Origin of the sequence: Ornithinibacter aureus, from assembly GCF_009858245.1 — a bacterium.
Taxonomy (GTDB): domain Bacteria; phylum Actinomycetota; class Actinomycetes; order Actinomycetales; family Dermatophilaceae; genus Fodinibacter; species Fodinibacter aureus.
In genome coordinates this window covers 281478-742850 of record NZ_VMSB01000001.1, presented here as the reverse complement: position 1 = coordinate 742850, position 461373 = coordinate 281478, and the positions used below count along the sequence as shown (strand labels likewise).

426 protein-coding genes, 7 tRNA genes, 3 rRNA genes, 7 pseudogenes and 2 riboswitches (2 of these 445 running past the window's edge) are annotated in these 461373 nt (G+C 70.9%); of the genes and pseudogenes, 186 read left to right on the top strand and 257 right to left on the bottom strand.

Annotated features, from left to right (window positions below):
- Window positions 1-2001, top strand: partial view of an aconitate hydratase AcnA gene (gene acnA, locus C8E84_RS03610; protein WP_159899541.1) — the 3' portion only. Its footprint begins 681 nt before the window's first position; 2001 of the gene's 2682 nt are visible here — the last part of the coding sequence; the start codon falls outside the window, past its left edge; its stop codon occupies window positions 1999-2001.
- Window positions 2002-2111: 110 nt separating this feature from the next.
- Here acnA and C8E84_RS03605 read toward each other — a convergent pair whose 3' ends face one another.
- On the bottom strand, window positions 2112-2675 hold the full coding sequence (locus tag C8E84_RS03605; RefSeq protein WP_159899539.1) for a dihydrofolate reductase family protein: 564 nt from the start codon (window positions 2673-2675) through the stop codon (window positions 2112-2114).
- Between the two features lie 93 nt (window positions 2676-2768).
- Between C8E84_RS03605 and C8E84_RS03600 the strand changes: the two genes are divergently transcribed.
- The gene (locus tag C8E84_RS03600) at window positions 2769-4040 is read left to right on the top strand and encodes a NupC/NupG family nucleoside CNT transporter (RefSeq protein ID WP_159899537.1); all 1272 of its coding nucleotides are present in this window, start codon (window positions 2769-2771) and stop codon (window positions 4038-4040) included.
- 7 nt (window positions 4041-4047) lie between these two features.
- Here the strand turns inward: C8E84_RS03600 and cobA are convergent, their stop codons facing one another.
- The 5 genes from cobA to C8E84_RS03575 are packed head-to-tail and all read right to left on the bottom strand — an operon-like array spanning window position 4048 to window position 9911.
- Window positions 4048-5232 carry a uroporphyrinogen-III C-methyltransferase gene (gene cobA / locus C8E84_RS03595; RefSeq protein ID WP_159899535.1) on the bottom strand — a complete coding sequence of 395 codons (1185 nt, stop codon included), beginning with the start codon at window positions 5230-5232 and terminating at the stop codon, window positions 4048-4050.
- A complete protein-coding gene (locus tag C8E84_RS03590; protein ID WP_159899533.1) occupies window positions 5229-6527 on the bottom strand; it encodes a sulfate adenylyltransferase subunit 1 in 1299 nt (432 codons plus the stop codon). The genes cobA and C8E84_RS03590 overlap by 4 nt, the downstream gene beginning before the upstream one ends.
- The gene (cysD, locus tag C8E84_RS03585; RefSeq protein WP_159904438.1) at window positions 6527-7465 is read right to left on the bottom strand and encodes a sulfate adenylyltransferase subunit CysD; all 939 of its coding nucleotides are present in this window, start codon (window positions 7463-7465) and stop codon (window positions 6527-6529) included. Before cysD ends, C8E84_RS03590 begins: the two co-directional genes overlap by 1 nt.
- A gap of 8 nt (window positions 7466-7473) precedes the next feature.
- Window positions 7474-8199: a phosphoadenylyl-sulfate reductase gene (locus C8E84_RS03580; protein ID WP_159899531.1), complete on the bottom strand. Its 726-nt coding sequence runs from the start codon at window positions 8197-8199 to the stop codon at window positions 7474-7476.
- A complete protein-coding gene (locus C8E84_RS03575; RefSeq protein WP_159899529.1) occupies window positions 8196-9911 on the bottom strand; it encodes a nitrite/sulfite reductase in 1716 nt (571 codons plus the stop codon). Before C8E84_RS03575 ends, C8E84_RS03580 begins: the two co-directional genes overlap by 4 nt.
- 158 nt (window positions 9912-10069) lie before the next feature.
- Here C8E84_RS03575 and C8E84_RS18000 point away from each other — a divergent pair, with 158 nt between their 5' ends.
- The 6 genes from C8E84_RS18000 (at window position 10070) to C8E84_RS03545 (ending at window position 14908) form a co-directional block, all read left to right on the top strand.
- Window positions 10070-10522, top strand: a complete 453-nt coding sequence (locus C8E84_RS18000; RefSeq protein ID WP_246196757.1) for a hypothetical protein — start codon at window positions 10070-10072, stop codon at window positions 10520-10522.
- Window positions 10523-10705: 183 nt separating this feature from the next.
- Window positions 10706-12574, top strand: coding sequence for a 1-deoxy-D-xylulose-5-phosphate synthase (gene dxs / locus C8E84_RS03565; RefSeq protein WP_159899527.1), 1869 nt, complete (start codon window positions 10706-10708; stop codon window positions 12572-12574).
- Window positions 12575-12667: 93 nt separating this feature from the next.
- Complete coding sequence (locus tag C8E84_RS03560) at window positions 12668-13456, top strand: maleylpyruvate isomerase family mycothiol-dependent enzyme (RefSeq protein WP_159899525.1); 789 nt, start codon at window positions 12668-12670, stop codon at window positions 13454-13456.
- Between the two features lie 74 nt (window positions 13457-13530).
- Window positions 13531-13884: a hypothetical protein gene (locus C8E84_RS03555; protein WP_246196756.1), complete on the top strand. Its 354-nt coding sequence runs from the start codon at window positions 13531-13533 to the stop codon at window positions 13882-13884.
- Window positions 13885-13913: 29 nt separating this feature from the next.
- Window positions 13914-14267: a TraR/DksA family transcriptional regulator gene (locus C8E84_RS03550; RefSeq protein ID WP_246196755.1), complete on the top strand. Its 354-nt coding sequence runs from the start codon at window positions 13914-13916 to the stop codon at window positions 14265-14267.
- 278 nt (window positions 14268-14545) lie between these two features.
- The gene (locus C8E84_RS03545) at window positions 14546-14908 is read left to right on the top strand and encodes a hypothetical protein (RefSeq protein ID WP_159899523.1); all 363 of its coding nucleotides are present in this window, start codon (window positions 14546-14548) and stop codon (window positions 14906-14908) included.
- Here C8E84_RS03545 and C8E84_RS03540 read toward each other — a convergent pair.
- The 10 genes from C8E84_RS03540 to C8E84_RS03495 form a co-directional block, all read right to left on the bottom strand.
- Window positions 14905-15219: an integrase core domain-containing protein gene (locus C8E84_RS03540; RefSeq protein WP_211675376.1), complete on the bottom strand. Its 315-nt coding sequence runs from the start codon at window positions 15217-15219 to the stop codon at window positions 14905-14907. The two genes, C8E84_RS03545 and C8E84_RS03540, sit on opposite strands and share 4 nt — an antisense overlap.
- Window positions 15200-16639, bottom strand: a complete 1440-nt coding sequence (locus tag C8E84_RS03535) for an IS30 family transposase (protein WP_425495938.1) — start codon at window positions 16637-16639, stop codon at window positions 15200-15202. Before C8E84_RS03535 ends, C8E84_RS03540 begins: the two co-directional genes overlap by 20 nt.
- Complete coding sequence (locus tag C8E84_RS03530) at window positions 16639-17286, bottom strand: IS3 family transposase (protein WP_211675374.1); 648 nt, start codon at window positions 17284-17286, stop codon at window positions 16639-16641. The genes C8E84_RS03535 and C8E84_RS03530 overlap by 1 nt, the downstream gene beginning before the upstream one ends.
- 41 nt (window positions 17287-17327) lie before the next feature.
- Window positions 17328-17618: a transposase gene (locus tag C8E84_RS03525; RefSeq protein ID WP_159899521.1), complete on the bottom strand. Its 291-nt coding sequence runs from the start codon at window positions 17616-17618 to the stop codon at window positions 17328-17330.
- Between the two features lie 154 nt (window positions 17619-17772).
- Window positions 17773-18336 (bottom strand): hypothetical protein, encoded by a 564-nt coding sequence (locus C8E84_RS03520; RefSeq protein ID WP_159899519.1) that lies wholly within the window; start codon window positions 18334-18336, stop codon window positions 17773-17775.
- A 1227-nt stretch (window positions 18337-19563) separates the two neighbouring features.
- The gene (locus C8E84_RS03515) at window positions 19564-21129 is read right to left on the bottom strand and encodes a helix-turn-helix domain-containing protein (protein WP_159899517.1); all 1566 of its coding nucleotides are present in this window, start codon (window positions 21127-21129) and stop codon (window positions 19564-19566) included.
- Window positions 21130-21228: 99 nt separating this feature from the next.
- Complete coding sequence (locus tag C8E84_RS03510) at window positions 21229-23364, bottom strand: 3-hydroxyacyl-CoA dehydrogenase NAD-binding domain-containing protein (protein ID WP_170296262.1); 2136 nt, start codon at window positions 23362-23364, stop codon at window positions 21229-21231.
- A 1-nt stretch (window position 23365) separates the two neighbouring features.
- Entirely contained in the window at window positions 23366-24577 is a 1212-nt protein-coding gene (locus C8E84_RS03505; RefSeq protein ID WP_159904428.1) for a thiolase family protein, read from the bottom strand.
- A gap of 186 nt (window positions 24578-24763) precedes the next feature.
- Window positions 24764-26038 (bottom strand): HRDC domain-containing protein, encoded by a 1275-nt coding sequence (locus C8E84_RS03500; protein WP_159899515.1) that lies wholly within the window; start codon window positions 26036-26038, stop codon window positions 24764-24766.
- 56 nt (window positions 26039-26094) lie between these two features.
- A complete protein-coding gene (locus C8E84_RS03495; RefSeq protein ID WP_159899513.1) occupies window positions 26095-26679 on the bottom strand; it encodes a DUF3000 domain-containing protein in 585 nt (194 codons plus the stop codon).
- Window positions 26680-26782: 103 nt separating this feature from the next.
- Here C8E84_RS03495 and C8E84_RS03490 point away from each other — a divergent pair, with 103 nt between their 5' ends.
- The 3 genes from C8E84_RS03490 to C8E84_RS03480 are packed head-to-tail and all read left to right on the top strand — an operon-like array spanning window position 26783 to window position 29249.
- A complete protein-coding gene (locus tag C8E84_RS03490; protein ID WP_159899511.1) occupies window positions 26783-27604 on the top strand; it encodes a DMT family transporter in 822 nt (273 codons plus the stop codon).
- Window positions 27605-27627: 23 nt separating this feature from the next.
- A complete protein-coding gene (hemE, locus tag C8E84_RS03485; protein ID WP_159899509.1) occupies window positions 27628-28737 on the top strand; it encodes a uroporphyrinogen decarboxylase in 1110 nt (369 codons plus the stop codon).
- Complete coding sequence (locus tag C8E84_RS03480; protein WP_246196754.1) at window positions 28734-29249, top strand: GNAT family N-acetyltransferase; 516 nt, start codon at window positions 28734-28736, stop codon at window positions 29247-29249. Before hemE ends, C8E84_RS03480 begins: the two co-directional genes overlap by 4 nt.
- A 49-nt stretch (window positions 29250-29298) precedes the next feature.
- Here the strand turns inward: C8E84_RS03480 and C8E84_RS03475 are convergent, their stop codons facing one another.
- From C8E84_RS03475 to C8E84_RS17990, 3 genes and pseudogenes are all read right to left on the bottom strand, one after another.
- Entirely contained in the window at window positions 29299-29604 is a 306-nt protein-coding gene (locus C8E84_RS03475) for a glutaredoxin domain-containing protein (RefSeq protein ID WP_159904424.1), read from the bottom strand.
- An 18-nt stretch (window positions 29605-29622) separates the two neighbouring features.
- Window positions 29623-29838, bottom strand: a pseudogene (locus tag C8E84_RS17995) (NAD(+)--rifampin ADP-ribosyltransferase); the annotation flags it as partial.
- A gap of 38 nt (window positions 29839-29876) precedes the next feature.
- Entirely contained in the window at window positions 29877-30938 is a 1062-nt protein-coding gene (locus tag C8E84_RS17990) for a DUF4349 domain-containing protein (protein ID WP_159899507.1), read from the bottom strand.
- A gap of 213 nt (window positions 30939-31151) precedes the next feature.
- Between C8E84_RS17990 and hemG the strand changes: the two genes are divergently transcribed.
- The 3 genes from hemG to C8E84_RS03450 all read left to right on the top strand — a co-directional run bounded on the left by hemG (window position 31152) and on the right by C8E84_RS03450 (window position 34635).
- Window positions 31152-32618, top strand: a complete 1467-nt coding sequence (gene hemG, locus C8E84_RS03460) for a protoporphyrinogen oxidase (RefSeq protein ID WP_159899505.1) — start codon at window positions 31152-31154, stop codon at window positions 32616-32618.
- Between the two features lie 84 nt (window positions 32619-32702).
- Window positions 32703-33428 (top strand): hydrogen peroxide-dependent heme synthase, encoded by a 726-nt coding sequence (gene hemQ, locus C8E84_RS03455; protein ID WP_159899503.1) that lies wholly within the window; start codon window positions 32703-32705, stop codon window positions 33426-33428.
- Between the two features lie 202 nt (window positions 33429-33630).
- Entirely contained in the window at window positions 33631-34635 is a 1005-nt protein-coding gene (locus C8E84_RS03450) for a type IV toxin-antitoxin system AbiEi family antitoxin domain-containing protein (protein WP_159899501.1), read from the top strand.
- Window positions 34636-34742: 107 nt separating this feature from the next.
- Here the strand turns inward: C8E84_RS03450 and msrB are convergent, their stop codons facing one another.
- Window positions 34743-35186: a peptide-methionine (R)-S-oxide reductase MsrB gene (gene msrB / locus C8E84_RS03445; protein ID WP_159899499.1), complete on the bottom strand. Its 444-nt coding sequence runs from the start codon at window positions 35184-35186 to the stop codon at window positions 34743-34745.
- A gap of 113 nt (window positions 35187-35299) precedes the next feature.
- Between msrB and C8E84_RS03440 the strand changes: the two genes are divergently transcribed.
- From C8E84_RS03440 to C8E84_RS03430, 3 genes are all read left to right on the top strand, one after another.
- A complete protein-coding gene (locus tag C8E84_RS03440; RefSeq protein ID WP_159899497.1) occupies window positions 35300-37462 on the top strand; it encodes an ATP-dependent DNA ligase in 2163 nt (720 codons plus the stop codon).
- Between the two features lie 75 nt (window positions 37463-37537).
- Entirely contained in the window at window positions 37538-38710 is a 1173-nt protein-coding gene (locus tag C8E84_RS03435) for an alpha/beta hydrolase family protein (RefSeq protein ID WP_159899495.1), read from the top strand.
- Window positions 38711-38898: 188 nt separating this feature from the next.
- Window positions 38899-42252 (top strand): S8 family serine peptidase, encoded by a 3354-nt coding sequence (locus C8E84_RS03430; protein WP_159899493.1) that lies wholly within the window; start codon window positions 38899-38901, stop codon window positions 42250-42252.
- Window positions 42253-42292: 40 nt separating this feature from the next.
- Here C8E84_RS03430 and C8E84_RS03425 read toward each other — a convergent pair whose 3' ends face one another.
- Window positions 42293-43033, bottom strand: coding sequence for a dihydrofolate reductase family protein (locus tag C8E84_RS03425; RefSeq protein WP_159899491.1), 741 nt, complete (start codon window positions 43031-43033; stop codon window positions 42293-42295).
- Window positions 43034-43115: 82 nt separating this feature from the next.
- On the opposite strand from C8E84_RS03425, the gene C8E84_RS03420 reads away from it, so the two are divergent.
- From C8E84_RS03420 to C8E84_RS03370, 11 genes are all read left to right on the top strand, one after another.
- Window positions 43116-44078 carry a polyphosphate kinase 2 family protein gene (locus C8E84_RS03420; protein ID WP_159899489.1) on the top strand — a complete coding sequence of 321 codons (963 nt, stop codon included), beginning with the start codon at window positions 43116-43118 and terminating at the stop codon, window positions 44076-44078.
- A gap of 88 nt (window positions 44079-44166) precedes the next feature.
- Window positions 44167-45318 (top strand): YihY/virulence factor BrkB family protein, encoded by a 1152-nt coding sequence (locus C8E84_RS03415; RefSeq protein ID WP_159899487.1) that lies wholly within the window; start codon window positions 44167-44169, stop codon window positions 45316-45318.
- Between the two features lie 164 nt (window positions 45319-45482).
- A tRNA-Gly gene (locus C8E84_RS03410) sits at window positions 45483-45555 on the top strand.
- A 23-nt stretch (window positions 45556-45578) separates the two neighbouring features.
- Window positions 45579-45649: transfer RNA gene (locus C8E84_RS03405), tRNA-Cys, on the top strand.
- Window positions 45650-45715: 66 nt separating this feature from the next.
- Window positions 45716-45789, top strand: a tRNA-Val gene (locus tag C8E84_RS03400).
- Window positions 45790-46002: 213 nt separating this feature from the next.
- A complete protein-coding gene (locus tag C8E84_RS03395; protein ID WP_159899485.1) occupies window positions 46003-46515 on the top strand; it encodes a flavodoxin family protein in 513 nt (170 codons plus the stop codon).
- A 52-nt stretch (window positions 46516-46567) separates the two neighbouring features.
- Window positions 46568-47218 (top strand): nucleoside/nucleotide kinase family protein, encoded by a 651-nt coding sequence (locus tag C8E84_RS03390; protein WP_159899483.1) that lies wholly within the window; start codon window positions 46568-46570, stop codon window positions 47216-47218.
- Window positions 47219-47247: 29 nt separating this feature from the next.
- Window positions 47248-48291: a chorismate-binding protein gene (locus C8E84_RS03385; RefSeq protein ID WP_246196753.1), complete on the top strand. Its 1044-nt coding sequence runs from the start codon at window positions 47248-47250 to the stop codon at window positions 48289-48291.
- Window positions 48292-48294: 3 nt separating this feature from the next.
- A complete protein-coding gene (locus tag C8E84_RS03380; RefSeq protein ID WP_211675372.1) occupies window positions 48295-49137 on the top strand; it encodes an aminotransferase class IV in 843 nt (280 codons plus the stop codon).
- Window positions 49134-49577, top strand: coding sequence for a TIGR02611 family protein (locus C8E84_RS03375; protein WP_246196752.1), 444 nt, complete (start codon window positions 49134-49136; stop codon window positions 49575-49577). Before C8E84_RS03380 ends, C8E84_RS03375 begins: the two co-directional genes overlap by 4 nt.
- A 63-nt stretch (window positions 49578-49640) precedes the next feature.
- A tRNA-Val gene (locus tag C8E84_RS03370) sits at window positions 49641-49717 on the top strand.
- A 722-nt stretch (window positions 49718-50439) separates the two neighbouring features.
- Here C8E84_RS03370 and C8E84_RS03365 read toward each other — a convergent pair.
- Window positions 50440-51216: a TetR/AcrR family transcriptional regulator gene (locus C8E84_RS03365; protein WP_159899481.1), complete on the bottom strand. Its 777-nt coding sequence runs from the start codon at window positions 51214-51216 to the stop codon at window positions 50440-50442.
- A gap of 109 nt (window positions 51217-51325) precedes the next feature.
- Between C8E84_RS03365 and C8E84_RS03360 the strand changes: the two genes are divergently transcribed.
- From C8E84_RS03360 to C8E84_RS03345, 4 genes are all read left to right on the top strand, one after another.
- Window positions 51326-52609, top strand: coding sequence for an acetyl-CoA C-acetyltransferase (locus tag C8E84_RS03360; RefSeq protein ID WP_159899479.1), 1284 nt, complete (start codon window positions 51326-51328; stop codon window positions 52607-52609).
- A gap of 1 nt (window position 52610) precedes the next feature.
- On the top strand, window positions 52611-53960 hold the full coding sequence (locus C8E84_RS03355; protein WP_159899477.1) for a 3-oxoacyl-ACP reductase: 1350 nt from the start codon (window positions 52611-52613) through the stop codon (window positions 53958-53960).
- 25 nt (window positions 53961-53985) lie between these two features.
- The gene (locus C8E84_RS03350; RefSeq protein WP_246196751.1) at window positions 53986-54828 is read left to right on the top strand and encodes a MaoC family dehydratase; all 843 of its coding nucleotides are present in this window, start codon (window positions 53986-53988) and stop codon (window positions 54826-54828) included.
- Window positions 54829-55001: 173 nt separating this feature from the next.
- Window positions 55002-56288: an FUSC family protein gene (locus C8E84_RS03345; protein WP_159899474.1), complete on the top strand. Its 1287-nt coding sequence runs from the start codon at window positions 55002-55004 to the stop codon at window positions 56286-56288.
- On the opposite strand, the gene C8E84_RS03340 is transcribed toward C8E84_RS03345, so the two are convergent.
- Window positions 56173-57156 (bottom strand): EamA family transporter, encoded by a 984-nt coding sequence (locus C8E84_RS03340; protein ID WP_159899472.1) that lies wholly within the window; start codon window positions 57154-57156, stop codon window positions 56173-56175. The genes C8E84_RS03345 and C8E84_RS03340 overlap by 116 nt on opposite strands.
- Window positions 57157-57228: 72 nt before the next feature.
- Here C8E84_RS03340 and C8E84_RS03335 point away from each other — a divergent pair, with 72 nt between their 5' ends.
- Entirely contained in the window at window positions 57229-58131 is a 903-nt protein-coding gene (locus tag C8E84_RS03335) for a LysR family transcriptional regulator (protein ID WP_159899470.1), read from the top strand.
- Between the two features lie 5 nt (window positions 58132-58136).
- Here C8E84_RS03335 and C8E84_RS03330 read toward each other — a convergent pair whose 3' ends face one another.
- The gene (locus C8E84_RS03330) at window positions 58137-58787 is read right to left on the bottom strand and encodes a prolyl oligopeptidase family serine peptidase (protein ID WP_159899468.1); all 651 of its coding nucleotides are present in this window, start codon (window positions 58785-58787) and stop codon (window positions 58137-58139) included.
- The gene (locus C8E84_RS03325) at window positions 58762-59424 is read right to left on the bottom strand and encodes a hypothetical protein (RefSeq protein ID WP_159899466.1); all 663 of its coding nucleotides are present in this window, start codon (window positions 59422-59424) and stop codon (window positions 58762-58764) included. The genes C8E84_RS03330 and C8E84_RS03325 overlap by 26 nt, the downstream gene beginning before the upstream one ends.
- A gap of 216 nt (window positions 59425-59640) precedes the next feature.
- Between C8E84_RS03325 and thrS the strand changes: the two genes are divergently transcribed.
- The 4 genes from thrS (at window position 59641) to C8E84_RS03305 (ending at window position 64012) form a co-directional block, all read left to right on the top strand.
- On the top strand, window positions 59641-61626 hold the full coding sequence (thrS, locus tag C8E84_RS03320; RefSeq protein ID WP_159899464.1) for a threonine--tRNA ligase: 1986 nt from the start codon (window positions 59641-59643) through the stop codon (window positions 61624-61626).
- A gap of 343 nt (window positions 61627-61969) precedes the next feature.
- A complete protein-coding gene (locus C8E84_RS03315) occupies window positions 61970-62458 on the top strand; it encodes a GNAT family N-acetyltransferase (protein WP_159899462.1) in 489 nt (162 codons plus the stop codon).
- On the top strand, window positions 62455-63168 hold the full coding sequence (locus tag C8E84_RS03310) for a lysophospholipid acyltransferase family protein (protein ID WP_159899460.1): 714 nt from the start codon (window positions 62455-62457) through the stop codon (window positions 63166-63168). Before C8E84_RS03315 ends, C8E84_RS03310 begins: the two co-directional genes overlap by 4 nt.
- A gap of 10 nt (window positions 63169-63178) precedes the next feature.
- Complete coding sequence (locus tag C8E84_RS03305; protein WP_159899458.1) at window positions 63179-64012, top strand: SDR family NAD(P)-dependent oxidoreductase; 834 nt, start codon at window positions 63179-63181, stop codon at window positions 64010-64012.
- Between the two features lie 29 nt (window positions 64013-64041).
- Here C8E84_RS03305 and C8E84_RS03300 read toward each other — a convergent pair whose 3' ends face one another.
- A complete protein-coding gene (locus C8E84_RS03300) occupies window positions 64042-64305 on the bottom strand; it encodes a type II toxin-antitoxin system RelE family toxin (protein ID WP_159899456.1) in 264 nt (87 codons plus the stop codon).
- On the bottom strand, window positions 64302-64502 hold the full coding sequence (locus C8E84_RS03295; RefSeq protein ID WP_159899454.1) for a type II toxin-antitoxin system Phd/YefM family antitoxin: 201 nt from the start codon (window positions 64500-64502) through the stop codon (window positions 64302-64304). Before C8E84_RS03295 ends, C8E84_RS03300 begins: the two co-directional genes overlap by 4 nt.
- A 97-nt stretch (window positions 64503-64599) precedes the next feature.
- Here C8E84_RS03295 and C8E84_RS03290 point away from each other — a divergent pair, with 97 nt between their 5' ends.
- Both C8E84_RS03290 and C8E84_RS03285 read left to right on the top strand, forming a co-directional pair.
- Window positions 64600-65142 (top strand): HIT family protein, encoded by a 543-nt coding sequence (locus tag C8E84_RS03290; protein WP_159899452.1) that lies wholly within the window; start codon window positions 64600-64602, stop codon window positions 65140-65142.
- A complete protein-coding gene (locus C8E84_RS03285; RefSeq protein WP_425495944.1) occupies window positions 65139-65471 on the top strand; it encodes an HNH endonuclease in 333 nt (110 codons plus the stop codon). The genes C8E84_RS03290 and C8E84_RS03285 overlap by 4 nt, the downstream gene beginning before the upstream one ends.
- A gap of 7 nt (window positions 65472-65478) precedes the next feature.
- Here C8E84_RS03285 and C8E84_RS03280 read toward each other — a convergent pair whose 3' ends face one another.
- Window positions 65479-67602, bottom strand: a complete 2124-nt coding sequence (locus C8E84_RS03280; protein WP_159899450.1) for an elongation factor G-like protein EF-G2 — start codon at window positions 67600-67602, stop codon at window positions 65479-65481.
- A 94-nt stretch (window positions 67603-67696) separates the two neighbouring features.
- On the opposite strand from C8E84_RS03280, the gene pgsA reads away from it, so the two are divergent.
- The 5 genes from pgsA (at window position 67697) to pdxS (ending at window position 72017) form a co-directional block, all read left to right on the top strand.
- On the top strand, window positions 67697-68323 hold the full coding sequence (pgsA, locus tag C8E84_RS03275; protein ID WP_159899448.1) for a phosphatidylinositol phosphate synthase: 627 nt from the start codon (window positions 67697-67699) through the stop codon (window positions 68321-68323).
- Entirely contained in the window at window positions 68320-69261 is a 942-nt protein-coding gene (locus tag C8E84_RS03270; protein ID WP_246196750.1) for a phosphatidylinositol mannoside acyltransferase, read from the top strand. Before pgsA ends, C8E84_RS03270 begins: the two co-directional genes overlap by 4 nt.
- The gene (locus C8E84_RS03265; RefSeq protein WP_159899446.1) at window positions 69258-70463 is read left to right on the top strand and encodes a glycosyltransferase family 4 protein; all 1206 of its coding nucleotides are present in this window, start codon (window positions 69258-69260) and stop codon (window positions 70461-70463) included. The genes C8E84_RS03270 and C8E84_RS03265 overlap by 4 nt, the downstream gene beginning before the upstream one ends.
- On the top strand, window positions 70463-71050 hold the full coding sequence (locus C8E84_RS03260; protein ID WP_159899444.1) for a hypothetical protein: 588 nt from the start codon (window positions 70463-70465) through the stop codon (window positions 71048-71050). The genes C8E84_RS03265 and C8E84_RS03260 overlap by 1 nt, the downstream gene beginning before the upstream one ends.
- 64 nt (window positions 71051-71114) lie before the next feature.
- Window positions 71115-72017 (top strand): pyridoxal 5'-phosphate synthase lyase subunit PdxS, encoded by a 903-nt coding sequence (gene pdxS / locus C8E84_RS03255; RefSeq protein WP_159899442.1) that lies wholly within the window; start codon window positions 71115-71117, stop codon window positions 72015-72017.
- Window positions 72018-72135: 118 nt separating this feature from the next.
- On the opposite strand, the gene kynU is transcribed toward pdxS, so the two are convergent.
- Window positions 72136-73374 (bottom strand): kynureninase, encoded by a 1239-nt coding sequence (gene kynU, locus C8E84_RS03250; RefSeq protein ID WP_159899440.1) that lies wholly within the window; start codon window positions 73372-73374, stop codon window positions 72136-72138.
- A 103-nt stretch (window positions 73375-73477) separates the two neighbouring features.
- Here kynU and pdxT point away from each other — a divergent pair, with 103 nt between their 5' ends.
- The 9 genes from pdxT (at window position 73478) to C8E84_RS03210 (ending at window position 83142) form a co-directional block, all read left to right on the top strand.
- A complete protein-coding gene (gene pdxT, locus C8E84_RS03245) occupies window positions 73478-74143 on the top strand; it encodes a pyridoxal 5'-phosphate synthase glutaminase subunit PdxT (RefSeq protein WP_281348899.1) in 666 nt (221 codons plus the stop codon).
- Entirely contained in the window at window positions 74140-74895 is a 756-nt protein-coding gene (locus C8E84_RS03240) for a YebC/PmpR family DNA-binding transcriptional regulator (protein ID WP_159899438.1), read from the top strand. Before pdxT ends, C8E84_RS03240 begins: the two co-directional genes overlap by 4 nt.
- A gap of 155 nt (window positions 74896-75050) precedes the next feature.
- Window positions 75051-75566 carry a crossover junction endodeoxyribonuclease RuvC gene (gene ruvC, locus C8E84_RS03235; RefSeq protein WP_159899436.1) on the top strand — a complete coding sequence of 172 codons (516 nt, stop codon included), beginning with the start codon at window positions 75051-75053 and terminating at the stop codon, window positions 75564-75566.
- Window positions 75563-76174: a Holliday junction branch migration protein RuvA gene (gene ruvA, locus C8E84_RS03230; protein WP_159899434.1), complete on the top strand. Its 612-nt coding sequence runs from the start codon at window positions 75563-75565 to the stop codon at window positions 76172-76174. Before ruvC ends, ruvA begins: the two co-directional genes overlap by 4 nt.
- Complete coding sequence (gene ruvB, locus C8E84_RS03225) at window positions 76171-77307, top strand: Holliday junction branch migration DNA helicase RuvB (RefSeq protein WP_159899432.1); 1137 nt, start codon at window positions 76171-76173, stop codon at window positions 77305-77307. Before ruvA ends, ruvB begins: the two co-directional genes overlap by 4 nt.
- Window positions 77308-77471: 164 nt before the next feature.
- Entirely contained in the window at window positions 77472-77738 is a 267-nt protein-coding gene (gene yajC, locus C8E84_RS03220) for a preprotein translocase subunit YajC (protein ID WP_159899430.1), read from the top strand.
- 2 nt (window positions 77739-77740) lie between these two features.
- Entirely contained in the window at window positions 77741-79555 is a 1815-nt protein-coding gene (secD, locus tag C8E84_RS03215) for a protein translocase subunit SecD (protein ID WP_159899428.1), read from the top strand.
- Complete coding sequence (secF, locus tag C8E84_RS17750) at window positions 79552-80745, top strand: protein translocase subunit SecF (protein WP_211675370.1); 1194 nt, start codon at window positions 79552-79554, stop codon at window positions 80743-80745. The genes secD and secF overlap by 4 nt, the downstream gene beginning before the upstream one ends.
- Window positions 80746-80796: 51 nt before the next feature.
- Window positions 80797-83142: a RelA/SpoT family protein gene (locus tag C8E84_RS03210; protein WP_211675367.1), complete on the top strand. Its 2346-nt coding sequence runs from the start codon at window positions 80797-80799 to the stop codon at window positions 83140-83142.
- A gap of 128 nt (window positions 83143-83270) precedes the next feature.
- Here the strand turns inward: C8E84_RS03210 and C8E84_RS03205 are convergent, their stop codons facing one another.
- Both C8E84_RS03205 and C8E84_RS03200 read right to left on the bottom strand, forming a co-directional pair.
- The gene (locus tag C8E84_RS03205; protein WP_246196749.1) at window positions 83271-84629 is read right to left on the bottom strand and encodes a DUF349 domain-containing protein; all 1359 of its coding nucleotides are present in this window, start codon (window positions 84627-84629) and stop codon (window positions 83271-83273) included.
- Window positions 84630-84631: 2 nt separating this feature from the next.
- Window positions 84632-85432, bottom strand: a complete 801-nt coding sequence (locus C8E84_RS03200; RefSeq protein WP_159899426.1) for a peptidylprolyl isomerase — start codon at window positions 85430-85432, stop codon at window positions 84632-84634.
- Window positions 85433-85542: 110 nt separating this feature from the next.
- On the opposite strand from C8E84_RS03200, the gene C8E84_RS03195 reads away from it, so the two are divergent.
- Together C8E84_RS03195 and hisS are read left to right on the top strand one after the other, a co-directional pair.
- The gene (locus C8E84_RS03195) at window positions 85543-86244 is read left to right on the top strand and encodes an MBL fold metallo-hydrolase (RefSeq protein ID WP_159899424.1); all 702 of its coding nucleotides are present in this window, start codon (window positions 85543-85545) and stop codon (window positions 86242-86244) included.
- Window positions 86241-87578: a histidine--tRNA ligase gene (hisS, locus tag C8E84_RS03190; RefSeq protein ID WP_159899422.1), complete on the top strand. Its 1338-nt coding sequence runs from the start codon at window positions 86241-86243 to the stop codon at window positions 87576-87578. The genes C8E84_RS03195 and hisS overlap by 4 nt, the downstream gene beginning before the upstream one ends.
- Window positions 87579-87618: 40 nt before the next feature.
- On the opposite strand, the gene C8E84_RS03185 is transcribed toward hisS, so the two are convergent.
- Window positions 87619-88254 (bottom strand): hypothetical protein, encoded by a 636-nt coding sequence (locus C8E84_RS03185; RefSeq protein ID WP_159899420.1) that lies wholly within the window; start codon window positions 88252-88254, stop codon window positions 87619-87621.
- A gap of 127 nt (window positions 88255-88381) precedes the next feature.
- On the opposite strand from C8E84_RS03185, the gene ald reads away from it, so the two are divergent.
- The 11 genes from ald (at window position 88382) to C8E84_RS03130 (ending at window position 98191) form a co-directional block, all read left to right on the top strand.
- Entirely contained in the window at window positions 88382-89497 is a 1116-nt protein-coding gene (ald, locus tag C8E84_RS03180; RefSeq protein ID WP_246196748.1) for an alanine dehydrogenase, read from the top strand.
- 38 nt (window positions 89498-89535) lie between these two features.
- On the top strand, window positions 89536-90447 hold the full coding sequence (gene xerD / locus C8E84_RS03175; RefSeq protein WP_246196747.1) for a site-specific tyrosine recombinase XerD: 912 nt from the start codon (window positions 89536-89538) through the stop codon (window positions 90445-90447).
- Window positions 90448-90556: 109 nt separating this feature from the next.
- A complete protein-coding gene (locus C8E84_RS03170) occupies window positions 90557-91393 on the top strand; it encodes a ParA family protein (protein WP_159904406.1) in 837 nt (278 codons plus the stop codon).
- A gap of 4 nt (window positions 91394-91397) precedes the next feature.
- The gene (locus tag C8E84_RS03165) at window positions 91398-92324 is read left to right on the top strand and encodes a segregation and condensation protein A (RefSeq protein ID WP_159899418.1); all 927 of its coding nucleotides are present in this window, start codon (window positions 91398-91400) and stop codon (window positions 92322-92324) included.
- Complete coding sequence (gene scpB / locus C8E84_RS17745; protein ID WP_159899416.1) at window positions 92317-92946, top strand: SMC-Scp complex subunit ScpB; 630 nt, start codon at window positions 92317-92319, stop codon at window positions 92944-92946. Before C8E84_RS03165 ends, scpB begins: the two co-directional genes overlap by 8 nt.
- Entirely contained in the window at window positions 92943-93857 is a 915-nt protein-coding gene (locus C8E84_RS03155) for a pseudouridine synthase (protein WP_159899414.1), read from the top strand. The genes scpB and C8E84_RS03155 overlap by 4 nt, the downstream gene beginning before the upstream one ends.
- On the top strand, window positions 93854-94957 hold the full coding sequence (locus C8E84_RS03150) for a prephenate dehydrogenase (RefSeq protein ID WP_159899412.1): 1104 nt from the start codon (window positions 93854-93856) through the stop codon (window positions 94955-94957). The genes C8E84_RS03155 and C8E84_RS03150 overlap by 4 nt, the downstream gene beginning before the upstream one ends.
- A gap of 22 nt (window positions 94958-94979) precedes the next feature.
- Entirely contained in the window at window positions 94980-95669 is a 690-nt protein-coding gene (gene cmk / locus C8E84_RS03145; RefSeq protein ID WP_159899410.1) for a (d)CMP kinase, read from the top strand.
- A gap of 3 nt (window positions 95670-95672) precedes the next feature.
- A complete protein-coding gene (locus C8E84_RS03140) occupies window positions 95673-96365 on the top strand; it encodes a lysophospholipid acyltransferase family protein (protein WP_159899408.1) in 693 nt (230 codons plus the stop codon).
- 30 nt (window positions 96366-96395) lie between these two features.
- Window positions 96396-97868 carry a ribosome biogenesis GTPase Der gene (der, locus tag C8E84_RS03135; protein WP_159899406.1) on the top strand — a complete coding sequence of 491 codons (1473 nt, stop codon included), beginning with the start codon at window positions 96396-96398 and terminating at the stop codon, window positions 97866-97868.
- 249 nt (window positions 97869-98117) lie between these two features.
- Window positions 98118-98191, top strand: a tRNA-Pro gene (locus C8E84_RS03130).
- 105 nt (window positions 98192-98296) lie between these two features.
- Here the strand turns inward: C8E84_RS03130 and C8E84_RS18490 are convergent.
- On the bottom strand, window positions 98297-99661 hold the full coding sequence (locus C8E84_RS18490; RefSeq protein ID WP_159899404.1) for an IS3 family transposase: 1365 nt from the start codon (window positions 99659-99661) through the stop codon (window positions 98297-98299).
- A 191-nt stretch (window positions 99662-99852) separates the two neighbouring features.
- Here C8E84_RS18490 and C8E84_RS03120 point away from each other — a divergent pair, with 191 nt between their 5' ends.
- On the top strand, window positions 99853-100836 hold the full coding sequence (locus C8E84_RS03120; protein WP_246196743.1) for a tyrosine-type recombinase/integrase: 984 nt from the start codon (window positions 99853-99855) through the stop codon (window positions 100834-100836).
- Window positions 100837-101180: 344 nt separating this feature from the next.
- On the opposite strand, the gene C8E84_RS03115 is transcribed toward C8E84_RS03120, so the two are convergent.
- Window positions 101181-102458 (bottom strand): IS256 family transposase, encoded by a 1278-nt coding sequence (locus C8E84_RS03115; RefSeq protein WP_246197037.1) that lies wholly within the window; start codon window positions 102456-102458, stop codon window positions 101181-101183.
- 148 nt (window positions 102459-102606) lie between these two features.
- Here C8E84_RS03115 and C8E84_RS03110 point away from each other — a divergent pair, with 148 nt between their 5' ends.
- Entirely contained in the window at window positions 102607-104208 is a 1602-nt protein-coding gene (locus C8E84_RS03110; protein ID WP_211675365.1) for a tyrosine-type recombinase/integrase, read from the top strand.
- Here the strand turns inward: C8E84_RS03110 and C8E84_RS18485 are convergent.
- The 3 genes from C8E84_RS18485 to C8E84_RS03095 all read right to left on the bottom strand — a co-directional run bounded on the left by C8E84_RS18485 (window position 104166) and on the right by C8E84_RS03095 (window position 105939).
- Window positions 104166-104456, bottom strand: coding sequence for a transposase (locus tag C8E84_RS18485; RefSeq protein ID WP_425495964.1), 291 nt, complete (start codon window positions 104454-104456; stop codon window positions 104166-104168). The two genes, C8E84_RS03110 and C8E84_RS18485, sit on opposite strands and share 43 nt — an antisense overlap.
- A gap of 305 nt (window positions 104457-104761) precedes the next feature.
- On the bottom strand, window positions 104762-105052 hold the full coding sequence (locus C8E84_RS03100) for a hypothetical protein (protein ID WP_159899396.1): 291 nt from the start codon (window positions 105050-105052) through the stop codon (window positions 104762-104764).
- Entirely contained in the window at window positions 105049-105939 is an 891-nt protein-coding gene (locus tag C8E84_RS03095; RefSeq protein ID WP_159899394.1) for an NHL repeat-containing protein, read from the bottom strand. Before C8E84_RS03095 ends, C8E84_RS03100 begins: the two co-directional genes overlap by 4 nt.
- 271 nt (window positions 105940-106210) lie before the next feature.
- Between C8E84_RS03095 and C8E84_RS03090 the strand changes: the two genes are divergently transcribed.
- Entirely contained in the window at window positions 106211-107056 is an 846-nt protein-coding gene (locus C8E84_RS03090; RefSeq protein ID WP_159899392.1) for a MerR family transcriptional regulator, read from the top strand.
- 272 nt (window positions 107057-107328) lie between these two features.
- On the opposite strand, the gene C8E84_RS03085 is transcribed toward C8E84_RS03090, so the two are convergent.
- From C8E84_RS03085 to C8E84_RS03060, 7 genes are all read right to left on the bottom strand, one after another.
- Window positions 107329-107943: a recombinase family protein gene (locus tag C8E84_RS03085; RefSeq protein ID WP_159899390.1), complete on the bottom strand. Its 615-nt coding sequence runs from the start codon at window positions 107941-107943 to the stop codon at window positions 107329-107331.
- Between the two features lie 149 nt (window positions 107944-108092).
- On the bottom strand, window positions 108093-108440 hold the full coding sequence (locus tag C8E84_RS17740) for a hypothetical protein (RefSeq protein ID WP_211675362.1): 348 nt from the start codon (window positions 108438-108440) through the stop codon (window positions 108093-108095).
- A gap of 16 nt (window positions 108441-108456) precedes the next feature.
- Complete coding sequence (locus C8E84_RS17735; protein WP_211675360.1) at window positions 108457-108672, bottom strand: hypothetical protein; 216 nt, start codon at window positions 108670-108672, stop codon at window positions 108457-108459.
- 425 nt (window positions 108673-109097) lie between these two features.
- On the bottom strand, window positions 109098-109379 hold the full coding sequence (locus C8E84_RS03075) for a hypothetical protein (RefSeq protein WP_159899388.1): 282 nt from the start codon (window positions 109377-109379) through the stop codon (window positions 109098-109100).
- Window positions 109380-109435: 56 nt separating this feature from the next.
- A complete protein-coding gene (locus C8E84_RS03070) occupies window positions 109436-109936 on the bottom strand; it encodes a hypothetical protein (RefSeq protein WP_159899386.1) in 501 nt (166 codons plus the stop codon).
- Between the two features lie 146 nt (window positions 109937-110082).
- Entirely contained in the window at window positions 110083-110520 is a 438-nt protein-coding gene (locus tag C8E84_RS03065; RefSeq protein ID WP_159899384.1) for a DUF6326 family protein, read from the bottom strand.
- 138 nt (window positions 110521-110658) lie between these two features.
- The gene (locus tag C8E84_RS03060; RefSeq protein ID WP_246196745.1) at window positions 110659-111315 is read right to left on the bottom strand and encodes a CPBP family intramembrane glutamic endopeptidase; all 657 of its coding nucleotides are present in this window, start codon (window positions 111313-111315) and stop codon (window positions 110659-110661) included.
- A gap of 339 nt (window positions 111316-111654) precedes the next feature.
- On the opposite strand from C8E84_RS03060, the gene C8E84_RS03055 reads away from it, so the two are divergent.
- The 4 genes and pseudogenes from C8E84_RS03055 to C8E84_RS03040 all read left to right on the top strand — a co-directional run.
- Window positions 111655-112815, top strand: a complete 1161-nt coding sequence (locus C8E84_RS03055) for a sensor histidine kinase (RefSeq protein ID WP_159899381.1) — start codon at window positions 111655-111657, stop codon at window positions 112813-112815.
- 4 nt (window positions 112816-112819) lie between these two features.
- Window positions 112820-113470 (top strand): response regulator, encoded by a 651-nt coding sequence (locus C8E84_RS03050; protein ID WP_159899379.1) that lies wholly within the window; start codon window positions 112820-112822, stop codon window positions 113468-113470.
- Between the two features lie 14 nt (window positions 113471-113484).
- Window positions 113485-113877 (top strand): nuclear transport factor 2 family protein, encoded by a 393-nt coding sequence (locus C8E84_RS03045; protein WP_246196744.1) that lies wholly within the window; start codon window positions 113485-113487, stop codon window positions 113875-113877.
- Window positions 113878-114125: 248 nt separating this feature from the next.
- Window positions 114126-114404 (top strand): annotated as a pseudogene (locus C8E84_RS03040) (transposase); the annotation flags it as partial.
- Between the two features lie 14 nt (window positions 114405-114418).
- Here C8E84_RS03040 and C8E84_RS03035 read toward each other — a convergent pair.
- Window positions 114419-116326: a tyrosine-type recombinase/integrase gene (locus C8E84_RS03035; RefSeq protein ID WP_211675358.1), complete on the bottom strand. Its 1908-nt coding sequence runs from the start codon at window positions 116324-116326 to the stop codon at window positions 114419-114421.
- On the bottom strand, window positions 116323-117306 hold the full coding sequence (locus tag C8E84_RS03030; RefSeq protein ID WP_246196743.1) for a tyrosine-type recombinase/integrase: 984 nt from the start codon (window positions 117304-117306) through the stop codon (window positions 116323-116325). The genes C8E84_RS03035 and C8E84_RS03030 overlap by 4 nt, the downstream gene beginning before the upstream one ends.
- Before the next feature lie 149 nt (window positions 117307-117455).
- Between C8E84_RS03030 and C8E84_RS03025 the strand changes: the two are divergent.
- Window positions 117456-118476: pseudogene (locus C8E84_RS03025) on the top strand (IS3 family transposase); the annotation flags it as partial.
- A gap of 519 nt (window positions 118477-118995) precedes the next feature.
- Here C8E84_RS03025 and C8E84_RS03020 read toward each other — a convergent pair.
- The 3 genes and pseudogenes from C8E84_RS03020 to C8E84_RS03010 form a co-directional block, all read right to left on the bottom strand.
- A complete protein-coding gene (locus C8E84_RS03020) occupies window positions 118996-119328 on the bottom strand; it encodes a hypothetical protein (protein ID WP_159899373.1) in 333 nt (110 codons plus the stop codon).
- A pseudogene (locus C8E84_RS03015) lies at window positions 119322-119540 on the bottom strand (transposase); the annotation flags it as partial. The pseudogene C8E84_RS03015 and the gene C8E84_RS03020, both read right to left, overlap by 7 nt.
- Before the next feature lie 269 nt (window positions 119541-119809).
- Complete coding sequence (locus tag C8E84_RS03010; RefSeq protein WP_146357789.1) at window positions 119810-120121, bottom strand: putative quinol monooxygenase; 312 nt, start codon at window positions 120119-120121, stop codon at window positions 119810-119812.
- 108 nt (window positions 120122-120229) lie between these two features.
- Between C8E84_RS03010 and C8E84_RS03005 the strand changes: the two genes are divergently transcribed.
- Complete coding sequence (locus C8E84_RS03005) at window positions 120230-121171, top strand: GlxA family transcriptional regulator (protein ID WP_159899371.1); 942 nt, start codon at window positions 120230-120232, stop codon at window positions 121169-121171.
- A gap of 29 nt (window positions 121172-121200) precedes the next feature.
- Here the strand turns inward: C8E84_RS03005 and C8E84_RS18480 are convergent.
- Window positions 121201-121482: pseudogene (locus C8E84_RS18480) on the bottom strand (transposase); the annotation flags it as partial.
- A gap of 64 nt (window positions 121483-121546) precedes the next feature.
- Window positions 121547-121864: pseudogene (locus C8E84_RS18475) on the bottom strand (transposase); the annotation flags it as partial.
- A 126-nt stretch (window positions 121865-121990) separates the two neighbouring features.
- On the opposite strand from C8E84_RS18475, the gene C8E84_RS02995 reads away from it, so the two are divergent.
- From C8E84_RS02995 to C8E84_RS02945, 11 genes are all read left to right on the top strand, one after another.
- Window positions 121991-122398 (top strand): DUF6855 family protein, encoded by a 408-nt coding sequence (locus C8E84_RS02995; protein WP_159899369.1) that lies wholly within the window; start codon window positions 121991-121993, stop codon window positions 122396-122398.
- A 79-nt stretch (window positions 122399-122477) separates the two neighbouring features.
- Entirely contained in the window at window positions 122478-123707 is a 1230-nt protein-coding gene (locus C8E84_RS02990) for a toxic anion resistance protein (protein WP_159899367.1), read from the top strand.
- A gap of 25 nt (window positions 123708-123732) precedes the next feature.
- A complete protein-coding gene (locus tag C8E84_RS02985; protein WP_246196742.1) occupies window positions 123733-124365 on the top strand; it encodes a hypothetical protein in 633 nt (210 codons plus the stop codon).
- Window positions 124362-125933, top strand: a complete 1572-nt coding sequence (locus tag C8E84_RS02980) for an AAA family ATPase (protein ID WP_159899365.1) — start codon at window positions 124362-124364, stop codon at window positions 125931-125933. Before C8E84_RS02985 ends, C8E84_RS02980 begins: the two co-directional genes overlap by 4 nt.
- Window positions 125930-127321 (top strand): hypothetical protein, encoded by a 1392-nt coding sequence (locus C8E84_RS02975; protein WP_159899363.1) that lies wholly within the window; start codon window positions 125930-125932, stop codon window positions 127319-127321. Before C8E84_RS02980 ends, C8E84_RS02975 begins: the two co-directional genes overlap by 4 nt.
- A complete protein-coding gene (locus tag C8E84_RS02970) occupies window positions 127318-128442 on the top strand; it encodes a glutamate ABC transporter substrate-binding protein (protein WP_246196741.1) in 1125 nt (374 codons plus the stop codon). The genes C8E84_RS02975 and C8E84_RS02970 overlap by 4 nt, the downstream gene beginning before the upstream one ends.
- Window positions 128439-129632, top strand: a complete 1194-nt coding sequence (locus tag C8E84_RS02965) for a hypothetical protein (protein WP_159899361.1) — start codon at window positions 128439-128441, stop codon at window positions 129630-129632. Before C8E84_RS02970 ends, C8E84_RS02965 begins: the two co-directional genes overlap by 4 nt.
- Window positions 129629-131887 carry a serine/threonine-protein kinase gene (locus C8E84_RS02960; protein ID WP_159899359.1) on the top strand — a complete coding sequence of 753 codons (2259 nt, stop codon included), beginning with the start codon at window positions 129629-129631 and terminating at the stop codon, window positions 131885-131887. Before C8E84_RS02965 ends, C8E84_RS02960 begins: the two co-directional genes overlap by 4 nt.
- A complete protein-coding gene (locus C8E84_RS02955) occupies window positions 131884-133044 on the top strand; it encodes a PP2C family protein-serine/threonine phosphatase (protein WP_211675356.1) in 1161 nt (386 codons plus the stop codon). The genes C8E84_RS02960 and C8E84_RS02955 overlap by 4 nt, the downstream gene beginning before the upstream one ends.
- Window positions 133025-134302, top strand: coding sequence for a vWA domain-containing protein (locus C8E84_RS02950; protein WP_159899355.1), 1278 nt, complete (start codon window positions 133025-133027; stop codon window positions 134300-134302). The genes C8E84_RS02955 and C8E84_RS02950 overlap by 20 nt, the downstream gene beginning before the upstream one ends.
- Complete coding sequence (locus C8E84_RS02945; RefSeq protein WP_159899353.1) at window positions 134299-135054, top strand: double zinc ribbon and FHA domain-containing protein; 756 nt, start codon at window positions 134299-134301, stop codon at window positions 135052-135054. Before C8E84_RS02950 ends, C8E84_RS02945 begins: the two co-directional genes overlap by 4 nt.
- A 45-nt stretch (window positions 135055-135099) precedes the next feature.
- On the opposite strand, the gene C8E84_RS02940 is transcribed toward C8E84_RS02945, so the two are convergent.
- Window positions 135100-136251, bottom strand: coding sequence for a MalY/PatB family protein (locus C8E84_RS02940; RefSeq protein ID WP_159899351.1), 1152 nt, complete (start codon window positions 136249-136251; stop codon window positions 135100-135102).
- 57 nt (window positions 136252-136308) lie between these two features.
- On the opposite strand from C8E84_RS02940, the gene clsA reads away from it, so the two are divergent.
- From clsA to gcvP, 10 genes are all read left to right on the top strand, one after another.
- On the top strand, window positions 136309-136905 hold the full coding sequence (clsA, locus tag C8E84_RS02935) for a cardiolipin synthase ClsA (RefSeq protein WP_159899349.1): 597 nt from the start codon (window positions 136309-136311) through the stop codon (window positions 136903-136905).
- Window positions 136902-137843 carry a DUF881 domain-containing protein gene (locus tag C8E84_RS02930; RefSeq protein ID WP_246196740.1) on the top strand — a complete coding sequence of 314 codons (942 nt, stop codon included), beginning with the start codon at window positions 136902-136904 and terminating at the stop codon, window positions 137841-137843. The genes clsA and C8E84_RS02930 overlap by 4 nt, the downstream gene beginning before the upstream one ends.
- Window positions 137840-138172, top strand: coding sequence for a small basic family protein (locus C8E84_RS02925; RefSeq protein WP_159899347.1), 333 nt, complete (start codon window positions 137840-137842; stop codon window positions 138170-138172). Before C8E84_RS02930 ends, C8E84_RS02925 begins: the two co-directional genes overlap by 4 nt.
- On the top strand, window positions 138169-138984 hold the full coding sequence (locus C8E84_RS02920; RefSeq protein ID WP_159899345.1) for a DUF881 domain-containing protein: 816 nt from the start codon (window positions 138169-138171) through the stop codon (window positions 138982-138984). Before C8E84_RS02925 ends, C8E84_RS02920 begins: the two co-directional genes overlap by 4 nt.
- Window positions 138985-139018: 34 nt before the next feature.
- Entirely contained in the window at window positions 139019-139405 is a 387-nt protein-coding gene (gcvH, locus tag C8E84_RS02915) for a glycine cleavage system protein GcvH (protein WP_159899343.1), read from the top strand.
- A 95-nt stretch (window positions 139406-139500) separates the two neighbouring features.
- Window positions 139501-139962, top strand: coding sequence for an FHA domain-containing protein (locus C8E84_RS02910; RefSeq protein WP_159899341.1), 462 nt, complete (start codon window positions 139501-139503; stop codon window positions 139960-139962).
- Window positions 139963-139969: 7 nt separating this feature from the next.
- On the top strand, window positions 139970-140671 hold the full coding sequence (ftsR, locus tag C8E84_RS02905; protein ID WP_159899339.1) for a transcriptional regulator FtsR: 702 nt from the start codon (window positions 139970-139972) through the stop codon (window positions 140669-140671).
- 25 nt (window positions 140672-140696) lie between these two features.
- Window positions 140697-141188, top strand: coding sequence for a bifunctional nuclease family protein (locus C8E84_RS02900; protein ID WP_159899337.1), 492 nt, complete (start codon window positions 140697-140699; stop codon window positions 141186-141188).
- A gap of 177 nt (window positions 141189-141365) precedes the next feature.
- A complete protein-coding gene (locus tag C8E84_RS02895) occupies window positions 141366-141947 on the top strand; it encodes a MerR family transcriptional regulator (RefSeq protein WP_159899335.1) in 582 nt (193 codons plus the stop codon).
- A gap of 119 nt (window positions 141948-142066) precedes the next feature.
- Window positions 142067-142162, top strand: a riboswitch (glycine riboswitch).
- Window positions 142163-142237: 75 nt separating this feature from the next.
- A complete protein-coding gene (gene gcvP / locus C8E84_RS02890; RefSeq protein WP_159899333.1) occupies window positions 142238-145120 on the top strand; it encodes an aminomethyl-transferring glycine dehydrogenase in 2883 nt (960 codons plus the stop codon).
- A 28-nt stretch (window positions 145121-145148) separates the two neighbouring features.
- Here gcvP and C8E84_RS02885 read toward each other — a convergent pair whose 3' ends face one another.
- Together C8E84_RS02885 and C8E84_RS02880 are read right to left on the bottom strand one after the other, a co-directional pair.
- Complete coding sequence (locus C8E84_RS02885) at window positions 145149-148163, bottom strand: AAA family ATPase (RefSeq protein ID WP_159899331.1); 3015 nt, start codon at window positions 148161-148163, stop codon at window positions 145149-145151.
- Window positions 148160-149350 (bottom strand): exonuclease SbcCD subunit D, encoded by a 1191-nt coding sequence (locus tag C8E84_RS02880; protein ID WP_159899329.1) that lies wholly within the window; start codon window positions 149348-149350, stop codon window positions 148160-148162. Before C8E84_RS02880 ends, C8E84_RS02885 begins: the two co-directional genes overlap by 4 nt.
- Window positions 149351-149443: 93 nt before the next feature.
- On the opposite strand from C8E84_RS02880, the gene C8E84_RS02875 reads away from it, so the two are divergent.
- Window positions 149444-150925 (top strand): glutamate-cysteine ligase family protein, encoded by a 1482-nt coding sequence (locus C8E84_RS02875; RefSeq protein ID WP_159899327.1) that lies wholly within the window; start codon window positions 149444-149446, stop codon window positions 150923-150925.
- 57 nt (window positions 150926-150982) lie between these two features.
- On the opposite strand, the pseudogene C8E84_RS02870 reads toward C8E84_RS02875, so the two are convergent.
- Window positions 150983-151439: pseudogene (locus C8E84_RS02870) on the bottom strand (histidine phosphatase family protein).
- A gap of 71 nt (window positions 151440-151510) precedes the next feature.
- Here C8E84_RS02870 and C8E84_RS02865 point away from each other — a divergent pair.
- From C8E84_RS02865 to C8E84_RS02850, 4 genes are read left to right on the top strand one after another with little or no spacing between them, the layout of a single operon-like run.
- The gene (locus C8E84_RS02865) at window positions 151511-152050 is read left to right on the top strand and encodes a DUF1697 domain-containing protein (protein ID WP_159899325.1); all 540 of its coding nucleotides are present in this window, start codon (window positions 151511-151513) and stop codon (window positions 152048-152050) included.
- Window positions 152050-152505: an OsmC family protein gene (locus C8E84_RS02860; RefSeq protein ID WP_159899323.1), complete on the top strand. Its 456-nt coding sequence runs from the start codon at window positions 152050-152052 to the stop codon at window positions 152503-152505. The genes C8E84_RS02865 and C8E84_RS02860 overlap by 1 nt, the downstream gene beginning before the upstream one ends.
- A gap of 54 nt (window positions 152506-152559) precedes the next feature.
- Window positions 152560-153432, top strand: a complete 873-nt coding sequence (locus tag C8E84_RS02855; RefSeq protein WP_159899321.1) for a hypothetical protein — start codon at window positions 152560-152562, stop codon at window positions 153430-153432.
- Between the two features lie 60 nt (window positions 153433-153492).
- Window positions 153493-154113, top strand: coding sequence for an L-threonylcarbamoyladenylate synthase (locus C8E84_RS02850; RefSeq protein ID WP_159899319.1), 621 nt, complete (start codon window positions 153493-153495; stop codon window positions 154111-154113).
- A 74-nt stretch (window positions 154114-154187) separates the two neighbouring features.
- Here C8E84_RS02850 and C8E84_RS02845 read toward each other — a convergent pair whose 3' ends face one another.
- Window positions 154188-154820, bottom strand: coding sequence for a peptidase M16 (locus C8E84_RS02845; protein WP_159899317.1), 633 nt, complete (start codon window positions 154818-154820; stop codon window positions 154188-154190).
- A gap of 59 nt (window positions 154821-154879) precedes the next feature.
- Window positions 154880-156016 (bottom strand): 23S rRNA (uracil(747)-C(5))-methyltransferase RlmC, encoded by a 1137-nt coding sequence (rlmC, locus tag C8E84_RS02840; protein ID WP_159899315.1) that lies wholly within the window; start codon window positions 156014-156016, stop codon window positions 154880-154882.
- A gap of 245 nt (window positions 156017-156261) precedes the next feature.
- On the opposite strand from rlmC, the gene C8E84_RS02835 reads away from it, so the two are divergent.
- The 6 genes from C8E84_RS02835 to C8E84_RS02810 all read left to right on the top strand — a co-directional run bounded on the left by C8E84_RS02835 (window position 156262) and on the right by C8E84_RS02810 (window position 164399).
- Window positions 156262-157689: an aspartate aminotransferase family protein gene (locus C8E84_RS02835; protein WP_159899313.1), complete on the top strand. Its 1428-nt coding sequence runs from the start codon at window positions 156262-156264 to the stop codon at window positions 157687-157689.
- Between the two features lie 410 nt (window positions 157690-158099).
- Window positions 158100-158411, top strand: a complete 312-nt coding sequence (locus tag C8E84_RS18310) for an aminotransferase class III-fold pyridoxal phosphate-dependent enzyme (RefSeq protein ID WP_159904396.1) — start codon at window positions 158100-158102, stop codon at window positions 158409-158411.
- A gap of 1287 nt (window positions 158412-159698) precedes the next feature.
- Window positions 159699-160859, top strand: a complete 1161-nt coding sequence (locus C8E84_RS02825; protein ID WP_246196739.1) for a magnesium transporter — start codon at window positions 159699-159701, stop codon at window positions 160857-160859.
- 100 nt (window positions 160860-160959) lie between these two features.
- On the top strand, window positions 160960-161595 hold the full coding sequence (locus tag C8E84_RS02820; RefSeq protein WP_246196738.1) for a thioredoxin-like domain-containing protein: 636 nt from the start codon (window positions 160960-160962) through the stop codon (window positions 161593-161595).
- 7 nt (window positions 161596-161602) lie between these two features.
- A complete protein-coding gene (locus tag C8E84_RS02815) occupies window positions 161603-162238 on the top strand; it encodes a DUF305 domain-containing protein (RefSeq protein WP_159899309.1) in 636 nt (211 codons plus the stop codon).
- Between the two features lie 658 nt (window positions 162239-162896).
- On the top strand, window positions 162897-164399 hold the full coding sequence (locus tag C8E84_RS02810; RefSeq protein ID WP_159899307.1) for a M15 family metallopeptidase: 1503 nt from the start codon (window positions 162897-162899) through the stop codon (window positions 164397-164399).
- 12 nt (window positions 164400-164411) lie between these two features.
- Here C8E84_RS02810 and C8E84_RS02805 read toward each other — a convergent pair whose 3' ends face one another.
- Window positions 164412-165773, bottom strand: coding sequence for an MFS transporter (locus C8E84_RS02805; RefSeq protein ID WP_246196737.1), 1362 nt, complete (start codon window positions 165771-165773; stop codon window positions 164412-164414).
- A gap of 248 nt (window positions 165774-166021) precedes the next feature.
- Here C8E84_RS02805 and C8E84_RS02800 point away from each other — a divergent pair, with 248 nt between their 5' ends.
- Window positions 166022-166384 (top strand): RNA polymerase-binding protein RbpA, encoded by a 363-nt coding sequence (locus C8E84_RS02800; RefSeq protein WP_159899305.1) that lies wholly within the window; start codon window positions 166022-166024, stop codon window positions 166382-166384.
- A 159-nt stretch (window positions 166385-166543) separates the two neighbouring features.
- Here C8E84_RS02800 and C8E84_RS02795 read toward each other — a convergent pair whose 3' ends face one another.
- The 12 genes from C8E84_RS02795 to kdd all read right to left on the bottom strand — a co-directional run bounded on the left by C8E84_RS02795 (window position 166544) and on the right by kdd (window position 179407).
- Window positions 166544-167080 carry an FxsA family protein gene (locus C8E84_RS02795; RefSeq protein WP_246196736.1) on the bottom strand — a complete coding sequence of 179 codons (537 nt, stop codon included), beginning with the start codon at window positions 167078-167080 and terminating at the stop codon, window positions 166544-166546.
- A complete protein-coding gene (locus C8E84_RS02790; protein WP_159899303.1) occupies window positions 167077-167862 on the bottom strand; it encodes a polyprenol monophosphomannose synthase in 786 nt (261 codons plus the stop codon). The genes C8E84_RS02795 and C8E84_RS02790 overlap by 4 nt, the downstream gene beginning before the upstream one ends.
- The gene (gene lnt, locus C8E84_RS02785; protein WP_246196735.1) at window positions 167855-169423 is read right to left on the bottom strand and encodes an apolipoprotein N-acyltransferase; all 1569 of its coding nucleotides are present in this window, start codon (window positions 169421-169423) and stop codon (window positions 167855-167857) included. Before lnt ends, C8E84_RS02790 begins: the two co-directional genes overlap by 8 nt.
- A 52-nt stretch (window positions 169424-169475) precedes the next feature.
- Complete coding sequence (locus C8E84_RS02780; RefSeq protein WP_159899299.1) at window positions 169476-169748, bottom strand: type II toxin-antitoxin system RelE family toxin; 273 nt, start codon at window positions 169746-169748, stop codon at window positions 169476-169478.
- A complete protein-coding gene (locus C8E84_RS02775; RefSeq protein WP_159899297.1) occupies window positions 169745-170029 on the bottom strand; it encodes a type II toxin-antitoxin system Phd/YefM family antitoxin in 285 nt (94 codons plus the stop codon). The genes C8E84_RS02780 and C8E84_RS02775 overlap by 4 nt, the downstream gene beginning before the upstream one ends.
- A 30-nt stretch (window positions 170030-170059) precedes the next feature.
- Window positions 170060-170515 carry a 3-aminobutyryl-CoA ammonia lyase gene (gene kal / locus C8E84_RS02770; protein WP_159899295.1) on the bottom strand — a complete coding sequence of 152 codons (456 nt, stop codon included), beginning with the start codon at window positions 170513-170515 and terminating at the stop codon, window positions 170060-170062.
- A complete protein-coding gene (kamE, locus tag C8E84_RS02765; protein WP_159899293.1) occupies window positions 170512-171378 on the bottom strand; it encodes a lysine 5,6-aminomutase subunit beta in 867 nt (288 codons plus the stop codon). The genes kal and kamE overlap by 4 nt, the downstream gene beginning before the upstream one ends.
- Complete coding sequence (gene kamD, locus C8E84_RS02760) at window positions 171375-172973, bottom strand: lysine 5,6-aminomutase subunit alpha (protein WP_159899291.1); 1599 nt, start codon at window positions 172971-172973, stop codon at window positions 171375-171377. Before kamD ends, kamE begins: the two co-directional genes overlap by 4 nt.
- Before the next feature lie 101 nt (window positions 172974-173074).
- Entirely contained in the window at window positions 173075-174622 is a 1548-nt protein-coding gene (locus tag C8E84_RS02755) for an amidohydrolase (RefSeq protein WP_159899289.1), read from the bottom strand.
- Window positions 174619-175836, bottom strand: a complete 1218-nt coding sequence (locus C8E84_RS02750; protein WP_159899287.1) for an acetate/propionate family kinase — start codon at window positions 175834-175836, stop codon at window positions 174619-174621. The genes C8E84_RS02755 and C8E84_RS02750 overlap by 4 nt, the downstream gene beginning before the upstream one ends.
- Window positions 175833-177902 (bottom strand): phosphate acetyltransferase, encoded by a 2070-nt coding sequence (pta, locus tag C8E84_RS02745; protein WP_211675354.1) that lies wholly within the window; start codon window positions 177900-177902, stop codon window positions 175833-175835. The genes C8E84_RS02750 and pta overlap by 4 nt, the downstream gene beginning before the upstream one ends.
- 452 nt (window positions 177903-178354) lie before the next feature.
- Window positions 178355-179407 carry an L-erythro-3,5-diaminohexanoate dehydrogenase gene (gene kdd, locus C8E84_RS02740; protein ID WP_246196734.1) on the bottom strand — a complete coding sequence of 351 codons (1053 nt, stop codon included), beginning with the start codon at window positions 179405-179407 and terminating at the stop codon, window positions 178355-178357.
- A gap of 86 nt (window positions 179408-179493) precedes the next feature.
- Between kdd and C8E84_RS02735 the strand changes: the two genes are divergently transcribed.
- Together C8E84_RS02735 and ybaK are read left to right on the top strand one after the other, a co-directional pair.
- Window positions 179494-180939, top strand: a complete 1446-nt coding sequence (locus C8E84_RS02735) for a KamA family radical SAM protein (protein WP_159899285.1) — start codon at window positions 179494-179496, stop codon at window positions 180937-180939.
- Window positions 180940-180983: 44 nt separating this feature from the next.
- Window positions 180984-181469: a Cys-tRNA(Pro) deacylase gene (gene ybaK, locus C8E84_RS02730; RefSeq protein WP_159899283.1), complete on the top strand. Its 486-nt coding sequence runs from the start codon at window positions 180984-180986 to the stop codon at window positions 181467-181469.
- 111 nt (window positions 181470-181580) lie between these two features.
- Here ybaK and C8E84_RS02725 read toward each other — a convergent pair whose 3' ends face one another.
- Window positions 181581-182165 carry a helix-turn-helix domain-containing protein gene (locus C8E84_RS02725; protein WP_159899281.1) on the bottom strand — a complete coding sequence of 195 codons (585 nt, stop codon included), beginning with the start codon at window positions 182163-182165 and terminating at the stop codon, window positions 181581-181583.
- A gap of 50 nt (window positions 182166-182215) precedes the next feature.
- On the opposite strand from C8E84_RS02725, the gene C8E84_RS02720 reads away from it, so the two are divergent.
- Complete coding sequence (locus tag C8E84_RS02720; RefSeq protein ID WP_159899279.1) at window positions 182216-183262, top strand: NAD(P)/FAD-dependent oxidoreductase; 1047 nt, start codon at window positions 182216-182218, stop codon at window positions 183260-183262.
- A 26-nt stretch (window positions 183263-183288) separates the two neighbouring features.
- Here C8E84_RS02720 and C8E84_RS02715 read toward each other — a convergent pair whose 3' ends face one another.
- Complete coding sequence (locus C8E84_RS02715; RefSeq protein WP_159899277.1) at window positions 183289-183711, bottom strand: Lrp/AsnC family transcriptional regulator; 423 nt, start codon at window positions 183709-183711, stop codon at window positions 183289-183291.
- 33 nt (window positions 183712-183744) lie between these two features.
- On the opposite strand from C8E84_RS02715, the gene C8E84_RS02710 reads away from it, so the two are divergent.
- A complete protein-coding gene (locus tag C8E84_RS02710) occupies window positions 183745-184692 on the top strand; it encodes a 5'-3' exonuclease (protein WP_159899275.1) in 948 nt (315 codons plus the stop codon).
- A 48-nt stretch (window positions 184693-184740) separates the two neighbouring features.
- On the opposite strand, the gene C8E84_RS02705 is transcribed toward C8E84_RS02710, so the two are convergent.
- From C8E84_RS02705 to C8E84_RS02695, 3 genes are all read right to left on the bottom strand, one after another.
- Window positions 184741-186309 (bottom strand): HNH endonuclease signature motif containing protein, encoded by a 1569-nt coding sequence (locus C8E84_RS02705; RefSeq protein WP_159899273.1) that lies wholly within the window; start codon window positions 186307-186309, stop codon window positions 184741-184743.
- Window positions 186310-186612: 303 nt separating this feature from the next.
- The gene (locus tag C8E84_RS02700) at window positions 186613-189426 is read right to left on the bottom strand and encodes a DEAD/DEAH box helicase (RefSeq protein ID WP_159899271.1); all 2814 of its coding nucleotides are present in this window, start codon (window positions 189424-189426) and stop codon (window positions 186613-186615) included.
- A gap of 21 nt (window positions 189427-189447) precedes the next feature.
- Window positions 189448-190335 (bottom strand): YegS/Rv2252/BmrU family lipid kinase, encoded by an 888-nt coding sequence (locus C8E84_RS02695; protein ID WP_159899269.1) that lies wholly within the window; start codon window positions 190333-190335, stop codon window positions 189448-189450.
- 47 nt (window positions 190336-190382) lie between these two features.
- On the opposite strand from C8E84_RS02695, the gene C8E84_RS02690 reads away from it, so the two are divergent.
- The gene (locus C8E84_RS02690; protein ID WP_159899267.1) at window positions 190383-191975 is read left to right on the top strand and encodes an aspartate:alanine exchanger family transporter; all 1593 of its coding nucleotides are present in this window, start codon (window positions 190383-190385) and stop codon (window positions 191973-191975) included.
- Window positions 191976-191986: 11 nt separating this feature from the next.
- Here the strand turns inward: C8E84_RS02690 and tatC are convergent, their stop codons facing one another.
- The 5 genes from tatC to C8E84_RS02665 are packed head-to-tail and all read right to left on the bottom strand — an operon-like array spanning window position 191987 to window position 195495.
- The gene (gene tatC, locus C8E84_RS02685) at window positions 191987-192799 is read right to left on the bottom strand and encodes a twin-arginine translocase subunit TatC (RefSeq protein WP_246196733.1); all 813 of its coding nucleotides are present in this window, start codon (window positions 192797-192799) and stop codon (window positions 191987-191989) included.
- A gap of 26 nt (window positions 192800-192825) precedes the next feature.
- Window positions 192826-193128, bottom strand: a complete 303-nt coding sequence (gene tatA, locus C8E84_RS02680) for a Sec-independent protein translocase subunit TatA (RefSeq protein ID WP_159899265.1) — start codon at window positions 193126-193128, stop codon at window positions 192826-192828.
- A gap of 58 nt (window positions 193129-193186) precedes the next feature.
- The gene (locus C8E84_RS02675) at window positions 193187-193501 is read right to left on the bottom strand and encodes a hypothetical protein (protein ID WP_159899263.1); all 315 of its coding nucleotides are present in this window, start codon (window positions 193499-193501) and stop codon (window positions 193187-193189) included.
- Window positions 193502-193504: 3 nt separating this feature from the next.
- Window positions 193505-194485 (bottom strand): helix-turn-helix transcriptional regulator, encoded by a 981-nt coding sequence (locus C8E84_RS02670; RefSeq protein WP_159899261.1) that lies wholly within the window; start codon window positions 194483-194485, stop codon window positions 193505-193507.
- The gene (locus C8E84_RS02665; RefSeq protein WP_159899259.1) at window positions 194485-195495 is read right to left on the bottom strand and encodes a helix-turn-helix transcriptional regulator; all 1011 of its coding nucleotides are present in this window, start codon (window positions 195493-195495) and stop codon (window positions 194485-194487) included. The genes C8E84_RS02670 and C8E84_RS02665 overlap by 1 nt, the downstream gene beginning before the upstream one ends.
- Window positions 195496-195530: 35 nt before the next feature.
- Here C8E84_RS02665 and C8E84_RS02660 point away from each other — a divergent pair, with 35 nt between their 5' ends.
- Window positions 195531-196646 carry a DUF3866 family protein gene (locus tag C8E84_RS02660; RefSeq protein ID WP_159899257.1) on the top strand — a complete coding sequence of 372 codons (1116 nt, stop codon included), beginning with the start codon at window positions 195531-195533 and terminating at the stop codon, window positions 196644-196646.
- Here C8E84_RS02660 and C8E84_RS02655 read toward each other — a convergent pair.
- The 7 genes from C8E84_RS02655 to dop form a co-directional block, all read right to left on the bottom strand.
- Window positions 196630-197007 (bottom strand): FKBP-type peptidyl-prolyl cis-trans isomerase, encoded by a 378-nt coding sequence (locus C8E84_RS02655; protein ID WP_159899255.1) that lies wholly within the window; start codon window positions 197005-197007, stop codon window positions 196630-196632. The genes C8E84_RS02660 and C8E84_RS02655 overlap by 17 nt on opposite strands.
- Window positions 197008-197065: 58 nt before the next feature.
- Entirely contained in the window at window positions 197066-198022 is a 957-nt protein-coding gene (locus C8E84_RS02650) for an FKBP-type peptidyl-prolyl cis-trans isomerase (protein ID WP_159899253.1), read from the bottom strand.
- 130 nt (window positions 198023-198152) lie between these two features.
- Window positions 198153-199532, bottom strand: coding sequence for a Pup--protein ligase (gene pafA / locus C8E84_RS02645; protein ID WP_159899251.1), 1380 nt, complete (start codon window positions 199530-199532; stop codon window positions 198153-198155).
- Window positions 199529-200335: a proteasome subunit alpha gene (prcA, locus tag C8E84_RS02640; RefSeq protein WP_159899249.1), complete on the bottom strand. Its 807-nt coding sequence runs from the start codon at window positions 200333-200335 to the stop codon at window positions 199529-199531. Before prcA ends, pafA begins: the two co-directional genes overlap by 4 nt.
- A complete protein-coding gene (prcB, locus tag C8E84_RS02635) occupies window positions 200332-201159 on the bottom strand; it encodes a proteasome subunit beta (RefSeq protein WP_159899247.1) in 828 nt (275 codons plus the stop codon). Before prcB ends, prcA begins: the two co-directional genes overlap by 4 nt.
- A complete protein-coding gene (locus C8E84_RS02630; RefSeq protein WP_159899245.1) occupies window positions 201156-201347 on the bottom strand; it encodes a ubiquitin-like protein Pup in 192 nt (63 codons plus the stop codon). The genes prcB and C8E84_RS02630 overlap by 4 nt, the downstream gene beginning before the upstream one ends.
- Before the next feature lie 36 nt (window positions 201348-201383).
- Window positions 201384-202913, bottom strand: a complete 1530-nt coding sequence (gene dop / locus C8E84_RS02625; RefSeq protein WP_281348898.1) for a depupylase/deamidase Dop — start codon at window positions 202911-202913, stop codon at window positions 201384-201386.
- A gap of 20 nt (window positions 202914-202933) precedes the next feature.
- Between dop and C8E84_RS02620 the strand changes: the two genes are divergently transcribed.
- From C8E84_RS02620 to C8E84_RS02610, 3 genes are read left to right on the top strand one after another with little or no spacing between them, the layout of a single operon-like run.
- Window positions 202934-203917: an alpha/beta hydrolase gene (locus tag C8E84_RS02620; protein WP_159899243.1), complete on the top strand. Its 984-nt coding sequence runs from the start codon at window positions 202934-202936 to the stop codon at window positions 203915-203917.
- A 16-nt stretch (window positions 203918-203933) separates the two neighbouring features.
- Complete coding sequence (locus C8E84_RS02615; RefSeq protein ID WP_159899241.1) at window positions 203934-204926, top strand: ribose-phosphate diphosphokinase; 993 nt, start codon at window positions 203934-203936, stop codon at window positions 204924-204926.
- On the top strand, window positions 204923-205270 hold the full coding sequence (locus tag C8E84_RS02610) for a DUF3054 domain-containing protein (protein ID WP_159899239.1): 348 nt from the start codon (window positions 204923-204925) through the stop codon (window positions 205268-205270). Before C8E84_RS02615 ends, C8E84_RS02610 begins: the two co-directional genes overlap by 4 nt.
- A 78-nt stretch (window positions 205271-205348) precedes the next feature.
- Here the strand turns inward: C8E84_RS02610 and arc are convergent, their stop codons facing one another.
- From arc to C8E84_RS02595, 3 genes are read right to left on the bottom strand one after another with little or no spacing between them, the layout of a single operon-like run.
- The gene (arc, locus tag C8E84_RS02605; protein ID WP_159899237.1) at window positions 205349-207100 is read right to left on the bottom strand and encodes a proteasome ATPase; all 1752 of its coding nucleotides are present in this window, start codon (window positions 207098-207100) and stop codon (window positions 205349-205351) included.
- 22 nt (window positions 207101-207122) lie between these two features.
- Window positions 207123-208109, bottom strand: coding sequence for a tRNA (adenine-N1)-methyltransferase (locus C8E84_RS02600; RefSeq protein WP_159899235.1), 987 nt, complete (start codon window positions 208107-208109; stop codon window positions 207123-207125).
- An 11-nt stretch (window positions 208110-208120) separates the two neighbouring features.
- Complete coding sequence (locus C8E84_RS02595; protein ID WP_159899233.1) at window positions 208121-209236, bottom strand: site-2 protease family protein; 1116 nt, start codon at window positions 209234-209236, stop codon at window positions 208121-208123.
- A gap of 71 nt (window positions 209237-209307) precedes the next feature.
- Between C8E84_RS02595 and metH the strand changes: the two genes are divergently transcribed.
- Entirely contained in the window at window positions 209308-213096 is a 3789-nt protein-coding gene (metH, locus tag C8E84_RS02590; protein ID WP_159899231.1) for a methionine synthase, read from the top strand.
- Window positions 213097-213169: 73 nt separating this feature from the next.
- On the top strand, window positions 213170-214015 hold the full coding sequence (locus C8E84_RS02585; RefSeq protein WP_159899229.1) for a RecB family exonuclease: 846 nt from the start codon (window positions 213170-213172) through the stop codon (window positions 214013-214015).
- Between the two features lie 323 nt (window positions 214016-214338).
- Here the strand turns inward: C8E84_RS02585 and C8E84_RS02580 are convergent, their stop codons facing one another.
- Entirely contained in the window at window positions 214339-215019 is a 681-nt protein-coding gene (locus tag C8E84_RS02580; protein WP_159899227.1) for an HAD family hydrolase, read from the bottom strand.
- Window positions 215020-215073: 54 nt separating this feature from the next.
- On the opposite strand from C8E84_RS02580, the gene C8E84_RS02575 reads away from it, so the two are divergent.
- A complete protein-coding gene (locus tag C8E84_RS02575; protein ID WP_159899225.1) occupies window positions 215074-215922 on the top strand; it encodes a PAC2 family protein in 849 nt (282 codons plus the stop codon).
- A 102-nt stretch (window positions 215923-216024) separates the two neighbouring features.
- Here C8E84_RS02575 and mshC read toward each other — a convergent pair whose 3' ends face one another.
- The 8 genes from mshC to C8E84_RS02540 form a co-directional block, all read right to left on the bottom strand.
- Window positions 216025-217278, bottom strand: coding sequence for a cysteine--1-D-myo-inosityl 2-amino-2-deoxy-alpha-D-glucopyranoside ligase (mshC, locus tag C8E84_RS02570; RefSeq protein ID WP_159899223.1), 1254 nt, complete (start codon window positions 217276-217278; stop codon window positions 216025-216027).
- 23 nt (window positions 217279-217301) lie between these two features.
- Window positions 217302-218111, bottom strand: a complete 810-nt coding sequence (locus C8E84_RS02565) for an SCO1664 family protein (RefSeq protein WP_211675352.1) — start codon at window positions 218109-218111, stop codon at window positions 217302-217304.
- Window positions 218089-218649: a DUF3090 domain-containing protein gene (locus C8E84_RS02560; protein WP_159899221.1), complete on the bottom strand. Its 561-nt coding sequence runs from the start codon at window positions 218647-218649 to the stop codon at window positions 218089-218091. The genes C8E84_RS02565 and C8E84_RS02560 overlap by 23 nt, the downstream gene beginning before the upstream one ends.
- A 10-nt stretch (window positions 218650-218659) precedes the next feature.
- Complete coding sequence (locus tag C8E84_RS02555; protein ID WP_159899219.1) at window positions 218660-219391, bottom strand: energy-coupling factor ABC transporter ATP-binding protein; 732 nt, start codon at window positions 219389-219391, stop codon at window positions 218660-218662.
- Window positions 219388-220149 (bottom strand): cobalt ECF transporter T component CbiQ, encoded by a 762-nt coding sequence (gene cbiQ / locus C8E84_RS02550; protein ID WP_159899217.1) that lies wholly within the window; start codon window positions 220147-220149, stop codon window positions 219388-219390. The genes C8E84_RS02555 and cbiQ overlap by 4 nt, the downstream gene beginning before the upstream one ends.
- Window position 220150: 1 nt before the next feature.
- The gene (locus C8E84_RS17625) at window positions 220151-220501 is read right to left on the bottom strand and encodes a PDGLE domain-containing protein (RefSeq protein WP_170296259.1); all 351 of its coding nucleotides are present in this window, start codon (window positions 220499-220501) and stop codon (window positions 220151-220153) included.
- Window positions 220498-221184 (bottom strand): energy-coupling factor ABC transporter permease, encoded by a 687-nt coding sequence (locus tag C8E84_RS02545; protein WP_170296258.1) that lies wholly within the window; start codon window positions 221182-221184, stop codon window positions 220498-220500. The genes C8E84_RS17625 and C8E84_RS02545 overlap by 4 nt, the downstream gene beginning before the upstream one ends.
- 75 nt (window positions 221185-221259) lie before the next feature.
- A complete protein-coding gene (locus tag C8E84_RS02540; RefSeq protein ID WP_159899215.1) occupies window positions 221260-222003 on the bottom strand; it encodes an MSMEG_4193 family putative phosphomutase in 744 nt (247 codons plus the stop codon).
- A 46-nt stretch (window positions 222004-222049) separates the two neighbouring features.
- Here C8E84_RS02540 and C8E84_RS02535 point away from each other — a divergent pair, with 46 nt between their 5' ends.
- Window positions 222050-223054: a magnesium and cobalt transport protein CorA gene (locus C8E84_RS02535; RefSeq protein WP_159899213.1), complete on the top strand. Its 1005-nt coding sequence runs from the start codon at window positions 222050-222052 to the stop codon at window positions 223052-223054.
- A gap of 7 nt (window positions 223055-223061) precedes the next feature.
- Here C8E84_RS02535 and C8E84_RS02530 read toward each other — a convergent pair whose 3' ends face one another.
- On the bottom strand, window positions 223062-224327 hold the full coding sequence (locus C8E84_RS02530; RefSeq protein WP_159899211.1) for a carboxylate--amine ligase: 1266 nt from the start codon (window positions 224325-224327) through the stop codon (window positions 223062-223064).
- Window positions 224328-224367: 40 nt separating this feature from the next.
- The gene (locus tag C8E84_RS02525; protein ID WP_159899209.1) at window positions 224368-225462 is read right to left on the bottom strand and encodes an LLM class F420-dependent oxidoreductase; all 1095 of its coding nucleotides are present in this window, start codon (window positions 225460-225462) and stop codon (window positions 224368-224370) included.
- A gap of 43 nt (window positions 225463-225505) precedes the next feature.
- Between C8E84_RS02525 and C8E84_RS02520 the strand changes: the two genes are divergently transcribed.
- Window positions 225506-226450: an aldo/keto reductase gene (locus C8E84_RS02520; protein WP_159899207.1), complete on the top strand. Its 945-nt coding sequence runs from the start codon at window positions 225506-225508 to the stop codon at window positions 226448-226450.
- A 52-nt stretch (window positions 226451-226502) separates the two neighbouring features.
- Here the strand turns inward: C8E84_RS02520 and C8E84_RS02515 are convergent, their stop codons facing one another.
- Window positions 226503-226796: a primosomal protein gene (locus C8E84_RS02515; RefSeq protein WP_159899205.1), complete on the bottom strand. Its 294-nt coding sequence runs from the start codon at window positions 226794-226796 to the stop codon at window positions 226503-226505.
- 37 nt (window positions 226797-226833) lie between these two features.
- Here C8E84_RS02515 and C8E84_RS02510 point away from each other — a divergent pair, with 37 nt between their 5' ends.
- Window positions 226834-227031: a DUF5703 family protein gene (locus C8E84_RS02510; RefSeq protein WP_159899203.1), complete on the top strand. Its 198-nt coding sequence runs from the start codon at window positions 226834-226836 to the stop codon at window positions 227029-227031.
- On the opposite strand, the gene C8E84_RS02505 is transcribed toward C8E84_RS02510, so the two are convergent.
- Entirely contained in the window at window positions 227015-228340 is a 1326-nt protein-coding gene (locus C8E84_RS02505; protein ID WP_159899201.1) for a M20/M25/M40 family metallo-hydrolase, read from the bottom strand. The genes C8E84_RS02510 and C8E84_RS02505 overlap by 17 nt on opposite strands.
- 134 nt (window positions 228341-228474) lie before the next feature.
- Here C8E84_RS02505 and C8E84_RS02500 point away from each other — a divergent pair.
- Window positions 228475-228562, top strand: a tRNA-Leu gene (locus C8E84_RS02500).
- 92 nt (window positions 228563-228654) lie between these two features.
- Here C8E84_RS02500 and C8E84_RS02495 read toward each other — a convergent pair.
- Complete coding sequence (locus tag C8E84_RS02495) at window positions 228655-230142, bottom strand: serine/threonine-protein kinase (RefSeq protein ID WP_159899199.1); 1488 nt, start codon at window positions 230140-230142, stop codon at window positions 228655-228657.
- Window positions 230143-230178: 36 nt separating this feature from the next.
- Between C8E84_RS02495 and C8E84_RS02490 the strand changes: the two genes are divergently transcribed.
- Together C8E84_RS02490 and C8E84_RS02485 are read left to right on the top strand one after the other, a co-directional pair.
- Window positions 230179-230940, top strand: a complete 762-nt coding sequence (locus tag C8E84_RS02490) for a HipA family kinase (RefSeq protein ID WP_159899197.1) — start codon at window positions 230179-230181, stop codon at window positions 230938-230940.
- Window positions 230937-231314: a DUF3037 domain-containing protein gene (locus C8E84_RS02485; RefSeq protein ID WP_159899195.1), complete on the top strand. Its 378-nt coding sequence runs from the start codon at window positions 230937-230939 to the stop codon at window positions 231312-231314. The genes C8E84_RS02490 and C8E84_RS02485 overlap by 4 nt, the downstream gene beginning before the upstream one ends.
- Window positions 231315-231503: 189 nt before the next feature.
- Here the strand turns inward: C8E84_RS02485 and C8E84_RS02480 are convergent, their stop codons facing one another.
- The 7 genes from C8E84_RS02480 to glgA all read right to left on the bottom strand — a co-directional run bounded on the left by C8E84_RS02480 (window position 231504) and on the right by glgA (window position 237469).
- On the bottom strand, window positions 231504-232052 hold the full coding sequence (locus C8E84_RS02480) for a DEAD/DEAH box helicase family protein (RefSeq protein ID WP_159899193.1): 549 nt from the start codon (window positions 232050-232052) through the stop codon (window positions 231504-231506).
- A 9-nt stretch (window positions 232053-232061) separates the two neighbouring features.
- On the bottom strand, window positions 232062-232877 hold the full coding sequence (locus tag C8E84_RS02475) for a TrmH family RNA methyltransferase (protein WP_159899191.1): 816 nt from the start codon (window positions 232875-232877) through the stop codon (window positions 232062-232064).
- 15 nt (window positions 232878-232892) lie between these two features.
- On the bottom strand, window positions 232893-233666 hold the full coding sequence (locus C8E84_RS02470; protein WP_159899189.1) for a sulfite exporter TauE/SafE family protein: 774 nt from the start codon (window positions 233664-233666) through the stop codon (window positions 232893-232895).
- 16 nt (window positions 233667-233682) lie between these two features.
- A complete protein-coding gene (locus tag C8E84_RS02465; protein ID WP_159899187.1) occupies window positions 233683-234906 on the bottom strand; it encodes an SPFH domain-containing protein in 1224 nt (407 codons plus the stop codon).
- A gap of 11 nt (window positions 234907-234917) precedes the next feature.
- The gene (locus C8E84_RS02460; RefSeq protein ID WP_159899185.1) at window positions 234918-235385 is read right to left on the bottom strand and encodes an NfeD family protein; all 468 of its coding nucleotides are present in this window, start codon (window positions 235383-235385) and stop codon (window positions 234918-234920) included.
- A gap of 72 nt (window positions 235386-235457) precedes the next feature.
- Window positions 235458-236240 carry an ABC transporter ATP-binding protein gene (locus C8E84_RS02455; RefSeq protein ID WP_159899183.1) on the bottom strand — a complete coding sequence of 261 codons (783 nt, stop codon included), beginning with the start codon at window positions 236238-236240 and terminating at the stop codon, window positions 235458-235460.
- A 20-nt stretch (window positions 236241-236260) separates the two neighbouring features.
- Window positions 236261-237469: a glycogen synthase gene (glgA, locus tag C8E84_RS02450; protein ID WP_159899181.1), complete on the bottom strand. Its 1209-nt coding sequence runs from the start codon at window positions 237467-237469 to the stop codon at window positions 236261-236263.
- Between the two features lie 63 nt (window positions 237470-237532).
- Here glgA and glgC point away from each other — a divergent pair, with 63 nt between their 5' ends.
- From glgC to cphA, 5 genes are read left to right on the top strand one after another with little or no spacing between them, the layout of a single operon-like run.
- Window positions 237533-238786, top strand: a complete 1254-nt coding sequence (glgC, locus tag C8E84_RS02445; protein WP_159899179.1) for a glucose-1-phosphate adenylyltransferase — start codon at window positions 237533-237535, stop codon at window positions 238784-238786.
- Window positions 238783-239598, top strand: a complete 816-nt coding sequence (locus C8E84_RS02440) for an LLM class F420-dependent oxidoreductase (protein ID WP_211675349.1) — start codon at window positions 238783-238785, stop codon at window positions 239596-239598. The genes glgC and C8E84_RS02440 overlap by 4 nt, the downstream gene beginning before the upstream one ends.
- A 10-nt stretch (window positions 239599-239608) precedes the next feature.
- On the top strand, window positions 239609-240847 hold the full coding sequence (gene serB, locus C8E84_RS02435; protein ID WP_246196732.1) for a phosphoserine phosphatase SerB: 1239 nt from the start codon (window positions 239609-239611) through the stop codon (window positions 240845-240847).
- A gap of 4 nt (window positions 240848-240851) precedes the next feature.
- The gene (locus C8E84_RS02430) at window positions 240852-241709 is read left to right on the top strand and encodes a cyanophycinase (protein ID WP_159899177.1); all 858 of its coding nucleotides are present in this window, start codon (window positions 240852-240854) and stop codon (window positions 241707-241709) included.
- 54 nt (window positions 241710-241763) lie between these two features.
- The gene (cphA, locus tag C8E84_RS02425; protein ID WP_159899175.1) at window positions 241764-244601 is read left to right on the top strand and encodes a cyanophycin synthetase; all 2838 of its coding nucleotides are present in this window, start codon (window positions 241764-241766) and stop codon (window positions 244599-244601) included.
- A gap of 18 nt (window positions 244602-244619) precedes the next feature.
- Here cphA and C8E84_RS02420 read toward each other — a convergent pair whose 3' ends face one another.
- The 3 genes from C8E84_RS02420 to fabG are packed head-to-tail and all read right to left on the bottom strand — an operon-like array spanning window position 244620 to window position 248394.
- Window positions 244620-246839, bottom strand: a complete 2220-nt coding sequence (locus tag C8E84_RS02420; RefSeq protein WP_211675347.1) for a tetratricopeptide repeat protein — start codon at window positions 246837-246839, stop codon at window positions 244620-244622.
- 38 nt (window positions 246840-246877) lie between these two features.
- Window positions 246878-247636, bottom strand: a complete 759-nt coding sequence (fabI, locus tag C8E84_RS02415) for an enoyl-ACP reductase FabI (RefSeq protein WP_159899173.1) — start codon at window positions 247634-247636, stop codon at window positions 246878-246880.
- Between the two features lie 44 nt (window positions 247637-247680).
- On the bottom strand, window positions 247681-248394 hold the full coding sequence (gene fabG / locus C8E84_RS02410; protein ID WP_159899171.1) for a beta-ketoacyl-ACP reductase: 714 nt from the start codon (window positions 248392-248394) through the stop codon (window positions 247681-247683).
- A 60-nt stretch (window positions 248395-248454) separates the two neighbouring features.
- Between fabG and C8E84_RS02405 the strand changes: the two genes are divergently transcribed.
- Window positions 248455-248778, top strand: coding sequence for a DUF3099 domain-containing protein (locus C8E84_RS02405; RefSeq protein WP_159899169.1), 324 nt, complete (start codon window positions 248455-248457; stop codon window positions 248776-248778).
- Here C8E84_RS02405 and moaA read toward each other — a convergent pair.
- The gene (gene moaA, locus C8E84_RS02400) at window positions 248761-249762 is read right to left on the bottom strand and encodes a GTP 3',8-cyclase MoaA (RefSeq protein ID WP_159899167.1); all 1002 of its coding nucleotides are present in this window, start codon (window positions 249760-249762) and stop codon (window positions 248761-248763) included. The two genes, C8E84_RS02405 and moaA, sit on opposite strands and share 18 nt — an antisense overlap.
- Window positions 249763-249795: 33 nt before the next feature.
- On the opposite strand from moaA, the gene C8E84_RS02395 reads away from it, so the two are divergent.
- A complete protein-coding gene (locus C8E84_RS02395; RefSeq protein ID WP_246196731.1) occupies window positions 249796-250587 on the top strand; it encodes an SURF1 family cytochrome oxidase biogenesis protein in 792 nt (263 codons plus the stop codon).
- 6 nt (window positions 250588-250593) lie between these two features.
- On the opposite strand, the gene C8E84_RS02390 is transcribed toward C8E84_RS02395, so the two are convergent.
- Window positions 250594-252486 carry an ABC transporter ATP-binding protein gene (locus C8E84_RS02390; protein WP_159904362.1) on the bottom strand — a complete coding sequence of 631 codons (1893 nt, stop codon included), beginning with the start codon at window positions 252484-252486 and terminating at the stop codon, window positions 250594-250596.
- Window positions 252487-252682: 196 nt separating this feature from the next.
- On the opposite strand from C8E84_RS02390, the gene C8E84_RS02385 reads away from it, so the two are divergent.
- Window positions 252683-254068: a TrpB-like pyridoxal phosphate-dependent enzyme gene (locus C8E84_RS02385; RefSeq protein ID WP_281348897.1), complete on the top strand. Its 1386-nt coding sequence runs from the start codon at window positions 252683-252685 to the stop codon at window positions 254066-254068.
- Between the two features lie 27 nt (window positions 254069-254095).
- On the opposite strand, the gene C8E84_RS02380 is transcribed toward C8E84_RS02385, so the two are convergent.
- From C8E84_RS02380 to C8E84_RS02370, 3 genes are read right to left on the bottom strand one after another with little or no spacing between them, the layout of a single operon-like run.
- A complete protein-coding gene (locus C8E84_RS02380) occupies window positions 254096-254620 on the bottom strand; it encodes an SRPBCC family protein (protein ID WP_159899161.1) in 525 nt (174 codons plus the stop codon).
- Window positions 254617-254994 carry an ArsR/SmtB family transcription factor gene (locus tag C8E84_RS02375; protein ID WP_159899159.1) on the bottom strand — a complete coding sequence of 126 codons (378 nt, stop codon included), beginning with the start codon at window positions 254992-254994 and terminating at the stop codon, window positions 254617-254619. Before C8E84_RS02375 ends, C8E84_RS02380 begins: the two co-directional genes overlap by 4 nt.
- Window positions 254995-255034: 40 nt before the next feature.
- Window positions 255035-256633, bottom strand: coding sequence for an ABC-F family ATP-binding cassette domain-containing protein (locus tag C8E84_RS02370; RefSeq protein ID WP_159899157.1), 1599 nt, complete (start codon window positions 256631-256633; stop codon window positions 255035-255037).
- A gap of 133 nt (window positions 256634-256766) precedes the next feature.
- Here C8E84_RS02370 and ypfJ point away from each other — a divergent pair, with 133 nt between their 5' ends.
- Window positions 256767-257681 carry a KPN_02809 family neutral zinc metallopeptidase gene (gene ypfJ / locus C8E84_RS02365; RefSeq protein ID WP_159899155.1) on the top strand — a complete coding sequence of 305 codons (915 nt, stop codon included), beginning with the start codon at window positions 256767-256769 and terminating at the stop codon, window positions 257679-257681.
- A gap of 27 nt (window positions 257682-257708) precedes the next feature.
- Here the strand turns inward: ypfJ and C8E84_RS02360 are convergent, their stop codons facing one another.
- The 14 genes from C8E84_RS02360 to C8E84_RS02295 form a co-directional block, all read right to left on the bottom strand.
- Window positions 257709-258005: a hypothetical protein gene (locus tag C8E84_RS02360; RefSeq protein ID WP_159899153.1), complete on the bottom strand. Its 297-nt coding sequence runs from the start codon at window positions 258003-258005 to the stop codon at window positions 257709-257711.
- Between the two features lie 2 nt (window positions 258006-258007).
- Complete coding sequence (locus tag C8E84_RS02355) at window positions 258008-258310, bottom strand: transcriptional regulator (RefSeq protein ID WP_159899151.1); 303 nt, start codon at window positions 258308-258310, stop codon at window positions 258008-258010.
- Window positions 258307-258921: a hypothetical protein gene (locus tag C8E84_RS02350; RefSeq protein ID WP_159899149.1), complete on the bottom strand. Its 615-nt coding sequence runs from the start codon at window positions 258919-258921 to the stop codon at window positions 258307-258309. Before C8E84_RS02350 ends, C8E84_RS02355 begins: the two co-directional genes overlap by 4 nt.
- A 73-nt stretch (window positions 258922-258994) precedes the next feature.
- Complete coding sequence (locus C8E84_RS02345) at window positions 258995-259516, bottom strand: acVLRF1 family peptidyl-tRNA hydrolase (protein ID WP_159899147.1); 522 nt, start codon at window positions 259514-259516, stop codon at window positions 258995-258997.
- 8 nt (window positions 259517-259524) lie between these two features.
- Window positions 259525-259899 (bottom strand): metal-sulfur cluster assembly factor, encoded by a 375-nt coding sequence (locus C8E84_RS02340; RefSeq protein ID WP_425495943.1) that lies wholly within the window; start codon window positions 259897-259899, stop codon window positions 259525-259527.
- Window positions 259848-260294, bottom strand: a complete 447-nt coding sequence (gene sufU / locus C8E84_RS02335; protein ID WP_159899143.1) for a Fe-S cluster assembly sulfur transfer protein SufU — start codon at window positions 260292-260294, stop codon at window positions 259848-259850. The genes C8E84_RS02340 and sufU overlap by 52 nt, the downstream gene beginning before the upstream one ends.
- Window positions 260294-261589, bottom strand: coding sequence for an aminotransferase class V-fold PLP-dependent enzyme (locus C8E84_RS02330; protein WP_159899141.1), 1296 nt, complete (start codon window positions 261587-261589; stop codon window positions 260294-260296). The genes sufU and C8E84_RS02330 overlap by 1 nt, the downstream gene beginning before the upstream one ends.
- A gap of 1 nt (window position 261590) precedes the next feature.
- Complete coding sequence (sufC, locus tag C8E84_RS02325; protein WP_159899139.1) at window positions 261591-262352, bottom strand: Fe-S cluster assembly ATPase SufC; 762 nt, start codon at window positions 262350-262352, stop codon at window positions 261591-261593.
- Window positions 262353-262359: 7 nt separating this feature from the next.
- The gene (locus C8E84_RS02320; RefSeq protein WP_159899137.1) at window positions 262360-262701 is read right to left on the bottom strand and encodes a non-heme iron oxygenase ferredoxin subunit; all 342 of its coding nucleotides are present in this window, start codon (window positions 262699-262701) and stop codon (window positions 262360-262362) included.
- The gene (sufD, locus tag C8E84_RS02315; protein WP_159899135.1) at window positions 262698-263876 is read right to left on the bottom strand and encodes a Fe-S cluster assembly protein SufD; all 1179 of its coding nucleotides are present in this window, start codon (window positions 263874-263876) and stop codon (window positions 262698-262700) included. The genes C8E84_RS02320 and sufD overlap by 4 nt, the downstream gene beginning before the upstream one ends.
- Window positions 263876-265297: a Fe-S cluster assembly protein SufB gene (gene sufB, locus C8E84_RS02310; RefSeq protein WP_159899133.1), complete on the bottom strand. Its 1422-nt coding sequence runs from the start codon at window positions 265295-265297 to the stop codon at window positions 263876-263878. Before sufB ends, sufD begins: the two co-directional genes overlap by 1 nt.
- Window positions 265294-265998, bottom strand: a complete 705-nt coding sequence (locus tag C8E84_RS02305) for a helix-turn-helix transcriptional regulator (RefSeq protein ID WP_159899131.1) — start codon at window positions 265996-265998, stop codon at window positions 265294-265296. Before C8E84_RS02305 ends, sufB begins: the two co-directional genes overlap by 4 nt.
- A gap of 47 nt (window positions 265999-266045) precedes the next feature.
- Window positions 266046-267017, bottom strand: coding sequence for a CDP-diacylglycerol--serine O-phosphatidyltransferase (gene pssA / locus C8E84_RS02300; protein WP_246196729.1), 972 nt, complete (start codon window positions 267015-267017; stop codon window positions 266046-266048).
- On the bottom strand, window positions 266984-267658 hold the full coding sequence (locus C8E84_RS02295) for a phosphatidylserine decarboxylase (RefSeq protein ID WP_159899129.1): 675 nt from the start codon (window positions 267656-267658) through the stop codon (window positions 266984-266986). The genes pssA and C8E84_RS02295 overlap by 34 nt, the downstream gene beginning before the upstream one ends.
- A gap of 25 nt (window positions 267659-267683) precedes the next feature.
- Between C8E84_RS02295 and C8E84_RS02290 the strand changes: the two genes are divergently transcribed.
- From C8E84_RS02290 to C8E84_RS02270, 5 genes are all read left to right on the top strand, one after another.
- Complete coding sequence (locus tag C8E84_RS02290; protein WP_159899127.1) at window positions 267684-268394, top strand: ABC transporter ATP-binding protein; 711 nt, start codon at window positions 267684-267686, stop codon at window positions 268392-268394.
- 11 nt (window positions 268395-268405) lie between these two features.
- Window positions 268406-269164, top strand: coding sequence for an ABC transporter permease (locus C8E84_RS02285; protein ID WP_159899125.1), 759 nt, complete (start codon window positions 268406-268408; stop codon window positions 269162-269164).
- 48 nt (window positions 269165-269212) lie between these two features.
- On the top strand, window positions 269213-270148 hold the full coding sequence (locus tag C8E84_RS02280; RefSeq protein WP_246196728.1) for a COX15/CtaA family protein: 936 nt from the start codon (window positions 269213-269215) through the stop codon (window positions 270146-270148).
- 312 nt (window positions 270149-270460) lie between these two features.
- Window positions 270461-270706: a ribbon-helix-helix protein, CopG family gene (locus C8E84_RS02275; protein ID WP_159899123.1), complete on the top strand. Its 246-nt coding sequence runs from the start codon at window positions 270461-270463 to the stop codon at window positions 270704-270706.
- Entirely contained in the window at window positions 270703-270942 is a 240-nt protein-coding gene (locus C8E84_RS02270; protein WP_159899121.1) for a toxin, read from the top strand. Before C8E84_RS02275 ends, C8E84_RS02270 begins: the two co-directional genes overlap by 4 nt.
- A 415-nt stretch (window positions 270943-271357) precedes the next feature.
- Here the strand turns inward: C8E84_RS02270 and C8E84_RS02265 are convergent, their stop codons facing one another.
- On the bottom strand, window positions 271358-272293 hold the full coding sequence (locus C8E84_RS02265; protein WP_246197032.1) for a heme o synthase: 936 nt from the start codon (window positions 272291-272293) through the stop codon (window positions 271358-271360).
- Between the two features lie 152 nt (window positions 272294-272445).
- On the opposite strand from C8E84_RS02265, the gene tkt reads away from it, so the two are divergent.
- The 7 genes from tkt (at window position 272446) to C8E84_RS02230 (ending at window position 281505) form a co-directional block, all read left to right on the top strand.
- Window positions 272446-274722, top strand: coding sequence for a transketolase (gene tkt / locus C8E84_RS02260; protein ID WP_159899119.1), 2277 nt, complete (start codon window positions 272446-272448; stop codon window positions 274720-274722).
- Window positions 274723-274729: 7 nt separating this feature from the next.
- Window positions 274730-275842 (top strand): transaldolase, encoded by a 1113-nt coding sequence (gene tal / locus C8E84_RS02255; protein ID WP_159899117.1) that lies wholly within the window; start codon window positions 274730-274732, stop codon window positions 275840-275842.
- On the top strand, window positions 275839-277494 hold the full coding sequence (locus C8E84_RS02250; protein ID WP_159899115.1) for a glucose-6-phosphate isomerase: 1656 nt from the start codon (window positions 275839-275841) through the stop codon (window positions 277492-277494). The genes tal and C8E84_RS02250 overlap by 4 nt, the downstream gene beginning before the upstream one ends.
- The gene (gene zwf / locus C8E84_RS02245) at window positions 277491-279035 is read left to right on the top strand and encodes a glucose-6-phosphate dehydrogenase (RefSeq protein ID WP_159899113.1); all 1545 of its coding nucleotides are present in this window, start codon (window positions 277491-277493) and stop codon (window positions 279033-279035) included. Before C8E84_RS02250 ends, zwf begins: the two co-directional genes overlap by 4 nt.
- 100 nt (window positions 279036-279135) lie before the next feature.
- Window positions 279136-280272, top strand: coding sequence for a glucose-6-phosphate dehydrogenase assembly protein OpcA (locus C8E84_RS02240; protein ID WP_159899111.1), 1137 nt, complete (start codon window positions 279136-279138; stop codon window positions 280270-280272).
- Window positions 280269-281003, top strand: coding sequence for a 6-phosphogluconolactonase (pgl, locus tag C8E84_RS02235; protein WP_159899109.1), 735 nt, complete (start codon window positions 280269-280271; stop codon window positions 281001-281003). Before C8E84_RS02240 ends, pgl begins: the two co-directional genes overlap by 4 nt.
- 4 nt (window positions 281004-281007) lie before the next feature.
- Window positions 281008-281505 (top strand): DUF3806 domain-containing protein, encoded by a 498-nt coding sequence (locus tag C8E84_RS02230; RefSeq protein ID WP_159899107.1) that lies wholly within the window; start codon window positions 281008-281010, stop codon window positions 281503-281505.
- A 9-nt stretch (window positions 281506-281514) separates the two neighbouring features.
- On the opposite strand, the gene C8E84_RS02225 is transcribed toward C8E84_RS02230, so the two are convergent.
- The 10 genes from C8E84_RS02225 to C8E84_RS02180 all read right to left on the bottom strand — a co-directional run bounded on the left by C8E84_RS02225 (window position 281515) and on the right by C8E84_RS02180 (window position 290908).
- Entirely contained in the window at window positions 281515-281865 is a 351-nt protein-coding gene (locus C8E84_RS02225; RefSeq protein ID WP_159899105.1) for an RNA polymerase-binding protein RbpA, read from the bottom strand.
- Window positions 281866-281879: 14 nt separating this feature from the next.
- Entirely contained in the window at window positions 281880-282125 is a 246-nt protein-coding gene (gene secG, locus C8E84_RS02220) for a preprotein translocase subunit SecG (protein ID WP_159899103.1), read from the bottom strand.
- Between the two features lie 80 nt (window positions 282126-282205).
- On the bottom strand, window positions 282206-283003 hold the full coding sequence (gene tpiA / locus C8E84_RS02215) for a triose-phosphate isomerase (RefSeq protein ID WP_159899101.1): 798 nt from the start codon (window positions 283001-283003) through the stop codon (window positions 282206-282208).
- A 3-nt stretch (window positions 283004-283006) separates the two neighbouring features.
- Window positions 283007-284212, bottom strand: coding sequence for a phosphoglycerate kinase (locus tag C8E84_RS02210; RefSeq protein ID WP_159899099.1), 1206 nt, complete (start codon window positions 284210-284212; stop codon window positions 283007-283009).
- Window positions 284213-284233: 21 nt separating this feature from the next.
- Entirely contained in the window at window positions 284234-285238 is a 1005-nt protein-coding gene (gene gap / locus C8E84_RS02205; RefSeq protein ID WP_159899097.1) for a type I glyceraldehyde-3-phosphate dehydrogenase, read from the bottom strand.
- A gap of 238 nt (window positions 285239-285476) precedes the next feature.
- The gene (gene whiA / locus C8E84_RS02200; RefSeq protein WP_159899095.1) at window positions 285477-286457 is read right to left on the bottom strand and encodes a DNA-binding protein WhiA; all 981 of its coding nucleotides are present in this window, start codon (window positions 286455-286457) and stop codon (window positions 285477-285479) included.
- A 20-nt stretch (window positions 286458-286477) separates the two neighbouring features.
- Window positions 286478-287434: a gluconeogenesis factor YvcK family protein gene (locus tag C8E84_RS02195; protein WP_159899093.1), complete on the bottom strand. Its 957-nt coding sequence runs from the start codon at window positions 287432-287434 to the stop codon at window positions 286478-286480.
- Window positions 287431-288360 (bottom strand): RNase adapter RapZ, encoded by a 930-nt coding sequence (rapZ, locus tag C8E84_RS02190; protein WP_425495942.1) that lies wholly within the window; start codon window positions 288358-288360, stop codon window positions 287431-287433. The genes C8E84_RS02195 and rapZ overlap by 4 nt, the downstream gene beginning before the upstream one ends.
- Complete coding sequence (gene uvrC / locus C8E84_RS02185; protein ID WP_159899091.1) at window positions 288357-290360, bottom strand: excinuclease ABC subunit UvrC; 2004 nt, start codon at window positions 290358-290360, stop codon at window positions 288357-288359. The genes rapZ and uvrC overlap by 4 nt, the downstream gene beginning before the upstream one ends.
- A 32-nt stretch (window positions 290361-290392) precedes the next feature.
- Window positions 290393-290908: a Rieske (2Fe-2S) protein gene (locus C8E84_RS02180; RefSeq protein WP_159899089.1), complete on the bottom strand. Its 516-nt coding sequence runs from the start codon at window positions 290906-290908 to the stop codon at window positions 290393-290395.
- Between the two features lie 268 nt (window positions 290909-291176).
- Between C8E84_RS02180 and C8E84_RS02175 the strand changes: the two genes are divergently transcribed.
- The 5 genes from C8E84_RS02175 (at window position 291177) to C8E84_RS02155 (ending at window position 296787) form a co-directional block, all read left to right on the top strand.
- Complete coding sequence (locus C8E84_RS02175; RefSeq protein WP_159899087.1) at window positions 291177-292403, top strand: branched-chain amino acid ABC transporter substrate-binding protein; 1227 nt, start codon at window positions 291177-291179, stop codon at window positions 292401-292403.
- A 214-nt stretch (window positions 292404-292617) separates the two neighbouring features.
- On the top strand, window positions 292618-293586 hold the full coding sequence (locus tag C8E84_RS02170) for a branched-chain amino acid ABC transporter permease (protein WP_159899085.1): 969 nt from the start codon (window positions 292618-292620) through the stop codon (window positions 293584-293586).
- Window positions 293583-295259, top strand: a complete 1677-nt coding sequence (locus C8E84_RS02165; RefSeq protein ID WP_159899083.1) for a branched-chain amino acid ABC transporter permease — start codon at window positions 293583-293585, stop codon at window positions 295257-295259. Before C8E84_RS02170 ends, C8E84_RS02165 begins: the two co-directional genes overlap by 4 nt.
- Window positions 295256-296077, top strand: a complete 822-nt coding sequence (locus C8E84_RS02160; protein ID WP_246196727.1) for an ABC transporter ATP-binding protein — start codon at window positions 295256-295258, stop codon at window positions 296075-296077. The genes C8E84_RS02165 and C8E84_RS02160 overlap by 4 nt, the downstream gene beginning before the upstream one ends.
- A gap of 5 nt (window positions 296078-296082) precedes the next feature.
- The gene (locus C8E84_RS02155; RefSeq protein ID WP_246197031.1) at window positions 296083-296787 is read left to right on the top strand and encodes an ABC transporter ATP-binding protein; all 705 of its coding nucleotides are present in this window, start codon (window positions 296083-296085) and stop codon (window positions 296785-296787) included.
- Window positions 296788-296867: 80 nt separating this feature from the next.
- Here C8E84_RS02155 and uvrA read toward each other — a convergent pair whose 3' ends face one another.
- Complete coding sequence (gene uvrA / locus C8E84_RS02150) at window positions 296868-299897, bottom strand: excinuclease ABC subunit UvrA (RefSeq protein ID WP_159904350.1); 3030 nt, start codon at window positions 299895-299897, stop codon at window positions 296868-296870.
- Window positions 299898-299969: 72 nt separating this feature from the next.
- Here uvrA and C8E84_RS02145 point away from each other — a divergent pair, with 72 nt between their 5' ends.
- From C8E84_RS02145 to C8E84_RS02135, 3 genes are read left to right on the top strand one after another with little or no spacing between them, the layout of a single operon-like run.
- Window positions 299970-300575, top strand: coding sequence for a maleylpyruvate isomerase N-terminal domain-containing protein (locus C8E84_RS02145; RefSeq protein ID WP_159899079.1), 606 nt, complete (start codon window positions 299970-299972; stop codon window positions 300573-300575).
- Window positions 300572-301234, top strand: a complete 663-nt coding sequence (locus tag C8E84_RS02140; RefSeq protein WP_159899077.1) for an MBL fold metallo-hydrolase — start codon at window positions 300572-300574, stop codon at window positions 301232-301234. Before C8E84_RS02145 ends, C8E84_RS02140 begins: the two co-directional genes overlap by 4 nt.
- A gap of 16 nt (window positions 301235-301250) precedes the next feature.
- A complete protein-coding gene (locus C8E84_RS02135; protein ID WP_246196726.1) occupies window positions 301251-302132 on the top strand; it encodes an EamA family transporter in 882 nt (293 codons plus the stop codon).
- On the opposite strand, the gene C8E84_RS02130 is transcribed toward C8E84_RS02135, so the two are convergent.
- On the bottom strand, window positions 302129-303154 hold the full coding sequence (locus C8E84_RS02130) for a TerC family protein (RefSeq protein WP_159904346.1): 1026 nt from the start codon (window positions 303152-303154) through the stop codon (window positions 302129-302131). The genes C8E84_RS02135 and C8E84_RS02130 overlap by 4 nt on opposite strands.
- A 78-nt stretch (window positions 303155-303232) precedes the next feature.
- On the opposite strand from C8E84_RS02130, the gene C8E84_RS02125 reads away from it, so the two are divergent.
- Window positions 303233-305890 (top strand): phosphoenolpyruvate carboxylase, encoded by a 2658-nt coding sequence (locus C8E84_RS02125; RefSeq protein ID WP_159899075.1) that lies wholly within the window; start codon window positions 303233-303235, stop codon window positions 305888-305890.
- Between the two features lie 100 nt (window positions 305891-305990).
- Here C8E84_RS02125 and uvrB read toward each other — a convergent pair whose 3' ends face one another.
- Together uvrB and coaE are read right to left on the bottom strand one after the other, a co-directional pair.
- Window positions 305991-308102: an excinuclease ABC subunit UvrB gene (gene uvrB / locus C8E84_RS02120; RefSeq protein ID WP_159899073.1), complete on the bottom strand. Its 2112-nt coding sequence runs from the start codon at window positions 308100-308102 to the stop codon at window positions 305991-305993.
- Window positions 308103-308157: 55 nt separating this feature from the next.
- Window positions 308158-309351 carry a dephospho-CoA kinase gene (coaE, locus tag C8E84_RS02115; protein WP_159899071.1) on the bottom strand — a complete coding sequence of 398 codons (1194 nt, stop codon included), beginning with the start codon at window positions 309349-309351 and terminating at the stop codon, window positions 308158-308160.
- A 199-nt stretch (window positions 309352-309550) separates the two neighbouring features.
- On the opposite strand from coaE, the gene C8E84_RS02105 reads away from it, so the two are divergent.
- Window positions 309551-309922 carry a LysM peptidoglycan-binding domain-containing protein gene (locus C8E84_RS02105; protein ID WP_159899067.1) on the top strand — a complete coding sequence of 124 codons (372 nt, stop codon included), beginning with the start codon at window positions 309551-309553 and terminating at the stop codon, window positions 309920-309922.
- A gap of 90 nt (window positions 309923-310012) precedes the next feature.
- Here C8E84_RS02105 and rpsA read toward each other — a convergent pair whose 3' ends face one another.
- Complete coding sequence (gene rpsA, locus C8E84_RS02100; protein WP_159899065.1) at window positions 310013-311506, bottom strand: 30S ribosomal protein S1; 1494 nt, start codon at window positions 311504-311506, stop codon at window positions 310013-310015.
- Between the two features lie 142 nt (window positions 311507-311648).
- Between rpsA and C8E84_RS02095 the strand changes: the two genes are divergently transcribed.
- On the top strand, window positions 311649-312512 hold the full coding sequence (locus C8E84_RS02095; RefSeq protein WP_159899063.1) for a class I SAM-dependent methyltransferase: 864 nt from the start codon (window positions 311649-311651) through the stop codon (window positions 312510-312512).
- Window positions 312513-312564: 52 nt separating this feature from the next.
- Here C8E84_RS02095 and C8E84_RS02090 read toward each other — a convergent pair whose 3' ends face one another.
- A complete protein-coding gene (locus tag C8E84_RS02090; protein ID WP_159899061.1) occupies window positions 312565-313482 on the bottom strand; it encodes a PorA family protein in 918 nt (305 codons plus the stop codon).
- A 120-nt stretch (window positions 313483-313602) separates the two neighbouring features.
- Window positions 313603-314562, bottom strand: coding sequence for a UDP-glucuronic acid decarboxylase family protein (locus C8E84_RS02085; protein ID WP_159899059.1), 960 nt, complete (start codon window positions 314560-314562; stop codon window positions 313603-313605).
- A gap of 105 nt (window positions 314563-314667) precedes the next feature.
- Between C8E84_RS02085 and C8E84_RS02080 the strand changes: the two genes are divergently transcribed.
- Window positions 314668-315819, top strand: coding sequence for an acyltransferase family protein (locus tag C8E84_RS02080; RefSeq protein ID WP_159899057.1), 1152 nt, complete (start codon window positions 314668-314670; stop codon window positions 315817-315819).
- Here the strand turns inward: C8E84_RS02080 and C8E84_RS02075 are convergent.
- On the bottom strand, window positions 315724-319722 hold the full coding sequence (locus tag C8E84_RS02075; RefSeq protein WP_159899055.1) for an alpha-(1->3)-arabinofuranosyltransferase domain-containing protein: 3999 nt from the start codon (window positions 319720-319722) through the stop codon (window positions 315724-315726). The genes C8E84_RS02080 and C8E84_RS02075 overlap by 96 nt on opposite strands.
- A gap of 141 nt (window positions 319723-319863) precedes the next feature.
- On the opposite strand from C8E84_RS02075, the gene C8E84_RS02070 reads away from it, so the two are divergent.
- Window positions 319864-320973 carry a glycosyltransferase family 4 protein gene (locus C8E84_RS02070; RefSeq protein WP_246196725.1) on the top strand — a complete coding sequence of 370 codons (1110 nt, stop codon included), beginning with the start codon at window positions 319864-319866 and terminating at the stop codon, window positions 320971-320973.
- A gap of 7 nt (window positions 320974-320980) precedes the next feature.
- Here C8E84_RS02070 and C8E84_RS02065 read toward each other — a convergent pair whose 3' ends face one another.
- Genes C8E84_RS02065 through C8E84_RS02035 form a run of 7 tightly spaced genes read right to left on the bottom strand, consistent with a single transcriptional unit; the run spans window position 320981 to window position 326614 of the window.
- On the bottom strand, window positions 320981-321127 hold the full coding sequence (locus tag C8E84_RS02065) for a hypothetical protein (protein WP_159899053.1): 147 nt from the start codon (window positions 321125-321127) through the stop codon (window positions 320981-320983).
- Entirely contained in the window at window positions 321124-322839 is a 1716-nt protein-coding gene (locus C8E84_RS02060; RefSeq protein ID WP_159899051.1) for an MmpA family trehalose lipid delivery protein, read from the bottom strand. Before C8E84_RS02060 ends, C8E84_RS02065 begins: the two co-directional genes overlap by 4 nt.
- Window positions 322836-323375: a D-glycero-alpha-D-manno-heptose-1,7-bisphosphate 7-phosphatase gene (locus tag C8E84_RS02055; protein WP_159899049.1), complete on the bottom strand. Its 540-nt coding sequence runs from the start codon at window positions 323373-323375 to the stop codon at window positions 322836-322838. The genes C8E84_RS02060 and C8E84_RS02055 overlap by 4 nt, the downstream gene beginning before the upstream one ends.
- Entirely contained in the window at window positions 323357-323959 is a 603-nt protein-coding gene (locus C8E84_RS02050) for a D-sedoheptulose-7-phosphate isomerase (RefSeq protein ID WP_159899047.1), read from the bottom strand. Before C8E84_RS02050 ends, C8E84_RS02055 begins: the two co-directional genes overlap by 19 nt.
- Window positions 323956-324996 (bottom strand): GHMP family kinase ATP-binding protein, encoded by a 1041-nt coding sequence (locus C8E84_RS02045; protein WP_246196724.1) that lies wholly within the window; start codon window positions 324994-324996, stop codon window positions 323956-323958. Before C8E84_RS02045 ends, C8E84_RS02050 begins: the two co-directional genes overlap by 4 nt.
- The gene (locus C8E84_RS02040; RefSeq protein WP_159899045.1) at window positions 324993-325745 is read right to left on the bottom strand and encodes a class I SAM-dependent methyltransferase; all 753 of its coding nucleotides are present in this window, start codon (window positions 325743-325745) and stop codon (window positions 324993-324995) included. The genes C8E84_RS02045 and C8E84_RS02040 overlap by 4 nt, the downstream gene beginning before the upstream one ends.
- Window positions 325742-326614 (bottom strand): class I SAM-dependent methyltransferase, encoded by an 873-nt coding sequence (locus C8E84_RS02035; protein WP_246196723.1) that lies wholly within the window; start codon window positions 326612-326614, stop codon window positions 325742-325744. The genes C8E84_RS02040 and C8E84_RS02035 overlap by 4 nt, the downstream gene beginning before the upstream one ends.
- 58 nt (window positions 326615-326672) lie before the next feature.
- Between C8E84_RS02035 and C8E84_RS02030 the strand changes: the two genes are divergently transcribed.
- Window positions 326673-327815 (top strand): glycosyltransferase family 4 protein, encoded by a 1143-nt coding sequence (locus tag C8E84_RS02030; RefSeq protein ID WP_211675343.1) that lies wholly within the window; start codon window positions 326673-326675, stop codon window positions 327813-327815.
- A 60-nt stretch (window positions 327816-327875) separates the two neighbouring features.
- On the opposite strand, the gene C8E84_RS02025 is transcribed toward C8E84_RS02030, so the two are convergent.
- A complete protein-coding gene (locus C8E84_RS02025) occupies window positions 327876-328706 on the bottom strand; it encodes a glycosyltransferase family 2 protein (RefSeq protein WP_159899043.1) in 831 nt (276 codons plus the stop codon).
- 186 nt (window positions 328707-328892) lie between these two features.
- Between C8E84_RS02025 and C8E84_RS02020 the strand changes: the two genes are divergently transcribed.
- Window positions 328893-330173 carry a lipopolysaccharide biosynthesis protein gene (locus C8E84_RS02020; protein WP_159899041.1) on the top strand — a complete coding sequence of 427 codons (1281 nt, stop codon included), beginning with the start codon at window positions 328893-328895 and terminating at the stop codon, window positions 330171-330173.
- Window positions 330174-330181: 8 nt separating this feature from the next.
- A complete protein-coding gene (locus tag C8E84_RS02015; protein WP_159899039.1) occupies window positions 330182-331138 on the top strand; it encodes a nucleotidyltransferase family protein in 957 nt (318 codons plus the stop codon).
- Here the strand turns inward: C8E84_RS02015 and C8E84_RS02010 are convergent.
- Window positions 331131-335126: an alpha-(1->3)-arabinofuranosyltransferase domain-containing protein gene (locus C8E84_RS02010; protein WP_159899037.1), complete on the bottom strand. Its 3996-nt coding sequence runs from the start codon at window positions 335124-335126 to the stop codon at window positions 331131-331133. The genes C8E84_RS02015 and C8E84_RS02010 overlap by 8 nt on opposite strands.
- Window positions 335127-335225: 99 nt before the next feature.
- Here C8E84_RS02010 and C8E84_RS02005 point away from each other — a divergent pair, with 99 nt between their 5' ends.
- Window positions 335226-337190, top strand: coding sequence for an SGNH/GDSL hydrolase family protein (locus C8E84_RS02005; RefSeq protein WP_159899035.1), 1965 nt, complete (start codon window positions 335226-335228; stop codon window positions 337188-337190).
- Window positions 337191-337209: 19 nt separating this feature from the next.
- Here the strand turns inward: C8E84_RS02005 and C8E84_RS02000 are convergent, their stop codons facing one another.
- From C8E84_RS02000 to polA, 3 genes are all read right to left on the bottom strand, one after another.
- Window positions 337210-337569, bottom strand: coding sequence for a hypothetical protein (locus C8E84_RS02000; RefSeq protein ID WP_159899033.1), 360 nt, complete (start codon window positions 337567-337569; stop codon window positions 337210-337212).
- Window positions 337562-338353 (bottom strand): class I SAM-dependent methyltransferase, encoded by a 792-nt coding sequence (locus C8E84_RS01995; protein WP_159899031.1) that lies wholly within the window; start codon window positions 338351-338353, stop codon window positions 337562-337564. The genes C8E84_RS02000 and C8E84_RS01995 overlap by 8 nt, the downstream gene beginning before the upstream one ends.
- An 88-nt stretch (window positions 338354-338441) precedes the next feature.
- Entirely contained in the window at window positions 338442-341135 is a 2694-nt protein-coding gene (polA, locus tag C8E84_RS01990) for a DNA polymerase I (RefSeq protein WP_159899029.1), read from the bottom strand.
- On the opposite strand from polA, the gene C8E84_RS01985 reads away from it, so the two are divergent.
- A complete protein-coding gene (locus C8E84_RS01985; protein ID WP_425495941.1) occupies window positions 341134-341610 on the top strand; it encodes a hotdog fold thioesterase in 477 nt (158 codons plus the stop codon). The two genes, polA and C8E84_RS01985, sit on opposite strands and share 2 nt — an antisense overlap.
- Before the next feature lie 8 nt (window positions 341611-341618).
- Here the strand turns inward: C8E84_RS01985 and C8E84_RS01980 are convergent, their stop codons facing one another.
- The gene (locus tag C8E84_RS01980; RefSeq protein WP_159899027.1) at window positions 341619-342161 is read right to left on the bottom strand and encodes a GNAT family N-acetyltransferase; all 543 of its coding nucleotides are present in this window, start codon (window positions 342159-342161) and stop codon (window positions 341619-341621) included.
- A gap of 171 nt (window positions 342162-342332) precedes the next feature.
- Here C8E84_RS01980 and C8E84_RS01975 point away from each other — a divergent pair, with 171 nt between their 5' ends.
- Window positions 342333-343115: a DUF554 domain-containing protein gene (locus C8E84_RS01975; protein ID WP_159899025.1), complete on the top strand. Its 783-nt coding sequence runs from the start codon at window positions 342333-342335 to the stop codon at window positions 343113-343115.
- Between the two features lie 13 nt (window positions 343116-343128).
- Here the strand turns inward: C8E84_RS01975 and C8E84_RS01970 are convergent, their stop codons facing one another.
- From C8E84_RS01970 to hisI, 15 genes are all read right to left on the bottom strand, one after another.
- Window positions 343129-343755: an ANTAR domain-containing response regulator gene (locus C8E84_RS01970; RefSeq protein WP_159899023.1), complete on the bottom strand. Its 627-nt coding sequence runs from the start codon at window positions 343753-343755 to the stop codon at window positions 343129-343131.
- A 1-nt stretch (window position 343756) separates the two neighbouring features.
- A tRNA-Leu gene (locus tag C8E84_RS01965) sits at window positions 343757-343839 on the bottom strand.
- 54 nt (window positions 343840-343893) lie between these two features.
- Window positions 343894-345339, bottom strand: coding sequence for a pyruvate kinase (gene pyk / locus C8E84_RS01960; protein WP_159899021.1), 1446 nt, complete (start codon window positions 345337-345339; stop codon window positions 343894-343896).
- Between the two features lie 204 nt (window positions 345340-345543).
- Entirely contained in the window at window positions 345544-347001 is a 1458-nt protein-coding gene (locus C8E84_RS01955; RefSeq protein WP_159899019.1) for a glutamate synthase subunit beta, read from the bottom strand.
- Window positions 346994-351535 carry a glutamate synthase large subunit gene (gene gltB, locus C8E84_RS01950; RefSeq protein ID WP_159899017.1) on the bottom strand — a complete coding sequence of 1514 codons (4542 nt, stop codon included), beginning with the start codon at window positions 351533-351535 and terminating at the stop codon, window positions 346994-346996. The genes C8E84_RS01955 and gltB overlap by 8 nt, the downstream gene beginning before the upstream one ends.
- A 128-nt stretch (window positions 351536-351663) precedes the next feature.
- The gene (gene lgt, locus C8E84_RS01945; RefSeq protein ID WP_159899015.1) at window positions 351664-352530 is read right to left on the bottom strand and encodes a prolipoprotein diacylglyceryl transferase; all 867 of its coding nucleotides are present in this window, start codon (window positions 352528-352530) and stop codon (window positions 351664-351666) included.
- The gene (locus tag C8E84_RS01940) at window positions 352527-353336 is read right to left on the bottom strand and encodes a DsbA family protein (protein WP_159899013.1); all 810 of its coding nucleotides are present in this window, start codon (window positions 353334-353336) and stop codon (window positions 352527-352529) included. The genes lgt and C8E84_RS01940 overlap by 4 nt, the downstream gene beginning before the upstream one ends.
- A 21-nt stretch (window positions 353337-353357) precedes the next feature.
- Entirely contained in the window at window positions 353358-353870 is a 513-nt protein-coding gene (locus tag C8E84_RS01935) for a MauE/DoxX family redox-associated membrane protein (RefSeq protein ID WP_159899011.1), read from the bottom strand.
- Window positions 353867-354685: a tryptophan synthase subunit alpha gene (gene trpA, locus C8E84_RS01930; protein ID WP_159899009.1), complete on the bottom strand. Its 819-nt coding sequence runs from the start codon at window positions 354683-354685 to the stop codon at window positions 353867-353869. The genes C8E84_RS01935 and trpA overlap by 4 nt, the downstream gene beginning before the upstream one ends.
- Window positions 354682-355899, bottom strand: coding sequence for a tryptophan synthase subunit beta (gene trpB / locus C8E84_RS01925; RefSeq protein ID WP_211675685.1), 1218 nt, complete (start codon window positions 355897-355899; stop codon window positions 354682-354684). The genes trpA and trpB overlap by 4 nt, the downstream gene beginning before the upstream one ends.
- A 23-nt stretch (window positions 355900-355922) precedes the next feature.
- A complete protein-coding gene (gene trpC, locus C8E84_RS01920) occupies window positions 355923-356747 on the bottom strand; it encodes an indole-3-glycerol phosphate synthase TrpC (RefSeq protein ID WP_159899007.1) in 825 nt (274 codons plus the stop codon).
- On the bottom strand, window positions 356747-356974 hold the full coding sequence (locus C8E84_RS01915; RefSeq protein WP_159899005.1) for an HGxxPAAW family protein: 228 nt from the start codon (window positions 356972-356974) through the stop codon (window positions 356747-356749). The genes trpC and C8E84_RS01915 overlap by 1 nt, the downstream gene beginning before the upstream one ends.
- A gap of 69 nt (window positions 356975-357043) precedes the next feature.
- Entirely contained in the window at window positions 357044-357646 is a 603-nt protein-coding gene (locus C8E84_RS01910) for a Trp biosynthesis-associated membrane protein (protein WP_159899003.1), read from the bottom strand.
- Complete coding sequence (locus C8E84_RS01905) at window positions 357643-359226, bottom strand: anthranilate synthase component I (protein ID WP_159899001.1); 1584 nt, start codon at window positions 359224-359226, stop codon at window positions 357643-357645. The genes C8E84_RS01910 and C8E84_RS01905 overlap by 4 nt, the downstream gene beginning before the upstream one ends.
- The gene (gene hisI, locus C8E84_RS01900) at window positions 359223-359591 is read right to left on the bottom strand and encodes a phosphoribosyl-AMP cyclohydrolase (protein ID WP_246196722.1); all 369 of its coding nucleotides are present in this window, start codon (window positions 359589-359591) and stop codon (window positions 359223-359225) included. Before hisI ends, C8E84_RS01905 begins: the two co-directional genes overlap by 4 nt.
- A 232-nt stretch (window positions 359592-359823) precedes the next feature.
- On the opposite strand from hisI, the gene C8E84_RS01895 reads away from it, so the two are divergent.
- A complete protein-coding gene (locus C8E84_RS01895) occupies window positions 359824-360477 on the top strand; it encodes a TIGR03085 family metal-binding protein (RefSeq protein WP_159898997.1) in 654 nt (217 codons plus the stop codon).
- Between the two features lie 23 nt (window positions 360478-360500).
- Here the strand turns inward: C8E84_RS01895 and hisF are convergent, their stop codons facing one another.
- Window positions 360501-361274 (bottom strand): imidazole glycerol phosphate synthase subunit HisF, encoded by a 774-nt coding sequence (gene hisF / locus C8E84_RS01890; RefSeq protein WP_159898995.1) that lies wholly within the window; start codon window positions 361272-361274, stop codon window positions 360501-360503.
- A gap of 32 nt (window positions 361275-361306) precedes the next feature.
- Here hisF and C8E84_RS01885 point away from each other — a divergent pair, with 32 nt between their 5' ends.
- Window positions 361307-361891, top strand: coding sequence for a nucleoside/nucleotide kinase family protein (locus C8E84_RS01885; protein ID WP_159898993.1), 585 nt, complete (start codon window positions 361307-361309; stop codon window positions 361889-361891).
- Window positions 361888-362970 (top strand): FUSC family protein, encoded by a 1083-nt coding sequence (locus C8E84_RS01880; RefSeq protein ID WP_159898991.1) that lies wholly within the window; start codon window positions 361888-361890, stop codon window positions 362968-362970. Before C8E84_RS01885 ends, C8E84_RS01880 begins: the two co-directional genes overlap by 4 nt.
- Here C8E84_RS01880 and C8E84_RS01875 read toward each other — a convergent pair.
- Complete coding sequence (locus C8E84_RS01875; RefSeq protein ID WP_211675342.1) at window positions 362962-363228, bottom strand: type 2 periplasmic-binding domain-containing protein; 267 nt, start codon at window positions 363226-363228, stop codon at window positions 362962-362964. The genes C8E84_RS01880 and C8E84_RS01875 overlap by 9 nt on opposite strands.
- A gap of 57 nt (window positions 363229-363285) precedes the next feature.
- Here C8E84_RS01875 and C8E84_RS01870 point away from each other — a divergent pair, with 57 nt between their 5' ends.
- The 3 genes from C8E84_RS01870 to C8E84_RS01860 are packed head-to-tail and all read left to right on the top strand — an operon-like array spanning window position 363286 to window position 364700.
- Window positions 363286-363504 (top strand): EamA family transporter, encoded by a 219-nt coding sequence (locus tag C8E84_RS01870; RefSeq protein ID WP_159898989.1) that lies wholly within the window; start codon window positions 363286-363288, stop codon window positions 363502-363504.
- A gap of 46 nt (window positions 363505-363550) precedes the next feature.
- A complete protein-coding gene (locus C8E84_RS01865) occupies window positions 363551-364087 on the top strand; it encodes an MFS transporter (protein WP_159898987.1) in 537 nt (178 codons plus the stop codon).
- Window positions 363975-364700, top strand: a complete 726-nt coding sequence (locus C8E84_RS01860; RefSeq protein ID WP_159898985.1) for an MFS transporter — start codon at window positions 363975-363977, stop codon at window positions 364698-364700. Before C8E84_RS01865 ends, C8E84_RS01860 begins: the two co-directional genes overlap by 113 nt.
- A 39-nt stretch (window positions 364701-364739) precedes the next feature.
- Here C8E84_RS01860 and C8E84_RS01855 read toward each other — a convergent pair whose 3' ends face one another.
- The 8 genes from C8E84_RS01855 to ribD form a co-directional block, all read right to left on the bottom strand.
- A complete protein-coding gene (locus C8E84_RS01855; protein ID WP_246196721.1) occupies window positions 364740-365180 on the bottom strand; it encodes a PH domain-containing protein in 441 nt (146 codons plus the stop codon).
- Complete coding sequence (gene hisG / locus C8E84_RS01850) at window positions 365177-366022, bottom strand: ATP phosphoribosyltransferase (RefSeq protein WP_159898983.1); 846 nt, start codon at window positions 366020-366022, stop codon at window positions 365177-365179. The genes C8E84_RS01855 and hisG overlap by 4 nt, the downstream gene beginning before the upstream one ends.
- A 67-nt stretch (window positions 366023-366089) precedes the next feature.
- Window positions 366090-366353: a phosphoribosyl-ATP diphosphatase gene (locus tag C8E84_RS01845; RefSeq protein WP_159898981.1), complete on the bottom strand. Its 264-nt coding sequence runs from the start codon at window positions 366351-366353 to the stop codon at window positions 366090-366092.
- Between the two features lie 52 nt (window positions 366354-366405).
- The gene (gene pnuC, locus C8E84_RS01840) at window positions 366406-367140 is read right to left on the bottom strand and encodes a nicotinamide riboside transporter PnuC (protein WP_425495940.1); all 735 of its coding nucleotides are present in this window, start codon (window positions 367138-367140) and stop codon (window positions 366406-366408) included.
- On the bottom strand, window positions 367137-367622 hold the full coding sequence (gene ribH / locus C8E84_RS01835) for a 6,7-dimethyl-8-ribityllumazine synthase (RefSeq protein WP_159898979.1): 486 nt from the start codon (window positions 367620-367622) through the stop codon (window positions 367137-367139). Before ribH ends, pnuC begins: the two co-directional genes overlap by 4 nt.
- Window positions 367619-368842: a bifunctional 3,4-dihydroxy-2-butanone-4-phosphate synthase/GTP cyclohydrolase II gene (locus C8E84_RS01830; RefSeq protein ID WP_211675341.1), complete on the bottom strand. Its 1224-nt coding sequence runs from the start codon at window positions 368840-368842 to the stop codon at window positions 367619-367621. Before C8E84_RS01830 ends, ribH begins: the two co-directional genes overlap by 4 nt.
- Window positions 368839-369492, bottom strand: a complete 654-nt coding sequence (locus tag C8E84_RS01825) for a riboflavin synthase (RefSeq protein WP_159898977.1) — start codon at window positions 369490-369492, stop codon at window positions 368839-368841. The genes C8E84_RS01830 and C8E84_RS01825 overlap by 4 nt, the downstream gene beginning before the upstream one ends.
- Window positions 369493-369497: 5 nt before the next feature.
- A complete protein-coding gene (gene ribD / locus C8E84_RS01820) occupies window positions 369498-370535 on the bottom strand; it encodes a bifunctional diaminohydroxyphosphoribosylaminopyrimidine deaminase/5-amino-6-(5-phosphoribosylamino)uracil reductase RibD (RefSeq protein ID WP_246196720.1) in 1038 nt (345 codons plus the stop codon).
- A 121-nt stretch (window positions 370536-370656) separates the two neighbouring features.
- Window positions 370657-370787, bottom strand: a riboswitch (FMN riboswitch).
- Between the two features lie 121 nt (window positions 370788-370908).
- Between ribD and C8E84_RS01815 the strand changes: the two genes are divergently transcribed.
- Genes C8E84_RS01815 through xdhC form a run of 3 tightly spaced genes read left to right on the top strand, consistent with a single transcriptional unit; the run spans window position 370909 to window position 375483 of the window.
- Window positions 370909-372360, top strand: a complete 1452-nt coding sequence (locus C8E84_RS01815) for a xanthine dehydrogenase small subunit (protein WP_159898975.1) — start codon at window positions 370909-370911, stop codon at window positions 372358-372360.
- The gene (gene xdhB / locus C8E84_RS01810; RefSeq protein WP_159898973.1) at window positions 372357-374660 is read left to right on the top strand and encodes a xanthine dehydrogenase molybdopterin binding subunit; all 2304 of its coding nucleotides are present in this window, start codon (window positions 372357-372359) and stop codon (window positions 374658-374660) included. The genes C8E84_RS01815 and xdhB overlap by 4 nt, the downstream gene beginning before the upstream one ends.
- 1 nt (window position 374661) lies before the next feature.
- On the top strand, window positions 374662-375483 hold the full coding sequence (gene xdhC / locus C8E84_RS01805) for a xanthine dehydrogenase accessory protein XdhC (RefSeq protein WP_159898971.1): 822 nt from the start codon (window positions 374662-374664) through the stop codon (window positions 375481-375483).
- Here xdhC and C8E84_RS01800 read toward each other — a convergent pair.
- The 8 genes from C8E84_RS01800 to metK all read right to left on the bottom strand — a co-directional run bounded on the left by C8E84_RS01800 (window position 375473) and on the right by metK (window position 386075).
- Window positions 375473-376780 carry a nucleotide disphospho-sugar-binding domain-containing protein gene (locus C8E84_RS01800; protein ID WP_159898969.1) on the bottom strand — a complete coding sequence of 436 codons (1308 nt, stop codon included), beginning with the start codon at window positions 376778-376780 and terminating at the stop codon, window positions 375473-375475. The genes xdhC and C8E84_RS01800 overlap by 11 nt on opposite strands.
- Window positions 376777-378780 carry a glycosyltransferase gene (locus tag C8E84_RS01795; RefSeq protein WP_159898967.1) on the bottom strand — a complete coding sequence of 668 codons (2004 nt, stop codon included), beginning with the start codon at window positions 378778-378780 and terminating at the stop codon, window positions 376777-376779. The genes C8E84_RS01800 and C8E84_RS01795 overlap by 4 nt, the downstream gene beginning before the upstream one ends.
- 199 nt (window positions 378781-378979) lie before the next feature.
- On the bottom strand, window positions 378980-379639 hold the full coding sequence (gene rpe, locus C8E84_RS01790) for a ribulose-phosphate 3-epimerase (protein ID WP_159898965.1): 660 nt from the start codon (window positions 379637-379639) through the stop codon (window positions 378980-378982).
- 27 nt (window positions 379640-379666) lie between these two features.
- Window positions 379667-381205 (bottom strand): RsmB/NOP family class I SAM-dependent RNA methyltransferase, encoded by a 1539-nt coding sequence (locus tag C8E84_RS01785; protein WP_159898963.1) that lies wholly within the window; start codon window positions 381203-381205, stop codon window positions 379667-379669.
- The gene (fmt, locus tag C8E84_RS01780) at window positions 381198-382166 is read right to left on the bottom strand and encodes a methionyl-tRNA formyltransferase (RefSeq protein ID WP_159898961.1); all 969 of its coding nucleotides are present in this window, start codon (window positions 382164-382166) and stop codon (window positions 381198-381200) included. Before fmt ends, C8E84_RS01785 begins: the two co-directional genes overlap by 8 nt.
- 1 nt (window position 382167) lies before the next feature.
- A complete protein-coding gene (gene def, locus C8E84_RS01775; RefSeq protein WP_159898959.1) occupies window positions 382168-382710 on the bottom strand; it encodes a peptide deformylase in 543 nt (180 codons plus the stop codon).
- Window positions 382711-382746: 36 nt separating this feature from the next.
- A complete protein-coding gene (locus C8E84_RS01770) occupies window positions 382747-384780 on the bottom strand; it encodes a primosomal protein N' family DNA-binding protein (RefSeq protein WP_159898957.1) in 2034 nt (677 codons plus the stop codon).
- A 74-nt stretch (window positions 384781-384854) separates the two neighbouring features.
- On the bottom strand, window positions 384855-386075 hold the full coding sequence (gene metK / locus C8E84_RS01765; protein WP_159898955.1) for a methionine adenosyltransferase: 1221 nt from the start codon (window positions 386073-386075) through the stop codon (window positions 384855-384857).
- 132 nt (window positions 386076-386207) lie between these two features.
- On the opposite strand from metK, the gene C8E84_RS01760 reads away from it, so the two are divergent.
- Both C8E84_RS01760 and C8E84_RS01755 read left to right on the top strand, forming a co-directional pair.
- Window positions 386208-387653, top strand: a complete 1446-nt coding sequence (locus C8E84_RS01760; protein ID WP_159898953.1) for a hypothetical protein — start codon at window positions 386208-386210, stop codon at window positions 387651-387653.
- On the top strand, window positions 387653-388849 hold the full coding sequence (locus C8E84_RS01755; protein WP_159898951.1) for a prolipoprotein diacylglyceryl transferase: 1197 nt from the start codon (window positions 387653-387655) through the stop codon (window positions 388847-388849). The genes C8E84_RS01760 and C8E84_RS01755 overlap by 1 nt, the downstream gene beginning before the upstream one ends.
- Window positions 388850-388911: 62 nt before the next feature.
- Here the strand turns inward: C8E84_RS01755 and C8E84_RS01750 are convergent, their stop codons facing one another.
- From C8E84_RS01750 to pyrR, 12 genes are all read right to left on the bottom strand, one after another.
- Entirely contained in the window at window positions 388912-390195 is a 1284-nt protein-coding gene (locus tag C8E84_RS01750) for a bifunctional phosphopantothenoylcysteine decarboxylase/phosphopantothenate synthase (RefSeq protein ID WP_159898949.1), read from the bottom strand.
- A 26-nt stretch (window positions 390196-390221) separates the two neighbouring features.
- Window positions 390222-390491, bottom strand: coding sequence for a DNA-directed RNA polymerase subunit omega (rpoZ, locus tag C8E84_RS01745; protein WP_159898947.1), 270 nt, complete (start codon window positions 390489-390491; stop codon window positions 390222-390224).
- Between the two features lie 17 nt (window positions 390492-390508).
- A complete protein-coding gene (gmk, locus tag C8E84_RS01740; protein ID WP_159898945.1) occupies window positions 390509-391075 on the bottom strand; it encodes a guanylate kinase in 567 nt (188 codons plus the stop codon).
- On the bottom strand, window positions 391072-391386 hold the full coding sequence (gene mihF, locus C8E84_RS01735; protein WP_159898943.1) for an integration host factor, actinobacterial type: 315 nt from the start codon (window positions 391384-391386) through the stop codon (window positions 391072-391074). Before mihF ends, gmk begins: the two co-directional genes overlap by 4 nt.
- Window positions 391387-391461: 75 nt before the next feature.
- The gene (pyrF, locus tag C8E84_RS01730) at window positions 391462-392313 is read right to left on the bottom strand and encodes an orotidine-5'-phosphate decarboxylase (protein ID WP_159898941.1); all 852 of its coding nucleotides are present in this window, start codon (window positions 392311-392313) and stop codon (window positions 391462-391464) included.
- Entirely contained in the window at window positions 392310-393260 is a 951-nt protein-coding gene (locus C8E84_RS01725; RefSeq protein WP_246196719.1) for a dihydroorotate dehydrogenase, read from the bottom strand. Before C8E84_RS01725 ends, pyrF begins: the two co-directional genes overlap by 4 nt.
- A gap of 8 nt (window positions 393261-393268) precedes the next feature.
- A complete protein-coding gene (locus C8E84_RS01720; RefSeq protein ID WP_159898937.1) occupies window positions 393269-394159 on the bottom strand; it encodes a dihydroorotate dehydrogenase electron transfer subunit in 891 nt (296 codons plus the stop codon).
- The gene (gene carB / locus C8E84_RS01715; protein WP_159898935.1) at window positions 394156-397509 is read right to left on the bottom strand and encodes a carbamoyl-phosphate synthase large subunit; all 3354 of its coding nucleotides are present in this window, start codon (window positions 397507-397509) and stop codon (window positions 394156-394158) included. Before carB ends, C8E84_RS01720 begins: the two co-directional genes overlap by 4 nt.
- 1 nt (window position 397510) lies before the next feature.
- Window positions 397511-398677, bottom strand: coding sequence for a glutamine-hydrolyzing carbamoyl-phosphate synthase small subunit (gene carA, locus C8E84_RS01710; RefSeq protein ID WP_159898933.1), 1167 nt, complete (start codon window positions 398675-398677; stop codon window positions 397511-397513).
- Complete coding sequence (locus tag C8E84_RS01705) at window positions 398671-400026, bottom strand: dihydroorotase (protein ID WP_159898931.1); 1356 nt, start codon at window positions 400024-400026, stop codon at window positions 398671-398673. The genes carA and C8E84_RS01705 overlap by 7 nt, the downstream gene beginning before the upstream one ends.
- On the bottom strand, window positions 400023-400970 hold the full coding sequence (locus C8E84_RS01700) for an aspartate carbamoyltransferase catalytic subunit (protein WP_159898929.1): 948 nt from the start codon (window positions 400968-400970) through the stop codon (window positions 400023-400025). Before C8E84_RS01700 ends, C8E84_RS01705 begins: the two co-directional genes overlap by 4 nt.
- Window positions 400967-401557, bottom strand: a complete 591-nt coding sequence (gene pyrR, locus C8E84_RS01695; protein WP_159898927.1) for a bifunctional pyr operon transcriptional regulator/uracil phosphoribosyltransferase PyrR — start codon at window positions 401555-401557, stop codon at window positions 400967-400969. The genes C8E84_RS01700 and pyrR overlap by 4 nt, the downstream gene beginning before the upstream one ends.
- Before the next feature lie 233 nt (window positions 401558-401790).
- On the opposite strand from pyrR, the gene C8E84_RS01690 reads away from it, so the two are divergent.
- Both C8E84_RS01690 and C8E84_RS01685 read left to right on the top strand, forming a co-directional pair.
- On the top strand, window positions 401791-401991 hold the full coding sequence (locus tag C8E84_RS01690) for a hypothetical protein (RefSeq protein WP_159898925.1): 201 nt from the start codon (window positions 401791-401793) through the stop codon (window positions 401989-401991).
- Window positions 401992-402108: 117 nt separating this feature from the next.
- A complete protein-coding gene (locus tag C8E84_RS01685; RefSeq protein ID WP_159898923.1) occupies window positions 402109-402315 on the top strand; it encodes a dodecin in 207 nt (68 codons plus the stop codon).
- 55 nt (window positions 402316-402370) lie between these two features.
- Here the strand turns inward: C8E84_RS01685 and nusB are convergent, their stop codons facing one another.
- The 13 genes from nusB to C8E84_RS01620 all read right to left on the bottom strand — a co-directional run bounded on the left by nusB (window position 402371) and on the right by C8E84_RS01620 (window position 414037).
- Window positions 402371-402784 carry a transcription antitermination factor NusB gene (gene nusB, locus C8E84_RS01680; protein WP_159898921.1) on the bottom strand — a complete coding sequence of 138 codons (414 nt, stop codon included), beginning with the start codon at window positions 402782-402784 and terminating at the stop codon, window positions 402371-402373.
- Between the two features lie 3 nt (window positions 402785-402787).
- On the bottom strand, window positions 402788-403348 hold the full coding sequence (gene efp / locus C8E84_RS01675; RefSeq protein ID WP_159898919.1) for an elongation factor P: 561 nt from the start codon (window positions 403346-403348) through the stop codon (window positions 402788-402790).
- Window positions 403349-403482: 134 nt separating this feature from the next.
- Window positions 403483-404382 carry an intradiol ring-cleavage dioxygenase gene (locus C8E84_RS01670; RefSeq protein ID WP_159898917.1) on the bottom strand — a complete coding sequence of 300 codons (900 nt, stop codon included), beginning with the start codon at window positions 404380-404382 and terminating at the stop codon, window positions 403483-403485.
- A gap of 87 nt (window positions 404383-404469) precedes the next feature.
- A complete protein-coding gene (gene aroB / locus C8E84_RS01665) occupies window positions 404470-405546 on the bottom strand; it encodes a 3-dehydroquinate synthase (RefSeq protein WP_159898915.1) in 1077 nt (358 codons plus the stop codon).
- On the bottom strand, window positions 405543-406049 hold the full coding sequence (locus tag C8E84_RS01660; protein ID WP_159898913.1) for a shikimate kinase: 507 nt from the start codon (window positions 406047-406049) through the stop codon (window positions 405543-405545). Before C8E84_RS01660 ends, aroB begins: the two co-directional genes overlap by 4 nt.
- On the bottom strand, window positions 406046-407278 hold the full coding sequence (gene aroC / locus C8E84_RS01655) for a chorismate synthase (protein WP_159898911.1): 1233 nt from the start codon (window positions 407276-407278) through the stop codon (window positions 406046-406048). The genes C8E84_RS01660 and aroC overlap by 4 nt, the downstream gene beginning before the upstream one ends.
- Window positions 407279-407302: 24 nt before the next feature.
- Window positions 407303-407986, bottom strand: coding sequence for a prepilin peptidase (locus C8E84_RS01650; RefSeq protein WP_159898909.1), 684 nt, complete (start codon window positions 407984-407986; stop codon window positions 407303-407305).
- Window positions 407983-408804 (bottom strand): shikimate dehydrogenase, encoded by an 822-nt coding sequence (locus tag C8E84_RS01645; protein WP_159898907.1) that lies wholly within the window; start codon window positions 408802-408804, stop codon window positions 407983-407985. The genes C8E84_RS01650 and C8E84_RS01645 overlap by 4 nt, the downstream gene beginning before the upstream one ends.
- A complete protein-coding gene (mltG, locus tag C8E84_RS01640) occupies window positions 408801-409970 on the bottom strand; it encodes an endolytic transglycosylase MltG (RefSeq protein WP_159898905.1) in 1170 nt (389 codons plus the stop codon). Before mltG ends, C8E84_RS01645 begins: the two co-directional genes overlap by 4 nt.
- Window positions 409967-410485: a Holliday junction resolvase RuvX gene (ruvX, locus tag C8E84_RS01635; protein WP_159898903.1), complete on the bottom strand. Its 519-nt coding sequence runs from the start codon at window positions 410483-410485 to the stop codon at window positions 409967-409969. Before ruvX ends, mltG begins: the two co-directional genes overlap by 4 nt.
- Entirely contained in the window at window positions 410485-413175 is a 2691-nt protein-coding gene (gene alaS, locus C8E84_RS01630) for an alanine--tRNA ligase (RefSeq protein ID WP_159898901.1), read from the bottom strand. Before alaS ends, ruvX begins: the two co-directional genes overlap by 1 nt.
- Before the next feature lie 143 nt (window positions 413176-413318).
- Window positions 413319-413675 carry a hypothetical protein gene (locus tag C8E84_RS01625; protein ID WP_159898899.1) on the bottom strand — a complete coding sequence of 119 codons (357 nt, stop codon included), beginning with the start codon at window positions 413673-413675 and terminating at the stop codon, window positions 413319-413321.
- Complete coding sequence (locus tag C8E84_RS01620; protein WP_159898897.1) at window positions 413675-414037, bottom strand: DUF948 domain-containing protein; 363 nt, start codon at window positions 414035-414037, stop codon at window positions 413675-413677. The genes C8E84_RS01625 and C8E84_RS01620 overlap by 1 nt, the downstream gene beginning before the upstream one ends.
- A gap of 88 nt (window positions 414038-414125) precedes the next feature.
- On the opposite strand from C8E84_RS01620, the gene C8E84_RS01615 reads away from it, so the two are divergent.
- Window positions 414126-414338, top strand: a complete 213-nt coding sequence (locus tag C8E84_RS01615) for a type II toxin-antitoxin system VapB family antitoxin (RefSeq protein WP_159898895.1) — start codon at window positions 414126-414128, stop codon at window positions 414336-414338.
- Window positions 414335-414754, top strand: coding sequence for a type II toxin-antitoxin system VapC family toxin (gene vapC, locus C8E84_RS01610; RefSeq protein WP_159898893.1), 420 nt, complete (start codon window positions 414335-414337; stop codon window positions 414752-414754). Before C8E84_RS01615 ends, vapC begins: the two co-directional genes overlap by 4 nt.
- A 24-nt stretch (window positions 414755-414778) precedes the next feature.
- Here the strand turns inward: vapC and C8E84_RS01605 are convergent, their stop codons facing one another.
- Window positions 414779-416164, bottom strand: a complete 1386-nt coding sequence (locus C8E84_RS01605; RefSeq protein WP_425495939.1) for a replication-associated recombination protein A — start codon at window positions 416162-416164, stop codon at window positions 414779-414781.
- A 113-nt stretch (window positions 416165-416277) separates the two neighbouring features.
- Here C8E84_RS01605 and C8E84_RS17725 point away from each other — a divergent pair, with 113 nt between their 5' ends.
- The 3 genes from C8E84_RS17725 to C8E84_RS01590 are packed head-to-tail and all read left to right on the top strand — an operon-like array spanning window position 416278 to window position 420386.
- A complete protein-coding gene (locus tag C8E84_RS17725; RefSeq protein WP_211675340.1) occupies window positions 416278-417378 on the top strand; it encodes an aggregation-promoting factor C-terminal-like domain-containing protein in 1101 nt (366 codons plus the stop codon).
- A gap of 33 nt (window positions 417379-417411) precedes the next feature.
- On the top strand, window positions 417412-419619 hold the full coding sequence (locus C8E84_RS01595) for an MMPL family transporter (protein ID WP_159898889.1): 2208 nt from the start codon (window positions 417412-417414) through the stop codon (window positions 419617-419619).
- Window positions 419616-420386 (top strand): GNAT family N-acetyltransferase, encoded by a 771-nt coding sequence (locus C8E84_RS01590; RefSeq protein WP_159898887.1) that lies wholly within the window; start codon window positions 419616-419618, stop codon window positions 420384-420386. Before C8E84_RS01595 ends, C8E84_RS01590 begins: the two co-directional genes overlap by 4 nt.
- Window positions 420387-420395: 9 nt before the next feature.
- On the opposite strand, the gene aspS is transcribed toward C8E84_RS01590, so the two are convergent.
- Window positions 420396-422189, bottom strand: a complete 1794-nt coding sequence (gene aspS, locus C8E84_RS01585; protein ID WP_159898885.1) for an aspartate--tRNA ligase — start codon at window positions 422187-422189, stop codon at window positions 420396-420398.
- A gap of 232 nt (window positions 422190-422421) precedes the next feature.
- Here aspS and C8E84_RS01580 point away from each other — a divergent pair, with 232 nt between their 5' ends.
- On the top strand, window positions 422422-423963 hold the full coding sequence (locus C8E84_RS01580; protein ID WP_211675339.1) for a hypothetical protein: 1542 nt from the start codon (window positions 422422-422424) through the stop codon (window positions 423961-423963).
- Window positions 423964-423982: 19 nt separating this feature from the next.
- Here the strand turns inward: C8E84_RS01580 and C8E84_RS01575 are convergent, their stop codons facing one another.
- From C8E84_RS01575 to tyrS, 20 genes are all read right to left on the bottom strand, one after another.
- Window positions 423983-425500, bottom strand: a complete 1518-nt coding sequence (locus tag C8E84_RS01575; RefSeq protein ID WP_159898883.1) for a M1 family metallopeptidase — start codon at window positions 425498-425500, stop codon at window positions 423983-423985.
- Window positions 425501-425562: 62 nt separating this feature from the next.
- A complete protein-coding gene (locus C8E84_RS01570) occupies window positions 425563-426018 on the bottom strand; it encodes a YchJ family protein (RefSeq protein WP_159898881.1) in 456 nt (151 codons plus the stop codon).
- Entirely contained in the window at window positions 426015-426650 is a 636-nt protein-coding gene (locus C8E84_RS01565; protein ID WP_159898879.1) for an NUDIX domain-containing protein, read from the bottom strand. Before C8E84_RS01565 ends, C8E84_RS01570 begins: the two co-directional genes overlap by 4 nt.
- Window positions 426643-428355 (bottom strand): CTP synthase, encoded by a 1713-nt coding sequence (gene pyrG, locus C8E84_RS01560; RefSeq protein WP_246197027.1) that lies wholly within the window; start codon window positions 428353-428355, stop codon window positions 426643-426645. Before pyrG ends, C8E84_RS01565 begins: the two co-directional genes overlap by 8 nt.
- Window positions 428356-428443: 88 nt before the next feature.
- Window positions 428444-429556: a glycosyltransferase family 4 protein gene (locus C8E84_RS01555; protein ID WP_159898875.1), complete on the bottom strand. Its 1113-nt coding sequence runs from the start codon at window positions 429554-429556 to the stop codon at window positions 428444-428446.
- The gene (murJ, locus tag C8E84_RS01550) at window positions 429553-431184 is read right to left on the bottom strand and encodes a murein biosynthesis integral membrane protein MurJ (RefSeq protein ID WP_159898873.1); all 1632 of its coding nucleotides are present in this window, start codon (window positions 431182-431184) and stop codon (window positions 429553-429555) included. Before murJ ends, C8E84_RS01555 begins: the two co-directional genes overlap by 4 nt.
- The gene (locus tag C8E84_RS01545) at window positions 431181-431996 is read right to left on the bottom strand and encodes a hypothetical protein (protein WP_246196718.1); all 816 of its coding nucleotides are present in this window, start codon (window positions 431994-431996) and stop codon (window positions 431181-431183) included. Before C8E84_RS01545 ends, murJ begins: the two co-directional genes overlap by 4 nt.
- Window positions 431993-432958, bottom strand: coding sequence for a copper transporter (locus tag C8E84_RS01540; protein WP_159898871.1), 966 nt, complete (start codon window positions 432956-432958; stop codon window positions 431993-431995). The genes C8E84_RS01545 and C8E84_RS01540 overlap by 4 nt, the downstream gene beginning before the upstream one ends.
- Window positions 432959-434134 (bottom strand): putative cytokinetic ring protein SteA, encoded by a 1176-nt coding sequence (steA, locus tag C8E84_RS01535; RefSeq protein ID WP_246196717.1) that lies wholly within the window; start codon window positions 434132-434134, stop codon window positions 432959-432961.
- 23 nt (window positions 434135-434157) lie between these two features.
- Window positions 434158-435849 (bottom strand): DNA repair protein RecN, encoded by a 1692-nt coding sequence (gene recN / locus C8E84_RS01530; protein ID WP_159898867.1) that lies wholly within the window; start codon window positions 435847-435849, stop codon window positions 434158-434160.
- Window positions 435846-436793, bottom strand: coding sequence for an NAD kinase (locus C8E84_RS01525; RefSeq protein WP_159898865.1), 948 nt, complete (start codon window positions 436791-436793; stop codon window positions 435846-435848). The genes recN and C8E84_RS01525 overlap by 4 nt, the downstream gene beginning before the upstream one ends.
- Window positions 436790-437656, bottom strand: coding sequence for a TlyA family RNA methyltransferase (locus tag C8E84_RS01520; protein WP_159898863.1), 867 nt, complete (start codon window positions 437654-437656; stop codon window positions 436790-436792). Before C8E84_RS01520 ends, C8E84_RS01525 begins: the two co-directional genes overlap by 4 nt.
- A complete protein-coding gene (locus tag C8E84_RS01515) occupies window positions 437604-437798 on the bottom strand; it encodes a hypothetical protein (protein ID WP_159898861.1) in 195 nt (64 codons plus the stop codon). The genes C8E84_RS01520 and C8E84_RS01515 overlap by 53 nt, the downstream gene beginning before the upstream one ends.
- Window positions 437795-438664: a hypothetical protein gene (locus tag C8E84_RS17720; protein WP_211675336.1), complete on the bottom strand. Its 870-nt coding sequence runs from the start codon at window positions 438662-438664 to the stop codon at window positions 437795-437797. Before C8E84_RS17720 ends, C8E84_RS01515 begins: the two co-directional genes overlap by 4 nt.
- A 49-nt stretch (window positions 438665-438713) precedes the next feature.
- Window positions 438714-439667 (bottom strand): HAD-IIA family hydrolase, encoded by a 954-nt coding sequence (locus C8E84_RS01505; protein WP_246196716.1) that lies wholly within the window; start codon window positions 439665-439667, stop codon window positions 438714-438716.
- Window positions 439664-440398, bottom strand: a complete 735-nt coding sequence (locus tag C8E84_RS01500; RefSeq protein WP_159898859.1) for a tetratricopeptide repeat protein — start codon at window positions 440396-440398, stop codon at window positions 439664-439666. The genes C8E84_RS01505 and C8E84_RS01500 overlap by 4 nt, the downstream gene beginning before the upstream one ends.
- 712 nt (window positions 440399-441110) lie before the next feature.
- A 5S ribosomal RNA gene (gene rrf / locus C8E84_RS01495) occupies window positions 441111-441227 on the bottom strand.
- 86 nt (window positions 441228-441313) lie between these two features.
- Window positions 441314-444445 (bottom strand): 23S ribosomal RNA (locus C8E84_RS01490).
- Between the two features lie 379 nt (window positions 444446-444824).
- A 16S ribosomal RNA gene (locus tag C8E84_RS01485) occupies window positions 444825-446357 on the bottom strand.
- The 16S, 23S and 5S rRNA genes sit together here, the layout of an rRNA operon.
- A 602-nt stretch (window positions 446358-446959) precedes the next feature.
- A complete protein-coding gene (tyrS, locus tag C8E84_RS01480; RefSeq protein WP_159898857.1) occupies window positions 446960-448219 on the bottom strand; it encodes a tyrosine--tRNA ligase in 1260 nt (419 codons plus the stop codon).
- 157 nt (window positions 448220-448376) lie between these two features.
- Here tyrS and C8E84_RS01475 point away from each other — a divergent pair, with 157 nt between their 5' ends.
- Window positions 448377-449417, top strand: a complete 1041-nt coding sequence (locus C8E84_RS01475; protein ID WP_246196715.1) for an adenosine deaminase — start codon at window positions 448377-448379, stop codon at window positions 449415-449417.
- Here C8E84_RS01475 and C8E84_RS01470 read toward each other — a convergent pair.
- The 12 genes from C8E84_RS01470 to pheT form a co-directional block, all read right to left on the bottom strand.
- On the bottom strand, window positions 449398-450024 hold the full coding sequence (locus C8E84_RS01470; RefSeq protein WP_159898855.1) for a hypothetical protein: 627 nt from the start codon (window positions 450022-450024) through the stop codon (window positions 449398-449400). The genes C8E84_RS01475 and C8E84_RS01470 overlap by 20 nt on opposite strands.
- Before the next feature lie 32 nt (window positions 450025-450056).
- Window positions 450057-450680 carry a DNA-3-methyladenine glycosylase gene (locus C8E84_RS01465; RefSeq protein WP_159904312.1) on the bottom strand — a complete coding sequence of 208 codons (624 nt, stop codon included), beginning with the start codon at window positions 450678-450680 and terminating at the stop codon, window positions 450057-450059.
- Window positions 450681-450721: 41 nt separating this feature from the next.
- On the bottom strand, window positions 450722-452164 hold the full coding sequence (argH, locus tag C8E84_RS01460) for an argininosuccinate lyase (protein WP_159898854.1): 1443 nt from the start codon (window positions 452162-452164) through the stop codon (window positions 450722-450724).
- A complete protein-coding gene (locus C8E84_RS01455; protein ID WP_159898852.1) occupies window positions 452161-452664 on the bottom strand; it encodes an arginine repressor in 504 nt (167 codons plus the stop codon). The genes argH and C8E84_RS01455 overlap by 4 nt, the downstream gene beginning before the upstream one ends.
- Window positions 452661-453614, bottom strand: a complete 954-nt coding sequence (gene argF, locus C8E84_RS01450) for an ornithine carbamoyltransferase (protein ID WP_159898850.1) — start codon at window positions 453612-453614, stop codon at window positions 452661-452663. Before argF ends, C8E84_RS01455 begins: the two co-directional genes overlap by 4 nt.
- Window positions 453611-454852, bottom strand: coding sequence for an acetylornithine transaminase (locus C8E84_RS01445; RefSeq protein WP_159898848.1), 1242 nt, complete (start codon window positions 454850-454852; stop codon window positions 453611-453613). Before C8E84_RS01445 ends, argF begins: the two co-directional genes overlap by 4 nt.
- The gene (argB, locus tag C8E84_RS01440; RefSeq protein ID WP_159898846.1) at window positions 454845-455786 is read right to left on the bottom strand and encodes an acetylglutamate kinase; all 942 of its coding nucleotides are present in this window, start codon (window positions 455784-455786) and stop codon (window positions 454845-454847) included. Before argB ends, C8E84_RS01445 begins: the two co-directional genes overlap by 8 nt.
- A gap of 29 nt (window positions 455787-455815) precedes the next feature.
- Complete coding sequence (gene argJ, locus C8E84_RS01435; RefSeq protein ID WP_159898844.1) at window positions 455816-456979, bottom strand: bifunctional glutamate N-acetyltransferase/amino-acid acetyltransferase ArgJ; 1164 nt, start codon at window positions 456977-456979, stop codon at window positions 455816-455818.
- Window positions 456979-457383 carry an ACT domain-containing protein gene (locus tag C8E84_RS01430; protein WP_159898842.1) on the bottom strand — a complete coding sequence of 135 codons (405 nt, stop codon included), beginning with the start codon at window positions 457381-457383 and terminating at the stop codon, window positions 456979-456981. Before C8E84_RS01430 ends, argJ begins: the two co-directional genes overlap by 1 nt.
- A gap of 5 nt (window positions 457384-457388) precedes the next feature.
- Entirely contained in the window at window positions 457389-458429 is a 1041-nt protein-coding gene (argC, locus tag C8E84_RS01425) for an N-acetyl-gamma-glutamyl-phosphate reductase (protein ID WP_159898840.1), read from the bottom strand.
- 113 nt (window positions 458430-458542) lie between these two features.
- Window positions 458543-459352 carry an SDR family NAD(P)-dependent oxidoreductase gene (locus tag C8E84_RS01420; protein WP_246196714.1) on the bottom strand — a complete coding sequence of 270 codons (810 nt, stop codon included), beginning with the start codon at window positions 459350-459352 and terminating at the stop codon, window positions 458543-458545.
- Window positions 459349-461373, bottom strand: the 3' portion of a protein-coding gene (gene pheT / locus C8E84_RS01415) for a phenylalanine--tRNA ligase subunit beta (protein WP_159898838.1). 528 nt of this gene lie beyond the right edge of the window; the window shows 2025 of its 2553 coding nt (coding positions 529-2553); the start codon falls outside the window, past its right edge — the gene reads right to left on this strand; it ends in the stop codon at window positions 459349-459351. Before pheT ends, C8E84_RS01420 begins: the two co-directional genes overlap by 4 nt.

The following is a 461373-nucleotide window of genomic DNA, read 5'->3' as shown; positions in this document are numbered from 1 at the left end:
GCCATGCTCGGCCAGCCCGTGTCGATGCTCATCCCGCGCGTCGTCGGCTTCAAGCTCACCGGCGCCGCGCGCGCCGGCGTCACCGCCACCGACGTTGTCCTCACGATCACCGAGAAGCTGCGCCAGCACGGTGTCGTCGGCAAGTTCGTCGAGTTCTACGGTGAGGGCGTCGCCGCCCTGCCGCTCGCCAACCGCGCGACGATCGGCAACATGAGCCCCGAGTTCGGCTCGACCTGTGCCATCTTCCCCATCGACGACATCACCTTGGACTACCTGCGCCTCACCGGCCGTGACGAGGAGCAGGTCGCTCTCGTCGAGGCCTACGCCAAGGAGCAGGGCATGTGGCTCGACCCGGCCAACGAGCCGCGGTTCTCCGAGAAGCTCGAGCTCGACCTGTCGACGGTGGTTCCCTCCATCGCCGGCCCGAAGCGCCCGCAGGACCGCATCGCGCTCAGCGAGTCCAAGCAGCAGTTCGCGCTCGACGTGAAGAACTACGGCGTCGACGGTGAGCTGCGCTCGGTGCCGGTCCAGGCCGGCGGTGAGGACACCGGGCGCGGTGGCACCTCGTCGTTCGATCTCAAGGACGGTGCCGTCGTCATCGCCTCGATCACCTCGTGCACCAACACCTCGAACCCGTCGGTGATGATGGCCGCGGCGCTGCTCGCGAAGAACGCCGTCGAGCGCGGACTGACCGTCAAGCCCTGGGTCAAGACCTCCATGGCCCCCGGCAGCAAGGTCGTCACCGGCTACTACGAGGCCGCGGGCCTGTGGCCCTACCTCGACAAGCTCGGCTTCAACCTCGTCGGGTACGGCTGCGCCACGTGCATCGGCAACTCCGGCCCGCTGCCGGCCTACGTGTCGTCGGCGATCCAGGCCGAGGACCTGTCGGTGGCTGCGGTGCTCTCGGGCAACCGCAACTTCGAGGGCCGCATCAACCCCGACGTGAAGATGAACTACCTCGCGTCGCCGCCGCTGTGCATCGCCTACGCGCTGGCCGGGACGATGGACTTCGACTTCGACACCGACCCGCTCGGTCAGGACGAGGCCGGCAACGACGTCTTCCTCGCCGACATCTGGCCCGCTCCGCAGGAGGTCGAGTCCGTCATCGCGTCGTCGATCACCCGCGACCTGTTCACGGCCGACTACGCCGACGTCTTCGCCGGTGACGAGCGCTGGCAGTCGCTGCCGACCCCCGAGGGTGACACCTTCGCGTGGGACCCGGCCTCGACCTACGTGCGCAAGCCCACGTACTTCGACGGCATGCAGATGGACCCGGCACCGGTCACCGACATCACCGGTGCCCGCGTGCTCGCCAAGCTCGGCGACTCGGTCACGACCGACCACATCAGCCCGGCCGGTTCCATCAAGGCCGACAGCCCGGCAGGCAAGTACCTGGCTGACAAGGGGGTCGACCGCAAGGACTTCAACTCCTACGGCTCGCGTCGCGGCAACCACGAGGTGATGATCCGCGGGACCTTCGCGAACATCCGCCTGAAGAACCTGCTCCTCGACGGCGTCGAGGGCGGCTTCACCCGCAACTTCCTCGCGGGCGGCGAGCAGACGACGATCTACGACGCGTCCGCCGCCTACCAGGCGGCCGGCATCCCGCTCGTCGTCCTCGCCGGCAAGGAGTACGGCTCGGGGTCCTCGCGCGACTGGGCGGCCAAGGGCACGGCCCTGCTCGGGGTCAAGGCGGTCATCGCCGAGTCCTACGAGCGCATCCACCGCTCCAACCTCATCGGCATGGGCGTGCTGCCCCTTCAGTACGCCAAGGGCAGCAACGCCGAGTCGCTGGGCCTGACGGGCACCGAGACCTTCTCGGTCTCGGGGGTCACCGCCCTCAACGACGGCGGGATCCCGCGCACGCTCACAGTCACCGTGACCCGCGAGGACGGCTCGCAGACCAGCTTCGACGCGGTCCTGCGCATCGACACCCCGGGTGAGGCCGACTACTACCGCAACGGCGGCATCCTCCAGTACGTCCTGCGCTCACTCGTCTGATCGCAGCCTGCTTCAGGCCGGACCACCCGTGGCCGCACCCTTCATCGGGTGCGGCCACGGGTGGTTGTGGGGGACCGCGGATGCCGGGAGGGCCCGGCGCGCCGTGTGGACTACGACTCGGTGCGCACCGGCGCGTACTCCAGGGCCAGCACGCCGGTGGGCAGGGCCGTGGAGCGCAGCAACGTCATCGGCACCATCGGCGCACCCTCGGTGAACAGCCGATCACCCGACCGGGCGGCGATCGGGTGCACCAGCAGGTGCAGCTCGTCGAGCTCACCCGCGTCGAGCAGCGCCCGCACGACCGGCAGCGACCCGGGGATGAGGACCTTGCCCACACCCTCGGCACGAAGCGCCTGCGCAGCAGCCACCGGGTCAGTGGCGCGCTCGACGTTGCGCCAGCCCAGATCCTGCTCGCCGGAGGTGATGACGACCTTGCGGGTGTCGCCGATGAGCGCGCCGAACTCGGCGTCGTCACCGCCGGCGGCCTCACGCTCGGGCCAGGCGCCGGCGAAGGACTCGTAGGTGCCCCGGCCCAGCAGCAGCACGTCGACGCCCTCGTAGTCGGCCGAGACGCATTCGCCCATCGCCTCGTCGAAGTACGGCCCGTGCCAGGCGAAGTCGATCTCGGCGACGCCGTCGAGGGTGATGAACAGGGTGGAGATGATCGTGGTCAAGGAGGAGCCTTTCGCCGCTTCTCGGGTGCAATCTCGGTAGCCTGCCTGAACGGTGCGACTCAACACGAACGATGTTCAGGCCAGGAGGATCGAATGATCGACGTGCTCTGGGGGCTCGGCGGAATGGTCGTGCTGCTCGGGCTCGCCGTCGCGATCTCGGAAAACCGTAAGGCAATTCGGCTGCGCACGGTGGGTGCGGCGCTCGCCCTTCAGGTGGCCTTCGCGGTCATCGTCCTCTACGTTCCCGCCGGACGAGCCGTCCTCGACGCCGTCACCCGCGGGGTGCAGGCCGTCATCGACTCCTCGCGGTCGGGCATCAGCTTCCTCTTCGGTCCGCTCATCCCGGCCGAGGGCGAGGGCCTGGTCTTTGCCCTCCAGGTGCTGCCGGTGATCATCTTCTTCGCCGCGCTGACGTCGGTGCTCTACCACTGGCGCATCCTGCAGAAGGTCGTCGGCTGGCTCGGCACCGGCCTGCGCTGGGTACTCGGCACCTCGCGCGCCGAGTCGGTGAACGCGGCCACCAACATCTTCCTCGGCCAGACCGAGTCGCCCCTGGTCATCCGCCCGTTCATCGCCCGGGTCTCCCGCTCCAGCCTGTTCGCCATCATGGTCGGCGGCCTCGCCACCGTGGCCGGTTCGGTGCTCGTCGGCTACGCCCTGCTCGGCGCCGACCTCGACTCGCTCATCGCGGCCGCCTTCATGGCAGCCCCCGGTGCCCTGCTCATGGCCAAGGTCGTCGTCCCCGAGAGCGAGGCCGTCGACGCCGACGGGGTTCCCGTCGCCAGCACCGACCCCGCCGACACGGAGGCGCTCGAGGAGGCCGAGGCCGAGGCGATGGAGGAGGTGCGGCACGTCAACGTCATCGACGCCGCCGCCGCCGGGGCTGCTGACGGCCTCAAGCTGGCCGCGAACATCGGCGCCATGCTGCTGGCGTTCATCTCGCTCATCGCCCTGATCAACCTCATCCTCGGCACCGTCGCCGGGTGGTTCGGGGTCGAGTCGCTGACCTTCGAGCAGATCCTCGGGTGGATCTTCGCGCCGATCATGTTCGTCATCGGCGTGCCGTGGGACGAGGCCGTGCGCGCGGGCAGCTTCGTCGGTCAGAAGACCGTCGTCAACGAGTTCGTCGCGTTCTCGAACTTCGGCCCGGTGGCAGACGAGTTCACCGAGAAGACCCAGGCGATCATCACCTTCGCCCTCACCGGGTTCGCCAACCTCGGCTCGCTCGCGATCCTCCTCGGCGGGCTCGGCGGTCTCGCGCCGAACCGCCGCCCCGAGATCGCCCAGATGGGCCTGCGGTGCGTGGCTGCGGCGACGCTGGCCAACCTCATGAGTGCCGCCATCGCCGGCATCCTCATCGGCTGAGAGGCTGTTAGCCCCAGTGCGGGCTGAGGCGAACGACGTCTCCGACGACGACGACCGCCGGGTTCTCGACACCGACGGATGCCGCGCGCTCGGCGATGTCGCGCAGGGTCCCGATCGTGACCCGCTGGTCGAGGGAGAAGCCGCGCTCGACGATGGCGACGGGGCAGGATGCCGGGCGGCCGGCATCCATGAGCGCCGTCGCGGAGCGGGCGAGGCGACCGACGCCCATGAGCAGGACGACGGTGTGGTCGGTGCCGCCCGGGACGTCGGGCAGCTCGTCGTGGCCCGTGACGACGGTGAACCCGCGCGCCACGCCCCGGTGCGTCACGGGGATGCCGGCGGCCGCGGGCACCGCCACGGCGCTGCTCACCCCGGGCACGACCTCGACGCGGATGCCGTGGGCCTGGCACGCGAGGCGTTCCTCGCCGCCGCGGCCGAGGACGTAGGGGTCGCCGCCCTTGAGGCGCACCACGGATCGCCCGGCCAGCGCCAGGTCGACGAGCAGGTCGTTGATCCGCTCCTGGGGCAGGGCGTGGCGCCCGGGGGACTTGCCGACGTCGATGACCTGCACGTCGACGGGCAGGGCGTTGACCACGGCACGTGGTGCCAGGCGGTCGAGCACGACGACGTCGGCGCTCGCGAGCAGTTCCCGACCACGGACGGTCAACAGCCCGTCGTCGCCCGGGCCCCCACCGACCAGGGCCACCCAGCCGGGGCCGTCGCGGCGGGTGCGTCGCCGGGTGTCGACGTGACCGCCGGCCAGGAGGGCGCCCACCGAGCCGGCCACACCGCGGGCCAGGGCAGCGTCGTTCCCGGCGTGCACGGCCACGTCGACCGTGCCGTCAGGGGTCGAGACGCGCGTCGTCGCCGGAAGCACCGCGGTCGCGTCGAGGCACCAGAGGCGAGCCGCGACGGCATCCGCCCGCACGGCCTCGTCGATGGCGGCATCACCCGAGGCCGCCAGGGCCAGCCAGGCACCGTCGAGGTCGATCGGGCCGGTGTAGTCGTGCTCGCTCCAGGTGATCTCGCCGGTCGCGGCGAGGGCGGCGGCGTCCTCAGACACCCAGGGGGAGATGATGTGCACCGCGGCCCGCGCGTTCACCAGGGCCAGGATGCCGGGCAGCGCCGCCGGGCCCCCGCCGACGACGACGACGCGGCGGTCGGTGAGGTCGAGCCCGATGGGGAGCGTCACGGTGACGTCGGATCGGACGTGGGGTGCTCTCCGGGAGCGAGGGCGTCAGCCATCGCCGCGGCCAGGGTGCGGCCGTCGTCGGGATCGATGAGCAGGAAGGCGCCACCACGGCGTGAGGTGGAGTACTCCTCGACGGGCAGGGGAGCGGCGAAGCGCACCGTCACCCGGCCGATGTCGTTGAGGGCCAGTTCCCCGGCCGGGGCCAGGCGCAGCGAGTCGAGGTCGAGGCGGCCGTCGATCGAGCGCACCATGGCGAGCACCGTGCGGGACCCGTGCTTGACGAGCAGGCGGGCGCCGGGACGCAGTGGCTCGTCGCCGAGCCAGCAGGCGAGCGCGGTGACCTCCTGGCGCAGCTCGACCGGGTCCGCCGCTGAGGCGATGAGGTCACCGCGGCTGACGTCGACGTCGTCGGTGAGCCGGATCGTCACCGACTGCGGGGCTACCGCGACCTCGAGCGACTGCTCACCGAGGTCGATGCCGGCCACCGTGGACCGCAGCCCTGACGGGTGGACCACGACCTCGTCGCCGACCTGTACCGAACCCGAGGCGAGCTGCCCCGCGTAGCCGCGGTACTCGACGTGCTCGGGGGAGCGGGCGGCACCCTGGGGACGGATGACGACCTGGACCGGCATCCGGAACGACTCGTGCACCGGGTCGGTGTCGGCCGGGAGGGTCTCGAGCAGTTCGAGCAGCGACGGCCCGTCGTACCACGGGGTGTTGGGGGAGCGGTCCACGACGTTGTCCCCGACAAGGGCGGAGACAGGGACAGCGTGCGCGTCGGGGATGCCGAGCTCCGTGGCAATCGCCCGCACGTCGGCGGCCAGGGTGCGGAAGACCTCCTCGCTGTGGGCGACGAGGTCGATCTTGTTGACCGCGATGACGACGTGCGGCACCCGCATCAGGGCCGCGACGGCGAGGTGGCGGCGGGTCTGCTCGAGCACCCCCTTGCGGGCGTCGACGAGCAGCACCAAGGCATCGGCCGTCGAGGAGCCGGTGACCGTGTTGCGGGTGTACTGCACGTGGCCGGGGCAGTCGGCGAGCACGAACGAGCGCTCGGCGGTGGCGAAGTAGCGGTAGGCGACGTCGATGGTGATGCCCTGCTCGCGTTCGGCCCGCAGCCCGTCGGTGAGCAGTGCGAGGTCAGCGGTGTCGAGGCCACGGTCCCGGCTGACCCGCTCCACGGCATCCAGCTGGTCGACGAGGACGGACTTGGAGTCGTGCAGCAGCCGCCCGACGAGGGTGGACTTGCCGTCGTCGACCGATCCGGCGGTGGCGAGGCGCAGCAGGGTGGACATCAGAAGTAGCCTTCCTTCTTGCGGTCCTCCATGGCGGCCTCGGAGATCCGGTCGTCGGCGCGGGTCGCGCCGCGTTCGGTGAGCGTGGACGCCGCGACCTCGGCGACGACGTCGGCGACGGATGCCGCGTCACTGGCCACCGCGCCCGTGCAGGACATGTCACCGACGGTGCGGTAGCGGACCCGGCGGGTCTCGACGCGCTCGCCGGGGCGCGGCTGAGAGTACGGACCGACCGCGAGCAGCATGCCGTCGCGCTCGAAGACCTCGCGGTCGTGGGCGTAGTACAGGCCGGGCAGCTCGATGTCCTCGCGCTCGATGTAGCGCCACACGTCGAGCTCGGTCCAGTTCGAGAGGGGGAACACCCGCACGTGCTCGCCGGGGCGGTGGCGCGGGTTGAAGATGTTCCACAGCTCGGGGCGCTGGTTCTTGGGGTCCCACTGGCCGAAGTCGTCGCGCAGGCTGACGACGCGCTCCTTGGCGCGGGCCTTCTCCTCGTCGCGGCGGCCGCCTCCGAAGACCCCGTCGAAGCGGTGCCGGGCGATGGCGTCGAGCAGCGGCTGGGTCTGCAGCGGGTTGCGGGTGCCGTCGGCGCGCTCGCGCAGGCGGCCGTCGTCGATCCAGTCCTGGACCGAGGCCACCTCGAGGCGCAGGCCGAGCCGCTCGACGGTGGCGTCGCGGTAGGCGAGCACCTCGGGGAAGTTGTGCCCGGTGTCGACGTGCAGCACGGGGAAGGGCACGGGAGCCGGCCAGAACGCCTTGGCGGCGACGTGCAGCATGACCACGGAGTCCTTACCGCCGCTGAAGAGCAGCACGGGGCGCTCGAGCTCGGCGGTGATCTCGCGGATGACGAGCATCGCCTCGCTCTCGAGGACGTCGAGCTGGGTCAGGACCGGGAGGCCGGTGGAGGTCGTGCTCACGGATGTGGATTCCTTCGTCATCGTGGCGCTCACGGGTGCAGCCCGCACTCGGTCTTGGCGAAGCCGGCCCAGCGCCCGGCGCGTGGGTCGTCGCCGGGGGCGACGCGCTTCGTGCACGGCTCGCAGCCGATCGAGGGGTACCCGTCGGAGAGCAGGAGGTTCACGGGCACCCGCCGGTCGGTGGCGTAGCCGAGCACATCGTCGAACGACCAGGCCGCGAGGGGGTTGAGCTTGACGAGGCCGAACTGCTCGTCGAAGGTGACGAGGGGGGTGTCTGCTCGGGTCGGGCCCTCCTCGCGGCGAACGCCGGTGACCCATGCCTCGTAGCCGGCGAGCGCTGCCTTGAGCGGTTCGACCTTGCGCATCCGGCAGCAGGCGGCAGGGTCACGGTCGTGCAGCTTCGGGCCGTACTGCGCGTCCTGCTCGGCGACGGTCAGCGCGGGCAGCACGTCGACGATGGTGACGTCGAGCTCGTGCTCGACCTGGTTGCGCGTGCCGTAGGTCTCGGCGAAGTGGTAGCCGGTGTCGAGGAAGAGCACGTCGACCCCGGGGGCCTGCTCCGCGATGACGTGGGGGAGCACGGCATCCGCCATGCTGCACGCGACGGCGAGGGTGCCGGGGAAGGTGCGCGCGGCCCACGCCGCGACCTCCGCGGCATCCGCCTCGGTGCCACCCGGACGGTTCGCCGCGTTGAGCAGCCGCTCACCCTCGGCGGCGAGCGCGCGCAGCTCGTCGGTGCTTCGTCGCTGCGTCATCGCAGCTCCTCCTCGTCGACGCGGTGGGCCCAGGTCGCGAACGTCTCGCGGGGTGCACGCTGGTCCAGCCAGCGACGGACGAGGCGCTCGACCAGGTCGGGCAGGTCTGCGGCCGTGACCTTCAGGCCACGCACGGTGCGCCCGAGGCCGGCCTCGTCGCGGTCGGCCGAGGCCAGCCCGCCGCCGAGGTGCACCTGGAAGCCGGGCTGCTGGACGTCGTCGAGGGTCACGATCATCCCCTTGAGACCGATGTCGGCGACCTGGATGCGGGCGCACGAGTTGGGGCAGCCGTTGACGTTCAGGGTGACCGGGGTGTCGATCTGCGCGGTGACGTCGGCCAGGCGCTGCTCGAGCTCGGCGATGGCCGTGGCAGCGGCGGCCTTGGTCTCGACGATCGCGAGCTTGCAGAACTCGATGCCGGTGCACGCCATCGTGTGACGCCGGAACGGGCTGGGCGCCACGGACAGGCCGAGGTTCTCGAGCCCGGTGACGAGGTCGTCGAGACGGGCGGGCGGGACGTCGAGGACGACGAGCTTCTGGTGCGGGGTCAGGCGCACCCGGTCGGTACCGGCGGCCTCCATGACGTCGGCCAGGCCGGTGAGCACGTCGCCACTGACACGCCCGACGACCGGCGCGGCGCCGACGTAGTGGTTGCCGTCCTTCTGGAGGTGGATGCCGACGTGGTCACCCGGGGTGGATGCCGGGGCTGGGGGAGGGCCGTCGGGCAGGGCGCGCCCGAGGTACTCGGTCTCGAGCACCTCCCGGAACTTCGCCGGGCCCCACTCGGCGAGCAGGAACTTCAGGCGGGCCTTGGTGCGCATCCGGCGGTAGCCGTAGTCACGGAAGATGCGGATGACGCCCAGCCAGACCTCCGCGGCCTCGTCGGGGGCGACGAAGACGCCGATCCGCTCGGCCAGCCGCGGCGCCGTGGACAGGCCGCCACCGACCCACAGGTCGTAGCCGGCGCCGAGCTCGGGGTGGACGACGCCGACGAGGGAGATGTCGTTGATCTCGTGGACGACGTCCAGGCTCGGGTGTCCGGTGATGGCGGACTTGAACTTGCGGGGCAGGTTCGCGAGCTCGGGGTCACCGACGAACCGGCGGGTGATCTCGTCGATGACCGGCGTGGGGTCGAGGATCTCGTCGGCGGCGATGCCGGCGAGCGGGCTGCCGAGGATGACGCGGGGGGTGTCACCGCAGGCCTCGGTCGTCTGGAGCCCGACGGCCTCGAGGCGTCGCCAGATCTCCGGGACGTCCTCGACGCGGATCCAGTGGTACTGGATGTTCTGCCGGTCGCTGATGTCGGCGGTGCCGCGGGCGAAGTCGTGGCTGATGTCGGCGAGGACCCGCAGCTGGTGCAGCGTCAGGGAGCCGCCGTCGAGGCGCACCCGGAGCATGAAGTACTCGTCGGACAGCTCGGTGTCGTCGAGCTGTGCCGTGCGCCCGCCGTCGATGCCGGGCTTGCGCTGGGTGTACAGCCCCCACCAGCGGAACCGGCCGCTGAGGTCCTGCGGGGGGATCGAGGCGAAGCCGTCGCGGGAGTAGAACTGCTCGATGCGCTCGCGGACGTTGAGGCCGCCGTCCTCCTGCTTCCACACCTCGTTGGCGTTGAGCGGCTCCCGGCCGTCGACCGCCCACTGGCCGTTCGAGCGCCCGGCCCGAGGGGGACGCAGGGTCCGAGAGGTAGAGGTCTCGGTGGGCTGAACGGTCATCGTGGGCCTTGAGGACGTCGGAATGCGGACTTATCAAATGTATAACTCGCCATTATCGGGCGATGCCCAGTCCACGATGCGGGCCGAACTCCCACCCATCTGGTGGGAGGTCCCGCAGGGTCGCTCGGCGCACGCGGAGCAGGCGTATCATCGAACACGTGTTCGACCGACCAGCGTCCGGCGGGCCTCCGCTGCGCGCTGGGAGCCCGGCGTCCCCGGCGCGTCAGCGAGCGGCATCCGGCTCGGGTCTGGGCGGCCCACCCGGGTGGCCGAACGGTGTCCCCCCGCCGGGCGAGCGCGGCTGGGACCACCGGGCCACGGCCTGGTTGCTCGACCACTGCCCGCCGGACTATCGGCTCTATCCGGCGTGGCGACGGCATCCGGTGGCATTGGCGTGGTTCACCGTGCGCCACCTGGATGCCCAGCTCGACGCGATGCGCTCGGCCTACCGCGAGGTGCGGGTCGAGCTCGTCGACGACATCGGCCCCGAGGGGGTGGCCCAGGTGCTCAGCGACCTCGAGTGCGAAGGGGTGCGGTTGCTGTCGGCCAGGCGGGCTGCGGGGCTGCTCCTGGACGCCCTGCGCGGCCTGGAGTTCGTCCCGCGGCTGTGATGCATGCCATAGCCCCGCCCCTGCTCCCCAACTTTCCCGCCCGATGCCAGAACCTTCAGGTCCACACCACTTCATTTCCCCAGCGATCCCGAACCTTCCCTTGTCAAGGGTCGACTGGGTCGAGCGCCTAGACTTCTGGGGTTCGTGTCGTGGATGTTGCATCAGATCAGGAGGTGGGCACCGGTGAGTCTGCTCGACCGCATCGAGGGCCCCAACGACCTCAGGAAGCTGAGTGCCGACCAGCTGCCCGAGCTGGCCGAGGAGATTCGCCGTTTCCTCGTCCACGAGGTCTCGCGCACCGGCGGCCACCTCGGCCCGAACCTGGGCGTCGTCGAGCTGACCATCGCGATCCACCGGGTCTTCGACTCGCCGAACGACACCGTGGTGTTCGACACCGGCCACCAGTCCTACGTGCACAAGGTGCTCACCGGGCGCCACGACTTCTCGGGGCTGCGCACCCAGGGTGGCCTGTCCGGTTACCCGAGCCGCGCCGAGTCCGTGCACGACGTCGTCGAGAACTCCCACGCCTCGGCCTCGCTGTCGTGGGCGCACGGCATCGCCGCTGGCCGGGTCGTGCGTGCAGAGACCAACCGCCACACCGTCGCGGTCATCGGTGACGGCGCCCTGACCGGCGGCATGGCCTGGGAGGCGCTGAACAACATCGCGGCCGAGCCGGACCTCCCCCTGGTCATCGTCGTCAACGACAACGAACGCTCCTACGCGCCGACCAGGGGCGGCCTCGCCGATCACCTGGCGACCCTGCGCACGACCCGCGGCTACGAGCGCTTCCTCGACTGGGGCAAGCACACCCTGGCGCGCACCCCCGTCGTCGGCGGCGCGATGTACGAGACGCTGCACGGGATGAAGAAGGGCATCAAGGACATCGTCGCGCCCCAGGGGCTCTTCGAGGACCTCGGCCTGAAGTACGTCGGCCCGGTCGACGGGCACGACGAGCAGGCCCTCGAGGCCGCGCTGCGCAAGGCCCGGGCCTTCGGTGGCCCGGTGCTCGTGCACGTCATCACCCAGAAGGGGCGCGGCTACGACCCCGCCATCACCGACGAGGCCGATCAGTTCCACGCCGTCGGGGTCATCAACCCCGAGACCGGCCTCCCGCTGGAGATCGCCGGCCGCAGCTGGACCGATGAGTTCAGTGACGAGATGGTGCGCATCGGGGCAGAGCGTGAGGACGTCGTCGCCATCACCGCGGCGATGATGATCCCCGTCGGCCTCAAGGACTTCAGCAACGCCTACCCCGAGCGCACGTTCGACGTCGGCATCGCCGAGCAGCACGCGCTGACGATGGCCGCCGGTCTGGCGTTCTCCGGCCTGCACCCGGTCGTGGCCGTCTACGCGACGTTCCTCAACCGCGCCTTCGACCAGCTGCTCATGGACTGCGCGATGCACCGCGCCGGGGTCACCGTCGTGCTCGATCGTTCGGGCATCACCGGCCCCGACGGCGCCTCGCACCACGGCATGTGGGACATGACGATCAGCGGTGTCGTGCCGCGCCTGCACCTCGCGGCACCACGCGACGGGCAGCAGGTGGCCCGCGCGGTGCGCGCCGCCGTGGACATCTCCGATGCCCCCTCGGTGGTGCGCTTCCCCAAGGGGTCGGTGGGTGCCCCGATCGAGGCCGTTCGCACCGTCGGCACCGTCGACGTCCTGGCCGAGCCCGACGAGGCAGAGGTCGACGTGCTCCTCGTCGGGGTCGGGTCGATGGCGGCCACCGCGATGGCCGCGGCTGAGAAGCTCTCGGCCGAAGGGGTGCGCGTGCGCGTCGTCGACCCGGTGTGGGCGCTGCCGGTCAGCCCGAACCTCGTGACCCTTGCCGGTGGGGCGGGCCGGGTCGCCGTCGTCGAGGACAACGTCGTCGTGGGTGGCATCGGCTCCCAGGTTGAGCTGGTGCTGCGCGAGGCCGGCCTGGCCACACCGCTCGACCAGTTCGGCATCCCGAGCGAGTTCCTCGACCACGGCTCGCGCGACCAGGTGCTCGACCGCATCGGTCTCACGCCGGATGCCGTGGCAAGCCGCCTGCGTGACCGCCTCGCCTGAGCGATCGGCTCGCGGTGAGCGCGCGGCGGCCACACGGCATCCGATGTCTGCGTCGTGGGGAACAACGAGGGTGAGGTGTGCGGTTGCGGGAGCATGACCTCCACCGCAGACGCCGGCATCGATGCCCTTCGCTCCACCCATGACGGCCTGGTCCCCGTCGTTCGCGACCTGTCCGACGAGCAGTTGGTGGCGCCGTCCGGGGCCACGGAATGGACTGTCGCGCAGGTGCTTTCCCACCTCGGCAGTGGCGCTGAGATCTCGGCGGCGACGCTGCGCAACGCGGTCGACGGGGCTGGGCGGCTGCCCGATGGCTTCAACCAGGGGGTGTGGGACCGATGGAACGCGATGTCCCCGCGCCACCAGGCTGACGGCTTCGTCGTCGCCGATGCGGCTCTGCTGGCAGACGTCGAGGCCCTGACGGCTGAGCAGCGCGAGACCCTCCAGGTCGACCTCGGGTTCCTTCCTGCGCCGGTTCCCTTCGCCACGTACGCCGGGATGCGGCTCAGCGAGGCGGCGGCCCACTCGTGGGACGTGCGGGTCGCCTACGACGATGATGCGGTCATCGACGAGCCGACGGCCCGGGTGCTCGTGCGGCTGTTCGGCGGTCCGATGGGGTTCCTCCTCGGCTTCACGGCGAAGGCCGATGCCGTGGCTGAACCCGCCGTCGTCGACCTCGTCGGCCTCGACCACGACCTGTCGATCGGGGATGCCGTGGCGCTCGTTCCCGCGGGCGGGGTCACCACCGCGACCCTCGAGGGTGGGGCGGATGCCGTGGCGCGGCTGCTCACCGGGCGCCTCACGGCTGCGCACACCCCGGCATCCGTCGTCGTGTCCGGCAACGTCTCGTTGGAGGACCTTCGCCGGGTCTTCCCGGGGTACTGAGGAACTCGAGGTGCCGTCTCCCGGTGCCGAAGAGTGTTGAGAGTGGTGTCAGGGTGCTGCGGCACGATGTCGTCATGAGCGACGAAGCAGACTCCGTGGGCGCTGACGGCGCTGATGGCCAGGTCGACGTGGGCGAGGTCGAGGTGGGCGCCGTCGACGTGGGCGCCATGGCGATCACCGTGGCCATCCCCGAGCACCTGCGTTGGACCGACACGCGCCGCGACGTCGAGCACACCCTGCTGACGCTCACGGTTCGCATGCTCCCCGATGGCCACCTTGCCGTGAAGGCATACGGCCGACCCACCGCTGGTGGTCGATCGCCGTACGTGTCGTTCCCGGTGCCTGACGACCCCGCCATCACCGCGCTGGTCGAGGCTGCTGGAGCACGGGCCGGCGAGCTGTGGTCGGCGCACAAGGGCCTGGCCTGATGGATGGTGGCGCGCAGGGTCGCATTGCCGTGGTCGGTCAGATGCAGGCTCGGCTCGCCACCGAACGCGGGCTGTTGGTGAGTCGCATCGAGCAGATGGAGGCCGACAAGGCGCGCCTCGTGGCGGCATCCGTTGATTCCAATGCCGATGACGAGCACGACCCCGAGGGTCAGACCATCGCGTTCGAACGATCGCAGCTGGAGGCGCTGACGGATCGGCTGCGCCAGCACGTGACGGAGGTGGAGGCGGCGCAGGCGCGTCTTGCGGCAGGACGGTATGGCACGTGCGAGGTCTGCGGGGAGCAGATCGACGGTGCCAGGCTCGAGGTTCGTCCGACGGCGCGCACGTGTGTCGACCACGCCAGCGGGAGGCGTCGGCGCTGACCCTGACGGCGACCTCGGGGGGTGACGCCCCTCGCGAGGGCCCTGTCGGTGGCCGCCTGTAGGTTCTATCCATCGCTTCAGGGCGACGGCGGGGCGGGCGGATTGTTGGCGGATCCGGCTGGGGGAGAGCGTGATCGGGAAGGGGGTGGTGAACGTGGAGGACGACAGCGCGGGGTGCATGACGCACGGTTCGGTGATCCGTGCCAGCGACGAGGGCGATCGTGCAGTGATCCGTGAAAGCGACGAGGGCGACCGTGCGTGCGTCGATGAGGCGGGGTGTGGCCGCCACCGAGGCGAGTGTGCGTGCGCAACTCGACGACCTTTCACTGCGTGTGACCCACCTTGCCGACGACATCGGGAGGGTCAGCGGTGCATGGGCCAGGTCTGATCTCGCATCGGCCCTGGCGAACTGCCAAGGGTTGATCAACACCCTGACGGCAGTTCAGGACGTCGCGATCACACGGCTGGCGGCGATCGAGGAGGAGTGGCTCGAGGACGGGTTGGTCGTCGAGTCCCGCCGGGCGCCGGGGCACATCGCCCTCGACGCACCTGACGTCGTGGCCGGAGCCTTGCGGGTGTCCCATCTGCAGGCGCAGCGGCGGGTCTGTGGTTCCCCCCGAATCGTGGAGGTTGTCTCTTAGGCGGCTGCTCTCGGGGTGAGGGCAGCGTTTTCGTAGTTGATGGGTGACATCATCGATGCGGCGCTGTGGCGGCGGTCGGTGTTGTAGAAGTTCCAGCACCAGTCCGAGACCACGGTAGCGGCTTCGGTGGTGTTTCGGAACTCGTTGCGGGAGAGGACTTCCCACTCGAGGCTGGAGAAGAACGCCTCCGCGGCCGCATTATCGAAGCACGATCCGACGCGTCCCATGGATTGGCGGATCCCGAGGTTTCGGCATGCGCGGGTGAACAGATCCGCGGTGTAGGTGGCGAGTTCAAGGGGTCGTTGCAACACCGGGTTGTTGAAGGGATCGTAGTTGCTCGTCGAAGACCTCGGCGGGGGTTCGCCAGCCGAGGATCTTTCGGGGTCTGTTGTTCAGGGCGTGAGCGACGGCTTCGAGGTCGTCGGCGGACCAGCGCGACAGGTCGGTCCCCTTGGGGAAGTACTGCCGTAGCAGACCGTTGGTGTTCTCATTCGTCGGGCGCTGCCAGGGTGAGTGGGGGTCGGCGAAGAACACCTTCGTTCCGGTCTCAAGTGCGAGCAGGGCGTGACCCGACAGCTCCTTGCCGCGGTCCCAGGTCAGTGTCTTGCGTAGCTGCTGTGGCAGTTTCGTCATCGACGCCGTGAGCGCCGCGTTCATGGCCACGGCACCGTATCCGCCGAGGGCTGGCCCGTTCTTGACGTGCGGCTTCTCGCCCCAGCCCTGCATACGCGGCAGGTGCACCAAGAGCGTGGCGCGGCTGGAGCGCTCGACGAGCGTGCCGATCGCGGAGCGGCCGGTGCCGATGATCAGGTCGCCCTCCCAGTGGCCGGGGACGGCGCGGTCTTCGGCCTCTGCGGGCCGCTCGCTCAACACGACGTCGGGGGTGACATGCCCTTGGGGCTTGTTGCGCGACCTGGCCCTGGGCTGCCGCAACGCCCGCCCTGTGCGCAGGCACGTCACCAGCTCGCGCTTGAGCGCGCCACGACCTTGGATGAACAGCGCCTGGTAGATCGCCTCGTGGCTGATCCGCATGGACTCATCATCGGGGAACTCGACCTTCAACCGGTGCGCGATCTGCTCCGGGCTCCACGCCGTGGACCATCGCCGGTCCGCCCGGTGGGGCTTGTTCAGCCCCTTCCACGGCGGCGGTGTCGGACCCGCCACGATCGTGCCGTCGGGACGACGGACGTTCCCTGCGAGCCGGTCCTGCACGTACTCACGCAACCGGTCGTTGGTCACCAGCTTCGCGGTCTTCGGTCGCTTCGCGGCCTGCTGCGCCTTCCACTGCGCTACACCAGCGCGGTAGTCCTGCGTCCCGCTCCTGGTGGCCGCGTTGCGGCGTAGTTCGCGCGACACGGTCCCCGGGTCGCGACCGATCGCCCGGGCGATCTCACGCACGCCCTTGTCCTTTGCACGCAGGATCGCGATCTCCTCGCGTTCCTCGAAGGTCAGATAGCGCCCTGTGGGCTCGGCAAGGCTGATCGGCGGCATGCCGCCAGCGTGACGAAACCAACGCATCCCCACCGGGACCGACACCCCGACAGCGATCGATGCCTCCGCCGTCGTAACGCCCGTGGCGATCAGCCGCCAGAACTGCCGCTGCACCACCCGCGAGGGGTCAGGTCGCCCCGGTGAGCGCATCGCCGGCCGCAACGCCCGATCAGCACGCCACTGCCGCCGCAGCCCCTCAGGCGCATCGCTCGTCTTCCTGCTCCAGTCGCTCGTCGCCATCACACACCTCCGTGATCAAGGTGTTGCGACGACCAGTTGAATCCGCCGGTCGAGCCGCGGTCAGAGTGGAAAATGACCCGCTCTGATTCCTCCTCCTTCCAGATCGCCTCTTTGCCGCCGCGGACCGTTACGGCCATGGTGATCGCGGCCTTGGCCAGTTCCGCGTTCGGGTGCAGCGACGTCGCGGCCCCGATCAGTCGGCGGGAGTACAGGTCGATCACGGTGGCCAGGTACAGCTTCCCGGCCGCGGTCGGGATCTCGGTGATATCACCGACCCAGCGCTGGTTGACCGCGGTCGCGGTGAAGTCCCGGCGAATCAAGTCCGGGAACGGCGCCTTCGACTTATCTTGCTTCGTTAATCCGTTGCGGCGCTTGATCTTCCGAGCGATCAACCCTTGCCGGCGCATCGAGTTCGCGACCGTCTTCTCACTGACCGTCCACCCCTCCTCGCGCAGGTCGAGCACCAGCCGCGGGGACCCGTGCAACCCGCGGTTTTTGTCGAACATGACCTTCACCGCCCGGTCCATGGTGTCGCGGCGCAGGTCCCGCTTGGTGTACAGGCCGGTCGCGATGGCCGTCCGAGGTAGCCACTTGTAGAACCACGAGATCGAGATCCCGAGCAGCGCGCAGGTGAACGCGACGGGCACCTGGTAGTTGGTCCTCTGGTCGACCACGAAGCGTGCCACGCTCACTTCGTCGCCTCCTTCACCCACAGGACCACGGATCGCTTGAGGACATCACGCTCCATCCGCAGCTCGGCGTTCTCCGCGCGTAGCCGCTTCAACTCCTCGATGTCACCGGCCGACATTTCGCCGCGTCCCTCACGCTCGGCGCGAGCCCGGGTAACCCAGTTGCCCAGGGTCCCTTCGTTGACGCCGAGATCGCGCGCGACGGCAGCGATCGGCTTGTTGGTCTCCTCGACGATCCGTACAGCCCCCTCACGGAACTCACGGTCGTACTTCTTACGTGTCTCAGGCACAGCATCTCCTTTAGCTGATACCTACACGCTTCGGGGGGAAGTCCAGGTCCGCACTGCTGTCCGGCTGGTCTCCGAGGTGCTGGATGGCGCGGGTACGACCACGGAATCGACAGGCGAGCCCGAGTCGATGGGGGACTCCACGGAGACGGGGGAGTCAGGCGAGTCGATGGATGCCGGGGCTGCGGTAGTCGATGGTGCTGGTGATGACAGGAGTTCGGGGATGTCCGGGGTCCACCGCGCCATGCGTGACGGACCGCTCGATGGGTATTCGGCGAGTGTTCTCGATGCCGAGCTCGAGGGGGCACCTGGTGAGGTGGCCTCCGCGGTGCTTGCCGCGATCGAGGATCGCTTTGCCACCGACGCTCCGTCGGCCCTGCGACAGCGGTGTCGTCGCGCCCTGGCTCGGATCAGCCCTGACCTGTTGAGGCGGCGGGCTCAGCGAGCGCGTGAGGAATGTGGGCTCAAGCGATGGGCCGAGGCGCCGGGTGTCGATCGCCGGACCGGCTCCTTCCCCTCGGAGAGGGCTGCCATGGGCTGGGCCGCGGTGGATGCTCTCGCTCGCCGTTACGTCAAGGTCGGTCTGTGTGAGCGTCTTGAGCAGGCCGGGGGTCAGGCCCTCATGGATCTCGTCAGCGGCAACGCCACCATCGATGTGACGCTCGTCTTCACCACCGCCGAAGGGCCCGATGCCGGTGGAGCGGGCGTCGATCGTCCACAAGCGCCGACGGCGCCTGAGCGCGCTGGTACCAGCCCAGCCCAAGCGTTTCCGCGTGGTACTGATCGTCTGGACGGGCCTTCCTCGCCCGTTGGTGAGCACGATGCTCGGGAGCCCATGCGCATCGGTGAGCGCGATGCCGCTTCGTCCACGCGTGGTCGCCCTGCACTCGGCGCAGGCGAGCCATCCAGGTCGTCTGCTGCCACGCCTCGGGCGGAGCGAGCCGGGGAGAACCGCGATGTCGCGACGGTGGGCTCGGGGACGGTTGTCGGAGCGACGGACGCTGGCCTCGTGGAGGCCTTTGGCCCGAGTGCAGGGGACCCGCTGCTGGTTTCCCGCTCGTGGTTGGACGCCCTCGCACCAGGGGAGGCCGCGGTGCGCCGAGCCGCATGCCACCCCTCGACCGGGGCGTTGCTCGGCCACGGCGCCATGGCGACGGACGCGTATCGCCCAGGGGAGAAGCTGAAGGCTCTGGTCCGGTTGCGAGACAGCCGCTGCCGGTTTCCCGGGTGCTCGGTGTCGGCTCGCTTCTGCGACCTCGATCATGCCCGGCCATGGCCCAACGGGCCCACCGCTGCAGAAGACCTCATGTGTCTGTGCCGACGGCATCACCGGATCAAACAGCGACCCGGCTGGCAGGTGCGTCTGGCAGTCGATGGAACCGCGACGTGGACCGATCCGGTGGGCAGGGGTCGCACCACCTGGCCGCGGAATCACCTGGATCTCCTCGCACTGCCGATTCCCCTCGCACTGCCGATGCCCCTCGCACTGCCGATGCCCCTCGCGCAGGCGAGGTCAGGGGTGCACGGTGCAGTTCCAGTCCCGGCGGCCGACGTTGGCGTCCTGGGCGAGGAAGCCAGCACCCTCGAAACGGTGATGGAGGTGCTGGATGACGGCTACCAGCGGTGGCCGCGCTTCGGGCAGGTATCGGTCGCTGGCGTGGTGTCCCGCACGATGTCGGTGTCCCAAGGGGTCCCGGTGTCTCGTGGCGTCCCGGTGTCTCGGGTGGTGCCGGGGCCGCGAACGACTCCGGGCGACCTGATCCGTGCAGGCCGAGATCACCCGCGATGGCACTATCGCGATGTGCGTGAACGGCTTCGCCCGTGCCATCGCCGCGAGGGACGGTGGGGCGCCCAGACGGCTCCCGAGCCGGGTGTGGATCCGCCTCCGTTCTGACGTTTCGATGGTCCGGCACAGTTCGCATGAGAGGGTCGGCGCCAGCGACGTTTCCTAGATGTCGCGGAACGTCTCGATCGTCGCGCCCAACGCGTTGAGGCGCTCGGCGAGGTCCTCGTAGCCACGGTTGATGACGTAGACGTTGCGCAACACCGACGTTCCCGGTGCCGCAAGCATCGCCAGCAGGATGACCACCCCGGGACGCAGCGCCGGCGGGCACATGACCTCGGCTGCGCGCCACTTCGGCGTGGGGCCGGTGATCATCACCCGGTGCGGGTCGAGCAGCTGCACCTGGCCGCCGATCTTCGTCAGCTCGGTGAGGTAGATGGCGCGATTCTCGTACACCCAGTCGTGGATCATCGTCGTGCCCTCGGCACATGCTGCGATCAGGGCGAAGAACGGCAGGTTGTCGATGTTCAGCCCCGGGAACGGCATCGGCGCGATCTTGTCGACTGGCGCCTTCAGCTCGCTGGGGTGGATCGTCAGGTCGACCAGCCGCGTGTGCCCGTTCATCGCCCGGTACTCGGGGGTCATGTCGAAGCGCAGGCCCATCTCCTCCAGCGTGGCCAGCTCGATCTCGAGGAACTCGATCGGCACCCGCTCGATGGTGATGGTCGACTCGGTGACGACTCCCGCCGCGATCAGGCTCATCGCCTCGATCGGGTCCTCCGACGGGAAGTACTCGATGTCGACGTCGATGTGCTCCACGCCGGTGACCGTCAGCGTGGTCGAGCCGATGCCCTCGATCGTCACACCGAGGGCCTGCAGGAAGAAGCACAGGTCCTGGACCATGTAGTTCGGCGAGGCGTTGCGGATGATCGTGGTGCCCGGGTTGCGGGCCGCCGCCATGAGGGCGTTCTCCGTCACCGTGTCTCCACGCTCGGTGAGGACGATGGCCCGCTCGGGGGTGCGGGCGGCATCCACGGTCGCCTCGTAGAAGCCGTGGGTCGCCGCCACGTCGAGCCCGAAGGGCTTGAGAGCGGACAGGTGGGGCTCGATGGTGCGGGTCCCGAGGTCGCACCCACCGGCATACGGCAGCTGGAAGCTGCCGAGCTCGTGCAGGAGCGGGCCGAAGAACATGATGACGGTGCGGGTGCGGCGAGCCGCGTCGACGTCGATGCTGTCGAGGTCGATGCGCGCCGGCGGGATGATCTCGAGGTCGTTGCTGTCGGGCAGCCACCGCACCTTGACGCCGATCGAGGTCAGCACCTCGATGATCCGGTTGACCTCTTCGATGCGGGCCAGGCTGCGCAGGGTGGTGCGCCCCTTGTTGAGCAGGCTGGCGCACAGCAGCGCGACGGCGGCGTTCTTGCTCGTCTTGACCGGGATCGAGCCCGAGAGCTTCTGGCCGCCGACAATGCGCAGGTGCTGCGGTCCGCTGTGCCCGAGCGAGACGAACTCGCTGTCGAGCTTCTCACCGATGCGCGCGAGCATCTCCAGCGACAGGTTCTGCTTGCCCTGTTCGATTCGGGCGACCGCGCTCTGGCTCGTGCCGAGCAGGTCGGCGAGCTCGCTCTGGGTCAGCCCCTGGTGGCGGCGTGCGTCCCGGATGAGGGTGCCGATCCGGGTGAGGTACGTGTCTGACGTTGAGGTGACGGTCACTGGCCCATCGTAGATCATATGTGAGATATTGCCTGCACTGTGGACGTGGGATGTTCGGATGCCGGGCGGCCGCAGCGTCGAACCTCTACTGCGGCCACCCGGCATGACGACGTCGGATCAGGCGGGGACGCTCGCCACCCCGGCCGGCAGCAGCCGCCGACCGAGCACCCGCTCGGAGACGCCCTCGCGGTCGAGCAACGGGCAGAGCCCGCCGTTCCAGAACTGGAACCCGGCGCCGGTGATCATCGCCAGGTCGATGTCCATCGGCGCGGCGACGACGCCCTCCGACAGCATGAGGCCGACCTCCGTGGCCAGCACCCCGAGGATGCGCTCACGGGCCTGCTCGGCGCTGAGCTCCACCGGGTTCTCCGGCTGCTCGGCCATCGCGAGCACCTCCGGGTCGGGCACCGGACGGCCACCCTCCATGAGGTAGTAGCCACGCTTGCCGGACTCGACGAGCCGTCGCAGGCTCGGCGAGACGTGGAACCGGTCACCGAACGCGCGGTGCAGGGTCTCGCTGTTGTGCAGAGCGATCGCCGGCCCGACGAGCCCGAGCAGCACGAACGGCGGCATCGGTGCCAGACCCGCGACGGCGCGGTCGGCCGTGGCCACCGGGGTGCCCTCGTCGACGATGCGGGAGAACTCGCCCATGAACGCGCCCAGCAGGCGGTTCACGACGAAGGATGCCGAGTCCTTCACCCGGATCGTCGTCTTGCCGAGCGCTCGCCCGGTGGCGAACGCCGTCGCCAGCGCGGACTCGTCGGTCGCCTCGCCGGGGATGATCTCGAGCAGGGGCATGACGGCCACCGGGTTGAAGAAGTGGAAGCCCACGACCCGACCCGGGTGCTCCAGCCCGCTCGCCATCTCGGTGATCGACAGCGAGGACGTGTTCGTCGCGAGCACGCACTCGGGGGAGACGACCGCCTCGACCTCGGCGAACACCTGCTGCTTGACCGCCATCTCCTCGAAGACCGCCTCGATGACGAAGTCGACGTCGGCGAAGCCGTCCTTGGAGGTCGAGCCGGTGACCAGGCCCGTGAGGAAGGACGCCTTGTCCGGCGACACCCGCCTCTTGTCCTTCAGCGACGCGATCTCGGCGTGCACCCAGCCCACGCCCTTGGCGACGCGGTCCTCGTCGAGATCGGTCATGACGACCGGCACCCCGAGGCGGCGCGCGAAGAGCAGGGCGAGCTGGCTGGCCATGAGCCCGGCGCCGACGATGCCGACCTTGGTCACCGGGCGGGCGAGCGCCTTGTCCGGTGCACCGGCCGGGCGCTTGGCGCGCTTCTGCACGAGGTCGAAGGCGTAGAGCCCGGCGCGCAACTCATCACCCATGATGAGGTCACCGAGAGCGGCGTCCTCCGCGGCGAAGGCCTCCTCGCGAGTCGCCGTCCGCGCGGCGCGCACGAGCTCGACGGCCCGCATCGCACCTGGCGCGCGACCCGCGGTCTTGGCGAGGACTACCGAGCGGGCGCCATCGCACGCGGCATCCCACGCGCTCTCGTCACGGTCGACGTCACGACGCTGCACCGGCACGGCACCACTGACGACCCCGGCGGCCCACCGCAGCGAGTCCTCGATGAAGTCCGCCGGTTCGAGCAGCACGTCGGCGATGCCGAGGGCGGCCACCTCCTTGGCCTTCAGCATCCGGTTCTGCGACAACGGGTTCGCGACGATGACGGTGAGCGCGTCGGCCGGCCCGATGAGGTTGGGCAGCAGGTAACAGCCGCCCCAGCCCGGAACGAGCCCGAGGAAGGTCTCAGGGAGGGCGAACGCGGGCACGCCAGCGGACACCGTGCGGTAGTCGCAGGCCAGGGCGATCTCGACGCCCCCGCCCATGGCCGCGCCGTTGATGAACGCGAACGTGGGCACCGGCAGGTCCATGATCGAGGCGAACGCCGCGTGCCCGGCTCGAGCGATGCTCACGGCCTGCTCGCGGTCGGTCACGTAGGGCACGCCCGACAGGTCGGCCCCGACGGCGAAGATGAACGGCTTGCCGGTGATGCCGACAGCCTGGATCTCGCCGGCTGCCGCACGGGCCTTCAGCCCGTCGACGGTGGCCTGGAGCTCGGCGATCGACGCTGGGCCGAAGGTGTTCGGCCGGGTGTGGTCCAGGCCGTTGTCGAGCGTGATCAGGGCGAGGATGCCGGCGCCGCCGGGGAGGGCGACGTCCTGGACCGGGGTGTGGGTCACGACCTCGGTGGGCAGCTGCGGGGTGGGGGGTGCGGCGGGGGTGTCAACAACAGCGCTCACGTCAGTTCTCCTTGCCGTAGTCGGCGTGGTGCGGGTTCTCCCAGATGACACAGCCACCCATGCCGATCCCGATGCACATGGCCACCAGGCCGTAGCGCACCTGCGGGTTCTCCTCGAAGTGGTGGGCGAGCTGGGTCATCAGGCGAACACCCGACGACGCCAGCGGGTGGCCGATGGCGATGGCTCCACCCCAGGGGTTGACGCGCTCGTCGTCGTCGGCGATGCCGTAGTGGTCCAGGAAGGCGAGGACCTGCACGGCGAACGCCTCGTTGAGCTCGAAGAGCCCGATGTCCTCGATGGTCAGGCCAGCCTGGCGCAACGCCTTCTCGGCAGCGGGGATCGGGCCGATGCCCATGACCTCGGGCTCGACACCGACGAAGGCGTAGGAGACCAGGCGCATGCGCACCGGCAGCCCCAGTTCGGCGGCGGCGGCCTCGGAGGCGAGGATGCAGGCGGTCGCGCCGTCGTTGAGGCCGGCCGCGTTGCCGGCGGTGACGTTGCCGTGGGGGCGGAACGGGGTCTTCAGGCCCGCGAGCTCCTCCATGGTGGTGCCGGGACGGGGCGGCTCGTCGACGGTTGCCAGGCCCCAACCCTTCTCGACGTGGCGGGTGGCCACCGGCACGAGGTCGGGCTGCACCTTCCCGGCGGCGTAGGCCGCGGCGAGCTTGCGCTGGCTGTTGACGGCGTAGGCGTCGCACCGCTCCTTGGTGAGGTGCGGGAAGCGGTCGTGCAGGTTCTCGGCGGTCTTGCCCATGACCAGGGCCGACTCGTCGACGATCCGCTCGCCGATGATCCGCGGGTTCGGGTCGATGCCCTCACCCATGGGGTGGCGGCCCATGTGCTCGACCCCACCGGCGATGGCGACGTCGATGGCGCCGAAGCCGATCGAGGAGGCCACGTTCGTGACGGCGGTCATCGCCCCGGCGCACATCCGGTCCACCGAGTAGCCCGGGGTGGTCTTGGGCAGACCCGAGAGCAGGCCGGCCAAGCGGCCCAGCGTCAAGCCCTGGTCGCCGATCTGGGTGGTTGCGGCGATCGCGACCTCCTCGACCCGCTCCTTGGGCAGTTCCGGGTGGCGGCGCAGCAGTTCACGCATGCACTTGATGACGAGGTCGTCGGCGCGGGTTTGGGCATACATGCCCTTCTCGCCGGCTTTGCCGAACGGGGTGCGGACGCCGTCGACGAAGACGACTTCCTGGAGGGTACGGGGCACGGCGGTGGCCTCCTGGGTCACGGCGGACAGGGTGCACCCGGATGCCGGGCGCGGCCTCGTCAGCGTACTAAGCGGGCGCTTAGTACGGGAGGGCTGGCGGGGTGAGAGACGTCACGCGGAGGTGACTTCTCGGCGATCCCGGGATCGCCGGCGTCCCTGAGGAGCATCGGCATCCGACGTGGTGGGTCAGCCCGGGAACTGGGCGAACGCGGCCACGAGCATCGGGGCGACGATCTCGGCCTGCCAGGCCCGCACCCCCTGGTCGAGCAGGGCCCGGGTGAAGGCGGCTTCGTCGGGTTCGGACGGGGGCTGCCAGACCACCCGCCGCAACGGGTCGGGGGAGCAGACGTTCTCGACGGGGATGACCCGCTCCTGCGCGAACGCGGTGAGCGCCGCCCGGGTGGCACCGAGGCGATCGGCCGCCAACGGGTTCTTCTCCGCCCAGACACGGGGCGGCGGCGGGCCGTCCGAAGGCAGGGTGCGCGGCGGCAGGTCGTCCTCGGGGATCTCGACGGCACGCCGCACCGCGTCGACCCAGTGCCGGCCGTAACGGGCGATGGCACGGTGCCCGCGGGGCAGGTCCGCCGTGGTGGCGGGCACGGCCTTCGCGATCTCGACGAGCGCGGCATCGGGCAGCACCCGCCCGATCGAGGTGTCCCGCTCCCTGGCGATGTCGTCGCGGGTGTACCAGAGCTCGCGCACGATGGCGACGGACCGCCGAGAGCGCAGGGTGTTGATCCCCGACGTGCGGCGCCACGGGTCGACCCGCTCGGTGGGGGTCCACTGCAGCAGCGCGGCGAACTCCTGGCGCGCCCACTCGGCCTTGCCCTGCGCGGCGAGGTCGACCCCCATGAGGTTGCGCAGCTCGTCGAGCACCTCGACGTCGAGGGCGGCATAGCGCAACCACGGCTCCGGCAGCGGCCGGGTCGACCAGTCGACGGCGGAGTGCTCCTTGGCCAGGCTCAGCCCGAGGTAGTGCTCCACGACGGCGGCCAGCCCGACGCGGGGCAGCCCGAGGATCCGCCCGGCCAGCTCGGTGTCGAAGAGCTGCACCGGTCGCAGCCCGACCTCGGCGAGGCAGGCGAGGTCCTGGGTGGCGGCGTGAAGGATCCACTCGGCGGCACCGATCGCTTCACCCAGGGGACTGAGGTCAGGGCAGCCCATGGGGTCGATCAGCCAGGTGCCCGCACCCTCGCGCCGCACCTGGACGAGGTACGCGCGCTGTCCGTAGCGGTAGCCGGACGCGCGTTCGGCGTCGATGCCGACCGGCCCCTCACCGGCAGCGATGGCCTGCGCGGCCCGGGCCAGCTCGCGCTCGGTCTCGACGACGTGCGGCACCCCACCGGACGGCTCGATGAGCGGCACCAGGGTGACGGGGGCGTCCTCGGTGACGCGGTGGTCGCTGGAACTTTGGTCGTGCTGGCCACCTTGTGGGGGTGGGGTCGTGGTCTCGGTGATCATCGGTTCGTGGTGTCCGTCAGTGATGTCTGTCGCTGGATGTCTGTCGCCGGTGTCCGTCAGCGGCGGGGTCCGGGAAGGGCGACGACGCCCTCGGGAAGCGGAGGCAGACCGGCGATGGTGCACAGCAGGTCAGACCACGCCAGCAGGTGGTCACCGACCTCCGGGCCCAGCGGGGTCCAGGACGCGCGCACCTCCATCTCGACACTCGCGGGCCGGTCGGCCAGACCGGCGAAGCTCTGGGAGACGACCCGGGTCACCGTGCCCGCCTCCGCCGTGTACTCGACGCCACGCATCGCGAGCGCGTCGACGAGCCAGCTCCACCCCACCTCGCCGAGCACCGGGTCGGTCGCCAGTTCGGGTTCGAGCTCGGCCCGGGCGAAGGTCACCGCTCGCCACTGCCCGCCCCACGGCTCGGGGGAGCTGGGGTCGTGCAACAGGACGAACCGGCCGGAGGCGAGGTCGTCGTCGGTGTCACGCGGGTCGACGACGTCAGCGGTGAGCGCGACGGCATACGGCGCGATGCGCTGGGGCGCCGGGACCTCGGTGAGTCGGATCTCGGGGCGCAACCGCACCCGGTGGAGGTCCTTGAGGGCGCGGGAGAACTCCGGGGACTCCCGACCGGAGACGCTGCGGCTGGACACGCCTGCAATGTATGCCGATCCGGCGTCGGCGCCCGTCAGGCACGCCGCGAGCCGACGGGCGTCCCCGAGCAGCCGGCAGGGCTCGCGCGGCTAGATTCGAGCGGTGCTTGCCCTCCTTGCCCTCGGGTCCTCCGTCGCGTGGGGGACCGCTGACTTCTTCGGCGGGCTCCTCAGCGGACGCCGTCCGGCCATCGCGGTGGTCGGTTGGTCGCAAGGCCTGGGATTCCTCGTCATCAGCGCCGTCGTGCTCGCGCGCGGCGAGGTGTCGTGGCAGGGCTGGCCACTGTGGGCCCTCGCGGCCGGTGTGGCCGGCACGACCGGACTCGTCAGCTTCTACACGGCCCTGTCCACCGGGACCATGGGCGTCGTCGCGCCGATCGCCGCGCTCGGGGTGATCGTCCCGGTCGCCCTGGGTGTCGCCTCCGGTGAGCAACCGTCCGGGTGGGCCTGGGTCGGGATGGTGGTGGCCATCGTCGGCGTGACCCTGGCCTCGGGGCCGGAGGTCAGTGGAGCGGTGTCCGCCAGGCCCGTGGTGCTGGCGGTGGTGGCGGCGCTGTGCTTCGGCCTGGCCCTGTTCTTCATCGACCGTGGGGCACGCGAGTCGACCCTCATGACGTTGTGGGGGATGCGGGCCACCTCGGTGACCGTGCTGGTCGTCGTGGCGCTCTGCCTGCGCAGCGTCGGCGGGGTGCGGCCCGGCGAGCTGCCGGCGTTGCTGGCCGTCGGCTGCGGCGACCTGCTGGCCAATGCCCTGTTCGCCGTGGCGTCCTCGCGCGGTGAGGTCAGCGTCGCGGCGGTGCTCGGGTCGCTCTACCCCGTGGTCACCGCGGTGCTCGCGTGGGCCGTGGTCAAGGAGCGGCTGCGACCCGTCCAGGTGCTCGGGTCCGCGATGGCCGTGGCGGGTGCCGTCGTCATCGCCCTGTGACCAGGGTGGGAGAATCACTGATCGTGACTGCCGACTCCCGCGCCGCCGACCGACCTGCCGACTCCCGACGCCCCGATCTCAGCAGCGCTGGCCCCACCACTGCCGACCCCAAGGACTCGGCTCTCGTCCGGGCTGCGCGCGGGCAGTCCGTCCCGCACGCGCCGGTGTGGTTCATGCGCCAGGCCGGGCGTTCGCTCCCCGAGTACCGCGAGGTGCGGCAAGGCGTCGGCATGCTCGAGTCGTGCCGGCGACCCGATCTCGTCACCGAGATCACGCTCCAGCCGGTGCGCCGTCACGGGGTGGATGCCGCGATCTTCTTCTCCGACATCGTGGTTCCCCTCTCCGCGATCGGCGTCGACCTCGACATCGTCGCCGGCGTCGGGCCGGTCATCGCCCGGCCGATCCGCACGCGGGCCGACCTCGCCCAGCTGCGAGACCTCACCCCCGAGGACATCCCGGACATCGCCGAGTCCGTGCGACTGCTGACCGCCGAGCTCGGTGGCACCCCCCTCATCGGCTTCGCCGGGGCGCCGTTCACCCTCGCGTCCTACCTCGTCGAGGGCGGCCCGTCCAAGAACCACGAGCACACCAAGGCGCTCATGCACGGCGACCCGCAGCTCTGGCACGACCTGTGTGCCCAGCTCGCGCAGATCTCCGGCACGTTCCTGCGCGTCCAGGCACAGGCCGGGGCCTCGGTCGTGCAGCTGTTCGACTCGTGGGCCGGCGTCCTCAGCAAGGCCGACTACACGGCATCCGTCATGCCGCACTCGGCGAAGGCCCTGGCCGCCGTCCGTGACCTCGACGTGCCGCGCATCCACTTCGGGGTCGGCACCGGTGAGCTGCTACCGCTCATGGGTGAGGCCGGCGCCGACGTCGTCGGAGTCGACTACCGCGTGTCGCTCACGGACGCCATCGAGCGGCTCGGCGGGCGCTACGCCGTGCAGGGCAACCTCGACCCCGCCCTGCTCTTCGCCCCGTGGGAGCCCCTCGAGCGGCGCGTGCGCACCATCGTCGAGGAGGGGTGGGCGGCGCCAGGACACATCGTCAACCTCGGCCACGGCGTGCTGCCCGACACCGACCCCGACGTGCTCACCCGCGTCGTCGAGTTCGTGCACGAGGTCTCCGCGCGGTGAGCAGCACCCCGCACCTGCGGGGTCGCGGTGTGCGTCTGGAGCCGCTCTCGACCACGCACGCCGCACCGATGGAGCACGTGCTCGCGGATGCCGGCCTGTACGAGTTCATCGGCGGCTCACCGCCGTCGCGGGCTGACCTCGAGGCACGGTACGCCCGTCAGGTGGCCGGTCCGCGCGGCTCCGCGTTCGCGTGGCACACGTGGATCATCCGGGTGGCGGACACCGACAAACCGGTCGGCTACGTGCAGGCCACCGTCAACGGCGACGACTCGGTCGCCGAGCTCGCCTGGGTCGTCGGGGTGCCGTGGCAGGGCCGGGGGATCGCCTCGGATGCCGCGTCGGCCGTCGCGGAGTTCGTCGACGCCTGCGGGGTCGAGCGGGTCATCGCGCACGTGCACCCTGACCACGTGGCGTCGCAGCGGGTCGCGGCGCGCCTGGGGCTGGTGCCGACGGCGCGTGTCGTCGACGGTGAGGTCGAGTGGGAGGCGCGCCCCGGCATCCGAGGTCGTTGAGGACGTCGCGTCCGGTGGCCGGCGCGCTGGGGTACGCGGCTCTGGCGCGTCAGCGGGTCAGGGCGGCCTTCACGATCGAGGGGTCGGGGTTGGTGTGGGGGATGCCGTCGATGACCACCGTGGGAACCGTTTCGTTTCCGTCGTTGACGCTCGCGACGAAGGCACGGCCCGCGTCGTCCTCCCAGATGTTGACCCAGCGGGCACGCTTACGCAGGGGGCGGAGCGTCAGGCGCAGGCGGGCCGTGAACGGGCAGCCCGGTCGCCAGTAGATCGCGACACCGTTCGCGGCGTGGGCCAGGGCCTGCTCGTGCGGTGTGGGGGTCGGGCGGCCGGCGGCGAGATCCAGGAGTCCCATGCGGACAGGGTACAAACGGGGGTGACAGTGGGCGTCCGCGACGACCCCGGGTGAGCGCCCTGGCCGCTCGTCGAGTTCCGCGATCACCCGCAGCGCCGACCGCGTCCGGTACGGCTGCGTCGGATTGCCCGGGAAACGCTTGTCGGTGGCGTTCGGATCGTCCTCGAAGGGGCCTGACGGCTCGACGACGTAGATGTGGCCGCGATGGTCCAGACCCGCGAGCGCCGCGGACAGGTGCGGTCGCTCGGTGCGTGGTCCATGCGGTGCTCCGTTCAGCTGGCGGCGGGTGGCTGGGTCGGGGCCTGAGCGGCAACGCCCGAACCCGCGGCGCCCGAACCCGCGGCAGCGGGAACGAGGCCACCGGTCGGCACGGGGTCGGTGCCGGACACGCGGCGACGGCGCAGCCACAGCACGCCCGGCGCGATGACCAGCATGCCCGCCACGGCGAAGGGCAGCAACGCACCGAGCACGGTGAGCAGGACGGTCACCGAACCGGTGAAGGCCCGCCAGCCCGCTGACAAACCGGCCAGGAAGCCGGTGTCGTCCACGGCATCCGCGAGCACCTGCTCGTCGGTGCTGAGGCGCACCTCCACAGGCGCCAGGGCGACCGAGTCCTGAAGCCTGGCCAGTTGCGACTGCAGGGCCTCGAGGTCCGCCTGGCGGCGTGAGAGCTCGGCCTCCAGCGTGACGATCTCACCGAGCTTCGTGGCCTGGAGCATCAGCGCCCGGACCCGATCGACACTGGCCTGCATCGTCTTCAGTCGCGACTGGGTGTCGACGACCTGGGCGGTGACGTCCTCCGTCGAGGTGTTGCGGGAGTGGACCTTGCCGATCGCGGCCACCTTGTCGAGGGTCGCGTCGAGCTGGTCCGTCGGGACGGAGATCGTGATGCTGCTGAAGCCGCCGGTGGCTGCGATGTCCGACTCGCTCGCCACAGACTCGGCCAGGACGAGCCCCTTGGCCGCGCTCGCGATCGCACGCACCTTGGTCGCTGCGGCATCGACGTCCTTGACCGTCACCGAGATGTCGGCACGGCGGGCGAGCTTGCGGTCGGCCACGCTCGCGGCGACGTCGGTCGAATCCACGGCTGCGGGCGCTGGTGCGGCGCCGACGGCCGTGTCCTGCTGCGCCTGTTCCTCGGTCACCGCTGCGCCGCCGCCACCCTCGGAACCCTTCGACGTCAGGTCCGTCCCAGACCCGGTCACCGGGGCCGCTTCCGAGCCCCCCACGGCGGAGTCGGCTGAATCGGCACCGCACCCGCTGACGGCGAGCACGGCGAGGGCGAGGACGGCCGCCGTGGCCCGGAACCGGCCAGCCGGTCGGGACGAGAGCATCGGGTGGACAGTGCGGGCTGGGGATCGCATGGTGACTCCTTCGTCAGGGATCTCGCCGTGGCTGCATGCCGCGGCACCTTGCCGTGAGGCGCAGGCCCCGCTGCTCAGGTTCCTAGTTGCGAGTCTCGATCAGGTCACGACTGCGACGCGCTCGGGTCACATCCTGACGGCCCTCGCGACGGGGCCGTCAGGGCTGCGTGAGAGGCTGAGCACATGTTGTCGGCGGCCCTCTCGACCCGGCCCCGGGTCGTCGTGGTCGGGGGCGGTATCGCGGGCCTGTCCGGTGCGCTCGCCGTGCTGGAGGCCCTGCCGTCAGCCCGGGTCACGATCCTCGAGGGCAGCACCGACCTCGGCGGCAAGCTGCGGCTCGATGCCGTGGGCGGCCACCTCGTCGACGTCGGCGCCGAGTCGATGTTGGCGGTTCGGACGGAGGCCACCGACCTCGTCGCCCGCGTCGGCGCCGAGGGCGAGCTCGTGACCCCGGCGACCACCTCGGCGTCGATCTGGAGCCGGGGGAGCCTGCGCCCCATGCCGGCCGCCACCCTCATGGGTGTGCCCACCGACCCGGCCTCGGCGCTGGGCGTGCTCACCGCCGCCGAAGTGGATCGGCTGCGCGACGAGCAGCCCTGGCCCGGCGGGGCGGTCGAATCCGACGTCTGCGTCGGTGACTACGTCGGCGCGCGCCTGGGGTCGGCCGTCGTCGACCGGCTCGTCGAGCCGTTGCTCGGCGGGGTCTACGCCGGGCACGCCTCCCGGCTGTCCCTGCAGGCGACGATGCCCGTGCTCTGGGAGCGGGCGACCCGCAGCGAGAGCCTGCTCACCCCACGAACCGGTGCCACGGCATCCGACGTCGGTGGTGCGAATGCCAGCGCGCTCGCTCAGCCAGCCCGACCCCCGCGCCCACCGTTCGCCGGCCTTCGTGGGGGAGTGGGGCGCCTTCCGGGCCTCGTCGCCGATGAGCTGCACGCTCGTGGTGCGCTGGTGCGCACCGGGGCGATGGTGCGCGCTCTCGAGCGGACGGCATCCGGCTGGCGACTGACCCTCGGATCCGCCGCCGACCCCCAGGTCATCGACGCGGATGCCGTGCTCCTCTGCGTCCCTCCGGCACCGGCCGCGCGGCTGCTGGCTCCCCACGCGCCCGTGGCGGCACGCGTTCTCGGTGACATCGAGACGGCGTCCAGTGCCGTCGTGACCCTCGCCGTGGAGCGCCGCGACCTGGCCCAGGTCCCGGGCTCGGGGTTCCTGGTCCCGCCCATCGAGGGGCGGGCCATCAAGGCGAGCACCTTCAGCTTCCGCAAGTGGGCGTGGACCGGCGAGGTGTCCGACGTGGTCGTGCACCTGCGGGCCTCGCTCGGGCGGGCCCGCGAGGAGGCCGTGCTGCACCGGGACGACGCGGACCTCGTCGCCGTGTCCGTGGCCGAGGTCGGTGAGGCCCTGGGGCGGCCACTGCCTCGGGTCGTCGACGCACACGTCCAGCGGTGGGGCGGTGGGCTGCCGCAGTACGCCGTAGGCCACGTGGATGCCGTGGCATCCGTTCGCGCGGACGTCGCCCGCCTGCCCGGCCTGGAGGTGGCCGGTGCCGCCTACGACGGGGTCGGCATCCCCGCCGTCATCGCCTCGGCCACCCGCGCGGCGCGCGCCGCCCTGACCCACCTGAGCACCATCCCCAGCACGCGCTGAGCACCATCACCCGTACATGCTGAGCACCAACCCAGCACACCCTGAGCACCAACCCAGCACGCCGCACCAAGGAGAGCACCGCGCATGAGCGAGTCCGTCCGACCCGTCCCGAGCAACCCCAACGCCGCCAGGATCCGCGAGATCAACGACACGATCCGCTACGCCATGTGGTCGGTGTTCGCCGTGGCCGAGCCGATCGGCGACGAGGACCGCGACGCCCTCGCGGCCGAGGTCGAGGAGCTCTTCACCGACCTGGCCGCCAAGGACGTCGTCGTGCGCGGCACCTACGACGTCGCCGGGCTGCGCGCCGATGCCGACGTGATGGTGTGGTGGCACGCGGAGACGATCGAGGCGCTCCAGGAGGCGTACCACGCGCTGCTGCGCACGGCTTACGGCCAGCACCTCGACCCGGTCTGGTCGGTGGCCGCCCTGCACCGTCCGGCGGAGTTCAACAAGAGCCACATCCCGGCGTTCATGGCCGACGAGGAGGCCCGTGACTACGTGTGCGTCTACCCGTTCGTGCGGTCCTACGAGTGGTACCTGCTCGAGGATGCCGAGCGGCGCGACCTGCTGCGCGAGCATGGCCAGATGGCTCGCGACTACCCGGACGTTCGCGCCAACACCATCGCCTCGTTCGCCCTGAACGACTACGAGTGGATCCTCGCGTTCGAGGCCGATGAGCTGCACCGCATCGTCGACCTCATGCGCGAGCTGCGGGCCTCCCGCGCGCGGATGCACGTGCGCGAGGAGGTGCCGTTCTACACGGGGCCGCGCGTGCCGGTGCGCACGTTGGTGCACCGCCAGCGCTGACCCAGCCTCGGCTTTATCGGGGCACTCGATAATCGCTGACTTCACTGGACAAGCCTTGTCCAGTGAAGTCAGGGCTTCCCCGGCGAACTCGCAACGCCCTGTCGGGGACTGCGTTGTCCACAGCCCTCGATGCGGGCGGGGTTGTCCACAGGCGATGTCGCGGTGGCTGACAACGGCGAACACACGCGCTGAGGTTCATCGCATGGATGCCGCACTCTTCGCCGTCGCTCAGAGCCAGGATGGATTGTTCACGACCGCCCAAGCGCATGCCGCCGGCCTGACCGACGCCGGCCTCGCGGGGCTGAAGAAGCAGCGGACCGTCTCCTCCGTTGCGCGGTCCGTGTACGCGCTCTCGGATGCCGTTCCCACCGACCCGACGGACCTGCACCGGATGCGGTTGGCGGCGAGTCTTCTCATCTATCCCGATGCTCGCCCGTGTGGTGTCTCGCTGCTCACCACTGTGGGCGTCGACGTCTGGGGAGCCGCCCTTGACCGGGTCGACCTGGTGCGGCCCGTGACGTCGGAGGTGTTGACTCAGCTCTGCCGGATCCGCTCACCACACCTCGGCGTGCGTCCATGGCTCGACGCGCCGCTGCCCGTCCCCGTCGGGTCGGACGGGTCTGTGGGCCCCAGTGCCCCAGACCCAGATGTCGCCCGGGTCGTGGCGGCAGCGGTCGTGCAGACGGCCCTGGACCACGGGGCGCTGCCGGGCATCGTCAGCGCAGACGATGCGCTGCAGGATCGTCGCACCACGATGGAGGCCATCGTCGAGGCTGCGTCGACGGTGCGCCACTGGCCGGCTGCAGGCAGGGTGCGCACGATGCTGGCTCTGATGGATGGCCGCTCGCAGTCGGTCGGCGAGTCCCGGCTGCGCGTGATGCTGACGATCGCCGGCCTGCACCTCATCCCGCAGTTCCCCATCCGTGACGAGGGCGCCGACGACCCGTTCGCCTTCGCGGACCTGCTCGTTGATGGCACCAACCTGCTGCTTGAGTTCGACGGCAGGATCAAGTACGGCGGCCCGGACGCGCTGTGGCGGGAGAAGAAGCGTGAGGACCGGATCCGGCGGTGTGGGTACCGGGTCGATCGGGTCACCTGGGCCGACCTCGAGCGGCCGAAGGTCCTGCTCCCTCGAATCCGCCATGAGGTCCAGATGTCGCAGACGAGACCGTCCATCGCGCGCAGTGACACGGCATCCGGGGCCTGAAGGCCACATCCCCCGACAAGTCACGACATCCGGGGACAACCCTTGTCCGGTGATGTCGTGGATTATCGGGTCACCCGATAAAGCCGGGCGCTTGCGGGCGGGGCGGGTCAGCCAGCGGCCGGCTCGCCCTTCGGGCGCAGGGTCAGGCTGATCGAGTTGATGCAGTAGCGCTGGTCGGTCGGCGTGTCGTAGCCCTCGCCCTCGAACACGTGCCCGAGGTGGCTGCCGCACGTCGCGCACCGGACCTCGGTGCGCGGGCGCCCCGGCAGCGAGCGGTCCTCGAGCAACTCGACCGACTCACCCGCGAGCGGCGAGAAGAACGACGGCCAGCCGCAGTGGCTGTCGAACTTGGTCTCGGAGGTGAACAGCTCGGCGCCGCACGCCCGGCAAGCGTACGTGCCGACGGTCTTGGCGTCGGTGTACTCGCCGACGAACGGGCGCTCGGTGCCGGCCTGACGCAGCACCTGGTACTCGGCGGGGGACAGGGCGGCCTTCCACTCCTCCTCGGTGCGCTCGACGGCGTAGGAACGGTCACTCGGCTTCATCGTCATGTCTGGACCAACATCGAGCCGCCCCGGATGGTTCCCGCTGTCGAACGCCCTCGTCGGATGCCGTGCCCACGCTTCGCGGCCCGCCTGACGGTGCCGCTCGTTAGGCTCGCGCCATGGGTGATGCACAGGTGCTGGAGATCGAGGGCCCGAACGGGCCCCGTCAGGTGCGCCTGAGCAGCCCGGACCGGCTCATGTGGCCCGACGCCGGCATCACCAAGGGCGATCTCGCCGCCTACGTCGTGGCCGTCGGTGACTCGTTGGTGCACCACATCGGCGACCGCCCGGTCACCCTCCAGCGCTTCCCCGACGGCATCGAGGGCGAGGAGTTCTACCAGAAGAACCCACCCAAGGGTCTTCCCGAGTGGGTCCGCACCGTCTCGTGCCGCTACCCCAGCGGTCGACGCCACGCGCAGATCGTGATCGACGAGGTGGCCAGCGCCGTCTGGGCGGTGCAGATGAACACCGTCACCTACCACCCGTGGCCGGTGCGCACGGCGAACAACGACAACCCCGACGAGCTGCGCATCGACCTCGATCCCCAGCCTGGGCGCACGTTCGCGGATGCCGTCGAGGCTGCGGTCGCGCTGCGTGAACTGCTCACCGAGGTGGGGCTCACCGGCTGGGCCAAGACCAGCGGCAACCGGGGGGTGCACGTCTACGCCCGCATCGGCCCGACGCACGAGTTCCTCGACGTGCGGCACGGCGTCATCGGGATCGCCCGTGAGCTCGAGCGCCGCCTTCCTGACCTCGTGACCTCCTCGTGGTGGAAGGAGGAGCGCGGCGAACGGGTCTTCGTCGACTTCAACCAGGCCTGCCGAGACCGCACCATCGCGTCGGCCTACAGCCCTCGACCGCTGCCCGGGGCCCCGGTGTCGATGCCGGTGACGTGGGCTGAGCTGGAGACGGTCAGCCCGGGCGACTTCACCGTGCTGACCGTGCCCGACGTCCTGGAGGACCGCGGTGATGCCTGGGCCGACATCGACGGCGCCGTCGGGGACGTGTCCGGGGCACTCGCGCTGTGGCAGCGCGACGTCGACGAGCGGGGCCTCGGCGAGCTCAACTTCCCGCCCGACTACCCGAAGATGCCGGGCGAGCCGCCGCGCGTGCAGCCCAGCAAGCGGCGCACCGACAAGGCCGACGACGAGTACATGCCGCCCAAGGCCGAACGCGACGCGGCCGAGCGCGAGCGCTGGGGGATGCCGGTGGTCCCGCCCGTGCCGCCGATGCTCGCCAAGGCGGTCAAGGGCATCGCCGCGCTGGACGGCAAGGACGTCAGCTTCGAGCCCAAGTGGGACGGCTTCCGATCGATCATCTTCCGCTCGGGCGACCTCGTCGAGATCGGCAGCCGCAACGAGAAGCCGATGACCCGGTACTTCCCCGAGGTCGTCGAGGCCGCACTGGCCAACCTGCCCGACCGCTGCGTCGTCGACGGCGAGATCATCGTCGTGCGACCGGGGGAGGACCGTCTCGACTTCGACCTGCTGAGCCAGCGCATCCACCCGGCTGCCAGCAGGGTCGCCAAGCTGTCCGTCGAGACCCCCGCCCGGTTCGTCGCGTTCGACCTGCTGGCGCTCGGGGACGACGACCTCACCGGGCGACCGTTCAGCGAGCGGCGGGCCCTGCTGGAGCAGGCCCTCGCCGGTGCGAGCGCCCCCATCCACCTCACCCCGGCGACGACTGACCGGGCCGTGGCCGCCCAGTGGTTCACCGAGTTCGAGGGGGCTGGTCTCGACGGGCTGGTGGCCAAGACCCTCGACGGTCCGTACGAGCCCGACAAGCGCACGATGGCCAAGATCAAGCACGAACGCACTGCCGACTGCGTCGTCGCCGGGTACCGCACCCACAAGAGCGGTGACGACCTCGTGGGCAGCCTGTTGCTCGGCATCCACGACGACGCCGGTCAGCTGCTCTCGGTGGGGGTCATCGGGGCGTTCCCCATGGCCCGCCGCAAGGAGCTCTTCGACGAGTTGCAGCCGCTCGTCACGACCTTCGATGACCACCCGTGGAACTGGGCAGCGCACGAGGAGGGCACCCGAACCCCGCGGGCCGCGGCCGGCAGCCGGTGGGCCGCCGGCAAGGACCTGTCGTTCACGCCGCTGCGCCCCGAGCTCGTCGTCGAGGTGCGCTACGACCACATGGAGGGGGTGCGGTTTCGCCACACCGCCCAGTTCGCCCGCTGGCGCCCCGACAAGAGCCCGGCCGACTGCACCTACGACCAGCTCGACGAGCCGGTGTCCTACGACCTGTCCGAGGTGCTCGCGGGCGGGAGTGGGTGAGGTGCACGGCATGGCGAGGCGTCGGACGGCATCCGGGAACGCGGTGAGCCGTTCCGGGCCGGGGTGCGTGGCGCCATGACGAGTCGTGCTGGACGGGTCGCCACCGCCGGGGCCGCGGTCGGGGTCACCAGTGCCGTCGCGAGCGGCGCCGGGTCGCTCGCCGCCGCGGCGTACTTCGCCCGTCGCGTGCTGACCCCTGACCGACAGCGCCCGGACGACGTCGTCGTGCGTGCCGCAGGGGCACACACCGTCACGCTCACGGCGACCCCCCAGACGATGGTCCCGGGGCGGTACGGCCTGTGGATCGACAACGGCTTCGGCCACGTGCGCATCGGCGACGTGGTCGACCTCGACCAGGGCTCGGCCACCGTCGAGCGCGAGCTGCTCGCTGTCGACCGCGGGTACCTCGCCCCGGGCACCGCTCGGTGGAACGCCTACTTCCACGGCGCACCCCCCGACGTCACCATCGGTGCCCGCACCGAACACGTCACGTATGCCGGTGAGCTGGGTCCGATGCCCGCGTGGGTGGTGCGGCCCGACGGTGCCCGCCCCGGGGTCGGTGAGCGCTGGGCGGTGCTCGTCCATGGCCGGGGGGCCCGCCGCGAGGAGACGATCCGGGCCATGCCGCCCCTTCTCGAGCAGGGCTGGACCTGCCTGGTGCCGAGCTACCGCAACGACGAGGGAGTGCCGTCGGGGCCCGATGGGCGCTACGCGCTCGGGCTGTCCGAGTGGCGCGACATCGAAGCCGCCATCGATCACGCCGTGGACCACGGTGCGCAGGAGGTGCTGCTTGCGGGGTGGTCGATGGGTGGGGCGATCGTCCTGCAGCTGCTCGACCGTTCACCGCTGTCCGAGCTGGTGTCCCGGGTGGTCCTGGACGCCCCGGTCATCGACTGGGGTGACGTCCTGGCCCACCACGCGCACGCCCACCGGCTGCCACGGCACGTCGGCTCGCTCGCACGCACGATGATGAACCAGCGCTGGGGACACCGGCTGGTCGGTGTCGGAGAGAGCGTCGACCTCGCCAAGACCGACTGGGTGAGCCGGGCCGACGAACTGCACCACGGCATCCTGCTCATCCACTCCGCCGCTGACGACTTCGTGCCGATCGGGCCGTCGCGAGCCCTGGCGCAGGCCCGCCCGGACCTGGTGCAGTTCCACGAGTGGGAGGTGGCCCACCACTGCACCGAGTGGAACACCGAGCCCGACCGCTGGGAGCGTCTGGTGCGAGAGTTCGCCGCGTGGTGACCACGACCGCTGCGGCCGGTACCCGGGCCGGGGAGGCACCCCTCAGCGCTCGTTGAGTGACCAGCGCTCATAGTCATCTCGGGCCATGTCCCGTCTCGAGCCACAGGTATAGCGTGCGCGAGGGTGCCCGCTGGGGCCCCACCTGGTGCCCCGGGTCGCCCTCGGGGCTCGTCGCCCGGAGGAACCACGTGGCACGACACACCTCGTCCATCCGTCCGCTGGCGGTGACCACCGCGGTCATCGCCGTCGTCCTCGCGGGAGGTCTGGCCAGCACCGCGCAGGCGTCGCCGGCAGCGGGTTCCGCGCCCGATCCCTCGAGATTCACGACGAGCGCGATCACGGCGGTCGAGTCGCAGTTCGACGCCGCGAAGTCGGCGAGCGGCAAGGTCGCCCAGAGCGACCCGGCGCTGCTCAAGCGCACGGACGACGCCGTGGTGGCGGTGATGGTCAAGCTCGACCTCGACCCCGTCGCGTCGTACACGGGTGGGGTCAAGGGCCTGAAGGCAACCAGCCCCGCAGCCACCAAGAAGCCCTTGGAGGCGAACAAGGCTGCGGTTGCGGCCTACACCAAGCACGCGAACGCGGTGGTGGCCAGCGCGGCCAAGGACATCAGGAAGGCCGTTCCGGCCGCGAAGGTCGGGCGCTCGTTCACCACCGCCTTTGGCGGGGTCGCGGTGCGGCTGCCCGCCAACAAGGCCAAGGACCTCCTGGCCGTCGACGGCGTGGTCGCCGTGCAGAGCGACACGCTCGAGCAGTTGCAGACCGACTCCTCGCCGCGGTTCGTCGGTGCGACGAAGGTGTGGCCGTCCCTCGGCGGGTCGAGCACCGCAGCGGAGGGCGTGCTCGTCGGCATCCTGGACTCGGGCATCTGGCCCGAGCACCCCTCGTTGGCGGACCCGGGCATCGACCCCCCGGACGGTGGGCCGTTCGCGTGCGAGTTCGGGGACGGCAGCGCCGGCCTCGGCGACGAGTTCACCTGCAACGACAAGCTCGTCGGTGCACACGTGTTCCTCGACACCTACCTCGCCGCGACCGGGGCGGTCCCCGGCGAGTACTGCAACGCCAGCGGCTGCTCGGCCCGGGACGCCGACGGCCACGGCACGCACACGGCAACCACCGCGGCCGGGAGCCCTGTTGCCAGCGCCACCGTCCTCGGCGTCGACCGCGGAGCGGTCTCCGGCATCGCGCCCGGTGCCTCGGTCATCGCCTACCGCGTCTGCCTGGACCAGGGCTGCTACAGCTCGGACTCCGTGGATGCGGTGCAGCAGGCGATCATCGACGGCGTTGACGTCATCAACTTCTCGATCAGTGGCGGCGCCAACCCCTACACCGACCCGGTGGAGCTGTCCTTCCTCGACGCCACCGCGGCAGGCATCAGCGTCAACGCCTCGGCCGGCAACGACGGCCCGGGCGCGGCCACCGCGAACCACGGCGGTCCCTGGGTGACCACCGTCGGTGCGTCGACGTCCGACCGCCACTTCGAGTCCCGGCTGACGCTCACCGGTGCCAGCGGGGCGACCCTGTCGAAGGTGGGCTCGACGATCACGGCGGGAGTCTCCGGCCTCCCGGTCGTCCTGCCGACCGAGGTGCCGTTCTACACCGGTGGCGCGCTCTGCCAGACCGCGTTCCCGGCCGGCTCGCTCACCGGGAAGGTCGTCGTGTGCACTCGTGGCGGCAACGGCCGGATCGCGAAGGGCTACAACGCCTCCCTCGGCGGCGCGAGCGGGATGATCATGCTCAACGCCACGGAGCGCGGCACGATGACCGACAACCACTTCGTGCCGACCGTGCACCTGGACAGCCCGAACGACGACGTGGTGGCCTTCCTGGCAGCCAACCCCGGTGCCACCGCGACCTGGGCGGCCGGAGCGCCGGCCACGGTGCGGGGCGACGTCATGGCGGGCTTCAGCTCGCGTGGCCCGCTCGGTGACTTCCTCAAGCCCGACATCACCGCCCCGGGCGTGCAGATCCTCGCGGGCCACACCCCGACCCCCCTGACGCCTGACGGCGGCCCGCCCGGACAGCTCTTCCAGGCCATCGCCGGCACCTCGATGTCGAGCCCGCACCTCGCCGGGGCCGCGGCACTGGTCAAGGCGGCGCACCCCACGTGGACCCCCGGCCAGATCAAGTCGGCCCTGATGACCTCCTCGACGCAGGACGTCCTCAAGGAGGACGGCGTCACCCCGGCCGACCCGTTCGACCGCGGTGCCGGCTCGATGCGGGTCGATGCGGCCGTCGCGGCTGTCGCGACGATCAGCGAGACCCCCCACAACCTCTACGGGGTCGCTGCCATGGACCGCATCGACCTGAACCTGCCGAGCATCCAGGCCAACCCGCTGCCCGGCGCCATCACCACCCAGCGGACACTCACCAACACGACCACGCGCGACCAACCGTTCAAGGCCAGCGCCACGGGCGCCAACGGCCTCAAGGTCAGCGTGTCGCCGACGTCGTTCTCCGTGCCTGCCGGTGGGACGCGCACGATCACGATCACCGTCGACGGCACGGCCGCCCCCGACGGCTGGGCCTTCGGCCAGGTCACGTTGAGGTCGACGGCAAAGCGCACCCCGGGGATCGTGCTGCCGGTGACCGCACGCGTGGCCGACAGCGTCGTCCCGATGACGCACACGTGTGAGCCGACCGACCTCGCGCGCAACCAGGACGCCGCGTGCACCGTGACCCTCACGAACAACAGCGCCGCCCCGGCTCCGGTCAACCTCTCGCTCGCCGCGCCGAGCCGGGTGGACATCAGCTCGGTCAGCGCCCCGGCCACGGGCACCTCGAGCGGGTTCACGTGGAGCGGCACGCTCACGCCCGCCCTGCCGCCGACCATCACCTCGGTCGCGGCCATTCCCGCTGGGCAGACGCCGGCCGGGGGCTACCTGCCGCTCTCGGCGTTCGGCATCGCCCCGATCTCGGGCATGGGTGATGAGTCGATCGTGAACTTCAACGTCCCCTCGTTCAGCTACGGCAGCGAGGTGTACACCCGCATCGGTGTCGTCTCCAACGGGTACGTCGTCATCGGTGGTGGGACGGCTGCGGACGTCGACTACGTGGCGGCCCCCATCCCCTCGACCAACCGGCCCAACAACATCGTGGCGCCGTTCTGGAGCGACCTGAACCCCGGTGCGAGCGGCGCCGTCCGCATCGGATCGTTGACCGACGGAACGACGACCTGGCTCGTCGTCGACTACGCCGCGGTGCCGACCTACAGCCAGGGCCTGGCGAACACGTTCCAGGTCTGGATCGAGACGGGCGCGGGTGAGGACGTCACGATCGCGCACGAAGCGATGGCCGGCGCCGGCGTCGACGGGCTCAGCCAAGGGGCCGAGAACCGTGACGGGACCAGTGGCGCGGCCTATGTCGGTGGAGAGGGCTCGACGTGGCGGGTCAACGCCACGGCACCCACGCCCGGCGGCTCGGTCCAGATCACCTACCACGCGTCCAGTTCGCGGGCGGGCAGCTACGTCCTCGCACCCACGGCCACGTCACCGCTGGTCAAGGGCACGATCAGCGTGCCGCAGACGCTTCGAGTCGGGTGACGCCGGTGGGGGGTGGGTGCCTGCCCACCCCCACCGCCCCTCAGGTCCGAACTCGCCAGAGTCCGAGCATCGTGCCCGCCTCCTCCAGCAGGAGGCGGGGGGTGAGGTGGATGCCGTCCGCGTCACCGAGCGACGGTCCGCTCGTCACCCGCGTGCCGTCCCCTCCGACGACCGTGGGGGCCAGGGACAGGGCGACCTCGTCGACGACCCCGGCCGACAGGGCCGAGGCGAACAGGCTGGGACCGCCTTCGCAGAGGACCTGACCGAGCCCGCGCTCGGCGAGGGCGTCCAGCGCGCGCGCGAGGTCGACCTGGGCACCCCCGGCGACGAGCACGGCATCCGCACCGAGCACGCTGCGAGCACGCGCCAGGGCGCGCTCACCAGCCGACTCACAGGTGACGAGCACACCCGCGCCACGTCCGGCGGTCGGGGTGCGCAACCCTTCGGGGACCCGACCGGAGGCGCTGACGACGACCAGAGCGGGCGGCACCGGCCGGGCCCGGGTGGGTTCGAGGCGCTCGTACCCCTCGGCCCGCACGGTCCCGGCTCCGACGAGCACCGCCTGGCACAGCGATCGTTGCAGGGCGAACACCCGGTTGTCGGCGGGGGTGTTGATGCTGCCGCTCAGACCGTCGGCCCCGACAGCCGAACCGTCGAGGGTGCTCACGAAGTTCGAGCGCACCCAGCGACGGCGGGGAAAGGCGTAGAGGTCGGCCAGCTCAGCCGCGGTGACGCGTGCGCCCGGGTGCGACGGGCGGCGGGGGTCGAGGAGGACTCGCATGCCGTGAGTGTCGCAGGGAACCAGGCTCGCGGACCTCGAAGATTCCGGGCCATCGAGGCATCGGGTCTGCAAGGATGCGGCGATGGGCAAGGGTGCGAAGAAGAGCAAGAAGTCCGTCGAGAAGGCCGAGCTGACCGGCAAGGCCGCGAAGAAGGCCGAGAAGAAGCGCCAGAAGGCGGCCAAGGCCCGCCAGGACGAGGCGGTGCACGCGGAGGCGTGGTCGCACGTCCTGCGGGTGGGGCCCGGCTTCGACCTCGCCGACCTCGACCCGGCCTCGACGCCGGGGTTCACCGGCGACAAGGCGGCCGGTGAGGCCGTCATGGCCGAGCTCCAGGCGCGCACCAGTGACCTCCAGGAGCGGCTCTACGCCGAATCCAAGGGGGGAGGGCAGCGCTCGGTGCTGCTCGTCATCCAGGGCATGGACACCTCCGGCAAGGGTGGCATCATGCGTCACGTCGTGGGTGCCGTCGACCCGCAAGGGGTGGAGATCACCTCGTTCAAGGCACCGACCGCCGAGGAGAAGCGACACCCGTTCCTCTGGCGGATCCGGCGGGCGCTGCCGTCACCGGGCGACATCGGCGTCTTCGACCGCAGCCACTACGAGGACGTGCTCATCGTGCGGGTCCACGACCTGGTGCCACGGTCCACGTGGTCGCGCCGCTACGCGCAGATCAACGCCTTCGAGGCGGGAGTCGTCGAGGCGGGGACCACGATCATCAAGGTCATGCTGCACATCTCCAGCGACGAGCAGAAGGCCCGCCTCACCGAACGACTCGCCCGCGAGGACAAGCACTGGAAGTACAACCCCGGCGACATCGACGAACGCATGCACTGGGCGGACTACATGCAGGCCTACCAGGCAGCCCTCGAGAAGTGCTCCACGGCCGCCGCGCCGTGGTTCGTCGTGCCGGCGGACAACAAGTGGTACGCCCGCCTCGCCGTGACGAATCTGCTCCTGGAACACCTCGAGGCGATTGACCCCCAGTGGCCTGCGGCCGACTTCGACGTCGAGGCGGAGAAGGCCCGCCTGGCGCTCTCGCCCTGAGGGCGAACCTGGTCAGAGGCCTCGGAGCAACCCGTGGTGCAGCCCTGATGTCCGCGGTTCTCGCGGGCCCGGCGGTTACCGTTGCCCCATGACCGATGCGAAACGGCGCCTGCGCCGCCTGCTCGCACAGGTCCCGGGCCTGCTGCCCCTGGCCCGGCTCGTCGTCGTGACCACGCGCATCTGCCTGCGCTACCGCGTGACCGGCCTGGCGTCCGAGGCGGGTTTCTTCGCCCTGCTCAGCCTGCCCCCGCTCGTCCTGGGGCTGTTCGGCGGCCTCGGCTACCTCGGAACCGCCCTCGGGCCGGTGGCCGTGGAGCAGGTTCGGGACGCGATCAACGACTACGCGTCGCGCTTCCTCACCGAGGACATCATCAACTCCACGCTCGGTCCGACGATCAACGACGTCTTCACCGACGGGCGCTTCGACCTCATCTCCCTGGGTTTCGTGCTGTCGCTGTGGTCGGGGTCCCGTGCCCTCAACGTCTTCGTCGACACGATCTCGATCATGTACGGCCAGTCGGGGGTGCGCGGCATCGTCCAGACGAGGGCGCTGTCGTTCTCGCTGTACCTGCTGGCGCTGGTCCTCGGCATCGTGACGATCCCCCTCGTGCTGCTCGGCCCCACCCTGCTCGGCGAGATACTGCCCGACCCGTGGGATGCCCTCACGATGCTCTACTGGCCGCTCGTCACGCTCCTCGTCGTCGGGGGGTTGACCAGCCTGTACCACGTGTCGACGCCGCGACGTTCGCCGTGGCTTCGTGACGCTCCCGGGGCCGTCGTCACCCTGCTGATCTGGATCCTCGCCTCCTTCGTCGTGCGCGGGACCATCGCCGCATCCCTCGGGGGTACGTCCATCTACGGGCCGCTCTCGGCTCCGATCGTGCTGCTCATCTGGCTCTACGCCCTGGCCATCGCCGTGCTCATCGGTGCCGCCGCGAATGCCGCCATCCGTGAGCTGTGGCCGGTGGAGGAGAACCGCAGCCTGCACGAGCGCTTCGGCGCCTGGGTGGGTGGCCACTGGCGCCGCCGCTCGGCGCCACGCACCACCTCGGGCTGGGACGACCCCTTCGACGGCTACGGCCCCGGGCTCGCGCTCGACGAGGACGACCTCGGCCTGTCGGGGCTGCGGGAGGCCGCTCGAGGCCCGATGACGCCGATCTCGCGGGCCTCGCGCGGTGACGGCGCGGATGCCGCGGCGGAGGCAGTCGGTGCCGGTCGCCGGGGCGACTCGCAGGGTTGAGCGCTGGCCCGCACGCGGTGGGGAAGCCGTCGGGGAGTGGCCTCGGCCCGGTCGGGAAGCGGGCCGGGGAGTGGCCACGGGGACCCGGTTTGGCGATCCCATCGACTGTCGGATAATGTCTGCGAGCACGCCAAGCGCGGTTCGCAAGAGCCGCACGGACGCGCGCGGATGTAGCTCAGTTGGTAGAGCGCAACCTTGCCAAGGTTGAGGTCGCCGGTTCGAACCCGGTCATCCGCTCGAGGGTTAGCCGCCCCGAACATGGTGGAGTGGCCGAGAGGCGAGGCAGCGGCCTGCAAAGCCGCGTACACGGGTTCAAATCCCGTCTCCACCTCGAGAAGTACCCGATCAGCACCACCCAGCACGGCAGCATCCACAACAGCATCACCGCACGACCCACGGACGCGTAGCGCAGATGGTTAGCGCACCACCTTGACACGGTGGGGGTCGGAGGTTCGAGTCCTCTCGCGTCCACCCTCGACGAAGCCCGCCAGATCCCTGGCGGGCTTCGTGGCGTTCGGGGTGGTTTTCGGGGCGTTCACCTGACTGCGACGGCAGACATCGGGTGTCACAGGGGGCGTCGACCGTGACCGACGAGACAGCCGTGCGAGCGTTCGGCTCGCCACCTGCGGCGTAGCGTGGAGGTGGCCCTTCGGGCTCCACGCCCGGGCCGGGAAGGCACGCACGATGGCACGGGCACTGGTGGTCTACGAATCGATGTTCGGCAACTCCGGGAAGGTCGCGCGAGCGGTCGCGGACGGTGTCGCCGAGGTCATGTCCGTCAATCTCGTCGAGGTGACCGCGGCGCCCGTTGACCTTCAGGGAGTCGACCTCGTCATTGCCGGTGGCCCCACCCACGCGTTCTCCATGAGCAGGGAGGCGACGAGGCGCGATGCCCGGGTCCAAGGGGCGTCGCAGGGCTCGGTGGCGACCGGGCTGCGCGAGTGGCTCGCGAGCCTGCCGGACGAGCACGGCCGGTGGTTCGCGGCCTTCGACACCAGGGTGACCAGGGTGCGCCGCCTGCCCGGGTCGGCGGCCCACAGCGCGGCCCGCGCCGGGCGCCGGCACGGGTTCTCGCAGGCGATCGCCCCGCAGAGCTTCTACGTGCTCGACGTCCAGGGGCCCCTCGCCGACGGCGAACTCGAGCACGCCCGGGTCTGGGGAGCCGCCGTCGCGGCGTCGGTGCCGACGCCCGTCTGAGGGGTTCACTGGGCTAACGTCGGCCGTCACCGCTGACGTTGGAGGCTTGCCGATGACCGAGCACACCGATCCCGTCGATCACCTGCACCTGGTCGACCGGGTTCTCGCGTTGCGCACCGTCAAGGGTGGCCGGGTGGTCATCATCGGCATCGCGGGGGAGCCGGGCGCAGGCAAGTCCACGCTCGCGGCATCCGTCGTCACCACACTCACCGAGCACGGGTGTCCCACGGTGCTCCTGCCGATGGACGGCTTCCACCTCGCGAACGTCGCGCTCGCCTCCCTCGGTGTGGCGGAGCGCAAGGGTGCCCCCGAGACCTTCGACGCCGCGGGCTTCGCAGCCCTGTTGGCGAGGATTCGTGCGGAGGGCCCGGACACGGTGTGGGCGCCGATGTACGACCGGTCGGTGGAGGAGTCCATCGCGGGAGCGATCCCCGTGCCACCGGGCACCGAGGTCGTCGTCACCGAAGGCAACTACCTGCTCGTCGACGAGGAACCCTGGGCGCAGGTGGGGGAGCTGCTCGACGAGGTGTGGGCCGTGCGGGTCGATGCGGCCACGCGCACCGAGCGGCTCATCGCCCGCCACGTGCGGTACGGCAGGACGCCTGCCGAGGCGGTGGCCTGGGTGGCGAGCGTCGATGAACCCAACGCTGCCGTCATTCGCGCCACTCTCGGGAGGGCCGATCTGGACGTGAGCACCGGGTGAGGTGACGGCTCACGGCATACGATGCGGGCGTGTCGGAGGCGAGGTTCACGTCGCTCGTGGCCCGCGGTCCCAGCGCCGTCAGCCACGACATCGACGACCTCACGAGTGGCTTCTGGGTGGTGGTGATCACCTTCGAGGGTGGTCTCACCGCCGTGCGGATGGACGACGTCGACCGCACCGAGCCAGCACCACGCGGCGAAGAGCGCTCGGATGCCGGGGCGTGGCCGGCGCTGTCGGGCCCGTGGCGCACGAGTCTGGATCGGACGGCGTACGTCGAGGGCGTCTCGGAGATCCGGCGGCGCATCGCGGCCGGGACGGTCTACCAGGTCAACCTCTGCCGGGTGCTCGAGCACGACCTCGCCGAGGGGGCCGACATCGCGGTGCTCGGCGACCGCCTCGCCGCGGGAAATCCCGCGCCGTACTCGGCGACGATCAACCTGCCCGAGGCGGGTCTCGAGCTCGCCTGTGCCTCTCCGGAGGCCTACCTGCTGCGAGCGGGCGACCTGGTGACGTCGCGGCCCATCAAGGGCACCGCGACGACCGCTGAGCTGCTGCTGCCGAAGGACTACGCCGAGAACGTCATGATCGTCGACCTCGTGCGCCACGACGTGGGCCACGTCAGCCGGCCGGGCACCGTCTCCGTCGACCACCTGTGCCGGGTCGAGGAGCACCCCGGTCTCGTGCACCTGGTGTCGGACGTGTCGGGTCGGTTGCGGCCACGCACCACGTGGCGCGAGCTGCTCGACGCCAGCTTCCCACCGGGGTCGGTGAGTGGGGCGCCCAAGCACACCGCGCTGCTCGCGATCGCGGACCTGGAACCGGTCGCCCGTGGCCCCTACTGCGGCGCCGTGGGGTGGATCGACATCGACCGGGACGAGGCGGAACTCGCCGTCGGCATCCGCACCTTCTGGGTCGCCCGCGACGGCGACGGCCGACGAGTGCTGCGATTCGGAACCGGTGCCGGCATCACCTGGGGGAGCGACGCACAGGGTGAGTGGGCCGAGACCGAACTCAAGGCGGCGCGTCTCGTCGCCCTCGCCGAGGGGGAGGCACCTGAGCGTGCGAAAGTGTGACGCATGACTGACATCAGGATCTGGGTCAACGGGGAACTCGTCGACGCCGACACCCCCGCGGTGAGCGCGGTCGACCACGGGGTCACGGTGGGGGATGGCGCGTTCGAGACCGCCAAGATCGACCGCGGCGCTCCGTTCGCCGTCACGCGCCACCTGCGGCGCCTCGACCGGACGATGGCCGGCCTCGGGCTGCCCCCGGCCGACCACGCACTGATTCAGGACGGCATCCGCGCCGTCCTCGACGGGGTGCCGATCAACTTCGGTCGGCTGCGCTTCACGGTGACCGGCGGCAAGGGACCACTGGGTTCGGATCGGCATGACTCGCCGTTGACGCACATCGTCACCGCCGTCGAGCAGGCCCGCCCGGAGACGCAGGGGGCGGTGGTCACCGTGCCGTGGGTGCGCAACGAGCGGGCTGCCACCGCCGGGCTGAAGACGACGTCGTACGCCGACAACGTCATCGCCCTCGCCTACGCCAAGGAGCGCGGTGCCGTCGAGGCGATCTTCGCCAACACCCGCGGTGAGTTGTGCGAGGCCACCGGAAGCAACGTCTTCGTCGTGCTCGACGGCACCGTGCGCACCCCGCCACTGGACAGTGGATGCCTCGCGGGCATCACCCGTGAGCTCGTGCTCGAGTGGTGCCGAGAAGACGGGCTCGAGATCGTCGAGGAGGCGATGCCCCTCGACGTGCTGGAGCACGCGGACGAGGTGTTCCTCACCTCGTCGATCAAGGACGTCTTCCCGGTGTCCGCGGTCGACGGTCGCGAGCTCGGGGGGCCGGGGCCCGTCACGACAGCGGCCCGTGAGGTGTGGGCCCGGCACGCCGCCAAGGGGATCGATCCGTGACGCCGCAGGAGCGCGGGCACGTCCTACGTGATGCGAACGACGAGGACGACTGGGCCTGGCGCCGCGCCATCCGCGCCAACCCCACGTCGCGCCGGATCTACCGCAGCGCCGTGTTCGTCGTCGGGCTCGTCCTGCTGCTCGGCGGACTCGCCCTCGTTCCTCTGCCCGGGCCGGGGTGGTTGATCGTCATCGCCGGCATCGCGATCTGGGCCTCGGAGTTCGAGAAGGCTGCGCGGTTGCTCGACTTCGTCAAGGCCAAGGTGCGGGCGTGGGAGCAGTGGCTGCGCCCTCAGCCGGTGTGGGTCAAGGGGCTCGTCGGTCTGGCGACGGCGGCGTTCGTCGGTTGCGTCCTGTGGGCGCTGATGGCGGTCAGCGGTGTCCCCGGGTTCGTCCCGACGTCGATGGCGACCTGGCTGGAGGGCAACGTCCCGGGCTTGTGAGGGGGCCGATTTCCGCCGGGCGCGACGGGGCGTATATCCTCGGGCACGCCGTTCACGGCGTCCGGATGTGTAGCTCAGTTGGTTAGAGCGTTCGCTTCACACGCGAGAGGCCGGGGGTTCGAGTCCCTCCACATCCACCACGACGCACGGCCCCTGAACTGCGGAAACGCGGATCAGGGGCTGTGTCGCTCGTCCGGCGGTCGGATACGTGTCGGATCGTGGCCCTTCTTGCCCCGAATCGGACCCCTCCACTTCCACCACGACTTTCCCTCCCCATGAGGCTTCCGCCCGGTTCGCATGGCATGCCTTCCCAGGCGTACGCCCTGTTTGCCATGCGAAGTATCCGAGGGTTCGCGTCCCGGTCACGAACTCCAGTACTCGAGGTGGGATCGGTGCAGCCACGCGTCGACCCAGGCCCGGTCGGGTTCGGCCGGGAGGTCTGAACTGGCAGTGCTTCCCGCACCGTCGACCCCGCCCTTGGCCGCCCTCGTGGTCCAGGGCGGACTCTGTGCCGCAGCGCATGCCGCAGCGAGGTACAGATCTTGGCGGATGGGTCGTGGACCAAGCTCGGGGGAGGCGTCAGCACGAGACCCGGCCCTGAGCCGATCACACGCGGCAGGTTGTCCGCGTCAGAGCTCGCAGGCCTGAAGGACGCGGTCAACGCGACCACGCTCGGCACCGCGCCCGTCAGCACCGAGGTCTGCGCCACCGCATCGGACGGGACCGGTCGGTGGCCGCGACTTCGTCATGGGTCTTGGTCATCGCCGGCACTCTCCGATCTCGCCGGCGGGTCCACGCCGTCCTGCGCGAGGCCACGTCATTGCACGCCGTGTGGCGAGCGCCCAACCTGCCCCCCAGCTCCTCAGGGCCCGCCTGAGCTGGATCGGGCGTTCGCCGCGACGTCGCGCAGGCCGTCCCAGACCAGGGCGGTGAGCTGATCGGCGAGGTCGTCGCTGCTGGGGCCGTTCCGGGCGCCACCCTCGGCCATCCACGAGTCCGCGACCGCGCGAACCATGCCGACGAGCGCCACCCCCCACAGCTGGCACGCCCGGGCGTCGAGGGCAGGTAGGGACACATCGGCCGAATCTGCGGATCCTGCCGCACCTGATGGACTGCCGGAACCGCTGGCCAAGCCACCCGCGACGAGTTCGGCGACGTGCGTGGCGATCCGCCCGGTCATGCCCGCGGCGACGTCGCCCTCGGGCCGTTCACCGGCGGGGACCATCGGCGCGTTGACGATGAAGCGGTAGACCTGCGGGTCGTCCTCGACGAGGTGCAGGTACGCGGCGATGACCCCTCGGATGACGGCGCGTCCGCCATCGCGCGAGTTGTCGTCCGGTGAACCTTTGGATGCCGGGTCGTCGGATGCCGGGTCGGCTGCGGCCCTCGTCAGGTCGCGGATGATCGTGGCGTCGACCCGCTCGGCGACTGCGGTGTAGAGGCCGGCGCGGTCGGTGAAGTGCCGGTAGAACACGGTCTTGGACGTGCGGGCGGTGGCGGCGACCTCGTCCATCCCGACCCCGGCACCGTGGGTGCGGATGGCGAGCAGGGTTGCCTCGACGAGCTCGGCGCGGCGGACGAGGCGGTGCTCGTCCCAGCGCGACCGGCGCCGGTCCGGTGGTGCCTGCGTCACATCCATGGCCGGACGCTAGCAGAAACCCCCAGTACCTGTTACCTTCCGTACCGGGTACATCGCCACGCCGGTGCGCCCGCCCACCAGCAGCACCGACGCACAAGGAGCCCTTCCGGTGACCCACCCCCGCCGCGCCGCCGTCCTCGGCGGCAACCGCACCCCGTTCGCCCGCCAGTTCGGCGCCTACGCGGAGGCTGCGAACCAGGACATGCTCACCGCGGCCATCGAGGGACTCGTCGCCCGCCACGGCCTCGCAGGGGAGCGCCTCGGTGAGGTCGTCGCGGGAGCGGTCATCAAGCACAGCCGGGACTTCAACCTCACGCGGGAAGCCGTCCTCGGCTCCAGCCTGTCCCCGACGACGCCGGCCTACGACATCACCCAGGCGTGTGGCACCGGGCTCGAGGCCGCCATCCTCGTCGCGAACAAGATCGCCCTCGGCCAGATCGAGTCGGGCATCGCGGGCGGGGCCGACTCCGCCTCCGACGCCCCCGTCGTCGTCACCGAGTCGCTGCGCCGAAAGTTGCTGCGCCTGAACCGGGCCAAGACCTCGGCAGAGCGCGTGAAGGCGGCCCTGGCGTTCCGCCCGACCGACGTCGGGGTGTCGGTCCCGGCGAACACCGAGCCCCGTACGGGGCTGTCGATGGGCGACCACATGGCGCTGACCGCGGCGCAGTGGGGGATCACCCGTGAGGCCCAGGACGAGCTCGCCCTGGCCAGCCACGTCAACCTCGCCGCCGCCTACGAGCGCGGCTTCTTCGACGACCTCATCACCCCGTACCTCGGCCTGACCGTCGACCAGAACCTGCGCCCCGGGTCCACCCTCGACAAGCTCGGGTCGCTCCGGCCCGTGTTCGGTAAGGGCGAGGGAGCTACCATGACGGCCGGCAACTCCACGCCGCTCACCGACGGCGCATCCGCGGTCCTCCTCGGCTCGCAGGAGTGGGCCGACGCCCACGGACTGACGCCGCTCGCGTGGTTCGTCGACGGCGAGACGGCCGCGGTCGACTACGTCGGCGGTGACGAGGGGCTGCTCATGGCGCCCTCCTACGCGGTGCCACGCCTGCTCGCGCGCCAGGGACTGCGCCTGCAGGACTTCGACTTCTACGAGATCCACGAGGCCTTCGCCGCGACGGTCCTGTCGACCCTGGCCGCGTGGGAGGACGACGACTTCTGTCGAGACCGTCTCGGCCTGGACGCCCCGCTGGGTGCGATCGACCGTTCGCGCCTGAACGTCGCCGGCTCGTCGCTGGCCGCGGGCCACCCGTTCGCCGCGACCGGCGGCCGCATCGTCGCCACGCTGGCCAAGCTCCTGCACGAGAAGGGCAGCGGATCCCGAGGCCTGATCTCGATCTGCGCCGCTGGTGGCCAGGGTGTCGTCGCGATCCTCGAGGCGGCCTGACATGGGGCACCGCGACGGGTACACGGCGTTCGTCTCCTCCGGCGTCGGCAAGAAGATCTCGACCACGCTCGGCCTGCCCCAGCCGGTTGCGCTGCGTCGTCACGTCCCCGGGCGCCCGCTCGTCGACGGGCCGCTCCTCGTCGGCGGCCACGGGACGATGCCCGCCCTGGCGGCCCTGCGCGCGACCCTCGATGAGGCAGGTGCTGTCGTCGTCGACGAGGTGCCCGAGGAGGGGCGACTGGGTGGCGTCGTCGTCGACGTGTCGTCGGCCACCGCACCCACCGACCTCGAGGCGCTGCGCGCCACGCTCGCCCCGGCCCTGAAGCGACTCGGGCGCTGTGCCCGCGTCGTCATCGTGGGTGCCGACCCGGCATCCGCCACCACCGCAGCCCAGCGGGCCACCCACCGCGCCCTGGAAGGCATCACCCGCTCGGTCGCGAAGGAGCTGCGCGCGGGGGCGACCGCCAACCTCGTGCTCCTCACTCCGGGGTCCGAGGGTGCCGCCCTCGGGACGGTGCTGTTCCTGCTCTCGGCCCGCTCGGCCTACGTCGACGGTCAGGTCTTCCGCACCGGCGTGGCCACGTCGCAGGAACCCGCGGATGCCGCGACACCCCTGGCCGGAAAGGTCGCCGTCGTCACCGGTGCGGCTCGTGGGATCGGTGCGGACATCGCCCGCACGCTCGCCCGCGACGGGGCGACGGTCGTGTGCGTCGACATGCCGAGCGCCGGGGCCTCCCTGGCCAAGGTGGCCAACTCGATCGGGGGGTCGGCGCTGCAGGCCGACGTCACGTCACCCGACGCGGGAGCGCGCATCATGAACCACGCCCGCACCCGGCACGGCGGGCTCGACATCGTGGTGCACAACGCCGGCATCACCCGCGACAAGCTGCTCGCGAACACCGACTCCGAGCGCTGGGGTTCGGTGCTGGCCGTCAACCTCACCTCGATCCTGGCGATGAACGAGCACTTCCTGGCCAAGGACGGCCTGCGCGACGGCGGCCACCTCGTGCTCGTCTCGTCGATCGCGGGCATCGCCGGCAACCGCGGGCAGGCGAACTACGCGGCCTCCAAGGCGGGGGTCATCGGGCTCGTCGACGCGTACGCCGCCGACAAGGGGCTGCGCAGGCGGGGGATCACCGCCAACGCCGTCGCGCCGGGGTTCATCGAGACCGAGATGACGGCGCGGATCCCGTTCGCCACCCGCGAGCTCGGCCGTCGCCTGAACAGCCTCGCACAGGGCGGTCTGCCGATCGACGTCGCCGAGACGATCGCCCACTTCGCCTCCGACGCGCAGTCCGGCGTCAACGGCAACGTCGTCCGCGTGTGCGGGCAGAGCCTGCTCGGCGCCTGACGTGGCGACCGAGACCCTGTCTGGGGTGCCGTCCACGGCACCGCTGCTCGTGCGTGCCGCCCTGACGTCGCGCGGGCGGCGCGGCGACTCGGTGCCCGACCGCACCCTCGTCGTGGAGGACGTCCGGATCGACCGGGCCAAGCTGGCTGCCTACCAGCGGCTCACCGGCTACGCCGTCGACGACACGGTGCCCCAGCCCTACCCGTGGGTGCTCGCGTTCCCGGTGCAGACCGCCCTGATGGCTCGGCCGGACTTCCCCATGGCACTTCCCGGAATGGTGCACCTGGAGAACCGGGTCACCACCCACCGGGCGATGGATGCCGGTGACCCGCTCACGCTGTCGGTGTCGGCCGGGCAGGTCCGCCCGCACCGACGCGGCCGAACGCTCGACGTGCGGCTCGAGGCCCGCGTGGGCAGCGAGCTCGTGTGGGAGTGCGACAGCGTCTACCTCAGCCGTGGCCGCGGCACGCACGACGCCCCGCGCGGCGACGCCCCGCGCGGCGACGGGCCGCCGAGGCCGCCCGTGGGTCAGCCCGCGGCGCGGTGGCGCCTTCCCGAGGACCTCGGCCGGTCCTACGCGTCGGTGTCGGGGGACGTGAACCCGATCCACCTGCATCCGCTGACCGCCAAGGCCATGGGGTTCCCGCGGCACATCGCCCACGGCATGTGGACCTGCGCTCGTACCCTTGCCGCGCTCGGGCGCACGTCGCTCGGGCCGTCGACGAGCCACGTGTGGTTCACCAAGCCGGTCTTCCTGCCGAGCACGGTCGAGCTCGTCGTCGACCGCGAACCGGCACGCACGGTCGCCGCCCTGCGCTCGGCGAAGACGCCGGAAACCACCCACCTCGTGCTGACCCTCGAGACCTGACCGGACCGGGCCCCGTTCGGCTCACCTTCGTCTCGGAGGGTGCCACCTCGATATGGTCAGGTGGTGGTCAGCCGTGACGATGGGCTCGTCGAAACGCGCGGACTGCCGAGCCGGGTTGCGCGACCCTCGGGGGGTGGGCCTCGGCCGTTCGGGCTGCCCTGACCACTCCCGGCGTGGAGCGGGCCGAGGGCTTGCTCATGCTCAAGGCGGCGGTCGCCACCGTGCTGGCCTGGCAGCTGGCCGTGCACCTGCTCGACAGCCCCACACCCTTCTACGCACCGATGGCCGCCCTGCTCGTCGTCGACCGCACCATGGTCCGCTCGATCGGGGCCAGTGCCCGGCGCGTGGCCGCCGTCGTCCTCGGGATGAGCATCGCCTGGCTCGTCGGGTCGCTCGTCGGGGTGACGTGGTGGTCGATGGTGCCGGTGATGATGGCCGCGCTCCTCATCGCACGCTGGCCGCTCCTCGGGGACCACGGCATCCAGGTGCCGACCATGGCGCTGCTGTCCCTGCTCACGGTCAAGGGCACCGACACCGACTTCACCTACCTCACCATCGTCGAGACCGTGCTCGGCGGCATCGTCGGGGTTGCCGTCAACGCAGTCGTGCTCGCTCCCATGCACCTGGACGAGCGGCGTGACGCGCTGCGCGACCTGACCACACGGGTGCAGGACCTGCTCAAGGACATGGCGACGGGCCTGCGCGAGGGTTTCGACGCCGACCGGGCCCGCGGGTGGTACGACACCGCGACCGACCTCGGTGACCGGGTGCCCGAGGTGCTCAGCGTGGTGGAGACCGGGCGCGAGAGCACCCGGTTCAACTGGCGGCACCGCCTGCGCCCGGCGCGCATCGACTGGGACGGCTACACGCGCACGGTGGAAGCCGTGCGGCGGGCCCAGTGGCAGGTGGGCAGCATGGCGCGCACCCTCGTCGACGCCGCGGACGAGACGGCCCGGCATCCCGCACCGTCGGCGGGATGGCTCGACGACTACGCCGGGGTGCTCGACGAGATCGGTGACGCGATCTCCGACTTCGGGGTGTGGACCGAGCCGTCCCGCCACGCCGTGGAGCAGCACCTGCAACTCGCCCTGGAGACCCTCGACGACCTCAGCGAGCAGGTGCGGGTGACCCCCCTGGAGGATCCTCGAGCCTGGCCGACCTACGGCGCCCTCGTCCTCGAGGCGGAGCGCCTGGCGCGAGAGCTGCGCGAGAGCAACTCCGACGCATCCGTGCCCACCGACACCGGCCCGATCCGCACACCGCTCGCCGAGACGGTGCCCGCGGTGGCCCAGCTCCAGCAGCAGATCGAGCAGGTGCCCCTCGTGGGCGAGCACCTTCCCCGGATCATCGAGCAGGTGGCGGGGCGCCCCCCGCAGGCTCCCGGCCCGACGGCCCCACCCCCACCCCCAGTCCGGCCCGAGGCCCCAGCCCACGACGAGGGCCCATCACCCCGGTCGTGACGGCCACCCCGAGCAGCAGCAGCGCGCCACCCACGCTCTCCCACGCGTTGGGCACCTCGCCCTGCACGAGCCATGCCGTGGTGAGTCCGACGACCGGGACGAGCATGGTGAACGGCACCACGGCCGCTGCCGGGTGGTGCGCCAGGAGCGTGTTCCAGATGCCGTACCCGACGAGCGAGGCCAGCCACGCGGTGTAGAGCGTGGAGAGCACCGCGGGCACCGTCGGGTGGGTCAGGGCGTGCATCACGGCGTCGGGGCCGTCGATCGCGATCGAGAGGGCGAACAGCGGCAGCGGGACCACCGTGGCGGACCACACCGTGAGCGACAGTCCCGCAGCGAGCCCGCCGGACCGGGAGGCCGTGGGTGGCGTGTGTGCCGCGGCCCGCCGGGCGGCGACGTTGCCGATGGCCCACGACAGGGCGGCGGCGATGACGAGCAGCAGGCCCAGGGCGGGTGTCGCGGCCGACCGGCCGACGCCGACGACGACGAGCCCGAGGAGGCCGATGCCCACCCCGATCACCTGGGTCCGGCTCGGTCGCTCGTGCAGGACCAGCGCTGCGATGATCACGGTGGCGACGACCTGGGCCTGGAGCACCAGCGACGCGAGACCGGCCGGCATCCCGAGCGCCAGCCCGGTGTAGAGCAGGCCGAACTGGCCCAGGCTCATGAAGGCGCCGATCGTGACCACGTCGCGCCACGGCAGGGCGGGCCTCGGCACGAGGAAGATCGCCGGGATCAGCACGACGACGAAGCGGAACGCGACGAACAGCGTCGGGGGGATGTCGCCGACCCCTTCGTCGATGACGACGAAGTTGGCGCCCCAGATGATCGTGACGAGGACGGCGAGGGCGACATGACGGCGAGGCACCCGCTCATCCTGCCGGGGTGGACCATGAAGCACCAGCAACGAAAGTTGACGTCATATCGGTAGCATCGCTGCATGATCGATCTCGTGGCCGTGGAGTCGCTCGTGGCGGTGGAGCGCTGTGGCAGTGTCGTCGGTGCCGCGGACGAGCTGGGGTTCACCCCGTCCGCGGTCTCGCAACAGGTCAAACGCCTCGAACGCCAGGTCGGGGTGCCACTGCTCGATCGGGCCGGGCGTGGGGTGGTGCTCACCGCGGCTGGGCGACGCCTCGTCGAGGAGGGTCGCTCGCTGCGGGTGGCGGTCGAAGGGCTGCGCTCCCGGCTCCAGGGGGAGGGAGGGAGGCCCTCGGGGCTGCTGCGGCTCGCGGCCTTCTCCACGGCGGTGCGCGGCATCGTGCCCCCGATGCTCGACGCCCTGCGCGCCAGCGCTCCCGACCTTGACGTCGTGGTGCACGAGGTGGAACCGTGGGATGCCGTCGCCGAGGTCGCGGCGGGGCGCACCGACATGGCGGTGGTGCACCGCTGGGAGGGCATGCGCTTCCACGTGCCGCCGACGGTGCGCGGAGAACCGGTGCTCACCGACGTGGCCGACGTCCTCGTGCACGTCGACGACCCCCTCGCGTCGCGGCAGTCCGTGACGCCGGCCGACCTCATGACCCGTCCCTGGGTCTCCACCCCCGAGGGCACGATCTGCCACGAGTGGTTCAGCCACATGTTCGCGGCCACCCCGCAGGCACCGCGCGTGGGCTTTCGCTGCGTGGAGTTCGCCTCGCAGGTCGAGCTCGTGGCCCACGGCCTGGCGGTGGCCCTGGTGCCCCGACTGGGTCGGGGGCGCCTGCCCGCCACCGTCGTCGCGGTGCCGGTGCTCGACCCCGTGGCGACCAGGCGGGTCGACGTTCACTGGCGCGCGTCGATGGGGGAGTCGCCCGCCGTGGATGCCGTGCGTGCCGCCCTGCGCGAGGTGGCGGGACGCTCCTGAGAGAGTCAGCCCTCGAAGACCCGCAGGTAGAACGCCAGCTCGCGCTCGAGGGAGTCGATGATCGTCGACGTCTGGCGGAAGCCGTGCCCCTCGCCCTCGTAGACGACGAGCTCGACGTCCTTGCCGGCTGCCCTCATGGCATCGGCCATGAGCTGGGCCTGCGCCACCGGGACCACGAGGTCGTCGGCGCCCTGGAGCAGCAGCAGCTCCCCGTGCAGGTCCGCGACGTGGTGCACCGCCGCGAGGTCGCTGATCCCGAAGTAGCTCGCGCCTGCGGCGAAGACCGTGCTCGACGTCAGCGCCCGCAGCACGGTGTACCCGCCGGCGCTGCCGCCGCGGATGGCGACGCGGTCGCGGTCGATGCGACCGGCATCCGCGAGCGAGCGAACCCCGCAGACGACGTCGTCGATGTCGACGACACCCCACTGGCCCGTGAGCCGCTCCCGGTAGGCGCGCCCGTACGACGTGCCCCCGCCGTGGTTGACGTCGAGGACGAGAAGCGGCGGCAGCTCACCGTCGGGTGCGCTGACCTCGGCGGTGGTCGGCGGGTGGACGAACCCGTGCACGTCAAGGCCCGCGCTGTTGCTCCAGGTCCACGGTCGTGGGGTCGAGAGGTGGTCCCGGTCCGGTTCACGCTCGGATGCCGTCGCGAGCACCGTCGCGTCCAGCGCACTGTACGGCGTAGTCGCTCATGCCCAGCACCCACTGCGGTGCGGCGACGTCGGCGTCGACGGCGTGCACCGCTCGGGGGCCCGCCTCGTCGTCGCGGTGCAGGTTCCAGTACCCCGACTCGCCGCTGACGAACCAGAGCGTCCCGTCCGGGCCGAACTGCGGTTGCGCGACCGGGACGCCCTCGCCCCCGGCCACGATCCGCACGTCGACCAGGCCGTCGTCGGTCACCGTTGCGCGCAGCAGCGTCGTGGAGTCCCACGGCATGTTCGGGTGGTCCCACTGCACCCACGCCAGCTGCGTGCCGTCCGTCGAGACCGCCGGGCGTGAGACGAAGTCCGGGCCGGTGACGAGCACCTGCCCGAGGTCCTCGTTGGGGCCGTCCGGGCAGAGTCGGACCAGTTCGTTGACCGGTTCACCGCCGCCGCGGTGGTCCTCGCGCACCGCGAACACGGCGCTGCCGGTGAGGACGAGCCCGCCGTAGCGCACGGCCGCCTCGGGGGTGATCGGTTCGGGGCCGGTGCCCGGCTGGCTGGTGCCCGGCTGGCGGGGCCGGGTGCGCCGCGGCCGGCCGTCGGAGAAGGGTCGAGAACACCACGAGCCCGTCGCGCACCGCGTACGCACCGCCGCCGTACTCGTGCACGCGCGAGCGCACCGACCACGGTGCGCCGACGGCATCCTGGCGTTCTCCGGGAGGGCCAGGTGCCGTGGGGAAGGGCGCGCACGAGAGCACGGTACGCCGACCACGGATGCCGTTTCGCGGCATCCGCGCACCGCTCGATACGCTGGAGTGCGGTCCCGACGGGCCGCGCCCCCTTCCGCATCAGGAGTGCCACACCCATGTCTGCCCAGATCACCGTCCACGTCGCCGGCACCCAGCGATCGGTGGAGCAGGGCACGACTGCGGGTGATCTCTTCGAGGGCGACCGCTCGGTGCTCGTCGCCCGCGTCGACGGGAAGCTGCGCGACCTCGCGCACGTCCTCGTGGGTGGCGAGCACGTCGAGCCCGTCACGGCCGCCGAGCAGGACGGTCTCGACGTGCTGCGCCACTCGGCCGCCCACGTGCTCGCGCAGGCCGTGCAGGAGGTGCACCCCGACGCGCGCCTGGGCATCGGCCCGCCGATCCGCGACGGCTTCTACTACGACTTCGACGTCGCCACCCCGTTCACGCCCGAGGACCTCAAGGCCCTGGAGAAGGTGATGCAGCGCATCATCAACGAGGGCCAGACCTTCCACCGGCGTGAGACCTCCGACGAGGATGCCCTCGTCGAGCTCGCCGGCGAGCCCTACAAGTGCGAGCTCATCGGCCTCAAGGGCGGTGCCTCCGAGGAAGCGGCAGAGGGCGCCGCGGTCGAGGTGGGCGGTGCCCAGCTGACCATCTACGACAACCTGCGCCGGGACGGCAGCCGCGCCTGGGGCGACCTGTGCCGCGGCCCGCACGTGCCGTCGACCAAGGTGCTCGGCAACGCCTTCAAGCTCATGCGCAGCGCCGCCGCCTACTGGCGCGGCTCGGAGAAGAACCCGCAGCTCCAGCGCGTGTACGGCACGGCCTGGCCGACCAAGGCCGACATGGTGGCCTACCTCGACCGGCTCGCCGAGGCCGAGAAGCGCGACCACCGCAAGCTCGGGGCCGAGCTCGACCTGTTCAGCTTCCCCGACGAGCTCGGCTCCGGCATGGCCGTGTTCCACCCCAAGGGTGGGGTCATCAAGCGCGAGATGGAGGACTACGTCCGCCGCCGGCACATCGAGGAGGGCTTCGAGTACGTCGGGACCCCCCACATCAGCAAGGCCGGGCTCTTCCACACCTCCGGGCACCTGCCGTACTACGCCGACACGATGTTCCCGCCGATGGAGATGGAGCACGCGGAGTACCGCCTCAAGGCGATGAACTGCCCGATGCACAACCTCATCTTCCGGTCGCGCGGCCGCTCCTACCGCGAGCTGCCGCTGCGACTGTTCGAGTTCGGTTCGGTCTACCGCTTCGAGAAGTCCGGTGTCGTCCACGGCCTGACGCGGGTGCGCGCCATGACCCAGGACGACTCGCACTCCTACGTCACGCCTGAGCAGGCCCCAGCCGAGATCGAGCACCTGCTGCGCTTCGTCACCGGGCTGCTCAAGGACTTCGGCCTCGACGACTACTACTTCGAGATCTCGACGCGGGCCACCGAGGGCGAGAAGAAGGACAAGTTCATCGGGTCCGACGAGCAGTGGGACGCCGCCACGGGTGTGCTGCGCGACACCGCGGCGCAGTTCGGCGTCGAGCTCGTGGAGGACCCCGGTGGTGCGGCCTTCTACGGCCCGAAGATCAGCGTGCAGGCCCGGGACGCCATCGGGCGCACTTGGCAGATGTCGACGATCCAGTACGACTTCAACCAGCCCGAGCGGTTCGGCCTGGAGTACCAGGCGTCCGACGGGTCGCGCCAGCAGCCGGTCATGATCCACTCGGCGAAGTTCGGCTCCATCGAGCGGTTCATCGGGGTGCTCGTCGAGCACTACGCCGGGGCCTTCCCCGTGTGGCTGAGCCCGGTGCAGGTCCTCGGAGTGCCCGTGGCGGAGGAGTTCAACGACTACCTGTGGGACGTCCTGGCGCAGATGAAGGCCCAGGGCATCCGCGTCGAGCTCGACGAGAGCGACGACCGGTTCCCGAAGAAGATCCGCAACGCGAGCAAGGCCAAGGTGCCCTACGTGCTCATCGCGGGTGAGGAGGACCGCTCCGCGGGGGCGGTGTCCTTCCGCTACCGCGACGGGTCGCAGAAGAACGGGGTGCCGATCGCCGACGCCATTGCCGAGATCACGGCCGCGATCGCCGACCGGCGGCAGGTCTGAACCCCCCTCGTCACACCCGTCACGCGACACGCCGAGCGACACGCCGACCGCTGGATCGGGCCGTGATTTCCCCCCGAAACCCCTTGCGGGACGCTCGCGCTGAGGCGTAGAAATATCCCACTCCACCACGAAAGTGATCCGGAGGAACCGAGAGAAGAACGAACACCACTCGAGCGGCTTGCCGCACGAACTGACCCGGTGATGAGGGTCAGAGGTGAGCGGAGACCATCTCGTGCGACACGGAGCATCATGCCGAGTCACGAGGCCCCGGGAACTCATACTTCCCGGGGCCTCACCCTGTGTATCGGGTGAGCAACGCAGCCGCGTGGTCCATGCTGGGCACATGGACGGCGACGGCGCGCAGACCTCGGGGTGGCGGGTGCGCGAGGCGCGTCCAGTTGACGCCTTCGCCATCGCGGCCCTGCACATCCAGCACGAGCGCGAACTCGGGCACGCGGTGCCCGTCGGGTTCCTCGACGAGTTCGCCCAGGCCTGGCTGCGCGACACGGCCCGGCGCACCTGGCTGGCCGAGGACCGTCGAGGGCGGCCGCTGGGAGTCCTGCACGGCACCCGGGTGCAGCGACTGCCCAGTGCCCACCGCCCCGCCGACGCCTGGTTCCACGTCAGCCTGCTCTTCGTCAGCACCGACGCGCGCGGAGCCGGGATCGGCGAAGGGCTGCTCGACGCCATGCTCGAGTGGGCCGAGGCCGACGGGGTGACCCGCGTGCAGCTGCACGCCCTGCCGGGAGTGCGCACCGTCTACGAACGGTTCGGGTTCGGGCCACCGTCGCAGCGGCTGATGGAGCGCCAGATCACCCGGCGGGAGCGGTGATCCTCTACTCGGTCGGCGTGGCCGTCATCGACGCGGCGCTCGGCGTGCTGACCCGACGCGAGCACCACCACGTGGAGCGCATCCCGGCATCCGGTGCCGTCGTCGTCGTCTCCAACCACCTCTCCGTCTCCGACCCGCTGGTGCTCGCGAGCGCTCTGCGGCGGGCCGGCCGACAGGGCACCTTCCTCGTCATGGCCGAGGCGTTCGCGTGGCCCGGCGTCGGGTGGCTGCTGCGGCGAACCGGGCAGATCCCGGTCCGCCGCGACCGCGACCCGGCGGCGGCGCTCCAGCCGGCTCTCGACGCGCTCGGGCGGGGGTGGGCCGTGGCGATCTACCCCGAGGGCAAGATCACGACCGAGCCCGACTACCGGCCGATGAGCGAAGTGCGCACCGGGGCGGTGCGGCTGGCGCTCACGGCCGACTGCCCGATCGTCCCCGTCGCCCAGTGGGGGGCCCACCGCCTGCTCACCCGGGAGGGGACGTCGTCGCTCATCCGGCCGTTGCGCCGGCTCGGGCGGCTGCGCCCGGGACGGCTCTCGCGCCGCCCCACGGTGGTCGTCACGGTGGGGGAGGCGATCACCCCGGTGCAGCTGCGCGCCCGGGTCGCGGACCCCGAGGACCTGCGGGCCATGACGGCGGTGGTCATGGACGACCTGCGCGCCCTCCTCGCCGAGATCGCGGCCGAGGACCTGCCCGACCTGCGCGGCTAGGGTGCCGTCCATGAGCGAACCCACCCGCACGGCCGCACCCTCGCGCGGCATCCTCGTCACCGGAGCCTCTCGGGGCGTGGGGGCGGCGGTCGCCCGCGCGTTCGCCGAGCGTGGCGACCGGGTCGTCGTGCACCACCGGGGCCCGTCCTCGCTCGAGCGGGCGACGGCGGTGCTCGAGGGTCTGGCGGGCAGTGGTCACGTGCGGCTCGCAGCGGACCTCTCCGATCCGGATGCCGTGGCGCGCCTGGCGTCGGAGGCGGCCACCGCGCTGGGCCGGGTCGACGTGCTCGTCAACAACGCCGCCATGATCGTGCCTCCCGCCCCGGGTGTCGACGGGAGCCGACGGGGGGACCACCCGCTCGAGCTCACGTCCTACGAGGACTGGGTGCAGATCTGGCAGCGCACCCTCGCGACGAACCTGCTCGGCCCGGCGAACCTCACGTGGTGCGTGGCCCGGCAGATGATCGACGTGCCGCCGGCCGACGGGGTCCCGGTCGGGCGGGTCGTCAACGTCGGCTCGCGAGGGGCCTACCGGGGGGAGCCCGACATCCCGGCGTACGGCGCCAGCAAGGCCGGTCTGCACTCGTTCGGCCAGTCGATGGCGCAGCGACTGGCCCCCCACGGCATCGCGGTCACGAGCATCGCGCCCGGGTTCATCGAGACCGAGATGGCCGGCCCCGCGCTCGAGGGTGCGGCGGGGGAGGCCACCCGGGCGCAGAGCCCGTTCCACCGCGTCGCCACCCCGCAGGAGGTCGCGGCCGCCGTCGTGACCCTGGCGTCCCCCGGTGCCGAGTGGGCCTCGGGGGCCGTGCTCGACTTCAACGGCGCGAGCCACCTGCGGTAGTCCTGAGCTCCCCACACCGGGCGTTCGTTTCAGCGACGTTCGTCGATGTTCCGTCGGTGGCCGACGGCCACCACCAGGACGACCAGTACATCGTCTTGGACCTCGTAGACGATTCGGTAGTCACCGGTACGAACCCGCCATTCGCCCTCACCGCCGACCAGTTTCCTGGCTCCGCTCGGCCGCGGTGAATCGGCGAGCAGCTCGATGGCCGCCTGGACACGCCGTCTCGCGGGAAGGTCGAGAATGCGCAGTTGACGCAGTGCCCCCGGTGCGACCTCGACCCGGTACGTCATGACAGCCCGAGGTCTGCCTTGATCTGCTCCCACGGGATCGTCGCCTCACCGTCCGCGACCTCGGCACGGGCGGCCTTGGCGGCTTCGATGTCGGCCAGGTTCTCGGCGGCAGCGATCAGAGCCTCGAGATCGTCGGCGTCGATGACCGCTGCCACCCGACGCCCCCGACGGGTCAGGTACACCGGGTCGTGACCCACGCGCGCGGGCCGAACGTCCGACGCACCGCCTGTCTGCCACTGCGATCCCGGGGTGGCGTGCCGGCCGCGTCCGGGAGTACCGCCCTAGGATCAGACCATGCCATCAGCCGAGGATGCCGCAGACTTCGCGGGTGAGGGTGACGGCTTCGAACGGTTGTGGACTCCGCACCGGATGGTCTACATCGCGGGGGACCGACCCGACCCGTCACCGGGTGACGGCTGCCCCTTCTGTGCGGCACCGGGCAAGGACGACGCCGAGGGCCTGATCGTCCACCGCGGCGAGCTCTGCTACGTCGTGATGAACCTCTTCCCCTACAACCCCGGCCACGTGCTGATCTGCCCCTACCGCCACGTCCCCCTCTACGTCGACCTCACCGACGAGGAGACCGTGGAGTTCACCGCCCTGACCAAGGCGACGATCCGAGCCCTGGAGGCAGCCTCGGCGCCGATGGGCTTCAACGTCGGGATGAACCAGGGTGCCGTCGCCGGTGCCGGTGTGGCCGCCCACCTGCACCAACACGTCGTGCCGCGCTGGGGCGGCGATGCGAACTTCCTGCCGATCATCGCCCGCACCAAGGCGTTGCCAGCCCTGCTCGAGGACGTCCGCAGCCGCCTGGCGGAGCACTGGCCGGACCCGTGAGCGGCATCCGGCGCGCCCGGGCCGCCCGACGGCGTCAGCGTCGGATGGCCAAGGTCGAGCACGATCTCACCGACGAGCAGTGGTCGGCGCTGCAGGTGGCCTGGGCGGGCTGCGCCTACTGCGGAGCCACGGACCGGCCCCTGCAGCGTGACTGCGTGCTGCCGATCTCGCGCGGCGGGCGCTACACGGTGCGCAACGTCGTGCCGGCCTGCGGCCCGTGCAACGCGAGCAAGTGCAACGACGAGGTCACCGGGTGGCTGCGGCGCAAGCGACTCGACGAGCGGGCCTTCCTCACCCGCCTCGTCGAGATCGGCGCTGCGCTCGAGTGAAGGGCATTCAGGCGTGCCGGCCCCGCTCGCCGAGGTGCTGCGCGACGAGGCGCTCCGGCATCTCCTCGTACCCGCGGTGCTCACGGTGGAACGTGCCCGTGCCGTGGGCCAGGGAGCGCAGCGAGACGGCGTAGTCGAGCAGCTCGAGCTGGGGAACGGCCGCCTCGAGCACTGATCGGCCGGGCTGGTCGACGGCGGGAGCGGAGCCGAGGATCTGCCCGCGTCGGGTGCTGATGTCGGTCATGACCGCGCCCAGGTGCTCGTCGTCGACGCTCACGCTCACCGTGTCGATCGGCTCGAGCAGGGTCATCGTCGACGGGGAGGCCAGCTGGCGCAGCGCGAGCCCGGCCGCCGTCTGGAAGGCCATGTCGGAGGAGTCGACCGAGTGCGCCTTCCCGTCGGTCAGGGTGACTCGCACGTCGACGACCGGCCAGCCGGCGAGCAGTCCCTTCTCGAGCTGGGTGTGGACGCCCTTCTCCACGCTGCCGAAGAACTGGCGAGGGACGGCGCCACCGACGACGACCTCGGCGAACTCGATCCCTGACCCGCGGGGCAGCGGCTCCATGACGAGGTGGCAGACCGCGAACTGACCGTGGCCACCCGACTGCTTGACGTGCCGCCCGAGACCCTCGGCTCTGGCCGTTGCGGTCTCCTTTAGCGCGACCTGCACCGGCACCTGGTCGACGCTGACGTTGAAGCGCGTTCGCAGTCGAGCCAGGACAAGGCCGAGATGGGCCGGGCCGGTGGTCCACAACACCACCTGGCCGGTCGCGGAGTCGTGCTCGATCCGCAGCGACGGGTCCTCCGCCGCGAGCTCACGGAACGCTCCCGGCATCCGGTCCTCGTCAGCGCGTGAGGACGGCGCGACGGCGGCGGGCAGCAGCGCCTCGGGCAGGGCCCACGGGGTCACGAGCAGCGGCTGGTCGGGGGAGGAGAGCGTGTCCGAGGTCTGGGCGCTGCCGAGCTTGGTGACGACGACGATCTCTCCGGCGATCGCCTCGGTCTTGGGCAGCAGCTCGTCGTCCAGGGGAGCGGCGAGGGCTCCGGGGCGCACGTCGTCGTCGTGCGGCGCGTGACCTTCCCCGGTCGGTACCCCGAGCCGCTCGAGGTGGCCCGAGACGTGCACCGGCCGGTCACCTCGCAACGTGCCGGAGAAAACCCGCACGAGGGAGCGGTGCCCGACGTAGGCATCGGACTCGGTGTGCACCACCTCGGCGACGAGCGGGCCGTCGGGGTCGGCCGTGAGCTCGACCTCCGGACCGCCGGCGACGGGCGTGACGGTCGGCAACGGGTGCAGTGCCGGGTGGGGGAACGCGGCCTCGATGAGGTGCAGGAGCACGCCAACACCGGCCCCGGTCTCGGCCGAGAGTGGGAGCACCGGGTGGAAGGTGCCGTGCGCGATCGCGGTGAGCAGGTCCTTCTCCAGGGTCGCGAAGTCGAGGTCCTCGCCCTCGAGGTAGCGGTCCATGAGGGTGCCGTCCTCGGACTCCTCGATGATCCCCTCGATGAGGGAGGGGCGGAAGGTGTCGAAGACCTCTGCGTGCTCGGGGCCGGCACGGCGCACCGTGCGCTCACCCGCGGAGTAGTCGTGGATCTCGCCGAGCAGGAGGTCGGCGATGGAGGTCACCGCGCCGGCCTCCCCGGCCACCGGGATGCCGAGCGGCTGGATGCCGGCCCCGAAGTGCGCCTGGCAGTCCGCGAGCGTGGCCGTGAAGTCGGCATCGCGGGCGTCGAGCGCCGTGATGGCGACCGCCCGCGGCATCCCGACGAGTGCGCACTCGTGCCACAGGGCCCGGCTCGCGGCATCCGCACCGTCCGCGGCCGAGACGACGAAGAGGGCGGCATCAGCCGCCCTCAGCCCTGCCCGCACCTCCCCGACGAAGTCGGGGTTGCCCGGGGCGTCGAGCAGGGTCACCACCACCGATCCCGTGGAGATGGTCGCCGCCCGCAGGCCCGTCGTCGGGTTCCCGTCATCACCGCCGTCACCTCGTGGTGCGCGTGCGGGCACGGCCGCACCGACGATGTGGTCGAACAGTCTGGACTTTCCCGACCCGCTCGGCCCGACGAGGACGACGTTGCGGATGCTCGTCGTGGCGGTGACGGTCGGGGCCTTGGTCGCGGTGCCGTTCATGCCTCCTACATTTCTCCTCTGTGCGTCGTCACACAAGCCAGACGCGTGCGGTGTGACCAGAGACGCGTCGGCGCGCGGTTACGCTGGGTGCACCATGCTGAACCGTTACGCGCGCGCCTTCTTCACCAAGCTGCTGAGCCCCGTGGCCGCGGTCCTCGTCCGTCTCGGCATCAGCCCCGACGTCGTGACGGTCATCGGCACCCTGGGGGTGTGCTTCGGGGCGCTGGCGTTCTACCCCCGCGGCGAGCTGCTCGTCGGCACCCTCGTCATCACCTTCTTCGTCTTCTCCGACACCCTCGACGGGATCATGGCGCGCTCGACCGGACGCTCTGGCAACTGGGGCGCCTACCTCGACTCCACGCTCGACCGGGTCGGCGATGCTGCCATCTTCGGGGGCCTGGTGCTCTACTTCGCAGGAGCCGGGCGCCAGGAGGGCGAACTCTCGCCCGTCATGGCGGGGCTCGCGCTGGCCTGCCTCATCCTCGGCAGCGTCGTCTCGTACGCCAAGGCGCGCGCCGAAGGGCTGGGGATGACGGCGAACGTCGGCATCGCCGAGCGGGCCGACCGCCTCGTGGTCGTCCTCATCGCCACCGGGTTCACCGGGCTGCTCGACCTGCCGTGGATCTACCTCGGCGTGGTCCTCGCGCTGCTGGCGGTGGCCAGTCTCATCACCGTGGTCCAACGGATGCTCGAGGTGCGCCGACAGGCCCTGGCTCTGTGAGGCTGTTCTCGGCGTCGGCCGCCGACCGACTCACTCTCGCCGGGCACCAGCTGGGCTGGCGGGCAGTGCGTCGGATGCCGGAACGCCGCGCCTACGCGCTGTTCGACCGGGTCGCCGACGTCGCCGTCGCCCGCGGCGGTGCCGCCCGGATGCGGTCGAACTACGCCCGGGTGCGCCCCGAGCTCGATGACGCTGCCCTCGACGCGCTCGTGCGAGACGGCATGCGCCGGTACCTGCGGTACTACTGCGAGGCCTTTCGCCTCCAGGACCTCGGGGTCGGGGACCTCGCGGCTCGGGTGCGGGTCGAGGGTGACGGGCCGGTGCGCGAGGTGATCGACGCGGGTGGGTCGGTCGTGGCCTTCCTCGGGCACCTGGGCAACTGGGACCTCGCCGGGGCCTGGGCGACGTCGCACCTCGGGGCCGTCACCACGGTGGCCGAGCGCCTGAAGCCCGAGGAGGTCTTCGAGGAGTTCCTGGCCTTCCGGGAGTCCCTGGGCATGACGATCATCCCGCTCACCGGTGGGGTCAACCCGTTCCCGGCGTTGCGCGAGGCGTCGAAGCGACCCGGGATCATCCCCCTGCTGGCGGACCGCGACCTGACCGACCGTGGTGTCGAGGTCGACCTGTGTGGTCACCGGGCCCGGATGGCGCCCGGCGCGGCCGCCCTGGCCCTGGCCGAGCGCCGGCCGCTGTACCCCGTGACGATCCGCCACGAGCGCCGGGGGAGCGGGTGGGGCATCGTCATCACCTTCCATCCGCAGGTCCCCGTGCCCGAGAGCGGCACGACGCGGGAGCGGGCCACGGCGATGACGCAGTCCTGCGCCGACGCGCTCGGGGCCGTCATCACGCAGCACACGAGTGACTGGCACATGATGCAGCGCGTCTTCGTCGACGACCTCGACCCTGCGCGGCTGCGGCCCGCGCACGGTGCCGCATGAGGATCGGCATGGTCTGCCCCTACGCGTGGGACGTGCCCGGTGGGGTGCAGTACCACGTGCGTGACATCGCCGAGCACTTCATCCGCCAGGGGCACGAGGTGTGGGTGCTGGCACCCGCGGAGAACGACGCCGACCTGCCCGACTACGTGACGTCGGTCGGGCGTCCCGTCCCCGTGCGCTACAACGGGTCGGTGGCCCGGGTCACCCTCGGCCCCGCCACCTCCACCCGGGTCAGCCGCTGGCTCGAGGCCGGGAACTTCGACGTGCTCCACCTGCACGAACCCCTGAACCCCTCGGTGTCCCTCGTGGCCCTGTGGGCCTCGACCGAACCGGTCGTCGCGACGTTCCACTCCGCGATGATCCGCTCTCGGGCCCTGCACGCGGCGCACCCGCTGCTGCGGCCCTCGCTGGAGAAGATCCGCGGGCGGATCGCCGTCTCCGAGGACGCCCTCGGCACCGTGCAGCGACACCTCGGCGGGATGGCCTTCATCATCCCCAACGGGGTGCACGTGGACTCGTTCGCGCTGGCGCCGGTGCGCCCGCAGTGGGCCGGAACTCCCGAGGCGCCCACGCTCGCGTTCCTCGGACGGGTCGACGAACCCCGCAAGGGCTTGGCGATCGCCCTCCAGGCGATGCCGGACCTGCTGGAGGTGCACCCCGGCATCCGCCTGCTCGTCGCCGGGCCCGGGGACGCCTCCGACCTGCTCAAGGACGCCGACCCGAGGGCGGCTGCGGCGACGGTGATGCTCGGCATGGTCTCCGACGACGACAAGGCCTCGCTGCTGAGGTCGGTCGACGCGTACGTCGCCCCGCACCTCGGCGGTGAGAGCTTTGGCATCGTCCTGGTCGAGGCGATGGCCGCGGGGGCACCGGTCGTGGCGTCCGACCTGCCCGCGTTCGCGGCCGTCCTCGACATCGGGACGCCGACGGGCGGTGACGCCAACGGCATCCTCTTCCAGACCGGGTCCCCGCAGGGTCTCGCGCAGGCAATGCTGCCGCTGCTCGCTGACCCGGCCCGGCGCGAGGCGCTGCGGGTCGCCGGGCGCGCCAGGTCGAGGGTCTTCGACTGGGACGTCGTCGCCGCGAAGGTCATGGCCGTCTACGAGACGGTGATCGCCGGCGCCGACGCCGAACCCGAGGAACCCGCACCGCAGGGGCTCTGGGGCCGGCTCGTGCGTGGCGTCCCGGGAGGCGGCAACTGATGAACGACACCCTGCAGATCGCGACCTTCGTCGTCATCGTCCTGCTCGTCGCGGCCTGGTACCTGTCGTACTCCGCCGCCCGGCTCGACCGGCTGCACGCCAAGGTCGAAGGGGCGATGTCCGCGCTCGACGCCCAGCTGATCCGGCGGGCCGAGGCCGCCCTCGAGCTCGCCAACAGCGGGGTGCTCGACCCGGCCAGTGCCCTGCTCATCGCGGATGCGGCGACCGAATCGCTCGAGCGCACCACCGAGCAACCCGTGACCGACGACCTGCTCGACGGCCAGCACTTCGGGGGCCGCGAGCACGTCGAGAGCGACCTCACGGCGGCGCTGGCGGCAGCGCTCCCGGGCGAGGTGGTGGCCGAGCTGCGGGCCGCCGGTGACGAGTTCGTCATCAGCGAGCTCGACCGGGTCGCGGCCAGCGTGCTGCGGGTCCAGCTGGCTCGCCGCTTCCACAACGACGCCGTGCGCGACGTGCGCCGCGTGCGGGCCAAGCGCACCGTTCGCTGGTTCGGGCTGGCCGGGCACGCCGCCCTTCCCGAGCTCGTCGAGTTCGAGGACCACGTCCCGCTGGCCCTACCTGTCTGAGGCCGGGCTGAGGGCGCCCGGACGGCGGTTCGAGCACCCTCGCGGCGGACCTACACTTGGCGCCATGAGTGAGCAGCAGAGCGCCCCCGGCACCGGCACCACCCGCGTCAAGCGCGGCATGGCCGAGATGCTCAAGGGTGGCGTCATCATGGACGTCGTCAACGCCGAGCAGGCCAAGATCGCCGAGGATGCCGGTGCGGTCGCCGTCATGGCCCTCGAGCGGGTGCCCGCCGACATCAGGGCCCAGGGCGGCGTGTCGCGGATGAGCGACCCCGACATGATCGACGGCATCATCGAGGCCGTCTCGATCCCCGTCATGGCCAAGGCCCGCATCGGCCACTTCGTCGAGGCGCAGGTGCTCCAGAGCCTCGGGGTCGACTACATCGACGAGTCCGAGGTGCTGACCCCGGCCGACTACGCCAACCACATCGACAAGTGGGCCTTCACGGTTCCCTTCGTCTGCGGCGCGACCAACCTGGGCGAGGCACTGCGCCGGATCACCGAGGGTGCGGCGATGATCCGCTCCAAGGGTGAGGCCGGCACCGGCGACGTCTCGAACGCGACGACGCACATGCGCCAGATCCGCCAGGAGATCCGCCGCCTCCAGAACCTGCCCGAGGACGAGCTCTACGTCGCGGCCAAGGAGCTCCAGGCCCCGTACGAGCTCGTCACGGAGGTTGCCGCCGCGGGCAAGCTGCCCGTCGTGCTCTTCACCGCCGGTGGCATCGCCACCCCGGCCGACGCCGCGATGATGATGCAGCTCGGCGCCGAGGGTGTCTTCGTCGGCTCGGGCATCTTCAAGTCGGGCAACCCGGCCCAGCGCGCCGAGGCGATCGTCAAGGCGACGACGTTCTTCGACGACCCCGACGTCATTGCCAAGGTCTCGCGTGGTCTGGGTGAGGCCATGGTCGGCATCAACGTCGACGAGATCCCGCAGCCGCACCGCCTCGCCGAGCGCGGCTGGTAGTCGCTCGGACTTCGCTGGACAAACCCGAGGTTCGCAGGGGAAGGCTTCCCCTGCGAACCTCGGGTTTTCCCGGCGCAGTCCACGCTCGTGCCTGCACCGGTGGGCCCGCGGGCCGGGTTCAGGTGACGGTGGCGCGGGTGGTGAACTGCTCGCGCTCGAACGCCCGGCCCTCGATGACCGCGCGCAGGTGCTCCGCGGCCGCGAGCACGTCGCCGTGGGTGAGGTAGAGCGGCGCGAACCCCAGGCGCACGATGTCGCTCTCGCGGAAGTCGCCGACGACGCCGCGCGCGATGAGCGCCTGCACGACGGCATACGCCTGTGGATGCCGCACGCTCACCTGGGAGCCGCGACGCGCGTCCTCGCGCGGGGTCGCCACGTCCAGCTCGGGCACGAGCACGTCGAGGCACTCGAGGAAGAACCCGGTCAGGGACAGCGAGCGCTCACGGGCAGCTGCCGGGTCGACGCCGTCGTAGGCCTTGAGCGCCGCCTCGAGCGCGAGCATCCCCATGAGCGGCGGGGTGCCGACCCTGGCGCGGGTGATGCCGGGTGCGGGCACGAAGTGGGGGGCCATCGCGAAGGGGGTGGCGTGGCCGTTCCAGCCCGACAGCGGCTGGTCGAAGTCGTCCTGGTGGCGGTGCGCGACGTAGATGAACGCCGGCGCCCCCGGGCCGCCGTTGAGGTACTTGTACCCGCAGCCGACGGCCAGGTCGGCGCCGTGCTCGTCGAGGCCGACGTCGAGCACCCCGGCGGAGTGGCACAGGTCCCAGCAGGCCAGGGCGCCGACCTCGTGGGCAGCCCGGGTGATCTCGGCGAGGTCCCAGAGCTCGCCGGTCCGGTAGTCCACCGACGAGTAGGAGGCCAGCACCAGGTCGTCGCCGACCTGCGCGATCCGGGCCACGGCATCCGCGGGGGAGACCCGCTCGACGACCAGCCCGGCATCGCGCGCCGCGGCATCCGTGACGTAGAGGTCGGTGGGGAAGGAGTCGGGGTCGGTGAGCACGACCCGGCGGCCCGGGCGCATCCGCGCGGCCGCGACCACGGCCTTGTAGAGGTTCACCGAGGTCGAGTCGGTGCAGACGACCTGGCCGGGTGCCGCCCCGATGAGCGCGCCGATGGCGTCGCCGACGCGGGCAGGCGCCTGCCACCAGCCCGCGTCGTTCCAGCTCGCGATGAGGTCGTTGCCCCACTGGCGGTGCACGACGTCGGCCACCGCCTCGGCGACACCCTGCGGCAGGGCCCCCAACGAGTTGCCGTCGAGGTAGATCACCCCGGCGGGAAGGCGGAACCGGCCACGAAAGTCGGTGGCGGCGTGCAGGACGTCGAGCTCGCGGGCTCGTTCGGTCAGCGCTGACGTCATGACCTGACCGTATCGGCCCCACGCCGGGGCACCCCGACTGTCGGCCACCGCAACCCCGGACGCCCGACCGGGCGCGCCGGGCGAGCACGTACGCTCATCGGTCGTGACCGGCATCCCCCTCATCGGCGTCCTCGCAGTGCAAGGCGACGTGCGCGAGCACGTCGTGGCCCTGGCCACCAGCGGTGCCCGCACCATGACGGTCCGACGGCCCGAGGAGGTCGCGCAGGTCGACGCTCTCGTCATCCCCGGTGGGGAGTCGACGACGATGGACAAGCTCGTGCGCGCCTTCGACCTCCAGGCGCCGCTGCGGGAACGGATCGCGGCGGGGATGCCGGTGTACGGGTCGTGCGCGGGGATGATCATGCTCGCGGACCGCATCGCCGACGCCCGGCCCGACCAGCAGACCCTCGGCGGGCTGGACATCACCGTGCGACGCAACGCCTTCGGGCGCCAGGTCGACTCCTTCGAGGAGGACCTGCACATCCGCGAGCTCGGCGGCGAGCCGGTGCGCGCCGTGTTCATCCGGGCGCCCTGGGTGGAGGACGCGGGGGAGTCGGTGAAGGTGCTGGCCCGGGTCGAGCACGGACCGGCCGCAGGTAGGATCGTCGCCGCGCGGCAGGGTGACCTGCTCGTCACCTCGTTCCACCCGGAGGTGACCGGTGACCACCGCGTCCACCAGTTCTTCGTCGACATCGTTCGGCAGCACACCGCCACGGCGCACGGGGCCACCACGGGCCCTGCCGCGCCAGACCAGAGGGAGCGTTCATGAGCGGCCACTCCAAGTGGGCGACCACCAAGCACAAGAAGGCGGCGATCGACGCCAAGCGCGGCAAGCTGTTCGCCAAGCTGATCAAGAACATCGAGGTCGCGGCGCGCACCGGTGGCGGCGACCCCACCGGCAACCCCACGCTCTACGACGCGATCCAGAAGGCCAAGAAGTCCTCGGTCCCCAACACCAACATCGACAACGCGGTCAAGCGCGGGTCGGGCGCCACCGCGGGTGGGGCCAACTGGGAGACCATCACCTACGAGGGCTACGCCCCCGGCGGTGTCGCCGTGCTCATCGAGTGCCTCACCGACAACCGCAACCGGGCCGCCGCCGAGGTGCGCACCGCCCTGACCCGCAACGGCGGCCAGCTCGCCGACCCGGGCTCGGTCAGCTACGTGTTCGACCGCAAGGGGGTCGTCATCGTGCCCAAGGGGGAGAAGACCGAGGACGACATCCTCGAGATCGTCCTCGAGGCCGGGGCCGACGAGGTCAACGACCTGGGGGAGTCCTTCGAGGTCATCTCCGAGGCCAGCGACTTCGTTGCCGTGCGCACGGCGCTGCAGGAAGCCGGGGTCGACTACGACTCGGCCGAGGCGTCGTGGGTGCCGAACCTCCAGGTGCCGCTCGACCTCGACGGGGCCAAGAAGATGATCCGCGTCATCGAGGCCCTCGAGGACTCCGACGACGTCCAGGACGTCTTCGCCAACGGTGACATCCCGGACGACGTGCTCGCCCAGCTCGACGAGGAGTGAGGCGCAAGGCGCGCCCCGGGTGACCTCCTGGTCGATCTGGGCACGGTGGGGGCAGGCTGCGCGTGTTGCTGCACATCCCGCGGGCGTTGCCTGTGTAGCGTGTCGTCCCGAACAGGTGTTCTAAACCGCTGCCCATCGTCGAAGGGACCCCGCTCGTGCGCGTGCTCGGAGTCGACCCCGGCCTGACCCGCTGCGGTCTCGGCGTCGTCGACGGTCGCCCCGGCAAGGCCGCGATGGTCGCCGTCGGTGTCGTGCGCACCCCGAGCGACGGCGACCCGGGGGAGCGTCTGGTCTACCTCGAGCGTCAGCTCGAGAGCTGGCTGGCCCGCTACGAGCCCGACGTCATGGCGGTCGAGCGGGTCTTCGCCGACACCAACATCACCACCGTGATGACCACGGCCCACGCCACCGCGGTCGCGCTGCTCACGGCGACCAAGCGCGGCATCCCCGTCGTCTTCCACACCCCGACCGAGGTCAAGGCCGCCGTCACCGGCTCGGGCCGTGCCGACAAGGCGCAGGTCACGGCGATGGTCACCCGCATCCTCGGCCTCGAGGTCGCGCCCCGCCCCGCGGATGCCGCCGACGCGCTGGCCCTGGCGATCTGCCAGGCGTGGCGCGGTGCCCAGCTCGCCCGCCTCGACGCCCTCGCGGCGGCGCAGGGGCGGCGATGATCGCCTCGGTGCGCGGTGAGGTCACCCACGTCGGTCTCGACCACGTCGTCGTCGAGGTGGGTGGTGTCGGCATGTTCGTCCACACCACCCCCACGACGGCATCCGGATGCCGTCGCGGCAGCGAGGTCTCCCTCGCGACCACCCTGGTCGTGCGCGAGGACTCGCTCACGCTCTTCGGTTTCGCCTCGCCCGCAGAGCGCGACATGTTCGTCACCGTGCAGACCGTCTCCGGGGTCGGGCCCCGCCTCGCGCTGGCGATGCTGTCGGTCATGGGCCCGAGCGAGCTGGCCGCGGCCCTGGCCAGCGGCGACAGCAAGGCCCTGACGTCCATCCCCGGCATCGGCGTGAAGTCGGCCCAGCGGCTCGTTCTCGAGCTGCGCGACAAGGTCGGCGCCATCCCGGGTGCGGCGCCGGCCGCAGGCCCGGGCTCGCCAACGACCCGTCCCGGTGAGGAGCCGTGGCGGGCACCGGTCACCGAGGCCCTCGTCGGGCTGGGCTGGTCGGCCAAGCAGTCATCGGATGCCGTGGAGCGCGTTGCCGTGTCCGCGCCGGCCGACGCCGACATCGCCGCCTACCTGCGGCTGGCCCTGCGCGAGCTGCGGCCGTGAGCGGCGGGGCGCGCGAGCGCGGCTTCGCCAGCGAGGTCGTCGAGGCGGACGGGTCCTACGAGGCCACGGCCCGCGTCGTGGACCCCGGGCGCTCCGAGGACGACCGGGTCGTCGAGGCGGCGCTGCGACCCCGTCGCCTCGCCGAGTTCCCGGGTCAGCCCCGCGTGCGTGACCAGCTCGGGCTGGTGCTCGAGGCGGCCCGCCGGCGCGGCCGTCCACCGGACCACGTCCTGCTCTCCGGCCCGCCCGGGTTGGGAAAGACCACCTTGGCGATGATCGTCGCGGCCGAGCTCGAGAAGCCCCTGCGGCTCACGAGCGGCCCGGCCATCCAGCACGCCGGTGACCTGGCGGCGGTGCTCTCCTCGCTGGACGAGGGGGAAGTGCTCTTCCTCGACGAGATCCACCGGATGAGCCGGTCCGCCGAGGAGATGCTCTACCTCGCGATGGAGGACTTCCGGGTCGACGTCATCGTCGGCAAGGGGCCCGGAGCCACCGCGATCCCTCTCGAGCTGCCGCCGTTCACCGTCGTCGGCGCCACCACCCGCTCGGGGCTGCTGCCGGCGCCGCTGCGTGACCGGTTCGGGTTCACCGCCCACCTCGACTACTACGACGTCGCCGACCTCGTCCAGATCCTGCACCGCTCGGCCGGCCTGCTCGGGGTCGAGGCCGACGAGGACGGCATCCGGGAGATCGCCGGGCGCTCCCGCGGGACGCCGCGCATCGCCAACCGCCTGCTGCGCCGGGTGCGGGACTGGGCGCAGGTGCACGGCGAGGGCCACGTCGACCTCGCGGCCGCGCAGGTCGCCCTGGCGCTGTTCGACGTCGACGCCGTCGGCCTGGACCGGCTCGACCGCGCCGTGCTCGAGGCGCTGTGCCGCCGCTTCGGCGGCGGGCCGGTCGGCCTGTCGACCCTGGCCGTGGCCGTGGGCGAGGAGGCCGACACCGTCGAGACCGTCGCGGAGCCCTACCTCGTGCGCGAGGGATACATCGTGCGCACACCGCGCGGGCGGGCGGCGTCCCCGCGGGCCTGGACCCACCTGGGCATCACCGCGCCACGCAGCGCGCCCCTGCAGGACCTGCTGCCCGTGGACGGCGACAGCGACGACACGGCGCCCGGCCGGTTCGGCGGCTGACCCCCGCCGACCTGCCGCTCGCCGAACGAGGCGCGCCGCACGGGCGCTGACGTTGGAACGGGTGGAACCCGTCACCTACACTCGGGCGTTGGCCCGGGTGCGCCCCTGCCGCATCCTCGCCTGCCACGAGCGGGCACCCTGACCACTAAGGACCGATCTCACCCATGGACTCCGGCTTCGGCTACGTCGTCATCCTGCTGCTCCCGTTCCTGCTGCTGGTGTTCATGATGTTCACCCAGCGCAAGCGGGCCCAGCAGATCCAGGCCCTCCAGGCCGCGCTGGTCGTCGGCGACGAGGTCGTCACGACCTCCGGCCTGTACGGAACGGTCGTCGCGCTCGACGATCGCGTCGTCACGCTCGACACCGGCAACGGCGTCACGGTGCGCTACGACCGCCGGGCCATCGGTTCGCACGCCTCCGAGGTCGCCTGACCATGTCGTCGAAGTCCCAGCGCTCCTCCGCGCGCCGAGCCCTGCTCGCCCTCACCGTCCTCTCGCTCGCCCTCGCGGGGCTGCTCGCCGGTGCGATGCACTGGTCGGACGCCCAGGCCACCCCCAAGCTGGGGCTGGACCTCAAGGGCGGGACGCAGATCATCCTCGAGCCCAAGACCGTCGAGGGCCAGACCGTCACGGCCGAGCAACTCAACCAGGCTCGCAACATCATCGTCCAGCGTGTCGACGCCGGTGGTGTCTCCGGTGCCGAGGTGACGACGCAGGGTGACCGCAACATCGTCGTGAGCATCCCCGAGATCCCGACGCAGGAGGTGCGCGACGCGATCAGCAAGTCCTCCCAGCTGCAGTTCCGTCCCGTCCTCGCGATCGCCGCGGGTAGCCCGCAGCCGCAGCCGACGGCGTCCCCGAGCGGTACGGCATCCCCCGAGCCCAGCGCCTCACCGAGCGGCACGGCGTCGCCCGCACCGTCCGGGGCACCGGCCGCGAGCCCGTCGCCGACCCCGACCGTGGCGAGCAGCGCCTCACCGACGAACAACAGCTCGGTCCCCGAGGCGCTCATGGCGCCGACCCCGTCCCCGAGCGCGTCGGCCAGCCCGTCGCCGACGCCCAGCCCGACGGCATCCACCGCGACCCCGACCAGCCCGACCGACCTCGCGTGGATCACCCCCGAGGTGAGCGCCCAGTTCGAGCTGCTCAACTGTGCTGACCCCGAGGCCCTGGACAACCTCGTCGACGACCCGGCCAAGCCGCTCGTCACGTGCCAGGACGACGGCAGCGTGAAGTACATCCTCGGCCCGGTCGCCGTCGCCGGTGACAAGATCAGCGACGCCACCTCGGGGTACCGCACCAACCAGCAGGGCGTCGTCACCAACGAGGTCGAGATCGCCCTGACCCTCACGAGCGAGGGCGCCGAGCAGTACGCCGACATCAGCCGTGCCATGGTCGCCCTGCCCGAGCCGCAGAACCAGCTGGCAGCGACCTTGGACTCCCGGGTGATCGTCGCGCCTCGCTTCAACGAGGCCATCCTCGACGGCCGCGCCAGCATCACCGGTGGCTTCACCCTGGCCGAGGCCCGATCCCTGTCCGACCAGCTGAAGTTCGGTGCGCTGCCGCTGTCGTTCGTCGAGCAGACGAGCATCGACATCAGCCCCACGCTCGGCAGCGAGCAGCTGCGCTACGGGTTCATCGCCGGCTTCATCGGCCTGTTCCTCGTGTTCGTGTACTCCATGCTCCAGTACCGCGTGCTGGGTCTGGTCACGGTGGCCTCGATCCTCGTCGCCGGCCTGCTCACCTACCTCGCCATCACGATCCTCGGGTGGTCGCACAACTACCGCCTCGACATGGCCGGCGTGACCGGCCTCATCGTCGCCATCGGGTTCACCGCCGACTCGTTCATCGTCTACTTCGAGCGCATCCGAGACGAGCTGCGCGACGGGCGCTCCCTCGCCGCCGCCGTCGAGACCGGGTGGAACCGCGCCAAGCGCACCATCCTCATCGCCGACGGCGTGAACTTCCTCGCGGCCGCGGTGCTCTACGCCCTCGCCAGCTCGAGCGTTCGCGGCTTCGCGTTCACCCTGGGCCTGACCACGCTCATCGACCTCCTGGTCGTCTTCTGGTTCACCCACCCGGTGGTCTCGCTGCTGGCCCGGCGCCCGTTCTTCCGTGACGGTCACGCCTGGTCCGGTCTGGATCCCCGTCGCCTCACCCTGAGCTCGGCCAAGCCCCGGTATGCCGGTCGCGGCCGATTCACGCACCCCACTCCTGCCGCGGCAGGCACCGAAGGAGGTGTGGCATGAGTTCGCGCTTCGCCACGCTCGGCAACGACCTCTACACCGGCGAGAAGTCGGTTCCCGTCGTCGCCCAGCGGCGCCGGTTCTACATCGCCTCAGCCGTCGTCATGCTCATCGCCGTCCTCGGGCTGGTGTTCCAGGGCCTGAACCTCGGTCTCGAGTTCCGCGGTGGTTCGGAGTTCCGGGTGGCGACGACCTCGCTGCCCTCCACGTACGAGGACATCGCCCGTCAGGCCATCGGTGCCAGTGAGGGCCAGCGTGACGTCAACGTCACCGTCGTCGGCAACAACACCGTGCGGGTGCAGACCGAGCGCCTGAACGACACCGACAGCCAGGCCGTCCGTCAGGACCTCGCCGAGGCCTTCGAGGTGGCGACCTCCGAGGTCAGTGGCACCTTCATCGGCCCCTCCTGGGGTGCATCGGTCAGTCAACAGGCCCTGCGCGCGCTGGTGATCTTCCTGGCGCTGGTGGCTGTCGTCATGAGCATCTACTTCCGCAACTGGAAGATGGCCGCGGCCGCGCTCGTCGCCGTGGTCCACGACATGATCATCACCGTCGGGATCTACGCCCTGGTCGGGTTCGAGGTGTCGCCTGCGACGATGATCGGCTTCCTCACCGTGCTCGGCTACAGCCTCTACGACACGGTGGTGGTGTTCGACAAGGTGCGCGAGAACACCACGGAAGCCTTCGCCAACGGCCGTATGTCCTTTGCCGAGGCCGCCAACCTGGCCGTCAACCAGACGATGGTCCGCTCGATCAACACCACGATCATCGGTGTGCTGCCCGTCGCCGCCGTGCTCGCGGTCGGCGCCATCTGGCTCGGGCCAGGCGTGCTGCTCGACCTCTCGCTCGTGCTCTTCGTCGGCATCATCGTCGGCGCCTACTCCTCGATCTTCATCGCCACGCCCCTGCTCGTGTCGCTGCGGCGCAACGAGCCGGCCGTCATCGAGCTGGCCAAGCGTGCCAGCCGGTACCAGGCTCGGCAGGCCAGGGACGTGGCCGCGGCCGAGGCCGCGCAGGCGTCCGGCGAGGATGACGGCGACGCCGGGGACTCACGGGTCGCGGTGTCCGCGGGCAGCGGCGCGCGTGCCACGGCATCCGGCGACGCATCGACCCTGTCCGGCCGGGCCGTGCACAAGTACGCCCAGTCCGGTCCGCGCAACCAGCCGCGGCGCCCGCCGAAGTCCAAGCGCTGAGCACCGTGGACCGGCGTCAGCTCCCGGCTGGCTGAGCACTACACTCCCGGCATGGTCGAGGACGGTACGTCGGCCGGGGCGGGGACACCCCCACCCGGGCTGTCCTCGCGCGCCCGGGCCCGGGCGGCCCTGGCCCTCGTGGGTCGCAACCGCACCCCCGGCAACCCGGTGCTCGAGCCCCTGCTCCAGGTCGTGCGGGGCACCCACCCGAAGGCGGACGTCGCCGTCATCGAACGGGCCTACGCCGTCGCGGAGCGCGCGCACGAGGGGCAGAAGCGGCGGTCGGGCGATGACTACATCACCCACCCGCTGGCGGTGACGACGATCCTCGCCGAGCTCGGCATGACACCGACGACGTTGGCCGCAGCCCTGCTGCACGACACCGTCGAGGACACCTCGTACAGCCTCGAGGCGCTGCGGCGCGACTTCGGCGACGAGATCGCGATGCTCGTCGACGGCGTGACCAAGCTCGACAAGGTCACCTACGGCCAGGCCGCGCAGGCCGAGACCGTGCGCAAGATGGTCGTGGCCATGGCGCGCGACATCCGGGTGCTCGTCATCAAGCTCGCGGACCGGCTGCACAACGCGCGCACCTGGCGTTACGTGTCGCAGGAGAGCGCTGCCCGCAAGGCCAAGGAGACCCTGGAGATCTACGCCCCGCTGGCCCACCGGCTCGGCATGAACACCATCAAGTGGGAACTCGAGGACCTCTCCTTCCAGGCGCTGTACCCCAAGGTGTACGACGAGATCGTGCGGCTCGTGGCCGAGAGGGCCCCGGCTCGCGAGGAGTACCTCGCCACCGTGCGCGACGAGGTGAGCGCCGACCTGGCCACGGCCAAGATCAAGGCCACCGTCACCGGCCGCCCCAAGCACTACTACTCGGTGTACCAGAAGATGATCGTGGGGGGCCGCGACTTCGAGCAGATCTACGACCTCGTCGCGGTGCGGGTGCTGGTGGAGACCGTTCGCGACTGCTACGCGGCGCTGGGGGCGCTGCACGCCCGGTGGAACCCGGTGCCGGGGCGGTTCAAGGACTACATCGCCATGCCGAAGTTCAACATGTACCAGTCGTTGCACACGACGGTCATCGGCCCCGGTGGCAAGCCCGTCGAGATCCAGATCCGCACGCACACGATGCACCGCCGCGCCGAGTACGGCGTCGCGGCCCACTGGAAGTACAAGGAAGAGCCCAACGCCAAGGGTGCCGCCGCCCTCGGGGCTCAGGGCGGGGCCCAGGTCCGCGACGGCCAGACCGGTCCGATCAACGACATGGCCTGGTTGCGCCAGCTGCTCGACTGGCAGAAGGAGACCTCCGACCCGGGCGAGTTCCTGGAGTCGCTGCGCTTCGAGATCACCGCCAGCGAGGTCTACGTCTTCACGCCCAAGGGACAGCTCGTCGGCCTGCCGGCCGGGTCGACGCCGGTCGACTTCGCCTACGCCGTGCACACCGAGGTCGGGCACCACTGCATCGGCGCCCGGGTCAACGCCCGCCTCGTGCCGTTGGAGAGCCGCCTCGACAACGGCGACGTCGTCGAGGTCCTGACCTCCAAGGCCGACTCCGCCGGCCCCTCGCGGGACTGGCTGAAGTTCGTGCGCTCCGCCCGGGCGCGCAACAAGATCAAGCACTGGTTCACCAAGGAACGCCGTGAGGAGATGATCGACGAGGGCAAGGACGCCCTCGCGAAGGTGATGCGCAAGCAGGGCCTACCGCTGCAGCGACTCACCTCGGTCGAGTCCCTCACAGGGGTCGCCGAGGAGCTGCGCCTGGCCGGGATCGACGGGCTCTACGCCGCCATCGGTGAGGGCCACGTCTCGGCCCAGCACGTCGTGTCGCGACTCGTGGCCTCCGTCGGGGGAGAGGAGGGCGCCAGCGAGGACATCGCCGAGGCAGCCAGCCCCACCGCCCGGCGCACCCACCACCGCCGCTCGGGCGACCCCGGCGTCGTCGTCAAGGACATGTCGGACGTGTGGGTCAAGCTCGCGCGCTGCTGCACCCCGGTGCCCGGCGACGACATCCTGGGCTTCGTCACCCGCGGCAACGGTGTCTCGGTGCACCGCCGCGACTGCACCAACGCCGACTCGCTGCTCTCCCAGCCCGAGAAGATCATCGAGGTCGAGTGGGCACCCACCTCGGGCAGCCTGTTCCTCGTCCAGCTCCAGGTCGACGCCCTCGACCGGTCACGACTGCTCTCCGACGTCACCCGGGTGATCTCCGACGACGGGGTCAACATCCTGTCCGCCGCCGTGACCACCTCGCGTGACCGGATGGCCAAGCTGCACTTCACCTTCGAGATGGGTGACCCGGCGCACCTGGGCCACGTCATACGAGCCGTGCAGGGCGTGGACGGAGTCTTCGACGCCCACCGGGTCACCGGCGGAAAGCGCTCGGACTCGTAGCCCCTGCGCGCTGCAAGTTTCCGTCCCACCGCCGCCTGCTTTATCGGGTGACCCGATAAGGCAGCTCTTCCTGGGACAAGGCTTGTCCAGGGAAGCAGCCCTATATCGGGTGACCCGATAAAGCGCGGTCAGCCGCTGAACTCGTCGAGGCCTGCGCGCGCCTGGTCCAGCCACTGCTGCTGCGCCGCCAGCTTGCTGGTGGCAGCCGCGACGGCCTTGGTGTCGCCCTTGGCCTCGGCCTTGGCCAGGTCGGCCTGGGTCGCGGCCACCGAGGCCTCGAGCTGGTCGACCATCGAGCGAGCCCGCGCGGCCACCTCGGGGTTGGTGCGCTTCCAGCGCTGCTCGTCGGCCTCGCGGATCGTGGCCTCGACCCGGCGCATCCGCTTCTCGACCCGCTCGAGGTCGGCTCGCGGGACCTTGCCGGCGGCCTCCCACCGGTCCTGGATGCCGCGCAGCGCTGCCTTGGCGGCCTCGACGTCGGTGACCGGCACCAGCGCCTCGGCCTCGACGAGCAACGCCTCCTTGACCTCGAGGTTGGCCCGGAAGGACTCGTCCTCGGCGGCGACGACCTCGTCCTTGGCGGTGAAGAAGGCGTCCTGGGCGCTGCGGAAGCGCTCCCAGAGGGCGTCGTCCTCGGCGCGCGAGGCGCGACCGGCCGTGCGCCACCGGTCCATCAGCTGCTTGAACGCGCGGGCGGTCGGAGCCCAGTCGGTGCTCGTCGCGAGCTTCTCGGCCTCGGCGACGAGGGCTTCCTTGGTCGAGCGCGCGTCCGCACGGCTGGTCTCGAGCTCGGCGAACCAGGCGCGGCGACCCTTGTCGAAGGTGTTGCGGGCGTGGCTGAACCGGGTCCACAGGGCGGACTCGGTGGTCTTGTCGAGCTTGGGGCCACTGCGCTGGTGCTGCTTCCACTCATCGAGCAGTGCCCGCATGCGCTCGCCGCTGGTCTTCCACTGGGTGGAGCCGGCTGGCTGGGCCGCGATCTTCTCGGCCTCGGCGACGAGGGCCTCGCGCTGCTCGGCGGCCACCGCGCGGGCCGCGGCGCGCACCTCGGCCTCCTCCGCACGCTTGGCGGCCAGGCCCTCCTCGACCCGGGCCACGGTGGCCTCCAGGGCGGCGAGGTCACCCACGACCCCGGTGGAGGCGATGTGCTCCTTGAGCGTGCTCAGCCCGTCGGCGACCTCCTTGGAGGCGACGTCGGGGTTGCGCAGCCGAGCCTCGAGCAGGTCTGCCGACGCAGCCAGCTCGTCGTACTTGCGCGCGAAGTACTGCAGGGCCTCGTCGGCGGACGCCCCCGGGTAGGACCCCACCTCGCGCTCCTCCTCACCGACGGTGACGAAGACGGTGCCGGTGTCGTCGACCCGACCGAAGCGGGCTGACTCCGAGTGGCTCACCGGCGCGGGCGCCGCCACCGGGCGGGCCTGCAGGCGGGATGCCAGGGCCGCGGGGGAGGGGATCGCGGGGCGGGGGGTGGGCTGGTCGTCGGACACGGTCAGGCCTTCTTCTCGGTGACAGCAACGCTGAGGATGCTGATCGGTGCGGCGGGGAAGCCGTCATCGGGGCTCGAACCACCGGGGCCAACCCCGGCGGCAACAATCTTGTCGACAATATCCAACCCTGCGGTGACCGTGCCGAACACGGTGTACCCGTTGGGGTCCGGCAGGGACGAGTCGTCGTACACGATGAAGAACTGGCCGCCGTTGCCCTCCTCGGGATCCTGGGTGCGGGCCATGGCGACCGTCCCTCGCGGGTAGCTGCCGTCAGCCGGTGCGTTCTCGACGCCGTAGCCGTAGCCGGGGTTGCCCTGACCGGTGCCGGTCGGATCGCCGCACTGGAGCACCTTGAGCGTCGGTGAGGTCGTGAGGCGGTGGCACGGGGCGTTGCGCCAGTAGTCGCGCTCGGCGAGCTGGACGAACGACGCCACGGCTTGGGGAGCCACCTCGCCATCCAGGGTGAACTCGATGTCGCCGCAGTTGGTCGCGATGGTGGCGACGTAGGTCTTGCCCTTGGCCGTCGCGGCATCCGGGAGGTCGAGCTCGGCACCGGTGCCGAGGATCTCCGGCGGCGGCTGGCACCCTGCAATCGTGGTGGCTGCGGCGCTCGGTGAGGTGTCCGGCTCCTGCGAGCCGAAGACGGTGCCCAGCAGGGCCAGCCCGCCGAGCACGGCGACGACCGTGGCGATGATGGCGAGCACCCGGTTGCGCCGCGCCCCGTCGGCCTCGCGCTGGGCGATGGCCTTGAGCTGGCGCTCGTGGCGTCGGCGCGCCCGAGCGCGCTCCTGCTCCTTGGTCATGGCTCGCGGTCCCTTCCTGGTTGCCGGCATCGGCATGGTTCCGGCATCCGGCGACGGAGCCGGTATCGGCGGCCCAGTCTAGGCAGGATGCGGCGGGCTACGCTCGCACCGTGCTCGCCGTCGCCTTCCCCGCTGCCGCCTTCGCCACCAACTGCTACGTCCTCGCGACCGGCCCGGGGCAGGAGTGCCTGGTCGTCGACCCGGGGATCGGGGTCGAGGACACCCTGCGCGAGGTGCTCGCCGAACACCGGTTGCGCCCTGCCGCGGTGCTCCTCACCCACGGCCACCTCGATCACGTCTATTCGGTGACGCCGGTGTGCGGGGGAGACACGGCGGCCTACATCCACACCGACGACCGGTACCGGCTCACCGACCCGATCGCGAGCCTGGCCCCCGGAACGCTGGCGATGATGGAGCAGCAGTTCGGTCAGCGCGCGACGTGGCGCGAGCCCGAGACCGTCGTCGAGGTGACCGACCGCCAGACCCTCACCCTGGCCGGCCTCGAGGTCGAGGTGCTGCACGCGCCCGGGCACACCGAGGGCTCGGTGATGTTCGGTCTCGCCGTCGTGCCCGAGGGCCTGCCCGCCGACGAGGGCCTGGACCGCACCATGGTGTCGGGGGACGTCCTGTTCGCCGGGTCGATCGGGCGCACCGACCTGCCCGGGGGCGACCACGCCGCCATGCAGCGCAGCCTGCGCGACGTCGTCCTGCCCCTGCCCGACTCCACCCTCGTCCTCACCGGCCACGGCCCGGCCACGACGATGCGTCGCGAGCGGGGCACCAACCCGTACCTGCAAGGATTGACCGCGTGAGCACACCCACCAAGGTGACCCCCATCTCCGGGTTCCCCGAGTTCCTGCCTGCCGAGCGGCTCCTGGAGCTGCAGTTCCTCGACGTGATCCGCGAGGTCTTCGAGCTGCACGGTTTCGCGCCGCTCGAGACCCGGGCCGTCGAGCCGGTCGAGCGCCTGCTCGGCAAGGGCGGGGATGCCGACAAGGAGATCTACGGGGTCACCCGCCTCGCCGGGGAGACCTCGGTCAAGGATGCCGCCCTGGGCCTGCACTTCGACCTCACCGTGCCCTTCGCGCGCTACGTGCTGGAGAACGCCGGCAAGCTCGCCTTCCCGTTCCGGCGCTACCAGATCCAGAAGGTGTGGCGTGGTGAGCGACCCCAGGAGGGCCGCTTCCGCGAGTTCACCCAGGCCGACATCGACGTCGTCGACGTCGGCGAGCTCGCGCCGCACTTCGAGGCCGAGATGCCGCTCGTCATCGCCGAGGCGTTCGCGCGGCTGCCGATCGGGGAGTTCCGCATCCAGGTCAACAACCGCAAGATCCCCGAGGGGTTCTACCTCGGCATCGGTCTCAGCGACGTCGCCGGGACGCTGCGCATCGTCGACAAGCTCGACAAGATCGGCCCGCAGAAGGTCACGGCGCTCCTCCTCGAGGCCGGCGCAACCGCGCAGCAGGCCGAGCAGGCGCTTGCGCTCGCCGCCATCAGCAGCACCGACCTGTCGTTCGTGGATGCCGTGCGCGCCCTCGGCGTCGAGCACCCCACCCTGGACGTGGGCCTGGACGCGCTCGCTGCCGTCATCACGGCTGGCCTGGCGCAGGCTCCCGGTGTGCTCGTCGCCGACCTGAAGATCGCCCGTGGGCTCGACTACTACACGGGCACGGTGTACGAGACGCAGCTCGTGGGGTCGGAGGCGTGGGGTTCGGTCTGCTCGGGGGGGCGTTACGACTCGCTCGCCAGCGACGGGCGAACCACCTACCCCGGCGTCGGCATCTCGATCGGCCTGACCCGGCTCGTGCACCTGCTCGTCACCCGCCGCGGTCTGACGGCCACCCGCTCGACCCCGGCCGCCGTCCTCGTCGCGGTCAACGACGAGGACTCCCGCGACGCGTCACGCGACGTGGCCGCGGCACTGCGGGCCCGCGGCATCCCGTGCGAGATCGCTCCGAGTGCGGCCCGCTTCGGCAAGCAGATCCGCTACGCCGACCGTCGCGGCATCCCCTTCGTCTGGTTCCCCGGTGCTGCCGGTGCCGGCGACCAGGTCAAGGACATCCGATCCGGCGAGCAGGTCGAGGCGGATGCCGCGTCGTGGCAGTGCCCGGAGGCTGACCTTCGCCCGGGCGTCACCACCCGCTGACCGCGAACGCGGGTGAAAACCGTCGGCTGGACGACGATCTTCACCCACGTTCGGCGAGAGGGGAGGGGGCCGCTGCGGGTGTGCGGAGCCCGACCTCCCGCAGCTCGAGCAGGGCCAGTTCCCGGATGATCTCGTCGTCACCGCGACGCCACGCCCCGGCCGGGTCGTCGCAGACGCCGGCCAGCCGCGGCATCGGCTGCTTGGCCATGGCGCGCAGGGCGAACAGGTCGAGGTCGGGGGCGGCGTCGATGAAGCGTTGAGCCGCGCTGGCCCGGCGCACGAAGCGCAGGCGCAGGGCGAACCAGAACAGGCCGACGATGAGGATCGGCACGACGGCGGTCGTGAGGGCGAGCAGCAGGGAGAGCTGTTCGACGGCGCTGACCAGTGCCGTGCCGGCCTGCTCGATCTCCGTTCCGACCCCCGACGCCGAGCGGAACGGCGTGGCGACCCGGTCGCCGAGCAGCGGGAGGTCGTCGACGCCGTCGCCCGCACTGGTCATCGTCCCGCGAAAGCTCGACCCGGCCCCGGCGAGGTCACGCCCGGGCTGCGCGAGCTCCATCGTCGTGTCGTGCACCCGGCCGGCGACGCGCACCCACAACGTCACCCAGAGCACGATGCCGACATCGGCGGCGACCTGCACGAGACGGCGGGCGGGGATGTCGCTGTACAACTTCACGAAGAGCTCCTCGAGGGCGGGGGCACGCAGGTGGCGCGGGTCTAGACTCGCACCGCGCGCCCACGCAGCGCACCGCCACGGCATCGGTGCCGTGGACTTCCGTCGAGACAGACAGGGCCAGATAGCCGTGAAGGTCGGGATCCCCAGCGAAGTCAAGAACAACGAGTTCCGCGTCGGCATCACCCCCGTGGGTGTCCACGAACTCGTCCGCCGCGGGCACGAGGTGCTCATCGAGAAGGGGGCCGGGCTCGGGTCGACGATCACCGACGACGAGTACGTGTCCCAGGGCGCGCGCATCCTCGACGACGCGGATGACGTGTGGGGCGAGGCCGACATGGTCATGAAGGTCAAGGAGCCGGTCGCGCAGGAGTACCACCGCCTGCGCGAGGGCCTGACCCTGTTCACCTACCTCCACCTGGCCGCCGACGAGCCGCTGACCCGCGAGCTCGTCGACAAGAAGGTCACGTCGATCGCGTACGAGACGGTCCAGCTCCCCTCGGGCCTGCTGCCGCTGCTGTACCCCATGTCCGAGGTCGCCGGCTGTCTCGCCCCGCAGGTCGGCGCCTACTCGATGATGAAGGCCCAGGGTGGCCGCGGTGTGCTCATGGGCGGCATCGGCGGTGTCGCGAACTCCAAGGTCGTCGTCATCGGTGCCGGTGTGGCCGGGCAGAACGCCGCCAACATCGCCCTCGGCATGGGCGCTGACGTCACCCTGCTCGACACCGACCTCGACAAGCTGCGGATGAGCTTCTGGCGCTACGACAACCGGGTCGCCCAGATCGCCTCGTCGTCGATGTCGATCAAGGAGCAGGTGCTCGGGGCCGACCTCGTCATCGGCACGGTGCTCATCCCGGGTGCCAAGGCGCCCAAGCTCGTCACCGACGAGATGGTCGCCCAGATGAAGCCCGGCTCGGTGCTCGTCGACGTCGCCATCGACCAGGGAGGCTGCTTCGAGCACTCCCGCCCGACCACGCACGCCGACCCGACCTTCCCCGTGCACAACTCGATCTACTACTGCGTCGCGAACATGCCCGGTGCGGTGCCGCACACCTCCACCTGGGCGCTCACCAACGCCACCCTGTCGTACGCGACCAAGCTCGCCGACCGCGGCTGGAAGGACGCCCTGCGGGCCGACCCCGCACTCGCTCTGGGCCTGAACACCGATGCCGGTCACATCACCTACGGCGCCGTCGCCGAGGCGTTCGGCATGGACAGCATCAGCCTCGACGAGGCCCTGTCCTGACCAAGGAACCCACCGAGCCGACGGCCCGGCCCACCGCGGTGGGCCGGGCCGTCGACGCGTGGCTGACCCACCTGGACGTCGAGCGCGGGGTGTCGACCAACACGCTGGCCGCCTACCGCCGCGACCTCACGCGCTGGAGCACCTACCTCGAGCAGGTGGGCGTCAGCACTCCGGCCGACGTCACCGAGGCGAACGTCACCGAGTTCCTGACCCGGCTGCGCGAGGGCGACGAGCACACCAAGCCGCTCGCGGCGACCTCCGCGGCCCGAACCCTCGTCGCGGTGCGAGGCCTGCACCGCTTCCTGGCGCTGGAGGGGGTTCTCGACGCCGACCCGGCACGACGGGTGAGCCCACCCAAGGCCCCCTCGCGGCTGCCCAAGGCCATTCCCGTCGACGAGGTCGAGCGCCTGCTGGAGGCCGCGTCGGTGGGTGACACCCCGGCATCCCTTCGCGACCGGGCCCTGCTCGAGGTCCTCTACGGCACCGGTGCCCGTATCAGCGAGGCCGTGGGCCTCGACGTCGACGACGTGCTGGGGGAGGACGGCGTGGTGCGACTGCGCGGCAAGGGCGGCAAGGACCGCATCGTGCCGCTCGGCTCCTACGCGGCGCAGGCCGTGTCGGCCTGGCTCGTGCGGGGCCGCCCGGCGCTCGCGGCCCGTGGTGGCAGCACCCCAGCGCTCTTCCTCAACACCCGCGGTGCCCGCCTGTCGCGCCAGAGCGCCTGGGCCGTGCTGCGGTCCTGCGCCGATCGCGCGCACCTGACCGGTCACCTGTCGCCCCACACCCTGCGCCACTCCTTCGCGACCCACCTGCTCGAGGGCGGCGCCGACGTGCGCGTGGTCCAGGAACTGCTGGGCCACGCGTCGGTGACGACCACCCAGATCTACACGTTGGTCACCGTGCAGCGACTTCGTGAGGTGTACGCCCAAAGTCATCCGCGTGCCCGCTGATAGGGTCGGCCCCGATCAGCGCGATGCTGACCGTCGAGCACCAGACCATGTACCGGGGAGTAGAGAGTTGGATTCCGACACGGCGTTGCGTAGCGAGGCCCCCGGCACCATGGGGCCCACCGGGCGCCCCCTTCCCGCCTTCCCGGAACCCGCGCCCCTGGCCTCCCACGGGCCCGCGCGCATCATCGCGATGTGCAACCAGAAGGGTGGCGTCGGCAAGACGACGACCACCATCAACCTCGGTGCCGCCCTGGCCGAGGTCGGCCGCCGGGTGCTGCTCGTCGACTTCGACCCGCAGGGGGCCCTGTCCGTCGGCCTCGGCATCCCCACCCACGAGCTCGACGTCACGATCTACAACCTGCTCACCGAGCGCGGCCACGACGTGCGGGACGTCATCGCCCACACCAAGGTCGAGGGCCTCGACGTGCTGCCGGCGAACATCGACCTGTCGGCGGCCGAGGTGCAGCTCGTCGGCGAGGTCGCCCGCGAGCAGATCCTCGCGCGGGTGCTGCGGCCCGTCGTCGACGAGTACGACGTCATCCTCATCGACTGCCAGCCCTCCCTCGGGCTGCTCACCGTCAACGCCCTGACGGCGGCGCACGGCGTCATCATCCCGCTCGAGTGCGAGTTCTTCGCGATGCGGGGCGTCGCCCTGCTCGTCGAGACCATCGAGAAGATCACCGACCGGCTCAACCCGCGACTGCAGGTCGACGGCATCCTCGCCACGATGTACGACGGCCGCACCCTGCACTCGCGCGAGGTCGTGGCCAGCGTCGTCGAGCACTTCGGCGACCGCGTCTTCCACACGGTGATCTCCCGCACCGTGAAGTTCCCCGACGCCTCGCTCGCGGCCGAGCCGCTCACGACGTACGACTCCGCGCACAAGGGTGCCGAGGCCTACCGCCAGCTCGCCCGCGAGCTCATCGCGCGCGGCGGGGCGGCCTGAACCGATGACGACGGCCCCCGAGGAGGTCGGGGGAGCCGCTCCGACCGACCTCACCCCCGGTGGGGTGCTCACCCGCCGGGCTCCGGCGACGGCCTTCGAGGTCTCCCTGGACAACTTCACCGGGCCCTTCGACCTGCTGCTGGGCCTGATCAGCAAGCACAAGCTCGACGTCACCGAGATCGCCCTGGCGCGGGTGACCGACGACTTCATCGCCCACATCAAGGCCGAGCGGGCCAAACCCACGGGCTGGGACCTGTCGCAGGCCACCGAGTTCCTCCTCGTCGCCGCGACCCTGCTCGACCTCAAGGCGGCCCGGCTGCTGCCTCAGTCCGGCCCGGAGGACGAGGAGGACCTCGCGCTCATCGAGGCGCGGGACCTGCTCTTCGCGCGCCTGCTGCAGTACCGGGCCTTCAAGGACATCGCCCACACCTTCGCGCAGCGGATGGCGACCGCCGGGCGCACCCAGCCGCGCACGGCATCCCTCGAACCCCAGTTCGCCGCGCTGCTCCCCGAGCTGGTCATGACCGTGACCCCCGAGCAGCTCGCGATGATCGCGGCGCGGGCCATGGCCCCGAAGCAGGTGCCGACCGTGGGCCTGAGTCACCTGCACGCCCCGCAGGTGAGCGTGCGCGAGCAGGCGTCCATCATCGGCGCCCGACTGCGCCGCGACCGGGTGGCCTCGTTCCGGGCGCTGGTCGCCGACGCCGACTCCACCCTCGTCGTCGTGGCACGCTTCCTCGCGCTGCTCGAGCTGTTCCGGGAGTCCTCGATCGCGTTCGAGCAGGCCGAGGCGCTCGGTGAGCTCACCGTGCGCTGGACCGGCGCCGAGGAGGGCGACATCGAGGTCGATGACGAGTTCGACGACGAGGTCGACGATGACGCGGACCCGTCACTGACCACCACAGAACCAGCGGAGAGCACCGGTGACTGACGAGCACGAGAGCGCGGATGCCGTCGCGCCCCCTCCCGAGGACCAGCTGGCCTTCGACGTGGCCGACTTCCCCGGCGGGATCCACGCCGCCCTCGAGGCGGTGCTCATGGTCGTCGACGAGCCCGTGTCGGTCATGGCGCTGGCCTCCGCCATCGAGCAGCCGGCCGCTGACGTCGAGGCCGCCCTGCGCGAGCTCGAGGACGGGTACGCGGCCCAGCAGCGTGGGTTCACACTGCGCCAGGTCGGGGGAGGGTGGCGGATGTACAGCCGCCACGAGTACGCGCCCGTGGTCGAGCGGTTCGTCCTCGACGGGCAGCAGGCCCGCCTGACCCAGGCCTCGCTCGAGACCCTCGCCGTCATCGCCTACCGCCAGCCGGTGTCCCGTCAGCGGGTGGCCGCCGTGCGCGGGGTCAACGTCGACGGTGTCATCCGCACCCTGCTCAGCCGCGGCCTCATCGAGGAACTCGGCCACGACGAGGAGTCGACCGCGATCCTCTACGGCACGACGTCGTACTTCCTGGAGCGTCTCGGCCTTTCCGACCTCGACGACCTACCCGCCCTCGCCCCGTACCTGCCCGAAGTCGACCTGCTCGACGAGATCGCCGAAGGAGGCCGCTCATGACGCCGCCGAACCCCCGTGGACCCCACCGACCCGGCAAGGGCAAGCCCACGGGCCAGGGAAAGCCAGCAGGAAAGGGCAAGGCATCCGGCCCGGGCAAGGCCAAGCGCCCCACCGCCGGTACGACGCGCCCCAGCCAGCCGACGGCCGTGCCCCAGTGGCCCGACCGTCCGACCGTCGACGTCCACGACCCCGACGGGGTGCGTCTGCAGAAGCTGCTCGCAGCCGCAGGTGTCGGCTCGCGCCGGGTCTGCGAGAACCTGATCACCCAGGGCCGGGTCGAGGTCGACGGCCAGGTCGTCACCGAGCTCGGCGTGCGGATCAAGGCGACCCAGAACGTCCACGTCGACGGCATCCGCATCCAGCTCGACGAGAGCCGCGTCTACCTGGCGTTCAACAAGCCGCTCGGGGTGGTCACCTCGATGAGCGACGAGCTGGGGCGGGTCGACATCGGTGACTTCGTCGCCAATCGCAAGGAGCGGCTCTTCCACGTCGGCCGGCTCGACGCCGACACCGAGGGTCTGCTCATCCTCACCAACGACGGTGAGCTGGCGCACCGGCTCCAGCACCCGCGCTACGGCGTGCTGAAGACCTACCTCGCCCAGATCCAGGGCCAGGTGCCCCGCGACCTCGGGCGGCGGCTGCGTGAGGGCATCATGCTCGAGGACGGCCCGGTCAAGGTCGACTCGTTCCGCGTCGTCGACTCCGCACCCGGCAAGGCCCTGGTCGAGGTGGTGCTGCACGAGGGCCGCAAGCACATCGTGCGGCGCATGCTCGCCGAGGCCGGCCACCCCGTGCTCACCCTGGTACGCACCAAGGTCGGCCCGATCCACCTCGGCGACACCAAGCCGGGCAAGTGGCGCAACCTCACCAACACCGAGGTCGGCCTGCTCTACAAGGCTGCGGAGCTGTGACGCAGGTCCACGTCATCGGCACCGGGCTGCTCGGTACGAGCCTCGGGCTGGCGCTGCGCCGCGTCGGTGACGACGTGACCCTCGAGGACATCAGCCCCACGCACGCGGCCCTGGCGCGCGACCTCGGTGCCGGACGGCTCGCTGAGAGCGCGGTCGACGGCGACGGCGACGCCGGCTTCGAGCCCGACCTCGTCGTCGTCGCGACCCCTCCCGACGTCACGGCTGCGGTCGTGGCCCGGGCGCTGACCCGCTGGCCGACGGCGTTCGTCACCGACCTCGCCTCGGTCAAAGGTGCCGTGGTGAACGGGCTGCGCGCGACCGGCACCGACCTCACCCGCTACTGCGGATCCCACCCGATGGCGGGTCGCGAGCGCTCCGGTGCCGTGTCCGGGCGCTACGACCTGTTCGACGGGCGCGCGTGGGTGTTGACCCCGACCGAGGAGACCGACCCGGCCGCGACCGTGCTCGTCACGGCCGTGGCCCGGTCGGTGGGGGCAGCGGTGAGCACCCTGGCCCCCGAGCGGCACGATGCCGCGGTCGCCGCGGTCTCGCACGTCCCCCAGCTCGCGGCGAGTCTCGTGGCGGCCCGGCTCGAGCCCCTCGACGACGCCGCGGTGGCGCTTGCCGGTCAGGGGCTGCGCGACGTCACCCGGATCGCGGCGAGCGACCCCGGCCTGTGGACCCAGATCCTCGCGGGCAACGCTCCTGCCGTGCGTGACGTGCTGACGGCGCTGGTGGCCGACCTCGAGCGGGTGGTCGACGCCCTCGACGACCTCAGCACGTCGACCGACGCACCCGGAGCGCGCGGTGCCCTGGCCCACGCCATCGCGGCGGGCAACGCCGGCCACGCGCGCATCCCCGGCAAGCACGGGGCCGCCCCCACGACGTACACGACGGTGCGCGTGCTCATCCCCGACGAGCCGGGCCAGCTCGGCCGGCTCTTCGCCCACATCGGCGAGATCGGCGCCAACGTCGAGGAGTTCCACCTCGACCACGGGCTCGGTCAGGCGTTCGGGGTCGCCGAGATCGACGTCGTGCCGGGTGCCGCTGCGGGTCTGGGCGAAGGGCTCACCGAGCGGGGCTGGCACCTGCACGGCTGAGCCGCCAGTAGGCTTGCGGCCCATGAGTGCCCCCCTGACGATCGCCATCGACGGACCCTCCGGCTCGGGCAAGAGCAGCGTCTCGCGAGCCGTGGCCCGTGCCCTCGGTGTCGGTTTCCTCGACACCGGGGCGATGTACCGGGCGCTGACGTGGTGGTGCCTCGAGCGCGACATCGACCTCACTGACGCGGATGCCGTGGCCGCCGCCGCGCGCGACCTCCCGCTCACGGTCGGTACCGACCCGGACGCCCCGACCGTGTCCGTCGACGGCACGGACATCTCGCAGGCCATCCGCACGACACGGGTCAGCACCTCGGTGTCAGCCGTGGCCACCAACCTTCAGGTGCGGGCCGAGCTCCAGCAGCGCCAGCGCGACCTCATGGCCCAGATCGCGCAGGAGACCGGGGGAGTGGTGGCCGAGGGGCGCGACATCACCACCGTCGTGGCCCCGGACGCGAGCGTGCGGGTGCTGCTGACGGCATCCGAGGAGGCGCGGCTGCGCCGGCGCTCCACCGAGCTGCACGGGAGCACCGACGCAGCCGCGGTCGAGGCGACGCGCGACCAGGTGGTGCGGCGCGACCGCGACGACTCGACGGTCTCCACGTTCACCGAGGCCGCACCCGGGGTGGTGCTGGTCGACACCTCCGACCTGGACTTCGACCAGAGCGTGGCCGCCGTGCTCGCCGTGGTCACCGCAGAGACCTCTGCCTGACGCATGCCCGTGGACGAGGTCAGCGCGCCCGGCCCCGCACGGGCACGCCTGGGCCACCGGGTCGGGAGGTTCCTGTTCCGCCTGCTCTATGCCGCCCGCGCGGTGGATGCCGGTCACGTCCCGGGCGAGGGTGCGGTGATCCTCGCCGCGAACCACACCGGCTACCTCGACGGCGCCCTCGTCGTGTCGATGGCGCCGCGCCCGAGTCACTTCCTCGTGCTCGCGAAGACGTTCCAGGGGTTCACCGGGCACCTGCTGCGGTGGAGCGGCCAGATCCCCATCGAGCAGGGCCGCGGGGACCGGGCAGCGCTGGCCCAGGCGCTCGAGGTGCTCGGTCGAGGCGGTGTCCTCGGCATCTTTCCCGAGGGTGGGCGCGGGCGCGGTGACCTCGCGTCGGCCGGCAAGGGGGTGGCCTGGCTGGCCCTGCAGTCCGGGGCTCCCGTCGTGCCCACCGCGTGCCTGGGCACGCGGCGCACGGGTGAGCTCGCGGCATCCTGGCCACGCCTTCGCTCCCGACTCGTCGTCGACTTCGGGGAGCCTGTCGTCCTCGACCTCCCCGACGGCCTGCCCGGCCGGGCCCGCCTCGACCTCGCGACCGAGCAGATCCGCACCGCCCTCGTGGCGCACGTGCACGCCGCCTCCGCCCGCCACGGCATCCCGCTGCCGACGGACGTGCCGCCCGACCTCGTGGACTGAAGCGCCCCTGACGTGGGGGAGAATGGTGGGATGAGCACCGAGGACCCCACCACCGCGACCGCAGACCCCGACGCCGTCGAGCGAGCCCTGCGCGTCGGTCTCGAGGACTTCGAGCTCAGCGACGAGGACCGCGCGCTGCTCGACCGTGACGACGACGACCTCGAGGCCGAGGCCGCATCGGGCCCGCTGCCGGTCGTCGCCGTGATCGGCCGCCCGAACGTCGGCAAGTCCACCCTGGTCAACCGCATCATCGGCCGCCGCGAGGCCGTCGTCGAGGACGTCCCCGGGGTGACCCGCGACCGCGTCGCCTACGACGCCGAGTGGGTCGGCCGCCGCTTCACCCTCGTCGACACCGGCGGCTGGGCCATCGACGCCCGAGGCATCCACCTGCGGGTGGCCGAGCAGGCCGAGATCGCCGTCGACCTCGCCGACGCCGTGCTGTTCGTCGTCGACGCCACCGTGGGGGCCACCGACGACGACGAGAACTGCGTGCGCCTGCTGCGCCGCGCCGGCAAGCCGGTCGTGCTCATCGCGAACAAGGTCGATGACCAGCGCACCGAGGCCGACGCCGCCGCCCTGTGGAACCTCGGCCTCGGGCAGCCCTGGCCGGTCTCGGCGCTGCACGGGCGGGGGAGCGGTGACGCCCTCGACGCCCTGCTCGCGGTGCTGCCGGAGTTCTCCGCCATGGGTGGGGCCTACGAGCGCGAAGGTCCGCGGCGGGTGGCCCTGGTCGGTCGGCCCAACGTCGGCAAGTCCTCCCTGCTCAACAAGCTCGTCGGCCACCAGCGCGTCGTCGTCGATGACGTCGCGGGCACGACCCGCGACCCCGTCGACGAGCTCGTCACCCTCGGCGGGCGCGACTGGCGCTTCGTCGACACGGCCGGCATCCGCCGCCGGGTCCACCAGACGCGTGGCTCCGACTTCTACGCCTCCCTGCGCACCCAGACGGCCCTGGAGAAGGCCGAGGTCGCGGTGGTGCTCGTCGACGCCTCCGAGAAGATCTCCGAGCAGGACGTGCGGGTCATCCAGCAGGTCATCGACGCCGGGCGTGCGCTCGTCATCGCCTACAACAAGTGGGACCTCACCGACGAGGAGCGCCGCCACTTCCTCGAGCGCGAGATCGAGCGCGACCTCGTGCAGATCCCGTGGGCGCCGCGGGCCAACGTCTCGGCCCGCACCGGCCGGCACATGGACCGCCTCGTGCCGGCGCTCGACGTGGCGCTGGAGTCCTGGGGCACGCGCATCTCCACGGGGCGGCTCAACGCCTTCCTCGGTGAGGTCGTCGCCGGCCACCCGCACCCCGTGCGTGGAGGCAAGCAGCCCCGCATCCTCTTCGCGACCCAGGCGGGCACCCAGCCGCCGCGGTTCGTCCTCTTCGCGTCGGGATTCATCGAGGCCGGCTACCGGCGCTTCATCGAGCGCCGCCTGCGCGAGGAGTTCGGCTTCGTCGGCACGCCGATCGAGATCTCGGTACGAGTGCGCGAGAAGCGCTCCCGCCGCTGACCTGGCCTTTCACCCGGGCTCGCCCCGTACCGCGGCCGCAACTTTCCCGCCCGATGCCGGCACCTTCACCTCCACGCCACTTCCTTTCCGATGTTGAGCTGAAGGTTCCGGTGTCAAGGTCTCGGATGCCGCGTCGCGCGGCGTGGATGCCGCGTCGCGTGGCGTGGATGCCGGGTGGGCACCGGGGCGATTGGGTCGCCCCGGCTGCCATGGGATAAGGTTTCGACGCTCCCTCGAGGGGGCAAGCCACGGGCTGTGGCGCAGCTTGGTAGCGCACTTGACTGGGGGTCAAGGGGTCGCAGGTTCAAATCCTGTCAGCCCGACCGAAAAACTGCCTCTGATCTGCGGAAACGCAGGACAGAGGCAGTTTCCGTTTTGACGTGGATCCTCAAAATGGTCGTTTACTAGTCGTGAACGACTTCGCGGCCCTACGAATCCAAGTCCGCGTCGTCGCTCTCAGCCAGCCGCTGGAGGACCTCGGAGAGGTCGGCCGAGACCGGTGGCCTTGCGATGTAGTGGTCTCGGGTGACCTGGCTCGAGGAGTGGCCGAGCTGGCGCGAGGCGAGCTCAGACGTCGCTGCCTCGGAGATCAGTGTCGCCACCGTCTTGCGGAACGTGTGCGGAGTGACCCATTCATAACCCGTGTCCTTGCGGATCTGCCGCCAGCGCCGCTCGACGTTGACGACTTGATGCCACGTGCCGTTACGGGTCGCGAAGACAGCGTCGTTTTCGTTGGTCGTCGCGAACTCCCGGCGCACCCGGAGCAGTTCAGCGGCGAACCGCGGCAGCACCACGGTGCGCCGGCTGGCATCCGTCTTCGGCGTGGGCTTACGGTAGGTGCCCTTTCCGGTCTCGGTCTTGATGGTGCCCGACACCGTGAGGACGGGCAGGTCGCCGTCGAGGTCCAGGTCACTCCAGCGCAACGCGAGGATTTCGCCGATGCGGCATCCGGTGGCGAGCATCAGGTCGATGATGTCGGCCATGTCGCTGGTGCCCTCGGCCCGGGGCGGTCGGTGGTGACCCACTGGCGTACCGCCGCCCGTATCGCAACGAGATCCTCGACCCGCAAGGCTCTGGTCTCCTGTTTGGGCCGGTGAACCCGGGTCGTGCCGCGGGCTGGGTTCGTGGGGATCGCGTCGTGCCGAACCGCCAGGTCGAGCATCGCCCCGAGGACGACCTTGGCCTTGCGCTGCCGGTTCACGCTCTGATCGCGCAACCGCAGGAGGAGCCGATCCAGCCGCCCGGTAGTGGCCTCGCGGAGCTTCAGCCCACCCACACACCTGCCAGCCCACGATCATCCGGGAGAACACGTCCAGGACGAACGCGACGTAGGTCCACCCGGCGTGGGTGCGTACGTAGGTCAGGTCGGCCACCCACAGCTGGTTCGGGCCGGTCGCGACGAACTCCCGCTTGACCAGGTCCTGCGGCCGCGGTGTCTGCGCGCCGTCCCCGATGGTGGTCCTGCGGGTCTTCTCCCGCGCGATCCCACGTAGGCCCTCGGCGCGCATCAGCCGTTCCACCGTGCAGCGGGCGACCTTCACGCCCTGCCGGTTGAGCTGGGCGTGGACCTTCCTGACCCCATAGACACCCAGGTTCGCCGCGTGCGCGGCCCTGATCTGTGCGACCAGCTCGACGTCACGCACCGACCTCGCCGACGGCGGGCGATTCTTGGACGCGTAGTAGCCACTCGGGGCGATCGTGACGCCGGCCTTCTTCAGCTCGGCGCAGATCGGCTCGACCCCGACCTCACGCTCATCGACCACGTCGTGGCGATGGGCGTCGATGTAGGCCACTACCTGGTGGTGGGGCGGTCGAGCTCCGCCGCGAAGAAAGGCTTGATATGTAGGTGATCGGCGCGTTGGTCCCGGGTGGTTCCCAGTCGCGGGTGGAGGCTCGTGGTGAGTCATTCATCGAGGAGGTTGCGACGTCTGATTTCGGGTCGTTCATGCCGTGCCTGGTGCGCCCGGTGGGTAGCGCGCCGAGCTTGGGTGATCCGCTGGTCGATGAGTACCTGAGGTTCACCGCGGCGCGGGTGCGGGCGAACACGTTGACGGCGCAGGCGTTCGACCTGAAGGTCTTCTTCACGGTGGTGCCCAAGACGCCGCAGCAGGTCACGGTCACGGACGTGCTGTTCTTCATCGAGGCCCAGCGTGCCCCTCGTCGTGGTGGCAACGTGATCCGCCTCGCCGATGGCGAGGCGGGCTTGGCCGCGTCGACGATCAAGCGACGGCTGGCCACGGTGTCCTCGCTGTTTGACTACCTGTTCTTGCGTGGGATCTGTGACCGCAACCCCGTTCCGCGCAGCCTGGGTGCACGTCATGCCCGACCTGACGGGCGAGGCCACGGCGGGCGGCGTGGGGCGCCGCTGGTGCGGGCACCGCGCAAGCTGCCGCGCGTGCTCGCGCCCGCGGAGGTGAGCGCCTTGACCGGGGCGCTGCGTACCGAGCGGGATCGGGCGATGGTCGCGTTGATGGTCCATGGTGGGCTGCGCCGGTGCGAGGTCCTGGGGCTGCGGTTCGAGCATGTGCAGGTCGGGGACCGGCGGGTGTTCGTCGCGGACGGCAAGGGCGGGCATCAACGCCTCGTCCCGGTCGCCGATGTCTTCTTCACCACCCTGGCCGCTTACCTGAGCAGTGAGCGGCCTACCGAGGCGATCGACGACCACGTCTTCGTGGTTCTGAAGGGACCCAACCGTGGGCGGCCGTTGACCGCGGCCGGGCTCGATGAGGTCATGGCCGGCGCCCGGGGCCGGGCCGGGCTGACGCATGCGTCCTGCCACGAGCTGCGGCACACCTGCTTCACCCGGCTGCGCGAGGCCGGGATGGCGCTCGAGGCGATCCAGGCCCAGGCCGGGCACGCCTCGATCGAAACCACCCGGGTGTACCTGCACCTGTCCAACGACTGGCTCGCCGGGGAGTACCAGCGGGCGATGGCCATCCTCGATGGCCTACACGAGGAGGAACCGTGAGCACCCCCGCGACAGCAGTCCACACCCCAACCCCTGACGAGACGGCCGTGCCGGTGCCGGTGCCGGTGCCGGTACCGGTGCCGGTGCCGGTCGCGCTGTCGTTGGCGGCCGTGGCCCGCACCTACGTCCAAGCTGGGGCCACGCCCTGCGCGCGCCGGATCCGGCGTGCCGGAGTCGAAGCCTTCCGGCGCAGGTTCGGGGACCTGCAGGGCTGGCGCGCGGCGTCAGTGGCCGAGCGACGACAGGTCCGCACCGAGGTCGCCTCGTTCGCAGGGCGCGCCGTGATCGCCTGCGGTGTCGGAGGGTGTCAAGTTGTCTGTGTAAGTGAGGTGGGTCACATGGGGTTAGAGGTAGGTGTTGATGCGGTCGGGGTAGACGAGGGCGAGCTCTCCGAGGGCTGCTTTCCAGCCTTGGATGACGGAGCCTTCGACGAGTTTGCCGGGGGCCTTTCGCGGGGTTCCCTTGGGCAGGCCGGCTTCCTTGGCGCGTTGCCGGGCACGTTTGTCCTCGATGGTGCGGATCGCGAGCCAGAGCAGCTTGATCGCTGCGGTGTCGCTGGGGAAGTGGCCGCGGTTCTTGATGATCTTGCGCAGCTGGTAGTTCAACGACTCGATCGAGTTCGTGGTGTAGATGACCTTCCGCAAGGCCGGCCCGAACGCCAGGAACGGGGTGAACCGGTCCCAGGCGTTCTCCCACGACGCGACGGCGGCGGGGTACTTCTTACCGAGTTTGGAGTCCGCGAACGTGGCCAGGGCCATGAGCGCGGCGTCCTCGTTGGCTGCGGTGTAGATCGGGCGCAGCATCGCGGCGACGGCCTTGCGGTCGCTGTAGGACACGAACCGCATCGAGGCCCGGATCAGGTGCACCACACACGTTTGGACCATCGCTTCACGCCAGGTGCCCTCGATGGCCTCGGGGAGCCCGGTCAGCCCGTCGCAGCACACGATCAGCACGTCCTTGACGCCGCGGTTGGCCAGCTCGGCGCACACCGACGCCCAGAACTTCGCGCCCTCGGCGGCTTGGACCCAGATGCCCAGGACGTGCTTGACCCCGTCCATGTCGACGCCGACGGCGATGTGCGCGGCCCGGTTGGTCACGTGCGCGCCGTCGCGGATCTTGACCACGAGGGCGTCGAGGTAGAGCACCGGGTAGAACGCCTCCAACGGGCGGGCCTGCCACGCCTTGACCTCTTCGAGCACCGCGTCGGTGACGTTGGCGATCGTCTCGTGCGAGAGCTCGGTGCCCAGCGTGGACGCCAGGTGGTGCTGGATGTCGCGGATCGTCATCCCGCCGGCGTACAGGCTGATGATCATGTCCTCGAGCCCGCCCAGGCGGCGGGTGCCCTTGGGCACCAGCGCGGAGGCGAACGTGGAGTTACGGTCCCGCGGCTGGTCCAAACCGATGTCACCAACCTCGGTGGACACCGTCTTCGGGGTGGTCCCGTTGCGCGAGTTGCCCGACCCCTTCCCGGCCGGGTCGCCCTTGTCGTACCCGAGGTGGCCAGTCAGCTCGGCCTCCATCCCCCGCTCGAGAACGGCCTTGATCATCTCCGGCAAGAACCCGCCCTCACCGGTCAGCGACAGCCCACGCTCACCCGTCGCAGCCATCAACTGGTCCAGCATCTCGTCGGTAAACAACTCCCGACGCAACCGGCGAGCCTCAGGCTCGACAGCGTCCTTCTTCGCTTCCTTGGTCATGCTCACAATCAAACTCCTTCAGGTCGGCAACCCCCTCCCTTACACAGACCATCTGATACCCCCCGGTGTCGCGGTGGACGTCGACTTCGTCGTCGCCTCCGGCTGCCGATGGGGCAAGTACCTGCGCGACGCCTACCCGCAGCAGGCAGACACGTTCCAGGCGCAGGCCTGTTCACTTGGGTTCTGCGACAGAGAGATCGGCCGAATGTGGGCCTGGCTGGCGAAGATCTGCGTCGTCACCGGGACCAGCCCTCAAGGGCTAGCCGCGACGCAGTACCACCAGGCCAGGGCCGCAGGGCACGACGCCGTCATCGCGCAGCGCGGGTACCGGCCGAAGTCGTTGTCGACGCCGCTGTTCGGGCTCGACGCGGTGATGTTCCACCGCGGGCAGGCACCCGCCCCGGACATCCGGCGCCGCTGGACCGGCCGGCCGGCCAACGAGGTCGACTGGGACGACCTCACCTCCATGGCACCGGTCATGGTCACCACGATGCGCCGCTACCTGCACCAGTGCTCCCTGTCGCTGCGGGCATCCTCGGTGGCCCTGTTCGACACGACCCTGCGTCAGTTCGCGACCGCCCTGGTGGCCTCGGACCCGCCGGTCACCCGGGTGCGCGACATCAACCGTGAGCACGTCGAAGCATTCAAGGCGCAGTTGGCTGACCGGCCCGGCTACCGCGGCAAACCGTTGACGAAGACCACCCTGGGGATGCGGATGGGTCACCTGCACACCTTCTTCACCCGGATCATCGAGTGGGACTATGACGACGCCCCCACCCGGATCCCGGTGTACGGCACCGACCGGCCCCGCCTGGACAAGCCCCTGCCGAAGTTCCTCGACGACGCCCAGGCCGCCGCGTTCATGACCGCAGCCAAGAACCTGCCCGACCCGCTCGACCGGCTCATCGTCCTGGCCCTGGCCCGCACCGGGATGCGCCGCGGCGAGCTGCTCGGGCTCAGCGTCGACGCCGTCGTGCAGATCGGCACCGGGTACTGGCTACGCACCCCGGTCGGCAAGCTCCACACCGACCGGTACATCCCGCTACACCCCCAGCTGAAGGACCTGCTCGACGCGTGGATCGCCGCCCGCCCGGACTGGCAGGCCAGCACCGTGCTGCTGACCGAGCGAGGCCGCCCGATCCCACCGACCCGGGTCGACAAGGCCGTCCAGAAGGCCGCCACCGCAGCAGGGCTCGGGCACGTCCACCCGCACCAGTTGCGCCACACCCTGGCCACCCAAGCCATCAACCGCGGGATGAGCCTGGAAGCCATCGCTGCCCTGCTCGGTCACCACGACCTGTCGATGACCATGGTGTACGCCCGGATCGCTGACCGCACGGTCACCGACGAGTACTTCGCCGTCACCAAGAAGGTCGAGACCCTGTACGCCACCAGCCGGCCCGCCGTGCTCTCCGACGACGCGGCCGGACCCGCCATGCACGCCCTTCGCGCCGAGGCCACCAAGCGGCTGCTCGGCAACGGCTACTGCACCCGCCCCCTGGAGCTCGACTGCCGCTACGAGACGATCTGCGAGTCCTGCACCATGTTCTTCACCACCATCGAACACCGCCCCACCCTCCAAGCCCAACGCGACGACGCCGACACCAAAGGCCAGACCGGCCGCCGAGACGCCTACGAAGCACTCCTCAAACGACTCGACCCGACACCCACTTGACAGCGATCACCCGCATAAGCCGACGCCGTCCTCAAGATGTGGTTGGCCCGACGCAGTTCACGGTTCTCCCGCTCCAACTCCACCAACCGCTGCGCGTCACTGGTCGTGGTGCCCGCCCGGGTGCCGCCGTCGACCTCGGCTTGCCGGACCCAGTTGCGCAACGTCTCGGGGTGCATACCGAGCTGGCCGGCTACTCGAGAAATCGCACCTGGCCTGGTCGCCGGGTCCTGCCTCAACTCCACAGCCATCCGCGTCGCGCGCTCACGCAACTCATCGCTGCACTTCTTGTGTGCTGCCATGACTCTCATCCTCCATGGATTGAGAGCCTCCACCAGACCCGGGGCGATTCAATGAGTAGACCTCCCGAGCCGCACGGACGACAACCTCATAAACCGCCCCGAGGCCGGATGCGAGGCCGACGACTGTGTAGGCCAGCGCAGCGCCCCGCGGTGAGACGCATGGCAGGTTGCAGCCCGCCCGTCCCTTTGATCGATCGGCTTGCGGGATGGTGCGACAGTTGGTCGAGACCGCGTGTGTCGCACGAGTCTTCGGCTCAGAGCTCGCAGGCCTCCGCCACGAGGGCTGCAACCCGCTCGTGCGGCAGGTCCGCGGCGAGCTCGACCCAACGGTTCGGCTGACCCTTGTAGGCCGCACCCTCGCCGCTCGCGCGCACCTCCTCGGCCCGCTCCGACGTCAGGCGGACGACGACTCGACCGCGGCTGGTCATCGCACGGACCGCTCCGTGCGTCACAAGGCTGCCGCGGGTGTTGCGGCGAAGACCCGGGTGGGCCGCGACGAACTCGACCGCCAGGCGGTCAAACAGCTCGGCGGGCGACGAGGTCATGGCAAATCCTCGACGGATAGCGTCAACACCTCGTCGGTCATGGCCGAGCTCGCCCAGACCCGGTCACGATGCACGAGCAGGTCCACGTTGCCGTCCCCCACGGGCGGGGCGTCGGCCATCCGGACCCGGCCACGCTCGGTGCCGTCCTCAGGATCGACGGCGACCACGGTGGGCCCGTCTGGCAGGAGCGCCAGGACGCTGTCGCGGGTGGCGGCGAGAGCGTCGACCGCGACAACGTCGTTGAGACGGACCTCTGGTCGCAGCGTCTGTGCGTCGAGCCCGACGAGTGAGTCCTGCAGCGAGCACGCAACCCAGAGTCTCCCGGCGGCCTCGACCATGCCCTGCGGTCCGTCGCACACCGTACGCGTCACCGGTCGTGGCCCGTCGACGCGGGTGACGGTGCCGGCGCCGTATGACGACACCCACACGCCCGACGCCCCGGCGTGTACTAGGCGGGGACCGGTGCCGACCTCTACGCGCCGCGCCACCGTCGCGTCGGGCAGCCGGAGCTCGACGGCCTCGCTGCGCGCCTGATCGACGACCCACAGCGAGTCCCCGGCCCGCGCCAGGCCCTCGGGCTCGTGAAAGGAGCCGACCCTCTCCAGACGCGGATCGAGGCGTCGCAGCACGCCGGCGCCGAAGACGCTGACCCACAGTCCGTCGGGGGTATCAACCGCTCGCAGCGGGACGTCGCCGACGCGGGTCGACCGGTCCACCCATGGCTCCGCGGCCCCGGCGGACGCGGTGCGCGGGCCGTCATGGTGCTCGAGCGAGAGGTGGCGCACCGCGCCAGCCTGTGTGGCGACCGCCCACACGCCTCCGTCGCGTGCGACCGTCAGACCGATCGGGTAGCCGGGCACCCGGGTCGAGGCCACGGCGTGGGACACCGGAGGCGTAGGGTAGTCCGTCGCTGCGACGTCGCCCTCGGGCGCCGGCGAGGTAGCTGCCTCGGGCGGGTTTTCGTCGGATCGGGTCGGTTCGGGGCCAGCGCACCCCGCCAGCGTGACGGCACCGCACAAGAAGGCGGACGTCAGTCGCAGGGTGGCACGCGGCCGATCGGGAAGGGCGGGACGCTGTCGCATGGCCGCGACGGTAGAGGGAGACGGGGCAAGCCGGGCGGACCTTGACGACCCGTCAAGGTCGCGCTGAAGTGGATCCGTGCACATCGCCGAGTTCAGCCGGGCCACTGGCCTCACCCCGCGGGTGCTGCGCCTGCACCACCACCGCGGTCTCCTGGTGCCTGCAGCGGTCGACCCGGCCACCGGTTACCGCTCCTACGACCCTCGCCAGGTTGCGGTCGCCCGCCGGTTGGCCGCTCTCGTCCGCACCGGCATGGACGCCGAAGAGGCGGCCGCAGTCGCGGCAGAGGGCAGTAGTGACGGGCTCCAAGCGCACCTACGCCGCGTGGAGGAGGACCTCGCGCTCCTACGCGCCGAGGTCGCGACAACCCCAGGTCCGGAACTCCCGGTGATACCCCAGGACTTCGCTTCCCTGACGGTACTGGTGCGCGAGGAGGTGCTGCCGGTGCACGGTGTCGCCGAAGGTCTGCGGCGCGTCCGCGCGCAGCTCCGGGCGGTCACCTCACGCGAGCCCGCGTCCTTCCTCACGTCCGACACGCGGCGACCGGCTCCGATCCGGACGGCGTTCCACGTGGAGCTGGTCGACCCGCGCTGGACCGGCGACCACGTCCAAGCACGCGTCCTCGTGCCCTGGCGGGCCGGTGCGGCGGTGCCCGCGGGCTGGCAGACGCGAGAGCTTGCCCGAAGAAGCGTCTTCACGCTGGACGTCGGAGCGCTGGTGAACGCGACACTCACCGACGTCTTAGCGGCCCACAGGGCGCTCACCAACTATCCGGGGTGGTCGGGGCCCCTCACGCCGGCGACAGAGCGGGTCTGGCAGCTCTACGATGCCGACCTGAGTCAGCTTTGGGTCGGACGCGAAAGCGTCGTGGACCCGCCTGCTGGCGACCTCGTCGACGACCTCCCTCAGCAGGACCGCCGATAGGACGAATCAGAAGCCGCGATCACAGGTGCGGCTGATCTTCGGAACGTCCTCGCCCTGGGTGAGACTGACCACGACAGCGGAGAAAGTTCGAGATGTGTCCGAAGCGGGTCACCGATGAGCGACGCCGGAGACGTCGCTCATCGGCCTGTCGGAAGTAGTCCCACGAGCCGAACCCCACTGGGCAAACCGCTGTGGTCGAGACCGGCTCCGATCAGTTCCGCTCATCGGCGTCCCGCCGAGGTGTCGGTTGCGGGACGCCAACGAGGTGACGATCAGCGTCGTGTGGAGGCGTCAGCAAGATCGGCCTTGGCCGCGATTCGTTGGCGCTCGATGGCGCGATAGACCGTCGAGCGGCCGATCCCGAACAGCTCAGCTACCTCGAGGGTGCTGTACTCGCCGCTGTGCACTAGCGAGACGAGGTGCGCTTCCTGCTTGCGACTTAGCTTGGGCTGCTTGCCCTTCAGCCGGCCCTTGGCCCTGGCGACCTTCATGCCCTCGACTGTGCGAAGCCTGATGAGGTCGGACTCGAACTCAGCGACCATCGCGAGGACGTTGAACAGCAGCTTCCCGACAGCATCGGTGGGGTCGTAGACGGACCCGCCGAGGCTGAGGCTGATCTGGCGGGTGGTGAGCTCGTCGGCGATCGCCCGGGCATCAGGCAGGGACCGGGCCAGCCGGTCGAGCTTGGTCACGACCAACGTGTCCCCGGCACGACAGGCGGCCAGCGCCTCGCGCAAGCCGGGGCGCTCGCGGTTGGTGCCGGTCAGGCCGTGATCGACGTAGATCCGCTCGGCCTCGACACCGAGTCCGAGCAGCCCGTCACGCTGCGCGGTGAGGTCTTGTTGATCGGTGGAGCATCGGGCGTACCCGACAAGCAGTGCGTTCATGGCGCACCTCCAATGGGGTTGGTCCGGCCGATCCAGGGCTGTGGGTCGGCTCGGGCATCGAGCAGGGCTCGACCTCACCAGGAACTCGCTGCGGGCCGTCTTCGACAAGCCCCCTCTGCCACCTCGGCGGCGAGCTGCCAGTCTCGTGTTCAGCGGGGGCGCTGAACGAGGACCCGGGTGACTCGACTGGTCGCGCTCAGGTGCCGGCCGAGGTCGGGATCGAGCAGGCCGGCGACGGTCGCGATGTCGGTGACGCGTCCCGCGATGTCGTACCTGAGGAGTGGCTCGTGGTGGGCCACTCGGTTGCGCAGACCGTGCAGACGTCCGATGGGGCGGTCGACGTCGCGCCGGTCAGTGCCCGGTGCGAACGCCTGGTGGAGGGATGGCACCCACAGCGACTTCTCATGGGCGGAGGAGCTGAGGAACCGCCAGAAGCCGAACATCAACTCAGCAATGACCTTGCCGGGTGGAGCGGCGGGGCCGCCGGCGGAGTCCACGGCACGGTGGAGTGACTCACGTGTCCGCAGGTTGACGTCGACTCGTCGACCACGACGGGTGCGCCACAACGGCGCGAAGGCCGGGATGTTGGCCGTGGTCCAGTGCGGGGGTCCGGGCCACCGCGCTGAGCGCGCGGTCGTAGGCGTTGCGTAGCCCGACTTCCAGGTGGGCGAGATCTCGCAGCAGGGCGGCGCTGATCTCGGCGTTCCACTCGTACAGGTCCAGAGCCAACTGCGGGTCGCCTTGGCTGGCGGCCAGGTAGACACCGTGTCGGGGCTGGCTCAGCCAGCGCTCTACCCATGGCCCAGGCGCGGGTGGCCCAGGACTCGGCGGAGGCGGTGGCGACGTTGTCATCGCCCCCATTCTCACGTATCGTTCCTCTTGAAAGCCCCGGTGGACCGCTGGCCTTGGCCATGTCGCCGGGGCTAAGTCATGCCCTCTCAAGTCTTCGCTCATGGCGGCAGACTCGACGACACCACCGGCTAGTGTCGCGGGCTACCTCTTGCGGCGGGTACCGGTCCCGATCACCGATCGGCCTACGGAGAGGGTCGGTGCCCTCGATGCGGACGAGTTAGGCGTGGCCCGCTGGCGCGCCGCGTTCGTCAACCGGTTTTGGTGCTTGCTGTGCTGGGAAGGGGATGTGGCTCCCGACGGCCTCAGCGGATGGCCAACGAATGCGAGGGGAAGTCACGACTCGACTCGAGCACTGGATCGGCATCCTCGCCTTGGCAGGAGCCGTTGTTGTTGGTTTGAACCTTGGCCAGATCTTCGAGGGGATTGACCTGTTGACGCCCGGCATCGGCACTGCCCTCGGCGCGGCTGCCGGGACCGCGGTGCACGCCGCGAAACAGAGACAGTCTGGCGATGACGTCGACGCGAATCGAGTCGATGCAACTCTTCTGCCGTTTGCGCTGGAGGGCAACAGGAGCGAATTCCATGCTTGTACACAGGCGGGATGAGCTCACGACGGGACTGGGCGAGCCGGCGCGACCCGCTAGTCGCAGGTGCTCTCGAATTGATCGCGCGGCACGGTCTCGCCCGAGTCGCCGACCAGTACGTGGCCGGCACTGAGCTGCGTGAGCCATCGCGGTGCGACGACCACTCCGCTGCCGTCCAGTTCAGTGGTGGTCGAGGCGGCGTCGACGCTGACCTCGCCCCGCTGCGGCCATGAGATCCCAGCGCCGCGCCAGAGCGGGGTCGGAGCGGCGGGATCCAGAGTCGTCAGCCCTGACGTGGTCAGGTCTGTGGCCCATCGGCCGATCTCGCCGGTGGCGTCCGTCACGATGACTTCGTCGAGGACTCGATCACACGAGATCACCACGAGCACCGGCTGCCCCCGGTCGTCCAAAGCGACACCGACCCGGCCCGAGACTGCACTGGCACACCCGGCTGTCAGGAATGCCGCCAAGCCGGCCAGCACCGCCAGCGCGAGGCTGAGTCGAACACGTGCAACTATTCGGAGGGCGAGGGTGCGAGCCGAGACGCGAATGGGCATCGGCTACTTCACCTCTGGTCGGCGAAGCAGGGTCGGGCCGACAGCGAGGGGCACGATGATCCAGATCGCGGTGGTCGATCCGAGCTGAGTCCGTTCCTGTGGTGGAGGCATGCGATGTGGCTCAACTTCTCTCCGATCACCGAGGTTTAGCGCCAGCGGTGCGCGACACGAACGACCGTCACGAGCAGCACGAGTTCGACGCAGCTACCGATCAGGTAGTACACCCATGTCTCGCCCAGCATCCCGCCGACGATGGTCAGCGCATAGATGGGGGCGAGCGTGAGGTTGGCGAGTCGGTTCGGTCGGCGCGGGAGCAGGATGCAGCCGGCCACCATCAGGCTCGGGATCAGGATGTACAGCGTCGTGAGGGTCAAGAAGGTCTGGTCGATTGCGAACCCCGGTCCCGACACCTCGCCGGCCAGGGCGCCGTTGATCACGTCGGCGCGGAAGAAGCCGAAGATGTCCACGTAGGCGAACACCAACAACATCGAGGTCCACAGCCCGCTGAGGACCAGTCGGCGGTCGAGCGGTTCATGAGTCGGAGCGGCAGTGGCGGGCGTTGGCGTGACGGGGGCGTGGAACATAACTGGGATGTTTCCTCTCAAGTAGGACCGAGTTCGGCGCCGGTGCACCGAGGGTGAATGTTGACCTGGTTGTCGACGTCCTCGCCCGCTGGCACGAAGCAGCCGGACCCGGCCGTGGCTAGGTGCACGGATGACCGCTCAACCCAGCACCAGGAGCAGCGTCAGTGCCCCCAGCACGACGGTCTGCACGCTGTGTACGCAGATGCCGATGAGTGCGCTCCGGTAGCGACTGGCGGGATAAGAGACGAGGAACATGTCGAGGAGGCTTGCTGGGATGGCCCACGGGACGTGGAGGTGGTAGACGGCGAAGAGGACGCCGTTGGCACACCAGTCCCCACGGCCGAACGCTCCTCGCATGCGAGGCAGCAGCAGGCCGCGAAACAGGAGCTCTTCCCCAAGGACGGTGTTGAGGATCATCATGGTGAGGATCAACGCGAACCAGGGCCAGTTTCCCGCCATGAACTCCTGGCCGGCGCTGGACTGGAGGAACGTGCCGAGGTCGCGGTGGTCCGGTGATGGCAGGCTCGGCAGCTCCTCGGTGGCCGCCACCAGCAGGACCAGTGGGACGAGAAGCCACCAGAGCCGACCACCGCTGCGGCCACTGCGGGGGCTACGCGGGGACCGCAGCCACAAGGCCTCTTTGGCGACCGACCAGCGCAGCGTCCCCTGCTCATGGCGCAGGGCGCCCATGACGAGGATGAACTGCCAGACCAGGCCGGCGGTGAGACAGACCAGGATCGCGCGGGGCCAGGCGCTCGGCCCCTCGAGTGCGTCGGCCAGGAGGGGAGCCCCCACCCAGGCGAGCGCCGCCATCGGCAGGGCTGCCGCTGCCCACGTGCCGAGAATACGACGGCGCGAGTACTGCGGGACCGATGGCAGGGCACCCGCGCGAGCAGGGTCTGGCGTGACTGTGGCACGAGGTACCGGTCTCGTCGTTCCGAATGCGGGGGTTGCGAGCCCTCTCCCATCGTCGCGGGTCGTCGTCTCCTGAGGCAGGTCCATGCCGGCGACGCTAGGAGCGAAACAGGGTCCGGTGCGTCCTCCGAAGGCCGTCTCCTCGCTACGACCACCTGAGGACCCGGCGTCCTACCAACGTAGGACGCTGGACGCCGGCGACGGCGATACATTGGCCGGGTGCACCGACTGCGGGTCTTCCTCCTTGAGCACGGGTTGGATGCAATCATCGTCTGCCTGGCCGCCGCGGCGGCCCTGACCATCGTGACGCACACCGGCTCGACCGGCACCGACGACGTCGGCGTCGTCTTCCACGCGGTCGCCGTGGTCGTCATGAGTCTGGCCCTGACGCTTCGCCGTCGAGCGCCCTTCGCGATCCCGGCGGGTACGTGGCTGTCGAGCGCCACCTTGTCCATAGTCGACGGCTCGTTGATCGCGGGGCAGGCCCCGCTCTCCATCGTGGGGATGATCGCCGCGGTGCTCCTGGGTGATCTGAAGGACCATCGGCAGGCCCGTGCGGGGCTTGCCGTGGTGGTGGCGTCAGCAGCGACCGTGGCCTACCAGGACCCAACCCACGCGGCGGGCGATCTGTTCTTCATCCCAGGACTCTTCGCTGCCGGGTGGCTGGTGGGGTTCACCCTCCACGCCCGCACGGAGCAGGCCGAGGCCGCAGAGGAGCTTGCGGCCAGAGCAGAGTGGCAACGTCGCAACGAGGGAAGGGTGGCGGTCGCAGAGGAACGGGCCCGGATCGCTCGCGAGCTGCACGACATCGTCGCCCACGCAGTGAGCGTGATGGTCCTGCAGGTGGGGGCACTGAGACACCGGCTGCCGGTTGAGGACGTGACGAGTCGGGAGACTCTGCGCAACGTGGAAGAGGCCGGCCGCGACGCCCTGACCGAGATGCGCAGGCTGCTGGAGGCGATGCGCCGCGACGGCGACCCCCTGGACCTGGCCCCCCAGCCCGGCCTCGGCGGGATCGCTGCGCTCCTGGACACCGTGCGCGCTGCGGGGATCGACACCGATCTTCACGTCCATGGCGAAGCCGTCGACCTTCCCCCCGGGCTAGCACTCTCGGCCTACCGCATTACCCAGGAAGGCCTGACCAACGTCATCAAACACGCCCACACCCACCGTGCCGAGGTCCACCTGCGCTACTGCACCGATGGCCTCGAACTGGAGGTCCGCGACGACGGCGGCGGACCGACCACGACAGACAGCCTCGGTCACGGTCTGGTCGGAATCCGTGAACGGGTCGCGCTCTACGGGGGAAGCATGACCGCGGGCCCCACGGAGACCGGCGGCTTCGCCCTGCGCGCACGACTCCCGCTGGGCCCGGGCTGACGGCGTGAGCATCAAGACGTTGATCGTCGACGATCAGGGGATGGTCCGCGCGGGTCTGCGCATGTTGCTCGACGTGGAGCCGGACATCGAGGTCGTAGCCGAGGCGGGCAACGGCATCGAAGCAGTCGCACGTGCCGCCCGCCACCGACCCGACGTCATCCTCATGGACATACGCATGCCCGAGCTGGACGGCCTCGAGGCGACTCGCCGGATCTTCGCCGCAGACGAGGACGCCAAGGTCCTCATCCTGACGACGTTCAACCACGATGACCTTGTGTACGAAGCACTGCGTGCCGGCGCCAGTGGTTTCGTCCTCAAAGACGATCCTCCCGAGCAACTCATCGCTGCGGTGCGCACAATCGCGGCCGGAGCCGCGTTGCTGTCGCCCTCGGTGACCCGCAGCCTCATCGCTCACTTCACGAAGGAGCGTCGAGAGCCACGACCCGTCACGCTCGACACCCTCACCGCCCGGGAGCTAGACGTCTTTCGACTCATCGCCCTCGGCTTGTCCAATGCCGAGATCGGGCGCGAGCTCTTCATCAGCGACACCACCGTCAAGACGCACGTGACCCGGCTCCTGCGCAAGCTCCAGGTCAGGGATCGCGCGCAAGCGATCGTGTTGGCCTACCACCACCACCTCTTCGATACTCGATGATAGGGAAGGACCCCATGGACCTCGTGGACGCTGAGCGCCACCTCCAAGCAGCCCAGCGCCGGGGAGACCTCGACGCACTTGATGCCCTCCTGCACCCGCGTGTCGTCGGCGCCGGCCCCGACGGCGCGCTCTTCACCAAGACCGACGACCTCATCGCCTACCTGTCCGGGTCGCTCCGGATCCTCCAGCTTGAGGAGGAGGCGGTCACCGTCCGTGACGATGGCAAGACGGGTGTGACTGATCTCGTCGCCACCGTGGTAGCGATCCACGACGGCTCGGAGACTGCAGCGCGGCTGCGCTACACGCGACTGTGGGTCCAAGAGGAAGGCCGGTGGCGCGTCATCGCCGCGACGTTCGCCCCCCACGCCGCGGGGCCGGGTGCGGGTCCGGACATCGTCGTTGTGTAAGGACCTCGGTCCGGACAGCCCCCCGTTGCCGAATGTCATCAGGCGCAGTGCTTACTCATGCCTCCCGCGGAGAGAGTGCGGACGCCCAGGTGTTCGCCGTGTCGATTCGAGTCGCCACCAAACGCTGGCCGGGGCTGGTGCCAACGACTCGACCAACCCCGCCCGCCAACGGCGACTCGAGCGGCTCGGTCTGTCTGAAGCGCCCCAGGTTTGATGCCGCTCCTGTTTGAGTCCAGGAGGATACGCACATGCCAAAGTTGATCGATCCCGAGCTGAAAGCTCGAGCGGTACGTCTGGTGCTGGAGCACCGAGTCGAGTACCCGACCACGACGGCCGCGGTGGCGGCGGTTGCCCGGCAGGTCGGGGTGGGCAAGGAGAGCCTGCGCCGGTGGGTCGCGCAGGCCGATGTCGACGCCGGTAGCCGTGAGGGTGTGACCACCAAGGAGCTGGAGGAGATCCGCCGGTTGAAGGCGGAGAACCGGCGGCTGCGTGAGGACGTGGCGATCCTGAAGGCTGCGACGTCTTATGCGGGTGATCGCTGTCAAGTGGGTGTCGGGTCGAGTCGTTTGAGGAGTGCTTCGTAGGCGTCTCGGCGGCCGGTCTGGCCTTTGGTGTCGGCGTCGTCGCGTTGGGCTTGGAGGGTGGGGCGGTGTTCGATGGTGGTGAAGAACATGGTGCAGGACTCGCAGATCGTCTCGTAGCGGCAGTCGAGCTCCAGGGGGCGGGTGCAGTAGCCGTTGCCGAGCAGCCGCTTGGTGGCCTCGGCGCGAAGGGCGTGCATGGCGGGTCCGGCCGCGTCGTCGGAGAGCACGGCGGGCCGGCTGGTGGCGTACAGGGTCTCGACCTTCTTGGTGACGGCGAAGTACTCGTCGGTGACCGTGCGGTCAGCGATCCGGGCGTACACCATGGTCATCGACAGGTCGTGGTGACCGAGCAGGGCAGCGATGGCTTCCAGGCTCATCCCGCGGTTGATGGCTTGGGTGGCCAGGGTGTGGCGCAACTGGTGCGGGTGGACGTGCCCGAGCCCTGCTGCGGTGGCGGCCTTCTGGACGGCCTTGTCGACCCGGGTCGGTGGGATCGGGCGGCCTCGCTCGGTCAGCAGCACGGTGCTGGCCTGCCAGTCCGGGCGGGCGGCGATCCACGCGTCGAGCAGGTCCTTCAGCTGGGGGTGTAGCGGGATGTACCGGTCGGTGTGGAGCTTGCCGACCGGGGTGCGTAGCCAGTACCCGGTGCCGATCTGCACGACGGCGTCGACGCTGAGCCCGAGCAGCTCGCCGCGGCGCATCCCGGTGCGGGCCAGGGCCAGGACGATGAGCCGGTCGAGCGGGTCGGGCAGGTTCTTGGCTGCGGTCATGAACGCGGCGGCCTGGGCGTCGTCGAGGAACTTCGGCAGGGGCTTGTCCAGGCGGGGCCGGTCGGTGCCGTACACCGGGATCCGGGTGGGGGCGTCGTCATAGTCCCACTCGATGATCCGGGTGAAGAAGGTGTGCAGGTGACCCATCCGCATCCCCAGGGTGGTCTTCGTCAACGGTTTGCCGCGGTAGCCGGGCCGGTCAGCCAACTGCGCCTTGAATGCTTCGACGTGCTCACGGTTGATGTCGCGCACCCGGGTGACCGGCGGGTCCGAGGCCACCAGGGCGGTCGCGAACTGACGCAGGGTCGTGTCGAACAGGGCCACCGAGGATGCCCGCAGCGACAGGGAGCACTGGTGCAGGTAGCGGCGCATCGTGGTGACCATGACCGGTGCCATGGAGGTGAGGTCGTCCCAGTCGACCTCGTTGGCCGGCCGGCCGGTCCAGCGGCGCCGGATGTCCGGGGCGGGTGCCTGCCCGCGGTGGAACATCACCGCGTCGAGCCCGAACAGCGGCGTCGACAACGACTTCGGCCGGTACCCGCGCTGCGCGATGACGGCGTCGTGCCCTGCGGCCCTGACCTGGTGGTACTGCGTCGCGGCTAGCCCTTGAGGGCTGGTCCCGGTGACGACGCAGATCTTCGCCAGCCAGGCCCACATTCGGCCGATCTCTCTGTCGCAGAACCCAAGTGAACAGGCCTGCGCCTGGAACGTGTCTGCCTGCTGCGGGTAGGCGTCGCGCAGGTACTTGCCCCATCGGCAGCCGGAGGCGACGACGAAGTCGACGTCCACCGCGACACCGCAGGCGATCACGGCGCGCCCTGCGAACGAGGCGACCTCGGTGCGGACCTGTCGTCGCTCGGCCACTGACGCCGCGCGCCAGCCCTGCAGGTCCCCGAACCTGCGCCGGAAGGCTTCGACTCCGGCACGCCGGATCCGGCGCGCGCAGGGCGTGGCCCCAGCTTGGACGTAGGTGCGGGCCACGGCCGCCAACGACAGCGCGACCGGCACCGGCACCGGCACCGGCACCGGCACCGGCACCGGCACGGCCGTCTCGTCAGGGGTTGGGGTGTGGACTGCTGTCGCGGGGGTGCTCACGGTTCCTCCTCGTGTAGGCCATCGAGGATGGCCATCGCCCGCTGGTACTCCCCGGCGAGCCAGTCGTTGGACAGGTGCAGGTACACCCGGGTGGTTTCGATCGAGGCGTGCCCGGCCTGGGCCTGGATCGCCTCGAGCGCCATCCCGGCCTCGCGCAGCCGGGTGAAGCAGGTGTGCCGCAGCTCGTGGCAGGACGCATGCGTCAGCCCGGCCCGGCCCCGGGCGCCGGCCATAACCTCATCGAGCCCGGCCGCGGTCAACGGCCGCCCACGGTTGGGTCCCTTCAGAACCACGAAGACGTGGTCGTCGATCGCCTCGGTAGGCCGCTCACTGCTCAGGTAAGCGGCCAGGGTGGTGAAGAAGACATCGGCGACCGGGACGAGGCGTTGATGCCCGCCCTTGCCGTCCGCGACGAACACCCGCCGGTCCCCGACCTGCACATGCTCGAACCGCAGCCCCAGGACCTCGCACCGGCGCAGCCCACCATGGACCATCAACGCGACCATCGCCCGATCCCGCTCGGTACGCAGCGCCCCGGTCAAGGCGCTCACCTCCGCGGGCGCGAGCACGCGCGGCAGCTTGCGCGGTGCCCGCACCAGCGGCGCCCCACGCCGCCCGCCGTGGCCTCGCCCGTCAGGTCGGGCATGACGTGCACCCAGGCTGCGCGGAACGGGATTGCGGTCACAGATCCCACGCAAGAACAGGTAGTCAAACAGCGAGGACACCGTGGCCAGCCGTCGCTTGATCGTCGACGCGGCCAAGCCCGCCTCGCCATCGGCGAGGCGGATCACGTTGCCACCACGACGAGGGGCACGCTGGGCCTCGATGAAGAACAGCACGTCCGTGACCGTGACCTGCTGCGGCGTCTTGGGCACCACCGTGAAGAAGACCTTCAGGTCGAACGCCTGCGCCGTCAACGTGTTCGCCCGCACCCGCGCCGCGGTGAACCTCAGGTACTCATCGACCAGCGGATCACCCAAGCTCGGCGCGCTACCCACCGGGCGCACCAGGCACGGCATGAACGACCCGAAATCAGACGTCGCAACCTCCTCGATGAATGACTCACCACGAGCCTCCACCCGCGACTGGGAACCACCCGGGACCAACGCGCCGATCACCTACATATCAAGCCTTTCTTCGCGGGGGAACTCGACCCCCGCAACCGCTGATCATGGGCTTCATCGACGCCCAACGCGGCGAAGGCCACGCGGTCGAGTCGGTCTGTCGGGTCCTGCGCGAGCAGGGCTGCCAGGTCGCCGCGCGGACCTACCGGGCCTGGCGTCGGGCCCGGCCGGCCGCCCGAACGGTCAGCGACGCCGCGGTGGTGGACCGGGTGCGGGAGCTGGCGTGGACCACCGACGCCCACGGCCGCCGCAAACTGGCCCCGGAAGGCTTGTACGGACGGCGGAAGATGACCGCGATGGTCCGCCGCACCGGGCTGCCCGAGGCGAGTCCCCGGTTCGGTGGACCGGGCAATGAAAACGTTGGGGCTCAGCGGTGTTCGTCGAGGCCGGGCGATCCGGACCACGATCCCCGGCAAGGACGGGAACCGCGCCGGGGACCTGCTCAACCGGGACTTCACCGCGCCCGCCCCGAACCGGGCATGGGTCACTGACTTCACCTACTGCCGCACGTGGGCCGGGTTCGTGTACGTCGCGTTCATCGTCGACGTCTTCTCCCAGCGGATCCTGGCCTGGCACGCTTCGACCACGAAAGAGACCGACCTGGTCATGACACCGCTGCGGATGGCCCTGTGGCAACGCGACCGAGACGGGCACCCCGTCCCGGGACCCGGCGCTGACGATGAAGGACTGATCCATCACTCCGACGCCGGGTCCCAGTACACGTCGCTGAGGCTGACCGGGCACCTCGCACTCGAGGGGATCCGGCCCTCGATCGGCAGTGTCGGCGACGCCTACGACAACGCCCTCATGGAGTGCATCAATGGCCTCTACAAGACCGAGTGCATCCGCACCACGATCTTCCACGACGGCCCCTACAAGGACATCGCCGACGTCGAGTACGCCACCGCCGGCTGGGTCGACTGGTACAACACCAGCAGGCTGCACAGCTCTTTGGGCTACCTGCCCCCAGTCGAATACGAACAAGCCCACTACGCTGCCCTCAACCCCGAGCCGCAGCCCGTATGAGAGCGGCAGAGAACCTGGGGCGCTTCAGTCACATCGAACGCTCGCAGCTCTACGTGGCCACTGGCGTCTCCGCGAGGGTCGAACCTGATCTTGTAGGTCTCCGATGAAGCTGCCTCGTACGGCAATTCAACGACGCTCGACCACTCCTCCGCTTGAGCAACAATTGCCCCACTCGAGTCGAGTAGCTCAACGGCCGTGTTGACACCGCCGAAGTCAGGGTCCTCGGGGTCGTGGTAGTAGTCGGTCCCAGAATGTGTCGATGTCGTGATGAAGACCTTCTGCACGGCTGAAAGCTCAAGGCCGAGGAGAGCGTTCTCGCCCGGGGCGAGGGCATGCTTCCATGGGCTAGGACTGTCGGACGCCACGATCGTTTCGTGCACCGTGGCCGCGGCAGGCGACACTTGCACGATGGAAGCGCCGGAGCCCGACGTGAGCTCGACGGCGTACTCCCCGGCCTCGGGCAGAAGGATGGGTTCGACGAAGGCCTCGCCCCAGTCCTGACTCTCGCCCAGAACTACGTCACTCGGAGAGATTAAACGAACGAACCCCTATCCAGGAGTAGCCGTCAGCGGCGCGCGCGCTGAGTGCGACACGTTCGCCCTCGTTCGCAGCAAAGGTCGCCATGACCGGCTGTGCCGCTCCGTCTTCACCGACGGTGACGGGTTCACCCCCGATGAATAGCTCAGCTGAAGGGGTGTTCGCCGCCGCAGCCACTCCAGCTGATGACGACGTACCCACCACCGCCAGCTGAGTCAACACCACAAGGGCTGCAGCCCACATCGACATAACGACACGACCAACTTGCACGTGCGACTCCCCCGAGACGTTTGCCGGCCCTTCCCAGTTCAGCACGGTTCGGGTCTGATCGAGGGACGGCGTCGGTAGGGACGTGAGCCGTCGGCGGCGAGCAGGATCCGGATCCGGTAGTTGGTGAAGCTGCGGAAGCCGTGGGCCAGGCGGCGGGTCTTCTCGATGACGCCGTTGAGCGCCTCGGTCGGCCCGTCGCTGGTGCCGGGTCCTTCGAAGTAGGCGAGCACGTCAGCGGCTCGCTTCTTCAGGGTCCGACAGGTGGCTCCGGCGAACCGCCCCTGACCTGCGGAAACGCAGGGCAGGGGCGGTTCGGTTCTGGTGGTCGCGCGATGCCCTCGCCTCACGGCTCCGCCCGACACCGACGTCGCTCTCCTCTGCGACGGACCCCTCGCCGGCTGAGCGCTCGCGGCCGGCATCCTGTCCGTGTACCGATAGGCCTCGCACCGCTCGGAAACGCAGCGCGGCGTTGCGTCGCGACCTGGCGACGGCTCGGCGGGGCGCGATCGTCCCGTGCCTTGGGCGACTACGGGAGCTTGGACGCGAGGACGTCGGCCGCCAGGATCTCGGGTGCTGCGCCGAGGAGGTGCTGGTTGGCCATCAGGGCTGCGACGATGGCGCCGTTGGCGTGGGCGTCGCGAGCGGCCTCGTCGGGGAATGCATCGAAGATCCAGAAGGTGTCGGCGTGGGTCCTGACCGCGAACCAGACAATCGTTCCTACTTCTTCGTTGGCGAGCGCGACAGCGCCGGCGAGCAGATCGGCGAGCGCGTCGTGCTGCCCGTCGGCCGCGACGATCTTGGCGACGAAGGCATACGGAAGGGATGAGGGTGTGGACATGAGGGGTTCTCCTAGGTGTCGAGGTTTCTTGGTGAAGCGAGTTCAGCGTATGACGAGCAAGGGCATGTGAGAAGTGGCGTATACGGCAGTATTGCTATTGTTCGCGCCATGCGTATCGGACTGATCGCGATCGACGGCTGCTTCGGTTCCGCTGTCGCGTCGGTCATCGACATCCTGCGGGTGGCCGACGGAGCCCGCGGCGACGTCGACCCGCGGATCGACCCGATCGAACTCGCCATCCTCGGACCGAAACGGAGAGTGACCACGACGGCATCGATGACCCTGTCGGTGGACCATCCGCTGTCGGAGTGCGCAGAGTTCGACGTGGTCGTCGTCCCTGCGCTTGGAACCCTCACGGCCGCCGCTACCAACGACGCCCTCCAGAGCCGAGATGCTCGTTCGGTCATCGCCTCGCTCGGGCGCCTCGACGACGCGACCACCCGGATCGCCGCGGCATGCACCGGCGTGTTCGCTGTCGCCGAGACCGGACGGATGCATCATCGGCGGGCGACGACCAGCTGGTTCCTGGGGCCGGAGTTCCTGAAGCGCTATCCGACCGTCGCCCTCGATCTCGACACCATGGTCGTGGTCGACGGGAACCTCGTCACCGCCGGCGCCGCGTTCGCCCACATCGACCTCGCGCTCTCACTCGTACGATCGATCAGCCCCGACCTGGCCCAACATGTCGCCAAGCTCCTCATCATCGACGAGCGTCCGTCGCAGGCGGCCTTCGTCGCCTACGAACATCTCCGGCACGAGGACCCGATCGTCGTCGAGTTCGAACGCTTCGTGCGCGCCCGCCTGGACGAACCGTTCAACGTCGCCTTCGTCGCGCAGTCGCTCGGCACCAGCCGGCGCACCCTCGAACGACGAGTCCGTGCGGCGCTCAACCTCACTCCGCTCGGCTTCGTCCAACGGCTTCGCATCGAACGAGCTCGGCACCTCTCAGCAACCACGGACCTCACCTCCGCCGAGATCGCGCTACGGGTCGGCTACGCGAACGCCGAGACTCTGCGCTCCCTCCTGCGTAGGGAGCGACGCCGTTCCTGACCCATCGCCCTGGCGTTTGCGTGGTTGGAGTTCTCGGCTGCCGGCATGCGGTCGGCGAAGGTGATCGCGAAGGCGTTCAGGGCTGGCTTCCACCGGGTGACCCATCGTGCCTGCCCGCGTCCTTTGGGGTCCAGGGAGCGGGTGACCAGGTACAGCGTCCTGAACGCGGCCTGCTCGGTGGGGAAGTGGCCCTTGGCGTTGACCGCGCGCCGGTAGCGGGCCTTGAGCGACTCGATCGCGTTGGTCGAGCAGAGCACCTTGCGGATCTCGATGTCGCGGTCCAGGAACGGGATGATCTGTTCCCAGCTGTTGGGACAGGCGCCGTTGCCGCTTCTTGACGATGACCGGTTCGAAGCTGCCGTCACGGTCGCGGGGGACCTCGACCTGCACGGGGCCGGCGTTGTCGGTCAACACCGTCTTGGCTCGGGTCCCGTTGCGCGAGTTCACTCCATTGCGTCCCTGCACGGCGTGCTTGTCGTGGCCGACGTGCTCGGTCATCTCCTCCTCGAGGGCGGCCTCGATGACCTGTTTGGTGATCGCCGTCAGCAGCCCGTCCGGGCCGGTCAGGTCATCACCCCTGGCGCGAGCGGCCTTGACCAGCTTGCGCACCGCCGCACGCTCCACCTCTTCAGGTGTGAGCGCCTTCTTGCCTGCCTTCCGCAGTGGGCTCACGCCCACCAGTGTGTCGGTCATCAGTCCGACCCTTCCCGCTGAACTCTCAGCGTGTTGGGCCAGTTACACCGTTCGTCGGACCGTGCCCTGAGGGCTGCCATGCTGGCCCGACACCCGCGATCGCCAGACCAGCGAGGAGGCACCGAAATGGCCGAAGGCACCGGCACGGCATCCGACCCCTGGCACCTGACCACGGCCCCCGGCTCGTCGCGGTACACGATGCACGCCGACCGCGAGGCCGACCCGCCCGCACTTGTCTGCCAGGTCGGTTCGACCACCCTGCGCTACCACCTCAGCGCGATCGAGGACCTGCACGGGTGGCTGGTCCAGCAGGGCGACTGGGTCGACCTCGGGGCGGCGGACGAGAAGAAGGAGCCCGCGCCGGGGACGGTCGAAGCCTGGGGCCGGGCCGCGGACAACCCGGTCGGAGGCTGGTACGGCCTGCGCAAGGGGTATCGCGGCCGGTTCGGCATGTACCTTCCGCCGCTGCTCGAGGCGCTGGGCATGGCTGAGCTCACCCACGACGCCCGCAACAACCGCATCCGCGCGATCTGAGCGGGGGGAGGTACATTGGCGCTCCGCCCACGGGGAGGCGGACCGTGCAGGTGAAGCAGACCCAGGAAGAAGGACCACGATGTCCGACGCAACGCCGCAGCCGCTCGCGCCTCCGGAGGCCACCCTCACGCTGACGGCACCCGAGCCGCCGGCCGTGGTCGCCGCCACGGCCGCCCCGAAGATGGCTCCGGCCGTCGAGGCCGCCGCGCTTCCGGGCCTGGACGCCAAGGTCGACGACTACCTCCAGACGCTGCTGCAGGCCGCACCTCGGTCGCCGGAGTTCGCGGCCAAGGCCACCGACGTGCGCACCATGGGCGACACCGACATCCGCGCCGCCGCCGAGACCTCCAACCGGCTGCTGAAGTCCCCGGTGAAGGCACTCCAGGAGGGTGGGCTGTCGCAGGGCTCGAAGGTCGGGGCCACTCTGCTCGAGCTGCGCCGCACCGTCGAGGACCTCGACCCCAAGGAGGCGACCGGCACCAAGAAGCTGCTCGGCATGCTGCCCTTCGGCGACAAGGTCACCGACTACTTCCGCAAGTACCAGTCCGCCCAGAGCCACCTCGACGGCATCCTGCACGCGCTGCGCGACGGCCAGGACGAGCTCGCCAAGGACAACGCCGCGCTCAACCTCGAGAAGCAGCAGCTGTGGAAGGCCATGGGGCGGCTCAACCAGTACGTCTACGTCGCCGAGCGACTCGACGCGCGCCTCGCCGCCAGCGTCGCCGAGCTCGAGGCCACCGACCCGGACAAGGCTCGGGCGCTGCGCGACGACGTGCTCTTCTACGTCCGCCAGAAGCACCAGGACCTGCTCACCCAGCTGGCCGTGTCGATCCAGAACTACCTGGCCATCGACATCGTCATCAAGAACAACATCGAGCTCATCAAGGGCGTGGACCGGGCCTCGACCACCACGGTCTCGGCGCTGCGGACCGCCGTCATCGTGGCGCAGGCGCTGGGCAACCAGAAGCTCGTGCTCGACCAGATCACGGCGCTCAACACGACGACGAGCGGGATGATCCAGCGCACGAGCGAGATGCTGCGTGAAAACTCGGTGCAGATCCAGCAGCAGGCCGCATCCGCGACGGTGGGCCTTCCGCAGCTCCAGGCCGCCTTCGCCAACATCTACGCGACGATGGACGCGATCGACGCCTTCAAGGTGCAGGCCCTGGACACCATGGCGGCGACCATCGGCACCCTGGAGACCGAGGTCACCAAGTCGCAGGCCTACCTCGAGCGGGTCCAGCGCCAGCACGACCCGCTCGTGCACGGCTCCCTGGATCTCGGCGAACCGGGCGGCGGCGCACGCTGAACCCGCGCTCGGGCATAGTGAGCACATGTCGGGTGGTTTCCTCGGCCGTCTCTTCGGTCGCGACGAGCAGGGCTCCGCGAGCGGTCGGCTCGTGGTGCCCTCCGTGCCCACGAGCGAGGACCTCCTCGCGTCCCTGGACCGGGTCGCCGAGATGGTCTCCGACGGGGCGGTACCCGGCCCGGTCGCCTCGAGGGTCCGCCGCATCGACCGCGTCGTGCGCGACACCATCCCGCGGCTGTCACGCCTGGGCGCCGGCAGCCCTCGGGCCTACACGGTGATGGCCACCGCGACGAACTACCTGCCCGAGGCGATCGGGGGGTACCTTCGCCTGCCACGCCACTTCGCGGACAACCGCCCCGTCGACAACGGCAAGTCATCGCTCATGGTGCTCGTCGACCAGCTCGACCTCCTGGCGGCGACGATGGACCAGGTCTTCGATGCCGTCTGCCGTGAGGACGCAGACGCCCTCGTCGCCCACGGCCGCTTCCTCGCCGAGAAGTTCGGCTCGGCGAGCAACGGAGGCTCCCTCGACGTCGGTGGCCCCGCCGGCTCCGCGCCCTTGTCGCCGCCTGCCATCCCGTCACCGCCCTCGTCGCCGGAGGACGGGCCAGCCGGGCCGCAGCGCCTCCAGCCACCGTCCGGGTCCGGGGCGGCATGACCCCGGCCCAGAACCACACCGACCCGAAGGCCACCCCGACGCTCGAGGAGGCGGTGGATGCCGTCGCGGCGCTGGCTTCCAGCGCCGGCCTCGACGTGGCGGCGGCGCGTCGTGAAGCCCTCCAGCTCGCCGCAGCCGTTGCGGAGTCCGCGCCGGGCGCGGCCGGTGACTGGGCCGCGGCAGCCGGTGTCACGGCATCCGGCGGTACGGCATCCGGTGCCTCGGCGACCCAGGCCTTCTTCGACGCGGCGAGCATGGGCCGCCGCTGGCGGGAGTCGCCGACGGCGATCCTGAGCGGCCTCGTCGCGCAGGCGTCCTCGTCCGCGGGTGACTACGCGCAGGCTCTGGCGCGGGTCGCGTCCGCAGCCTGTGGTCTCGGTGAACCGACGATGCGCGTCATCGGCAACGCGTCGGTCGCCGCCGCCGCCCAGCTCGGTGCGGTCACCCGTACGCATCCCGGGTTGGTACCGGAGCACATCCCTTTGCGGCCTGCGACGTGGCCGAACCCGGCCGTCGCGGCGTGGGAGACGTCGGTGCCGGGGGGTGAGGCACCCGCGCCCGCGGGGCAGCCGCAGGTCGATCCCGCTGCGCCGGAGCCGGTCGAGGAGGCGCCGGAACCCGCCCGCAGCCTCGAGGAGCTGCTCGCCGAGCTCGACGGCCTCATCGGCCTCGAGCGGGTCAAGCGCGAGATCCACCGCCAGGTGGCGGTGCTGCGGGTCGAGAAGCTTCGGGTGGATGCCGGTCTCAAGGCGCCGACGATGACGCGCCACCTGGTGTTCACCGGCAACCCCGGCACCGGGAAGACCACCGTCGCCCGTCTTGTCGGAGGCATCTACCAGGCGCTCGAGCTGCTCTCCGAGGGCCACCTCGTCGAGGTCGACCGCTCGGAACTCGTCGCCGGCTACCTCGGGCAGACGGCGACCAAGACGGCCGAGGTCGTCGCCTCCGCGGCCGGGGGAGTGCTCTTCATCGACGAGGCCTACAGCCTGACGAGCAGCGGCCCCAGTGGCGACCAGTACGGGCGCGAGGCCGTCGACACGCTCGTCAAGGAGATGGAGGACCGCCGAGACGACCTCGTCGTCATCGTGGCGGGATACCCGGCGCCGATGGAGACCTTCATCGGTGCCAACCCCGGTCTGGCCAGCCGCTTCCGCACGACCATCGAGTTCGAGGACTACACCGACGACGAGCTCGTCGCGATCCTGCTGCACGTGGCCAAGGGTGCGGACTACGAAGTGCTCCCCGAGGCCGTCGAGCGCTTCCGGGAGGTGCTGGCCCGCACCCCTCGGGGGGACGGCTTCGGCAACGGCCGGTTCTCGCGCAACGCCCTCGAGGCGGCGATCGGTCACCACGCGTGGCGGCTGCGGAAGGTCGACAACCCGACCCTGGAACAGTTGCGGCAACTCGTCGCCAAGGACTTCGACACCGAGCCACAGGACGACACAGCACCGGACGACATGCCCGCGGACGCCAGCGCACCCCCGTCGTCGGAGGACCTGGCCGTCGACGGAGCCGACCCCGACCTCCCTGCGTCACACGAGCCCACGTCATCTGGAGGCACCCCGTGACGACCCCCACGTCAGCGATGGCCACCCCGCCACCGCCCCCGACCCCCAGTGCTGCGGCGGCCGCCGCCACTGCGGCCCCGGCAGGCCGACCGGCCGCAACGCCCGCCCCGCCTGCGCCACCGGCAGGGGCCCCGGCACCGTCCGGTGCAGCCCGCAGCGCGCTGACGGGGCTGCTGGCCGGCACGCCCGGCCGGCTGCGTGCACTAGGGGTGCTCGGGGTCGTCGCGGCCCTGGTGTTCGGGCTCGGCGCTGCGCAGGCCTTCCGCTCGGCGTCGGGCGCCGTCGATCGGGCCGCGGCGAACGCCGACCAGGTGGTGCGGATCCAGGCGATCCAGACCAACGTCGTGCAGGCCGACGCCGTCGCCACGAATGCCTTCCTCGTCGGCGGCCTCGAGCCGGCCAGCCAACGCGAGGCATACACGACGGCGATCGCCACGGCATCCGCCCTCATCGCCGAGGCCGCACAGAACCAGCCCGCCGACGGCGCCGCGCTGGCCGCCCTCAACGCCGAGCTCGTGGCGTACGCAGGTCAGATCGAGATCGCTCGGGCCAACAACCGTCAGGGGTTGCCGATCGGCGCGCAGTACCTTCGCTCGGCCAGCGCGGACCTGCGGGCGCAGGCACTGCCCCTGCTCAGCAACCTCGCGCAGGCCAACGACGAGCGCGTGGCGCTGGAGTTCAACCGAGCAGGCCAGGCCCTGTGGTGGCTGATGGTCCCCGGCCTGCTGGCCCTCGCGGCACTCGGCGCAGCCCTCACCTGGATCGCTCGGCACTCCCACAGGTACGTCAACGTGCCGCTGGCCGGTGCGGCCCTCGTCGTGCTGGTCACGCTCGTGGGCGGGGCCGCCGGGCTCCTCGGGGTCAAGGCCGATGTCGACACCACTCGCGACGGCGAGTACGCCGCCACCCGCGCTGTCGCCGCCGCGCGCACGGCCGCCTTCGACGCCAAGGCCAACGAGAGCCTCACCCTGATCGCTCGTGGGTCGGGGGCAGCCTTCCAGGAGGCCTGGGCGGCGTCGTCCGAGGCGGTGACGACGCAGTTCGCCACGCTTGAGGCCAACCTCGTCGCCACCGGCCTGGACGAGCAGCTGTGGGCCGACTACGTCGCCGCCCACGAGGAGATCCGGGCCCTGGACGACTCCGGTGACTGGGACGGCGCCGTGGACCTGGCAACCGGCACCGGTGCCGGCACCGGGAACACGACCTTCGCGGCCTTCGACGAGGACTCCGCCCAGGTGCTGAGCGACGTCGCGGACCGCACCGCCTCCTCCCTCGCCGACACCGGGGGCTGGCTGCCCATCGGTGGGATCCTGAGCGTGCTCGTGGGGTTGCTGGCGGCAGGGTTGTCCTGGTGGGGAGTCTCGCAGCGACTGGAGGAGTACCGATGAGCCGCGAGACGCGAGCCGGTCGCAGCAGCGCCGCCGTCAGGGCCACCGCCACGGCGACCTTCGCAACGACCTCCAGGGTGACGGCGACGGCGATGTCCAGGGAGACGTCCAGGGCGGGCGCCGCCCTCGCCCTCGTCGCCGCTGTGACGCTCGCGGCTGCCTGCTCCAGCGCAGGGGCCTACGACCCGACCCCCCTGTACACCCCGTCACCCACGGCCAGCCCCTCGGCCACGCCGTCGCCGTCGGCCAGCCCGTCGCCAGCGCCGACGGGCACCGACGTCGTCACGGCCAACTGCCTGGCCTCCTACGAACCGCTCAAACCCATGCCTGCACCGGGTGCGATGCCCGCCGGCTCGACGATGCGCGAGATCCAGCAGCGTGGCCGCCTCATCGCCGGTGTCTCGGCCGACACGCTGACGCTGGCCGCGCGCAACCCGATCAACGGCCGCATCGAGGGCTTCGACATCGACATGATCCGCGCGGTGTCACAGGCGATCTTCGGCAGCCCGGACAAGGTCGAGCTGCGCGTGATCACCGCGGCGCAGCGGCTGCCCGCGCTCCAGGACGGCAGCGTCGACATCGTCGCCCGCAACATGACGATCACCTGCGCCCGGTGGAAGGACATCGCCTTCTCCACCGAGTACTACCGTTCCGGCCAGAAGGTCATGGTCCGGCTCGGGGAGCGCACCGACAGCGGAGGTGAGATCACCGGCATCCGCGACCTCGTCGGCAAGAAGGTCTGTGCTCCGAACGGGTCGACGAGCATGGACAAGCTGCGCACCTTCGAGGGGGTCGAGGCGGTCGGCGCGAGCACGCACACCGGGTGCCTCGTGCTCTTCCAGCAGGGGGCGGTCGACGCCATCACCGGCGACGACACGGTGCTCGCCGGCCTGGCCGCACAGGACCCCTTCGTCGAGGTCGTCCAGGGGGCGGCCTTCACCGCCGAGCCCTACGGGCTGGGGGTCAACCAGGAGAACGTCGACTTCGTGCGGTTCGTCAACGGGGTGCTCGCCGACATGAAGGCCGACGGCCGCTGGAAGGCCAGCTACACCACGTGGCTCGCCGAGGCCCTCGGCCCGGCCCCCAAGCCACCGGCCCCCGTCTACGGGCGGAACCCGTGATCTCCGTGGCGAGGAAGGCCACCGCACCCCGGGCGCCCGGTCGACTCGGGCGGCCGCTGCAGGCGCAGGACGCGCTGGAGTACCTCAGCGCCCTCGGCACCTGGCGCGAGGAGCGCAAGCGCGAGCTCGACCACATCGACGAGGCTGCCCTCGCCGCGAGCGACGGGTCTGCGCACACGGGTGACCTGCTGCTGTCGATGGCGCTGTGGAAGGCCGTGGCAGACCGGCACGACCTCCTCGTGGCGACGTGGGACTCGGGCCGCGTCGGCCCGACCGAGCTCGAGCGGTTGTCCACCCTCATCTGGGGGCGACTCGACACCACGACCGCCGGGGGGCCGGTCTCCGCCGGGGGAGCCCTGGCGGTCTCCCTCCCCGAGGCCTGCCGTCTCAGCGACGCCCTTGCCGCGTCCCTGCGCGCCAGGCTCGGCCTCGACGCCTCCGAGGCCGACACCCAGGCGCGGCTGCGGTCGCTGCGGGCCTCGGTCGAACGGGTTCGCGACCTCGTCGAGCGCGAGAGCGCCATCGGTCGGCAGTCCGCGAGCGCCACCCTCGAGCGCCTCGACACCAGGCTCTCCGACGTGGCGGCCCGCGCCCAGCGCGGTGCTGACGTCGGGGGCCTGCTCGGCCCCCTCGAGCAGGAGTGCGCACGCGCCGAACGTGACCTCATCGTCGGTGCGTCCACCCGGCGGGCCGACGCCCACGACGAGGCCCGCGCCCGTGCCCTTCGAGCAGAGCTCGAGGCGCGGGGGGCCGCGGTCCGCGCGCTCGAGGCGCGGTGTGTCGCACAGGTCGTGCCGGCGCCGAGGTTTGCCGTGCCCGACGTCTCGGCCCTGGGCCCAGTGCCCACCGACCCGGATGCCGTCGACGCCTACCTCGTGCGGTTGGATGCCGTCGGGCGCGCCCTGACCATCGCCCAGGACGCGTACGCCTCGGCCCTCGCGGAGCGGGACGAACTGCGTGGCCGCCTCGAGGCGTACGCCGCCAAGGCCACCCTGGCCGCGGGCGGGTCGGGAACGGCGCTCCTGGCGGACCTCGACGAGCTCGCTGGGCGAGTGCGGGAGACCGTGGACGCCTCGCCCGCCGACCTGGTCCGGGCACGGGCCCTCATGGCGGCCTACCAGGCTTACCTGGGGGCGCTGCCGACCACGGGCGGCGGATCAATCCACCAGACACGGGGAGGACACCGATGAGCACGACGGCCTGCGCCGAGCCCGGCTGCACGGGCTCGATCCTGGACGGCTACTGCGACGTCTGCGGCTCGCCTGCCGCACCCACCTCGAGTGCCGCACCCACCTCGAACGCCCCACCAGCCGGCGCGGCATCCACCGCCACGGCACCGGCCGGGGTGGCCCACAGCCCGTCCACGGTGTCGCGCGCATCGAACCGCCTCGCGTCCACCGCCCTGGGCTCCGCGCGCGCCGGGGCCGGCGGCAGTTCGGTCACCCGCAGGGTCGGGACCTCGTCGACCCGCCTGCGCGGGGCCCGTCTCGGCGCAGGACTGACGACGATCCCCCCGGTCGCCGCAGTCGACGCGGCCAAGGCCGTGCTCGAGAACCCGATGGTCCCCGAGGACCGGCGCACCTGCCCCTCGTGCGGGTCACCGGTGGGTCGCTCCCGCGACGGGCAGCCCGGTCGCACCGAGGGGTTCTGCCCCACGTGCCGCAACCCCTTCTCCTTCACCCCGAAGCTCAAGCCCGGCGACGTCGTCGGCGGTCAGTACGTCGTCGCCGGGGCGATCGCCCACGGTGGCCTGGGCTGGATCTACGCCGCCCGCGACCGCAACGTCTCCGACCGGTGGGTCGTCCTCAAGGGCCTGCTCAACTCGGGTGACCCCGATGCCCTTGCCGCGGCCATCGCCGAGCGGCAGTTCCTCGCGCAGGTCGAGCACCCGCTCATCGTCGAGATCTACAACTTCGTCACCCACGAGGGTGCCGGCTACATCGTCATGGAGTACGTCGGCGGGACCTCGCTCAAGCAGTTGCTCAAGGCGCGGATGAAGGAGGCGGGTGGGGCCTACAACCCGCTGCCCGTCGACCAGGCGATCGCCTTCGTGCTCGAGGTGCTCCCCGCGTTCTCCTACCTGCACGACCTCGACCTCGTCTACTGCGACTTCAAGCCGGACAACGTCATCCAGGTGGGTGACGCCGTGCGCCTGATCGACCTCGGTGGGGTCCGGCGGATCGACGACGCGGACTCCGCGATCTACGGCACCGTCGGCTACCAGGCCCCCGAGGTCGCGGAGGTCGGGCCGTCGGTGGCCTCGGACATCTACACCATCGGCCGCACCCTCGTCGTGCTCGCGATGGAGTTCCGGGGCTACCAGAGCACCTACGTGAGCAGCCTGCCGCCGCTCGCCGACACCCCGTTGTTCCAGGAGTACGACTCCTTCTACCGCCTGCTGCTCAAGGCCTGTGCCCCGGACCCGGCCGACCGCTTCGCCTCTGCCGACGAGCTGCGCGTGCAGCTGCTCGGTGTGCTGCGCGAGGTGGTGGCGCAGCACCGCCGTGGTGCGGCCGAGCACTCGACGTCGTCGTTGCTCTTCGACGTCCCCACCGTGGCCGATGACTCCCTGAACTGGCAGGACCTGCCCGGTCTGCGACCTGATGAGGGCGACCCGCAGCTGTCGTGGCTGCGCACGGTCAGCATCGACGACCCGCTCCAGCGGCTCGAGGCGCTCCAGGGAGCCCCCGAGATCAGCGCGGAGGTGCTGCTGGCCCGGGCCAGGGCCGGCCTCGAGGCAGCCCAGGGTGCGCGCGTGGACGATGCCGTTCAGACCCTGCTGGCCAACGATCCGTGGGACTGGCGGGCGGTGTGGATGTCGGGTCTGCTCGCGCTGGCCCGAGGTGACACCACGCAGGCGCAGAGCGCCTTCAACGCCGTCTACGGGCAGGTCCCCGGTGAGCTGGCTCCGAAACTGGCGCTGGCCTTCGCCTGCGAGAGCGGGGGAGAGGCCGATGTCGCCGAGTCGCTCTACACCGTGTGTGCCCGAACCGACGCCAACTACATCGCTCCCGCGGCCTTCGGCCTGGCGCGCATCCGCGCCGCGCGCGGTGACGTCGCAGGAGCCGTGCGCGCCCTCGACCTCGTCCCCGGCACGAGCAGGGCGTTCACCCGGGCTCGACGGCGCCGGGCCGGCCTGCTGGCCTCGTCCGGCGGCGGCCTGCCCTCCCTGGCCCAGGCGCTCGACAGCATCGACAACCTCACCATCGACCCGACGGACCGGTCACGCTTTCGGGTCGAGGTGTTCTCCGAGGCCCTGGAGCTGGTCCAGGGCGGGGGCGGGGACTCCACGATCCGCCTCGGTGGGCATCCGGCATCCGAGCCGGCGCTGCGCGACGGCCTCGAGTCGGCCCTGCGCGAACTCGCCGCGATCACCGACGACCGGGACACGAAGGTGGCGCTCGTCGATCGGGCCAACGGCGTGCGGCGGTGGACCCTGCGATGACCGATGAGGCGACCCCCTGCCCGTCGTGTGGCAGCCACGTGAGCGCGGGCGAGCGGTTCTGCGAGGGCTGTGGTGCCGATCTGGGCACTGCTGCGGCCCCTGGCTCACCTGCGGCCCCTGACGCACCTGCGGCGGCACCGCTGGTCGAGCCACTGGGGGAGGTGCCGACGGCGGCGACGCCGGCCGCGGCAGCGGGAGCAGTGCCCGCGTGCCACTCCTGCGGTGGAGCGGTCGCCGACGACGGCTACTGCACCGAGTGCGGCACCGCGGCCGTCAAGCCGCGCGACCACTTCACGGAGCAGCCCGCGGCGTGGGTCGCCGCCGTGTGCGACCGCGGGATCCGCCACCATCGCAACGAGGATGCCGTGGCCCTGGCGGCGTCGTCGTCGCCGGGGGAGCGGGCCGTGCTCGTCGTGTGCGACGGCGTGTCGAGCTCGACCGACTCCGACGTCGCGAGCCTGGCCGCGGCCCGGGCCGCCCGCGACGTGCTCCAGCACTCCCAGCCGCGCGGCTTGGGCACCCCCGCCAGTGGGGTCGCCGCGACGGCGCGGGCCCTGTCCCTCGCCGCCGACGCCGCGAACACCGCGGTCATCGCCAACACGGCCCCGGGGCCCGGCAACCCGGCATCCTGCACGTTCGTCGCAGGAGTCGTCGACGGCCCGGTGCTCGTCGTGGGTTGGGTCGGCGACAGCCGGGCCTACTGGGTCCCTGACGTCGGTGACGCCGCCCTGCTGACGACGGACGACTCGTTCGCGGCCGACCAGATCGCGGCAGGCGCCGACCGGGAGGTCGCCGAGAACGGCCCGCATGCCCACGCCATCACGAGGTGGCTCGGCAGCGACGCACCCGACCACACCCCACGCACCGTCTCCCTCGACCTCGACGCTGCGGGCTGGGTGCTCGTCTGCTCCGACGGCCTGTGGAACTACTGCTCCGCTCCGGCCGACCTCGCGCAGCTGGTCAGCGCGACGAGGGCGAGCGTGGGTGACGAGCCACTGCCGCTCGCGGCGGCACTCGTGCAGTGGGCGAACGCCCAGGGTGGGCGCGACAACATCACCGTGGCGCTGGCCCGCATCGACCCGACCCCCACCGCGACGGGCACCCCGCCCGCGGCCCACCGAGAGGAAGTCTCCGCAGATGCCAACGTTCTCCGCTGACGTCTACCAGAACGAGTTCCTGCCCGACGGGGGCACGGACGTGCACGCCATCGTCACCGTCACCTGCTCCGGCGCGGGGGCGGTGGGCCAGGCCGGCGCCGGCGACGCCGCCGAGCTCGTCATCGTCGACACCTCGGGGTCGATGGACGGCGAGAACATCGCGGCGGCGCGCACCGCGGCGGCCGCCGCCCTGGACCAGATCAACGACGGGGTCTGGTTCGCGGTGATCGCGGGCAGCCACGAGGCCAGGCTGGCCTACCCGTACGGCCGGGAACTCGGCATGGTGCGCATGGAAGACCAGACCCGTGCGCAGGCCAAGGCGGCCGTCGCCGGGTTCGCCGCCGACGGCGGGACGGCCATGGGCACCTGGCTGACCCTGGCCACCCGGGTACTTGCCAGCGTCCCGTCGGCGGTGCAGCGACACGCGATCCTGCTCACCGACGGCATCAACCAGCACGAGACCCCCGAGCAGCTCTCGGCGGCGATCGAGGGCGCCCGCGGACAGTTCCAGGCCGACTGCCGCGGGGTGGGCGCCGCGTGGGAGGTCGCCGAGGTGCGCCGCATCGCCACCGCCCTGATGGGAACGGTCGACCTCATCGCCCGCCCGGAGGACATGGCCGCCGACTTCGAGGGCATCATGCGCGCCGCGATGGGGCGCGGCGTCGCCGAGGCGGCCCTTCGGGTGTGGGCGCCCCAGGGTGCGCAGGTGCTGTTCGTGCGTCAGGTCGCCCCGACCGTCGAGGACCTCACCGCCCGCCGTCAGGACGTCAACCCCCTCACCGGTGCCTACCCGACCGGCGCGTGGGGAGATGAGTCCCGCGACTACCACGTGGCGGTCCGCCTGGCGGCCAAGGTCGTCGGGCAGGAGCAGCTGGCAGCCCGCGTGCAGGTCGCCATCGGTGACGAGGTGCTCGCCCAGGGCCTCGTGAAGGCCCTGTGGTCCAACGACGACACGCTCACCACCCGCATCGACCCCGCCGTCGCGCACTACACCGGGCAGGCCGAGCTGGCCGAGGTGATCCAGGACGGGCTGGCGGCCAAGGCTGCGGGGGACAGCGACACCGCGACGGCCAAGCTCGGCCGGGCGGTCCAGCTCGCGGCCGAGACCGGCAACGAGGAGGCCACGACGAGGCTGCGCAAGATCGTCGAGATCGAGGACGCCGACACCGGGACCGTCCGGCTCAAGCGCAGCGTCGACAAGCTCGACGAGATGGCCCTGGACACGGCGTCCACGAAGACGACGCGGGTGAAGAAGTGAGCACCCCCGCCGTCTGCCCCAACGGCCACGACTCCCAGGCCTCGGACTACTGCGACACCTGCGGCGCCCCGATCTCGCAGAACGGAGCGGCAGCGGGCGGTGCCGCGACCCCGGACGGGGGCGCCACGGCATCCACCCCCGAGGCCGAGCCCGAGACGTGCCCCAGCTGCGGTGCGGACAAGGCCGCCTCGGCCCTGTTCTGCGAGGCCTGCGGCTACGACTTCACCACCGGCACCATGCCCCGCTCGACGCAGCCGGTGGGCGAAGGTGCGGTCGAGGCCGAGGGGCAGGCGACTGCGGACGCTGGCGCGAGCGCCTCGGCACCGACACCGCTGGCCCAGCCCATCGGGGCCGAGTGGGTCGTCGAGGTCTGGGTCGACCCCGACTGGTACAGCTCCCAGGGCAGCAGCGACCCCTGTCCGTCGCCGGGGCTGCCGAGCACGGTGCTCCTGCGCGCGAAGAGCGTGCTCGTCGGGCGCCCGTCCACCAGCCGCAACATCCACCCCGAGGTCGACCTCACCGGCGACCCGGGCGTCAGTCGCCGACAGGCCCAGCTGACCACCGACGGTCAGCGCTGGTGGGTCGAGGACCTCCAGTCCTCCAACGGCACGTACGTCGGGCCTGCCAGCGGGCCGCTGCCCGTCGACCCCATCGCTCCCGGCACGCGCCACGAGTTCTCCGAGGACGACCGGGTGTACGTCGGGGCCTGGACGCGACTCGTCGTGCGGCGCGCGACCCCCGAGGAGCAGTAGCCGGGCTCAGGGGCAGCAACGGGGCCCAGAGCGCCGAGACAGGGTTCAGAGCGCCGCGGCCATCCGGTGCACGGAGTCCTCGATGATCTCCGGCGACGTCGCGAGGTTGAGCCGGACGAACCCCCGTCCGGTCTGCGGGCCGTACTGCGGCCCGGACCCGAGGGCGACCCGGCCTTGCCGGAGGAACACCGACGACGGGTCGTCGCCGAGCCCGAGGTCGCCGCAGTCCAGCCACGCGAGGTAGGTCGCGTCCGGGGCCTGCCAGCGGATCGCGGGCAGGTGCTCGGCGAGGAGCCGGGCCAGGAGCGTGCGGTTGGCGTCGAGCTCGCTGACCAGCTGGGCCAACCACTGCCTGCCGTCGTCCAGGGCGGCGACGTGGGCGATCGCCCCGATGTGGGACGAGCCGTGGGTGTGCACCTCGTGCAGGCGGGCCATGTCGTCGGCTGCCTGCGCCCCCGCCAGGACGAGGGCCGACTTCAGCCCGGCGAGGTTCCAGCCCTTGGACGGCGAGAAGACCGAGAAGCCTCGTTCACCGCCCGGCACGGTGAGGAACGGGGTGAACGCGGCGCCACCGGGGAAGACGATCGGGGCGTGGATCTCGTCGGCGACGACCCGCACCCCGAACTCGTCGGCCAGCGCGGCCAGGGTCGTGAGCTCGTCGCGGGTGTGGACGGTCCCGGTGGGGTTCTGGGGGTTGCACAGCAGGTATGCCGCCCGCTCGCCGCGCGCGGTCGCCTCCCGGAACGCCGTGCGTAGGGCGTCGGGGTCGAGGCGTCCGTCAGCGGTGAGCGGTGCGTCGACGGTGCGCCGGCCGATGGCGTCGAGGAACCCGTAGAAGGCGTTGTACGTGGGGGAGGACAGGACGACGGGCCCGCCCTCGTCGGTCAGCAGGCGCAGCAGCTCGCTGGCACCGATCATGACGTCGGGCACGATCATCGAGGCGTCGGTGTCGACCTGCCAGCCCCACGTCGCGTCGGCGAAGCGGGCCACCGCCTCGGCATAGCGCGGGCCCCAGCCGTACCCGGTGTCGCCACGACGCATGGCCGCGGTCACTGCGTCGACGACCGCGGGGCACGGTGCGGCGTCCATCTCGGCCACCCAGAGCGGCAGCACGTCCGGCGGGTAGGCCACCCACTTCACGCTCGTGCGGTCACGGCGGTGATCGGACTCGAGGCCACGCAGGAGGGGGGCAGACATGACGACACCCTATGGGGGGTGCGGCGCAGCACCCCCGCACGACATACAGTTGCGCCCATGGCGACGGGCGGGCCCGATGAGCAGGTGAGCGATCGGGTGCTCACCGTGCCGAACGCGCTCTCGGCGCTTCGGCTGGTCGGGGTCCCGGTCTTCCTCTGGGCCATCCTCTCCGAGCGTGACGGGCTGGCCGTCGTGCTGCTCATGGCCTCGGGGCTCACCGACTACCTCGACGGCAAGATCGCTCGAACCTACGGACTGGTCTCGCGTGTCGGTCAGCTGCTCGACCCGATCGCCGACCGTCTCTACATCGTGTCGACCCTGCTCGGACTGGCCTGGCGCGAGATCATCCCGTGGTGGCTCGTGGCGGTGCTCTTCGCCCGCGAGGCCTTCATGGCGGTCGTCGTGCTGATCGCCAAGCGACACGGGTGGGTGGGGCTCCCGGTGCACTTCGCCGGCAAGGCAGCGACGTTCAACCTCCTCTACGCCTTCCCGCTGCTGCTCCTCGCCGACGGCGACGGCACGCTGTCGCGCATCGCGGAACCGGTCGGTTGGGCGTTCGCGTGGTGGGGAACGGCGTTGTACTGGGTCGCCGGCATCCTCTACGCCCTGCAGCTGCGCGCCCTGCTGCAGGTCCGGCGGGTGGACGCGGCGTGAGCGTGCCGCCCACCGACACCACGCCCGCGTCTCCGCCCGAGCCGCCACCGCCGAACCAGCGCACGCGAGCGCCCGACGAGTCGATGAGCCTGCTCACGACGATGCTCCAGCGACCGCTCGACCCCGGGTACGCCGCTGCCGCCGATCGCCGGGAGGCAGCGGGGATGCCGCGTGCGGCGTCGCTGCGCGCCCCGCGCCTCATCATCGCCATGGTCCTGCTCGGCCTGATGGTGGGAGTGGCCGCCTCCAACCTCACCGCGTCGGACTCCCCGCGTGCCCAGGCCCGCAAGGACCTCATCGCCCGGATCGAGGACCGCCGCGCCGAGGTCGACGAGCTGACCGCGCGGGCCACGCAGTTGCAGACGGAGGTCGCCGACCTCGAGGCCCAGCAATTCGGGGCCGTGGGTGACCTCGAGCGCAGCCGGGAACTCGCAGCCACCGTCGGCGCCGTCGAGTTGCAGGGCCCCGGCTTCACCATCACCATGGACGACGCGCCCGGGTCGAGCGCGGACGAGGCCGACCCCAACAGCCCGGAGGCCGAACAGGGCCGCGTCTACGCCAAGGACCTGCGTTTCGTGGTCAACGCCCTCTGGCAGGCCGGGGCCGAGGCCGTCAGCATCAACGGCAACCGTCTCACCTCCCTGTCGGCCATCCGCTTCGCCGGGTCGGCCCTGATCGTCGACAACCGCCCCCTGAACCGGCCCTACGTCATCACCGCCCTCGGTGATCCCGCCCGCTTTCCCGCGGACTTCGCCGATGGCGAGGGGGGCAGCTACCTGTCGACCCTGCGGGGCAGCTTCGGCGTGCGGGTGGACACCACCGTGTCGAAGGAGCTGTCCGTACCCGCCGCGGTGGGTCTGAACCTGCGCTACGCGAGCACGGGGGATACTGGAGAGGCCGCGTCGTCCACCGCAACCCCCGAGAGGAGCTCGTCGTGATCCCAGCCATCGGTCTGGCCCTCGGCATCCTCATCGGCCTGCTCCTGCAGCCCGCGGTGCCGGTCTGGCTGCAGCCCTACCTGCCGATCGCCGTCATCGCGGCGTTGGACGCGGTGTTCGGTGCCGTGCGGGCGATCCTGGACGGGATCTTCGACGACAAGGTGTTCGTCGTCTCCTTCCTCTCCAACGTGGTCGTGGCGGCCTTCATCGTCTTCCTGGGTGACAAGCTCGGCGTCGGGGCCCAGCTGTCCACCGGCGTCGTCGTCGTCCTCGGGGTGCGCATCTTCTCCAACGTGGCGTCGATCCGCCGTCACCTCTTCGACGCATGAGCGAGCAGTCATCAGGCGAGCCCGGGGGGCGCCCGGCTGAGTCCGGGGGACGCCCGGCTGAGTCCGGGGGGCGTCCTGCGGCGAATCCGCCTCGGGCCTGGCGCCGGCTCCTGCGGGCCGGCTCACCCCGTGCGACCCGCGCCAACGTCCTCGCGATGGTGCTGGCCGCGGCACTGGGGTTCGCGATCGTCGCCCAGGTGCGCCAGACCTCCATCCAGGGGCTGGAGAACCTGCGCGAGGACGAACTGGTGCGCATCTTCGCCGGGGTCGACCAGGACGGCGACCGCCTCGCCGACGAGATCCGGGGCCTGGAGAACTCGCTGGAGCTGCTTCAGAGCCAGTCCACGAACGGCGAGGAGGCCCAGCGTGCTGCCCGGGCGCGCCTCGACGCCCTCGGCATCCTCGCCGGCACCGCCCCGGCCAAGGGCCCCGGCATCGTGCTCACGATCACCGGAGTCGACGGCGGCGTCGCGGCGCCCATCATCCTGGACACCGTCCAGGAGTTGCGGGCCGCCGGCGCCGAGGCCATCCAGATCGGGGACGAGCGCGTCGTGGCGAACACGTGGATCTCCGAGCGCGACGGCGAGCTGGTCGTCTCCGGTGAGGTCGTGTCCCCTCCGTACACGATCCGCGCGATCGGGGATGCCAACACGCTGGCCGGCGCGATGGAGATCCCCGGGGGCGTGACCGCCACCGTGCGCCGCGCCGAGGGCAAGACCCAGACCGAGATCCGTGACGAGGTGGCGGTCGATGCGTTGCTCACCCTCGTCCCGCCTCAGTACGCTCGGCCCGTACCGACCACCACCCCCTGATCACACCCGCTCGCGGGCCACACCTAGGAGAGTCATGAGCGACCTCGAGTACCCCGCCGGACTGCGCTACACCGCTGAGCACGAGTGGGTCAGCAGCACCGGTGACACCCTGCGGGTCGGCATCACCTCCTTCGCGCAGGAGGCGCTCGGAGACGTCGTCTACGTGAGCCTGCCCGCGGTCGGCGACACCGTGTCCGCCGGTGGCACGTGCGGCGAGGTGGAGTCCACGAAGTCCGTGAGCGACCTCTACGCCCCGGTCTCCGGGGAGATCACCGCTGTGAACGACTTGCTCGACGCCACCCCGGAACTGGTCAACTCCGACCCCTACGGCGACGGCTGGATGTACGAGCTGCGGCCCAGCGACCCCGCTGCGCTCGACGCCCTGATGGACGTCGAGACGTACACCGCACAGCTGTCCTGACGAGATGGCCCGCCCCTGGGGTGGGTATTGGTCACACCCTGATCTAGGGTGTGACACTCTGCAAGGACTCACGACGACGAGAGGCTGGATGGTCCATGAGTGACGAGCCGGTGGGGGGCCGAGGCCCCGTGCCCGAGTCGACGACGATGCGTCTGGCCGCGGTACAGGCCGAGACGAGCACACGCGTCGAGGAGCCGGTCCACGAGAGCGAGCACGTCCTCACGAAGGCCGATCTCGCAACGGTCGAGGCGCTGCGCCCCGGGACGGCCCTGCTCGTCGTGCTGCGCGGGCCCAACACCGGGGCCCGGTTCCTCCTCGACGACGACGAGGTCGTGTCCGGCCGTCACCCCGACAGCGACATCTTCCTCGACGACGTCACCGTCTCCCGTCGTCACGCGATCTTCCGGCGCACCCCGGAGGGGTTCGTCGTGCGCGACGTGGGCTCGCTCAACGGCACCTACGTCAACCGCGAGCTCGTCGAGGCGGCCACCCTGACCACGGGTGACGAGGTCCAGATCGGCAAGTTCCGCCTCGTCTTCTACGCGAGCCAGGCCTGACCCACCCGTGGCCGAGTCGGCGCCCACGCGCCTCCTCACGGTCGGGGCGGTGGTTCGGGCGTTGGCGGACGAGTTTCCCGACGTCACGATCTCGAAGGTCCGCTTCCTCGAGGCCGAGGGTCTGGTCACGCCGTCGCGCACGGCATCCGGCTACCGCAAGTTCACCGACGGCGACGTGGAGCGGTTGCGCTACGTCCTTCGGGCGCAGCGTGACCGGTTCTGGCCGCTGCGCGTCATCAAGGACAACCTGGATGCGTTGGACCGCGGCCTGACCCTTGCCACGGGGCACGGCGGTCGACCTGCGGCGCCGGACCTGCCTCCCGATCCGGACGTCCCGCAGGCCTCGGAACTCGCTGTCCGCGCGACGCTGCGCCTCACCCCTGCGGAGCTCGCCGAGGCCACCGGGCTGGCGCCGTCTGCCGTGGCCGACCTCGTGACCCACGGCCTGTTGCGGCCCGGCTCCGACGGCCTGCACGACGAGGCGGACCTGGCCGTCGCCCATGCGGCCGCGGGCCTTGCCGGGTACGGGGTCGAGCCTCGTCACCTGCGCGGCTTTCGGGCGGCTGCCGATCGTGAGGTCGGGCTGGTCGAGCAGGTCGTCGGTGCGCGGCGAGGGCAGGACGCCACGTACAGCGCTGCCGAGGTCGCCCACCTGTGCCTGAGGTTGCACGCGGCCCTGGTGCGCGGCGGTCTGGCCGAGGGCCACTGATCGTCGGTCGGGGTACGGTGGCAGGGTGAAGGTCTTGGACGTGCTCGGAGTCCGTGTGGAGATGCCCACCAACCAGCCGATCGTGCTCCTGCGAGAGCGTGACGGCGACCGCTACCTGCCGATCTGGATCGGTGCCGCGGAGGCGACCGCGATCGCCTACGCCCAACAGGGGGTCGTTCCGCCGCGTCCGCTCACTCACGACCTGCTGCGCAACGTCATCGACGAACTCGGTCACACCCTGACGCGGGTGCGCATCGTGGCGCTCAAGGACGGGGTCTTCCACGCCGTGCTCGACCTCGACGGTGGCGCCCAGGCTGGTGGCACCGACATCGAGTCGCGGTCCTCGGACGCGATCGCCCTGGCGCTGCGTGCTGGCGCCGAGATCGTCGCCGAGGAGGAACTCCTCGACGAGGCGGGCATCGAGATGACCCAGACCGAGGACGACGAGGTGGAGAAGTTCAAGGCCTTCCTCGACCACGTCTCGGCTGACGACTTCGACACCGAGGGCGAGAGCTGAGCCGAGCGTCGCGACCCTGCTCGCGACACGCCCGGGGAGCGTGCTCGGGCAGTGGTCGTTGACCTGAGTCACACCTGCCCCTACCGTCACATCTGTCACATCCGTGACTGCAGGGGTGACACTGATGTCATTCCGGCGCGTACAGTCGTCTGCGAAGACGAGTCGAGGAGGTAAGGCGTGGTCTCCACAGGAGAAGCGCGAGAGTCCGGGACCAGTCCCGTCCCTGCACAGGGCGTGCTGTTCGCCGACGACCTCCCCGAGCTCGACGACGAGATCGGTTACCGCGGGCCCACCGCGTGCCGGGCAGCCGGCATCACCTACCGCCAGCTCGACTACTGGGCCCGCACCGGTCTGCTGGAGCCCTCGGTTCGAGCCGCGGGCGGGTCGGGGACCCAGCGCCTCTACGGCTTCCGCGACATCCTCGTGCTCAAGATCGTCAAGCGGCTGCTCGACACCGGGGTCTCGTTGCAGCAGATCCGGATCGCCATCAGCGTGCTTCGCTCCCGCGGTGTCGACGACCTCGCGCAGATCACCCTGATGAGCGACGGGGCGTCGGTCTACGAGTGCACCTCCGACGACGAGGTCATCGACCTGCTCCAGGGCGGCCAGGGAGTCTTCGGCATCGCGGTCGGCAAGGTCTGGCGTGAGGTCGAGGGTGAGCTCGCCAGCCTGCCCAGTGAGCGGGCCGAGCACGACGTCGACGCCGCACCCCGACCGGGCGACGAGCTCGGCGCCCGCCGCGCCCAGCGCCTGGCCTGACGCACGCGCCGACGTTCCGTCCGCGTCCCTGGCCCGGCGTGCCGTGTGACACCTCGCTCGACAGCGCGTCCTGCACCAAGGGTGCGAAGGGTGTCGCGGTGGTACGTTGACCGTGCCGCTCACACCGTGTGGGAGAGTCCTCGTCGCTGTTGACGGGGCGCCGAAGGGGCAAACCTCCCCGGAACCTCTCAGGCGCAAGGGACCACACGGGACAGGCACCTCTGGAGCTCACCGGCCACCCCGGTGGTGACAGAGGGGGAGACGTCCTTGCCGTCTGCCCCAGGAGCACCATGAGCACCACCTCAGCCGACCTGCCCGCCTTCGCCGGTCGCCACATCGGCCCGCGTGACGAGGACATCGCGACGATGCTCTCCGTCGTCGGTCGCACCTCCCTCGACGACCTGTTGGATGCCGCGGTGCCGGACGGCATCCGCGCTCTCGACGCGCTCGACATCGAACCCGCGGCGTCCGAGGCCGCGGTGGTCGCCGAGCTGCGAGAGGTCGCGGCCCGCAACCGGCGGGTCACCTCGATGATCGGGCTCGGGTACTACGGCACCCACACGCCCGCGGTCATCGCGCGCAACGTGCTCGAGAACCCGGCCTGGTACACCGCGTACACGCCCTACCAGCCGGAGATCTCGCAGGGTCGGCTCGAGGCGCTGCTGAACTTCCAGACCGTCGTCAGCGACCTCACCGGTCTGCCGATCGCCGGTGCGTCGCTGCTCGACGAGGCAACCGCTGCGGCGGAGGCGATGACGCTCATGCGGCGGTCCTCCAAGGCACCGGCGCAGGCCGTGCTCCTCGTCGACACCGAGGTCTTCCCGCAGACCCTGGGTGTCGTGCGCACCCGGGCAGTTCCCCTGCAGATCCCGGTGGTCGTCGCCGACCTCGCGGGTGTCACCAGCGCCGAAGGACTTCGGGATGCTGCCGGCGGCGCCGAGGTGTTCGGTGTGCTGGTGCAGTACCCCGCGATGGAGGGCGTCCTGCACGACCTGTCGGCCCTGACCGCCGCGGCCCACGAGGTGGGCGCGCTGGTCACCGCGAGCGCCGACCTGCTCGCCCTGACGCTCGCGACGCCGCCGGGGGAGTGGGGCGCCGACGTCGCCGTCGGCACGAGCCAGCGCTTCGGCGTCGCGATGGGGTTCGGTGGCCCCCACGCCGGCTACATGAGCGTGCGCCCCGGTCTGGAGCGCACCATGCCCGGGCGTCTCGTCGGGGTCTCGGTCGACGCCGTCGGCGCCCCGGCCTACCGGCTCGCCCTGCAGACCCGCGAGCAGCACATCCGCCGTGAGAAGGCCACGTCGAACATCTGCACCGCGCAGGTGCTGCTCGCCGTCATGGCCAGCATGTACGCGGTGTACCACGGCCCTGCGGGGCTGCGAGCGATCGCGCTCGGCGTGCACGCCCACGCCGAGGCCCTGCGTGGCGCCCTTCGTGATGGCGGCGTCGACGTGCTCGAGGGGCCGATCTTCGACACGCTGCGGGTGAAGGTCCCGGGTCGGGCCCGCGAGGTGGTCGACGCAGCCCTGGCAGCCGGGGTGAACCTCTGGCTGCACGACGCCGACACCGTCCAGCTCAGCGTCGACGAGACCACCGGGCTGGTCGACCTGCACCGGGTGGCCAAGGCATTCGGCGTCGTCTCGCCGGATCAGGTGGACATCGCGCCGCCGCAGTGGGACGAGTCGCTGGTCCGCACGAGCGACTACCTCACCCACCCGGTCTTCTCGACCCACCACAGCGAGACGTCGATGCTGCGGTACCTGCGGCGGCTGTCCGACCGCGACTTCGCCCTCGACCGCGGGATGATCCCGCTGGGGTCGTGCACGATGAAGCTGAACGCCACGACCGAGATGGTCGCGGTGACGTGGCCCGAGTTCGCCGAGGTGCACCCCTTCGCGCCGCACGAGCAGACCCGCGGCATCCGCGGCCTCGTCGACCAGCTGAGCGGCTGGCTGTGTGACATCACCGGCTACGACGCGGTCTCGCTCCAGCCGAACGCCGGCTCGCAGGGTGAGCTCGCCGGTCTGCTCGCGATCGCGGCCTACCACCGCTCGCGTGGTGACGACGAGCGCACCGTGTGCCTCATCCCGGCCAGCGCCCACGGGACCAACGCGGCCAGTGCCGTCATGGCGGGCCTGAAGGTCGTCGTCGTGAAGACCGACCCGATCACCGGCAACGTCGACATGGACGACCTGAAGGCCAAGGTCGAGGCGCACCGAGAGACCCTCGCGGCGATCATGGTCACCTACCCGTCCACCCACGGGGTCTTCGAGGACACCATCACCGACCTGTGCGCGATGGTCCACGACGCGGGCGGTCAGGTCTACGTCGACGGCGCCAACCTCAACGCCCTCGTCGGCGTCGCCCGTCCGGGCAAGTTCGGTGCCGACGTCTCGCACCTGAACCTGCACAAGACGTTCTGCATCCCGCACGGTGGCGGCGGGCCCGGTGTCGGTCCGGTCGGCGTGCGTGCCCACCTGGCACCGCACCTGCCCAACCACCCCCTCGACGAGTTGGCCGGCCCGACCGACGGCGTCGGCCCGGTGTCTGCCGCCCCGTACGGCTCGGCGAGCATCCTGCCCATCTCGTGGGCGTACGTCCGCCTCATGGGTGGCGCGGGGTTGCGGCGCGCCACCGAGGTCGCCGTGCTGAACGCCAACTACGTGGCCGCCCGCCTGCGTGAGCACTACCCGGTGCTGTACTCGGGCACCGACGGGCTGGTCGCCCACGAGTGCATCCTCGACCTGCGCGGCATCACGAAGGACACGGGCGTCAGCGTCGACGACGTCGCCAAGCGGCTGATCGACTACGGCTTCCACGCCCCGACGATGTCGTTCCCCGTGGCCGGCACCCTCATGGTCGAGCCGACCGAGAGCGAGGACCTCGCTGAACTCGACCGGTTCTGCGACACGATGATCCAGATCCGCCGGGAGATCGACGAGGTCGGCTCGGGAGCCGTCGCCGCAGCGGACAGCGTGCTGCGAGGGGCGCCCCACACGGCCGAAGCCATCGCCGGCGACTGGGACCACGGGTACGACCGCCGCACGGCCGCCTTCCCGGAAGGGGTCGACCCGACCTCGAAGTACTGGCCTCCGGTGCGCCGGATCGACGGTGCGTACGGCGACCGGCACCTGGTCTGTTCCTGCCCGCCGCCGGAGGCGTTCGAGGAGTAGGGGCAGGCGGCCGGGTGGGGGGTAGTGGTCAGGCGGCCGGTTGGTCGCTGCGGGTTCCCACCCGGACGTCGACCGTGCTGCCCGACGCGTGCTTGTGGACCACCGCCTGGTGGGTGATCCGGCTGCGCAGGTCGGCGACGTGGCTCACGACGCCGACCGCGCGCCCGCCCGCCCGCAGCCCGTCGAGCACGGTCAGCACCTGTTCCAGGCTGTCGTCGTCGAGGCTGCCGAAGCCCTCGTCGATGAACAGGGTGCCGAGGTCGAAACCACCGGCCTCCTCGCGCACGGCGTCGGCCAGACCGAGCGCCAGGGCCAGCGAGGCCATGAACGACTCACCGCCGGAGAGGGTCGCGGTGTCACGCACCCGCCCGGTCCACTGGTCGAGCACGCGCAGGCCGAGCCCCGAGCGAGCACCCCGGGCGGCCCGCTCGTCGGAGTGCTCCAGCAGGTAGCGACCCCCGCCCATGACGGCGAGCCGTTCGTTGGCCAGGGCCGCGACCTTCTCGAGTCGGGACGCGAGCACGTACGACGTGAGGCGCATGCGCAGCGTGTTCTCCGGCCCGGTGCCACTCGTCGTGTCGGCGAGGTCGCGCACGCGCTGGTCGTGGTCCTGCGCGGTGGACACGGCGGCTCCGGCCGCGAGGACCTCGGGGACAATGCGTTCGAGCAGGCGCAACCCGCGGGCCGCGTCGTCACGGGTCGTCTGGGCCTGGAGCAGGGCTGCTCGGGCTGCGGCCTCCGCCTCGCGCAGGGCCTCGATGTCGACCTCGTCACCGCAGAGCGCCGCAGCGACCTGCGGATCGTCGAGGGTGGCTCGCGCGGCGGCCGACTCCTCCTCGTGGTGCGCGACCTCGACACGCAGGGCCGCCACCTCCGCCGCCGGACGCAGGGCCGCCCGCACGTGCGCGGTGTCGCGCAACCCCGCGGTGGTGAGCGCGTCATCGACGACCTCCGAGGCCACTGCCGCCCGGGTGACGGACTCGGCGAGCGACGTGCGGGCTGCGCGGTGGTCGCCGAGCAGCCGGGCGAAGGCTGCGTGTGCTCCCGTGCCACCACCGTGGCAGGGGCACAGCTCGTGGGCTGCGCGAAGCTCCTCGGCGCGCGTTGCCGAGGCGGCATCCTGGTCGTCGAGCTCGCCGAGGACGGCCGTCGTCGACCTCGTCTGCGCCAGCAGGGTCGTGAGCGTGTCCTCGTGGGTCTGCAGAGCGGCGCGGACCGCGGCGAGGCGGGTGAGGAGCACCGAGTGTTCCTGCGCGTCGGCGTGCGCTGCGGCGAGCTCGGCGCGGCGCTGCGACTGCTTCGTCTCCAGCGAGGCTCGGGTCGCGCCCTGCAGACCTGCGAGCCGGGACGCGGCCGAGGCGGTGAGCACCTCGATCTCGCGCTCGATGGCGGTCAGCAGGCTGCGAGCCTGGTCGACCCGGTGCTCGGCAGCCGTGATCTGGTCACCCGAGACGGGGTCGGTGGCGACGGCGAGATGGGGGTGCTCAGCGCCGCCGCACACCGGGCACGGATCGCCGTCGGCGAGGCCGGCGGCCAGCTCGGCAGCCATGCCGTCGAGCCGGCGCTGACGCAGGTCGAGCAGCTCGGTTCGGGCATCGAGCAGGGCCTCGTGCAGACTGCTCCGGCGCGGTGCCAGCTCGGCTGCCCGACGGTGGTCGTCCTCGGCGGCGTCGACCAGGGCCAGGCGCTCGGCGGTGGTGGCGACGAGAAGTTCGAGCTCGGCGATCCGGGCTGCACCGGCGGCGCGCAGGTCGACCTGTTCGGCCAAGTCATCGGCCTCGGCCTGGGCCGCGAGCACGCTGGCCTGAGCCGCCGCGTGCTGGCCCTCGGCGTCGGCGAGGCGGGAGCGCAGCAGGGCCCGCCGGGCCGACCGCGCAGCCGCGTCCTGCTCGTGCCGGGCGAGCTCGGTCACGGTGGCGTCGAGGTCGCGCACCTGCTCCAGCGCGGCGTCGACCTCGGCGTCATTCGCCTGCGCGAGGGGACTCGGGGCGAGGGCTCGTCCGGTGGACTCGACTGCCGCTCGCGCGACCTGCACCTCGTCCTGCGCGCGGTCGGCGGCCGCCAGGTGGCCGGCCACGGTGGCGGCCCGCTCAGCGGCATCCAGGTCACGGGTGCGCTGCTCGTGCGCGGAGGCGTTCGCCGCCAGCTCCTCGAGCCTGGTGCGGGCCCGGGCTCCGCGCTCGCGCAGGGCCGCGGCGGCGCGACCGGCCGCCAACGACTCCGCAGCGGCACGCTCAGCGCTCGAGGCAGCGTCGAAGGCGGTCATCGTCGCGGTCACTCGGGCGTCCAGCTCACGCACGACCTCGGTCAGCAGGGGCCCCACCGCAGGGTCGTAGGGCAGTGGCTCATCGGGGGTTGAGGTCAGCGGTTCGCCGAGCTCCGCCAGGACGTCCTCGACCCGGGCCAGCCCGGTGGCCAAGGTGCTGCGGGCGGTGTCGAGCTCTTCCCTGGCGTCCCGACGGGCCTGGGCGAGCCAAGCCTCCACGTCGCTGAACGCGCTGATGTCGAACAGTCGCTCCAGGACCTCCCGACGGTCCTCGGGGGAGGAACGCAGGAAGGCGGCGAACTCGCCCTGGGGCAGCAGCACCACCTTGGAGAACTGCGTCATCCCCATGCCGAGGACGTCCTTGACGACGTCGGCCACTTCGTCGTTGCGGGTGCTGAGGGACTGCCACCGGCCGTCGAGGTGCTCCTCGAGGGTCACCATGGCCTGGACCGACACCGTGCCCGTACCGCGCCTCTTGGGCCGGGCGAACTCGGGGGAGCGCGTGATGCGAAGCCGCCGACCACCCGCGGTGAGCTCGAGCGTGACGCGCGGGACGGCATCCGCAGCGGCGTGGTCCGAGCGCAGCCCGCGCTTTGAGCGAGTGCCCGGTACGTCGGCGTACAACGCGAAGCAGATGGCGTCGAGCAGGCTGGTCTTGCCCGACCCGGTCGGACCGTGGATGAGGAAGAGCCCGTCCGCGGACAACGCGTCGACGTCGATGGACACGGGGTCGGCGAACGGCCCCATCGCCTCGATCTCGAGCCGGTGCACCCTCATGCCGCACCCACCGTGCGCGCCGCGTCGGCAGCGGGGCCGGCCACCCCTTCGTCGTCACGGGCCCGCCGCGCCAGTCGCGACTCCTCGACCGCCTGGGCGAGCAGTTCACGCTCCTGCTCACTGGCCGCACGACCGCCGCGCACGTGCTCGAGGAAGTCGCAGCACACGTCCAGGTCGGAGCGGCTCGCGGCGCGGGCGGCATAGGGCCGCAGCGGCACGGCGAGCCCTTGGGGGTCGAAGCGCAGCTCGAGGGTGTGGGGGAAGCGGCGGCGCACCTGGTCCATGGCCCCCAACGGGCGGCTCGAGTCGGTGAGGGTCACCTGGCACCACGCACTCTCCGCTGCGCGGTGACGCGGGTCGGCGAGCACCTCCTCGAGCGTGCCGCGCAGCACCGCGAGCGGCCGCTCGACCGGGGCCTCGACGGCCTCCACCGACACCGACCGGCCGTCGAGGTCGACGAGCAGGCTGACCTTGCGATGGGTGACCTCGGAGAACGACATCGCCACGGGTGAACCGCTGTACCGCACCCCGGGCGCGACCTCCTGGGCCCCGTGCAGGTGCCCCAGGGCGGCGTAGTGCGCCCCGGCGAACACCGTGGGCGGCACTGCGGAGACGCCACCGACCGAGATGTCCCGCTCGGACTCGCTGCCCACCCCGCCGGAGACGAAGGCGTGCGCCATGGCGACCACCGGTACCCCCGGACGCGCAGCGGCATCCGCCCGCACGGCATCCATGGCTGCCCGCAACACCCCGGCGTGGGTGCGCTCCGTCGCCCCGAGGGCGTCGGCGGCCAGCGAGGGCTCGAGGTAGGGCAGGGGGTAGACCGCGGCCCCGGCGAGCAGGACCGGGCGGGCGACGTCGGCGAGCGAGGTGCGCAGGTGCACGCCGGCGCGCTCCAACAGCCCGGCGCCGAAGCCCAGGCGGGCCGCCGAGTCGTGGTTGCCGCTGCTGATGATCACCTGGGCGCCGGCGTCGACCAGCCGCTGGAGCGCCTGCGACAGCAGGGCCACGGTGTCGGGCGCGGGCATCGCCCGGTCGTAGACGTCGCCGCTGACGAGCACCGCGTCGACCTTCTCGCGACGCACCACGTCGACCAGGTGGTCGAGGTAGGAGGCCTGGGCGCCGAGGAGCCCCACCTGGTGGAACGAACGCCCCAGGTGCCAGTCGGAGGTGTGGATCAGCCGCATGTCTCACACGCTAGGAGGTGGGTCTGACAGGCCGTGTGACCGAAACGCGGGTTCCGGGTACCGCATGAGCTCAGGACGTGGTTGGGTGACGCCATGGGAGCAGAGGTTTCGTCGCAGAGTTACAGCCGCGAGGAGCGGCAGCGCTACCGCGAGAAGGTGCGCCAGAACCTTGACGTGTTCGAGAAGATGCTCAACACGAGCTCCTTCGAGTTCGACAGGCCGATGACCGGCCTCGAGATCGAGCTCAACCTCGTCGACGCCGACATGCAGCCGCACTTCCACAATGCCGAGGTGCTCGCGGCCATCGCCGACGAGGACTACCAGACCGAGCTCGCGCAGTACAACATCGAGCTCAACGTGCCGCCGCGGCCCCTGCCCGGTGACTCCGCGCTCGAGCTCGAGACCGAGCTGCGGGCGAGCCTGAACCGGGCCGCGGCCAAGGCCCAGGAGGTCGGCTCGAAGATCGTCGCCATCGGTATCCTGCCGACGATCATGCCCGAGCACTACGAGGGCGAGTGGATCAGCCGCAACAACCGCTACACCGCGCTCAACGACTCGATCTTCGTCGCCCGCGGCGAGGACATCTACCTCGACATCGAGGGCCCCTCCGGCGAGCGGGTCGCCACGTACTGCGACTCCATCGCCCCCGAGTCGGCCTGCACGTCGGTCCAGCTCCACCTCCAGGTCACGCCGTCGGAGTTCGCGGCCCACTGGAACGCGGCGCAGGCCCTGTGCGCCCCGCAGGTGGCCCTCGCGGCCAACTCGCCCTTCTTCTTCGGCAAGCGCCTGCACGCCGAGACCCGCATCGAGCTGTTCAAGCAGGCCACCGACACCCGCCCGATCGAGCTGAAGAACCAGGGCGTGCGCCCGCGGGTGTTCTTCGGCGAGCGGTGGATCACCTCGATCTTCGACCTGTTCGAGGAGAACGTCCGCTACTTCCCGACGCTGCTCGCGGAGACCACGGACGAGGACCCGATGGCCAAGCTCGAGGCGGGTCAGGCGCCCGATCTCGCCGAGCTGCGCCTGCACAACGGCACCGTCTACCGCTGGAACCGGCCGATCTACGACATCCCCGGTGGTGTGCCGCACCTGCGGGTCGAGAACCGGGTGCTGCCGGCCGGGCCGACGATCATCGACGTGCTGGCCAACGCCGCGTTCTACTACGGCGCGATCCGCATGCTGGCTCACCAGGACCGCCCGGTCTGGACCAAGATGAGCTTCGCGGTCTGCGAGGAGAACTTCAACCGGGCCGCCCGTGACGGCATCGACGCGCACCTGTACTGGCCCGGGTTCGGTGAGCTCTCGGCCGACGAGCTGATGCTGCGTCACCTGCTGCCGCTGGCGCACGAGGGCCTTCGCCAGTGGGGGGTGTCGGATGCCGTTCGCGAACGGTTCCTCGGTGTCATCGAGGGGCGCTGCACCACCGGGGTCAACGGGGCGGTGTGGTCGACCAAGGCGGTCGAGGCCTTCGAGGCCGGGGGCTGCACCCGCAGCGAGGCCCTGAGCCGGATGCTCGAGCTGTACGCCGTGCACATGAACTCCAACGAGCCGGTGCACACCTGGCCGCTGCCCTGAACGACCGGATCCCCTGAACGACCGGATGCCGTGACGCACCGTGCGTCGGGGGGCGCCTCAGGTGGGGGTCTGGTTCCACGTCCGGATGGCCGGCACCGAGCGCTCGACCTCCAGCACGCAGAGGGCTCCGGAATCCAGGAGCAGGCCGGCGCCGAACCGCGCGGGTTGACGCAGCCACGTCGCAGCGAGGATGCGCAGCAGGTGGCCGTGCGCGAACAGGGCGACGTCACCGGTCTCCAGCGACGGGGCGATCCGCGCCAGCACGCGGGACGCACGCGCGGCGACCTCCTCGACGGTCTCGCCGGGCGTCGCACCCGGAACCACCCCCGGCGAGCTCGGCGGTCCGTCGGGCTCGCTCGAGTGGTGAGGAGAGCACCTCGACGAGGTCGAAGGGGGCGAGCAGCGGGGCCAGTGCCCGGGCATCGCGTTCTCCGTCGGGGGTGAGCTCGAGGTCGGTGAGTCCGGTGTGACGACCCGAGCGGCTCCACTCGGTCTGGCCGTGACGCACCAGCATGAGTCGGCCCGGTGGTTCGGAGCGCACGGTCATGGGCCCCACTGTCCCACCTCGGTGCGAGGATGGGTGCCATGCCGTCCTACATCGCCTTCCTGCGCGCCGTGAACGTCGGCGGGCGGTTCGTGAAGATGGGCTCGCTGCGTGAGGCACTGGGCGATGCGGGGTTCTCCGACGTGCAGACGCACATCCAGTCGGGCAACGTGTTCGTGCGCAGCGCCCGACGCACCCCGGGCCCGGTCGCGGTCGAGATCTCGAGGGTCCTCACGGCGCACTGCGGCTTCGACGTGCCGGCCATCGTGCGCACGCCCGCCCAGGTGCGCTCCGTCCTGGCTGCCGTCGACGCGGTCGAGCCGCTGCTCGTGGGGGAGTCCCGACGCTACGTCGCGTTCGCTGACGCCGACGTCCCCCTCGCAGCGGCGGCTCAGCTCGACGCCTGGGACAGGCCCGACGAGCGCGTTCGGGTCCTCGGCTCGGAGGTCCTTGCCGAGATGACGGCGGGCTTCCACAAGACCACCCTCACCAACACCCGGCTGGAGCGCCTGACCGGGCGGATCACCACCTGGCGCGACCTGAGCGTCGTCCGCGCCATCGACGAGAAATGGGGTGCCTGATGGCACAGCAGGACCAGCCCGAGACCGGCGGAACGGGCCTTGGCCACCGCAGCGTGTCGTTGACCCGTCTCGAGCACGGCAGCTACCTCGCCACCAACGAGCGCGGGGGCACGCTGCGCTTCGGCGGGGGAGGGGAGTCACCCGACTTCACCCCGGTCGAGCTCTTCCTCACCGCGATGGCGGGGTGCAGCGCCATCGACGTCGACTTCATCACCAGCCGCATCGCCGAGCCGGTGCGCTTCGACGTGACGTCCGAGGGAGAGAAGATGCGCGACGGCGTCGAGAACCACCTCGGCGACATCGAGATCACCTTCACGGTCCGCTTCCCCGAGGGAGCCGAGGGTGACCGGGCGCGCGATCGGCTGCCCAAGGCCATCGCCCAGAGCCGCGACCGGCTGTGCACCGTGTCCCGCACGGTCCAGCGCGGCGCCGACGTGCACATGCGTGAGGGCTGAGGCGTATCACGCCGGCGCACAGCCCTCTCCTGACCAGGGAAGGGAGTGATCGACATGGAGCCTGACCCGGCCCTCGCGGCGGTGAAGACCTATCGCTACCTGCGCATCGCGCTGACGGCGCTGGTCGTGCTGCTGTTCGCGTCGATCGCCATCGAGTGGGTGGGCACCGACCGGTGCATCCAGCCCTCGATCAGTGCGTACTACTTCACGCCGGTGAAGGCGGTGTTCATCGGGGTCCTCGTGACGATGGGAGCCTCCCTGCTCGCCCTGAAGGGCAACACCGACGGTGAGGACGTCCTGATGAACCTCGCCGGGATGCTCGCGCCGGGGGTGGCGTTCATCCCCACGGTGGCGTCCGGCGTGTGCGGGAGCGGGGCGTCGCCGGGTTCGGGCGACGGGATCGCGGATGCCGTGGCCAACAACATGCCGGCGCTCTTCATCACGGGTCTGGTCGTCGCCGTCGCGGCGCTGCTCATCGCCCGCCACGAACGTCGAAGCGGGGGCACCACCTTCGGGTCGTCGCTGAGCCCGGCGAGCAGGTGGGGGCTGGCCCTCACAGCTGCCGTCCTCGGTGGCGGCATCGTGTGGTTCCTCGCCGACCGCGACAGCTTCATCGCACGCGGTCACGACGCCGCGGCCATCCCGATGTTCCTCGCGATCATCGCCGTGGTGTGGCTCAACGCCCGGGACGTGCGCCGCGGGGTCCAGCAGGGCTCGATGCCCCAGGACCGCACCCGCTACGTCGCGATGTACCGGGCCGTCGCCATCGCGATGCTGCTGGCGCTCGCGGCCACCGTCGCGCTGAGCCTGCTGACCGGGTCGACCTCACTGGTGTTCTGGGTCGAGGTCGTGCTGCTCGTCCTGTTCGCCGTGTTCTGGGTCATCCAGACCATCGAGCTGTGGGACCGGGGGCTGCGCCGTCCGTGAGGGGGATGCCCGGGTGGCCGCGCGACGGCATCCGGGGCGTCCCGGGCCTATCGTGTCGTCATGGCCCGCTACCTCGACGTCCATCCGGTCGACCCCCAGCCGCGCGCCATGGCGCAGGCCGTGAGCGTGTTGCGAGAGGGCGGCTTGATCGCGTACCCGACCGACTCGGGCTACGCCCTCGGGGCGATGATGGGCAACCAGCACGCCAAGGAGAGCATCCTCGCGATCCGCCGGCTGGACGACAAGCACCACTTCACCCTGGTGTGCCGGGACTTCGCCCAGCTGGGTCAGCTCGTGCACGTCGACAACGCGGTGTTCCGGGCCGTCAAGGCGTCGACGCCGGGGCCCTACACCTTCATCCTGCCGGGGACGTCCGAGGTGCCGCGGCGGCTGCTGCACCCGAAGAAGCGCACCGTGGGGGTGCGCATCCCCGAGCACCCGGTGGTGCGCGCCCTGCTCGCCGAGCTCGGGGAGCCGCTGCTGTCCTCGACGTTGATCCTGCCCGGCGAGAAGGATCCGATGACCGACGGCTGGGCGGTCAAGGAGGAGCTCGACCACGTCGTCGACGTCGTCATCGACTCGGGGGAGTGTGGCACCGAGCCCACGACCGTGGTCGACCTGTCCAGCGGGTCCGCCGAGGTGGTGCGGGTCGGGGCGGGTGACCCGGCGCGCTTCGAGTGAGGCACGCCGGGCCGGTGGGGTGACCCGACGGTCAGTTGCCGGTGCCGCCGTACAGTGCCCGGATGCCGGTGCGGTCACTCGACGTCATGTCGAGGTTGCTCGGGGTCCCACGACCCGGACGAGTACAGGCTCTTGGCGTTGACGAGCGCGTTGCGCGAGGACTTGCTCGAGCTCGGGAAGAACGCCCGGGCGATGTACTGCGAGGTCTTGGTGGGCTCCACCGAGGAGACGACGTTGGTGTTGCGGGTGGTGCAGGACCTGTCCTGGGCCGGCACGTACGTGAAGTTCACGTTGCTCGTCGCGGCCTCCCACTGGGCTGCACCGGCCGCCATGGCCGTCTTGACCCGCTCGTAGTCACCGCTGAACTTCGTGCTGACGCAGTAGGTGAGGTTCAGGGCCGGGCTGGCAGTCCACTTGTCGTCGGCGCCGCGCACCGTGTTGACGATGAGGCCGTCGATGGGGGTGGTGGTCTCGGTGACCATGGCGTCGTAGAACCGGCGCAGGTCGCCCTTGGTCGTGGCCGGCTCGTCACCGTTGACGATGTAGCCGCGGTCCTCGTCCTGGAACGTCGAGCCGACGAACTCCTGGAAGGTGGGGATGCCGCCGTCGGGGCTGGGAGTGGCGCTGGCGCTCCCGGCGACGACCGTGCCGACGGCCAAAGTCGTGCCGGCCACGGCGGCAGCGGCGCGCAGGAAGGTTCTGCTCATGGGTGGACTCCTGTCGTTCGGCGTGCGCCTGGTGGGCGCGCGCAAACGCCGATGATGCGTCAGGACGGCGTGGCGGTTCGTTCCAGCAGCACCATCACCTCGGTGTGCGGCGTCTGCGGGAACATGTCGAACACGCGCCCGGTGAGCGCTCGCAGGGACGGCATCGCGGCCAGGTCACGGGCGAGGGTCGCCACGTTGCAGCTGGAGTAGATGACGTGGCGTGCCGGTGAGGCGTCGAGCCAGGCCGCGAGGTCGGGCCCGATCCCGCGCCGAGGGGGGTTGACCACCACGAGGTCCGGGGCCGGCTCCACGGTGGTCGTCGTCGCGTCGCCGACGACGAACTCGACGTGCCCGGCATCCGGCCCCTCGGCGAGAGCGCGACGCGCGGCGGCCACGGCATCCGAGGACGTCTCCACGCCGACCACGGTGCGCCCGGGTGCGGCCGCGTGGAGGGCGAACCCGCCGACCCCGCAGTACAGGTCCCACACGACGGTGGGCGCGGCCGCATCGACCCAGTCGAGGGCCTGCCGGTAGAGCGCGGCAGCGACGGTGGTGTTGGTCTGGAAGAACGAGCGCGGACCGAGCTGGAGGGTGACGTCGCCGACGGTCATCGGCAAGCTGGTCTGCGGGGTCAGGGCGATCTCGGTGTCGCCCTCGAGGACGGCCTTGTGCTCCGGATGCAGGTTGGCCGTCACCACCCGCACCGAGGGCAGCGCGTGGAGCAGGGTAGGGAGGGCTGCGCGGATGGCGGCGAGGTGGCGCTGCGAGCGAAGGACGAAGCGCACCAGCTGTTCGCCGCCGGGGGAGTGGGTGACCAGGAGGTACTTCAGCTCGCCGCGGCGGGCGGGCACGTCGTAGGGCTCGAGCCCGAGACGGGCCACGAGATCGTGCAGCGGGCCGAAGGTCGCCGCGAGGCCGGGTTCGTAGAGGCCGCAGTCGCGCAGGTCGATGCCGCGGCCCCGGTGGTCGAGGATGCCGAGGGTCGGGTGCCCGGCGGTGCCGCCCACGACCAGCTTGGCCTTGTTCCGGTAGTGCGAGGCGGGGCTGCGGGCCGGGTCGACCCAGAGCAGGTCGGGGGCGACGGGCGCGAGCACGTCGGCCACGCGCCGCTCCTTGTCGGCCAGCTGCTGGGCGTAGGGAACGCCCATCAGCGTGCAGGAGCGGCAGCGTCCGGCGTCGAAGTGGTCACACTGCATGGTGTCCGCAAGCGTAGGTGGTGTCGGTGCAACCCCAGCGTGGCAGACGGCGCCAGCGGGTTCGACGCCCGAATCGAGTGAATTGCTGTCGTTACCACCGGTCATCGCCATCCCTGACGGCTGAATCCGTAGGCCGGTCTGGCGCAACGCCATGGGATCAGTAGGTCATCGTCGCGATCCGGCGCTAGGCTGGCCCGACACCGCACCACGATCCCGCCCCGAGGGTGGGGGAGGAGAGTCACACAATGACCGAGAACACGCTGGACGCAGCCGCGCCGACGCTGCCCGAGCACGACCCGGCGACCTACCGTCGCCTCCCGGCGCGGACCCGACCGGTGGATCCTTCCGTCGTCGAGCGGTTGCTCGCGCAGGAGTGGGAGCGGTTCGAGACGTGGTCGGCAGGCTCCGGGGAGCACAACAAGCGGGCCAGCCAGTCCCTGCCGCTCGGTGTGACGAGCTCGTTCCAGCACTGGGACCCGTACCCGATCAGCGTCGCCTCCGCGCGGGGCGCGTGGCTGACCGATGTCGACGGCAACCGCATGCTCGACCTGTCGATGGGGTTCGGGGCCATGCTCGTCGGTCACCTCAACCCGACGGTGGTCGCCGCGGTCACCGAGGCACTCACCGAGACGGGCACGCTGTTCGTGACCCCCTCGCCGCAGGCGACGGAGATGAGCGAGCGCTTCTGCCAGCGCTTTCAGCTCGACATGATCCGGTTCACCAACTCCGGCACCGAGTCGCTCATGTACGCCATCCGCTGTGCGCGCGCCTACACCGGGCGCAAGGCGATCGTGAAGGTCGAGGGCGGCTACCACGGTGGCTACGACGGTCTCCAGATCTCGGTGAAGCCGGGGCTCGACGAGATCGGCCCGGCGGACGCCCCGACCCCGCAGGTGCCCTTCGACGTCGAGGCCGGCACCGTCCACGTCGTCGCCTACAACGACCTCGGCCAGCTGACGCGGGTCCTTGAGGAGCACGGCGCAGAGATCGCCGCCTTCGTCGTCGAGCCGGTCATCGAGAACCTGTCGATCGTCGTCCCGGACGCGGGCTACCTCGCGGCAGTCCGTGAGCTGTGTGACGAGCACGGTGTCGTCCTCATCTTCGACGAGGTCAAGACCGGACTCACCGCCGGCGCTGCGGGGGCGGCTCAGCGCCTGGGTGTCAAGCCCGACCTCATCACCCTGGCCAAGTCCATCGGTGGCGGTCTGCCGCTGGCTGCCTTCGGCGGGCGGCGTGAGGTCATGGAGGTCGTGGTCGACGGCCGGATGGCGCACTTCGGCACCTACAACGGCAACCCGCTCGTGATGGCGGCTGCCAAGGCCGTCGACGAGATCTGCACCCCGGAGGCGCTGGCCGAGGCCGAGGCGGTGAACATCCGTGCTCTTCAGGCCATCGACGCGATCATCGACGAGTACGAGCTGCCGGCCCACACGGTGGGCCTCGGGGTCAAGGGTTGCGTCACGTGGTCGACGACCCCGGTGCGCAACTACCGCGACTACAAGGCCACCGACTTCCGGCTGGCCGAGCTCTCGTGGTTGTGGGGCGTCAACCGCGGCATCCTCACGCCACCCGGTCTCGACGAGCAGTGGCTCGTCTCGCTCGTCACCACCGACGAGGACATGTCCACGCTCGTCGAGGACTTCCGCTCCCTCGCGCAGGCCCTGCGGGCCTGACACCGGCACACCCCGACCCGGAGGGGCGAACGTGGAGGACGATCCCCGGATGAGCAGTCGCGGCGGTCACCGAGTCCGTGCGGACTCTGGACCACCTGCACTCGTCCATGCTGTCCGAGCCGGATCGGGCGATGTTCCACAGCACGGGTGCCGAGTCCAACGAGGCCGCGCTGCGCTTGGCCAAGCTGGTCACCGGGCGGCACGAGGTCGTGGCCTTCGCGCAGAGCTGGCACGGCGTCACCGGGGAGCAGCGGGGTCGACCTATGCCTTCGGTCGTCGCGGGTACGGCCCGATGGGTGTCGGGACGTTCGCGATCCTGGCGCCCGACCTGCTGCGCGGCCCGTACAGAACCGACGACCAACCCTCAAGTGGCACGAGTCGGGGCGTCCGGCTAGAACTGGCAGGCGGAACTGGACGACGCCTTCGACCTGGTCGACCGTCAGTCGTCCGGGAGCCTGGCGGCCTTCATCGCCGAACCGATCCTCAGCACGGGCGGCGTGCTCGAGCTGCCCGAGGGCTACCTCGCTGCGCTCGCGGACCACTGCCGGGCCCGCGGGATGCTTCTCGTCGTGGACGAGGCCCAGACCGGGCTCGGTCGCACCGGCACGATGTTCGCCGTCGAGCGCGACGGAATGACCCCGGACATCCTCACCCTGTCAAAGACACTTGATCCACACTTCAAAAGGCTAGATTTCGTCTTCAAATTCCCCGGCCGCCGCTGACAGCATGTTTTCCAGAATTTCAGCATCAATATGAGCCGGACCCAGTGGGGCCGTATCGAAGTTCTGTCCGGGCTGCAATTTGGAGTATTCTAGTCCAAGCCAATATGTTGAATCGATCTTTATGATCGACCGAAGCTGCCCAGCAACCGCATTATGGTCATTCATAAAGAGTTCACGCTCGAAAATAGGTCTTCTCGCCTCTATGTCCGATCGCACCTTCGAAGGTGCGACACCAGTCACATTCTTGAACTCTAGCGCGGCCTTCGTCGGCCATGAGGTACTTCCAGATACAATTGCTATGACCGACATGTCTAGAAGTCCTCTGGAAATGAGGGGTCGTTCGGTCTGCCGCAAGTTTCATTTTGCCAATTTCCACCATGCCAGCGAGTAGAGTGCTCATTCCAGGTGGCGGGATAAATATTGTTCGCATTGTCGGCGATATGCGGGTGATCCAGCGCGTTGTGCATGTGATGGCCCCTCGATAGTTTCGCCATTGAACTGCGGACGTCTGCCGGCAAGTATGTCAGCACGCTGCTGAGAGGTCCAGTTGCGCGTTCCTGGCTGGCCCGCGCGAAGAGTATTATGCCTCTTGGCTCCAGAAGCGGTTAACGCCTTGGTTGCGTCGATTGTTGAACCTTCTATCCCATTGAAGATGCTGTCGACCGGTTCGGGCCATCCTTCCGCTGTCCACGTCGACCAACAGCTCCCATCCGTGCCCCGACCTACGTCCGACGAACGGAACGTCAGCGCGCGCTGCGAGAGTCTGGGCTGCTTGGTAGGGACTCTTCCCGTCGCTCCGCGCGGGCGCTGGGGTCGACCGACCTCGTCGCGAACGACCCCGTCGTGTTGGGGCCCCGCCCACCACGCAGATCGCCCGGCGTAGCGTGCCCATGGCTCGGCGGGCTTATCAGCGTGGAGGAGGCTAAGTGTTTTCAAGGGCGCCCGTGACACGTTCAGTCGCCAACTCAGTGTGAGCGTCACGTGCTGATAGTCGCGCTTGTCTGCGTGCCCCAGGACCCCACCTGGGCCAAGAAATGCCTTGGTTGCCGCAATGCGTGAGAAGGCGAACCGCAGTTCCAAAGCCCGTGGGGTAGTGGGCCAGACCGACCGCAGTGTTTCAGCTGATGCAATACGCAGACTACGAAATGACATAATGTTGATTATCGGCGTTGCGCCCTGACGGTCCGATTGGGCCTGGCAGCGCTTCCGGATCATGGTTCGACGGCCACGCCGTACTGGCCACGCGCGAACGCGAGCGACACCGCGTCGCGTGGGCCCACCCACCTGTTGGCGCGCGACGACCTCAGCGCCCTGTCCACGGTGGTCTCCGGCCTGTCGACCCGCGCCGTCATCGACCTCGTCGAACGGCTGAGCACGCGCCAGCGAGCCGTCGTGTACCGCCTGTTGCCCAAACAGCAGGCGCTCGACGTCTTCGAGGCGCTCCAGCCCTCCCTCCAGGGTGAACTCGTCCAGGGGGTGCAGGACAGCGAGGTGGTGGCCCTGTTCGCCGACCTCGACCCCGACGACCGCATGTGGTTGATCGATGAACTACCTGCCACGGTCGCGCAGCGACTGCTGCAGGGACTGCCGGACGACGAGCGACGACTCACGGCCGCGATCCTCGGCTACCCGCACGAGTCCATCGGCCGGCGGATGAGCCCGGAGTACGTGGTGACCCACCCGCAGGACAGCGTCGGACCGACCTTGGCCGCGGTCAGGCAACGGGTGGCCGATGCCGAGACCGTCTACACCCTGCCGGTGGTCGACGAGGAGCGTCGGGTCATCGGTGTCGTCAGCCTCCGGGACCTTCTCGGTGGCGCGGACGACGACGTCGTCGGATCACTCATGGCCCCGGAACGTGAGGACTCCGAGGACCTCGCCCGCCAAGGCGGTGTCGAGCCGCTCCAGCGCCCATACCTGTCCACGCCGATCACGAGCATCGTGCGCTCGCGCGTCGTCTGGCTGTTCGTCCTCGCCGTCGGCGCCTCCTTGACGGTGCAGGTCCTCTCGGTCTTCGAGGACACCCTCGAGGAGGTGACGGTCCTGGCGCTGTTCGTCCCGCTGCTCATCGGAACCGGTGGCAACACCGGGAACCAGGCCGCGACGACGGTCACCCGCGCGCTGGCCCTTGGTGACGTGCGTCCGGCAGACCTGTTGGCCGTGCTGCTGCGCGAGCTGCGGGTCGGCGTGCTGCTCGGCGTCCTGCTCGGAGCCCTGGGCTTCGCCTTGACCAGCGTGTTCTACGACGTGCAGGTCGCCACCGTCATCGGGCTGACCCTGGTGGCGGTCTGCACGCTCGCCGCGACCAACGGTGGCGTCATGCCCCTTGCCGCCCGGGCCATCAAGGTCGACCCCGCCGTCTTCTCCAACCCCTTCATCACCACCTTCGTCGACGCGAGCGGGCTGATCATCTACTTGCTCATCGCCCGCGCGGTGCTTGGCCTCTGAGCTCCACGACTCCCCCACGCGGGCACGATGGTCAAGCCTTCCACGTTCTCGGGTGACAATGGGCCCTCGATCGGGTCTCGGCAGTCAAAGGAGCAGCAGGGTGAGTGCGTCGTCCAAGGGCAAGAGTGGTGCTCGCGCAGGTCGGGCCAAGGTCGATGAGCTGCGACAGGCGCAACAGGCGAAGGAACGCCGATCGCGCCTGATCCTCATCGGTGCCGTGACCACGGTCGTGGCCCTCATCGCCGGTGCCGTCGGCTTCACCGTCTGGCGCGACGTCTCCACGCGGCCGTCACTGGATGCCGTGAAGAGGTTCGATGTGACCCGCGAGCACACGACCGAACCCGTGACCTACGAGCAGAGTCCGCCCGTCGGTGGCGATCACCACCCCGCATGGCTCAACTGCGGTGTCTACCCCCAGCCGGTCCCCGATGAGCTCGCGGTGCACTCCCTCGAGCACGGCGCCGTGTGGGTGACCTACCGCCCCGACCTGCCGGCCGACCAGGTCAAGGCGCTCGAGGACGCGATCCCCGACACCTACATGGTGCTCTCCCCTCGTGAGGGCCTCCCCTCCCCCGTCGTCGCCAGCGCCTGGGGCACCCAGATCGAGCTGACGGGCGCCAGCGACCCCCGCTTGGAGGTGTTCATCAAGGAGTTCCGCCAGGGCCCGAACACCCCCGAGCCCGGCGCGGCCTGCACCGGCGGCAGCGACGGCGAAGTGCCGACCACCACCGGGTGAGGCAACGGTGAACGGTTCCTCGCTCGGTCCCGCGGCACCGGCCGCGAGCCGGACCACCCTCGTGGTCGTCGCCGTCGTCGCGGCGCTGGTCGGTGCCCTGGGCGCGTCGTGGTTCATGCACACCCGCAACTCGGCACCCTCGGACTTCGGGGCCGACGCCGGCTTCTCGAGGGACATGCAAACGCACCATGCCCAAGCGGTCGAGATGGCGCTGCTCGTGCGAGAGCGCTCCGACGACGAGGAGCTGCGAACCGTGGCCTATGACATCCTCACCAGCCAGCAGCAGCAGGCTGGCCAGATGTACGGCTGGCTCGTGCAGTGGGGCCTTCCCCAGACCGGCAGTGGCGAACCGATGGCGTGGGTGGGCGACGAGCACGCCAAGGCGCACACTCGTCCGGACGGAACCATGCCGGGAATGGCGACACGTGCTCAGCTCGACGAACTGCGCGCGGCTGAGGGCCTGGCTGCCGAGCGGCTGTTCCTGACCCTGATGATCGCCCACCACGAGGGTGGGGTCGCCATGGCCGACGCGGCGCTGGCCCAGGCCCGAACCAGCGAGGTGCGCACTCTGGCCGCCGCGATCTCGAACGCCCAGGCCTCGGAGATCACGCTCCTGCAGCGCATGCTCGACGAGCGCAGCTGAGCCCCGGTTCACGCCCGGCCGCCTCTTCACTGCGCTGGCCGCCTCCTCACCGCGCGGGTCGCCTCTTCACCGCGCTGGCCTCCTCGTACCGGCTCGCGACACCCCCTCCGGCCCGGAAGAAGCGTCGGCGCAAGGAGCCCTCCACCTCGACCTCGTCGCCCACAGTGCACCTCGAGGCCCCGCGCCGCGCCCTGACCGACCAGCACGCGACGTCGATGGTGTCGACGGTTGCGCCCCTGGCTCGCCGAGGAGGGCGGGGCACCACCACCCGAACCATGACCACGCCGTCCCCCACTGGGACGTTCGCGCGGCTCCCCCACCGCCGATACCCGCCCGACCAGCGGCACCACGTTGACCTCGTCGCCCATGCCCTGACCCCCCATCGTCCACCGCGTGCTCCTCGGTCCGAGGCGCATTCCCGGCCGCGACCCCAGCCTGCTGCTCCCAGCGCCGCTGCGCACCCCTCGCGACTCGGCTGTGGATGACGACCCTCGCCCTGCGCCTCTGTGGACGACAGGCCGCCGTTCGTTGCGGAAATGAGTTCACCGAAGCCGTGGTCGACCGGCACCTGAGCGCCTAGTCTTGACTCCGTCGGACAGCAGGGGCGTCGACGTGGTGCCCCGCGATGCCACGATCTGTCGTCAGGAAGGCCAGGCACGTGCTCTGGGCACACAGGATCGGGACCGCGGTGGGGGCCGCGGCACTCGCCGCTGCCCTCGTCGGGACGGTATCGACAGCCGCTGCGCAGTCGCCCGCGACGGCTCGGCTCCCCGGTGTGTTCGCCACCGACCCGACAGATCCGGTCCCCACCGAGGAGCCGTCGCCCACACCCAGTGTCGAGCCGACACCGACACCCACCCCTCAGACCAGCAGCACACCAGACCCCGCGTCGACTCCGGGGACCTCCCCGTCCCCCAAACCCACGCCGAAACCGAGCGTCACCCCGATCCGCCCGGCTGCCCCGATCCGACCGCCGGCCCGTTCGAGCGAACCCGGTAGACAGAGTTCCGGCGGCGGCACCGGGGGGGTCGTCGACGACGCTCCGCTCACCGGCATCTACCTGAACTCGCAGATCGCCGAGGCCGATCGCATCACCGCCGCCCTGTCGGCGAGCACGTCGAAGGTGGCGGTGGCCACCCGCAAGATGGATCTGCTGGCCGAGAAGTCCAACGCCCTGCTCGAGTCCATGGCAGCGGCGAGGGAGAGTGAGCGAGGGTCCATCGAGGAGGCGGCGCGCGCCAAGGCCGACCTCGAGGTGCTGGACGCCAAGCTCGAGAAGGCGCGAGACGTGGTCCGCGAGTGGGTCTTCCTCGTGTACTCCGGCGGCGCAGGCAGTTCCGACGTCGCGTTCATGATCGAGGCGATGGCGTCGCGAGCCGAAGACATCGGCGATCCCCTCGGTGACCTGTCCTACCTGACCGAACAGCGCACCCGTGCCCTCCAGGACGTCCGGGTCCTCACCGCGGAGCAGGTCCGACTGACGGCCGCCTCAGAGGCCGCGGTCACCGAGGCGGCGGCCGCGACCGCGAAGATCCAGTCGGAGAGCTCCGCCCTCACTGAGGTCGTCGCCGCCCAGCGTGAACTCGTCGGTGAGCTGCGGGCCCTTCAGATCGAAGAGGTGGAGAAGGCCGGCCCGATCGCCGCGGTCCTCGTGGGCGCCCGCTCCCCCAAGGCCAAGGCCGCAGCCGAACGCCTGCGCGACGCACTCTTCGCGGCGTCCGGTGAGGTCACCGACATCGGTGAGCCATGCACCGACGACACCGGCCTGTACCCCAACGGCCTCTACCCGCCGAGTGCCCTCTGCCCGCTCTGGGGCGCGCCGGGAGAGAGCCTCAGCCCCGCGGCCGCTGCGGCGTTCAACGCCCTGAGCAAGAGCTACGCGGCACAGACGGGTGAGCCGCTCTGTGTCACGGACTCGTATCGTTCGCTCGCGGGGCAGATCGCCATCAAGGCCAAGCGTGGTCACTTCGCGGCGACACCCGGCACCAGCAACCACGGGCTGGGTCGAGCACTCGACCTGTGTGGTGGGGTCCAGGACTTCAGTTCTCCGGCACACCGCTGGATGAAGCAGAACGGGCCGCTGTTCGGCTGGTTCCACCCCTCGTGGGCTGCTGCCGATGGTCGCAAGCCCGAGCCCTGGCACTTCGAGTTCGCCGGCTGACCCAGCCGGCCGTCAGCTCACGCTGTGCTCGCCGTGCTCCTTGACCGGCAGCATGACCGCGAACCCGGCGGCGAGGATGAGCACGATGCCCAGGATCCCCCAGTACTGGGTGTTCTCCTGACCGGTCACCGCGGCACCGATGGCGATGAACACCCCGAACGCCGCGGGTGACAGGAACGAGACGACGCGTCCCGTCGTGGCGTACAGGCCGAAGATCTCGCCGTTCTTGCCCTCGGGGATCAGGCGTGCCAGGAAGCTTCGCGACGCCGCCTGGGCCGGCCCGACGAACACGGTCATCAGGAGGCCGAGCACCCAGAACGTCGACGGCCCACCGTCGTGCAGGACGAAGATGGCGATGCCGAGGATGACCAGGGCCCCGAGCGAGATGAGGATGACCCGCTTGGGGCCGAGCCGGTCATCGAGCATCCCGAAGCCCATGGTCGCGAAGCCGGCGACGATGTTGGCGGCCGCGCCGAAGACGATGACGTCTCCGGCGGACAGACCGAACGTCCCGGCGGCGAGGATCGCCCCGAAGGCGAACACTCCCGCGAGGCCGTCCCGGAACAGCGCTGAGGCGAGCAGGAAGTACACGGTGTGCCGCGAGGTGGTCCACAGGCCCCGGATCGAGGCCCAGACCAGGCGGTAGGAGTCCTTCACACCCACGCGAGGTGCCTGGGGTCGTGGCCGGTCCTTCAGGACGAGGAAGGCGGGGATGGTGAAGATCAGGGTCCACAGCCCACACAGGAGCATCGACACCCGGATGTCCATGCCGTCGGTGTCGGTCACGCCGAACAGGCCGACCTCGGGCTGGATGAGGAGGAAGTACAGCGCGAGCAGCACGATGATGCCGCCGAGGTAGCCCATCCCCCACCCGAAGCCGGACACACGCCCCACGGTCTTCCCCGTGGCCACTTGGTCGATCGTCGCGTTGTAGTTGACCCCGGCGATCTCGGAGACGACGGAGCCGACCCCGAGCAGGATCAGCCCGACCCACAGGAACGCAGGCTCGGGCTTCACGACGAACAGCGACGCGGACAACCCCGCGAGCAGCCAGGTCTGCAGGCGCAGGTTGCGCACCGTGCGCCCGGAGCGGTCCGAATTCTGCCCGAGGACCGGGGCCAGCAGGGCGACGAACAGCCCGGCGATCGCCGTCGAGATGGCCAGGGCCGTCGACGTCGCGTTGGTGGCGCCGAAGCTCGAGCTCGTGATGTAGACGGAGAACACGAAGGTCGTGATGACCGTGTTGAACGGTTGGCTCCCCCAGTCCCACATCCCCCACGCGAAGATCTTGCGCTTCGAGGTGGGCCCGGCCACGTCGAGGGCGGTGGGGCCAGCGGCGTCCATGGCTCCGGCGGGGGCAGAAGAAGTCGTCACAGCGCTGACGGTAGCGATAGGCTGACCGCGGGGGAACGTGCAACACGGGATTTGAGCACCCGTACCCAACTGACTGGCACGTTGTGTCCGTTCAGCCGAAGGATCGCGCGAGACTGTGAGTGCGCTCACGTCGAACCTTCGACACCACCTGCTCCTGGCGGAACAACGCCCGGCATCCGGGCGTTGGATGCGCTAGACCCGGTCGGGGCCACCTACCGATCGGGACACCACAGACTCGGGAGTTACCCATGGCAGAACGTAGCCTGCGCGGCAGCCGTCTCGGCGCCCTGAGCATGGAGACCGACCACAACGTCGTCCCCAGCGAGCGCAACATCACCACCTACCTGTGCCCCAACGGGCACTCCATCGAGCTTCCGTTCTCGGTCGAGGCCGACGTGCCGCACACCTGGGAGTGCCGCTGCGGGGAGGACGCCAAGCTCCAGGGCGGTGGCCCGCCGCCCGAGCTCAAGCCCGTCAAGCACGTGCGTACCCACTGGGACATGCTGCTCGAGCGCCGCTCCATCCCCGAGCTCGAAGAGCTCCTCGAGGAGCGACTGACCCTCCTGCGTGAGTCGCGTGGTGAGCGTCCGCGCAAGCGCAAGTCCGCCTGACCTCAGCGTCAGGCCTCGCGACCCGGATGCCGGGCACCCCACCGTGGGTGCCCGGCATCCGGCATGTCGTGCGGTTTCACTCGGCGGGGGAAGCCCTGACTGTGCGGGGGAAGCCTTGTCGGGTGAGGTGACGAGTTATCGGGTGACCCGATAAAGCCGTCAGGAGTTGTCCGAGTCGACGATGCGCCCCTCGACGACCTCGCCCTCGACGACGTCCGGGCGAGCACGCCGGGGTGGCGCCGAGGGCCCAGGACCACCGGGCCACTGCCCCACCGGTCCGAGCAGCCGCGCGGCGACGACAGCCTGCAACCAGGCCCGGGTGATCGGGCGGGTCAGCGGCAGGATGAAGAAGAAGCCCACGAAGTCCGTGACGAAGCCCGGGGTGAGCAGCAGGGTGCCACCGATCAGCACGAGAGCGGCGTCGGCGAGTTGGCGACTGGGCATCTGGCCCGTGGTCAGGGCATCCTGCAGGGCTGCCCAGGTGCGGGCACCCTCACGCTTGACGATCCACGCCCCGAGCATCGACTCGAGGACGAGGAGCGCCAGCGTGGGCCAGCCGCCGATCACGCGGCCCACGGCGATGATCGCGGCGATCTCGATCACGGGGATGATCAGCAGGGCGAGGAAGACCCAGCGCACCACCCGGGGACGCCGTCGACCGCGGGCGGCGTACGGTGTCGCGCCCGGCCTGCTCACAGCGAGTGCCACCTCGGCTGACGCGCCCCTCCCACGAGATCGCGCACCTGGGTGGCGCGGTGCCGCACGCCCCACCCGGTGATCCGGCGCAGCGACTCGGTCATGACGGCGCGACTCATCTTGGAGTCCCCGACCTCGCGCTCGACGAACGTGATGGGGACCTCTACGACGCGCAGCCCGCTGCGCACCGCGCGCCACGTCAGGTCGGTCTGGAAGCAGTAGCCCTGGGAGGCGACGTCGTGCAGCCCCATGGCGCGCAGGGCGTCGGCGCGATACACCCGAAAGCCGGCCGTCGCGTCGTTGACGGGCATTCCGAGCAGCATCTTGACGTAGAGGTTGCCGCCGAGAGAGAGAGCCTTGCGGTGAAGGGGCCAGTTGACGACCGCGCCGCCGGGCACCCAGCGTGAGCCGATCACGGCATCCGCGTCGGCTGCGGCCGCGAGCAGGGTCGGCAGGTGCTCGGGTCGGTGTGAGCCGTCAGCGTCGATCTCGACCACGGCGTCGTAGCCGCGCTCCAGGGCCCACTCGAAGCCGGCGAGGTAGGCCGCGCCCAGGCCCTCCTTGCCGGCCCGGTGCAGGACCTGCACCCGCGGGTCGGCGGCGGCGAGCGCGTCGGCGACCGCCCCGGTGCCGTCGGGCGAGTTGTCGTCGAGCACGACCAGGTCGGCGTCGGGCACCACCTCACGCAGGCGCGCGACGATGACGGGCAGGGTGTCGCGCTCGTTGTACGTCGGGATGAGGACGGCGACACGCTGGATCGGCGGACGGGTGGGTTCAGACAACGGTGTGGTCCTCGCGGGGTCGGATCGACGGTGCAAGAACCCTAACGCTCCGGCGGCTGCGCATGCTCCCCACGACGAGCGCGAGCAGCAGGGCCGCAGACAGCCACTCCGGCACCGGCCCCAGCCGGTCCGAGGGTGAGAGCTCGTCGCGCACCACCGGTGTCCCGATCTCCTGCTCGGCCGTGAAGAGCCCGGTCTTTCCCGACACCGAACCGTCGGGGGCGATGAACCCCGACACCCCCACGGTGGACACGTGGGCCACCGACCGACCGTGCTCGATCGCGCGGATGCGGGAGATCGCGAACTGCTGCTCGGACTCCGCGGTGTAGCCGAACGTCGCGTTGTTGGTCTGGACGACGAGCAGGCTCTCCTGCTCCCCCGCGGCCAGGACGCTGTCGCGCATCAGGCCGTCATAGGCCACCTCGAAGCAGATCGTCGGCAGCGCGGCGTACTCACCCCCGGACGAGGGCACGGTGAAGACCCCGATCTCGGATCCCGCGACGAAGTTCCCGGCGAGGTCGACGGCCGAGCTGAACCGGCGGAAGAAGTCGCGGCTCGGCATGTACTCGGCGAACGGGACGGGATGCAGCTTGGTGTACCGCTGCGGATCGACCCCCTCCCCCGTGTAGAACAGCGACACGTTGGAACTGGCACCCACCGGTTCGGCCAGCACGGCGCCGATCAGCAGGGGCACCCCCACGGCGGCGCGGGCCCGTTCGACCTGTGCTGCGGCGTCGGCGTTGCGCAGGGGGTCGATGTCCGAGGAGTTCTCCGGCCAGACGACCAGGCTCAGGTCCTCCGGTGCCCGCGAGGCCAGCAGTTCGGTACCGCGGACGTGGTTGTCGAGCACCGCGCGTCGTTCGGCGTTGAAGTCCAGCCCGGCCTTGGGCACGTTGCCCTGCACGAACCCCACCGTGACGGCGCGGCCGCCCGTCGGCAGCGGGAGCAGACCCGCGCTCCAGGGGAGCACGCTGACCGCGAGCCCGATGAGGAGCGTGTCGCGTCGCCGCTCCACCAGGGCGGATGCCGTGACGAGCAGTCCCGCTCCCACGGTCGCGACCGCGAGGGTCACCCCCGGGGCGCCGAGCCAGCGAGCCACGTGGGCCAGCGGGCTGTCCGCCTGGCTGAACGCCAGACGGGCCCACGGGAAGCCGCCGTACGGCGTGGTGCCTCGTGCCCATTCCTGCACGACCCACCCGAGCGGGACGACCGCGACGGCGAGGGTCCGGTGCCCGGCATCCACGAGGCGCCGCCCGGCGAAGCCGACCACCCCGGACATCGCGGCCACGTAGAGGGCCTGCAGCGTCGCGAGGGCGAACCAGGGCAGTGCCCCGACGTAGATGCCCGACCACGACAGCGTGGGCACGAAGAAGGCCAGACCGGCGAGCATCCCCAGAGCGGCACCCCGCCGTCCCCCGGCGGTCAGGGTCGCAGCGCCGAGCAGGGCCACCCCGACCGGTGCCAGGAACCACAGGTGTGCATCCGGAAAGGCCAGCCACAGGCACAGTCCGGCGGCGAGGGCGGCTGCCGGGCGCGCGGTATACCGAAGGGGGGTGGGCACGCGCCCACGGTAATTCACCGTCCGTGTGAGCGTGGGGGCGCCCCGGCCGGAGTCATCGTCGGTAGACGTCTCGGCGATGCGCGATGGAGACGACCTCGACCACGAGGAGATCGTCCAGGATGCGGTAGACCACGCGGTACTCGCCGCGACGCGCCGAGTACGCGGGGGCCAAGGGTTCCCTCAGCATCCGGCCCACGCGGTGCGGGTTCTCTCGAAGGGGGCCCGAGATGAACTCGAAGGCCGCAGCGGCCACCGATTCGGGCAAGTGCTGCTCGAGCGCCCGACGGGCCCCCGCCGTGAGGACGACGCGGAACTGCTGGGTCACGGACGCAGGCGTCCTGCCGCGGTCATGGCGCGGCGGACCTCATCCAGGTCAGAGACGGAGCCGGCCTCCAGGTCGGCGATTCCCTCGCGGATCGCGGCGACTTCGTCCGGGCTGCTGAGGATGTCGAGGGTCTCGAGCAGGCTGTCGTAGTCCTCTGCACTCAGCAGGACCGCGACGCGGTCACCGTTGCGGGTGACGTCGAAGCGCTCGTGCGTGGTCACCGCGGACTCCACGAGCTTGGAGAGGTTGGCCCGTGCATCGGCCAGGGACAGCGTGGTCATGCACAGAATTCTAGCGCGCTGCCTGGTGGCTCACGTCGGAGGTGGGACCACCACGACCCCACGGGCCGTCGTCGCGACCACCGGCGACTCCAGGACGTCGGCTGCAGACTCGCCCCGCTCGGGGGCGCCGCGACCGACGACGCGCACCTCGAAGTCCATCTCGCGCGACCGGCTCCCCACGCGCACGAGGGTCGCCGAGATCTCGATGACGTCGCCGGCGCGCACGGGGGCGCGGAACTGCACGTCGGAGTACGACGCGAACAAGCCCTCGTCGCCATCGGTGCGGATGCACATCTCCGTGGCCACGTCGCCGAAGGCCGCCAGTGAGTAGGCCCCGTCGACGAGGTTGCCCGCGTAGTGGGCGTGCGAGTAGGGCACGTAGCGGCGGTGGGTGACGACGAGGCCGACCTCGGCGCGGCTTCCGGTGGAACTGCTGCCCGTGGGACGACCGCCGGTCGAGCTGTCGCCGGTGCGTTCGAGGCTCATCGCTGGCTCCCTCTGGGGTCGGGTTCGGTGCGCGGGGTGACGAGGGCGTGCACGAGGTACGAGGCCACCTCGCCCGGGGTGGTGCCCCGGCCGAAGATCCGGTCGACCCCGAGGCTGGCGGCCGAGCCCTCCTCGAAGCGTGGGCCGCCGACGACGAGCAGCGGCACCTGTCCCTCCGGGAAGGCCTCGCGGAACGCGGCGGACATCGCCTGGGTGTTGTGGATGTGGGCGTCCTTCTGGGTGACGACCTGCGAGACGAGCACGGCATCCGCCCGCACCTCGCGCGCCGTGTTGACCAGGTCGGGCACGAGCACCTGGGCACCGAGGTTGTGCACCGTCATCTCGCGGTAGTACTCCAGCCCCTTCTCCCCGGCGAACCCCTTGATGTTGAGGATGGCGTCGATCCCGACCGTGTGGGCGTCGGTGCCGATGCACGCACCGACGACGACGAGCTTGCGGCGCAGCCGCTTGCGGATCTCGGCGTTGGTGTCGCGGGCGGACAGCAGGGGGAACTCGCGCTCGTGGACGACGACGTCGCGCACGTCGACGAGGTGGGTGACCGAGCCGTAGACGACGAAGAAGGTGAAGTGCGGGCCCATCGCCTTGGCGTGCACGAGCAGCGCCGGCTCGAGCCCCATCTTGGCCGCGAGCTGCAGTGCCGCGCCCTCGGCCCGCTTGTCATGCGGCAGCGGCAGGGTGAAGGAGACCTGGACCATGCCGTCGCCCGTGGTGTCGCCGTACGGGCGCACGATGGGGCCGGGCTCGGCCAGGCTCGGCTCGCCGGGCAGGGCGTCCTCCATGCGGCGCTCGGCGCCGTGACGGCGGCTGCGGCTGCGGGCCTCCTGGGCCTCGGTGCGGGTCATCGGGTCTCCCCCGTCTCGAGCAGGTCGGTGGCCGGGTTGAGGTAGCCGTCGGCCTTGCGGACGACGCCGTCGAGGCCCTTGCCCTTGGTCGGGGGCCGCTTCATCGACCCGAAGGTACCGTCGGCGATCGCCGCGAGGAGCGGTGGCACCCCTGCGGTGCTGGTGTCGGTGACGATGGTGTCGAGCAGCTCGACCGCCTCGCCGAGCACCTGGCGGGCCCGGGTCTGGATGAGGCCGTCTCGCGGAGGGTGGAAGTCCTCGGTGAGGCCGCCCGCGGCATCCATGACGTACCGGACGTTCTGCAGGGCGAGGTCACGATCGGAGATCCACGGGGTGACCACGGCCTCGGTCATCATGCCGACGAGGAGGATGCCCTGACCGGTCATCGCCCCGGCGAGGTTGAAGAAGCCGTCGAGCAGGTACCCGCGGAAGATGTCGCCGGTCATGTGCTTGGTCGGCGGCATCCACTTCAGCGGCGCCTCGGGGAAGAGCTGGCGGGCCAGCAGCGCGTGCGCGAGCTCGAGGCGGAAGCTGTCCTTGACCGTGGGGTCGATCTCGAACGCGTGGCCCAGGCCGAGCTGCCAGTTCTCCAGCCCCGCCTCCTTGGCGAAGTACTCGTTGAGCAGCTGGCTGACCGTGACCGTGTGGGCGGCGTCGACGGCATCCGCGGTGGTGAGGTAGTTGTCCTCACCGGTGTTGATGATGATCCCGGCGCGGGCGTGCACCTGGCGGCTGAAGCGCTGGTCGACGAAGGTGCGGATCGGGTTGATGTCGCGAAAGAGGATGCCGTACATCGAGTCGTTGAGCATCATGTCGAGCCGCTCGAGCCCGGCGAGCGCGGCGATCTCGGGCATGCACAGACCGCTCGCGTAGTTGGTCAGGCGCACGTACCGGCCGAGCTCTTTGCTCGTCTCGTCGAGCGCCGCGCGCATGAGGCGGAAGTTCTCCTGCGTCGCGTAGGTGCCCGCGTACCCCTCACGGGTCGCGCCCTCGGGCACGAAGTCGAGCAGGCTCTGGCCCGTGGAGCGGATCACCGCGATGATGTCGGCACCCTCGCGCGCGGCGGCCTGCGCCTGCGGGATGTCCTCGTAGATGTCGCCGGTGGCGACGATGAGGTAGATCCAGGGCTTGCGTGGCGGGTTGCCGTGGCGGGCGATGAGCCGGTCACGCGCCGCTCGCTGGCGGTCGATGGTGCGGATGCCGCGCGCGATCGCCGTGCGACCGGCCCTACCCGCCGCCGTGGCCGCCTTGCCCTGCGGGACCTCGAAGCGCACCCCCCCGCTGGCGGCCTTCTGGGCCAGGGTCAGCAGGTCGGGTGCCTCGCCGCGGCGCAGGGCGTCCCAGACCGGGAGGGTGACCCCGTGCTCGAGGCCGACGCCCTCACGCACGGCGTCGACGAGGTGGTTGACCCACGGCACGTTCTCGTGGTCGGCTCCGGCGAGCCCGGCCAGGCGCAGCGTCGCCCGTTCGACCGAGACGGTGGTGTGGCTGCGGGCGAGGTCGACGACGGGCTTCCCGGCACGTCGGGCGAGGGTGCGCGCACGACGGACGGTGGCGGCGTCGAGGTCGAGGATCTGGCGTGGGCGTGAAGACACAGGGTCAATCTAGCAAGGTTGGCGCAAGTATTTCGGCAACTCTGGATTCAGACGACAGTATCTGTGGTGCCTGTCGCTGTTGGTCCAGACGTCCTGAAGGTTCACGCCTCGTGCAGCACCAGCCCGTCGCGCAGCGTGCGGCGGCAGGTCGGTCGAGGGGCACCCTCGGCGACGAGAGGCACGCCGTCGGGCCCGGCATCCACGACGTCCCACACGGCAAGGGTCGCCGGGGCTCCGACGCGCAGCACGCCGCCCACCTCGCGTGCGGCGGCCCAGCCACCGGCGGTGTGTGCGGCGATGGCGGACCGGACGTCGAGGCGGGCAGCCGGCTCGTGGTGCAGCACCGCGCCCCAGACCGCGCCCCACGGGTCGAACGGTGTCACCGGGGAGTCGGACCCCAGGGCCAGGGCCACCCCGGCCTGCTCCAGCTGCGCGAACGGGTTGGTGCCCGGCACCCGGGCAGCCCCGAGGCGTTCGGCGTACATGCCGTGCGGCCCTCCCCACGCGGCGTCGAAGGACGGTTGCACGCTCGCGACGACGCCCAGGCGCGCCATCCGGGCGATTCCCTCGGCGTCGACCATCTCGGCGTGCTCCAGCCGCGGCCTGGTGGCCCGCACCGTGTCGAGGCCCACCAGGCCCGCCGCGGCCTCGATGCCGTCGAGCACGGTGTCCATCCCCGCGTCGCCGATGACGTGGAAGCCGCTCTGCACGCCCGCGGCCGCGCAGGCCGCGACGTGGTCCCGCACTCCGGCGGCCGTGCGGTACGCGGTGCCCGAACACCCGGGGTCGTCGGCGTAGGGCTGGCGCAGCAGGGCCGTGCGCGAGCCGATCGAGCCGTCGATGTTGAGGTCACCGGCCAGCCCGGCGGCCCCGTGCAGGGCCGTGAGGGCGCGGGCCTGCTCCGGGTCGGTGACCGGCTCGGCCCAGTACCCGACGGTGCGCGTCAGGCCGGGGCGGGTCCCGAGGTCGAGCACGTCGGCGAAGTCGTCGGCGCTGGTGAGCAGGGGTCCCCCGCACTCGTGCACCACCGCGAGCCCGACGGCCGCGGCCTCGCGCAGGGCAGCCTCGATGTCGTCGCGGCGCTGCTGCCGGCTGCCGGCTGCGTCGAAGGCTGCCCGCGCGGCGTTCTTGGAGTCGCGGGTGACGAAGCCGGTCTCGGTCCAGCCGGGCATCCCTCTCGCCGCGGACATCATGGCGAGCGCACTGGAGACCACGGCCGAGTGGCCGTCGACCCGCGATGCGTAGACCACTCCCCCGTAGCTCGCCCGGTCGAGTTCGGCGGACGTCATCGGGCGCCCCTCGACCCACGCCTGTTCCTGCCACCCGAACGCGAAGATCGGGCGACCGCCGTTGCGACGGGCGGCATCCTCGATCCGCCGCAGGGCCTCGGCGACCGAGGTGGTCGTGCCGAGGTCGACACCGCGCAGCCCCATGCCGGTGTGGGACAGGTGGACGTGCGCGTCGACGAAGGCCGGGAGCACGAGCCCGCCGTCGAGGTCGATGACCACGTCGACGCCATCGCGGTGGCTCGCCGCGCCCTCCTCGTCGCCGATCCACGCGATCCGCCCGTCACCACCGACGACGAGCGCGGTGGCCCCGGGCTGGTCGGGGGTGTGGACGGTGCCGCCGCGGTAGAGCGTGGTGCTCACAGCGCGTGGGGCAGGCCGAGGACCTCGAGGGTGGCGCGTGCGATCTCGCGCTCCTCGTCGGTCGGGACCACCCAGACCTCGGCCCGGCTCTGCTCGCCGCTGACCCGTCGCTCGGGTGGCCCCCCGGCGTTCGCGGCGGCGTCCAAGGCGAGCCCGAGCACCTCCAGGCCGTCGACGACGGCGGCCCGCAGCGCGGCGCTGTGCTCGCCGATGCCGCCGGTGAACACGAGGGCGTCGAGGCGACCGAGCACGGCGGCATAGGCCCCCACGTACTTGCGCAACCGGTGCACGGTGACGTCGAACGCGAGCGTCGCCGCGGCATCCCCGGCGTCGCGGCGCTCGACGATCGTGCGAAAGTCCGAGACCCCGCCGAGCCCGAGCAGCCCGCTCTCGCGGTTCAGGGCGCGGTCGTAGTCAGATGCCGTGAGTCCCGCCACGCGCTCGAGGTAGCCCCCCAGCGCCGGGTCGACGTCGCCCGAACGGGTGCCCATGACCAGGCCCTCGACCGGGGACAGGCCCATCGAGGTGTCGACGCTGCGGCCGCCGTCGACGGCGCACGCACTGGCCCCGTTGCCCAGGTGCAGGACAACCATCCGCAGGTCCTCGACCTGACGGCCCATCAGGGCGGCGGTGCGCCGGGTCACCCAGGCGTACGAGCTGCCGTGGAAGCCGTAGCGGCGCACGTGGTGCCCCTCGCGCCACGCGTCGGGGACGGCGTAGGTGTGCGCGGCCGGTGGCAGGGTGCCGTGGAAGCCGGTGTCGAACACGGCGACGTGGGGCAGCCCGGGGAAGGCTTCCTGGGCTCGCACGATGCCCTCGACGTTGGCCGGGTTGTGCAGGGGGGCCAGCGGCGAGAGCACCCGCAGCGACTCCAGCACGACGTCGTCGACGACGACGGGCTGGGTGAAGCGTCGTCCCCCGTGGACCACCCGGTGGCCGATCGCGACGACGTGCTCGCCCACCCCGCCCCCGTGCTCGTGCAGCGCGGCGCGGGCCGCGGCGAAGGCGCTGGTGTGGGTGGGGCACGGCGCATACGACTCGTGACGGGAGATCTCTCCACCGAGGCCGATGCTGTCGTGCCGCATCCGGCTCGCCCCACCGATCTCGGAGACGAGCCCGATGGCCACCGTGCGACCGCTGGCGGCGTTGATCACCTGGTACTTCAGCGACGAGGAGCCGGCGTTGACGACGAAGACGTGCGGGTCGGTGCTCACGTGGTCTGCCCTTGGACGGCGGTGATGGCCACCGTGTTGACGATGTCGCGCACGAGCGCTCCTCGGGAGAGGTCGTTGACCGGGCGGTTCAGACCCTGCAGCACGGGGCCGATCGCGACCGCGTCGGCGCTGCGCTGGACCGCCTTGTAGGTGTTGTTCCCGGTGTTGAGGTCGGGGAAGACGAGCACGGTGGCGCGCCCCGCGACCGGGCTGCCCTTGAGCTTGGTGGCGGCCACGTGCGGGTCGACGGCGGCGTCGTACTGGATCGGGCCCTCGACGAGGAGGTCGGGCGCGAGCTCGCGCACGATGGCCGTGGCGGCCCGCACCTTCTCCACGTCGGCACCGGTCCCGGACTCTCCGGTGGAGTAGGACAGCATCGCGACGCGGGGCTCGATGCCGAACGCGGCCGCCGTGCGGGCCGACGAGATCGCGATGTCGGCGAGCTGCGCGGCATCCGGGTCGGGGTTGACGGCGCAGTCGCCGTAGACGAGCACGCGATCGGCCAGGCACATGAGGAAGACGCTGGAGACGACGGAGACGCCGGGGGCCGTGCGGACGACCTCGAGCGCCGGCCGGATCGTGTGCGCCGTGGTCGTGATGCACCCGGAGACCATCCCGTCGGCCCGGCCTGCGTGCACCATCATCGTGCCGAAGTACGACGGGTCGACGACCCGGTCGAAAGCCTGCTCGTGGGTGACGCCCTTGTGCGCGCGCAGCGCCGCGTAGGTGGCTGCGAACTCCTCACGCCACGGACTCGTCGCGGGGTCGACGACCTCCGCGGCGGAGATGTCGGCACCGAGCACCCGGGCCCGGTCGCGGATGACGCTCTCGTCCCCGAGCAACGTCAGGCGCGCGATGCCGCGAGCGAGCACCTGGTCGGCCGCGATGATGATGCGCTCCTCGGCGCCCTCGGGCAGGACGATGTGGGCCTGCGCCTCCCGGGCGCGCTCGACGAGGTCGTGCTCGAACATCAGCGGGGTGACCGCCCGCTCGCCGCCCTGGGCGTCGTCGCTCAGCAGGGCGTCGAGGGTGTCGATGCCCTCGGTGCGGTCGAGCAGGTCGGCCGCCGCCCCGACCTTGCGGGAAGAGGTCGCGGTGATGCGCCCCTCGACCCGCCCGAGCGCGGTCGCGGTGTCCATGGTGCCGAGCTGGCAGGAGACGATGGGCAGCCGCATGTCGAGCCCGGCGATGAGCCGGTCGATCTGTGGCGAGAGGGCGAAGCCCCCGTTGAGCACGAGGCCGGACAGCGTCGGCAGCGTGCGCGAGTGGTGGGCGAGCAGCACCCCGAGCACGACGTCGTCCCGGTCGCCGGGGACGATGACGGTCGAGCCCTCGATGAGCCGGTCGATGACGTGCGGCATCGACATCGCGGCGACGACCAGCCCCATGCTCTCGCGGTCGAGCAGGTCGGCGTCGCCGTGCACGAGGGTGCCGTCGCAGGCCGCCATGAGGTCGCGGACCGTCGGCGCCCGCAGCAGCGGGGTCTCGGTGAGGGCCCACAGCGGGAGGGCACCGAGGCGGGTGGTGAGGGCGTCGAGGGCGGCGGCACTGTCGTCGGAGCGAACCTGGTTGATGACCACCCCTCCGACGTGGGCGTGCACCGCGCGGGCCGCGGCGACCGCTGCCGCGGCGCTGGCCGCGAGTTCGGCGTGGTCGCGGTCGCGGGCGGGCGCGACGAGGACCAGGGGCGTGCCGAGGTCGGCGGCGATCCGCGCGTTGGTCGCGAACTCGGTCGGTGCGACGACGTCGGAGAAGTCCGACCCCACGACGAGCACGACGTCATGACCCTGGGCCATGGCGTGGAAGCGGTCGACCACGACCCCGAGGGCCCGGTCGTGATCGGCGTGCAGGTCGTCGTGGGTCACGCCCCACGCCAGTTCGGGTGCGAGGTCGCTGTGGGCCTCCTGGAGCAGCACCCGCAGCAACTCGTCCTGACCGCCGGCCTGGACGACCGGGCGGAAGACGCCCACCCGACCGTGCCGCCTCGTGAGCCGGTTCACGAGCCCGACCGCGACCGCCGACTTGCCCGAGCGGGCCTCGGTGCCGGCGAGGTAGAGCCCCTTCACAGGACCGGGGCGACGTGGGTCGAGATCGTGCAGCGGAGAGGGTGCATGCGCCAAGCCAACTAGGCAGAGCCCTGTTTGGGCAAGCCCTACCCGGCCGGGCAGAGCGCGTCGACCTTCGTGCTCACGTCGGAGAAGGCGGCATCGAGCTCGGACTGGGCCGCCGTGATCTTCGGGCCGATCTCCTCCTGCCCGTCGGCCACGGCCAGGGTGAGCGATTCGCTGAGGGGCGTCGGCCTTCTCGTTCAGCTCACCGACGGCGGCCGCGACCGGGCCGTCGGAGAGGGCGGACAGGCGGCTGATGTTGGCCTTGACGGTGGCCGCCTTGACCCCGAGGTCGGCGGCCTCGCCGCTCACGCTCGCCTTGACGCTCGCCGTGACCCTGGCTGCAGCGCTCGCCGCCGGCGCAGTGGTCTCGGTCTCGGAGGAGCAGCCGGCGATGAGCAGGGCGAGCACTACTCGCTCAGGCGTCCCTCGAACAGCGTTCGGACCGCGGCACTGCCCCGAACGAGGTCGAGGGCGAGGTCGGCGTGCCCGGGGACGTAACCGTTGCCCACGAGCATGCGGACGTCGGCGGCCAGGCCCTCGGCACCCAGCGCCGCCGCAGAGAAGCTCGTCGCCATGGAGAAGAAGATGATCGTGCCGCCCTGGGCGGTCGCGAGGATCGCCGGCTGCTCGCACCCCGGCACGTCGACGCAGACCACCGTGACGTCGGCGGGGCCACCGGCGGTGGCCACGGCATCCGCGAGGCCGAGCGGTGAGCGCGCGTCGGCGATGACGACCCGGTCGGCCAGGCCGCTCGTGGTCAGCTGGTCGGCCTCCCGCTCGAACGGCACGACGCCGATGAGGTGCCCGGCCCCCGCGGATCGCGCGGCGGCCAGGGACAGCGACCCCGACTTGCCGGCTCCACCGAGGACGACGACGGTGGGGCTCACCCCGCGCTCGACGTACTCCCCCACGACCCTGCTGACCAGGGCCGGGGCACCGCACACGTCCATGACCATGAGGGCGAGCTCGGGTGAGAGGTCCTCGGGCAGGCGGGCGGCGATCGAGCGTCCGAAGAGCACGGCGGTCCCGGCCGCCGGCACGCGCTCACTGCGACCGTCCCAGCGCTCGAGGCCGTCGGTGAGCTGAAGGGGCGTCAGGGAGAGGGAGACGAGCGTGGCGACCCGGTCGCCCACGGCGAGCCCGAGTGGCGACTGCGGCCCGACCTCGGCGACGGTGCCGATGAGCATGCCGCCGGACCCCGTCACCGGGTTCTGCATCTTGCCGCGGGTGGCGACGATGTCGAGCACCTCCGCGCGCACCGCATCCCCGTCGCCCGCGTGCTTCTCGCTCAGCTGGCGAAAGGATGCCGCGTCGAGGTTGAGCGTCTCGACGTCGATGCGGACCTCGTCGGGCCAGAGGTCGCCACCGGCGTCCAGGACGCGGGCCGCCTGCGGAAGAGCAGCACCGGCGGGGTCGACGACACGGTGCATGCCCACGGGGGACGAAGAGGTGGTGCGCACAAGAATCTCCTCATTGGCCGATACGCAGCCGCAGCATTTGCGGTCAAACGTGACTTTGACGGCATCCATTGCGTATCCTGCCACGCATGACGCAGATCATCGACCAGCCCTACGCCTACCGACGTCGCGAACTGGTCGAACCCGACTGGACCCGCCTGCCGGGGTGGCACGACGTCACGCCCGAGCAGTGGGCCGACGCGCAGTGGCAGCGGGCCCACTGCATCAAGAACGTCGCGCAGCTGCGCGCCCTCATGGGCGACCTGCTCGACGAGCGGTTCTACGCCGACCTCGAGCGCGACCAGGCCGAGCGCGCCACGATGTCGATGCTCGTGCCACCGCAGATGATGAACACGATGGTGCCCGCGACCGATGGCGTCATGCCCGGCGCCGGGGCCGCCTTCACCGAGGCGTTCTACGCGGACCCCATCCGCCTGTACATGCTCCCGGTGTTCAGTGACCGGCGCACCGACTGGCCGAGCCACCCGTTCTCCACGCGCGACAGCCTGCACGAGCACGACATGTGGGCCGTCGAGGGGCTGACCCACCGGTACCCGACCAAGGTGCTGGCCGAGATGCTGCCGACCTGCCCCCAGTACTGCGGCCACTGCACCCGCATGGACCTCGTCGGCAACTCGACCCCGCAGTTCACCAAGCTCAAGCTCGCGGGCAAGCCGGTCGACCGGTACGCCGCGATGCTCGACTACCTCCAGCGCACCCCGGGCGTGCGCGACGTCGTGGTCTCCGGTGGCGACGTCGCCAACATGCCGTGGAAGAACCTCGAGGGGTTCCTCGACAAGCTGCTCGAGGTCGAGACCATCCGCGACATCCGCCTCGCGACCAAGGCCCTCATGGGGCTGCCGCAGCACTGGCTGCAGCCCGACGTCGTCGAGGGCGTCGCCCGGATCAGCGCCAAGGCGCGCTCGCGTGGCGTGTCGGTCGCGATCCACACCCACGTCAACAACGCCCAGTCCGTGACGCCGCTCGTGGCACAGGCGGCCCAGGCGATGCTCGACGCCGGCGTGCGAGACGTACGCAACCAGGGCGTGCTCATGCGCGGGGTGAACGACACCGCGAAGGACCTGCTCGACCTGTGCTTCGCCCTCCAGGACGAGGCGATGATCACCCCGTACTACTTCTACATGTGCGACATGATCCCTTTCGCCGAGCACTGGCGCCTGTCGCTTCGTGAGGCCCAGGACCTCCAGCACGGGATCATGGGCTACCTGCCCGGGTTCGCGACACCGCGCATCGTGTGCGACGTGCCCTTCGTCGGCAAGCGCTGGGTGCACCAGGTCGAGAGCTACGAGACCGAGCGCGGGATGTCGTTCTGGCGCAAGAACTACCGCACCTCCATCGAGGCCGGCGACGAGCAGGCGCTGTCGCGCGCGTACGTGTACTACGACCCGATCTACACCCTGCCGCAGGCCGGGCAGGACTGGTGGCGCTCGACCACCGACCTCGAGGCGACCCACGAGGCCGCCCTCGTCGGCGCGAGCGCCAGCCGCGCGGCATCCGCCGCCGACCTGCTGTAGGGCAGCCGCTCCCCCGGCCCGGGGGTGGTCCTACGCTGGGAGGTATGCCGCGTCGAGAGCCTTCCGGGACACCCGCCACGGTGACCCTCACCGCGGCGGGTGTCCCGTTCTCCCAGCACGCCTACGAGCACGACCCGGCGGCCCGGTCGTACGGCCAGGAGGCAGTCGATGCGCTCGGCCTGCCTGCCGAGCAGATGTTCAAGACCTTGCTCGTCGACACCGGGGCCGGTTTGGCGGTCGCGGTGGTGCCCGTCGCGGGGTCGCTGGACCTCAAGGCGATGGCGACGGCCCTCGGGGTCAAGCGGGTGGGCATGGCGGATCCGGCTGCGGCACAGCGCTCCTCGGGGTACGTGCTCGGTGGCATCTCCCCCGTGGGGCAGAAGCGACCCCTGCCGACGGTCATCGACGGGAGTGCCGAGCTGTTCGACGTCGTCTACGTCTCGGGTGGGCGGCGCGGGTTCGACATCGGCCTCGCCCCGGCGGACCTGGTGCGGGTCACGGGTGCCGTGCTCGCCGACATCGCCCGCTGAACGCAGCCCCGATCCCTGTGACGTGACGCTCCGACCCTGCCGCGGACGCAGCAGTTCGGGTCGCACGCACCAATTGCTGCGTACGCCCCGAAGTGCTGCGTCGGCGCCCCGTCAGGATGCCGGTGTGGAGCCCTTCGGGCGGGCGCGCACGTGCATGCGCTCGCCCGAAGGCCCGATGATCGACAGCAGTTCCACCGGCTGGTTGTCCGCACAGCCGAACCAGTGCGGTGTTCGGGTGTCGAACTCGGCGACCTCCCCCGGCCCCATGACGATGTCGTGCTCGCCGAGCACCAGGCGCAACCTGCCGGAGAGCACGTAGACCCAGTCGTAGCCCTCGTGGGTGCGCGGGTCGGGCACGCTGCGGGCGTCGGGGTAGAGCACGTGCTTGAACGCGCGCTGGCCGCCCTGCCGCGCGGTCAGCGGGATGATCGTCGCGCCCCAGGCCTCGATCGGCTTGGCGTGCACCCGGGGGTCGCCCGTCGCGGGTGCGTCGACCAGCTCGTCGAGCGTGACCCGGTAGGTGCGGGCCAGGGGCACGAGCAGCTCGAGCGTCGCGCGGCGACTGCCCGACTCCAGGCGGGAGAGGGTGCTCACGGAGATGCCCGTTTCCGCGGCGACATCGGCGAGGGTCAGGTCGCGCCGGGTGCGGAGGTCGCGCAGTCGGCGGCCGACGACGTGCGGATCGAGGTTTGCCATAGCAGCAAGGTACCTTGCTCTCTTCGCGACCGATGCGACACGGTGGGTCCATGAGCGAGCACTCCCCGGCATCCGGCATCCCCACGACGTCCACCCCGAGCGACCCGGCCAACCCGGCCCTCGTGACCAACCCGGACGCCACGCCATTCGAGGTGGACGTCGACGTCGTGGTCGTCGGTGGAGGGGCGGCCGGCCTGTCGGCTGCGACCGTCCTCGCGCGGTCACGCCGTTCGGTGGTGGTCGTCGACGCCGGGCACCCCCGCAACGCCCCGGCTGACGTCGTGCACGCCTTCCTCGGGCACGACGGGCTGCCGCCGGGCGAGCTGTTGGCTCGCGGCCGAGCCGAACTGGCCTCCTACGGGGGTCTGGTCGTCGACGGGACTGTCGTGGATGCCGTGGTGACGCCGGGCGCCGATCGGGTGAGTGTCACCGCTGCGGACGGCACCAGGTGGACGGCACGCCACCTCGTCCTGACTACGGGGGTCGTGGACGCGCTGCCCGACGTCCCTGGTCTGGCCGCGAACTGGGGCACCGGTGTGATCCACTGCCCCTACTGCCACGGCTGGGAGGTGCGCGACCGGCACGTCGTCGTGCTCGCGACGTCCCCCGCTGCGATGCACCAGGCCGGCCTGTTCCACCAGCTGACCGACGCCCTGACCGTGGTGCTGCACGACGCGCAGGCGCTGTCGTCCGACGACGTGGCCCGACTGCGCGCGCTGGGCATCGACGTCGTCGAGGGCCCGGCCAGCAGGGTGCTCGGTGAGCCCGGTGCCCTCACGGGCATCGAGGTGCCCGGTGCCACCGTCACGGCGGATGCCGTCGTCGTCGCGTCGTTCGTCGAGCCGAAGTCCCCCCTGATCACCGCCCTGGGGCTGGAGCTCACCGACCTCGAGATGATGGGCCGAGTCATGGCCCGATCCGTGGCTGCGGACCCCGTGGGCCGCACTGCCGTGCCGCGGGTCTGGGCCGCGGGGAACCTCACCGACCCGATGTCGCAGGTCGTCATGGCGGCCGCGGCGGGTGTGCGCACCGGGGCCATGGTCAACGCCGAGATGGTGATGGAGGACCAGCAGCGCCGCCTCGACGCCTTGGCCTGACCTGAGCCGGGTGTCGGTGAGAGGCCCTACTCCCAAGGGGTCGACAGCACCACCGTCGTGCGCGTCGACACGTTGGCCACCCCGCGCACGCTCGCGATGAGTTCCTCGAGCTCGGCCGGGGTGTTGACCCGCACCTTGAGGATGTAGTTCTCGTCGCCGGCCACCGAGTGGCACTCCTCGATCTGTGGCAGCTCGCGCAGCCGCTCGGGGATGTCGTCCGGGGCGGCCGGGTCCAGGGGGGTGATCGACATGAAGGCGGTGATCTGACGACCGAGCGCCTGGTGGTCGACCTTCGCCGTGTACCCCTTGATCACCCCACGCTGCTCGAGCCTGCGCACCCGCTGGTGCACGGCCGAGGTGGACATGCCCAAGGACTTCCCCAGATCGGTGTAGCTGATCCGCCCGTCCTGGGCCAGGAGCTCGATGATCCGCCGGTCTAGGTCTTCCACGCGCACAGGGTAACCGTTCTCTACGCTGCACCCATGTCTTCTGACGCCGGTGGGCCCGGCAAGCTCCTCCTGCTGGACAGCGCCTCGCTGTACTTCCGCGCGTTCTTCGGGGTGCCCGACCAGCGACGCACGCCCGACGAGCCGCCGACGAACGCTCTGCGCGGCTTCATCGACATGATCGCCACCCTCGTGACGGCCCACCGCCCGACGCACCTCGTCGCCTGCTGGGACGACGACTGGCGACCGCAGTGGCGCGTCGACCTCATCCCGACGTACAAGACGCACCGGCTCGTCGAGGGCTCGGCCGTCGCGGAGGAGTCGCCCGACGACCTCACACCGCAGGTACCGCTGATCCGCGATGCGCTGAGCGCTCTCGGGATCGCCCGCCTCGGTTCGCCCGGGTTCGAGGCCGACGACGTCATCGGCACGCTGACCCACCGTCACCGGGGAGTCATGCCAGTCGACGTCGTGACCGGTGACCGCGACCTGCTCCAGCTCGTCGACGATGCACACGGCATCCGGGTCCTGTACACCGGCAAGGGTGGGGTGCGTGAGCCGGACATCGCGACCCAGGCCTACCTTCAGGAGCGCTACGCGGTGCCGACCGGTGAGGCCTACCTCGAGATGTCGGTGCTGCGCGGTGACACCAGCGACGGGTTGCCGGGGGTCAAGGGCATCGGCGACAAGACCGCGGCCCAGCTCATCGCGCAGTACGGCTCCCTGGCGGCCCTGCGGGAGGCGATCGGGAGCGGTGACCCCGCCATCAAGGGGGCCCGCCGACTCAACCTCGAAGCGGCATCCGACTACCTCGACGTCGCCCCGACAGTGGTGCGGGTGGCCAAGGATGCCGCCCTCCCGGACGTCGACCTCACCCTCCCCCACGCGCCGGCGGACCCCGCCGCGCTCCAGGCACTCGCCGACACGTACGGAGTCGGCAACCCGGTCGACCGCCTCCTGACTGCGCTCGCCCTCCCCCGCTGACCCCTGACACCGCGATGTGAACCTAGGGCGGGCAAGGCTCAGTCATCCTCAGACCGGCAGTGCTCCGCTGGTGGGGGCGTCATCGCTGGCGCTGTCTGGTCCCCACCACGGCTCGACGTCGAGGTCGTCGGGCCATGGGTCGTCGGGGTATGACTCGTGGAGTTCGTAGCGGGCCCAGCGTTGTTCGTCGGGGTCGTCGTCGTGGATCGCGGCGATGAGTGTTCGGAGCCGCTCGGGGGTCAGTGGTGGCGGGTCGTTGATGGCCCGTTCAGCGCGTCTGTGCTCGAGGTGTCGGTCGTAGCTGCCGTGGGTGAGGTCCCAGATGACGTACCGGCCGTGCTCGTCGGGGGTGGGGTTCACCTGCGCGATGAACCGGCGCTGGTGGACCACCGTGTGGTGGCGTTGGCACAGCAGGGCAGCGTTGTCGATGTCGCTGAGCCCACCATCAGCCCAGTGCACGACGTGGTGCGCTTTGGCCCAGGCTACGGGGGCGGTGCACCCGGGGTAGGTGCACCCGCGGTCGCGGCGCAGCAACCGGCGTCGTTGCGCCCGGGTGAACAGGCGAACCACCCGGCCCAGGTCGAGGTCTTCCCCCGCGCTGCCCAGCACGTGGGGGATCAGGTCGGCGTCGCAGGACAGGCGCCGCAGCACCTGCGGCGACAGGATGGTCCCGGTCGCGGTGGACCCCACGACCTCGCCACACCCGGTGCGTGCCTGCAGGTCCGCAAGCGACATGATGACGTGGACCGCGTGCGCGGACCCGGCGGCACCGTCCGCGCCGCCGTGCTGGTCACCATCGAGGGCGCTGGAGCGCTGACACACCTGCGTCAGTGCCTCGACCCGCCGCTGCCCGAGCGGGCGCAGGTCACGTTCCCCGGTCACGTCGTTGGGGGCGGGGGCGCTGAGCGGGCCGATCGCCGCCTCCAACGCTGCCGCCTGCTCCGGCGTCATCCACAGCTGGTACTCGGTGAGGTCTCCGGACTCCACGAACGGTGCGGACAGCCGCGCCGCCGACGCCAACCGTTCCTGCAGGTCATCGAACACCCCCGGCGCGCCGTACTGCGCGAGCAGCCTGGGCCGCAGCCGGCGCAGCATCCCAGAACCCCACGCCGCACCCAGCTCGAGCATGGAGCGCACCACCGTCGGCTTGACCTCATCGAGCAGGAACGGGCCCAGTCGGGTCATCTCCCGCACCGCCGCACACCCCAAACCCGGCGACACCACCGCGCTCACCACGGCATCCGCGACGATCCCCTCGGGTGAGTCCGCATCCAGCCCACCGGCGTCGCCACCCCACCGCGCGTGCGCCGGGGCCAGCAGCCCCGCGATCGTCGCGACATCCGCCGCGCCGCCCTGCCGCAACGACGGCGCGTGATCACGCACCCACGCCGTCGCGTTCACCCCGGCCGCCTCGACCTCACCACGACCCAACGCCTCCGCGGTGATCGCGACCCGCGCCGCAACCCCCTGGGCCACCACGGCATCGACCACACCCAGCACCTCAGCCAGCTCGGGCCCCGAGCACTGGTACAGCACCTGCGTGATCCCCGTCAGTGCCTCACGGGCAGCCTCGACCCGGGAGCGACGCTCCACCAGGCTCAACGGCTGCATGTCCATGACTCATCATACTCGAACACCAGTTCGTTTCGCAACCGAACCGGGCGAGGTCCCGTGGCCGAGGGCGCCCTGGCCGCGAACCCCCACGGGCGCACCGGGCCTTCTGGGTGACGGAACGCCCTATTGCGGGCTGGCATGTCCATCCCCCATCCTCAGCGCCGCTCCTCGTCCCCGGAACGTGACAGGCCCAGCATGACAGCGACCACCGACAGCGACCCGGGGCCCGCGTCGGCCCCGGCGTCACGGGTTTACGCGACGGATGGCCACCAGCGAGGTGACTGCAGTGCAATAGGTCGGGGTCGGTCAGTCGAGGCGGTCGGCCGCGACGACGCCACGCAGGACCCCGTCGATCGCGGACCGGGCGGTGCGCCGCACCACGGCGTCGGTGCTGGCCTTGGCCACCTGGTCGAGCAGGTCCACGAGCTGCTTGCAGCGTCGCACGAAGTCACCGGCGGCCATCTCCTGCCCGCGCAGGACGGCGTCGAGTCGGTCACCGGAGGCCCAGCGGTGCACCATCCAGGCCATCCCGCCGTCGGGCATCGAGGTGGTCGGCAGGTCGTGCTCGGTCTCGAGGTCCTCGATCTGCGACCAGAGCCGCTCCATCGCGGTGAGGGCCGCAGCGACATCGTCATTGGGCATCCTCGGCGAGACCTCGGCCTCCTGGTGCCGCGGTTCGTGCACGAGCGCCGAGACCGCGGCCGCGAGCGAGGGCGCGTCGAGCAGCTTCCACACATCGTGCCGCAGGCACTCCGCAGCCAACAGGTCCTTCTCGGTGTAGAGCCGGCGCAGTCGCTCTCCCCGCTCGGTGACCGCGGTGCCGTTCCCGTCGAGGTAGCCCAGGGCCTCGAGCGCGTCGCAGATGCGATCGAAGGTGCGGGCCACGGTGTTCGTGCGGCCCTCGACCTTGCGCTGAAGGCCCACGGTCTCGCGCTTCAGACGCCACCAGCGCTCTGCCCACCGGGCGTGGGCCTCCCGGTCCGGGCACTGGTGGCAGGGGTGCGCGCGCAGCTGCTCACGCAGCATCCGCACGTGCTCGGGCTCGTTGTCGCCACCAGCGCCACCAGCGCCACCACGACGCGAACGACGCGACGGTGCGTCGTCGAGCCCGTGCGGCGCAGCGACCCGCAGCGACGTCGCGAGGTCACGGCGGGACTTCGGTGACTTGGGGTTGAAGTGGGCGGGCACGCTCACCCTGGCCATCGGCTCGACCGGCTCGGGGACGTCGACGGTGGTCAGCCGGCGGAACTGCTTGTCCTCGGTCACCACGCTCGGCCCGGTGGGCGCGCCCCGCCCGGTGCGGGCCGGTTGAACGACGACGGCCCACCCGGCTCGACGCCCGGCGGGGATGCGGATGACGTCGCCGATCTTCAGGGCCTCCAGCGACAGTGCGGCCTCGGCTCGGCGGGACGCCGAGCGCGCCCGCACCCCGTCCTTCTCCGCGTCGGCGAGGCTGCGGCGCAGGGCGGCGTACTCACGGAAGTCGCCGAGGTGGCAGTGCATCGCCTCGTCGTAGTCGTGCAGCCCCTCCTCGTTGCGGCGCAGCTTCGTGGCGATGCCGACCACTGCCCGGTCGGCCTGGAACTGGGCGAACGACGTCTCGAGGATCTCGCGGGCCACCTCACGACCCACCTGGGACACGAGGTTGACGGCCATGTTGTAGGTGGGGCGAAAGCTCGAGCGCAGCGGGTAGGTTCGGGCCGAGGCCAGACCACCGACCGCCAGCGGGTCGACTCCCCGGGCCCACTGCACCACCGCGTGGCCCTCGATGTCGATGCCACGACGCCCGGCACGCCCGGTGAGCTGGGTGTACTCGGCGGGGGTGATGTCGACGTGGGCCTCGCCGTTGTACTTGACGAGCTTCTCCAGCACCACGGTGCGGGCCGGCATGTTGATGCCCAGGGCAAGGGTCTCGGTGGCGAACACCGCACGGATGCGCCCCGCCGTGAACAGCTCCTCGACGATCTCGCGGAACAGCGGCAGCATGCCGGCGTGGTGCGCGGCGAACCCCCGCGACAGGCCCTCGACGAAGTCGAAGTAGCCGAGCACCATGAGGTCCTCACTGGCCAGGGAGTCCACCCGCTCCTCGACGAGACGCCGGATTCGCAGCCCCTCGCGTTCGGGCACCAGCCGGGTCCCGGCGGCGAGCAGCTGGCCGACGGCGGCCTCGCACCCGACCCGGCTGAAGATGAAGGTGATGGCCGGCAGCAGCCCGTCACGGTCGAGCTCCTCGATGACCTCGGCCCGGCTCGCGCCACCACCGGGCCGAGCGCCGCGGGCGAAACCTCGACCCCCCGCGCCTCCACCCGGGCCACGGCCGCCCCCACGCGGACCACCACGGGGCCCGCCACGTCCTCCCCCGCCGCGTCGGGGCTCGTCCTGCCACCGTCCGCGTTCCTCGGCGCTGCGGATGGCGGTCAGCAGGTCGGGATTGACCCGGTTTCCGGCGAACAGGTCGAACATCGTCGTGCCGACGAGGACGTGCTGGTACAGCGGCACCGGGCGGTGCTCGGACACGACGACCTCGTGGTTGCCCCGCACCTCCGCCAGCCAGTCACCGAACTCCTCGGCATTGCTCACGGTTGCCGACAGCGACACCACCTGCACGTGCTCGGGCAGGTGGATGATCACCTCCTCCCACACGGCCCCGCGGAACCGGTCGGCGAGGTAGTGCACCTCGTCCATGACGACGAAGCCGAGCCCCTCGAGGGTGCGCGACCCGGCATACATCATGTTGCGCAGCACCTCGGTGGTCATGACGACGATCGGAGCCTCGCCGTTGACCGACGAATCTCCCGTCAGCAGACCGACGTTCGCGGCCCCGTGCACCCGCACGAGGTCGTGGAACTTCTGGTTCGACAGGGCCTTGATGGGGGTGGTGTAGAACGCCTTGCGACCGGTCGCGAGGGCCAGGTGCACGGCGAACTCGCCGACCATGGTCTTGCCGGCCCCCGTGGGCGCCGCGACGAGCACGCCCTTGCCGAGCTCGACCGCCTCGCAGGCCCGCAGCTGGAAGTCGTCGAGGGGAAAGTCGAGGGATGCCGTGAAGCGCGCGAGTTCGCTGCGTTCCCGGCGATTGCGGGCCGCTGCCGCGGCGTACCTCTCGGCGGGGCTGGACATGCGCTCAGGCTACGTCAGCGATCAGGCGAGGACGGTGAGCGCGCCGGGCACGACCTCCATGCTCATCGGCAGCGGGGCGAACCGCTCGCCGTCGGCGTAGGAGACGATGCCCTTGGCCTCGAGGGTCACCGTGCGCGCCCTGCGGATCTGCACGGCGGGATGGCTCACGTGGGTGCCCTTGAACACCCTCGGGAAGACGCGCAGGAACTCGAGCGTGGAGATCTTGCGCAGGATGAGCACGTCGAGCAGCCCGTCGTCGAAGGACGCGTCCGGGGTGACCCGCATGCCACCGCCGTACGCGGGCCCGTTGCCGACGGCGACGAGCATCGCCTCGGTGTCGATGCGCTCACCGTCCAGCACGAGGGTGTACGGGATGGCCCGGAACACCGGCAGCTCGCGCAGGATCGCGAGGTTGTAGCGCATCGGGCCCTTGGGCCAGGTCAGCTCGTTGGCGCGCTCGTTGACCACGGCGTCGAAGCCGGCGGCGAGCACCCCGAGGAAGCACCTCTGCTCACCGGCGGCCGTGGTGTACCGCGCGACGTCGACCCGGCGGGTGCTGCCGGACAGGATGCGCTGCACCGAGGCGGCCGCGTCGCGCACCGGCAACCCCAGCTCGCGGGCGATGTCGTTGCCGGTGCCGGCCGCGATGACCCCGAGGGCCACCGGCGTGCCCGCACACAGGTTCGCACCCAGGTGCACCATGCCGTCCCCGCCGCCCACGACGAGCCGGTCGATGGCGCCGGACCCGATGGCGGCCCTGCCCTGCTCCACGGCGCTGCGGGCATCGGACGCACTGAGGTCGAGGACCTCCACCCCGGCGTCCCGCAGCAGCGACAGGGCCTGCTGACCGACCTGCGCCCCCGTGTTCTTGCCCGAGGTCGGGTTGATCATCAGACCCATGCGTGCCATGTATCGAACGGTAGTGGCAGCAATCCTCGTGGTGGGACGATCCAAGGGTGAACACGACATTCACCCTCCTGGCCGAACACCCCCTCCTCCTGCTCGCGGTGTTGCTCGCGTTCGGCGCGGCACTGGGGCACGTGCGCGTCAAGGGGGTGCACCTCGGGCCGGCTGCCGTGCTGTTCGCGGCGCTGGGGGTCTCCGCCTGGGCGGCCTCGGTGGACGTCGACCTGGAGATCCCCGAGGTCATCGGCACGTTCGGCCTCGTGCTCTTCACGTACACCGTGGGTGTCGTCTCGGGCACCCACTTCTTCTCGTCGCTGCGCCGGGGCTGGCCGACGATGCTCGTCGTCGCAGGTGCGCTCTCGCTCGTCGGCGCCATCGCCGTGGTCGTCGGTCGCATCCTCGGCATCGGGGGCGGCACGATCGCCGGTGCGTACGCCGGTGCCCTCACCAACACCCCCGCGCTCGCCGCGGCATCCGCCCGCGCTGCCGACCCGGCAGCCCCGACGGTCGGGTACTCCATCACCTACCTCGGCGGCGTCATCCTGATGCTCGCCGTTGCCGCCTGGTCGCTGCGTCGCCCCGGCGGCGAGTCGCGGCGCGAGGAGATCGGCCACGAGACGATCCGCGTCGAGGCGACCGACCCCATCACCGTCGACGCCCTGTCAGCAGCCCACGGCCGGGCGATCACCGTGTCGCGGCTCAAGCACGCGCACGCCGCGAACCCGACCATGGTGCCCGCCGACACCGAGGTGATCGGACACAACGACCTCGTCACCGTCGTCGGCCCACGTGACGTGCTGGATGCCGTGGCTCGCCAGCTCGGTCACGTCTCGTCCCACGACATCGTCGCCGACCGGGCGGACCTGGACTATCGGCGCATCACGCTGTCGACCAAGTCCCTCGTCGGGCACACCATCGGCGAGCTCGACCTCGACGCGCGGTTCGGCGCAGCGGTGACGCGTGTGCGGCGCGGCGACCTCGACCTCGTCGCCCACGACACCTTCGTGCTCGCCATGGGCGACCGGGTGCGGGTCATCGCCCCCCGGGACCAGATGGCCGCCGTCAGCGCCTACCTCGGCGACAGCGACCGGGGCATGTCCGACATCAACGTCGGGGGGCTGGCCCTCGGGCTCGCGACCGGCATGGCGCTCGGGCTCGTGCACGTGCCCACTCCCGGCGGCGGCTTCACGGTCGGCGCTGCTGCCGGCACCCTGCTCGTCGGCCTCGTCTTCGGCCGGCTGGGTCGGGTCGGGCCGGTCATCACCTCCATGTCCCACGGCGCGGCGCAGTCGCTCTCGGCCCTCGGGATGGTCACGTTCCTCGCGTATGCCGGGGTGCGCGCCGGTCGGACCATCACCGAGGCGTTGGCGTCGGACTCGGGCTGGAAGGTGGCCGTGCTGGGACTGGTGCTCACGGCATCCGCCGCCGCACTCCTCGTACTCGGCGTCCATGTGCTGCGCAAGCTGACCTGGCTGGAGACCGCCGGGGCGCTAGCCGGCTCGCAGACCCAGCCGGCGATCCTCGCCTACGTCAACGACAAGACCGGCTACGACACCCGCGTCGGCGTGGCCTACGCGCTCGTCTACCCCGTGGCGATGATCGCGAAGATCATCGTGGCCCAGGTGCTCGCCGGCCTCGGCTGACCCGAACCGGTTTACAGGGGGGAGGCCTCGTTGTCGTCGACGTCGAGCCAGTCGGGGCGCGCCTTCTCCTTGCGCTTGTCGAGCAGGCGGGCGACGAACCAGGCCGCGAAGTACAACACCGTGAGCGGCGCCGCGAAGACGAACATCGTGAACGGGTCGGCAGTGGGAGTGGCGACGGCCGCGAACACGAAGATGAACACCACCGCGATGCGCCAGCCCGCGAGCAGGCGCTGCGCAGGCAGCACCCCGATGACGTTGAGGCCGACCAGCACGACCGGGAAGAGGAAGCCGACGCCGAACACGAGGATGAAGCGGGTGACGAACGAGAAGTACATCGACACCTGCTGGATGTTCGACGTTCCATCCGGGCTGAAGCCGTAGAGGATCGCCAGCGACTGCGGCAGGATCGCGTAGCCGAGCCAGCAGCCCAGCAGGAACAACGGGATGGTCGCCGCGAGGAAGGCCAAGGAGATGCGCTTCTCCTTGCCGGTCAGGCCGGGCACGATGAAGGCCCAGGCCTGCCACAGGATGATCGGGCTCGCCGCGATGACCCCGACGAAGATCGACAGGCTGATGAGGTTGGACAGAGCCGCTGTCGCCTCGGCGAAGTTCAGGCTCGCGGTGACCCCGGGATTGGATTCGGCGTACGCCCTGAAGGGTGCCTGAAGGAAGGCGAACACCTCGTCGTAGAAGTAGCCGGCGACGATCGAGGCGACGAACACCGAGGCGGCGCAGATGAACAGCCGACGCCGGAACTCGCGGAAGTGCTCGCCCAGCGTCATGCGGCCCTCGGGGTCGCGAGGGCGCCGACGAAGACGAGCCATGGGTGGTGAGGTGACGGGTGGTGAGGTCAGGCCACGGGGCCGGACTGGTTGTCCGTGCGCGGTGCGTTCTCCCGCACGGCGTTGCCCTCGGTGGTCGGGATCGCGCGGTCGACGCTGGACGCCGGCTCGATGGGCTCACCCTTGACGGTGGTGCTCGAGGCGTCCGACTTGGCGGCCTCGGACTCCTTCTTCATCTCGTCGACCTCGGACTTGAACACGCGAGCCGAGCGGCCGAGGCTGCGCGCGGCATCCGGGAGCTTCTTCCATCCGAAGATGAGGATGATGAGCACCGCGACGATGATGATCTCGGTGGGTCCGATCCTGCCCATGGGGTCCAACTCCTGTGCTGATGGTGGGACGCCTGGTGGCGCAGTGGCGTCTGGTCGGTCAGTCTACGCGTGCCCAGGGCGGCAGGCGCTCCGCCCGGCGTGCACGGCGGGCCGCCCGTGTCGCGGCCTTGCCCGCCCGATACTCCTCGCGCATCCTGAGAGGAGACTGTGTGACGGCCGGGGGCGCTGGCTCCAGGTCGCGAAGTTCGTCGGCTCGCGCCTCGAGCTCGGCGACCAGGGCACTCGCGCGAGCAGCCTCGCGGCTCACACCCTTGACGCTCCCCCACACCCGCCAGGCACGCTGCCCGATCAGGGCAGCCGAGGCGGCGAGCAGCACCGTCCACACCAGGAACCAACCCCACCACGGCAGCATCGCTCAGCCCTCCCCGTACGCCGTGAGGGCGGCAGCGGCCCCGGCCGCCACCTCGGCGACCACCTGCGGCGGGTCGAGCACGACACCACGTCCGCCCAGACGCCAGACCAGACGCCGCAGCCAGGCGGTGTCCGCGGTGCGCAGCCGCACCATGAGGCCGCCGCCGTCAGCGGCCGAGATCTCCTCGCTGGACTCGACCGGGTAGTAGTCGGCCACCCAGGTCGCCCCCGGCAACAGGTGGACCGTGACCAGGAGGTCGTCCGCTGCCGGACGGAAGGTGCCTTCCGAGAGGTCACGTTCACGGGCGTGGGCGGGCGGGGTTCCGTCGACGTCGAGGACCGTGAGCTCCTCGATGCGGTCCAGCCGGAACATCCGGGTGTCCCCCGCCCGATGGCACCAGCCCTCGAGGTACCACCGGCCGTCCATGCCCACCACGCGCATGGGGTCGACGTCGCGCTCGGTGGCCTCGTCGCGGGCAGGCACGAGGTAGCGCAGGTGCACGCGGCGCCGGTCGGTGACGGCCCGGCGCACTCGGGCCAGCACCTCCGACGAACCGCCGTCGGCCACCTCGGCCCGCACTCGCGCGGCGGGAGCGGCAGCCGACCCCGCGGCATCCTCGAGCTTGGCCAGGGCCCGCTCGACGGCATCACGATCGCCCAGGCCGGGAACCTCGCGCAGCGCCCGCAGGCCCACGATCAGGGTCACCGCCTCGTCGACCCCCAGCCGCAGGGGCCGGGCGATGGTGTCGGCGTTGCCGATGAAGACCCGGCCCTCCTCCCAGTCGGCCTCGATCAGCTCGTCGGGCATCTGCCCGTAACCGCACAGGAAGAGCAGGTTGAGGTCGGCTTCGAGCTGGTCGACGCTGACCCCGAGGTCGTCGGCCGCCTGGCGCAGGTCGATGCCCTGGCGGTTGACCAGCCACGGCACCATCGTCAGCAGGCGCGCCAGCCGGGCGGTGGCGCTCTCCGTCGCGAAACCAGCCATCAGCCCATCCCCCCGTGGGCAGCCAGCGCCCCGCGCAGTCGCTCGACGACGGCGTCGACCAGCTCGGGCGGCTGCTCCACGACGACGTCGGGGCCGTAGCCGGCGAGTTCCTCGGCGAAGGCGTCGAGGTCGCCGTGGTCGAGGTCGACGAGGTCCCACGTGTCGTCGACGGACCCGACGGTGCGGGCCCGACGACGCAGGCTGTGCCCGGTGTCGCGGCGAACGCGCAGCACGGCCGGGCTCGGTTGGGTCTGGGGTCGCGCCACCCGGCGAACCATCGACTGGGGCTCGTGGTCCTCAGGAACCTCGAACGCACCTGCGCGGCCCGAGGCCTTCACGGTTCCCACGATCCGCGAGAGGCGGAACACACGCGGCGCCTCGCGCTCGAGGTCGTAGGCGTTGAGGTACCACCTCCCGTGCCAGGAGACGAGTGACCACGGCTGCACCGTGCGCACCTGCACCTCGGTGGCCTCGGGGCGCCGGTAGCCGAAGGTCAGCACCACCCGTCGCAACACACCGTCCTTGACGGCGTCGAAGGCGGGTTCGGTGGTGCGCAGCCGTGGTTCGATGCCGATGAGCGCGTCGACGTCGCGCTCGACCCCGGCAGCGCGCAGCTTGCGCAGGGCGGCAGCGGCCGGGCCGGCCAGGCTCGCCTGCGCCCAGGTGCGGCTGGCCAACCCGAGCACGGCGAGCTCGTCGGGCTCGAAGGCGATGTCGGGCAGGGCGTACTCGCGCTGGTGGATGCGGTAGCCGGGCTCGTCCTCGTGCAGCGGGTCGATGTCCTCGGTGACCAGCGGTATGCCGAGCTCGCGCAGCTCGTCCTTGTCGCGCTCGAACATCCTCTCGAAGGCCTCGGTCGACGCCGACTGCCCGTACTGCGGCACGAGCGAGCGGATCTGCGCCTTGGGCAGCGGCCGGCGGGTGTAGAGCAGCACCAGCACGAGGTTGAGCAGTCGCTCGGTCTTCACCTGTGCCGCCGAGGGGGTGCCTGCGCCGGGCTCGTTGCTCACCCGCCAGACGCTACCTGACGGATACGCTGCCGAGCGTGATGCAGTGGCGAGCCGGGACCGTGGTCGAGCAGGTGCGTCGATGGCCGGGCGCCGTGGAGTACTCCGTGGCCCTGGACGAGACGGCCGATCCGCCTGTTCGGGCGCTCGCTTACACCGCGATGGTCGGCGAACCCGCCGTCGGCGAGCGGGTGCTGCTCAACGCGTCGGCCCTGCTGCGCGGGCTCGGCACCGGGGGGCTCGCGTTCGTCGTGGCCCGCACCGACCACCTTCCGGCCGACCCGGAGACCGGACCCGGGCACATCGTCAAGGCGCGGTACACCCCGATGCAGCAGATGCTGCTCGCCGTCGACGAACAGGACAGCCCGCACCACGCTGACCTCGCCGACGCCGACGACCTCGCGGGGATGCCGGTGGTCGTCGCGGACCTGCACTCCGCCCTCCCGGCGGTGCTCGCCGGCATCCGGTCCACTCACCCGCACGCGAGGGTCGCCTACGTCATGACCGACGGCGGTGCCCTCCCCGCGGCGTTCTCGAGAGCCGTCGCAGGCCTCACGGATGCCGGGTGGTTGGCGTCCACGATCACCGTCGGCCAGGCGTTCGGTGGGGACCACGAGGCGGTGACGACGCACACCGGCCTGCTCGCGGCGCGGCACGTCGTCGGTGCGGACGTCGCCGTCGTGACGCAGGGGCCGGGCAACGTGGGCACCGGCACCCGGTGGGGCTACTCCGGGGTCGGGTGCGCCGACGCCCTGCACGCCGCCGAGGTGCTCGGCGGACACGGCATCGCGTCGGTGCGCGTGTCTGGTGCCGACCTGCGCGAGCGGCACCGCGGCATCAGCCACCACAGCCGCACGGCCTACGGTCGCGCCCTGCTCACCGCGGCGGACGTCCCCGTGACCACGCTGCCGGATGCCGAGCTCGACGCGCTCGTGCGTGAACAGCTGCGCACCCTGGTGATCACGGCGCGGGCCCGGCTCACGGTGGTCGAGGTGCCTGCCGACGGACTGCTCGAGGCACTGCGCACCTCGCCCGTCGCCCTGAGCACGATGGGGCGGGGTCTGGATTCAGACCCCGCCCCGTTCCTCGCGGCTGCCGCCGCGGGCGTTCATGCTGCTGCGTCGATCGATCCCTCGGTCAGCGGACGTCCATGAGGTCGACCACGAAGATCAGCGTCTCGCCGGGCGCGATTGCGCCACCGGCGCCGCGCTCGCCGTAGCCCAGGTGCGGCGGGATGGTCAGCTTGCGCCGGCCGCCGACCTTCATGCCGGCGATGCCCTGGTCCCAGCCGGCGATGACCATGCCGACACCCAGGCGGAAGTCCAGCGGCGCGCCGCGGTTCCACGAGGCGTCGAACTCCTCGCCGGTGGAGTGGGCAACACCGACGTAGTGCGCGGACACGGTGCTGCCCGGGGTGGCCTCGGCGCCGTCACCGACGGTGATGTCCTCGATGACGAGGTCGCTCGGGACCTCGCCCGGGAAGTCGATCTCGGGGCGGGTGGGCTCGGTGCTCATGGGTGGTCGCTTTCGTGCAGGAGGGGTGTCAGGACGAGTGGTGTCAGGGCGAGATGCGTCAGTACGCGGCGAGGATGTCGACGACGAAGACGAGGGTGTCGGTGCCGGCGATCTTCGGCGGGCTGCCGGCCTCGCCGTAGCCCTCGGCCGGCGGGATGACGAGCAGGAGTCGGCTGCCGACCTTCTGCCCCACGATGCTCTTGTCCCAGCCCGAGATGACCTGACCCTGACCAGCGGCGAAGTCGAAGTACGGCTGCTCCGGTCGGTTGGCGCTGGAGTCGAAGACGCTGCCGTCCTTGAGCAGGGCGCCGGTGTAGGAGACGCGCACGGTCTGGCCGGCCTTGACCTCAGGCCCGGTGCCGGTGATGAGCGGCTGGACGACCGTCTTGGCAGGTGCCTTGGCGCCCTTGGGGACGGTGATCGTCGCGGGCTTGCCGTCGTTCATCGTCACGGTCGGAAGGCCCGCCTTCGGGGCGACCGCCTTGCCCTCGGCCTGCGCGAGCACCTTCGTCGCGCCGACGACGTCGACGACGAACACGACGGGGTCGTCGGCCGTCATCGCGAGGTCGGGGTTGCCCTGCTCACCGAAGGCGTCGGCGGGGGTGGACGTGATGAGCACCCGCGAGCCGATCTTCTTGCCCGGAAGCTGGCTCTTGAACGAGCCGAAGAGGTCCTGCGCGCCGAGGTCGAGGCCGACGGGCCCGGTCTCCCACGTGCTGTGGGCCTGCTTGCCGTCGGTGCCGTTGAGGATGATCGCCTGGATCGAGACGAGGTCGTCCTCGGTGATGGCGGCGCCCGTGCCCTCGGTGAGCACCTTGGACTCGGTCTTGGTCACCGTGACCGGGGCGTCGACCTTCACGGTGGGCGCCTTCTTGGCGTCAGTTCCCTCGACGGTGATGGCGCTCAGGGCCGCTGAGGTGCTGGCGGTCGGGGCGCTCTCCTCGCCACATCCGCTGAGGACGAGGGCGCAGGCCAGGGCGGCGGCGGACAGGGTGGTGGTGACGCGACGTGACACGTGTGGAACCTTCGGTCGGGGGTGCTGCCCGGCAGCGGGCAACGGTCATCCACGATAACCGCGCCCCTTGTGAGGTTGCACATCGCAGGCTGGGAGAACGCTGGATGCCGTCCCCGCCACCCCGGCTCGCTCAGGCGGTCATGCCCTCGATGAGGCGCTCCACCCGGGCATCGACCGCGAGGAACGGGTCCTTGCACAGCACGGTGCGCTGGGCCTGGTCGTTGAGCTTGAGGTGCACCCAGTCGACGGTGAAGTCCCGACGGTTGGCCTTCGCCGCCCGGATGAAGTCGCCCCGCAGCTTGGCGCGCGTCGTCGGCGGCGGGTTGACCTTGGCCGAGAAGACCTCGGGGTCGCTGACGACCCGGGCCGCCCGGCCACGCCGCTGGAGCAGGTAGAACAGCCCTCTGCTGCGATCGATGTCGTGGTAGGCGAGGTCGATCTGGGCCAGCCGGGGGTGCTCGAGGGGCAGGCCGTTACGGGTCGCGTAGTCGTCGAGCAACCGGTACTTGATGACCCAGTCGATCTCGGTGTCGACGAGGCCGAGGTCGTCGCTCTCCACGGCCTGCAGCGTGCGCCCCCACAGCTCGAGGACCCGTTCGTGCAGCGGGTCGGTCGCGCCTTCACGCTCGATGAACTCGCAGGCCTTGGCGTAGTACTCCCCCTGGATCTCCAGGGCGCTCATCTGGCGGCCGTTGGCCAGCCGCACGGGCCGCCGCCCGGTGCGGTCGTGGGAGATCTCGCGGATCGCGCGGATGGGGTTCTCCAGGGTGAGGTCGCGCTGGACGACGCCCGCCTCGATCATCCGCAGCACCAGGTCGGCTGAGCCCACCTTGAGCATCGTCGTGGTCTCGCTCATGTTGGAGTCGCCGACGATGACGTGCAGTCGGCGGTAGTGCTCGGCGTCGGCGTGCGGTTCGTCGCGGGTGTTGATGATGGGGCGGCTGCGCGTCGTGGCCGAGGAGACGCCCTCCCAGATGTGGTCGGCCCGCTGGCTGACGGCATACGTCGCGCCCTTGGACGTCGCGACGAGCTTTCCTGCGCCACAAGTGATCTGGCGGCTGATGAGGAAGGGAAGCAGGGTGTCCGAGATCGAGGAGAACTCCCCGGCCCGGCGCACGAGGTAGTTCTCGTGGCAGCCGTAGGAGTTGCCCGCGGAGTCGGTGTTGTTCTTGAAGACGTAGATGTCGCCGGCGACGCCGTCCTCGCGCAGCCGCTGCTGGGCGTCGACGACGAGCCCCTCGACGATCCGCTCCCCCGCCTTGTCGTGGGCGACGACCTGGCGAACCGAGTCGCACTCGGCGGTGGCGTACTCGGGGTGGGAACCGACGTCGAGGTAGAGCCGTGACCCGTTGGTGAGGAAGACGTTGCTCGACCGGCCCCAGGCGACGACCTTGCGGAACAGGTAGCGCGCCACCTCGTCGGGGGTCAGGGTGCGCTGGCCCCCGGCCGAGCAGGTGATGCCGTACTCGTTCTCGATGCCGAAGATGCGGCGCCCGCCGGGGGTGCTCACGCGGGGGCGCCGTCGGTCTCGGGGCGCTGGGTCTGCGGGTTGGTCGTCGCGTCGCGCACCGAACTGGAGTCGTCGGCGACCGGGACGTCGCGGGTGGGGTCATCGCTGCTCAGCAGGCGCTCGAGCAGTGGGCCGGTGATCCGTCGGAAGGTGCGCCGCGGCCGGTGCCGGTCGAGCACGGCGACCTCGAGCTGGGACGGGCTGAGCTCACGGGCCGGGCCCCCTGCGGGGTCGGTGCCGAGCAGGCCGACGGCCAGGGTCAACGCCTCCGACAGGTGCAGCCCGGCGCGCCACTGCTCCCGCAGGCCGGTCTCGATCTGCTCCGCGCCGCCGCCCATGGCGACGAACCCGTGCTCGTCGGCGACGGAACCGTCGTAGGTGAGGCGGTACACCTGGTCGGTGTCCGGGCTGGTGCCGACCTCGGCGACGACGATCTCGACCTCGTAGGGCTTGGACTCCTGGGTGAACACCGTGCCCAGCGTCTGCGCGTAGGCGTTGGCCAGCCCACGGGCGGTGACGTCCGAGCGGTCGTAGGAGTACCCCCGCAGGTCGGCGTACCGCACCCCGGCCACCCGCAGGTTCTCGAACTCGTTGTACTTGCCGACGGCGGCGAAGGCGATCCGGTCGTAGATCTCGGAGACCTTGTGCAGCGCCCGGCTCGGGTTCTCGGCGACGAACGCGATGCCGTTGTCGTAGGCGAGCACGATGACCGAGCGGCCGCGCGCGATGCCCTTGCGCGCGAAGTCGGCCCGGTCCTTCATGAGCTGCTCGGGCGAGACGTAGAACGGCATCCCGGCGGTCATCGGGCACCTCCCGGGTTGTTGACGCGCGCGGCGATGATGGCGTCGACGACCGGGGCGATCTCGTCGTCGAGCAGGAAGCGGGCGCCGGAGTCGTCGACGATGCCGACGGAGGGCCAGATGCGGCGTCCGACGTCCGGGCCACCGGTGGCGGAGTCGTCGTCGGCGGCGTCGTAGAGGGCCTCGACGGCGCAGCGCACCGCGTCGTCGACCGTGCCGGAGCGGCGGTAGAGCTTCTTCAGGGCCCCGCGGGCGAACAGCGAGCCCGAGCCGACGCTGTGGTGGTCGTGCTCCTCGTAGCAGCCCCCGGTCACGTCATAGGAGAAGATCCGGCCCGTGCCCGCTGCGGGGTCGAAGCCGGCGAACAGCGGCACGACGGCCAGCCCCTGCATCGCCATGCCGAGGTTGCCGCGGATCATCGACGCGAGACGGTTGGCCTTGCCCTCGAGGGACATCAGCGCCCCCTCGATCTTCTCGTAGTGCTCGAGCTCGACCTGGAACAGCTTGACGAGCTCGATGGCCAGTCCGGCCGTGCCGGCGATGCCGACGAGACTGAACTCGTCGGTCGCGAAGACCTTGTCCATGTCGCGGTTGGCGATGAGGTTGCCCATCGTGGCCCGTCGGTCACCGGCCATGACGACGCCCCCGTCGTAGGTCAGCGAGACGATCGTCGTCCCGTGCGGGGCGTCGATCGCGGCACCTGCGGGCAGGCCCCGCCCGGAGGGCAGCAGGCTCGGTGCGTGGGCGGACAGGAACTCGGTGAACGACGACGACCCGGGCACGAGGTATGCCGTGGGGAGGCGGCCACCGTCGGCGTCGCGGGTCACTGGCCGCCCTTCTGGACGAAACCGCGCACGAACTCCTCGGCGTTGGACTCCAGCACCCCGTCGATCTCGTCGAGGATGTCGTCGATCTCGCTCGTGCTGATGACGGGTGCCGCGCTCGCCGCCTCGGGGGCGTCGTCGGGGCCGCCGTCATCGCGACGCTGTGGCTTGATCTGCTCCTGGCCGGCCATGGTGCTCCCTCGTGTGTGCGTGAGACTGGTTCGAGCCTAGTCGCCAGAGCCCTGGCTGCTGCGTGCCAGGGCCTCCAGCAGCGCGGCGGCGTCCGGGGCGTTGCGGACCAGGTCGCCCACCCCCGCCTCGGTTCCGCGCAGCGGTTCGAGCATGGGGACCCGCTGGAGGGTCCGCTGACCCCGCACATCGAAGATCACCGAATCCCACGAGGCCGCCACGACGTCGTCCGGGAAACGTCGCAGGCACTCACCCCGAAACCACGCCCGGGTGTCGGTGGGGGCCTGCGTGACCGCCGCGCGCACGGCATCCTCCTCGACGAGCACCTCGAGACGACCAGTGGCGGCGAGGCGGTGCGCCAGCCCACGGTCCGCCCGCACGTCAGACCACTGCAGGTCCACGGCCTTCAGCCGCGGGTCGCCCCACCCCAGGGAGTCACGCTCGCGATAGCCCTCGAGCACGGCGAGCTTGGCGACCCAGTCGACCTCGCGGCGGGCCTGCATCGGGTCGCGCGAGAGCCGGTCGAGCACCGTGCCCCACCAGTGCATGACCTCGGCGGTGTCCGGGTCGGGCTCGCCACCCGAGGTCTGCGCGACGAAGGCCGCCGCGCGGTCGTGGTACTCCCACAACAGCTCGAGGGCGGTCATCCGGCGGCCGTCGACGAGTTCGAGCGTGGTCTTCAGGGTCGGGTCGTGGGACACGGCGTGCAGCGTGGCCACCGGGCGGCGCACGGAGAGGTCGGCGACCACGGCATCCGCCTCGATCATGGCGAGCACGAGGGACGTCGTGCCCATCTTGAGCAGGTTCGCCACGTCGGCGTGGTTGGCGTCGCCGATGATGACGTGCAGGCGGCGATAGCGGTCGGCCACCGCGTGCGGCTCGTCGCGGGTGTTGATGATCGGGCGCTTCAGGGTCGTCTCCAGCCCGACCTCGACCTCGAAGAAGTCGCTGCGCTGGGCCAGCTGGTAGCCGGAGGTGCGCGAGTCGACCCCGATGCCGACGCGGCCCGAACCGCACATGACCTGCCGGACGACGAGGAACGGCGTGAGGTGCCGCACGATGTTGGCGAACGGCGTGGCCCGGGACATGAGGTAGTTCTCGTGGGTGCCGTACGACGAGCCCTTGCCGTCGGTGTTGTTCTTGTAGAGGTTGATGCCGGGGGGGATCGTCGCCAGGCGGGCGACGGCCTCGCGCATGACGAGCTCGCCGGCGCGGTCCCACGTGACCGCGTCACGGGGGGTCGTCACCTCGGGTGAGCTGTACTCGGGGTGCGCGTGGTCGACGTAGAGGCGGGCGCCGTTGGTGAGCACCACGTTGGCCAACGTCGGGTCCTCGCCGTCGGTCAGCTGGCTGGGGTGGGCGATCCCCCGCCCCATGTCGAAACCCCGCGCGTCGCGCAGCGGCGCCTCGTCGGCGTAGTCCCAGCTGGCCCTCGCCGGTCGGATGCCGCGGGACGTCGCGTACGTCGTGACGACATCGCCCGAGGCGACCATGGGATTGGCGCTCGGGTCCCCCGGGACGACGATTCCGTACTCGGTCTCGATCCCCATCACCCTGCGCACCGTCATGGCTCGACCATACTGACCGCGTGCGCAGCTACCGCGGAGTCTCCCACCTCATCGCCGCGGTCTCGTTCGCGGCGACCCACCGTGGCCCGCCCATCGAGGCACTGGACCACGACGGCATCCACCGGGCGCGCACCGCGGTGCGGCCCACCCATCCCCTGCTGTCGTGGGTGACGGGGCGCCCCGACCCGGCCGTCGGCATCACGTTCGGCACGGCACCTGCCCGCGATGACCACGAGATCCCGCTGCGGATCTACCGCCCCCGGGCCCTGCGGGACAGCCGCACCGACGTGCCGGTCGTCATGTGGTTCCACGGCGGCGGCTGGGTGCTCGGCAACGTCGTCGACGACGACCCGATCTGCACCTTCCTCGCGGCGCAGGTGGAGGCGGTCGTCGTCTCGGTCGACTACCGGATGGCCCCCGAACACCGCGCGCCGGTGGCGGTCAACGACTGTGTGGACGCGACGACCTGGGTGGGGGTGCACGGTGACGTGCTGCACGCCGACACCGCCCGGATGGCCGTGGCCGGTGACTCGGCGGGCGGCAACCTCGCGGCCGTGGTGGCCCAGGTGCTGCGCGACCACGGCGACAGCAGACTTCGACACCAGGCCCTGATCTATCCCGCGACCGACGCCACGATGAGCTCACCCTCGGTGCACCAGAACGCGAACGCGCCCATCCTCACCAAGCGGTCGATGGTGACCTTTCGCGACCACTACCTCGGCCCCGGCCACGACCGGCGCGACCCCCTCGTGTCACCGCTGTTCGGTCGGCTGGAGGGACTGCCACCCGCGCTGGTGCAGACGGCCGACCTCGACCCGCTGCGCGACGACGGCATCCGGTACGCCGAGGCCCTGCGGGCTGCCGGGGTGCCGGCACGGCTGACCAACTACCTCAAGGTGCCGCACGGCTTCGCGTCGATGCCGGGGGCGGCACCGACGGTGGGGCGGCAACACCGGTGGGAGCTCGCAACCGAGCTCCGAAGCGCCCTGTCGGCAACGGCCTGACGGTTAGGCTGCGGACATGCGCGAGGTCGTCGTCTTCTCCGGGTCGGCCCACCAGCCCCTGGCCCACCGCATCTGCGACGAACTCGGGGTGGATCTGTCGCTGACGGCACTGAGCCGCTTCAGCAACGACTGCCTCCAGGCCCAGCTGCTGGCGAACTGCCGCCAGCGCGACGTCTACATCGTGCAGCCGCTCGTCCCCCCGACGCAGGACTCGCTCATGGAGCTGCTGCTCATGATCGATGCCGCCAAGGGTGCCTCCGCGGGCATGATCACCGCGGTCATCCCCCACTACGCCTACGCCCGTAGCGACAAGAAGGACGCCTCGCGCATCTCGCTCGGGGGACGGCTGGTCGCTGACCTCATCTCGACAGCGGGTGCCGACCGCGTGCTGACGATGAACCTGCACGCGCCGCAGGTGCACGGCTTCTTCTCCGTGCCCGTCGACCACCTCACCGCGCTCGGCGTGCTCGCCGACCACTTCCGCGAGCAGGACCTCGAGAACACCGTCGTCGTCTCCCCCGACCTCGGCAACGCCAAGGACGCCACTCAGTTCTCGCGGCTCCTCGGCCTCCCCGTCGCGGCCGGGTCCAAGCGCCGGCTGGGGGACGACACCGTCGTCATCGACTCGATCGTCGGCGACGTCGAGGGCAAGCGGGCCATCGTCCTCGACGACGAGATCGCCACGGGCGGCTCGATCATCGAGCTGCTCGAGCGCCTGGCCGACCAGGGCGTCACCGAGGCGGCCGTCGCGACCACGCACGGCCTGTTCGCGGGCCGGGCCGTCGAGCGGCTGCGCGGTCACGCGATGATCAGCGAGGTCGTCACCACCGACACGGTGCCCGCCCCGAAGGACTGGCCGGAGCTTCGGGTGCGCTCCGTGGCCGGCCTGTTCGCCGAGGCCATCAACCGCATCCACGAGGGCGAATCGGTGTCGAGCCTGTTCGACGGCGTCGACCCCACCCACGCCCCGCCGCGGCAGAGCACGCTGTTCGACCGGGTCGGCTCGTGACCCGCACACTGCCGGCCGTTCTCGACGTCGCCCTCGTCGTCGTCTTCGCCGCCCTCGGCCGTCGCTCGCACGCCGAGGGCCTGGACGTGCTCGGGGTGCTTCGCACGGCTGCGCCCTTCGTCGCCGGGACCGCGGCCGGGTGGTTGGTCGCCAGCCTGACCCTGGACGTGGGCCCGCGCGAGCTGTCCTTCGGAGCAGTGGTGCTCGTGTGCACCGTGGTCGTCGGGATGCTGCTGCGTCGGGTGATCGGCGACGGCACCGCTGCCTCGTTCGTGATCGTGGCGACCACCGTGCTGTCGTTGATGCTCCTCGGCTGGCGAGTCATCGCCCGACTCGTCGCCTGAGCCGACCGGCCAGTCGAGAGGAGGCGACACGCCGAGCAGGGTGGCGCCCCTTCGGTGTGTTGCCTCCTCTCGACGGCGTCAGAGGTACTGGCCGGTGTTGGCGACCGTGTTGATCGACTTGCCGGGCTCGGTGCCCTCCTTGGTCTTGATGAGCGTGCGGATGTAGACGATCCGCTCGCCCTTCTTGCCGGAGATGCGCGCCCAGTCGTCGGGGTTCGTCGTGTTCGGGAGGTCCTCGTTCTCGCGGAACTCGTCGGTGCACGACTGGAGCAGGTGCTCGACCCGCAGACCCCGCTGACCGGTGTCGAGGAAGTCCTTGATGGCCATCTTCTTCGCGCGGTCGACGATGTTCTGGATCATCGCCCCGGAGTTGAAGTCCTTGAAGTACAGGATCTCCTTGTCACCGCCGGCGTAGGTCACCTCGAGGAAGCGGTTCTCCTCCTCCTCGGTGTACATCCGCAGCACGACGGCGTCGATCATCGCCTGCACGGTGGCCTGCTCCGAGCCGCCGTTCTGGGCGACGTCGTCCGGGTGCAGCGGCAGGGTCTCGACGAGGTACTTGGCGAAGATCTCGCGCGCGGCCTCGGCATCCGGACGCTCGATCTTGATCTTCACGTCGAGGCGACCTGGGCGCAGGATGGCCGGGTCGATCATGTCCTCGCGGTTCGAGGCACCGATGACGATGACGTGCTCGAGGCCCTCGACGCCGTCGATCTCGGAGAGCAGCTGCGGCACGATGGTCGTCTCGACGTCGGAGGAGACACCCGACCCGCGGGTGCGGAACAGCGACTCCATCTCGTCGAAGAACACGACGACCGGGTAGCCCTCGTTGGACTTCTCGCGGGCCCGCTGGAAGATCAGCCGGATGTGGCGCTCGGTCTCGCCGACGTACTTGTTGAGCAGCTCGGGGCCCTTGATGTTGAGGAAGAAGGACTTGCCGGGTTCGCGCCCCTCCTTCTCGGCGACCTTGCGGGCCAGGGATGCCGCGACCGCCTTGGCGATCATCGTCTTGCCACAGCCGGGCGGGCCGTAGAGCAGCACTCCCTTCGGGGGCTTGAGCTGGTGCTCGGTGTAGAGGTCGGGGTGCAGGTAGGGCAGCTCGACGGCGTCGCGGATGGCCTCGATCTGGCCGCTCAGCCCACCGATGTCGGTGTAGTCGATGTCGGGGACCTCCTCGAGCACCAGGTCGGCGACCTCGGCCTTGGGGATCCGCTCGAAGACGAACCCCGAGCGCGACTCCAGCAGCAGGGCGTCACCGGCGCGCACGGTCTCACCGTCGAGGGAGGCCGCCATGCGGCAGACACGCTCCTCGTCGGCCTGGGCGACGACGAGCACGCGGCCGTCCTCGAGGACCTCCTTGCACAGCACGATCTCGCCGACGGTCTCGTAGCCGTGCACTGCGACGACGTTCATCGCCTCGTTGAGCATGACCTCGCGGCCGGCCTGGAGCGAGTCCGCGTCGAGCGCGGGGCTGACGGCCACGTGCATCTTGCGCCCGCTCGTGAGGATGTCGGCGGTGCCGTCCTCGAAGGTCTCGATGACGATGCCGTAGGCCGCGGGAGGCTGCGCGAGCCGGTCGACCTCGGACTTCAGCGTGACGATCTGCTCGCGGGCATCCCGAAGGGTGCGCACCAGTCGTTCGTTCTGCGCGGACATCGTCGCGAGCTGGGAGCGCAACCCGGCGAGGTCCCGTTCGAGGGTGCGCAGCTGGGCGGGGCTGGCCTGCCCCTGCGCGCGCAGGGCGGTGATCTCGGCCTCGAGTGACTCCCGCTGGGCCTCGAGGCTCTCGCGGGTGCCCGCCTGCTCGGCCGTGGGCTCGTCGGTGCTCATGGTCGACGATAACCCGCGTGCGTCACGCAAGCGGTGAGGTGTCGGTCACCGATCGCACCACGCGGCGAACGCGCTTGTCGGAGGGGACCCGCTCGCCGATGGCCTCGGGGGTCCAGTCCTGCTCGGTCGCCTCCTCGCCGGTGACGTATCCCTTGCCCGGGCGGCGCTTGCGCAGCGGGGGCGTGACCCCCGGTGCGAGGCGGCGGGTGGTGATGAGGAACCCGGTGTGCCCGTGCATCCGGTGCTGGGGGCGCACGGCCAGACCCTCGAGGTGCCAGCCGCGAACCAGCGTCTCCCAGGCCTGGGGCTCGGTGAACAGGTCGGCGTCGCGCATGGCCTCCGCAACCTTCGACAGCTGGGTTGCCGTCGCGACGTAGCAGAGCAGCACCCCGCCGGGGGCGAGCGCGTCGGCGACGACGTCGAGGCACTCCCACGGCGCCAGCATGTCGAGCACGACCCGGTCGATGCTCCCGTTCTCGACCGTGCGCGGCAGCGCCTCCACGAGGTCACCGACGGTGACGGTCCAGGCGGGGTGGTCAGCACCGAAGTACTCGCGGGCGTTGGCCTTGGCGATCTCGGCGAAGTCCTCGCGGCGTTCGAAGGAGTGCAGCCGGCCGGTCTCGCCGACAGCGCGCAGCAGCGACATCGACAGCGCTCCGGAGCCGACCCCGGCCTCGACGACGACCGCGCCCGGGAACATGTCGGCCATCATGACGATCTGGCTGGCGTCCTTGGGGTAGATCACCGCGGCGCCCCGGGGCATCGACATCACGTAGTCGGCGAGCAGCGGGCGCAGGGCGAGGTACTCGACGCCGGCGGTGTTCTTGATCGTCGAGCCGTCCGGGGCTCCGATCAGGTCGTCGTGGGCGAGGTATCCCCGGTGGGTGTGGAACTGCTTGCCGGGGGCCAGCGCGATGGTGTGCATGCGGCCCTTGGGGTCGGTCAGCTGGACGCGCTCGCCCGCGGTGAAGGGGCCACGCCGCAGCTCGGCGCCGGTCGGTGAGGTCATGGGCGGGGAGTCTAGTTGCGGCGACGCAGGTGGCGTTCGGCCACGGCGTTGAGCCGCTCAGCGGTGACCAGCCCCCGCACCGCGCCGTTCGACACCACGACGACCACCCCGGAGCCGGACAGCGCCATCGCGCGCAGCAGTGGCTCGACGCTGGCGCCGGGGGCGAGATCGATGAGGGAGGTGTCCGGCAGCCGCATGAGCAGGGAGGACGCCGGGGTCGCCGGGTCGAGGGTGGTGAGGTCGGGGACGGTGGCGGATGCCGTCGGCATCAGCAGGAGCGGACGCCCCCGGTCGTCGAGGGCCAGCAGCCGGCGGTCGGCGCCGATCAGGTGACCGACGGGCGTGTCTGCGCGGATGATCCCGACGGCCTCGATGACCTCCTCGGCGTCGAGCCGGTCGAGCAGCCGCTCGAAGGGGGCTCGGCGCAGCGCCGCCGTGGCACCGGACCACAGGACCCAGGCCATGACGGCGACGAGGAGCAGCCGGAACGGGTCGAGGACGCCCTGCACCACGGGCAGGACTGCGAAGAACACGACCACCGCGATGGCGAGGAGGCGGCCCAGCCAGCCGGCGACGAGCAGCGCGGTGTCCCGGCGTCCGCTGACCTTCCACACCAGGGAGTGCACGACCTGCCCACCGTCCAGCGGAAGGCCGGGCAGGAGGTTGAAGGCGGCGAGCAGGAGGTTGATCGCGACGAACCACCAGAGCACGAACTGCGCCACCGGCCCGATCAGCACCAGAAGACCGATCCACCCGATCCCCGCCAGGGCGAGGTTGGCCAGCGGGCCGCTCACCGCGATCGCGGCAGCCCTCCCCGGGGTCGAGCCGGTGCCGTCGTACGACGTGTGACCACCCCACAGGGTGGCGACGATGCGGTGCACCCGGAAACCCAGCATCCGGCCGGCCACGGCGTGGGCGATCTCGTGCCCCAGCACCGCGGTCAGGATGCCGAGGACGAGCCACCCGGCGTACGCGATCCCCGTGGTCGTCCCGAGGTCGCGGCCCGCCTGCCAGCCGGTCCACGCGATGAAGGCGCCGAGGATCAGCCAGGTGCGGTCGAGGTAGACCGGCACCCCGGCAACCCGGCCGAGCCGGATCGAGCCGGATGGTGCTTGCGGGTCGGGCATGCCACGGACCCTACGTGAGGCTCGCGCCATACTTGTCCTTGCCCGTTCAACCCTGAGTGAGACGACTCGACGTGACTGCTGCCCACCGCCCTGATGCCACCGCCGACCTCACCGCAGCCCTGCGCGAGCGGGTCCTCGTCCTCGACGGGGCGATGGGCACGATGATCCAGGGGTACGGCCTGTCCGAGGCCGACTACCGCGGCGACCGGTTCGCCGACCACCCGGAGGACCAGCAGGGCAACAACGACCTGTTGGCGCTCACCCAGCCCGACATCGTCACCGCCATCCACCGGGCCTACCTCGATGCGGGCTCGGACCTGCTCGAGACCAACACCTTCAACGCGCAGCGGATCTCGCTCGCCGACTACGGCATGCAGGACGTCGCCTACGAGCTCAACGTGGCGGCGGCCGCCCTCGCGCGCGCCGAGTGCGACGCGATGACGGCCCGCACCCCGGACCGCCCGCGCTACGTCCTCGGGACGATCGGGCCGACGAACCGCACGGCATCCATCTCCCCCGACGTCAACGACCCGGGCGCCCGCAACGTCACCTTCGACGAGCTCGTCGAGGCCTACCTCGAGCAGGCCCGCGGCCTCGTCGACGGCGGTGCCGACGTGCTCCTCGTCGAGACGATCTTCGACACCCTCAACGCCAAGGCGGCGATCTACGCCCTCGAGACCCTGTTCGAGGAGACCGACCGGCGCTGGCCGGTGATGATCTCGGGCACCATCACCGATGCCTCGGGACGGACTCTCTCCGGCCAGGTCACCGAGGCCTTCTGGTACTCCGTGCGCCATGCCCGCCCGCTGGCCATCGGCCTCAACTGTGCCCTCGGCGCCGGTGAACTGCGCCCCTACGTCGCCGAACTCTCCCGGATCGCCGACTGCTTCGTCTCCGCGCACCCCAACGCCGGGCTGCCCAACGCCTTCGGGGAGTACGACGAGACGCCCGAGGCGATGGCGCGCGTCGTCGGTGAGTTCGCGGCATCCGGACTGGTCAACATCGTCGGTGGGTGCTGCGGCACCACACCGGACCACATCGCGGCGATCGCCGACGCGGCATCCCAGGGCGTGCCGCGCCCGCCCGCGGACGTGCCGCCCGCCCTGCGCCTGGCCGGGCTCGAACCGTGCGTCATCGACGAGGACAGCCTGTTCGTCAACGTCGGCGAGCGCACCAACATCACGGGGTCGGCGCGGTTCCGGCGGCTGATCACCGAGGAGGACTACCCCACCGCTCTCGGGGTCGCCCGCCAGCAGGTGGAGGCCGGGGCCCAGGTCATCGACGTCAACATGGACGAGGGGATGATCGACGGGGTCGCGGCGATGGACCGCTTCCTCAAGCTCATCGCGACCGAGCCCGACATCTGCCGGGTGCCGCTGATGATCGACTCCAGCAAGTGGGAGGTCATCGAGGCCGGGCTCAAGGTCACCCAGGGCAAGCCGATCATCAACTCGATCTCCATGAAGGAGGGCGAGGCGGCGTTCCTCGACCACGCCAGGCTCGCGCGCAAGTACGGCGCCGCGGTGGTCGTCATGGCGTTCGACGAGGCCGGTCAGGCCGACAACCTGGCGCGGCGCAAGGAGATCTGTGGTCGCGCCTACCGGTTGCTCGTCGACGAGGTCGGCTTCCCCGCCGAGGACATCATCATCGACCCGAACATCTTCGCGGTGGCCACGGGCATCGAGGAGCACGCGGCCTACGGCGTCGACTTCATCTCGGCCACGGCCTGGATCAAGGAGAACCTGCCGCACGCCCTGGTGTCCGGTGGTGTCTCCAACGTCTCGTTCAGCTTTCGCGGCAACAACGTCGTGCGCGAGGCCATCCACGCCGTGTTCCTGTTCCACGCGATCAAGGCCGGCATGGACATGGGCATCGTCAACGCCGGTGCCCTGCAGGTCTACGACACCGTCGACGAGCGCCTGCGCGACGCGATCGAGGACGTCGTGCTCAACCGCCGTCCGGATGCCGCGGATCGCCTTCTCGAGATCGCCGAGGAGTACCGCGGCACCGGGGAGGTCGCGGATGCCGCTGCCGAGCAGTGGCGCTTGCTCCCGGTGCGCGAACGGATCACCCACGCGCTGGTCAAGGGGCTCGACGAGTTCGTCGTCGACGACACCGAGGAACTGCGCCTCGAGATCGCCGCGGCCGGTGGGCGCCCCCTGGAGGTGATCGAGGGGCCGCTCATGGACGGCATGAACGTCGTCGGTGACCTCTTCGGCGACGGCAAGATGTTCCTGCCGCAGGTCGTGAAGTCGGCGCGGGTCATGAAGAAGGCGGTGGCCCACCTCATCCCCTACATCGAGGCGGAGAAGGACGAGGCCGCCCGGCTCAAGAGCAAGGGTCTGGTCGTCACGGCCACGGTCAAGGGCGACGTGCACGACATCGGCAAGAACATCGTCGGTGTGGTGCTTCAGTGCAACAACTACGACGTCATCGACCTCGGGGTCATGGTGCCGACCCAGAAGATCCTCGACACCGCGAAGAAGGTCGGGGCCGACATCATCGGGCTCTCCGGCCTCATCACGCCCAGCCTCGACGAGATGGTGCGGGTGGCCGCCGAGATGGAGCGCCAGGGCTTCGAGATCCCGTTGCTGCTCGGCGGGGCGACGACCTCCCGGGCACACACGGCGGTCAAGGTCGACGGGCAGTACCACGGGCCGGTGGTCTGGGTGAAGGACGCGTCGCGGTCGGTGCCCGTGGTCAGCCAGTTGCTGTCCGAGGACCAGCGGGGTGCCTTCCTCGACGGTGTGACGGCCGACTTCGACGCAATCCGGGCCCGGCACGCCGCCAAGGCCGGCGAGCGGCCACTGGCCTCGCTGGAGCAGGCGCGGGCGAACCGTCCCGTGCTCGACTGGGCGTCCTACCGGCCGATGCGGCCCCACCTGCTGGCTCAGCAGAGCGCCGACCGGTGGTCGGGTCGGCCGGACGCGCACTGGCACCGGGCCGCGACCCAGTTCACCCGGGTGTTCGAGGACTTCCCGCTGGCCGAGCTGCGGCCCTACATCGACTGGACGCCGTTCTTCGGGGCGTGGGAGATCAAGGGCCGCTACCCCGACGTGCTGAACAACGCCGCGACGTCGGAGCAGGCGCGGTCACTGCTGGCCGACGCCAACGCGATGCTCGACCGGATGGAGCGTGAGCGCTGGGTCCACGCCCGCGGGGTGGTCGGCATCTTCCCCGCGAACGGGGTCGGCGACGACATCGAGGTCTACGCGGACGAGGCCCGCACCAGCGTGCTCACGACCCTTCGGGGGTTGCGTCAGCAGGGGCAGCACCGTGAGGGCGTGCCGAACAAGTGCCTGTCGGACTTCGTGGCCCCCAAGGAGACCGGCATCGCCGACCATGTCGGCGCCTTCTCGGTGACCGCCGGGCTGGGGCTCGAGGAGCGTCTCCTGGCGTTCAAGGCCGACCTCGACGACTACTCGGCGATCCTGCTCGAGTCGCTGGCAGACCGCTTGGCCGAGGCGTTCGCCGAGCGCCTCCACGAGAAGGTCCGCCGCGAGCTGTGGGGCTACGCACCGGACGAGCACCTGTCGATGGACGACCTCATCCACGAGCGCTACGCCGGCATCCGCCCGGCGCCGGGGTACCCGGCGTGTCCCGAGCACACCGAGAAGGAGACGCTCATGGCGCTGCTGGGCGGGGAGGAGCGCACCGGCATCCGGCTCACCGAGTCGATGGCGATGTGGCCGGGGGCGTCGGTGTCGGGGTGGTACTTCGCCCACCCGGACAGCCAGTACTTCGTCGTCGGCCGGCTCGGGCGCGACCAGGTGGAGTCGTACGCCCAGCGCAAGGGCTGGGACCTGCGCACGACCGAGCGCTGGCTGGGCCCGAACCTGGGGTACCAGCCCGAGGACTGATCCCGGGGCTGTTGATCCCGGGGCTGTGGATGCCGTGGCGCCGGTGTCGGTGGATCGGCATAGCGTGTGCCCCATGACTCCCGCACTGTCCCCGAGCCGCGCCGCGGACTTCAAGCAGTGCCCCCTGCTCTACCGCTTCCGCACGATCGACAAGCTGGAGGCTCCGCCCTCCCCTGCTGCGGCTCGCGGCACCTTGGTGCACGCGGTGCTCGAGCACCTCTTCGACCTGCCTGCCGAGCAGCGCACTCCCGAGGCGGCGTTGGCCCTGGTCGAACCGCGCTGGCAGGCGCTGGTCGAGGAGCGGCCCGAGCTGGCGACGATGATCGACGACGACGATCAGCTCACCGAGCAGGGCTGGTATGCCGCCGCCGGGGCCCTGGTCGAGCAGTGGTTCACCCTCGAGGACCCCACCCGTCTCGAGCCGGCCGCGCGCGAGCTCTACGTCGAGGCCGAGGTGGAGGGCCTCACCCTGCGGGGGTACGTCGACCGGCTCGACGTCGCGCCCGACGGGGCCATGCGGGTCGTCGACTACAAGACCGGTCGGTCCCCGAGCGAGCTCTTCGAGGCCAAGGCCCTGTTCCAGATGAAGTTCTATGCGCTGGTGCTGTGGCGCATCCACGGCACCATCCCGGCGTTGCTCCAGCTCGTCTACCTCGGTAACGGCGAGGTGGTGCGCTACTCCCCCGACGAGCGGGACCTGCGCGCGGTCGAGCGCAACGTGCGGGCGATCTGGGATGCCGTGGCGAACGCCGCGCGCACGGGCGACTGGCGCCCGCGCACCTCCAAGCTATGTGACTGGTGTGACTTCAAGGACCTCTGCCCCGCGTGGGGCGGCACTCCTCCCCCGCTTCCCGAGGGCGCTGGCCTGCTCGCGCTCGACCCCGCGCGTTCCGGTGAGGCCGTTCCTGCCGACGACTGAATGCCGAGTCCGCCGACTACCCCGCTGGTAGAAGTCTTTCCCGGGTCCGAACAGCATCGGCGAGGGTGGCCGGGTCATCTCCAGCGGCATGCGGGGACGCATCTGCAGACTCACCGTTCACTCGGAACGCTGTGGTCCGACACGGATCTCGGTTCGCCGGTACGGTCGAGGGCATGGCACCGTGCAGCCCTTCCCGAACCCTCGCGCGATCGAGGAGTCAAGAATCGCCCGGGATGGAGCACTTCCGTCGACGTGTTGCGACCCCTCGACTGGACGACTGGCGGGACGTCCGACCGTCAGCAGATGCGAACGTCGGGCGCCGGTCAGGACACCGCCAGCGCCGACTCCCGAGCCTGACGACCGAGCTCGGCCACCCGGCTCGGGGTGAGCCCGGCCAGCGAGTCCAGGTGCACGGCGCCCGCCATCTCGGGCACGGAGACGACGTGCGGCACCGCCAGCGTCGGCACCCCCGCGGCAACGGCTGAGCGCACCCCGGTCGGGGAGTCCTCGATCGCCACACAGTCCTGCGGTGACACGCCGAGCAGGCGGGCGGCGGCCCGGTAGGGCTCCGGGTGCGGCTTGCCGTGCGACACCTCGTCGCCGGTGACCACGACGTCGAAGGTGCCCTCGGGCAGGGCGCCCAGCACGGCATCCGCCAACGAGCGCCACGACATGGTGACCAGCGCACTCGGCACACCCTCGGCCTTGAGGGCCGCTAGCAGCTCGCGGGCGCCCGGCCGCCACGGGATGTGCTCGCTGACCTTGCCGATGACCCGGCCGAGCATCTCGTCGACGATCCGTTCCGGGGTCCAGTCGACGGCGGAGTTGTCGCGGATGAACGTCGCCGCGACGAGGAGGTCCTGGCCGACGAGCTGGTGGGAGAGTTCCTCGGTCCACGTCCCGCCGTGCTCCTCGACGATGTCGTGCTCCGCGGCGATCCAGTACGGCTCGGTGTCGACGAGGGTTCCGTCCATGTCCCAGAGGACTGCTGCGGGGAGGCTCATGGGACATGAGTCTACGGAGCCGTAGGGTGGTGCTCCGACGACGAGGAGGCCCCGGTGATCGAGCTCGACGACCTGCCCGAGCTGAAGGACGCGGTGATGATCGCCGCGTTCGAGGGGTGGAACGACGCTGGTGAGGCCGCCAGCGCGGTCATCGAGCACCTGGCCGAGATCTGGGACGCCGAGGTCGTCGCCGCGCTCGACCCCGAGGACTACTACGACTTCCAGGTCAACCGGCCGCGCGTCCTCCTCGAGGGGGGCAAGCGACGGATCAGCTGGCGCACGACGCGGGTGCTCGTCGCGACCGACACGCCGCTCGGGCGCGACGTCGTGCTGGTGCAGGGTGTCGAGCCGTCGTTTCGGTGGCGCGCGTTCGCGATCGAGCTGATGGAGCTCGCGCAGGCCACCGACGTGTCGATGGTCATCACCCTCGGCGCCCTCATGGCCGACGTCGCCCACTCCCGGCCGATCCCGGTCTCCGCGACCTCGGACAGTGAGGACACCCGCCACCGCCACGACCTCGAGATGAGCACGTACGAGGGGCCGACCGGCATCGTCGGCGTGCTTGCGGATGCCGCCACGCAGGTCGGCATCCCGTCGGTCTCGGCGTGGGCCGCGGTCCCGCACTACGCCGGTCACTCCCCCTCACCCAAGGCCACGCTCGCCCTGGTCAGCCGCCTCGAGGAACTGCTCGACGCCCCCATCGAGCACGCCGACCTCGACGAGGACGCCCGGGCCTGGGAGCGAGGCATCAACGAGCTCGCGTCGTCGGACAGCGAGGTGGCCGAGTACGTCGAGAGCCTCGAGGAGGCGCAGGACACCGCCGACCTTCCGGAGGCCAGCGGTGACGCCATCGCCAAGGAGTTCGAGCGCTATCTGCGACGGCGCGGCACGGACGAGCAGTAGCACCGGGCACTTCGCACGGGAAGCTTCAGGTTGACAAGGGAAATGAACCCTTGCTGACCTGAACCTTCCGGCACCGGGCGGGAAAGTTGGGGCGCGGGGGCGTCAGAGGCGGATGCCGAGGATCGCGTCGATGGTGCGTGCGAGCACCCCGGGGGCTGCGGCGTCGTCCCACTGACCGGCCAGGGTGGCGTCGGCCCACGCGTCGACCGCGGCCAGCGCCGCCCGGGTGTCGAGGTCGTCGGCCACGGCCGCACGCACGGCCGCGATCGTGGATGCCGGGTCGGCGCCGTCGTTGACCGACAGCGCTTCGCGCCAGCGCGCCAGACGGGCCTGTGCCCCCTCGAGCAGGGCCGGGGTGTACTCCCACTCGGTGCGGTAGTGCTGGTCGAGCAGCACGAGGCGGATGGCCATCGGGTCGACCCCCTCCGCGCGCAGCCGCGAGACCAGCACGAGGTTGCCCTTGGACTTGCTCATCTTCTCGCCCTGGTAGCCCACCATCGCCTGGTGGACGTAGTGGCGGGCGAACACGTCACCACCGGTGAGCGCCAACGCCTGCACGGCGCTCATCTCGTGGTGCGGGAACACCAGGTCGCTGCCACCACCCTTGATGTCGAACGGGTGGCCGAGGTGGCCGAGCGAGATCGCCGTGCACTCGATGTGCCAGCCGGGTCGGCCGGCTCCCAGCAGTTCGTCCTCCCACGAGGGCTCACCCTCACGGGCAGCGCGCCAGAGCAGCGGGTCGAAGCGCTGACGCTTCCCGGCACGCTCGGGGTCGCCGCCGCGGTCGCCGAACACGGCATCCATCTGCTCGTCGCTCCACCCCGAGACGCTGCCGAACGTCGGGGTCTGGGCCAGGTCGAGGTAGACGTCCTGCCCGGTGCCCTCGTCGGCCGGGACCTCGACCCCGTAGGCGGCGCCGCTCTCGACGAGGGCGCGCACCGCAGTCCTGATCTCTGGCATGGCCTCCACGACACCGATGTACGCCATCGGGGGGATGACACTCAGCGCGGTCATGTCCTCCCGGAAGAGGTCGATCTCGGAGGTCGCGAGCTCGCGCCAGTCACGCCCGTCGCGAGCGGCCCGCTCGAGCAGCGGGTCGTCGACGTCGGTGACGTTCTGCACGTACTCCACCTCGTGCCCGGCGTCGCGCAGCGCCCGACCGACGAGGTCGAAGGTCACGTACGTCGCGGCGTGCCCGAGGTGGGTCGCGTCGTACGGGGTGATGCCGCAGACGTAGACGCGGGCGACCGGGCCGACCTCCACCGGTCGCACCGAGCGACTCTGGGTGTCGTAGAGGGCGAGAGGCTCACCCTGACCGGGTACGGCGGGAACGAACGGCGAGGGCCACGACTTCACCGGGCCAGACTACGTGCCGCGGGCTACAGCGCCGGCCACGGGATCGCCGGCCACCCCGGAGTCGGCAGCGGATGCCGACGCGTGGCCAACAGGGTGCGGACCCTGGCCTTCAGGGCGGCAACCTCCACGGCGGTGAGCAGCGGCGCCAGGTCGGTGGCCAGCGACCCGTCCAGGGCCCGTGCGAGGGCGTCGAGGCGCGCGAGGTCGGCGTCGGGGATCTGGTCCCCGGCCCACCCCCACAGCACCGTGCGCAGCTTGGGTTCCACCCCGAGGCTGACACCGTGGTCGCACCCGCGCACGATCGCCCCCTCCCGCATCAGGTGGCTGCCCTTGCGGTCTGAGTTGTTGAGCACCGCGTCGAGCACCGCCACGGTGCGCAGCGCCGGTTCGGGGCTGTGTGACACGACGACCGGCTCACCCTGCGGGGTCTCGCCCTCGAGCACGACGAGCCAACCCGGTGGGACCGCGTCGGCTGAGGTGACGTCGACGAGCAGCTCTCGTTCCCCCTCCAGCGGCCCGACCCAGAGCTGGACCGAGCCGGGGCCGAACGGGCCCTCGCGCAGCACCGTCGGCGGGACCACCGCGAACCCTCCGGCGGCGCTGACGAGGTAGGCGGCCCGTTCGCGGGCGACGAGGGTGCCGTCGGGGTAGTCCCACAGGGGCCGCTCGCTGGACTCCGGCTTGTGGATGGCGAGCAGCGGCTCGGCCTCGTCGACCGGCCCCTGCACCGAGCAGAGCAGGGCACCGTTCGAGGAGTTGACGAGCCGGCCGACGGGGGTGAGGGTGCCTGCCGTCAGCAGGTCGACGAGCTCAGCGTCGGTAGCCGTTGGCACGAGGGCAGATGTGACCGGTCGGGTCCAGCGGCTGGCCGCAGAACGGGCAGGCAGGGCGGCCGGCGCTCACCAGTCGCGCGCTGCGCCGGGCGAAGGCACGCGCCTGCACCGGCGTCAGGACGACCCGCAGGCTCGTGACCTGTTGGTCCACGAGGGGCTCGAGACCGCTCAGCTCCTCGAGTTCGGTGGTGTCCAGGCCCTCGAGCTCTGCAGGGTCCTGGTCGTGGCACTCGATGATGATGACGCGGCGGTTGGGGTCCCAGGCCAGGGACAGGGTGTCGACGCGGAACTCGTCCTCGATCGGGGTGTCCAGCGGGTCGACGTCACCGTCGCCGAAGGGTTCGGTGGCCAGACCCTCGGCCTGTTCGTCGAGGACGTCGTTGATCCGGTCCGCGAGCACGCTCACCTGGACCTTCTCCAGGGACACCGAGTAGAGCCGGCCCTCCCCCCTGGCCTGGAGGAAGAAGGTGCGGCCACCGGGTGGCCCCACGGTGCCGGCGACGAAGCGCTCGGGTGGGTCGAAGACGGTGGTGGGCATGAGCACCACCCTAGATCGAGAAGCCCGTCGGCAGCTCGAGGCGGTGTCGAGCCATGAGGTCGGCGTCGCCGAGCACGGTGCGGGTGGCGCCGTCGGCGACGACCGACCCCTCGGACAGGACGACGGAGCGTTCGCACAGCTCGACGGCATACGGCAGGTCGTGGGTGACCATGAGCACGGTCACGTCGAGCGAGCGCAGGATTTCGGCGAGCTCCCTGCGCGACGCGGGGTCGAGGTTGGACGACGGCTCGTCGAGCACGAGGATCTCGGGCCGCATCGCCAGCACGGTGGCGATCGCGACACGGCGGCGCTGGCCGAAGGACAGGTGGTGCGGGGCCCGGTCGGCGAGGTCCGCGACCCCCACGAGGGTGAGCGCCTCGACGACACGGGACTCCAGCTCGGGGCCGCGCAACCCGAGGTTGGCCGGGCCGAAGGCGACGTCGTCGCGCACGGTGGGCATGAACAGCTGGTCGTCCGGGTCCTGGAAGACGATGCCGACGCGTCGACGCACCTCGAGCAGGTTGTCGCGGGACACCGGCAGCCCCGACACGGTGACCGACCCGGCGCCCGGGAGAAGGATGCCGTTCAGGTGCAGGACGAGGGTGGTCTTGCCGGCCCCGTTGGGGCCGAGCAGGGCAACGCGTTCGCCGCGGTGCACGTGCAGGTCGACCCCGAACAGGGCCTGATGGCCCCCGGGGTAGGAGTAGGCGACCCCGCGCAGGTCGAGGACGGGCACGCTCATCGGGCCCACACCAGGACTGAGGTGAGCGCCGCGATCACGGCCGGGGTGAGGGCCAGGGCCCACTGGGCCGGGGTGGCGGCGAGGGGCACGGTGGCGGGGTGCCGCCCGGACCACCCGCGGCTGAGCATCGCCAGGTGCACCCGCTCGCCGCGCTCGTAGCTGCGGATGAACAGCGCGCTCGAGCTCGAGGCGAGCGCGGGCCAGGCCCGGGGTGAGCGGGCGGCGAACCCGCGCGACTCGCGGGCGACGCTCATGCGGCGCATCTGGTCCAGGACGACGTCGGTGTAGCGAACCATGAACGCCACGATGAGCACGAGCTGGTCAGGGCAGCGCAGGTGCTGCAGGGCCAGCACGAGGTCACGAGGGCGGGTCGTCACGGCGAACGCTATCGCCGCCAGGACACCGGTGGTGCCCTTGAGCAACAGGGTCACGGCCGCCTCGAGCCCGGGCCCGGATACCTCCAGCGGCCCCAGCTGCACCCGGGGGCCGAGCGCGACGAACGGCATCACGAGGGCGAAGACGACGAAGGGGACCTCGACCACCATCCGGGGAAGCAGGAGCGAGACCGGGACCCGGGTCGAGGCGAGCACCACGACTGCCACCGCGAGCATGCCGAGCAGGGGCCAGTGGGCCCCGCGCGGCAGGGAGACGACGGCGAGGACGAAGGCGAGCAGGCCGACGAGCTTGGCGTGCGCCGGCATCCGGTGCAGTGGTGTGTGCCCGTCGACGTGCAGGTGTCGCGAGTGACCCCCGCCCACCTCAGCGACGGCGGCGCGACGAGCGCCGGACCAGCAGCAGGACGCCGGCCATGAGCGCACCGGTCACGAGCACGCCGACCACTCCGGCCAAGCCACCTGAGAGCCGGGCGTCGTCGACCCCGGAGACGGCGTAGTCCGCGAGCGGCGATCCGGCGACGGCAGAGTCGCGGGCGGACTCGCCGAAGCCCAGGGTCTCCCCCACGTACTCGAGGCCATCGGGGTGACCGGAGGCGTAGAAGGAGACGAGCCCGGCGAGGAGCAGGCTGATGACGACGCCGACGACGACCACGGCGCGGGTGGACCGGGGCGCGCGCTCGGCGCGCACGTCGGAGGAAGCGCCGGTGGTGCTCATGCGCTCACCGCCGACGTCCTGAGCTCGAGCGTCGGCAGCCGGCCCGCGGCACCGTGCACGAGATCGGGCCTGGTGGCCAGGATGCTGCTCACCGCCAGGAGCGTGATGGCGGCCTCACCCAGGCCGATGACCAGGTGCCAGCCACCCATCGCGACGGCCATCGAGCCGAGCGGCAGCGGCGTCGCCCCGCCGACGGCGTACAGCCCGACGAACGCCAGGGCCGAGGCCGGCACGCTGAGCAGGGCGGCGACACCGGCCGCGGCGCTCACCGAGGCGAGGGTTCGCGGCAGGATCGCCAGGACGAGACGGAAGACGCCGTAGCCCGCCCAGACGGCGACGACGCCCATGAGCACGATGTTCGTGCCCAGAGCGCTCACTCCCCCGTCGGCGAAGAGCAGCGCCTGCACGGTCAGGACGACCGTCATGCACAACGTCGCCGTCCACGGGCCGACGAGCACCGCGGCCAGGGTCGCCCCGATCAGGTGCCCGGAGGTGCCGACGCCCACGGGGAAGTTGAGCATCTGCGCGGCGAAGACGAAGACCGCGACCAGACCCGCCAGCGGTGCGGTGCGGTCGTCGAGCTCACGGCGAGCACCACGCAAGGACGCGCCGACGGCCACGACGGCCACCGCAGCCGTGGCCACCGACGTCGGTGCGTCGAGGAATCCGTCGGGGACGTGCATGCAGGCTCCTGCCCAGGGCTGTTGTTGCGACTTCTTTGCAACAAGCCTAACGACCGTCAGGGTCGCCGGCCACCATCAGGTGCCAGCGGGACTGTTCGGGGAACGGTCCGTGGTGCTCGAGCCGCCGTCACCACCGCCCACCGCCCCGTCTCCCGCCGGGGTGTGCCGTGGCACGGACACCAGGGGGGCGAGGTCGCCCGCCGTGGTGTTGCTCGCCAGCAGGACCATCCTCGTGGGCGTGACCTGCACGACGCTCAGGCTCCCCGGGTCGACGCGCACGCGCTGGAGGCCGGCCAACCCGGCCCCCACGGCCTCGGCGACGACCGCCTTGATGGGGTCGCCGTGGCTCACGGCCAACCACACGGCATCCGAGCCGTGGGCCGCCTCGACCTCGGCATCGAGGTCGCGCACTGCGCCCACGACACGCTGCGCCATGGTCAGCAGCGACTCGGCCCGGTAGACGTCGTGCGGCGGGAAGGTCGCGGCGGCCGGGTCGTCCTGGACCACTCGCCAGAGGTCGTCCTTGGCCGCCTGCGCCAGGTGCAGGCCGGTCCACGCCCCGTAGTGGCACTCGCCCAGCCGGTCGTCGGTCTCGGGTGCCGTGGCCGCATCCGCAAGAGCCAGGGCCGCGGTCTCGGCGCAGCGTTGCAGCGGACTGGCCACGGCCCGCGCGAGCGTGAGAGACGACAGCCGCCCGGCCACGTCGCGGGCCTGACGCCGGCCCCTCTCGGTGAGGCCGACACCGGGGGTCCAGCCGGCGAGGACGCCCTGCTCGTTGGCGGTGGAATGCCCGTGGCGCAGGAGCAGGACGATGGCCACGGGTCGACTGTATGCCGCCGCACCCCCATCGGACACAATGCGAGGCGTGATCGTGGACCAGGCCATCTACGTCGGCGGTGCCCGCCGTCCCTGCGCCGACCTCGGTGACGAGCTCGCGACCCTTCGCCGGAAGGGTGCACCCGGTGACTTCCTGTGGGTGGGCCTGAAGGACCCCACCCAGGCCGAGTTCGACGAGGTCAACGACGAGCTGGGCCTGCACTCGCTGGCCGTCGAGGACGCCATCAAGGGGCGGCAGCGGGCCAAGGTCGAGCTGTACGACAACACCGTCTTCGTCGTGCTGAAGCCGCTGCGGTACGTCGAGGAGTCCTCGGACATCGAGACCGGTGAGCTGATGTGCTTCATTGGGGACCACTTTCTCGTCACCGTGCGCCGGGGCGAGGCCAGCCCGCTCGCCGGGCTGCGGGAGCGGCTCGAGAAGGAGCCCGCGCTGCTGCGCCACGGCCCGATGGGGGTGCTGCACGCCATCGTGGACACGATCGTCGACACCTACCGCGACATCGAGCAGGAACTGGGCATCGACCTCGAGGTCATCGAGGAGCAGGTGTTCTCCGGGGACGGCGTCGACTCCGCGACGATCTACCGACTCAAGCGGGAGGTGCTGGAGTTCCGTCGGGCAGCGGTGCCGCTCGCGGCACCCCTGCACTCACTGCACGCGGATGCCGCGTCGAGGGTCACCGAGACCGAGCTGCGGTTGTTGTTCCGCGACGTCTCGGACCACCTTCAGGCGGTCATCGACCACGCGGACTCCTACGACCGCCTGCTCACCGACGTGCTGAGCGCGCACCTGGCGCAGGTGAGCGTGCAGCAGAACAACGACATGCGGCGCATCTCGGCGTGGGTGGCCATCGCGGCGGTGCCCACGATGATCGCCGGCATCTACGGCATGAACTTCGAGTTCATGCCCGAACTCGACGCCAGCATCCGCCTCGGCGACGGCGAGTTCCGCTACGGCTACTTCGTCGTGGTCGGGGTCATGGCGGCGGTGTGCGCCGGCCTCTACCGGGCGTTCAAGCGCAGCGGCTGGCTCTAGCCGGGTCTCAGAAGCCGCTCTCGGTGGGCCGTGGGTAGTACGTGAGGAACTTCTTCACGTGGTTCGCCTTCGCGGCCAGGACGTAGGCGCGGCGCTTGGGACCCTCCGCCCGGTAGCGCAGCGGGTGCACGACGCCCTTGCGCATCACCTGCTTGACGTGGCGGCGAAGCGTCTCGTCGGTGATGTAGCGCAGCAGGAGCTTCTTGGGCACCACGGAGTAGACGATCTCGTTCGTGACGGTCACGGGCTCGGCCGCGCGGTCCTCGATCAGGTCGGCCACGATGAAACGGGCCACGTTGGCACCGGCACCGGTCACGTAGTAGTTGTTGCGCCCGATGCGGGGGTTGACCTCGAGGAAGCGGAAGGAACCGTCCCGGGGGTCGACCTTGGCGTCGAAGTTGGCGAAGCCGCGGTAGTCCAGGTGGTCCAGGAGGCTGCGCGCGTGCGCCATCGCCTCGGGGAACGGGGTCGTGATCATCGCGCAGGGGTTGCCCAGGGCCGACGGTGTGTGCTCCTCGAGCAGCACCTGGGCGGTGCACATGAGCGTGACCGAACCGCGGTGGTCGCGGTACGCGGTGACCGATCGCATCCAGGTGTCGTCGCCGGGCACGAGTTCCTGGACGATGAAGCGATCGCGGAACCCGGCATCCTTCAGGCGGGTCCACAGGTCGTCGAGCTCGGCCGGGGTCTGGATGAAGTTGACCTTCTTCTTGCCCGGGTAGTCCACGAGCTCGTGGACGCTCGATGCCGCGGCCTTGGCGACGACGGGGAACGGGATGGTCATCGCCGAGGGTGCCCACCCCGGCTCCACCGCACCGGAGAAGTCCTCGATGTGGGTGATCGGGGTGGGGACGCCGATCTCGGTGCAGGCCTCGGCGAAGCGGCCCTTGTCGGAGATCTGGTCCAGGGTGGCGACGTCGACCAGGGAGATGCGGTAGTAGGCGTCGAGCTCGGCCCGGTGCGCCGCGAACAGGCGCGAGTAGCCGTCGGTGTTCGCGAGCAGGAGCACCGGAATCGACTCGCGCCCGAGCGCGCTCTCGGCGGCCGTGCGCTCCCGGCCCCGACGGAGCAGTTCGGCGATGTGGTCCTCGTTGCTGGCCTCGGCCCCGAGCAGCACGTTGTCGATGATCGCCGAGTCGACCGGGCCGGTCGCGATCCTGGAGATGACCGTCGACCGCACGCCGAAGGCCTCGTGGAAGGCTCGAGCCAGCGAGTAGACCCCGATGTCCCCTCCGAGCATGACGACGTCGAAGGCCGGTGCGGCGAGGGACATTGATCTCCTTGAACGGTGTTCGGGGACGGACCTGCCGATCCTATCGGCCGTTGCCCGAGGTCCCGCCGCCGTGCGAGCTGGCGCCCAACGCCGAGGCGACCGTCCTCAGCACCTCGGCCCGCTCGGCGGTGCTGGCCGCGAACGGGGCCACGCTCAGCGTGCTCACCCCGGCATCCGCGTAGCGACCGATGCGCTCGGCGATGCGTTCGCGTGGGCCGATGAGCGCCGTGGCGTCGGCGAGCTCGAAGGGAACGGCGGCAGCGGCATCCCGGGGACGGCCCGCGAGGTAGAGGGCCTGGATCTCGTCCGCCGCGTCGTCGAAGCCCATCCTGCGAGCCAGCGCGTTGTAGAAGTTCTGCGTCCGGCTGCCCATGCCCCCGATGTACAGGGCCGTGTAGTCGGCCACGGCGGCGCGCCCTGCCTCGAGGTCATCGGTGACGACGACGGGCACGGTGACGACGACGTCGAATCCGGCCATCACGTCACCGGGTGGCGCACCCTCGGATGCCGCGCGAACCTCCCGTCCCGCCCGGACGGCATCCAGCATGTCGGCACTGTGCTCGGGAGAGAAGAAGATGCCGAGCCAGCCGTCGGCGACCTCACCGGCGAGTCGCAGGTTGCGCGGCCCGACGGCCGCGAGGTAGATCGGCAGGTCGGGGCGCGGAGGCCGGATCGTGAGGCGCAGGGCCTTTCCCGGGCCGTCCGGCAACGGCAGGGTCACGTGCTCACCCGCGTAGGTGACCTGTTCGCGGCGTAGGGCCATGCGCACGACGTCGACGTACTCGCGGGTGCGCTGAAGCGGTGAGGTGAAGCGCACCCCGTGCCAGCCCTCACTCACCTGGGGCCCGGAGACCCCCAGACCCAGGTGGAAGCGGCCCTGCGAGAGGGTGTCGAGGGTGGCGGCGGTCATCGCCGTCATCGGCGGGGTGCGCGCCGGGATCTGCATGACGCCGGCGCCGAGCCCGATGCTGCTCGTCTGCGCCGCCAGCCAGGCCAGCACGGTCGGGGCGTCCGACCCGTAGGCCTCGGCCACCCACGCCTGCGTGTACCCCAGTCCCTCGGCCACCTGGACGAGCTCGAGGGTGTCGGTGCCAAGGCCCATGCCGGCGTAGCCGCAGGTGATCGCGAGGTCCATGGCCTCCACGGTAGCGAGGCCCTCGGACGATAAGGTGCCCGCCATGCTCACCCGCCGCCTCGGTTCCTCCGGCCTGGCCGTCTCCCGGCTCGGTCTCGGGACGATGGCGTGGGGCACCCGCACCTCCCCCGAGGACGCCCGCGACCTGCTCGGCCTCTTCCGGGCGGCGGGCGGGACGCTCATCGACACGGCCCACGGCTATGCGGGAGGCGCCTCCGAGGAGCTGCTCGGGGAGCTGCTGAAGGGCCCGGAGCGCGACGAGGTCGTGATCGTCACGAAGTCGGGGATCAGCCGGGCGACCGGAACGCGGGTCGTCGACTGCTCCCGGCGGGCCATGATGCACCAGCTCGAGACGTCCCTGCGCCGGCTGCGCACCGACCACGTCGACGTCTGGCTCGCCCATTCCTGGGACGAGCACACCCCGATCGAGGAGACCGTCAGCGCGCTGCTGTGGGCCGTGGAGTCCGGGCGGGCGCGCTACGTCGGGGTGTCCAACCACGTGGGCTGGCAGGCGGCCCGCACGATGTCGCTGCTCACGGCATCCGGGGTGCCCCTCGTCGCCAACTCGGTCGAGTACAGCCTCGTCGCGAGGGCACCCGAGCACGAACTCGCCGACGCGGGCACCGCGCTCGGGTTCGGGCTGCTCCCCTGGTCACCGCTCGGGCGCGGAGTGCTGGCCGGTCGCTACCGCACCACCGTGGCCGCCGAGTCGCGCCTGGCCTCCGAGGAGTTCGGCCGGTTCGCCTCCAAGCACGTGGGAGAGCACACCCGGGGCGTCGTCGAGGCGGTGCGCACCGCGGCCGCCGGGCTCGGGGTCGCTCCCGTCGTCGTCGCGCTCGCCTGGGTGCGGGACCGTCACGCGGTCGCGGCGCCGATCATCGGCCCGCGCACCCCGACCCAGCTCGCGGCGCTGCTGGAGTCGGAGGACGTCGACCTTCCGGAGCAGATCGTCGCGGCGCTCGACGAGGTGTCGATCGAGCACACCTGAGCCGGAGGCCGGTCGCTCGGCGGATGCGGGTCGCTCGGCGGATGCGGGTCGCTCAGCGCTCGACGTCGTCGTCGAGATCGATGTCGTCGTCCAGGCCCGAGTACAGGTGTGCGTCGTCGCCGTCCTCGTCGACGTGGGCGTCGTCGTCGACGTAGATGTCGAGCGGCGTCATCTCGCCGTACGCGTCGAACAGCGCCCCGTCGTAGTCCTCGAAGGCGTCGGCGAGCGCGTCGTAGGCGGCGACGACGGCCGGGTCGTCCTCCCCGCGACGGGCGCTGCTCGCCTCCAGGTGCCGTTCGAGGGCGGCGACGAGGGTGGTCAGGGCGGCACGCGGGTCAGCGCTCATGGTGTCGACGGTACCCGCCCCTTGGCACAATGTGGCGATGGTCGAGTACGAGTACCTCACCCTGACGTTCGGGCGGGAGACCGCGCGCGGCGACATCCGTCGGCTGCTCACCGAACACGCCGAGTACGGGCACTGGGAGCTCGACCGCACGAGGATCTACGTCGGCGGTCGGACCCGCACGAGGTTGCGCCGTCGGATCATCCGGGCCCGGCGGGCGGTCAGCACGTCGCGATGAGGCGTCCCAGGACCCTCGCCCCGAACTGGAGCGCGTCGACCGGGACACGCTCGTCCACCCCGTGGAACATGGGGGCGAAGTCGAGGTCGGCCGGCAGCCGCAGCGGGGCGAACCCGTAGCCGGTGACCCCGAGCAGCGAGAGTGCCTTGTTGTCGGTGCCGCCGGACAGGCAGTAGGGCAACACGACGGCATCCGGGTCCTCGGTGCGCAGTGCGGCGACCATCGCCTCCACCAGATCACCCTCGAAGGGGGCGTCGAGAGCGATGTCACGGTGCAGGACCTCGACGCTCACGTGCTCCCCCGCGAGCTCGGCGATGGTCGCGAGCAGCTGCTCCTCGTGACCGGGCAGGAACCGGCAGTCGACGTTGGCGCTGGCGTGCTGCGGGATGACGTTGTGCTTGTAGCCCGCGTCGAGCATGGTGACGTTGCTCGTGTCCTGAAGGGTGCCGCGCACGAAGCCCTGTGCCCCGCGAAGGTGGTCGAGCAGGTCCTCGAGGTCCTCGTCGGACCAGCTCGTGCCCGTCAGCTCACCCAGCCCCTCGAGCAAGGTGCGCACCGACGGGATGAACTCGCGGGGCCAGGTGTGGGCGGCGATGCGGGAGATCGCCTCGGCGAGGCGCACGATGGCGTTCTCGTCGTTGGGGACCGACCCGTGGCCCGCGCGGCCGTGAGCCGTCAGTCGTAGCCACGAGATGCCCTTCTCGGCCGTCTGGAGCAGGTAGGTGCGCCGCTCGGAGCCGTCGCGGTCGGTCACGGTGACGCTGTAGCCGCCCACCTCGCTGATCGCCTCGGTCACGCCGTCGAAGACCTCGGGGTGCTGCTCGACGAGAAAGTGCGAACCCTTGCGCCCGCCGGCCTCCTCGTCCGCGAAGAACACGATGACGAGGTCGCGCGGCGGCACGGTGCCGGTGCGGGCGAGCTCGCGCACACACGCGAGGATCATCGCGTCCATGTCCTTCATGTCGACCGCGCCGCGGCCCCAGACGCAGCCGTCGCGCAGCTCGCCCGAGAACGGGTCGACCGACCAGTCGGCGGCGTTGGCCGGGACGACGTCGAGGTGGCCGTGGATGCACAGGGCGCCGCGCTCACGGTCGGCGCCGGGGATGCGGACCACCACGCTGACGCGCCCCGGGTCGCTCTCGAACGTCTGTGGTTCCAGCCCCACCTCTCGCAGGCTCTGCACGACATAGGCCGCGGCCTCGGCCTCGCCGGGCCCCGAACCGTCGCCGAAGTTGCTCGTGTCGATCCGGATCAGGTCCTGGCAGATCTGGACGACCTCGTCCTGGGCTGTTGTCGTGGTCTCAGGCATGTGGACCACCCTAGGCCGGGGCTGCGATCGGGCGAATGCTGTGAACGCGCGGTGATCGGATTTCAGTCCGGCGCGTGATGCGTGTAATGTTCCGGGTCGCAGGACGGCCTCCCCGGGCCGGGCCCGCACCACTCGTCCGGGTGGCGGAATGGCAGACGCGCTAGCTTGAGGTGCTAGTGTCCTTTATCGGACGTGGGGGTTCAAGTCCCCCCTCGGACACCACACGACGAAGGCCCCGAACCATGCAGGTTCGGGGCCTTTCGCGTCGGGCCTCAGACCGACCCGATCGACCCGGTTCGAGGCGGAACGAACGCTCAGGCGGCGAAGGCGTCGACCGCGGTCTGCACGTCGGCCAGCAGGGGGTCCAACCGCAGTGCGGCCTCGGTCGTGACGGCGCCGGAGTCCACGAGCTTGACGTACTCCTCCACGAGCTTGTCGGTCTCCGCCGAGGTCTTGACCGGATCGTCCTCGCGAACGCCCTGGCGGATGTCACCGACGATGTCGTCGAGGACCTTGGCGCTGTCGGCGTCGAGCACTCCCCCGCGCTGGAGCGAACCGACCTCGTCGGAGAAGGCCGAGAGCGCACTCGTGACCTCGGCGCCCAGATCAGGCTCAGGGGTCGGGGTCGGGGCCTCGGTCGTGGGTGTCGGCGTCGGGGTGGGGCTCGCCGCCTCCGTGGTCGGCGGGGGGCTGGACGAGGGCGGCGGCGTCGTGACGGCAGGGGTCGAGACCGACGGGCTCGCGGTGGGCGTCCCGGAGTCGTCGCCACGCATGAACTGCCAGAGCAGCAGACCGAGGGCAGCCGCGGCGACGAGGGCGAGCACCCAGGTGAGGGCTCCGGGTCCCCCACGCTCGGGCTCGACGTCGCGTGACGGGTCGCTCGGGGGCAGGGGAACCGGCACGGGGGCAGGGGCGGAGGGCGTCATCCGCTGGGTTGCCGCGGTGCCGCCGGCGGCCATCGCCCTCGTGGCGAAGATCGACTCACCCTCCTCCAACGCGACCGCCACCGCAGCGGCGCTCTCGGGGCGCTGGTCGGGCTGCTTCGCGAGCAGGTCGTGGACGAGGTCGGCCAACCAGTCGGGAGTGTCGGGGCGCAGGTCCCGCACGTCGGGAACGAGGTCGTTGGCGTGCATCATCATCGTGGCGACCGGGGTGGGGCCACGGAACGGTGGCTGGCCGGCCAACAGGGCGTACAGGACGCAGCCGAGCGCGTAGAGGTCGGCACGGCCGTCGACCCGGCCCCCCAGAGCCTGCTCGGGAGCGAGGTACTCGGCGGTGCCCATGACCGTGTGCGTCGCCGTGAGGGACTGGGAGCCGGTGGACTCGGCCAGCTGGGTGATCCCGAAGTCGAGGACCCTAACGCGGCCGTCGGCGGCGTAGGCGATGTTCCCGGGCTTGATGTCGCGGTGCACCAGACCCCGGGCGTGGGCAGCCTCCAGGGCCGAGGCCACCTGGCGCCCGACCTCGACGACCTCGTCGACGGGCACGGGGCCGGCAGCGATGCGCTCGGCCAGGCTCGGGCCGGGCAGCAGCTCCATGACGAGGTAGGCGGTGTGGTCCTCCACCCCGCTGTCGTGGACCGTCACCACGCCCTCGTGGCTCAGGCCCGCGGTCGCCCGCGCCTCACGCTCGAAGCGGGCGGCCCCGGACTCGTCGGGAACGCTGCGCAGGTCGATGAGTTTGACCGCCACCTCGCGGCCCAGGACCGAGTCGGTGCCGCGCCACACCTCGCCCATCCCGCCGCGACCGATCCGCTCCTCGAGGACGTACCGGCCCGCGAGACGACGCTGCTCGTTGCTCATCACCCCAACCTACTGGCACTCCCGTAGCCTGTGCGGGTGCTCGAGTCCGTGACCGCGACCCGCTTCGTCGTGCCGCTGCGTGAGGGAGGCTCCCTCCCCGGGCTGGTCGAGGCCGACGACCTCGGCACCTACGTCGTGAAGTTCACCGGCGCCGGGCAGGGCCGCAAGGTCCTGGTCGCCGAGGTCATCGTCGGTGAGCTGGCGCGCCGCCTCGACATCCCCACACCCCGTCTGGCCGTGGTCGACCTCCCCAGCGCGATCGCCCGCTACGAGGCTGACGAGGAGGTCCAGGACCTGCTCAACGCCAGCCCTCGGCACAACCTCGGAGTCGACTTCCTGCCGGGTTCCTTCGGCTACGACGGCTCCCGTCCGCCGGGAGCCGTGGATGCCGGTTCCGTGCTGTGGCTGGACGCGTTCACGGCGAACGTCGACCGGACCTGGGCCAACCCGAACCTGCTCGTCTGGCACGGCCGCACGTGGGCGATCGACCACGGCGCGGCGTTGTGGTTCCACCACTCGTGGCCCAGCCGTCCGCCGGATGCCGCGCGTTTCGCCGGCCAACCGTTCGATCCCAGCGGGCACGTGCTGGCTGCGGTCGCGCAACCGCTCACCGCGGCTCACGAGCGCCTGGCCCCGCTGGTGACGCCCGAGGTCGTGCGGGAGGTCGTGGCCCTCGTCCCGTCCATCTGGATCGAGACCACGTCGAGCCTCCCGGACGAGGATGCCGTGCGCTCCGCCTACGTGGAGCACCTCACCGCCCGCCTCGCGAACCCCGGACCCTGGGTGGGGGCGTCATGAGCCACCCGTACCAGTACGCGGTGCTGCGGTTCGTGCCACGCGTCGACCGGGGCGAGTGCCTCAACGTCGGTGTCGTCGTGCACTCGCAGTCGGCCGGCGTGCTGCGGTGCGCCTTCCACCTGGACGAGCCGCGCATCGTGGCGTTTGCCCCGGACGCCGACCTCGACGGACTGCGCCGTGCCCTCGAAGCAGTCCGCACGATGTGCGAGCACCCTCCGGCCGACGTGGGTGCCGCGTTGTCCACCCCGGGCAAGCGCTTCGGGTGGATCACGGCCCCGCGCTCGACGGTGCTCCAACCCGGGCCCGTGCACGGAGGCTCTGTGCTCGATCCGGCAGCCGAGGTCGACCACCTCCTCGCTCGCCTCGTCACGTAGTCGACGGGAACCGACGCCGACCCAGCTCGTGGCGGTCAGCGTCGACGCAGAAGTTCGGATCGCGCACAGCAATTGCTGCGTGGGCTCTGAACTTTCGCGTTCGGGCGTCGAGCGCACGCCGCGGTGTCCGCCCTTCGACGGTGGGGCGAGCACCGGATGCCGTGGCACCGGTCAGGCGCCCGGCGCACCTCACCTGGCGGTGGACCCCATGGCGGTGAGCACCACCTGGGCCCTGTCCTGCGGTGAGCCCGCTACCTCAATCACCTGGCCGACCCCGGCGACCAGATCGTCGTCCGCGCAGAGGTCGAGCAGGTGGCGGTCCATCGCCTCGCGCAGCTCGGGGTCCTCGTGCTCGGGCACCCAGATGCCGTGGCCCTCGTCCAGAGCGAGGACGACCAGCACGTCCACCCCCTCCAGCGCCTGGGCCGCGGTGGCCCGTAGCCGGTCCAGTGCCGCCGGGGCCACGGTGCTGCGTCCCAGGGCGCCGAGCGCCTCGAGGTAGGCGAGGAAGTCCAGGGGACCACGCTCGAGGACGGTGCACGCCCCCCGCGGTAGTTCGGCGAGCCGCTCGACTGACACCTCGAACTGGGCCAGGAACGACGCCGCACAGGCAGGGTCGTCCACGTCGACGAGGTCGAACGGATCCCCCAGGCTGGCATACCCCGGCAGCGTCATCACGAGGTCGGACACCAAGGTGCTCTTGCCGCTGGCGTGGGTGCCCGAGACGACGATGCGCACGCCGTGAGGCTAGCGGGGCGGCACCCGAAGCGCCCAGGCCGCCACGGCGCCGGCGGCCGCGACGTTGAGTGAGTCCACTCCCCCGAGCATCGGGATGCGCACGGTGAGGTCGACCTCGGCGAGCGTTCGATGGGTCAGCCCGTCGCCCTCGGTGCCGAGGATGAGCGCGAGCCGACCCGGCGGATCCGCGGCGAGCTCGTCCAGCCCCACCGAGTCCTCGCGCAGCGCCAGGGCCGCGGTGGTGAAGCCGAGGTCGCTGAGCAGCGACACGCCGCCGGGCCAGGGGCCGATGCGAGTCCACGGCACCTGGAACACCGTGCCCATCGAGACGCGGATCGCGCGCCGGTAGAGCGGGTCCGCACAGCGGGGGGTGACGAGCACGGCATCCACCCCGAGGGCGGCCGCGGACCGGAACACGGCGCCGACGTTGGTGTGGTCGACGATGTCCTCGAGCACGAGCACGCGTCGAGCCCCGTCGAGCACGTCGGCCACCGTCGGCAACGCCGGTCGCTGCATCGCGGCCAAGGCGCCGCGGTGCAGGTGGAAGCCGGTGAGCGCCTCGATGACGTCGGCATCGCCGACGAAGACGGGGATGCCGTCCGCCTCCGCGTCCGCGACGACGTCACCGAGGTCGGTGAGCCAGCGCTCCCCCATGAGGAACGAGCGAGGCCGGTGCCCGGCGGCCAGCGCCCGCCGGATCACCTTCTCGGACTCGGCGACGTACAGGCCGCGTTCGGGTTCGGTCCTGCGGCGCAGCGCGACGTCGGTGAGCCCGACGTAGTCGTGCAGGCGCGGGTCGTCGGGGTCCTCGATCCGGATGGGCACGAGACCCAAGGGTAGTCAGGGGAAGGCGACGAGCTTGACGACGGCCACCAGTGCGATGACGACGATGACACCTCGCAGCACCGGGGCCGGAAGGCGGCGACCGAGAGTCGAGCCGATGACGCCGCCGATGGTGGCACCGACGGCGATGAGCAGCACGATGAGCCAGTCGATCTGGTCAGGAGCGACGACGATGAAGACCAGGGCCGCGACCGCGTTGACGATGGTCGCCAGAACGTTCTTGTAGCCGTTCAGCCTCTGGAGGGGGTGGCTCGACAGGGCGCCCAGCACCCCCATGAGGATGATCCCCTGCGCGGCGCCGAAGTAGCCGCCGTAGACGCCCGCACCGAACACGCCCGCCTGCATGGCGCGTTCGTGCCCACGTGCGGACGCCGTGTCCTGCGCACGCCGTCGGTTCGCCCACGCGTTGAGTCGTGGCCCGGTGACGACCAGCACCAGGCCGATGAGGATGAGCACCGGGACGATGGCGCGAAACAGGTCGGGGTCGAGGACGAGCAGCAGCAGGGCCCCGGCCACTCCGCCGAGGAGTGACATCGGGGCGAGTCGCCGCAGGTCGGGCCAGGCACCGACGAGCTCGGCCCGGTAGCCGATGCTGCCGGTCAGGGAACCGGGCACCAGCCCGATGTTGTTCGAGACGTTGGCCGTCACCGGAGGCACACCGAGGAGCAACAGGGTCGGGAAGGTGATGAGTGTCCCGGACCCGACGACCGTGTTGATCGTGCCCGCCCCGATGCCCGCGAGAATGACGAGCAGGGCATCGGGAACGGGCACGAGTGAACTGCTGGTGTCAGGCGGGCGGAGCCGGCGGTGCGGGCGGCGCCGGTGGGGTGTCCACAACCGGCGGGGACGCAGGTGCGGTCGGCGCAGCCGGAGCGGGGGGCGCGGGGGGTGCAGCCTGAGCCGGCGGGGTCCACGGACGCGGCGGCACGGCATCCGCACCCGGGGTGATGGGTGGCTGCACCCGCGAGGCGGGAGCGGCGTGTTCCTCGGCCTCACGGCTGGCCATGCCGGCCTGACCCCGCGCGGTGGCCAGGGCCTGCGCCGGGTCCTCCAGGGTGGTCTCCTCGAAGGCGAACGTCTCGTCCAGGCCCGGGTCCACCCAGCCTTCGTCGTCTCCACCGTCGAAGCCACCCTGACCGCGGCCGAGCATCCCGCCGATGCCCTTGAGCGCGTCGGTCAGCTCACTCGGGATGATCCACATCTTGTTGGCGTCACCACGGGCGATCTGCGGCAGCACCTGGAGGTACTGGTAGGCGAGCAGCTTCTGGGTCGGCTTGCCACGGTGGATCGCGTCGAAGACCTGCTGGATGGCGCGGGCCTGGCCCTGGGCCTCGAGGATGCGGGCCTGGGCCGAGCCCTCGGCGCGCAGGATCTGGCTCTGCTTCTCACCCTCGGCGGTGAGGATCTGGCTCGCCTTGGTGCCCTCGGCGTTGAGGATCGCGGCTCGCCTGTCACGCTCGGCCTTCATCTGCTTCTCCATCGACTCCTGGATGGAGTGCGGCGGGTCGATCGCCTTGAGCTCGACGCGGTTGACGCGGATGCCCCACTTGCCGGTCGCCTCGTCGAGCACACCGCGAAGCTGACCGTTGATCTGGTCGCGGCTGGTCAGCGTCTGCTCGAGGTCGAGCGAGCCGATGACGTTGCGCAAGGTGGTGACCGTGAGCTGCTCGATGCCCTGGATGAAGTTGGCGATCTCGTAGACGGCTGACTTCGGCTCGATCACCTGGTAGTAGATGACCGTGTCGATGCTGACGACGAGGTTGTCGCTCGTGATGACGGGCTGGGGCGGGAAGGACACGACCTGCTCACGCAGGTCGATGTTGGCTCGCACGAGGTCGACGAACGGCACGAGGATGTGCAGCCCGCCCTCGAGGGTGCGCGAGTAGCGACCGAGTCGCTCGATGATCAGGGCCGTCTGCTGCGGCACCACGCGCACCGTGCGGACGAGCACGATGATCGCGAACGCCGCCAGCAGCAGCAGGACCACCACGGGGAAGATGCCGTCAGGCATGGGTCAACCTTTCACTGGACGTCAGAGGTCGGAACAGGTGCCACGATCGCCGTGGCGCCGTGGATCGCGATGACACGCACTTCCTCGCCGGGGCCGACGGTCGACGTGGCACCGGCCGCGAGGCGGGCCGACCAGGTCTCGCCGGCGAGCTTGATCCGGCCGTCGCTGTCGGTGACCGCCTGGAGGACGCGGGCTGATCGGCCCACGAGCGAGGACGCCCCGATCTGGTGGTCCATCTCGCCGTCCATGAACTGGCGCTTGACGATCGGCCGCACCGTGAAGAGCAGCAGGATGCCGGTGGCCACGGCGACGACCACCTGGATCGGGAACGAGGCCCCGAGCCCGGCGGCAACGGCGCCGGCGAGGGCGCCGCCCGCGAACATGATGAAGACGAAGTCGACGGTGGCCGCCTCGATCGCCGCGAGCACCAGGGCGATGCCGAGCCAGGCGAGCCAGAAGTTGTCGGTCAGCCACTCCATGGTGTGACCTGCCTTTCGTGGTGGGTGCTCACGCGATGGACGTGAACCCGGGACGGCCGGTTCCCGTCGAGGCTACCGAGCACGAGCGGCATAGCGGTCCCCCCGGACCTCGAGCTCCAGCGGCATCCCGAACGTGGCCTCGAGGTTCTCCTCGGTCAGCGTGATCTCGATCGGCCCCTGCGCGACGATGTGCCCCTCGCGCACGAGGAGCACGTCGGTGAAGTTCGGCGGCACCTCCTCGACGTGGTGCGTCACGAGCACGAGGGCGGGCGCAGCCAGGTCACCGGCGAGCTGGCCCAGCCGCCGCACGAGGTCTTCGCGTCCCCCCAGGTCCAGACCTGCGGCGGGCTCGTCGAGCAGCATCAGCTCGGGGTCGGTCATCAGGGCCCGGGCGATCTGCACCCGCTTGCGCTCCCCTTCCGACAACGTGCCGAAGTGGCGGTCGGCGAGGTGGCTGGCGCCGAGCGCGTCGAGCAGCTCGTCCGCGCGCCCCTCGTCCAGCCGGTCGTAGGCCTCGCGCCATCGGCCGACCACGCCGTAGGAGGCGGTGACGACGACGTCGCGCACCCGCTCCCGCGGCGGGATGCGCTCGGCCAGTGCCGCCGAGGCCAGACCGATGCGGGGGCGCAGCTCGAAGACGTCGACGGTGCCGAGCACCTCACCGAGGATGCCGACCACGCCGGAGGTCGGGTGGATGCGCGCCGACGCCAGCTGGAGCAGGGTGGTCTTGCCGGCGCCGTTGGGTCCGAGGACCACCCACCGCTGACCTTCCTCGACCTCCCAGCTGACGTCGTCGAGGATCACGGTGTCCCCGCGCACGACGCTCACGCCGGCCAGCGCCAGGACATCACTCATGCCCTGAACCCTAACCCTCGTCAGCGACCGAGCTGCCGCCGCCTCAGCACGTCCAGGTACACCTGGTGGGTCTGGTCGCCGATCGAGCCCCACGAGAAGGACTCCACGGCCCGACGTCGTCCCGCCAGCCCCATCCGTTCGGCGCGGGCGGTGTCACTCACGGCATCCGTCATCGCTGCGGCGAGGTCCGCGACGAAGCGGTCCGGGTCGACCGGGGTGCCCGTGCCGTCCTGGACCTGCTCGATCGGCACCAACCACCCGGTCTCGCCGTGCACGACGACCTCGGGGATGCCGCCCGTCGCCGTCGCGACGACGGGCAGCTCACAGGCCATCGCCTCGAGGTTGACGATGCCGAGCGGCTCGTAGACGGACGGGCAGACGAACACGGTGGCGCTGCTCAACATCGCGACGACCTCGTTGCGGGGCAGCATCGTCGGCACCCACACGACCCCGTCGCGGGTCTCGCGCAGGGTCTCGATGAGGGATTCGACCTCGGCGAGGATCTCGGGCGTGTCGGGGGCCCCGGCGAGCAGGACGAGCTGCACCTCGGGCGGCAGCTCGGCGGCTGCGCGCAGCAGGTACGGCAGGCCCTTCTGGCGGGTGATGCGCCCGACGAAGATGATGCTCGGGCGATCGGGGTCGACACCGTGGCTGCGCACGACGTCCTCGTCGACGGCGCGCTGCCAGAGCTCGGAGTCGATGCCGTTGTGGACGACCTTCACCCGCTCGGGGTCCACCGAGGGGTAGGAGCGCAGGATGTCCTCGCGCATGCCGGCACTCACCGCGATCACGGCATCGGCCGCCTCGTACGCCGTCTTCTCCACCCACGAAGAGACGCGGTAACCGCCGCCGAGCTGCTCGGCCTTCCACGGCCGCATCGGCTCCAGGCTGTGGGCGGTGAGCACGTGCGGGATGTCGCCCATGAGGCTCGCGAGGTGGCCGCCCATGTTGGCGTACCAGGTGTGCGAGTGCACCAGGTCGGCGCCCTCGCACGCGGCGGCCAGCGAGAGGTCGACCCCGAGCGTGGTCAGGGCCGCGTTGGCCCCGGTCAGCTCGGTGAGGTCGGGATGGCCCGTCGTGCCGTCCTCCGCGCGCGGGTGACCGAAGGCGTGCACCCGCACGTCGAGATCACCTCGCGCCCTCAAGGCGCTGACGAGCTCGGTCACGTGGACGCCGGCACCTCCGTAGATGGCGGGCGGGTACTCCTTGGACAGGATGTCGATGCGCACGAACGCCACCTTAGTGAGACACGAGGTTCCCGGCGAGGGGTGTTTCCCCCTAGCGTGTGCCCCATGGCGTACCGCAGCGGAGGTCCGAAGGTTCTGGTCATCGTTCTCGCGGGTGGGGAGGGAAAGCGGCTGATGCCGCTCACCGCCGACCGAGCGAAACCGGCAGTTCCGTTCGGCGGCATCTATCGACTCATCGACTTCGCCCTGTCCAACGTCGTCAACTCGGGCTACCTGAAGATCGTCGTGCTCACCCAGTACAAGTCGCACAGCCTCGACCGGCACGTCACGAGGACCTGGCGGATGTCGACGATGCTCGGCAACTACGTGGCCCCCATCCCTGCCCAGCAGCGCATCGACAAGTCCTGGTACCAGGGCAGCGCTGACGCGATCTTCCAGAGCTTCAACACCATCACCGACGAGAAGCCCGACATCGTCGTCGTCGTCGGTGCCGACCACGTCTACCGCATGGACTTCTCGCAGATGGTCGAGCAGCACGTCGAGACCGGCGCCGGGGTCACCGTGGCCGCGATCCGTCAGCCCATCGAGACCGCTGACCAGTTCGGCGTCATCGACGTCGTCCCCGACGACCCGATGAAGATCCGCGCCTTCCTCGAGAAGCCGACCGACCCCGACGGTCTGCCCGACTCCCCCGGCGAGATCCTCGCGAGCATGGGCAACTACGTGTTCAACGCCGACGTCCTCATGGATACCGTGCGGACCGACGCGACCCTGGACGGCTCGAAGCACGACATGGGCGGTGACATCGTCCCTGCCCTGGTGGCGCAGGGTGCGGCATACACCTACGACTTCAAGAACAACGTCGTCCCCGGCGGCACCGAGCGCGACATGGGCTACTGGCGCGACGTCGGGTCGATGGACTCCTACTACGACGCCCACATGGACCTCGTCTCCATCCACCCCGTGTTCAACCTCTACAACTACGACTGGCCGATCTACACGTCGTACGGTCCCTACCCGCCGGCGAAGTTCGTCCACGGCCATCACGGTCGCTTCGGTGAGGCGCTGAACTCCGCGGTCTCCCCCGGTGTCGTCATCTCCGGGGCGCGGGTCAACGACTCGGTCATCTCCCCCGACGTGCGCGTCCACAGCTACACCGAGATCGACGCCAGCGTCATCCTCGACAGCGTGAAGATCGGGCGGCACTGCCGGATCAGCAAGGCCATCATCGACAAGAGCGTCACGATTCCCGACGGGACGTCGATCGGCTACGACAAGGACCACGACATCGCGCGTGGCTTCTCGGTGACCGACTCCGGCATCACCGTCATCGGCAAGGGTCAGGTCGTCACTCCGTGACGGCACCCGATCGCACCATCCGGATCGGGGCGCAGCTCCAGCCCCAGCACGCCTCCTACGCCGACATCCGGCGTGCCTGCGCCGAGCTCGAGGAGCTCGGCGTGGACGTGCTCTTCAACTGGGACCACTTCTACCCCCTGCACGGGGACCCTGACGGTGCCCACTTCGAGTGCTGGACGATGCTCGCCGCCTGGGCCGAGGCGACCGAGAAGGTCGAGATCGGCGCTCTCGTCACGTGCAACAGCTACCGCAACCCCCAGCTGCTCGCCGACATGGCGCGCACCGTCGACCACATCAGCGACGGACGGCTCATCCTCGGGATCGGGTCGGGCTGGTTCGAACGGGACTACGACGAGTACGGCTACGAGTTCGGCACCGCCGGGGGCCGGCTCGACGCCCTCGCGCGCGACCTGCCCCTCATCCGGTCCCGCTGGGCGCAGCTGAACCCCGCTCCCACCCGGGACATCCCGGTGCTCATCGGTGGGGGCGGCGAGAAGAAGACGCTGCGGATCGTCGCCGAGCACGCCACGATCTGGCACGGTTTCGGCAGCCCGGAGACAATCGCCCACAAGCACCGCGTCCTGGACGGCTGGTGCGCCCGGATCGGCCGCGACCCGAGTGAGATCGAGCGGTCCGCCGGGGTGGCGCCCACACCGGGACGCCTGCCCGAGGACGTCGGGGACTACGCGGCATCCGCACAGACCCTGTACGACGTGGGCACCCGCCTGTTCACCGTGGGCCTCAACGGGCCGGACTACGACCCCGGACCGGTCCGTGACCTCGTGGCATGGCGCGACTCCCACTCTCGGTAACCTCTGCAGGGTGTCCCTCCCCGTGACCGATGCGCCCGCGGCGCCACAGTTCGACCCCGATGCCCGCACCCTGCTCGTCACCCTCAACGGTGACGACCGCCCCGGCGTCACGAAGGCGCTGTTCGAGGCGGCCTCGACAGTGGGTGCCGAGGTACTCGACCTCGAACAGGTCGTGGTCCGAGGGCACCTGGCCCTGTCGATGCTGCTCTCCCCCGGCCGCGACGAGAACGTGCTCGTCGACCGGATCACCCGAGCGGGTCGGGCCGCCGGGATGCGGGTGGACATCGAGGCGGGCCGTGGGGACAACGCCCCCCGCCGCACGGGGCGTGCTGCCGTCGTCGTCATGGGCGCCCCCCTGGAGACCCACCAGGTCGCGGCCGTCGCCGCGACGATCGCCGACCACGGCGCCAACATCGACCGCATCCGCCGGCTCTCACGGTTCCCGGTCACCACCGTCGAGCTCGACGTCTCCGGTGCGAACCTGGCAGACCTGCGCCAGCACCTCGCCCTGATCTCGCACGAGGTGGGCGCCGACATCGCCGTGGCCCCGGCCGGGCTCGCCCGGCGCGGCGGGCGCCTCGTCGTCATGGACGTCGACTCCACCCTCATCCAGGACGAGGTCATCGAGCTCCTCGCCGAACACGCCGGCCGGGCCGCAGAGGTCGCCAGCGTCACCGAGGCGGCGATGCGCGGCGAACTCGACTTCGCCGACAGCCTGCACGCCCGGGTCGCGACGCTCGCGGGGCTGCCCGTCTCCGTGCTCGATGACGTCCGGGACGCCGTGCGGCTCACTCCGGGGGCACGCACCCTGGTGCGCACCCTCAAGCGGCTCGGGTTCACCGTGGCGGTCGTCTCCGGCGGCTTCACCGAGGTCATCGAGCCGGTCGCCCGCGAGCTCGGGATCGACCACGTGCGCGCCAACCGCCTCGAGGTCGTCGACGGTGCGCTCACCGGTCGTGTCCTCGGAGCGGTCGTCGACCGGGCGGGCAAGGCGGCGGCCCTGCGGGAGTTCGCGGCCCTCGAGGGCCTGCCCCTGACCCGAACCGTGGCCATCGGGGACGGGGCGAACGACCTCGACATGCTCGCCGCGGCAGGCCTCGGGGTCGCCTTCAACGCCAAGCCGCTCGTGCGGCGGCAGGCCGATGCCTCGCTCACCGTCCCCTACCTGGATGCCGTGCTGTTCCTCCTCGGGATCTCCCGAGAGGAGATCGAGGATGCCGACGCGGGCGACGCCGCCCCACTAGGCTGACGCCGTGCCGCGATTCCCCACGACCATTCCCACGCTGTTCATCATCGGTGGTGCCGAGGACCGCGTCGGCAAGGCCTCGCTGCTGCGCCAGTTCGTCAAGCTCTCCGGGGGGCGGCGATCCCAGATCGTCCTCATCCCGACCGCGTCCTCCTTCCAGCAGGAGGTCACCGACGCCTACACCGAGGTGTTCATGCGTCTGGGCGCGGGCGGGCTCGACGTCGTCAACCCCGCGACCCGGGCCGACGCCCACGACCCGGCCTCCGTCGCGGCGATCGACGCGGCATCCGGCATCTTCATGAGCGGCGGGAGCCAGCTGAGGTTGTCGCAGTTGTTGCCCGGGACACCTGTGGGTGATGCCCTGCACCGTGCCCACGAGCGAGGGGCGGTCGTCGGGGGGACGTCGGCCGGCGCCTCGATCATGTCCGACTTCATGATCTCCATGGGCGACGAGGGCGTCACGCCCCGCCAGCGGGCCAGCCAGATCACCGCCGGGCTCGGCCTCATCCGCGGTGTCGTCGTCGACCAGCACTTCGACCAGCGAGCCCGCTACGGCCGCCTGATGTCGGTCATCGCCACGTCACCCCACCTGCTCGGCATCGGGATCGACGAGGACACCGCGGTGATCGTCGAGGACCTGAAGCGGTTCACCGTCGAGGGTCGTGGGGCCGTGTTCGTCGTCGACTGCCGCAGCGCGGTCACCGACGCCGCGGATGCCGCCCCCGGCGCGCCCGTGCTCGTCTCCGGTGCCACGGTCCACACCCTGCCTGCCGGGTCGACCTTCGACCTGGTCAACCGGCGTCTCACCGGCTTCGTCGAGCAGCACCCCGACCTGCTCGTCTCCGTCGCCGCAGCAAAGGCCTGAGCACCACCCACCCCACCCTGCCCGAACCGCCAGCCCACCCGAGGAGAAGCGCCGATGGACCTGCCCACGCCGACCGGCCCCGCCGCACCTGACCTGCGCATCCTCGAGTCGAGGGTCTACCGGGGCGGCAACATCTGGTCCTACGACCCGTCGATCCACCTCGTCGTCGACCTCGGCATCCTCGAGCAGTACCCGACGAGCGCGCTGCCCGGATTCACCGAGCGCCTCGTCGAGCTCCTTCCCGGTCTGGAGAACCACACCTGCTCCACGGGCGTGAAGGGGGGCTTCATCTCCCGCATGCAGCAGGGAACCTGGCTGGGCCACGTCGCCGAGCACATCGCCCTGCAGCTGCAGCAGGAGGCCGGCCACGACCAGCGCCGCGGCAAGACCCGCATGGTCAAGGACCGCCCGGGCGTCTACAACATCATCTACGCCTACACCAACGAGGAGGTCGGCCTGGCCGCGGGACGCCTCGCCGTGGCCCTGGTCAACGACCTCGTGCAGGCGCAGGAGGACTTCGACTTCGCCGAGGAGCTCGAGCGCTTCCTCACCCGAGCCGAGCGCACCGCCTTCGGACCGTCGACGGGGGCGATCCTCGAGGAGGCCGTCAGCCGTGACATCCCGTTCATCCGGTTGAACTCGGGCAGCCTCGTCCAGTTGGGACAGGGTGTCCACCAGCAGCGCATCCGCGCGACGATGACGTCCAAGACCGGCGCCCTGGCCGTCGACATCGCCAGCGACAAGGACATGACGACCAAGCTGCTCGCCTCGGCCGGGCTGCCGGTGCCCAAGCAGGAGACCGTGCGCTCGGCCGAGGGCGCCGTGGCGGCCGCCCGCCGGATCGGCTTCCCCGTCGTGCTCAAGCCCCTCGACGGCAACCACGGGCGCGGGGTCTGCCTGAACCTCATGGACGACGAGGCGGTGCGTGAGGCCTTCGTCATCGCCGAGGACCAGTCGCGGCGCGGCTACGTCATCGTCGAGTCGTTCGTCACCGGCCGCGACTACCGCTGCCTCATCGTCGGCGGCAAGATGCAGGCCATCGCCGAGCGGGTGCCCGCCCACGTCGTCGGCGACGGCACCCACACGGTGCGCGAGCTCGTCGAGCTGACCAACGCTGATCCGCGCCGTGGCGTGGGACACGAGAAGGTGCTCACCAAGATCAAGGTCGACGCCGCCGCCGAGGAGCTCGTGCGCGAGCAGGGGTTCACCCTCGATGACGTGCCACCGGTCGACAGCATGGTCAAGCTGGCCCTCACCGGCAACATGTCCACGGGCGGCATCTCCATCGACCGCACCTTCGACGCCCACCCCGACAACATCGAGATCGCCGAAGAGGCAGCCCGCCTCATCGGGCTCGACGTCGCGGGAATCGACTTCATCGCCCCGGACATCGCCTCCCCCGTTCGAGAGGCCGGGGGCGCCATCTGCGAGGTCAACGCAGCCCCGGGGTTCCGGATGCACACCCACCCGACCGTGGGTGAACCCCAGTACATCGCCAAGCCCGTCGTCGACCTGCTCTTCCCCCCGGGTGCGCCCTCCCGCGTGCCGATCGTCGCCGTGACCGGGACCAACGGCAAGACGACCACCTCCCGGATGATCGCGCACATCATGAAGGGGCTCGGCCGCCAGGTGGGCATGACGTCGACCGACGGCATCGTGATCGACGAGCGCCTCGTGGTGAAGTCCGACGCCTCCGGGCCCCGCTCGGCCCGCATGGTGCTCCAGAACCCGCGCGTGGACTTCGCGGTCATGGAGGTCGCGCGTGGCGGCATCCTGCGCGAGGGCCTGGGGTACGACCGAAACGACGTCGCCGTCGTCACCAACGTCGCTCCCGACCACCTCGGGATGCGGGGCATCGACACCCTCGAGCAGCTCGCCGACGTCAAGGCGGTCGTCGTCGAGGCCGTCCCCCGCGACGGCTTCGCCGTGCTCAACGCCGACGACCCGCTCGTGCGCCGCATGCGGCGACGCTGCTCGGGCTCGGTGGTGTGGTTCAGCCTGGCCGAACCCGGGTCCAAGGTGCGCGACCTCATCGACGACCACTGCCGTCACGGTGGGCGCGCGGTGGTGCTGGACCGCACCGACCGGGGCGACATGCTCGTCATCCGGCACGGCCGCCGGTCGATGCAGCTCGCCTGGACCCACCTGCTACCCGCGACGTTCGGGGGCACCGCGCTGTTCAACGTCGCCAACGCGATGGCGGCAGCCGGTGCGGCCTTCGCCAGCGGTGCCGGGCTCCACGAGATCCGCCAGGGCCTGCGGACGTTCACGACGTCCTACTACCTCTCCCCCGGCCGGATGAACCAGATCAACGTCCACAACGTCGACGTCATCGTCGACTACTGCCACAACGCCCCCGGCATGCGGGTGCTCGGTGAGTTCCTCGAGCGCTACGCGAGCATGAAGTCCGGGCAGAGCGACCTCGGAAAGATCTCGCGCATCGGCATGGTGGCGACCGCGGGTGACCGCCGCGAGGCCGACATGATCGAGCTCGGGGCCGTCGCCGCCGAGCACTTCGACGTCGTCGTCGTGCGCGAGGACGAGCGGCTGCGGGGTCGGGAGCGCGGCTTCACGGCAGACCTCGTCGCGCAGGGGGTCCGCAGTCGCATGGGCCAGCCCGGGGTGCGCTGCCGGCAGGTCGAGATCGTGCTCGGCGAGACCGACGCGGTGCGCCACGTCATGGCCCGGGCCAACCCGGGTGACATCGTCGTCCTCACCGTCGACCAGCACGCCGCGGTGATGTCCGAGCTCGAGGCGATGACCAAGCAGGCCCAGCCCGGGTCACACACCAAGGACTCGGTCGGCGACCCCGACATGGACCCCGAGGCGATGATGGAGCAGGCCAAGGAGGCCGGCGACAGCGCCGCCCGCGACCTCGAACCGAGCCCGTAGCGGCGCCCGGCCGACGACTCAGCCCTGCGGGTCCGCCCGCAGGGCGTCGGCGGATGCCGTGAGGGCGCGTCGGTAGCGCGCGACGTCCGGATCGGTGCTCGCCGCCACGACGGCCGTGAGGAGGTCCGCCAGGGCCTGCGAGGGGTGCCCGGAGTCGTGCTGGACCAGCGCCCGGAACGCCGCCACCCCGAGGCTGTCCGGGTGCCGTGCCGCGACGTCGTCGATGACCGACTCGGCGGCCTGCACCCGGCCGAGGTTGCGCAGGCTGGAGGCGAGCTGGATCTGGGCGCGGTGCCGGTGCGGCTCACGCAGGCCGGCGGCGAGGGCCCGTTCGTACAACGGAACGGCCAGGTCCTCCTCCCCGGCGGCGTCGTGCGCTCCCGCCAGCTCGTAGGTGATGCGGGCGTCGTCCGGGTGGGCCGTGGCCAGGTCCTGCGCGAGGCGGATGCGTTCGCGCGGGTCCTCGACCTCCCACAACGCCGTCAGCGCCTCCTCGGCCTCGTGCTCGCCGCGGTCGCGCACCACCTTGCGTCGGATCGCGTGCTCGTCGTCGGCGGTGGCCGACAGCGAGCGCAGCCACTGGGTGATCTCGGCGCGCTCCGCGTGGCACATCACCGCGGCGACGTCGCCGTCGTCGGCCGCCTCGACACACGCCTGGAGGCCGGAGAGCTCCGTGGGGTAGGACGCGATGTCAGCCACCCCGGCATGCCCCAGACCGATCCGCAGCTGGGCCTCGAGGTCCGCTTCGGTGCGCCCACGCAGGTACGCGGCCTTGTGGGCGGCGACGACGTGGTCGGCCCGCAGCCCGGCGATCTCGCCGAGGGCCTGGAGGATCTCGTCGGTTCGGTCCCCGGCGGTCCCCAGGGCGAGGTGCACGCGTCCGCCGGGTGCGCACAGGCCGCGAGAGACGTCCAGCAGCGCCTCGAGACCCGCCTCGTTGTGGGCGAGGTCGACGACGACCGTCACCTCCCCGCGCTCGGTCGGCACCGTGTAGGTGTTCATCCGCCCGGGGTTGAGCAGGTCGTCGGGGCGGAAGGTCCGCAGCCCCTCGACGACGAACTCGCGGGCGATGCCCAGGCCCAGGGCCGCCGACGCGCCGGCGAGCGCGTTGAGAACGTTGTGGTGAGACAGGCCGGACAGCGCCATCGGCAGGTCGACGACCCGAACGAGTCGGTCGGGGACACCGTCGTGCGTGAGCACCGTGATGTGGCCGTCGAGCACCGTGGTGGCACGGCCGCCGGCCCCGAGGGCCTCGCGCACCGCGGGCGCGCTCGGGTCGGCCGTGAAGACCCACGGACGGGCCCGGATGCCGGCGCGCATCGCCCACACCCGGGGGTCCTCGCCGTTGAGCACCACCCAGCCACCGGGCTTGGTGGCCTTGGTGACGATCGCCTTGACCTCGGCGAGCTGGTCGACCGTGTCGATGCCCTGGAGGCCGAGGTGGTCGGCGGAGACGTTCGTGACGACCGAGACGTCGTTGTGCGTCACCCCCATCCCGCGCAGGAGCATCCCGCCGCGGGCCGTCTCGAGGATGCCGATCTGCACCCCCGGGGCGTCGAGCACGGCGCGCGCACCTGACGGGCCGGAGTAGTCCCCCGGTTCGATGGTCTCGCCCTGGACGACCACGCCGTCGGTGGAGCTCCACCCCGTGGTCAGGCCGGCGGTCATGCAGATGTGGGCCAGCAGCCGGGTCGTCGTCGTCTTGCCGTTGGTGCCCGTGATCGACGCGACCGGGATGCGTGGGGTGACCACCCGCGGGCCGTCGCTGCGGGGCGCGGCGGTGACGGCCGCCGCGTGGGGAGCCACGGCATCCGCCAGTGGTTGCCCGTCGAGCAGGCTCTGGAGCGCCGGGCCGATCGCCTCACCGAGCGCCTGCGCGCGACCACGCTGGCGCCAGACAAAGGCGCACACGACGACGTCGGTCTCGCCTGCGGGGCGCGTGCGAACCCCGAGCCGCTTGGTTCCGGCGGCAGCGGCCACGGACCGGGCCACCCGCTCGACGATGCGCACGAGCACCTGCTGGCGTTGTTCGGAGCCGGGGGCGCCCGGCTGACCGCGTCGGCGCAACCCGACGGCTGCGGCGACGGCATGCACCTGGTCCGGGGATGCCGCGAGGTACCCCGGCAGCGCCAGCGTCACCTTGACGGCTGGTCGGGGGAAGTACAGGTTCGGCCCCTCGAGCAGGCGCACCTCCTCGGTGCGCACGGACGGGGGGCTCTGCGCGGGCTCGCTGCTCACGCGGGGAGCCTAGTGGTCGTCAGCCCTCTTGCCGAGGCTCAGGCGCCGACGGCGTGGTAGCCACCGTCGACGTGGACCATCTCGCCGGTCGTGGCCGGGAACCAGTCGGAGAGCAACGCGACGCACGCCTGGGCGGCCGGCTGCGGGTCGTCGACGTCCCAGCCGAGCGGGGCGCGGCCCGCCCACGCCTCCTCGAAGCGCTCGAAGCCGGGGATGGACTTGGCGGCCGTCGTGCGGATCGGGCCGGCGGCGACGAGGTTGCAGCGCATGCCGAGCGGCCCGAGGTCGCGGGCGAGGTAGCGGTTCGTGGACTCGAAGGCAGCCTTCGCGACCCCCATCCAGTCGTAGACCGGCCACGCGACGCGTGCGTCGAAGGTCAGGCCGACGACGCTGCCGCCGCGGCCCATCAGGGGCATCGCGGCCTTGGTGAGCGAGGCCAGCGAGTACGCGGAGATCTGGACCGCGGTCGCGACGTCGGCCCACTGCGCCTCCATGAACGTGAACGCCCCCTGCGGCGCGAACCCGATCGAGTGCACGACACCGTCGAGGTGGGGCACGTGTTCGCGCACCCGGTCGGCCAGCGCGGCGAGGTCGTCGTCGTTCGTGACGTCGAGCTCGACGACGGCCGGGGTGACGGGCAACCGCTTGGCCATGGCTGCCGTGAGCTTCATCTGGCGGCCGAACGAGGTGAGCACCACCTCGGCACCCTGCTCCTGAGCCAGGCGGGCGACGTGGAAGGCGATGGAGGTGTCGAGCAGGACACCGGTGACGAGGAGCTTCTTGCCCTGGAGCAGCATCTGGGAGGACCTTTCGCGGGGGGTGGGTGGCGTGCTGGCTCGGGTCAGTGACCCATGCCGAGGCCACCGTCGACGGGGATCACGGCACCGGAGATGTAGGCGGCCTCGGTGCTGGCCAGGAAGCGGACGGCGGCGGCCACCTCCTCCGGGGTGGCGAATCGGCCGGCGGGGATCGCCGCCTGGTACGTCTTGCGGGTGTCCTCGGGGAGCACCGCGGTCATGTCGGTCTCGATGAAGCCGGGCGCCACGACGTTGGCGGTGATGCCGCGCCCGCCGAGCTCTCGGGTGATCGAGCGGGCCAGGCCGACCAGGCCCGCCTTGCTCGCCGCGTAGTTGGCCTGGCCCGGGCCGCCGTAGAGACCGACCACGCTGGAGATGAGGATGATGCGGCCCCGGCGCAGGCGGATCATGCCCTTGCTGGCGCGGCGGGCGCACCGGAAGGCGCCCGCGAGGTTGGTGTCGATGACGGAGTCGAAGTCCTCGTCGGACATCCGCATGAGCAGGCCGTCCTTGGTGACGCCGGCGTTGGCGACGAGCACCTCGATCGGCCCACCGAGCAGACCCTCGGCCTCGGTGAAGGCCGCGTCGACCGAGGCCGAGTCGGTGACGTCGCAGCGCACTCCGATCAGACCCTCAGGGGCCTCTCCGGAGCGGTGGGTGACGGCGACCTTGTCGCCGGCTGCGGCGAAGGACCGGGCGATCGCGAGACCGATCCCGCGGTTGCCGCCGGTGACGAGGACAGTTCGTGGCTCGCTCATGCTGTCGAACCTAGTCGACTACCGCTGGGTAGCCGGAGAACAGCGACATACAGTGGACAGGTGCCGACCACCCAGCCCCGGCAGGCTCCCACCGCCCAGTCGGTGACGAGCGTGCCCGAGTCGCGGACGGAGGAGCAGTCCCGACGGCTGCGGCGCTACCTCGCGACGATGGTCGTGCGCACGGTGTGTTTCGTGTTGCTCGTCGTCATCGACCACCCCATCCGATGGGTGTTCGCCTTCGGGGCCGTGTTCCTGCCGTTCTTCGCCGTCGTCGCCGCCAATGCGGTCTCACCCCGGTTGCGCGGGCGCGTCATGCCGGTGCTGCCCCGCACCGACGACACCCTGCTGATCACCCGCGAGGCGGACTCACCCACCGATCGCTGACATCGGGCGCTCGGGCTGCTCGAAGTCGGGGCGGTCGATGCCGTGCCCGGCCTTCTTGGCCCACATCTCGGCGATGATGAGGTCGGCGAGCTCGGTGTCGGTGGCCCCCTCGCGCAGCGGGCCTCGCAGGTCCACCTCACGGCGGGCGAACAGGCAGTTGCGCAGCTGACCGTCAGCGGTGAGCCGCACCCGGTCACAGCTGCCGCAGAACGGCGCCGAGACGCTGGCGATGACTCCCACCGTGGCCGGGCCCCCGTCGACGAGGAAGAGCTCGGCCGGCGCGCTGCCGCGCTCGCGGACGGGGGTCAGGGTGAAGCGCTCCCCGAGCCGCTCGAGGATCTCGCCCTGGGAGACCATCTGCGCCCGGTCCCACGCGTGCTGCGCGTCGAGCGGCATCTGCTCGATGAACCGGAGCTCGTAGCCCCGGTCCAGGCACCAGCGCAACAGGTCGGGCGCGTCGGTGTCGTTGACGCCGCGCATCGCGACCGCGTTGACCTTCACGGGGGTCAGGCCGGCATCCGAGGCCGCCTTCAGCCCGGCGACGACGTCGGTGAAACGGTCTCGCCGGGTGAGGCCGGCGAAGTGCTCCGGGTCGATGGTGTCGAGGCTGACGTTGACCCGGTCCAGGCCCGCTGCCGCGAGCGGTGCGGCAAGGCGGTCGAGGCCGATGCCGTTCGTCGTCATGGCGATGCGCGGTCGCGGGTCGAGGGCGGCGATGCGGCTCACGACGTCGACGAGGCTGCGGCGAAGGATCGGCTCTCCCCCCGTGAGGCGGACCTGGGTGACGCCCAGACCGACCATGACCGAGACCACGCGCACGAGCTCGTCGTCGCTGAGCATCTCGGGTTTGGGCATCCAGTCGAGCCCTTCGGCGGGCATGCAGTAGGTGCAGCGCAGGTTGCACCGATCCGTCACGGACACGCGCAGGTCGCGGCCGACCCGCCCGAATTGATCGAGCAGGCGCGGGGCGGGGAGGGCGGTCATAGGACACCAATGTACGACGGGTACCGTGGCTGGGTGTTCAGGCGGCTGGTGACTCCTCGCTGGCTGGGCGCTCTCGTGCTCGCAGCCCTGTTCGCGGTGGCGTGCTACCACCTCGGGTGGTGGCAGTACGACCGGCACCTGGCCAAGGCCGAGCGCAACGAGCGGCTCGACGAGCACTACCGCGGCGACGTCGTCCCGCTGGGCGAGGTGCTGACCCCCTCCGGCCTGGCGGTCGAGGACGAGTGGCGGCGGGTCACGGTGACCGGGACCTACGAGGCCGGCCCGGTGTTCGTGCGCGGCCGCAGCCTCGACGGAGAGGCCGGTCTCGAGGTGCTCTGGGGGCTTCGCCCGGATGCCGGTGGGCCCGCCGTCGTGGTCAACCGCGGGTTCGTGCGGCCCTCCGACCAAGGGGCGAGTGTGCGTCCGTCCGTGGCGCCCGCACCGGACGGCGAGGTCACGGTGACGGGCTGGGCACGTCGCGGGGAGGCATCTCGGGGCAAGGAGGCTGCGGCCGGCACGGTCGCGAGCATCAACCTGCCGGAGGTGGCGGACCAGATGGCGCTGACGGACGTGCTCCCCGACTACGTGCTGCTCGACTCCGAGCGAACCGCAGACGGCGCGACGCCACAGCGTCCACAGCCGCTGGGTGAGCCCGACCGGTCCCTCGGGACCCACCTGGCCTACGCCTACCAGTGGTGGTTGACGATGGCGCTGGGCTTCGTGCTCATCTGGTTCGGCATCCGCCGTGAGCTGCGGGCGGAGAACCCGCAGCAGTACCCGCCGAAGGTCAAGAAGACCCGGATCTGGGACGAGGAGGACGAGTAGCCGGTCTCAGGCCGGGGTGTCCACGGGATGGTCGAGGACCTCGCCGATCTCGTCGTCGAACTGGGTGCGGTAGAGCTCGCTGTAGACCCCTTCCGCGGCGACGAGCTCGGTGTGGGTGCCGCGCTCGACGATGCGTCCGTCGTCGACCACGAGGATGAGGTCGGCGTGCCGGATCGTGGAGAGGCGGTGCGCGATCACCAGGGCGGACCGGTCGCGCAGCGCCTCGTCGAGCGCCCGTTGCAGCGCCTGCTCCGACTCGCTGTCCAGGTGGGCGGTGGCTTCGTCGAGGACGACGAGGCCCGGGCCCTTCAGCAGCAGCCGCGCGATGGCCAGTCGCTGCTTCTCGCCGCCGGACAGCCGGTGGCCCCGGTCGCCGACGACGGTCTCCAGGCCGGAGGGCAGGGACTCCACGAGGCTCCAGACCTGGGCCGCCTTCAGGGCGGCGACCATGTCGGCCTCGGTGGCCTGCGGGGCCGCGTAGGCGAGGTTGGCCCGGATGGTGTCGTGGAAGAGGTGGGCGTCCTGGGTGACGACGCCGACGGCATCGTGCAGGGAGTCGTTCGTCGTGTCGCGCAGGTCGACGCCGTTGATCCTGATGGCCCCGGCCGTGGGGTCGTAGAGCCGGGCGACGAGGGAGGTGATGGTGGTCTTGCCCGCACCGCTCGGGCCAACCAGGGCGACGAGGGAGCCGGGTTCGATGACGAACGACACGTCTCGCAGCACCGGACCGCTCCCCCGCCGGTCGCCGGTCGCCGTGCTCTCCAGCGAGGCCAGGGACACCTCGTCGGCCGACGGGTAGGAGAAGGCGACGTCATCCACTTCGACCCGCACCGGTCCTGGTGGCACCGGTCGGGCGTCGGGTGCCTCGGCGACGAGCGGTTCGAGGTCGAGGACCTCGAAGACCCGCTCGAAGGACACCAATGCGGTCATGATGTCGACCCGGACGTTGGAGATGGCCGTGAGCGGGCCGTAGAGCCGCGCCAGCAGCGCCGTGAGCGCGATGAGGGTGCCGACCGTGAGGGTGCCGTTCACGGCCATGAGGCCTCCGACGCCGTAGACCATGGCGGTCGCGAGCGAGGCGACGAGGGTGAGCGCCACGAAGAACACCGAGCGGTTGACGGCGATCCGCACGCCGATGTCGCGCACCCTGGCCGCGCGCACCGCGTACTCCTCGTCCTCGACGGCAGGGCGGCCGAACAGCTTGACGAGCAGGGCGCCGGCGACGTTGAACCGCTCCGTCATCCGGGTGCCGAGGTCGGCGTTCTGCACCATCTGCTCGTGGGCGAGGCTGGCCAGGCGGCGCCCCATGAAGCGTGCGGGCAGGAGGAAGAACGGCACGAGGACCAGGGCGGCCAGGGTCAGCTGCCAGGACAACGTGGCCATCGCGACGAGGATGAGCACGAGGGTGATGGCGTTGCTCACCACGCTGGACAGCACCGAGGTGAAGGCCTGCTGGGCACCGATGACGTCGTTGCCCAGACGCGTGACGAGGGCCCCGGTCTGGGCCCGGGTGAAGAAGGCCACCGGTTGGCGCAGCACGTGCGAGAACACCTGGGTGCGCAGGTCGTAGATCAGGCCCTCGCCGATCCGGGCGGAGAACCACCGCTCGACGAGGGTGAGCGCGCCACTCACCACGGCGATGGCGGCGACGATGAGCGAGAGCCGCACGACCACCGCGGAGTCGCGCGGGTAGATGCCGTCGTCGATGAGCGACTTCAGCAGAAGCGGGGTCGCGACGACGAGCACCGACTCGATGACGACGAGCCCGAGGAACCAGGCGATCGGCCCCGAGTAGGGGCGGGCGTAGCCGAGCACCCGCTTGGTGGTGCCGGGGGTGAGGCGGCGTTCCTTGACACTGGCGTCCCTGCTCAGGCTGCGCAGCGCCTGCCAGCCGTACATGCTCACGGTGCGGTTGCTCCTCGTCGTCAGTCAGCCACGCGAGAGAACGTCGCGGCCGCAAGCAGTCAACCACCGGCACCCTGACGGGTGTTCCGTGCCACGTCGTGGAACCCCCTTGTGGTGAGCGCGGACGCCGTTCAGGATGACCACGGCGTCGCCGCCGGGGCGGGCGCCGGAGAGAAGGGGAGACATCACCGTGACCGCACCGCTGCGCCATAAGGTCCTGCTCGACGAGGACGAGATGCCCACCCGCTGGTACAACATCCTGCACGACCTGCCGACTCCTCCCCCGCCGCCGCTGCACCCCGGCACCGGCCAGCCGGTCGGCCCCGACGACCTCTCTGGGATCTTCCCGATGGACCTCATCGCCCAGGAGGTCTCCACCGAGCAGTACATCGACATCCCCGAGGCCGTCCAGGACGTCTACCGGCTGTGGCGTCCCTCCCCGCTGTTCCGGGCCCACCGGCTCGAGAAGGCCCTCGGCACCCCGGCCCGCATCTACTACAAGTACGAGGGGGTCTCACCGGCCGGCTCGCACAAGCCGAACACCGCGGTGCCGCAGGCGTACTACAACGCGCGCGCCGGCATCCGAAAGCTCACGACCGAGACCGGCGCCGGGCAGTGGGGCACGTCGCTCGCCTTCGCCTGCGCCCAGTTCGACCTCGAGTGCGAGATCTGGCAGGTGCGGGCCTCCTACGACGCCAAGCCGTACCGCAAGATCATGATGGAGACCTTCGGGGGAACGGTGCACCCGAGCCCGTCGGACCTCACCGAGGCAGGGCGCGCCATCCTCGCGAGCGACCCCCGCTCGAACGGGTCGCTCGGTCTGGCCATCAGCGAGGCCGTCGAGGTGGCGGCCCAGGACCCGAACGCCAACTACGCCCTGGGCTCGGTGCTCAACCACGTGCTGCTGCACCAGACGATCATCGGCGAGGAGGCCCTGCTCCAGCTGGCGAAGATCGACGAGACCGTCGACCTCATCGTCGGGTGCACCGGTGGTGGCTCGAACTTCGGTGGCCTGACCTTCCCGTTCCTGCGGGAGAAGTTCGCCGCCGGTGGTGCCGGGCCGGTCATCCGCGCCGTCGAGCCGGCATCCTGCCCGTCCCTGACGCAGGGCACCTACGCCTACGACTTCGGTGACGTCGCCGGGCTGACGCCCATGATGAAGATGCACACCCTCGGGCACGACTTCATGCCCGACCCCATCCACGCCGGGGGTCTGCGCTACCACGGCATGAGCCCGCTCATCAGCCACCTCTACGAGGAGGGGCTCATCGAGGCCGAGGCCAAGACGCAGAAGGACTGCTTCGCGGCCGGGGTGCTCTTCGCCCGCACCGAGGGCATCGTGCCGGCACCGGAGCCGACCCACGCGTTGGCGGCGGCGGTCGACGAGGCGATCCGGTGCATCGAGACCGGTGAGGAGAAGGTGATCCTCACGGCCCTGTGCGGTCACGGGCACCTCGACCTGCCGGCCTACGACGCCTACCTGCGTGGCGACCTCATCGACCACACCTGGGAGGACACCGAGCTGCAGGAGGCCGTCGCCCAGGCGCTCACGAGGCTGCCCGCGATCCCGGGCTGATGAGGGCGGTGCGCTGACCCCCCGCGGTCAGGACGGGTCGGTGAACAGCGGTTCGTAGTACGTCGCCATGCCCTCGTAGTCGGGCCACGCCACGGCCGCCACGTCGTCCCCTGCATGAGCGGCGACGAGCCGGTCGAGGTAGTACTCCCAGCCGGGCCCGACATCCTTGGCCAGCGCCGGGTCGGGCAGTCGCTGGGCGAAGGTCAGGGTCGTAACACCCGCGGCCTCGGCGAGGTCGAGCTCGAGGTGCCAGTGGGCAGCAGCGTCATCGGAGTTGGCGATGGTGAGCTCGAGCCGCCGCGGCGGGTCGCACTCGTGGATCGTCACGGCCTCCGCCGCGACGTCCTCGCCCTCCGCGGTCATCCGGAACATCACGGCGCCGGATGCCGGGTCGCCGCTCCACGTGCCGATCCACCGCACGAGGCGCTCGGGTTCGGTCACGGCCGCCCAGACGTCGCGGGCGGGTGCCCGGAACGTGCGTTCCAGCACGAGGGTGACGATCCCGTCGCGCTCCTCACGTCGGCCGTCTGCGTGGGTAGGGGTGGTGTTCATGCGCTCTCCATGGGATGGGGACGGGCTGTCGGGCGGGGTTCGGTGGACATCCGGTCGCGGCCGACGCGTCTGACCTCGAGGTCGAGGGCGTCGAGCATGGTCGAGGTCACCGGGGGTTGGCCCGCGGCGACCATCTCGGCGATGAACGCCTGCACCTCGGACAAGGCCCCGGGGCGAACGCCGTAGTGCCGTTCACGGCCCACCTCCTGTGCCTCGACCAGGCCGGCGTCCGCGAGCAGGCGAAGGTGCTTGCTCACCGCAGGTCGGCTGATCGGGAGGCCGGCCGCGAGGTCGACCACGCGTGCACGACCCGCCGTCAGCGAGCGCAGGAGGTCGCGGCGCACCGGGTCGGCGATCGCTGCGAAGACGTCCATGCAGATAGGTAACCATATGGTTACCAATCTGTCGAGTGGCTCAGGCCAACGTCACCAGGTCGCGGTAGTCGGTGCTGAAGAGGTCCTCGACCCCGTCCGGCAGCAGCAGGATGCGCTCGGGCTCGAGCGCGTCGACCGCACCCTCGTCGTGGGTCACGAGGACGACAGCGCCCTCGTACGTTCGCAGAGCGCCCAGGATCTCCTCGCGGGAGGCCGGGTCGAGGTTGTTGGTGGGCTCGTCCAGGAGCAGCACGTTGGCCGAGGACACGACGAGCAGTGCCAGCGACAGGCGGGTCTTCTCACCACCGGAGAGCACCCCCGCCGGCTTCTCGACGTCGTCACCGCTGAACAGGAACGAGCCGAGCACCTTGCGCACGTCGGTCTCGCCGAGGTCAGGCGCTGCCGACTTCATGTTGGCGAGCACCGACCGGTCGACGTCGAGGTTCTCGTGCTCCTGGGCGTAGTAGCCGATCTTCAGCCCGTGGCCCGGCTCGACCTGCCCCGTGTCGGGGGTGTCGACGCCGGCGAGCATGCGCAGCAGGGTGGTCTTGCCGGCACCGTTGAGGCCCAGCACGACGACCCGTGAGCCGCGGTCGATGGCCAGGTCGACGTCGGTGAAGATCTCCTGCGAGCCGTAGGACCTCGAGAGCCCGGTGGCCCGCAGCGGGGTCTTGCCGCACGGGGACGGCTTGGGGAAGCGCAGCTTGGCGACCTTGTCGTGGGCCCGCTCGGTCTCGAGACCGGAGAGCAGCCGCTCTGCTCGACGGGCCATGTTCTGGGCCGCCACCGTCTTGGTCGCCTTGGCGCGCATCTTGTCGGCCTGCGCCATGAGCACGGAAGCCTTCTTCTCGGCGTTGGCCCGTTCCCGCTTGCGCCGACGCTCGTCGGTCTCGCGCTGCTGGAGGTAGGCCTTCCAGCCGAGGTTGTACTGGTCGAGCTCGGCCCGGTTGGCGTCGAGGTGGAAGACCTTGTTGACCACCGCGTCGAGCAGGTCCACGTCGTGCGAGATGACGACGAGGCCACCCTTGTAGCCCTTGAGGTGGTCGCGCAACCAGGCGATGGAGTCGGCGTCGAGGTGGTTGGTCGGCTCGTCGAGGAGCAGCGTCTCGGCCCCCGAGAACAGGATCCGGGCGAGCTCGATGCGGCGCCGTTGACCACCGGAGAGGGTTCCCAGCGTCTGCCCGAGGATGCGCTCGTCGAGGCCGAGGGCGCCGGCGATGGATGCCGCTTCGGACTCGGCCGCGTAGCCTCCGGCGGCGACGAACTCGCCCTCGAGGCGGCCGTACCGTCGCATGGCCTTGTCCTGCTTCTCACCGGTGGCGGTGGCCATCGCCAGCTCGGACTCGCGCAGCCTACGCACGATCTCGTCGAGGCCTCGCGCCGACAGGATGCGGTCACGGGCGGTGACCGTGAGGTCGACCCCGCGGGGGTCCTGGGGCAGGTAGCCCACCTGACCACTGCTCGTGATGCTGCCTGCGGCCGGCTGCGTCTCCCCCGCCAGCGCCTTGGTCAGCGTGGTCTTGCCGGCACCGTTTCGGCCCACGAGCCCGACCCGGTCCCCCGGCGCCACGCGGAAGGTCGCGTCGTCGAGCAGCAGGCGCGAGCCGGCGCGCAACTCGACGGAGGCAGCGGTGATCACGAAAAGGTCCTTCGAGCAGGTGGGGGACGTTGCGCCGCACCGGTGCGGTTGCGCACGACGGCAGGCGGTCGCCGTCTAGTGTAGGTCCCGCCGCGTGTAGCGCGGTTCACGCACCGGCACGGAGGCACGACCCATGAGCTTCAACGAGAACGTCACCCTCGACACCTCACAGGTGAGCTCGGGCGGTCGCGGTGGTGGGGCGCCCGGGGGCATGGTCGTCGGCGGCGGCATCGGCGGCATCATCATGCTGATCCTCGCGATGGTCTTCGGCATCAACCCCGCCGACATCACCGGTGGTGGCCAACAGCCGGCGCCCGGGCAGGTGCAGCCCGGTGGTGAGCAGGGTTCGGCCGCCTTCGCCGAGTGCGTCACCGGTGCCGACGCCAACACGAACATCGAGTGTCGGGTCATCGGGTCGGTCAACTCGGTGCAGGCCTTCTGGGCCGGTGAGCTCCCCCGGTTCGGCAAGGAGTGGCAGCCGACCCAGACCGTGCTCTACCGCGGCACGACCCAGTCGGCCTGTGGCACCGCGAGCAACCAGGTGGGGCCCTTCTACTGCCCGCTGGACAAGAAGGTCTACATCGACGCCAGCTTCTTCCAGATCCTCGAGCAGCAGTTCGGCAGCAGTGACGGCCCCCTGGCGCAGGAGTACATCGTCGCGCACGAGTACGGCCACGCCCTGCAGGACCAGCTCGGTCTGCTCGGTCGGGCCCAGCGCGACCCGCAGGGTCCGGAGTCCGGTGCCGTGCGCATCGAGCTCATGGCCGACTGCCTCGGCGGGGTGTGGGCCCACCACGCCTCCACCGTCAAGGACGAGGACACCGGTCAGCCCTTCCTCAAGCCGCTGACCGACCAGGACATCAAGGACGCACTCTCTGCGGCGTCGGCCGTCGGCGACGACCGCATCCAGCAGAAGACCCAGGGCCGGGTGCGTCCCGAGAACTGGACCCACGGCTCGGCCGAGGCCCGTCAGCGCTGGTTCCTCCAGGGCTTTCGCACCGGCGACCTGAACCAGTGCGACACCTTCGCGGTGGCCTCGGTCAACTGACGACGGTGACCGGCCGGCCCGGGTGGCTCAGCGGGTCACGAGGGCGAGGACGAACGCGGCGTAGGAGGCGAGGGCAGCCCACGCGAGCCCGGAACGCAGCCGCCGAGGGCCGTTCGCGACCCCGATGACCATCGACGCGGCGAGCAGCGCCCAGCAGACGCCGTGCCCCAGCGAGAGCGCGAGCCAGGCCCACCCGGTTGCGTCGTCCACGGCATCCGGAAGCACCCGGAACCAGAGCACCGACATCGCCGCGGCCAGGCACGCCCCCGCAGCCAGCGACGGTCGGCGATGCGCCGCCCACCATGCCCTCAGGTGCTCGCGCATGCTCACCCGTCCACCGGGTCGAGGATGTCCGCGAGCGTGGCCCGGTAGGCAGCCAGGGCACGTCGCCCCTGCTCGGTGAGGGATGCCGTCGTCACCTCGCCGCGGATGCCGCGCACGCGCTGGGAGGTGACGTACCCGGCATCCTCGAGACGCCGCAGGTGCGTGATGAGGTTGCCGCCCGTGAGGGCGAGCAGCTGCTGGAGACGGCTGAAGGTCAGGGTGTCCCCCGGCTCGAGACCTGCCAGTGCCGCCATGATGCGCAGTCTGGCAGGCGCGTGGATGACGGGGTCGAGGTCGGGAGTCATTGCGGTCGACGAGCGACGGCGACACCCGCACCGAACGAGATCGCGCAGCCGAGCGCGATGACCAGCGCCATCAGCGAGGGGTCGAACCACGCTGCGGTCGCCGTGGTCGCGGCGAGCAGGCCTCCGACGACCCCGAGGGCCGGCGCCCCGAGCGGCGCGGCCGAGGCCAGGTAGATCGTGGCGACGAGCAGGAGCGGGACGAGTGCCGACAGCTTGCCGAAGGTGCTGTCGGGGATGCCGTCGCGAGCGAGCGCCACCATGATCACCTGGGCCGCCCCGAAGGAGAGCACCCACGTCAGGGAGTACAGCAGACCGGCCCTGCTGCTGAGTCCGTGCACGCCCCGGGCAGCGCGGCCCACCGTGACGACGGTGACCACGAGGGCAAGGGTCAGGGCCCCACCGAGGACCGCCAGCGCCCAGGCGGGGGGACCGGTGTAGGGGTCCTGCTCGCGGGTGGCCCACCAGATGGCGAGGTGCCCACCGGTCAGGGCGGCACCCCACACCGCCAGGAGCGGCCCGGTGGGCACGTCGAGTGCGCTCGCCGTCTCGGCCTCGGTGCGGTCGAGGAGGTCGCGCGCGCTGGCTGCGGTCCACCGCTGGTCGTCAGTCATGGCAGGTCCTTTGTTTGTGGTACAAACCGATGTCTCAAGTTTGCACCACAAACTCAGTGGTGGCAAGCCGCGGTCACTCAGTGATGGCTATTCGCACGGCCCGGCCGCGGTCGAGCGCCTTCTGGAGCACGTCCAGGCGCGGGTCGGGCAGGTCGTACAGCTCCCGCCGCGGCAGGTCACGCAGTCCGGCGAGCCGGTCGTCCTCGAGCAGCGAGGCCGCCAGCGCCTTGTCGCCCCCGAGCACCAGGCCCGCGGGTCGGATGCCGGTGAGCAGTCGCGCCGCGTGCTCACCCGCCGCACCGACGAGCCCGTCGGCCTGGTTGGCGCGCCGGCGGGCGAACCGCTGCTGACTCCAGCCACCGGCGGCCGTGCGCGACTGCACGTAGCGCGTGCCCACCTTGTGCGCGGTGAGGTCTCCCCCGGTGGCGACGCCGACGGCATACCCGCCCCGTCGCACGAGGAGGATGGCGAGCGGGTCGTGGTCGAAACGCGCGACCCCGACGACCCGTTGGGGGCCGTCGGGGTTGTTCGCGGCGAACCGCTCGAGCCAGCCGTCGAGCCGTGCCGGGGCGACCTCGACGACTCGGGTGGCCACCGGGTACGTCAGATGTTGAAGCCGAGGGCGCGCAGCTGCTCGCGGCCGTCGTCGGTGATCTTGTCCGGTCCCCACGGCGGCATCCAGACCCAGTTGACCCGGTACGAGGCGACGAGCCCCTCGAGCGACTGCTGGGTCTGGTCCTCGATGACGTCGGTCAGCGGGCACGCGGCCGAGGTCAGGGTCATGTCGATGACGGCGTGGTTCTGGCCGTCGACGGTGATCCCGTAGACGAGGCCGAGGTCGACGACGTTGATGCCGAGCTCGGGGTCGACGACGTCGCGCAGGGCCTCCTCGACGTCGGCCACGTTGGCTGGGGTGCTGGTCTGGGTCACTGCGGGGCTCCTTCGGCCTGGTGCAGGGCATCGGTGAACGCCATCCATGACAGGAGGGCGCACTTGACTCGGGCGGGGTACTTCGCGACGCCGGAGAGCGCGACACCGTCGCCGATGCGCTCCTCGTCGCCGGGGTCCTCACCCTTGCTCGTGAGCATGGAGCGCATGGCCTCGACGGTCTCGCGGGCCTGGGCCAGGGTCTCTCCGGTGATCTCCTCGGCGAGGATCGACGCCGAGGCCACGCTGATCGAGCAGCCGACGGAGTCGTAGGACACGTCCTCGACCACCGTGTCGGCACCCGCGCCGGACAGGTGGACCCGGAGGGTCACCTCGTCACCGCACGTGGGGTTGACGTGGTGCACCTCGGCCTCGAACGGCTCGCGCAGGCCGAAGCGCACGGGGCGCTTGGAGTGCTCGAGGATGAGTTCCTGGTAGAGGTCCATCAAACCGCCACCTCCAGACCGAACATCGCGGGTACCCGGTCCAGGGCCGCGAGGAGGGCATCGATCTCGGCAGGCGTGGTGTAGGCCGCGAAGCTGGCGCGGGTGCTCGCCTGGGCCTTCAGCGCGCGGTGCAGCGGCCACGCGCAGTGGTGGCCCACCCGCACCGCGACACCGCTGTCGTCGAGCACCTGTCCGACGTCGTGGGCGTGGACGTCGTCGACGACGAAAGCCACCGCTCCCCCGCGATGCTCCAGTCCCTCGGGGCCGAGCACGCGCACCCACGGGCGGTCCGCGAGTCCGTCGAGGAGGCGGCGCGTCAGGGCCTGCTCGTGGGCGTGCACCCGATCGAGCCCGAGGGCGCAGAGGTAGTCGCACGCGGCGGCGAGGCCGACGGCCTGGGCCGCCACGGGAACGCCCGCCTCGAACTTCTGAGGAGCCGGGGCGTACGTCGAGGTCTCCATGGTGACGGTCTCGATCATCGACCCGCCGGTGAGGAAGACCGGCATCTCGTCGAGCAGCTCCGAGCGTGACCACAGCACGCCGATGCCGAGCGGTCCGAACATCTTGTGCCCGGAGAACGCCAGGAAGTCGACCCCGAGGTCGCTGACGTCCACCGGCAGGTGAGGCACCGACTGGCAGGCATCGAGCACGACGAGGGCACCCACGGCATGGGCCCGCTCGGTGAGCTCACGCACCGGGTTGACGGTGCCGAGGACGTTGGAGACGTGGGTGAAGGCGAACACCTTGGTGCGCTCGGTGAGCAGGGTGTCGAGGTCGGTGAGGTCGAGCCGCCCGTCAGGGGCCACCGGCACCCAGCGCAGGGTCGCGCCGGTGCGCCGGCAGGCCTCCTGCCACGGGATGAGGTTCGCGTGGTGCTCCATCTCGGTGACGAGGACCTCGTCACCCGGGCCCAACGTGAAGCGGTCACCGCGACCGCCGCCGCCACCCGCTGCGCCGTTGGTGAAGGCGTACGCGACGAGGTTGATGGCTTCGGTGGCGTTGCGCGTGAAGACGACCTCGCCGGGACGGGCACCGATGAACGAGGCGATCGTCGCCCGGGCGTCCTCGTAGGCGTCGGTGCCCTCCTCGGAGAGCTGGTGCGCTCCCCGGTGGACGGCCGCATTGGTGTTCTCGTAGAACCAGCGCTCGGCATCGAGCACCTGCCGTGGCTTGTGCGAGGTGGCGCCGGAGTCGAGGTAGACCAGCGGGCGCCCCCCGCGCACGGTGCGCGCCAGGATCGCGAAGTCGGCCCGGATCCGGGCCAGCTCCTCGTCGGTGAAGGGGGCGGCGGTCATGTCAGCCCTGGGCCGGCGTGAGGAAGCGGTCGTAGCCCTCGGCCTCGAGGCGCTCGGCCAGCTCGGGGCCACCCTCCTCGGCGATCCGGCCGTCGACGAAGACGTGGACGAAGTCGGGGCGGATGTAGCGCAGGATGCGGGTGTAGTGCGTGATGAGCAGGACACCGGACCCAGTGGCCTCCTTGGCGCGGTTGACGCCCTCGGAGACCACGCGCAGCGCGTCGACGTCGAGGCCGGAGTCGGTCTCGTCGAGCACGGCGAACTTCGGACGGAGCAGCTCCATCTGGAGGATCTCGTGGCGCTTCTTCTCACCGCCGGAGAAGCCCTCGTTGACGTTGCGCTCGGCGAAGGACGGGTCCATGCGCAGGTTCTCCATCGCCTGCTTCATGTCCTTGACCCAGGTGCGCAGCTTGGGCGCCTCGCCGTCGACGGCGGTCTTCGCGGTGCGCAGGAAGTTCGACATCGACACGCCGGGCACCTCGACGGGGTACTGCATCGCGAGGAAGACCCCGGCGCGGGCCCGCTCGTCGACGGACATCGCGAGGACGTCCTCGCCGTCGAGGGTCACCGTGCCGGAGGTGATCGTGTACTTGGGGTGTCCGGCGATGGAGTACGCGAGGGTGGACTTGCCCGAGCCGTTGGGGCCCATGATGGCGTGGGTCTCACCGCTGTTGATGGTCAGCGTGACGCCGCGGAGGATCTCCTTGGCGCCGTCCTCGGTGGTGACGCTGACGTGCAGGTCCTTGATCTCAAGGGTCGACATGGGGTGCTCAGCTCTCAGGGGTCAGGGCGACGAGGACGTCGTCGCCCTCGATACGGACGGTGTGAACGGTGACGGGGACGATCGCGGGCGGCCCGGAGGGCTGGCCGGTGCGCAGGTCGAAGCGCGAGCCGTGCAGCCAGCACTCGATCATGCAGCCGTCGAGCTCACCCTCGGACAGCGAGACGTTGCCGTGGGTGCAGGCGTCGTCGATGCAGTGGAGGCCGCCGTCCTCGGTGCGCACCAGGCTCACGCGGCGCCCGTTGACCTCGGCGAGGGTGGCCCCCACGAGGGGCAGCTCGTCGAGGCGGCACACCCGCACGAAGTCGGTGTCGGTCAGCTGCTCGCTCATGCGGCACCCGCCGACAGCTCACGCTCGATGGCCTCCATGAGGCGCTCCTCGATCTCGGGGACGCCGATGCGACCCACGACGCTGGCGAAGAACCCGTGGACGACGAGGCGACGGGCCTCGTCCTGCGGAATGCCACGAGCCATCAGGTAGAACAGCTGCTCGTCGTCGAAGCGACCGGTCGCGGAGGCGTGCCCGGCCCCCTCGATCTCGCCGGTCTCGATCTCGAGGTTGGGCACCGAGTCGGCGCGGGCGCCATCGGTCAGCACGAGGTTGCGGTTCAGCTCGTAGGTGTCGGTGCCCTCGGCGCTGGCGCGGATCAGCACGTCACCGACCCACACCGTGTGAGCGGTGTCGCCCTGGAGCGCGCCCTTGTACTCGACGTTGCTGCGGCAGTGGGGCACCGCGTGGTCGACGAACAGCCGGTGCTCGAGGTGCTGCCCGGCGTCCGCGAAGTACACGCCCAGGCCCTCGAAGGAGCCGCCGGGGCCGGCGTAGGTGGCATTGGTGTTCATCCGCACGATGCCGCCACCGATGGTCACGGTGATGTGGCGCACCGACGCGTCACGGCCAACGACGACGTCGTGCTGGGCGAGGTGGTTGGCGGAGTCGTCCCACTCCTGGACGGAGACCAGGGTCAGCTGTGAGCCGTCACCGGTGATCACCGAGACGAGTTCGCCGTAGTTGCTGGTGCCGGCGTGCTCGATCACGACGGTCGCCCGGGCGAACCGGCCGAGTCGCACGATCAGGTGGCCGTGCACGACGTCGGAGGACTCGCCGTGCAGGCGAAGCCGCACGGGCTCGTCGAGCTCGGCCTCGGCCGGGATCTCGAGCACCGTGGCACCACCGCTGTGGGCGGCGGCGACGACGGCCGCGCGGTCACCCGGCGCCGGTGTGCCGCTGGCGCGGACGTCCTCGGTGGATGCCGTGCCCAGCGTGACGCCGTCGGGAAGGGTGTTCGACCAGGTCAGGTGCGCGCCGGTCGCCTCGTCGCGGAACAGCATCCCGATCCGGTCGACCGGGGTGAAGCGCCACTCCTCCTCGCGCCCGGTGGGCAGCGCGAAGTCGGCCACGTCGTAGGACGTGGTGCGCTCGGCGCGGGACTGGTCGGGGACCATCGTCGCGGCACTGTCGGTGTGCGCACCGGAGGCGGGGCGCTGGGGGGTCAGCAGCGACATCAGCCGACTGCTCCTTCCATCTGGAGCTCGATGAGGCGGTTGAGTTCGAGGGCGTACTCCATGGGGAGCTCCTTGGCGATCGGCTCGACGAAGCCGCGCACGATCATGGCCATCGCCTCCTCCTCGGACATGCCCCTGGACATGAGGTAGAACATCTGGTCCTCGGACACCTTCGAGACCGTGGCCTCGTGGCCCATCTGGACGTCGTCCTCGCGGATGTCGACGTACGGGTAGGTGTCCGAGCGGCTGATCGTGTCGACGAGCAGGGCGTCGCACACTACCGAGCTCTTGCTGCCGTGCGCACCCTCGAGGATCTGCACGAGGCCGCGATAGGACGTGCGGCCACCGCCTCGGGCGACCGACTTGCTGACGATCGAGCTGCTCGTGTTCGGGGCGGCGTGCACCATCTTCGAGCCTGCGTCCTGGTGCTGGCCCTCGCCGGCGAAGGCGATCGACAGCGTCTCACCGCGGGCGTGCTCGCCGAGGAGGAAGACGGCGGGGTACTTCATCGTGACCTTGGAGCCGATGTTTCCGTCGATCCACTCCATCGTCGCGCCCTCGGCGCAGGTCGCGCGCTTGGTGACGAGGTTGTAGACGTTGTTCGACCAGTTCTGGATGGTCGTGTACCGCACGCGGGCGTTCTTCTTGACGACGATCTCGACGACGGCCGAGTGCAGGCTGTCGCTCTTGTAGATCGGCGCGGTGCAGCCCTCGACGTAGTGAACGTAGGAGCCCTCGTCGGCGATGATCAGGGTGCGCTCGAACTGGCCCATGTTCTCGGTGTTGATCCGGAAGTAGGCCTGCAACGGGATGTCGACGTGAACGCCCGGCGGGACGTAGATGAACGAGCCGCCCGACCAGACGGCGGTGTTCAGCGCGGCGAACTTGTTGTCACCGGCGGGGATCACCGAGGTGAAGTACTCGCGGAAGAGGTCCTCGTGCTCGCGCAGGCCGGTGTCGGTGTCGACGAAGATGACGCCCTTCTCCTCCAGGTCCTCACGGATCTGGTGGTAGACGACCTCGCTCTCGTACTGCGCGGCGACTCCGGCGACGAGGCGCTGCTTCTCGGCCTCGGGGATTCCGAGACGGTCGTAGGTGTTCTTGATGTCCTCGGGCAGGTCCTCCCAGGAGGTGGCCTGCTTCTCGGTGGACTTCACGAAGTACTTGATGTTCTGGAAGTCGATGCCGGTGAGGTCGCTGCCCCAGCTCGGCATGGGCTTCTTGTCGAACAGGCGCAGCGACTTCATCCGCAGGTCGAGCATCCACTGCGGCTCGGACTTGCGCGCGGAGATGTCGGCGACGACCTCTTCGCTGAGGCCGCGACGGGCCGTCTCGCCCGCGGTGTCGGCGTCGGCCCAGCCGTACTCGTAGGTGCCGAGGCCCTTGAGACCGGGGTTGAGCTCTTCGATGTGGCTCGTCATGACGAGGCCCTCTCGCTGGTCGGGGTGGAGGTGGTCGGGGTGGGAACGAAGGTGGTGCAGACGTGGTCGCCGTGGGCGAGGGTCGCGAGTCGCTGGACGTGCACGCCGAGCAGGCGTGAGAACGCCTCGGTCTCGGCCTCGCAGAACTGCGGGAACTCGGCGGCGACGTGCTGGACGGGACAGTGCCCCTGGCAGAGCTGGACCCCGGTCAGCGGGCCGTCAGCGCCCCCCACGGGACGTGCGGATGCCGCGAAACCGTCGGCGTTGAGCGCCTCGACGAGCGCGGTGGCGCGGGACGCGGGGTCCTTTCCTGCGGTCGCGATGCGCTCGGCGTAACGGCTCTCGAGGTCGGCGGCGCGGTGCTCGGCGAACGCCGTGACGGCATCCGGACCGGCCGTTGCTCCGAGGAAGCGCAGCGCCTCGCCCGCCAGGTGGTCGTAGTCGCTGACCAGGGCTCGGTGCCCCTGCTCGGTCAGCACCCACTCCTTGGCGGGGCGGCCGCGACGCTTGGGGCCGCTCGCCTCACGGGCTTCGAGGAGGCCCTCACCGTGCAGCGCGTCGACGTGGCGGCGCAGGGCGGTCTCGGTGAGGCCGAGGCGGGCGACCAGGGCCGCGATGCTGACGGGCCCCTCCTGGCTCACGACACGCAGCACCCGGTCGCGGGTACGCGACTCGAGGACGTGCGTCTCGGCATTAACCACACAGCAATGTTAGGTAATTACCGGAGATCCGTCCAAGGAAGGGTGGCCTAACCTTCGTCGGGGCCCTCGACGGCGGATGCCTGGGCACCGTCGACCTCGTCGTCCTCCTCGAGCGGGAGGAAGACGGACGGCATCCTCGTGCGCGGTGGTGCGATCGATTCCGGCCCGAGGAGCCGCTCGCGCAGGGGTGCGCTCAGCACGCCCAGCGGGGCGGTCAGCACGTAGCCGTACGCGACGACCACCGCGGTGAGGCCGGGTGCCAGGACCAGCCCGACGATGATCGCGAGCACGGTGGCTGCCGTGGTGAGGCGGGCGCCCCGGGTCTGCGGCGCGAGCAGGTTGCGGAAGGACCGGAAGCGCACCGTCATGACCATCAGCAGGGCCGGGACGACGCTCACGACGAGCGGGAACCACGCGCGCCACGGGCCCGAACCGGGTCCCCACTCCGGCGAGTCGAGCGCAAAGATCGTCGCCATCACGACGGCGGCGGCGCCCGGAGACGGCAGCCCCACGAAGTAGCGCTTGTCGGCGGCCGGGTCGATGGTGACGTTGAAGCGGGCGAGGCGGAACGCGGCGCAGGCCAACCACAGGAACGCGACGAGCCACGCGAGGATCGGCCACTCGTCCAGCGCCCAGGTGTGGACGAGGATCGCAGGGGCGAGCCCGAAGGAGATGAGGTCGGCCAGCGAGTCGAGCTGGAGGCCGAACGGGGACGTCGCCCCGATCAACCGGGCGACATAGCCGTCGGCGATGTCCAGGACGATGGAGACCGCGATGAGGGCGGCTGCGATGGTGAAGTGCCCGCGAAAGGCGAGTAGCACCGACGACAGTCCGCTCACCATGTTCAGCGTGGTGAACATCGACGGCGCCATCAGCCGAGCCCGCTCGCGCTTGGGCAGCTGACGAAGGGACACCACCTGTGCGCCGCTCGGCGACACGAGGCGCCAGCGGCCGAGGATGCGGCGCCGGCCCCCTGCGGGCGTGCTCACGAGGTCACCGACGGTGCTGTCGCCAGCCACCGGGCGATGACGGTCTCCCCCGCGACCACCCGGTCACCGGCCGTGACGAGCAGGGCACACTCCCGCGGCACGAACACGTCCATCCGCGAACCGAACTTCATCAGGCCGATCCGTTGACCCGTGGCGATCTCGTCGCCCACGGACACCCGGGTGACGACGCGACGTGCCATGAGGCCCACGATCTGGCGGAAGTGCACCCGTCGGACCTGCCCGTCGACCACGCGTTCCACCGTGATGTCGCTGCGCTCGTTGAGGTGGGCGCTCTCGTGCTTGTAGGCGGCCAGCCACTTGCCCAGGCGGAAGTCGACCGCGGTGACGCGCCCGCCGTAGGGCGCCCGGTTGACGTGCACGTCGAAGGCGGACAGGAAGATGCTGATCTGCTGCCACTCCCCCTCGGGTGCCACGAGGTCCTGACCTGGGCCGACGTACATGACCTTGCCGTCAGCGGGCGACAGGACGTCGTCGACGGGCGCCGGGCGGTGGTCCGGGGTTCGGTCGGGGTCACGGAAGAACGCCGCGATCGCCGCTGGCAGCACCGCAAGACCCGCCGCCAGCCCTCGCCGGCCCACGAGCAGCGCGACGACGGATGGGAGTGCGGCGATGGCTGTGGCGGGGGCGGCCTCCCGGTCGATGCGCGTCATGCGCCCCACCCTAGGATGTCTCGACATGGCCACCGCAGTCTCCGTCCGCGATCTGCGCAAGTCCTTCGGTGGGGTGCGGGCCGTCGACGGCGCCACGTGGGGTGCGCGGGCGGGTCAGATCACCGCGGTCCTGGGACCCAACGGTGCCGGCAAGACGACGACGATCGAGTGTCTCGAAGGGCTGCAACGCCCGGATGCCGGCACGGTGGAGGTCCTCGGTGTCGACCCGTGGGGGGCTGGCCCCCAGCACCGCGCCCGGGTCGGGGTCATGCTCCAGGAGGGCGGCCTGCCGACGACGAGCCGCGCCGTTCCACTGCTGCGCCACCTCGCGGCGCTGTACGCAGCACCGGTCGAACCCGACGAGCTGGTCACGCGGCTCGGCATCGACGCCTTCGCCCGCACCACGGTGCGGCGGATGTCCGGGGGCCAACGGCAGCGGGTGGCCCTGGCGGCCGCGCTGCTCCCCCGACCCGACGTGCTCTTCCTCGACGAACCCACCGCAGGCCTGGACCCGCATGCCCGGCTCGACGTCTGGGACCTCGTGCGCAGCGAGACCGCACGCGGCGCCTGCGTCGTCGTCACCACGCACTCCTTCGAGGAGGCCGAGCGGCTCGCCGACCACGTCGTCATCCTGGCGGCGGGCACGGTGGTCGCCGACGGCCCGCTGGACCAGGTGCGCGCCGGCCGCACCCTCGAGGACGTCTACTTCGAGCTCACCGCGCAGGCGACACGATGAGCGTCGACCCGATGAGCACCGCATCGACACCGGGAGCCGCACCCGCCCGAGCCCGGGTCCTGTCCCGGGCGGCGTTCGAGACCCGCATGCTGCTCGCCAACGGGGAACAGCTGCTCGTGTCGTTGATCCTGCCCTCTCTCGCCCTCGCCGGCCTGACCCTGTCCTCGGTTCCCGACCTCGGGCCGGGGGCCCGGGCCGAGCTGGCCCTCGCCGGGGCCCTGGCCCTGTGCGTGGTCTCGACCGCCTTCACCGGTCAGGCGATCGCTACCGGGTTCGACCGGCGCGCCGGGGTGCTGCGGCTGCTCGGCACCACTCCCCTGGGCCGGGGCGGGCTCCTGGCCGCGAAGGCGCTGGCCGTGCTGTCGGTGCTGGGCGTCCAGGTCGTCGTGATCGGCGCACTCGGGCTGGCTCTCGGGGCCCGCACGCCCGTGGCCGGGCTGGTGCCCGCCGCACTGACCCTGCTGCTGGGCAGTGCCTGCTTCGTCGCGCTCGCGCTGCTGCTCGCCGGCACGCTGCGCGCCGAGGCCGTCCTCGCCCTCGCCAACCTCGTGTGGGTGCTGCTGCTGGGGCTGGGACTGATCGCCCCCACCGACGCGCTTCCCGGCATCCTCGCTCCGGTGGCCGCGGCCCTGCCGTCAGGGGCCCTCGGCGACGCGATGCGCCTGGCACTCGTCGACGGCGGGTGGCCGCTGGCCCAGTGGGCCGTGCTCGCGGTGTGGGGCGTGGTGGCTGCGCTGCTCGCGAGCCGGACCTTCCGGTGGTCGGACTGAACCACCCGCCGCGTCGAAGGCTGTGACCCGCGCCGTAGCCTTGACCCCGTGACCAGCACGAGCACGAGTCCGATCACCGGCGGCCCCCGAACGGATCAGGCCCTGCGGCCCGGTTCCCGGTGGCTCTCGCCGATCCTGCTGGCCAACCTCGTCGCCGAGGTCGCGATCGTCATCACGGGCGGGCTGGTCCGGGTGACCGGCAGCGGCCTGGGGTGCCCGACGTGGCCGGAGTGCGTCGACGGCTCGATCACTCCGACGATCGACCAGGCCGAGGGCATCCACAAGTGGATCGAGTTCGGCAACCGCACCCTCACCGGGGTGCTCGGGCTGCTGGCCCTCGCGACCATCGTCGCCGTCTGGCGCTGGGCACCACGACGAGCCATGAAGGTGGCCGCCGTGACCGTCTTCGTCGGCGTGCTCGTCCAGGCCGTGCTCGGCGGGATCACGGTTCTGCTCGGGCTGCACCCGGCGACGGTCGCCGCGCACTTCCTCGTCTCGATGGGTCTGGTCGCAGCGGCGTCCTACCTGTGGATCGCGCGGCACGAGACCGGCGCGGCCCCCCTACCACTCGTCCCGCCGATCGTGACCCGCCTGGCGTGGGCCACCACCGCGGTCGGCGGGGTCGTGCTGTTCCTCGGCACCCTCGTCACCGGGTCGGGGCCACACTCGGGCGACGCGGACGAACCCGCCCGCTTGGGGTTCGACCCGCGCACGATCTCGTGGCTGCACGCCGACCTCGTCATGCTCTTCGTCGGCCTCGTCGTCGCCACCTGGCTCACCGCCCGCCTCACGAGCAAGGATGCCGACCGCGCACCCGGGCGGGCCTGGTTCGCCGTCCTCGCCGTGAGCCTGGCCCAGGGGGTCGTCGGGTACGTGCAGTACTTCACCAACCTGCCCGAAGCGCTCGTCATCGCGCACATGCTGGGAGCGACGCTGCTCGTCGTCGCGCTGACCAACGGCATCCTCGCGCTGCGTCGGCGCTGACGTCGACCACACGAGGAACGTGCGGCCGCCCACGGCACCGATGTGGTGCGCGCGCTCGTGACGAATGTCGGACGTTTGGCCCTGGCCAATCGACCGGTCGAGACACGCCCGACGGAGTCGACGATCCCGGGCATGTCTCGACCCCTCGACCCGCCAGGCCCGACCCAGGTGACGCATCACGCGCGACCTATCGTGCCCCCTGCATCACCTCACGCGGACAGTGGTCCTTTCCGTGGAGGTGGACCGCGACGGCCTCCGGCACCTGACTCGTTCCTGGCGACACAACCGCATGTTTTCGTTGACGATAATCGCATGCGTGAGGACGAGGTCACCGACGAGCAGATCGAGAAGTGGGTCGACGAGGCCGAGGCTGGCTACGACGTCGAGGCACTCAAGCGCCGCGGCCGAGGTCGGCCAGGCAGGGGCGCCGAGCCCATGCAGGTCGTCGCCGTCCGCCTCACTGCCGACGAGATCGCGGCCCTGGACGCAGTCGCCGAACGTGAGCACCTCACCCGATCCGAAGCCATCCGCCGTGCGTTGGCCCACTACGCCGCGTGAACGTCCACCCCAGCGCCCTCAAGCATGGCATGGGCGCCGAGGACGCCCACGCAGCCCACTGGGCGCAATGGGTGGAGCCGCTCGAAGACGACGACTGGCCACACCGCGAACTGCGGCTCGGCTTCGACACCCATGCGCGTCTCATCGAGACGATCGTGCTCGTGTTCGAAAACGGCAACGAGCTCGTGATCCACGCCATGCCAGCACGCGAGCACTACCTCGACCTTCTGCCCTGAGCGGAGCAGAACACACGCAGCTGCCGTGAGCAGTGTGAGCGTCCATACCGATCGGCGGTCGAGTACGCACCGCACCTGAGAGACTCGAATTCGTGCGTGATGCCCCACCAACACCGAGTGAGTCGGCCTTCTTCCAGGTCTTGAGTGCATCCGTCCCGCAGCCGGCCGGAGGCTTGGTTGCCGAGATGTCGTCGGCTGCAGGGGCTGCGCAGATGGCTGCCGCGTGGTTCCACAAGGTCACCGACGGACGAGCATCTTCATAAAGTCCGCTCATGCCGCACGTGGTGCGCTTCCTGTGCACGGGTGATGTCGGACGGATGCTGCTGATGGCAACTCGCATCCTTGGGTTCGGTAGTCGCCACGACGCGTCGCACCGCTCCCGGCATCCGAAATGCCGCTGTCCGCCGGGGTCGGCTCAGGACAGCGGGAAGTACAGCAGCGGGTCGACCGCGACCGCGAGGAAGACCAGGGTCACGTACGTGATCGAGTAGTGGAACAGCCGCATCGGCTTCAGGGCGGCACCGGTGGCGCCGCCCCGGGCAGCGCGCAGCAGGCGGTGTGCCTCGGCGATGAACAGTGCGCCGGAGAGCACGGCCGTCACCACGTAGATCCAGCCCATGGGGGCGACCGGGACGAGGACGAGCGACGTCGCCACCATCACCCACGAGTAGGCGACGATCTGGCGGCCTACGGCCACCGGTCCGCGCTCCACGGGCAGCATCGGCACCCCGGCCGTGGAGTAGTCGTCGCGAAACGCCATCGACAGCGGCCAGTAGTGCGGCGGGGTCCAGAAGAAGATCACGAGGAAGAGCACCACTGCGGGCCAGCCGACCGTGCCGGTGACGGCAGACCACCCGATGAGGGTCGGCATGCAGCCGGCGATGCCGCCCCACACGATGTTCTGCGACGTGCGGCGCTTGAGCAGGATCGTGTAGCCGACCGCGTAGAGCGCGATGGCCGCCAGGGACAACAGCGCCGACAGGACGTTGACGACGAGCGCGAACCAGAGCGTGGAGATGACCGTCAGCGCGGCACCGAACAGCACCGCGTTGCGCGTCGTGATCGCGCCGGTGACCATCGGCCGGTTGCTCGTGCGGTGCATCAGCGCGTCGATGTCGCGGTCGTACACCGAGTTGAAGGTGTTCGCCGCCCCGGCGCTGAGCGTGCCACCGATGAGGGTCGCGACCACGAGCCACACCGAGGGGACGCCTCGTTCGGCCAGGAACATCACCGGCACGGTGGTGACGAGCAGGAGCTCGATGATGCGCGGCTTGGTCAGCGCGACGTAGTTGGCCACCGTGGAGCGTCGCGCGAGCGGCGGCACCGACGGGGAGTCGGTCGTCGTCGGAATGGTCGCCACGTCGTCCTTCGAGCAGGTGCGGGAGGGTGTCCGGCGATTCTAGCCGTCCGCCCGTCAGCACGGAGAACCGCGGGCGGGCCCAGACACTAGGCTGGCCGACGACTCGACCTGCCGTGTGCACCGTCTTCGCGAAAGAGGCTCCTGTGACCAGCAAGCCCGCCAGCCGCACCTCGACCCTGACCGCCGCCCGCAGCAGCGACCTCGCTGCCCCCGTGGCGAAGAAGGCGGGGTGGACCGACCTCGACGTCCGGGCCGTCGACACCGCCAGGCTGCTTGCCGCCGATGCCGTGCAGAACGCCGGCAACGGACACCCGGGCACCGCGATGAGCCTGGCCCCGGTGGCCTACCTGCTGTACCAGAACGTCATGACCCACGACCCGTCCGATCCTGCGTGGCTGGGCCGTGACCGCTTCGTGCTCTCCTGTGGACACTCCTCGCTCACCCAGTACGTCCAGCTCTTCCTCAGCGGCTACGGCCTGGAGCTCAAGGACCTCAAGGCGCTGCGCACGTGGGGGTCGCTGACCCCCGGCCACCCCGAGGTGCACCACACCAAGGGTGTCGAGATCACCACCGGCCCCCTCGGCTCCGGGCTGGCCTCGGCGGTCGGCATGGCCATGGCGCAGCGCCGCCAGCGCGGACTCCTCGACCCCGAGGCCAAGGCCGGCGAGAGCGTCTTCGACCACCACGTGTGGGTGCTCGCCTCCGACGGTGACCTCATGGAGGGCGTGGCCGCCGAGGCCTCGTCGCTCGCGGGCCACCAGCAGCTGGGCAACCTCACCGTCGTGTACGACGCGAACCAGATCTCCATCGAGGACGACACCGACATCTCGTTCAGCGAGGACGTCGCGATGCGGTACGAGTCCTACGGCTGGGAGGTCATCGACGTCGACTGGCGCCGCAGCGCCGATCCCGCCGGCACCGCCGACTACACCGAGGACGTCGACGCACTGCTCGCCGCACTGACCAAGAGCCGTCGCTCGCGCACCAAGCCGACGCTGGTGCGGCTGCACACGGTCATCGCCTGGCCGGCACCCACCGTCCGCGGCACCGGCAAGTCCCACGGCTCGGCCCTCGGCGACGCCGAGATCGCCGCGACCAAGGAGCTCCTCGGGTTCGACCCGGCGAAGAGCTTCGAGGTCGACAAAGCGGTGCTCGCCCACGCACGGGAGGTCAAGAAGCGGGGCAAGGCCGTCCACAAGGAGTGGAACGCTCGGTTCGCCGCGTGGCGCAAGGCCCAGCCCGAGCGCGCCGCCCTGCTGACCCGGCTCGTCGACGGCGCCCTGCCCGCAGGCTTCGAGAAGTCGCTGCCCGTCTTCGACGCCGACCCGAAGGGGTTGGCGACGCGAGCGGCATCCGGCAAGGTCCTGGGCGCCCTGGCGGCAACCCTGCCCGAGCTGTGGGGCGGGTCGGCCGACCTCGCCGAGTCCAACAACACGACGATGGCGGGTGAGCCCTCCTTCATCCCGGCCTCGCGCCAGACGCCGGCCTGGAAGGGCGGACCCTACGGCCGCACCCTGCACTTCGGCATCCGCGAGAACGCCATGGGGATGATCCTCAACGGCATCGCCCTCGAGGGGCTGACCCGGCCGTACGGCGGCACCTTCCTCGTGTTCTCCGACTACATGCGCCCCGCCGTGCGCCTCGCGGCAATCCAGCAGCTGCCGGTGACGTTCGTGTGGACCCACGACTCGATCGGGCTCGGCGAGGACGGCCCCACCCACCAGCCGATCGAGCACCTCGCCTCGCTGCGGGCCATGCCCGGGCTCGCCGTGGTCCGCCCCGCGGACGCCAACGAGACCGCCCAGGCGTGGGCCGAGATCCTGCGGCGCGGCGCCCCCGCCGGTCTGGCCCTGTCGCGCCAGAACCTGCCGGTCATCGACCGCACCGAGCACGCGAAGGCCACCGGGGTCGCCAAGGGCGCGTACGTCCTCGTCGACGCGTCCTCCGGCTCCCCCGACGTCATCCTCGTCGCCACGGGGTCCGAGGTGTCGCTGGCCCTCGCGGCGCGACTGCAGCTGGATAAGGCCGGGGTCGCGGCCCGGGTCGTCTCGATGCCCTGCCGTGAGTGGTTCGAGGAGCAGGGCGCTGCGTACCGCAACAAGGTGCTGCCCCCGTCGGTCCGGGCGCGCGTGAGCATCGAGGCCGGGGTGGCCCAGGGCTGGCGCGACGTCGTCGGCGACTCCGGTCGGTCCGTCAGCATCGAGCACTTCGGTGCCTCGGCGGATGCCGCGACCCTCTTCCGCGAGTTCGGCTTCACCCCCGAGGCCGTGGTCAAGGCGGCAAAGGACTCCCTCGCGGCAGCGCGCAAGGCGGGGCAGGTTCCCGGCCTGACCGAGACCGCACCCCGGGCTCGCAAGGACACCGGCACCGACGTGGGAACCCCCAAGGCGGCAAGCCGCAAGAGCGCGGCCGGGAAGTGAGGTCGGCATGACGAGCACCGCCGTCACCGACCTCGCCGCCCACGGTGTCTCCGTCTGGCTGGACGACCTCTCCCGTGAACGCCTGACCACGGGCAACCTCGCCAACCTCATCGAGCACCACGGGGTCGTCGGGGTGACGACCAACCCCTCGATCTTCCAGGCAGCCCTGTCCGCGGGGCACGCCTACGACGACCAGGTCCAGGAGCTGGCCCGGGCGGGCGCGAGCCCGGACCAGGCCGTCATGGCGCTCACGACCCAGGACGTGCGCGACGCCTGCGACCTGTTCGCCCCGATCTACCGGTCCTCCGGCGGTGTCGACGGCCGGGTCTCGATCGAGGTCGACCCGCGCCTGGCGCACGACACGGCCGCCACGGTGGCACAGGCGCTCGACCTCGCCGCTGCGGTGGACCGCCCCAACGTCCTCATCAAGATCCCGGCGACGACCGAGGGCCTGCCGGCCATCAGCCAGGTCCTCGCCGCCGGGGTCAGCGTCAACGTCACGTTGATCTTCGCCCTGGACCGTTACCGGGGTGTCATGAACGCCTTCCTCACCGGCCTGGAGCAGGCTCGTGAGCACGGAATCGACCTGTCGACGATCCACTCCGTCGCGTCGTTCTTCGTCTCGCGCGTCGACACCGAGATCGACGCCCGGCTCGACGCGCTCGGCAGCGACGAGGCAGCCGCGCTGCGCGGCAAGGCTGCCGTGGCGAACGCACGGCTTGCCTACCAGGCGTACGAAGAAGTCTTCTCGACGCCTCGCTGGGGTTCACTCGAGGATGCCGGTGGGCACCGTCAGCGACCGCTGTGGGCCTCCACGGGCGTCAAGGACCCCACGTACCCGGACACGCTGTACGTCACCGAGCTCGTCGCCGCGGGCACCGTGAACACGATGCCCGAGAAGACGTTGCAGGCCGTGGCCGACCACGGCGAGGTCACCGGCGACACGGTGACCCACCACTACGCCGAAGCGGCCGAGGTGCTCGACAGCCTCGAACGACTCGGCATCTCCTACACCGAGGTCACCACCCGGCTCGAGCGCGACGGTGTCGCGAAGTTCGAGGCCGCGTGGGACGAATTGCTCGCGGGCGTCACCCGTGAGCTGGAAAGGGCACAGTCATGAGCACCCTCGAGGTCACCGCGACCGGCGCAGCCGCTGACGCCGTCACGACGCACGTCCCCACGCTGGTCCAGGACCGGGTCGCAAGCAGGATCTTCGCCAAGGACCACACCCTGTGGGGGCCGGCCGCCGAGGAGGAGTCGGCCAAGCGCCTGAACTGGACGGGTCTTCCCCGCACCTCCCGCCACCTCATCGGTGAGGTCGCCGCCCTGCGCGAGGAGCTGTCCCAAGCCGGTTACGACCGCGTGGTCCTCTGCGGGATGGGCGGGTCGTCCCTGGCCCCTGAGGTCATCTGCGCCACCGCCGGGGTGCCCATCGACGTCCTGGACTCCTCCGACCCGGATGTCGTGCGGGCGGCACTCACCGACCTGGACCGCACCGTCGTCGTCGTGTCGAGCAAGTCTGGGTCGACCGTCGAGACCGACAGCCAGCGGCGTGCCTTCGAGCAGGCCTTCCGCGACGCCGGACTGGACCCGAGCGCACGCATGGTCATCGTCACCGACCCGGGCAGCCCGCTCGACAACGACGCCCGCGCCGCCGGCTTCCGGGTGGTCAACGCCGACCCCCAGGTCGGTGGACGCTACTCGGCCCTGACCGCGTTCGGGCTGGTCCCGAGCGCCCTGGCAGGGGCCGACGTCGAGACCCTGCTCGACGACGCCGAGGCCGTCTCCGACCTGCTCGCCGCCGATGACGACGCCAACCCTGCGCTGCGCCTGGCTGCGGCGATGGCCGGCACCCAGCCGCTGCGCGACAAGCTCGTCCTCGTCGACGACGGCACCGAGAACGTCGGTTTCGGCGCGTGGGCCGAGCAGCTCATCGCCGAGTCCACCGGCAAGGACGGCACCGGCATCCTGCCGGTCGTCGCCATCGGTTCCGCACCGGCATCGCTCTACGACGACGGCACGGTGGTCCGCCTCGTCGCCACCGACTCCGAGTCCGACTCCGTCGGCGAGCAGGACACCTCGGATGCCGGTGGGTCGGCGTCGTCGGCCGCCTCACTCGTCACCGTGGCCGGCCCTCTCGGCGCCCAGATCATGCTCTGGGAGACGGCCACGGCCGTGGCCGGGCGCCTGCTCGGAATCAGCCCCTTCGACCAGCCGGACGTCGAGAGCGCCAAGGCGGCCGCCCGCGAGCTGCTCGACGCCGGCATCGGCGCCGGGGTCGAGCCGGCCTTCACCGACGGGTCGGTCGAGGTCACCGCGCTCGGTGGCGACTGGCTCGGGGATGCCACGACGGTCGACGCCGCCGTCGACACCCTGCTCGGCCTGCTCGACGACCAGCAGGGCTACATCGCCGTCATGGCCTACCTCGACCGACTCGGCGACGCCGACCTCGAACTGGTCGCCCGTGACCTGTTCGACCGCACCGGGCGCCCGGCGACCTTCGGCTGGGGGCCGCGGTTTCTGCACTCCACCGGGCAGTACCACAAGGGTGGTCCCGCGACCGGGGTCTACCTCCAGGTGACGACCGCTCCGACGCAGGACCTCGAGGTGCCCGGGCGCGAGTTCACCTTCGGTGAGTTCATCGCCGCTCAGGCCGGCGGCGACGCCGCCGTGCTCGCGGAGCACGGACGGCCGGTCCTGCGGCTGCACCTCACCGCACACGACGAGGGCCTCGAGCAGGTCCGGGCAGCGCTGAGCCGGGGCCGCGCATGAGCCCCGCCGGGGTGACGGCTTCCCAGAACCCGCTGCGCGATCCCCGTGACAAGCGGCTCCCGCGAATCGCCGGGCCCTGTTCGATGGTGCTCTTCGGCGTGACGGGTGACCTCGCCCGCAAGAAGCTCATGCCGGCGATCTACGACCTGGCCAACCGCGGGCTGCTGCCACCCGGGTTCTCCCTCGTCGGGTTCGCCCGGCGCGACTGGGCCGACCAGGACTTCGGCAAGATCGTCTACGAGGCGGTCCGGGAACGGGCCCGCACCCCGTTTCGCGAAGAGGTCTGGCGCACCCTCGCCGAAGGGCTGCGCTTCGTCCCCGGCACGTTCGACGACGACGCCGCCTTCGACCTGCTCGCGCAGACCGTCGCCGACCTCGACGAGCGTCGCGGGACCAGCGGCAACCACGCCTTCTACCTGTCGATCCCGCCGTCGTTCTTCTCCACGGTCTGCCAGCAGCTCGAGCGGTCGGGGCTCGCCTCGTCCAACCGGGACGCCTGGCGGCGGGTGGTCATCGAGAAGCCGTTCGGTCACGACCTCACGTCGGCACGCAAACTGAACACCATCGTCGAGAAGGTCTTCCCCGCCGACTCGGTGTTCCGCATCGACCACTACCTGGGCAAGGAGACGGTCCAGAACCTGCTGGCCCTGCGCTTCGCCAACCAGATGTTCGAACCCGTCTGGAACGCCAACTACGTCGACCACGTGCAGATCACCATGGCCGAGGACATCGGCATCGGCGGGCGCGCCGGCTACTACGACGGCATCGGCGCCGCTCGTGACGTCATCCAGAACCACCTGCTCCAGCTGCTCGCGCTGACCGCGATGGAGGAGCCGGCATCCTTCGACGCCCACGGTCTGCGGCTCGAGAAGGAGAAGGTCCTCTCCGCCGTGAGGATCCCCGCCGACCTGTCCACGGGCACCGCCCGGGGGCAGTACTCCGCGGGGTGGCAGGGTGGCGAGGAGGTGGTCGGCTACCTCGAGGAGTCCGGGGTCGCCAAGGGCTCGGGCACCGAGACCTACGCCGCCATCCGACTCGACGTCGCCACCCGCCGCTGGGCCGGTGTCCCGTTCTACCTGCGCACGGGCAAGCGGCTGGGCAAGCGGGTCACCGAGATCGCGGTGGTCTTCAAGAAGGCACCCCACCTGCCGTTCACCGACACGGCCACCGAGGAGCTCGGGCAGAACGCCATCGTCATCCGGGTCCAACCCGACGAGGGCGTGACCCTGCGCTTCGGCGCCAAGGTGCCCGGCGCCCAGATGGAGGTGCGCGACGTGACGATGGACTTCGGTTACGGCCGGGCCTTCACCGAGTCCTCGCCAGAGGCCTACGAGCGCCTCATCCTCGACGTCCTCCTCGGCGAGCCACCGCTCTTCCCCCGCCACGAGGAGGTCGAACTCTCCTGGCAGATCCTCGACCCCATCGAGAAGTACTGGGCCACGAAGGGGCGCGCGCCCGAGCAGTACCCCGCCGGCACGTGGGGACCCGCCAGCGCCGATGCCATGATGCAGCGCGACGGACGAGAGTGGAGGCTGCCGTGATCACCACCCCCACAAGTTCGCCCACGCAGGGCGTGGGACCCGCGCTCGTACCGCCCACGCGGAGCGTGGGACCCGACTCCGATACTGATTGGGGACCCCGGTGATCGTCGACCTGCCCGACACGACCACCGCCGCCATCTCGGCGCGGCTGGTCCGGCTGCGCGCCGACACGGGGTCGATGGCGCTCTCGCGAGTGCTGACCCTGCTCGTCGTCGTCGACGAGGCCCACGCCGACGCGGCGATCGAGACCGCGAACGACGCCAGCCGCCAACACCCCTGTCGGATCATCGTCGTCATCGCGGGCAGCAAGCGTGGTGCCGCCCGGCTCGATGGACAGATCCGGGTGGGTGGGGATGCCGGCGCCTCCGAGGTCGTGGTCCTGCGCCTCTTCGGCCGGCTGGCCTCGCACGGCCGAGCCGTCGTGACGCCGCTGCTCCTCGCCGACTCCCCCATCGTCGCGTGGTGGCCGGCCAACGGCCCCCACGAGCCGTCCAAGGACCCGATCGGCATGATGGCGCAGCGGCGCGTCACCGACGCCGCCCGATCCAGCACCACGTCCCGAACGGTCCTGCGCCGCCTGTCCGACGGGTACGCGGCCGGTGACAGCGACCTCGCCTGGTCGAGGATCACCTTGTGGCGCGGCCTGCTCACCGCAGCCCTGGACCAGCCACCGTACGAGCCCGTCACGAGCGCGGTCGTCGTCGCTGCGGCGGACTCCCCCTCGGGTGACCTGCTCGCCGGGTGGCTGGCCGCTCGCCTCAAGTGCCCCGTGTCCATCGCCCGGGCGCGTTCCGGGAGCGGCATCGTCTCGGTCCGACTGGAGCGCGACGGCGGGTCGATCGACCTCGTGAGGCCGGTCGACGGCAACACCGCGACCCTGGCCCAGCCGGGCCAGCCGGTGCGAACCCTGGCGCTTGCGCACCGCGGCGACGCGGAGTGCCTCGCCGACGAGCTGCGGCGCCTGGACCCCGACGAGGTCTACCACGACGCCCTCGTCGTGGGACTTCGCCGGTGCACCGTGTCGCGCCAGACCGCCAGCGAGGCCGTGCGGGCGGGGCGGGCTCCCTCGGTCGCGGAGGCCGAGCGCACCGCGAAGCGGCTACGAAGGGCAGCGCGGGCCAGCACCCGCAGTGCCATGGTCGAGGCCGCCCCGATGCCGCCGAAGGTCGATGACCCGGAGGTCGTCAAGCAGGCCGCCAAGGACAAGCTCGCCGAGGTCAAGGAGCGTCGATCATGACCGGTCCCACCACCGTCGTCGTCCACCCCGGTCGACAGGCCCTGGCGGATGCCGCCGCGGCGCGCCTCGTCGTCGCGATCGTCGACGCCCAGTGTGCCCGCGGCGTCGCCCAGATCTCGATGACCGGCGGGTCGATGGGGTCGCAGATCATCTCGTCGTTGTGCGCGGTGCCCGCGCGCGATGCCGTCGACTGGTCTCAGGTTCACGTCTGGTGGGGCGACGAACGGTGGCTGCCTGCCGGTGACCCGGACCGCAACGACACCCAGAACGACCAGGCCGGGCTGGCCACGCTGGGCCTGACACCCGAGCACGTGCACCGAGTTGCCGGCCCGGACACCAGTGAGAGCGCCGAGGCCAGTGCGGCCCTGTACGAGCAGGCGCTGCGCGAGCACGGCGGGGGGATGTTCGACGTCATGGTGCTGGGGGTGGGGCCCGACGGTCACGTGGCCTCGCTGTTCCCCCACCACCCCGCGGCCGCCTCCACCGCCGGCATCGCCATCGCGGTGCACGACTCCCCCAAGCCGCCTCCCACCCGGGTATCGCTGACCCGGGAGTGCCTCGAGCGCTCCCGCGAGGTCTGGTTCCTCGTCAGCGGGGCGGACAAGGCCGACGCGGTGCTCCGAGGCACCACGGGAGCCCCGTTCGAGACCACCCCGGCAGCCCACGTCCACGGCATCGAGCGCACCCTGTGGCTCGTCGACGACGCCGCTGCCGGCGACCTGGAAGGTTGAGGCGATGGGACTGTTCGACCGACTGCGCGGACGCGACGCCGACTCCACCCCCGACCACGCCGCCGCGAGCGCTGACGACGTCACGGCTGACGACTCCGGCGTGGAGGCCCTCGAGGAGATCGGCATCCGACGGCTGACTGCGCAGGACGAGGCAGCGCTGGACCGGGCCCGAGCCGGCTATGCCGCCCACGGCATCGAGCCGGCAGACCTCCAGAGCATCGCCGCGGCCTACGACCGGGCGGTCGAGGCCGGCGACGGCGCCAACGCGTCCGCGGACGTCGTCACGCTCATCAGCACGGCCATCGGTGACCACCTCGTGGCGGCTGCCGGTCACCGCTGGGTGGTCAGCACCGACCCCTTCGGAACCGACCTGGCCGTCGAGCCGCCGCGCCACGGCATCCCCATCGTGACGCGCACCATGGTGGCGGTGCGCTGGATGGGCCGGGAGCAGGGCTGGATCCCCGGCGTCGTCGGGCACCTGGCCCGCGCCGGCCGGGGCTGACAGGTCCTGCTACTGGATCAGGCCGCGGTCACGCAGCGAGCCGAGGGCCTCGTCGAGGATCGCCTCGCCGTCGACGTCGGAGCGTCGTTCCTTCACGTACGCCAGGTGCGTCTTGTAGGGCTCGACCTTCACCGGTGCCGGCGGGTTGTCCTGGTCGCGCCCGGCGGGGAACCCGCAGCGCGGGCAGTCCCACTGCTCGGGGATGACCAGACCGGGCTCCTGCGAGAAGCTCGGCCGGGTCTCGTGCCCGTTGGAGCACCAGAACGAGATGTGCACCCGAGGGGCGACCTCGCCGCGCTCGGCCTCGCCCATGGGGCCCGCACCGACGCGCGAGCCACGGATCGCGTTTCCACCTGCCATGACTGCTCCCTGTCCTAGACGGCGAAGCGTTCGAGGACGCCCAGGCCCACGACGCACGTGAACCACACGAGGGCAACCCCGACGGTGATCCGGTCGAGGTTGCGCTCGGCAACCGACGACCCACCGAGTGAGCTGGACATGCCACCACCGAACATGTCGGACATGCCACCGCCCTTGCCCTTGTGCATCAGGATGAGCAGGGTCAAGAAGAGGCCACCGAGGACCAGGAGTACCTGGAGGCCGATGCGAACCGCATCCACGTGAGAGTCCTTCGTGCGAGGTCGGGGGGACAACCGCTCAAGGATAACCGCTCGAGGCGGCGACCCCGGTCAGGGGGACGTCAGGCCGTGGCGAGGTGGTCGCGGAAGCGGCAGATCGCGGCGAACTCGGCCGGGTCGATCGATGCCCCGCCGACGAGCGCACCGTCGACGTCCTCCTTGGCCATGATGGCGGCCACGTTGCTCGACTTCACCGAACCGCCGTAGAGCACCCGGATGCCGTCCGCGACGTCGCCACTGTAGAGCTCGGCGAGCTTGGTGCGGATCGCGGCGCAGACCTCCTGCGCGTCCTCGGGGGTGGCCACCTCGCCGGTGCCGATCGCCCAGATGGGCTCGTAGGCGATGACGATGCTGCGCGCGTCCTCGACGGACAGGCCGTCCAGCCCGGCCTCGACCTGCGCGAGCACGTGCTCGACGTGGGTGCCGGCCTGACGGATCTCCAGACCCTCACCGCAGCAGAAGATCGGCGTGATGCCGTGCCGGTAGGCGGCCTTGACCTTGGCGTTGACCACGGAGTCGTCCTCGTGGTGGTACTCGCGACGCTCGCTGTGCCCGACCGCGACGTAGGAGCAGCCCAGCTTGGCGAGGAACGCACCGCTGATCTCACCCGTGTAGGCCCCGGCGTCGTGCACCGACAGATCCTGCGCGCCGAACTTCAGCTCGAGCCGGTCACCGTCGACGAGGGTCTGCACGCTGCGCAGGTCGGTGAACGGCGGGAGCACCGCGACCTCGACGGCGCCGAAGTCGTGCTTGCCGTCCTTGAGCGTCCAGTCGAGCTTCTGCACGAGGTGCGTGGCCTGGAGGTGGTCCAGGTTCATCTTCCAGTTGCCCGCGAGCAGGGGGGTGCGGCCGGAGGTCATGCGTCAGTGCTCCTTCGTGAGGATGGCGATACCGGGCAGTTCCTTGCCCTCGAGGTACTCGAGGGAGGCGCCGCCACCGGTGGAGATGTGTCCGAACTGGGAGTCCTCGAAGCCGAGCTGGCGCACCGCCGCTGCGGAGTCGCCCCCGCCGACGACGGTGAGGGCGCCCTTGGCCGTGACGTCGACCATGGCCTGCGCGAGGCGGCGCGTGCCCTCGGCGAACGGGGCCATCTCGAAGGCGCCCATCGGGCCGTTCCAGAAGACCGTGCGCGTGTCGGCGAGCTTGTCGGCATACAGCTGCGCCGAGGCGGGGCCGATGTCCAGACCCATCATGTCGGCGGGGATCGCGTCGGCGGCCACGGTGACGGTCTCGGTGTCTGCCGAGAACTCACGGCCGCAGATGACGTCGACGGGCAGCACGATCTCGACGCCCGTCTCCTGCGCGCGACGCAGGTAGTCACGACACGCGTCGACGCTGTCGGCGTCGAACAGGCTCTTGCCGATCTCGTGGCCCTGGGCCGCGAGGAAGGTGAAGAGCATGCCGCCACCGATGAGGAGGCGGTCCGCGGTGTTCATGAGGTTGTCGATGACGGCCAGCTTGTCGGCGACCTTGGCCCCACCGAGCACGACGGCGTACGGGCGCTCGGGATCGACGGTCAGTCGCTTGAGGACGTCGACCTCGGTGGCGACGAGGCCGCCCATCGCGGACGGCAGCCGCGTGGCGACGTCGTAGACCGAGGCCTGCTTGCGGTGCACGACCCCGAAACCGTCGGAGACGTAGGCGTCGGCCAGGGCGGCGAGGGCGTCGGCGAACTCGGCCCGCTCCTCGTCGACCTTGGCGGTCTCACCTGCGTTGAACCGCAGGTTCTCGAGCAGCGCGACGTCGCCGTCCTCGAGCGAGTCGACGGTCGCGCGGGCGCTCTCGCCCACGGTGTCGGTGGCGAAGGCCACCGGGCGGCCGAGCAGCTCGGAGAGCCGCCCGACGACGGGCGCCAGGGAGTACTTGTCCTCCGGGGCGCCCTTGGGCCGACCGAGGTGGGCGCACACGATGACGCGTGCGCCCGCCTCGGCCAGGGCGGAGATGGTCGGGACCGAGGCCCGGATGCGGCCGTCGTCCGTGATCGTCGTGCCGTCGAGCGGCACGTTGAGGTCGGAGCGGACGAGGACGCGCTTGCCGCGCACGTCGCCCAACGACGAGAGGTCACCCATGATCGTCTCGGCCCCGCGATCTCAGAGGCTCTTGCCGACGAGGAGCGTCAGGTCGATGAGGCGGTTGGAGTAGCCCCACTCGTTGTCGTACCAGCCGACGACCTTGACCTGGGTGCCGATGACCTTGGTCAGGCCGGAGTCGAAGATGCACGAGCTCGGGTCGGTGACGATGTCCGCGGAGACGATCGGGTCCTCGGTGTACTTGAGGAAGCCCTTGAGCGGGCCCTCGGCGGCAGCCTTGACGATCGCGTTGACCTCTTCGACGGTGGTCTCGCGGCCGGCCTCGAAGGTGAGGTCGGTGGCGGAACCGGTCGGGGTGGGCACGCGCAGCGCGTAGCCGTCGAGCTTGCCCTTCAGCTCGGGCATGACCAGGCCGATGGCCTTGGCGGCACCGGTGCTCGTCGGGATGATCGACAGCGCGGCGGCGCGGGCGCGGCGCATGTCGCGGTGCGGGCCGTCGAGCAGGTTCTGGTCGGAGGTGTAGGCGTGCACCGTGGTCATCAGGCCCTTGACGATGCCGAGCTCGTCGGACAGCGGCTTGGCCATGGGGGCCAGGCAGTTCGTCGTGCACGACGCGTTGGAGATGACGTGGTGGTTGGCCGGGTCGTAGTCCTGGTGGTTGACACCCATGACGAACGTGGCGTCCTCGTTGGAGGCCGGCGCCGAGATGATGACCTTCTTCGCGCCACCGTCGATGTGGGCGTGCGCCTTGGTGGCGTCGGTGAAGAAGCCGGTGGACTCGATGACGATGTCAGCGCCCACGTCGCCCCAGGCGATGTCGGCGGGGTTCTTCTCGGCGAAGATCTTGATGGTCTTGTCGCCCACCGTGATCGAGTCCTCGGTCGAGGAGACGTCGTCGGCGAGAACACCGAGCACCGAGTCGTACTTGAGCAGGTGCGCGATGGCCTTGTTGTCCATCAGGTCGTTGGCGGCGACGATCTCGATGTCGGCGCCGGAGGCCTGGACAGCCCGGAAGAAGTTGCGGCCGATGCGGCCGAAGCCGTTGATCCCTACGCGAACGGTCACGGTATGTGCTGCCTTCCACTCATCGAACGGTGCCGCCGATGAGCGGCACTCAGGGGTTTCGTCACTAACCCTAGACCCACCTCGGATGCCGTTGCGCGGCGTCCGGAGTACGGGCGAGTAACCGCTTGCGCATGAGACGGCTCAGGCCGCCGAGGTTTATCGGGTCACCCGATAAACCCGGACTCCGCTGGACAAGCATTGTCCCCGGAAGTGAGGCGTTGTCGGGTGAAGACCCGCATCAGGCGTCGAGCATGTCCGGGGTGAGCCCGGCCTCGGTGTTGGGGATGCCGTCGTCGGCGGCTCGCTTGTCGGCCATCGCGAGCAGTCGCCGGATGCGGCCCGCGATGGCGTCCTTGGTCATCGGCGGCTTGGCCAGCTGGCCGAGTTCCTCGAGCGAGGCCTCCTTGTGGGCCAGGCGCAGCTCCCCCGCCTCACGCAGGTGGTCCGGGATGTCGGCACCGAGGATCTCCAGGGCCCGCTCGACCCGGGCTCCGGCGGCCACGGCGGCCCGAGCGGACCGTCGCAGGTTGGCGTCGTCGAAGTTCGCCAGCCGGTTGGCCGTTGCCCGCACCTCGCGCCGGATGCGCCGCTCCTCCCACGCCAGCACGGCGTCGTGGGCGCCGAGCCGGGTGAGCATCGCACCGATGGCGTCACCGTCGCGGATGACGACGCGGTCGACTCCGCGGACCTCGCGGGCCTTGGCGGAGATGCCGAGTCGGCGCGCGGCGCCGACGAGGGCGAGTGCCGCCTCGGGACCGGGGCAGGTGACCTCCATCGCGGAGGAACGTCCGGGTTCGGTGAGGGATCCGTGCGCGAGGAAGGCTCCGCGCCACGCCGCCTCCGCGTCACACACCGACCCGCTGACGACCTTCGGTGGCAGTCCACGCACCGGGCGGCCACGACCGTCGATCAGGCCGGTCTGGCGCGCCAGCGACTCACCGTCGTTGACCACGCGCACGACGTAGCGGCTGCCCTTGCGCAGCCCCCCCGCGGCGAGGACGAGCACCTCGGGGGTGTGGCCGTAGACCTCGCTCAGCTCGCGTCGCAGGCGGCGGGCCGCGTTGGCCGTGTCGAGCTCGGCCTCGACGACGATGCGGCCCCCGATGATGTGCAGCCCCCCGGCAAACCTCAACGTCGCGGCCACCTCGGCCTTGCGACAGCACGGCTTGGTCACGACGTGTCTGCTCAGTTCGTCCTTCACCTTTGCAGTCATCGCCATGGCGGTCATCCTGCCACGCGTCACCGAGACGGTCGTGGGGTAGTGACGATGTCCCTCACTGCCGCCGCGAAGCGCAGCGGATCGTGTTCGCCGGCGCGGTCCCGGCGTCCGACGGGTGCCACGAACAACGTCGCTCCGAGCCGGGCGCACGCCGCCTCCAGCAGGGCGGGGTCGTCGACGACCGCCGGGTCGGCCAGCACGACGTCCAGGTGCAGGTTCGGTGCGAGCTCGGCAAAGGTCTCGAGGTGGCGCTCGGCACTGAAGCCGGCCGTCTCGCCCGAGCCGGGGTCGAGGTTGAGGATCAGCAGACGCCGGGCCCTGGTCACCTCGAGCGCCTCACGGACCTCGGGGACGAGCAGGTGCGTCATGACCGAGGTGAACCACGACCCTGGTCCGAGGACGACCCAGTCGGCGCTGCGGATCGCCGCCACCGACTCGGGGCAGGCCGGTGGGGCCGCCGGCACGAGCCGTACCCGCTCGACCGTGCCCGGGGTGACCGCCACCTGGGCCTGGCCGAGCACCACCTGCACGGCCGTCGGGTCAGCCGGGTCCAGCCCGCTCACGTCTGCCTCGATCGCCAGTGGGACCGCCGCCATCGGCAGCACCCGTCCCTGGGCCTGGAGCAGCCGGCCGACGAGGTCGAGCCCGGCGACCGGGTCGTCGTGCAGTTCCCACAGGGCGACGATGAGGAGGTTGCCCAGAGCGTGCCCGCCGAGCGGCCCGTCGCCCGCGAACCGGTGCTGAAGGACGTCGCGCCAGGTGTGCCCCCACTCGCTCTCGGCACACAGGGCGGCCAGGGCCATCCGCAGGTCGCCCGGGGGAAGCACCCCGAACTCGTCACGCAGCCGGCCGCTCGAGCCCCCGTCGTCGGCGACGGTGACGATGGCGGTGATCTCGTCGGTCACGTATCGCAGCGCGGTCAGGGTCGCGGCCAGTCCGTGCCCTCCGCCGAGGGCCGCGACGACGGGCCCGGTCACTCGCGCCCCAGATCACGGTGGACGACGAAGGTCGCCACCTGCTCCGTCGTGAGCCGTGCCGCGATCGCCTGGGTCATCGCCACGGAGCGGTGCTTGCCTCCGGTGCAGCCGATCCCGATCGTCGCGTAGCGACGACCCTCGGCGAGGTACCCGGCGGTGACCGGGCCCATCAGCCGCACCACGGCATCCACGAACTCCTGCGCCCCCTCCTGGGCCATGACCCAGTCGGCGACCGGTTCGTCGACTCCGGTCAGGGCCTTGAGCTCGGGAACCCAGAAGGGGTTGGGCAGGAAGCGCATGTCGAACACGAAGTCGGCGTCGAGGGGGACGCCGTACTTGAAGCCGAAGGACATCAGGGCCAGTCGCAGGCTCGGGCCGCTCTCGACACCCAGCAACGGCGTGAGCTTGCGGCCGAGCTGGTGGACGTTCAGGCCCGAGGTGTCGATGACCACCTGGGCCTCGGCGCGCAGGTCGCGCAGCATCTCGCGCTCGGCCTGGATGCCGTCGAGCAGCCGCCCCTCCCCCTGCAGGGGGTGCGGGCGACGCACGCTCTCGAACCGGCGCACGAGCGCCTCGTCGGTGGCATCGAGGAAGATCAGGTGAGGCCGCCAACCGGCATCCCGCAACGCCGCGAGCCCCGCGTGCAGCTCGGAGTGGAAGGCCCTGGCCCGGACGTCGACGACCGCGGCGATCTGCAGGTCGGTGCCACTGTCATTGCGTACCCGGCCCGCGAGCTCGGCCATCGACGACAGCAGCTGCGGTGGCAGGTTGTCGACGATGAACCAGCCACGGTCCTCGATGACGTTGGCCGCCGTCGACCGCCCGGCCCCGCTCATTCCCGTCACGATGAGGAAGTCGTTGGCCTCGGGGACACCTCCCGTGGGCAGGACTGCTGCACCGTCAGGCTGCTCGTGGTCCGGGGTCACGGCTCGTTCCCTTCGTCGACGACCTCACCGGTCGCGAGATTCACTGCGGGCATGGTGTCCGCGGAGGCCAACTGTGCCGCAATCACCGCTGCCAGCGCAGGCCCGATTCCGGGAACCTCCGCCAGCTCGTCGACCGAGGCCGCGGCGATCCGCTTGACCGAACCGAACGCCTTGAGCAGGGCCTTGCGCCGCTTCTCGCCCAGACCCGGGATGCCGTCGAGCCGGCTCGCCGTCATGGCCTTGGAGCGGCGTTGTCGGTGGAAGGTCACGGCGAAGCGGTGCGCCTCGTCGCGCAGACGCTGCAGCAGGTAGAGGCCCTCACTGGATCGCGCGAGGACGAGGGGGTGGTCCTCCCCCGGGAGCCAGACCTCCTCGAGGCGCTTGGCCAGCCCCACCACCGCGACGTCCTGGGCCCCCGCGTCGGCGAGGGCGCGAGCGGCGGCGTTGACCTGGGGCAGGCCGCCGTCGACGACGACGAGGTTCGGGCGGTACGCGAACCTCGCCGGGCGGGACGTCCCCGCGCCCGTGTCGCCCTGGTTGCCGGTGTCACCCGGGTTGCCGTCGTCCTGGATGCCGTCCGCCGCGGCGGCGGCCTCGTCGTCCTCCCGGCGTCCGCGCCGGAAGCGGCGGGTGAGCACCTCGTGCATCGCCGCGGTGTCGTCGGTGGCGCCGGTCTCGTCGCCGCGCACGATGAAGCGGCGGTACTCGGACTTGCGGGGCAGCCCGTCCTCGAAGACGACCATGGAACCGACGACCTGGGTGCCCTGCACGTGGCTGATGTCGAAGCACTCGATGCGCAGGGGCGCCTCGTCCAACCCGAGGGCGTCCTGGATCTGCTGGAGGGCCTGGCTGCGGGTGGTGAGGTCACCCGCCCTGGCCACCTTGTGTCGGGCCAGGCTCTGCGTCGCGTTGCGGGCCACCGTCTCCATGAGCGTGCGCTTGTCACCACGCTGTGGAACCCGCAGGTCGACCCGGCTCCCCCGCAACTCCGACAGCCAGTCGGCCAGGGCGGGCGCGTCGTCCGGCAGGACCGGAACGAGCACCTCACGGGGAACGGCCTCACCGGCTTCAGAGCCGTAGACCCGTTGGAGCAGGTGCTCGACGACCTCGGGGGTCGACTCCGCGTCGCGCTCGGCGACCCAGCCCCGCTGCCCGCGCACCCGACCACCTCGCACGTGGAAGAGCTGCACGGCGACCTCCAGCTCGTCCTCGGCGAGGGCGAACACGTCGGCATCGGTCGCGTCGGGCAACACCACGGCAGACTTCTCCAGCACCCGTTCCAGGGCTCCGATGTCGTCGCGCAGACGAGCGGCGCGCTCGAAGTCCAACTCGGCCGCGGCATCCTTCATCTCCCGCGTGAGGCGGGTGACGAAGCGACCGGTGTCGCCCGCCATGAAGTCGCAGAAGTCCTCGGCGATCTCCCGGTGGCGCTGGGCGTCGACCCGCCCGACACACGGAGCACTGCACTTGTCGATGTACCCGAGCAGGCACGGTCTCCCCACCTGAGCGGCTCGCTTGAAGACCCCTGACGAGCAGGTGCGGACGGGGAACACGCGCAGGGCGAGGTCGAGGGTCTCGCGGATGGCCCACGCGTGGGCGTACGGGCCGAAGTACCTGGTGCCCTTGCGCTTGGCGCCCCGCAGCACCTGGGCGCGGGGGTACTCCTCCCCCAGGGTCACGGCCAGGTAGGGGTAGGACTTGTCGTCGCGGTAGCGGACGTTGAACCGCGGGTCGAACTCCTTGATCCACGCGTACTCGAGCTGGAGGGCCTCGACCTCGGTGGAGACCACGGTCCACTCGACGCTCGCACCCGTGCGCACCATCGTGGCCGTGCGATGGTGCAGTGCCGAGACGTCCTGGAAGTAGGAGGACAACCGCGGGCGCAGGCTCTTGGCCTTGCCGACGTAGATGACGCGACCGTCGCGATCGCGGAACCGGTAGACCCCCGGCTCGGTGGGGATCTCGCCCGGCCGCGGACGGTACGTCGACGGGTCGGCCACGCACCAACCCTATGTCGGCGGACCGACAGCCCTCACGAGACGGTGATGCCGTCCGCACCCACGGTGACGCCCTTGGTCGGCAGGCCCGCGGTGGCCGGGCCCTTCGTGACCGCGCCGGTGGCGATGTCGAAGGTGCTCCCGTGGCACGGGCAGATGATCTGTCCACCCTCCACGGAGCCCACCGTGCACCCCTGGTGTGGGCACACGGCCGAGAACGCCTTGAAGTCACCCGCCGTCGGCTGGGTGACGACGACCTTGAGGTTGTCGAGGATGACCCCGCCCCCGACGGGCACCGACGCGGCGGCGATGGCGTCACCGGCGACCGAGGCCGCCGCCGACGCCGCGGCTGAGGCTGCGGAGGACGCGGCGGCGCCCGCGGCCTCGCCCGAACCGCAGGCGGTCAGGCCGGCCGCACCCGCGACGACGACCCCCGCGGCGAGCAGGCTCTCGCGTCGGGACGTGCACCCGCACGGCGCGACGCTCTGGCCGTCTCCGCAACTCGACGGGGTCGAGATGTCGTGGTGCTCGCTCGATCGCGTGGTGCTCATGGTGGTCCTCCGACTCGTCGACGACTCGCGCCCGGGCGGTGGACGCGACGCTGCTGCAGTATCACCCCGGAACCTGTCAAAACGGTGAGAGAGCGACGCCGTCATGCGACTGCAGCGGTTGCGAGTTTGGACAGCCTCAGATAACAACTCGGCACCAGACTGCGCGCAATGCTGGGTCAGGGGGTGCGCGTGTGGTTACAGTTCGCTTGCTCGCCAGACGCGCGCAGGAGCTACCCGCTCATCTCACTCAGTTATCCCAGGAGGAAACGTGCCCCAGCGTTCCGTGGTCGCCGTTGGCGCCTCGCTGCTCGTGGCTTCGCTCGCGCTTGCCGGTTGTGGCTCGCGCAGTGACGACACCGAAGGGACCGACACCGGTTCCGCAGAGAACAAGGTCGCCAAGATCGGCGTCATCGCTCCCCTGTCCGGCGACCTCGCCGCACTCGGCAAGGGCATCCAGAACTCCGTCGACCTCGCGATCCGTCAGGCCAACGAGGCCAAGACGATCCCGGGCTGGACCCTTGAGCTCGCTGCCGAGGACGACCAGGCCACCCCCGACGTCGGCAAGAACGCCGCGACGAAGCTCGCCGCTGACAAGGACGTCGTCGGCGTCGTCGGCACGCTGAACTCCAGCGTCGCGCAGAGCGTCCAGCCGGTTCTCGCCGCAGCCAACATCGTTCAGGTCTCGCCGGCCAACACGAACCCCGCCCTGACCCAGGGTGCGGACTTCGCGACGGCTCCCAAGCGCACCTACCCGACCTACTTCCGTACCTGCACGACCGACTCGGTCCAGGGCCCCTTCGCGGCGCGCTACCTGTTCGAGACGGCGGGCATCAAGGAGGTCGCGACGGTCCACGACAAGAAGACCTACGGCCAGGGTCTCGTCGAGGCCTTCTCCGCGGAGTACACGAAGCTCGGCGGCAAGATCGTCGCAGCCGAGACGATCAACCCGGACGACGACAAGTACGACGCCGTCATCAGCAAGATCAAGCCGTCCAACCCGAAGACCGTCTACTACGGTGGCGAGTACCCGCAGGCCGGTCCGTTCTCGCAGCAGATGAAGGCCGCTGGCCTCAACGTCCCGCTCATGGGCGGCGACGGCATCTACTCCGGTGAGTTCATCAAGCTCGCCGGTGCGACCGCCGAGGGCGACCTCGCCACGTCCGTCGGTGCCCCGACCGACACCCTCGAGTCGGCCAAGGACTTCATCGCCGCCTATGAGGCAGCCGGCTTCGCCGAGCCGTACGAGGCCTACGGTGCGTACGCCTTCGACGCGGCCAACGCCATCATCCAGGCCCTCAAGGTCTCGCTGGCCAGCGCCGACTCCGCCGAGGCGGCTCGTCAGGCGACCGTGGACGCCATGTCCAAGGTCTCCTTCGACGGTGTCACCGGTGCGGTTGCCTTCGACGAGTTCGGCGACACGACCTCCCGCGTCCTCACCGTCTACGGTGTCAAGGGCGGCAAGTGGGAAGCCGTGAACACCGCGGAGTTCAAGTAGGACCCAGCACTGACGGCTCTGCCGTGATGCACACCTGACAGCGGGGGTGGTTCGCCCGAACCACCCCCGCTGTTCGTGCCCCACAACGGTTGCGCGTGGCTCCTGACAGCGACGTCGACAGCCGCTACGCTCCCTCCAGCCTGCCGCTCGGACAGGTGACCGACACCACACTCAGAAGTCCACACATCCGTTCGCGAACACCGAGGAGACCCTCGTGGACCAATTCGCCCAGCAGCTCGTCAACGGGCTGACCCTGGGATCGCTCTATGCCCTCATCGCCGTCGGCTACACCGTCGTGTACGGCATCGTCCAGCTGATCAACTTCGCCCACGGCGAGATCTTCATGATCGGCGCCTTCGGTGCCCTGTCGACCTGGCTCATCTTCTTCGAGGGCGAGACGGCCCTGTGGACGCTGCCGATCATGCTGGTCGGCGCGATCGCCGCCTCGGTGACCACCGCCGTGCTCATGGAGCGCATCGCCTACCGTCCCCTGCGCAACGCGCCACGCCTCGCGCCGCTGATCACCGCGATCGGCATCTCGATCTTCCTTCAGGAGGCGGTGCGCCTGGGGTTCAACGACCCGACGTTGTTCCTCTCCAACTGGAACCCCCTCGACTTCCCGAGCGCCAAGCAGAAGGTGCCCTTCCCGCAGATCGACGTCGTCACCGGTCAGGCCTTCACGCTCGGCGGTGTCACCATCCAGCGGTCGGCCCTGTTCACCATCGGGTGCCTCGTGATGTGTGCGGCCGGCCTGTGGTACTTCGTCAACCGCACGAAGACGGGGCGCGGCATGCAGGCCGTCTCCCAGGACCCCGACACGGCTCGCCTCATGGGCATCAACGTCGACCGGATCATCATGGTCGCCTTCGCCGTCGGTGCCACGCTGGCCGCCGTCGCCGGTGTCGCGCAGGGTCTGCAAGTCACCAACATCAACTTCAAGATGGGCTTCCTCGCCGGTCTCAAGGCATTCACCGCGGCCGTCCTCGGCGGCATCGGGAACGTGTGGGGCGCCGTCGTCGGTGGTCTCACCCTGGGCATCGTCGAGGCCATGGCCGTCCAGTTCATCCCGGGCACCTTCGGTGGTAGTCCGTGGAAGGACGTCTGGGCCTTCGCCCTGCTCATCATCGTCCTCGTCTTCCGGCCCCAGGGCCTCCTCGGTGCAAAGGTGGTGGACCGGGCATGAGCTCCTCACGAACGGAGAACCTCGCAGCAGCCCACGGGGGCAAGGCCCCCATGGTGGCCATCGCCGGTGGCGCGCTGCTGATGCTCAGCGGGTTGCTGTCGTGGTCCTACGACGACCGCATCCTCGACGACATCTCAGTGCGCTTCTTCCCGATCGGCATCCAGATCTACTCCATGGTGCTGGGCCTGGTGGCCGTCGGGCTCGGGGTGCTGCTCATGCGGCGCCCGGCGTGGATGGACCCGGGCAAGGGCCTGCGCATCCTCGGCATGGCCAGCGTCGTCTTCGTCCTCGGCACGCTCCTCGCCATCGCGAAGCAGGCCGGCGGCATCGTCAACGCCAACGAAGGTCTGTACGTCGCCCTCGCGGGTGCCGTGCTCGCCGCGGCCGCAGGCTACCTGTCGCCCGAAGTGCACATCGACGTCCGCAAGTGGCCCCGGCTGAACTCCAACGTCGAGATCCTCATCATCGTCGTGCTGATGGCGCTGCTGCTCTTCACCCTCGCCTACACGCTCAACATCGAGGACGGCGCGGTGTTCGGCGTCTTCCTCGTGGCCGTCATCGGCATCGTCGGTGGTTTGCTGGGCAGTGGCCTCGGCGCCTACTTCGGCTTCATCGGTGGCAACAACCGTCGCCCGCTGATGCTGGCGGCCTTCCTCGTCGCCTTCCTCTTCCCGTTCACCCAGAACGGGTCGGACGAGAACATGTCGATCGCCACCCAGATCCTCGTGTTCGCGGCGACGGCCCTGGGCCTCAACATCGTCGTGGGCCTGGCGGGTCTGCTCGACCTCGGGTACATCGCGTTCCTCGGCACCGGTGCCTACGTCGCCGCCATGATGTCGACGTCGGCCTTCGCGACGATCGGATGGAAGCCCCCGTTCCTCGTGGTCATGCTCATCGGTGCCTGCACCGCGGCGGTCTTCGGCCTCATCATCGGCTCACCGACGCTCCGGGTGTCCGGCGACTATCTGGCCATCGTGACGCTCGGTTTCGGTGAGATCTTCCGTCTGGCGATGTTCAACCTCGACGGCAACAACGGTCCAGACCTGACCAACGGGCCCAACGGCATCCCAGCCATTCCCGACCTCGTGTTCTTCGGGTTCGACTTCGGCGAGGTGCACTCGATCGCGGGCATCCCGCTGGGTCGTTTCAGCAACTACTACTTCCTGCTACTGGCCCTCATCGCCTTCGTCATCCTCGTGTTCACCCGCCTCAACGACAGCCGCATCGGTCGTGGTTGGGTCGCCATCCGCGAGGACGAGCGGGCCGCCGAGGCCATGGGTGTCAACACCTTCGGGCTGAAGATCCTCGCCTTCGCGGTCGGTGCATTCCTCGCCGGCCTCGCGGGTACGATCAAGGCGCACGTCGACACCTCGGTCAGCCCCGACCAGTACATCTTCCTCGAGTCCGCGTTCCTGCTCGCCGCCGTCGTCCTCGGCGGCATGGGCACGGTCCTCGGTGTCCTCGTCGGAGCGACCATCCTCAAGCTGCTTCCCGAGAAGCTGCGCGAGGTCAACGACTACCGGCTGCTCATGTTCGGGTTGTTGCTCGTGGTCATGATGCGGTTCCGCCCCGAAGGACTCATCGCCAGCAAGCGCCGGCAACTCGAGTTCCACGAGGACGACGAAGAACTCAACGAGCTACTTCAGGCCGAGCACCTCCAGGAGGCGAAGTGACCATCACCGAACCCCAGCGCACACCTCACGAGGTGGGCACCAAGATCGTGCTCGAGGCCAGTGGGGTCACGATGCGCTTCGGCGGTCTGACCGCCGTGGACGACGTGAGCATGCAGGTCCACGAGGGCGAGATCGTCGGTCTCATCGGCCCCAACGGAGCCGGCAAGACGACGTTCTTCAACTGCCTCACCGGCATGTACATCCCGACGGAGGGCACCGTCACGCTCAACGGCACGAAGCTGCCCCCCAAGCCGCTCAAGGTCGTCCGGGCCGGTATGGCCCGCACGTTCCAGAACATCCGGCTCTTCGGCAACATGACGGCGCTGGAGAACGTCATGGTCGGTCGCTACTGCCGCACGTCGTCGATGGCGCTCACGTCGATCCTGCGCGGCCCGAAGTTCAAGCGCGAAGAGGCTGCCACGCGAGAGCGTGCGCAGGAACTTCTCGACTACGTCGGGTTGAGCAAGAGCACGGAACTGCTTGCGCGCAACATGCCCTACGGCGACCAGCGCCGCCTGGAGATCGCCCGCGCCCTGGCAACCGACCCGCAGATCATCCTGCTGGACGAGCCCACCGCTGGCATGAACCCCAAGGAGACCGAGGAGACGATGCACCTGATCTTCAAGATCAGGGACAGCGGTATGGCCGTCGTCGTCATCGAGCACGACATGCGGTTCATCTTCAACCTCTGTGACCGGGTGCTCTGCCTGGTCCGTGGCTCCCTCCTCGTCGAGGGAACGCCTGGTGAGGTGCAGTCCGACCACCGGGTCATCGAGGCCTACATCGGTGGCGACGAGGACAAGGAGGAGATCGCGTGAGCGCGATGCTTGAGGTCCGTGACCTCACCGTTGCCTACGGCAAGATCAAGGCCGTCAAGGGCATCAGCTTCGACGTCGAGCAGGGTGAGGTCGTCACCCTCATCGGCACCAACGGTGCCGGGAAGACGACGACGTTGCGGACCATCTCCGGTCTGCTGCGTCCCTCGGGCGGTTCCGTCACGTTCAAGGGCAAGGACCTCACCTCGGTCCCGGCGCACGACATCGTCCAGCTCGGTCTGGCGCACTCCCCCGAGGGTCGACGGATCTTCCCCCGGCTGAGTGTCGAGGAGAACCTCCTGCTCGGGGCATTCGCCCGCAAGGACAAGGAGATCTCCAACGACCTCCAGGCGGCCTACGACCTCTTCCCGATCCTCGAGGAGCGGCGGGCACAGCCCGCCGGGACGTTCTCGGGTGGCGAGCAGCAGATGCTCGCCATGGGTCGCGCGATGATGAGCCGCCCCGAGCTGCTCATGCTCGACGAGCCGTCGATGGGTCTGTCGCCGCTCATGATGAAGCGCATCATGACGACGATCACGACCCTGCAGGGCCAGGGCACGACGATCCTGCTCGTGGAGCAGAACGCCCAGGCAGCCCTGCGGCGGGCCAACCGCGGCTACGTGCTCGAGGTCGGCAAGATCGTGCTGTCCGGCACCGGCAAGGAACTGCTGGCCAGTGACGACGTGCGCAAGGCCTACCTCGGCGAGGACTGAGGCCAACCCGGCGGGGTGACCCGCCACGACGACGAACCCCGGATGCCGTGACACGGCATCCGGGGTTCGTCGCGTCGCGCTCAGGCCGAGCGGCGGGGAGCCGTCCTCTTGGCAGCAGCCTTCTGGGCCGGGGCCTTCTTGACAGCAGCCTTCGCCGCAGCCTTCTTCGCCGGTGCGTTGCCTGCCCTCGCCGGGGCCTTGGTGGCCTTCGCCGCGGTTGCCCGGGTGGTCGTGCGGGCCGTCTTCGCCAGCACGGGCGCGAGGAAGCGACCGGTGTGGGACGCCTCGACCGCGGCGACCTGTTCGGGGGTGCCCTCGGCGATCACCTGACCGCCGCCGCTGCCACCCTCGGGGCCGAGGTCGACGATCCAGTCGGCGCTCTTGATGACATCGAGGTTGTGCTCGATGACGATGACGGTGTTGCCCTTGTCGACCAACCCCTGGAGCACTCCGAGCAGCTTGCGGATGTCCTCGAAGTGCAACCCGGTCGTGGGCTCGTCGAGCACGTAGATGGTGCGCCCGGTCGAGCGCTTCTGCAACTCGGTGGCCAGCTTCACCCTCTGGGCCTCACCACCGGACAGCGTTGGCGCCGGCTGGCCGAGGCGGACGTAGCCCAGGCCGACGTCGTTGAGGGTCGTCATGTGCCGGGAGATCGCGGGCACCGCGGCGAAGAAGTCCGCGGCCTCCTCGATCGGCATGTCGAGCACGTCGGCGATCGTCTTGCCCTTGAAGTGCACCTCGAGCGTCTCGCGGTTGTACCGCGCACCGTGGCAGACCTCGCACGGGACGTAGACGTCCGGCAGGAAGTTCATCTCGATCTTGATCGTGCCGTCGCCCGAGCATGCGTCGCACCGGCCGCCCTTGACGTTGAAGCTGAACCGGCCCGGCTGGTACCCGCGGATCTTTGCCTCGGTCGTCGTCGCGAAGAGCTTGCGGACGTGGTCGAACACCCCGGTGTAGGTCGCGGGGTTGGACCTCGGCGTGCGCCCGATCGGGCCCTGGTCGACGTGCACGACCTTGTCGAGGTGCTCGAGCCCGGTGACCGTCTTGTGCCGACCCGGCACGTGCCGAGCCCCGTTGAGCTTGTTGGCCAGCACGTTGTAGAGGATGTCGTTGATCAGCGTCGACTTGCCCGACCCCGACACCCCGGTGACGGCCACGAGGTTGCCGAGCGGGAAGGTCACGGAGACGTTGTCGAGGTTGTGCTCGTTCGCGCCGACCACGCCGACGGTGCGGCTCTTGTCCTGCGGGCGACGGACCTGCGGCGTCGGGATCTCGCGACGACCGGAGAGGTACTTGCCGGTGATCGACTCGGGGTGGGTCAGCAGGTCTGCGACGGTGCCGGAGTGCACCACCTGGCCTCCGTGCTCCCCCGCTCCCGGGCCGATGTCGACGACCCAGTCGGCGGTGGCGATGGTGTCCTCGTCGTGCTCGACGACGATGAGCGTGTTGCCGAGGTCGCGCAACCGGGTGAGGGTCTCGATGAGGCGGTGGTTGTCGCGCTGGTGCAGGCCGATGCTCGGTTCGTCCAGGACGTAGAGCACGCCGACCAGGCCAGACCCGATCTGGGTGGCGAGGCGGATGCGCTGGGCCTCACCGCCGGACAGCGTGCCGGCCGGGCGGTCGAGGCTGAGGTAGTCGAGCCCGACGTCGAGCAGGAAGCCCAGACGAGCGTTGATCTCCTTGATGACTCGCTCGGCGATCTGCCGCTCGCGTGCGGTGAAGTCGACGTCCTCGAAGAAGCGGGCGGCATCCGCGATGGCGAGCCTGGACACGTCAGCGATCGATCGCCCCCCGATGAGGACGGCGAGGGACTCCGGCTTCAGGCGGGCCCCCTTGCACACCGGGCAGGGCACCTCACGCATGTAGCCCTCGTAGCGCTCCCGACTCCACTCGGAGTCGGTCTCGGAGTGGCGGCGCTTGATGAAGGGCACCACACCCTCGAAGCCCGTCGAGTACGACCGTTCGCGCCCGAACCGGTTCCGGTAGCGCACGTGCACCTTGTGGTTCTGCCCGTAGAGCAGCGCCTGCTGCGCCCGCTGGGGCAGCGCCCGCCACGGGGTGTCCATGGAGAACGTCAGGTCGTCGGCCAGCGCCCCCATGACCCGCTGGAAGTAGTCGGCCGCACCTGATCCGCTCGCCCACGGCGCGATGGCACCCTCGGCGAGGCTGAGGTCCTCGTCGGGGACGATGAGATCGGGATCGACCTCGAGCTCGGTGCCAATGCCCGTGCACTCGGGGCAGGCACCGAAGGGGCTGTTGAACGAGAACGAGCGGGGCTCGACGTCATCCATCTGGAGGGGGTGGTCGTTGGGGCAGGCCATCCGCTCCGAGAAGCGCCGCTCGCGGCCGGGGTCGCCCGGCTCACGGTCGACGAACTCGACGACGAGCAGCCCGCCGGCCAGGCCGAGGGCCGTCTCGACCGAGTCGGTCAGCCGGCGCTTCGCGGTGGTGTCGTCGGCCCCCTTCGCGACGAGTCGGTCGATGACGACGTCGATCGTGTGCTTGATCTGCTTCTCGAGCTTCGGCGGGTCGGTGAGGGCGACGACCTCGCCGTCGACCCGGGCCCGTGCGAAGCCCTTGCTCTGAAGCTCGGCGAACAGGTCGACGTACTCACCCTTGCGGGCGCGCACCACCGGCGCGAGCACCTGGAAGCGGGTCTTCTCAGGAAGCTCGAGCAGCCGGTCGACGATCTGCTGGGGGCTCTGCCGGGTGATGGCCTCCCCACAGGTGGGGCAGTGCGGGCGGCCGGCCCGAGCGAACAGCAGACGCAGGTAGTCGTAGACCTCGGTGATGGTGCCAACCGTCGACCGGGGGTTGCGGTTGGTCGACTTCTGGTCGATGGACACCGCCGGGGACAGGCCCTCGATGAAGTCGACGTCGGGCTTGTCCATCTGGCCGAGGAACTGGCGGGCATAGGCCGACAGCGACTCCACGTAGCGGCGCTGGCCCTCGGCGAAGATCGTGTCGAAGGCCAGGCTGGACTTGCCGGATCCGGACAGCCCGGTGAACACGACGAGTGCGTCGCGAGGTAGTTCGAGACTGATGTCCTTGAGGTTGTGCTCTCGGGCACCACGGATGACGAGGTGGTCATGACTCACGCACGTCATGCTAGGTGGGGCCACCGACAGACCCTTCATCGGAGCCTGTCGAGGGTCGGTGGTCGGGAGTAGGTTCGCCCCATGGACCCGACCTCCCGCGACGACCCCCGGCTCGTGGATGCCGTGAACAGCCACACCGATCTCCTGCTGGGCACGGCGCGAAGCCTGGACGACGCAGCCTCGCCGTCGCTGTGCGTGGGGTGGTCACGAGCCCACGTGCTCAGCCACCTCGCCCGCAACGCCGACGGGATGGCCGCCCTCGTGCGGGCCGCTGTCGACGGCACCGGGGAGACGATGTACACCAGCGACCAGGCCCGGGACGCCGACATCGATGCCGGCGCCGACCGCCCCCTGGCAGAACTGGTCGCCGACGTCGAGCACAGTGCTGCGGCCCTCGCAGAGGCACTGCCCCGGCTGGGACCCGAGCACCACGGCATCCGGCTCGACCGCACACCGGGCGTGCACCTCATGCGCGCCGCACGCATCCCCTTCCTGCGGCTGCGCGAGGTGGTCTACCACCACGTCGACCTCGATGCCGGTTTCACCTTCGTCGACGTCGAGCCTTGGCTCGTCCGGCTCTTTGTTGCCGACGAGGAAGCTCGGCTCCACGAGACCGAGCGGCACCGTGCACTGGCGGCCGACCTGCTCTGGCGCGCACGCGGCATCCGAACGGAGAGGACACCATGAGCTACACCGGACACGTGGTCCCCGGCGGGCCGACCGACACCCGGGTGCTGGGCCGCGCCACGATTCGCAAGATGTCGGTCTCCGAGATGCACAACAACGTCTACCTGATCACCTGCACGGCAACCGGCGAACAGCTGCTCATCGACGCTGCCGATGACGCCCACCGCTGCCTGGGACTCGTCCGGGAGGGAACCGGCCGGCTGGGGCACCTCGTGACCACGCACCAGCACTGGGACCACGTCCGAGCCCTGGCAGAGGTCGCCCGGGCGACCGGCGCCGCGACGTATGCCGGGGCCGAGGATGCCGATGCCCTCCCCCACGCGCCGGACGTCCGCCTGCGGCACGGCGACGTCGTGACCGTCGGAGAGCTCGAGCTCGACGTCATCCATCTGCGCGGCCACACCCCGGGGTCGGTGGCGTTGTCGTGGTCGGACCCTGACGGGCACACGCACCTCTTCACCGGTGACTCGCTCTTTCCCGGTGGCGTCGGCAATACGAAGAACCCCGGCCAGAGCTTCGAGTCCCTCTACCGTGACGTCGTCGAGCGGGTGTTCGCCACCCACGACGACGACACCTGGTTCTACCCGGGGCACGGTGACGACGGCACCATCGGTGCGGAGCGACCACACCTCGACGAGTGGCGCGAGCGCGGCTGGTGAGGACTAGCCTGACGCGGTGACGAGCGCAGCAGACCGGGTCCCCGCACCCCTCCTCGTGCTCGCTGGCATCGTCTCGGTGCAGTTCGGCGGGGCGTTGGCCGCCACGCTCGTGCCGCTGATCGGCGCCGGCGGGTCCGTCGTTCTGCGCCTGCTCTTCGCCAGCGCCCTGTTGCTGGTCTTCGTCCGCCCCCGCTGGCGAGGGCACTCGCGTCGCGCCTGGCTCACGGTGATCGCGTTCGGTGTCGCCCTCGGCCTGATGAACTTCACCTTCTACAGCTCGCTGGCCCATCTGCCGATCGGGGTCGCGGTGACCATCGAGTTCATCGGCCCCCTCAGCCTCGCGGCGGCGCTATCGCGCCGATGGGTGGATGCCGTCGCGGTCACTGCCGCAGCCGCTGGGGTCGTGCTCATCTCCGAGGCACTGAGCACCCCGTTTGCCGACCTCGAGAAGACCGGGATCGCGCTTGCGCTGCTGGCCGGTGCCTTCTGGGCGGCCTACATCGTGCTCGCCGGGCGCACCGGGGGTGAGTTCCCGAAGCTCGAGGGGTTGGCGCTCGCCATGGTGGTGGCCACCGTCGTCACGCTGCCGCTCGGCATCACCAGCGCCCCCAGCTGGTCGCCGGACATTCTCCTCAAGGCGTTCGGCATCGCTGTGCTCTCGTCGGTCCTGCCCTACTCACTCGAGCTGCTGGCGCTGCGGAGGCTGAGCGCGAAGGTCTTCGGCATCCTGCTCAGCCTCGAACCGGCCTTCGCCGCGCTGGCGGGGCTGCTCGTCCTCGGCCAGGTGCTCTCGCCGACGCAGCTCGTGGGCATGGCCCTGGTGGTCGCGGCCTCGACGCTGGTGCTCGGGCTCGGCGCGCGCCAGAAGCCGGACCCCGCTGAGGCAGCCAGTACCTAGCTGCCAGTGGGACCGCCGGCGATGCGCTCGCGCTCGTCCTTGCGGGTCTTCCACAGGCTGGCCACGGTGGTGGTGCCGAGGATGACGACGATGGCACCGAGCGACATCCAGATCGGGATCTCCGGGACCAGAACGTGCTCGCCACCGTTGATGAACGGCAGCTCGTTCTCGTGCAGGGCGTGCAACAGCAGCTTGACGCCGATGAACGCGAGCAGCACGGCCAGACCCAGGCTGAGGTACACGAGCTTGGTGAGCAGGCCACCGAGCAGGAAGTACAGCTGGCGCAGACCCATCAGGGCGAACAGGTTCGCCACGAGCACGATGTAGGGCTCACGGGTCAGGCCGTAGATCGCGGGGATGGAGTCCAGGGCGAAGAGCAGGTCGGTCGTGCCGAGCGCGACGATGACGAAGAAGAGCGGGGTCGCGAGGCGCTTGCCGTTCTCGATGATGAACATCTTCGTGCCGTGGTAGGCCTGCGTCGCCGGGAAGAAGCGCTCGACCGCCTTCATGAAGCGGTTCTCCTCGTACTCCTCGTCATCACTCTCACCTTCGCGGGCGAGCTTGATGGCGGTGTAGATGAGGAACGCGCCGAAGATGTAGAAGACCCAGCTGAAGTTGTTGATGGCGGCAGCGCCGAGCCAGATGAACAGCCCGCGCAGGACGATCGCGATGATGATGCCGATCATCAGGGCGAACTGCTGCAACTTCTCCGGCACGGCGAACTTGGCCATGATCAACAGGAAGATGAACAGGTTGTCCACCGAGAGCGAGTACTCCGTCAACCAGCCCGCGAAGAACTCGCCCGCCAGCTGACCGCCAGCGAAGTACCACATGCCCAGCCCGAAGAGGATGGCCGCGCCGATGTAGATGGTGAGCGCGATGCCGGTCTCCTTGTTGGAGGGCCGGTGGGGGTTGCGGGCGATCCAGATGACGTCGAAGACGAGAACCGCAACCGCGATGCCGATCGTCACCCACCACACCCATGGGTCGAGGTCGAGGGACGGGGTGGCAGCCGGAAGCATCGCTGGAATCACTCGCGGAGTCTACCGAGGAGCGAACGCTCTCGGCCTCCCGTGTCCGATCGACCCTAGGCTGAAGCCATGGCCAGCATGCTCGACGACCTGTCCCTGCTCACCAGCCTGCACCGGCAGGTCATCCTGGAGTCCGGCCGCGGAGACCTGCTGGAGATCACCGACGCCCTCGAGGCGCGGTGCCGCTCCGAGGACCCCGAGGCGCCCGCCGAACTCGTCAACAGCCTCGACCCGCAGACCGCAGAGCTCATCGCCCGGCTGCTCACCGTGCACCTGCACCTGACCAACCTCGCCGAGGAACGGCATCGTGCCCGGTCGGTGCGGCGCGAGGACGGCGAGTTCGGTGGCAGCGCCGAGACCGGCGACATCGGCCCCGCGATCGCGGACGTCGCGGCGGCGGGGTCGGACGCCCGAGCCCGGATCGCGGCCATGCGGATCCACCCGGTGCTCACGGCCCACCCGACCGAGGCCCGGCGCCGTGCGGTGGCGTCCGCCCTGCGGCGCATCGCGGCCCACCTGGACGTCCACGACGACCCCGAGTCGGGCCCGTCGGAGCGCGCCGACTCCCGACGCCGCATGCTCGACGACATCGACATCCTCCAGCGCACCTCGACCCTGCGCATCACCCGCCCCACTCCCTCCGACGAGGTCAAGACCGTGCTGACGGTCTTCAGCCAGTCCCTCGTGCACGCGGTCCCGCAGTTCCAGCGGGCCGTGGAGGCTGCCCTGGGTGGCGAGGCATCGGATGCCGCCGCGTTGCCCCCGGTGGTCCGCTTCGGTTCGTGGGTGGGTGGGGATCGCGACGGCAACCCCTTCGTCACGGCCGAGGTGACCCGCGAGACCGTCGCGGCTCACGCCGACCAGGCCCTGCAGATCCTGCACGAGGCCGTCGACCGGGTCGCCCGGATGATCACCGTGGACGAGGAGTCCACTCCCCCGACCGCAACGCTGCGGGACGCGCTGGCCAACGACGCGGCCAGCCACCCCAGGCTGCTCGCCGAGATCAGCAAGGACTCCCCGCGCGAGCCGCACCGGCAGAAGCTGCTCGTCGTGGCCGCCCGGCTCGACGCGACGCGCCGGGAGCAGGCGGGGCTGGCGTACTCCGGCCCGGACGAGGCCCTCGCGGACCTCGTGCTCGTGCAGGAGTCGCTCGTCTCCGCCGGCGACGCCCGGGCCGCACGCGGCGAGCTCCAGGACGTGGTGTGGATGCTTCAGACCTTCGGCTTCCACCTCGCCGAGCTCGAGGTGCGCCAGCACAGTGCCGTGCACCGCGCCGCGCTCACCGAGCTGATCTCCCTGCTGCCCGGTCAGGTCACCGACCCGGCTGTGGCCGCCGCGGACGCTGCGTTCCTCGACGACCTCGCGGTCAACGGCTGGCCCGAACTCACCGCCGCAGCAAGTGCGACGACCCGCGAGGTGCTCGACACGTTGCGCGTCATGTCGTGGTTGCAGCAGCGCTGGGGTCAGCGCAGCTGCGGCCGCTACATCGTCTCGTTCAGCCAGAGCGCCGGTGACCTCGTCGCCGTACGAGCCCTCGCCCGGCTCGCCGTCGGCTCGCGGCCGCTCGCCCTCGATGTCGTCCCGCTGTTCGAGACCGGCGCGGACCTCGACGCCGCCGACACGACCCTCGAGCAGTGGATGGGTCTGTCGTCGACGGCGGCATGGCTCGAGGGTGTCGACCGGGAGGTCGAGGTCATGCTGGGGTACTCGGACTCGGCCAAGGACGTCGGCCCGGCCTCGGCGACCTTGGCCCTGCACCGCGCCCAGCAGGCTCTCGTCGAATGGGCGGCGCGCCACGAGGTCACGCTGACCCTGTTCCACGGCCGCGGGGGATCCCTCGGTCGTGGCGGCGGCCCGCTGCACCGCGCGATCGCCGCCCAGCCGTCGGGTTCGGTCGACGGCCGTTTCAAGGTCACCGAGCAGGGTGAAGTGATCTTCGCCAGGTACGCCGACATCCGCATCGCCGAGCAACACCTCGAGCGCGTGGCGTCAGCGGTGCTGCTCACCGACAGCCCCACCCACGCAGCCGCCCGGGAGGCGGCCCGGCTGCGCTACACGGATGTCGCGGCAGTTGTCGACGACGCCAGCAAGCGGGCCTTCCGAGCACTGGTCGAGCAGCCCGGGTTTGCCGACTTCTTCGCCATGTCCAGCCCACTGGACCTGCTCGCGGACCTGCGCCTCGGGTCGCGGCCGAGCCGCCGCAGCGGCACCGAGAGCGGTCGCAGCCTCGAGGACCTGCGGGCGATCCCGTGGGTGTTCGCCTGGTCGATGACCCGGGTCAACCTGCCGGGGTGGTACGGCCTCGGCAGCGGGCTCGAGGCCCTGGGCGACCCGGACCTGGCACGGGAGGCGTACCGCGAGTGGCCGGTCTTCGCCGCACTCGTCGACGTCGCGGAGATGAGCCTGGCCAAGACTGACGACAGGCTGGCAGCACGGTTCCTCGAGCTCGGCGGTCGGCCCGACCTCGCCGAGCGGGTGCTCGACGAACTCGCGCGCACCCGCCGCGAGGTGCTCAGCCTGCTCGACCAGGACGAGATGCTCGCCCGCAAGCCACACCTGCACACCGCGGTCCGGCTGCGTCGCCCGTTCGTCGACATGCTCAGCCACCTCCAGCTGCGCGGCCTGAGAGAGATCCGTGAGCACGGCGAGGAGACCGCGGCGGGGTGGAAGCGGCCCCTGCTGCTCACCATCAACGGGCTGGCAGCGGGGTTGCAGAACACCGGCTGAGCGAGCCGCGGGCCACGCTGAGCGAGCCGCGGGCCGCGCTCAGCGCGGCCGCGTGGCAGACCGGCTCAGCGCGCCTCCCTGGTGGACGTGCTCAGGGCGTCTACTTGGTCGCCTCGCTCATCTGCCGCAGCTCCTTCTTGAGGTCGCCGACCTCGTCCCGGAGCCGGGCCGCGAGTTCGAAGTGGAGGTCGGCCGCGGCCTGGTGCATCTGCGTGCTCAGTTCCTGGATGAGTGCGGCGAGGTCACTGGCGGCGACCGGGCCGGTTCGACGGGCGGCCAGCGATGCATCGGCCGCGGCCGCCCCGCGGCCGCCACGACCGCCGTCGCTCTTGCCGCGTGACTGCGCCCGCCCGGAGCCCAGGAGCTCCTGGGTGTCGGCATCCTCGCGGCCCAGCATGTCGGTGATGTCGGCGATCTTCTTGCGCAGCGGCTGGGGGTCGATGCCGCGCTCGAGGTTGTAGGCGATCTGCTTCTCCCGGCGCCGGGTCGTCTCCTCGACCGCCTCGGCCATCGACGGGGTCACCTTGTCGGCGTACATGTGCACCTGGCCGGAGACGTTGCGCGCCGCGCGCCCGATCGTCTGGATGAGGCTGCGGCTCGAACGCAGGAACCCCTCCTTGTCGGCATCGAGGATCGCCACGAGGGAGACCTCAGGCAGGTCGAGCCCCTCGCGGAGCAGGTTGATGCCGACGAGGACGTCGAACTCCCCCAGCCGCAGTTCACGCAGCAGTTCCACCCGTCGCAGCGTGTCGATGTCGGAGTGCAGGTAACGCACCCGCACGCCCTTGTCGAGCAGGTAATCGGTGAGGTCCTCGGCCATCTTCTTGGTCAGCGTCGTGACCAGCACCCGCTCGTCCTTGTCGGCGCGGGTGCGGATCTCGTGCAGCAGGTCGTCGATCTGGCCCTTGGTGGGCTTGAGGATGATCTCGGGGTCGATCAGACCCGTCGGCCGGATGATCTGCTCGACGACACCGGTGGCCTTGGCCAGCTCGTAGGCGCCCGGGGTGGCCGACAGGTAGACGGTCTGACCGATGCGCTCGAGGAACTCCTCCCACTTCAGGGGGCGGTTGTCCATCGCCGAGGGCAGCCGGAAACCGTGATCGACCAAGGTGCGCTTGCGAGAGGCATCGCCCTCGTACATCGCGCCGATCTGCGGCACGGTCACGTGCGACTCGTCGATGACGAGCAGGAAGTCCTCGGGGAAGTAGTCGAGCAGACAGTTCGGGGCCGTGCCCGGGAGTCGGCCGTCGATGTGCATCGAGTAGTTCTCGATGCCCGAGCACGATCCGACCTGGCGCATCATCTCGATGTCGTACGTCGTGCGCATCCGCAGCCGCTGGGCCTCAAGCAGCTTGCCCTGGCGCTCGAAGAGGGCGAGCTGCTGCTCCAGCTCGCTCTCGATGCCGGCGATCGCCCGCTCCATGCGTTCCGGGCCGGCGACGTAGTGCGAGGCGGGGAAGACGTACATCTCCGACTCTTCGCGCACGACCTCACCGGTCAGCGGGTGCAGGGTGTAGATCGCCTCGACCTCGTCACCGAAGAACTCGATGCGCACCGCGAGCTCCTCGTACATCGGGATGATCTCGACGGTGTCACCGCGGACCCGGAAGGTGCCGCGGGTGAAGGCCAGGTCGTTGCGCGTGTACTGCATCTGGACGAACTTGCGCAGCAGGTCGTCACGAGGCACCTCGTCACCAACGCGCAACCGGACCATCCGGTCGACGTACTCCTGCGGCGTGCCGAGGCCGTAGATGCAGGACACCGACGCCACCACGATGACGTCACGCCGCGTCAGCAGCGAGTTCGTGGCACTGTGCCGCAGCCGCTCGACCTCGTCGTTGATCGAGGAGTCCTTCTCGATGTAGGTGTCGGTCTGCGGGACGTATGCCTCGGGCTGGAAGTAGTCGTAGTAGCTGACGAAGTACTCGACGGCGTTGTTCGGCAACAGCTCACGGAACTCGTTGGCCAGCTGCGCCGCCAGGGTCTTGTTCGGTGCCATGACCAACGTCGGCCGCTGGACCTCCTCGATCAGCCAAGCGGTCGTGGCCGACTTGCCGGTGCCCGTCGCACCGAGCAGGACGGTGTCCTGCTCTCCCGCACGCACCCGCCGTGCCAGGTCGGCGATGGCCTGGGGCTGGTCACCGGCAGGCTCGAAGTCGGAGACCACCTCGAAGGGCGCCACGCGGCGCTGCAGATCTGTCGTCGGACGCATGGCACTACGGTATGCCGAGCCACCGACAGCCGGCCCGGTAGCGAGTCGCCGCTCCTCAGCCCCGCACCGCAGGCGGCGCCCAGCCGGTGGATTCGGCCCACGTGCGAGCGCGCAGGTCAGCGGCGCCGAACCAGGGCTCCTTGCCGTCGACGTAGTGCTCGATCGAGCCCGCCTTCGCGGCGAGCTCGGTCTTCATGCTGGCGTACGAGGCCCGCTCGTGCGGATCGGCCCGCAGCCAGTCGCGGAACATCAGCGCCCAGGTCCAGCCGGGTGAGCCCACCTCGCGGACATGGACGTGGGCGACCCGGCCGGGGTCGCACGACCCGTGGAACCGTTTGGGCCACGGCGCACCGTCCTTGCCGTTGTCGAACCAGTTGCCCTCGGCCCGCACGAACCCCGCGGCAGCCATCGCCGCGACGAACTGCGGCGTGTCTGCGTCCGCGAGCGAGGTGACCCCCACCTGGAGGTCGATGACGTCCTTGGCGACCAGCCCCGGCACCGCGGTGGAGCCGATGTGGTCCAGCGTCACCGCGACGTCGCCGACGGCGTGCCGGATGCGGGCGACCAGGCGGGCCGCCTGCGCTGGCCACGTCGGGTCCGGCGCGGAGATCGTCGGGTGGGACAACCGCGATCGGATGCCGTGGGTCAGGTTGAGGTCGAAGGGCTCGATCCGCTCGTGCCACAACCGCATGACCGCGGCCCGCAACGCCTCGGGGGTGCCCTCGTTGTCGAGCCACACGTCGGCGGCGGCACGGCGTTGCTCCTCGGTGGCCTGGGCGGCGACGCGGGCCCGCGCGTCGCTCTCCGTCATGCCGCGCAGGTCGACGAGCCGCCGGACCCGGATGGACTCCCCCACCCCCACGACGACGACGAGGTGGTACTCGGCCCCCATCTGCTTCTCGACGAGCAGGGGCATGTCGTGCACCATCACCCGCCCCGGGGGCACGGCGGCCATGAGGTCGCTCGTGCGGGCCCAGATCGCCGGGTGGGTGATGGCCTCGAGGTCACGCAGGGCAGCGGCGTCCCCGAACACGAGGCGGCCCAGGGCCGGGCGGTCGAGCACCCCGTCGCTGGTCACCACCTCCGGCCCGAACCGGTCGGCGATGGAGCCCAGCGCAGGGGTGCCCGGTTCGACGACCTCGCGCGCCACGGCATCCGCATCGATGACGACGGCACCCAGCGACGTCAGCTGGGCCGACACCGTCGACTTGCCCGACCCGATGCCCCCGGTGAGGCCCACGCGCAGCATGCCGTGACCCTACAAGGAGTCGTCACAGGTGTTTACCGATTCGTCGTGGCACGACGATGCGCGCGCCTGGCCTGCCAGCCATGGCAACCACACACACCGTCGTCTCGGGCGACACCCTCGGACAGATCGCCGCCACGCACAAGGTCGCCCTCGCGGACCTGGTGAGTGGAACGGCATCAAGGACCCAAACAAGATCTCCGTGGGGCAGGTGATCCTCCTGACCGACCCGAACCCCACCCACACGGTCGTCGCCGGGGACACGCTCGCCAAGCTCGCCGCCACCTACGAGCTCACCGTGGACGACCTCGTGCGCTGGAACGCGATCAAGGACGCGGACCTCATCACGGTGGGTCAGGTGCTGAAGCTGGGCGGACCTCCGGCCCCGCCTGCTCCCCCGGCACCGCCCGCCGAGCAGATCCACGTTGTCCAGCCGGGTGACACCGTGTCCGAGCTGGCGCAGAAGTTCGGCCTGCGCTGGTTGGACATCGCCGCGGTCAACAAGCTCGAGGACATGGACCTCATCATCGTCGGACAGAAGCTCGTGATCCCGGCCCAGGGCCTCGCCCGCTGACCCCAACAGACGAAGGCCCGGCCACCCCTCGCGGGGTGACCGGGCCTTCGTCGGTGACGTCACGGCATCCGATCACGGATGCCGATGGCGTCAGTTACCGGTGAGCTTCTCGCGCAGTGCGGCGAGCGCCTCGTCGGAGGCGAGGGTGCCCTCAGCAGCGGGAACCGGCGGACGCGGGGCGCCACCGTCCTCGGCCGGCGTGGAACCGGTCTCGGACGAGTAGGACGTCTCGTTGCTGCCACCAGCAGCCTCGGCGTCGGCCTTGGCGAATGCCTCGACCTGGGCCCGGTGGGCCTCCCAGCGGGCGTGCGCCTCGGCGTACTGCTTCTCCCAGATCTCACGCTGCGACTCGAAGCCCTCGAGCCACTCGTTGGTCTCGGCGTCGAAGCCCTCGGGGTACTTGTAGTCACCCTTCTCGTCGTACTCGGCAGCCATGCCGTACAGCGTCGGGTCGAACTCGACCTGGTTGGCGCCGTCCTCGTTGGCCTGCTTGAGCGACAGCGAGATGCGGCGACGCTCGAGGTCGATGTCGATGACCTTGACGAAGATGTCGGTGCCGACCGTGACGACCTGCTCGGGCAGCTCGACGTGGCGCTCGGCCAGCTCGGAGATGTGGACCAGACCCTCGATGCCGTCGTCGACGCGCACGAACGCACCGAACGGGACGAGCTTGGTGACCTTGCCCGGGACGACCTGACCGATCGCGTGGGTGCGGGCGAAGTGCTGCCACGGGTCTTCCTGGGTGGCCTTCAGCGACAGCGAGACGCGCTCGCGGTCCATGTCGACGTCGAGCACCTCGACGGTGACCTCGTCACCGACCTCGACGACCTCGGACGGGTGGTCGATGTGCTTCCAGGACAGCTCGGAGACGTGGACGAGACCGTCGACGCCACCGAGGTCGACGAACGCACCGAAGTTGACGATCGAGGACACGACACCGCTGCGGACCTGGCCCTTGCCGAGCTCCTTGAGGAAGGTCGTGCGGACCTCGGACTGGGTCTGCTCGAGCCAGGCACGGCGCGACAGGACCACGTTGTTGCGGTTCTTGTCGAGCTCGATGATCTTGGCCTCGATCTCCTTGCCGACGTACGGCTGGAGGTCGCGGACGCGACGCATCTCGACGAGGGAGGCGGGGAGGAAGCCTCGCAGGCCGATGTCCAGGATGAGGCCACCCTTGACGACCTCGATGACGGTGCCGGTGACGACGCCGTCCTCTTCCTTGACCTTCTCGATGGTGCCCCAGGCGCGCTCGTACTGGGCGCGCTTCTTGGACAGGATCAGGCGGCCTTCCTTGTCCTCCTTCTGGAGAACGAGGGCCTCGACCTCGTCGCCGACCTTGACGACCTCGTTGGGGTCGACGTCGTGCTTGATCGACAGCTCACGCGAGGGGATGACGCCCTCGGTCTTGTAGCCGATGTCAAGCAGGACCTCATCGCGGTCGACCTTGACGATGACTCCTTCGACGATGTCTCCGTCGTTGAAGTGCTTGATCGTCGCGTCGATGGCGGCGAGGAGGTCTTCCTCAGAGCCGATGTCGTTGATGGCGATCTGAGGGGCGGTCTTCTCGACCGTGCTGGCAGTCATGTAGTAGGAACTCCGATGTGGACAGATGGAATCGATGGGATCGTACGGGCGCACGAATGACCGGAAATGGTCACACGGGTGCTGGGGCAGCCTACTCGGCGGGGAAGGTCCACGGCAAAACGCCTCCGACCGTGGGACGGCGATGAGCGGCGAGGCGCTGCGCGCACCCCTTGGCGGTGACGAGACGCGGGCGGCGAACCGCTCGTGGTGGGACGGTGAGTCGCAGGACTACTACGCCGAGCACGGGGCCTTCCTCGGTGACGCCGAGTTCGTCTGGGGCCCCGAGGGGTGGACCGAGGACCAGCTCGACCTCGTGCAGGTGCGCGACGGGATGACGGTGCTCGAGATCGGGGCGGGTGCTGCCCAGTGCTCACGCTGGCTGGCGCGCACGCACGACGTGCGGGTGGTCGCCAGCGACCTGTCGATGGGCATGCTGCGCACCGCCCAGCGGATCGACGCCGGGCCGGTCGACAACGGCGAGGCGGGCGAGGATGCCGGCCGCGCGGCATCCGCGTCGCCCCACCGACCGCTCCCCCTCCTGCAGTGCGACGGCCTGGCGATCCCGCTGGCCGACGCCAGCGTCGACCGGGTCTTCACCGCGTACGGGGTCATCCCGTTCGTGGCGGACAGCGGCGCCGTCATGCGGGAGGCCGCCAGGGTGCTTCGACCGGGGGGACGGTTCGTGTTCTCGACGTCGCACCCGGTGCGCTGGGCCTTCCCCGACGGCCCCGGCCCTGCCGGCCTGACGGCGATGACCTCGTACTTCGACCGCACGCCCTACGTCGAGCGGGAGGCGGGCGTGGTCACCTACGCCGAACACCACCGCACCCTGGGCGACCTCGTGCGCCAGGTGGTGGCCGCGGGGCTGGTGGTCACCGACGTCGTTGAGCCCGAGTGGCCCGAGCACAACACCTCGGTGTGGGGCGGCTGGTCACCGCTGCGCGGGGCCCTGCTGCCCGGGACCCTCATCGTCGTGGCAAGTCAGCCGGGGCCGACCGGCCGATGACCGACGCAGGCCCGCCACCCCTGCTGGGGCGGCGGGCCTGCGCGTTGGGTGGTCAGTGCCGACTGCGGCGGGTGATCTCGTCGAGGGAGACGTCCTGGGAGCCGTCCGTCGAACCGCCCGAGGCGCCGCGCACCAGGAATAGGCCACCGAGGGCGGCCAGGGCACCGAGGCCGAAGGCGATCCACGGCACGAGGCCCAGGGTCCGCAGCAACCCGCCGCTCTCCTTGGCCGCGTCGACGTTGGCCTGAACCTGGGCATCGGTGAAGGAGACGTCGAGGTCGAGGGCGTTGTCCCCGGAGTCCAGCACGCGCTTCTGCTGCTCGGACTGGTCGATGATGGAACCGGTCACCGGGTCGATCCACAGCCGCTTGGTGTCGCTGAACGTACCGGAGATGCCCTCAGAGATCTCGGCGGGCTCGTCGGTGAACTCGATGAGGAACTTGTAGGTGTTGAGCCCGTTGATCTCCTCCTCGCCATCGAACTTCGCCTCGACGGTGCGCCCGAGCAGGCCGTCCCAGACCTGGTAGGACTTCTGCTCGACGTCGAAGGGGAACTTGTTGATCAGTCCCTCTTTCGGCTCGGCGCCGGCTCCGACGTACGCCTCGTCGTTGACGGCCAACGCGGTCACTCGATCGGTGGCGAAACGGTCAGTGGCGATGCTGATGGTGCTCTCGTCGTCACCCGGGCAGTTCCCGGTGGAGTCCGGCGCCGCCCGCCAGAGGCAGGTGAGGTTGTCGAACACGATGACATCGCCGTCGGAAGCGGTGCCGTCGGCAACGGTTCGACTGAGGTACCGGACATCGGTCATCGGTTCCGAGAGATAGGCCGCTCGGCCGGTCAACTGCGTGTCGGAGTTGACGTCCAGCGGGGTCCTCTTCACCTGTCCGGGAACGTAGATGAGGGTCAGCAGCGCCGTCGTGACGAGAAACCCCGCCAGGCCGAGGAGGACGAAGCCCAGAGTCTTGCGCATGGCACCATTGCCCTTATCTTTAGTGGTGAGATCGCCGTGACCTTACCAGTGAGTACAGAGGTTGCACCCGCGATTGCCGCGCGCCGTGAGAAATTCATCGGCGCGTGTTCGCTGAACGGCCTAGACGAGTTCGGGATGACCGCGGAACCACGCGATCGTCCGCAGCAGCCCGTCCTCGATCGACACCTGCGGCGACCAGTTGAGTCGCTCACGCGCCAAGGTCGTGTCAGGCCTGCGAACCGAGGGGTCATCCACCGGTCGATCGACGAAGGTGATCGTCGAGGACGACCCGGTGAGATCAATGACCCACTGCGCGAGCTCGAGCACCGACAGTTCGTGCGGGTTGCCCAGGTTGATGGGGCCCGGCTCCGCACTGTCGGCCAACGCGAGCACCCCGGCGACGAGGTCATCGACGTAACAGATCGACCGGGTCTGGCTCCCATCGCCCGCCACGGTGAGCGGCTCGTTGCGCAGGGCCTGACGGATGAAGTTCGGAATGGCCCGTCCGTCGTTCGGCCGCATCCTCGGGCCGAACGTGTTGAAGATGCGCAGGATGCCGGTGTCCACCCCGTGCGTCTGCCGGTACGCCAAGGTCATGGCCTCGGCGAACCTCTTCGCCTCGTCGTACACGCCTCGCGGACCGACCGGATTGACGTTTCCCCAGTAGCTCTCGGGCTGGGGGTGCACCTCAGGGTCCCCATAGACCTCCGACGTGGATGCCAGCACGAAGCGGGCGCCCTTGTCGCGGGCCAAACCGAGCGCGTGCAGCGTACCGATGGAACCCACCTTCAGGGTCTCCACCGGCATCCTCAGGTAGTCGATGGGGGATGCCGGACTCGCGAAGTGCAGGACCAGATCGACCTCACCCCCGACGTGGACGAAGTCGGTCACGTCGGTCCGGACCAACCGAAAACTCGGGTTGGCCATGAGGTGGTCGACGTTGTCGGGCGACCCGGTGAGGAAGTTGTCCAGACACACCACCTCGTCGCCGCGAGCGAGGAGTGCCTCGCACAGGTGCGACCCGAGGAAGCCGGCTCCTCCGGTCACCACGGTGCGACGCGTTGCTGACTGCTTCCCCACGACGTGCCTTCCTCCAGCTCCGAGCAGCGGTGGTCGCGGACGCTACCACTCGCCCTTGACCGTTCTCGCCGACGCACCCGCGATCAGTCGCCTAGGGTGCCGCCCATGACCACTCGCCTCCCCGCCCTGGACGGCCTTCGGGCCGTGGCCGCAGGCCTGGTCGTGCTCACTCATGCAGCGTTCCTCGCAGGTTTCGGCGCGACCGGCGGGCTGACCGGACGCCTGTGGGCACGCGGCGACTTCGGGGTCGGGATCTTCTTCGCCCTCTCCGGATTCCTCCTGCACCGCGGGCTGGTCGCCCAGGACGCCCGCGGCAGACTCGACGTCCCCGGCTACGCCCTGCGCCGTGCCGCGCGGGTCCTTCCTGCCTACTGGGTCACCCTCGCCGCCGTGGTCATCGCCGCCAACCCGCCCCTGCGCGACTGGCTGCTGCACGCAGCCCTGCTGCAGATCTACGTTCCCGACGCGTGGATATCGGCGTTCGGCCAGTCGTGGAGCCTGGCCACCGAGGTCTCCTTCTACGCGGCTCTCCCGCTCATCGTCATTGCCCTGCGGCCACTTCGCCGACGCAACGAAGCCCTTCCCCTTGTCGTCCTGGTGATGGCGGCGTTCCTGACCACCGCGGCATCCGGGCTGGGGGCCGGCGAGGTCTTCGGGGAGGACATCCAGTTCCACATGTGGCTGCACGCCCGAGCGCCGCAGTTCCTCGTGGGCATGATCTGCGCCGAGGCACTCCTGGTGTCGTCCTCGCGGATCTCCAGACGCCTGTCGTCGTGGGCAGCCGACCCGGCCATGTGCCTCGCCGTGGCCGCCGGAGCGTACCTGCTCGGAACTACTCCCCTCGCCGGCGCGCTCACCGTCGAGGCCGCGACGTGGAGCGACCTCATCGTTCGCACCGCCCTGTGCACGGTGGTCTCCTTCGCCCTGCTGCTCCCACTCGTCCACGGTGGAGAAAGCCTCTACCGCACCGTCCTCTCCCACCCGCTCGCCCGCTGGCTCGGTGCGGTCAGCTACGGCATCTTCCTGTGGCACCTGCCCGTCTTCTTCGGCTTGTACGCGGTCTCCGGTGTCGAACTCTTCCGCGGTGGGTTGCTGCCCCTGCTGGCCATCGGAGTTCCCGTGACCCTGGCCCTGGCTGCCCTGAGCCACCAGTGGATCGAGCTACCGTCCTCTGCGCTCGCCGCGAGAATCCTGAGTCGCCATCGCGATCGCGAACGCCACGATCAGCATCAGCCGGACGCACCCCTCGACCACTGAGCCGTTCGCCCCCGCGGCCGTGGCCACGACCTGCGCGCCCGCCGCTGCGAGACAGAGGAAGGCCACGACCGCTGCGAGCAGCAGGCGCCGGTGCCGTCCCAGCCTGCTGATGCCCACCCCCACGGCGCCTGCCGCCAACCCCGCGGGCCCCGCGATGAGACCGGACCACACGAGCGCGGCCAGTGGCGGGGCGGGGCTCACGGCATCTCCGCGCACGGGCGCCGGCTCACGACGCGGACCACGCTCAGGCCACAGCGCCACGATCGCGAGGATCCCTGCGAGCAGGGCGCCGACGGCGAGCCCCCAGCGATAGGGGCGGTCCGGGGCGAAGTCGATCGTCAGGCGTCCGGCAGCACCTTCGGGAACGACGAAGGCCTGACGCCGCCCGTCGACGACCTGCGGCTCCAGCGCCTGGCCACCGAGGCTGGCCTGCCACCCGGGGTTGGCGTTGTCGGACATGACGAGGACGCGGCGTGAGCCCGACGGTGCCACCTCACCGTCGATCGCGGTCGGGCTGGTCCGTCGGTGGGGCACCGCCACTGACTGCGCGGCTGGAATGGGCTGCACAGGAGCCAGGACCGCACTGCGCGGGGCGAGGCCACGCCATCGGCCGACAGTGATCGTGTGGGCGTCGCCGTCGCGCACCGTCACCGGCGCGCAGGCCTCCCACGTGAAATCGCCGGCGCCGAACAGTGCTTCTCGTGAACCCTGGGCCCGGGTCGGCACCGGCTGACCGTCGATCGTCAACTCCGGCCCCTCGCCACACGGGCTGCTCAGCTCCCGAACAGGCGTCGGGAAGTCCTGCCCGACGATCTGGACCTCCTCCACCGCCAGGGCGCCGAGACCCCGCCCGCCGGCCTCGGGAGCCGGCGCGAAGCGCAGGGTGACCACCCTGGCCGTGGTCGGGGGGATCTTGAGGACGCCGTGCTCGGGCACCCTCAGCGTCACCGCCGTGTCGTCGACGCGCACCGAGACCACCGGAGCCTCGTCCTGCGACCACCGCGACCGGGTCTGCACCCTGATCGCCTCGATGTCGACGGGCTGGTCGAGGGTGATCGTCAGCGTCGGCGCGACGTCGTCCGCGGCCGGGCTCCACGCGGTTCGTGGGTCCGTGTCGACGACCGATGCCGGCAGGCCGGTCACCCCCGGAGCGCGCACGCTGGTGGCGGTGACCGCCACCCCGGGGACGTCGACGAGGTCCGTGGGCGGCGTCGCGGGGTCGACGGCCAGGGTGCCGCGGGCGACGCGCTGCCCCGGGGCCAGCCCCTTCACCTCGCGCACCAGGGGCCCGGTGGATTCCGGGGCCACGAACACGCCGGAGTAGCAGACGAACTCGCGAGTCAGGTGGGCGCAGCCCTCTCGCCCCGGGAGACCGGCACCGAGGACCGTGGTCTCCGCCGGCGAGACGGTGGCAGTCGGGGTCGCGACGGTCTCGACCGGCACGAGTCCCGGGATCGCCACGTTCGACAGGCCGGTAACCACGTTCGAGGGTTTGCCCTTCGCGGTGTCGCGCACCCGAACACTCACGTGGGTGGTGGCGCCCGGTGGAAGATCGATGCTCGTCGGCTCGCCGAGGGCGGACAGCCGAGCATCGACCGAGCCAGCGTCAGTGGTCACCGTGACGTTCGTGGCGACGCCGAAGGCCTGGCCGAAGCGATCCACTCGGGCCGGAGTCACCACGACCCGAGGAATGTCCGCTGGATCGTCCAGCACCACTGTCCACGTCGGGTCTGGGTCGAAGGCCGTCAGCCAGGACGTCGAAGGGCTGCCGTCGACTGCCGCGTACGCACGGTGGGCCGGTTGCAGCCCCGCGGGCCCGAAGTCCTGAGCCAACGAGGTACTCGCCCGAACATCGCGGATGCCGGTGTACGCCACCAGGGACCGCCACCGGATCCCGGGCCACGGCAGGTAGTCCGATGCCGTCAGAACTCGTCGCGCATCGAGCCCGCTCGTGACGTCCTGCCCGCGTGGAGCCCCGAACCACCGGTCCCTTGCCCTGAACCCGTCGGTGAGCGCCCGGGACCCGGGCACGAAATCACCCTGACGATCGCCGTCGAAGACGATCGGGCGCCCACCAAGGCCCGCGTCGGCCAGTCGGGCGAGGTCCTCCGACGCGCCGGAGGACCCCATCACGCCGTCGGCGTCCCACACCTCGAGGTCGGTGGCGACGTCGCCCACCACGGCATACACCTCCACGGGAAACACTCGCTCGCCAGACCCGTCGCGCACGGTCTTCCCGAAGCCCTTGACGAACTGGACGTCCGGGGTGTTGATGAGGGCGGAACGCGACAGCGCCACCGGAGGTTGCCCTGCCTGGTCGACCGCGAGGTCATTGCGCAGCACGAGGTACCTGACACCGGATGAGCGCAGGGTCGAGGTGGCGCCACCAAGGGAGCCTCCTGTCTGCAGGCGGCTCTCGATCTCGTCCAGGAGTCGGATGGTGCCGGCGGGGGTGAGGGGAACGGCATCCCTCACGGCGAAGGGGGCCGACGTCAGCGACCGGAGCGGCTCATCCATGGGCCGCCCCCAGAAGTACTCGCCAAAGCTCGAGGCGGGCACGATCAGCGCCCTGCCGTCGCCACGGTCATCCAACCAGCGCCCAACCTCCTGCCAGTGCGTCGCGACCTCGGCGAATGAGCCCCGCGGCGCGATGTCACCGCTGAACCCCGGCGCCGCCGCGCCGACCACCGTGAGGGCGACGCCGCCGAGCGCCACGGCCGGCATCCACTGCCGCCGAGGTCGCCACCTCGACAGGGCCGTCAGGGTGTACGCGAGGCCGACCACGAGGGGCAGGCGAATGAGCAGGTCCGCCTTGTGCACGTTGCGCAACGGGGCCAGTGGACCGTCCAGCAATCCCTGGACCTCACCGCTCAACGGCGAACTCAACGCGCCCTGGTGAGGAAGGGCGAGGACCAGCACTCCCAGGGCGAGCACGACGACGAGGAAACGACGATGAGGGAGCGAGCGCACCAGGAAGCCGGCCAGCCCGAGCGCTGACACCGCCGCGGTGGCGAGGATGAGGACTGGCGACGAGACCGTCTCGAAGCCGGCAGGCCACCACACCCCGCCCGAGGTGACGAGGTGGCCGAGCCAGTGGGTGGTCCCACGGAAGGCGTCGAACAGGGTGATCCTCGCCGTCACGGTCTGGGCGTTCTCGATCCAGTCGAGGAACGGGGGCGAGTACCGTCCGAGGACCACCAGCGGCACGAGCCACCAACTCGTCGCCGCAAGAACCGCCGCGCCCCACCCCCCGGTCAGCACATCCCGCCACCATGCACGGCGAGTGAGCAGCCACACCGCCGACGGCAGGATCGCGAAGGCCGTCGCCGTCGCGTTCACTCCCCCACAGCACAGGATCGCCAGACCGCTGAGGGCCACCCCCCGGCGCACCCCCAGCTCCCCCCGATCGATCATCACGAGCGGGAGCAGGATCGCGGGGGCGAGCAGTTGCGCATGCGCCTCCGACGAGAGCCCGCCGATGGTGGCGATGACCCGGGGCGCCAGGACGTAGGCGAGCGACGCGATCACCCGCACCCCGACCCCGCCGATGCCGAACACCCGAAGGAGTCCCATCATCGACAGGAAGCCCGCGGTGAGCAGCGCCATCCACCACAAGCGCTGGACGACCCACATCGGGAGGATCTCCGAGCCGAGACCGAAGAACGGCCCCATGGGAAACAGGTACCCGTAGGCCTGGTTCTGGAGCCCGCCCCACGTCACCTGCGGGTCCCACACGTGCAGCGATCGAGCGAGGAACCCCCAGGGGTCGAGGTACAGGTCGACCTTGGTGTCCACGGCGATCTTGTCCCGGGGGACCGACCACGCCACGCTCCACACGACGAGGAGCCCGGCCAGGGTGCGCAACCGTCTGCCGTCAGCGGTGGGCCGGGAAGGCGTCGTCATCGAGGTCCACGCGCGCGTGCGAGGCCTGAGTGCCTCCGCCGACGGACACCGGTGGGGTACCTTCGCCTTTGCTCGGAACGCACCCGGGCATGGTAACCATCCAGACCCACCCCCACCGTCAGACCACCGCTACGAGGACGAATGTCGCTGCGCGTTTTGCTGCTGAACTGGCGAGACGAGAACCACCCCGAGGCCGGCGGCGCCGAGCGGTACCTCGTGACGGTCGCCGAAGGGCTGGCTGCTCGCGGTCACTCGGTGACGTTCCGCACCGCGGCCTATCCCGGCGCGCTCCCCGACGAAACCCTCGGGGGGGTCCACTACGTGCGGCGGGGTGGCCACTACTCGATCTACCCCCGAGCGGTCCTGGGGCGCAGCCAAGCCGGCCACGACGTCGTCGTGGACGTCCAGAACGGGGTCCCCTACCTCTCGACGCTGGTCACGTCGAAGCCGGTGGTCAACCTGGTGCACCACGTTCATCGTGAGCAGTGGCCCCTGGTGTTCGGGCCGCGCAGCGCGCGGTTCGGCTGGTGGCTGGAGTCCCAGGTCGCGCCGGCGGCCTACCGGCGCTCCACCTACGTCACCGTCAGCCAGTCGACGCGTCGAGAGCTCATCGACCTCGGCGTCGACGCGGACCGCATCACGGTCATCCACAACGGCACGGATGCGACGGCGGACGACAACCACGAGCGGTCAGCCACGCCACGGATCCTCGTCCTGGGACGGCTCGTTCCCCAGAAGCGCGTGGAGATCGCGTTGGATGCCGTGGCGCGGCTGCGGCCCCGGTTCCCCACCCTGCACCTGGACGTCGTCGGTTCAGGATGGTGGGACCCGATGCTGCGAGACCACGCGGCACGCCTCGGGATCGAGGACATGGTGACGTTCCACGGTCATGTGTCCGAAGGGGAGAAACACCGCCTCCTCGCTCAGGCCTGGGTCCATGCCATGCCGAGCCTGAAGGAGGGTTGGGGGCTGGTCGTCGTCGAGGCCGGGGTCCACGGCACGCCGACGGTGGCCTTCCGCGAGGCCGGCGGAACGACGGACTCCATCCGTCACGCAGAGACCGGGCTCCTCGTCGACCATGCCGACGGAGAAGGGGTGGGCGAGTACACGGACTCCCTGGCAGAACTGCTCACCGATCACACCCGCCGCACGCGGATGTCGGAAGCCGTGCGGGAGTGGGTGGCGCGCTTCCGGTGGCAGGACTGTGTGCAGTCCTGGGAGGACCTGCTGGTTCGCGAGGTCGAAGGATGACGCCCGATCAGGGGGCGTCGTAGCGGACGATCTCCTCGGACGCCGACGCCGCGTTGGGGCTGGAACTGACGGCACCGACGCCGCCGATGACGGCGAACAGGGCGAGGATGATCCCGCCGACCACGGACGCGATGGCCCCAACAGGAGAAGTCATGAGCGCGACCTTACCAGCCGGTCACGTCGACTCAGGTACGAACCCCTCGTGAGACACGCCGCGGCCGTCAGCCACGTCAGGCAGGTGGCGACCCACCCGATGAGCCCGATTCGACTCAATCCGGCCGCGCGGCCCTCCACAGAGCTGAGCTCCACGACGGTGACGCTCGGCCCGTCGCGGACGACGCTCGAACCGGTGGGCAGGTCGGCGACGTCGACGGCGGCGGCGGCGGACAGTCCGCTGCGCTTCTCGATGACGACCCACCGCACGCCCTCCGCCGCGAGCGCCTGCACCGGGTCGACCCCTTGGCCGATTCGCTCCGTGACGCGCCGCGCAGCTGGATTCTCACCGGGCACCGACAGGTCCTGAAGCGGAAGCGAGTCGTCGAACAGCACCGGGTGATCGACCATGCGCGGGATCAGGGTGAGCGAGACCCGGCGCTCGTTCCAGTCATATCTGCGGTACTGCGACCAGGGCAGGAGCCCGACCGTGCCCTCCCCGGCCGCGGACAGCTCCGCCGTGACGGATCGCAGGTCGGTGGGGACCTCGACGGCACTCACCCGACCACCGACTCCCCAGGTCAGAGAAGGAAGGAGCGTACAGGGTAACGCGGCCAGGACGACGACGAGAACCGGTCCGGCCCCCCGCACCCGCATGACGTCGCGGGCAAGAACAGCCATTCCGGCAGCGGTGAGGACGACCCACGGCGCGATGAGCTTGTGTGCATCGCGCAGGATGCCACCCCCCGGGAGCTGGAGCACGACCGCGCTCCAGAGGCCGAACGGATCCAGCGCGCTCAACCAGGCCAGCACGAGTCCGAGCACTGCCGGTGCCGCGAGTGCGAGCAGGGCCTCGTCCCTGGCCGCTCGCACCCCGGCCGCGACAGAGGCCAGGACGAGCAGGAGCGCACCGGCAGCGACGAGCACGGACGAGCGCTCCACTGGGTGAGTGGCCGGGTTCCAGAGGCCCCCGCCCGTGGCCACGGAGGCGAGCACGCCGAGGGGCGTGTCAGCCCTGGCCGCGAACGCGGCGACGCCGGCCGGAGCGGACACCACACCGGACACCAGGGCAGGAAGTGCCCACACGAGCGAGACCCCCACGGTGGCCCCGGCCGCGTACGCCAGGGCCTGCCACCGAGCGCGCGGGACGGCCAGCACGACGAGAACGGCAAGGGCAGCAATGACCAGCGCGTTGGCCCCTCCGACACCGCACGCCGCCACTCCGACCGCGGGTGACCACGCGGGCCTGAGGTCTCGCCTGACCTTCGCACACGACACCAGCAGGTGGGGCACCGCGGCATACGCCAGCAGCACCGTCCAGTGCCCGATGACCAACCGCTCGAGGACGAACGGGTTCCAGATGGCGGCGATGACGGCCACCAGGCGTGGTCCGAGAGCGAGGTCCGGGGCGAGCAGAGCGGCCAGCCTCGCGGCGCCGACCCCGGCCAGCACCAGGGTCGCGAAGAGAACGAGGCCCTGGGCCGGTCCCGCTCCGAGGACGTGGCCGAGGGCGATCGCCACGGCATCGCTCGGGACGGCCCGGGGCACGGACCCGTCGGAGCCGAGCGAGAACGGGGTGAACCGCGGGTCCGGTGACCATGCCAGGTCGTACGCGAGCACCACTTCCCGGCCGAGCGCCGGTCCGAGGACGATGAAGGAGACCAGTGCCGCCACTGCGTAGGGGACGACGGTGGCAGGCTGCCTCACCCTCATGGCCCGAGGGACCCGTCGAGCAGGGCGTCCACCGCGTCGGCCAGGGTGGGCACGTCGTGACCGAGCAGGAAGGTCGTCATCCCGAGGGCACGCGCAGGGGCGACGTCCGACGGCATGTCACCGATCATGGCGCAGCGCTCGGCCCGCGCCCACGGTGCGTCAGCGAGGGCACGAAGGAACATGCCCGGAGCAGGTTTGCGGCAGGCGCACTCGTCGTACTGGTGCGGACACATCTCCACGGCATCGACGTGGGCGCCCTCGGCGGCGAGCAGGACACACATCCGCTCCATGACCGTGGTCCACTGCTCCCACGTCAGGGCGCCGGTCGCGAGGCCCCGCTGATTCGTCACGACGACCACCCGGCATCCGCTCTCGTTCAGCCGGGCGACCGCCTGCGCAGCTCCCGGAAGGAGCACCAGGCCCTCAGGATCGCGGACGTACCCCGGCCCGTGGACGTTGATCGTGCCGTCCCGATCGAGGAAGACGATGTCCCACGGCCCGGACCGTGCAGGCCGTGTCAGCCCCGGCCCACCCACGCGGTGTCCACTCCCTCGCACCATGCGTGTGACCACATGAGGTGGACCTCCTGGATGCGCGGCGTGTAGCTGGACGGGGCGCGCAGCACGTGGTCCACCGAGCCGTCGGCGAGCGCGGACTCACCGGTCAGCAGGATGGTGTGCAGACCCCGCTCCCTGGCGACACCGAGCGCTGCGACGACATTGGGTGACGTCCCGCTCGTCGACATCGCGAGGAGGACGTCCCCGGGGCGACCGTGCGCTCGCACGCCGCGAGCGAAGACCTCGTCGAAGCCGTAGTCGTTGCCCAGGGCGGTGATCACGGTGGACGACTCGGCCAGGCTGATGGCCGGCAGTGGTTCGCGGTCCAGGACGCACTTCCCGGCGAACTCAGCGGCCACGTGGCTGGACATCGCCGCGCTGCCACCGTTGCCGACGATCAGCAGCTTGTGTCCATCGGCGAGTGCCTCGAGGATCACGCGACCTGCGGCGTCGACCGCGGCCACGAGAGACGGCTCGAGGAGTTTCGGCATCATCTGGGCCCACGCGGTGAGGGCTTGACCGTGGAGGGCGGCCACCACGGCCGGGTCGGGCGTCGTCGTCATGACGGCACCCGCCACGTCGTGACGCCCTGCCTGCTGAAGGTGAACTCGGACACCGTCATACCCAAGCCGATCAGCGCCTCCGCCACGAGGTGCTTGCGTTCGAACTCACACACCAGCGCCAGGTGTCCACCGCCACCTGCCCCGGTGACCTTCGCCCCCAGCGCACCGGCCGACAGCGCCAGTTCGACGGCCTCGTCGATGGCCGGGTTGGAGATCCGGTCGGACATGCGCTGCTTCTGCCGCCAGGCCTGACCGAGCAGGTCGCCGAAGTCGGACACCTCACCGCGCAGCAGGGCCTCCTTCATCGCATGGGCGATCTCCTTCTGAGCCCTCATGCCGGCGATCGCGTCGGCGTCGTGACCGGTGAAACGGGAGATCTGGTCCTGAATGATGTGATCGCTGACCCGGGGTTGGCCCATGTAGGCGAGCAGCATGTTGTGCTCGAGCTCGTGGAGGGTGCCCTCCGCCACTCGCAGCGGATAGACGACCACCCGCTCGGCGTGGAACTCCATGAAGTTGAAGCCGCCGAACGCTGCGGCGTACTGGTCCTGCAGACCGCCGGGGATGCCGAGGTCGTCCCGTTCGAGGCGACATGCGGACTGTGCCAGCTCGTGGGGTGTGAGGTCCATGCCACAGTGCCGGGCCACCAGGGCCAGGACGTTGACCACCACGGCGCTGGAGGAGCCCAGGCCCGAACCCGGTGGCGCATTGGTGTGCAGGAACAGGTCGAAGCCGGAGGCGGGGAGTGCGTCGTGCAGCAGGCGGACCCGGGCGATCGCGGCCTTGGGCAGGTCGAGACGGCCGTCGAACACGACCGGGTCGTCGACACCGAAGTCGACCGACTCGCCGTAGTCGAGGGAACGTACCGTGACGTTGCCGTCGTCGCGGGGGCGCAGGGTCGCGTACGCGTAGCGGTTGATGGTCGATGAGAGGACGACGCCGCCCTCCATCGCGGGGAACGGAGCGACGTCGGTACCACCCCCGGCGAAACTGACCCGCAGGGGCGCCCGGGCCCGCAACACGGCACGCGAGGTCACGAGTCACCGCCCGGAACGGGTCGCGGGGTCGGGTCGTCACGCCGGCGCAGGATGAGCAGCAGGTTCCACGTGGCGAGCTCCCGCAGACCGGGCACCGCGAGAAGGTGTCGCGCGACATCTGGCAGGTATCGCGGTCGCGCGGCGAGCACCTCGACGTCGTCACGACCGCGGGCCCACGCCAGACCCTCGGCGATGCTGACGCGGTAGAGGGTCTCCCCCAGCAGGTTCTTCGGTCGTCGGCCGTGTCGCTTCTGGTAGCGGCGAACCGCGTAGTCCGCACCGAGCCAGTGCCACGGCGACGCCTCGTGGGCGCCCCACGGGGACCACCAGTTGGTGTAGCTGAGATAGAGCACTCCCCCGGGCCGGGTGACCCTCACCAGTTCATCGGCGACGGCCGTGAACTGCGGGACGTGCTCGAGCAGGTTGCTCGAGAACACGATGTCGGCGGCGGCGTCCGCCACGGGCAGCGCCAGGGCAGAACCGGTGATTCCCCCGTCGGCCACGGACGGCACGGTCGGGTCGTGGTCGACCGCCACGTAGCGCGCCCCTCTGGCGCGGAAGGCCTCCGCGAACTGCCGCGGACCGGCCCCGACGTCGAGCACCAACTGCCCGTCGAGCGCGACGTGGTCGGCGAGGGTCGCCACCGAGTCGGTCGCGAGGTCACCGTAGAACCGGTCGGGATCGGTCTGCTCGACGAGGAAGCTCCTGAACAGGTGGGCAGACCTGCGCAGACCGCGGTGCTGGCTCATCGGGGCCGCCTCGCGGTCAGGCGCAGCGTCGGCCGCGTGCCAGGTGCGATCGCCCGCATCGCGACGACCGCAGGTGCCGTGGCCAGCACGGCCGCCCGCACACCCCGCTTGGCGAGCGCTCCTGCAGGGCCCGGCGACCGCCACGCCCGCACGGCGGAGGCGACGTCGACACTCAGACTGTCCAGGACGAGGCGATCCACCCGGACGTCGACCAGCCCGGCATCCCGAGCCAGACGCGCCAGGGACTGCGCGGTGAAGAACCGGACGTGCGTGGGGTCCTCGAGCATCCACCAGGCCGATCCGAAGGTGCGTGGTCCCCAGGAGTCGCCCGCCGGGGTGAGCAGCACGAGGGTGCCCGACTCCGTGAGCATCGTGGCCGCCTTGTCCATCGTGACACCGGGGTCACTCACGTGCTCGATGACGTGGACCCCGACGACGAGATCTGCCGACACCGCGCCGTCAGGGACGTCCTCGACGGCACAGTTCCACAGGCGCGCATTCGCCGAGACCACGGGATCCACGTCCACCGCGAGCTGGTGGGGGTCCACGCCCGAGACGGCCGCGCCGTCATCATGGAAGCGCCTCAGCAGCGCACCACTGCCGTAACCGATCTCGAAGACGGATGCCGGGCGTCCTGCGGCGCACAGCCACCGGTGGGTCAGTCGTGTCCGCACCGCATCGAGCGCCGGATCGCCCCCGTAGGCGGCGTCTCGGTGGTCGGCGGGGGCGTCGGCGAGGGATCGCCGAAGGTGCCCACAGGTACGGCACTCCTCGAGCACCCCGCCGCGTCGCAGATCCCTGGGGTGGGTCCCTCCCCCGCACACTTCACACCGGCCGGGCAGCGCTTCTCGTCGTGCTCGGCTCGCCACGCGGTTACCCTAACCCAGTCCAGCGGGCTCCCTCGGCTGGATCACGAGGAGGGTTTCAGTGGATATCGGCACCACCCAGCGGCCGCTGCGCGTCCTCATGTTGTCGTGGCGCGATGGCGATCACCCGGAGGCCGGGGGCGCCGAGGTGTACGTCGAACGCACCTCCCAACTGCTCACCGCGAGGGGTCACACGGTGACCATGTTCTCCGCCGCCTTCCCGGGCGGATCGCGTCGGGTCGACCGTGGCGCCGTACGCATCGTTCGTCGAGGTGGTCGCCTGACGTGCTACCTGCGCGGCCTGCAGTTCCTGCGGAAGGTCCGCGACGAGGTGGACGTCGTCGTCGACGTCCACAACGGGGTGCCCTTCTGGTCCCCACTCGCGGGCGCCACCCCGGTGGTGAGCCTGGTCCACCACGTCCACCGTGACCAGTGGCCCATCATCTTCGGCCCGGTCCTCGGTCTGCTCGGCTGGCTGATCGAGTCCCGACTCGCTCCGATCGTGTACCGGCACTGCCAGTACGTGACCGTCTCCCAGGCCACCCGTGACGACCTCGTCGCCCTCGGCGTCGATCGGGACCGAATCGCCATCACGTACTCGGGCAACGACGTCCCCGACGACCTCGACTCCTACGCCGATCTCGCCCGCTCCGACCACCCCAGCCTGATGGTGCTCGGTCGTCTGGTCCCCCACAAGCACTTCGAGATCGCCATCGACATCGTGGCCGACCTCTCCGACCGCTTCCCGGACCTCACCCTCGACGTCGTGGGCGGCGGGTACTGGGATGACGAGCTGCGAGCACATGCGGCCGCGCGCGGGGTCAGCGACCGGGTGCGGTTCCACGGGTTCGTCGACGAGCACACCAAGCGCACGCTCCTGTCACGCGCATGGGTGGTGCTGATGCCGTCGCACAAGGAGGGCTGGGGGCTCACCATCGTCGAGGCCGGCCTGCACGGGACGCCGTCGGTCGCCTTCTCCTTTGCCGGGGGGGTCACCGAGTCGATCGTCGACGACGAGACCGGACTGCTCGCCGACGACGTGACGCAGATGTCGACGCAGGTCTCGGACCTTCTCATGGACGCGGCCTTGCGGGAGAAGTACGGCGAGAACGCTAGGCGGCACGCGAAGTCCTTCTCGTGGGAGAACACCACCCTGCAGCTCGAGGCAGCCCTCGGACAGGCCGTCGCCCGTCGGCGCTACTGATCTCACGCGCCCGATCGCGGGCGCTCGGGGTGGCCGGTAATGGTCCGTGGTGTTGCGGGGTCAGCGGGCGGCGTCGCGCCGACCTCTGCGTGAGCCGAGCACGTAGGCCACGGCTTCCATTCCTCGCAGCCCCAGCATGCCGACCGCGGTGATCGGCTGACGGGCGAGGAGCCGCCGGTTGCGCACGTACGAGCGGATGACAGCGCGTCCCTGTTGGGCCACTGCGCCGTCGTGCCGGTCTGCGAAGGCAGGAAGAGACCGACCGTAGTAGTAGCGCTTCTCCATGACCGACCGCACGGTGAGCCGGCCCTCGTCGTGGTCGACCAGCACCGATCCGAGCTCGATGGGGGCACCAGTGGCCCGCATCCGCAAGCGGAGGTCGGCATCCTCCGGGCCGGACATCGACAGCGCGAAACCGCCGTCGCCGACGAGAATCTCCCGGCGGATCAGGCGGGGATTGTGCAGCAACGGGTCATCGAGGTAGCACTGCCGCTCCAGCGCCCGGCACGAGGTCCAGAACCCGGTGCCGATCGTGCGCTCGGGCAGGGCGATCCCGAGTGCACCCGTGCGCTCGGCCGTCGAGAGTGCCTGGGCGATCGTGTCCGGGGGCAGCACCATGTCGCTGTCCAGCCACAGCACCCACTCGCCCCGCGCCAACTCGATGCCCTTGTTGCGCTGCGCGCTGCGCTCCGGCCCCGCCAGCACGACCTGGTCGGCCAGCCGCTGCGCCACGGACCACGTCGTGTCGTCGCTCGAGTTGTCCACGACGATGAGCTCGACGGCAGGGTGGGTCTGGCGGCGGACCGAGGTCAGACACGCCTCGATCGTGCGCTCGTTGTTGCGGGTTGGTACGACGACGCTCACCAGGGCATCGTCATCGAACTGGGTCACCGCTCACTCCTTCTCGTGGTTCTCTGCTCGTCGGCGTCCGCCGACGAGGCAGGGACCGCGGCGTCCACCCTGCACCATCACCGTGGCGAATGTCATGACCGGCCCTCCTTTACGGCCTCCCATATCGCCTGACTCGCTGATCGTCGGCAGGTACCGTGACCCGAGAACTTCCCGGATCGAGGCGCAGTGAGCGGTCACTCCCCAGCACGACCCACGGGTGGGGCAGCCAGTGGCGCCCTGCTCGGCCTTGGCATGGCCGCAGCCAGCGCTCTGGGCTATGTCTTCGTCGTGGTCATCTCGCGGGCCCTCGGTCCTGCGGACTACGGCGGCTTCTCCGCGTTCAACAGCATCGGGCTCGTCCTCGCGATCCCGGCCGGAGCCTTCCAGGTCGTGTATGCCCGACGGGTCGCGCGGCGCGGCCCACCGGCCTTCGACCTCAGGCTCCCTCTCCTCGTCGGAAGTGCCGTGTGCCTGCTCACGGTGGTGCTCTCCCCCGCGCTGGCGCACGTCACCCGGGTCGATTCGCTGCTGGCGCCCGTCCTCGTCGGGCTCGGGCTGCCCCCGCTGATCCTCAACGGTGCGCTCATGGGTGGCCTGCTCGGCATGCGCCGGATCGGGACGCTGTCCCTGGCCTACGTCGCGATCGGCACCAGCCGGGTCCTGGCGGCTCTGGCGGCATCGGCCCTCGGCCTGGGCCTCACCGGAGCGTTGGCCGTGGTGACCCTTGCGAGCTACGTGATGGCCGGGACCCTCTGGTGGCTCTGTCGTGCCGAGGCGCACCTCGAGTGGTCGGCGCCGCGCGGCGACCGGGGCGCCGTGTTCCGCACGCTGTATCGCTCGAACTCGGCCATCGGGGTCCTGATGGCGCTGACCACGGTGGACGTCGTCCTCGCCCGGTACCTCCTCCCACCCGTCGAATCCGGCGAGTACGCCCTCGTCTCGACGCTGGGTCGCTCCCCAATCTGGGTGACGCAGTTCCTCGCTCTCGCCCTCATCCCGACCTTGGCCACGTCGGGGTCCCCACGCACCATCCTGCGAGCCTCGGGGCTCGTGCTCGGGGTGTGCGCGGTGGGCACCGCGGTGGCAGCCGCTGCACCGGAGTTCTGGGTCGGACTCCTCGGAGGGCAGGCCTACTCGGCCGCCGCGGACCTCCTGTTGCCCTATTTGGCGCTGGGGACCCTCCTCGCCCTGGCCCAGGTGCTCGTCATCGCCGAGATGGCCCAAGGGCGCCACGTCCTCACGAAGGTCGCCTGGTGTGCGGTGGCGGTCGAGATCATCCTGTGCCTGGCGTTCTTCCATGACAGCGCCATCCAGGTGCTGACGGCAGCGATGGTGGCTGCTGGTCTCGTCGTCGTGGTCGGACTCGGCGAGCTCCTGTTCGCGGCCCGCCCGGCGCCGGCGTCCTCAGCCGAGCCAGCCCTTGCCGAGCCCGTCATCTTCTCGCGAACGGGCCCGGTCGACACATGAGCCGTGCGGTGACACGTCATCGTGGTTCGCGCGGCACGGCGATCGTCCTCGCCGGTGGGCTCGGGACCCGGATGCACCCACTGTCCGCGGACCGGCCGAAGCACCTCCTCGAGGTCGCCGGTGAGCCGGTGGTGGTCCACCAACTGCGGTGGCTCGCCGCCCACGGGGTCGTCGACGTCGTTCTCGCGACGTCTCACCTGGGGGAACAGTTCGGGCCCGTCCTCGGTGACGGCAGCCGCTGGGGCATCCGCCTGACGTACTCGCACGAACCGACGCCGGCAGGCACCGCCGGAGGGCTGCGCCTGGCCGCTGCCGCGCTGACGTCGCTGCCCGAGTACCTGGTCGTGGTCAACGGTGACCTGTTGACCTCCCACGACCTCACCCAGCAGCGGCTCATGGCGTCGCCGGAGAGCCGGCCGGATGCCGTGCTCCACCTCCGCACGGTCCCGGATGCCCGGGCGTTCGGTTCGGTGGTGGCCGATGGGCACGGACTCGTCACCCGCTTCGTCGAGAAGAGCCCGAACCCGCCCAGCACCGAGGTCAACGCCGGCACGTACGTCCTGCGGCGAAACGTGCTCGCCCGGATCGGCGACGGCGTCGTCTCTCTCGAGCGGGACGTCCTGCCCTCCCTGGTCGACAGCGGCCGTGTGGTGGCCTACCGGGAGAACGCCCTGTGGGACGACGTGGGCACACCACAGGCCCTGGTGAAGGCCTCCGTGGCTCTGGTGCGCGCGTCGGGGCGTGACGTCCACGTCGATCGCAGCGCGGTGGTCGACCCCACCGCCGTCATCACCGATGGCTCCGCGGTCGGGCCGGGCACCGTCGTCCGAGCCGGAGCGCGCATCCAGGGCTCGGTGATCATGAGCGGTGCCGTCATCGGCCCTGGTGCCGACGTGACGCACAGCGCCGTGGCACCCGGCGCACGCGTTGCCGCCGGTACGGTGCTGCGCGGGTTCGTCAGCTGACGTCCCGCCACGAACCGACGACCAACAGGATGAGCGCCGCCGCGACCAGGTGCGAGGGAGCCGGGTTCCCCAGCACCAGCTGCGGGCCGATCTCGCCCCACCGTGAGAGGTTTCCGACGACCCACGCCACCGGTGCCAGCCCCATGGCGACCCCCGACAGCCGCAGCAGGGTTCGCGGCGACGGGTCCGCTACCAGGTGCCAGACCCCCACCGTGGCACCGATGACGAGCCCGGGCAGGCCGGCGACCACGCCGCAGCCAAGGACCACCATGAGCCAGCGCGCCCATGGTGGGACGCGACGACGCGCGTGCCGCTCGGCCCGGTGGGTTGTCGGCACGCTCGGTTCGAGCGGCGCCACCGGCCCGGTGACGCGTCGGGGAAGGACGATCAGTGCGGACGCCAGCAGCACAGCAGCGCCCGAGGTCGCGAGCGCGACGTCGGAGACGCCCTGAGGCGCGTACTCGACCTCGAACACGTGGCCGTCGAGGTCGTCCACCCACCACCCCACGGCGTACCCGTCGACCACGAGCGGCGCGCCCATCGGTTCACCGTCCATGGTGGCGCGCCACCCGGGGTGCACGTTCTGTCCCACGACGAGCAGGTAGGGCGCCTGAGCCGGGGGCGCGTCGATGCGGTAGGACGACGCAGACCTGCGATCGACCGTGAGCGAGGGGCCGGGCGATCCGGCCACCGCTGACTCCCCGATGCTGTCGCGGAGCACCAACGAGTCGGTGGTCCATCCGGGAAGGCTGCGCAGGGCGTGCTCACCCGGGCCGAGACGCAGCGGGTCGCACCCTGCGACGAGTCGCTGGGCATCGCCCTCACCACCGCCCACGACCCTGACCCGCACCGGATCACCGTCCACGGTGCCGATCGTGACGCAGCGCTCGGCGGCGGGGGCACTCGTGACGCGAGCCCCGTCGAGGTCAACCTCACTGATGTTGGGGAAACCCTCGCCCTCGTGCCCGGTGATCTCCAGTCGCACCGTGGTGGCCTGGGTCGGCGGCAGCACCACCTCGACCCGGCCCCGCGTGAGGTCAGCCGTGGCCGCACGACGGCCGTCCACGATCACGTCGACCGTCGAGACCCAGGCTGCCGCGTCTGCCGGTTGGTCGATGACGACCCTCGACACCGTCCGCTCCTGCGGGAACGTGGCCTCGAGCCATTCCCCGTCGATCGACCTGCCCGGGACCCAGCCGGTGTCGGGGTCATCGTCGAACGCCTTGGATCCTCGGACGAGGGGATCACCGAACGCCCGCGAGGACGAGGTGACGGCAACGTCACCGGCCACCCCGTGAAGGTCGTCGAGCACGGCATCCGGTGCGCCTCGGTCCGGCCGGACCAGGCCGTACGCGCGATACTCGCGCGCGACCGGCAGCATGAAGTCGCGGTCCAGGCGTGCCTCCTCGTCGTCGTCCACGGCCGCTGCGCCCGACACCCGGGTGAGGACGACGTCGACCGGGGTCGCGGCGAGCCGGGACCGTGCCGGCCCCGTCAGCGACTCCAGAGCCCGTGCCGTCGTCACCGGCAACCGCGCCACCCGCCGAGCCTGGAGGTCGGGGATGCCGATGTCGGCGATGGACACCGGGTTGTCGCCCTCGCCCTGGACCTCGGTGACCGTGATGGTGACTCGCTCTGCCGACAGGCCGGGGAAGTTCACGCTCACCCGCCCGTCGGATGGCACCCGAACATCCTGTGACGCGTCATCCGCCTCGACACGCAACCCGACTATGCGTTGGCCCTGTGTCGGCGGGACGTCCACGTCGATGCGCTCGACCGACACGGGCTTGGGGGAACGCACGGTGATCGACTGGCCCGCGGCGCGGGAGAAGTCGCCGAACGTCCATGCCGTCGTCGGGTCGCCGTCGACGGCGTTCTCGGCTGCAGTGCTCGGGTTCACACCGAATCGCGGACCCACGAGAGTGGCGGTGACGTCCGCACCCTCGACCTGGAGGACGGTCTGCTGGTCCGGACCCCCGAGCGCGATGGTGGGGCCGGGATCGGCGTCCGCCGCCACCAGCGGGCCATAGGCGCCGGTGAGCCGGTTCGGCACGACCTCACGCCGACGATTGGTATCGGTGAGGACCACCCTCGACGTGGGGCCCAGCGCCTTCTCGAGGGTCGCCGCGTCGACAGCCTCGGTCAGCAGGAACGGCGGTTGCCCCTGGAGCAGACCTGCACCGACCATCGGCGCCAGCGACCACCCATCCCCATCCACGAGCACCACCCCGTCGACGGTCTCCGTGCGCACGAGGCTGCGAGCGTCGGTCACCTTGTAACGCTGGAGCGGCGGAAGCAGGAGTTCGAGCGGGGGTTGGCCAGGTGTGCGCACGAGACCTTCGCCCGGGGCACCGTCGGCGCCCCGGAAGACCAAACCCGGGTCGGAGCCGACGTCCGTGGCGACTGCCAGTGGCCGAGCACCACCAGCCTTGTCCCAGCGGACGTCATTGCGCACCAGCACGTCGCCCACACCGAGGTACCGGGCAGCCGCGGACAGCACCCCCGGGGCCAGCGAACCCTCCTGCAAACCGGTGTCGACGGCTGCGAGCAGGCTGGCACCGTACGGGGAGGACTCGGGAAGGGTGATGCGCACGAAGGACGGCCGGGCGAGGACCGCGTTGTTGAGGTCGTCCGGACGGTCCTCACTCCACGAGTACTGCGGCTGGGCGACCCCCGGGACGAACCACACCCTCTGGTCGGCGGGCCCCCGGTCGAGGGTGCGCGCCGCCTGCTCCCAGTAGCCCGGAACCGGCAGCGGGAGGCTGTAGACACCACCCGACCACGCTGGCCACGTCGACAGCACCACGCCCGCCACCGCCACCGACGCGATCACCGGGCGGGGCGCGACCTGCTGCACGCGACGCAGGATCCTCGGCGCGGCGAGCCCACCGAGGATCGCGACACCGAGGATCATCACGGCGCCGACCTTGTTCGTCGTGCGGAAGGCGGCCGCACCGGGCACGTTCTCGAAGGCCCAGAGCAGGGCGTGCCCGAACGGTGAGGGGCTCTGCACGGTGTGCACACCGACCATGAGGACCGCAGCGGGAATGGCCAGCAACAGGGCGAACCTGCGGCCGGGTCCGCGAACCACCGGGGCCGAGACGACCAGGAGCAGCGGGCCCAGGAAGCTGGCCGCCACCACGAGCGGGTTGTCCAGGTACGAGGTGAAGCCCGGCTGCCACGGGCCGTCCACGTCTCGTCCGTAGAGCGGCCACAGCCCGAGACCTCGCACCACCTCGGCGAACGACGAGGGTGCGGCGATCCCCTCGAGGGTCTCGCTGAACTGGGTCACGTGGCTCCCCGCGCCGAGCGCGGCCACGGACGGCACGAGCCAGTAGGCGGACAGGAGCGCGACGAGCAACAGCCACTTCGCGAAGGCGGCCCCCACCATGCCCCAGCGAGCACCGAGGCCGTGATGGGCGAACCAGAGGACGGCCGGCAGGCACAGGAGCTGGATCAACGGGATGACCGCCACGTTCATCCCGCTCATGGCGGCGAACGCCAGGGCGGATGCCGCGGGGTAGCGCCAGCCTCCGACCACCGCAGCCTTGAGCAGAAACAGGACCATCCACGGCAACATCGCGGCTGGGAGCACGATCGCGAGGAAGTCTCCTGCCGTCACCATGTAGGGGTTGGCCACGTAGAGGAGCGCGACGGCGATGTGACCGACCCGACGTGCCCGGGTGCCGGCCACCGTGGCGTACAACCGGCTCGCGCCCCATCCGCCGAGCAGGAGCAGGGCGAAGCGGAGCAGGCGCATGGACAGGTCTGCACCCACACCGAACTCCTGGATGACGCCGACCAGAGCCGCCACCGGGAACAGCCCGACGTTGAAGTTCGGCTCGCCGAGCTTGGGACTCTCACGCCACGCCCGGCTGAGTGCCTCCGCCTCCCCCCAGGGCGCCATGTAGATTTCGGGCTTGATGTCCGGAGCCAGCACGCCGGCCTTGTTGAGCAGGAGAACGAGCAGCAAGATGGTTGCGAGCACCACGGGCACGCCAAAACGCCTCAGCACCAGCCAGCCTTCCCGTGCAGTCGTGACGCATCATTGTGCCGCACCCCTTGGCCGGCGACGCGGAGGATGTTCGTGACAGCGCGCCCCGACGCCCCCGCGCCGCCGCTCACCCGAGGGCCCGCCGGACGCGGGGCCCACCTGGGCTACCGACCGGCCCTCGACGGGCTTCGAGCGGTTGCCGTCATCGTCGTGATGCTCTACCACGGCGGCGTGTCGTGTGCGGCAGGTGGATTCCTCGGAGTCGACGTCTTCTTCGTCCTCTCCGGGTTCCTGATCACCTCCCTCCTCGTCAAGGAGTGGCGTCGGACCGGTCGGATCGACGTCATCGCCTTCTGGGTGCGAAGGGCCCGCCGGCTGCTGCCGGCCGTGCTCGTGGTCGTGTTCGCCGTGGCGGTCTATGGCTTCGTCGCCCCTCAGCCACAGTCCCGGCTGCTCGGCGACGCCCTCTCGACCCTCGGGTACGTCTCCAACTGGTGGTTCATGATCAGTGGGCAGTCGTACTTCGCACAGTTCGTCGAACCATCGGCGCTGCGGCACACGTGGTCGCTCGCGATCGAGGAGCAGTTCTACATCCTCTTCCCCCTGCTGCTCGTGGCCATGCTGGGGAGGCTGAGGCTTCGGGCTGGCGCCGTGCGCACCGTGCTCCTGGCCGGAGCTATCGGGTCGGCAGCCCTGATGGCGTTCCTCCACGATCCACTGGCCGACCCCTCCCGGGCCTACTACGGGACGGACACCCGTGCCCAGGCGCTGCTGCTGGGGGCGGCACTCGCGCTCTCCCCATCGCTGCTCGCACCGGCCAGGCCCCTGTACAGCAGGATCGGTGGCCGCCTCGTGCGCCTTCCCACCCGGTCCATGGTCGGAGTCCTCGCCCTCGGGGGTGTCCTCGTTCTCGTCGCGACAGCCCGTGAGCTCGCCCCGTGGATGTACCGCGGCGGATTCTTCCTCGCCGCCGTGCTGTCGGCAGTCGTGATCGCCTCGGTGACCGCGGCCCCCCGCTCGGCGTTGGCGCGCGGGCTGTCCTGGGCACCGATGGTGGCCGTGGGTGTGCTGTCGTACGGCCTGTACCTGTGGCACTGGCCGGTCTTCGTCGTCCTCAACCACGAGCGCACCGGGCTCGACGGGGCGGCGCTCCTCGCCGTCCGGTTCGCCGTCACAGGACTGCTGGCGTACCTGTCGTTCGTGTTCGTCGAGGAGCCGATCCGCACCCAACGTCTCCAAGCCCGCTTCACCCGCACCCAGTGGAGGAGGGCCGTGGGCGCCACGCTGGCCGCGGTCGTGGCAGCAACCGTCGTGGCCAGCGCCTCGGCGCCACAGGGGGCTGGGGAGGCTGAGCAGGCCTCAGGTCGCCCCAACCCGGTGCCCGACGCCCAAGGCCGGCTCGTCACCGCGTTCCTCCTCGGCGATTCCCAGGCGTTCCGCCTGCGTGACCACTACGCGAACCAGGTTGACGGTCTCGCCGTGACCGGCAGCACACAGCTCGGGTGCGGAACGTTGCTCCCGGAGAGGGAGACGGACGGGCAGACGGTGCCGAACATCCCCGCCTGCGCCGAGTGGGAACCGAGGTGGACCCAGGAGGTGGCGCGGGAGCAACCGGACGTCGTCGTCGTCATGCTCGGCCTCGGGGAACTGTACGATCGTCGCGTCGACGGTGAGGTCCTCACCTTCGGAACGCCGGAGTACCGGGCCTGGCTCAACCGCGAGCTGGACCGTCGGCGTGAGCTGGTCGCGCCGCACGCTCGTCACTTCTCGGTGGCGACGGTCGTGTGCATGCAGATCAGCGCCGACGCCGCCAACCAGACCACGAGGATCGCCAACGATTCCCAACGCCTGTCCTGGCTCAACGACGTCATCAGGGCCTATGCCGCCGAGCGACCCGGGGTCGGTGTGGTGGATCTGTTTTCGACGGTGTGCGCCGACGGCTTCACTAACGAGATCGACGGTGTCACGCTGCGCGATGACGGTCTCCACCTCAACGCGCCGGGTGCCGACCTGGTGTGGCGGCGTGTGGGGCCCTCCATCGTCGACGCTGCGGGGTAGGTCAGTGCCGCGGGGTAGGTCAGTTCTGCGCAGCGTCCTCGCCGGGAGCATCGGTGCCGATGAGTGACTCGTCGCGGCGGTGGGTTCCGAAGGCGTAGAGCGAACCCGCGGCCACGACGAGGGCCGCGACGGCAAGGCTTCCCGCCTGCCACTGACGGATCTCGTTGACCTTGCCGCAGGCGACCGCGCCCAGATCATCGCCCGGGATTCGCGCGCCGCTCCCACACATGATGGGGAAGCCCTCGCTGGGGTAGAGCTGGATCGGTGACCAGAAGAGGTAACCGGCCGCCACGAGGAGCAGCAACGCGATGGTGGCGCCGACGCGGGCCCCGACCGAGAGGGTCACCACGGTGCGTCGGTCGTCAACGGTGTCAGACATGGGGCTCCGCGGTTCGAGGATTCGTGGTGCCTGCCGAGGGCGGACGGCTGTCCTTCCTGCGCGGCGCGGGTGAGTCCGGCACACGATCTGCCGGCACGGCCACGACGAGGAGATCGGAGGCGATCGACGGGAACCTAGCACACAGCCGGTCGACCCGATCGACAGGTTTGGGGAACTCCCCCGGCATCCCGAGCACCTGCTGGACCGTGAAACCGGTGCGCACCATGATCTCGAGCAGTGCCCGGTGCGAGAAGACCTTGAGGTGCCCCTGAACTTGGTTGCCCTGCCCCAGGGCACGGAACCGCCGCCCCAGGTGAACTTCGCTGGAGGTCTCGGTGAACAGGGGCTGGATGCCCAACGGCACGAGGACGCGGTTGGCCCAGCCGACGATGTTCGGGGTTGACAGCAGCAAGACACCTGAGGGGGTCAGAACGCGCCGGATCTCCGAGAGCATGAGGTCGGGGTGCGGCACGTGTTCGAGCACCTCCCCGGCGATGACGACCTCGACGGTGTCGTCGGCGAACGGCAGGTGCCCGGCGATGTTCCCGGTCACACCCCGCCACGGGGCAGCCGCCGGTGGTGGGACGACGTCCATCCCCACCAATTGGGTGCTCGCAGGAAGCCGCGCGGCGAGCGCGTCCAGCAGGACGCCTTCCCCACAGCCGAGGTCCAGGACGCGCGACGGCCGCCGGGCCGCAGTCAGCTCAACCAGTGACGACAGCCGGCGATCCAGGGAGCCGACCCAGGTGACATTGCCCCGGTAGTAGTCAGCGGCACTCGTCATCGGCCGTCCACCGGGAACGTGGTGCAGGGTCGGGCAGGCATTGCGGAAGTATCGCAGACGAGACAGGCCCTGGAGGCCGGCCCACTGCTCAGTGTGCGGCGTCGTGCCAGGAGCGGCCGACCCCCACGCTGACGTCGAGGGGCACGTCCATGGCCACTGCAGCACCCATCTCGCGGCGCACGAGCGCCTCGAGGGCCTCGCGCTCCCCCGGTGCCACCTCGAGGACGAGCTCGTCGTGCACCTGGAGCAGGATGCGTGAGGCCATCCCCTCGCTGCGCAGCGCGGCATCCACACCCTTCATCGCGAGCTTGATGATGTCGGCGGCCGACCCCTGGATCGGCGCGTTGAGCGCCATCCGCTCGGCACCCTCGCGACGTTGGCGGTTGTCGCTGACCAGGTCGGGCAGGTAGCGCCGCCGACCGAGCATCGTCGCGGTGTAGCCGGTCGCGCGAGCCTCGACGACGACTTCGCGCAGGTAGTCGCGCACCCCGCCGAACCGGGAGAAGTACTCGTCCATGAGGCCCTGGGCCTCGCCCGTGGAGATGTTCAGCTGCTTCGACAGCCCGAACGCCGACAGCCCGTAGGCCAGTCCGTAGCTCATTGCCTTGACCTTGCTGCGCATCGCCGCCGTGACGTCTTCGGGTTCGACCCCGAACACCCGGGCACCGACGAACCGGTGGAGGTCCTCACCGGTGCGGAAGGCCTCGATGAGCCCTTCGTCGCCTGAGAGGTGCGCCATGATCCGCATCTCGATCTGGCTGTAGTCGGCGGACATCAGCGACTCGTAGCCCTCGCCGACGACGAAGACGTCGCGGATGCGGCGTCCCTCCACGGTGCGGATCGGCACGTTCTGCAGGTTCGGGTCGGTCGAGCTGAGCCGCCCGGTGGCCGCGATGGTCTGGATGTAGGTGGTGTGGATGCGCCGGTCGAGGGCCACCGACTTGATCAGCCCCTCGACGGTGACCCGCAGGCGGCTGGTGTCGCGGTGGCGCAGCAGCGCCTCGAGGAACGGGTGCTCGGTCTTGGCGAACAGGTCGGCGAGCGCATCGGCATCGGTGGTGTAGCCGGTCTTGGTGCGCTTGGTCTTCGGCATGCCCAGTTGCTCGAACAGCACCTCCTGGAGCTGCTTGGGGCTGCCGAGGTTGACGTCCGAGCGACCGATCGCCTCGTAGGCGTCCAGCTGCGCCTGACGCATCTTCGCCGCGAAGTCGGCCTCGAGCGCGGTGAGAGCGTCCTCGTCGACGGCGATGCCCGTGCGCTCCATGCGCGCCAGAATGTCGACGAGCGGTAGCTCGAGGTCGCGCAGCAGGTCGGTGCCACCGGTCTCCTCGAGCCGCTCCCCCAGCACCTCGGAGAGCTCGAGCACCGCGCGGGCGCGAACCATGGCCTCCCGTTCGGAGGTGTCGTCGTCGGGCGCGAAATCGAGCATGCCCTGGTCACCGGCGGCCTCCTGCGCCTTCAGCTCTCGGCCGAGGTGGCGCACGACGAGGTCCTCGAGGTCGTACGAGCGCTGGTCCGGGCGAACGAGGTACGCCGCCAGCGCGGTGTCCGAGGTGATGCCGGCCAGGGGCAGACCCCGCGTCGACAACGCCTGGAGCTGCTCCTTGGCGTCGTGCAGCACCTTCGGCGCCGTCGGGTCGGCGAGCCACGACGCCAGGACCTCGTCCTGCTCCGGCGTCAGGGTGGTGAGATCGACGTACCCGGTGACGCCGTCGGCACCCGCGAAGGCGACGGCACCGGCATCCCCCGAACCGCCGCGGTAGTGGCCGGTGACGACGACTCCGTGGGGCACCTGGCGCCCGTGGGCGCCGTCGCCGAACCGCAGCGGGAGCCCGTCCGCGTGCACGATCTCGCCCTCGAGCTCGAAGCCGCCCTCGACCTCGTCGGCCTCGACGTCGAAGGTGGCGAAGAGGCGGTCGCGCAGGACGCGGAACTCCAGACCGTCGAAGACCCGGTGTACCTCCTCGCGGTCCCACGACGCGCGCTGGAGGTCATCGATGCCGAGCGGCAGGTCGAGGTCGTTGACGAGCCTGTTGAGCCGGCGGTTGCGCAGCACCCCGTCGAGGTGCGCCCGCAGGTTCTCGCCGGCCTTGCCCTTGATCTCGTCGACGTGGGCGACGATTCCCGCAAGGTCGCCGTACTGGCCGAGCCACTTGGCCGCGGTCTTCGGGCCCACCCCCGGGACCCCGGGCAGGTTGTCGCTGGACTCGCCGACCAGCGCCGCGAGGTCGCTGTAGCGCTCTGGAGGCACGAGGTACTTCTCGGCGACGGCAGCCGGATCCATCCGCCACACCTCGGACACCCCCCGCACCGGATAGAGCAGGGTGACCTTGTCGGAGACCAGCTGGAACGCATCACGGTCACCCGTGCAGATGACGACCTCATGGCCCTGCTCCACCGCCCGGTGGGTCAGCGTGGCGATGACGTCGTCGGCCTCGTACCCCTCGATGCCGACGTGCTTGATGCGCAGCGCGTCGAGCACCTCGTGCAGCAGCGGGATCTGCCCCGAGAACTCGGTCGGGGTCGCCGAGCGCCCCGCCTTGTACTCCGGGTACTCGGCTGCGCGGAACGTCCTGCGGGAGACGTCGAACGCCACCCCGACGTGCGTGGGGGCCTCGTCGCGCAGCACGTTGATGAGCATCGACGTGAAGCCGTACACGGCATTGGTGTGCTGCCCGGTGCTCGTGGAGAAGTTCTCCGCGGGCAGGGCGAAGAACGCACGGTAGGCCAGCGAGTGTCCGTCGAGGAGGAGAAGCTTCACGCGTGGCAGCCTATCCACCATGACCGACAGCCCCGACGCCACGCAGCCCACCCACGACCGCACCCCCCAGCACCCCACCGACGGGCCGGACGGTGTCGAGGCGATGCGGGCGATGAACCCGAACTCCCTGATGCACCGGATGGGCATCGAGATCGTCGAGGCCTCCGCGCAGCGACTCGTCGCGACGATGCCGGTGGAGGGCAACACCCAGCCCTACGGCCTGCTGCACGGGGGTGCCTCGGTGGTGCTCGCCGAGACGTTGGGCTCGATCGGGGCAGCCCTGCACGCCGGCCCCGGCAAGGCCGTCGTCGGCCTCGACATCAACGCCACACACCACCGCGCGGCCCGCTCCGGTCTGGTCACCGGGGTGGCGACGCCCATCTCCCTGGGGCGCACCCTCGCCTGCTACGAGATCGTCGTCACCGACGACACCGGCGCGCGCACCTGCACGAGCCGGATCACGTGCCTGATCAGGGATGCCGCCCCGGGCGCCTGACCGTCGGGTCAGAACTGACGGGAGGCAGCGGCCGGGAAGGCCCGGCTGCGCAGTGAGCGGCGGCGGCGCAGCAGCTCGTGGCCGGTCTCGACGCTCTCGGGAGCGAGCTTGCGACGCAGCGCGCTCGTGGAGACCACCCGACGGGTGATGACCGACGCGAAGCCCAGGCGGGCGAAGAAGCGGTTGGCGTCGCGGCTGGCCGTCGGCACGTTCGAGACCACGACCTCGCAGCCGGACCGCTCGGCGGTGGACAGCACGGCCGCGAGGAGCGACTTGGCCACCCCGTGGCGCCGTGCGTCGGGCCCGACCCAGAGCTGTTCGACGGCGAGCTCGGCCTGGGGGCTGAGGCCGAACGGGTTCTCGCTGGCGATGGCGTAACCGACGGGCTCGCCGTCGATGCGAGCAACGAAGGAGTGGACGCCGGGGCGGCGCAGGGCCGTGCTGAGCCGACCGTCGGTCAGCGCCCGACCGGCGGCCTCCTTGCTCGAGCCGTTGTCGACGCGAGCAGCCAGCCAGAGGCCCATGACGTCCCGCAGGTCGTCGCGGTCCACGGGCGTCACATCCACCGTGCGTCTGGCCACATCGCCTCCTCGGACATCGCAGCGGGCGCGAGTGCGCCACAGGCAAAGAGGTTACCCCTGCGGCCACCGACACTAGACCCCGGCGGGCCCGGACGGAACCCCGCGGTGAGCACCTGTGGACGACGCTCGTAGGCTGCGGCGGTGACCTCGCTCTTTCCCGGTGCCGGGACCGCCCTGAACGTCCTCACCGTCCTCATCGGGGCGGGTCTCGGGATGGCCGTCGGGCACCGTCTGCGCGAGCACACCCGCTCGGTCGTGACCGATGTGCTCGGCCTGGTCACCCTGCTCGTGGCGGGCCTGTCGGCGATGGCCGTGACCGACGTCGCCCTCCGTGACGCGGTCGGGTCCGGCTTCCCGGTGCTCATCGTCCTCGGGTCGTTGCTCATCGGCTCGATCACCGGGTCGATGCTGCGCATCGAGGACCGTCTCGAGGGTCTGGCCGGAACGATCCAGCGCTGGGTGTCGCGTCGGTCGACGGGGTCGAGCATCGAGGGGGGAAGCGACCACGCATCCCGCGAGCGGTTCATCGAAGGGTGGCTCACGGCATCCCTGCTGTTCTGCGTGGGCCCGCTCACCATCCTCGGCTCCCTCAACGACGGCCTCGGCCGCGGCATCGACCAGCTCGCGCTCAAGGCGGTGCTCGACGGTTTCGCCGCCCTGGCGTTCGCGGCCAGCTTCGGGGTGGGAGTGCTGCTCTCCGCCGTGTCGGTGCTCGTCGTGCAGGGGGCGCTCACGGTCGTCGGCGTGCTGCTCGGCGACCTCGTGCCCGATGCCCACATCTCGGCCCTGACCGCCACCGGCGGGCTGATGCTCGCGGGCATCGCGCTGCGGCTGCTGCGCATCCGGGACATCCCCGTGGGGGACATGCTGCCGGCCCTGGTCGTCGCGCCGCTGCTCACCCAGCTGGTGATCTGGCTGCGCTGACTTAAGAGCTGGGTCAGGCCTTCTCCATGCCGGCCACGACGGCGTCGGCGACCTCACGCATGCTCATCCGGCGGTCCATCGCCGTCTTCTGAATCCACCGGAACGCGTCGCCCTCGGTGATCTTCAGCTTGGTCATCAGCACGCCCTTGGCCCGGTCGACGGCCTTGCGGGTCTCCAGCCGGTCGCCGAGGTCGGCGATCTCGGCCTCGAGGGTCTTCAGCTCGGCCCAGCGCGACAACGCGATGTCCAGGGCGGGGGTGACGTCACTGGCCGTGAACGGCTTGACGATGTAGGCCATCACACCCGCGTCCCGCGCCCGCTCGACCAGCTCGGTCTGGCTGAACGCGGTCAGCATGACGACCGGGCAGAGCCGGTCCTTGCCGATCTGTTCGGCCGCGCTGATGCCGTCCATGACCGGCATCTTGACGTCCATGATGACGATGTCCGGCTTCAGCGACGTGGCCAGGGCGACGGCCTGCTCGCCGTCGCTGGCCTGACCGACCACCTCGTAGCCGGCTTCGGTCAGCATCTCGGCGAGGTCGAGCCGGATGATGGCCTCGTCCTCGGCGACGAGCACACGCTTTGCCGGGGCGGATGGCGCAGCCGCGGGGGCAGCCGGGACAGGACTGGTCTCACTCATGTGCCGGGAGCGGGACTCGAACCCGCACGCCCTTGCGGGCAGAGCATTTTGAGTGCTCCGTGTCTGCCGTTCCACCACCCCGGCCGGGGCGTGACCAGCATACCGGCGAGGGGCATGCTGGCTGGTCTCCGTCCGCGCTCAGAGCTCGCTGTAGGCCGGGGCCACGCGGTTCTTGGCGTCGCCGACGCGGTGCACGCGCAACGCGTTCGTGGAGCCCGGGATGCCGGGGGGCGAGCCCGCGACGATGATCACGGTGTCGCCCTCGACGACCCGCCCCGCGGCGAGCAGCACCTCGTCGACCTGCATCGCCATCTCGTCGGTGTGCTTGGCCTTGCCGACGAGGAAGGTCTCGACACCCCAGGTGAGGGCGAGCTGGCTGCGGGTCCACTGGTTGGGCGTGAACGCGAGCATGGGGATGCGCGGGCGAACCCGGGACAGCCGGCGCGTGGAGTCGCCGCTCTCGGTGAACGTGATGAGGAACTTGACCCCGAGCAGCTCACCGATGTCGGCGGCGGCCGCGGTGACCGCACCACCCTTGGAGCTCGGGCGGGTGCCGAGGGGACGGATGCGGTGCAGCCCGTGGTCCTCGGTGTTCTCGATGATGCGGGCCATCGTGCGCACCGCCGCGAAGGCGTGCTTTCCGACGCTGGTCTCGCCCGAGAGCATCAGGGCGTCAGCGCCGTCGAGGACGGCGTTCGCGGCATCCGAGGCCTCGGCCCGGGTCGGGCGGGCGTTGTCGATCATCGACTCGAGCACCTGGGTGGCGACGATGACGGGCTTGGCGCGGCGCCGGGCGATCTCGCAGGCGCGCTTCTGCACGAGCGGGACCTCCTCGAGGGGCATCTCGACGCCGAGGTCACCACGGGCCACCATGACACCGTCGAAGGCGCGGATGATCTCGTCGAGGTTCTCGACCGCCTGCGGCTTCTCGATCTTGGCGATGACGGGCAGTCGCAGGCCCTCCTCGTCCATGATCTTGTGGACGTCGAGGATGTCCTCGGCGCTGCGGACGAACGACAGCGCGATCATGTCCACGCGCATGCGCAGGGCCCAGCGCAGGTCGTCCTTGTCCTTCTCGGACATGGCCGGCACCGACACGGCGACACCCGGCAGGTTGATTCCCTTGTTGTTGGAGAGCATGCCGCCCTCGATGACCTGGCACACGACGTCGGTGTCGGTCACCTCGGTGGCGATGAGGGCGAGCTTGCCGTCGTCGATGAGGATGCGGTCACCGATGCTGACGTCGCCGGGCAGCCCGGCGTAGGTGGTGCCGACCTCGACCTCGTTGCCCGGCACGTCGCGGGTGGTGATGGTGAAGGACGCCCCCCGCATGAGCTCGATCGGCCCGTTCTCGAAGCGGGCCGTGCGGATCTTCGGGCCCTGGAGGTCGACCAGGATGCCGACGGCGCGCCCCATGGCGTCGCTGGCCCTGCGCACGTCGTGGTAGACGCGCTCGTGGTCGGTGTGGTCGCCGTGGCTGAGGTTCAGCCGGGCGACGTCCATGCCGGAACGGACGAGTTCCCGAAGGTTCTCGGCGGAGCTGGTGGCGGGACCGAGAGTGCAGACGATCTTGGCGCGACGCATGAATTGCATCCTAGTGGTGCAAGCGCTTCCACCGTGACGCGTGCCACATGTCGGAAGACCCTTCAACCACCCCCTGCCCGAGGTTTATCGGGTGACCCGATAACGCCTCACTCCACTGGACAAGGGTTGTCACAGGAAGTGGGGTCTTACCGGGGCACCCGATAAACCTTCGGCGCTGGGGGCTGCAGGTGGCGGGAGGCTGGCTCAGGCCATGAGGGGACGATCCGTGGGGTTGACCGGGCGCGGCAGGCGGGAGGGCTTGCCCATCAGCCAGGCGTCGACCCCGTTGGCCGCGGACCGGCCCTCGGCGATGGCCCAGACGATCAGCGACTGCCCACGACCGGCGTCGCCGGCGACGAAGACGCCGGGAACGTTGGTCATGTACGCGTCGTCGCGGGCGGCGTTGGTGCGGGCGTCGCGCTCGACCCCGAACTGGTCGAGCAGGTCCTGCTGCGGGCCGAGGAATCCCATCGCGAGCAGGACCAGCTGTGCCGGAAGCTCACGCTCGGTGCCCTCGACCTTCTCGAACCCGTTCTCACCCATGCGCACCTCGTGCAGGCGCAGGGCGGCGACGCGACCGTGCCCGTCACCGACGATCTCGCTCGTCGACACGGCGTAGACGCGGTCGCCACCCTCCTCGTGGGCCGAGGCGACCCGGAAGGTCATCGGGTAGGTGGGCCAGGGCTGGTTCACGGGCCGTTCGCCCGGGGGCTGCGGCATGATCTCCAGGCTGGTCACCGACCGGGCACCCTGGCGGTGCGAGGTGCCGATGCAGTCGGCGCCGGTGTCACCACCACCGATGACGATGACGTCCTTGCCCTCGGCCGTCACCTGGCCGTCGACGTGCTGGCCGCGGGCCACCCGGTTCGCGGGCGGCAGGAAGTCCATGGCCTGCATGACCCCGTCGAGCTCACGCCCGGGGACGGGCAGGTCGCGCGGCACGGTGGCGCCGGTCGCGATGACGACGGCGTCGAACCGCTTGCGCAGGTCGGCGGCCGTGAGGTCCTTGCCGATCTCGACACCGTTGCGGAACCGGGTGCCCTCGGACTTCATCTGGGCGATCCGGCGGTCCAGGACCGCCTTCTCCATCTTGAACTCGGGGATGCCGTAGCGCAGCAGGCCTCCGGGCGCGTCGGCGCGCTCGTAGACGGCCACGGTGTGGCCGGCGCGGGTCAGCTGCTGGGCAGCGGCGAGCCCGGCCGGGCCGGACCCGATGACCGCGACGGTCTTGCCGGACAGCCGCTCGGGCGCCTCCGGTGTGACCGTGCCGTTCTCGAAGGCCCGGTCGATGATGCTGACCTCGACCTGCTTGATCGTCACGGCCGGCTGGTTGATGCCGAGCACGCAGGCGGCTTCACACGGCGCCGGGCAGAGCCGACCGGTGAACTCGGGGAAGTTGTTCGTCGCGTGCAGGCGGTCGATGGCCTGGCGCCACTCGCCCTTCCATGCCAGGTCGTTCCACTCCGGGATGAGGTTGCCGAGCGGGCAGCCGCTGTGGCAGAACGGGATGCCGCAGTCCATGCAGCGCCCGGCCTGCCGCTGGAGCTCGGGGACCGGCTGCTCCTCGTAGACCTCCTTCCAGTCCTTGATCCGGACCGGAACGGGGCGACGTCGCGGCAGTTCGCGCTCACGCGTGCGCAAGAAACCTTGGGGGTCAGCCACGGGAGGCCTCCATGATCCGCTCCCACACCTGGGTGCCGTCGGGGTCCAGCCCCTCCGCCGCCGCCTTGGCCCGCACGTCGAGGACGCGCTGGTAGCTGCGAGGAAGGACCAGGGTGAATGCCGAGCGGGCGGAGTCCCAGTCGGCGAGGAGTCGGGCTGCGACCGCTGAGTCGGTCCACCGGTGGTGGCGCTCGAGCAGGTCGTGCACGACGAGTTCGTCCTCGGCGCGCAGCGGCCCGAGGTCGACGAGCTCACGGTTGACGTGGGCCGGGTCGAGGTCGAGCACGTAGGCGACGCCACCGGACATGCCGGCGGCGACGTTGCGCCCGGTGGGCCCGAGGATGAGCGCGGTGCCGCCGGTCATGTACTCGAGGCCGTGGTCACCCACGCCCTCGACGACGGCGGTCGCGCCCGAGTTGCGCACGCAGAAGCGTTCGCCGACCCGACCTCGCAGGAACAGCTCACCCGAGGTCGCGCCGTAGCCGATGACGTTGCCGCCGATGACGTTGTCCTCGGCGACGAGGGCGGATGCCGGTGCCGGGCGGACGATGACGCGCCCGCCGGAGAGCCCCTTGCCGACGTAGTCGTTGGCGTCGCCCTCGAGGCGCAACGTCACCCCGGCGGGAAGGAACGCCCCGAAGCTCTGGCCGGCAGAGCCGGTCAGGGTGAGGTCGATGGCGCCGTCGGGCAGCCCCTTCGGGTGCACCTTGGTCACCTCGTGCCCGAGCATCGTGCCGACCGTGCGGTTGACGTTGCGGATGCGGAACCGGGCGCTCACCGGGGTGCCGTTGTCGATGGCGTCGCGCGACGCCGCGATGAGCTCGTGGTCCAGGGCCTTCTCGAGGCCGTGGTCCTGCCCGATGGTGTGCCGGATGCCGGAGCCGTCCGGGCTCTCCACGCGCGCCAGAATCGGCGCGAGGTCCAGGCCGGAGGCCTTCCAGTGGGTGATCGCCTTGGAGGCGTCGATGTGCTGGACCTGGCCGATGGCCTCCTCGATGCTGCGGTAGCCCAGCGCCGCGAGGTACTCGCGAACCTCCTCGGCGATGTACTCGAAGAAGGTCTCGACGAACTCTGGCTGGCCCGAGAAGCGGGCGCGCAGCTCGGGGTTCTGGGTGGCGATGCCGACCGGACAGGTGTCCAGGTGGCAGACCCGCATGAGGATGCAGCCCGAGACGACGAGCGGGGCCGTCGCGAAGCCGAACTCCTCGGCGCCGAGCAGGGCGGCGATGACGACGTCACGGCCGGTCTTGAGCTGACCGTCGACCTGCACGACGATGCGGTCGCGCAGCCCGTTGAGCACCAGCGTCTGCTGGGTCTCGGCAAGGCCGAGCTCCCACGGGCCGCCGGCGTGCTTGAGGCTGGTCAGCGGGCTGGCGCCGGTGCCGCCGTCGTGGCCGGAGATCAGCACGACGTCGGCGTGGGCCTTGCTGACGCCCGCCGCGACCGTGCCGACGCCGACCTCGGAGACGAGCTTGACGTGGATGCGGGCCTGCGGGTTCGCGTTCTTCAGGTCGTGGATGAGCTGTGCGAGGTCCTCGATGGAGTAGATGTCGTGGTGCGGCGGCGGGCTGATCAGGCCGACGCCCGGCGTCGAGTGCCGCGTCTTGGCGATCCACGGGTAGACCTTCGGGCCGGGCAGCTGCCCGCCCTCGCCGGGCTTGGCGCCCTGGGCCATCTTGATCTGGATGTCGTCGGCGTGGGTCAGGTAGAGCGAGGTGACGCCGAATCGACCCGAGGCGACCTGCTTGATGGCCGAGCGTCGCTGCGGGTCCATCAGGCGTTCGGGGTCCTCGCCGCCCTCACCCGTGTTCGAGCGGGCCTTGAGCCGGTTCATGGCGATGGCCAGGGTCTCGTGCGCCTCCATGCTGATCGAGCCGTAGCTCATCGCACCGGTGTTGAAGCGCTGGACGATGTCGGCGACCGATTCGACCTCCTCGATCGGCACGGGCGGGCGCGGCTGCGCCCCCCCGAGCTCGAAGAGGCCCCGCAGGGTCATCAGGCGCCCGGCCTGCTCGTCGATGCGACGGGTGTACTGCTTGAAGATGTCGTAGCGACGGGCCCGCGTGGCGTGCTGGAGCCGGAAGACGGTCTCGGGGTCGAACAGGTGCGGCTCACCCTCGCGGCGCCACTGGTACTCACCGCCGACGAGCAGCTTGCGGTGGGCCTGGCGGATGCCGTCGGGCGGGTAGGCCATGGCGTGGCGCGCCGCGGTCTCGGCGGCGATGACGTCGAGGTCGACCCCGCCGAGCTGGCTGACGGTGCCGGTGAAGAACTCGTCGACGAGGTCCTGGGAGAGCCCGATGGCCTCGAAGACCTGGGCGCCGCGGTAGGAGGCGACCGTGGAGATGCCCATCTTGGACATCACCTTCAGGACCCCCTTGCCCAGGGCCTTGATGAGGTTGGCGACGGCCTTCTCCTCGGTGACCGAGGTGATGGCACCGCTGCGGACCATGTCCTCGACGGTCTCCATGGCGAGGTAGGGGTTGATCGCGGCCGCACCGAACCCGACGAGCAGCGCCACGTGGTGCACCTCGCGCACGTCGCCCGCCTCGACCAGCAGGCCGACCTGGGTGCGGGTCTTCTCGCGGATGAGGTGGTGGTGCACCGCCGAGGTCAGCAGCAGCGAGGGGATCGGCGCGAGGTCACGGTCGGAGTCGCGGTCGGACAGCACGACGAACCGGGCACCCTGGGCGATGGCCGCGGACACCTCGGCGAAGATCTCGTGCAGGCGGGCCCGCAGGGCCGGGGCGCCGCCGCCCACGTCGTAGGTGCCCTTGACGACGACCGTGCTGTACCCGGGCAGGTCACCGTCGGCGTTGATGTGCACGAGCTTGGCCAGCTCGTCGTTGTCGATGACCGGGAACGGCAGCACCACCTGGCGCGCGTGCGCCGGGGAGGCGTCGAGCACGTTGCCCTCGGGGCCGATCGAGGACCCGAGCGAGGTGACGAGCTCTTCGCGGATCGCGTCGAGCGGAGGGTTGGTCACCTGGGCGAAGAGCTGGGTGAAGTAGTCGAAGACCAGTCGCGGCCGGTCGGAGAGCACGGCGATCGGGGTGTCGGTGCCCATCGAGCCCAGCGCCTCGAGGCCGGCGGACGCCATCGGCGCCAGGATGAGCTTCAGCTCCTCCTCGGTGTAGCCGAAGGTGCGCTGGCGCCTCGCCACCGAGGCTGCGGTGTGGATGATGTGCTCGCGCTCGGGCAGGTCGGACAGCTCGAGCAGGCCGGCGTGCAGCCACTCCTCGTAGGGGTGCTCGGCGGCCAGGCCCGACTTGACCTCCTCGTCGCTGATGATGCGGCCGGCCGCGGTGTCGACGAGGAACATGCGACCGGGCTGGAGCCGGCCGCGGCGCACGACCCGCTCGGGCTCGATGTCGAGGACCCCTGCCTCGGAGGCGAGCACGACGAGCCCGTCGTCGGTGACCCAGAAGCGGCCCGGACGCAGGCCGTTGCGGTCGAGCACCGCACCGATGAGGGTGCCGTCGGTGAAGGTGACACAGGCCGGGCCGTCCCACGGCTCCATGAAGGTGGAGTGGAACTCGTAGAAGGCACGCCGAGCCGGGTCCATCGACTCGTGGTTCTCCCACGCCTCGGGGATCATCATGAGCACGGCGTGCGGCAGCGAGCGACCCCCGAGGTGCAGCAGCTCGAGGACCTCGTCGAACGTCGCCGAGTCCGAGGCGGCGGGGGTGCAGATCGGGAACACGCGCTCGATGTCGCCGGGGATGACCGTCGAGCTGATCTGGCTCTCGCGGGCCCGCATCCAGTTGCGGTTGCCCTTGACGGTGTTGATCTCACCGTTGTGCGCGATCAGCCGGTACGGGTGCGCGAGCGGCCAGCTCGGGAAGGTGTTCGTCGAGAAGCGGGAGTGCACGAGCGCGAGCTCGGAGGCGAATCGCTCGTCGGACAGGTCGGGGAAGAAGGGCTCGAGCTGACCCGTGGTGAGCATGCCCTTGTAGACGACCGTGCGGGCCGACAGCGACGGGAAGTAGACCTCCGCCTCGTGCTCGGCGCGCTTGCGCAGGCAGAAGGCCACCCGGTCGAGCTCGATGCCACGAAGCCCCTGCTCGGAGGTGACGAACAGCTGTCGGAAGACCGGCATGCACTCACGGGCGGACTGGCCGACGAGATCGGGGGTCACGGGGACGTCACGCCAGGCGATGACCCGAAGGCCCTCGTCCGCTGCGATGTCGGCGATCCGCTGCTCCGCCCGGGCGCGCTCGTCGTCCTCCCGGGGCAGGTAGGCCATGCCGACGGCATAGGCGCCGGCCTCGGGGAGGTCGGCATCCAGGACCGCGCGGAAGAACGCGTCGGGGACCTGGGTGAGGATGCCGGCACCGTCACCCACCAGCGGGTCGGCGCCGGTGGCGCCTCGGTGATCGAGGTTTCGCAGCGCGTCGAGGGCGTGCGCGACGATGTCGTGGCCGGCACTGCCCCGCATCGTCGCGACGAGGGCCACGCCGCAGGCGTCGTGCTCGTGCTCGCGGCGGTACAGGCCCGTGTCGGTGGGCTGGGCGGAGAAGCGGGCGACGGTCACGTCGCATCACCGTCCTCTTCAGTCGTGGGCCCTCGAGGGGCCGGGCACGGCAAGGTCAGGCGCGGACGGCTCTGGCCACGTGCCGGAAGACTATCGCCCGGCGGCGCGGTCTTGCGATTTGAGTTTCGCTATCCCACATTCCGGGATTCGGGTTCGCTCTGCGGGACAGCGTTGCGCTCAGCCCGACGACCGGTGAACCAGTAGATCCACACCCCGAGGGCGAAGACGATGATGCTCGTCCAGACGTTGAGCCGCACCCCGAGGATCAGCTCGGCCTCGTCGGTGCGCATGAACTCGATGACGATGCGGCCCACGGGGTACCCCGCGACGTACAGCCCGGCGAGCTGACCCGGGGCCAGTGCACGTCGCTTGTCGATGACGAGCAGCGCCACCGCGAGGATGACGAGCCAGATCATCTCGTACAGGAACGTCGGGTGGAACACCCCGAGGACAACGGGGTTGCCCGAGGCGTCCTCGACTGCTCGACCGGCGCCCTGGTCCCACTCGTGGATGGTCAGCCCCCACGGCAGCGTGGTGGGGCCGCCGTACAGCTCGTTGTTGAACCAGTTGCCGACGCGGCCGATGGCCTGCGCCAGCGCCACCCCCGGCACCGCGGCATCCAGGAAGGGCAGGAAGCGGATGCCGACCTGTCGGCACCCGACCCAGATGCCGAGGGCACCGAGTGCGATCGCGCCCCAGATGCCGAGGCCGCCCTCCCAGATCTTCAGCGCGTCGACCGGGTTTCCGCCCACACCCCAGTAGGGGTCAGGGGTGGTGATGACGTGGTAGATCCGGCCGCCGACGATGCCGAACGGCACGGCATACGCAGCGACGTCGAGTGCCTGCCCAGCCTCGTAGCCCCGATCGACGAGGCGTCGGCCGGTGAGCCACACGGCGACCACGATCCCGAGGAGGATGCACACGGCATACATCCGCAGCGGGAGCGGGCCGAGGTGCCACACCCCGACCGTGGGGCTGGGCAGGGAGGCGATCACTTCCCGGCAGCCTCGAGCGCCGCGACGAGCTTGGCCGGGTCGAAGGCCGTTCCCTCGGCGTTGACCAGGGTGCTGGTGTCGAGGTCCTCACCGTTCACCTTGACCGTGGGCGTGCCCTTGACGCCATCGGCGAAGGACTGCTTCTCGACCGAGTTCACGTAGTCGGTGTACTTGCCTGCGGCCACGCAGGACTCCCAGGTCGTCAGGGCCTCGCCGCTCACACCTGCGGTCTCGGCGAACGCCTTGAGCTGGGCGTCGGTCCAGCCATCACCCTCGCGCTCAGGCTGGCCGGGGAAGAGCTGGTCGCTGTACTCCTGGAACTTGCCGGCGTCCGAGGCGCAGAAGGCCCCGTTCGCGGCGCGCGTGGAGCTGTCGTTCCTGAGGTTGTCGTCGAGGAAGTTCTTGACGTGGTAGACGAGCTTGATCTTGCCGTCGGCTGCCTGCTGGCTCAGCGTCGGCCCGAAGGCCTCCTCGAACATCGCGCACGCAGGGCACTGGTAGTCGACGTAGAGGTCGACGGTGGGTGCACCGTCGACGGGCGTGACGTCCTGGAAGGCCGGGTACCCCTGGCCCAGCTCGCTGACCCCCGCGGGAAGGGCGTTGCCTCCACCGGTGACGTCGTTCTCCTTCGACATCTGGCTCCACACGACACCACCCACCGTGGCGATGATCGCGACGATCGCGACGACCGTGGCGACGACGATCTTGTTCGCCCCTCCCCCGGCGGACTTCTGGGCAGCCTGGATCTTCGCCTGGCGCGCGGATGCGGCGCCCCGATCCGGGGCCTTGGCGGAGTTCTTCGCCATGGTGGTCAATCTCCTCGTGGTTTAGCGGAACAGCAGACGGTCAAGGGAGGCCAGGGTGCGCGGGCGCCACCACAGCCAGGCCCCGGCAAGGGCGAAGGTCGCATCACGGGCGATGTCGGTGCCGTACTTCGTCTCACCCGGGGCGACCTGCCCGCCACCACCGAAGCACCCGCAGTCGATGGTCAGGCCCCGGGCCCACGCCTGCGCGATGCCGATGATGAAGGCGATCATGAGCAGCGTCGAGATGATGGCCACCGGCCGGGTGAACAGGCCCAGGATGAGCAGCGCGCCCAGCAGGATCTCGACGAAGGGCAGGGCCAGGCCGATGTAGCCGGCGAGTTCCATGGGGAAGATCTCGAATGCCTGCACCGCGCGCTCGGACGTCAGCGGCTTGCCCACCTTGACGGCGCCGGCGTAGATCAGGACGGCACCCAGGAAGAGGCGGGCCACCAGGCCGATGACGTCCTTGAGCCGCTCACCGCGCTCGGGCGCCGGCGACACCTCGTGGAGGGTGGGGTCGATGGTCGTGCTCATCCGCGACCACCCCTCACACCATCAGCCAGTTCGTTCGTCAGAGCACGCAACGCCTCGAGCCGGTCAGCGAGTTCCCCCGGCCCGGTGAGGGTGCGGACCAGGGCCGAGCCGACGATGACTCCGTCGGCGTACGCGGCGAGCTCGGCGGCCTGGGCCCCGGTGGAGACACCGAGCCCCACGCAGACCGGCAGGTCTGTCACCGCCCGGGTGCGCTCCACGAGCCCCCGGGCGTCGGAGTCCACGCTCGCCCGGGCACCGGTGACGCCCATCGTGGATGCGGCGTAGACGAAGCCGCGGCAGGCGCTGGTGACGGCGCTGAGCCGCTCGGGCGTGGACGACGGCGCGACGAGGAAGACCCGGTCGAGCCCGTGGGCATCGCTCGCGGCGATCCACTCCCCGCCCTCGTCGGGGATGAGGTCGGGCGTGATCAGACCGGACCCGCCGGAGGCTGCCAGGTCGGCGGCGAAGCGCTCCACCCCGCGCCTCAGCACGAGGTTCCAGTACGTCATGACCAGGGCAGACCCGCCGGCATCCCGGACCGCCTGCGTGGCGCGGAAGACGTCGTCGACGCGGGCCCCGCCGGCGAGCGCGGTGCTCGCCGCGTGCTGGATGACCGGGCCGTCCATGAGGGGGTCGCTGTACGGCACGCCGACCTCGACGATGTCGCAGCCGGCCTCCACGAGCACGCGCATCGCCTGCAGCGACCCCTCGACGGTGGGGAAGCCCACCGGCAGGTAGCCGACGAGGGCCGCGCGCCCCTCCTCTCGGCAGCGCTGAAGGATCTCACCGACACCGTTCACGACCGTGCTGCTCATGCCGTCCCCCCGTGGAGCAGCCCGAAGTACCGGGCCGCGGTCTCCATGTCCTTGTCCCCACGGCCGGAGAGGTTGACGAGCAGCAGCGCGTCAGGCCCGAGCTCCCGGCCCACCTCCATCGCCCCGACGAGTGCGTGCGCGGACTCGATGGCCGGGATGATGCCCTCGGTGCGGCTGAGCAGCGAGAACGCCTCCATGACCGTGTCGTCGGTGGCGTAGCGGTACTCGGCCCGCCCGCTGTCGCGCAGGAACGAGTGCTCCGGCCCCACGCTCGGGTAGTCCAGCCCGGCGGAGATCGAGTGCGACTCCACGGTCTGGCCGTCCTCGTCCTGCATGACGTAGCTCATCGCGCCGTGCAGCACCCCGGGTGACGCCGACGCGAAGCGGGCGGCGTGCCGCCCGGACTCGATGCCCTCTCCCCCGGCCTCGATCCCGATCAGGCGCACCCCGCCATCCTCGATGAAGCGGTGGAAGATGCCCATGGCGTTCGACCCGCCGCCGACGCACGCGATCACGGCGTCCGGCAGGCGCCCGGTGAGGTCGAGCACCTGCGCGCGGGCCTCCTCGCCGATGATCTTGTGGAAGTCGCGCACCATCTCGGGGAACGGGTGCGGGCCGGTGACGGTGCCGATGAGGTAGTGCGTGTTCTGGACGTTGGTGACCCAGTCACGCAGCGCCTCGTTGATGGCGTCCTTCAGCGTGGCGCTGCCGTGCTCGACGGCGACGACCTCGGCCCCGAGGATGCGCATGCGGGCAACGTTGAGGGCCTGGCGCTCGGTGTCGACCTTGCCCATGTAGACGGTGCACTCCAGGCCGAGCAGGGCTGCGGCCGTGGCCGTGGCGACACCGTGCTGCCCGGCGCCGGTCTCGGCGATGACCCGGGTCTTGCCCATCCGCTTGGTCAGCAGGGCCTGCCCGAGGACGTTGTTGATCTTGTGGGACCCGGTGTGGTTGAGGTCCTCGCGCTTGAGGATGACCCGTGCCCCGCCACAGTGCGCCGCGAACCGCGGGACCTCGGTGATGATGCTCGGTCGCCCGGTGTAGGTCGCGTGCAGGCGAGCCAGCTCGGCCTGGAACTCGGGGTCCACGGCCGCCTTCTGGCGGGCCTCGTCGAGCTGGTCGAGCGCCGGGACCAGCGCCTCGGGGACGTAGCGACCACCGAACTCGCCGAACCGGCCCGGTCGGGGCAGCTCGTGCGGGGTGAGGTCGCGGATGCCGTCGTCGGTCTGGGTGTCGCTCACTGCTGGGCCTCTCGGTCGGTGATGGCGCCCGCCGCGACCATCGCGGCGGCACCACCGCGCGGGTCTCCGGTGCGCACGAGCGCCTCACCGACCAGCACGGCGTCCGCGCCCTGGCGGGCGTAGGCGCCGGCGTCGGCGGCGTCGGCGATCCCGGACTCGGCCACGGTGACACAGCCGGGAGGGATCAGGGGGACGAGCCGCGAGAACGTCTCGGGGTGGATGTCCAACGTCTTGAGGTTGCGGGCGTTGACGCCGATGACGCTGGCGCCGGCATCGACGGCCCGCTGGGTCTCGGCCTCGTCGTGCACCTCGACCAGGGCCGTCATCCCGAGCTCGCGCACCCGTGAGAGCAGGGCCGTCAGCTGCTCGTCGCTGAGGGCGGCGACGATGAGCAGGACGACGTCGGCACCGTGGGCGCGGGCCTCCCACACCTGGTAGTCGGTGACGACGAAGTCCTTGCGCAGCACCGGGATCGTGACCGCTGCGCGCACGGCATCGAGGTCGGCGAGGCTGCCACCGAACCGGCGTGCCTCGGTGAGCACCGAGACGACGCTGGCGCCCCCGGCCTGGTAGGCAGCGGCCAGCGCCGCCGGGTCGGGGATGTCCGAGAGCTCACCCTTGCTCGGGCTGGCCCGCTTGACCTCGGCGATCAGGGACAGACCGGGTCGGCGCAGGGCCTCCTCGGCGTCCAGGGCTGGCGGTGTGGCCAGGGCGTCACGCTCCACGTCACCCTGCGGACGAGCCGCCTCACGAACGGCGAGGTCCTCACGCACCCCCGCGATGATCGCGTCGAGGACCGTGCCCGCGGTGGCGTCACCCATCAGTGGATCGAGGGTGCCTGTTCGGGGTCGCGCGCGGCGGCGCCGTAGCCCGCCATGGACAGCACCTTCCCCGCGACGACACCGACGACGGCCAGGACGACACCGCCGACGAACAGCCAGACGTTCGGGAACACCACCGCGAGCGACATGATCGCCGACGCGATGATGCAGATGATCACAGCCGTCCAGGCGGCGACGCTGTGCCCGTGGTCCTCGTGCTCGTCCATGTCGTCTCCATTCGTGCGAGGTTCGTGCGGGGCCCACAACCGGGGCCCGGTGGCTCTCCGGTGATTCTGTCAGGTCCGCGGGTCGGGGCCCACATCGGTGGGGTCGCGCCCTGCACTCAGCTCGTCCCAGGCGCTCGCCACGCGCTCGCCGCGCGGACCGGCGACGGGGGCACCGGCATCCGCCACCTCGTAGCGCGAGGACGGCCCACCCCAGACCCGCAGGCCGAGGACGGCACCGACCAGGCCCAGGAGCGCCACGGCGCACGCGGCCAGGGCCACCCAGGGCCACACCGTCGGGTCGGCGACGTTCTCGATGCTGCCGGTGCGGCCGACACGGGAGGCTGCCACCGGCCCGAGCACTGCTTCGGGGTCGCCAAGCACCCGCGCCGTGAGGAGCACGGCGATGACGACGGATGCCGCGTAGGCGACCAGGGCTACCACCCGCGCGATGCGTCCGGCGGCGACGGCCGCGATGGCCGCGGCCGCGATGGACAGCGCGACGGCGCTCAGGCCGGGGGCCACCTCCGCGCCGGTGGCGCTGATCCGGGTCGCCCCGAGGACGGCGTCGTCGACGGCCCCGGTCACCCACGGGCGGAAGCCGCTGACGAGCAGACCCCCGGCGCCGAGCAGGGCGAGCAGGGCGACGGCGCCCTTGCTGGACAGCCGGCTCATGTCACGGTCCGCATCGCCGCGGCCGTCGCGACCGCGCGCAGGGCCGCGGTCGCCTTGTGGACGCACTCCTCGTGCTCGCGGGCCGGTACCGAGTCGGCCACGATGCCGGCGCCGGCCTGCACGTGCGCGACACCGTCCTTGACGACGGCCGTGCGGATGGCGATGGCCATGTCGAGGTCACCATGGAAGTCGAGGTAGCCGACGACGCCGCCGTAGACGCCGCGCCGCGACGGTTCGTACTGCTCGATGAGGGCCAGGGCGCGCGGCTTCGGCGCGCCCGAGAGGGTGCCGGCGGGGAAGGTCGACACCAAAACGTCGTAGGCGCTGACCCCCGGGCGGGTGTCCCCCACGACGGTGGACTCGATGTGCATGACGTGGCTGTAGCGCCGCACGTCCATGAACTCGACGACGTCGACCGTGCCGGGGCGGCAGACCCGCTGGAGGTCGTTGCGGCCGAGGTCGACGAGCATGACGTGCTCGGAGCGCTCCTTGGGGTCGGCGAGCAGCTCGTCGGCCAGGCGCACGTCGTCCTCGGGGGTCTTGCCGCGCGGGCGCGATCCGGCGATCGGGTGGGTGATCGCCCGGTCGCCGGTGACCCGCACGAGGGCCTCGGGGCTGCTGCCGACGACGGCGTACGAGGATCCGTCGGGGTGCGGCAGGCGGAAGAGGTACATGTACGGGCTGGGGTTGCTGGCGCGCAGGGCCCGGTAGACGTCGAGCGGGTCGGCCGGGCAGTCGAGGCTGAACCGCTGTGAGAGCACGACCTGGAAGACCTCGCCGGCGCGGATGTCCTCCTTGGCGAGCTCGACCACCTCCTCGTAGCGCTCACGGGTGGTGTTCGAGGAGACCGTGGTCATCGTCGCGTCCACCGATGCCGTCTCGACGACGGCGACCGTGCTGGGCGCGGGGGCCGCGAGAGCACGCGTCATGTCGTCCAGCCGTGCCACGGCATCCGTCCACGCCTGGTCGACGCGGTCGTCGCTGCCGTCGTAGTTGATGGCGTTGGCGACGAGCAGGATCGAGCCGTCGGCGTGGTCGAGCACCGCCAGGTCGGTCGCGAGCATGAGGGCCAGCTCGGGCAGGTCGAGCTCGTCAGGGGCGGTGGCGGGCACGCGCTCCCAGCGACGCACGGCGTCGTAGGTGATGGCGCCGACCATGCCCCCGGTCAGGGGCGGCAGTCCCGCGATCGGCTCGGTCGCGAGCGCCCGCATGGTCTCGGCCAGGGCGTCGGTGGCCAGGCCCGAGGTCGGCACGCCGACGGGGGGTTCGCCGATCCAGTGGGCCTGCCCGTCGCGCTCGGTGAGCGTGGCCCGGCTCGCGGCACCGACGATCGACCAGCGCGACCACACCCCGCCGTGCTCGGCGGATTCCAGGAGGAAGGTGCCCGGCCGGTCTCCCGCGAGCTTGCGGTAGACGCCCACCGGGGTCTCTGCGTCCCCCATGAGGCGGCGCACGACGGGGATCACCCGGCGGTCGCGGGCGAGTACCCCGAAGACGTCGAGGTTGGGCCAGGTCTGGCCGTAGGCGAGGTCCGGGGTCGTCGCGCGGTCGGCGGAACCGCTCTCGGATGCCGTGCTCACGCGCCGTCCCCGACCACGGCACCGAGGTCCGCGGCGTCGAAACACGTGTGGTCCCCAGTGTGGCAGGCCGCGCCGACCTGGTCGACGCGCACGAGGAGTGCGTCGCCGTCGCAGTCCAGGGCGACCGATCGGACGTGCTGGACGTGACCGGAGGTGTCTCCCTTGCGCCAGTACTCGCGGCGGCTGCGCGACCAGAACGTGACCCGACCCTGCGTCAGGGTGCGGTGCAGGGCCTCGTCGTCCATCCATCCGAGCATGAGCACCTCACCGGTGTCGTGCTGCTGGACGATCGCTGCGACGAGTCCGTCGGCGTCGCGCTTGAGGCGGGCGGCGATGGCGGGGTCGAGGGTTGGGTCGGTGGACACGCCCTCATTCTGCCGTGGGTGGTGAGCGACCCGGTTCGGGGGCCGACCCGCGGACCGGTGCGCACGGCATCCGGGCGTTGCGGTCTTTGACGGCGCCGCAGGTCGAGTGAGCGCAACACGCCGAAGCCCGTTCCCTCCGCACGGCATGTTGCGCTCGCTCGACCTGCACCCAGCGACACCGGAGCGCCCTCAAGGCACCGGGGATGCAGGATCGTGGTCGACAATGGCCGGCATGACGTCGACAACACGTGTGCCGGTGGTGCAGGCCGAGCGCGAGGCCCTGTGCGACACCTTCCTCGAGCTCGGTCCGGACGCGCCCACTCTCTGCGACCCGTGGCGGGCCCGCGACCTCGCCGCCCACCTCGTCGTGCGTGAGCACCGCCCCGATCTCGCGCCCGGCATCTGGCTCCCGGCGTTGGCCGGGCGTCTCGAGGACGGTCAGCGCGCCGTGGCCGAAGGCGACTGGGAGTCGCTGGTCGCCACCGCACGCTCCGGGCCACCGTGGTGGTCGCCGACCCGGATCGACCGGGTCGATGCGCTCGTCAACACCGTCGAGCTCGTCGTGCACCACGAGGACGTCCTGCGTGGTGACGGCACGCCCGGCCCGCGCCGGGAGGTGCCCGAGCGCACCGAGCGGGCGGTCCACGCAGCGCTGCGGAAGTCGGCGCGGCTGATGTTCCGCCGCTCCCCAGTGGGTGTGCGCCTCGTCGCGCCGGCAACGGAGCCGATCATCGCGGGGCCCGACGCGCCGGTCGTCACGGTGACGGGTGCTCCGGTCGAGCTGCTGCTCCTTGCCTACGGGCGGATCCGCGTGGCGTCCGTCGACATCGACGGCACCCCCGCAGACGTGGAGTCCCTGCGCACCGCCATGCTCGGCGTCAGCTGAGCGACGCGCCCGAGCAGGGGCGCTCAGCGCACGGGCAGGCCGTCGGCGCGAAGGGCGTCCTTGACCTGACCGATGGTCAGTTCACCGAAGTGGAAGACGCTGGCGGCGAGCACGGCATCCGCCCCGGCCCGCACTGCGGGGGCGAAGTGCTCGACGCGACCGGCCCCTCCCGAGGCGATGACCGGCACGGTCACCTCGGCGCGCACCAGCCGGATCAGCTCGAGGTCGAACCCGTCCTTGGTGCCGTCGGCGTCCATCGAGTTGAGCAGGATCTCGCCCGCCCCGAGCTCGGCGGCCCGAACGCACCACTGCACGGCGTCGATGCCGGTTCGCGTGCGCCCCCCGTGGGTGGTGACCTCGAAGCCGCCCGACGGCATCCCGTGGTCGTCACGTCGACGACGCACGTCGGCGGAGAGCACCAGCACCTGCGCACCGAACCGGTCGGCGGTCTCGGCGATGAGCTCGGGGCGGGCGATGGCCGCGGTGTTGACGCCGACCTTGTCGGCCCCAGCCCGCAGCAGGCGGTCGACGTCGTCTACGGTACGCACTCCCCCGCCGACGGTCAGCGGGATGAAGACCTCCTCGGCGGTGCGGGCGACGACGTCGAACATTGTCGCGCGGTCGCCGCTGCTCGCGGTGACGTCGAGGAAGGTCAACTCGTCGGCGCCCTGCTCGCCGTAGCGCCGCGCGAGAGCGACGGGGTCACCGGCGTCGCGCAGGTTCTCGAAGTTGACGCCCTTGACGACACGACCGTCGTCGACGTCGAGGCAGGGGATGACGCGCACGGCCACGGACATGCGCCCATGGTGCCAGCACTAGAGTCGCCGCCATGAGCCAGCCGCCCGCCGAGCCTGCCGAGGGGGCCGACCCGGCCCACGTGGCCGCGGTGCTCGCGGTGGCCGCGGATGCCGTACCCGTGGCCGGCGCGACCGGCGTGGTCGCCATCGACGGACGCAGTGGATCGGGCAAGACGGTGCTCGGCACCGCCGTCGCCGGCGCCCTCGGGTGCTCGATCCTCCACCTCGACGACATCTTTCCCGGCTGGGACGGGCTGGCGGCCGGCGTCGCCGCGGTGACCGATCAGGTGCTCGAACCCCTCGCCCGCGGGGAGCGCGCCGCGTACCAGCGCTGGGACTGGATGCGATCCCGCCCTGGGCGCACCATCGACGTCCCCGCGGGTCGGCACCTCGTGCTCGAGGGGTGCGGCGCCCTGGTCCCTCCCGCGCTCGAGCACGCCGCCGTGCGGGTCTGGGTCGACGCACCGGATGCCGTGCGCCGCCGCCGCGCCCTCGGCCGCGACGGAGACCTCTACGCCCCGCACTGGCAGCGCTGGGCTGCCCAGGAGGACGCCGTGTACGAGGCTGAGCGCCCTTGGCAGCAGGCCCACCTCGTCCTCTCGACGGGCCTACGATGACGTTCCCGGACCCCCGGCCAGCACTGGCCCGAGGCATCGACCGGCTGTCCGAGCGTTGGGTGCTGGTGCTCCAGATCGGCGTCTCCGTGTTCGCCGCCTGGCTCGTGGCCAGCGAGGTGCTCGGACACGTCAACCCGTTCTTCGCGCCGGTGACCGCGATCCTGTGCCTCGGCCTCACCTACGGCCAACGGCTGCGACGCATCGTCGAGGTGACGGTCGGGGTCGCCATCGGCATCCTCGTCGGAGACCTCATCGTCGTCTGGCTCGGCTCCGGCGCCCTGCAGATGGCCCTCGTCGTCGTGCTCGCCATGGGCATCGCCGTCGTCGTCTCGTCGGGCCAGCTGCTCGTGGTCCAGGCCGGGGTGCAGTCGGTGTTCATCGTCGCGTTGGTGGCCGACCAGAGCGCCTCGGTCTCGCGGTGGCTGGATGCCGTGGTGGGTGGTGTGGTGGCCCTCCTCGTCGGGGCCATCGCGCCCACGTCACCGGTGCGCCGCCCCCGCGTGCTCGCGGCCCGGACGGCGCGAGAGATCGCGACCACCCTGCGCGAGGTGGTCCACGCCCTGCACCGTCGTGACCGGGCGCTGGCCACCGCCGCCCTCGACGATGCACGCGCGCTGGAGGACCAGCTGGCAGAGCTGCGGGTCGCGGCGTCCGAGGGCGCCGCCGTGGTGCGCCAGTCACCGCTGCTGCGCCGGCACGCCCCGGCCGCGAGAGCAGGGTCGGCGCTCGTCGTACCGCTGGACCGGTGCGTGCGAAACCTGCGGGTGCTCGCACGCAGGGCAGTCGTGGCGCTCGTGCGGGACGAGGAGGTGCCCGAGAAGTACATCGCCCTCGTGGCGGCCCTGGCCGACGCCGCGGGCGACCTGGCCCGGGTCCTCGACGAGCACGCGACGCCCTCTGCCGCACGGGCGGTGCTCGACCGCGTCGCCGAGCTCTCAGCGCACGTCGCCCCTGACGCGGGGCTGTCCGCTGAGATGTTGCGCGGACAGGTGCGGTCGATGGTGGTCGACCTCCTCGTCGTGGCAGGCCTCGAGGAGGACGAGGCCCTGCTGTCCCTGCCCGAGTCACACCTACCCTGACCCGGCCCCCGCCCCGGTACCCGAGGAGGACGCGCGACCTGCGTAGAGCCGGGTCGTGAGGTCGATCAGGTCCCCGAGCCCGCGTGGGCGGTCATCGCGCCACCACGCGAGGCGCACGGGGATACGGGGGCCGTCCTTGACCGGCCGGTAGGTCACGCCTGGACGGATGTGGTGGTGCGCCGTTGCCTCGGCGGTCGTACCCACCGCCGTGCCCGTGGCGATCGTGTCCAGCCAGTTGTCGACGTCCGCGGTCTCCACGAACCGAGGCGACCGGGCCATCCCGGACCACATCTGCCGCCGTACGCAGCGGACGTCGTGGCCCTGCGACGCGTGCCCACCCACCTGTTCAGCACGCTGTCCAGCGCGCACCCGGTGTGGGCGGCGCTGGCCGGCTGGGTCGTGCTCGACCAGGTGCTCGACCTCAACGAGTGGGTGGGGCTCGCCCTCATCGTGCTGGCCAACCTCGTGGTCTCCGCCCGTGGTCTGCGCCCGAGGACTGCGCCCCGCGTGACCTCAGCGCCTCGCAGGGCGTGATCGAAGCGACCGTGGCCCGGGCCCGGGACCGGCCATGCTCGGTGCGGTGACGACCCGCGAACCCACGCACGGCACGGCATCCGGCGTGGTCGGTGCCGCCGCAGGCGCCCGGAGCGCACCGTGGGTGCTCGTAGCGGCCATCGCGCTGGTCGCGGCCAACCTGCGCACCCCCATGGCGAGCCTGCCGCCACTGGCTGAGGCGGTGCTGGGCGCCGAGACCGCCATCGGAGCCGGGCTGGGGCTCGTCCTCGCCGGGCTCGTGCTGCGCGGGTCAGGTGGCGGCGCGGTGTGGTCGCTGTACGCCGGGACGTTCGTCGCCGGTGCGGGCATCGCCCTCGCCGGCACGCTCTTGCCCGGCCTCGTGAAGTCCGTCTTCCCCGCCCGGCGCTCGGGACTCGGAACGGGTCTCACGATGGCCGCCATGATGGGCCTGGCCGCAGTCGCGTCGGCCACGTCGGTGCCGCTCGCCGATGCCCTGGGCGGGTGGTCGCGATCGCTGCTCGCGTGGGTGCCGCTCGCCGTGCTCGCAGCCGTGGCGTGGATGCCGGTCGCGCGGGCGGCTCGCCGGCATCCGGGGCGTTGAGGAGGCGCCCGAGGACGTCTCCCACACGCTGCCGTGGGCGAGTGCGACGGCGTGGCTCGTCGCGGCCTACCTCACGGTTCAGTCCTGGCAGTTCTACTCCGCGCTGGCGTGGCTGGCCCCCACGTACGAGTCGCACGGCTGGACCGCGCGAGAGGCGGGCCTGCTCATGGCGGCCTTCACCGGAGCGCAGCTCGTGTCCGGGCTGGCTGCCCCCACCCTGCTGGACCGCGTGCCCGACCCGCGAGTGCTGATCGTGCTGGCGGGGCTGCTCGGTGGTGGCGGTGAACTCGGGGTGTGGCTCGCCCCTGATGCCGCCCCGTGGCTGTGGGCGGCGCTGCTCGGCGCCGGTCAGGGCGCGGCCTTCGCGCTCGGGTTGGCGCTGCTCGTGCGCTACGCCGCGACCCCGCGCGACAGCGCTCGCCTGACGGCCATGGTCTTCCTCGTCAGCTACACCATCGCGGCGCTCGGGCCCGCGACGATGGGTGTCGTGGAGGACGTCACGGGCAGCTTCTCACTCATCTGGGCGCTGCTCGCGCTCGTCATGGTGCCGCAGGTCGCCCTGTCACTGCGCCTGCGGCCCGATCGTGCCCCGGTGGGTACTCGCCGCGACTGACGACTGTGAGTGGGCGGGCGCCCAACCGCTCTCCGCGCCCTATCGCTGGTGCCGAGCGACCAGGGCCGCGAGCCGCCTGGCCTCGGCCTTGGCCTCGTCACCGTCAGCCCGCTGGATCGCCATGACGGCGAGCTCGTCGGTGTCCGAGAGCTCCAGGCTCACCCAGGGCGCGCCGTCGGGGAACCGCACCTCGACGATCTCCTCCCACAGCACCGTGCGCGTCAGCAGCAGGTTTCGCACGGTGAGGCCCACGTCGTCGCACACCGCCCGGATGCTCGCGTACCGACCGAGGAAGGCCGCCAGCCCGGCGCCGAGACCGAACAACGCCAACTGGTCGCCCCCCGACCACCCGGCGCGCCCCATGCCCAGGGCCACTGCGGCCGTGACGACGAGGGCGATCGTCGCCATCACCGCCGGCACGACTCGTCCACGGCGCGGGCGGAACACCACCGGGCCGGGCGCACCGCCGGAGTCGGTCACAGCCGGCAGGCGGTGATGTCGGTGACGAGGATGGCCCGGGCGCCGAGGTCGTAGAGCTCGTCCATGACCGCGTTGGTGCCCGAGCGCGGCACCATCGCACGCACGGCGCACCAGTCGCGGTTCTGCAGGTTCGACACCGTCGGCGACTCCAGCCCCGGGGTGATGGCGCAGGCGGCATCCACGAGCGCGGCGGGCACGTCGTAGTCGAGCATCACGTAGTGGCGCGCGGTGATCACGCCGAGCAGCCGCCGGCGCAGCACCTCGACCTGGGCCGTCTCCTCGCTGCCCTCGCGGCGCACGAGCACCGCCTCGCTCCTCAGGATCGGCTCACCGAACACCTCGAGGCCCTGCGACCGCAGGGTGGCCCCGGTCTCGACGACGTCGGCGATCACGTCGGCGACGCCCAGGGTGATGGCCGTCTCGACCGCACCGTCCAGCCGCACGACCTCGGCCTGGATGCCGTGGTCGGCCAGGTGCTTCTCGACGAGTCCCTGGTAGCTGGTCGCGACCCGGTGCCCGGCGATGTCGACGAGCGCGGACGCGGTACCCGGGCGGGCGGCATACCGGAACGTGGACGCGCCGAAGCCCAGTCCAAGCACCTCGACGGCTGCCGACCCGGAGTCGAGCAGCAGGTCACGGCCGGTGATGCCGCAGTCGACGGTGCCGGAGCCGACGTAGACGGCGATGTCACGCGGGCGCAGGTAGAACAGCTCGACGCCGTTCTCGGCGTCGGTGACGATGAGCTCCTTGGGGTCGCGGCGGGTGCGGTACCCCGCCTCGCGGAGCATGGCGGCCGACGGCTCGGACAGCGAACCCTTGTTGGGAACGGCGATGCGCAGCATGGGTGGTGAGGCTTTCGTCAGGAGGGGATGCCGTGGTGGCGTTCAGGGGTGGATGCCGGTGCGGCCCTCAGAGATGGGCGTAGACGTCGTCGGGAGTCAGGTCGCACGCGAGCATGAGCACCTGGAGGTGGTAGAGCAGCTGGCTGATCTCCTCGGCGGTGCGCTCGCGGCCCTCGTACTCAGCCGCCATCCACACCTCGGCGGCCTCCTCGACGATCTTCTTGCCGATGCCGTGCACCCCCGAGTCGAGCTCGGTGACGGTGCCCGAACCGGGCGGGCGGGTACGGGCCTTGTCGGCCAGTTCCACGAACAGCGAGTCAAACGTCTTCACGAGGGGCAAGCCTACGTGGGCCCGGCGACCCTCGACTCCAGCGTCCGTCCGGTCAGCCGACCGGGTCGAGCTCGCGGGTCTCCAGCACGTCGGGTGCCTCGGTGCGCGAGGCCCGCAACCACACGAAGAAGCCGTAGAGCACGAGCAACCCGTACACGCCGTAGAGCACTGCGGTGGCGTAGTACTCGCTGTGCCAGAGCAACGGGACACCGACGAGGTCGACGGCGATCCACATCAGCCAGAACTCGTTCCAGCCACGGGCCATCGCGTAGGTCGCGAGCATCGAGCCCACGAGGATCCACGCGTCGCACCAGAAGTACCAGCGCGGCGCGGGCCACGCCGCCCCGATGGACGCCAGCGCCCACTGGGCGACCAGCACCCCGCCGATCCACACGAGCACATACCCGACGCGCTCGCGGCCGGTCGCCCACCGCGGGGTGATGGCCGGGGTGTCGGCTGACGCGCCGGCGGCGAGACGCGCGTTGCGGTGCTCCTGCCAGCGCCACCAGCCGTACAGGCTGGTCATGATGAAGAAGACCTGACGGCCGGCCTGACCGAACAGCGGGGTGCGTGAGTCGGCGTCGAAGGTCGCGGAGACGAAGATCGTGAAGAGCAGCAGGTTCCCGACGATCCCGATGGGCCAGGCCCAGACCTTGCGTCGCATGCCGAGGATGGCCGAGGCGAACCCGAAGAGGTTGCCGACGACCTCGATCCACGGCAGCGGGTACCCCGCCACCGTGATCGACTCGTGCTGGAGCCAGGCGAGCAGCTCGCGCAGCGCGGTCACCGACCCGCCGCCGCGGCATCCAGGTCGCGCAGGGTCACGGCCGTGGCGACGGCCGCGGTCGCGGCCTCGTGGCCCTTGTCCTCGACGCTGCCGGGCAGTCCGGCCCGCGCGATGGCCTGCTCGTCCGTGTCGCAGGTGAGCACGCCGAACCCGACGGGCACCCCGGTGGTCACCGACACCTGGGTCAGGCCGACGGTCACCCCCTGGCACACGTAGTCGAAGTGCGGGGTGCCACCACGGATGACGACACCGAGGGCGACGAGGGCGTCGTACCGGGGCGCGAGCCGGGCACAGGCGACGCTCAGCTCGACGGTGCCGGGCACCCGCACCACGAGAGGCGACTGCACCCCGGCATCCGCCAGCCCACGCAACGCGCCGTCGACGAGACCGTCCATGACCTGCTCGTGCCACGACGCGGCGACCACGGCGACGCGCAGGCCGCTCCCGTCGACGGTCACGACCGGGGCTCCGTGTCCACTCATGCCGGTGCTGCTCCTTCACTGCTGTCGATGACGAGGTCGTGCCCCATCCGGTCGCGCTTGGTGCGCAGGTAGGCGGCGTTCTCGGCCACGGGTGCGATCCGCAGTCGCTCGACGACGACGACCCGGATGCCGTGCTCGCGCATCGCGTCGACCTTGGCCGGGTTGTTGGTCAACAGCCGCAGCTCCTGCACCCCGAGGTCGAGCAGCACCGCGGCGCCCGCGGCGTACTCGCGCGCGTCGATCGGCAGGCCGAGCTCGAGCTGGGCGTCAACGGTGTCCAGCCCGCGGTCCTGCAGCTCGTAGGCGCGCAGCTTCGCGCCGAGGCCCACCCCGCGGCCCTCGTGGCCGCGCACGTAGACGACGACCCCGCCCTCGGCCGCGACCCGCTCGAGCGATCGTTCGAGCTGGGGGCCGCAGTCGCACCGCTGCGAACCCAGCACGTCACCGGTCAGGCACTCGGAGTGCACCCGCACGAGCGGCGCCCGCTCCGGGATGCCCAGGGGGCTGACCAGGGCGAGGTGCTCGACGTCGGTGAGCACGTCGCGGTAGGCCACCGTGCGGAACGTGCCGTGCCGCGTCGGCAGCACGGTGTCAGCGACCCGCACGACGCGGTCGTGGCGCTGGCGCCACGCCACCAGGTCGGCGATGGTGACCACCGGCAGGTCGTGCTCGGCACCGAGGGCGAGCACCCCCGGGGTGCGCAACATGGTTCCGTCGTCGGCGACGAGCTCTCCGATGGCCCCGACGGGCTGGAGGCCGGCGAGCCGGCACAGGTCGACGGCGGCCTCGGTGTGTCCCGGGCGGGCCAGCACTCCCCCGGCGCGGGCCCGCAACGGCACGACGTGCCCGGGTCGGATGAGGTCGTCGGCGCTCGCCGTCGGGTCGGACAGGGTGCGGATCGTGTGGGCCCGGTCAGCGGCCGAGATGCCGGTGGAGACGCCGGATGCCGCGTCGACGGTCACCGTGTAGGCCGTCTTCCGGGGGTCCCTGTTGTCGGTCACCATGAGCGGCAGCGCGAGCCGGTCGGCGACGTCCTCGGTGACCGGCGCGCAGATGTAGCCGGAGGTGTTGCGGATGGTCCAGGCCATCCACGCGTCGGTCAGGGTCTGCCCGGCGAGCACGACGTCGCCCTCATTCTCCCGGTCCTCGTCGTCCAGGACGAGCACCGGGCGCCCGAGGCGCAGCGCGTCGAGCGCAGCCTCGATCGTCGACAGGGTCATGACTCCTCCGCGGGGGTCGGGGTGGGCTGGGCCGCCGGGCTGGCGAGCCGCGTGACGAGCAGGCGTTCGACGTACTTGGCGAGCACGTCGACCTCGAGGTTGACGGGGTCACCGACGCCCGTGGTGCCCAGCGTGGTCAGTGCGAGCGTGGTCGGGATGAGGGAGACGCTGAAGCTCGTGTCGGCGAGCCCGGCGACGGTCAGGCTCACCCCGTCGACGGTGATGGACCCCTGCGCGACGACGTAGCCGGCGAGGTCTGCGGGCAGCGAGATCTCGACGACCTCCCAGCGCTCGCCGGGTGTCCTGCGCACGATGGTGCCGACCCCGTCGACGTGGCCCTGCACGACGTGGCCGCCGAACCGCCCGTCGGCCGCCATCGCCCGCTCGAGGTTCACCCGGTCACGCGGTCGCAGCGCGCCGAGGCTGGTGAGGGCGAGCGTCTGGGCCATGACGTCGACGGTGAACTCACCGCCGCCGTGGGTGACGACCGTGAGGCACACCCCGTTGACGCTGATCGACGCGCCGTGGGTGGCATCGGCGGTCACGAGCGGGCCCGCGATGGTGAGGCGCGCGGAGTCGGTGCGGCCATCGGCCTCGAGCGTGTCGAGGGCGAGGACGGTGCCGAGCTCCTCGACGATTCCGGTGAACACGGCGATCAGGTCCCTGTCTGGGCGGTGGCGGGTGGCGCGGTGGACGGGCGGGCGGTGATCCGCACGTCCGGGGGCAGGACGGTGACGTCGACGAGGTCCAGGCGCACGGCATCCGCGATGGTGCGCACGCCGAGGTCGGCGCTGACCGTGGGGCCGCCGCCGAGCAGCGCCGGTGCGACGTAGGCGACGACCTCGTCGACCAGGTGGGCACGCAGGAACGCCGCGGTCAGCGTCGGGCCACCTTCGAGCAGGACGCGGTGGATGCCGCGTGCGTGCAGCGCCGCGAGCACATCGGCGGGGTCGTGGGTCGCCAGCAGCAGGGTCTCGGCCGCATCGTCGAGCACGCGTGCCGTCGCCGGGAGGCCGCGGCGGCCGACCACGACGCGCAGCGGCTGGCCCACGGCATCCGCGCCGTCGGCGGTGCGCACGGTGAGCTGTGGGTCGTCGGTCAGGGCGGTGCCGGTGCCGACGACGACGGCGCCGCACCGCGAGCGCAGGTCGTGCACGTCGGCGCGGGCGGCCTCGCCGGTGATCCAGCGGCTCGAGCCGTCCGCGGCGGCCGTGCGACCGTCGAGGGTCGAGGCGCTCTTGGCGATGACGAACGGGCGTCCCGTGCGGCGGGCGTGCAGCCACGACTCGTTGAGCGCCGCGGCGGCCTCCCGCAGCACCCCGGCCTCGACGGCGACCCCTGCGGCGGCCAGGGTCGCGGCGCCACCCGCGGCGACCGGGTCGGGGTCAGCGACGGCGAAGACGACCCGGGTGATGCCCGCCTCGAGCAGGGCGGCCGTGCACGGGCCGGTGCGTCCGGTGTGGTTGCACGGTTCGAGGGTGACGTGGGCGGTGCCGCCGCGGGCTGACTCCCCCGCCTGCGCGAGCGCGTCGACCTCGGCGTGCGCGGTGCCGGCCCCGCGGTGGTGCCCGACACCGGTGACCCGACCCGCGGCATCCGTGACGACGCAGCCCACGCGTGGGTTGGGGTCGGCCTGCGGGCCGAGGCGGGCAGCATCGATCGCCCGCTGCATCAGCGCGGTCCTCTCGTCCATGTCCTGCCCTCGTGCCTGGAAACCGGGTGGTCGGTCAGGCTCCGGGAGGATGGTTGTCGAGGGTTGGCACCCAAGGGCACCCGACCACGACGACCGCCGACGAGACCCGTAGGCCTCGCCGGCACGTGCTGCCTACCATCCGGACTTTCACCGTCGGTCCCGGAGTTTCACCGGGTCAACCGGCCGCTGGCTGCGGTCGGGTCGCGGACTGTCACCGCCGGTTCGGAATTGCACCGACCCCGGAGCACGTGTCGCAACCAGTATGCCGCACCCCGGCGCGGGGTTACCGTGGCGTCGCCGTGTGTGCTCTCTCACCCGGATGGCGCTGCGCGCGAAGGGTCCCGCGGACCACGACGACGAGGAGGATCAGGGCATGGCGACCGACCAGACACCCCGGGTGACGGTCAACGGCGTGGTCCACGACCTCGTCGGCACCGACCCGTGGACCCCCGCCCTGGAATGGCTGCGCTCGATCGGGCTGACCGGAGCCAAGGAGGGGTGCGCCGAGGGTGAGTGCGGTGCCTGCTCGGTGATGCTGGCCCGGCGCGACGGCGAGGACCGCACCCGGTGGGCCGCGGTCAACTCCTGCCTGCTCCCGGCCAGCGCCCTGGCGGGTCAGGAGGTCGTGACCTCCGAAGGGCTCGGGTCCCCCGAGGCGCTGCACCCCGTCCAGCACGAGATGGCCGTGCGCGGCGGGTCGCAGTGCGGCTACTGCACCCCCGGCTTCGTGTGCTCGATGGCCGCCGAGTTCTACCGGCCGGACCGGGCGCCGTCCCGCGAGGACCACGGGGGTGAGGTCGGGCCGAACGGCTTCGACCTCTCGGCGATCTCCGGCAACCTGTGCCGGTGCACGGGCTACCGCCCGATCCGCGACGCCGCCTACGCCCTGGGTCTGCCGCAGACCGACGACGCGCTCGCCAGCCGGCTGAGGAGCCCTGGACCCGCCGCTGCCCCCGTGGTCGTGGACGGCCCCACCGGCTCCTACGTGCGCCCCGCCGACCTCGACGAGGCGATCCACCTGATCCAGCGGCATCCGGATGCCGTTGTCGTGGCAGGGTCCACGGACTGGGGGGTCGACGTCAACCTGAAGGGTGCCCGGGCCGGGCTCGTCATCGGCATCGACCACTTGGCGGATCTGCGGGCTGTCACCCGCGACGCCGAGCACCTCGAGATCGGGGCTGCGCTCACCCTGGCCGAGCTCGAGCGGGGCCTCGCGCGCGAGATCCCCCTGCTCGAGACGGTGCTGCCCCTGTTCGCGTCCCCGCTCATCCGCAACAGCGCGACCATCGGCGGGAACCTCGCGACCGGCTCGCCCATCGGCGACCTCGCACCCGCGCTGCTCGCCCTCGGGGCCGACGTCGTGCTCCACGGTGCCGACGGTCAGCGCGTGGTGCCGCTCGCGTCGTTCTTCACCGGGTACCGGCGCAGCGTGCGGGGGCGCGACGAGCTGATCCGCGCCGTTCGCATCCCCCTGCCGCTCGGTGAGGTCACGGGTTTCCACAAGATCGCCAAGCGCCGCCACGACGACATCTCGAGCGTCGCCGTCGCGGTGTCGCTGCACGTCGTCGACGGGACGGTGCAGCGCGCTCGGATCGGGGTCGGCGGTGTCGCGGCCACCCCGCTGCGGGCGACCGACGCGGAGGCCTCTCTCGAGGGGCAGTCGTGGACCCGCGCGACCGCCGCGGCGGCCGGTGAGGTGCTGCGGGAGGTGGGCACCCCGATCGACGACCACCGCGCCAGTGCCGCCTACCGCCGGGCGGTGCTCGCCACCGCCCTGGTGCGATTGCACGCGCAGGGCGCGAGCACGGCCGAGGTGACGCGATGAGCGCCCCGCTCCCCGCTCGTGACGACCGGGTCGTCGGCCAGCCGCTGCCCCACGAGTCGGCGGCCCTGCACGTCACCGGCCGGGCGCTGTACACCGAGGACCTCGGGTATCGGATGCCGGGGCTGCTGCACGCCCACCCGGTCCAGGCGCCGCACGCGCACGCCGTCGTGACGAGGCTGGACCCCTCCCCTGCGTTGGCGGTTCCCGGGGTCGTGCGGGTGCTGACGGCCGCGGACGTCCCCGGCACCAACGACGCCGGGGCCAAGGGCGACGAGCCGCTGTTCCCCGACGAGGTGATGTTCCACGGTCAGTCGGTCTGCTGGGTGCTCGCCGAGACCCCGGAGGCCGCCCGCCTCGGTGCGCTCGCGGTCGAGGTGGCCTACGAGGTGCTAGCGGCCGTGGTGACGCTCGAGGAGGCCATCGAGGCCGGGAGCTTCCAGGGTGGGGCGCCCCGCCTCGAGCGCGGTGACGTCGAGAACGGCCTCGCGCACGCCGCCCACGTGTTCAGCGGCGTGACGACGAGCGCCGGGCAGGAGCACTTCTACCTCGAGACCCACTGCTCGATCGCCAACGTCGACGAGAGCGGGCAGGTCTTCCTCCAGAGCAGCACCCAGCACCCCAGCGAGACCCAGGACATCGTCGCGCACGTGCTCGGCCGGGCCACCCACGCCGTGACCGTGCAGTGCCTGCGCATGGGAGGCGGTTTCGGGGGCAAGGAGATGCAGCCCCACGGGTTCGCGGCCGTCGCCGCCCTCGGGGCGGTTCTCACCGGCCGACCGGTGCGCGTTCGGCTGACCCGCGGCCAGGACATGACCATGACCGGGAAGCGCCACGGGTTCCACACCCGGTGGCGCGTGGCGTTCGACGACGAGGGGCACCTCCTCGCACTCGAGGCCACGCTGACCTCGGACGGCGGCTGGAGCCTGGACCTCTCCGAACCCGTCATGGCTCGCGCCCTGTGCCACGTCGACAACGCCTACTGGATCCCGAACGTCCGGGTCGACGGTCGGATCGCCAGGACCAACAAAACGTCGCAGACGGCCTTTCGCGGCTTCGGCGGCCCGCAGGGGATGCTCGTCATCGAGGACATCCTCGGCCGGTGCGCCCCACTGCTCGGCATCGACCCGCTCTCGCTGCGCCAGCGCAACTTCTACCGCGAGGGCCAGAGCACGCCCTACGGCCAGGTCGTGCGGCACGCCGAGCGGATCGTCACCTGCTGGGAGCACGTGCTGTCCACGGCAGACGTGGCCCGGCGCCTCGAGGACGTCGCGCAGTACAACGCGACCCAGGAGCACTCCCGGCGAGCGATCGCGGTGACGCCGGTGAAGTTCGGCATCGCCTTCAACTTCACCGCCTTCAACCAGGCCGGGGCTCTCGTGCACGTCTACAAGGACGGGTCCGTGCTCGTCAACCACGGCGGCACCGAGATGGGCCAGGGCCTGCACACCAAGATGCTCCAGATCGCGGCCACGGCTCTCGACGTCCCGCTCGACCTGGTGCGCCTCGCGCCGACGCGCACCGACAAGGTGCCGAACACCTCGGCGACCGCCGCGAGCTCCGGGGCGGACCTCAACGGTGGTGCCGTGCTCGATGCCTGCGTCCAGATCCGCGAGCGGCTGCGCGCGGTGCAGGCGGCCCACGAGGCGCCCTTGCCCTGGGCCGACCTCGTGGCCGCGGCCTACGCCGAGCGCGTCCAGCTGTGGGCGGCGGGCTTCTACCGCACCGAGGGGCTGCACTGGGACTCCGCCGCCATGCAGGGCTCCCCGTTCAAGTACTTCTCCTACGGGGTGGCCGCCGCGGAGGTCGAGGTCGACGGCTTCACCGGCAGCCACCGGGTGCTGCGCGTCGATGTCGTGCACGACGTCGGCGACTCGCTGTCGCCCCTCATCGACCTCGGCCAGGTCGAGGGGGCGTTCGTCCAGGGGGCTGGCTGGTTGACCCTGGAGGACCTTCGGTGGGACGAGTCGCACGGGCCCTCTCGCGGCCGGCTGGCGACGAACACGGCCAGCACGTACAAGCTCCCGAGCTTCTCCGAGATGCCCGAGGAGTTCACCGTCACCCTGCTCGAGCGCGCCCACGAGGACGGAGCCGTCCACGGGTCGAAGGCCGTCGGCGAACCGCCACTCATGCTCGCGTTCTCCGTGCGAGAGGCCCTTCGTCAAGCGGCAGCAGCGTTCGGGCCCCCCGGGGTCTCGGTCGGCCTGGCCGCTCCGGCGACGCCGGAAGCCGTCTTCTGGGCGGTCGAGCACGCTCGCGGCGGGAACGTTCCCCCTGGACTGCACCCGGTCGTGGAGGGCTGACATGCACTGGCTCGCAGCACTGGACCACCTGCGCACCGCCCGCCAGCCCGGGGTCCTCGTGACGCTGACCCGGGTTCGCGGACACGCGCCGCGCGACGCCGGCGCGAAGCTCGTCGTCTCCGAGCTGGACACCTGGGGCAGCATCGGTGGCGGCAACCTCGAGGCCACCGCCGTCGAGCGTGCTCGGCGGATGCTGGCGGACGGCGCAGACCTCCCGGAGCAGTTCGACATCACCCTCAGCGACCGAGCCCGCACCGAGCACGGCCGCCAGTGCTGCGGAGGCGAGGTCAGCGTCCTGCTCGAGCCCTTCGACGTCGTGCCGTGCGTGGCCATCTTCGGGGTCGGGCACGTCGGGCACGAGCTCGCGCGCATCCTCAGCCGTCACGACCTCGACCTGCACCTCGTGGACTCGCGCGAGGAGCAGCTGGACACGGCGATGATGTCGTGGCTCGACGAGGCCGTTGCCCGCGTCCAGCGCCACCACGCACCGCTGCCGGAGATGGTGCTCGACGCCCTGCCCGCAGGCACGCACGTCGTGGTGATGACCCACGACCACGCCGAGGACTACGCCCTGTGCGACGCCGCCCTGCGACGAACGGGGCTCGGGTCCGTGGGACTCATCGGGTCCGCAGCCAAGTGGACCCGGTTCCAGCACCGCCTCGCCGCCGACGGGCACCCCGCGCAGGTGGTGAACCGGATCCACTCCCCCATCGGCGTGCCCGACCTGACCGGCAAGGACCCGGCGAGCATCGCCGTGGCCGTCGCCGCAGACCTGCTCCAGGTGATCTCCCGACGCCACCGGCAGGCCGACGTCAACCGCTGAGGGCCTCCTGCACGGCTGCGCGGGCTCGCTGCGGACCGGGGACCTCGCGCAGTGCCTCGCCGATCGCCGCCGCGGCACGGCGGGCGCCGCCCGGGGCCAGAAGGTGCCGCACGGCATCCGCGATGCCGCTCGAGGTGGTGGCGTTGGGGTCCAGGCACAGCCCGACCCCGGTCCGCTCGATCGCCGCGCCACCGGCGAACTGGTCGGTCGAGAAGGGCAGCACGAGCAGCGGCACCCCGGCGGTCAGGGCCTCGGTGACGCTGTTGTTCCCGCCGTGGGTCACCGCGACGCTCGACGCGGCGAGGAGGCGCACCTGCGGGAGGAACTCGCGCACGAGCCAGCCCCGCGGCAGCGGCCCGAGCTCCTCCACCGGCGCGGAGCCGGTCGCGAGGGCCACCCGGACGTCGAGCCCTCGAAGGGCGCCGACGATCAGGGCGAGGACGTCGGACCGGGCCGACAGGAAGCTGCCGAGGCTCACGTACACGACAGCACCGTCGTCGGCGGCCAGCCAGTCCTCGACCTGCGCGTCCTGCGGTTCCCGGCGCACGGCCGACCCGAGGAAGGTGTGGGGCGGCAGCAGGGCCGTCCGCTCGGGCTCGTGGAGCGCGGCCGGGTAGTTGAGCAACAGGAGGTCGCCCGTCTCGGCGAAGGCGTCCCGACTGGGCTGTGCGCTCGGTCGCAGGTCCTTGAGCGCGGCGTTCCACTGGGCCGTGAACGTGTCACGGACCCCTTCGCACAGCACCCGAAGGTCGGCGAGGTCCTCGTCGGCGGGGCGCATGGCACGCGGCCACGTCGGCGGGTGTCCGTAGACCTCGTCGCCGACGGTGAGTGCGCTCGGGTGGCCGAGCACCACGTCAGCGTGCGGCACCTGCGCGCCCACCAGCCCCAGGCGGGCCCCGAAGGCCAGGTGGTCGACGATCACGGCATCCGGCTGCACGCGCTCGACGATGCCCTGGACCTCGCGCGCCACGCCGACCGCGTTCCACAGCAGGTCGTCACCGCGCGCCCGGGCCTGGAACTCCAGGGCGGCCACCGGACCGTGGCGAGTGGCGTCGAAGAAGCCGCGCAGCGCGTCGTCCTCCCCCGGCGGCTGCTCCTCGGCCCGGATGACCCCCGGGTTGGACCCCCGCCCGAGCTGAAGGTGCTCGCGGTCGTACCCGAACGCCCGGACCACGGCGTCGGTGGCCGGGCCGGTGGCGACCACCACGCGCTCACCCTCGGCCTGCCAGGCCGTGGCGAGGGTTGCGAGCGGGTACAGGTGGGAGGCGTAGTCGGGGCTGATGACGAGCAGGGTCATGACGTGATCGCCCTCGGCAGCGACGTCGCGGCCTGGCGCGCCGCCACCGCGGCATACACCTCGACCAGGGACGAGGCCATCGTGTCGATGCCGAACCGTTCGCGGACCACGGCCCGTGACCTGCGGGTTCGCAACGCCTCACCCGGTGACGAGGCGAGCTCGAGGGCACGGCCGAACGCGTCCGCGAGCCGTCGTGGGTCGGTCGTGTCGGTGAGGACACCCGTGACGCCGTCCTCGATGTAGGTCGCCGGCCCCCCGCTGTTCGGGGCCACGACGACCAGTCCCATCGTCATCGCCTCGAGGATCGCGATGCCGAACTCCTCCTTGAGGCTGGCGCAGACGTAGACCCCGTCGGGCGCACACACCCCGGCAACACCCCGGTGGGCGGCAGCCAGCCACGCGGTCGTGGTGGCGTTCGGCCGGTGACCGGCGAGGAGCAGTCCTTCTCCCGCGGCGTCATCGGTGGGGACGACCTGACGGATGCGGGCGATCTCGCCGGCCTCCTCGGGTGTCGGGTCGTCCAGGTCACCACCCACGATGACGAGGTTGCACCGTTCGCGCAGGGAGGGCTCGGTGAGCCAGGCAGAAGCCAGCGTCGCCATGCCCTTGACCGGCGACAGCCGACCGACCGACACGGCGAGGGGCAGCCCGCGCCGGTGCGGGGGAAGCTGGTCGAGCACGGCGGTCAGTTCCTCGAGCGCCGATGCCGTGTCCGGGCTCCGCGGGGCGTCGCCGGAGACCTCCCTGGCGACGCGTTCGAGGGCCGCCAGGTCGATCCCCTCGCCGACCACGGACACCCGCTGACGCTGTGCCGCGACGTCGATGCCGACCAGCCGCTCGATGCTGCGCTCGACGTCCGGGCGCGGGAACAGCACGAGGTGCTCGGCCTGATCCGCGAGAGCACGCAGCAACCGATCGCGGAACCACAGGTGCTCCACCCGGTCCGCGTCGCCGAAGTCTCCACGGATCAGGCTCCCGTCGGCCTCTCGCGCGGCGAGGAGAGCCTGGGGGTCCGGGGCCAGGGTCAGCACGACGGGGATCCCCATATCGGCGGCCACCTCGGCGGCGACCAGCGACCCGACGTCAGCCATCCGCAGGTGGATGACGTCGACGCGACCAGCCGCACGCAGCACCGCTCGGATGCCGCGGCGTGCCTGGATGCGCAGCGGCCATGCCGTCGACACGCTGGCCGCGGGCCCGGTCAACGGGATGCGCGCGTAGTGGTGGCCGCTCCCCGCGAGGGACTGGGAGAGGGCGCGGCCCGTCGTCGCGCCAGCCCCCCAGGCGTCGGCGACCGCGGCGTCCCTGCTGCCCGAGATGGTGATCACCCGGTCCACGCGCGCGCCGTGGTGCAGCAGGGCGTCCCCGAGGTGGACCAGGAGGGTTGCCACACCGCCGGTCTCACCCTGGCCGGAGTGGCGCAGGCTGCCGTCGAGGTCACCGTGCAGGTAGAGCTGGGCCACCGTGAGCCCCGGCCCCCCGCGAGTCGGCGGCGGCGTGGCCTCGCCGACACCGCCGCGCAGGTCGTCGGCAACCTCCACCAGGCGCGCCCGGGCAGCCGGGTCGCCCTGCGATGCCAGGCCGACCGTCACGGCGTGCTCGACGGCATCCGGAGACGCCGCGGCCCACCGCTCCAGGGTGCGCGCCGCCAGCATCCCCGGAAAGCCGCCCTCGGCGCAGTGCCGGACGAGCCGCTCGAGGGCCGCGGCCTGCGCAACCACCCCGGACAGGGCGTCGATGGCGTGCTCCGCCACGTGGGCTCGCTCGTCGCCCAGGAGGCTGACCAGGTGCGCCCCGGCCGTTGCGCTGCCGTGGGCGCCGAGGGCGTGCACCGCTGCGATCGCGGTGATCGGATCGGGGTCCGTGGTGGCGACGACGAGGTGGTCGACCACCTCAGGACCGGCCGAACGGGCGACGTCCTCGAGCCGTTCGCCAGCGCGCATCCCGTCGAGGATGGTGGCTGAGGAGCGAACGTCGGTCAGGGCGGCACGGACATCCATGCACACGACTCTAGGCGAACCATGTTGAATCTTTGTCCAATGTTGCACAGATCTTCCGAGCCTTCGCCTCGGTGTATCCGTAGGCGCCCACCAGGCTCGCGCCGCGCAGATCAGCGCCGTGCAGTCGACGAACCGGCAGTCCGGCCCACGACGTAGCCCCGGTCGGCGGCGACCTCGTCGAGCAGGGATGCCGGGTGGCTCACCGGTGGGTGTGCGCGGTGGCGAGCGCGCGCAGCTGCTCGATCGCCGCGGACGCCGACTCGGCGCCGTACACCGCCGAGCCGGCGACGAAGACGTCCGCACCGGCATCCGCACACTGTTCGATGGTCGAGGCGGACACCCCGCCGTCGACCTGCACCCACACCTCGCCGCCGAAGCGGCGCACGGCGTCGCGGACCTGCGAGACCTTGGGCATCTGGTCGGCCATGAACGACTGGCCACCGAACCCCGGTTCGACGGTCATGACGAGCACCATGTCGACCTCGGGCAGGAGGTCCTCGTAGGGGGCGAAGGGGGTTTCCGGCTTGACCGCGAACGCCGCCCGAGCCCCGGCGGCGCGGATGGCGCGGGCGGTCGCCACGGCATCCGCGACGGCCTCGATGTGGAAGGTCACCGACCGGGCCCCGGCCTCGGCGTACCCCGGTGCCCAGCGGTCGGGGTCCTCGATCATGAGGTGGCAGTCGATCGGGATGGGCGACACCCGCACCAGCGACTCGACGATGGGTAGCCCGAGCGTGAGGTTCGGGACGAAGTGGTTGTCCATCACGTCGACGTGCGCCCAGTCGGCGGTGGCGATCGCCCCCAGCTCGCGCTCGAGGTTCGCGAAGTCGGCGGAGAGGATCGACGGTGAGATCAGCACGGGCGACACCCTAGGCCGTGACGGTCCTCAGCGGCGACGGAGCAGGGCGAAGAACATGGCGTCGGTGCCGTGGAGGTGCGGCCACAGCTGCACGTACGGCCCGTCACCGAGCCCGTCGAGGGGCGCCCCCGAGGCGTCGGTGAACAGCGGCCGGGCATCGACGAGCTCGACGTCGGGGTGCTTCTTCAGCACGTCGGAGACGACGAACCGGGTCTCCGCGACGTGCGGGCTGCACGTGGCGTACGCGACGACTCCTCCGGGCGCCACCGCGGCCAGGGCCGAGGTCAGCAGCGCCCGCTGGAGCGGAGCCAGCTCGGCGACGTCCGAGGGCTGGCGGCGCCATCGCGCCTCGGGGCGGCGGCGCAGCGCGCCCAACCCGGTGCACGGGGCGTCGACGAGCACCTTGCCGTGGGCGCCCGGCTCGTCCGTGCCCACGTCACGCCCGTCGGCGGTGCGCACCTCGACGCGCTGGCCGACCGACTCGGCGTGCCGCGTCAGGGCAGCGAGGGTGGCGCGCACGAGGTCGGCACGGTGGGGGGTCACCTCGACGGCGGTGAGGTCAGCACCGTGCTGCACCGCCATCGCGCCGAGCACACCGGCCTTGCCGCCCGGGCCCGCGCACAGGTCGAGCCACCGGTCCGGGACGTCGGGGCCGACCTCGGCCGCCGCGAGGGCCAGGGCCACGAGCTGCGAGCCCTCGTCCTGCACCGACGCCCGACCCTGCCGCACGGCTGCGACGGAGCCGGGGTCACCGCTGTCGAGCACCACCCCGTGCGGGGAGAGGGTGCTCTTGCAGGCCTGCGCGCAGGAGAGCAGCTCGTCCACGTCCGACAGGCCGGGCCGGGCGACGAGGTGGACCCGGGGCGGGTCGTTGTCGGCGGCCAGGAGCGCCTCGAGCTCGGTGTCGATCGTCTCGGCGGTGGCTCGTCCGTGCCCGAGCAGGGCGGCCCGCAACGCGGAGACGACCCACTGCGGGTGGCTGTGGAGCACAGCGAGGGCGTCCACTCCCCCACCTTCGAGGACGACCGCCTCCTGCCACTGCTCGAGGGTCTTCTCGCTCATCCGTCGCATGACCGCGTTGACGAAGCTGCCCGCCCCGGCCCCCGCCACGACCTTGGACAAGCCCACGGTCTGGTCGGCCGCGGCGTGCGTCGAGACCCGCATCCCCATGAGCTGGTGGGCCCCGAGCCGCACCACATCGAGCACCTGGGGGTCGATGCGGTCGGTCGGCCGGCCGGCGGCCTGCGCGATGACGGCGTCGTAGAAGCCCTGCCACCGAATCGTGCCGAAGGCCAGCTCGGTGGCGAAGGCGGCGTCGCGGCCCGCGAGGTGGTGGCGTCGAAGGATGTCGGGCAGCTCGAGGTTGGCGTAGCCCCCCTCGGCCACGGAGCGCAGCAGCGTGTAGGCGGCGAACCGGGTCGGCTCGGCCCGCTTGGTGCGCTGGGAGGGTGCCGTGGCGCTGCGCGCCCGTGGACCACGCCCACCGGATGCCGGTCGGCCACCTGCGCGGTCGTCGCGCCGCTGCGGGCGGGAACCGCCGCGGTCGTGGTGCTCGCGCTCAGCCATCGAAACGTTCTCCTGAGGTGATCCGGACGCCGCGAGCCCAGTCGGGCGCCGCCATCTCCTTCTTGCCGGGGGGAAGCACCTCCCGCAGCTCGACGGGGGTGGACCCGGTGCCGACGAGCACCGAGCGTTTGGTGACGTGCAGCTCACCGGGGGCGAGCGTGAGGGAGGGTGCGTCCCCGGAGTCCGCGGACGGCATCCCTGCTGCTGCCGTGGCGAGCCCGACGGGCCCGAGCTTGACGCGTTCACCGCGAAAGGTCGTCCAGGCGCCCGGGGCAGGGGTGCAGCCGCGCACGTGCCGGTCGACGACGTGGGCGGGCAGCCCCCACCGCACCTGCGCCTCGTCGGTCGTGAGCTTCGGGGCGTGGCTGACGCCGTCGTCGGGCTGGGGCACGGCGCGCAGCGATCCGTCGGCGATGCCGTCCATGGTCGCGACGAGCAGGCCGGCGCCGGCGTGGGCGAGGCGGTCGAGCAGGATGCCGCTGGTGTCGCTCGGGCGCACCGTCTCGGTGAGGGTGCCGAGCACCGGCCCGGTGTCGAGCCCTTCCTCGAGCAGGAAGGTCGTGGCGCCCGTGACGTCGTCACCCGCCATGATCGCGCGCTGCACGGGGGCGGCCCCACGCCAGGCCGGGAGCAGCGAGAAGTGCAGGTTGACCCAGCCGACCCGCGGCACCTCGAGTGCCGCGCGGGGCACGAGGGCGCCGTAGGCGACGACCGGGCAGCAGTCGGGATCGAGCTCGACGAGGCGCGCCTGGAAGTCGGGGTCCCGGGGTGAGACAGGGGTGAGCACGTCGAGGCCGTGCTCGAGCGCCACCTGCTTGACGGGTGACGGCGCGAGGGTGCGGCCCCTGCCGGAGCGGGCGTCGGGGCGGGTCACCACGGCGACGACGTCGTGCGCGGAGGAGAGCAGCGCGAGCAGCGAGGGCACCGCCGTCTGCGGGGTTCCCGCGAACACGAGGCGCATCTCAACGCCTCCCGAAGGCGCCGGCGTGCGGGCTGGTGCGGACCACGGGCGGGGTCGCCCCCCAGTCGGCCTCACGGATGAGGCGCATGGCCTCGCGGCGCTGCTCCGGATCGAGCCGGTCGATGAAGAGGATGCCGTCGAGGTGGTCGGTCTCGTGCTGCACGGCCCGTGCGAGCAGGTAGGTGCCCTCGACGGTCACCGGCTCGCCGTGCATCGTCCACCCGCGGGCGACGACCTGCACCGCACGGGGGGTCTCGACGTGCACGCCGGGGATCGACAGGCACCCCTCGAGCTCGCTCTCCTGCTCGTCGCCGAGGCTGAGGTCGGGGTTGACGAGGTGCCCGATGACGCCGTCGACGTGGTAGGTGAACACCCGCAGGCCGACCCCCAGCTGCGGTGCCGCGAGACCCGCTCCCCCGGCGTCGAGCATCGTGTCGGTCAGGTCGGTGACCAGACGCCGCAGCTCGGCGTCGAAGTCGACGACCGGCTCGGCCGGGGTGCGTAGGACCGGGTCGCCGAACAGCCGGATGGGGGTGACACTCACGCCGGGGAGTCTAGGCGTGATGCCGTGGTCCGCAGGTCACGTCGTGGGGTCTGGGGGGTCGACCCGCACCGTGACGGGGTCGGGGTCCTTGCGGGCGGAGGCCCGTGCCCTCATCGCCGCGAGTTCGCGCGTGAGGTCGGGGCCATCGGGCCGTGGGACGGTGATGATCGTTCGCCAGCGCTCCTGGGGGGCCGCGCCAGCACGCCCGGCGCTGACGGGGCCGCCCGCGTGTGGCAACGGCCCGAGCACCGCGGCGGAAGCCGGAAGCGCCACCTCCTCGAGCGACCGCTCCAGCGCGGCGCGCGGCCCGGTGAGGGTGGCCAGCCGGGCCGCGGGGGGCAGCGACAGCTCGTGCCGCTCGGTGAGTTCGCGCTCGGCGAACCAGGTGGGGTCCCACCGCACCAGCGCCTCGACGGCGGGTACCGACACCTCGGTCGGTGCACCCGCGAGCACGATGCGCCCCCCGCGGGACGCCGCCCGCACGAGTGCCGCTGCCGCGAGCCACCGGCGCAGGGCCTCCTCCCCTGCCAGGAGAGTCGGCCGGTCGAGCAGCGCCCAGGCGTCGAGCAGCAGCGCCGCGGCGTAGCCCTCCGGGGCCACCGGCTCGGCACCCGGGGTCGAGACGACCAGCCGCGGACCTGCCTTGACGACGTCGAGCACCGTGCCTGCCCCGGAGCGTTCGACGGGCACACCGGGGAACGCCCGTCCCAGCTCCTCCGCCGTACGACGTGCACCGACGACTGCCGACCGCAGCGCGTGCCCGCCGCAGGCCGGACAGCTGAACGCCGTCTCGACCCGGCCGCACCATCGGCACGACGTCGGACCCTGCGGCCCCGCCAGCGCCAACGGACCGGCGCACGCCGAGCACCGAGCCGGTCGACGGCAGGTCTGGCACGACAGCGACGGCAGGTAGCCGCGCCGGGGCACCTGCACGAGCACCGGGCCGTGGGCCAGCGCCTCCTTCGCCGTGCGCCACGCCAGACTCGGCAGGTGGGCCGCAGCGACCGCCGGGTCGCGGTCGGCGTCGTGCCCCTCACCGGCCACGCGCACCGACGCGGCGGCCGCCCGCACCACCGCCCGGGGCGCCTCGACCGGGGTCAGCACGCCCCGGGACACGAGGTCGGCCACGGCCACCGACCGCGAGTACGCGGCGGCCAGGACGGCAGCGCCCTCGTCGGCCGCCCGCGCGAGCAGCACCTCACGCACGTGCGGGTAGGGCGCTCTGGGTTCGTCGAGCAGGTCGTCACCGTCGTCCCACCAGGCGACGAGGCCGAGGTCCCGGACCGGGGCGAAGGCCGCCGCCCTCGTGCCGACGACCACCTGGGCGTGACCGCGCAGCGCCTTGAGGTAGGCGGTGTACCGGGCCTGCGGGCCCTGGTCGGCCGTGAGCCGGGTGTGCCGACCGGTGCCGAGCGAGCGGATCAGCGCGGCCTCGACCCGCACGACGTCACGATGGTCGGGCACGACGATGACCGCCCCGCGACCACCCTCGACGGCCGTGCGCGCGGCCTGGGCCAGCAGCATCGGCCAGTCACCGTCCGGGTCGGTGGAGGGGACGACGAGCAGGGATGCGGCCGGCGCACCTCCCGCACCCACGTGGGTGAGGAACGCGGGGCCCGCGGGGTACGGGAGCCAGGCGGCCGGCATCCGATCCGGCAGTGGGGGTCGGTCGGCCGGGTCCGGCGGCGAGACCGGAAGGACCTTCTCGGCGGCGGCGTGCCTGGGTGGGACCGCGAGGCGCAACACGTCGCCGAGTGACCCGGCGTAGTGGTCGGCGACGACGCGGGCGGCACGCAGCACCGCCGGGGTGAGCACCGGTTCGGGCGACACGACCCGGCGGAGGGGGCTGAGCCGGCCGAGGTGTTCGGCATCCGCGCGCCGGTCGAGCACGAAGCCGGAGAGGTCCTGCCCGGCGAAGCGCACCTTGACCCGCACCCCCAAGAGCGCGGTGTCGGCCAACGAGGTCGGCACGGTGTACTCGAACGGCCGGTCGAGGTGGGCCAGACCGGTGTCGACCTGGACCAGGGCCACCGGGAGCACCTCGCTCGTCGGGTCGCCGGTCGCTGCCATGCGCCGAAACTAGCGGAGCCCACCGACCCCGGGGGGATCGATGGGCTCCGCCTGTGGACGACGGGTCGTTCGCGTCAGCCGTTGGCGGCGCGCTGGAGCGCCTCGACGCGATCGGTGCGCTCCCACGTGAACGGGTTCTCGACACCGGCTGCGGAGGTGCGGCCGAAGTGACCGTAGGCCGCCGTGGCCTTGTAGATCGGGCGCAGGAGGTCGAGCGCGTCGAGGATGGCCGCGGGACGCAGGTCGAAGGTGGAGAGGATCGCTGACTGGATCTTGTCTGCGGGGACCGTCTCGGTGCCGAAGGTCTCGACGTAGAGACCGACCGGCTGTGCCTTGCCGATCGCGTAGGCGACCTGGACCTCGCAGCGGCGGGCCAGCCCGGCGGCGACGACGTTCTTGGCGACCCAGCGGGTGGCGTAGGCGGCCGAGCGGTCGACCTTGCTCGGGTCCTTGCCGGAGAAGGCGCCGCCACCGTGACGGGCCATGCCGCCGTAGGTGTCGACGATGATCTTGCGGCCGGTCAGGCCGGCGTCGCCCATCGGGCCACCGATGACGAACTTGCCGGTGGGGTTGATGTAGGCGCGGTAGTCCTCGGTGCGCAGCTGGGTGCCGGAGTCGGCGAGCTCGGCGAGCACCGGGTCGATGACGTGCGCCCGCACGTCGGGCTCGAGCATGCCCTCGAGGGAGATGTCCTCGGCGTGCTGGCTGGAGACCACGACGGCGTCGAGGGAGACCGCGCGGTCACCGTCGTAGGCGATGGTGACCTGGGTCTTGCCGTCGGGGCGCAGGTAGGACAGCTCCCCGTCCTTGCGCACCGCGGTCAGCCGCTCGGCGAGCCGGTGGGCCAGGAAGATCGGCAGCGGCATCAGCTCGGGGGTGTCGTCGCAGGCGTAGCCGAACATCAGCCCCTGGTCACCGGCACCCTGCTTGTCGAGCGGGTCGACGGCGCCGGTGCGGCTCTCGAAGGCGGTGTCGACACCCTGGGCGATGTCGGGGCTCTGCTGCCCGATGGACACGCTGACCCCGCACGAGGCCCCGTCGAAGCCCTTCGTCGAGCTGTCGTAGCCGATCGTGAGCACCGTGTCCCGCACGAGCTTCGGGATCTCCACGTAGGCTTCGGTGGTCACCTCACCGGCGACGTGCACGAGACCGGTCGTCACCATCGTCTCGACGGCCACGCGGCTGCGGGGGTCCTGGGCCAGCATGGCGTCGAGGATCGAGTCGGAGATCTGGTCGCAGATCTTGTCCGGGTGACCCTCGGTCACGGACTCGGACGTGAACAGGCGTGCCGACACGCAGGTCTCCTTCAGGTGGGGCGGACGTGGTGGCAGCGGTGTGTGCAACTGCCCACGAGATTCTACGGGCGGCGGTGCAGTTCCACCGACTCGCGGCCACGTGGTCGCTCGGGGGATGAGACCATAAGCGTCGTGTCAGACCGTTCGGTGAGCCCTGGGGCGGTCGGGGACGCCGGAGGCGCTGCCTCCGCGGACCCCGCCGCGGAAGCGTTGTCCCTGCTGACCCGTGCGCAGCTGCTGGCCGACGACCTGCGGCTGGAGGCCCACCGTGAGGTGGCCTCCGCCCGCGACGAGGCCACTCGCCTTCGCGCGCAGGCGCAGGAGGCCGGCCACGAGCTCGATGACCTGCGTGCCGGGATCGCCGCCGCCCGGGCCGAGGCGTCCCGTCGGCTCGAGGAGACCCGGGCCGAGGTCGAGATCATGCTCGCCGACGCCGCCGACCAGGCCGCGCTGCTGCGAGCGCGGGCGACCAAGGCCAGCGACGAGGCCCTGAGCGTCGCGACCGAGCAGGCCCAGGCCGAGCTGACGCAGGCCCGGTCCGACGCCGAGGCGATCCTCGAGCAGGCCCGTCGCGAGCACGAGAAGACGCTCGCCCGGCTGGCCGACGACGAGCGGGCCCACCAGCAGCGATGGAGCAGCGAGCACACCGCCCACACCACCGAGCTGAACACCCTTCGTGAGAGCACGCTGGCCGAGCTCGACGGTCTGCGCCGCGAGGCGGAGCAGTTCTCCCTCATGCACCGGGGAGAGGCGCAGGCCCGGGCAGCGCAGGTGCTGGCCGAGATCACCGAGCGTGACGAGGCATCCCGCGCGGAGGCGGAGTCATTGGTGGGCGCGGCCTCGGCCCGCGCCGACGAACTGCTGGCCGACGCGCGAGCGGAGGCAGACTCCGTCATGGCTGCCGCTCAGGCGCACCTGGCCTGGGCGCAGGCCACGGTGCGCGACCTCGTCACGGGTGCACGCTCCGACGCCGAGGATCGGGCCCGCGCCCACCACCGCGACCTCGCTGATCGCTCGCGCGCCCATCGACAGCAGGTGCAGACCCTGCTCGCTGCGGCGACGGCCAAGGGAGCCGACCGCCTCGCCGAGGCCGAGTCCGAGGCGCGGCGGCTGCGTGAGCAGGCCGAGGCCGTCCTCGCCGAGGCGCAGGCGGATGCCGTCCGTACCCGCGAGGCGGCCGCGCGCGAGTCCCAGCGGGTCGTCGACGAGGCGCAGCAGCGTGCCGAGGAGGCGCTCGAGCGGGCAACCCGTCGAACGACCGAGGCCGAACAGGGTGCTGCCCTGGTTCGGGAACGGGCCGCCGTCGACGTCGAGCGCATGCACCGAGAAGCCCACGAGCACCACCGCGCCGCCCGGGCCGAGATCCTGCGGACCTCCGAGGAGGCCAGGGTCCGGGCCGAGGCCGTTCGGGCCGAGGCCCAAGCGGCCGTCGAGCGGGCTCGTGCCGAGGTGCACACCCTCGCAGCGCGCCGTGACGCCATCACCGCCCAGCTCGGCAGCCTCTCAGGGGTCATCGACGCCCTGGCCGTGCCCGAAGACCTTCCGCCCCAACAAACCCCGCCCAACCAGGAGTCCTGATGAACCAGCCCGAGTTCCCCACCGTCTTCCGCGGGTACGACCCCGCGACGGTCGACCAGCACGTCAGTGCGCTGCGGCAGGCCGCCGACGCGGCCCGACAGGCGGCTGAGGCCGCCCAGCAGGAGGCCGCCGCCGCCTCGGTGTCGCTGACCAAGCTGCGCCAGTCGCACGACGCGCTCATGCAGGAGGTCGACGGCCAGCGGCGCAGCGTGGCAGAGCTCGAGGAGCAGGCCCGGCGGGCGTCGAGCCCGTCGTTCGCCGACCTCGGGGAGCGGATCGGCTCGATCCTCACGCTGGCTGACGAGGAGGCCGCCGCCATTCGCGCCACCGCCGAGGAGGAGGCCGGCCAGACCCGCTTTGCCGCCGATGAGGCCGCCGCTTTGGCGCGGTCCGAGGCCGACAGGTACGCCGAGGACCGCCGCTCGCGCGCCGACGTGGACGCCGAGCAGGCCCTGGCCCGTGCCAAGCAGGAGGCCGACTCGATCGTGGACGACGCCGCCCGCGAGGCTGCGGCCCGCCGCGAGGAGGCCGAGGCCTACTTCGAGAAGCAGCGGGCCACCGCGGCCGCTTCCGCCGCGGACTTCGAGCGCACCCTCGCCGAGCGGCGGGAGAAGGCCACCGCAGACTTCACCGGCCAGATGGCCAAGCAGGACCAGGCCCTGGCTGCCGTCCAGGAGCGCGCCGACCTGCTGGCTCGCGAGGCCGAGCAGGACCGCGCGGCGGCGGCGCAGGAGGCCGCGCGCGTGCTCGACGCCGCCCGCTCTGAGGCAGCCGCGCTCGTCGCGTCGGCCAAGGAGCAGGCCGAGCGGGTGCGCCGGGACTCCGAGCGTGAGCTCAACGCTGCGACGGCACGCCGTGACAGCATCACCGCCCAGCTGAGCAACGTGCGCAACATGCTCGCCACCCTCGGTGGTCCGGCCGCGGTCACCGCCCTGGATGCCGCGGCCGGCGCCGACGCTCCCGCGGAGCAGGCTCCGGAGCAGGACGCCGAGCAGGTCCCGACGGTTGGGTCCGAGGACGCGAGCGAGGCCAGCGCCGAGGTCGAGGCCGACCACACGGCATCCGACACCGCCGAAGGCGACCACACGGCATCCGAGACCGCCGAGACCGAGGAGCCGGCGGCCGACCAGGGCTCGGACGAGCAGGTCCGCGTGCCGGGTACCGCTCGCAAGGCCAAGGCTTCGGCCCGCCGCTGACCCACCCGCACGTATTGCACTCCAGCCACCTGCTTCCCGGTGGCTGGAGTGGAATACGTGCGTCAGAGGAGGTCGGTGACGGCGTCCCAGACCGCGTGCGCGACCTCGAGCTTCGTGGCCGGCCCGATGTCGGTCACGTGATCGGTGCCGCGCTCGAGGATGTGCACGGTGTTGTCGTCCTGCCCGAAGGTGACACCGACCCCCACCTCGTTCACGACGAGCAGGTCACAGTCCTTGCGGGCGAGCTTGGCCCGCCCGTGCTCGAGCACGGAGGCCTCGCCGTCACCGGTCTCGGCGGCGAACCCCACGATGACGGGGGTGGTGGCACTCCCCCGGGCCTGGACGAGCCCGGCGAGGATGTCGGGGTTTCGCACCAGGGTCACGACGGGGGCCGACTCGTCGGCGCTGCCGTCGGCCGCGGCCTCGTGCGACTTCTTGATCTTGTGGTCGGCATAGGCCGCCGGGCGGAAGTCGGCCACGGCGGCCGCCATGACGACGACGTCGGCCCCACGCACGGCATCCGTGACCGCGGCCTGAAGCTCCAGGGCGGTCTCGACGGGAACGAGCGTGACGCCGGCCGGCACGGGCAGAGACGACGACGACACCAGGGTGACGTCGGCGCCGCGGTCGGCAGCGGCCTGCGCGAGGGCGTACCCCTGCTTGCCGGACGAGCGGTTGCCGAGGTAGCGCACGGGGTCGAGCGGCTCGCGGGTGCCCCCGGCGCTCACGACCACTCGCAGGCCCGTGAGGTCCTGACCTTTCCTGCCGGCCGCCGCCGAGTCCACGTCGGAGCGGCGTGTTGCCCCGCCACCGGCAGGAAGAGTCGGGAAGAGGCGGGTGCAGACCGCGAACAGGTCCTCGGGCTCGGGCAGGCGGCCGGGGCCGGTGTCGCTGCCCGTGAGGCGCCCGGATGCCGGGGGCACGATGTGGATGCCGCGCTCGCTGAGCGTCGCGACGTTCGCCTGGGTGGCAGCGTGCTCCCACATCTCGGTGTGCATGGCGGGCGCCATCACCACCGGGCACCGGGCCGTGAGCAGCACCGTCGTGAGCAGGTCGTTCGCCTGCCCGGTGGCCGCACGGGCGAGCAGGTCAGCGGTGGCCGGCGCCACGACGACGAGGTCGGCTTCCTGGCCGATCCGCACGTGCGGAACCGCCGTGATGTCGGACCACACGTCGGTGTGCACGGGCTTGCCGGACAACGCCGACCAGGTGGCCGCGCCGACGAAGTTCAGCGCGGCCTGGGTGGGCACCACCGTGGCGTCGTGCCCGGCCTCGGTGAACAGGCGCAGCAGCGACGCGGCCTTGTAGGCGGCGATGCCACCGGCAACGCCGAGGACGACCTTCACGCATCCACCCCGGCGCCCACGTCAGGTCAGCCCTGGGAGGGCGTGGGGGTCGAGGTCAGCAGGCCCTCGTTGATCTCGCGAAGGGCGATCGACATCGGCTTCTCGTGCACCTCGGAGTCGACCAGCGGACCGACGTACTCGAGCAGGCCCTCCTGGAGCTGGGCGTAGTAGGCGTTGATCTGCCGGGCCCGCTTCGCGGAGTAGAGCACCAGGGAGTACTTGGAGTCGGCGCGCTCGAGGAGCTCGTCGATCGGGGGGTTGGTGATGCCGATGGGGTCGGCCACGGTTCCGGACACGCTGGATCTCGCTTCGCTCAGGTGGAGGGGTTTCTCATCAATGATACGAGTTCCTCGGCGGCGCGATGGACGTCGTCGTTGAGGACGGTCACGTCGAACTCGCTCGCGGAGGCCAGTTCGACCCTCGCGGTGTCCAGTCGGGCCTCACGTTCCTCCGCACCCTCGGTCCCCCGCCCGACGAGCCGGCGCACCAGTTCGTCCCACGTGGGAGGGGCGAGGAAGACGAACAGCGCCTCGGGCATGCTCTCGCGCACCTGCCGTGCGCCCTGGAGGTCGATCTCGAGCAGGGCCGGTCGCCCGGCGGCCAGCGCCTGCTCGACCGGGCCCCGAGGCGTGCCGTACTTGGCGCGGCCGTGCACCACCGCCCATTCGAGCAGCTCACCGTCGCGCACCATCGCGTCGAAGTGCTCGTCGTCGACGAAGTGGTAGTGGATGCCGTCGACCTCACCGGGTCGTGGGCGGCGGGTCGTCGCGGACACCGAGACCCAGACCTCGGGGTGGTGTTCGCGCACGTAGGCCGCCACGGTGCCCTTGCCGACGGCGGTGGGCCCCGCGAGGACCGTCAGGCGCGAGGGGGCACTCACCGTCCGAAGCGCTCGATCAGGGCGGCGGCCTGGTTCTGTCCGAGACCGCGCACGCGGCGGCTCTCGGAGATGCCGACCTCCTCCATGATCTGCCGCGCCCGGACCCGACCGACGCCGGGCATCGACTCCAGCAGGGCGCAGACGCGCATCTTGCCGACGACCTCGTTCGTCTTGCCCGCGTCGATGACCTCGGCGAGCGAGAGGCCCGAGTGCTTGAGGCGGTGCTTGACCTCGGCGCGCTCACGCCGGGACGCCGCCGCCTTGGCCAGGGCAGCGGAACGCTGTTCGGGGGTGAGCGGCGGAAGTGCCACGGGTGCGTCCTTCGGCGACATGCGGGGCCATCTGCGTCAGCACCCGACGGGAAGTGGTTCGACTCTAGCGCTGGCTCACAGGGCTGCACGCACGCTCTCGGCGTCACGTGCCGCGGCGGCCGCGAGAGCCTGGACCGACGGCCCCGCAGAGAGCACCGAGCGCGACACGTTCGGCAGCACGTTGCCCACGGCGTCACCGAACACCGCGCGCAGGTCACCGGGCCCGGCCCCTTGCGCGCCGAGCCCCGGTGCGAGGAGCGGTGCGGCGCTGGCGGCGAGGCCGAGACCGAGGCGCGCCACGGCATCCCCGACGGTTGCCCCGACGACAAGGCCGACGTGGCCCAGCTCGCCGCGGGCGGCGGCCTGTGCGTTGTCGGCAGCGGCGCCGTCCACGACGGCTGCGGCGACGGAGCGACCGTTCGCCTCGGCGTGTTGCACCTGCGGACCCTCCGGGTTCGACGTCAACGCGAGCACGAACACCCCGCGGCCGGTGGCGGCGGCGACGTCCAGCGCCGGGCGCAGCGACCCGTAGCCGAGGAAGGGGCTCACGGTGAGGGCATCGGCACGACCCGGCCCCTCGTCGGAGAGGAACGCCTGTGCGTAGGCCTCCATCGTCGAGCCGATGTCCCCGCGCTTGGCGTCCAGGATCGTCAGGGTCCCGGCGTCGCGCAGGTCACCGAGCACCCGCTCGAGCACCGCCACCCCGCGCGAGCCGAACACCTCGAAGAAGGCCGACTGGGGCTTGACGACCGCGACCCGCCCGGCGAAGGCCTCGACGCACGTCATCGCGAAGCGCTCGAGCCCGGACAGGTCGACCGGCAGCCCCCACGCCCGGAGCAGCGCGGCGTGCGGGTCGATGCCGACGCACAGCGGGCCGTGCGTGTCCATGGCGGCGCGCAGGCGCACGCCGAACGGGTCGGGACTCATGGCGAAACCATCCTGTCGTGGGCGATGCCGACGACGTCGGCGAAGCGGGTGAAGCCGTGGCGGGCGATCTCGGCCTCGAGCTCGTCGACGACCCGGCGCGGCCGCGAGGGGTCGTTGAACGTCGCGGTACCGACCTGCACGGCACTGGCGCCGGCCGCGACGAGCTCGAGGGCGTCACGACCGGTGCGCACTCCCCCCACGCCGATGAGGGGTGCGGTGGGCAGGCGCCCGTCCCGCATCGCCGCGGTGACCTGCCACAGGGCGCGCACGGCGACGGGGCGCACGGCGGGGCCGGACAGACCCCCGGTGACCCCGGCCAGCTGGGGGCGCAGCAGGTCGGTGTCGATGACCATGCCCAGCAGGGTGTTGATCATCGTCAGGCCGTCGGCGCCGGCCCCGAGCGCGGCATCCGCGATGGTCACGATGTCGGTGACGTCCGGGGTGAGCTTGGCGAAGATCGGCGTCGTCGCGGGCAGGCTCTCGCGCACGAGTCGCACCACCGCGTCGGACGACACGGGATCGCACGCGAACACCAGACCGCGGTTCGCGACGTTGGGGCACGAGATGTTGACCTCGACCCCGACGACGGCCGCGAAAGCGGGGCTGCTGGCCAGCCGCTCAGCGACCTCGCCGAACTCCGCCGCGGTGTTGCCGGCGATGGAGACGAGCACTCGAGCGCCCACGGAGGCCAGCCAGGCGAGGTCGTTCTCGAGGAACGCCTCGATGCCCGGCCCCTGGAGCCCGATCGAGTTGAGCATGCCGGACGCCGTCTCGGCCATCCGTGGTGTGCCGCGACCCGACCGCGGGGCAGCCATCACCGTCTTGGTGACGAAGGCACCGAGTTCGTCGACGGGGAAGAACCGGTGCAGTTCCTGGCCGTTGGCGGCGCACCCGGATGCCGTCATGACGGGGTTCGGCAACGTCACCGGTCCCAGCGTGGTGGACATGTCGACCATCAGTGACCCCCCGCCCGAGGAGCGCCGACGGTGTCGGCGGGGACGTGGCAGATGCCGTTCGCGAAGGCGTCCCAGCGCACGCTGTCACCCCGGAACACCGGGCCGTCGACGCACGAGCGGAGCATCTTGGTCACCCCGTCCTGCGTGGTGATCGGCAGGACACAGGTCATGCACACCCCGACGCCGCAGGCCATCGACTCCTCGACGGCCACGTGGGCCACGGCCGCGTGGGCGGCGGCGACGTCGGTGACCGACTTCAGCATCGCCATCGGGCCGCAGGCGAAGACCTCGGTGGCGCCCGCGCGGGTGATGACGTCGCCGAGCACGTCCGAGACCCACCCCCGGTGCCCGGCGGAGCCGTCATCGGTGGTCACGGTGACGCCGTCGGTGGTGCCGTCCGCGAGGTCGACCCCGAAGAGCCGGTCTCGCGTCGCCGCCCCCAGCACCAGCTCAACGTGGCAGCCGCGCTCGCGCAGGGCCTGCGCCAGCCAGAACAACGGGGCCGAGCCGTAGCCACCACCGACGAGCACGCACGCCGTGGGTTCCGCGGGCAGCGGGAAGGGCTGTCCGAGCGGAGCCACGACGTCGACGGGGTCGCCGACGCGCACCTGGGTCAGCCACGTCGTGCCCGGCCCGTGCGCCGCGATGACGACCTCGACGGTGCCGCGCCCGGCATCCACCCGGTGCAGGGAGAAGCACCGGCGCAACAGGGTGGCCGAGGTGGGCCCGCCGACCGCGAGGGCCACGAACTGCCCGGGCGAGGCGAGCTCAGCCACCCCGGGGGCCGAGATCACCAGGTGGCGGTAGGCGCCCACGGGGTCGTTGGCGACGACGCTGCCGACGACCTGGGTGACCCCTCCCGCCGTCGGGGCGACGCTGGCCGCGCTCACGCCGGCGCCTGCACGCCGTAGAGGTCGAGGTCGGCCGCGTGCTGCTGCAACGGGGTGACGTCGAGGTCGCCGGTGATCACGGCCTCGATCGCCTGGACCGCGGCAGCCAGCTGCTGCACCGTCGTGATGATCGGCTTGTCCATGGCGGTCGTCGCCGCCCGGATGGCGTAGCCGTCGGCCCGGGCAGACGCGCTCGGCCCGCTCGGGCTGTTGACGACCATGTCGACCTCACCGGCGTTGATCCAGTCGACGATCGACCGGCCCTCGGGGCCGCGCTCGGCGTGCTTGAGCACGACCTCGGCCTCGATGCCGTTGCGGCGCAGCACGTCTGCGGTGCCCGACGTCGACACGATCCGGAAGCCGAGGTCGAGCAGGCGCTTGACCGGGAAGATGATCGCCCGCTTGTCGCGGTTGGCCACCGACACGAACACCGTTCCCGTCGTGGGCAGCCCGCTGATGGCGCCGAGCTGGGCCTTGGCGAAGGCCCGGCCGAAGTCGGTGTCGATGCCCATGACCTCGCCGGTGGACCGCATCTCCGGGCCGAGCAGGCTGTCGACGACCAGCCCGTCGGCCGTGCGGAAGCGCTTGAAGGGCAGCACGGCCTCCTTGACCGACATCGGCGCGTGGGCCGGCATCCGACCACCGTCGGTGTGCGCCGGCAGCAGCCCTTCCTCACGAAGCTCGGCGATCGTCGCGCCGAGCATGATCCGGGCGGCCGCCTTGGCGATCGGCACCCCGGTCGCCTTGGCGACGAACGGGACGGTCCGCGACGCACGCGGGTTCGCCTCGAGCACGTAGAGGATGTCCTGCGCGAGGGCGAACTGCACGTTCATCAGGCCACGCACCCCGATGCCCTCGGCAAGCTTGCGGGTCGAAACGCGCACCCGCTCGAGCTCGCTGTCGCCGAGGGTCACCGGCGGCAGCGTGCACGAGGAGTCGCCCGAGTGGATGCCGGCCTCCTCGATGTGCTCCATGATCCCGCCGACGTAGATGTCGACCCCGTCGTAGAGCACGTCGACGTCGATCTCGATCGCGTCGTCGAGGAAGCGGTCGACGAGCACGGGGTGCTCCGGGCTGGCGATCGTGGCCCGCTCGACGTAGCCGGAGAGCGTCTCGTCGTCGAAGACGATCTCCATGCCACGCCCGCCGAGCACGTACGACGGACGCACGAGCACCGGGTAGCCGATCTCGCGGGCGATGTCGACGGCCTCGTGGGCGCTGTAGGCCGTGCCGTGCTTGGGCGCGGGCAGGTTCGCCTCGTGCAGCACGCGGCCGAATGCGCCACGGTCCTCGGCGAGGTCGATGGCCTCGGGTGAGGTGCCGACGATCGGCACCCCCTCGGCCTTGAGCGCCTTGGCCAGGCCGAGCGGGGTCTGGCCACCGAGTTGCACGATGACCCCGGCGATCGGGCCGGCCTGCCGCTCGGCGTGGACCACCTCCAGGACGTCCTCGAGGGTCAGCGGCTCGAAGTACAGGCGGCTGCTCGTGTCGTAGTCGGTGGACACCGTCTCGGGGTTGCAGTTGACCATGACGGTGTCGTAGCCGGCGTCGCGCAGGGCGAAGCTGGCGTGGACGCAGGAGTAGTCGAACTCCACGCCCTGACCGATGCGGTTGGGGCCCGACCCGAGGATGAGCACGGCGGGCCGCTCACGCGGGGCGACCTCGTTCTCCTCGTCGTAGGTGCTGTAGTGGTAGGGCGTCTGGGCCGCGAACTCGGCGGCGCAGGTGTCGACCGTCTTGAAGACCGGGCGCACCCCCAGGGCGTGGCGCACCCCGCGCACCACTGCCTCGGGCATGGCGCGCAGCCCGGCGAGCTGGGCGTCGCTGAACCCGTGGGTCTTGGCCAGCCGCAGCAGGTCGGGGGTCAGTTCCGGGGCGTCCGCGACGGCATCCGCGATCTGCTCGATGAGGGCCATCTGGTCCAGGAACCACGGGTCGATGCCGGTGGCCTCGTGGACGTCCTCGACCGACAGGCCCCCGCGCAGCGCCTGCTGGACGGCGATGATGCGGCCGTCGGTCGGGCGGGTGGCCACGGCGAGGATCTCGCGGGCCTGCTCGGTCGTCGGGCGTTCGCCGTCCCAGTGGAAGCTGCTGCCCTTCTTCTCCAGGGAGCGCAGGGCCTTCTGGAGGGCCTCGGTGAAGTTGCGCCCGATCGCCATCGCCTCACCGACCGACTTCATCGTCGTCGTCAGGGTGTCGTCGGCCGCGGGGAACTTCTCGAACGCGAACCGCGGCACCTTGACGACGACGTAGTCGAGCGTCGGCTCAAAAGCGGCCGAATACCACGGGGTCGTTTCTTGGGGGGATTCCGGGGGGCGGAGCCCCCCGGAGGTGATGTCGTTGCGCACCTCGTCGAGGGTGTAGCCGATCGCCATCTTCGCCGCGATCTTCGCGATCGGGAACCCGGTGGCCTTGGACGCCAGCGCGGAGGACCGCGAGACGCGGGGGTTCATCTCGATGACGATGAGCCGCCCGTCGACCGGGTTGATCGCGAACTGGATGTTGCAGCCACCGGTGTCGACCCCGACCTCGCGGATGATCGCGATGCCGACGTCGCGCAGGCGCTGGTACTCCCGGTCGGTGAGGGTCAGCGCGGGCGCCACGGTGATCGAGTCGCCGGTGTGCACGCCCATCGGGTCGAAGTTCTCGATGGAGCACACGACGACGACGTTGTCGGCGTGGTCGCGCATCACCTCGAGCTCGTACTCCTTCCACCCCAGAATCGACTCCTCGAGGAGCACCTCGGTGACCGGGCTGTACTGCAGGCCCGCACCGGCGATGCGCACGAGCTCGTCCTCGTCGTGCGCGAACCCGCTGCCCAGTCCCCCCATGGTGAACGAGGGACGCACGACGACCGGGTAGCCGAGGTCGTCGGCCGCGGCGAGCACCTCACCCATGGAGTGGCAGATGACCGAGCGGGCCGACTCGGCGCCGCAGCGCTCCACCACGCCCTTGAACTTCTCCCGGTCCTCCCCGAGCTCGATGGCCTCGACGTTGGCCCCGATGAGGGGCGCGTCGTACTTCGCGAGGACGCCGCGCTCGTGCAGCGCGATCGCGCAGTTCAGCGCAGTCTGCCCGCCCAGGGTGGCGAGCACGGCATCCGGTCGCTCCTTGGCGATGATCTTCTCGACGATCTCCGGGGTGATCGGCTCGACGTAGGTCGCGTCGGCGAACTCGGGGTCGGTCATGATCGTCGCCGGGTTGGAGTTGACGAGGATGACGCGGATGCCCTCCTCGCGCAGGACGCGGCACGCCTGGGTGCCCGAGTAGTCGAACTCGCAGGCCTGCCCGATGACGATCGGGCCGGAGCCGATGACGAGGACGGACGTGATGTCGTCGCGCTTGGGCACCTCAGGCCACCTCTCCCTGCGTGGTGTCTGGTGTTCGGGACGCCTGCATGAGGTCGACGAACCGGTCGAACAGGTAGGCGGCGTCGTGCGGGCCGGCCGCGGCCTCGGGGTGGTACTGGACCGAGAAGGCGCTGAGCTGCCCGCCCCGGCGCACCTCGAGACCCTCGACGACGTCGTCGTTGAGGCAGACGTGGCTGACCGCGACGCTGCCGAACTCGGTCTCGGTGACCGTGTCGAGCGGCGCGTCGACCGCGAACCCGTGGTTGTGGGCGGTCACCTCGACCTTGCCTGTCGTGCGGTCCATGACCGGCTGGTTGATGCCGCGGTGGCCGTACTTCAGCTTGTAGGTGCCGAACCCGAGTGCCTTGCCGAGGATCTGGTTGCCGAAGCAGATGCCGAAGTAGGGGATGCCGTCGCGCAGCACGGCGCGCAGGAGCTCGGCCTGGCGCTCGGCGGTGCTCGGGTCGCCGGGGCCGTTGGAGAAGAACACCCCGTCCGGGGCGATCTCCCGGATCTGCTCGATGGTCGCGGTGGCGGGCAGCACGTGCACCTCGATGCCGCGCTGCGCCATCATCGTCGGCGTCATCGCCTTGATGCCGAGGTCGACCGCGGCCACGGTGAAGCGCCTCTCCCCCACCGCCGGCACGACGTAGGCCTCCTGGGTGGCCACCTGCTCGGCCAGGGCTGCACCGGTCATCGACGGTGCGTCGATGACCTGGGTGAGGAGGCGCTCGCGAGGTGCGCTCGCGGCATCCCCCGAGAAGATGCCAACGCGCATGGCGCCGCGCTCGCGCAGGTGGCGGGTGAGCGCCCGGGTGTCGAGGTCGCAGATGCCGACGACGCCCTGCGCGTCGAGCTCGTCCTCGAGGGAGCGCTGGGAGCGCCAGTTCGAGGGCCTCAGGGCGGGGTCGCGCACGACGAAGCCGGAGACCCAGATGCGGCCGGACTCGTCGTCCTCGTCGTTCCAGCCGGTGTTGCCGACGTGGGGGGCCGTCATGACGACGACCTGGCGGTGGTAGCTGGGGTCGGTGAGGGTCTCCTGGTAGCCGGTCATGCCGGTGTTGAAGACGGCCTCGCCGACCGTGCTGCCGCGGTGGCCGTAGGCCCGGCCGGTGAACGTGCGGCCGTCCTCGAGCACGAGGACGGCGGGCTCGCGGGTGGTCAGCATGAGGTGGGCGCTCCTTCGTGCGCGGTGACGCGACCGCGCAAGATCGTCGTGCGGACGGCGCCGGTGAGGCTGGCTCCGTGCCACGGGGTGTTGCGGGACAGGGACTGCGAGGAGTCCCGGTCGACGGTGACCGAGGCTGTGGGATCGACGAGCACGAGGTTGGCGGGCTCGCCGGGGGCGATCGGGCGGCCGTGGTCGGCCAACCCGGCGATGGCGGCCGGGGCGACCGACATCAACCGGGCGAGGTCGCGCCACGGCAGGCGGCCGTCGGCGACGAGCAGGTCGTGGACGACCGCGAAGGCGGTCTCGAGGCCGAGCATCCCGAACGCGGCGTCGACGAACGCGTGTTCCTTGTCGTGCCGCGCGTGCGGGGCGTGGTCGGTGGCGATGGCGTCGATGGTGCCGTCGAGCAGACCCTCGATCAGGGCGGCCCGGTCGGGGTCGGGGCGCAGCGGCGGGTTGACCTTGAAGACCGGGTCGTAGCCGGCCAGCAGGTCGGTGCCGAGCGCGAGGTGGTGCGGGGTGACCTCGGCGGTCATCGCGATCCCCCGGGCCTTGGCCCAGCGGACGACGTCGAGGCCCTCTGCCGTGCTGACGTGGGCGACGTGCACCCGCGACCCGGTGTGCTCGGCGAGCATGGCGTCGCGGGCGATGATGCTCGCCTCGGCCACGGCGGGCCAGCCGGGCAGACCCAGGCGGCCCGAGGTCTCGCCCTCGTGGCAGCAGGCCTGCGGCCCGGCCAGGCTCGGGTCCTGGCTGTGCTGGGAGATGACTCCGCCGAAGGCCCGCACGTACTCCAGGGCCCGGCGCATGACCCGGCCATCGGCGACGCAGCGGCCGTCGTCGGAGAACACCCGAACCCGAGCGCGGGAGCGGTGCATCAGGCCGAGCTCGGCGAGCTCGGCCCCGTCGAGGCCCTTGGTGACGGCCCCGACCGGCACGACGTCGACGAGCCCTGCGGCCGCGCCGAGGTCGAGGATCCGCTCGGCTGCCTCGGCGGTGTCGGTGACCGGGTTGGTGTTGGCCATCGCGAGCACGGCCGTGAACCCGCCTACGGCGGCGGCGCGCGACCCAGAGGCGATCGTCTCGGCGTCCTCGCGGCCGGGTTCGCGAAGGTGGGTGTGCAGGTCGACGAAACCGGGCAGCAGGACCAGCCCGTCGGCGTCGATGCGCTCCACGTCGGAAGGGGCGTCTGCTGCGGCATCCGCACCGACCGCGGCGACGAGACCGTCGCGGACGAGGACGTCGGCGGTTCCCCCGCCGAGGACGTCGGCGCCGACGACGAGCAGGTCGGGTGCGTACCCCGAGTGACCTGTTGGTCGATTTCTGTCCGTGGAGGGCCCACTCATGCCGCCACCCCCTCTCCGGCGAGCAGGTGGTAGAGGACAGCCATCCGCACCGCCACCCCTGCCGAGACCTGGTCGAGCACGAGGCTGCGGGCGGCATCGGCGGCGTCGGCGCTGATCTCCAGGCCTCGGTTCATCGGGCCTGGGTGGCAGATGACGGCGTCGGGGTTGGCGTCGGCGAGGGCCCGCAGGCGGTCGCGGGTCAGCCCGAAGCCGACCGTGTACTCCCGCGGAGTCGGGAAGAAGCCGCCGCTCATCCGCTCGCGCTGCACGCGCAGCATCATGACGGCGTCCGGCCCGCTCGCGAGGACGGCGTCGAGGTCGTCGGTGAGCTCGAGGCCGTCGGCCTGCGCCCACGAGCGGATGCCGCTCGGCATCAGCGTCGGTGGGGCGACGAGGGTGACCCGGGCGCCCAGCGTGCGCAACGTGATCGCGTTGGAGCGGAACACGCGGCTGTGGGTGAGGTCGCCGACGATCGCGACGTGGGCGCCGTCGAGGTCCCCGAGCCGCTGCTCGATCGTGTAGGCGTCGAGCAGCGCCTGCGTGGGGTGCTCGTGGGTGCCGTCCCCGGCGTTGATGACGCTGGCGTCGACCCACTGGGCCACCTGGTGGGCAGCTCCGCTGGCCATGTGGCGCATGACGATGGCGTCGACGGCCATGGCGTCGATGGTGCGCACCGTGTCGCGCAGGCTCTCACCCTTGCTGGCGCTGCTGCCCTTGCCGGTGATGTTGATGGTGTCGGCACTCATCCACTTGCCCGCGATCTCGAAGCTGCTGCGGGTACGGGTGGAGTCCTCGAAGAACAGGTTGATGATCGTGCGCCCACGCAGCGTGGGCAGCTTCTTGACGTCGCGGCGCTGCACCTCGTGCATCTCGGATGCCGTCGCGAGCAGCATCCGCACGTCGTCGCGGGTCAGGTCGGCGCTGGAGAGGAGGTGACGGTTCATCGCGCGTCACCCCCGGCGATCCGCACGACGTCCTCGGAGCCGTCGTGACCGGCCAGGCGCACCTGGACCTTCTCGGCGTGGCTGGTCGGCAGGTTCTTGCCGACGTGGTCGGCCCGGATGGGCAGCTCGCGGTGCCCGCGGTCGACGAGCACCGCCAGGCGCACGGCGCGCGGCCGACCGAGGTCGGAGAGCGCATCCAGGGCGGCGCGGATGGTGCGCCCGGAGTAGAGCACGTCGTCGACGAGGACGACGACCTTGTCGTCGATGCCCCCGGTGGGGATCTGCGTGTGCATCGGCGCCCGGGTCGGTTGGTGGCGCAGGTCGTCGCGGTGCATCGTGATGTCGAGGCTGCCCACGGGGACCTGGGTGCCCTCGACCTCACGGATGAGATCGACGAGCCGGTGGGCCAACTCGACTCCTCGACTGGGGATGCCCAGCAGGACGAGGTCGTCGGGCCCCTTGTTGTGCTCGAGGATCTCGTGGGCGATGCGGCGCAGCGCCCGGGCCACGTCACTCGCGGACAGGACGGTTCGACCGTCGGGGTCCAGGGGGTGCCCGGGGGGCACGGTGCTCTCGGCACGCGTCATGACGCGGACCTCCTTCCCTGCCTCACTGGACAGGTCGTTAAAGGATGTCGGTTGGTGCGCGGCCCACTCTACGGGGTCGGCGGCCCAGGCCCTGCCAGGGTTCGCGGGCCGGACACCCGGTCCGAATGCCGGACACACATAACGCGACGCTATGCCTGTCCAAACAGTGTGTGATCTACTTTCACCTGCGAGGCCCCGCCCAGGCGCCTCCCCCACCCGAGAAGGAGGCCACCGTGCAGACGTCCGTCCAGCCACTCACCCAGCGTGACGCGTCGTGCGCCGAGACCTCCACGGGCGCGACCGCAGACCAGCCCGTCACCACCGGGTGGGCCTCCCTGTTCCCCCCGCGGGACGCCGACGCGGAGACTCGCCGCCGGTGGGTGGCCACGTCGCCGTGGCCTGAAGTCGTCTTCGCCTGCGCCGGCGCGCGCTGAGCCGGGCCCACCCGAGCCGCAATCCGGTCCGCGCCTTCGACGGCGCGCGGCGTCCCGAGCGAGGATGATCGACGCGAGGGGCGCCGCCGGCGCCGCGACGCACCGAAAGGGCCTGACATGGCACACACGTACGGCATCACCGAGGTCGTCGGGTCGTCGCCGACCTCGATCGACGACGCCATCTCCACGGCGGTGACCCGGGCATCGACCACGGTGCGCGGGCTCGACTGGTTCGAGGTGACCGAGATCCGCGGACACCTCGTGGACGGTGCGGTCGCCCACTACCAGGTGGGGCTCAAGATCGGCTTCCGCCTCGAGGAGTGACCGGGGCCGAGGTGATACCGATCACGAATCCGTGCACCCGGGGTTCGAATGCGGCTCAGGCCAGGGTCGGCTTGACCTCGACGAGGCGGCCCAGGAGCCCGTTGACGAACTTCGGGCTGTCATCGGTCGACAATTCGGTGGCCAGCCCCACCCACTCGCTGATCGCGACGGCCTCGGGAACGTCCGTGGAGTACAGCACCTCGTAGGCGCCCAGGCGCAGGATCGAGCGGTCGACCGCCGGCATCCTGGCCAGGGTCCAGCCCTGGGAGTACGTCGCGATCAGCTCGTCGATCTGGGTCCAGTGCTCGACGACCCCACTGACGAGGTCACCGGTGAACTCCGACAACGGGGCCTCGGTCACGGGGGCGGCCAGCCGCTGTCGCAGCAGCTCACCGACGTTGACCTGGCGCTGCTCGGCCTCGAAGAGCAGGTCGAGCGCGCGCTTGCGGGCCTTGGTGCGGGCGGCCACGGGTCAGCTGACCCGACCCAGGTAGGAACCGTCGCGGGTGTCGACCTTGACCTTGGTGCCGGTCTCCAGGAACAGCGGGACGGCGATCTCCGCGCCGGTCTCGAGCGTCGCCGGCTTGGTGCCACCGGTCGAGCGGTCGCCCTGCAGGCCCGGCTCGGTGTACGAGATCTCGAGGACGACCGACGCGGGCAGCTCGATGAACAGCACGGTGCCGTCGTGGCGGGCCACGATCGCGTCCTGGTTCTCGAGCATGTACTTGGCGGCGTCACCGACGACCTCGGGGCTGACCGCGATCTGGTCGTAGGTGTCACCGTCCATGAAGATGAAGTCGGTGCCGTCGTTGTAGAGGTACTGCATGTTCCGCTTGTCGACGTTCGCGGTCTCGACCTTGACGCCGGCGTTGAAGGTCTTGTCGACGACCTTGCCGCTCATGACGTTCTTCAGCTTGGTGCGCACGAAGGCCGGGCCCTTGCCGGGCTTGACGTGCTGGAACTCGACGACGGTCCAGAGCTGGCCCTCGAGGTTGAGGACGAGGCCGTTCTTGAGGTCGTTGGTCGATGCCACGGGTGGATCTTCGCTTTCGTCGACGCCGGTCACCGCGCCCGGTCCCGGGCAGGCAGCACCCCGGCGAGGGGTGGGGAACCGCACGAGTCTATCGCGCGTGGCCCCCCACCCCGTCCTCCGCCGGGCCGACCCCGTCAGATGGCGATCGTGAGGTTCGCGACGTAGCCGGATGCCGCGTCACCCGTCACGGTGGCCAGCTGGTGGATGCCGCCGTCGTCACCGAACACCATGTCTCGCGTCAGGGACGTGCGGGCGAGGTTGTCTGCGCTCGACACGTACGTCGTACCGTCCGCGTACACCGCTTCGCACGCCGCCTGCGGCAGCGCGATCTGGCTGGTCTTGACGATCTGGCCGTCGCTCGTCGCCTCGGCCGTGCTGCGGTAGACCTCGAAGTGGATGTGCGGCCACCGCCCGTCGTAGCAGCCGGGGAAGATCGTGGTGAAGCTGGCCGTGCCGCTCCCGTCGGTGGGTTGCACCCCGCGCAGGTAGTTCTCGTTCTCCACCCCTTGCGAGTACATCGAGTAGCGGCCCTGTGCATCGGCATGCCACGCGTAGACGGCGACGCCCTCGAGCGCTGCGTACCCGTCGGCCGAGTTCAGGACGGTGAGGTTCAGGGTGAGCGGGACTCCGGCGGCCGTCGTCGTCGAGGTCCCGAACGACGAGGAGATGTCCTGGCGGACGATGCCGGAGTCGTCGAGGACGTCGGTGCCGTTGCTGCCGTCGCCCGGGTAGGGGCCGGCGGTCTCGTCGGGCACGACGGAGTCGACGGCGGCTGAGGATGCCGTGGCGCCGGCACTCGCGCTCGTCGTGGCGGATGCCGTGGCGGAGGAGGCCGTGGATGCCGACGTGTCGGTCGACGCGTCGGAGCAGCCGACGAGGGCGAGCAGGCCCGCACCCGAGAGCAGGCCGAGGGCGGAGCGCCGGGCCATGAGGGTGCGCACGTCGAACTCGAGCCCGCGGTCGTGGTCGGGGTGGACGCCGGCCTCGGGACCGGCGAGGGACAGGGTGGCAGGTGGCTGCGTCTGGGTGCTCATGGCAGACCACCCTGCTGGGCCCTGCCGTGGCTGTTCCGTGCACCTGCTGTGAGTCACCTGTGCACGGGAGCTGCCGCAGGGTGCGGCTCAGCGGCAGAGGTCGTCGTACGCGGCCCGCAGCAGCGCCTCGTCCGGGCCGACGAGTCGCGTGGGCACCCCGATGTCCTCGAGGACGATGAAGCGCAGCACCGAACCCCGGGTCTTCTTGTCCCGCTGCATCGCCGTGGCCAAGGTGTCCCAGTGGCCGGCCTCGTAGGTGGTGGGCAGGCCGACCGAGGTGAGGATCGCGCGGTGCCGCTCCACGGCATCCGCCGTGAGGTGCCCAGCCCGGTGGGCCAGGTGTGCGGCGAAGGTCATGCCGATCGCCACGGCCTCACCGTGCCGGCGGTGATAGCCCTCGACCTGCTCGACGGCATGGCCCAGGGTGTGCCCGTAGTTGAGGATCTCGCGCAGCCACGACTCCTTGAGGTCGGCGGCGACGACCTCGGCCTTCATCGCGATGGCCCGCTCGACGAGCTCACGCATCGCGGGCCCGTCGGCGCGGGTCGCCGCGTCGAGGTCGCCCTCGACGAGCTCGAGGATGCGCGGGTCGGCGATGAACCCGGCCTTGACGACCTCGGCCAGACCGGCGACGAGGTCAGGTCGGGGCAGGGTGGCGAGGGCGTCGAGGTCGCAGAGCACGCCGGCCGGCTCGTGGAAGGAACCCACGAGGTTCTTGCCCTCGGCCGTGTTGATGCCGGTCTTCCCACCGACGGCGGCGTCGACCATCGCCAGCAGGGTCGTCGGCACGTGCACCACGGCGACTCCACGCAACCACGTGGCCGCGACGAAGCCGGCGAGGTCGGTCACGGTGCCACCACCCACCGCCACCACGGCATCCGAGCGGGTGAACGCGTGCTGACCCAGCGTGGCCCACAGGCCCGCCGCCACCTGCGCGGTCTTGGCCACCTCGTTGTCCGGAACGGCGGCCTCGTGAACGGTCAGTCCGGCCTCGCGCAGGCGGTGGACGACCGGGGCCGCCAGGCGGGCCAGCGACTGCGGCCGCACGACGAGGACCTGCCGGACGTCCCCGGAGAGCAGGTCGGTGACGCGGTCGGACACCCCGTGGCCGACGACGACGTCGTAGGAGGTTCCGACCGGGATGACGGTCGCCGACGACGTCACGACGACCCCAGCAGGGTGGCGATCTCCTCGGCGATGGCCTGCGGGGTGCGGCCTGCGGTGTCGACGCGGTGGGTGGCGACCCGCTCGTAGACGGGCCGTCGCTCGTTCATCAGGCGCACCCACGACGCCCGCGGGTTGACCGCGAGCAGGGGACGGCTCTGGTCGAAGCCCACCCGCCTCGAGGCATCGGCGATCCCGACGTCGAGGAACACGACGACCTGCCCGGCGAGCACCTGCTCGGTCAGCGGGTCCACGGGCGCGCCACCGCCGAGGGCCAGCACGCCGTGCTCCTGCTCGACCGCACGGGCCACCTCGGCCCGCTCGAGCTCACGGAAGGTGGGCTCGCCGTCCTCGATGAAGATGTCCGAGATCGAGCGGCCCGCAGCCGCCTCGATCGCGGCGTCGGTGTCGTGCAGCGGCACGTCGAGCAGCCCGGCCAAGGCGGCTCCCACGGTGCTCTTGCCCGACCCGGGTGGCCCGATGAGCACCACCCGCGGGCTCATTCGTCGTCCCAGGTGCGCATCGAGGCCGGGATGGCGGCCAGGTACGACGCGTGGTTGCGTGCGGTCTCGGCGACGCAGTCGCCGCCGAACTTCTCCAGGCAGGCCTCGGCCAGCACGAGGGCGACCATCGCCTCGGCGACCACACCGGCCGCCGGCACCGCGCAGACGTCGGAGCGCTGGTGGATGGCGCGGGCGGGCTCGTCGGAGGCGACGTCGACGGTCTCCAGGGCGCGGGGCACCGTCGAGATGGGCTTCATGGCCGCGCGAACGCGGAGCAACCCACCGACCGACATGCCGCCCTCGGTGCCGCCGGCCCGCCCGGTGCGGCGACGGATGACCCCGTCGGCGCCGCGCTCCATCTCGTCGTGGGCGACCGAGCCGCGCCGGGTCGCGGTGCGGAAGCCATCACCGACCTCGACACCCTTGATGGCCTGGATGCCCATGAGGGCCCCCGCGAGGCGTGCGTCGAGGCGCCGGTCCCAGTGCACGTGCGAGCCCAGGCCCGGCGGCAGCCCGGTGACGACGACCTCGACCACTCCCCCGAGGGTGTCGCCGTCCTTGTGGGCGGCGTCGACCTCGGCGACCATTGCGGCGGAGCCGGCGGCGTCGAAGGCGCGCACCGGATCGGCGTCGAGGGCCGCGACGTCGTCAGCGGTCGGCAACGGCGCGTCCTCGGCGACCGCGGCCGCGCCGATGGCGACCGTGTGGGACACCAGGCGGATGCCGTAGGCCTGGTCGAGGAAGCGTGCCGCCACCTCTCCGAGCGCCACCCGGGCAGCCGTCTCGCGGGCCGATGCCCGCTCGAGCACGGGGCGCGCGTCGTCGAAGCCGTACTTCTGCATCCCGACGAGGTCTGCGTGACCCGGGCGGGGCCGGGTGAGCGGCCGGTTGCGGGCGATCTCCTTCTCGGCGTTGATGTCGTTGGCCGCGGCGAGGTCGTCGGCGGCGACGGGGTCGGGGCTCATGACGGTCTGCCACTTGGGCCACTCGCTGTTGCCCACCCTGATCGCGATGGGCGAGCCGAGGGTCACGCCGTGGCGCACCCCACCGAGGAACTCCACGTCGTCACGCTCGAAGGACATCCGGGCCCCGCGGCCGTGGCCGAGGCGGCGACGGGCCAGCGCCCCGGCGAGGTCGTCGCTGGAGACGACGACTCCGGCGGGCAACCCGTCGATCGTCGCGACGAGGGCGGGGCCGTGTGACTCCCCGGCGGTCAACCAGCGCAGCATGACCAGAATCCTGTCACGCGATGCTCAGCCGCCCGACAGCACGGTCAGGATCCGGGATGTCGCCGCGATGCCCACCCAGGCCCCGAGGCACATCGCCGGCCCGTACGCGATCGACGACTTCAGGCCTGCCCTGCCGAGCACGAGCAGCGCCGCAGCGGCCACCCCGCCGATGAGGAACCCGGCGGCCAGCCCGATGACCAGGTGGGCTGCGCCGAGCCAGCCGAGCAGCGCACCGATGAGGGGCGCCAGCCGCACGTCTCCCCCGCCGACACCACCACCGGGCAGCACCGCCAGCACGAGGTAGACCAGTCCCATGACGACGAACCCGACGACGGCGCCCAGCCAGCGCCGGTCCCCGGATGCGAGGGACGCGACGGCCAGGAGCACGAGGATGCCCCAGCCGGTGGGGACGACGAGGCCCACCGGGAGCCGGTGCACGTCGAGGTCGATCCAGATGAGGCCGACGGTCAACCACGCGAAGAGCAGGTAGGCCGGAAGCGCCGCCCAGCCCGCGAGGTCACCGACGGCCAGGGCCGCCACCGCCGACAGCGCACCGCACAGCAGCCCGGGCCACCAGTTGCGCCCCACCGCGCGCTCGGCGTCGTCCTCGGGGATCCGGTAGCCGCCCGTCGCGAGCCGCTGGCCGGTCAGGTGGCCGACCACCCCCATGACCAGGGCGCAGCCTGCGACGACCCACCAGGGGGTCATCGCGCCGCCAGGGCCGCCCGACCTGCGGCGGCCATCTCGGCCACCGGGGCATCGTGCCCGGTGAAGAGACGGAACTGCTCCGCTGCCTGGTGCACGAGCATGTCCAGTCCCGACACCACCGTCATCCCGGCGTCGGCCGCGGCTCGCGCCGGGGGTGTCGGCCAGCCGGCATAGACGACGTCGAGCAGGATGCCGTGGTGCACCGTCGGGACCGTGGCGGCGACCGCCTCGGCAGCCGTCGCGGGCAGGGTGGAGACCACGACGTCGTCCCGCGTGCTCACCCACGGCCCGAGGTCGGCCACCGAGCCGTTGCGGATCCCGATGTCGAGGCCGAGCGCCCAGCTCAGCAGGTCGGCCGCCTTGGCCGTGTCGCGGGCCCGCACGGTGAGGGTGGTGATGCCGAGCCCGGCCATGGCGAGCACGGCAGACCGAGCGGTCGCACCGGACCCGAGCACCAGCGCTCGGGTCGCTCCGTCGGGCAGGTGCGGCCGCAGCGCCTCGATGATGCCCATGACGTCGGTGTTCGTCGCATCCCACCCTCCGTCGGCCCGTCGCACCAGGGTGTTGACGGCACCCGATCGGCTGGCCACGGCATCCACCGTCGTGGCCAGCGCACCGGCGACCTGCTTGAGCGGCATCGTCAGGGACAGGCCGCGCCAGGAGGCGTCCAGGCCGTCGACGAACCCGGGAAGTGCGTCGGCATCCACCTCGTGGGCGGTGTACTCCCATCCGGTGAGCCCGGCCGCGAGGTACCCGGCCCGGTGGATCACGGGCGACAGGGAGTGAGCGATCGGTGAGCCGAGGACGGCTGCCCTCACAGCCCGCAGTCCTTGGGCTTCTCGTTGCAGTACGCGGTCAGCTCGCGCACGTTCCTGTTGTGGTCTTCCAGGGTGACCCCGTACTTGGTCTCCCCGGTGATGGGGTTGACGGCGACGAAGAAGAACCACGGGCCGTCCGCGGGGTTCGCGGCAGCGTTGATCGACGCCGCACCGGGGTTGCTGATCGGGCCCGGAGGCAGGCCGGGGATGAGCCGGGTGTTGTACGGGTTGCTGGCGTCATTGAGCTCGGCCGAGCTGGGGAACAACGACCTGCGCTGAGCCCCGTAGGACACGGCCGCATCCGACTGGAGCAGGCCGTAGGTCGGCTCCCCGTCGGTTTCCAGCCGGTTGAGGAACACCCGGGCGATCTTGGGCCGGTCCTCGTCGAGCTTGGCCTCGGCCTCGACGAGTGAGGCCAGGATGAGCACGTCCTTGCGGTCCTTGGTGGCCACACCTGCGGCGTCGAGCACCTTGACGGTCTGGGCGACCATGGCCGCGAGCTGCTCGGCGGCGGTGGAGTTCTCGGGGAACTCGTAGGTCGAGGGGGCCAGCCAGCCCTCGACGTTGCCCTCCGCCTCGGCGGGCAGTCCGATCGCCTTGGCGTCCTTGGCGGCGGCGGCGTACTCCTTGACCGGGATGCCGGTCGACGCCGACAGCACCTCGAAGGTCTCGGTGGCCCACAGCCCCTCGCGCACCGTCGTCCCCGAGGTGATCCGGTTGGCCGGGTCTGCGAGGACAGCGAACGCCTCTGCTGCCGTCATCCCCTTGAGCAGGGTGTACCTGCCGGGCTGGATGGCGGCGGCCCGCTCGGGGTCGGAACGTGCGACGTCGATGTAGGCACCCCTGGTCTTGACCACGCCGGCGTCCCGCAGCGTCGTCGCGATGTCCTCTCCGGTCTCCCCCGGGGAGACGACGATCTCGACCTCGCCCTCGCCGGGTCCCGGGAAGTCCGCGCTCTCCGAGCCGCCGAAGTCGAACACCGAGGCCACCACCGGCTTGATCACGCTCACGGCGGCCCACGCGGCACCGCCGAGCAGGGCGAGGGCGATGAGCAGCACGAGCCAGCGTCGGTTCCTGCGCTGTGGCTGGCGGCGGCGCGCACGGAGCCGCGTGGGCGGCGGTTCGGGCTCACCGAAGATCGTGTGGGAGACGTCGCCCTGCGTCACGGCTTGGCATCCTTCGTCCGTGGCTTGCGCCGTCCGATCCGGACCTGTTCCCCGGGTGGGGATCCGGTGGTGCGCTGGGTGTCCAGGGCGTTCTGGAGGATGAGCACCGCGGCGGCCTGGTCGACCACCGCGCGCTGTCGCCGACCGGAGACACCGCTGTCACGCAGCGTGCGGTGGGCATCGACGCTGGTCAGGCGCTCATCGACGAGGCGCACCCACACCGGCGCGATGCGCGCCGCAACGACGGAAGCATACTGGCGCGCCTTCGCGGCGCTCGGACCCTCGACACCGGACATCGACCGGGGCAGTCCGACGATCACGCCGACCGCGCCGAGCTCGGTGACGAGGTCCGCGATCGAGGTGACGTCCGGGTCCTGCGGCGACACGGCGGCATCCGGGTCCCGCGCAAGCGTCGCCACCGGGGTTGCGAGGATGCCGTGCGGGTCGCTTCGGGCGACGCCGACCCGCACGGTGCCGACGTCGACACCGACCCAGCTCCCGGACGGCTCCGGCATCAGCCGGCGAGCTCCCCGACGCGCCACTCCACGGCGGACAGTGCCTCGCCGACCTTGGCGACGTCCTGCCCACCGCCCTGGGCGATGTCGTCCTTGCCGCCACCGCCGCCGCCGAGGGTCGTGGCCGCCACCCGGACGAGCTCACCGGCCCGGATGCCGCGGGAACGGGCCGCCTCGTTGGTCGCCACGACGACGACGGGACGCCCCTTGGCCGCGCCCGTGATGGCGACGACGACGGGGCCTTGGTTGCCCAGGCGTCCCCGAAGGTCCATGACCATCGTGCGCACGTCGTCAGCACCGGAATCCCCGGCGTCGTGGCCGAGGAAGGTGACCCCGTTGACGTCGCGGGCCTGCTCGGTGAGGTTGCCCGCGGCCGCCGCCACGGCCTCCTTGCGCACCCGCTCGAGCTCGCGCTCGGCCTCCTTGAGACGAGCCACCATGGCCCCGATGCGGTCGGTCAGCTCGTCGGGCCGTGCACCGACGAGGCCGCTCAGCTCGGCGACGATCGCCCGCTCCCGCGCCAGGTGACGCAGCGCGTCCATGCCGACGAAGGCCTCGACGCGCCGCACGCCGGACCCGACGGAGGACTCACCGGTGAGGGTGAGGGCACCGACCTGGCTGGAGTGCTGGACGTGGGTACCGCCACAGAGCTCACGGCTCCACTCGCCGCCGATCTCGACGACCCGCACGTCCTCGCCGTAGGTCTCACCGAACAGCGCCAGGGCACCGATCTCGCGTGCCTTGGGCAGCGGCATGTACGTGGCCGAGACGGGCAGGTCACGACGGACCGCCAGGTTGGCGACCTCCTCGATCTCGCTGCGGGTGGCCGCCGACAGGGCCTGGCCCCAGGCGAAGTCGAGTCGCAGGTAGCCGGGCTTGTTGTACGACCCGGACTGCAGGGCCGAGGGGCCGAGCACCTGGCGCAGGGCCGCGTGGACGACGTGGGTGCCGGAGTGGGCCTGGCAGGCCGAGAGCCGCCACTCGGGGTCGACCTGGGCCAGCACGCTCGTGCCGGTCTGCAGGCCACCGGTCACGACCTCGACGGTGTGGGCGATGAGGCCCTTGACCGGCCGCTGGACGTCGATGACCTTCAGGTGCACACCGTCGGCCGTGATGATGCCCTCGTCGGCGATCTGACCGCCTGACTCGGCGTAGAAGGGGGTGCGGTCGAGCACGACCTGGCCCTGCTGACCGGGTGCGATCTCCTGCACGGGTTCGCCGTCGACGACGAGGCCGATGACGGTGGCCTCGCTGGTCAGCTCCTCGTAGGCGCGGAAGTCGGTCGCGCCGCCGGCCCGCAGGTCGCGCCAGACCTCGGTGTTGGCGTGCCTGGCCTTCTTGCCCTTGGCGTCGGCCCGTGCGCGTTCCCGCTGCTCGCGCATGAGGCGGGTGAACCCGTCCCGGTCCACCTCCAGCCCCTGTTCGGCGGCCATCTCCAGGGTGAGGTCGATGGGGAAGCCGTAGGTGTCGTGCAGCGCGAAGGCCTGCTCCCCCGCGAGCGTGGAGCCACCGGCCTCCTTGGTGCGGGCGACGGCCGTGTCGAGGATCGTGGTCCCCGCGGCCAGGGTGCGCCGGAAGGCGTCCTCCTCTGCGTAGGCGATCTGGGCGATCCGGTCGAAGCCGGTGGCCAGCTCGGGGTAGGAGTTCTGCATGCGCTCGAGCGAGACCGGCAGCAGCTCGGGCAGGCACGGGTCCTCGTAGCCGAGCAGGCGCATGGAGCGCACCGAGCGACGCAGCATCCGGCGCAGGACGTAACCGCGGCCCTCGTTTCCGGGGGTCACGCCGTCGCCGATGAGCATGAGCGCCGAGCGCACGTGGTCGGCGACGACCCGGAGCCGGACGTCGTCGGGGTGGCTGGAGCCCGCGGACTGGCCCGAGTGCTCGCCGTAGCTCTTGCCGGTCATCTCGGCCGCCCGGGCGATGACCGGGTAGACCTCGTCGATCTCGTACAGGTTGTCGACGCCCTGGAGCAGGGTGGCCATGCGCTCCAGACCCATGCCGGTGTCGATGTTGCGCTTGGGCAGCGGGCCGGAGATGTCGAAGTCGTCCTTGGCGCGGACCGCCGAGAGCTCCTCCTGCATGAACACCAGGTTCCAGAACTCGAGGTAGCGGTCCTCGTCGACGGCGGGGCCACCCTCGAGCCCGTACTCCGGGCCACGGTCGAGGTAGATCTCGCTGCACGGGCCACCGGGGCCGGGGACCCCCATGTGCCAGTAGTTGTCGAGCTTGCCCCGCCGGGTGATCCGCTCGGCGGGAATGCCGATCGTGTCGCGCCAGATGGCGAAGGCCTCGTCGTCGTCCTCGTAGACGGTCGGCCAGATCTTGTCGGCGTCCAGGCCGTATCCCCCCTCGGCCTGCGAGGTGGTGACCAGCTGCCAGGCGAGGGTGATGGCACCCTCCTTGAAGTAGTCACCGAACGAGAAGTTGCCGTTCATCTGGAAGAACGTGCCGTGCCGGGAGGTCTTGCCGACCTCCTCGATGTCCCCGGTGCGCACGCACTTCTGCACACTGGTCGCGCGGTCCCACAGCGGGGTCTCCTGGCCGAGGAAGTACGGCTTGAACGGCACCATCCCGGCGTTGACGAACAGCAGGTTCGGGTCGTCGTGGATGAGCGGCGCGGAGGGGACGACGGTGTGGCCGTTCTTCTCGAAGAAGGCCAGCCAGCGGCGCCGGATCTCAGCGGTTTCCATGTCTTCTCAGTCCTTGGGAGTCATCGGTGCCACCGGGGTGCGGGCACGCGTCATCGTATGCCGGGATGCTCTCGGCGGCGTTCGGTCGGGCGTCGGGTCGGGGTCGCGGTCGGCTCGTCCCGCGCGGCGGGGGCCGGCGGCCCCTACGGAGCTCGCTCGCCCGTGGGGTCGAGCAACAGTGCCTTGGCCTCGTCCGGGGTCAACGAGCGCCCCGGGTCCTTCGCCCCCAGCGCGGCTGCGGAGTGGGTGCGCGGGCGGCGGTCGTCGTCCCAGCCGGCGGTGACGTCGAGCCCGGGGGTGCTGACACCGCTGGCGTGGCGCGGAGCGCGGGTCGTCGCGTCGGCCAGAACGGCCACCTCGATGGCCTCGCGAAGCTCGGCCTCGCGCCGGGCCGAGGCCTCCTTGACGGTGGCCACGAACCGCTGGGTCGCCGGCATCCGCCACACGGCGTAGCCGACCCCGACCGCCGCGGCTGTCAGCACCACGGTGCGCAACCTCATCAGCGAGCCTTCTTCAGGCCCGATACGGCCGTGCGCACGCCGTAGCTGAAGGCCGCCACCTTGATCAGCGGTGAGCCGACGGTGGCCGCGGCCACCGAGGTCAGCGCCGAGGCGTTGGTCGTCATCGTCGACACCGAACTCGTGATCGTGTCGACCCGCGTGAGCTGGTCGTTGGTGAGGGTCACCGTGTCCGTGAGGCCCTTGAGCGTGGGCTGCACGTTCTCGCTCGTCGTGCGCAGGCTCGCCGCGGTCTCGTCGAGGATCGTGCTCGCACGCCCCAGCAGTGCGGCCAGCCGAACCACGAGGTACGCGAACGCGAGCGCGGCGATGATCGCGGCAATTCCTCCGAGCGTCCATTCCATGGGCGCGACCCTATCGCGCGGCGCCTTCCCGAGCGACGCCCACTCCGTGTACACCTGTCATACACATCGCGAGGTGTACGATTGGTGTATGACGCGTCACCGCACCAACATCGAGCTCGACCTCGACGCGGTCGAGGTGATCATGGCTCGCTACGACCTGCCCACGAAGACCGAGGCCGTGAACCTCGCCCTGCGCACGATGGCGGGGAGGAAGCTCAGCAAGCAAGAGGTCCTGGCGATGTACGGCGCCCGACTCGTCGACGAGGTCCCCGCGGACGTGGGTCCACGGGGTGAGTGGTGACGGTCCTGGCGGACACCTCGGCCTGGATCGAGTTCGACAACGGCACCGACTCCCCTGCTGCGCTGCGGCTCCGGTCACTCCTGACGGCGCCGGGCACCGTGACGGCCGCCTACACCGAGCCCATCCTGATGGAGTTCCTCGCGGGCGCGCGCTCGACGTCTGCGCAGCAGCGGTTGCGCGCGCTTCTGGACGTCGCCCAACTCCTCCCCCTCGCCCAGAGCATCGACTTCGAGGAGGCGGTGCGGATCTACCGACAGTGTCGTTCCGTAGGAGTGACACCGCGGGGCCTGGTCGACTGCCTCATCGCGGCAGTGGCGCAACGCACCGGGGCGTCCCTGCTCTCCCACGACCTCGACCTCGCCCGCATCGCCGAGGTCATCGGCATCCCCCTGGACGAGGCCTCGCTGCGCCCCTGAAACAGGGGAGCACACGAGGCCGCGTCAGCGTCCGAGGCGGCCCTTGAGCCAGGTCCAGCGTTCCTGCAGGCGCGCCTCGAAGCCCCGGTCGCTCGGGCGGTAGTAGTCGGTGGTGCCCGCGAGGTCGTCGGGCAGGTACTGCTGAGCCGCGACGGCATCCGGTTCGTCGTGGGCGTAGACGTAGCCCTTGCCGTGCCCGAGTCGGGCCGCCCCGGCGTAGCCGCTGCCCCGCAGGTGCGCCGGCACCGGGCCCCCGCGGCCGGCCCGCACGTCGGCGATGGCCTCGTTGATGCCCACGTAGGCGGCGTTGGACTTGGGCGCCATGGCGTTGTGGACCACCGCCTGCGCGAGGATGATCCGCGCCTCCGGCATCCCGATCTGCGCGACGGCGTGCATGGCCGCAACGGCGGTCTGCAGTGCGGTCGGGTCGCCGAGCCCGACGTCCTCGGACGCCGAGATGACGATGCGCCGCGCGATGAAGCGGGGGTCCTCGCCCGCCTCGAGCATCCGCGCGAGGTAGTGCAGCGCGGCATCGACGTCGGAGCCGCGCATCGACTTGATCAGGGCCGACGCCACGTCGTAGTGCTGGTCGCCGGTGCGGTCGTAGCGAACGGCGGCGTGCGCGACGGCCTGCTCGCACTGCGCCAGGGTGATGGGCAGGACGTCCGGGCGCGGCGCGCCGGGCGCCACGGCATCCTCGGTGACTCCCGCCGCAGCCTCGAGGAAGGTCAGGGCCCGGCGGGCGTCGCCACCGGCCAGGCGCACGAGGTGCTCACTGGCGTCGTCGTCGAGGCGGTAGGCGCCGGCCAGCCCGCGCTCGTCCGCCACAGCACTCGCGAGGACGTCGGCGATGTCGTCGTCGGTGAGGGGCACGAGCGTCACGAGCATCGAGCGGGACAGCAGGGGTGCGATCACCGAGAACGAGGGGTTCTCCGTCGTCGCGGCGACCAGCACGACCTGGCGGTTCTCGACACCGGGGAGCAGGGCGTCCTGCTGGGCCTTGGTGAAGCGGTGGATCTCGTCGAGGAAGAGCACCGTCTGCCGGCCGTACAGCTGGCGCGCCCGGGTGGCCTGCTGCATCACGGCCCGCACGTCCTTGACCCCGGCCGTGACCGCCGACAGCTCGACGAACTCGCGATCGGCCGCCGTCGCGACCAGGTGTGCCAGCGTGGTCTTGCCGGTGCCCGGCGGGCCCCACAGGATCGCCGAGAGCGGGCCGGCCGCGCCCGCGCTGCCCTCGATGAGCCGGCGCAACGGGCTGCCCTGTCGCAGCACCTCCCCCTGCCCACGCACCTCCCTCAGGGTGCGCGGCCTCATGCGCACGGCCAGGGGCGCGATGGATGCCGGGTGGTCGGCTCCCGCCGCGTCCGCGGCTGCTGCGCCGAACAGGTCGGTGTCCTCGAGGCTCACGGTCGTGAGGGTATCCGGCGCCACCCACGCCGGATTCATCGCGCGCAGCGGGTCGTCGTGGCAATCCCGCAGATCTGGGAGACACCGGGCGGATCTCGGGGGATGATTGCCTGATGAGACTTTCGCTGCGGACCCGGGCGGGCGTCGTCGCCGTGCTGGCCGCGGCGGTGGCCCTCGCCGTGCCTGCTGCCGCGGCCTCAGCGACGGCTCCCTCCCCCGGACCGACCGTGCCGAGCGCCAGTGAGGTCACCCAGGCCGAGGCGAAGGCAGCGGCGGTCGCCGAGGAGGTCGCCGAGATCACCGCCGAGGTCGAGAAGGCCGAGGCCCGGCTCCTGATCCTCCAGCGGGCGGTGTCCGAGGCCGTCGCGGCGCACGAGCAGGCCGAGAAGGACCTCGCTGATGCCGAGGACGCCGTCCGGCGGGCAACGGTCGACCTGGCCCGAGCCAGGAACGAGAGCGCGGCTGCTGACCGGGCACTGTCGGGCAGCGCGGCCCTGATGTACATGCAGGGCAGCGACCTGCAGAGCCTGACCACGTTACTGCTCTCACCCCCGAACGTGATGTCCGACCTGTCCATCGTCATGGACCACCAGGCCACGGGGGCCCGCGAGACCGTCGATGCAGCGAAGCTGGCTGCCGCCGACGCGAAGCGCCAGGAGTTCCTCGTGACGTCGACCCGCGACGGCGAGGCAGCCCTGCTCGCGACCGCTGCGGCGACCCGCTCCGCCGCCGAGAAGGCCGCCGAGGAAGCCGGCAAGGAAGCCGCCGAGCTGGGCGAACGCCAGGAGGCGCTCAGCGAGCGCCTGGCCGAGCTCGAACAGGGAGCGGCCGACCTCGCAGGACTGCGGGAAGCGGCGGCCGGTCTCGGCGGGACTCTGATCGGTGTGCAGGCCTCAGGGACCAGTGCCCGGGCCTCGCAGGAGATCGCCCGCACCATGGTGGCCGACCGCGGGTGGGGCCCCGGGGAGTTCACCTGCCTCGTGACGCTCTGGCACCGTGAGTCCGGCTGGAGCTGGAGCGCGACGAACCCGAGCTCGGGGGCGTACGGCATCCCCCAGTCGTTGCCCGGCTGGAAGATGGCCAGCGCCGGCAGCGACTGGCTCACCAACCCCGCGACCCAGATCAGCTGGGGGCTCGGCTACATCGAGGATCGCTACGGCAGCCCGTGCCGGGCCTACGAGGCGTTCCTGTCCCGCTCCCCCCACTGGTACTGAGCCATCCGGGCGCGCTCTGGCAGGCTGTGCCGCATGAGCAGGAGCGCCCGACACGGCAGCCCGGCCCTGGAGCGGTGGGGGCGCCACGTCGCCCGTCGCGCCAAGGCCATCGTCATCTTCTGGCTGCTCTTCATCGTCGTCGGGTTCGCCGTGGCCCTGGGCGCCACCGGCACCCCCAGCCTGTTCAGCCGGCTCGACAGCGGAGAGATCGTCGTCGCCGGCGAGAACCAGGACGGGCGTGACCTGCTCGCCCAGGGTGGCGGCAGCGGCTTCAGCACCTACACCCAGACACTCACGGGAGTCGACCTCAGCGACCCGGCCGTGGCGAGCGCCGCCGCGTCCGCCGTCCAGAGCCTGTCCGCCATCGAGCACGTCGAATCCGCCGTCAACCCCTTCGTCGTGCCGGGCGGCCCGACCACCCCTGACGCGTTGCGGTTCGTGCTCGACGGCGACCCGGCATCCGGCGGGTTCGCGACGGTGGTCACCTTCGACGAGGGCAACACCGCCGAGCAGGAGGCCGCCGCCACCGACGAGGTCGACGCGGTGTTCGACAGCCTCGCCGAGGACACCGGCGCGACCGGGGACCAACGCGGCGGCCTGCGCGCCCTCGTCGACCGGATCATCGAGCAGGTCAAGATCGACGGCCAGCGCGGTGAGGGCATCGCCCTTCCGGTGAGCTTCCTCGTCATGGTCGTCGTCTTCGGTGGGTTTCTCGCCGCGGGCTTCCCGGTGCTGGGCGCCATCGCCTCGATCGCCGGTGCCCTGGCCTCGCTGCTCGGGCTGTCCTACCTGCTCGACCTCGACGCCTCCGTCGTCAACGTCGTCACCGTGCTCGGGCTCGGTCTGTGCATCGACTACGGGCTGCTGGTCGTCTCCCGCTTCCGCGAGGAGATGCGTGCGCTCCTGCAGGGCGCCCCGGTCGCCGACGCCACGCACGCGCAGGTGGTCGCGGCCACCGCGGCGACGATGAACCGGGCAGGACGCACGGTCATCTTCTCCGCCCTCACGGTCGCCATCTCTCTGTCCGGCCTGCTCGTCCTGCAGATCCCGTTCATCCGCGCGGTGAGCGTGGCCGGTGTCTCGGTCGTGCTCATCGCCCTGGCCGTCGCGCTGACCCTCATCCCGGCACTGTGCGTCCTCGGGGCCCGGCGCCTGCTCAAGCGCGGCACGGAGACCGCCGCGGACGTCGGCGTGTTCTCGCGCCTGGCCGAACGCGTGCACCGGATGCCGTGGGTCGTCATCGCGGCCGTCTCGGCGGTGCTCGTCGTCATGGCCCTCCCGGCGCTGCGCCTCGAGCTCACCTCGTCCGGTCCCGAGCTGCTGCCCGTCGGCACCCCCGAGCGCACGTTCTACGAGGACTTCCGGGCGGGCTACCCACTGCTCGCGGGCGCCGAGGTGCTGCTGGTGAGCCGTGCCCCGGTCTCCGAGGTGCAGGCCTGGGCCGAGACCGCCGCCGCCGACCGGCCGGGGGTGGAGTCCGTCGACCCGGCGCGCGAACTCGGCAACGGCGTCGTCACGCTCGGCTTCCAGACGGGTGACTCCGGCACGGGCGAGGCCTCGCGTGCCCTCGTCGACTCGCTGAGGAGTGATCGCGCCCCGTTCGACGCCTACGTCGTCGGTCAGGCCTCGGGCATCGTCGACTTCCGCGCCACCGTGGCCGACCGGGCACTGTGGGCCGCGGGGTTGGTCGTCCTGGCCACGCTCGTGCTCCTCTTCCTCATGACCGGCTCCGTGGTCATCCCCATCAAGGCACTGGTCATGAACGTGCTCTCCCTGGGGGCGGCGCTCGGCGTCACCGTGTGGATCTTCGAGGACGGCCACCTCGAGGGGTTGCTCCGCTTCGCCTCGACCGGCGCGCTGGAGAACACCATCCCGTTGCTCGTGCTGGCCTTCGGGTTCGGCCTGTCGATGGACTACGAGGTCTTCCTGCTCTCGCGCATCGTCGAGCTGCACGAGCAGGGGCACGACACCCGCAGCGCCGTGACCCTGGGCCTGCAACGCTCCGGTCGCATCATCACCTCGGCCGCTCTCCTCATGGTCATCGTCTTCTCCGGGTTCGCCGCGGGCGACCTGCTGATCATGAAGCAGATGGGGGTGGCGCTGGTGCTCGCGATCGTCATCGACGCCACCCTCGTGCGCATGCTCCTCGTCCCGGCCACGATGTCGGTGCTCGGCTCGGCCAACTGGTGGGCCCCCGCACCGCTGCGGCGCCTCCACGAACGATGGGGCATCACCGAATGACGTCGGTTCGCACCCTCACGACGTGCGCCGAGTTCGAGGAGGCGACCTCACGGCATCCGGTCGCGGTCCTCGACGTCGGCGCCGGGTTCGTCGGGCCCGCCTTCGCCGTCGACCACGAGGGCCAGACCTCGGCACTGTTCCACCGTCGCTCCGACCACGGGGTCCCCGGCACCTCCGCGATCGCGACCGAGGGCGGCCTGGCGATCCTGCTCGACGACCCTGCGGTGCGGGCGTTCGTCACGGGCGAGGGGCACCGCCACCTCAGCGTCCCGCGTGGCCTCGTCCGGCTCGTCGAGGAACGGCTCCACCTCGGCACCCGCGGCGGCGAGTGGGACTGGATGTGGACCACCAGTTCTCCCGCACCCGTGCCGGGCGAGGACCACGTCGTCGTCCTCGACCCCTCCAGCAAGGCGGAGGCCGAGGCCTTCCTCGCGGCCCACAGCCCGCGCACCCACGGCCAGCCCTTCGCCCGCCGGCACCAGTACTGGGTGGGCGTGCGACACCCGGGCACCGGCACCCTGCTGGCCACCGGGTGCAGCGAGCCGTGCGCGGCCGGCACCCCCACCCTCGCCGGGATCGCCGTCGACGCCTCGCAGCGCGGCCGGGGGTGGGGCGCCGCGGTGACGGCGCACCTCACCCGCCGTGCCGTCGAGCAGACCGGGGCCTGCGCGCTCGGCATGTTCGCCGACAACGACTCGGCCCGACGCGTCTACGATCGGCTCGGCTTCACCACCGGCATGCGCTGGACCAGTCGCTGGTTCGGCTGAGCGAACCCGTCAGGCAGACGGCTCGGATGCCGGGGGTCGGCTGTCGATCCCGGCCTCCTTGCGCTGTTCCGGGGTGATCGGGGCCGGGGCCTCGGTGAGCGGGTCGTAGCCGCCACCGGACTTCGGGAAGGCGATGACGTCGCGGATGCTGTCGAAGCCGCCGAGCAGCATGACGATGCGGTCCCAGCCGAAGGCGATGCCGCCGTGCGGCGGCGCACCGAACGCGAAGGCGTCGAGGAGGAAGCCGAACTTCTCCTGGGCCTCCTCACGCGACAGGCCCATGACCTGGAAGACGCGCTCCTGCACGTCGCGGCGGTGGATACGGATCGACCCGCCGCCCAGTTCGTTGCCGTTGAGCACCATGTCGTACGCGTACGCGAGGGCCGGCCCGGGGTCGGTGTCGAAGGTGTCGAGGAACTCCGCCTTCGGCGAGGTGAAGGCGTGGTGGACGGCCGTCCACGCGCCCGAGCCGACCGCGACGTCACCGGCGGCAACCGCCTCGGACGCCGGCTCGAACAGCGGCGCGTCGAGGACCCAGAGGAACTCCCAGGCGTCCTCGTCGATCAGGCCGCAGCGCTTGCCGATCTCCAATCGGGCGGCGCCGAGCAGGGCCCGCGAGGATCGGGTGGGCCCGGCCGCGAAGAAGACGCAGTCACCGGGCTGCGCACCGACATGCGCGGCGAGGCCCTCGAGCTCGGTCTCGGAGAGGTTCTTCGCGACGGGTCCGGTGAGTGTGCCGTCCTCCTGGACGAGCACGTAGGCCAGGCCGCGGGCGCCGCGCTGCTTGGCCCACTCCTGCCACGCGTCGAGCTGCTTGCGTGGCTGGCTCGCTCCGCCCGGCATGACGACGGCGCCGACGTACTCGGCCTGGAAGACCCGGAACGGGGTGTCCGCGAAGTACTCGGTGCACTCGACGAGCTCCTGGCCGAAGCGCAGGTCGGGCTTGTCGGAGCCGAAGCGACGCATCGCCTCGGCATAGGTCATCCGCGGGAAGGGGGTCGGCAGGTCGACGCCGATGAGCGTCCAGATCTCACGGATGACGGCCTCGCCGAGCTCGAGCACGTCGTCCTGCTCCACGAAGGACATCTCGATGTCGAGCTGGGTGAACTCGGGCTGGCGGTCGGCGCGGAAGTCCTCGTCGCGGTAGCAGCGGGCGATCTGGTAGTACCGCTCCATCCCGGCGACCATGAGCAGCTGCTTGAACAGCTGCGGGCTCTGCGGCAGCGCGTACCAGGAGCCGGGTGCCAGGCGCGCGGGCACGAGGAAGTCGCGGGCACCCTCGGGGGTGGACCGGGTGAGGGTCGGGGTCTCGATCTCGACGAAGTCCCGGGCCTCGAGCACTCGCCGGGCGGCGGCGCTGACCTTCGAGCGCAGGCGGATGGCGTGACCCGCCGACCCGGCGCCCGGGCGGCGCAGGTCGAGGTAGCGGTGCTTGAGACGGGCCTCCTCGCCGACGGTGACGCGCTCGTCGACCTGGAAGGGCAACGGCGCCGACTCGTTGAGCACCTCGATGGCGCGGGCGACGACCTCGACCTCACCGGTCGGCAGGTCGGGGTTGACGTTGCGGTCCTCGCGCGCGGTCACCTCGCCGGTGACCTTGACGACGTACTCACTGCGCAGGTCGTGGGCGGCCCCGGTCAGCACCTCGTCGCGCGCGACGACCTGCACGACCCCGCTGGCGTCGCGCAGGTCGATGAAGGCCACGCCCCCGTGATCACGCCGCTTCGCCACCCACCCGGTGAGGGTGACGGTCTGGCCGGTGTGGGCGGCACGCAGGGTGCCGGCCTCGTGGGTGCGGAGCACGGGGGATCCTTCTCGGGTCGGGGTGGGGTTCGGTGGAGCCGCCCCAGTCTACGGAGGTCCGGCGTGACCTCCGAACGGGTTGCCCCCGCCCCCTGCCCACGGGCTGCGGGCCGGCAGCAGGCAGTGCTCGAGCAGCGGCCCCCGTCCCGACGGGTGGCGCACGAGGGCCGACGCCGCGATGAATCCGTGTCAGGGTGGTGGGGCCCTGTTGCCCCGACCGTGAGTCCCTGACATGAACCAGCCGCTCCCCCGCCGCACCGCCCTGCGTGCGGCTGCCGTGCTCGTCGTGGGCTCGGTCGGTGTCACGACGTCGGCCTGCACCTCGGACGGCAGCGGGGACGGTCGTCCTGACGACGGCGGCGTCGACGGCGACGCTGATGACCGCTCCACGTCGCTTGTGGTCGCCGCAGACCAGCGTGCCGGAGTCGTCGACGTGCAGGCCTCCCCCCACGAGCAGTCGCTGGCCGCCTCGCGGGCCCTGCTCGACAGCGCAGGTGTCGTCGTCGTGGCCAGCGCTGACACCGATGTCGCGGCTGCTGCCGAGCTGGCCGCCACCCATGCCCTCCCGGTGCTCGTCGCAGGCCCGGGCCTGGCCGCAGAGCTGGACCGGCTCGGTGTGGACACGGTGGTTCAGGTCGGTGCCGGCGAACCCGAGGATGTCGACGCGTCACCAGGTCTGGTCGTCGTGGACGGGTCGGATGCCGCAGCGGTCGCGTCGCTTGCGGGGTTGCCCGCGCACCCGAAGGCACACGGGGCGGTCGTGCTGCTCCAGCCGGGCGGCGACCTCCCCCCAGCCGTGGCTGCCACGGCCGACGCCGCCGGGGCCGACCGCATCACGGTGCAGCACGGCGACGTCCGGGCGACCCCGGATGCCGTCGGCCCGGTGCGCGCCGGGACGGGGCCGATCCTCGCCCTGGGGTCCGACCTGGGCCCAACGGAGCAGGTCGCCCAGCGGGTGCGCACGGTGCGTCGGGCATCGGAACTGCCCGGTGGAGGCTTCCTCCCGTTCCCGGGGCGCCGGATGATCGCGCTGTACGGTCATCCGCAGACCAAGGCCCTGGGGATGCTCGGCGAGCAACGCCCGGAGCAGGCGGTGCGCCGCGCGCGGGCACTGGCGAAGGAGTACTCAGCCCTCAGCAGGGAACCCGTGATCCCGGCGTTCGAGCTCATCGCCAGCGTGGCGTCCCAGGCCGCTGGGGACGACGGCTCGTACTCGCGGCGGACCCCGATCGAGGTGCTGCTCCCCTGGGTCGAGGCGGCCGAGGAGGCAGGCATCTACGTCGTCATCGACCTGCAACCCGGGCGCACCGACTTCCTCACCCAGGCAAAGTTCTACGAACCCCTGCTGCGCCGCCCCTTCGTCGGGTTGGCCCTGGACCCGGAGTGGCGCCTGGAACCCGACCAGAAGCACCTGCGCCAGATCGGCTCGGTCGGGGTTGACGAGGTCAATCGCGTGGGGTCCTGGCTGGCGGCGCTGGTGCGCGAGCACGATCTTCCTGCCAAGGTGCTCACCCTCCACCAGTTCCGTCCGTCGATGATCACCGACCGGGAGCGACTGGACACCACCCTCGACGAGATCCAGTGGCTCGTGCACGCCGACGGGCAGGGCCGTCAGGGTGACAAGCAGTCCACCTGGAAGCGCCTCAGGCGCGACCTGCCCGACGGGGTGTGGCTCGGGTGGAAGAACTTCGAGGACGAGGACCTGCCGATGCTCACGCCGGAGCAGACGATGGCGCAGGTCAGCCCGACACCGTGGTTCATCTCCTACCAGTGAGCCCGACCGGCACCTGCGGCTACGGGAGGCTGGGCTTGGCCGCAGTGGCGAGCCACTCCTGGAAGAACGCGTCGAGGTCCTGGCCGGACACCTCCTCGTACACGGCCTGGAAGTCGGCCGTCGTCGCGGTGCTGTCGTCGTAGCGCTGGACCCAGGTCTGCACGCCCTCGAAGAAGGCCTCGTCGCCGACCGTGAGCCGTAGCGCGTGCAGGGTGCCGGCACCGCGGTTGTAGACCTGCGTCGCGAACAGACCCATCGGGCCCGGGTCGCCGATGGGCAGCGCCCAGTACTCGGGGGTGCGAGCCGGTGCGTACCAGGAGTCGAAGGCGGCCTGGGCGGTGCGGATGCCGTTCTCCTCGTTCCACAGCCAGGTCGCGTAGGTGGCCCAGCCCTCGTTGAGCCAGATGTCCTTCCAGTCCTTCGGGCTGACGGCGTTGCCCAGCCACTGGTGGGCCAGTTCGTGGGCCACGGTGCCCTGGACTGCCTGGCCGGAGTACACCGGTCGGGTCTGGGTCTCGAGCGCGTAGCCGACGCTGTCGTCGTCGACGCTGGAGCCGTACGAGCTGAAGGGGTAGGGCCCGAACCTCGACTCGAAGAAGTCGATCATCCTCGGCTGCAGCGCCAGGCTGGCGTTGGTCGTGGTGCGCCGGCTCGGCGAGAGCTTGGAGTCGACGAAGTCGTGGATGGGCACGCCGCTGGCCGAGTGCGTCACGGGGCGCACCTCGAAGTCGCCCACCGACGCGGTGGTGAGGTAGCTGGCCTGCTCGTCCACGGCATCCCACGACCAGGTCGTGCGCCCGTTGGCCGTCACGGGAGGGCCGTCCGGCAGCCCGTTGGCCACCGCCACCTTGCCCTCTGGAACGGTGATCCGGAACGAGTACGTGGCCTTGTCGCGCGGGTGGTCGCTCACGGGGTACCAGGTCATCGAGCCGTCCGGCTCGCTGACGACGATCGCGCCGTCCCGGGTGGTGTACCAGCCGTAGGGCGCCGTCTCGATGTCGGTCGGGCGAGTGGTGGTGCCCCCGTAGGTGACGACGAGTCGGGCGCGCTGGCCCTTCTTGAGCTTGGGCCGCGGCTGCACGGTGAGTTCCCACCGGCGCGCGGCGTCGTCCTGCACGTGCCAGTAGGCCGCGCCGTCGACCTCGGCCCCGGGGGCGGGTGGGGCGATGCCGGTGGCGGGCTTGCCGTTGATCGTCATCGCCGAGACGCTCATGCCCCGCAGGTCGAGGTTGAACCGATCGAGGTCGGCCGTCGCGGTGAGGTCGATCGTCGCAACCCCGGAGAACTGGCCCTCCAGGGGGGCCGGTGCCGGCGCCGGGGGCGTGTAGTCCACCGCCAGGTCGTAGTGCGAGACGTCATAGCCACCGTTGCCCGCGTAGGGGAAGTACGTGTCCCCCACGCCCGCGGAGCCCGCGGTGAAGCGCGGCTTGCCCGGGTCACCGGGGGCAGCGGTGGCCAACCCGGTGATGCTCACCAGGCTCACGATGCCGACGGCCGTGGCCAGCCCTCGGACGACAGTGGTTCGTGACGCGCTCATGCGGCCTCCAGGCTCGTGGGATGCCGAGTATGGCAGCACGCGGAGCAGGAGAACAGGGCTGGTCAGGCCCTGTCGACGGCTTCGACGTAGAACCACCTGCCGGCGCGACGCTCGAAACGACTGCGCTCGTGCAGCTGCCCTCGCCGCACCGGCCCGTCGTCCGCACTGACCCACCGGGCGCGGAACTCCACGACGCCCTCGGTGTCCTGCGGGCCACCGGCCACGACGTCGAGCACCGTGAGGCCCTCCCACCGGACCCGCGGGTCCGGATCGGCGTCGTCAGTGCGGGTGCGGGGGTGCCAGGTGCGAAAGAGGTGGTCACCGTCGCCGAGCACGTAGGCGGTGTAGCGCGACCGCATGAGCGCCTCGGCAGTGGGTGCCGCCAGCTCACCCGCGACGACCGGCCCGCAGCACGCACTCAGGGCGGCCCCGGCAGGGACGCCGCCGCACGGGCAGCGCCGGTCTGCTGACGGCGTCCGCGCCGCCGTCGAACGGTCCCCGAAGGCTCGCTCGCTCATCCGCGGCGTCGTGGCCGCGTCGGCCAGGGCTCCTCGACCGAGCGCGTGCCGGCCCAGCCGCGCTCGCGCAGCCGCTGAGCAGCCAGGGCCGAGACCATGAGGGTGCCGTTGTGCACGTCGCCGGCGAGGACGGACTCCACGAGCTCGTCGAGCGGGACGCGACGCACCGGCATCCCGAGCTCCTCCCCGTCGCGCTCGTGGCGAGACTCGACCGGGACCTCGGTCAGGCCGCGGGCGAGGAAGACCCGCACGGACTCGTTGGAGCCGCCGCTGCTCGTGTAGTGGTCGAGGAGCAGGTGCCACTGCGCCGCCTCGAGGTCGGCCTCCTCCATGAGCTCGCGCGCGGCGGTCAGGTGCGGTGGCTCTCCGTCGACGTCGAGCAGACCCGCCGGGAGCTCCCACTCGTAGGCGCCGACCGGATGCCGGTACTGCTGGACGAGCACGACACGATCCTGCTCGTCCAGGGCGAGGATGCCGACCGCCCCGGGATGGTCGACGAAGTCCCGGGTCACGACCCCGCCCTCACCGAGGTCGACGTCCTCGGTGACGACGTTCCACACGTGCCCCGTGAAGGAGCGCACGGACGACGGCACGGGCAGCGACGCGAGGTGGTCGCGCAGCTCGTCAGGCATGGGCGTCTGCGGCCTCGTGGTGGCGCGGACGCTCCACCTCGACGAGCCGCGAGGCCCGCTGGGCCTCGATGGCCGCCCCGATGAGACCGGCGAACAGCGGGTGGGCCCGCGTCGGGCGCGACGTGAACTCGGGGTGGGCCTGCGTCGAGACGTAGTAGGGGTGCGCGTCGGCCGGCAGCTCGACGAACTCGACCAGCCCCAGCTCGGGGTGGGTGCCGCTGAACACCAGGCCAGCGTCCTCGAGCTGCTGCCGGTACTCGTTGTTCACCTCGTAGCGGTGGCGGTGCCGCTCGTCGGCGAACGTCGCACCGTACGCACCGGCGACGACCGATCCCTCGACCAGTGCGGCCCGCTGCGACCCCAACCGCATCGTCCCGCCGAGGTCACCGGCGCCCTCGACGAAGGCCTTCTGCTCCTCCATCGTCGAGATGACCGGCGCCGCGCTGTTGGGGTCGAACTCGGTCGAGCTCGCGCCCTCGATCCCGGCGACGTCGCGGGCGTACTCGATGACCATGCACTGCAGGCCCAGGCAGATCCCGAGCGTCGGGACCAGGTGGGTGCGGGCCCAGCGCAACGCGCCGACCTTGCCCTCGATGCCCCGTACGCCGAAACCTCCGGGCACGAGCACGGCATCCACCCCGCCGAGGGCGCGCTGGGCTCCCGCCTCGGTGTCGCAGGTGTCGGAGGCGACCCACCGGATCTTGACCTTGGCGTCGTGGTGGAAGCCACCTGCGCGCAGCGCCTCGGTCACCGAGAGGTAGGCGTCGGGCAGGTCGATGTACTTGCCGACCAGGGCGACGGTCACCTCGTGCTCGGGCTCGTGGACCCGCTCGAGGAGCAGGTCCCAGTCCGTCCAGTCGACGTCGCGGAAGGTCAGCCCGAGGCGGCGGATGACGTAGGCGTCCAAGCCTTCGCGGTGCAACACCTTCGGGATGTCGTAGATGCTGGGGGCGTCGACGGCGGCGGCGACGGCCTCGGTGTCGACGTCGCACATGAGGCTGATCTTGCGCTTGATGGACTCGGGGATCTCGCGGTCCGCCCGCAGGACGAGGGCGTCGGGCTGGATGCCGACCTGGCGCAGGGCTGCGACCGAGTGCTGCGTCGGCTTGGTCTTCAGCTCACCGCTCGGGGCGAGGTAGGGCACCAGCGAGACGTGCAGGAAGAACACCTTGTCCCGGCCGAGGTCGTGGCGCACCTGGCGGGCGGCCTCGAGGAAGGGCAGCGACTCGATGTCGCCGACGGTGCCACCGATCTCGGTGATGATGATGTCCGGTGCGTCGGCATCCGAGACTCCGGGCGAGCCGGCGGCCTGGGCCCGCATGCGCTCCTTGAGCTCGTTGGTGATGTGCGGGATCACCTGGACGGTGTCGCCGAGGTACTCCCCTCGCCGCTCGCGCTGGATGACCCGGTTGTAGACCTGACCGGTCGTGACGTTGGCGCTGCCCTTGAGCGCGACGTCGAGGAAGCGCTCGTAGTGGCCGATGTCGAGGTCGGTCTCGGCACCGTCGTCGGTGACGAACACCTCACCGTGCTGGAAGGGGTTCATCGTGCCGGGGTCGACGTTGAGATAGGGGTCGAGCTTCTGCATCGTCACCCGCAGCCCGCGCGCCCGGAGGAGGTGACCGAGGGAGGAGGCCGTGAGCCCCTTGCCGAGGGAGGAGGCAACTCCTCCGGTCACGAAGATCTGTTTCGTCGTCTGAAGCACCACGGGATTCAACGGTACGTCATGGCGCGGGGGTTGCGGGACGCCTTCGGTCGGCGCGTCGCGAGGTCCCACCAGTCGGACCGGTGATTCAGCGTCCGCCGGACCCCTTCCCGGACCCTTGCACGAGCACCGACGCGTAGGCGTCGAGGGCGGCCGCCACGGCATCCGCGTCGGTCGGCAGCTCGCCGGATCGCTCGACGGCCTTGGAGCGCAGGTCGTCACGCACCGATCCGTGGAGCACCACGTCACGAATCGCGCGCGACAGCGAGATGGGGTCCTCCGGCGGCACGAGGAGCGCCGCCGCGCCCGTGACCGCCGCCGTTCCGCCGACATCGGTCGCGACGACGGCCGCACCAGCGTGCAGGGCTTCCTGGATGCCGACCGGTTGGCCTTCCCAGACCGCGCTGGAGATGACGACGTCGGCGGCCCGCAGCAGGTCCGGCACGTCGCTGCGGTGGCCGAGCAGGCGCACGGGCAGGTTCTGCGCGTCGATGCGCGCCTGGAGCTGCTCGCGCAGCGGCCCGTCTCCGGCGATGACGGTCACCAGGTCCAGTCCCTGGGTCGCGAGCTCGTGGTGGGCGTCCAGGAGCAGCGGCAGCCCCTTCTGCGGCGCCAGCCGCGCGACGACGACTCCGAGGCAGGTGCGTCCACCGATCCCGAGCTCGGATCGCACGGCGTACCGGTCGCGCTCGGCCTCACGTCGCGGCGGTGCCGCGATGACGGCCAGGCCGGTGCGGCGAGCGCCGAGGCGCCGCATGCGCTCGACGAGGTCGGCCGACACGCCCAGAACCAGGTCACTGCCCCGTGCGACCACCCGCTCCAGCCCCCCGTAGACCGCCGAGGTCAGCGCCCCGGACGGCGCGGCGTTGTGCAGGGTCGCGACGACCGGAACGCCCGACCGGGCGGTGGCGAGCACCGCGAGGGCGGCCGCCCGCAGTCCGTGGGCGTGGACGACGTCGGCCCCCGCCGAGAGTCGCGCCAGGTCACGCACGGCGCGCGCGTCGCGGGTCGGGTGCGGCCGGTCGGCGACCTCGAGGGATGCCGTGGTCGTCGCCACCCCTGCGAAGTCGAAGTGCTCCTCCACCGCCGGCGGACAGGCGACGACGACGGTGTGCCCCTGCCCCGTCAACGACCCGACGAGCCCCTTGACGTGGGCGCCGACTCCGCCGGCGCTCGTCCCGAGCACCACGAGAACCTTCACCCCTGCCCCCTTCCACGGCGTCGGGCCCTCCCGCGCGTGAGGACCTCCGACATCATCGCGCGGTCCCCGACCATCAGCGCGAGCACCCCGACCATCAGGGCGAGCAGCCCTGCACCCGCCCCGACGAGCACGGTCTCGACGAGGTCGTCGAGGGCCCTCCCGCGGGTCACGACGTCGCCGGCGGCCACGGCGAGCGCGACCGACACGACCAGTGCGCCGGCCGTGCGCCCGATGCCCTGGGTCACGCCCGGACCCCACGTGCGACGCACGAGGAGCAGCAGTGCCACAGCCGCGACGGTCATCCCGAGGGTCGAGGACAGACCCAGCCACCGCAGGGTGACCCCCGGTTCCTGCCCGCCACCGAGCACGGCGATCGGCAGCAGCGCGGCGATACTCCAGCCGATGGCGGCGGCCAGTGCGGCATCCGTGGGTTTTCCGCGCACGTACAGCGCCCGCGTCAGCAGGGCGATGAGGCCGAAGCCCACGAGTCCGGGGGCGTAGGCGTTCAGCGTGCCGGGCAGTGCGGCCAGGGCCGCGGTGCTCGTCGCCCCGTCACCCCGTCGGGCGTCGAGCACCGAGAAGAAGCCCCCGATCGCCGGGGCAGCCGCGATGAGCACCCCGACCGACAGGCCCGTCAGCACGAGCACGGCTCGCAGCGACCGGGCGAGCGTGGGTGTCACGTCCTCCCCCGCGCCCGTGCGCGCTGCCAGCGCCGGGAAGGCACTTGTTGCCACCGGCACTGCGAGCACCGCGTAGGGCAGCAGGTACACGGCCTGGGCGTACGTGTAGACGGTGAACGTCCCGGAGTCCCCCGACTGCTTCGCCAGCCACATCGTCGCGAGCACGGCCCCCTGCTGAGCCAGCAGGGCGATGATCCCGGCCCCGGCGAGCGCGCCGATGCGCCGGGCGTCCTCGGGCGGCATCGTCAGCGCCGGGCGCCAGCGCCACCCGGTCGCCATGGCGGGCACGACCAGGGGAAGCGAGAGGACCACCACCCCCAGCGTCGTGCCCCACCCGAGCACCCGGATCGCCTCGTCGCTGACCAGCGCCGGGGCGGTCTGGCCGTCCACGATGGAGCCGTACCAGAGGTAGGAGGCCAGCACGACGATCGACGAGGCCAGCGGAGCCAGGGACGCGGCGAGGAAGCGGCGGTTGGCGTGCAGCAGCCCGGTGAGGATGATGCCCAGGCCGTACAGCGGCACCTGCACCGCGAAGATCCGCAGCAGCGTGGTGCCCACCTCGACGGCACGTGGGTCGGACTCGACGACGATCCAACCGGCGATGGGCCCGGCCAGCGCCCACAGCAGGGCGGCCAGCGGAACCAGGACCATGAGGGTCCATGACAGGAGCACGGATGCCGTGTGCTCGGCCCGGTCGCGCTCTCCGGCCCCTAGCCGGTGGGCGATGAGGGGAACTGCGACAGCCGCGAGGATGCCTCCCGCAGCCACCTCGAACATCACGTTGGGGATGGCGTTGACGGTCTGGTAGATGCCGCCCACACCACCCGCGCGCACGGCATCCGTGAACACGAGGATCCGTCCGAACCCGGCGATGCGGGCGAGCAGGGTCGTGACGGCGATCAGCCCGGCGGCCCCGGCGATGCCTGAGGCGAAGCGGCGACCCGTCATCGCGTCGGCCGGCCCCAGGCGTCGAGCTCGCGCAGGCCGGGCGTCGACTCGATGACCTTCGTGAAGCTCACGCGCTCCGAGGCCAGGGTCAGGGCGGCGAGCACCACCAGGGCCGCCACCCGCCCACGGCGACCGGTGGCCTCGACCAGTGCCGATCCGACCAGGGCCCCGGCGGCGTTGGCGCCGGTGTCGCCGAGCATGGCCGTCCCGGCAAGATCGGGGCGGATCACCCCGAGGGCGGCTCCCGCGGCGGCCGACGCGGCGTAGGCCCCCGGCCCGCGGCGCACCGTCAACGGCAGTGCGGCGAGCAGGGTCACCTTCAGGGCGCGCCCCGGGCGCAGGTCGAGCAGGTTGGCGAGGTTGGCCGATCCGGCGATGACGGCACCACCCACGAGGGCGTCAAGGGCGTTGACGTCAACGCGCGAACGGTCGGCGAGGGTCGCCGCAGCCAGCCCGGTGGCGCCGATGCCCACGATCTTCAGGAAACCGGTCGTGATCTGCCCACGGGCGGCGGCTCCGAGGTGCCCCTTGAGGCCCTTGCTCGACCCGTCGCCACCGAAGTCGTCCAGGGCGCCGAACGCACCGGCACCGACGGCCGCCACCACGCCCGCAGGGCCGGTCGCGACGGCGCCTGCGGCAGCCCCCACCGTCGCCCCGATGACGTAGGCAGGGCCTTCGAGGAGGGTGACGTCGTGCCCGGCGTGGTTCGTGCGCGCCCACCGGCGGGAGGTCACCGTGCCGGTGAGGAGCCGGAACGCGCCGTGGGCCGCCCCCGCGGCAAGGCCGCCGATGGCGGCGGTGCGAGCGATCACGACGCCGGGACGGGAGCGAACGGGGCGTCGGTACCGTCGGCGAAGCCGTACTGCCCGACCTCGCCGGCACGCTGCTCCGCCAGGGCGTGCACGATGCTGGCCTGGCCCAGCGCAGACCCGCCGTTGTCCACCGTGGACACGACCTCCGTCGCCGTCGCGTCGTTGCGGATGCTGGCCACCACGTCGACGGCCTCCTCGCCCGTGGCCGTGGTCCTCGCACCGGCTGCGACCACACCGGCCGATCGCGAGTCCAGGGCGATGACGAGGTCGACCCACCGGTCAGCGGCGGCCTGCTGGGCAGCAGGGTCGCCGTCACTGACCGACCCGGCGATCACGACCACGAGGTCGGCGATCTGCACGTCCTCGCCGGCGACCTCGATGAGGTCGGCGGCGGCGAGCGTGGCCAGGGCAGCCCTCGCCTGCTGCGCGTCGACGGTGTTGGGCGGGGTGCGGGCCGACGTGCTGAGCAGGGTTGCGAGCAGGACGTCTCTCGCCGACACCGATCCGGTCTCGCTGACGTCGATGCCGGCACCGGCAGCGGCGTCGCGCACCGCGGCGTCGCGAGCCGCCACGACCGCCTCATCGGTGCTGACCCAGTTCTGGGCGACGGTGGTGGTCGACACCACGGCCGCGCCGGACGCGGCCAGGGTCGTCGCGCTGGACTCCACCAGGGCGGTGTCTGCACCGGGCAGCACGACGACGGCCACCCGCCGCCCGTCCATGGTGCCTGCCAGGACTGCTGGGTTGGTCTCGCCGATGTAGTCCTCGCGGGCGTCGATCTCGGCGGTCGCGTCGGAGAGCTGGGCGTTGAGCTGGGCCTTGTCCTCCCGCAGGCCGGCGACCTCGTTGGTCAACGTGTCCCCCAGTTCGCCCTGCAGGGGGCCCGCACCTAGCACGATCCCCACCGCGAGCGCGAGGAAGATCGAGACGATGGAGACGAGGTGGTAGCGGAAGTCGATCACCTAGAAAACTCCTTGGATGGACGACCAGAGGTCGTCGAGGCGTGCACCGAAGACCTGGATGAGCGCGCGGCCTCCGTCGGTGGACCACAGCGCGGCGCCGAGCGCAAGCAGACCCACGGCCAGCATGAGGAACAGGCTCCACAGCGAGATCCGGGAACGGTAGAGCTGGCTGACACCCTTGGCGTCGACGAGCTTGCTCCCCACGCGCAGCCGGGTGAGGAAGGTACTGGCCATGCCCTTGCGGCCCTTGTCGAGGAACTCCACGAGGGTGACGTGGGTGCCCACGGCGACGATGAGCTGGGCGCCCTTGTCGTCGGCGAGCAGCATGGCGACGTCCTCGCTGGTCCCGGTGGCCGGGAAGACCACCGGCTCGACGCCGAGGGAGCGCACCCGCTCGAGCCCGGGGGCCTTGCCGTCACGGTAGGCGTGCACCACGACCTCGGCCCCGCTGCGCAGCGCGTCGTCGGACACCGAGTCCATGTCACCGACGATGAGGTCCGGCTTGTGCCGGGCCTCGATGAGCGCGTCGGCGCCGCCGTCGACCCCGATGAGGATCGGCTTGTACTCGCGGATGTAGTGCCGAAGGATCTGAAGATCCTCCTTGTAGTGGTAGCCGCGCACGACGATGAGCACGTGCCGGCCCTCGAGCTCGGTGGTGATGTCGGGGACGCCGACGCCGTCGAAGAGCAGGTCACGCTCCTGGCGCAGGTAGTCCATCGTGTTCTCGGCGAACGCCTCGAGCTGATCGGACATCCCGGCGCGGGCGACGGCCATCATCGTATGGACAGCCTCGGTGTCGAGGCGTTCCCCGGCGACGACGGTGCTCTCGTCGGCGATCAGCTCACCGCCCTCGATGGTGAGCAGCGTCCCGTCCTTGATCTGCATCGCGTCCGGACCGGCCCTGTCGATCAGCGGGATGCCGGCCGCCACGAGGATCTCCGGCCCGAGATTCGGGTACTTGCCCGAGATCGAGGCAGCGGCGTTCACGACGGCGGCGGGGCGGCAGGCGACGAGCGCCTCGGCGCTCACCCGGTCGAGGTCCTCGTGGTCGATCACGGCGATGTCACCGGGCCGCAGTCGCTTGGTGAGGTTCTTCGTGCGACGGTCCACGCGAGCGGGGCCGGTCAGCCCCGGGAGGGGACCACGGCCACGGCGGGAGGGAAGACGAATCGACATCGGCACCATCGTGCCACGTGGCGCTAGCCGCGAGCGCGAGCCATCAGGTCTCGGGCGTGCTCGAGCGCGGCGTCGGTGCCCGAGCCCCCCAGCATCCGCGCGAGTTCGGCGACACGGTCCTCCCCCGCGACCTCGTGCACGCCGCTGCGGGTCACCTGGCCGTCGTCCGAGCGTTCGACGACGAGGTGTCGGTCGGCGTGGGCCGCCACCTGCGCCAGGTGCGTCACGACGATCACCTGGGCGTGGCGGGCCAGAGCGGCCAGGCGGGCCCCGACGTCGAGCGCGGCACGCCCGCCGACCCCGGCGTCGACCTCGTCGAAGACGAACGTCGGGACGCTGGCGGCCTCGGTCGCCGTCGCGACCTCGAGGGCGAGCATCACCCGGGAGAGCTCACCACCGGATGCCGCCTTGGTCACCGATCGCGGTGCCGTGCCCGACCCCGACGCGAGCCGGATCTCCACGTCGTCGCGCCCGTCGGCGCCGAAGCGACCGGCATCCGCGACGTCCACGGTCACGGTGGCGGACCCCATGGCCAGGTGCATCAGCTCGTCGGTGATGCGGTGCCCGAGGGTGCTCGCAGCGTCCGTGCGACGCGCGGTGAGGGTGGCGGCGGCCCGCTCACGGTCGGCGGTGAGCACCTCGACGCGCGCCGCGAGCTCGTCGATGCGGTCGGTGGTGGACTCCAGGTCAGCCACCCGCACGGCTGCGTCACGCGCCCAGGCGAGGACGTCGTCGACGCCGGGCCCGTAGAGGCGGGTCAGCTCGGCCAGCGCGGCCCTGCGTGACTCGACCTGCTCGAGACGGGCCGGGTCGATGTCGGCGTCGGCGAGGTAGGACCCGAGGTCAGCGGCGACGTCCGCGGCGAGGTAGCGCAGCTCATCGACCCGGGTGCCGATCTCGGCCAGGGCAGGGTCGCTGGCGCTGACCTGGTCGAGTCGCGCTGATGCCGTGGCGAGCGCCCCTAGGACGCCCGGGTTCGCGGGGCCACCGGCGTCGTCGCCGCCGGTGAGCGCGTCGTGCGCCGCACCGGCACCGTCACGCAGCTCCTCGGCGTGGCCTAGCCGATGCGACTCCAGGCGCAGGGCGTCGTCCTCGCCGGGTTGCGGGTCCAGGGCCTCGATGCGCTCGAGGCCGACCCGCAGGGTCTCGGCCTCGCGCGCGCGGGCGGCGGCGGCCGCCCGCAGCTCACCCAGTTCGGCTTCCGCGTCGATCAGCTCGCCGTGGACCGCGCGGTACTCGGCCAGCGCCGTCGCGACGTCGACACCACCGAAGCCGTCGAGGACCTCCCGGTGCTGGTCCGCGCGGCGCAGCCGCCACTGGTCAGCCTGTCCGTGCACGGCGACGAGGTGCTCGGCGAGCTCGGCCAGCAGCCCGACGGGCGCGGCGCGGCCACCGACGTGTGCCCGGGACCTGCCGTCGGACCCGACCGACCGGACGAGGACGAGTCCGTCGCGAACATCCGCCCCGGCATCCGCGGCCCGGCCCAGCGCCCGGTGGCCCTCGGGCAGCGACAGCAGCCCCTCCACCACGACGCGGTCGGCACCGGCGCGCACCAGGGCGGAGTCACCTCGGCCGCCGAGCAACAGGCCCAGCCCGGTGACGACCATGGTCTTGCCCGCGCCCGTCTCGCCCGTGAGCACGGTCAGCCCGGGATGCAGTGGCAGCACTGCTTCGTCGATGACGCCGAGGTCGCGGATGCGGATCTCCTCGATCACGGGGAGCCGTCCCCCTGAGCCAGCTGGCGGCGTGCGGCACCGCGCCACCCCTCGACGGGAAGGTCGAACTTCTCGACGAGCCGGTCAGTGAAGCCCCCGGAGTTCAGCCGGGCCAGGCGCACCGGTTCGTCGGAACGGCGCACGTGGATCCGCGCGCCCGGAGGGAGTCCGACCGCCCGGCGCCCGTCGCACCACACCACGCCGTGGGCGTCGGTCTGCGCGAGCACCTCGACGACGAAGCGCGACTGCGGGCCGACGACCACCGGTCGCGCGAACAGGGCGTGCGCACTGATCGGCACGAGCATCAGCGCCTTGACATCAGGCCACACCACGGGTCCGCCCGCCGAGAACGCGTACGCCGTGGACCCGGTCGGGGTGGCCATGACGACCCCGTCGCAGCCCCACGTCGACAGCGGTCGCCCGTCGATCTCGACGGTCAGCTCGAGCATCCGCTCGCGAGATGCCTTCTCGACGGTGACCTCGTTGAGCGCCCAGGACTGGAATACGGTCCTGCCGTCCTCCTCCGCGCGCACCTCGAGGGTCGTGCGCTCCTCGACGTGGTACTCCCGGGCCACGATGCGTTCGACGGTCGCGTCGAGGTCCTCGCGCTCGGCCTCGGCGAGGAAGCCGACGTGCCCGAGGTTGACCCCGAGGAGAGGGACTCCCGACCCGCGGGACAGCTCAGCCCCCCGCAGGATCGTGCCGTCGCCCCCGAGGACACAGACCAGTTCACAGCCGGCTGCCGCTGATTCGTCGGCGTCGGTGTCGACGGCGAGCACGCCCGGTACCCGCGCGAGCGGGGTGTCCACGAGTTCGTCCCGGGGCGCGCTGACCCCCACGCCGGCGGCGATCAGCCGGGTGGCCACCCCGGCTGCGAGCTCCTGGGCGTCAGCCCGCCAGAGGTGGGTGACGAGCAGGATGCGACGCGACGGGGTGCTCGTCATGCTCGTCCTCCGCGTGCCTCGGTGGTGGTCTCGCGAACGATCTCGCGGACCCGGTCCGCGCTCATTGTGTCCGACGGGTCCGACCGGGCCCACAGGAGGTACTCGACGTTGCCGGTGGTGCCGGCGATCGGGCTCTGGCGGATGCCGTGCACGAACAGACCCGCGTCGAGGGTCGCCTCGACGACCCGGTGGAGGGCTGCCGTCCGGTCGCGCTGGTCGGTCACCACGCCCTGCCTGTTCAGTCGGCCACGCCCGACCTCGAACTGCGGCTTCACGAGCACGACGAGGTCACCTCGCTCCCCCATGAGCCGGACGAGGTCGGCGAGCACGAGGGTCAAGGAGATGAAGGACAGGTCGGCCACGACGAGATCCGCGGGGCCGCCGATGGTCTCCGGCTGCAGTCCGCGGATCGTCGTCCCGCTGTGCTCGGTGACCCGAGGATCGTTCGCCACCTCGGGCACGAGCTGCCCGTGCCCGACGTCGACGGCGGCGACGTGCGCTGCGCCGGCAGCGAGCAGGACCTGGGTGAAGCCACCGGTGGAGGCGCCCACGTCGACGCATCGTCGCCCCTGCACGGTGAGGCCTTCGGGCGCCCACTCCTGCAGCGCCGCGTCGAGCTTGTGGGCAGCCCTGCCCACCCAGCGGGGGCCCGAGACCTCGACCTCGATGACGTCGTCGGCGACGGGCAGGGACGGCTTGGCCGCCACCGAGCCACCGACAGTGACCTGACCTGCCCTGACGAACTCCTGCGCCTCCCCCCGAGAGCGGGCCAGCCCTCGCCGTACGAGCTCGGCGTCCAGACGAGCGATGTCAGCCGCCGAGGTCGGTGAGCCGCCCCTGCAGGGTGCGGTGGACGGCCTCACCGGCCTCGAGCTGACCGTCGAGGTCGCCCTCGGGGGTGTTCGCGAGATCGCGCAGCGCCGCGTCGATGACGATGTCCCCGGTTTCCGGCGGCCCGGCCTGCTGGTCCTGCTGTGCTGCGTCGTCGATGTCCGGCAACCTCACGCGTCACTCGCGGGAGTGCTGCCGGATGCCGGTGCCGACGGAGCCTGCGTCGCGGGCGAGTCACTTGATGCCGTGCTCTTCGCAGCCGGTGCAGACTTCGTGGCGGCCTTCTTCGCCGGCGCCTTCGCGGCCGCCTTGGCGGTAGCCGACGTCGTGGCAGCCTTCTTCGCGGGTGCCTTGGCAGCCGGAGCCTTCGCGGCGGCCTTCGCCGGACCCGACGTCGTTGCGGTCGCCCTCCTCGCCGGCGCCTTCGCGGCGGCCTTGGCCGCCGGAGCCTTAGCGGCCGCCTTCGCCGTGGTGGCGTTCGCCTTCTTCGCCGGAGCCGCCTTCGTGGCGGCCTTCTTCGCCGGCGCCTTGGCAGCCGGAGCCTTGGCGGCCGCCTTGGCGGGAGCCGCCTTCGTGGTGGCCTTCTTCGCTGGCGCCTTCTTTGCCACCCGTGCGGGAGCCTTCTTCGCCGCGGCCTTCACCGGCTCAGGGGCGACCTCGACGATTTCGGAGACCACGGTTGCCGCACCGCGGATCTCGACGGAGGCGGCGCTTCGGGCCAGCTCCTCCACCTGGGAGGCCAGGGTAGCCACCGTTGCGCCCAGTCCCTGGACCTCACGGGTGAGGCGGTCGACGTCGAGCTTGCCGACGGCGGAGTCGACCTCGCGCCGCACGAGGCGCACGATCTGCTTGCGGTTGGCCTCGGCCGCCTTGAGCAGGTCGTCTGCCAGCGCACTGGCCTGCTTGGCGAGCTTCTTGCGCGAGGTGTCCTGGCTGGCGAGAGCGATGATCTCCTGAGCCGCCTCCTTCGCCCGGCTTCGGGTGAGGTCACCCAGCCCGGAGGCGAGTTCGACGTAGCCCTGGATGGAGTTCTTGGCCATGGATCCTCCTCGATCTGGCAGCCCCGTCGGCCACCCGCTGCCGCCCACGCTACCGAAAGCGGACCGCTGCGAGCACGGACTCGGCCGACTCACTCAGTGCGGCGATGTCCGAGGCAGGGCTTCCAGCGTCCCGTGCCCGGTGGACGGCGACCACTGCTCGTGACAATGCGTGGAGCCAGTCACCCTCTGTGTCCGGGTCCACGTTCAGGGCGCGCAGGTCGGGCGCAACCCAGGTCGGGCGCCGGTGCGGTGGCGCCTCGAGGCAGGCAGCGAGATCGTCGACACCGGTCAGGACGAGGAGAGAGTCCATGCCGGCGGCGACGGCGCCCTCGATGTCGGTGTCGAGCCGATCGCCGACGGCCAGCACACGTTCTGCAGCGACGGCGAGCCGGTCGGCGCACATGAGGTACAGCGGTGCTGACGGCTTTCCGGCGACCACGTCGGGGGTGTGACCGACTGCGCGCTGCACCGCGGCGATGAGCGAGCCGTTGCCCGGTGCGACCCCGCGGTCGGTCGGGAGGGTGGCGTCGGTGTTCGTCGCCACCCAGGTCGCCCCGGCCTGCACGGCGTACGCAACCTCCGCGAGGTCTGACGCCGTGACCCCTGCCCCGTACCCCTGGAGGACGGCCACGACGTCGTGCTCGGCCGCCTCGGCGGGACCGACCGGCGCCAGTCCGACCTCCACCAGTGCGGCAGACACCCCTGGGCCACCGACGGCAAGGACGCCACTGCCCGGTGGCACGTTGTCCGCCACGAGCCCCGCGCCGGCCTGCGAGCTGGTCGCGACGTCACCAGGAGCGCAGGGTAGACCGAGGTTGCGCAGGTGGGCGGCAACGTCCTCAGGAGTACGCGACGCGTTGTTCGTGGCGTAGATGACGGGAAGGGTGGAGTTCGACAGTGCCTCGATCGCGTGCGGCACCGCCGCCGGGCCCCGGTACACGACCCCGTCCAGGTCGCAGACGATGGCGGCGTAGCGACCGGCCAGCGTCTGCGGCGGGCTCACACGTCCTCCGCTGGGACGGCCGTCGCCTCGGAGACCATCGCCTGGGAGACCTCAGCACCGTCCTCCTCGTCGTCCTCACCGAGCTCGACGACGATCCCGTCGAGTTCCTCGAGGCGCTCCACGGCATCCGTGACCGCGTCGGTGTCGCCCTCGACTGCCTTGAGGAACCACTCGCGCGCCTCCTCCTCACGGCCGAGACCGAGCAGGACGTCCGCGTAGGCGTAGTGGAGCCGGCACACGGATGGACCAGCGGCTTGTCGCAACGCAGGGATCTGGAGCGCGATGAGTGCCGCGTCATCCTGGCCGAGGTCCCGACGAATCCCCGACACGACGATCGCCAGCTCCTGCCGCTCGTCCTGCGTGAGCGTGCGGGCCTCGGGCGTGGCTGCCAGCTCAAGGGCCCGCGAGTGTCGACCGAGCCCGCGCTCGCAATCCACCATGAGCGGCAACAGGTGGCTGGAACCACTGAGGCGGCGAAGGGTCCGGAACTCGGTCAGGGCGCGCGCGAAGTCGCCGAGCCTGTAGGCCACCATGCCCAGCGCTTCGCGGGCTGCCGGCACGCGCCCAGCACGGCGCACGGCCGTCTCGGCGTGGGCCAGGGCCGCTTCGAGGTTGTCGGCCTCGAGGGTTGCGGCAACCATGACGAGGTGCTGGGCAACCCCTTCGGCGTTCTCCTTCGACAGGGTGCGCAGCTGCTCGTGCACGGCGCGGTCGAGCTCCTTGCCGGTCACCTCTTCCGGGATGCGGGGTTCGGGTAGACGCGGGCTCTTGGGCGCGAGGCGGCTGCCCCCACGGTCATCGCGCTCGCCAGCTCGGGCGGGTTTGCCGTCACGACCGGTGTCGCGCCCATCACGGCCTTGCGGACGGGACCCGGAGCCGCTGCGATCATCGCGGCGACGATCGGGGCCGCCACTGCGCTGCCCGCCGCCGCGTCGGTCGTCCCCAGGTCGTGACCCGCCTCGACGCTCAGCCCCGCCACGACTGGGTGCCGATCGACCGCCCTGCCGGGGGGCACGGTCGTAGGACGACGACCGGGGCGGCCGGCTCTGGTCACGCCGAGGCTCCGACACACCGTCCCGCGAGGACGACGACCGGGGCGGCCGGCTCTGGTCACGCCGAGGCTCCGACACACCGTCCCGCGAGGGCTCGCCCTCCGGGCGCTCGATGCTGCTGTCCTCGGTCACGCCATCATCTCCTGTTGTTCGGGGCCGCACGTTGACCGTCGTCACCGGCCGACGTCGGGTGCGGCAGGCTCTGCACACCTGGCGTGCACGGTCCGCTCTGCCGACACCGGCATCGTGCGCCGGCCAAGTCTACGGACCTTCGTCGCCCCTGCGGACACGGGCGCCTGAACCTGATGGCACAGGAAATCGCGGACGGCCCTGTCTGGGAACGTGGAAGAGGGCCCACCATGTGTGTGGTGGGCCCTCTTCGTGAATGTTTGTCCGGCTGCGTCCTACTCTCCCACACCGTCACCAGTGCAGTACCATCGGCGCTGAAGGGCTTAGCTTCCGGGTTCGGAATGGGACCGGGCGTTTCCCCTTCGCTATGACAGCCGAAACTCTATGGAGATGTCAGTGGTTTCCCGACCGTATCTCGGGAACTGCACAGTGGACGCGAACACGCATTAAGAATCTTTTGGTGTGTGTATCAAGTTGTCGGCTTATTAGTACCAGTCAGCTACATGCATTGCTGCACTTCCACGTCTGGCCTATCAACCCGGTAGTCTCGCCGGGAGCCTCTCACACCTGATGGTGCATGGAAACCTCATCTTGAAGCGTGCTTCCCGCTTAGATGCTTTCAGCGGTTATCACTTCCGAACGTAGCTAATCAGCGGTGCCCTTGGCAGGACAACTGACACACCAGAGGTTCGTCCAACCCGGTCCTCTCGTACTAGGGTCAGCCCTTCTCAAGTTTCCTACGCGCACAGCGGATAGGGACCGAACTGTCTCACGACGTTCTAAACCCAGCTCGCGTACCGCTTTAATGGGCGAACAGCCCAACCCTTGGGAGCAACTCCACCCCCAGGATGCGACGAGCCGACATCGAGGTGCCAAACCATGCCGTCGATATGGACTCTTGGGCAAGATCAGCCTGTTATCCCCGGGGTACCTTTTATCCGTTGAGCGACGGCGCTTCCACAAGCCACCGCCGGGTCACTAGTTCCGACTTTCGTCCCTGCTCGAGATGTCTCTCTCGCAGTCAAGCTCCCTTGTGCACTTACACTCGAAACCTGATTGCCAACCAGGCTGAGGGAACCTTTGAGCGCCTCCGTTACCTTTTAGGAGGCAACCGCCCCAGTTAAACTACCCACCAGGCACTGTCCCTGATCCGGATCACGGACCGAGGTTAGATATCCAGAACGACCAGAGTGGTATTTCAACGTTGACTCCACACACACTGGCGTGCATGCTTCACAGTCTCCCACCTATCCTACACAAGCCGTACCGAACACCAATACCAAGCTATAGTAAAGGTCCCGGGGTCTTTCCGTCCTGCTGCGCGTAACGAGCATCTTTACTCGTAGTGCAATTTCGCCGAGTTCGCGGTTGAGACAGTGGAGAAGTCGTTACGCCATTCGTGCAGGTCGGAACTTACCCGACAAGGAATTTCGCTACCTTAGGATGGTTATAGTTACCACCGCCGTTTACTGGGGCTTAAATTCTCAGCGTCGACCCAAAAGGTCTAACCGGTCCTCTTAACCTTCCAGCACCGGGCAGGCGTCAGTCCGTATACATCGTCTTGCGACTTCGCACGGACCTGTGTTTTTAGTAAACAGTCGCTTCTCCCTGGTCTCTGCGGCCCTTCACCCTAGTGAGCAAGTCACTTCAGGGTCCGGGCCCCCCTTCTCCCGAAGTTACGGGGGCATTTTGCCGAATTCCTTAACCACGATTCACTCGATCGCCTTGGTATTCTCTACCTAACCACCTGAGTCGGTTTGGGGTACGGGCGGCTCGAACCTCGCTAGAAGATTTTCTTGGCAGCATAGGATCACCCTGCTTCCCGCATTCGCGGTCACTATCAGGTCTCAGGCTATGTGAGCTGCGGATTTGCCTACAGCTCGCCCTACACCCTTGGACGTGGACAACCATCGCCACGCGGAGGCTACCTTCCTGCGTCACTCCATCGCTTGACTACTACAAGGTCGGGTCGCGCGCTCCACCACCACCCCACCCCCTCGAAAGGGAATGGTTACGTGGTGGCTTCAGGCGCTTAGCATCACTCGGTTCGTCATGGGCGGTTCTTCGCCGGTTCCGGAATATCAACCGGATGTCCATCGACTACGCCTGTCGGCCTCGCCTTAGGTCCCGACTTACCCAGGGCAGATTAGCTTGACCCTGGAACCCTTGGTTATTCGGCGGACGGGTTTCTCACCCGTCTTTCGCTACTCATGCCTGCATTCTCACTCGTGTGGCCTCCACGGCTGGATCACTCCGCCGCTTCCCTGGCCACACGACGCTCCCCTACCCATCAACACGCTTGGACCACCAACCCGCAGGTGTGGTGGCCGGGCAATGTGTCAATGCCACAGCTTCGGTGGTGTGCTTGAGCCCCGCTACATTGTCGGCGCGGAATCACTTGACCAGTGAGCTATTACGCACTCTTTAAAGGGTGGCTGCTTCTAAGCCAACCTCCTGGTTGTCAATGCAACTCCACATCCTTTCCCACTTAGCACACGCTTAGGGACCTTAGATGGTGGTCTGGGCTGTTTCCCTCTCGACTACGGAGCTTATCCCCCGCAGTCTCACTGCCACGCTCTCACTTACCGGCATTCGGAGTTTGGCTAACGTCAGTAACCTGGTAAGGCCCATCGGCTATCCAGTAGCTCTACCTCCGGCAAGAAACACGTGACGCTGCACCTAAATGCATTTCGGGGAGAACCAGCTATCACGGAGTTTGATTGGCCTTTCACCCCTACCCACAGCTCATCCCCTCAGTTTTCAACCTAAGTGGGTTCGGTCCTCCACGACGTCTTACCGTCGCTTCAACCTGGCCATGGGTAGATCACTCCGCTTCGGGTCTAGACCCAGCGACTCAAACGCCCTCTTCGGACTCGCTTTCGCTACGGCTTCCCCACACGGGTTAACCTCGCCACTGAGCACTAACTCGCAGGCTCATTCTTCAAAAGGCACGCTGTCACCCCACAAGGAGGCTCCAACGGATTGTAGGCAAACGGTTTCAGGATCTATTTCACTCCCCTCCCGGGGTACTTTTCACCTTTCCCTCACGGTACTTGTCCGCTATCGGTCACCAGGGAATATTTAGGCTTAGCGGGTGGTCCCGCCAGATTCACACGGGATTTCTCGGGCCCCGTGCTACTTGGGTGCTTCTCAATGGAGTTCACGACATTTCGTCTACGGGGGTCGCACCCTCTATGCCGGACCATTCAAAGCCCTTCGACTATGACGCAAATTTTTGACTCCACGCCAGCGTGTCAGCACTGACAAAAGAAGTCCCACGACCCCTTAGCTGCAACCCCTGACAGGTATCACACAACTAAGGTTTAGCCTCTTCCGCTTTCGCTCGCCACTACTCACGGAATCGCGGTTGCTTTCTCTTCCTGTGGGTACTGAGATGTTTCACTTCCCCACGTTCCCTCTACCCGCCCTATGTGTTCAGGCGGGAGTGACTGGACTTGCCTCCAGCCGGGTTTCCCCATTCGGAAATCCTCGGATCACAGTCTGGTTATCGACTCCCCGAGGCTTATCGCAGATTCCTACGTCCTTCTTCGGTTCCTGGTGCCAAGGCATCCACCGTTTGCCCTTAAAAACTTGATTGCACAAAGATTTTAAGATGCTCGCGTCCACTGTGTAGTTCTCAACATACGGGCGGCACCATCACCACCACCGGCGCCTACCAAACACACAGCCTGGCGGTTCAACCGTGATGACAGCCCACAACCACCCCACACTCGGGGTAGCCCAGAAGAAACAGGCACAAAGGCCCGATCCCTCAGGACCCAACAACGTGTCAAGCACCAAACCCCGCCCCCACCACCTTCCACACCCACCACCCGCGAACGAGTGACCGGCTGTACTAGCGACAGACACGACACCTGGTGCCAACTAATCGATGTTCCACCCTTGAGCACCCGGTGCCCCACACTCGGAGGCAAACCAGGGCCTGGACCAGACAGAGCTGGCCAGTGCTCCTTAGAAAGGAGGTGATCCAGCCGCACCTTCCGGTACGGCTACCTTGTTACGACTTAGTCCCAATCGCCAGTCCCACCTTCGACGGCTCCCTCCCACAAGGGGTTGGGCCACCGGCTTCGGGTGTTACCGACTTTCGTGACTTGACGGGCGGTGTGTACAAGGCCCGGGAACGTATTCACCGCAGCGTTGCTGATCTGCGATTACTAGCGACTCCGACTTCATGGGGTCGAGTTGCAGACCCCAATCCGAACTGAGACCGGTTTTTTGGGATTCGCTCCACCTCGCGGTATCGCAGCCCTTTGTACCGGCCATTGTAGCATGTGTGAAGCCCAAGACATAAGGGGCATGATGATTTGACGTCATCCCCACCTTCCTCCGAGTTGACCCCGGCAGTCTCCCATGAGTCCCCAACCACCCAAAAGTGTTGCTGGCAACATGGAACGAGGGTTGCGCTCGTTGCGGGACTTAACCCAACATCTCACGACACGAGCTGACGACAACCATGCACCACCTGTACACCGACCTTACGGGGCACCCATCTCTGAATGTTTCCGGTGTATGTCAAGCCTTGGTAAGGTTCTTCGCGTTGCATCGAATTAATCCACATGCTCCGCCGCTTGTGCGGGCCCCCGTCAATTCCTTTGAGTTTTAGCCTTGCGGCCGTACTCCCCAGGCGGGGAACTTAATGCGTTAGCTGCGGCACGGATCTCGTGGAATGAGACCCACACCTAGTTCCCAACGTTTACGGCGTGGACTACCAGGGTATCTAATCCTGTTCGCTCCCCACGCTTTCGCTTCTCAGCGTCAGTAGTGGCCCAGAGACCTGCCTTCGCCATCGGTGTTCCTCCTGATATCTGCGCATTTCACCGCTACACCAGGAATTCCAGTCTCCCCTACCACACTCTAGTCTGCCCGTACCCACCGCAAGTCCGGAGTTGAGCCCCGGATTTTCACGGCAGACGCGACAAACCGCCTACAAGCTCTTTACGCCCAATAATTCCGGACAACGCTCGCACCCTACGTATTACCGCGGCTGCTGGCACGTAGTTAGCCGGTGCTTCTTCTGTAGGTACCGTCACTTGCGCTTCTTCCCTACTGAAAGAGGTTTACAACCCGAAGGCCTTCATCCCTCACGCGGCGTCGCTGCATCAGGCTTTCGCCCATTGTGCAATATTCCCCACTGCTGCCTCCCGTAGGAGTCTGGGCCGTGTCTCAGTCCCAGTGTGGCCGGTCGCCCTCTCAGGCCGGCTACCCGTCGTCGCCTTGGTGAGCCATTACCTCACCAACAAGCTGATAGGCCGCGAGTCCATCCCCAACCGAAAAACTTTCCACACAGAAACCATGCGGCTCTGTGTCATATCCGGTATTAGCTTCGGTTTCCCGAAGTTATTCCAGAGTCAGGGGCAGGTTACTCACGTGTTACTCACCCGTTCGCCACTGATCACCCAAGAGCAAGCTCTCAAGATCACCGTTCGACTTGCATGTGTTAAGCACGCCGCCAGCGTTCGTCCTGAGCCAGGATCAAACTCTCCGTTGATGTCGAAAATCCCCAACCCCAACAGGGCCGAGAAAATCCATAACCACAAAGTGTCACAAACCCGGCTGAGCACAAACAACCAGCAAAAAGCTGATCATTCATTGTCAACCAAAGGAAAAACATCGCCAACCCAAACCCACCACCACCCACAACGAGCAGCAGCACACCTGAGCCAACGACAAAAATATTGGCATCGATTATTGACACGCTGTTGAGTTCTCAAAGATCGGACGCGCACCGCTCCTTGACCGAAGTCGTGGATTCGGGGCTGCCGTTCGGAGTGTTGCCTGGGCGTTTCCGGCCCGGCGCAACCACTCCAAGTTACCTGCCCGGTTGCGCCTTGGTCAAATTCGCTGCCCTGAGGCGGTCGAACGTCACGTGGCTGAGCCGGACCACCGTGAGGACCCACCGAAGTGGTGACCGTCATGGTGTGGTGTCTGCTCCGCGGGACCGGCCTGCTTGGTGCGGGATGTGCATCCCACCGCTTGGCGTCCGTTGCTCCCTCACGGGCTGACGTCGAGAACTGTAGACCGACTCCGCGCAGCCCACCAAATCGGCCGGCACCCGGGCGTGTCGCGACGGCCCGGTGCACCGGCTACCGGTCAGGCGAGACGGCCCGCTGCGAGTGACTTCCGGCCGCGGCGCAACAGCACGACGCTGCCGTGGAGCACGTCGCCCGACGCGATCGTGCGCTCCACGTCGGTCGACTTCACGCCGTTGACCGAGGCGCCCCCCTCGGTGATGGCGCGGCGCGCAGCGTTTCGCGAGTCCACGAGTCCCACGGCGACCAAGGCGTCCACGAGGGACATCCCCACGGCGACCTCTCCCCCGGGCAGCTCCGCCGTGGCGTCGCGCAAGGTGGCGGCGTCGAGGGCAGTCACGTCGCCCTTGCCGAACAGCGCCTCCGAGGCCGCCTGCACCGATGCCGTGGCCGCCGCACCGTGGACGAGGGTCGTGACGTCAGCAGCCAGGACCTTCTGGGCAGCCCGCCGGAACGGCTCGTGCTCCACCTGGCGCTCGAGCTCGGCGATCTCCTCGCGCGACCGGTCCGTGAACACCTTCAGCAGCGTGACGACGGAGGCGTCCTCGACGTTGACCCAGTACTGGTAGAAGGCGTAGGGGCTGGTCATCTCCGGCGAGAGCCAGATGGCGTTGCCGGCGCTCTTGCCGAACTTCTCCCCCGAGCTGTCCGTCAGCAGCGGGGTCGTGAGCAGGTGCACCGAGGCACCCTCGACGCGGTGGATCAGGTCCGAGCCGGCGGTGAGGTTGCCCCACTGGTCGTTGCCACCGGTCTGCAGGGTGCAGCCGAACTCCCGGTAGAGCTGGAGGTAGTCCAGCCCCTGCAGCAGCTGGTAGCTGAACTCGGTGTAGGAGATGCCCTCGTCGCTGTTCAGTCGTGCGGCGATGGCCTCCTTCTTGACCATCTGGTTCACCCGGAAGTGCTTGCCGACGTCGCGCAGGAAGTCCAGCGCCGACATCGGCGCGGTCCAGTCGAGGTTGTTCACGAACACGGCCGGGTTCTCACCGTCGGAGGTGAGGAACGGCTCCACCTGTTGGCGGATGTTGGCCACCCACTGCGCGGTCTGCTCCTTGGTCTTGAGCACTCGCTCCGCACTGGGCCGCGGGTCACCGATGAGCCCGGTGGACCCGCCCACGAGGCAGATGACGCGGTGACCGGCCCGCTGCAGGTGCCGGAGAACGATCAGCTGCACGAGGTTTCCGAAGTGAAGCGATGGCGCCGTGGGGTCGAAGCCGCAGTACGCCGTGATCGGCCCGTCGGCGAGTGCCGTGCGCAGCGCGGACTCGTCGGTGGACTGTGCCACCAGCCCTCGCCACTGCAGCTCGTCGAGGATGTCGCTCACGGTGCTTCCCTTCTCCACGTCGCGCCTCGACCGGATGCCGTGCGCACGCCACAGCCTGCCACGGCCAAGTTGATCGCACGGGCGGGCGTCCGCGGGCGATGCGGATGCCGGTGGCGAACGGCATCCGGCACACTGACCGCCGTGACCGACACCCCCGATGCGCCCGCTCCCACAGTCTCCCCCTTCGTCGCCGGCCTGCCCAAGGCCGAGCTGCACGTGCACCACGTGGGCTTCGGCGTCGCCGAGGATCGTTGCGGAGCTCGCCGCCCGCCACCCCGACAGCCCGGTTCCGCGGGATCCGGGGGACCTGGCCCGCTTCTTCACCTTCACCGACTTCGCACACTTCATCGACGTCTACCTCGCGACCGTCGGGCTGCTGCGAACGGCCGAGGACGTGCGCATGCTCACCTACGAGGTCGCGCGCGACCTCTCGGCACAACGGGTTCGTTACGCCGAGCTGACGATGACGCCGTACACGTCGGTCGTGCGCGGCATCCCCATCGAGGCCTACACCGAGGCGATCGAGGACGCCCGGGTCGCCGCCGAACGCGACCACGGTGTGGTGCTGCGGTGGATCTACGACATCCCGGGCGAGTCGGGCCTGGAGTCCGCCGATGCGACCCTGTCGTACGCGCTCGACCACCGACCCGAGGCACTCGTCGGGTTCGGCCTGGGCGGCCCCGAGATCGGCGTACCACGGGCGCAGTTCGCCCCACACTTCGCCGCCGCCCGTGCCGCCGGGTTGCACAGCGTGCCCCACTCGGGAGAGTCCACGGGGCCCCGGTCCGTGTGGGACGCCCTCACCCTGCTCGGCGCCGAACGCATCGGCCATGGCACGTCGTCGGTGCAGGACCCCCACCTGCTCGAGCACCTCGCCGAGCACCGGATCCCCCTCGAGGTGTGCCCGACGAGCAACATCGCGACCCGGGTCGTCGAGCGGCTCGAGGAGCACCCCATCCGGGCCATGCGTGACGCCGGCGTCGTCGTCACGGTCAACAGCGACGATCCGCCGATGTTCGGCACCACGCTCGGTCGGGAGTACGAGATCGCGGCCCTGCTCCTCGACCTCGACGAGGACGGCCTCGCCGACCTGGCCCTGGCTGCGGTCGACGCGTCCTTCGCACCTGACGATGTCGCAGCCGGCCTACGTGCCGAGATTCGCTCCTACACAGCGGCTTTCAGCGCAATGCAGAGGTAATGACGACCGCTCCCGAGCCGAACGACTGGTCTGCCCACTGCTGGATCGTGCCGTCGTCGTGGACGACGGTGACCTTCAGCGGGTCGGCACCATCGGCCCGATCGATGGAGATCAGCCCCGGGACGGCACGAACGGCCACCTCCACGGCATCCCACTCCGCGACGCTGAGGTCCGGAGGGGCGGCGGGCGGGGTGCTGGGCTCGGCCATCGGGTCGTAGAGCGCGAGGGACACGGCGCCGGTCACGGTCAGGGTGGCCCCGTCGAACGTGCCGTCGACGGCGTAGACCCCCCACCGGGTGAGCGGGGAGCCGGCGTCGGTCTGCGCGTCAGGAGGGTTGGCGGTCCAGTCCCATCCGCTGAGGGCGATGCCCTCGCACTGCACCGGCCACGACTCTCGCACCGGCCCCAGGCACAGCTCCGGCGGGCTGTCGGGCTTCTCGATGACCGTGCCCACACCCGTCACCGGGTCCTCGGCCGGGGGGATCGCCGTCACCGGGGTGGCAACCACCACCGAGTCGGAGGGGGCCCCGCCGGGGGGACCTTCGGCGGCGATGCCGCAGGCGGACAGGAGCAGCGCGCAGACGACGAGGGCGGCGGTGGGAACCACGGCGGGAGGCGGACTCATACGTCTGCGACGCATCATCCGACGGTGCCGTTCCGTGTCCTGGCCACGCGGTAGGCACTCACCGTGGGCTCGCCGTCGAGCCAGAACCGCCAGGGGTACGTGCTGCCGTCGCCACCCGCCCCGCTGACACCGACGCGAGGGCCGGTACGGATCGTCGCGGCATCGACCGGAGTCACCGGCGGTTCGACCCGACCTCCGGCCCGCGCACCCACGAGGGACAGGCCGTCGTGCGCACGGGTGAGCCCCAGGGTCGTCGCCAGGTTCGCCGGACCGCGGGCCTGGTCACGCTCGCGCACCCCCGGTCGTCGCGCCGCAGCCAGCTCGTGCCCCGCGACGACCTCGCCGGCCCGCAGCAGCACGGCGGACGCCGTACCCGGCTCGCCGGTGACGATGTTGGCGCAGTGGTGCATGCCATAGGTGAAGTAGACGTAGAGGCGCCCGGCCGGGCCGAACATCACCTCGGTGCGAGGTGACCGCCCACGAAAGGCGTGCGACCCCGGGTCGGTGCCCCCGGCATACGCCTCCACCTCGGTGAGCCGCACGGTGACGCCCGCGCGGGTGACCCGGCATCCCAGCAGCTCGCGGGCCACGACGAGGACGTCGCGGGTGAAGAACTGCACGGGCAGGCGGGTCGGCATCACCACACCAGTGTGTGGCCTGGGGGACGGGCCGGATGCCGTCAGCGCACCGTCGGCTGGACCGCCGACCACGCGCGGTGGTCGCCCGCCGTGGCGACGACCCGCTGGAGCTGTTCCGCGACGCGCACCGGGGCGGTGCCTCCCCGCGCCGAGCGCGAGGACATCGAGCCCTCCACGGACAGCACGGCGCGCACCCTGTGGGTGAGGTGCGGGCTGATCGCGGTGAGGTCGTCGTCGGTGAGGTCCCACAGCTCGATTCCGCGCTCCTCACAGACCCGCACGCACGCACCGGCGACCTCGTGGGCCACCCGGAACGGGACGCCCTCCCGCACGAGCCATTCGGCGATGTCGGTGGCGAGCGAGAACCCCTGCGGTGCAAGGGATTCCAGACGTGCCGTGTCGAACACCATCGTCGCGACCATGCCACTGAACGCCGGGAGCAGCACCTCGAGGGTGTCCACGGCGTCGAAGACCGGCTCCTTGTCCTCCTGGAGGTCCCGGTTGTAGGCCAGCGGAAGGGACTTCAAGGTCGTCAGCAGGCCGGTGAGGTCGCCGACGAGGCGGCCGGCCTTGCCCCGGGCGAGCTCGGCGACGTCCGGGTTCTTCTTCTGCGGCATGATGCTCGACCCCGTGGAGTAGGCGTCGTCCAGGGTGATGAAGGAGAACTCCTTGGTCGCCCACAGCACGACCTCCTCGGCCAGGCGCGAGATGTCGACGGCCGTCATCGCGGCGACGAAGGCGAACTCGGCGACGAAGTCGCGCGAGGCGGTGCCGTCGATGGAGTTCTCGACCGACCCGTCGAAGCCGAGATCCGCGGCCACCGCCTCGGGGTCGAGCCCGAGCGAGGACCCGGCCAGCGCTCCTGAGCCGTAGGGCGAGACCGCGGCGCGCACGTCCCAGTCGCGCAGCCGGTCGACGTCGCGCAGCAGCGCCCACGCGTGCGCGAGCAGGTGGTGCGACAGCAGCACCGGCTGGGCGTGCTGCAGGTGGGTGCGCCCGGGCATCGCGACCCCGAGGTGGCGCGTGGCCTGTTCGACGAGCGCGTCGACGACGTCGAGCACGAGACCGGCGACGACCCGTGAGTGCTCGCGCAGGTACATCCGGAACAGCGTGGCCACCTGGTCGTTGCGGGAGCGTCCCGCCCGCAGCCGCCCGCCGACGTCGGGCCCGGCGCGCTCGATGAGGCCACGCTCGAGCGCGGTGTGGACGTCCTCGTCGGCCTGCTCCGGCACGAAGTCGCCGTTCTCGACGTCAGCACGTAGCCGCTCCAGCGCGTCGAGCATCGCCTCGAGGGTGGTGTCGTCGAGCAGCCCCGCGGCGTGCAGCACCCGTGCGTGGGCGCGTGAGCCCGCGAGGTCATGGAGGGCGAGCCGCCAGTCGAAGTGCGTCGACTTCGACAGCGCCGCCAGGGCGTCCGCCGGTCCCCCCGCGAAGCGGCCACCCCACAGGGCGCTCGAGGTCTTCGGATCGGTCGGTTCGGTCACTGGGGGTCCCTTCGCGTGTAGGCCATGAGGCGGTCGACGAGGTCGCGGCTGGCCGAGGCACCGCGCGTCACGACCATGATGGTGTCGTCCCCGGCGATCGTGCCGAGCACCCCGTCGATCGTGGCGTGGTCGAGCGCCGAGGCGAGGAAGCTCGCGGCACCGGGCGGGGTCCGCAGGATGACGAGGTTGGCCGAGGCCTCGGCCGACACGAGCAGTTCGTGGCACCGCGACTGAAGCCGGGTGCCGCGCTCCTCACCATCGGTCGCGGCGCGGACGGTGCGGTCGCCGCCCTCCCCGGGCACGGCGTAGACGAGGCTCTTGCCGACCCGCACCCGCTCGGCCCCCACGTCGACGAGGTCGCGCGACAGGGTCGCCTGGGTGACCTCGATGCCGTCAGCGGCGAGGTGGTCGAGCAGCTCGGTCTGGGATCGGACGGGGGTCGCTGCGAGGATCTCGACGATCCGCTGCTGACGGGCGGCCCGCGACGTCGAGATGGTCATCGACCGTCCCCGGCGCGGTGCTGCTCCATCAGCCACGACAGCAGGGCCTTCTGCGCGTGCAGGCGGTTCTCGGCCTCCTGCCACACCAACGACGCGGGCCCGTCGATGACGGCGGCGTCGACCTCGTACCCGCGGTAGGCCGGTAGGCAGTGGAGGAACACGGCATCCGACGCCGCCTTCGCCATGAGCGCCTCGCTGACCCGGAAGGGTTCGAAGGGGCTGGCCGCGCCGTGGCGCTGCTCGCTCTCGGCCTCCATGCCCATCGAGACCCACGTGTCGGTGGCGACGACGTCGGCACCGCTCGCCGCGACCACGGGGTCGTCGGTGACGACGACGGAGCCACCCTGTTCGGCAGCGTGACGCTGAGCACGGGCCACGATGTCGGCCCGTGGTTGGTGCGAGGCCGGGGTCGCGATGCGCACGTGCATCCCCGCCAGGGCGCACCCGAGCAGGTACGAGTGCGCCATGTTGTTCGCCCCGTCGCCGAGGTAGGCGAACGTCAGACCCGCGGTGGCGCCCTTGACCTCGGTGATCGTCAGCAGGTCGGCGAGGATCTGGCAGGGGTGGTAGTCATCGGTGAGGGCGTTGACCACCGGCACCCCGGCATCCGCCGCCATCTCCTCCAGCCGGCTCTGCTCGAAGGTGCGCCAGACGATGGCCGCCGACTGCGGGCCGAGGATGCGCGCGACGTCGGCGACGGACTCGCGCTCACCGACCCCGGCCAGACGGCCGTCGATGACCATGGGGTAGCCACCGAGCTGGGCCACGGCCCCGACGAAGGAGACCTGGGTGCGCAGGGTCGGCTTGTCGAACAGGATCGACACGGTGTGCGGCCCGGTCAGGCACTGGTCGGAGAACGGCGCGGCCTTGAGCGCCAGCGCGCGCTGGAGCACCTCGTGCTGCTCCGCAGCGGAAAGGTCGTCGTCGGCGAGGAAGTGCCGCAGGGTCATGGGGTGTCCTTGGGTGTCGATGCCGCGTCGAGCAGCTCGGGCAGGGCGTCGATGAGCAGGTCGAGCTCGTCCGTGGTGATGACGAGCGGCGGCACGAGGCGCAGCGCATCCGGCGCCACGGGGTTGACGATGAACCCGGCCTCGCGTGCGAGGGCGGCCACCGTGGCCGACACGTCTGCGGCCAAGGTGATGGCCCGCATGAGTCCGGCGCCGCGCACCCCCGTGACGAGGGGGTGGCCCAGTGCCAGCACCCGGCGCTCGAGGTGCTCACCGGCCACCCGGGCGTGCTCGAGCAGCCCTTGGGACTCGATGGCACCGAGCACCGCCAACCCGGCGGCGCACGCGAGCGGGTTGCCCCCGAAGGTCGACCCGTGATTCCCGGGGGTGAGCATCGTGCTCACGCGCGGGCCGAAGGTCATCAGCGCCCCGATCGGCACTCCCCCGCCGAGCCCCTTGGCCAGCGTGATCGCGTCGGGGACGACTCCCGCGTGCTGGAAACCGAACCAGGCCCCGGTGCGCCCGATGCCGGTCTGCACCTCATCGAGGATGAGCAGGGCGCCCACCTCGTGGGTCAGCTCGCGGGCGAGCCGCAGGTAGTCGCCGTCTGCGGGGCGGACCCCGGCCTCACCCTGGATGGGCTCCAGGACCAGCGCCGACGTCTGTGGGCCGAGCGCCGATCGCAGCGCCGCCTCGTCACCCCAGGGCACGTGCGTCACCCCGGGGATGAGCGGCTCGAACGGCTCGCGGTAGGCCGGTTTGTGGGTCAGCGCCAGAGCACCCGTGGTGCGCCCGTGGAAGGCGCCCTCCGCGGCGACGATGCCGGTGCGGCCGGTGCGGCGGGCCAGCTTGATGGCCGCCTCGAGGGCCTCGGTGCCGGAGTTGCAGAAGAACACCGCGGACCCCTCCGGTGCCTTCGCGAGGTGCAGCAGCTTCTCGGCGAGCTCGACCTGCGGGATCGAGGTGAAGAAGTTCGACACGTGCACGAGCTGCCCGGCCTGCTTGGAGACCGCCGCGACCAGGGCGGGGTGGTTGTGCCCGAGCGCGTTGACGGCGATGCCGCCGACGAGGTCGAGGTAGCGCCGGCCGTCGACGTCCCACACCCACGCGCCGTCCCCGTGGTCGAGGACGAGCTGGGGGCGCCCGAACAGGTTCAGCAGCGAGCCCTCGTAGCGCTCGATCCAGGCTGCGCTGGCCTTGTCGGATGCCGTCGTGGCGGATGCCGTGGACGCGTCACTCATCGTCGACCTCCCGATCTGGCAGGACCATGGTGCCGATGCCCTCGGACGTGAACACCTCGAGCAGCAGGCTGTGCGGCTGGCGCCCGTCGACGACGTGAGCCTGGGGAACCCCGGCCTCCACGGCCCGGATGCAGGCCTCGAGCTTGGGGATCATCCCGGCGTCGACGCTCTCGAGCAACCGGCGCGCCCTCGTGATCGACAGCTGGGAGAGCAGGCTCGCCCGGTCGGGCCAGTTCGCGTAGACGCCTTCGACGTCCGTGAGCACGACGAGCTTGCGGGCGCCCAGGGCGGCGGCGAGTGCCGCAGCGGCGGTGTCGGCGTTGACGTTGAGCACCTGGCCGTCGGCGTCGAGGTCGGGGGCGATCGTCGACACGACCGGGATGCGGCCGGCATCGAGCAGGTCGAGGACGGCCGTCGGGTCGACCTGCACGACGTCGCCGACGAGACCGATGTCGTGCTCCTCACCGTCGACGACGACGCCACGCCGACGCGCACCGAACAGCCCGGCATCCTCACCCGAGAGCCCGACGGCGACCGGTCCGTGCTGGTTGAGCAGGCCGACCAGTTCACGACCCACCTGACCGGTGAGCACCATCCGCACGACGTCCATGACCTCTGGGGTGGTGACCCGAAGGCCCCCCTTGAACTCGCTCGCCAGTCCGAGGCGGTCGAGCATGGCCTTGATCTGTGGGCCTCCCCCGTGCACGACCACCGGGCGCAGGCCGGCGAAGCGCAGGAACGCGATGTCCTGGGCGAACGCGGCCTTGAGGGCGTCGTCGATCATCGCGTTGCCGCCGTACTTCACGACGACGAGGGCACCCCGGAAGCGTTCGAGCCAGGGCAGCGCCTCGACGAGCGTGCTCGCCTTGGACTGGGCGACACGCAGGGCGGCGGCGTCGATGGCGCCGCGCAGAGCCTGGTCGGGGGGTGGCATGTGGGTGTCCTTCGGTGCGATCTGGTGGCTCAGGTGGAGTAGGCGGAGTTCTCGTGGACGTAGTCGTGGGTCAGGTCGTTGGTCCACACCGTGGCGGTCGCCGACCCGGCGTGCAGGTCGACGACGACGCGGACCTCGCGGGCGGTGAGGTCGACCAGGGATCGGTCCTCGCCGACTCCGCCGGCACGGCAGACCATCACCCCGTTCATCGACACGTCCAGCTCGGCCGGGTCGAACAGCGCCTGCGTGGTGCCGACGGCGGCCAGCACCCGGCCCCAGTTGGGGTCGTTGCCGAACACGGCGCACTTGAAGAGGTTGTTGCGTGCGACCGAGCGCGCGACCTCGAGCGCGTCGTCCTCGGATGCCGCCCCGGTCACCTCGATCGCGATGTCGTGGTGGGCACCCTCGGCGTCGGCGATGAGCTGGCGGGCGAGGTCCGCACAGACCTGCGTCACGGCATCCGTGAGGTCCGCGAGCGCCACCGTCGCCCCCGAGGCCCCCGACGCCATGAGCAGCACGGTGTCGTTGGTCGACATGCAGCCGTCGGAGTCGATGCGATCGAAGGTCAGGGCCGTGGCCGAGCGCAGCACCGCGTCGAGGTCGTCGGCGACGTGGGCGCCCTCGATGACGGCGTCGGTCGTGATGACGACGAGCATCGTCGCGAGCGCCGGGGCGAGCATGCCGGCGCCCTTGGCCATGCCCCCGACCGCCCAGCCGTCGCGCACCGCCGTCGCCGTCTTCGGGACCGAGTCGGTCGTCATGATCGCCGTCGCAGCTGCCGGCCCACCGTCGACGGAGAGCGCCTCGACGGCGGCGTCGACGCCGGGCAGCAGCAGTCCCATGGGCAGTCGTTCGCCGATCAGCCCCGTCGAGCAGACGACGACGTCGCCGGCCGCCACCCCGAGCACCTCACCAACGTGCTCAGCCGTGCGGTGGGTGTCCTGGAAGCCGGGGGCGCCGGTGCAGGCGTTGGCGCCACCGCTGTTGAGTACGACGGCATCCGCCCGCCCGTCGCTGATGACGGTGCGTGACCAGGTGACCGGCGCGGCCTCCACGCGGTTGGTCGTGAAGACCGCGGCCGCGTGGTGGTGCGGGCCGTCGTTGACGACGACCGCCACGTCGGGCTTTCCGGAGGCCTTGAGGCCGGCGGTGACGCCCGCGGCCCGGAAGCCGAGGGGGGTGGTGACGGACATCAGGAGGATCCTCCGGTCAGCGAGGTGGGGGTGATGATCAGGCCGGCGCGGCGCCAGGCGGTGGCGGCCTCGTCGGTCTGCCCGGCCGGCACCAGCACCCAGTCGGTATCGAAGGTCGAGAAGGCGAGGACGCTGATGTCGGCGTCGACGAGGGGCTCGACGACCTCGGCGACGACCCCGACCGATCCGAACGACAAGGGCCCCGCCACCTCGACGACCCGGAACGGGCCCTCGGTGCGCACCCCCGCGGGCACGGCGGCCGTGAGGCACACGATGGAGGTCTCGTCCGGGGTCCGGGTCAGTGACGCGAACGGCCCTGCGGCCCAGTCGAACTCGGGCACCTGCCCGCCGTCGAGACGCACGATCGAGACGTCCTCGGGGTGCTCCATGAGGTGACGTGGCATGGCTCTCACGGCGCCACCCCCGCGATGGGCAGGCCGGTGGCCTCGGGCAGGCCCAGGGCGAGGTTGAGGCACTGAACGGCGGCACCGGCGGTGCCCTTGGTGAGGTTGTCGATCGCGGCGACGACGACGACGCGCCCGACCCGCTCGTCAAGGGTGACCTGGACGTGGACCGCGTTGCTGCCGAGCACGCTGCCGGTGCTCGGCCAGCGACCCTGCGGCAGGAGGTGCACGAAGGGTTCGTCGGCGTAGGCGGTCGCCCAGGCCGAGCGGACGGCATCCGCGGTGGTTCCCGGACGGACCCGGGCGGTGCACGTCGCGAGGATGCCGCGGGGCATCGGCGCGAGGGTCGGGGTGAACGACACGGTGACCGGGCCCGCGCCGGCGGCGGTGAGGTTCTGCTCGATCTCGGGGGTGTGCCGGTGGGTGCCGCCGACGCCGTAGGGCGACATCGCCCCCATGACCTCGGCGCCGAGCAGGTGGGGCTTGAGGGCCTTGCCCGCCCCTGACGTGCCGGATGCCGCGACGACGGTGATGTCGTCGGCCTCGAGGACGCCCGCGACGACCCCGGGAGCCAGCGCCAGGGAGACGGCCGTGGGGTAGCACCCGGGGACCGCGATCCGGGTGGCACCGGCAAGGGCGTTGCGCTGTGGCCCGTCGGCGGTCGCGAGCTCGGGCAGGCCGTAGGGCCACGACCCCGCGTACGGCGTGTCGTAGAAGGTGTCCCACGCGGTGGCGTCGGCGAGGCGGAAGTCGGCACCGCAGTCGATGATGACCACGTCGTCGGGGAGCTGGGCGGCCAGGGCGGCCGAGTGCCCGTGGGGCAGGGCGAGCACGACGGCGTCATGGCCGGCGAGGACGGCGGGCGTGGTGTCTTCCAGGACCCGGTCGGCCAGGGGGGTCAGGTGCGGGTGGATCGACCCCAGGCTCTGCCCGGCGTTCGACGAGGCGGTCAGGGCCCCGACCTCGAGCTTCGGGTGCTGGAGGAGGAGCCGGACCACCTCTCCCCCGGCATAGCCACTGGCACCGGCCACTGCAACCCACTTCATGCTGCATGACTATACAGAGTCACGCGACTCTATGCACACAGGCCACCCGACGTATTGCCCTGCAGCCACCCCTCACGCTGTGTCAGAGGTGGCTGCAGTGCAATACGTCGCGGTCAGGCGAGGGGGTCGTCGGGGCCGTACGGGATGAGGCCCAGGGTGCGGTCGCGCTTCCCCAGTGTCTCGGCCCGCCCACGCAGCGACTCCACGGTGTCGACCCCGGCCCGCACGAACCGACCAGACCACGCGTCGAGGTCCCCCGAGGCCAGAGCCAGCACGAGGTCGGTGACCTCCTCGGGGGCGGTCCACTCGGTGCGCCCGACATGGGCGTGCATGGCCTGCGTCATGTCGGTGCGCACGACCCCGGGCATGAGGTCGAACGCCCGGATGCCGCGGGCCCACCCCGCGAGGTGCGTGGACCCCGTGATCCTCGCCAACGCCGTCTTGCTCACGTTGTAGGCACTCGCGTCCAGCCCCGGGCGCCCCGCAGCGCCGCTGTTGACGTTGATGATCCGCCCGCCGCCCTGGTGCAGCATGGCCTCGCCGACGAGCCGGGTCATGAGGTACGCCCCGAGCACGTTGACCTCCTGGACCTGCCACCACTGCTCGGGATCGGAGGCGAAGAGGTCGACCTCGGCGTCGATGACCCCGGCGTTGTTGACGAGCACGTCGATGCGGCCCTGGCGCTCGAGGATCTCCGCGACCCATGCCGTGACGGCGGCCCGATCGCTCACCGGGGCGGTCGCCGTGGACCCGCGCTCGACGGAGTACCCGGCATCCTCCAAGGCGTCGGCGACGTACCGGCCGATGCCGCGCGACGCACCGGTGACCACCGCGACGAGGTGCCCACCCCGACCGTCGTCGGTGACGGGTTCGGGGGTCACCTCGCCGTCGTCGTCGACCGGCACCTCGGCGGGCGTGCTCACGCGCGCTGCACCGCTCCGACGGCCTTGGCTGCCGCTGCCAGCGCTCGATCACGCAGGCCGCTCACCTCATCGGTGGTCAGCGTGCGGTCCGGCGCCCGGAAGGTGAGCCGGTAGGCCAGGGACTTGCGACCCTCGCCGACCTGGTCGCCCCGGTAGACGTCGAACAGGGTGAGGGACTCCAAGGTCTCCCCGGCACCACCGCGCAGCGCCTGCGCCACCCGTGCCGCCGGGACGTCCTCGTCGATGACGACGGCGACGTCACGCCGCGCGAGCGGGAAGGTGTGCACCGTGCGGGCCTGTGGGGTCCCTTCCGAGGCCGTCGTCAGCACGTCGAGGTCGAGCTCGCCGCCGACCGCCCGGGCCGGCAGTCCGAGGGCGGCCACGGCCTTCGGGTGCAGCTCACCGACGTGACCGACGAGGGTCCCGTCGCTCAGCGTGATCCGGGCACAGCGGCCGGGGTGGAACGGGGCCGCGGTGTCGGCCACGACCTCGATCGCCACCCCGAGGGCCTCACCGAGGGTGCGCGCGAGGTCGACGGCATCCGTGACGTCCGCCGCCCGCCCGGCCCCCCACCAGCCGGCGCGGTCACGCTCGCCGGCGAGCAGGAAGGCGACGTGGCGCGGCTGCGGCGGCACGGCATCCCGGATCGCCGCCAGGGTCTCGGCGGAGGGGTGGATGCCGACGTCCTCGGTGGGTGCCGACTCCTGCGGGCCGTCGAGCGCGACGACGAGGCCGAGCTCGAACAGGCCGACGTCACGGTTGCCACGGGCGACGTTGCGCCGCAGGGCGTCGACGAGCGTCGCGAGCAGGCGGGTGCGCATGAGCGGCGCCTCCTCGGACAACGGGTTGGCCAGGCGCACTGTGCGTGCCACCTCGGCCTCGACGTCGAGCCCGAGGTCGGCGAAGCGGTCGGCCCCGACGAACGGGGCGCTCCAGACCTCGGACAACCCCTGCCCGGCGAGGACGTCGGCGACGAGGCGCCGGGTGCGCTGGGCGTGGGTGAGCCCCGCCCCACCGGGCGGCGTCGGCACGATCGAGGGGATGCCGTCGTACCCGTCGATGCGGGCCACCTCCTCGACGAGGTCCTCGGCGGTCGTGAGGTCGGAGCGCCACGTCGGCGGGACCACCGTGAGCAGGTGGCCCTCGCGGGTCACCGAACAGCCGATGGACGACAGGATCGAGACGACCTCGCTCTCGAGGTAGACGACCCCGACGATCTTTGACGGGAAGTCGACGTGCATCGTCACCGGGGCCGGGGCCGCCGGGCTGCCGACGTCGGTGACCTCGGGGTCGACCACTCCCCCGCCGTGCTCGACGAGGAGGTCCACGGCGAGCTGGGCCGCGGCGGCGGCCAGGGCCGGGTCGACGCCGCGCTCGAACCGGCGCGATGCCTCGCTGGGCAGCTTGTGGGCACGCGCGGTTCGGGCGATGCTCACCGCGTCGAAGTGCGCCGCCTCGATGAGGAGGTTGCGGGTGGTCGTGCCGACCTCGGTCTGCGCCCCGCCCATCACGCCCGCGATCGCGATCGCGCGCTCACCGTCGTGGTCGGTGATGAGCAGGTCACCCTCGCCAAGGGTGCGCTCGGCGTCATCCAGCGTGGTGAGCCGTTCGCCGGGCCGGGCCCGCCGCACCACGATGGGCGCCTGCAGAGTGTCGAGGTCGAAGGCGTGCAGCGGCTGCCCGAGTCCGAGCATGACGTAGTTCGTCACGTCGACCGGCAGCGAGATGGGGCGCATGCCGGCCTCGGTGAGCCGGGTCGCCATCCAGCGCGGCGTGGGTGCGCTGACGTCGATGTTGCGCACGATCCGGGCGACGTAGCGGTCGCACCCGGCCCGGCCACGGATCGGGGCCCGGTCGTCGAGCACGACGGGGAAGCCGCCCTCGGTCGCGGCGGGGGCCGCGGCATCCAGGGCGATCGCCGGGTCGGTGAAGGCGGCCCGGGTGGCGTGCCCGTACTCGCGGGCGATGCCGCGCACCGAGAAGCAGTAGCCGCGGTCGGGGGTGACGTTGACCTCGACGGT

Bases quoted from the DNA above. Each gene is read 5' to 3' on its own strand.
- C8E84_RS03600 (WP_159899537.1), top strand. From the start codon at position 2,769: ATGATCGACGTGCTCTGGGGGCTCGGCGGAATGGTCGTGCTGCTCGGG.
- C8E84_RS03590 (WP_159899533.1), bottom strand. From the start codon at position 6,527: ATGTCCACCCTGCTGCGCCTCGCCACCGCCGGATCGGTCGACGACGGC.
- cysD (WP_159904438.1), bottom strand. From the start codon at position 7,465: ATGACGAAGGAATCCACATCCGTGAGCACGACCTCCACCGGCCTCCCG.
- C8E84_RS03580 (WP_159899531.1), bottom strand. From the start codon at position 8,199: ATGACGCAGCGACGAAGCACCGACGAGCTGCGCGCGCTCGCCGCCGAG.
- C8E84_RS03575 (WP_159899529.1), bottom strand. From the start codon at position 9,911: ATGACCGTTCAGCCCACCGAGACCTCTACCTCTCGGACCCTGCGTCCC.
- C8E84_RS03560 (WP_159899525.1), top strand. From the start codon at position 12,668: ATGACCTCCACCGCAGACGCCGGCATCGATGCCCTTCGCTCCACCCAT.
- C8E84_RS03555 (WP_246196756.1), top strand. From the start codon at position 13,531: ATGAGCGACGAAGCAGACTCCGTGGGCGCTGACGGCGCTGATGGCCAG.
- C8E84_RS03535 (WP_425495938.1), bottom strand. From the start codon at position 16,639: ATGGCGACGAGCGACTGGAGCAGGAAGACGAGCGATGCGCCTGAGGGG.
- C8E84_RS03515 (WP_159899517.1), bottom strand. From the start codon at position 21,129: ATGATCTACGATGGGCCAGTGACCGTCACCTCAACGTCAGACACGTAC.
- C8E84_RS03500 (WP_159899515.1), bottom strand. From the start codon at position 26,038: ATGATCACCGAGACCACGACCCCACCCCCACAAGGTGGCCAGCACGAC.
- C8E84_RS03475 (WP_159904424.1), bottom strand. From the start codon at position 29,604: ATGGGACTCCTGGATCTCGCCGCCGGCCGCCCGACCCCCACACCGCAC.
- C8E84_RS17990 (WP_159899507.1), bottom strand. From the start codon at position 30,938: ATGCTCTCGTCCCGACCGGCTGGCCGGTTCCGGGCCACGGCGGCCGTC.
- hemG (WP_159899505.1), top strand. From the start codon at position 31,152: ATGTTGTCGGCGGCCCTCTCGACCCGGCCCCGGGTCGTCGTGGTCGGG.
- hemQ (WP_159899503.1), top strand. From the start codon at position 32,703: ATGAGCGAGTCCGTCCGACCCGTCCCGAGCAACCCCAACGCCGCCAGG.
- C8E84_RS03450 (WP_159899501.1), top strand. From the start codon at position 33,631: ATGGATGCCGCACTCTTCGCCGTCGCTCAGAGCCAGGATGGATTGTTC.
- msrB (WP_159899499.1), bottom strand. From the start codon at position 35,186: ATGACGATGAAGCCGAGTGACCGTTCCTACGCCGTCGAGCGCACCGAG.
- C8E84_RS03440 (WP_159899497.1), top strand. From the start codon at position 35,300: ATGGGTGATGCACAGGTGCTGGAGATCGAGGGCCCGAACGGGCCCCGT.
- C8E84_RS03435 (WP_159899495.1), top strand. From the start codon at position 37,538: ATGACGAGTCGTGCTGGACGGGTCGCCACCGCCGGGGCCGCGGTCGGG.
- C8E84_RS03425 (WP_159899491.1), bottom strand. From the start codon at position 43,033: ATGCGAGTCCTCCTCGACCCCCGCCGCCCGTCGCACCCGGGCGCACGC.
- C8E84_RS03420 (WP_159899489.1), top strand. From the start codon at position 43,116: ATGGGCAAGGGTGCGAAGAAGAGCAAGAAGTCCGTCGAGAAGGCCGAG.
- C8E84_RS03415 (WP_159899487.1), top strand. From the start codon at position 44,167: ATGACCGATGCGAAACGGCGCCTGCGCCGCCTGCTCGCACAGGTCCCG.
- C8E84_RS03395 (WP_159899485.1), top strand. From the start codon at position 46,003: ATGGCACGGGCACTGGTGGTCTACGAATCGATGTTCGGCAACTCCGGG.
- C8E84_RS03390 (WP_159899483.1), top strand. From the start codon at position 46,568: ATGACCGAGCACACCGATCCCGTCGATCACCTGCACCTGGTCGACCGG.
- C8E84_RS03380 (WP_211675372.1), top strand. From the start codon at position 48,295: ATGACTGACATCAGGATCTGGGTCAACGGGGAACTCGTCGACGCCGAC.
- C8E84_RS03365 (WP_159899481.1), bottom strand. From the start codon at position 51,216: ATGGATGTGACGCAGGCACCACCGGACCGGCGCCGGTCGCGCTGGGAC.
- C8E84_RS03355 (WP_159899477.1), top strand. From the start codon at position 52,611: ATGGGGCACCGCGACGGGTACACGGCGTTCGTCTCCTCCGGCGTCGGC.
- C8E84_RS03335 (WP_159899470.1), top strand. From the start codon at position 57,229: ATGATCGATCTCGTGGCCGTGGAGTCGCTCGTGGCGGTGGAGCGCTGT.
- thrS (WP_159899464.1), top strand. From the start codon at position 59,641: ATGTCTGCCCAGATCACCGTCCACGTCGCCGGCACCCAGCGATCGGTG.
- C8E84_RS03315 (WP_159899462.1), top strand. From the start codon at position 61,970: ATGGACGGCGACGGCGCGCAGACCTCGGGGTGGCGGGTGCGCGAGGCG.
- C8E84_RS03305 (WP_159899458.1), top strand. From the start codon at position 63,179: ATGAGCGAACCCACCCGCACGGCCGCACCCTCGCGCGGCATCCTCGTC.
- C8E84_RS03300 (WP_159899456.1), bottom strand. From the start codon at position 64,305: ATGACGTACCGGGTCGAGGTCGCACCGGGGGCACTGCGTCAACTGCGC.
- C8E84_RS03290 (WP_159899452.1), top strand. From the start codon at position 64,600: ATGCCATCAGCCGAGGATGCCGCAGACTTCGCGGGTGAGGGTGACGGC.
- C8E84_RS03280 (WP_159899450.1), bottom strand. From the start codon at position 67,602: ATGAACGGCACCGCGACCAAGGCCCCGACCGTCACCGCCACGACGAGC.
- pgsA (WP_159899448.1), top strand. From the start codon at position 67,697: ATGCTGAACCGTTACGCGCGCGCCTTCTTCACCAAGCTGCTGAGCCCC.
- C8E84_RS03265 (WP_159899446.1), top strand. From the start codon at position 69,258: ATGAGGATCGGCATGGTCTGCCCCTACGCGTGGGACGTGCCCGGTGGG.
- C8E84_RS03260 (WP_159899444.1), top strand. From the start codon at position 70,463: ATGAACGACACCCTGCAGATCGCGACCTTCGTCGTCATCGTCCTGCTC.
- pdxS (WP_159899442.1), top strand. From the start codon at position 71,115: ATGAGTGAGCAGCAGAGCGCCCCCGGCACCGGCACCACCCGCGTCAAG.
- kynU (WP_159899440.1), bottom strand. From the start codon at position 73,374: ATGACGTCAGCGCTGACCGAACGAGCCCGCGAGCTCGACGTCCTGCAC.
- C8E84_RS03240 (WP_159899438.1), top strand. From the start codon at position 74,140: ATGAGCGGCCACTCCAAGTGGGCGACCACCAAGCACAAGAAGGCGGCG.
- ruvA (WP_159899434.1), top strand. From the start codon at position 75,563: ATGATCGCCTCGGTGCGCGGTGAGGTCACCCACGTCGGTCTCGACCAC.
- yajC (WP_159899430.1), top strand. From the start codon at position 77,472: ATGGACTCCGGCTTCGGCTACGTCGTCATCCTGCTGCTCCCGTTCCTG.
- secD (WP_159899428.1), top strand. From the start codon at position 77,741: ATGTCGTCGAAGTCCCAGCGCTCCTCCGCGCGCCGAGCCCTGCTCGCC.
- secF (WP_211675370.1), top strand. From the start codon at position 79,552: ATGAGTTCGCGCTTCGCCACGCTCGGCAACGACCTCTACACCGGCGAG.
- C8E84_RS03210 (WP_211675367.1), top strand. From the start codon at position 80,797: ATGGTCGAGGACGGTACGTCGGCCGGGGCGGGGACACCCCCACCCGGG.
- C8E84_RS03200 (WP_159899426.1), bottom strand. From the start codon at position 85,432: ATGACCAAGGAGCAGGAGCGCGCTCGGGCGCGCCGACGCCACGAGCGC.
- C8E84_RS03170 (WP_159904406.1), top strand. From the start codon at position 90,557: ATGGGGCCCACCGGGCGCCCCCTTCCCGCCTTCCCGGAACCCGCGCCC.
- C8E84_RS03165 (WP_159899418.1), top strand. From the start codon at position 91,398: ATGACGACGGCCCCCGAGGAGGTCGGGGGAGCCGCTCCGACCGACCTC.
- C8E84_RS03155 (WP_159899414.1), top strand. From the start codon at position 92,943: ATGACGCCGCCGAACCCCCGTGGACCCCACCGACCCGGCAAGGGCAAG.
- cmk (WP_159899410.1), top strand. From the start codon at position 94,980: ATGAGTGCCCCCCTGACGATCGCCATCGACGGACCCTCCGGCTCGGGC.
- C8E84_RS03140 (WP_159899408.1), top strand. From the start codon at position 95,673: ATGCCCGTGGACGAGGTCAGCGCGCCCGGCCCCGCACGGGCACGCCTG.
- der (WP_159899406.1), top strand. From the start codon at position 96,396: ATGAGCACCGAGGACCCCACCACCGCGACCGCAGACCCCGACGCCGTC.
- C8E84_RS03115 (WP_246197037.1), bottom strand. From the start codon at position 102,458: ATGCTGGACCAGTTGATGGCTGCGACGGGTGAGCGTGGGCTGTCGCTG.
- C8E84_RS18485 (WP_425495964.1), bottom strand. From the start codon at position 104,456: ATGGCTGTGGAGTTGAGGCAGGACCCGGCGACCAGGCCAGGTGCGATT.
- C8E84_RS03100 (WP_159899396.1), bottom strand. From the start codon at position 105,052: ATGACCTCGTCGCCCGCCGAGCTGTTTGACCGCCTGGCGGTCGAGTTC.
- C8E84_RS03085 (WP_159899390.1), bottom strand. From the start codon at position 107,943: ATGAACGCACTGCTTGTCGGGTACGCCCGATGCTCCACCGATCAACAA.
- C8E84_RS03075 (WP_159899388.1), bottom strand. From the start codon at position 109,379: ATGGAATTCGCTCCTGTTGCCCTCCAGCGCAAACGGCAGAAGAGTTGC.
- C8E84_RS03070 (WP_159899386.1), bottom strand. From the start codon at position 109,936: ATGCCCATTCGCGTCTCGGCTCGCACCCTCGCCCTCCGAATAGTTGCA.
- C8E84_RS03065 (WP_159899384.1), bottom strand. From the start codon at position 110,520: ATGTTCCACGCCCCCGTCACGCCAACGCCCGCCACTGCCGCTCCGACT.
- C8E84_RS03045 (WP_246196744.1), top strand. From the start codon at position 113,485: ATGGACCTCGTGGACGCTGAGCGCCACCTCCAAGCAGCCCAGCGCCGG.
- C8E84_RS03010 (WP_146357789.1), bottom strand. From the start codon at position 120,121: ATGTCCACACCCTCATCCCTTCCGTATGCCTTCGTCGCCAAGATCGTC.
- C8E84_RS03005 (WP_159899371.1), top strand. From the start codon at position 120,230: ATGCGTATCGGACTGATCGCGATCGACGGCTGCTTCGGTTCCGCTGTC.
- C8E84_RS02995 (WP_159899369.1), top strand. From the start codon at position 121,991: ATGGCCGAAGGCACCGGCACGGCATCCGACCCCTGGCACCTGACCACG.
- C8E84_RS02990 (WP_159899367.1), top strand. From the start codon at position 122,478: ATGTCCGACGCAACGCCGCAGCCGCTCGCGCCTCCGGAGGCCACCCTC.
- C8E84_RS02985 (WP_246196742.1), top strand. From the start codon at position 123,733: ATGTCGGGTGGTTTCCTCGGCCGTCTCTTCGGTCGCGACGAGCAGGGC.
- C8E84_RS02980 (WP_159899365.1), top strand. From the start codon at position 124,362: ATGACCCCGGCCCAGAACCACACCGACCCGAAGGCCACCCCGACGCTC.
- C8E84_RS02970 (WP_246196741.1), top strand. From the start codon at position 127,318: ATGAGCCGCGAGACGCGAGCCGGTCGCAGCAGCGCCGCCGTCAGGGCC.
- C8E84_RS02960 (WP_159899359.1), top strand. From the start codon at position 129,629: ATGAGCACGACGGCCTGCGCCGAGCCCGGCTGCACGGGCTCGATCCTG.
- C8E84_RS02955 (WP_211675356.1), top strand. From the start codon at position 131,884: ATGACCGATGAGGCGACCCCCTGCCCGTCGTGTGGCAGCCACGTGAGC.
- C8E84_RS02950 (WP_159899355.1), top strand. From the start codon at position 133,025: ATGCCAACGTTCTCCGCTGACGTCTACCAGAACGAGTTCCTGCCCGAC.
- C8E84_RS02940 (WP_159899351.1), bottom strand. From the start codon at position 136,251: ATGTCTGCCCCCCTCCTGCGTGGCCTCGAGTCCGATCACCGCCGTGAC.
- clsA (WP_159899349.1), top strand. From the start codon at position 136,309: ATGGCGACGGGCGGGCCCGATGAGCAGGTGAGCGATCGGGTGCTCACC.
- C8E84_RS02920 (WP_159899345.1), top strand. From the start codon at position 138,169: ATGAGCGAGCAGTCATCAGGCGAGCCCGGGGGGCGCCCGGCTGAGTCC.
- gcvH (WP_159899343.1), top strand. From the start codon at position 139,019: ATGAGCGACCTCGAGTACCCCGCCGGACTGCGCTACACCGCTGAGCAC.
- C8E84_RS02910 (WP_159899341.1), top strand. From the start codon at position 139,501: ATGAGTGACGAGCCGGTGGGGGGCCGAGGCCCCGTGCCCGAGTCGACG.
- gcvP (WP_159899333.1), top strand. From the start codon at position 142,238: ATGAGCACCACCTCAGCCGACCTGCCCGCCTTCGCCGGTCGCCACATC.
- C8E84_RS02885 (WP_159899331.1), bottom strand. From the start codon at position 148,163: ATGAGGGTGCACCGGCTCGAGATCGAGGCGATGGGGCCGTTCGCCGAC.
- C8E84_RS02880 (WP_159899329.1), bottom strand. From the start codon at position 149,350: ATGCGGCTGATCCACACCTCCGACTGGCACCTGGGGCGTTCGTTCCAC.
- C8E84_RS02875 (WP_159899327.1), top strand. From the start codon at position 149,444: ATGGGAGCAGAGGTTTCGTCGCAGAGTTACAGCCGCGAGGAGCGGCAG.
- C8E84_RS02865 (WP_159899325.1), top strand. From the start codon at position 151,511: ATGCCGTCCTACATCGCCTTCCTGCGCGCCGTGAACGTCGGCGGGCGG.
- C8E84_RS02860 (WP_159899323.1), top strand. From the start codon at position 152,050: ATGGCACAGCAGGACCAGCCCGAGACCGGCGGAACGGGCCTTGGCCAC.
- C8E84_RS02855 (WP_159899321.1), top strand. From the start codon at position 152,560: ATGGAGCCTGACCCGGCCCTCGCGGCGGTGAAGACCTATCGCTACCTG.
- C8E84_RS02850 (WP_159899319.1), top strand. From the start codon at position 153,493: ATGGCCCGCTACCTCGACGTCCATCCGGTCGACCCCCAGCCGCGCGCC.
- C8E84_RS02845 (WP_159899317.1), bottom strand. From the start codon at position 154,820: ATGAGCAGAACCTTCCTGCGCGCCGCTGCCGCCGTGGCCGGCACGACT.
- rlmC (WP_159899315.1), bottom strand. From the start codon at position 156,016: ATGCAGTGTGACCACTTCGACGCCGGACGCTGCCGCTCCTGCACGCTG.
- C8E84_RS02835 (WP_159899313.1), top strand. From the start codon at position 156,262: ATGACCGAGAACACGCTGGACGCAGCCGCGCCGACGCTGCCCGAGCAC.
- C8E84_RS02800 (WP_159899305.1), top strand. From the start codon at position 166,022: ATGGCAGAACGTAGCCTGCGCGGCAGCCGTCTCGGCGCCCTGAGCATG.
- C8E84_RS02775 (WP_159899297.1), bottom strand. From the start codon at position 170,029: ATGACCACGCTGTCCCTGGCCGATGCACGGGCCAACCTCTCCAAGCTC.
- kal (WP_159899295.1), bottom strand. From the start codon at position 170,515: ATGAGCCTCGAACGCACCGGCGACAGCTCGACCGGCGGTCGTCCCACG.
- kamE (WP_159899293.1), bottom strand. From the start codon at position 171,378: ATGACCCGCACCGAGGCCCAGGAGGCCCGCAGCCGCAGCCGCCGTCAC.
- C8E84_RS02735 (WP_159899285.1), top strand. From the start codon at position 179,494: ATGACGCAGATCATCGACCAGCCCTACGCCTACCGACGTCGCGAACTG.
- ybaK (WP_159899283.1), top strand. From the start codon at position 180,984: ATGCCGCGTCGAGAGCCTTCCGGGACACCCGCCACGGTGACCCTCACC.
- C8E84_RS02725 (WP_159899281.1), bottom strand. From the start codon at position 182,165: ATGGCAAACCTCGATCCGCACGTCGTCGGCCGCCGACTGCGCGACCTC.
- C8E84_RS02720 (WP_159899279.1), top strand. From the start codon at position 182,216: ATGAGCGAGCACTCCCCGGCATCCGGCATCCCCACGACGTCCACCCCG.
- C8E84_RS02710 (WP_159899275.1), top strand. From the start codon at position 183,745: ATGTCTTCTGACGCCGGTGGGCCCGGCAAGCTCCTCCTGCTGGACAGC.
- C8E84_RS02705 (WP_159899273.1), bottom strand. From the start codon at position 186,309: ATGGACATGCAGCCGTTGAGCCTGGTGGAGCGTCGCTCCCGGGTCGAG.
- C8E84_RS02700 (WP_159899271.1), bottom strand. From the start codon at position 189,426: ATGTCCAGCCCCGCCGAGAGGTACGCCGCGGCAGCGGCCCGCAATCGC.
- C8E84_RS02695 (WP_159899269.1), bottom strand. From the start codon at position 190,335: ATGGCACGCATGGGTCTGATGATCAACCCGACCTCGGGCAAGAACACG.
- tatC (WP_246196733.1), bottom strand. From the start codon at position 192,799: ATGGCTCGTCTTCGTCGGCGCCCTCGCGACCCCGAGGGCCGCATGACG.
- tatA (WP_159899265.1), bottom strand. From the start codon at position 193,128: ATGGGCAGGATCGGACCCACCGAGATCATCATCGTCGCGGTGCTCATC.
- C8E84_RS02675 (WP_159899263.1), bottom strand. From the start codon at position 193,501: ATGCTGCCGTGGTGGGGTTGGTTCCTGGTGTGGACGGTGCTGCTCGCC.
- C8E84_RS02670 (WP_159899261.1), bottom strand. From the start codon at position 194,485: ATGGCTGGTTTCGCGACGGAGAGCGCCACCGCCCGGCTGGCGCGCCTG.
- C8E84_RS02655 (WP_159899255.1), bottom strand. From the start codon at position 197,007: ATGAGCACCGAGCCCACCCGCCCCGAGATCGACTTCCCGGGCGAGGTC.
- prcA (WP_159899249.1), bottom strand. From the start codon at position 200,335: ATGACCGCCGGGATGCCGTTCTACGTCTCGCCCGAGCAGCTCATGAAG.
- C8E84_RS02630 (WP_159899245.1), bottom strand. From the start codon at position 201,347: ATGGCCGGCCAGGAGCAGATCAAGCCACAGCGTCGCGATGACGGCGGC.
- dop (WP_281348898.1), bottom strand. From the start codon at position 202,913: ATGACGGTGCGCAGGGTGATGGGGATCGAGACCGAGTACGGAATCGTC.
- C8E84_RS02615 (WP_159899241.1), top strand. From the start codon at position 203,934: ATGCGCGAGGTCGTCGTCTTCTCCGGGTCGGCCCACCAGCCCCTGGCC.
- arc (WP_159899237.1), bottom strand. From the start codon at position 207,100: ATGAGCACCGACGAGCCCACGGCCGAGCAGGCGGGCACCCGCGAGAGC.
- C8E84_RS02600 (WP_159899235.1), bottom strand. From the start codon at position 208,109: ATGACCTCACCGACCGGCGCCGAGCTGCGGCGTGGCCCCTTCACCGCG.
- C8E84_RS02595 (WP_159899233.1), bottom strand. From the start codon at position 209,236: ATGCCCGACCCGCAAGCACCATCCGGCTCGATCCGGCTCGGCCGGGTT.
- C8E84_RS02585 (WP_159899229.1), top strand. From the start codon at position 213,170: ATGACTCCCGCACTGTCCCCGAGCCGCGCCGCGGACTTCAAGCAGTGC.
- C8E84_RS02580 (WP_159899227.1), bottom strand. From the start codon at position 215,019: ATGAGCCTCCCCGCAGCAGTCCTCTGGGACATGGACGGAACCCTCGTC.
- C8E84_RS02560 (WP_159899221.1), bottom strand. From the start codon at position 218,649: ATGCCCACCACCGTCTTCGACCCACCCGAGCGCTTCGTCGCCGGCACC.
- C8E84_RS02555 (WP_159899219.1), bottom strand. From the start codon at position 219,391: ATGAGCGTGCCCGTCCTCGACCTGCGCGGGGTCGCCTACTCCTACCCC.
- C8E84_RS17625 (WP_170296259.1), bottom strand. From the start codon at position 220,501: ATGAGCACCACCGGCGCTTCCTCCGACGTGCGCGCCGAGCGCGCGCCC.
- C8E84_RS02545 (WP_170296258.1), bottom strand. From the start codon at position 221,184: ATGCACGTCCCCGACGGATTCCTCGACGCACCGACGTCGGTGGCCACG.
- C8E84_RS02530 (WP_159899211.1), bottom strand. From the start codon at position 224,327: ATGTCCCTCGCCGCACCGGCCTTCGACGTCGTCATGCTCGGAGGGGAC.
- C8E84_RS02525 (WP_159899209.1), bottom strand. From the start codon at position 225,462: ATGGACCTCGCGATCACCTGCGGCTACGCCGGCATGGGCCTTGGCACC.
- C8E84_RS02520 (WP_159899207.1), top strand. From the start codon at position 225,506: ATGCTCACCCGCCGCCTCGGTTCCTCCGGCCTGGCCGTCTCCCGGCTC.
- C8E84_RS02515 (WP_159899205.1), bottom strand. From the start codon at position 226,796: ATGAGCGCTGACCCGCGTGCCGCCCTGACCACCCTCGTCGCCGCCCTC.
- C8E84_RS02510 (WP_159899203.1), top strand. From the start codon at position 226,834: ATGGTCGAGTACGAGTACCTCACCCTGACGTTCGGGCGGGAGACCGCG.
- C8E84_RS02505 (WP_159899201.1), bottom strand. From the start codon at position 228,340: ATGCCTGAGACCACGACAACAGCCCAGGACGAGGTCGTCCAGATCTGC.
- C8E84_RS02495 (WP_159899199.1), bottom strand. From the start codon at position 230,142: ATGAGCAACGAGCAGCGTCGTCTCGCGGGCCGGTACGTCCTCGAGGAG.
- C8E84_RS02485 (WP_159899195.1), top strand. From the start codon at position 230,937: ATGAGCCACCCGTACCAGTACGCGGTGCTGCGGTTCGTGCCACGCGTC.
- C8E84_RS02465 (WP_159899187.1), bottom strand. From the start codon at position 234,906: ATGCCTGACGGCATCTTCCCCGTGGTGGTCCTGCTGCTGCTGGCGGCG.
- C8E84_RS02460 (WP_159899185.1), bottom strand. From the start codon at position 235,385: ATGGAGTGGCTGACCGACAACTTCTGGCTCGCCTGGCTCGGCATCGCC.
- C8E84_RS02455 (WP_159899183.1), bottom strand. From the start codon at position 236,240: ATGAGTGATGTCCTGGCGCTGGCCGGCGTGAGCGTCGTGCGCGGGGAC.
- glgC (WP_159899179.1), top strand. From the start codon at position 237,533: ATGGCGTACCGCAGCGGAGGTCCGAAGGTTCTGGTCATCGTTCTCGCG.
- cphA (WP_159899175.1), top strand. From the start codon at position 241,764: ATGGACCTGCCCACGCCGACCGGCCCCGCCGCACCTGACCTGCGCATC.
- fabI (WP_159899173.1), bottom strand. From the start codon at position 247,636: ATGCTGCTCCAGGGCAAGAAGCTCCTCGTCACCGGTGTCCTGCTCGAC.
- fabG (WP_159899171.1), bottom strand. From the start codon at position 248,394: ATGAGCGAGCCACGAACTGTCCTCGTCACCGGCGGCAACCGCGGGATC.
- moaA (WP_159899167.1), bottom strand. From the start codon at position 249,762: ATGACCGCCCTCCCCGCCCCGCGCCTGCTCGATCAATTCGGGCGGGTC.
- C8E84_RS02390 (WP_159904362.1), bottom strand. From the start codon at position 252,486: ATGTACGGCTGGCAGGCGCTGCGCAGCCTGAGCAGGGACGCCAGTGTC.
- C8E84_RS02380 (WP_159899161.1), bottom strand. From the start codon at position 254,620: ATGAACACCACCCCTACCCACGCAGACGGCCGACGTGAGGAGCGCGAC.
- C8E84_RS02375 (WP_159899159.1), bottom strand. From the start codon at position 254,994: ATGGACGTCTTCGCAGCGATCGCCGACCCGGTGCGCCGCGACCTCCTG.
- ypfJ (WP_159899155.1), top strand. From the start codon at position 256,767: ATGAGCTTCAACGAGAACGTCACCCTCGACACCTCACAGGTGAGCTCG.
- C8E84_RS02360 (WP_159899153.1), bottom strand. From the start codon at position 258,005: ATGCGCGAGCACCTGAGGGCATGGTGGGCGGCGCATCGCCGACCGTCG.
- C8E84_RS02355 (WP_159899151.1), bottom strand. From the start codon at position 258,310: ATGACTCCCGACCTCGACCCCGTCATCCACGCGCCTGCCAGACTGCGC.
- C8E84_RS02350 (WP_159899149.1), bottom strand. From the start codon at position 258,921: ATGACTGACGACCAGCGGTGGACCGCAGCCAGCGCGCGCGACCTCCTC.
- C8E84_RS02340 (WP_425495943.1), bottom strand. From the start codon at position 259,899: ATGGATGGCGTTCACCGATGCCCTGCACCAGGCCGAAGGAGCCCCGCA.
- sufU (WP_159899143.1), bottom strand. From the start codon at position 260,294: ATGGACCTCTACCAGGAACTCATCCTCGAGCACTCCAAGCGCCCCGTG.
- C8E84_RS02330 (WP_159899141.1), bottom strand. From the start codon at position 261,589: ATGACCGCCGCCCCCTTCACCGACGAGGAGCTGGCCCGGATCCGGGCC.
- sufC (WP_159899139.1), bottom strand. From the start codon at position 262,352: ATGTCGACCCTTGAGATCAAGGACCTGCACGTCAGCGTCACCACCGAG.
- C8E84_RS02320 (WP_159899137.1), bottom strand. From the start codon at position 262,701: ATGAGCGAGCAGCTGACCGACACCGACTTCGTGCGGGTGTGCCGCCTC.
- sufD (WP_159899135.1), bottom strand. From the start codon at position 263,876: ATGTCGCTGCTGACCCCCCAGCGCCCCGCCTCCGGTGCGCACACCGAC.
- sufB (WP_159899133.1), bottom strand. From the start codon at position 265,297: ATGACGAGCCACATCGAAGAGCTCAACCCCGGTCTCAAGGGCCTCGGC.
- C8E84_RS02295 (WP_159899129.1), bottom strand. From the start codon at position 267,658: ATGACGCGCATCGACCGGGAGGCCGCCCCCGCCACAGCCATCGCCGCA.
- C8E84_RS02290 (WP_159899127.1), top strand. From the start codon at position 267,684: ATGGCCACCGCAGTCTCCGTCCGCGATCTGCGCAAGTCCTTCGGTGGG.
- C8E84_RS02285 (WP_159899125.1), top strand. From the start codon at position 268,406: ATGAGCACCGCATCGACACCGGGAGCCGCACCCGCCCGAGCCCGGGTC.
- C8E84_RS02275 (WP_159899123.1), top strand. From the start codon at position 270,461: ATGCGTGAGGACGAGGTCACCGACGAGCAGATCGAGAAGTGGGTCGAC.
- tal (WP_159899117.1), top strand. From the start codon at position 274,730: ATGACGAGCACCGCCGTCACCGACCTCGCCGCCCACGGTGTCTCCGTC.
- C8E84_RS02250 (WP_159899115.1), top strand. From the start codon at position 275,839: ATGAGCACCCTCGAGGTCACCGCGACCGGCGCAGCCGCTGACGCCGTC.
- zwf (WP_159899113.1), top strand. From the start codon at position 277,491: ATGAGCCCCGCCGGGGTGACGGCTTCCCAGAACCCGCTGCGCGATCCC.
- pgl (WP_159899109.1), top strand. From the start codon at position 280,269: ATGACCGGTCCCACCACCGTCGTCGTCCACCCCGGTCGACAGGCCCTG.
- C8E84_RS02230 (WP_159899107.1), top strand. From the start codon at position 281,008: ATGGGACTGTTCGACCGACTGCGCGGACGCGACGCCGACTCCACCCCC.
- C8E84_RS02225 (WP_159899105.1), bottom strand. From the start codon at position 281,865: ATGGCAGGTGGAAACGCGATCCGTGGCTCGCGCGTCGGTGCGGGCCCC.
- tpiA (WP_159899101.1), bottom strand. From the start codon at position 283,003: ATGACCTCCGGCCGCACCCCCCTGCTCGCGGGCAACTGGAAGATGAAC.
- C8E84_RS02210 (WP_159899099.1), bottom strand. From the start codon at position 284,212: ATGGGTGACCTCTCGTCGTTGGGCGACGTGCGCGGCAAGCGCGTCCTC.
- whiA (WP_159899095.1), bottom strand. From the start codon at position 286,457: ATGGCGATGACTGCAAAGGTGAAGGACGAACTGAGCAGACACGTCGTG.
- C8E84_RS02180 (WP_159899089.1), bottom strand. From the start codon at position 290,908: ATGAGCACCACGCGATCGAGCGAGCACCACGACATCTCGACCCCGTCG.
- C8E84_RS02165 (WP_159899083.1), top strand. From the start codon at position 293,583: ATGAGCTCCTCACGAACGGAGAACCTCGCAGCAGCCCACGGGGGCAAG.
- C8E84_RS02155 (WP_246197031.1), top strand. From the start codon at position 296,083: ATGCTTGAGGTCCGTGACCTCACCGTTGCCTACGGCAAGATCAAGGCC.
- uvrA (WP_159904350.1), bottom strand. From the start codon at position 299,897: ATGACGTGCGTGAGTCATGACCACCTCGTCATCCGTGGTGCCCGAGAG.
- C8E84_RS02145 (WP_159899079.1), top strand. From the start codon at position 299,970: ATGGACCCGACCTCCCGCGACGACCCCCGGCTCGTGGATGCCGTGAAC.
- C8E84_RS02140 (WP_159899077.1), top strand. From the start codon at position 300,572: ATGAGCTACACCGGACACGTGGTCCCCGGCGGGCCGACCGACACCCGG.
- C8E84_RS02130 (WP_159904346.1), bottom strand. From the start codon at position 303,154: ATGCTTCCGGCTGCCACCCCGTCCCTCGACCTCGACCCATGGGTGTGG.
- C8E84_RS02125 (WP_159899075.1), top strand. From the start codon at position 303,233: ATGGCCAGCATGCTCGACGACCTGTCCCTGCTCACCAGCCTGCACCGG.
- uvrB (WP_159899073.1), bottom strand. From the start codon at position 308,102: ATGCGTCCGACGACAGATCTGCAGCGCCGCGTGGCGCCCTTCGAGGTG.
- coaE (WP_159899071.1), bottom strand. From the start codon at position 309,351: ATGCTGCGCGTGGGCCTCACCGGGGGCATCGGGTCGGGCAAGTCGACG.
- rpsA (WP_159899065.1), bottom strand. From the start codon at position 311,506: ATGACTGCCAGCACGGTCGAGAAGACCGCCCCTCAGATCGCCATCAAC.
- C8E84_RS02095 (WP_159899063.1), top strand. From the start codon at position 311,649: ATGAGCGGCGAGGCGCTGCGCGCACCCCTTGGCGGTGACGAGACGCGG.
- C8E84_RS02090 (WP_159899061.1), bottom strand. From the start codon at position 313,482: ATGCGCAAGACTCTGGGCTTCGTCCTCCTCGGCCTGGCGGGGTTTCTC.
- C8E84_RS02080 (WP_159899057.1), top strand. From the start codon at position 314,668: ATGACCACTCGCCTCCCCGCCCTGGACGGCCTTCGGGCCGTGGCCGCA.
- C8E84_RS02075 (WP_159899055.1), bottom strand. From the start codon at position 319,722: ATGACGACGCCTTCCCGGCCCACCGCTGACGGCAGACGGTTGCGCACC.
- C8E84_RS02070 (WP_246196725.1), top strand. From the start codon at position 319,864: ATGTCGCTGCGCGTTTTGCTGCTGAACTGGCGAGACGAGAACCACCCC.
- C8E84_RS02065 (WP_159899053.1), bottom strand. From the start codon at position 321,127: ATGACTTCTCCTGTTGGGGCCATCGCGTCCGTGGTCGGCGGGATCATC.
- C8E84_RS02060 (WP_159899051.1), bottom strand. From the start codon at position 322,839: ATGAGGGTGAGGCAGCCTGCCACCGTCGTCCCCTACGCAGTGGCGGCA.
- C8E84_RS02050 (WP_159899047.1), bottom strand. From the start codon at position 323,959: ATGACGACGACGCCCGACCCGGCCGTGGTGGCCGCCCTCCACGGTCAA.
- C8E84_RS02040 (WP_159899045.1), bottom strand. From the start codon at position 325,745: ATGAGCCAGCACCGCGGTCTGCGCAGGTCTGCCCACCTGTTCAGGAGC.
- C8E84_RS02000 (WP_159899033.1), bottom strand. From the start codon at position 337,569: ATGTCTGACACCGTTGACGACCGACGCACCGTGGTGACCCTCTCGGTC.
- C8E84_RS01995 (WP_159899031.1), bottom strand. From the start codon at position 338,353: ATGACGAGTGCCGCTGACTACTACCGGGGCAATGTCACCTGGGTCGGC.
- C8E84_RS01985 (WP_425495941.1), top strand. From the start codon at position 341,134: ATGACCGACAGCCCCGACGCCACGCAGCCCACCCACGACCGCACCCCC.
- polA (WP_159899029.1), bottom strand. From the start codon at position 341,135: ATGGTGGATAGGCTGCCACGCGTGAAGCTTCTCCTCCTCGACGGACAC.
- C8E84_RS01970 (WP_159899023.1), bottom strand. From the start codon at position 343,755: ATGAGTGAGACCAGTCCTGTCCCGGCTGCCCCCGCGGCTGCGCCATCC.
- pyk (WP_159899021.1), bottom strand. From the start codon at position 345,339: ATGCGTCGCGCCAAGATCGTCTGCACTCTCGGTCCCGCCACCAGCTCC.
- C8E84_RS01940 (WP_159899013.1), bottom strand. From the start codon at position 353,336: ATGGCGAAGAACTCCGCCAAGGCCCCGGATCGGGGCGCCGCATCCGCG.
- C8E84_RS01935 (WP_159899011.1), bottom strand. From the start codon at position 353,870: ATGAGCACGACCATCGACCCCACCCTCCACGAGGTGTCGCCGGCGCCC.
- trpA (WP_159899009.1), bottom strand. From the start codon at position 354,685: ATGAGCAGCACGGTCGTGAACGGTGTCGGTGAGATCCTTCAGCGCTGC.
- trpC (WP_159899007.1), bottom strand. From the start codon at position 356,747: ATGGGTGACGCCACCGCGGGCACGGTCCTCGACGCGATCATCGCGGGG.
- C8E84_RS01915 (WP_159899005.1), bottom strand. From the start codon at position 356,974: ATGGACGAGCACGAGGACCACGGGCACAGCGTCGCCGCCTGGACGGCT.
- C8E84_RS01910 (WP_159899003.1), bottom strand. From the start codon at position 357,646: ATGAGCCGGCTGTCCAGCAAGGGCGCCGTCGCCCTGCTCGCCCTGCTC.
- C8E84_RS01895 (WP_159898997.1), top strand. From the start codon at position 359,824: ATGACGTCGACAACACGTGTGCCGGTGGTGCAGGCCGAGCGCGAGGCC.
- hisF (WP_159898995.1), bottom strand. From the start codon at position 361,274: ATGTCCGTGGCCGTGCGCGTCATCCCCTGCCTCGACGTCGACGACGGT.
- C8E84_RS01885 (WP_159898993.1), top strand. From the start codon at position 361,307: ATGAGCCAGCCGCCCGCCGAGCCTGCCGAGGGGGCCGACCCGGCCCAC.
- C8E84_RS01880 (WP_159898991.1), top strand. From the start codon at position 361,888: ATGACGTTCCCGGACCCCCGGCCAGCACTGGCCCGAGGCATCGACCGG.
- C8E84_RS01860 (WP_159898985.1), top strand. From the start codon at position 363,975: ATGCCCTGGGCGGGTGGTCGCGATCGCTGCTCGCGTGGGTGCCGCTCG.
- hisG (WP_159898983.1), bottom strand. From the start codon at position 366,022: ATGCTGCGCATCGCCGTTCCCAACAAGGGTTCGCTGTCCGAGCCGTCG.
- ribH (WP_159898979.1), bottom strand. From the start codon at position 367,622: ATGAGTGGACACGGAGCCCCGGTCGTGACCGTCGACGGGAGCGGCCTG.
- C8E84_RS01830 (WP_211675341.1), bottom strand. From the start codon at position 368,842: ATGACCCTGTCGACGATCGAGGCTGCGCTCGACGCGCTGCGCCTCGGG.
- ribD (WP_246196720.1), bottom strand. From the start codon at position 370,535: ATGGACGAGAGGACCGCGCTGATGCAGCGGGCGATCGATGCTGCCCGC.
- C8E84_RS01815 (WP_159898975.1), top strand. From the start codon at position 370,909: ATGGCGACCGACCAGACACCCCGGGTGACGGTCAACGGCGTGGTCCAC.
- xdhB (WP_159898973.1), top strand. From the start codon at position 372,357: ATGAGCGCCCCGCTCCCCGCTCGTGACGACCGGGTCGTCGGCCAGCCG.
- xdhC (WP_159898971.1), top strand. From the start codon at position 374,662: ATGCACTGGCTCGCAGCACTGGACCACCTGCGCACCGCCCGCCAGCCC.
- C8E84_RS01800 (WP_159898969.1), bottom strand. From the start codon at position 376,780: ATGACCCTGCTCGTCATCAGCCCCGACTACGCCTCCCACCTGTACCCG.
- C8E84_RS01795 (WP_159898967.1), bottom strand. From the start codon at position 378,780: ATGGATGTCCGTGCCGCCCTGACCGACGTTCGCTCCTCAGCCACCATC.
- C8E84_RS01785 (WP_159898963.1), bottom strand. From the start codon at position 381,205: ATGGCTGAGCGCGAGCACCACGACCGCGGCGGTTCCCGCCCGCAGCGG.
- fmt (WP_159898961.1), bottom strand. From the start codon at position 382,166: ATGCGCCTCGTGTTCGCGGGAACCCCGCAGACGGCGGTGCCCTCGCTG.
- C8E84_RS01770 (WP_159898957.1), bottom strand. From the start codon at position 384,780: ATGGCAGCGACCGGCGACCCGACGAGCGAGGTGCTCCCGGTGGCCCTG.
- C8E84_RS01755 (WP_159898951.1), top strand. From the start codon at position 387,653: ATGAACCAGCCCGAGTTCCCCACCGTCTTCCGCGGGTACGACCCCGCG.
- pyrF (WP_159898941.1), bottom strand. From the start codon at position 392,313: ATGAGTCCCGACCCGTTCGGCGTGCGCCTGCGCGCCGCCATGGACACG.
- C8E84_RS01725 (WP_246196719.1), bottom strand. From the start codon at position 393,260: ATGTCCACCACGCTGGGACCGGTGACGTTGCCGAACCCCGTCATGACG.
- carA (WP_159898933.1), bottom strand. From the start codon at position 398,677: ATGCTGACCACCCGCGAGCCCGCCGTCCTCGTGCTCGAGGACGGCCGC.
- C8E84_RS01705 (WP_159898931.1), bottom strand. From the start codon at position 400,026: ATGAGTGGGCCCTCCACGGACAGAAATCGACCAACAGGTCACTCGGGG.
- C8E84_RS01700 (WP_159898929.1), bottom strand. From the start codon at position 400,970: ATGAACCGTCACCTCCTCTCCAGCGCCGACCTGACCCGCGACGACGTG.
- pyrR (WP_159898927.1), bottom strand. From the start codon at position 401,557: ATGACGCGTGCCGAGAGCACCGTGCCCCCCGGGCACCCCCTGGACCCC.
- C8E84_RS01685 (WP_159898923.1), top strand. From the start codon at position 402,109: ATGGCACACACGTACGGCATCACCGAGGTCGTCGGGTCGTCGCCGACC.
- C8E84_RS01670 (WP_159898917.1), bottom strand. From the start codon at position 404,382: ATGAGCACCCAGACGCAGCCACCTGCCACCCTGTCCCTCGCCGGTCCC.
- C8E84_RS01660 (WP_159898913.1), bottom strand. From the start codon at position 406,049: ATGAGCCCGCGGGTGGTGCTCATCGGGCCACCCGGGTCGGGCAAGAGC.
- aroC (WP_159898911.1), bottom strand. From the start codon at position 407,278: ATGCTGCGCTGGTTGACCGCCGGGGAGTCACACGGCCCCGCCCTCGTC.
- C8E84_RS01650 (WP_159898909.1), bottom strand. From the start codon at position 407,986: ATGACCCCCTGGTGGGTCGTCGCAGGCTGCGCCCTGGTCATGGGGGTG.
- ruvX (WP_159898903.1), bottom strand. From the start codon at position 410,485: ATGCCGGAGCCGTCCGGGAGCTGGGTCGGTGTCGACGTCGGCACCGTG.
- alaS (WP_159898901.1), bottom strand. From the start codon at position 413,175: ATGGAAACCGCTGAGATCCGGCGCCGCTGGCTGGCCTTCTTCGAGAAG.
- C8E84_RS01625 (WP_159898899.1), bottom strand. From the start codon at position 413,675: ATGAGGTTGCGCACCGTGGTGCTGACAGCCGCGGCGGTCGGGGTCGGC.
- C8E84_RS01620 (WP_159898897.1), bottom strand. From the start codon at position 414,037: ATGGAATGGACGCTCGGAGGAATTGCCGCGATCATCGCCGCGCTCGCG.
- C8E84_RS01615 (WP_159898895.1), top strand. From the start codon at position 414,126: ATGACGCGTCACCGCACCAACATCGAGCTCGACCTCGACGCGGTCGAG.
- C8E84_RS17725 (WP_211675340.1), top strand. From the start codon at position 416,278: ATGAGACTTTCGCTGCGGACCCGGGCGGGCGTCGTCGCCGTGCTGGCC.
- C8E84_RS01595 (WP_159898889.1), top strand. From the start codon at position 417,412: ATGAGCAGGAGCGCCCGACACGGCAGCCCGGCCCTGGAGCGGTGGGGG.
- C8E84_RS01590 (WP_159898887.1), top strand. From the start codon at position 419,616: ATGACGTCGGTTCGCACCCTCACGACGTGCGCCGAGTTCGAGGAGGCG.
- C8E84_RS01580 (WP_211675339.1), top strand. From the start codon at position 422,422: ATGAACCAGCCGCTCCCCCGCCGCACCGCCCTGCGTGCGGCTGCCGTG.
- C8E84_RS01575 (WP_159898883.1), bottom strand. From the start codon at position 425,500: ATGAGCGCGTCACGAACCACTGTCGTCCGAGGGCTGGCCACGGCCGTC.
- C8E84_RS01570 (WP_159898881.1), bottom strand. From the start codon at position 426,018: ATGAGCGAGCGAGCCTTCGGGGACCGTTCGACGGCGGCGCGGACGCCG.
- C8E84_RS01565 (WP_159898879.1), bottom strand. From the start codon at position 426,650: ATGCCTGACGAGCTGCGCGACCACCTCGCGTCGCTGCCCGTGCCGTCG.
- murJ (WP_159898873.1), bottom strand. From the start codon at position 431,184: ATGACGGGTCGCCGCTTCGCCTCAGGCATCGCCGGGGCCGCCGGGCTG.
- steA (WP_246196717.1), bottom strand. From the start codon at position 434,134: ATGTCGATTCGTCTTCCCTCCCGCCGTGGCCGTGGTCCCCTCCCGGGG.
- C8E84_RS01525 (WP_159898865.1), bottom strand. From the start codon at position 436,793: ATGACGAGCACCCCGTCGCGTCGCATCCTGCTCGTCACCCACCTCTGG.
- C8E84_RS17720 (WP_211675336.1), bottom strand. From the start codon at position 438,664: ATGGCCAAGAACTCCATCCAGGGCTACGTCGAACTCGCCTCCGGGCTG.
- C8E84_RS01475 (WP_246196715.1), top strand. From the start codon at position 448,377: ATGCGCCCGCTCCCACAGTCTCCCCCTTCGTCGCCGGCCTGCCCAAGG.
- C8E84_RS01465 (WP_159904312.1), bottom strand. From the start codon at position 450,680: ATGCCGACCCGCCTGCCCGTGCAGTTCTTCACCCGCGACGTCCTCGTC.
- C8E84_RS01455 (WP_159898852.1), bottom strand. From the start codon at position 452,664: ATGACCATCTCGACGTCGCGGGCCGCCCGTCAGCAGCGGATCGTCGAG.
- argF (WP_159898850.1), bottom strand. From the start codon at position 453,614: ATGACCCTGCGGCACTTCCTCGCCGACGACGACCTTTCCGCTGCGGAG.
- C8E84_RS01445 (WP_159898848.1), bottom strand. From the start codon at position 454,852: ATGAGTGACGCGTCCACGGCATCCGCCACGACGGCATCCGACAAGGCC.
- argB (WP_159898846.1), bottom strand. From the start codon at position 455,786: ATGCCACCCCCCGACCAGGCTCTGCGCGGCGCCATCGACGCCGCCGCC.
- argJ (WP_159898844.1), bottom strand. From the start codon at position 456,979: ATGTCCGTCACCACCCCCCTCGGCTTCCGGGCCGCGGGCGTCACCGCC.
- C8E84_RS01430 (WP_159898842.1), bottom strand. From the start codon at position 457,383: ATGCCACGTCACCTCATGGAGCACCCCGAGGACGTCTCGATCGTGCGT.
- argC (WP_159898840.1), bottom strand. From the start codon at position 458,429: ATGAAGTGGGTTGCAGTGGCCGGTGCCAGTGGCTATGCCGGGGGAGAG.